At 54.1% G+C, this 461,373-nt stretch carries 408 protein-coding genes, 4 tRNA genes, 1 other RNA gene, 2 pseudogenes and 3 riboswitches (2 of these 418 cut by a window edge); of the genes and pseudogenes, 206 read left to right on the top strand and 209 right to left on the bottom strand.

What is annotated here, in order from left to right:
- On the top strand, nucleotides 1–162 hold the end of the coding sequence (locus SAMA_RS19610; protein ID WP_157608337.1) for a hypothetical protein. 174 nt of this gene lie to the left of the window's left edge; the window shows 162 of its 336 coding nt (coding positions 175–336); the start codon falls outside the window, past its left edge; its stop codon occupies nucleotides 160–162.
- Between the two features lie 66 nt (nucleotides 163–228).
- Here SAMA_RS19610 and pssA read toward each other — a convergent pair whose 3' ends face one another.
- Complete coding sequence (gene pssA, locus SAMA_RS13610) at nucleotides 229–1,080, bottom strand: CDP-diacylglycerol--serine O-phosphatidyltransferase (protein WP_011760709.1); 852 nt, start codon at nucleotides 1,078–1,080, stop codon at nucleotides 229–231.
- Between the two features lie 84 nt (nucleotides 1,081–1,164).
- On the opposite strand from pssA, the gene SAMA_RS13615 reads away from it, so the two are divergent.
- Nucleotides 1,165–1,620, top strand: a complete 456-nt coding sequence (locus SAMA_RS13615) for a DUF4124 domain-containing protein (RefSeq protein WP_011760710.1) — start codon at nucleotides 1,165–1,167, stop codon at nucleotides 1,618–1,620.
- A 103-nt stretch (nucleotides 1,621–1,723) separates the two neighbouring features.
- On the opposite strand, the gene tnpA (SAMA_RS13620) is transcribed toward SAMA_RS13615, so the two are convergent.
- The 4 genes from tnpA (SAMA_RS13620) to rluD form a co-directional block, all read right to left on the bottom strand.
- Complete coding sequence (gene tnpA, locus SAMA_RS13620) at nucleotides 1,724–2,170, bottom strand: IS200/IS605-like element ISSham1 family transposase (protein WP_011758714.1); 447 nt, start codon at nucleotides 2,168–2,170, stop codon at nucleotides 1,724–1,726.
- Between the two features lie 223 nt (nucleotides 2,171–2,393).
- The gene (gene clpB / locus SAMA_RS13625; protein ID WP_011760711.1) at nucleotides 2,394–4,967 is read right to left on the bottom strand and encodes an ATP-dependent chaperone ClpB; all 2,574 of its coding nucleotides are present in this window, start codon (nucleotides 4,965–4,967) and stop codon (nucleotides 2,394–2,396) included.
- A 148-nt stretch (nucleotides 4,968–5,115) separates the two neighbouring features.
- Complete coding sequence (gene pgeF, locus SAMA_RS13630) at nucleotides 5,116–5,880, bottom strand: peptidoglycan editing factor PgeF (RefSeq protein WP_011760712.1); 765 nt, start codon at nucleotides 5,878–5,880, stop codon at nucleotides 5,116–5,118.
- Between the two features lie 19 nt (nucleotides 5,881–5,899).
- Complete coding sequence (gene rluD / locus SAMA_RS13635) at nucleotides 5,900–6,874, bottom strand: 23S rRNA pseudouridine(1911/1915/1917) synthase RluD (protein ID WP_011760713.1); 975 nt, start codon at nucleotides 6,872–6,874, stop codon at nucleotides 5,900–5,902.
- 122 nt (nucleotides 6,875–6,996) lie between these two features.
- Between rluD and SAMA_RS13640 the strand changes: the two genes are divergently transcribed.
- The 6 genes from SAMA_RS13640 to SAMA_RS13665 all read left to right on the top strand — a co-directional run bounded on the left by SAMA_RS13640 (nucleotide 6,997) and on the right by SAMA_RS13665 (nucleotide 10,296).
- The gene (locus tag SAMA_RS13640) at nucleotides 6,997–7,761 is read left to right on the top strand and encodes an outer membrane protein assembly factor BamD (RefSeq protein ID WP_041409868.1); all 765 of its coding nucleotides are present in this window, start codon (nucleotides 6,997–6,999) and stop codon (nucleotides 7,759–7,761) included.
- Nucleotides 7,762–8,063: 302 nt separating this feature from the next.
- Nucleotides 8,064–8,139: transfer RNA gene (locus SAMA_RS13645), tRNA-Phe, on the top strand.
- 52 nt (nucleotides 8,140–8,191) lie between these two features.
- Nucleotides 8,192–8,278 (top strand) — tRNA-Leu (locus SAMA_RS13650).
- 37 nt (nucleotides 8,279–8,315) lie between these two features.
- Nucleotides 8,316–8,402, top strand: a tRNA-Leu gene (locus tag SAMA_RS13655).
- 30 nt (nucleotides 8,403–8,432) lie between these two features.
- A tRNA-Leu gene (locus SAMA_RS13660) sits at nucleotides 8,433–8,519 on the top strand.
- A 151-nt stretch (nucleotides 8,520–8,670) separates the two neighbouring features.
- Nucleotides 8,671–10,296 carry a methyl-accepting chemotaxis protein gene (locus SAMA_RS13665; protein ID WP_011760715.1) on the top strand — a complete coding sequence of 542 codons (1,626 nt, stop codon included), beginning with the start codon at nucleotides 8,671–8,673 and terminating at the stop codon, nucleotides 10,294–10,296.
- A 128-nt stretch (nucleotides 10,297–10,424) separates the two neighbouring features.
- Here SAMA_RS13665 and SAMA_RS13670 read toward each other — a convergent pair whose 3' ends face one another.
- Together SAMA_RS13670 and SAMA_RS13675 are read right to left on the bottom strand one after the other, a co-directional pair.
- Nucleotides 10,425–11,999 carry a sensor domain-containing diguanylate cyclase gene (locus SAMA_RS13670; protein ID WP_011760716.1) on the bottom strand — a complete coding sequence of 525 codons (1,575 nt, stop codon included), beginning with the start codon at nucleotides 11,997–11,999 and terminating at the stop codon, nucleotides 10,425–10,427.
- Nucleotides 12,000–12,099: 100 nt separating this feature from the next.
- Nucleotides 12,100–13,965, bottom strand: coding sequence for a methyl-accepting chemotaxis protein (locus SAMA_RS13675; RefSeq protein WP_011760717.1), 1,866 nt, complete (start codon nucleotides 13,963–13,965; stop codon nucleotides 12,100–12,102).
- A gap of 271 nt (nucleotides 13,966–14,236) precedes the next feature.
- On the opposite strand from SAMA_RS13675, the gene lhpI reads away from it, so the two are divergent.
- The 4 genes from lhpI to SAMA_RS13695 all read left to right on the top strand — a co-directional run bounded on the left by lhpI (nucleotide 14,237) and on the right by SAMA_RS13695 (nucleotide 17,289).
- On the top strand, nucleotides 14,237–15,190 hold the full coding sequence (gene lhpI, locus SAMA_RS13680; RefSeq protein ID WP_011760718.1) for a bifunctional Delta(1)-pyrroline-2-carboxylate/Delta(1)-piperideine-2-carboxylate reductase: 954 nt from the start codon (nucleotides 14,237–14,239) through the stop codon (nucleotides 15,188–15,190).
- Nucleotides 15,191–15,272: 82 nt separating this feature from the next.
- The gene (locus SAMA_RS13685; protein ID WP_011760719.1) at nucleotides 15,273–15,827 is read left to right on the top strand and encodes an RNA polymerase sigma factor; all 555 of its coding nucleotides are present in this window, start codon (nucleotides 15,273–15,275) and stop codon (nucleotides 15,825–15,827) included.
- Nucleotides 15,824–16,363, top strand: a complete 540-nt coding sequence (locus SAMA_RS13690; protein ID WP_011760720.1) for a hypothetical protein — start codon at nucleotides 15,824–15,826, stop codon at nucleotides 16,361–16,363. The genes SAMA_RS13685 and SAMA_RS13690 overlap by 4 nt, the downstream gene beginning before the upstream one ends.
- Nucleotides 16,360–17,289: a DUF4097 family beta strand repeat-containing protein gene (locus tag SAMA_RS13695; protein ID WP_011760721.1), complete on the top strand. Its 930-nt coding sequence runs from the start codon at nucleotides 16,360–16,362 to the stop codon at nucleotides 17,287–17,289. The genes SAMA_RS13690 and SAMA_RS13695 overlap by 4 nt, the downstream gene beginning before the upstream one ends.
- A 53-nt stretch (nucleotides 17,290–17,342) precedes the next feature.
- Here the strand turns inward: SAMA_RS13695 and rsuA are convergent, their stop codons facing one another.
- A complete protein-coding gene (rsuA, locus tag SAMA_RS13700) occupies nucleotides 17,343–18,035 on the bottom strand; it encodes a 16S rRNA pseudouridine(516) synthase RsuA (protein ID WP_011760722.1) in 693 nt (230 codons plus the stop codon).
- A gap of 228 nt (nucleotides 18,036–18,263) precedes the next feature.
- On the opposite strand from rsuA, the gene SAMA_RS13705 reads away from it, so the two are divergent.
- The 3 genes from SAMA_RS13705 to SAMA_RS13715 all read left to right on the top strand — a co-directional run bounded on the left by SAMA_RS13705 (nucleotide 18,264) and on the right by SAMA_RS13715 (nucleotide 21,397).
- Complete coding sequence (locus tag SAMA_RS13705) at nucleotides 18,264–20,351, top strand: M13 family metallopeptidase (RefSeq protein WP_011760723.1); 2,088 nt, start codon at nucleotides 18,264–18,266, stop codon at nucleotides 20,349–20,351.
- Between the two features lie 126 nt (nucleotides 20,352–20,477).
- Nucleotides 20,478–20,879 carry an SMI1/KNR4 family protein gene (locus tag SAMA_RS13710; protein ID WP_011760724.1) on the top strand — a complete coding sequence of 134 codons (402 nt, stop codon included), beginning with the start codon at nucleotides 20,478–20,480 and terminating at the stop codon, nucleotides 20,877–20,879.
- A gap of 14 nt (nucleotides 20,880–20,893) precedes the next feature.
- Nucleotides 20,894–21,397, top strand: a complete 504-nt coding sequence (locus SAMA_RS13715) for a DUF4447 family protein (protein WP_011760725.1) — start codon at nucleotides 20,894–20,896, stop codon at nucleotides 21,395–21,397.
- Between the two features lie 120 nt (nucleotides 21,398–21,517).
- Here the strand turns inward: SAMA_RS13715 and SAMA_RS13720 are convergent, their stop codons facing one another.
- A complete protein-coding gene (locus SAMA_RS13720; protein ID WP_011760726.1) occupies nucleotides 21,518–24,067 on the bottom strand; it encodes a TonB-dependent receptor plug domain-containing protein in 2,550 nt (849 codons plus the stop codon).
- 186 nt (nucleotides 24,068–24,253) lie between these two features.
- On the opposite strand from SAMA_RS13720, the gene SAMA_RS13725 reads away from it, so the two are divergent.
- The 3 genes from SAMA_RS13725 (at nucleotide 24,254) to SAMA_RS13735 (ending at nucleotide 27,800) form a co-directional block, all read left to right on the top strand.
- The gene (locus SAMA_RS13725) at nucleotides 24,254–25,303 is read left to right on the top strand and encodes a serine hydrolase domain-containing protein (protein ID WP_011760727.1); all 1,050 of its coding nucleotides are present in this window, start codon (nucleotides 24,254–24,256) and stop codon (nucleotides 25,301–25,303) included.
- Nucleotides 25,304–25,340: 37 nt separating this feature from the next.
- Nucleotides 25,341–25,808 carry a YehS family protein gene (locus SAMA_RS13730; protein ID WP_011760728.1) on the top strand — a complete coding sequence of 156 codons (468 nt, stop codon included), beginning with the start codon at nucleotides 25,341–25,343 and terminating at the stop codon, nucleotides 25,806–25,808.
- Nucleotides 25,809–26,111: 303 nt separating this feature from the next.
- A complete protein-coding gene (locus tag SAMA_RS13735) occupies nucleotides 26,112–27,800 on the top strand; it encodes an NAD-dependent malic enzyme (RefSeq protein ID WP_011760729.1) in 1,689 nt (562 codons plus the stop codon).
- A 65-nt stretch (nucleotides 27,801–27,865) separates the two neighbouring features.
- Here the strand turns inward: SAMA_RS13735 and SAMA_RS13740 are convergent, their stop codons facing one another.
- Nucleotides 27,866–28,300 carry a DUF3069 domain-containing protein gene (locus SAMA_RS13740; RefSeq protein ID WP_011760730.1) on the bottom strand — a complete coding sequence of 145 codons (435 nt, stop codon included), beginning with the start codon at nucleotides 28,298–28,300 and terminating at the stop codon, nucleotides 27,866–27,868.
- Between the two features lie 239 nt (nucleotides 28,301–28,539).
- Between SAMA_RS13740 and SAMA_RS13745 the strand changes: the two genes are divergently transcribed.
- Nucleotides 28,540–30,420: a tetratricopeptide repeat-containing diguanylate cyclase gene (locus tag SAMA_RS13745; protein WP_011760731.1), complete on the top strand. Its 1,881-nt coding sequence runs from the start codon at nucleotides 28,540–28,542 to the stop codon at nucleotides 30,418–30,420.
- Here SAMA_RS13745 and SAMA_RS13750 read toward each other — a convergent pair.
- Nucleotides 30,417–31,208 carry a substrate-binding periplasmic protein gene (locus SAMA_RS13750; RefSeq protein ID WP_083766419.1) on the bottom strand — a complete coding sequence of 264 codons (792 nt, stop codon included), beginning with the start codon at nucleotides 31,206–31,208 and terminating at the stop codon, nucleotides 30,417–30,419. The genes SAMA_RS13745 and SAMA_RS13750 overlap by 4 nt on opposite strands.
- A gap of 156 nt (nucleotides 31,209–31,364) precedes the next feature.
- Here SAMA_RS13750 and queG point away from each other — a divergent pair, with 156 nt between their 5' ends.
- Nucleotides 31,365–32,522, top strand: a complete 1,158-nt coding sequence (gene queG, locus SAMA_RS13755) for a tRNA epoxyqueuosine(34) reductase QueG (RefSeq protein ID WP_011760733.1) — start codon at nucleotides 31,365–31,367, stop codon at nucleotides 32,520–32,522.
- On the opposite strand, the gene SAMA_RS13760 is transcribed toward queG, so the two are convergent.
- The gene (locus SAMA_RS13760; RefSeq protein ID WP_011760734.1) at nucleotides 32,519–32,728 is read right to left on the bottom strand and encodes a dodecin; all 210 of its coding nucleotides are present in this window, start codon (nucleotides 32,726–32,728) and stop codon (nucleotides 32,519–32,521) included. The two genes, queG and SAMA_RS13760, sit on opposite strands and share 4 nt — an antisense overlap.
- An 87-nt stretch (nucleotides 32,729–32,815) precedes the next feature.
- On the bottom strand, nucleotides 32,816–35,086 hold the full coding sequence (gene metE, locus SAMA_RS13765) for a 5-methyltetrahydropteroyltriglutamate--homocysteine S-methyltransferase (protein WP_011760735.1): 2,271 nt from the start codon (nucleotides 35,084–35,086) through the stop codon (nucleotides 32,816–32,818).
- 164 nt (nucleotides 35,087–35,250) lie between these two features.
- Here metE and SAMA_RS13770 point away from each other — a divergent pair, with 164 nt between their 5' ends.
- Nucleotides 35,251–36,150 carry a LysR family transcriptional regulator gene (locus SAMA_RS13770; protein ID WP_011760736.1) on the top strand — a complete coding sequence of 300 codons (900 nt, stop codon included), beginning with the start codon at nucleotides 35,251–35,253 and terminating at the stop codon, nucleotides 36,148–36,150.
- An 87-nt stretch (nucleotides 36,151–36,237) separates the two neighbouring features.
- Here SAMA_RS13770 and SAMA_RS13775 read toward each other — a convergent pair whose 3' ends face one another.
- The 5 genes from SAMA_RS13775 to SAMA_RS13795 form a co-directional block, all read right to left on the bottom strand.
- On the bottom strand, nucleotides 36,238–36,966 hold the full coding sequence (locus SAMA_RS13775; protein ID WP_011760737.1) for an HDOD domain-containing protein: 729 nt from the start codon (nucleotides 36,964–36,966) through the stop codon (nucleotides 36,238–36,240).
- Nucleotides 36,967–37,124: 158 nt separating this feature from the next.
- A complete protein-coding gene (locus SAMA_RS13780) occupies nucleotides 37,125–37,721 on the bottom strand; it encodes a GDSL-type esterase/lipase family protein (protein ID WP_011760738.1) in 597 nt (198 codons plus the stop codon).
- 82 nt (nucleotides 37,722–37,803) lie between these two features.
- The gene (locus SAMA_RS13785; protein ID WP_011760739.1) at nucleotides 37,804–39,744 is read right to left on the bottom strand and encodes a TonB-dependent receptor; all 1,941 of its coding nucleotides are present in this window, start codon (nucleotides 39,742–39,744) and stop codon (nucleotides 37,804–37,806) included.
- 88 nt (nucleotides 39,745–39,832) lie between these two features.
- Nucleotides 39,833–39,962: riboswitch (cobalamin riboswitch) on the bottom strand.
- An 86-nt stretch (nucleotides 39,963–40,048) separates the two neighbouring features.
- The gene (locus SAMA_RS13790) at nucleotides 40,049–40,642 is read right to left on the bottom strand and encodes a hypothetical protein (RefSeq protein WP_049757920.1); all 594 of its coding nucleotides are present in this window, start codon (nucleotides 40,640–40,642) and stop codon (nucleotides 40,049–40,051) included.
- An 80-nt stretch (nucleotides 40,643–40,722) separates the two neighbouring features.
- A complete protein-coding gene (locus SAMA_RS13795; protein ID WP_011760741.1) occupies nucleotides 40,723–41,067 on the bottom strand; it encodes a DUF805 domain-containing protein in 345 nt (114 codons plus the stop codon).
- 207 nt (nucleotides 41,068–41,274) lie between these two features.
- Between SAMA_RS13795 and SAMA_RS13800 the strand changes: the two genes are divergently transcribed.
- Entirely contained in the window at nucleotides 41,275–43,125 is a 1,851-nt protein-coding gene (locus SAMA_RS13800; RefSeq protein WP_011760742.1) for an MOSC N-terminal beta barrel domain-containing protein, read from the top strand.
- Nucleotides 43,126–43,181: 56 nt separating this feature from the next.
- Here SAMA_RS13800 and SAMA_RS13805 read toward each other — a convergent pair whose 3' ends face one another.
- The 12 genes from SAMA_RS13805 to SAMA_RS13865 form a co-directional block, all read right to left on the bottom strand.
- Complete coding sequence (locus SAMA_RS13805) at nucleotides 43,182–45,302, bottom strand: methyl-accepting chemotaxis protein (RefSeq protein ID WP_011760743.1); 2,121 nt, start codon at nucleotides 45,300–45,302, stop codon at nucleotides 43,182–43,184.
- A gap of 126 nt (nucleotides 45,303–45,428) precedes the next feature.
- Nucleotides 45,429–46,706 (bottom strand): 4-aminobutyrate--2-oxoglutarate transaminase, encoded by a 1,278-nt coding sequence (gene gabT / locus SAMA_RS13810; RefSeq protein WP_011760744.1) that lies wholly within the window; start codon nucleotides 46,704–46,706, stop codon nucleotides 45,429–45,431.
- A gap of 21 nt (nucleotides 46,707–46,727) precedes the next feature.
- Complete coding sequence (gabD, locus tag SAMA_RS13815) at nucleotides 46,728–48,170, bottom strand: NADP-dependent succinate-semialdehyde dehydrogenase (RefSeq protein ID WP_011760745.1); 1,443 nt, start codon at nucleotides 48,168–48,170, stop codon at nucleotides 46,728–46,730.
- Nucleotides 48,171–48,225: 55 nt separating this feature from the next.
- Entirely contained in the window at nucleotides 48,226–49,512 is a 1,287-nt protein-coding gene (locus SAMA_RS13820; protein ID WP_011760746.1) for an NAD(P)/FAD-dependent oxidoreductase, read from the bottom strand.
- 168 nt (nucleotides 49,513–49,680) lie between these two features.
- On the bottom strand, nucleotides 49,681–50,496 hold the full coding sequence (locus SAMA_RS13825) for an ABC transporter permease subunit (protein WP_011760747.1): 816 nt from the start codon (nucleotides 50,494–50,496) through the stop codon (nucleotides 49,681–49,683).
- On the bottom strand, nucleotides 50,493–51,404 hold the full coding sequence (locus SAMA_RS13830; RefSeq protein WP_011760748.1) for an ABC transporter permease subunit: 912 nt from the start codon (nucleotides 51,402–51,404) through the stop codon (nucleotides 50,493–50,495). Before SAMA_RS13830 ends, SAMA_RS13825 begins: the two co-directional genes overlap by 4 nt.
- On the bottom strand, nucleotides 51,401–52,537 hold the full coding sequence (gene potA, locus SAMA_RS13835) for a polyamine ABC transporter ATP-binding protein (protein WP_011760749.1): 1,137 nt from the start codon (nucleotides 52,535–52,537) through the stop codon (nucleotides 51,401–51,403). Before potA ends, SAMA_RS13830 begins: the two co-directional genes overlap by 4 nt.
- Nucleotides 52,538–52,654: 117 nt before the next feature.
- The gene (locus SAMA_RS13840) at nucleotides 52,655–53,755 is read right to left on the bottom strand and encodes a polyamine ABC transporter substrate-binding protein (RefSeq protein WP_011760750.1); all 1,101 of its coding nucleotides are present in this window, start codon (nucleotides 53,753–53,755) and stop codon (nucleotides 52,655–52,657) included.
- A 172-nt stretch (nucleotides 53,756–53,927) separates the two neighbouring features.
- Nucleotides 53,928–55,310 (bottom strand): aspartate aminotransferase family protein, encoded by a 1,383-nt coding sequence (locus SAMA_RS13845; RefSeq protein ID WP_011760751.1) that lies wholly within the window; start codon nucleotides 55,308–55,310, stop codon nucleotides 53,928–53,930.
- Between the two features lie 46 nt (nucleotides 55,311–55,356).
- Nucleotides 55,357–56,712, bottom strand: a complete 1,356-nt coding sequence (locus SAMA_RS13850; RefSeq protein WP_011760752.1) for a glutamine synthetase family protein — start codon at nucleotides 56,710–56,712, stop codon at nucleotides 55,357–55,359.
- A 3-nt stretch (nucleotides 56,713–56,715) separates the two neighbouring features.
- Nucleotides 56,716–57,480, bottom strand: a complete 765-nt coding sequence (locus SAMA_RS13855; protein WP_011760753.1) for a gamma-glutamyl-gamma-aminobutyrate hydrolase family protein — start codon at nucleotides 57,478–57,480, stop codon at nucleotides 56,716–56,718.
- A 439-nt stretch (nucleotides 57,481–57,919) separates the two neighbouring features.
- Nucleotides 57,920–58,468 (bottom strand): cupin domain-containing protein, encoded by a 549-nt coding sequence (locus SAMA_RS13865; protein WP_011760754.1) that lies wholly within the window; start codon nucleotides 58,466–58,468, stop codon nucleotides 57,920–57,922.
- A gap of 295 nt (nucleotides 58,469–58,763) precedes the next feature.
- Here SAMA_RS13865 and SAMA_RS13870 point away from each other — a divergent pair, with 295 nt between their 5' ends.
- The gene (locus tag SAMA_RS13870; protein ID WP_011760755.1) at nucleotides 58,764–60,071 is read left to right on the top strand and encodes an NAD(P)/FAD-dependent oxidoreductase; all 1,308 of its coding nucleotides are present in this window, start codon (nucleotides 58,764–58,766) and stop codon (nucleotides 60,069–60,071) included.
- 60 nt (nucleotides 60,072–60,131) lie between these two features.
- Here the strand turns inward: SAMA_RS13870 and SAMA_RS13875 are convergent, their stop codons facing one another.
- Entirely contained in the window at nucleotides 60,132–61,628 is a 1,497-nt protein-coding gene (locus SAMA_RS13875; RefSeq protein WP_011760756.1) for an aldehyde dehydrogenase, read from the bottom strand.
- A 387-nt stretch (nucleotides 61,629–62,015) separates the two neighbouring features.
- On the opposite strand from SAMA_RS13875, the gene SAMA_RS13880 reads away from it, so the two are divergent.
- The 4 genes from SAMA_RS13880 to SAMA_RS13895 all read left to right on the top strand — a co-directional run bounded on the left by SAMA_RS13880 (nucleotide 62,016) and on the right by SAMA_RS13895 (nucleotide 66,130).
- On the top strand, nucleotides 62,016–63,356 hold the full coding sequence (locus SAMA_RS13880; RefSeq protein ID WP_011760757.1) for an aspartate aminotransferase family protein: 1,341 nt from the start codon (nucleotides 62,016–62,018) through the stop codon (nucleotides 63,354–63,356).
- Between the two features lie 41 nt (nucleotides 63,357–63,397).
- Nucleotides 63,398–64,888, top strand: coding sequence for a CoA-acylating methylmalonate-semialdehyde dehydrogenase (locus SAMA_RS13885; RefSeq protein ID WP_011760758.1), 1,491 nt, complete (start codon nucleotides 63,398–63,400; stop codon nucleotides 64,886–64,888).
- Between the two features lie 39 nt (nucleotides 64,889–64,927).
- Nucleotides 64,928–65,293: a cupin domain-containing protein gene (locus SAMA_RS13890; RefSeq protein ID WP_011760759.1), complete on the top strand. Its 366-nt coding sequence runs from the start codon at nucleotides 64,928–64,930 to the stop codon at nucleotides 65,291–65,293.
- Nucleotides 65,294–65,401: 108 nt separating this feature from the next.
- On the top strand, nucleotides 65,402–66,130 hold the full coding sequence (locus SAMA_RS13895) for a TorF family putative porin (protein ID WP_011760760.1): 729 nt from the start codon (nucleotides 65,402–65,404) through the stop codon (nucleotides 66,128–66,130).
- Nucleotides 66,131–66,187: 57 nt separating this feature from the next.
- Here the strand turns inward: SAMA_RS13895 and SAMA_RS13900 are convergent, their stop codons facing one another.
- Nucleotides 66,188–66,370 carry a hypothetical protein gene (locus tag SAMA_RS13900; protein ID WP_011760761.1) on the bottom strand — a complete coding sequence of 61 codons (183 nt, stop codon included), beginning with the start codon at nucleotides 66,368–66,370 and terminating at the stop codon, nucleotides 66,188–66,190.
- 144 nt (nucleotides 66,371–66,514) lie between these two features.
- Here SAMA_RS13900 and SAMA_RS13905 point away from each other — a divergent pair, with 144 nt between their 5' ends.
- From SAMA_RS13905 to SAMA_RS13925, 5 genes are all read left to right on the top strand, one after another.
- The gene (locus tag SAMA_RS13905) at nucleotides 66,515–66,859 is read left to right on the top strand and encodes a DUF3634 family protein (protein ID WP_011760762.1); all 345 of its coding nucleotides are present in this window, start codon (nucleotides 66,515–66,517) and stop codon (nucleotides 66,857–66,859) included.
- Nucleotides 66,860–67,228: 369 nt separating this feature from the next.
- Nucleotides 67,229–68,125: a DUF6662 family protein gene (locus SAMA_RS13910; protein ID WP_011760763.1), complete on the top strand. Its 897-nt coding sequence runs from the start codon at nucleotides 67,229–67,231 to the stop codon at nucleotides 68,123–68,125.
- Between the two features lie 44 nt (nucleotides 68,126–68,169).
- Entirely contained in the window at nucleotides 68,170–68,721 is a 552-nt protein-coding gene (locus SAMA_RS13915) for an FMN-binding protein (RefSeq protein WP_011760764.1), read from the top strand.
- Complete coding sequence (locus SAMA_RS13920) at nucleotides 68,722–69,543, top strand: FAD:protein FMN transferase (protein WP_011760765.1); 822 nt, start codon at nucleotides 68,722–68,724, stop codon at nucleotides 69,541–69,543.
- 25 nt (nucleotides 69,544–69,568) lie between these two features.
- Nucleotides 69,569–70,081: a hypothetical protein gene (locus tag SAMA_RS13925; protein ID WP_011760766.1), complete on the top strand. Its 513-nt coding sequence runs from the start codon at nucleotides 69,569–69,571 to the stop codon at nucleotides 70,079–70,081.
- A 23-nt stretch (nucleotides 70,082–70,104) separates the two neighbouring features.
- Here SAMA_RS13925 and SAMA_RS13930 read toward each other — a convergent pair whose 3' ends face one another.
- Nucleotides 70,105–70,302, bottom strand: coding sequence for a hypothetical protein (locus SAMA_RS13930; RefSeq protein WP_157608338.1), 198 nt, complete (start codon nucleotides 70,300–70,302; stop codon nucleotides 70,105–70,107).
- Between the two features lie 98 nt (nucleotides 70,303–70,400).
- Nucleotides 70,401–70,961, bottom strand: a complete 561-nt coding sequence (locus SAMA_RS13935) for a DUF6942 family protein (protein WP_011760767.1) — start codon at nucleotides 70,959–70,961, stop codon at nucleotides 70,401–70,403.
- A 143-nt stretch (nucleotides 70,962–71,104) separates the two neighbouring features.
- Between SAMA_RS13935 and zapE the strand changes: the two genes are divergently transcribed.
- Nucleotides 71,105–72,226, top strand: a complete 1,122-nt coding sequence (gene zapE, locus SAMA_RS13940; RefSeq protein WP_011760768.1) for a cell division protein ZapE — start codon at nucleotides 71,105–71,107, stop codon at nucleotides 72,224–72,226.
- On the opposite strand, the gene SAMA_RS13945 is transcribed toward zapE, so the two are convergent.
- On the bottom strand, nucleotides 72,223–73,677 hold the full coding sequence (locus SAMA_RS13945; RefSeq protein WP_011760769.1) for an amidohydrolase family protein: 1,455 nt from the start codon (nucleotides 73,675–73,677) through the stop codon (nucleotides 72,223–72,225). The genes zapE and SAMA_RS13945 overlap by 4 nt on opposite strands.
- Before the next feature lie 115 nt (nucleotides 73,678–73,792).
- Here SAMA_RS13945 and SAMA_RS13950 point away from each other — a divergent pair, with 115 nt between their 5' ends.
- A complete protein-coding gene (locus tag SAMA_RS13950) occupies nucleotides 73,793–74,716 on the top strand; it encodes a LysR substrate-binding domain-containing protein (RefSeq protein ID WP_011760770.1) in 924 nt (307 codons plus the stop codon).
- Here SAMA_RS13950 and glnE read toward each other — a convergent pair.
- Nucleotides 74,656–77,541: a bifunctional [glutamate--ammonia ligase]-adenylyl-L-tyrosine phosphorylase/[glutamate--ammonia-ligase] adenylyltransferase gene (glnE, locus tag SAMA_RS13955; protein ID WP_011760771.1), complete on the bottom strand. Its 2,886-nt coding sequence runs from the start codon at nucleotides 77,539–77,541 to the stop codon at nucleotides 74,656–74,658. The genes SAMA_RS13950 and glnE overlap by 61 nt on opposite strands.
- A 216-nt stretch (nucleotides 77,542–77,757) precedes the next feature.
- On the opposite strand from glnE, the gene SAMA_RS13960 reads away from it, so the two are divergent.
- The 8 genes from SAMA_RS13960 (at nucleotide 77,758) to SAMA_RS13995 (ending at nucleotide 84,577) form a co-directional block, all read left to right on the top strand.
- Entirely contained in the window at nucleotides 77,758–78,735 is a 978-nt protein-coding gene (locus SAMA_RS13960) for a hypothetical protein (RefSeq protein WP_011760772.1), read from the top strand.
- 23 nt (nucleotides 78,736–78,758) lie between these two features.
- Nucleotides 78,759–79,658, top strand: a complete 900-nt coding sequence (locus tag SAMA_RS13965; RefSeq protein ID WP_041409874.1) for a DUF350 domain-containing protein — start codon at nucleotides 78,759–78,761, stop codon at nucleotides 79,656–79,658.
- 3 nt (nucleotides 79,659–79,661) lie between these two features.
- Complete coding sequence (locus SAMA_RS13970; protein WP_011760774.1) at nucleotides 79,662–81,377, top strand: polyamine aminopropyltransferase; 1,716 nt, start codon at nucleotides 79,662–79,664, stop codon at nucleotides 81,375–81,377.
- Between the two features lie 136 nt (nucleotides 81,378–81,513).
- Nucleotides 81,514–81,927, top strand: coding sequence for a YjfI family protein (locus SAMA_RS13975; protein WP_011760775.1), 414 nt, complete (start codon nucleotides 81,514–81,516; stop codon nucleotides 81,925–81,927).
- 11 nt (nucleotides 81,928–81,938) lie between these two features.
- A complete protein-coding gene (locus SAMA_RS13980) occupies nucleotides 81,939–82,628 on the top strand; it encodes a PspA/IM30 family protein (protein ID WP_011760776.1) in 690 nt (229 codons plus the stop codon).
- Between the two features lie 99 nt (nucleotides 82,629–82,727).
- Nucleotides 82,728–83,375, top strand: a complete 648-nt coding sequence (locus tag SAMA_RS13985) for a hypothetical protein (RefSeq protein ID WP_011760777.1) — start codon at nucleotides 82,728–82,730, stop codon at nucleotides 83,373–83,375.
- Nucleotides 83,372–83,701, top strand: a complete 330-nt coding sequence (locus tag SAMA_RS13990; protein ID WP_011760778.1) for a hypothetical protein — start codon at nucleotides 83,372–83,374, stop codon at nucleotides 83,699–83,701. The genes SAMA_RS13985 and SAMA_RS13990 overlap by 4 nt, the downstream gene beginning before the upstream one ends.
- Before the next feature lie 33 nt (nucleotides 83,702–83,734).
- Entirely contained in the window at nucleotides 83,735–84,577 is an 843-nt protein-coding gene (locus tag SAMA_RS13995) for an ion transporter (protein ID WP_011760779.1), read from the top strand.
- Between the two features lie 125 nt (nucleotides 84,578–84,702).
- Here SAMA_RS13995 and SAMA_RS14000 read toward each other — a convergent pair whose 3' ends face one another.
- Nucleotides 84,703–86,181, bottom strand: a complete 1,479-nt coding sequence (locus tag SAMA_RS14000; RefSeq protein WP_011760780.1) for a CYTH domain-containing protein — start codon at nucleotides 86,179–86,181, stop codon at nucleotides 84,703–84,705.
- Nucleotides 86,182–86,412: 231 nt separating this feature from the next.
- On the opposite strand from SAMA_RS14000, the gene SAMA_RS14005 reads away from it, so the two are divergent.
- From SAMA_RS14005 to SAMA_RS14025, 5 genes are all read left to right on the top strand, one after another.
- Nucleotides 86,413–87,093: a TIGR00153 family protein gene (locus SAMA_RS14005; protein ID WP_011760781.1), complete on the top strand. Its 681-nt coding sequence runs from the start codon at nucleotides 86,413–86,415 to the stop codon at nucleotides 87,091–87,093.
- 15 nt (nucleotides 87,094–87,108) lie between these two features.
- A complete protein-coding gene (locus SAMA_RS14010; RefSeq protein WP_011760782.1) occupies nucleotides 87,109–88,380 on the top strand; it encodes an inorganic phosphate transporter in 1,272 nt (423 codons plus the stop codon).
- A 127-nt stretch (nucleotides 88,381–88,507) separates the two neighbouring features.
- The gene (locus SAMA_RS14015) at nucleotides 88,508–89,110 is read left to right on the top strand and encodes a TIGR04211 family SH3 domain-containing protein (RefSeq protein WP_011760783.1); all 603 of its coding nucleotides are present in this window, start codon (nucleotides 88,508–88,510) and stop codon (nucleotides 89,108–89,110) included.
- A gap of 257 nt (nucleotides 89,111–89,367) precedes the next feature.
- The gene (gene putA, locus SAMA_RS14020; RefSeq protein WP_011760784.1) at nucleotides 89,368–92,544 is read left to right on the top strand and encodes a bifunctional proline dehydrogenase/L-glutamate gamma-semialdehyde dehydrogenase PutA; all 3,177 of its coding nucleotides are present in this window, start codon (nucleotides 89,368–89,370) and stop codon (nucleotides 92,542–92,544) included.
- Nucleotides 92,545–92,663: 119 nt separating this feature from the next.
- Nucleotides 92,664–92,840, top strand: a complete 177-nt coding sequence (locus tag SAMA_RS14025; protein ID WP_011760785.1) for a helix-turn-helix domain-containing protein — start codon at nucleotides 92,664–92,666, stop codon at nucleotides 92,838–92,840.
- Between the two features lie 85 nt (nucleotides 92,841–92,925).
- On the opposite strand, the gene cydC is transcribed toward SAMA_RS14025, so the two are convergent.
- From cydC to SAMA_RS14040, 3 genes are all read right to left on the bottom strand, one after another.
- Nucleotides 92,926–94,653 carry a heme ABC transporter ATP-binding protein/permease CydC gene (cydC, locus tag SAMA_RS14030; protein ID WP_011760786.1) on the bottom strand — a complete coding sequence of 576 codons (1,728 nt, stop codon included), beginning with the start codon at nucleotides 94,651–94,653 and terminating at the stop codon, nucleotides 92,926–92,928.
- Nucleotides 94,650–96,443: a heme ABC transporter permease/ATP-binding protein CydD gene (gene cydD, locus SAMA_RS14035; protein WP_011760787.1), complete on the bottom strand. Its 1,794-nt coding sequence runs from the start codon at nucleotides 96,441–96,443 to the stop codon at nucleotides 94,650–94,652. Before cydD ends, cydC begins: the two co-directional genes overlap by 4 nt.
- A 233-nt stretch (nucleotides 96,444–96,676) precedes the next feature.
- Nucleotides 96,677–97,942 carry a DUF3626 domain-containing protein gene (locus SAMA_RS14040; RefSeq protein WP_232280491.1) on the bottom strand — a complete coding sequence of 422 codons (1,266 nt, stop codon included), beginning with the start codon at nucleotides 97,940–97,942 and terminating at the stop codon, nucleotides 96,677–96,679.
- 293 nt (nucleotides 97,943–98,235) lie between these two features.
- On the opposite strand from SAMA_RS14040, the gene nirK reads away from it, so the two are divergent.
- The 5 genes from nirK to SAMA_RS14065 all read left to right on the top strand — a co-directional run bounded on the left by nirK (nucleotide 98,236) and on the right by SAMA_RS14065 (nucleotide 102,606).
- Nucleotides 98,236–99,417 (top strand): copper-containing nitrite reductase, encoded by a 1,182-nt coding sequence (nirK, locus tag SAMA_RS14045; protein WP_011760789.1) that lies wholly within the window; start codon nucleotides 98,236–98,238, stop codon nucleotides 99,415–99,417.
- A gap of 170 nt (nucleotides 99,418–99,587) precedes the next feature.
- Nucleotides 99,588–100,505, top strand: coding sequence for a hypothetical protein (locus SAMA_RS14050; RefSeq protein WP_011760790.1), 918 nt, complete (start codon nucleotides 99,588–99,590; stop codon nucleotides 100,503–100,505).
- Between the two features lie 14 nt (nucleotides 100,506–100,519).
- Nucleotides 100,520–101,179 carry an SCO family protein gene (locus SAMA_RS14055; RefSeq protein ID WP_011760791.1) on the top strand — a complete coding sequence of 220 codons (660 nt, stop codon included), beginning with the start codon at nucleotides 100,520–100,522 and terminating at the stop codon, nucleotides 101,177–101,179.
- A 42-nt stretch (nucleotides 101,180–101,221) separates the two neighbouring features.
- Nucleotides 101,222–101,695: a copper chaperone PCu(A)C gene (locus SAMA_RS14060; RefSeq protein ID WP_011760792.1), complete on the top strand. Its 474-nt coding sequence runs from the start codon at nucleotides 101,222–101,224 to the stop codon at nucleotides 101,693–101,695.
- Between the two features lie 92 nt (nucleotides 101,696–101,787).
- A complete protein-coding gene (locus SAMA_RS14065) occupies nucleotides 101,788–102,606 on the top strand; it encodes a Crp/Fnr family transcriptional regulator (protein WP_011760793.1) in 819 nt (272 codons plus the stop codon).
- Between the two features lie 45 nt (nucleotides 102,607–102,651).
- Here the strand turns inward: SAMA_RS14065 and SAMA_RS14070 are convergent, their stop codons facing one another.
- Complete coding sequence (locus tag SAMA_RS14070; protein ID WP_011760794.1) at nucleotides 102,652–103,179, bottom strand: hypothetical protein; 528 nt, start codon at nucleotides 103,177–103,179, stop codon at nucleotides 102,652–102,654.
- Between the two features lie 241 nt (nucleotides 103,180–103,420).
- On the opposite strand from SAMA_RS14070, the gene SAMA_RS14075 reads away from it, so the two are divergent.
- Nucleotides 103,421–105,022 (top strand): DEAD/DEAH box helicase, encoded by a 1,602-nt coding sequence (locus SAMA_RS14075; protein WP_011760795.1) that lies wholly within the window; start codon nucleotides 103,421–103,423, stop codon nucleotides 105,020–105,022.
- An 82-nt stretch (nucleotides 105,023–105,104) separates the two neighbouring features.
- Here SAMA_RS14075 and SAMA_RS14080 read toward each other — a convergent pair whose 3' ends face one another.
- Nucleotides 105,105–105,671, bottom strand: coding sequence for a TlpA disulfide reductase family protein (locus SAMA_RS14080; protein WP_011760796.1), 567 nt, complete (start codon nucleotides 105,669–105,671; stop codon nucleotides 105,105–105,107).
- 10 nt (nucleotides 105,672–105,681) lie between these two features.
- The gene (locus SAMA_RS14085; protein ID WP_011760797.1) at nucleotides 105,682–106,428 is read right to left on the bottom strand and encodes a hypothetical protein; all 747 of its coding nucleotides are present in this window, start codon (nucleotides 106,426–106,428) and stop codon (nucleotides 105,682–105,684) included.
- Nucleotides 106,429–106,519: 91 nt separating this feature from the next.
- Here SAMA_RS14085 and SAMA_RS14090 point away from each other — a divergent pair, with 91 nt between their 5' ends.
- The gene (locus SAMA_RS14090; protein WP_011760798.1) at nucleotides 106,520–107,086 is read left to right on the top strand and encodes a MarR family winged helix-turn-helix transcriptional regulator; all 567 of its coding nucleotides are present in this window, start codon (nucleotides 106,520–106,522) and stop codon (nucleotides 107,084–107,086) included.
- Nucleotides 107,087–107,138: 52 nt separating this feature from the next.
- Here the strand turns inward: SAMA_RS14090 and SAMA_RS19850 are convergent, their stop codons facing one another.
- Nucleotides 107,139–107,423, bottom strand: coding sequence for a TipAS antibiotic-recognition domain-containing protein (locus SAMA_RS19850; RefSeq protein ID WP_011760799.1), 285 nt, complete (start codon nucleotides 107,421–107,423; stop codon nucleotides 107,139–107,141).
- A gap of 157 nt (nucleotides 107,424–107,580) precedes the next feature.
- On the opposite strand from SAMA_RS19850, the gene yqfB reads away from it, so the two are divergent.
- From yqfB to SAMA_RS14140, 10 genes are all read left to right on the top strand, one after another.
- Nucleotides 107,581–107,910, top strand: a complete 330-nt coding sequence (gene yqfB / locus SAMA_RS14095) for a N(4)-acetylcytidine aminohydrolase (RefSeq protein WP_011760800.1) — start codon at nucleotides 107,581–107,583, stop codon at nucleotides 107,908–107,910.
- 132 nt (nucleotides 107,911–108,042) lie between these two features.
- Nucleotides 108,043–108,837, top strand: coding sequence for a PhzF family phenazine biosynthesis protein (locus SAMA_RS14100; protein WP_011760801.1), 795 nt, complete (start codon nucleotides 108,043–108,045; stop codon nucleotides 108,835–108,837).
- A 165-nt stretch (nucleotides 108,838–109,002) separates the two neighbouring features.
- Nucleotides 109,003–109,488, top strand: coding sequence for a CopD family protein (locus tag SAMA_RS14105; RefSeq protein ID WP_041410469.1), 486 nt, complete (start codon nucleotides 109,003–109,005; stop codon nucleotides 109,486–109,488).
- Nucleotides 109,489–109,716: 228 nt separating this feature from the next.
- The gene (locus tag SAMA_RS14110; protein ID WP_011760803.1) at nucleotides 109,717–110,484 is read left to right on the top strand and encodes an FKBP-type peptidyl-prolyl cis-trans isomerase; all 768 of its coding nucleotides are present in this window, start codon (nucleotides 109,717–109,719) and stop codon (nucleotides 110,482–110,484) included.
- 488 nt (nucleotides 110,485–110,972) lie between these two features.
- Nucleotides 110,973–116,192 (top strand): S8 family serine peptidase, encoded by a 5,220-nt coding sequence (locus SAMA_RS19855; RefSeq protein ID WP_011760804.1) that lies wholly within the window; start codon nucleotides 110,973–110,975, stop codon nucleotides 116,190–116,192.
- Nucleotides 116,193–116,515: 323 nt separating this feature from the next.
- Nucleotides 116,516–117,361: a MipA/OmpV family protein gene (locus tag SAMA_RS14120; protein WP_011760805.1), complete on the top strand. Its 846-nt coding sequence runs from the start codon at nucleotides 116,516–116,518 to the stop codon at nucleotides 117,359–117,361.
- Between the two features lie 56 nt (nucleotides 117,362–117,417).
- Nucleotides 117,418–117,762 carry a DUF3019 domain-containing protein gene (locus SAMA_RS14125; protein ID WP_198134284.1) on the top strand — a complete coding sequence of 115 codons (345 nt, stop codon included), beginning with the start codon at nucleotides 117,418–117,420 and terminating at the stop codon, nucleotides 117,760–117,762.
- Complete coding sequence (locus tag SAMA_RS14130; RefSeq protein WP_011760807.1) at nucleotides 117,762–118,463, top strand: response regulator transcription factor; 702 nt, start codon at nucleotides 117,762–117,764, stop codon at nucleotides 118,461–118,463. Before SAMA_RS14125 ends, SAMA_RS14130 begins: the two co-directional genes overlap by 1 nt.
- On the top strand, nucleotides 118,457–119,695 hold the full coding sequence (locus tag SAMA_RS14135) for a sensor histidine kinase (protein ID WP_011760808.1): 1,239 nt from the start codon (nucleotides 118,457–118,459) through the stop codon (nucleotides 119,693–119,695). The genes SAMA_RS14130 and SAMA_RS14135 overlap by 7 nt, the downstream gene beginning before the upstream one ends.
- 117 nt (nucleotides 119,696–119,812) lie before the next feature.
- A complete protein-coding gene (locus SAMA_RS14140; RefSeq protein ID WP_011760809.1) occupies nucleotides 119,813–120,376 on the top strand; it encodes a peptidylprolyl isomerase in 564 nt (187 codons plus the stop codon).
- Between the two features lie 168 nt (nucleotides 120,377–120,544).
- On the opposite strand, the gene SAMA_RS14145 is transcribed toward SAMA_RS14140, so the two are convergent.
- Both SAMA_RS14145 and SAMA_RS14150 read right to left on the bottom strand, forming a co-directional pair.
- Nucleotides 120,545–121,633: a hypothetical protein gene (locus SAMA_RS14145; protein ID WP_041409878.1), complete on the bottom strand. Its 1,089-nt coding sequence runs from the start codon at nucleotides 121,631–121,633 to the stop codon at nucleotides 120,545–120,547.
- Between the two features lie 118 nt (nucleotides 121,634–121,751).
- Complete coding sequence (locus SAMA_RS14150; protein WP_011760811.1) at nucleotides 121,752–122,612, bottom strand: DUF2927 domain-containing protein; 861 nt, start codon at nucleotides 122,610–122,612, stop codon at nucleotides 121,752–121,754.
- A gap of 215 nt (nucleotides 122,613–122,827) precedes the next feature.
- Here SAMA_RS14150 and SAMA_RS14155 point away from each other — a divergent pair, with 215 nt between their 5' ends.
- Nucleotides 122,828–123,988, top strand: coding sequence for a sterol desaturase family protein (locus SAMA_RS14155; RefSeq protein ID WP_011760812.1), 1,161 nt, complete (start codon nucleotides 122,828–122,830; stop codon nucleotides 123,986–123,988).
- A gap of 75 nt (nucleotides 123,989–124,063) precedes the next feature.
- Here the strand turns inward: SAMA_RS14155 and SAMA_RS14160 are convergent, their stop codons facing one another.
- Both SAMA_RS14160 and SAMA_RS14165 read right to left on the bottom strand, forming a co-directional pair.
- Complete coding sequence (locus SAMA_RS14160; RefSeq protein WP_041409879.1) at nucleotides 124,064–126,013, bottom strand: DUF4339 domain-containing protein; 1,950 nt, start codon at nucleotides 126,011–126,013, stop codon at nucleotides 124,064–124,066.
- Nucleotides 126,014–126,058: 45 nt separating this feature from the next.
- Nucleotides 126,059–126,490, bottom strand: a complete 432-nt coding sequence (locus SAMA_RS14165) for a DUF4339 domain-containing protein (RefSeq protein ID WP_011760814.1) — start codon at nucleotides 126,488–126,490, stop codon at nucleotides 126,059–126,061.
- Nucleotides 126,491–126,964: 474 nt separating this feature from the next.
- Between SAMA_RS14165 and SAMA_RS14170 the strand changes: the two genes are divergently transcribed.
- From SAMA_RS14170 to SAMA_RS14180, 3 genes are all read left to right on the top strand, one after another.
- Nucleotides 126,965–127,297, top strand: coding sequence for a carboxymuconolactone decarboxylase family protein (locus tag SAMA_RS14170; RefSeq protein ID WP_041410475.1), 333 nt, complete (start codon nucleotides 126,965–126,967; stop codon nucleotides 127,295–127,297).
- A gap of 193 nt (nucleotides 127,298–127,490) precedes the next feature.
- Entirely contained in the window at nucleotides 127,491–128,558 is a 1,068-nt protein-coding gene (locus SAMA_RS14175; protein ID WP_011760816.1) for an alpha/beta hydrolase, read from the top strand.
- Between the two features lie 95 nt (nucleotides 128,559–128,653).
- A complete protein-coding gene (locus SAMA_RS14180) occupies nucleotides 128,654–129,700 on the top strand; it encodes an NAD(P)-dependent alcohol dehydrogenase (protein WP_011760817.1) in 1,047 nt (348 codons plus the stop codon).
- A gap of 18 nt (nucleotides 129,701–129,718) precedes the next feature.
- Here SAMA_RS14180 and SAMA_RS14185 read toward each other — a convergent pair whose 3' ends face one another.
- Nucleotides 129,719–130,075 carry a cyclophilin-like fold protein gene (locus SAMA_RS14185; protein WP_011760818.1) on the bottom strand — a complete coding sequence of 119 codons (357 nt, stop codon included), beginning with the start codon at nucleotides 130,073–130,075 and terminating at the stop codon, nucleotides 129,719–129,721.
- Between the two features lie 36 nt (nucleotides 130,076–130,111).
- Entirely contained in the window at nucleotides 130,112–130,624 is a 513-nt protein-coding gene (locus tag SAMA_RS14190; protein ID WP_011760819.1) for a (R)-mandelonitrile lyase, read from the bottom strand.
- Nucleotides 130,625–130,844: 220 nt separating this feature from the next.
- Between SAMA_RS14190 and SAMA_RS14195 the strand changes: the two genes are divergently transcribed.
- Nucleotides 130,845–131,744, top strand: coding sequence for an AraC family transcriptional regulator (locus SAMA_RS14195; protein ID WP_011760820.1), 900 nt, complete (start codon nucleotides 130,845–130,847; stop codon nucleotides 131,742–131,744).
- 137 nt (nucleotides 131,745–131,881) lie between these two features.
- Here the strand turns inward: SAMA_RS14195 and SAMA_RS14200 are convergent, their stop codons facing one another.
- Both SAMA_RS14200 and SAMA_RS14205 read right to left on the bottom strand, forming a co-directional pair.
- Nucleotides 131,882–133,951, bottom strand: coding sequence for a protein-disulfide reductase DsbD family protein (locus tag SAMA_RS14200; RefSeq protein ID WP_011760821.1), 2,070 nt, complete (start codon nucleotides 133,949–133,951; stop codon nucleotides 131,882–131,884).
- Nucleotides 133,952–134,054: 103 nt separating this feature from the next.
- Complete coding sequence (locus SAMA_RS14205) at nucleotides 134,055–135,146, bottom strand: TlpA family protein disulfide reductase (RefSeq protein WP_011760822.1); 1,092 nt, start codon at nucleotides 135,144–135,146, stop codon at nucleotides 134,055–134,057.
- Between the two features lie 231 nt (nucleotides 135,147–135,377).
- Between SAMA_RS14205 and SAMA_RS14210 the strand changes: the two genes are divergently transcribed.
- Nucleotides 135,378–136,196 carry an AraC family transcriptional regulator gene (locus SAMA_RS14210; RefSeq protein WP_011760823.1) on the top strand — a complete coding sequence of 273 codons (819 nt, stop codon included), beginning with the start codon at nucleotides 135,378–135,380 and terminating at the stop codon, nucleotides 136,194–136,196.
- 917 nt (nucleotides 136,197–137,113) lie between these two features.
- On the opposite strand, the gene SAMA_RS14215 is transcribed toward SAMA_RS14210, so the two are convergent.
- Nucleotides 137,114–137,989 carry a hypothetical protein gene (locus tag SAMA_RS14215; RefSeq protein WP_011760824.1) on the bottom strand — a complete coding sequence of 292 codons (876 nt, stop codon included), beginning with the start codon at nucleotides 137,987–137,989 and terminating at the stop codon, nucleotides 137,114–137,116.
- A gap of 103 nt (nucleotides 137,990–138,092) precedes the next feature.
- On the opposite strand from SAMA_RS14215, the gene SAMA_RS14220 reads away from it, so the two are divergent.
- Nucleotides 138,093–138,452, top strand: coding sequence for a helix-turn-helix domain-containing protein (locus SAMA_RS14220; RefSeq protein ID WP_011760825.1), 360 nt, complete (start codon nucleotides 138,093–138,095; stop codon nucleotides 138,450–138,452).
- A complete protein-coding gene (locus SAMA_RS14225; RefSeq protein ID WP_011760826.1) occupies nucleotides 138,449–139,249 on the top strand; it encodes an ImmA/IrrE family metallo-endopeptidase in 801 nt (266 codons plus the stop codon). The genes SAMA_RS14220 and SAMA_RS14225 overlap by 4 nt, the downstream gene beginning before the upstream one ends.
- 415 nt (nucleotides 139,250–139,664) lie before the next feature.
- Here the strand turns inward: SAMA_RS14225 and gcvP are convergent, their stop codons facing one another.
- The 6 genes from gcvP to SAMA_RS14255 all read right to left on the bottom strand — a co-directional run bounded on the left by gcvP (nucleotide 139,665) and on the right by SAMA_RS14255 (nucleotide 147,551).
- Nucleotides 139,665–142,553, bottom strand: a complete 2,889-nt coding sequence (gene gcvP / locus SAMA_RS14230) for an aminomethyl-transferring glycine dehydrogenase (RefSeq protein WP_011760827.1) — start codon at nucleotides 142,551–142,553, stop codon at nucleotides 139,665–139,667.
- A gap of 101 nt (nucleotides 142,554–142,654) precedes the next feature.
- Nucleotides 142,655–143,044 (bottom strand): glycine cleavage system protein GcvH, encoded by a 390-nt coding sequence (gcvH, locus tag SAMA_RS14235; RefSeq protein ID WP_011760828.1) that lies wholly within the window; start codon nucleotides 143,042–143,044, stop codon nucleotides 142,655–142,657.
- A 25-nt stretch (nucleotides 143,045–143,069) separates the two neighbouring features.
- Nucleotides 143,070–144,164, bottom strand: a complete 1,095-nt coding sequence (gene gcvT / locus SAMA_RS14240) for a glycine cleavage system aminomethyltransferase GcvT (RefSeq protein WP_011760829.1) — start codon at nucleotides 144,162–144,164, stop codon at nucleotides 143,070–143,072.
- 280 nt (nucleotides 144,165–144,444) lie between these two features.
- Nucleotides 144,445–145,626 (bottom strand): FAD-dependent oxidoreductase, encoded by a 1,182-nt coding sequence (locus SAMA_RS14245; RefSeq protein ID WP_011760830.1) that lies wholly within the window; start codon nucleotides 145,624–145,626, stop codon nucleotides 144,445–144,447.
- A gap of 23 nt (nucleotides 145,627–145,649) precedes the next feature.
- Nucleotides 145,650–146,945, bottom strand: coding sequence for a 2-octaprenyl-6-methoxyphenyl hydroxylase (gene ubiH / locus SAMA_RS14250; protein ID WP_011760831.1), 1,296 nt, complete (start codon nucleotides 146,943–146,945; stop codon nucleotides 145,650–145,652).
- Nucleotides 146,946–146,975: 30 nt separating this feature from the next.
- Nucleotides 146,976–147,551, bottom strand: a complete 576-nt coding sequence (locus SAMA_RS14255; protein WP_011760832.1) for a UPF0149 family protein — start codon at nucleotides 147,549–147,551, stop codon at nucleotides 146,976–146,978.
- 249 nt (nucleotides 147,552–147,800) lie between these two features.
- Between SAMA_RS14255 and SAMA_RS14260 the strand changes: the two genes are divergently transcribed.
- The 8 genes from SAMA_RS14260 to SAMA_RS14290 all read left to right on the top strand — a co-directional run bounded on the left by SAMA_RS14260 (nucleotide 147,801) and on the right by SAMA_RS14290 (nucleotide 153,331).
- Nucleotides 147,801–148,109, top strand: a complete 309-nt coding sequence (locus SAMA_RS14260; RefSeq protein WP_011760833.1) for a cell division protein ZapA — start codon at nucleotides 147,801–147,803, stop codon at nucleotides 148,107–148,109.
- 52 nt (nucleotides 148,110–148,161) lie between these two features.
- Nucleotides 148,162–148,342: non-coding RNA, 6S RNA (ssrS, locus tag SAMA_RS19415), on the top strand.
- Nucleotides 148,343–148,350: 8 nt separating this feature from the next.
- Complete coding sequence (locus SAMA_RS14265; protein WP_011760834.1) at nucleotides 148,351–149,037, top strand: 5-formyltetrahydrofolate cyclo-ligase; 687 nt, start codon at nucleotides 148,351–148,353, stop codon at nucleotides 149,035–149,037.
- Nucleotides 149,038–149,113: 76 nt separating this feature from the next.
- A complete protein-coding gene (locus SAMA_RS14270) occupies nucleotides 149,114–150,028 on the top strand; it encodes a LysR family transcriptional regulator (protein WP_011760835.1) in 915 nt (304 codons plus the stop codon).
- 90 nt (nucleotides 150,029–150,118) lie between these two features.
- Nucleotides 150,119–151,345 (top strand): DUF3179 domain-containing protein, encoded by a 1,227-nt coding sequence (locus tag SAMA_RS14275; protein ID WP_011760836.1) that lies wholly within the window; start codon nucleotides 150,119–150,121, stop codon nucleotides 151,343–151,345.
- A gap of 101 nt (nucleotides 151,346–151,446) precedes the next feature.
- A complete protein-coding gene (locus tag SAMA_RS14280; RefSeq protein WP_011760837.1) occupies nucleotides 151,447–151,908 on the top strand; it encodes a hypothetical protein in 462 nt (153 codons plus the stop codon).
- A gap of 247 nt (nucleotides 151,909–152,155) precedes the next feature.
- The gene (locus tag SAMA_RS14285; protein ID WP_011760838.1) at nucleotides 152,156–152,350 is read left to right on the top strand and encodes a hypothetical protein; all 195 of its coding nucleotides are present in this window, start codon (nucleotides 152,156–152,158) and stop codon (nucleotides 152,348–152,350) included.
- A 201-nt stretch (nucleotides 152,351–152,551) separates the two neighbouring features.
- Nucleotides 152,552–153,331, top strand: a complete 780-nt coding sequence (locus tag SAMA_RS14290; RefSeq protein ID WP_011760839.1) for an EAL domain-containing protein — start codon at nucleotides 152,552–152,554, stop codon at nucleotides 153,329–153,331.
- A gap of 150 nt (nucleotides 153,332–153,481) precedes the next feature.
- Here SAMA_RS14290 and SAMA_RS14295 read toward each other — a convergent pair whose 3' ends face one another.
- The 4 genes from SAMA_RS14295 to SAMA_RS14310 all read right to left on the bottom strand — a co-directional run bounded on the left by SAMA_RS14295 (nucleotide 153,482) and on the right by SAMA_RS14310 (nucleotide 156,620).
- Nucleotides 153,482–154,051, bottom strand: coding sequence for an NAD(P)H-dependent oxidoreductase (locus SAMA_RS14295; protein WP_011760840.1), 570 nt, complete (start codon nucleotides 154,049–154,051; stop codon nucleotides 153,482–153,484).
- Between the two features lie 35 nt (nucleotides 154,052–154,086).
- On the bottom strand, nucleotides 154,087–154,476 hold the full coding sequence (locus tag SAMA_RS14300) for a MerR family transcriptional regulator (protein WP_049757925.1): 390 nt from the start codon (nucleotides 154,474–154,476) through the stop codon (nucleotides 154,087–154,089).
- Between the two features lie 43 nt (nucleotides 154,477–154,519).
- A complete protein-coding gene (locus tag SAMA_RS14305) occupies nucleotides 154,520–155,566 on the bottom strand; it encodes an NAD(P)H-dependent flavin oxidoreductase (protein ID WP_011760842.1) in 1,047 nt (348 codons plus the stop codon).
- 124 nt (nucleotides 155,567–155,690) lie between these two features.
- The gene (locus tag SAMA_RS14310; RefSeq protein ID WP_011760843.1) at nucleotides 155,691–156,620 is read right to left on the bottom strand and encodes a DUF808 domain-containing protein; all 930 of its coding nucleotides are present in this window, start codon (nucleotides 156,618–156,620) and stop codon (nucleotides 155,691–155,693) included.
- Between the two features lie 200 nt (nucleotides 156,621–156,820).
- On the opposite strand from SAMA_RS14310, the gene rpiA reads away from it, so the two are divergent.
- Entirely contained in the window at nucleotides 156,821–157,480 is a 660-nt protein-coding gene (gene rpiA, locus SAMA_RS14315; RefSeq protein ID WP_011760844.1) for a ribose-5-phosphate isomerase RpiA, read from the top strand.
- A 79-nt stretch (nucleotides 157,481–157,559) separates the two neighbouring features.
- Here rpiA and recJ read toward each other — a convergent pair whose 3' ends face one another.
- The 4 genes from recJ to brnQ all read right to left on the bottom strand — a co-directional run bounded on the left by recJ (nucleotide 157,560) and on the right by brnQ (nucleotide 162,605).
- A complete protein-coding gene (recJ, locus tag SAMA_RS14320) occupies nucleotides 157,560–159,284 on the bottom strand; it encodes a single-stranded-DNA-specific exonuclease RecJ (RefSeq protein WP_011760845.1) in 1,725 nt (574 codons plus the stop codon).
- Nucleotides 159,285–159,371: 87 nt separating this feature from the next.
- Nucleotides 159,372–160,100 carry a bifunctional protein-disulfide isomerase/oxidoreductase DsbC gene (gene dsbC, locus SAMA_RS14325; RefSeq protein WP_011760846.1) on the bottom strand — a complete coding sequence of 243 codons (729 nt, stop codon included), beginning with the start codon at nucleotides 160,098–160,100 and terminating at the stop codon, nucleotides 159,372–159,374.
- Between the two features lie 139 nt (nucleotides 160,101–160,239).
- Nucleotides 160,240–161,121, bottom strand: a complete 882-nt coding sequence (gene xerD, locus SAMA_RS14330; protein ID WP_041410484.1) for a site-specific tyrosine recombinase XerD — start codon at nucleotides 161,119–161,121, stop codon at nucleotides 160,240–160,242.
- Between the two features lie 146 nt (nucleotides 161,122–161,267).
- On the bottom strand, nucleotides 161,268–162,605 hold the full coding sequence (gene brnQ, locus SAMA_RS14335; RefSeq protein WP_041409881.1) for a branched-chain amino acid transport system II carrier protein: 1,338 nt from the start codon (nucleotides 162,603–162,605) through the stop codon (nucleotides 161,268–161,270).
- Between the two features lie 504 nt (nucleotides 162,606–163,109).
- Here brnQ and SAMA_RS14340 point away from each other — a divergent pair.
- The 6 genes from SAMA_RS14340 to SAMA_RS14365 all read left to right on the top strand — a co-directional run bounded on the left by SAMA_RS14340 (nucleotide 163,110) and on the right by SAMA_RS14365 (nucleotide 173,427).
- Nucleotides 163,110–163,811, top strand: coding sequence for a tRNA1(Val) (adenine(37)-N6)-methyltransferase (locus tag SAMA_RS14340; RefSeq protein ID WP_041410486.1), 702 nt, complete (start codon nucleotides 163,110–163,112; stop codon nucleotides 163,809–163,811).
- Between the two features lie 65 nt (nucleotides 163,812–163,876).
- Nucleotides 163,877–165,718: an ATP-dependent RNA helicase SrmB gene (srmB, locus tag SAMA_RS14345; RefSeq protein WP_011760850.1), complete on the top strand. Its 1,842-nt coding sequence runs from the start codon at nucleotides 163,877–163,879 to the stop codon at nucleotides 165,716–165,718.
- A gap of 214 nt (nucleotides 165,719–165,932) precedes the next feature.
- A complete protein-coding gene (locus SAMA_RS14350) occupies nucleotides 165,933–167,141 on the top strand; it encodes an efflux RND transporter periplasmic adaptor subunit (protein WP_041410489.1) in 1,209 nt (402 codons plus the stop codon).
- Complete coding sequence (locus SAMA_RS14355; RefSeq protein ID WP_011760852.1) at nucleotides 167,141–170,344, top strand: efflux RND transporter permease subunit; 3,204 nt, start codon at nucleotides 167,141–167,143, stop codon at nucleotides 170,342–170,344. Before SAMA_RS14350 ends, SAMA_RS14355 begins: the two co-directional genes overlap by 1 nt.
- A 133-nt stretch (nucleotides 170,345–170,477) precedes the next feature.
- Complete coding sequence (locus tag SAMA_RS14360; RefSeq protein WP_011760853.1) at nucleotides 170,478–171,116, top strand: TatD family nuclease-associated radical SAM protein; 639 nt, start codon at nucleotides 170,478–170,480, stop codon at nucleotides 171,114–171,116.
- 91 nt (nucleotides 171,117–171,207) lie between these two features.
- Nucleotides 171,208–173,427 carry a PAS domain-containing protein gene (locus tag SAMA_RS14365; protein WP_011760854.1) on the top strand — a complete coding sequence of 740 codons (2,220 nt, stop codon included), beginning with the start codon at nucleotides 171,208–171,210 and terminating at the stop codon, nucleotides 173,425–173,427.
- Here SAMA_RS14365 and SAMA_RS14370 read toward each other — a convergent pair.
- From SAMA_RS14370 to SAMA_RS14380, 3 genes are all read right to left on the bottom strand, one after another.
- Nucleotides 173,417–174,820, bottom strand: a complete 1,404-nt coding sequence (locus SAMA_RS14370; RefSeq protein ID WP_011760855.1) for a hypothetical protein — start codon at nucleotides 174,818–174,820, stop codon at nucleotides 173,417–173,419. The two genes, SAMA_RS14365 and SAMA_RS14370, sit on opposite strands and share 11 nt — an antisense overlap.
- An 89-nt stretch (nucleotides 174,821–174,909) precedes the next feature.
- On the bottom strand, nucleotides 174,910–175,425 hold the full coding sequence (locus SAMA_RS14375) for a hypothetical protein (protein WP_011760856.1): 516 nt from the start codon (nucleotides 175,423–175,425) through the stop codon (nucleotides 174,910–174,912).
- Nucleotides 175,418–176,173: a winged helix-turn-helix domain-containing protein gene (locus SAMA_RS14380; protein ID WP_011760857.1), complete on the bottom strand. Its 756-nt coding sequence runs from the start codon at nucleotides 176,171–176,173 to the stop codon at nucleotides 175,418–175,420. The genes SAMA_RS14375 and SAMA_RS14380 overlap by 8 nt, the downstream gene beginning before the upstream one ends.
- 404 nt (nucleotides 176,174–176,577) lie before the next feature.
- On the opposite strand from SAMA_RS14380, the gene SAMA_RS14385 reads away from it, so the two are divergent.
- Nucleotides 176,578–177,396 carry a cytochrome c3 family protein gene (locus SAMA_RS14385; RefSeq protein WP_011760858.1) on the top strand — a complete coding sequence of 273 codons (819 nt, stop codon included), beginning with the start codon at nucleotides 176,578–176,580 and terminating at the stop codon, nucleotides 177,394–177,396.
- Nucleotides 177,397–177,405: 9 nt separating this feature from the next.
- The gene (locus SAMA_RS14390) at nucleotides 177,406–177,933 is read left to right on the top strand and encodes a hypothetical protein (protein ID WP_011760859.1); all 528 of its coding nucleotides are present in this window, start codon (nucleotides 177,406–177,408) and stop codon (nucleotides 177,931–177,933) included.
- An 89-nt stretch (nucleotides 177,934–178,022) separates the two neighbouring features.
- Here SAMA_RS14390 and SAMA_RS14395 read toward each other — a convergent pair whose 3' ends face one another.
- From SAMA_RS14395 to tkt, 8 genes are all read right to left on the bottom strand, one after another.
- Entirely contained in the window at nucleotides 178,023–178,427 is a 405-nt protein-coding gene (locus SAMA_RS14395; protein ID WP_157608340.1) for a hypothetical protein, read from the bottom strand.
- A 163-nt stretch (nucleotides 178,428–178,590) separates the two neighbouring features.
- Nucleotides 178,591–180,018 (bottom strand): sodium:proton antiporter NhaD, encoded by a 1,428-nt coding sequence (gene nhaD / locus SAMA_RS14400; RefSeq protein ID WP_041409882.1) that lies wholly within the window; start codon nucleotides 180,016–180,018, stop codon nucleotides 178,591–178,593.
- 235 nt (nucleotides 180,019–180,253) lie between these two features.
- Nucleotides 180,254–180,994: a DUF481 domain-containing protein gene (locus SAMA_RS14405; protein ID WP_041410492.1), complete on the bottom strand. Its 741-nt coding sequence runs from the start codon at nucleotides 180,992–180,994 to the stop codon at nucleotides 180,254–180,256.
- Nucleotides 180,995–181,117: 123 nt separating this feature from the next.
- Nucleotides 181,118–182,611: a protein adenylyltransferase SelO gene (locus tag SAMA_RS14410; protein ID WP_011760863.1), complete on the bottom strand. Its 1,494-nt coding sequence runs from the start codon at nucleotides 182,609–182,611 to the stop codon at nucleotides 181,118–181,120.
- A 139-nt stretch (nucleotides 182,612–182,750) separates the two neighbouring features.
- A complete protein-coding gene (gene fba / locus SAMA_RS14415) occupies nucleotides 182,751–183,818 on the bottom strand; it encodes a class II fructose-bisphosphate aldolase (RefSeq protein WP_011760864.1) in 1,068 nt (355 codons plus the stop codon).
- Nucleotides 183,819–183,950: 132 nt separating this feature from the next.
- Entirely contained in the window at nucleotides 183,951–185,132 is a 1,182-nt protein-coding gene (locus SAMA_RS14420; protein WP_011760865.1) for a phosphoglycerate kinase, read from the bottom strand.
- Between the two features lie 81 nt (nucleotides 185,133–185,213).
- Entirely contained in the window at nucleotides 185,214–186,230 is a 1,017-nt protein-coding gene (gene epd / locus SAMA_RS14425) for an erythrose-4-phosphate dehydrogenase (protein WP_011760866.1), read from the bottom strand.
- A gap of 121 nt (nucleotides 186,231–186,351) precedes the next feature.
- Nucleotides 186,352–188,343 (bottom strand): transketolase, encoded by a 1,992-nt coding sequence (gene tkt / locus SAMA_RS14430; RefSeq protein WP_011760867.1) that lies wholly within the window; start codon nucleotides 188,341–188,343, stop codon nucleotides 186,352–186,354.
- Nucleotides 188,344–188,723: 380 nt separating this feature from the next.
- Here tkt and metK point away from each other — a divergent pair, with 380 nt between their 5' ends.
- Nucleotides 188,724–189,875: a methionine adenosyltransferase gene (gene metK, locus SAMA_RS14435; RefSeq protein WP_011760868.1), complete on the top strand. Its 1,152-nt coding sequence runs from the start codon at nucleotides 188,724–188,726 to the stop codon at nucleotides 189,873–189,875.
- A gap of 121 nt (nucleotides 189,876–189,996) precedes the next feature.
- Here the strand turns inward: metK and SAMA_RS14440 are convergent, their stop codons facing one another.
- The 3 genes from SAMA_RS14440 to SAMA_RS19190 form a co-directional block, all read right to left on the bottom strand.
- On the bottom strand, nucleotides 189,997–190,314 hold the full coding sequence (locus SAMA_RS14440) for a hypothetical protein (protein ID WP_011760869.1): 318 nt from the start codon (nucleotides 190,312–190,314) through the stop codon (nucleotides 189,997–189,999).
- A gap of 4 nt (nucleotides 190,315–190,318) precedes the next feature.
- A complete protein-coding gene (locus SAMA_RS14445; protein WP_011760870.1) occupies nucleotides 190,319–192,355 on the bottom strand; it encodes an EAL domain-containing protein in 2,037 nt (678 codons plus the stop codon).
- Nucleotides 192,356–192,434: 79 nt separating this feature from the next.
- Nucleotides 192,435–192,986 (bottom strand): GNAT family N-acetyltransferase, encoded by a 552-nt coding sequence (locus SAMA_RS19190; protein WP_011760871.1) that lies wholly within the window; start codon nucleotides 192,984–192,986, stop codon nucleotides 192,435–192,437.
- Between the two features lie 142 nt (nucleotides 192,987–193,128).
- Here SAMA_RS19190 and SAMA_RS14455 point away from each other — a divergent pair, with 142 nt between their 5' ends.
- Both SAMA_RS14455 and SAMA_RS19195 read left to right on the top strand, forming a co-directional pair.
- Nucleotides 193,129–194,106, top strand: coding sequence for a nucleotidyl cyclase domain-containing protein (locus SAMA_RS14455; protein ID WP_011760872.1), 978 nt, complete (start codon nucleotides 193,129–193,131; stop codon nucleotides 194,104–194,106).
- 85 nt (nucleotides 194,107–194,191) lie between these two features.
- Nucleotides 194,192–195,106: a GGDEF domain-containing protein gene (locus SAMA_RS19195; protein WP_011760873.1), complete on the top strand. Its 915-nt coding sequence runs from the start codon at nucleotides 194,192–194,194 to the stop codon at nucleotides 195,104–195,106.
- 31 nt (nucleotides 195,107–195,137) lie between these two features.
- On the opposite strand, the gene SAMA_RS14465 is transcribed toward SAMA_RS19195, so the two are convergent.
- A complete protein-coding gene (locus tag SAMA_RS14465; protein ID WP_332249009.1) occupies nucleotides 195,138–195,338 on the bottom strand; it encodes a hypothetical protein in 201 nt (66 codons plus the stop codon).
- Between the two features lie 86 nt (nucleotides 195,339–195,424).
- Here SAMA_RS14465 and SAMA_RS14470 point away from each other — a divergent pair, with 86 nt between their 5' ends.
- The gene (locus SAMA_RS14470; protein ID WP_041409884.1) at nucleotides 195,425–195,835 is read left to right on the top strand and encodes an META domain-containing protein; all 411 of its coding nucleotides are present in this window, start codon (nucleotides 195,425–195,427) and stop codon (nucleotides 195,833–195,835) included.
- A 173-nt stretch (nucleotides 195,836–196,008) separates the two neighbouring features.
- Here the strand turns inward: SAMA_RS14470 and SAMA_RS14475 are convergent, their stop codons facing one another.
- Nucleotides 196,009–197,301: a dicarboxylate/amino acid:cation symporter gene (locus SAMA_RS14475; protein WP_011760876.1), complete on the bottom strand. Its 1,293-nt coding sequence runs from the start codon at nucleotides 197,299–197,301 to the stop codon at nucleotides 196,009–196,011.
- Nucleotides 197,302–197,435: 134 nt separating this feature from the next.
- Nucleotides 197,436–197,741: a hypothetical protein gene (locus tag SAMA_RS14480; RefSeq protein ID WP_011760877.1), complete on the bottom strand. Its 306-nt coding sequence runs from the start codon at nucleotides 197,739–197,741 to the stop codon at nucleotides 197,436–197,438.
- A gap of 246 nt (nucleotides 197,742–197,987) precedes the next feature.
- On the opposite strand from SAMA_RS14480, the gene SAMA_RS14485 reads away from it, so the two are divergent.
- On the top strand, nucleotides 197,988–198,440 hold the full coding sequence (locus tag SAMA_RS14485) for a GNAT family N-acetyltransferase (protein ID WP_011760878.1): 453 nt from the start codon (nucleotides 197,988–197,990) through the stop codon (nucleotides 198,438–198,440).
- A gap of 53 nt (nucleotides 198,441–198,493) precedes the next feature.
- Here SAMA_RS14485 and SAMA_RS14490 read toward each other — a convergent pair whose 3' ends face one another.
- From SAMA_RS14490 to SAMA_RS14500, 3 genes are all read right to left on the bottom strand, one after another.
- The gene (locus tag SAMA_RS14490) at nucleotides 198,494–199,858 is read right to left on the bottom strand and encodes an L-serine ammonia-lyase (protein WP_041410501.1); all 1,365 of its coding nucleotides are present in this window, start codon (nucleotides 199,856–199,858) and stop codon (nucleotides 198,494–198,496) included.
- 49 nt (nucleotides 199,859–199,907) lie between these two features.
- Nucleotides 199,908–201,134, bottom strand: a complete 1,227-nt coding sequence (locus SAMA_RS14495) for a serine/threonine transporter (protein ID WP_086015276.1) — start codon at nucleotides 201,132–201,134, stop codon at nucleotides 199,908–199,910.
- Nucleotides 201,135–201,563: 429 nt separating this feature from the next.
- Complete coding sequence (locus tag SAMA_RS14500) at nucleotides 201,564–204,164, bottom strand: acylase (RefSeq protein ID WP_041410504.1); 2,601 nt, start codon at nucleotides 204,162–204,164, stop codon at nucleotides 201,564–201,566.
- 218 nt (nucleotides 204,165–204,382) lie between these two features.
- Between SAMA_RS14500 and yjjX the strand changes: the two genes are divergently transcribed.
- The 6 genes from yjjX (at nucleotide 204,383) to SAMA_RS14530 (ending at nucleotide 210,054) form a co-directional block, all read left to right on the top strand.
- The gene (gene yjjX / locus SAMA_RS14505; RefSeq protein WP_041409886.1) at nucleotides 204,383–204,925 is read left to right on the top strand and encodes an inosine/xanthosine triphosphatase; all 543 of its coding nucleotides are present in this window, start codon (nucleotides 204,383–204,385) and stop codon (nucleotides 204,923–204,925) included.
- 73 nt (nucleotides 204,926–204,998) lie between these two features.
- Nucleotides 204,999–205,937, top strand: coding sequence for a bifunctional helix-turn-helix transcriptional regulator/GNAT family N-acetyltransferase (locus SAMA_RS19420; RefSeq protein ID WP_011760883.1), 939 nt, complete (start codon nucleotides 204,999–205,001; stop codon nucleotides 205,935–205,937).
- Between the two features lie 105 nt (nucleotides 205,938–206,042).
- On the top strand, nucleotides 206,043–207,080 hold the full coding sequence (locus SAMA_RS14515) for an NADP(H)-dependent aldo-keto reductase (RefSeq protein WP_011760884.1): 1,038 nt from the start codon (nucleotides 206,043–206,045) through the stop codon (nucleotides 207,078–207,080).
- A 132-nt stretch (nucleotides 207,081–207,212) separates the two neighbouring features.
- Entirely contained in the window at nucleotides 207,213–208,442 is a 1,230-nt protein-coding gene (locus SAMA_RS14520; RefSeq protein WP_011760885.1) for an aminotransferase class V-fold PLP-dependent enzyme, read from the top strand.
- A gap of 17 nt (nucleotides 208,443–208,459) precedes the next feature.
- Nucleotides 208,460–208,918 carry a SufE family protein gene (locus SAMA_RS14525; RefSeq protein ID WP_011760886.1) on the top strand — a complete coding sequence of 153 codons (459 nt, stop codon included), beginning with the start codon at nucleotides 208,460–208,462 and terminating at the stop codon, nucleotides 208,916–208,918.
- On the top strand, nucleotides 208,915–210,054 hold the full coding sequence (locus SAMA_RS14530; RefSeq protein WP_011760887.1) for a membrane dipeptidase: 1,140 nt from the start codon (nucleotides 208,915–208,917) through the stop codon (nucleotides 210,052–210,054). The genes SAMA_RS14525 and SAMA_RS14530 overlap by 4 nt, the downstream gene beginning before the upstream one ends.
- A 110-nt stretch (nucleotides 210,055–210,164) precedes the next feature.
- Here the strand turns inward: SAMA_RS14530 and SAMA_RS14535 are convergent, their stop codons facing one another.
- The 5 genes from SAMA_RS14535 to SAMA_RS14550 form a co-directional block, all read right to left on the bottom strand.
- Nucleotides 210,165–211,034: a hypothetical protein gene (locus SAMA_RS14535; protein WP_011760888.1), complete on the bottom strand. Its 870-nt coding sequence runs from the start codon at nucleotides 211,032–211,034 to the stop codon at nucleotides 210,165–210,167.
- A complete protein-coding gene (locus SAMA_RS19205; RefSeq protein WP_011760889.1) occupies nucleotides 211,031–211,792 on the bottom strand; it encodes a HipA family kinase in 762 nt (253 codons plus the stop codon). Before SAMA_RS19205 ends, SAMA_RS14535 begins: the two co-directional genes overlap by 4 nt.
- A gap of 128 nt (nucleotides 211,793–211,920) precedes the next feature.
- A complete protein-coding gene (locus SAMA_RS19615; RefSeq protein WP_157608341.1) occupies nucleotides 211,921–212,094 on the bottom strand; it encodes a hypothetical protein in 174 nt (57 codons plus the stop codon).
- Nucleotides 212,091–213,020, bottom strand: coding sequence for a CPBP family intramembrane glutamic endopeptidase (locus SAMA_RS14545; RefSeq protein WP_011760890.1), 930 nt, complete (start codon nucleotides 213,018–213,020; stop codon nucleotides 212,091–212,093). Before SAMA_RS14545 ends, SAMA_RS19615 begins: the two co-directional genes overlap by 4 nt.
- A gap of 324 nt (nucleotides 213,021–213,344) precedes the next feature.
- Nucleotides 213,345–214,232: a DUF368 domain-containing protein gene (locus SAMA_RS14550; RefSeq protein WP_049758026.1), complete on the bottom strand. Its 888-nt coding sequence runs from the start codon at nucleotides 214,230–214,232 to the stop codon at nucleotides 213,345–213,347.
- Nucleotides 214,233–214,552: 320 nt separating this feature from the next.
- Between SAMA_RS14550 and SAMA_RS14555 the strand changes: the two genes are divergently transcribed.
- Entirely contained in the window at nucleotides 214,553–215,029 is a 477-nt protein-coding gene (locus SAMA_RS14555; RefSeq protein ID WP_011760892.1) for a hotdog fold domain-containing protein, read from the top strand.
- Nucleotides 215,030–215,079: 50 nt separating this feature from the next.
- Here the strand turns inward: SAMA_RS14555 and SAMA_RS14560 are convergent, their stop codons facing one another.
- Nucleotides 215,080–215,835, bottom strand: coding sequence for a pseudouridine synthase (locus tag SAMA_RS14560; RefSeq protein ID WP_011760893.1), 756 nt, complete (start codon nucleotides 215,833–215,835; stop codon nucleotides 215,080–215,082).
- An 11-nt stretch (nucleotides 215,836–215,846) separates the two neighbouring features.
- Nucleotides 215,847–216,473 (bottom strand): helix-turn-helix transcriptional regulator, encoded by a 627-nt coding sequence (locus SAMA_RS14565; RefSeq protein ID WP_011760894.1) that lies wholly within the window; start codon nucleotides 216,471–216,473, stop codon nucleotides 215,847–215,849.
- A 163-nt stretch (nucleotides 216,474–216,636) separates the two neighbouring features.
- On the opposite strand from SAMA_RS14565, the gene SAMA_RS14570 reads away from it, so the two are divergent.
- The 3 genes from SAMA_RS14570 to SAMA_RS14580 are packed head-to-tail and all read left to right on the top strand — an operon-like array spanning nucleotide 216,637 to nucleotide 218,101.
- Nucleotides 216,637–217,221, top strand: a complete 585-nt coding sequence (locus SAMA_RS14570) for an NADPH-dependent FMN reductase (protein WP_011760895.1) — start codon at nucleotides 216,637–216,639, stop codon at nucleotides 217,219–217,221.
- Nucleotides 217,222–217,248: 27 nt separating this feature from the next.
- Nucleotides 217,249–217,632 (top strand): VOC family protein, encoded by a 384-nt coding sequence (locus SAMA_RS14575; RefSeq protein WP_011760896.1) that lies wholly within the window; start codon nucleotides 217,249–217,251, stop codon nucleotides 217,630–217,632.
- A 40-nt stretch (nucleotides 217,633–217,672) separates the two neighbouring features.
- The gene (locus tag SAMA_RS14580; protein WP_011760897.1) at nucleotides 217,673–218,101 is read left to right on the top strand and encodes a VOC family protein; all 429 of its coding nucleotides are present in this window, start codon (nucleotides 217,673–217,675) and stop codon (nucleotides 218,099–218,101) included.
- Here the strand turns inward: SAMA_RS14580 and SAMA_RS14585 are convergent.
- On the bottom strand, nucleotides 218,055–218,477 hold the full coding sequence (locus tag SAMA_RS14585) for a DUF1971 domain-containing protein (RefSeq protein WP_011760898.1): 423 nt from the start codon (nucleotides 218,475–218,477) through the stop codon (nucleotides 218,055–218,057). The two genes, SAMA_RS14580 and SAMA_RS14585, sit on opposite strands and share 47 nt — an antisense overlap.
- 79 nt (nucleotides 218,478–218,556) lie before the next feature.
- Here SAMA_RS14585 and SAMA_RS14590 point away from each other — a divergent pair, with 79 nt between their 5' ends.
- Nucleotides 218,557–219,057: a hypothetical protein gene (locus tag SAMA_RS14590; protein WP_011760899.1), complete on the top strand. Its 501-nt coding sequence runs from the start codon at nucleotides 218,557–218,559 to the stop codon at nucleotides 219,055–219,057.
- Nucleotides 219,058–219,101: 44 nt separating this feature from the next.
- On the opposite strand, the gene SAMA_RS14595 is transcribed toward SAMA_RS14590, so the two are convergent.
- Nucleotides 219,102–219,638, bottom strand: a complete 537-nt coding sequence (locus tag SAMA_RS14595; RefSeq protein WP_011760900.1) for a GNAT family N-acetyltransferase — start codon at nucleotides 219,636–219,638, stop codon at nucleotides 219,102–219,104.
- Nucleotides 219,639–219,866: 228 nt separating this feature from the next.
- On the opposite strand from SAMA_RS14595, the gene SAMA_RS14600 reads away from it, so the two are divergent.
- Nucleotides 219,867–220,133 (top strand): hypothetical protein, encoded by a 267-nt coding sequence (locus SAMA_RS14600; RefSeq protein ID WP_011760901.1) that lies wholly within the window; start codon nucleotides 219,867–219,869, stop codon nucleotides 220,131–220,133.
- A gap of 63 nt (nucleotides 220,134–220,196) precedes the next feature.
- On the opposite strand, the gene SAMA_RS14605 is transcribed toward SAMA_RS14600, so the two are convergent.
- The 3 genes from SAMA_RS14605 to SAMA_RS14615 are packed head-to-tail and all read right to left on the bottom strand — an operon-like array spanning nucleotide 220,197 to nucleotide 224,778.
- Complete coding sequence (locus tag SAMA_RS14605; protein WP_011760902.1) at nucleotides 220,197–221,261, bottom strand: ACP S-malonyltransferase; 1,065 nt, start codon at nucleotides 221,259–221,261, stop codon at nucleotides 220,197–220,199.
- Nucleotides 221,258–223,543 (bottom strand): dehydrogenase E1 component subunit alpha/beta, encoded by a 2,286-nt coding sequence (locus SAMA_RS14610; RefSeq protein ID WP_011760903.1) that lies wholly within the window; start codon nucleotides 223,541–223,543, stop codon nucleotides 221,258–221,260. Before SAMA_RS14610 ends, SAMA_RS14605 begins: the two co-directional genes overlap by 4 nt.
- A gap of 59 nt (nucleotides 223,544–223,602) precedes the next feature.
- Nucleotides 223,603–224,778, bottom strand: coding sequence for an acyl-CoA dehydrogenase (locus SAMA_RS14615; protein ID WP_011760904.1), 1,176 nt, complete (start codon nucleotides 224,776–224,778; stop codon nucleotides 223,603–223,605).
- A gap of 182 nt (nucleotides 224,779–224,960) precedes the next feature.
- On the opposite strand from SAMA_RS14615, the gene SAMA_RS14620 reads away from it, so the two are divergent.
- The 5 genes from SAMA_RS14620 (at nucleotide 224,961) to SAMA_RS14640 (ending at nucleotide 229,176) form a co-directional block, all read left to right on the top strand.
- Nucleotides 224,961–225,797 (top strand): LysR family transcriptional regulator, encoded by an 837-nt coding sequence (locus SAMA_RS14620; RefSeq protein WP_011760905.1) that lies wholly within the window; start codon nucleotides 224,961–224,963, stop codon nucleotides 225,795–225,797.
- Nucleotides 225,798–225,938: 141 nt separating this feature from the next.
- Nucleotides 225,939–226,799 carry a MipA/OmpV family protein gene (locus tag SAMA_RS14625; protein WP_041410515.1) on the top strand — a complete coding sequence of 287 codons (861 nt, stop codon included), beginning with the start codon at nucleotides 225,939–225,941 and terminating at the stop codon, nucleotides 226,797–226,799.
- Nucleotides 226,799–227,200: a DUF3019 domain-containing protein gene (locus tag SAMA_RS14630; RefSeq protein ID WP_011760907.1), complete on the top strand. Its 402-nt coding sequence runs from the start codon at nucleotides 226,799–226,801 to the stop codon at nucleotides 227,198–227,200. Before SAMA_RS14625 ends, SAMA_RS14630 begins: the two co-directional genes overlap by 1 nt.
- Nucleotides 227,200–227,910, top strand: a complete 711-nt coding sequence (locus SAMA_RS14635; RefSeq protein WP_011760908.1) for a winged helix-turn-helix domain-containing protein — start codon at nucleotides 227,200–227,202, stop codon at nucleotides 227,908–227,910. Before SAMA_RS14630 ends, SAMA_RS14635 begins: the two co-directional genes overlap by 1 nt.
- Nucleotides 227,911–227,913: 3 nt before the next feature.
- Nucleotides 227,914–229,176 carry a sensor histidine kinase gene (locus SAMA_RS14640; protein ID WP_011760909.1) on the top strand — a complete coding sequence of 421 codons (1,263 nt, stop codon included), beginning with the start codon at nucleotides 227,914–227,916 and terminating at the stop codon, nucleotides 229,174–229,176.
- Between the two features lie 46 nt (nucleotides 229,177–229,222).
- On the opposite strand, the gene SAMA_RS14645 is transcribed toward SAMA_RS14640, so the two are convergent.
- Nucleotides 229,223–229,543 carry a DUF1289 domain-containing protein gene (locus tag SAMA_RS14645; RefSeq protein ID WP_041409888.1) on the bottom strand — a complete coding sequence of 107 codons (321 nt, stop codon included), beginning with the start codon at nucleotides 229,541–229,543 and terminating at the stop codon, nucleotides 229,223–229,225.
- A gap of 131 nt (nucleotides 229,544–229,674) precedes the next feature.
- Here SAMA_RS14645 and SAMA_RS14650 point away from each other — a divergent pair, with 131 nt between their 5' ends.
- Nucleotides 229,675–230,202, top strand: a complete 528-nt coding sequence (locus SAMA_RS14650) for a DUF4136 domain-containing protein (protein ID WP_011760911.1) — start codon at nucleotides 229,675–229,677, stop codon at nucleotides 230,200–230,202.
- A 155-nt stretch (nucleotides 230,203–230,357) separates the two neighbouring features.
- Here SAMA_RS14650 and SAMA_RS14655 read toward each other — a convergent pair whose 3' ends face one another.
- The 3 genes from SAMA_RS14655 to SAMA_RS14665 form a co-directional block, all read right to left on the bottom strand.
- Nucleotides 230,358–231,830: an AAA family ATPase gene (locus SAMA_RS14655; protein WP_011760912.1), complete on the bottom strand. Its 1,473-nt coding sequence runs from the start codon at nucleotides 231,828–231,830 to the stop codon at nucleotides 230,358–230,360.
- Nucleotides 231,831–231,915: 85 nt separating this feature from the next.
- On the bottom strand, nucleotides 231,916–233,061 hold the full coding sequence (locus tag SAMA_RS14660) for an HlyD family secretion protein (RefSeq protein ID WP_011760913.1): 1,146 nt from the start codon (nucleotides 233,059–233,061) through the stop codon (nucleotides 231,916–231,918).
- 2 nt (nucleotides 233,062–233,063) lie between these two features.
- Nucleotides 233,064–233,441, bottom strand: a complete 378-nt coding sequence (locus tag SAMA_RS14665) for a DUF3302 domain-containing protein (RefSeq protein ID WP_011760914.1) — start codon at nucleotides 233,439–233,441, stop codon at nucleotides 233,064–233,066.
- A 198-nt stretch (nucleotides 233,442–233,639) separates the two neighbouring features.
- On the opposite strand from SAMA_RS14665, the gene purT reads away from it, so the two are divergent.
- From purT to SAMA_RS14685, 4 genes are all read left to right on the top strand, one after another.
- A complete protein-coding gene (purT, locus tag SAMA_RS14670; protein WP_011760915.1) occupies nucleotides 233,640–234,818 on the top strand; it encodes a formate-dependent phosphoribosylglycinamide formyltransferase in 1,179 nt (392 codons plus the stop codon).
- A gap of 322 nt (nucleotides 234,819–235,140) precedes the next feature.
- A complete protein-coding gene (locus SAMA_RS14675) occupies nucleotides 235,141–235,746 on the top strand; it encodes a PepSY-associated TM helix domain-containing protein (protein ID WP_011760916.1) in 606 nt (201 codons plus the stop codon).
- A 7-nt stretch (nucleotides 235,747–235,753) separates the two neighbouring features.
- Nucleotides 235,754–236,269: a DUF2271 domain-containing protein gene (locus SAMA_RS14680; RefSeq protein ID WP_011760917.1), complete on the top strand. Its 516-nt coding sequence runs from the start codon at nucleotides 235,754–235,756 to the stop codon at nucleotides 236,267–236,269.
- An 8-nt stretch (nucleotides 236,270–236,277) separates the two neighbouring features.
- Entirely contained in the window at nucleotides 236,278–237,090 is an 813-nt protein-coding gene (locus SAMA_RS14685) for a DUF4198 domain-containing protein (protein ID WP_011760918.1), read from the top strand.
- Between the two features lie 27 nt (nucleotides 237,091–237,117).
- Here the strand turns inward: SAMA_RS14685 and SAMA_RS14690 are convergent, their stop codons facing one another.
- The 5 genes from SAMA_RS14690 to SAMA_RS14710 are packed head-to-tail and all read right to left on the bottom strand — an operon-like array spanning nucleotide 237,118 to nucleotide 241,211.
- Entirely contained in the window at nucleotides 237,118–238,071 is a 954-nt protein-coding gene (locus SAMA_RS14690) for a D-2-hydroxyacid dehydrogenase (RefSeq protein WP_011760919.1), read from the bottom strand.
- Between the two features lie 2 nt (nucleotides 238,072–238,073).
- Nucleotides 238,074–238,691, bottom strand: a complete 618-nt coding sequence (locus SAMA_RS14695) for a porin family protein (protein WP_011760920.1) — start codon at nucleotides 238,689–238,691, stop codon at nucleotides 238,074–238,076.
- Between the two features lie 16 nt (nucleotides 238,692–238,707).
- Entirely contained in the window at nucleotides 238,708–239,478 is a 771-nt protein-coding gene (gene djlA, locus SAMA_RS14700) for a co-chaperone DjlA (RefSeq protein ID WP_011760921.1), read from the bottom strand.
- A gap of 9 nt (nucleotides 239,479–239,487) precedes the next feature.
- The gene (gene murU / locus SAMA_RS14705) at nucleotides 239,488–240,168 is read right to left on the bottom strand and encodes an N-acetylmuramate alpha-1-phosphate uridylyltransferase MurU (protein ID WP_011760922.1); all 681 of its coding nucleotides are present in this window, start codon (nucleotides 240,166–240,168) and stop codon (nucleotides 239,488–239,490) included.
- Nucleotides 240,165–241,211, bottom strand: a complete 1,047-nt coding sequence (locus SAMA_RS14710; RefSeq protein WP_011760923.1) for an aminoglycoside phosphotransferase family protein — start codon at nucleotides 241,209–241,211, stop codon at nucleotides 240,165–240,167. Before SAMA_RS14710 ends, murU begins: the two co-directional genes overlap by 4 nt.
- Before the next feature lie 146 nt (nucleotides 241,212–241,357).
- Between SAMA_RS14710 and lptD the strand changes: the two genes are divergently transcribed.
- From lptD to SAMA_RS14745, 7 genes are all read left to right on the top strand, one after another.
- Complete coding sequence (gene lptD / locus SAMA_RS14715) at nucleotides 241,358–243,652, top strand: LPS assembly protein LptD (protein WP_011760924.1); 2,295 nt, start codon at nucleotides 241,358–241,360, stop codon at nucleotides 243,650–243,652.
- A 122-nt stretch (nucleotides 243,653–243,774) separates the two neighbouring features.
- Complete coding sequence (gene surA, locus SAMA_RS14720; RefSeq protein ID WP_011760925.1) at nucleotides 243,775–245,079, top strand: peptidylprolyl isomerase SurA; 1,305 nt, start codon at nucleotides 243,775–243,777, stop codon at nucleotides 245,077–245,079.
- Between the two features lie 5 nt (nucleotides 245,080–245,084).
- Nucleotides 245,085–246,074 carry a 4-hydroxythreonine-4-phosphate dehydrogenase PdxA gene (pdxA, locus tag SAMA_RS14725; RefSeq protein ID WP_011760926.1) on the top strand — a complete coding sequence of 330 codons (990 nt, stop codon included), beginning with the start codon at nucleotides 245,085–245,087 and terminating at the stop codon, nucleotides 246,072–246,074.
- 9 nt (nucleotides 246,075–246,083) lie between these two features.
- Nucleotides 246,084–246,887, top strand: a complete 804-nt coding sequence (gene rsmA, locus SAMA_RS14730; protein ID WP_011760927.1) for a 16S rRNA (adenine(1518)-N(6)/adenine(1519)-N(6))-dimethyltransferase RsmA — start codon at nucleotides 246,084–246,086, stop codon at nucleotides 246,885–246,887.
- 33 nt (nucleotides 246,888–246,920) lie between these two features.
- The gene (gene apaG, locus SAMA_RS14735; RefSeq protein ID WP_041409891.1) at nucleotides 246,921–247,301 is read left to right on the top strand and encodes a Co2+/Mg2+ efflux protein ApaG; all 381 of its coding nucleotides are present in this window, start codon (nucleotides 246,921–246,923) and stop codon (nucleotides 247,299–247,301) included.
- Nucleotides 247,302–247,310: 9 nt separating this feature from the next.
- Entirely contained in the window at nucleotides 247,311–248,123 is an 813-nt protein-coding gene (locus SAMA_RS14740) for a symmetrical bis(5'-nucleosyl)-tetraphosphatase (RefSeq protein WP_011760929.1), read from the top strand.
- 104 nt (nucleotides 248,124–248,227) lie between these two features.
- Complete coding sequence (locus tag SAMA_RS14745) at nucleotides 248,228–250,249, top strand: methyl-accepting chemotaxis protein (protein WP_011760930.1); 2,022 nt, start codon at nucleotides 248,228–248,230, stop codon at nucleotides 250,247–250,249.
- A 228-nt stretch (nucleotides 250,250–250,477) separates the two neighbouring features.
- Here SAMA_RS14745 and SAMA_RS14750 read toward each other — a convergent pair whose 3' ends face one another.
- The 7 genes from SAMA_RS14750 to rplU form a co-directional block, all read right to left on the bottom strand.
- Nucleotides 250,478–250,885 carry a DUF3718 domain-containing protein gene (locus SAMA_RS14750; protein WP_011760931.1) on the bottom strand — a complete coding sequence of 136 codons (408 nt, stop codon included), beginning with the start codon at nucleotides 250,883–250,885 and terminating at the stop codon, nucleotides 250,478–250,480.
- Between the two features lie 86 nt (nucleotides 250,886–250,971).
- Nucleotides 250,972–251,454 carry a type 3 dihydrofolate reductase gene (gene folA, locus SAMA_RS14755; RefSeq protein WP_011760932.1) on the bottom strand — a complete coding sequence of 161 codons (483 nt, stop codon included), beginning with the start codon at nucleotides 251,452–251,454 and terminating at the stop codon, nucleotides 250,972–250,974.
- Between the two features lie 24 nt (nucleotides 251,455–251,478).
- Nucleotides 251,479–251,946, bottom strand: a complete 468-nt coding sequence (locus SAMA_RS14760) for a threonine/serine exporter family protein (protein WP_011760933.1) — start codon at nucleotides 251,944–251,946, stop codon at nucleotides 251,479–251,481.
- Nucleotides 251,943–252,704 carry a threonine/serine exporter family protein gene (locus SAMA_RS14765; RefSeq protein ID WP_011760934.1) on the bottom strand — a complete coding sequence of 254 codons (762 nt, stop codon included), beginning with the start codon at nucleotides 252,702–252,704 and terminating at the stop codon, nucleotides 251,943–251,945. Before SAMA_RS14765 ends, SAMA_RS14760 begins: the two co-directional genes overlap by 4 nt.
- 20 nt (nucleotides 252,705–252,724) lie before the next feature.
- Entirely contained in the window at nucleotides 252,725–253,894 is a 1,170-nt protein-coding gene (cgtA, locus tag SAMA_RS14770) for an Obg family GTPase CgtA (RefSeq protein WP_011760935.1), read from the bottom strand.
- Nucleotides 253,895–254,036: 142 nt separating this feature from the next.
- Nucleotides 254,037–254,291, bottom strand: coding sequence for a 50S ribosomal protein L27 (gene rpmA, locus SAMA_RS14775; RefSeq protein WP_011760936.1), 255 nt, complete (start codon nucleotides 254,289–254,291; stop codon nucleotides 254,037–254,039).
- Nucleotides 254,292–254,305: 14 nt separating this feature from the next.
- Entirely contained in the window at nucleotides 254,306–254,617 is a 312-nt protein-coding gene (rplU, locus tag SAMA_RS14780) for a 50S ribosomal protein L21 (protein WP_011760937.1), read from the bottom strand.
- 284 nt (nucleotides 254,618–254,901) lie between these two features.
- On the opposite strand from rplU, the gene ispB reads away from it, so the two are divergent.
- The gene (gene ispB / locus SAMA_RS14785) at nucleotides 254,902–255,873 is read left to right on the top strand and encodes an octaprenyl diphosphate synthase (protein ID WP_041409893.1); all 972 of its coding nucleotides are present in this window, start codon (nucleotides 254,902–254,904) and stop codon (nucleotides 255,871–255,873) included.
- Nucleotides 255,874–255,949: 76 nt separating this feature from the next.
- Here the strand turns inward: ispB and ung are convergent, their stop codons facing one another.
- Nucleotides 255,950–256,615 carry a uracil-DNA glycosylase gene (ung, locus tag SAMA_RS14790; protein ID WP_011760939.1) on the bottom strand — a complete coding sequence of 222 codons (666 nt, stop codon included), beginning with the start codon at nucleotides 256,613–256,615 and terminating at the stop codon, nucleotides 255,950–255,952.
- A 179-nt stretch (nucleotides 256,616–256,794) separates the two neighbouring features.
- On the opposite strand from ung, the gene SAMA_RS14795 reads away from it, so the two are divergent.
- The gene (locus tag SAMA_RS14795) at nucleotides 256,795–257,115 is read left to right on the top strand and encodes a DUF3144 domain-containing protein (protein ID WP_011760940.1); all 321 of its coding nucleotides are present in this window, start codon (nucleotides 256,795–256,797) and stop codon (nucleotides 257,113–257,115) included.
- Between the two features lie 62 nt (nucleotides 257,116–257,177).
- Here the strand turns inward: SAMA_RS14795 and SAMA_RS14800 are convergent, their stop codons facing one another.
- Complete coding sequence (locus tag SAMA_RS14800; RefSeq protein ID WP_011760941.1) at nucleotides 257,178–257,804, bottom strand: LysE family translocator; 627 nt, start codon at nucleotides 257,802–257,804, stop codon at nucleotides 257,178–257,180.
- A 379-nt stretch (nucleotides 257,805–258,183) separates the two neighbouring features.
- Here SAMA_RS14800 and SAMA_RS14805 point away from each other — a divergent pair, with 379 nt between their 5' ends.
- The 3 genes from SAMA_RS14805 (at nucleotide 258,184) to SAMA_RS14815 (ending at nucleotide 262,042) form a co-directional block, all read left to right on the top strand.
- The gene (locus SAMA_RS14805; protein ID WP_011760942.1) at nucleotides 258,184–259,608 is read left to right on the top strand and encodes a sigma-54 interaction domain-containing protein; all 1,425 of its coding nucleotides are present in this window, start codon (nucleotides 258,184–258,186) and stop codon (nucleotides 259,606–259,608) included.
- A 273-nt stretch (nucleotides 259,609–259,881) separates the two neighbouring features.
- Entirely contained in the window at nucleotides 259,882–261,375 is a 1,494-nt protein-coding gene (ccoG, locus tag SAMA_RS14810) for a cytochrome c oxidase accessory protein CcoG (RefSeq protein WP_049758027.1), read from the top strand.
- A gap of 127 nt (nucleotides 261,376–261,502) precedes the next feature.
- Complete coding sequence (locus SAMA_RS14815) at nucleotides 261,503–262,042, top strand: thioredoxin family protein (RefSeq protein ID WP_011760944.1); 540 nt, start codon at nucleotides 261,503–261,505, stop codon at nucleotides 262,040–262,042.
- Between the two features lie 69 nt (nucleotides 262,043–262,111).
- Here the strand turns inward: SAMA_RS14815 and SAMA_RS14820 are convergent, their stop codons facing one another.
- The 3 genes from SAMA_RS14820 to SAMA_RS14830 form a co-directional block, all read right to left on the bottom strand.
- Nucleotides 262,112–262,840: a phosphoadenylyl-sulfate reductase gene (locus SAMA_RS14820; RefSeq protein WP_011760945.1), complete on the bottom strand. Its 729-nt coding sequence runs from the start codon at nucleotides 262,838–262,840 to the stop codon at nucleotides 262,112–262,114.
- A gap of 97 nt (nucleotides 262,841–262,937) precedes the next feature.
- Nucleotides 262,938–264,653, bottom strand: a complete 1,716-nt coding sequence (cysI, locus tag SAMA_RS14825) for an assimilatory sulfite reductase (NADPH) hemoprotein subunit (protein WP_011760946.1) — start codon at nucleotides 264,651–264,653, stop codon at nucleotides 262,938–262,940.
- On the bottom strand, nucleotides 264,653–266,461 hold the full coding sequence (locus SAMA_RS14830; protein WP_011760947.1) for an assimilatory sulfite reductase (NADPH) flavoprotein subunit: 1,809 nt from the start codon (nucleotides 266,459–266,461) through the stop codon (nucleotides 264,653–264,655). The genes cysI and SAMA_RS14830 overlap by 1 nt, the downstream gene beginning before the upstream one ends.
- 346 nt (nucleotides 266,462–266,807) lie before the next feature.
- Between SAMA_RS14830 and SAMA_RS14835 the strand changes: the two genes are divergently transcribed.
- From SAMA_RS14835 to SAMA_RS14865, 7 genes are all read left to right on the top strand, one after another.
- Complete coding sequence (locus tag SAMA_RS14835; protein ID WP_011760948.1) at nucleotides 266,808–268,334, top strand: Re/Si-specific NAD(P)(+) transhydrogenase subunit alpha; 1,527 nt, start codon at nucleotides 266,808–266,810, stop codon at nucleotides 268,332–268,334.
- A 12-nt stretch (nucleotides 268,335–268,346) separates the two neighbouring features.
- Entirely contained in the window at nucleotides 268,347–269,831 is a 1,485-nt protein-coding gene (gene pntB / locus SAMA_RS14840) for a Re/Si-specific NAD(P)(+) transhydrogenase subunit beta (protein ID WP_011760949.1), read from the top strand.
- Nucleotides 269,832–270,576: 745 nt separating this feature from the next.
- Nucleotides 270,577–271,044, top strand: coding sequence for a hypothetical protein (locus SAMA_RS14845; RefSeq protein WP_232280493.1), 468 nt, complete (start codon nucleotides 270,577–270,579; stop codon nucleotides 271,042–271,044).
- Between the two features lie 59 nt (nucleotides 271,045–271,103).
- Nucleotides 271,104–271,412 carry a DUF6980 family protein gene (locus SAMA_RS19940; RefSeq protein ID WP_011760951.1) on the top strand — a complete coding sequence of 103 codons (309 nt, stop codon included), beginning with the start codon at nucleotides 271,104–271,106 and terminating at the stop codon, nucleotides 271,410–271,412.
- Between the two features lie 95 nt (nucleotides 271,413–271,507).
- Nucleotides 271,508–271,915: an SHOCT domain-containing protein gene (locus SAMA_RS14855; protein ID WP_011760952.1), complete on the top strand. Its 408-nt coding sequence runs from the start codon at nucleotides 271,508–271,510 to the stop codon at nucleotides 271,913–271,915.
- Nucleotides 271,916–272,026: 111 nt separating this feature from the next.
- Entirely contained in the window at nucleotides 272,027–272,470 is a 444-nt protein-coding gene (locus tag SAMA_RS14860; protein ID WP_011760953.1) for a hypothetical protein, read from the top strand.
- 103 nt (nucleotides 272,471–272,573) lie between these two features.
- A complete protein-coding gene (locus tag SAMA_RS14865) occupies nucleotides 272,574–273,521 on the top strand; it encodes a hypothetical protein (RefSeq protein ID WP_011760954.1) in 948 nt (315 codons plus the stop codon).
- A gap of 98 nt (nucleotides 273,522–273,619) precedes the next feature.
- On the opposite strand, the gene SAMA_RS14870 is transcribed toward SAMA_RS14865, so the two are convergent.
- The 3 genes from SAMA_RS14870 to SAMA_RS14880 form a co-directional block, all read right to left on the bottom strand.
- The gene (locus tag SAMA_RS14870) at nucleotides 273,620–274,903 is read right to left on the bottom strand and encodes an MFS transporter (protein WP_011760955.1); all 1,284 of its coding nucleotides are present in this window, start codon (nucleotides 274,901–274,903) and stop codon (nucleotides 273,620–273,622) included.
- Between the two features lie 285 nt (nucleotides 274,904–275,188).
- Nucleotides 275,189–275,929, bottom strand: coding sequence for a sporulation protein (locus tag SAMA_RS14875; RefSeq protein WP_011760956.1), 741 nt, complete (start codon nucleotides 275,927–275,929; stop codon nucleotides 275,189–275,191).
- A gap of 83 nt (nucleotides 275,930–276,012) precedes the next feature.
- A complete protein-coding gene (locus tag SAMA_RS14880; RefSeq protein ID WP_011760957.1) occupies nucleotides 276,013–276,903 on the bottom strand; it encodes a LysR family transcriptional regulator in 891 nt (296 codons plus the stop codon).
- Between the two features lie 106 nt (nucleotides 276,904–277,009).
- Here SAMA_RS14880 and SAMA_RS14885 point away from each other — a divergent pair, with 106 nt between their 5' ends.
- Both SAMA_RS14885 and SAMA_RS14890 read left to right on the top strand, forming a co-directional pair.
- Nucleotides 277,010–277,372 carry a DoxX family protein gene (locus tag SAMA_RS14885; RefSeq protein ID WP_011760958.1) on the top strand — a complete coding sequence of 121 codons (363 nt, stop codon included), beginning with the start codon at nucleotides 277,010–277,012 and terminating at the stop codon, nucleotides 277,370–277,372.
- A 211-nt stretch (nucleotides 277,373–277,583) separates the two neighbouring features.
- Nucleotides 277,584–279,122, top strand: a complete 1,539-nt coding sequence (locus SAMA_RS14890) for an MFS transporter (protein ID WP_011760959.1) — start codon at nucleotides 277,584–277,586, stop codon at nucleotides 279,120–279,122.
- Nucleotides 279,123–279,191: 69 nt separating this feature from the next.
- Here SAMA_RS14890 and SAMA_RS14895 read toward each other — a convergent pair whose 3' ends face one another.
- From SAMA_RS14895 to SAMA_RS14905, 3 genes are all read right to left on the bottom strand, one after another.
- A complete protein-coding gene (locus tag SAMA_RS14895; RefSeq protein ID WP_011760960.1) occupies nucleotides 279,192–279,863 on the bottom strand; it encodes a hypothetical protein in 672 nt (223 codons plus the stop codon).
- 136 nt (nucleotides 279,864–279,999) lie between these two features.
- The gene (locus tag SAMA_RS14900) at nucleotides 280,000–280,431 is read right to left on the bottom strand and encodes a universal stress protein (RefSeq protein ID WP_011760961.1); all 432 of its coding nucleotides are present in this window, start codon (nucleotides 280,429–280,431) and stop codon (nucleotides 280,000–280,002) included.
- A gap of 47 nt (nucleotides 280,432–280,478) precedes the next feature.
- Nucleotides 280,479–280,862: a SpoIIAA family protein gene (locus tag SAMA_RS14905; protein ID WP_011760962.1), complete on the bottom strand. Its 384-nt coding sequence runs from the start codon at nucleotides 280,860–280,862 to the stop codon at nucleotides 280,479–280,481.
- Between the two features lie 162 nt (nucleotides 280,863–281,024).
- Between SAMA_RS14905 and SAMA_RS14910 the strand changes: the two genes are divergently transcribed.
- Together SAMA_RS14910 and SAMA_RS14915 are read left to right on the top strand one after the other, a co-directional pair.
- Nucleotides 281,025–282,464, top strand: coding sequence for a coniferyl aldehyde dehydrogenase (locus tag SAMA_RS14910; protein ID WP_011760963.1), 1,440 nt, complete (start codon nucleotides 281,025–281,027; stop codon nucleotides 282,462–282,464).
- Between the two features lie 12 nt (nucleotides 282,465–282,476).
- On the top strand, nucleotides 282,477–283,061 hold the full coding sequence (locus tag SAMA_RS14915) for a TetR/AcrR family transcriptional regulator (protein ID WP_011760964.1): 585 nt from the start codon (nucleotides 282,477–282,479) through the stop codon (nucleotides 283,059–283,061).
- A gap of 118 nt (nucleotides 283,062–283,179) precedes the next feature.
- On the opposite strand, the gene SAMA_RS14920 is transcribed toward SAMA_RS14915, so the two are convergent.
- From SAMA_RS14920 to SAMA_RS14965, 11 genes are all read right to left on the bottom strand, one after another.
- A complete protein-coding gene (locus SAMA_RS14920; RefSeq protein ID WP_011760965.1) occupies nucleotides 283,180–283,965 on the bottom strand; it encodes a CsgG/HfaB family protein in 786 nt (261 codons plus the stop codon).
- Nucleotides 283,962–284,351 (bottom strand): curli assembly protein CsgF, encoded by a 390-nt coding sequence (locus tag SAMA_RS14925; protein WP_011760966.1) that lies wholly within the window; start codon nucleotides 284,349–284,351, stop codon nucleotides 283,962–283,964. Before SAMA_RS14925 ends, SAMA_RS14920 begins: the two co-directional genes overlap by 4 nt.
- A gap of 2 nt (nucleotides 284,352–284,353) precedes the next feature.
- On the bottom strand, nucleotides 284,354–284,722 hold the full coding sequence (locus SAMA_RS14930; RefSeq protein WP_049757930.1) for a curli production assembly/transport protein CsgE: 369 nt from the start codon (nucleotides 284,720–284,722) through the stop codon (nucleotides 284,354–284,356).
- Between the two features lie 208 nt (nucleotides 284,723–284,930).
- Nucleotides 284,931–286,244: a sensor histidine kinase gene (locus tag SAMA_RS14935; RefSeq protein WP_011760968.1), complete on the bottom strand. Its 1,314-nt coding sequence runs from the start codon at nucleotides 286,242–286,244 to the stop codon at nucleotides 284,931–284,933.
- 4 nt (nucleotides 286,245–286,248) lie between these two features.
- Nucleotides 286,249–287,676: a sigma-54-dependent transcriptional regulator gene (locus SAMA_RS14940; protein ID WP_041409895.1), complete on the bottom strand. Its 1,428-nt coding sequence runs from the start codon at nucleotides 287,674–287,676 to the stop codon at nucleotides 286,249–286,251.
- Nucleotides 287,677–287,755: 79 nt separating this feature from the next.
- On the bottom strand, nucleotides 287,756–288,973 hold the full coding sequence (locus tag SAMA_RS14945) for an ABC transporter permease (RefSeq protein ID WP_011760970.1): 1,218 nt from the start codon (nucleotides 288,971–288,973) through the stop codon (nucleotides 287,756–287,758).
- A 9-nt stretch (nucleotides 288,974–288,982) separates the two neighbouring features.
- A complete protein-coding gene (locus SAMA_RS14950; RefSeq protein WP_011760971.1) occupies nucleotides 288,983–290,290 on the bottom strand; it encodes an ABC transporter permease in 1,308 nt (435 codons plus the stop codon).
- Nucleotides 290,291–290,299: 9 nt separating this feature from the next.
- Entirely contained in the window at nucleotides 290,300–290,992 is a 693-nt protein-coding gene (locus SAMA_RS14955) for an ABC transporter ATP-binding protein (protein WP_011760972.1), read from the bottom strand.
- 45 nt (nucleotides 290,993–291,037) lie between these two features.
- Nucleotides 291,038–291,175, bottom strand: coding sequence for a hypothetical protein (locus SAMA_RS19620; RefSeq protein WP_157608342.1), 138 nt, complete (start codon nucleotides 291,173–291,175; stop codon nucleotides 291,038–291,040).
- Nucleotides 291,159–292,415: an efflux RND transporter periplasmic adaptor subunit gene (locus tag SAMA_RS14960; RefSeq protein WP_011760973.1), complete on the bottom strand. Its 1,257-nt coding sequence runs from the start codon at nucleotides 292,413–292,415 to the stop codon at nucleotides 291,159–291,161. The genes SAMA_RS19620 and SAMA_RS14960 overlap by 17 nt, the downstream gene beginning before the upstream one ends.
- A gap of 281 nt (nucleotides 292,416–292,696) precedes the next feature.
- On the bottom strand, nucleotides 292,697–293,080 hold the full coding sequence (locus tag SAMA_RS14965; RefSeq protein ID WP_011760974.1) for an MAPEG family protein: 384 nt from the start codon (nucleotides 293,078–293,080) through the stop codon (nucleotides 292,697–292,699).
- 98 nt (nucleotides 293,081–293,178) lie between these two features.
- Between SAMA_RS14965 and SAMA_RS14970 the strand changes: the two genes are divergently transcribed.
- Nucleotides 293,179–293,847, top strand: coding sequence for an esterase/lipase family protein (locus SAMA_RS14970; protein WP_011760975.1), 669 nt, complete (start codon nucleotides 293,179–293,181; stop codon nucleotides 293,845–293,847).
- A 30-nt stretch (nucleotides 293,848–293,877) separates the two neighbouring features.
- On the opposite strand, the gene SAMA_RS19210 is transcribed toward SAMA_RS14970, so the two are convergent.
- Both SAMA_RS19210 and SAMA_RS14980 read right to left on the bottom strand, forming a co-directional pair.
- Nucleotides 293,878–294,324 carry an energy transducer TonB gene (locus SAMA_RS19210; protein ID WP_011760976.1) on the bottom strand — a complete coding sequence of 149 codons (447 nt, stop codon included), beginning with the start codon at nucleotides 294,322–294,324 and terminating at the stop codon, nucleotides 293,878–293,880.
- Between the two features lie 167 nt (nucleotides 294,325–294,491).
- Nucleotides 294,492–295,313, bottom strand: a complete 822-nt coding sequence (locus tag SAMA_RS14980; protein ID WP_408640225.1) for a cobalamin-binding protein — start codon at nucleotides 295,311–295,313, stop codon at nucleotides 294,492–294,494.
- 184 nt (nucleotides 295,314–295,497) lie between these two features.
- On the opposite strand from SAMA_RS14980, the gene pyrC reads away from it, so the two are divergent.
- Nucleotides 295,498–296,526, top strand: a complete 1,029-nt coding sequence (gene pyrC / locus SAMA_RS14985) for a dihydroorotase (RefSeq protein ID WP_011760978.1) — start codon at nucleotides 295,498–295,500, stop codon at nucleotides 296,524–296,526.
- Between the two features lie 86 nt (nucleotides 296,527–296,612).
- On the opposite strand, the gene SAMA_RS14990 is transcribed toward pyrC, so the two are convergent.
- A complete protein-coding gene (locus SAMA_RS14990) occupies nucleotides 296,613–298,307 on the bottom strand; it encodes a diguanylate cyclase (RefSeq protein WP_011760979.1) in 1,695 nt (564 codons plus the stop codon).
- 331 nt (nucleotides 298,308–298,638) lie between these two features.
- Here SAMA_RS14990 and SAMA_RS14995 point away from each other — a divergent pair, with 331 nt between their 5' ends.
- The gene (locus tag SAMA_RS14995; protein ID WP_011760980.1) at nucleotides 298,639–299,037 is read left to right on the top strand and encodes a hypothetical protein; all 399 of its coding nucleotides are present in this window, start codon (nucleotides 298,639–298,641) and stop codon (nucleotides 299,035–299,037) included.
- Nucleotides 299,038–299,120: 83 nt separating this feature from the next.
- On the opposite strand, the gene SAMA_RS15000 is transcribed toward SAMA_RS14995, so the two are convergent.
- From SAMA_RS15000 to SAMA_RS15010, 3 genes are all read right to left on the bottom strand, one after another.
- Nucleotides 299,121–299,333 carry a hypothetical protein gene (locus tag SAMA_RS15000; protein ID WP_011760981.1) on the bottom strand — a complete coding sequence of 71 codons (213 nt, stop codon included), beginning with the start codon at nucleotides 299,331–299,333 and terminating at the stop codon, nucleotides 299,121–299,123.
- Nucleotides 299,334–299,340: 7 nt separating this feature from the next.
- Nucleotides 299,341–300,186, bottom strand: a complete 846-nt coding sequence (locus SAMA_RS15005) for an SPFH domain-containing protein (protein WP_011760982.1) — start codon at nucleotides 300,184–300,186, stop codon at nucleotides 299,341–299,343.
- Between the two features lie 203 nt (nucleotides 300,187–300,389).
- A complete protein-coding gene (locus tag SAMA_RS15010; protein WP_011760983.1) occupies nucleotides 300,390–302,591 on the bottom strand; it encodes a TonB-dependent siderophore receptor in 2,202 nt (733 codons plus the stop codon).
- A 335-nt stretch (nucleotides 302,592–302,926) separates the two neighbouring features.
- Between SAMA_RS15010 and SAMA_RS15015 the strand changes: the two genes are divergently transcribed.
- Entirely contained in the window at nucleotides 302,927–303,868 is a 942-nt protein-coding gene (locus SAMA_RS15015) for a HEAT repeat domain-containing protein (protein WP_011760984.1), read from the top strand.
- A gap of 71 nt (nucleotides 303,869–303,939) precedes the next feature.
- Here the strand turns inward: SAMA_RS15015 and lysS are convergent, their stop codons facing one another.
- Both lysS and prfB read right to left on the bottom strand, forming a co-directional pair.
- Nucleotides 303,940–305,442 (bottom strand): lysine--tRNA ligase, encoded by a 1,503-nt coding sequence (gene lysS, locus SAMA_RS15020; protein ID WP_011760985.1) that lies wholly within the window; start codon nucleotides 305,440–305,442, stop codon nucleotides 303,940–303,942.
- 19 nt (nucleotides 305,443–305,461) lie between these two features.
- Nucleotides 305,462–306,560, bottom strand: a protein-coding gene (gene prfB / locus SAMA_RS15025; protein WP_198134285.1) for a peptide chain release factor 2 whose coding sequence is annotated in 2 segments (ribosomal slippage) — nucleotides 305,462–306,484 and nucleotides 306,486–306,560 — 1,098 coding nt in all. Because the reading frame shifts where the segments join, the coding sequence is not laid out codon by codon here.
- A gap of 286 nt (nucleotides 306,561–306,846) precedes the next feature.
- Between prfB and SAMA_RS15030 the strand changes: the two genes are divergently transcribed.
- Nucleotides 306,847–307,830, top strand: a complete 984-nt coding sequence (locus tag SAMA_RS15030; RefSeq protein WP_011760987.1) for an ion channel — start codon at nucleotides 306,847–306,849, stop codon at nucleotides 307,828–307,830.
- Nucleotides 307,831–308,001: 171 nt separating this feature from the next.
- Here SAMA_RS15030 and SAMA_RS15035 read toward each other — a convergent pair whose 3' ends face one another.
- The 3 genes from SAMA_RS15035 to hemG all read right to left on the bottom strand — a co-directional run bounded on the left by SAMA_RS15035 (nucleotide 308,002) and on the right by hemG (nucleotide 310,879).
- Nucleotides 308,002–309,666 carry a methyl-accepting chemotaxis protein gene (locus SAMA_RS15035; protein WP_041410531.1) on the bottom strand — a complete coding sequence of 555 codons (1,665 nt, stop codon included), beginning with the start codon at nucleotides 309,664–309,666 and terminating at the stop codon, nucleotides 308,002–308,004.
- 143 nt (nucleotides 309,667–309,809) lie between these two features.
- Complete coding sequence (locus tag SAMA_RS15040; protein ID WP_011760989.1) at nucleotides 309,810–310,346, bottom strand: cytochrome b/b6 domain-containing protein; 537 nt, start codon at nucleotides 310,344–310,346, stop codon at nucleotides 309,810–309,812.
- On the bottom strand, nucleotides 310,343–310,879 hold the full coding sequence (gene hemG / locus SAMA_RS15045; RefSeq protein ID WP_011760990.1) for a menaquinone-dependent protoporphyrinogen IX dehydrogenase: 537 nt from the start codon (nucleotides 310,877–310,879) through the stop codon (nucleotides 310,343–310,345). Before hemG ends, SAMA_RS15040 begins: the two co-directional genes overlap by 4 nt.
- A gap of 232 nt (nucleotides 310,880–311,111) precedes the next feature.
- Between hemG and SAMA_RS15050 the strand changes: the two genes are divergently transcribed.
- From SAMA_RS15050 to SAMA_RS19945, 7 genes and pseudogenes are all read left to right on the top strand, one after another.
- Entirely contained in the window at nucleotides 311,112–312,317 is a 1,206-nt protein-coding gene (locus SAMA_RS15050; protein WP_041410533.1) for an MFS transporter, read from the top strand.
- A 22-nt stretch (nucleotides 312,318–312,339) separates the two neighbouring features.
- Nucleotides 312,340–313,185 (top strand): TIGR03899 family protein, encoded by an 846-nt coding sequence (locus SAMA_RS15055; RefSeq protein WP_011760992.1) that lies wholly within the window; start codon nucleotides 312,340–312,342, stop codon nucleotides 313,183–313,185.
- 175 nt (nucleotides 313,186–313,360) lie between these two features.
- Nucleotides 313,361–313,555, top strand: coding sequence for a DUF2986 domain-containing protein (locus SAMA_RS15060; protein WP_011760993.1), 195 nt, complete (start codon nucleotides 313,361–313,363; stop codon nucleotides 313,553–313,555).
- A gap of 552 nt (nucleotides 313,556–314,107) precedes the next feature.
- Nucleotides 314,108–314,800 carry an aspartate/glutamate racemase family protein gene (locus SAMA_RS15065; RefSeq protein ID WP_041409896.1) on the top strand — a complete coding sequence of 231 codons (693 nt, stop codon included), beginning with the start codon at nucleotides 314,108–314,110 and terminating at the stop codon, nucleotides 314,798–314,800.
- A gap of 14 nt (nucleotides 314,801–314,814) precedes the next feature.
- Nucleotides 314,815–316,089: a GGDEF domain-containing protein gene (locus SAMA_RS15070; RefSeq protein ID WP_011760995.1), complete on the top strand. Its 1,275-nt coding sequence runs from the start codon at nucleotides 314,815–314,817 to the stop codon at nucleotides 316,087–316,089.
- 149 nt (nucleotides 316,090–316,238) lie between these two features.
- Nucleotides 316,239–316,484: a hypothetical protein gene (locus SAMA_RS15075; protein WP_041409897.1), complete on the top strand. Its 246-nt coding sequence runs from the start codon at nucleotides 316,239–316,241 to the stop codon at nucleotides 316,482–316,484.
- A 116-nt stretch (nucleotides 316,485–316,600) separates the two neighbouring features.
- A pseudogene (locus tag SAMA_RS19945) lies at nucleotides 316,601–316,702 on the top strand (hypothetical protein); the annotation flags it as partial.
- Nucleotides 316,703–317,177: 475 nt separating this feature from the next.
- On the opposite strand, the gene cysC reads toward SAMA_RS19945, so the two are convergent.
- From cysC to cobA, 5 genes are all read right to left on the bottom strand, one after another.
- Nucleotides 317,178–317,774, bottom strand: coding sequence for an adenylyl-sulfate kinase (gene cysC / locus SAMA_RS15080; RefSeq protein WP_011760996.1), 597 nt, complete (start codon nucleotides 317,772–317,774; stop codon nucleotides 317,178–317,180).
- Between the two features lie 22 nt (nucleotides 317,775–317,796).
- Complete coding sequence (locus tag SAMA_RS15085; RefSeq protein ID WP_011760997.1) at nucleotides 317,797–319,548, bottom strand: SLC13 family permease; 1,752 nt, start codon at nucleotides 319,546–319,548, stop codon at nucleotides 317,797–317,799.
- 67 nt (nucleotides 319,549–319,615) lie between these two features.
- The gene (cysN, locus tag SAMA_RS15090) at nucleotides 319,616–321,025 is read right to left on the bottom strand and encodes a sulfate adenylyltransferase subunit CysN (RefSeq protein WP_011760998.1); all 1,410 of its coding nucleotides are present in this window, start codon (nucleotides 321,023–321,025) and stop codon (nucleotides 319,616–319,618) included.
- Entirely contained in the window at nucleotides 321,025–321,933 is a 909-nt protein-coding gene (gene cysD / locus SAMA_RS15095; protein ID WP_011760999.1) for a sulfate adenylyltransferase subunit CysD, read from the bottom strand. The genes cysN and cysD overlap by 1 nt, the downstream gene beginning before the upstream one ends.
- Nucleotides 321,934–321,978: 45 nt before the next feature.
- Nucleotides 321,979–322,788, bottom strand: coding sequence for a uroporphyrinogen-III C-methyltransferase (gene cobA / locus SAMA_RS15100; protein ID WP_011761000.1), 810 nt, complete (start codon nucleotides 322,786–322,788; stop codon nucleotides 321,979–321,981).
- Between the two features lie 360 nt (nucleotides 322,789–323,148).
- Here cobA and SAMA_RS15105 point away from each other — a divergent pair, with 360 nt between their 5' ends.
- Together SAMA_RS15105 and SAMA_RS15110 are read left to right on the top strand one after the other, a co-directional pair.
- Nucleotides 323,149–324,033, top strand: coding sequence for a phospholipase A (locus SAMA_RS15105; RefSeq protein ID WP_011761001.1), 885 nt, complete (start codon nucleotides 323,149–323,151; stop codon nucleotides 324,031–324,033).
- 14 nt (nucleotides 324,034–324,047) lie between these two features.
- On the top strand, nucleotides 324,048–325,691 hold the full coding sequence (locus SAMA_RS15110) for a S41 family peptidase (RefSeq protein WP_011761002.1): 1,644 nt from the start codon (nucleotides 324,048–324,050) through the stop codon (nucleotides 325,689–325,691).
- 267 nt (nucleotides 325,692–325,958) lie between these two features.
- On the opposite strand, the gene SAMA_RS15115 is transcribed toward SAMA_RS15110, so the two are convergent.
- Together SAMA_RS15115 and SAMA_RS15125 are read right to left on the bottom strand one after the other, a co-directional pair.
- Nucleotides 325,959–327,668: a hypothetical protein gene (locus SAMA_RS15115; RefSeq protein WP_011761003.1), complete on the bottom strand. Its 1,710-nt coding sequence runs from the start codon at nucleotides 327,666–327,668 to the stop codon at nucleotides 325,959–325,961.
- Between the two features lie 615 nt (nucleotides 327,669–328,283).
- Nucleotides 328,284–330,827, bottom strand: a complete 2,544-nt coding sequence (locus tag SAMA_RS15125) for a TonB-dependent receptor plug domain-containing protein (RefSeq protein ID WP_049758029.1) — start codon at nucleotides 330,825–330,827, stop codon at nucleotides 328,284–328,286.
- 399 nt (nucleotides 330,828–331,226) lie between these two features.
- Here SAMA_RS15125 and SAMA_RS15130 point away from each other — a divergent pair, with 399 nt between their 5' ends.
- Nucleotides 331,227–332,822, top strand: a complete 1,596-nt coding sequence (locus tag SAMA_RS15130; RefSeq protein WP_011761005.1) for an AMP-binding protein — start codon at nucleotides 331,227–331,229, stop codon at nucleotides 332,820–332,822.
- A 119-nt stretch (nucleotides 332,823–332,941) separates the two neighbouring features.
- On the opposite strand, the gene SAMA_RS15135 is transcribed toward SAMA_RS15130, so the two are convergent.
- Complete coding sequence (locus tag SAMA_RS15135) at nucleotides 332,942–334,228, bottom strand: acetyl-CoA hydrolase/transferase family protein (protein WP_011761006.1); 1,287 nt, start codon at nucleotides 334,226–334,228, stop codon at nucleotides 332,942–332,944.
- Nucleotides 334,229–334,625: 397 nt separating this feature from the next.
- On the opposite strand from SAMA_RS15135, the gene SAMA_RS15140 reads away from it, so the two are divergent.
- On the top strand, nucleotides 334,626–335,609 hold the full coding sequence (locus SAMA_RS15140; protein ID WP_011761007.1) for a LysR family transcriptional regulator: 984 nt from the start codon (nucleotides 334,626–334,628) through the stop codon (nucleotides 335,607–335,609).
- 79 nt (nucleotides 335,610–335,688) lie between these two features.
- Here the strand turns inward: SAMA_RS15140 and SAMA_RS15145 are convergent, their stop codons facing one another.
- Nucleotides 335,689–336,663, bottom strand: a complete 975-nt coding sequence (locus tag SAMA_RS15145) for a LysR family transcriptional regulator (protein WP_011761008.1) — start codon at nucleotides 336,661–336,663, stop codon at nucleotides 335,689–335,691.
- Between the two features lie 381 nt (nucleotides 336,664–337,044).
- Between SAMA_RS15145 and SAMA_RS15150 the strand changes: the two genes are divergently transcribed.
- From SAMA_RS15150 to SAMA_RS19630, 5 genes are all read left to right on the top strand, one after another.
- Nucleotides 337,045–337,554 (top strand): PDDEXK family nuclease, encoded by a 510-nt coding sequence (locus SAMA_RS15150; RefSeq protein ID WP_011761009.1) that lies wholly within the window; start codon nucleotides 337,045–337,047, stop codon nucleotides 337,552–337,554.
- A 98-nt stretch (nucleotides 337,555–337,652) separates the two neighbouring features.
- On the top strand, nucleotides 337,653–338,114 hold the full coding sequence (locus SAMA_RS15155; protein WP_011761010.1) for a cytochrome c3 family protein: 462 nt from the start codon (nucleotides 337,653–337,655) through the stop codon (nucleotides 338,112–338,114).
- Nucleotides 338,115–338,124: 10 nt separating this feature from the next.
- Nucleotides 338,125–338,817 (top strand): 4Fe-4S dicluster domain-containing protein, encoded by a 693-nt coding sequence (locus SAMA_RS15160; RefSeq protein WP_011761011.1) that lies wholly within the window; start codon nucleotides 338,125–338,127, stop codon nucleotides 338,815–338,817.
- Entirely contained in the window at nucleotides 338,814–339,755 is a 942-nt protein-coding gene (gene nrfD, locus SAMA_RS15165) for a cytochrome c nitrite reductase subunit NrfD (RefSeq protein ID WP_011761012.1), read from the top strand. The genes SAMA_RS15160 and nrfD overlap by 4 nt, the downstream gene beginning before the upstream one ends.
- 268 nt (nucleotides 339,756–340,023) lie before the next feature.
- Nucleotides 340,024–340,254, top strand: coding sequence for a hypothetical protein (locus SAMA_RS19630; protein ID WP_157608345.1), 231 nt, complete (start codon nucleotides 340,024–340,026; stop codon nucleotides 340,252–340,254).
- A gap of 278 nt (nucleotides 340,255–340,532) precedes the next feature.
- Here SAMA_RS19630 and SAMA_RS15170 read toward each other — a convergent pair whose 3' ends face one another.
- The 5 genes from SAMA_RS15170 to SAMA_RS15190 form a co-directional block, all read right to left on the bottom strand.
- Nucleotides 340,533–341,366 carry a tetratricopeptide repeat protein gene (locus tag SAMA_RS15170; RefSeq protein ID WP_041409899.1) on the bottom strand — a complete coding sequence of 278 codons (834 nt, stop codon included), beginning with the start codon at nucleotides 341,364–341,366 and terminating at the stop codon, nucleotides 340,533–340,535.
- Nucleotides 341,367–341,578: 212 nt separating this feature from the next.
- The gene (locus SAMA_RS15175; protein ID WP_011761014.1) at nucleotides 341,579–342,568 is read right to left on the bottom strand and encodes a hypothetical protein; all 990 of its coding nucleotides are present in this window, start codon (nucleotides 342,566–342,568) and stop codon (nucleotides 341,579–341,581) included.
- Between the two features lie 257 nt (nucleotides 342,569–342,825).
- Nucleotides 342,826–343,188, bottom strand: coding sequence for a hypothetical protein (locus tag SAMA_RS15180; protein WP_041409900.1), 363 nt, complete (start codon nucleotides 343,186–343,188; stop codon nucleotides 342,826–342,828).
- Nucleotides 343,189–343,191: 3 nt separating this feature from the next.
- Nucleotides 343,192–344,154 carry a hypothetical protein gene (locus SAMA_RS19790; protein WP_232280496.1) on the bottom strand — a complete coding sequence of 321 codons (963 nt, stop codon included), beginning with the start codon at nucleotides 344,152–344,154 and terminating at the stop codon, nucleotides 343,192–343,194.
- Nucleotides 344,155–344,346: 192 nt separating this feature from the next.
- Nucleotides 344,347–346,116 (bottom strand): ABC transporter transmembrane domain-containing protein, encoded by a 1,770-nt coding sequence (locus SAMA_RS15190; protein ID WP_408640226.1) that lies wholly within the window; start codon nucleotides 346,114–346,116, stop codon nucleotides 344,347–344,349.
- Between the two features lie 238 nt (nucleotides 346,117–346,354).
- Between SAMA_RS15190 and SAMA_RS15195 the strand changes: the two genes are divergently transcribed.
- Nucleotides 346,355–347,332 (top strand): phospholipase C/P1 nuclease family protein, encoded by a 978-nt coding sequence (locus SAMA_RS15195; RefSeq protein WP_157608347.1) that lies wholly within the window; start codon nucleotides 346,355–346,357, stop codon nucleotides 347,330–347,332.
- A gap of 4 nt (nucleotides 347,333–347,336) precedes the next feature.
- On the opposite strand, the gene SAMA_RS15200 is transcribed toward SAMA_RS15195, so the two are convergent.
- Together SAMA_RS15200 and SAMA_RS15205 are read right to left on the bottom strand one after the other, a co-directional pair.
- Complete coding sequence (locus SAMA_RS15200; RefSeq protein WP_011761018.1) at nucleotides 347,337–348,818, bottom strand: NAD(P)/FAD-dependent oxidoreductase; 1,482 nt, start codon at nucleotides 348,816–348,818, stop codon at nucleotides 347,337–347,339.
- Nucleotides 348,815–349,165, bottom strand: a complete 351-nt coding sequence (locus tag SAMA_RS15205) for a winged helix-turn-helix domain-containing protein (RefSeq protein WP_011761019.1) — start codon at nucleotides 349,163–349,165, stop codon at nucleotides 348,815–348,817. The genes SAMA_RS15200 and SAMA_RS15205 overlap by 4 nt, the downstream gene beginning before the upstream one ends.
- Before the next feature lie 174 nt (nucleotides 349,166–349,339).
- Between SAMA_RS15205 and SAMA_RS15210 the strand changes: the two genes are divergently transcribed.
- From SAMA_RS15210 to SAMA_RS15240, 7 genes are all read left to right on the top strand, one after another.
- Complete coding sequence (locus SAMA_RS15210) at nucleotides 349,340–349,870, top strand: PH domain-containing protein (RefSeq protein WP_011761020.1); 531 nt, start codon at nucleotides 349,340–349,342, stop codon at nucleotides 349,868–349,870.
- The gene (locus SAMA_RS15215) at nucleotides 349,867–351,345 is read left to right on the top strand and encodes a PH domain-containing protein (protein WP_011761021.1); all 1,479 of its coding nucleotides are present in this window, start codon (nucleotides 349,867–349,869) and stop codon (nucleotides 351,343–351,345) included. The genes SAMA_RS15210 and SAMA_RS15215 overlap by 4 nt, the downstream gene beginning before the upstream one ends.
- 11 nt (nucleotides 351,346–351,356) lie before the next feature.
- The gene (locus SAMA_RS15220; protein WP_011761022.1) at nucleotides 351,357–351,899 is read left to right on the top strand and encodes a DUF924 family protein; all 543 of its coding nucleotides are present in this window, start codon (nucleotides 351,357–351,359) and stop codon (nucleotides 351,897–351,899) included.
- Nucleotides 351,900–352,022: 123 nt separating this feature from the next.
- Nucleotides 352,023–352,835, top strand: a complete 813-nt coding sequence (locus SAMA_RS15225) for a substrate-binding periplasmic protein (protein ID WP_011761023.1) — start codon at nucleotides 352,023–352,025, stop codon at nucleotides 352,833–352,835.
- A 126-nt stretch (nucleotides 352,836–352,961) separates the two neighbouring features.
- The gene (locus SAMA_RS15230) at nucleotides 352,962–353,855 is read left to right on the top strand and encodes a DMT family transporter (protein WP_011761024.1); all 894 of its coding nucleotides are present in this window, start codon (nucleotides 352,962–352,964) and stop codon (nucleotides 353,853–353,855) included.
- Nucleotides 353,856–353,901: 46 nt separating this feature from the next.
- Entirely contained in the window at nucleotides 353,902–356,529 is a 2,628-nt protein-coding gene (gene pepN, locus SAMA_RS15235) for an aminopeptidase N (protein ID WP_011761025.1), read from the top strand.
- A gap of 203 nt (nucleotides 356,530–356,732) precedes the next feature.
- Nucleotides 356,733–358,007 carry a glycerophosphodiester phosphodiesterase family protein gene (locus SAMA_RS15240; RefSeq protein WP_041410542.1) on the top strand — a complete coding sequence of 425 codons (1,275 nt, stop codon included), beginning with the start codon at nucleotides 356,733–356,735 and terminating at the stop codon, nucleotides 358,005–358,007.
- A gap of 299 nt (nucleotides 358,008–358,306) precedes the next feature.
- Here SAMA_RS15240 and SAMA_RS15245 read toward each other — a convergent pair whose 3' ends face one another.
- Complete coding sequence (locus SAMA_RS15245; RefSeq protein WP_011761027.1) at nucleotides 358,307–359,080, bottom strand: DeoR/GlpR family DNA-binding transcription regulator; 774 nt, start codon at nucleotides 359,078–359,080, stop codon at nucleotides 358,307–358,309.
- 293 nt (nucleotides 359,081–359,373) lie between these two features.
- Here SAMA_RS15245 and SAMA_RS15250 point away from each other — a divergent pair, with 293 nt between their 5' ends.
- A complete protein-coding gene (locus tag SAMA_RS15250) occupies nucleotides 359,374–360,522 on the top strand; it encodes an MFS transporter (RefSeq protein WP_011761028.1) in 1,149 nt (382 codons plus the stop codon).
- Nucleotides 360,523–360,829: 307 nt separating this feature from the next.
- Here SAMA_RS15250 and SAMA_RS15255 read toward each other — a convergent pair whose 3' ends face one another.
- The 4 genes from SAMA_RS15255 to SAMA_RS15270 all read right to left on the bottom strand — a co-directional run bounded on the left by SAMA_RS15255 (nucleotide 360,830) and on the right by SAMA_RS15270 (nucleotide 367,677).
- On the bottom strand, nucleotides 360,830–362,185 hold the full coding sequence (locus SAMA_RS15255) for a serine hydrolase domain-containing protein (protein WP_011761029.1): 1,356 nt from the start codon (nucleotides 362,183–362,185) through the stop codon (nucleotides 360,830–360,832).
- A gap of 121 nt (nucleotides 362,186–362,306) precedes the next feature.
- Nucleotides 362,307–364,454 (bottom strand): KAP family P-loop NTPase fold protein, encoded by a 2,148-nt coding sequence (locus SAMA_RS15260; RefSeq protein WP_011761030.1) that lies wholly within the window; start codon nucleotides 364,452–364,454, stop codon nucleotides 362,307–362,309.
- 671 nt (nucleotides 364,455–365,125) lie between these two features.
- The gene (locus tag SAMA_RS15265) at nucleotides 365,126–365,692 is read right to left on the bottom strand and encodes a phosphoribosyltransferase (RefSeq protein WP_011761031.1); all 567 of its coding nucleotides are present in this window, start codon (nucleotides 365,690–365,692) and stop codon (nucleotides 365,126–365,128) included.
- Between the two features lie 215 nt (nucleotides 365,693–365,907).
- A complete protein-coding gene (locus SAMA_RS15270; RefSeq protein ID WP_011761032.1) occupies nucleotides 365,908–367,677 on the bottom strand; it encodes an alkaline phosphatase D family protein in 1,770 nt (589 codons plus the stop codon).
- A 199-nt stretch (nucleotides 367,678–367,876) separates the two neighbouring features.
- Between SAMA_RS15270 and SAMA_RS15275 the strand changes: the two genes are divergently transcribed.
- Nucleotides 367,877–368,296, top strand: a complete 420-nt coding sequence (locus SAMA_RS15275; protein ID WP_011761033.1) for a CBS domain-containing protein — start codon at nucleotides 367,877–367,879, stop codon at nucleotides 368,294–368,296.
- Nucleotides 368,297–368,344: 48 nt separating this feature from the next.
- Here SAMA_RS15275 and SAMA_RS15280 read toward each other — a convergent pair whose 3' ends face one another.
- The gene (locus SAMA_RS15280; RefSeq protein ID WP_011761034.1) at nucleotides 368,345–369,034 is read right to left on the bottom strand and encodes an LrgB family protein; all 690 of its coding nucleotides are present in this window, start codon (nucleotides 369,032–369,034) and stop codon (nucleotides 368,345–368,347) included.
- Nucleotides 369,034–369,465, bottom strand: coding sequence for a CidA/LrgA family protein (locus tag SAMA_RS15285; RefSeq protein ID WP_011761035.1), 432 nt, complete (start codon nucleotides 369,463–369,465; stop codon nucleotides 369,034–369,036). Before SAMA_RS15285 ends, SAMA_RS15280 begins: the two co-directional genes overlap by 1 nt.
- A 103-nt stretch (nucleotides 369,466–369,568) precedes the next feature.
- Between SAMA_RS15285 and SAMA_RS15290 the strand changes: the two genes are divergently transcribed.
- Nucleotides 369,569–370,459, top strand: coding sequence for a LysR substrate-binding domain-containing protein (locus SAMA_RS15290; protein WP_011761036.1), 891 nt, complete (start codon nucleotides 369,569–369,571; stop codon nucleotides 370,457–370,459).
- A gap of 63 nt (nucleotides 370,460–370,522) precedes the next feature.
- Here the strand turns inward: SAMA_RS15290 and SAMA_RS15295 are convergent, their stop codons facing one another.
- The 3 genes from SAMA_RS15295 to SAMA_RS15305 are packed head-to-tail and all read right to left on the bottom strand — an operon-like array spanning nucleotide 370,523 to nucleotide 372,461.
- The gene (locus tag SAMA_RS15295) at nucleotides 370,523–371,338 is read right to left on the bottom strand and encodes a hypothetical protein (protein WP_011761037.1); all 816 of its coding nucleotides are present in this window, start codon (nucleotides 371,336–371,338) and stop codon (nucleotides 370,523–370,525) included.
- 19 nt (nucleotides 371,339–371,357) lie between these two features.
- The gene (locus tag SAMA_RS15300; protein WP_011761038.1) at nucleotides 371,358–372,098 is read right to left on the bottom strand and encodes an RES family NAD+ phosphorylase; all 741 of its coding nucleotides are present in this window, start codon (nucleotides 372,096–372,098) and stop codon (nucleotides 371,358–371,360) included.
- Nucleotides 372,099–372,461, bottom strand: coding sequence for an MbcA/ParS/Xre antitoxin family protein (locus SAMA_RS15305; protein ID WP_011761039.1), 363 nt, complete (start codon nucleotides 372,459–372,461; stop codon nucleotides 372,099–372,101). It abuts the gene before it with no gap.
- Between the two features lie 242 nt (nucleotides 372,462–372,703).
- Between SAMA_RS15305 and SAMA_RS15310 the strand changes: the two genes are divergently transcribed.
- The 6 genes from SAMA_RS15310 (at nucleotide 372,704) to SAMA_RS15335 (ending at nucleotide 378,249) form a co-directional block, all read left to right on the top strand.
- Nucleotides 372,704–373,357: an oxygen-insensitive NAD(P)H-dependent nitroreductase NfsB gene (locus SAMA_RS15310; protein WP_011761040.1), complete on the top strand. Its 654-nt coding sequence runs from the start codon at nucleotides 372,704–372,706 to the stop codon at nucleotides 373,355–373,357.
- Between the two features lie 139 nt (nucleotides 373,358–373,496).
- On the top strand, nucleotides 373,497–374,147 hold the full coding sequence (locus SAMA_RS15315) for a DNA-J related domain-containing protein (protein WP_011761041.1): 651 nt from the start codon (nucleotides 373,497–373,499) through the stop codon (nucleotides 374,145–374,147).
- A gap of 159 nt (nucleotides 374,148–374,306) precedes the next feature.
- Nucleotides 374,307–375,053 carry a thiol:disulfide interchange protein DsbA/DsbL gene (locus SAMA_RS15320; RefSeq protein WP_011761042.1) on the top strand — a complete coding sequence of 249 codons (747 nt, stop codon included), beginning with the start codon at nucleotides 374,307–374,309 and terminating at the stop codon, nucleotides 375,051–375,053.
- 374 nt (nucleotides 375,054–375,427) lie between these two features.
- Nucleotides 375,428–376,765, top strand: a complete 1,338-nt coding sequence (locus tag SAMA_RS15325; protein WP_011761043.1) for a Na+/H+ antiporter NhaC family protein — start codon at nucleotides 375,428–375,430, stop codon at nucleotides 376,763–376,765.
- 30 nt (nucleotides 376,766–376,795) lie between these two features.
- Nucleotides 376,796–377,488, top strand: coding sequence for a DUF998 domain-containing protein (locus tag SAMA_RS15330; RefSeq protein WP_011761044.1), 693 nt, complete (start codon nucleotides 376,796–376,798; stop codon nucleotides 377,486–377,488).
- Nucleotides 377,485–378,249, top strand: coding sequence for an RNA pseudouridine synthase (locus SAMA_RS15335; RefSeq protein ID WP_011761045.1), 765 nt, complete (start codon nucleotides 377,485–377,487; stop codon nucleotides 378,247–378,249). Before SAMA_RS15330 ends, SAMA_RS15335 begins: the two co-directional genes overlap by 4 nt.
- Before the next feature lie 421 nt (nucleotides 378,250–378,670).
- Here SAMA_RS15335 and SAMA_RS15340 read toward each other — a convergent pair whose 3' ends face one another.
- Together SAMA_RS15340 and SAMA_RS15345 are read right to left on the bottom strand one after the other, a co-directional pair.
- The gene (locus SAMA_RS15340; RefSeq protein WP_041409903.1) at nucleotides 378,671–380,827 is read right to left on the bottom strand and encodes a S46 family peptidase; all 2,157 of its coding nucleotides are present in this window, start codon (nucleotides 380,825–380,827) and stop codon (nucleotides 378,671–378,673) included.
- A 200-nt stretch (nucleotides 380,828–381,027) separates the two neighbouring features.
- Complete coding sequence (locus tag SAMA_RS15345; protein ID WP_011761047.1) at nucleotides 381,028–382,215, bottom strand: amino acid permease; 1,188 nt, start codon at nucleotides 382,213–382,215, stop codon at nucleotides 381,028–381,030.
- A gap of 298 nt (nucleotides 382,216–382,513) precedes the next feature.
- Nucleotides 382,514–382,603: riboswitch (yybP-ykoY riboswitch) on the top strand.
- An 89-nt stretch (nucleotides 382,604–382,692) separates the two neighbouring features.
- Between SAMA_RS15345 and SAMA_RS15350 the strand changes: the two genes are divergently transcribed.
- The gene (locus SAMA_RS15350) at nucleotides 382,693–383,253 is read left to right on the top strand and encodes a TMEM165/GDT1 family protein (protein WP_011761048.1); all 561 of its coding nucleotides are present in this window, start codon (nucleotides 382,693–382,695) and stop codon (nucleotides 383,251–383,253) included.
- A gap of 88 nt (nucleotides 383,254–383,341) precedes the next feature.
- Here the strand turns inward: SAMA_RS15350 and katB are convergent, their stop codons facing one another.
- From katB to exeM, 5 genes are all read right to left on the bottom strand, one after another.
- Nucleotides 383,342–384,808, bottom strand: a complete 1,467-nt coding sequence (gene katB, locus SAMA_RS15355) for a catalase KatB (protein ID WP_011761049.1) — start codon at nucleotides 384,806–384,808, stop codon at nucleotides 383,342–383,344.
- 264 nt (nucleotides 384,809–385,072) lie between these two features.
- On the bottom strand, nucleotides 385,073–385,519 hold the full coding sequence (gene tnpA, locus SAMA_RS15360; RefSeq protein ID WP_011758714.1) for an IS200/IS605-like element ISSham1 family transposase: 447 nt from the start codon (nucleotides 385,517–385,519) through the stop codon (nucleotides 385,073–385,075).
- A 162-nt stretch (nucleotides 385,520–385,681) separates the two neighbouring features.
- The gene (locus SAMA_RS15365) at nucleotides 385,682–385,921 is read right to left on the bottom strand and encodes a YgjV family protein (protein ID WP_011761050.1); all 240 of its coding nucleotides are present in this window, start codon (nucleotides 385,919–385,921) and stop codon (nucleotides 385,682–385,684) included.
- Between the two features lie 41 nt (nucleotides 385,922–385,962).
- Nucleotides 385,963–386,400, bottom strand: coding sequence for a PaaI family thioesterase (locus SAMA_RS15370; protein ID WP_011761051.1), 438 nt, complete (start codon nucleotides 386,398–386,400; stop codon nucleotides 385,963–385,965).
- A gap of 148 nt (nucleotides 386,401–386,548) precedes the next feature.
- Entirely contained in the window at nucleotides 386,549–389,146 is a 2,598-nt protein-coding gene (gene exeM / locus SAMA_RS15375) for an extracellular exonuclease ExeM (protein WP_011761052.1), read from the bottom strand.
- Between the two features lie 877 nt (nucleotides 389,147–390,023).
- Here exeM and SAMA_RS15380 point away from each other — a divergent pair.
- Both SAMA_RS15380 and SAMA_RS15385 read left to right on the top strand, forming a co-directional pair.
- Nucleotides 390,024–390,362 (top strand): curlin, encoded by a 339-nt coding sequence (locus SAMA_RS15380; protein ID WP_157608349.1) that lies wholly within the window; start codon nucleotides 390,024–390,026, stop codon nucleotides 390,360–390,362.
- 13 nt (nucleotides 390,363–390,375) lie between these two features.
- Nucleotides 390,376–391,878 carry a curlin gene (locus SAMA_RS15385; protein ID WP_011761054.1) on the top strand — a complete coding sequence of 501 codons (1,503 nt, stop codon included), beginning with the start codon at nucleotides 390,376–390,378 and terminating at the stop codon, nucleotides 391,876–391,878.
- 115 nt (nucleotides 391,879–391,993) lie between these two features.
- Here the strand turns inward: SAMA_RS15385 and SAMA_RS15390 are convergent, their stop codons facing one another.
- Nucleotides 391,994–392,659, bottom strand: coding sequence for a helix-turn-helix transcriptional regulator (locus tag SAMA_RS15390; protein ID WP_011761055.1), 666 nt, complete (start codon nucleotides 392,657–392,659; stop codon nucleotides 391,994–391,996).
- 510 nt (nucleotides 392,660–393,169) lie between these two features.
- On the opposite strand from SAMA_RS15390, the gene serA reads away from it, so the two are divergent.
- Both serA and ygfZ read left to right on the top strand, forming a co-directional pair.
- Entirely contained in the window at nucleotides 393,170–394,399 is a 1,230-nt protein-coding gene (gene serA, locus SAMA_RS15395) for a phosphoglycerate dehydrogenase (RefSeq protein WP_011761056.1), read from the top strand.
- A 132-nt stretch (nucleotides 394,400–394,531) separates the two neighbouring features.
- A complete protein-coding gene (gene ygfZ, locus SAMA_RS15400; protein ID WP_011761057.1) occupies nucleotides 394,532–395,497 on the top strand; it encodes a tRNA-modifying protein YgfZ in 966 nt (321 codons plus the stop codon).
- Nucleotides 395,498–395,590: 93 nt separating this feature from the next.
- Here ygfZ and SAMA_RS15405 read toward each other — a convergent pair whose 3' ends face one another.
- From SAMA_RS15405 to SAMA_RS15415, 3 genes are all read right to left on the bottom strand, one after another.
- Nucleotides 395,591–396,613: a response regulator gene (locus tag SAMA_RS15405; RefSeq protein ID WP_011761058.1), complete on the bottom strand. Its 1,023-nt coding sequence runs from the start codon at nucleotides 396,611–396,613 to the stop codon at nucleotides 395,591–395,593.
- 85 nt (nucleotides 396,614–396,698) lie between these two features.
- On the bottom strand, nucleotides 396,699–401,990 hold the full coding sequence (locus SAMA_RS15410) for a PAS domain S-box protein (protein WP_011761059.1): 5,292 nt from the start codon (nucleotides 401,988–401,990) through the stop codon (nucleotides 396,699–396,701).
- Between the two features lie 254 nt (nucleotides 401,991–402,244).
- Entirely contained in the window at nucleotides 402,245–403,639 is a 1,395-nt protein-coding gene (locus SAMA_RS15415; RefSeq protein WP_011761060.1) for an alanine/glycine:cation symporter family protein, read from the bottom strand.
- Nucleotides 403,640–403,755: 116 nt separating this feature from the next.
- Nucleotides 403,756–403,885: riboswitch (glycine riboswitch) on the bottom strand.
- Between the two features lie 436 nt (nucleotides 403,886–404,321).
- Between SAMA_RS15415 and SAMA_RS15420 the strand changes: the two genes are divergently transcribed.
- From SAMA_RS15420 to SAMA_RS15450, 7 genes are all read left to right on the top strand, one after another.
- Nucleotides 404,322–404,870 (top strand): DUF3332 domain-containing protein, encoded by a 549-nt coding sequence (locus tag SAMA_RS15420; RefSeq protein ID WP_011761061.1) that lies wholly within the window; start codon nucleotides 404,322–404,324, stop codon nucleotides 404,868–404,870.
- 179 nt (nucleotides 404,871–405,049) lie between these two features.
- Nucleotides 405,050–405,802, top strand: a complete 753-nt coding sequence (locus SAMA_RS15425; protein ID WP_011761062.1) for an ABC transporter ATP-binding protein — start codon at nucleotides 405,050–405,052, stop codon at nucleotides 405,800–405,802.
- A 2-nt stretch (nucleotides 405,803–405,804) separates the two neighbouring features.
- Entirely contained in the window at nucleotides 405,805–408,423 is a 2,619-nt protein-coding gene (locus SAMA_RS15430) for an ABC transporter permease (RefSeq protein ID WP_011761063.1), read from the top strand.
- A 1-nt stretch (nucleotide 408,424) separates the two neighbouring features.
- On the top strand, nucleotides 408,425–409,627 hold the full coding sequence (locus tag SAMA_RS15435; protein ID WP_011761064.1) for a lipocalin-like domain-containing protein: 1,203 nt from the start codon (nucleotides 408,425–408,427) through the stop codon (nucleotides 409,625–409,627).
- Nucleotides 409,628–409,820: 193 nt separating this feature from the next.
- Complete coding sequence (locus tag SAMA_RS15440) at nucleotides 409,821–410,186, top strand: DUF3144 domain-containing protein (RefSeq protein WP_011761065.1); 366 nt, start codon at nucleotides 409,821–409,823, stop codon at nucleotides 410,184–410,186.
- 782 nt (nucleotides 410,187–410,968) lie between these two features.
- Nucleotides 410,969–412,321, top strand: a complete 1,353-nt coding sequence (locus SAMA_RS15445) for an OmpA family protein (RefSeq protein ID WP_011761066.1) — start codon at nucleotides 410,969–410,971, stop codon at nucleotides 412,319–412,321.
- Between the two features lie 28 nt (nucleotides 412,322–412,349).
- Entirely contained in the window at nucleotides 412,350–413,228 is an 879-nt protein-coding gene (locus SAMA_RS15450) for a hypothetical protein (protein ID WP_011761067.1), read from the top strand.
- A 42-nt stretch (nucleotides 413,229–413,270) separates the two neighbouring features.
- On the opposite strand, the pseudogene SAMA_RS15455 reads toward SAMA_RS15450, so the two are convergent.
- The 7 genes and pseudogenes from SAMA_RS15455 to SAMA_RS15480 form a co-directional block, all read right to left on the bottom strand.
- A pseudogene (locus SAMA_RS15455) lies at nucleotides 413,271–413,528 on the bottom strand (transposase); the annotation flags it as partial.
- Between the two features lie 483 nt (nucleotides 413,529–414,011).
- Entirely contained in the window at nucleotides 414,012–414,221 is a 210-nt protein-coding gene (locus SAMA_RS15460) for a hypothetical protein (RefSeq protein ID WP_011761069.1), read from the bottom strand.
- A gap of 12 nt (nucleotides 414,222–414,233) precedes the next feature.
- A complete protein-coding gene (locus SAMA_RS19860; protein ID WP_269571889.1) occupies nucleotides 414,234–414,365 on the bottom strand; it encodes a hypothetical protein in 132 nt (43 codons plus the stop codon).
- 287 nt (nucleotides 414,366–414,652) lie between these two features.
- Nucleotides 414,653–414,865 carry a transcription antiterminator/RNA stability regulator CspE gene (gene cspE, locus SAMA_RS19430; RefSeq protein ID WP_011761070.1) on the bottom strand — a complete coding sequence of 71 codons (213 nt, stop codon included), beginning with the start codon at nucleotides 414,863–414,865 and terminating at the stop codon, nucleotides 414,653–414,655.
- Between the two features lie 434 nt (nucleotides 414,866–415,299).
- Nucleotides 415,300–416,436, bottom strand: a complete 1,137-nt coding sequence (locus SAMA_RS15470) for a hypothetical protein (protein ID WP_011761071.1) — start codon at nucleotides 416,434–416,436, stop codon at nucleotides 415,300–415,302.
- Between the two features lie 271 nt (nucleotides 416,437–416,707).
- Complete coding sequence (locus SAMA_RS15475) at nucleotides 416,708–417,898, bottom strand: class I SAM-dependent methyltransferase (RefSeq protein WP_011761072.1); 1,191 nt, start codon at nucleotides 417,896–417,898, stop codon at nucleotides 416,708–416,710.
- Between the two features lie 161 nt (nucleotides 417,899–418,059).
- On the bottom strand, nucleotides 418,060–419,181 hold the full coding sequence (locus tag SAMA_RS15480; protein ID WP_198134287.1) for an endonuclease/exonuclease/phosphatase family protein: 1,122 nt from the start codon (nucleotides 419,179–419,181) through the stop codon (nucleotides 418,060–418,062).
- Between the two features lie 221 nt (nucleotides 419,182–419,402).
- Between SAMA_RS15480 and SAMA_RS15485 the strand changes: the two genes are divergently transcribed.
- Together SAMA_RS15485 and SAMA_RS15490 are read left to right on the top strand one after the other, a co-directional pair.
- Complete coding sequence (locus tag SAMA_RS15485; RefSeq protein ID WP_011761074.1) at nucleotides 419,403–421,424, top strand: DUF3857 domain-containing transglutaminase family protein; 2,022 nt, start codon at nucleotides 419,403–419,405, stop codon at nucleotides 421,422–421,424.
- A 6-nt stretch (nucleotides 421,425–421,430) separates the two neighbouring features.
- A complete protein-coding gene (locus SAMA_RS15490; protein WP_157608352.1) occupies nucleotides 421,431–422,564 on the top strand; it encodes a hypothetical protein in 1,134 nt (377 codons plus the stop codon).
- A 100-nt stretch (nucleotides 422,565–422,664) separates the two neighbouring features.
- Here the strand turns inward: SAMA_RS15490 and SAMA_RS15495 are convergent, their stop codons facing one another.
- Nucleotides 422,665–423,285, bottom strand: coding sequence for a nitroreductase family protein (locus tag SAMA_RS15495; protein ID WP_049758035.1), 621 nt, complete (start codon nucleotides 423,283–423,285; stop codon nucleotides 422,665–422,667).
- A gap of 213 nt (nucleotides 423,286–423,498) precedes the next feature.
- Here SAMA_RS15495 and SAMA_RS15500 point away from each other — a divergent pair, with 213 nt between their 5' ends.
- A complete protein-coding gene (locus SAMA_RS15500; protein ID WP_011761077.1) occupies nucleotides 423,499–425,172 on the top strand; it encodes a sensor domain-containing diguanylate cyclase in 1,674 nt (557 codons plus the stop codon).
- A 74-nt stretch (nucleotides 425,173–425,246) separates the two neighbouring features.
- Here SAMA_RS15500 and mrcB read toward each other — a convergent pair whose 3' ends face one another.
- From mrcB to SAMA_RS15515, 3 genes are all read right to left on the bottom strand, one after another.
- Entirely contained in the window at nucleotides 425,247–427,586 is a 2,340-nt protein-coding gene (gene mrcB / locus SAMA_RS15505; RefSeq protein WP_011761078.1) for a penicillin-binding protein 1B, read from the bottom strand.
- A 12-nt stretch (nucleotides 427,587–427,598) separates the two neighbouring features.
- Entirely contained in the window at nucleotides 427,599–430,115 is a 2,517-nt protein-coding gene (gene hrpB, locus SAMA_RS15510) for an ATP-dependent helicase HrpB (RefSeq protein WP_011761079.1), read from the bottom strand.
- An 83-nt stretch (nucleotides 430,116–430,198) separates the two neighbouring features.
- Nucleotides 430,199–432,403 (bottom strand): putative bifunctional diguanylate cyclase/phosphodiesterase, encoded by a 2,205-nt coding sequence (locus SAMA_RS15515; RefSeq protein ID WP_011761080.1) that lies wholly within the window; start codon nucleotides 432,401–432,403, stop codon nucleotides 430,199–430,201.
- A 93-nt stretch (nucleotides 432,404–432,496) separates the two neighbouring features.
- Between SAMA_RS15515 and thpR the strand changes: the two genes are divergently transcribed.
- Nucleotides 432,497–433,024, top strand: a complete 528-nt coding sequence (gene thpR, locus SAMA_RS15520) for an RNA 2',3'-cyclic phosphodiesterase (RefSeq protein ID WP_011761081.1) — start codon at nucleotides 432,497–432,499, stop codon at nucleotides 433,022–433,024.
- A gap of 4 nt (nucleotides 433,025–433,028) precedes the next feature.
- Here the strand turns inward: thpR and SAMA_RS15525 are convergent, their stop codons facing one another.
- The 7 genes from SAMA_RS15525 to SAMA_RS15555 all read right to left on the bottom strand — a co-directional run bounded on the left by SAMA_RS15525 (nucleotide 433,029) and on the right by SAMA_RS15555 (nucleotide 439,451).
- Nucleotides 433,029–433,523, bottom strand: coding sequence for a GNAT family N-acetyltransferase (locus SAMA_RS15525; RefSeq protein ID WP_011761082.1), 495 nt, complete (start codon nucleotides 433,521–433,523; stop codon nucleotides 433,029–433,031).
- A 114-nt stretch (nucleotides 433,524–433,637) separates the two neighbouring features.
- Complete coding sequence (gene nqrF / locus SAMA_RS15530; RefSeq protein ID WP_011761083.1) at nucleotides 433,638–434,855, bottom strand: NADH:ubiquinone reductase (Na(+)-transporting) subunit F; 1,218 nt, start codon at nucleotides 434,853–434,855, stop codon at nucleotides 433,638–433,640.
- Between the two features lie 13 nt (nucleotides 434,856–434,868).
- A complete protein-coding gene (gene nqrE, locus SAMA_RS15535; RefSeq protein ID WP_011761084.1) occupies nucleotides 434,869–435,477 on the bottom strand; it encodes an NADH:ubiquinone reductase (Na(+)-transporting) subunit E in 609 nt (202 codons plus the stop codon).
- Nucleotides 435,478–435,487: 10 nt separating this feature from the next.
- Nucleotides 435,488–436,114 carry an NADH:ubiquinone reductase (Na(+)-transporting) subunit D gene (locus SAMA_RS15540; protein ID WP_011761085.1) on the bottom strand — a complete coding sequence of 209 codons (627 nt, stop codon included), beginning with the start codon at nucleotides 436,112–436,114 and terminating at the stop codon, nucleotides 435,488–435,490.
- Between the two features lies 1 nt (nucleotide 436,115).
- Complete coding sequence (locus SAMA_RS15545; RefSeq protein ID WP_011761086.1) at nucleotides 436,116–436,880, bottom strand: Na(+)-translocating NADH-quinone reductase subunit C; 765 nt, start codon at nucleotides 436,878–436,880, stop codon at nucleotides 436,116–436,118.
- Nucleotides 436,870–438,084, bottom strand: a complete 1,215-nt coding sequence (locus tag SAMA_RS15550; RefSeq protein ID WP_011761087.1) for an NADH:ubiquinone reductase (Na(+)-transporting) subunit B — start codon at nucleotides 438,082–438,084, stop codon at nucleotides 436,870–436,872. The genes SAMA_RS15545 and SAMA_RS15550 overlap by 11 nt, the downstream gene beginning before the upstream one ends.
- Entirely contained in the window at nucleotides 438,084–439,451 is a 1,368-nt protein-coding gene (locus SAMA_RS15555) for a Na(+)-translocating NADH-quinone reductase subunit A (protein ID WP_011761088.1), read from the bottom strand. Before SAMA_RS15555 ends, SAMA_RS15550 begins: the two co-directional genes overlap by 1 nt.
- Before the next feature lie 1,162 nt (nucleotides 439,452–440,613).
- Between SAMA_RS15555 and SAMA_RS15560 the strand changes: the two genes are divergently transcribed.
- From SAMA_RS15560 to SAMA_RS15580, 5 genes are read left to right on the top strand one after another with little or no spacing between them, the layout of a single operon-like run.
- Nucleotides 440,614–440,883, top strand: a complete 270-nt coding sequence (locus tag SAMA_RS15560) for a chaperone NapD (protein WP_011761089.1) — start codon at nucleotides 440,614–440,616, stop codon at nucleotides 440,881–440,883.
- Nucleotides 440,880–443,363, top strand: a complete 2,484-nt coding sequence (napA, locus tag SAMA_RS15565; protein WP_011761090.1) for a nitrate reductase catalytic subunit NapA — start codon at nucleotides 440,880–440,882, stop codon at nucleotides 443,361–443,363. The genes SAMA_RS15560 and napA overlap by 4 nt, the downstream gene beginning before the upstream one ends.
- Nucleotides 443,364–443,403: 40 nt before the next feature.
- Nucleotides 443,404–444,129: a ferredoxin-type protein NapG gene (gene napG, locus SAMA_RS15570; RefSeq protein WP_011761091.1), complete on the top strand. Its 726-nt coding sequence runs from the start codon at nucleotides 443,404–443,406 to the stop codon at nucleotides 444,127–444,129.
- The gene (gene napH, locus SAMA_RS15575) at nucleotides 444,126–445,037 is read left to right on the top strand and encodes a quinol dehydrogenase ferredoxin subunit NapH (protein ID WP_011761092.1); all 912 of its coding nucleotides are present in this window, start codon (nucleotides 444,126–444,128) and stop codon (nucleotides 445,035–445,037) included. Before napG ends, napH begins: the two co-directional genes overlap by 4 nt.
- Nucleotides 445,034–445,465 carry a nitrate reductase cytochrome c-type subunit gene (locus SAMA_RS15580; RefSeq protein ID WP_011761093.1) on the top strand — a complete coding sequence of 144 codons (432 nt, stop codon included), beginning with the start codon at nucleotides 445,034–445,036 and terminating at the stop codon, nucleotides 445,463–445,465. The genes napH and SAMA_RS15580 overlap by 4 nt, the downstream gene beginning before the upstream one ends.
- A gap of 75 nt (nucleotides 445,466–445,540) precedes the next feature.
- Here SAMA_RS15580 and SAMA_RS15585 read toward each other — a convergent pair whose 3' ends face one another.
- On the bottom strand, nucleotides 445,541–446,440 hold the full coding sequence (locus SAMA_RS15585; RefSeq protein ID WP_011761094.1) for a LysR family transcriptional regulator ArgP: 900 nt from the start codon (nucleotides 446,438–446,440) through the stop codon (nucleotides 445,541–445,543).
- Nucleotides 446,441–446,582: 142 nt separating this feature from the next.
- Here SAMA_RS15585 and SAMA_RS15590 point away from each other — a divergent pair, with 142 nt between their 5' ends.
- The 4 genes from SAMA_RS15590 (at nucleotide 446,583) to SAMA_RS15605 (ending at nucleotide 452,492) form a co-directional block, all read left to right on the top strand.
- The gene (locus SAMA_RS15590) at nucleotides 446,583–447,209 is read left to right on the top strand and encodes a LysE/ArgO family amino acid transporter (protein WP_011761095.1); all 627 of its coding nucleotides are present in this window, start codon (nucleotides 446,583–446,585) and stop codon (nucleotides 447,207–447,209) included.
- A gap of 311 nt (nucleotides 447,210–447,520) precedes the next feature.
- On the top strand, nucleotides 447,521–449,218 hold the full coding sequence (locus SAMA_RS15595; protein ID WP_157608354.1) for a sensor domain-containing diguanylate cyclase: 1,698 nt from the start codon (nucleotides 447,521–447,523) through the stop codon (nucleotides 449,216–449,218).
- Between the two features lie 456 nt (nucleotides 449,219–449,674).
- Nucleotides 449,675–451,717 (top strand): multiheme c-type cytochrome, encoded by a 2,043-nt coding sequence (locus tag SAMA_RS15600; protein WP_011761097.1) that lies wholly within the window; start codon nucleotides 449,675–449,677, stop codon nucleotides 451,715–451,717.
- Nucleotides 451,718–452,114: 397 nt separating this feature from the next.
- Nucleotides 452,115–452,492, top strand: coding sequence for a hypothetical protein (locus tag SAMA_RS15605; protein WP_011761098.1), 378 nt, complete (start codon nucleotides 452,115–452,117; stop codon nucleotides 452,490–452,492).
- A gap of 48 nt (nucleotides 452,493–452,540) precedes the next feature.
- Here the strand turns inward: SAMA_RS15605 and mltA are convergent, their stop codons facing one another.
- On the bottom strand, nucleotides 452,541–453,653 hold the full coding sequence (gene mltA / locus SAMA_RS15610; RefSeq protein WP_011761099.1) for a murein transglycosylase A: 1,113 nt from the start codon (nucleotides 453,651–453,653) through the stop codon (nucleotides 452,541–452,543).
- Nucleotides 453,654–453,797: 144 nt separating this feature from the next.
- On the opposite strand from mltA, the gene SAMA_RS15615 reads away from it, so the two are divergent.
- Entirely contained in the window at nucleotides 453,798–454,745 is a 948-nt protein-coding gene (locus SAMA_RS15615) for an L-threonylcarbamoyladenylate synthase (RefSeq protein ID WP_011761100.1), read from the top strand.
- 84 nt (nucleotides 454,746–454,829) lie between these two features.
- On the opposite strand, the gene SAMA_RS15620 is transcribed toward SAMA_RS15615, so the two are convergent.
- Nucleotides 454,830–455,684 carry a pirin family protein gene (locus SAMA_RS15620; RefSeq protein WP_011761101.1) on the bottom strand — a complete coding sequence of 285 codons (855 nt, stop codon included), beginning with the start codon at nucleotides 455,682–455,684 and terminating at the stop codon, nucleotides 454,830–454,832.
- Nucleotides 455,685–455,779: 95 nt separating this feature from the next.
- Nucleotides 455,780–455,977 carry a YheV family putative zinc ribbon protein gene (locus SAMA_RS15625; RefSeq protein ID WP_011761102.1) on the bottom strand — a complete coding sequence of 66 codons (198 nt, stop codon included), beginning with the start codon at nucleotides 455,975–455,977 and terminating at the stop codon, nucleotides 455,780–455,782.
- Nucleotides 455,978–456,112: 135 nt separating this feature from the next.
- Between SAMA_RS15625 and SAMA_RS15630 the strand changes: the two genes are divergently transcribed.
- Nucleotides 456,113–458,020, top strand: a complete 1,908-nt coding sequence (locus SAMA_RS15630) for an ABC transporter ATP-binding protein (RefSeq protein ID WP_011761103.1) — start codon at nucleotides 456,113–456,115, stop codon at nucleotides 458,018–458,020.
- A gap of 56 nt (nucleotides 458,021–458,076) precedes the next feature.
- Nucleotides 458,077–458,523, top strand: coding sequence for a TIGR02444 family protein (locus tag SAMA_RS15635; protein WP_011761104.1), 447 nt, complete (start codon nucleotides 458,077–458,079; stop codon nucleotides 458,521–458,523).
- 141 nt (nucleotides 458,524–458,664) lie between these two features.
- Here SAMA_RS15635 and SAMA_RS15640 read toward each other — a convergent pair whose 3' ends face one another.
- Both SAMA_RS15640 and SAMA_RS15645 read right to left on the bottom strand, forming a co-directional pair.
- Entirely contained in the window at nucleotides 458,665–460,356 is a 1,692-nt protein-coding gene (locus SAMA_RS15640) for a GMC family oxidoreductase (protein WP_011761105.1), read from the bottom strand.
- Between the two features lie 9 nt (nucleotides 460,357–460,365).
- Nucleotides 460,366–460,878 carry a hypothetical protein gene (locus tag SAMA_RS15645; RefSeq protein ID WP_011761106.1) on the bottom strand — a complete coding sequence of 171 codons (513 nt, stop codon included), beginning with the start codon at nucleotides 460,876–460,878 and terminating at the stop codon, nucleotides 460,366–460,368.
- Between the two features lie 173 nt (nucleotides 460,879–461,051).
- On the opposite strand from SAMA_RS15645, the gene SAMA_RS15650 reads away from it, so the two are divergent.
- Nucleotides 461,052–461,373, top strand: the 5' portion of a protein-coding gene (locus SAMA_RS15650; RefSeq protein WP_011761107.1) for a hydrolase. 656 nt of this gene lie beyond the right edge of the window; only the first 322 of its 978 coding nucleotides appear in the window; the start codon lies at nucleotides 461,052–461,054; its stop codon lies beyond the right edge, outside the window.

A 461,373-nucleotide genomic window follows, 5' to 3' on the forward strand; every position in this document is an offset into this window, starting at 1 on the left:
CCCCGTGCCGTGTCAGTGGATGCGCATTATAGGGAGCCCAAACTTTTGCGCAAGGGCTTTTTAACGCAAAAGAATTCAGTTGAGCAATTTTCACCCAAACCGAATAAAGCATCGGCGAAAGGGAGAAAGTATGGGCAAGTTTCGGCAATTTTTCCAAATTAAAAACGCCGCTGGGCGGCGTTTTTAATGTGAAAGCTATCGGGCATAGCGATATTTAGCAGTACGAGGTTAATCGTCTTTCGCTGATTTATCGAATTCCCCTTTGTCAGCTTGCGCTTTTACTTGGTTATCCGGAGAGTCCTGCGAGTATCCCTGCTCATGCTCGTCTTCATCGTCGCCGACCACATGAGAAACCTTAAGCTTACGTACCGAACGGACGGTAATCACTGGGCCAGACAACGCATAAAGATAAAAACCCAGACACAGGATTAATGCAGGTTCTACCGAGATCACTACAAAGACCCCGACCACCAACAGGATAACGATAAAGTTGACCTTGCCACGCCAGTCGACTTCTTTAAAGGAGTGATAACGGAAGTTACTGACCATCAGTAGCCCTGTGCAGATGGTAACCACGGCGAACAGATAGCTCACTGAGTCTGCTTCAATGCGATATTGGTTTCCAAGCCACACAGTCCCAGCGATCACGGCCGCCGCAGCCGGGCTTGCCAGCCCCTGAAACCATCGTTTGTCTGCGACACCAACCTGCGTATTAAACCTGGCAAGACGTAACGCCGCCCCGGCACAGTATATAAAGGCAGCGAGCCATCCAATTTTGCCAAGGTCTGACAGCGCCCAGTTATAGGCTATCAGTGCCGGTGCCATTCCGAATGACACCATATCGGCCATGCTGTCGTACTCGGCGCCAAATTCACTCTGGGTATTGGTTAACCTTGCCACTCTGCCATCGAGCCCATCGCACAGCATGGCGACAAACACTGCAATGGCTGCAGATTCAAATTGGCCATTCATGGACGCGATTACGGCGTAGAAGCCAGAAAACAATCCGGCAGTGGTAAAAAGGTTAGGCAGCAAATAGATACCGCGATTTTTTACTGTTGGCTTGTCAATATTTTGCATACACTGGTTATCATTAAGTTACACCGAATCAAGATACCACATTTTCGCCAATCACAGGCGAGTGCTTTATGGAGGCAGGGCCTTATGGAATTCAGGTACCAGGCAATACTCATCCCTTTACTCTTGGTTTGCGGTATAAGTCAGGCCGCGACTATTTATAAATGGGTGGATAAGAATGGTGTGACCCACTTTAGTGAGCAGCCACCACCGGATGAGACTCAGACGCAAACCCTGAATGCCGCAGAGCTTGAACCCAAGCCCATTGGCTTTGATTCACCCAAGCCCATTCCCAAAACCGACGAGACAGTATCGGATGAACAAAAAAATGCCAATTTGGTTCGTCAGCAAAATGCCGACCAGGCTGACGCCATTTGTGAGCAAGCGAAACAGAATCTGGACGTACTCTCTAACTTTAGCCGTGTAACCCGTAAAGATGACGCTTCTGGCGAGCCCGTGATGATGACCGACGAAGAGCGTGAGACGGCTCTCTCAGACGCCAAAAAGCGGATTTCGCTTTTCTGTAAAGACGGAAAAAAGTAGCCTGCACCGAATACTCCAGAGCGAGTGACATGACGACAGGTAGTAAAAATCCACCTGCATAGCAGGTGGCTTTGACACGGCCCCCTAAAAGGGGGCTTAAAAACTAACCTTCTAGCCCCAATGCTATCTGCCGTTTCTCTTCTTCTTTGGCTGTCTTTTCTTGGTGCCGTACATATCTGCGGATTATCTCTTCATTCGCTCCTACCGAGTCAACAAAATAGCCTCTTTGCCAAAAGTGATTCCCCCAGAGCTTTTGCTTTCTCAAATACGGAAATTTCGCAAACATTCTGATTGCCGTTCTTCCTTTTACAAAACCCATTAAGTCCGACACGCTTAGACTCGGTGGAGTTCTGACTACTAGATGAACATGATCTTCCTGCACATTCAGTTCTACGACTCTGCATTTCTTCATGTTGCAGTAAACATAGATACTTCGATAAAGCTCTTTGCCAAGATTACCTTTTAGGATTTTGTACCTGTACTTCGGTGTCCAAACGAGGTGATACTGACAGCGATAGAACACGTGAGACGCGGATTCATATCTGCTCATGCTACTTACTCCTTGATTTGCTGGTAACAAACCGAGGGAGTATTTAGCATGGGCATTCTACGGGCAAAGCCCCACTAGAACGATCACCACCTCCATAGGAGGTGGTTTTAGAGTGACAATAAAAGAGGGAGCCAATTGGCTCCCTCTTCTTTATCGTCCGAATTGCGGCTCACCAATACATCAAGACTTTCTGACTCAGTCTCCCGTGAGTGTGCTTGTCTGGTTATTGGGCGAACACCAACTCAGCATCCTGACAGTCTACCCGAATGGGTTTACCGGGGATAAATTCACCCCGCAGCAGTTTCTGCGCCAGCGGATTTTCAACCTCTTGTTGTAACGCCCGCTTCAGAGGCCGCGCTCCATACACAGGATCAAAACCGGCTCTGGCGATAAAGGCCAGCGCTTCATCACTGAGTTCGAGTTCAAACTCTCGCTCTGCCAAACGCTTACGCAGCGACTCGATTTGGATGGAGGCTATGTTCTTGATGTGCTCTGCGTCCAGCGGGTGGAACACAACCGTTTCATCAATCCGGTTTAAAAACTCTGGCCGGAAGCTGTGTACCACCACATTCATGACCTCTTGCTTCATCTGGGCATAATCCAGAGTACCAAAGCGCTCCTGAATAATGTCTGAGCCGAGGTTCGAGGTCATGATCACCACGGTATTGCGGAAATCCACAGTGCGGCCCTGGCCATCGGTCAGACGACCATCGTCAAGCACCTGCAACAGGATGTTGAACACATCCGGATGCGCCTTTTCCACCTCATCGAGCAGAATCACCGAATACGGCTTACGGCGCACCGCCTCGGTAAGATAACCGCCTTCTTCGTAGCCAACGTATCCCGGAGGCGCCCCCACCAGCCGGGAAACCGAATGCTTCTCCATAAACTCGGACATATCGATACGCACCAGCGCCGACTCTGTGTCGAACAAAAACTTCGCCAGTGATTTACACAGCTCGGTTTTACCCACCCCGGTCGGGCCAAGGAACAAAAAGGAGCCGATTGGGCGGTTAGGGTCAGCAAGCCCGGCGCGACTTCTGCGAATTGCATTCGCCACGGCATCCACCGCCTCATTCTGACCAATCACCCGCTCATGCAGCGCATGTTCCATTTGCAGCAGCTTTTCACGCTCGCCTTCAAGCATTTTGGCCACGGGAATACCGGTTGCCTTGGACAGCACCTCGGCAATTTCCACATCGGTCACCTTGTTGCGCAGCAGCTTCATGTCCTGCATTTCAGCTTGTGCCGCCAAGTCGAGCTGTTTTTCAAGCTCAGGGATACGGCCATATTGCAGCTCAGACATGCGGGTCAAATCGCTCGCCCGGCGGGCAACTTCCAGATCCATACGCGCCTGCTCGAGGTCTGCTTTAATATGCTGGGTGCCCGCCAGGGCGGCTTTCTCGGTACGCCAGATTTCATTGAGCTCATTGGCCTTGGCTTCTACCTCTTTCAGCTCATGGCGCAAATGCTCCAAACGCTTGCGGCTGGCCTCGTCGTTTTCCTTTGCCAGTGCCTGCTCTTCGAGCTTGAGCTGAATAGCGCGGCGTTCGAGGCGATCAAGCGACTCAGGCTTGGAGTCAATCTGCATCCGGATACTGGAAGCCGCTTCATCAATCAAATCGATCGCCTTGTCAGGCAATTTGCGGTCTGACACATAGCGGTGTGACATGCTCGCTGCCGCCACAATGGCAGGATCGGTAATTTCCACATGGTGGTGCAGCTCGTAACGCTCCTTGAGACCACGCAAAATAGCGATGGTGTCTTCCACTGTGGGCTCGTCCACCAGCACTTTTTGGAAACGGCGCTCAAGGGCGGCATCTTTTTCCACATACTGGCGGTACTCATCCAGAGTAGTGGCGCCGACGCAGTGCAGCTCACCGCGGGCCAGCGCAGGCTTGAGCATATTACCTGCGTCCATGGCGCCATCGCTCTTACCGGCGCCCACCATGGTGTGCAGCTCATCAATAAAGAGGATAACCTGGCCTTCTTCCTGAGCCAGCTCATTGAGCACCGCTTTCAAGCGCTCTTCAAACTCACCGCGGTATTTGGCACCGGCCACCAGCGCGCCCATATCCAGGGACAACACCCGCTTGTTTTTGATGCCTTCCGGCACCTCGCCATTAACAATCCGCTGGGCCAGCCCCTCGACGATGGCGGTTTTACCCACACCGGGCTCACCTATCAAGACAGGATTGTTTTTACTGCGGCGCTGCAATACCTGAATGGTGCGGCGAATTTCATCGTCACGGCCAATCACAGGGTCAAGCTTGCCCTGCTCGGCGCGCTCGGTCAGGTCGACTGTGTACTTTTTCAGCGCCTGACGATTATCTTCGGCGTTGGGGTCGTCCACCTTCTGGCCAGCGCGGATTTCTTCAATGGTTTGCTCCAGTCGCTCTTTGGTCGCGCCCGCCTGCTTGAGGATTTGCGCCAAGGTGTCGTTACCTTCCAGCGCTGCAAGCACAAACAGCTCGCTGGAGATGTATTTGTCTTTACGCTTTTGCGACAGCTTGTCGCACAGGTTCAGCAAACGGATAAGCGCCTGCGACAGCTGCACATCACCGCCGGTGCCTTCCACCTGTGGTTGGCGTTCCAACTCCTGAGACAATAATGAGCGCAGGTTACTCACCCGAATGCCGGACTGGGTTAATAAAGGATGAATGGAGCCACCGTCCTGATTCAGCAGCGCCATCATCAGGTGAACGGGTTCGATAAATTGGTGGTCTCTGCCAAGGGCCAGAGACTGAGCATCAGATATGGCAATCTGGAATTTGTTGGTCATACGATCGAGTCGCATACAGCCTCCTGTAACTAGGACCGCATTGAATTTTAGTTACCCAAGAATGGTTACCTAAGGATGGTCACCTGAGAGTAGTTATCTAAAAGATGGGGCTGCCAATGGGATTTTCAAGTGCGCAAATAATAATCACACACAAAAACGGAGGTTAATCCCGCCAGATGAGGGAGGCCATACGGCCGGTTACGCCGTCGCGTCGGTAGGAAAAGTAATCATTGGGATGAGAATAGGTGCATATGTCTGTCGAGAAACACTGCACCACACCGGCATGCATCAGTCGTCGCTTCGCCAGTGAAAAAAGATTGGCCAGATACTTATTGTGGCCAGATGCCTTGAAACACACCTCGGAGCCGGGATCCTGTGCCATAAATACATCGCGAACCTCCGCCCCTACCTCAAAGGCTTGAGGACCAATGGCTGGGCCTAAATAAGCATAAATTTGCTCGGTGGGAACAACGAAACACGCCAGAGTTTGTTCAAGTACGCCATCACACAAACCACGCCAACCGGCGTGGGCAGCCGCAACCTCTCGACCATCGGCGGAGGCAAAAAGCACAGGCAAGCAGTCGGCCGTCATCACGGCGCAAACGGTACCGGCACTCTTGGTGTAACTGGCATCTGCAACGGGTGGCTTAATGCCACCGGGAGCTGCGGCTGAAATATTGCCGTAATCCTGTTGTTTGCCATCGGCCAGGTACACTTTTGTACCATGCACCTGTTCGAGCCAAAGTGGTTCGGCAGGTAAAGCCAAGGCCGCGACAAGCTCACGGCGATTGAACGCTACACGTGCCGAATCATCTCCCACATGCAAGCCAAGGTTAAGGCTGTCATAGGGGGGCTCACTTATACCACCTTTACGGTCGGTAAAAGCAAGATTCACCCCAAGAGGTAGTGGCCAATGCGGGCGCAACATCTCAGCTATCACCTTGCGCTTAGATATGGTCCTGAGGATTGGCCTCAGTATCTTTACGAAGGGCCTTGGTCAACAGCACCATGTCTTCAGGAATTGGGGCATTGAAGGACATGATTTCCATGGTGACCGGGTGCGCTAGCTCGAGCCTGACGGCATGCAGTGCCTGACGAGTGAAATTTTTCAGAACCTCAAAAAACTCCGGGCTGGCATTTTTGGGTGGTTTTGGACGGCCACCATATACAGGGTCACCCACCAGCACATGACCAATGTGAGCCATATGGACACGAATTTGGTGAGTACGGCCGGTTTCCAGACGGAGGCGCAAGCGGGTATGGGCACGGAACTTTTCGGCCACCCGGTAATGCGTCACCGAAGGACGGCCACTGTGGTGTACCGCCATATGAGTGCGCTTGGTCGGGTGACGACCAATGGGTGCATCCACAGTACCGCCAGCGGTCATGGTACCAAGCACTATGGCTTCGTATTCACGGGTGATATCACGGGCCTGCAGCGCAGCGACCAAATGAGTTTGGGCCTCTACAGTTTTTGCCACCACCATCAACCCTGTGGTGTCTTTATCGAGACGATGGATAATTCCGGCTCTTGGCACATGTTCTATTTCAGGGCAGTGATGCAAAAGTGCGTTCATCAGAGTGCCATCGGCATTACCGGCACCGGGATGCACGACCAGACCGGCCTGCTTATTGATCACCAGAATATGGTCGTCTTCGTAGACGATATCGAGATCGATTTCCTGGGCCTCTGCCGCAACTTCTTCTTCCAGGGTGGCCTCAATCTCAATCACTTGAGATTCGAGTACCTTTTCTCTGGGTTTAGTCACAACGACACCATCCACATAGACGTTGCCGCCGAGGATCCATTCTTTCAGCCGGGTGCGCGAATAGTCGGGAAACAACTCCGCAATGGCTTGATCCAGTCTCAGCCCCGTTTGTGTTGCTGAAATCTCGCTTTTTAGATTAATCTCTTGGGTCATGGGAACCGTACCCCGGTATCGGGGTCCAAATTGGTATGCTATCTGTTACAATCGGATGTTTTCCATTTTATCGTGAAATGGAAGAATTCTTAACTACAACTTCAAAAGAATTGAATTCAAGTATGTATAAATTTGCCAAAGGCTCGGCCGTTGCCTTGTTCGCGCTGGCGCTGGGCGCTTGTAGCAGCTCAGGAAGTCAGGAAGATCTCGTACTGAGCCAGAAGTCACCTGAGGCACTTTATGCCCAGGCCAGAACCTCCATGGAACTGGGGAATTTCTCCAAAGCCGTTAAAAGCCTGGAAGCCCTGGATTCCCGTTTCCCCTTCGGTGCGCATAAGACTCAGGTTCAGTTGGACATGATCTATGCCTATTATAAGCTGGACGACACTCCCCAGGCGATTGCCAACATTGACCGCTTCCTGCGCCTCAACCCTACTCACCCCGATGTAGACTATGTTCAGTATATGCGGGGCTTGGTCAACATGCAGGCCGACAGTTATCTGTTCCATGACATGATGAACATAGATCGTACCGATCGCGATCCCAAAAATGCCATGGATGCCTTCAAGGACTTTGAGCGTCTTATCAAGACCTATCCAAACAGCAAGTATGCGGCCGATGCCCATCAACGGATGCAGTTTTTGAAAAACCGTTTGGCTCGTTACTCCATTCAGGTAGCCGAATACTACGTCAAGATGAATGCCTGGAGTGCCGCAGCCGTTCGTGCTCAAACTGTGATGGAGTCTTTCCCGGGTACGCCTTCAACAGAACGTGCGCTGGAAATTATGGCCCAGTCCTACGATGAGCTTGGCCAGGAACAGCTTAAAAAGCATGTCCTGATGGTGATGCAGGAAAATTTCCCTGCCAATGAGATGCTGCAAAACTAAGGTCTTTGCACCTTTCATAACGCCCGGCTATAGACCGGGCGTTGTTTTTTCGGCCTTTAACCCGAATTTTTCAACCTTTCCTCTACCACAACCCCTTATGTCCTCTTCTCTTGCTCGCTATATGCCCCATTCTAAAATCCACCCTAGTTCAGGCTGGATTTCCTGTATTGCGCAATAAAAATACACAAAAACACCGCTTTCAGGGCGATTCGGGCAAAACTTATCCAAACACACCTGTTTTTGAAATATTCCTGAGAAAAGAGTTGACTCAAAACCGCAAAAGCTATTTAATGCACCCCGTCGCCCGAATAGCTCAGTTGGTAGAGCAGCGGATTGAAAATCCGCGTGTCCCTGGTTCGATTCCGGGTTCGGGCACCACCTTCAACTTAAGGTGCTCAGGCGACTGAGAAAAATTGCAAAGCAGTACAGGGCAGGTGTGGTGGAATTGGTAGACACGCCAGCTTCAGGTGCTGGTGCCCTTACGGGCGTGGAAGTTCAAGTCTTCTCACCTGTACCACTTTGCGATTATAGTTAGCTGTACAAAGACTCATTGTGCAGGTGTGGTGGAATTGGTAGACACGCCAGCTTCAGGTGCTGGTGCCCTTACGGGCGTGGAAGTTCAAGTCTTCTCACCTGTACCAATTAACACAAAGAGTCTTTAACAATACAGTGCAGGTGTGGTGGAATTGGTAGACACGCCAGCTTCAGGTGCTGGTGCTCTTACGAGCGTGGAAGTTCAAGTCTTCTCACCTGTACCAAACAAATAAACCTCGCGACGCGAGGTTTTTTTGTATCTGTAATATCCCTCCCGAAAAATACCTCCGTTTGCTATACCTATAGCTATGGCTCAACCAAAGGCATGACAGAGTCAGGCAAAGGAGAGTCCATTTTCCCTGTCGGGGGTCACCGATGAATCAGTTGCAAATTAAACACAAGATGCTGCTGGGATTTTTTATTCCGGTATTGCTGCTCATCATCGTTTGCGGCGTCTCCATGAGTATCATGTCGAAAATAGAAGATGGTGTGCTTCGCATCTATAACGACAGAGTCGTTCCTCTGGAAGATCTCAAGCTTATTGGTGATGACTATGCCGTTTCTGTCATCGATGCCATCAATAAAGCCAATGCCGGAGGCTTTTCGGCGGAAGAGGCCAGAAATGGTCTGATAGAAGCTAAAAAGAATATAGCCAGCCGCTGGGACAAGTATATGTCCACAGAACTCACCGCTGACGAGCAAAAACTGGCCAGCCAAACCCAGCAGTTATTTGCACCTGCCAATCAGCAGATCCAACTATTGATTGATAAACTCAGTGGCAAGTCAGGCAGTGTGACCGGACAATTCAGTGCGGATATTATCCCGCTTTACCAGGTAATAGACCCCATCAGCGGCAAAGTCGCCGAGCTCGTCACTCTGCAAATCCATATCGCTGATCTGGAGCGGGAACAGGTAGAAACATTACATTCGAGCTCACTCAAATGGTTTATCGGGCTGGCCGTCTTTGCCGTTCTCATCACCAGTTTTTTCGGTGTCTGGGTCAATCGAGGAGTAATGACACCCGTAACCGAAATTCGCCAAAAGCTTAGGCAGATTCGGGAAAAATCCGATATGACAGTCAGCTTTACCGTATTCCGCGATGATGAGCTGGGCCATATCGCAAAAGATCTGAATGGCGTGGTGAACCACCTCAAAGGCATTTTAAAGAACATTGCCGAGGCCGCATCGACATTGGGTGATTCTGCCGATGAGCTGAATGAGTTTACACGACAAGCCAATGACCGGATGTTCAAACAGCAATCCGAAACCGAACAGACTGCCACCGCCATGAATGAGATGACTGCCGCCGTTGCCGAGGTAGCCCAAAGCAGCAACTCAGCAGCAGAATCCGCCAGAAATGCCGATGAAAGTGCAGCCAGAGGCAACAGCATAGTACAGCAGTCCATCAGCAGCATGTCGGTGCTCGCGTCACAGATTCAAGGAACGGCCGCCGTGATAGGCGAACTCGCCACCGAGAGCCAAAACATAGGACGGGTTCTGGATGTAATTAAGAGCATTGCCGAACAGACCAACCTGCTGGCCCTGAACGCCGCTATCGAGGCAGCCCGGGCGGGAGAACAAGGACGAGGATTTGCCGTGGTGGCCGATGAAGTCAGAACCCTGGCGCAGCGTACCAGCGAATCGACCCGCGAAATCGAATCTATGATTGAATCGTTGCAGCAAGGGGTGAAAAGCGCTGTTAACTCCATGGAACAAGGTATTGCCCAGGTAGACAATGCCAACGAGAGTACCAACGCCGCCGGCAGCGCACTGCAGGACATAGTGGCGAGTGTCGATAGTATTACCCAACTAAATACCCACATAGCCACAGCCGCCGACGAGCAAAGCTGCGTCGCAGAAAGCATCAATCAGAGCATCATCGCCATCAGTGACATAGCCCAGGAATCGACTCAGGCAGCAAACGATTTGAGTGAGGCTGTTCATCAACTTGCACAACTTGCAGGACACATGCGTACCCAGGTGGGGACTTTTATTCTTTAGTCACCGGGAGCTATCAGGCTAAAGTGGCTGGATCAGACGGTGTGCATAGAAAACACACTGTCTGATATTGCAACTCTCTAAACCACATATTGCCCTCACCGAATGGCTCCTGAGAATAAACCTTCGCTTTAGCCTACGGTCTTCATCAATCTGGCTGCTTGCATAACGCGCACACACACACGATTACGGCCTTCGGATTTGGCCAGATACAACTGCTTGTCCGCCATGACCAGCATATCCTGCCAGGATGTATCGGCAAATTGGGGATCGTAGTGCTCAAAGAGCACGCCACCGACACTGATAGTAACGTGACCAAATTGGCCGGACGGATGGGTAATGGCAAGCTCCCTTACCCGGTGCAACATCCGCTCTGCCAAACGTTCCATTTGCAGGGTGTCGTCACCATGAACCACGACACAAAACTCTTCTCCACCAAAGCGGGTGACCAGCTCTCCCCTGCGCCGACACTCAATCAGCAGTGTCTGGGCTACCGAGATCAGGGCTTTATCGCCCGCTGTATGGCCCTGGGTATCGTTATATTGCTTAAACTCATCCACATCCACCATCAGAAATCCGAGCGCCCCTTTACCATCCAACCACTCCTGATGGGCCCTTGAGGCAAATGCCTCCAGGCCACGGCGATTGGCAATGCCGGTAAGCGGGTCTTTGAAAGATAAAGATTCCAGATAGTTTTGATGCCGCTCAAGCATTTCAGCCAACTGGTTAAATGAGCCAGTCAACCTGTGCAGCTCATCGATAAAGAAGGATTGGTTGATTTTGGTGAGTCGGCCCCGAGTGGTCATTTTCACCAGCACCCGATTGATATTGCCAAGGGGAGTCAATACAAACAGTGAAAGAGGCACGGATCCTAAAAGTACCACCACCATGAAAGTGGCAAAAATCAAAATGGATTCTCGGGAAATAAATGAGGGGATATCACTCTTGTGATGCTGAACTGTCATCACCAGCGCAGGCGCGCCAAATACATCCTTCACCAGCCATTGATGGCTTTGAGCGACCTCATCGATGTGGATGGGATCTTCAAGTACCGGTAAGCGCCCATGAAGCCTGGGATTAGCAAGAGACAGACTGGACTCAACCAAGGTTAATTCCTTGAGCATATCCGTGAGTGAGACATTAATCAGGCGAACCACCATAAAACTGCCAATCACCTTACCATGGCCATTGCTTGGCAATACATTGCTGTTGCTGAAAAACATTACCCGACTACCGTAACGGATGATGCCCCGCCTTGTGCTGGCAGACTCTGTACTCACGGTTTTGGCGTCAGGCAATACAGGACCAATCCATGCAGGCTGCGAGTCGAGGCTATCCGGCAGCAGTCCCGGCACCCCTTGATATCCCCATACCAGCTTACCGTTGGTATCAAACAAAAAGGCGCCATCCATGCCAGCGGCAACAAAGGCATCATCGTAGAGATTGGATTCGATAAACTCGGGGTCCGGAGATTGGATAAAGTCCACCATCTCATCCCAAACACCATAATCATGACTGAAGGTGGACAACGGCTGGCTGAAAAAATTCATGCCCGCTTTAAGGGCTTTTACCTCCATCAACTGCTGATCCCGCACTTCACTCATCAAACCGGGTCGGATGAAAAGGCCGTGGATCAGAAAGGATGTCACAAAGGCGGCCAATGTAACCAAGGTACCCAACAACATATTGAAATGATTGAGCCGCATACAAATATCCCCGGATGAAGCTTCATTTAAGCTTAGCCCCGCACCTGGCATTTGTCCGAAAAAAAGCCGCCTTTCGGCGGCTTTCTCACGACACTCTGACTCAACTCACGCGGAACTGGCTAACTGCCCTCTGCAAATACTCAGCCCGTTCCCGCACATCGTCGGAGGCTTTAGCGTTCGCCATAGCCGCATGGGAAGATTCTTCGGCGATATCCCTGATAACCACCACATTTTTATTCACTTCTGCCGCCACAGAGCTTTGCTCTTCGATGGCCGCGGCTATCTGGGTACTCATGTCCATAATGTTGGTCACATCCTGATTTATCTGCGCCAACATGGTACCGGCACTGGCAGCTTGCTCAGCGCTTTCTCCGCCCTGGCGCTGACTGGCTTCCATCAGCTGCACAATGGAGCGGGTGCGGCTTTGCAGAGTTTGGATAATACCGGCGATTTCTTCGGTCGACTCCTGTGTTCGCATCGCCAGCGAGCGGACCTCATCGGCCACCACGGCAAAGCCCCTCCCCTGCTCACCGGCACGGGCGGCTTCAATGGCAGCGTTCAGGGCCAGTAGATTGGTTTGCTCAGCAATACCCCGGATCACATCCAGCACACTGCCTATGGTGCCGCTGTCACGCTCAAGCTCAGCCACCACAGAGGCCGAATTGTTAAGCTGCTGCGCCAGTGACTGGATTTTTTCGATGGTTTGCTCAACGCTCTGCTGTCCTACCTGAGCGTTGGTGTGTGTATGGTTGGCACGCTCGGCCGCCAGTTCGGTGTTTTTGGCAATCTCATCGATGGTGGCCCCCATCTCAGTAATGGCGGTAGCTACCATGTCGGTTTCATTCAGCTGCCTAAGTACCCCGTCGGACGCCTGGGTCGCATTGGCTGACAGCTCCTGACAGGATTCATTCATGACGTTCACAGCATCGTTTACTTGCTGGATAAGCGCACGGAAACTTTCAACCATTTCGTTAAAGTGCTGGCCTATTTCAGCGATTTCGTCACCCCCTTGTGTATCGCAACGCAGGGTCAGGTTTTTATCCTTGCCAACATGTGAAATCACCTGATTGATATTGTTGATGGGGGTAATGATGGCGCGGATGATCATAAAGGTCACAATAGCAACCAGCACAGCAATCACGGCAAACAGGGTTGTCGCCATGGCAACACTGTCACCCTCTTCATCATGAATTTCATGAAGCGCAAGCTCCCGCAGCTCCTGTGTCGCCTGCTCAGACTGGTCGATGACAGACCTGAGCGCGCCCATTTTGCCGTCCTCTTTGCCCAGACCAAATTCCTTCTCTTTATTAACCAAGGCCTCGAAATTCATTTGATAATCCTTCATGAGGCGACGGATTTCATCCGCGACGTCAGGACTCAAATCGGACCCATCAAGGGTGCTGTCAAAGCTGCGCAGAGTTTGCTGAAACTTATCCAGATAACCGGCATCACGGCGTAACATAAAATCTTTTTCGTTGCGACGCAGTTGTAGCATCTGTACTGCCAGCTCTGGCTTATTGTGTTCTTTCAGTAGGGTTTCCACATTGTGTACCGCCTCTCTGAGCTGGCCATACAAGCCGGACTTGGGGGTCAAACCAATTTGCTGCTGTAGTGTGACCACGTCGGAAAACAGTGTCAGGTATTGGCCTAACAAACTCTCAAACCGATCCAAAGGCGCCATGGGCATGTCATATTTTTCAAATACTTGCTTGACAGTGCTCAGTTTGGTTTTGAGCTCTGCAGCATGTTGGGCATGCCCCTGAACATAGGCCATATCACTGCGGGTTAAAAAGTCTTTCTCATCCTTGCGAAGCTCGAGCATGTCCCTTTCCAGTTCAACCACGGTTTGAGCGGCCAACGCCAACTCAACCTGAGTTTTGCCGGAATACAGCTGCAAACCGAACATCGCCACCAGGGCACCTATCGACAACGCTGCGCTCAGCATTAATTTTTGACGAATGAGCATGTTACTTTCCCCATGTAGCGATCTTTAATAACTGTAGACCCCCAGGCATCTATTTGGGAACTAAGGCCTTGGTGGTCACAAAACTGTCACACGTCGATTGTTCTTATTTTTGAACCTATCGGTACAAGTATCGGCTGCAAACTCTCAAAACTCCATGAGTTTTAATCACTTTTCAACACCTTTCCTCATATGCCGGTCCAGCTTCAACTGGTTTACTTGCTCAAATAAAAGTACATACAATATCCCATTATTTAACTTTATCTGAATCACTATGAAAATCATCGATGGCAACCAGGTGCAACAAAAGTTGACGTTTCCACCCCTTGTCGAAGCGCTAAGGCAACAACTGTGCCGCCCATTTACCATGCCCCAGCGCCAGGTGTACGCGCTGTCAGACACTGCCGACAATCAGCACGCCTTTGCCCTGTTGCCTGCCTGGGATGAAGAAAGCATTGCGGTAAAAGCCTTTACTTACTTACCTGACAATCCAGTGAAAAACCCGGGTTGCGAGAGTCTGTATTCGCAAATATTGCTCTTCGATAGAAAAACAGGGGTACCGCAGGCTTTGATAGACGGAACCAGCGTCACCTACTGGCGCACCGCTGCGACTTCCGCGCTGGCAGCGAGCTTCCTTGCCCGCAAGGACAGCAGCCGTTTGCTAATGTGCGCCACCGGCAATCTGGCTGTGTACATGGCACTGGCACACGCCAGTGTGCGTCCAATCAGAGAAATCAGGATCTGGGGAAGGAATACTCAAAAGATTGATTCAACCATCGCCACAATCAGGGCGCAGCGCACCGATATTGAGGTGACGGCAGCTAATGCACTGCAACTTGACGTTCCCTGGGCGGACATCATCAGCTGCGCCACCGGTTCCCCCACCCCACTCTTTCCCGGAGAATGGGTCACTCCCGGCACCCACACTGACTTTGTCGGCAATCACCACAAAGACTGCCGCGAGTGTGATTCTCATCTGATAACAAACTCTCAAGTCTATGTAGACGCGAGACTCAATGTGTTCAGTGAAGCCGGCGAGCTATTGATCCCTGTATCAGAGGGACGCTTTTCGCTGGATGAGGTGAGAGCTGAGCTGTCAGAACTCTGTCAGGGCACAGCGCTGGGACGCGTAAATGACAAGGATATTACGATGTTCAAGAGTGTGGGGTCTGCACTCGCCGATCTCGCTGGTGCGCGACTGCTTTTCAAGATGCTTCAGGAACAATAACTTACAAGGGATGCAAAAAATGTTGCATCCCCACTAAACCTTTCTATCTTGGACATCTGTCTTATTAAGCATACAAGGACCGATGGAACCCAAGGTGCTCCCAATACCACAGCAGCAATCACAAGATGTGAATGATGCCAGCCTGGCGCAGCAAGCGGCACAGGGCGATAAAAGCGCCTTTGAAGCCCTGTACCAACGCCACCATAAACGGATCTACGCGCTGGCGCTGCGTCTTGGCGGCGAACCGAGTCTTGCCGATGAAATATTGCAGGAAAGCTTTGTTCGTCTGTGGCACAAGCTGCCGCAGTTTCGTGGTGAGAGCCAATTTGGCACCTGGTTTTACTCGCTGGCCCTGAATCAGGCACTAAGCACCCTCAAGCAACATCGCAGCTTTTGGGCCCGAATGGTGCCCGACTGGCAAATACAGGATGCACCAGAGCACAGTCAAAATGACGATGGTCTCCTGCTCGACCGCCTGATTGTCAGGCTGCCGGAGCGAGCCCGGCTGGTGTTTGTTCTATTTGCCGTGGAAGGTTTTTCCCACGAGGAAGTGGCCAGTTTGCTCGGTATATCCACCGGCACCAGCAAGGCACATTACCACAGGGCGCGGGAACTGATGAAGGAGATGCTGTCATGACCAGTGCTGCCGACAAACGCCTCGACAAGCTGATTGCCGATGCCCCCAAAGAGCTGACGCCAGCAGAATCCAACTGGGATGCAATTGCCGCAAGGCTCGACCGCCCGCAGCCAACAAAGGCAGGGGAAGACAGAAAAGAGAATAGGCCGGGAAGATTGCCCTGGTACGTAACAACTGCCGTTGCCGCGGCGCTGTTGCTAACTTTGGTACCGCAGCTCCCCATTCACAATACGCCCGAGGTGGATAACAGCCTGTGGCCGCTCATAGAAAGTATTGATCTCGCCCACCGTCAGGAAGTGGCCTCACTTGCTGAATCATCCAGCAACGCCTGGCAACAGGTGGGATATCAAGAGCCCGTGGAAGCGGGCTTAAAAGAGCTGCGGGAAGCGGCACGGCTTATTCTGAGTTCCCTCAAGGCCAATCCACAGGATAAACAACTTTGGCAGCTCTGGCTCTGGGTCCAGCGCCGCGAAATTGAACTTTTAACCCAGGGACAAAGGCTGCCAGCCGGCGCCACACAAGGAGATACCCTATGAAAACACTGTACTCACTGTCGCTGCTGTGCCTGCTCGCAAGCCCACTGTTTGCCGCCGAAAAAATCGATAAAAGCCTGGATGTTGGTTCCCAGGTGGTACTGGATATCAGGGTTCAGCGCGGCGAGGTGGAAATAAGCCCCTGGGATAAAAACACCATTCAGGTGCAGGGCACGCTCGATGAGCTCAGCGAAGGTCTGCTTTTTGAGAATCAGGGCAGCCGCATCCTGCTGGAAGACAAGATGCCTAAAAGTTATCAGGGCAATAAGAGTAATGGCTCAGAGCTTGTCATCAGGGTTCCCGCTAACCTTACGTTGGCCGGCGAGGGGGTATCTGCAGACTATCGGGTTGATGGGCTGCAAGGTGAGATAGGGCTCAGCACAGTATCGGGCGACATCAAGGCCAATGCACTTGGTGGCAAAGTCACGTTCAATACAGTGTCGGGCGAAGTGGATAGTGAGAAGCTTACCGGCACAGTCAATATTGAGACTGTATCCGGAAGAATCACAGACAAGCATTCCACCAACGATGAAGCCAGCTACAAGTCTGTCAGCGGTGATATTCATCTAAACAACCAGACGAAAAAAGTCCGTATCGAACAGGTCTCCGGTGATACCGAAGCAAGGCTACCCAACGCCCGAGCCGTGCAATATAACGCCGTTAGCGGTGATGCTGAACTAGCCTTGAAAGGCGATGTGAAGGTGTCGGGTGAATCGGTTAGCGGAGACTTGTCAGTCAAACTGCTTGGCGATGCCGATGTCCGTGTGGCGATTAACGGTGGCCCAAGCGGAAAAATTCATAACGGCCTGACCGATGACGCCCCCAAAAAGCCCAAGTACGGGCCCGGCAGCACTCTGGATATGGTGCTCGGCGGTGGTAAAGGAGTGATAGAACTCTCCACCCTCAGCGGTAAATTATCGGTGGAATAAGCGAAGCAACAATAAAAAGGGCCTTCATTGAAGGCCCTTTTTGATATGCAGGTTTATTTCACCGAGGCAATTTCGGCTTCGGTCAGATAACGCCACTCGCCTGGTGCAAGCTGGGGGTCAAGCTCGATGGCACCTACGGCCTCGCGATGCAGGCCAATCACTTTGTTGCCCACGGCGGCGAACATCCTTTTAACCTGATGATACTTACCCTCGGTTATGCTGAGCAGCGCCTCTGTGTCACTGAGGAGCTCCAGCTTGGCCGGTTTGGTCAGGCCATCTTCGCCGTTTAATTGCACCCCTTCGGCAAATTGCGCAATCAAATCGTCCGTGAGAGACTCTGCCAGTTGCACCCGATAGCGTTTGGCACAGTCCCGCTTTGGTGACGTCACCTTGTGCGACCACAGACCATCATCCGTAATGAGCACCAAGCCTGTAGTATCTGCATCGAGGCGCCCAGCAATGTGTAATTTGTCGGGGCGGGCTATGTCCAGCAGCGACAACACCGACGGATAATACTCATCCTGAGTCGAACAAATAGTATCAACCGGCTTGTGCAGCATCAGATAGCGAACACCCACGAGCGCCAGCACCTCGCCCTGAAAACAAACACGGGCGCCCTGTGGCACCTTGAATGCCGGGTCTTTCATAACAACGCCATCGCAGCTGACATCGCCGCTATTGATGGCTTTTTTGGCGAGCCCACGGCTGAGCGCTGTGGTTTCGGCGAGGTATTTATCCAGTCTCACAATATTCGGTCCTACCCTGTCAATGCGCCGTCATTATGCCCGGCAGACTACAAAAGGCAATGCTGACAGATTTGCTTACAACCCGTGCAAAAGTTATCCCGCCTTTCGCTTGTTTACATTCAGCCAAAAGCTTTAACATAACGCACGACCACAAGCACAGTAACCGCCTGTTTACCGGATAAAATACCCTTTTGTATTCACCGGAGGCGAAACAACCAAGGAAAAATAATGAGAAAAGTACTCATCGGGGGATTGTGTGCCTCGCTCATCATGGGTTTGACAGCCTGTAATCAGGAAAAAGCTGCCGAAACCAAGGCACCGGAAGTCGCCAAAACCGCAGCCGCTGAAGCCGTTGCAAAGGCGCTGGGCTCAGGTATTGAGTTTGCCAACTTCGACAAGAGTGTCCGCCCACAGGATGACTTCTTCGACTATGTAAATGGCACCTGGTACAAAAACACCGAAATCCCCGGTGACCGCACCAGTACTGGCGCCTTTTATGATCTGCGTGAAAAATCCCGTGATGACGTAAAAGCCATCATCGATGAGGTTGCTGCGACGCCAAACCTGAAAGAAGGCACAGACGAGCAGAAAGTGGCCGACCAGTATCGCGCCTTCATGGACGTTGAAACCCTCAATAAACTCGGTATTACGCCAATTCAACCAGAACTGGATGCCATTGCCGCCATCCAGACCAAAGATGACCTGGTGAAATTTTTTGCCCACAGCCAAATCATCGGCGGTGGCACCCCTATGGCCTTCTACATCGATGTGGATGCCAAGGACTCCAGCCGTTACGCCACTCACCTGTGGCAATACGGCCTGAGCCTGCCTGAAAAAGACTACTACTTCAACGAAGAAGAACGTTTCGTCAACATTCGCGAAGCCTTCAAGGCTCACATCGAAAAGATGTATGAACTGGCGGGCCTGAGCGGCGGTAAAGAAGCCGCTGAAACCGTGCTCAAGCTGGAAACTGCCATCGCCAATGCCCACTGGAATGTGGTTGACGTTCGCGACAGCACCAAGACTTACAACAAGTTCCAGGTAAGCGAGCTGGCGACTCTGGCACCGGACATCAATTGGCAGCTGTACCTCACCACACTGGGTGCAGACAAGCAGGGCGATATCATCATCAACCAGCCAAGCTTTATCGAAGGCCTGAATGCGCTGGTGAAAACAGAAGATCTGGCGACCTGGAAAACCTACCTGCAGTGGCAAACACTGACCCACGCCGCCGGTCAGCTGACCGAGGCTTTGGATCAGGAAAACTTCGAGTTTTTCTCCAAGACCCTGAACGGCCAGGCTGAACAACAGCCACGCTGGAAACGCGCCGTTGCCAGTGTGAACGGCATGCTGGGTGAAGTTGTGGGTAAAGTCTACGTGAAGCATCACTTTACTCCAGAAGCCAAGGCCCGCATGCAGGACCTGGTAGAAAACCTGCGTGGCGCCTATGGTAAGAGCATCGATGAACTGAGCTGGATGAGCCCTGACACCAAGGTAGCCGCCAAGGACAAACTGGCCAAGTTCAATCCCAAAATTGGTTACCCCAATAAGTGGGAAGACTACAGCAAGCTGACCATCAAGGCCGACGATCTGGTGGGCAACGCCAAACGTGCCGCCGCCTTGCAGCATGAGAAAGATTTGGCCAAGCTGGGCGCTCCTATCGATCGCGACGAGTGGCACATGACCCCACAAACCGTGAACGCCTACTACAACCCAACCATGAATGAAATTGTGTTCCCTGCGGCGATTCTTCAGCCTCCGTTCTTCAACATGGAAGCTGACGATGCCGTGAACTATGGTGGTATCGGCGCCGTGATTGGCCACGAAATGGGCCATGGTTTTGATGACCAGGGCGCCAAGTTTGATGGCGAAGGTAACCTGCGCGACTGGTGGACAGAGCAGGATTTGAAAGAATTCAGCGCCCGCGGTAAAGCGTTGATTGAGCAGTATAACGGCTATCAGGTGTTTGATGACCTGCATGTAAACGGTGAGCTGACTCTGGGTGAAAATATCGGTGACCTGTCCGGTGTAACCATTGCTTACAAGGCTTACAAGATGTCTTTGCACGGTAAGGAAGCACCTGTGATTGACGGCCTGACCGGTGATGAGCGTTTCTTTATCGGCTTCGCCCAAATCTGGCGCGCCAAGATGAAGGAAGAGGCACTGCGTAACCGCGTGGCCACCGACCCTCACTCACCTGCCAAGTTCCGCGCGCTGGGTGCTCTGTCCAACATGCCTGAGTTCTACAGCACTTATGGCGTGAAGGAAGGTGATGCCATGTATCTGGCTCCCGAAAAGCGTGTGAAAATCTGGTAAGTTCCATCGCGGGACAGCCATCAAAATTTTAGAAATAATGCGATAAATCAAGGGTACCTTCGGGTGCCCTTTTTTTTGTGCTATCCCATGGTTATACTCGCTCGGGTACGCCAAGGAGCACATAAAATGCATGAACTCATCGAACAACTACAAGAAATGAGCGAACAGGTTCCAGTCCCACTGGAACTGCCTTCATTTGACCAACTGCTGGACGTTGAAGAAGCAATTCTCATCCCCTTACCGGCTGATTTGAAAGAATATCTGCTTAATGCAAGCGATGTGATTGTTGGCAGCCTGGAGCCCGTGACAGTGGCCGACCCCCATAGTCATACATATTTGTCAGAAGTCGCAGCCTATGCCTGGTCAATCGGGCTGCCACGGGAGATGATCCCCATCTGTCAGAATGGCGATAACTTTTACTGTATCGATCAGGAAGGTCAGGTACACTACTGGGCCTTTGGCGACTTCACCGAAGACCAGTGGGATTCCTTCTGGGAATGGGCTGAAGACGTCTGGATAAACAGTTAATTACGGAAACAAACATGGCAAAAGAGATTGGCCTCAACGGCATCGAAATGCAGTATCTGAGGCTGTCACTGGGCCTCAATCCTGCACAGGTTGGCACTGTCACAGGCCACAGCGAAGACGACGTCATCGCGTGGGAGGCGGGCGCCGCTGAAGCGCCAGGCCTGGCACAAAAAAAATTGCTCGATATCGACGAAGTCATTGAGATGCAGCTGCTCAATACCACAGACGGTATTGAAGCCATGTTCAAAAAAGAGCCAAAACGCCGTTTAGCCTTTGTGGTTTACCCCACTCAAGCGGTTTACGCCCAGTACAACCCCGAGTTTTTAAGCTCTTTGCCACTGACGGAGCTTTACAACACGTCGGCTTGGCGAATCAAAAAGGAATGCCAGCTGGTACTGGAAGTGGAAGTGACTCTGGTACCTTTGGATGTGGAGAGCTACAAGGCCTTCCGGGAGCAAAATGGCCTGGGAGAAAGCCGCGAAAGCCGCGCCAAATGGGCTGCTGCCCAGCTGAAATAACACGCTTCAATCAACTCATCTGCCAAAACCAATAGGCATTTGGGACTATGAGCCAAATATGATGAGCCATAAAAAAACGGCATCCTGTGGATGCCGTTTTTGTTCATCTGCTTCAAGCTATCAGAAGTTGATATTCAGCTTGATGTAGGCATAACGTCCCATTGGGTTATGAGTCGCCATCACGTAGCCATAGAGATCGCCATCGCCATCACCAATGGCAAATGGAGGCTCTTCATCCAGCACGTTATTCATACCAATAGTCCACTTCAAAGTTTCACTGAAGCGATAGGACGCTGACATATCCACCAACAGCTGGGCGTCTACGTTGCGGGTTTCATTATAGTCAGCAAATTCACCTATGTAGCTAAGGTTGAGGTTGACTGACAAATCATCTTTGGTCCAATTAGTAGTACCTAACCAACGGTGCTCTGGGAAACGATACTTTCCGGTCCAGTCTTTATCACCTTTCTCAAAGTCCATCAGATAGCTGTATTCCAGCCCAAACTTTACGTCACCATAACCATCGGTAGCCAAAGTATAGTGACTGGACACGTCGATACCTTGCACTTCCTGAGAGCTGATATTCACAAAGCTGGACAAGATCTTGTCAATCGTTCCCAACGAGTCAGCGCCAACCGGAGCCAATCGCTGACAAATAGGACTGTTCTGAGAGCCGCAATTGGCGTCATACACATCTTGAGGCTCAAGCTTGTCGATCTTATTGTCCTGCGTGATGTTGTACCAGTCCAAGCTCAGATCAAATGACTGATTCGGGGCGTAAATCATACCCACGTTCCAACTTTCAGACTCTTCAGCCTCCAGCTCTTTGTTCCCTGAGAACAGGAAGTTTTGGTCCAAATTCTCACACTCGGATGCATCTAAACCATTTGCCTGGCAGAAGTAGTAATCATCCAGGAACAAACTTTCCTGTGAAGGGCCCAGGCCAATCTGTGCCAGGGATGGTGCGCGGAAGCCGGTAGCCCAGGAACCACGGGCGGTGATTTCGTCAGTGATACCCCATTGGAAAGCCACCTTTGGATTGGTGGTGGTGCCAAAATCGCTGTAATTGTCGTACCGACCTGCCAGCTGCAGTTCAAAGTTATCAGTAACCGGAATAGAGAACTCGACGTAGGCAGCCCATTGGTCACGCTCGGCGTTTGCAGAAACAGCCTCGGTACCGAAAATCAGCCCACGCTGGAACTGCTCATCGGGCACGTCGCTTACGTCTTCTTCACGATATTCAACGCCCGCAGCCATCATCACATCACGTTCGGCCAGGGTGAACGCCTGACCGGTAATGCTGGCATTGTAAGCCGTCATGTGGGAGACGCCCTGACGCACCAGACTGGTGGTGATAGCATCGATAACGTCGGGTGAGTTGACGGCAGCTCCAAATGGATTGTAACGGCCAGCATCAATCTCACGCTGCAAGTAATCCACACGAACCCAACCTTGACTACGGTCACCGGTCTGAGTCTGTTCCTGACGTCCCTTTTGTGCAGCAACTTCCCAATCCCACTCATTCAGGGTGCCACGCAAGCCAGCAACCAGTCTCATCGAGTCCGATTCAATATCCCAACGGCGTGCACCAGCGTCCACCGGACGATAACGACCAATCAGAATGTCTTTACCCCATGGGTTATCGGGGTGGGTACCAGGCACAGTCAAGCCTGCGGATTCATCGAGTGGAGTTGCCGCACCGCCGGCTTCGGAAGTGTTGTGCTGCACAGCGAATTCCAGAAAAGCAGTCACATCATTATCGAAGAAATACTCGAATTGACCTATGGCACCTACACGCTCAGCGGCAGGGATGGTGAGGTTATAAGGACCGTAGTCGAACAAACAACTGCCACTACCCGTGAGGCGATCGGCAGGACAATCGGGGTCCGGAGTTTTCACGCCATCGACATAGAAATAACCAGGGTAACCACGGGAGGAACGGTTGTCATCGCCGCCATAGGGCTCTTGGTTCGCGGTACCGAAACGGCCCATTTCATCGGCGCTGAGGGTAGAGTTCTTAAAGTAGTCGAGAATGATAGAGGCAGTGCCTTTATCACCCTTGGTACCCCAAACCAGGTTCGCCGTTTTTTCGTCATAATGGGGGCCTGTAGCGCCACCATAACCGAGGTTGACTTCGATGCCTTCGATATCCTTCTTCAGAACAATGTTCACTACACCGGCAATGGCGTCGGAGCCGTAAATTGCAGAGGCGCCGTCTTTCAGAATATCGATGCGCTCAATGGCCGAAACCGGGATGTTGTTAATGTCAACGAAGGAGTTGCTCACGCCTTCGGCAAATGAGCTGATGGCTACGCGGCGACCGTTAATGAGTACCAGGGTCGCATCCGGACCAAGGCCCCTGAGGCTGATAGAGGCAGAGCCGTTAGCGGTAGAATCCTGACTGTTACCCCGGGTAGAAAAAGCACCGGCGCCGTTGGCAGGCATTTTCTCGAGTAATTGTTGCAGGTTATCAAAACCCATATTGGCAATGTCGTCTTTGCCAATGGATTGGATGGGTGATGGGCCTTCTATGTCAGTTCGCTTGATGCGAGAGCCTGTGACTTCCAGACGCTCAACTTTTGCACCATCTTCTGCGGCGACAGCAACAGAAGGCAGCGCCAAGGCAACGGCTAACGCACAACTGCTCAGAATCCATTTTTGAGCTTTCATAATCATTCCCCAGCAATTTGGATAGTTGTTATTTTTCGATAGCGACAGCAGACTGCCACCGATAGTGAGATCATCCACCAAGCTATCCAATTTGTTAATTATGTCAACCACACAGAAACACATTAATAACAACTTATTGCGCTGCCAGCACCTTTCTGGACGCAACAATTGAGGAATTAATTCGCAATGAATACTAACAAGGGATTGTTTAAATTAATTTTTTCACTTTCATGTCTGTTGTTTTTTTCTGCCGCACAAGCAACGAAACTGACGGAGCTCAAGAGCGCACTGAATGCACAGATTTCACCCAATTTTCAAGGCGTCATCTGGGTTCAACATCAGGATAAACAGTTGTTTGTTAAAACGGCGGGCGAAGGCATCACGAAAGATAGCCTGTTCATATTGGGCTCTATTTCCAAGCCTGTGTTCAGCAGCTTTTATCTGAGCCGGCATCATGCGGCCCTGTTTTCACCGCTGGCCACATCGCTAAAGCCCAACTTCTACCCCGCGGAACAAAGCCTTACCCCGGCTATGTTGCTCAGCCACACCTCGGGCATCAACAGACCGTTTACCGGCATGACATCAAATGGACCCGGACAATTCGAATACAGCAACGGCAACTATCAATTTTTGGCAAATAACCTTAATCCCGGCGACAGTGCAGCTTGGATGTCTGACTTGAATCAGTTCCTTCAAAGCAACGGATTGGATATTCAAGCCGCTGCGGGCGAGACCAAGACTCTCCGGCAAACTTATCCTCGCCTGGTTCAGGGCTTTGATGAGCAAGCCAACCAACGTGAAGCCGTTGAATCAACTATAACGACCGCCAGCGCCGCGTCTGGTACCCTGATAGGCTCAGCCAGGGGCGTTGCCGATTTTCAGCAAAAGCTTCACACTGGCCAATTGCTGGCGGATAGCGCCTATCAGAACATGATTACTCCCGTGGCTTTACGACAACATCGCTGGGGAACGCTTGAATATGGTCTTGGGCTCCAAATCGCACAGTCGCCGCAGGAGTACAGCCATAGCGGCTACATTCCTGGCTTTATGAGTTTGATGCTCTACTACCCCGAAACGCAGTTGCAGCTGGTGTTGCTGCAGAATGTCTCAGGTGACCTCAGCAATCCCGAGGCGGTCTTTGCCTTCCAGGATGAGCTTCGCGCCCTGATGCGCCGTTATGCCAGCTTCTCACTGCATGCAAACGCAGACAGCATTAGCCCACAGCAGACCCCTTAGGTATAATTGCCCCAGCCCGGCAATAGCCTTTCAATGGATGCCCATGACAAACAACGATATTCTGCGCCGCCTGCGCTTTGCCCTGAATCTGAGTGACAGCAAGGTTGTCGCTCTCTTCGCCCTGGTCCATCAACCGATAACCGAAGATGCCCTGCTCGCCATGCTGAAAAAGGAAGATGAACCCGGTTTTCGTCCCTGCACCGACAAGGAACTCTGCCAGTTCCTGGATGGTTTGGTTATTGAGCGCCGCGGACTGAGACCAGGTGACGGTGTGCCTGCGCCGATGCCACTGGATAATAATCTGGTATTCAAAAAGATCCGCATTGCACTGGAGCTGAAGGAAGATGACATCCTGGCCATGCTAACCAAGGCCGGATTCGCTCTCTCCAAGTCGGAACTGGGCGCCATTTTCAGAAACCCGGACCACCGCCATTATCGTCCCTGTGGCAATCAGTTGTTGCGCAACTTTTTGAAGGGCCTGTCCATCAGCCTCCGCGGTCGCTGATCTGTCAGATAGCATGCTGTGATGCCCAAAAAACGCAGCGTCAGAGGCCAAAAAGCCATCGTCAATCGATGGCTTTTTTGTTTGAGTTAAACAGCGGGCAAGCATTCACAAGCCCCAAAGTGAATTAATTTAACTTTTTCAACACATTCACACCGGCGTTTAAAACATGCATTCATGAAAAAATGCGAAAATTCCCCTGCACTCAAAGCTACAAAGATCACATTTCGTGATAATCTTCTTGCTATTGACAGCACATTTCATGCCCAGAAAGCACACACCCAAAAAGCATACAAAAGGTAGCCCATGGACGATAACAAACGCCCGCTCTATTTGCCGTTCGCCGGTCCAGCCATTCTTGAAGCACCGCTCATTAACAAAGGCAGCGCCTTTACCGAAGAAGAGCGGATATTCTTCAACCTTGAAGGCCTGTTACCTTACGCGATTGAAACCATCGAAGAGCAGGCATCAAGGGCCTACGATCAGTTCCGCAGTTTCAACAATGATTTGGATAAGCACATCTACCTGCGCAACATTCAGGACACCAACGAAACCCTGTTTTACCGCCTGGTGCAAAACAACATTGCCGAGATGATGCCCATCATCTACACCCCCACGGTGGGCCTGGCCTGTGAGCGGTTCTCCAAAAACTATCGCCGCAACCGCGGACTGTTTATCTCCTATCCCAACAAGGACAGGATTGACGACATCCTCAATAACTCCACCCGCCACAAGGTGAAAATCATCGTTGTGACGGACGGCGAGCGGATTCTGGGTCTGGGCGATCAGGGGATTGGCGGCATGGGCATCCCAATTGGAAAGCTGTCACTGTACACCAGCTGCGGTGGTATCAGCCCGGCCTATACCCTGCCTATCACCCTGGATGTGGGCACTGACAATCCGCACCTGCTCGAAGACCCCATGTACATGGGCTGGCGCCATCCCCGCATTGGTGGCGAAGAGTACAGCGAGTTTATTGAAGCCTTTATGGAAGCCGTACACCGCCGCTGGCCTGATGTGCTGATTCAGTTTGAAGACTTTGCCCAGAAGAATGCCATGCCAATTCTGGAGCGCTACAAGGACAGATACTGCTGTTTTAACGACGATATTCAAGGTACGGCTGCGGTGACCGTTGGCTCCTTATTGGCCGCCTGCCAGGCCGCTGGAACCAAGCTCAGTGATCAGCGCATCACCTTCCTGGGTGCAGGCAGCGCCGGTTGCGGTATTGCTGAAGCAATTGTGGCGCAAATGGTATCTGAAGGCATCAGCGATGATCAGGCCCGCAGCCAGGTGTTTATGGTTGACCGCTGGGGTCTGCTGCTGGACAACATGCCTAACCTGCTGCCATTCCAGCAAAAACTGGCACAGAAAATTGATAACATTAACCACTGGGATGACTTCAGCGACAATGTCTCACTGCTGAACGTCGTGAACAATGCCAAGCCGACGGTACTTATCGGCGTGTCAGGCGCCCCTGGCCTCTTTACTGAAGAGATCATCCGCGCCATGCACAGCCACTGCGCCCGTCCAATCGTATTCCCGCTGTCCAACCCCACCAGCAGGGTTGAGGCGACACCGAAAGATATACTCCACTGGACCAGCGGTCAGGCGTTGGTAGCAACCGGTAGCCCGTTCGAGCCCGTGGTAGTGGACGACGTGACTTACGATATCGCCCAGTGCAACAACAGCTACATCTTCCCCGGCATTGGTCTTGGGGTGCTGGCGTGCGGAGCCAACCGGGTATCAAACGAGATGCTCATGGCCTCCAGCCGCGCGCTTGCGGAGTGTTCTCCATTGGCAAAAGACGGCTCAGGACCTCTGCTGCCACCGCTGGAAGAAATTCACGATGTAAGCAAACACATCGCCTTTGCCGTTGCCAAGGTGGCCATTGAACAGGGACATGCGCTGGATACCACTGATGAGCTGCTGATGCAGTCCATCGAGGCCAACTTCTGGTATCCCGAGTACCGCCGTTACAAACGGACCTCGTTCTAACAAAAAAGCCCGGCATAGCCGGGCTTTTTTATGGGGTAAGCTTCATGGCTCATAAAGCCATCGCATCAAATGCCCATCACCTCGCGCATGCTGTTGTACATGCTTCTGTCAGTGCGGGCTTTTTTCAGCTTTTTCACGCTTTCCTTCAGCGCTGCTTCAGCAACCCGCACATAGAGCCCACTGTATTCCTGTTCTGCGATGGCTTCGTCTGTGTCCTGAAGCTCAGAAATATCCCTGGCAACGATGCTGAGTTGGATCCACGCATTGGCCAAATAAAACCCGTGGAAGACACAACGTTCAAATAATGAGGATGCACTGTCCGGCAGCTGGTCCCAGGCACGGGTAAATCGTCCGTCTCTGTCAGCCAAGAGTTCGTCGCACAGGCTGCGATAGGCAGTAAGCAGCGACTCGGGGAGCCTGTCGAGTGCGATAACACGACCAGCAACCTTGTCGGCAACTTGTTGAGCCAATGCACGGTAATTTGCGTCAATCTCGCTCATGATACACCTGAAATTTCTATGAAGCTTCCGTAAGACCACCCCAAAGGATGTGCTGTACAGTGCTGAATTTATCAATTTGGCGTCTTATACACATTCTGCAAAGCAATTGCAAAAGTGCGTGGCAGGCTCTGGATTTTATGCTGGTTTTCACGCTGCACAATAAGAAAAACTGGGAAACTCCACGACATACGGTTATGATTTGCACATAACAAAAAGTAACAAATCGGCAACAGATTTAGATGAAATTTGATTTTCCAAAGTCCATTCTTTGGGCCATTTTTTTACTTATCCTCTGGCTGCCCGCGCATGCCGGTGATTTGACGCTGGACGAGATAGACAGGCTGTTCAGCCAACTGGAAAGCGATCCATCTCAGTTTGATTCCATTCCCGAGCAGGTTGAACTGCTGAAACAAAATATTGTTGCCGACGATATTCCTCGCACACTGCGCCTTAAACGAACGCTCTGTTGGTCAACTGACCTGACTCAGGAGAATGCCCTGGAGCATGGGCTGACTTATGCCAACGAACAACTGGCACTGCCGATGGTTCAGGCGGATATCCCAACTCAAGCCGATTTGATGCTCTGCCGGGGCTGGTTATTACAGCAGAAAGGCGTTATGGCCGACGCCATGAGTGATTACAATCGCTCGGTTTCTCTTGCCTATCAATCGGAAGAGCCCCGTCTGATTGCAGATAGCCGCAGTCTCAGGGGAGCCCTGCTTTCCTATCAGGGCAACTTTGCCGATGCGCTGGAAGACCTGATTACGTCCCAACATCTTTATGAGAGCCTCAATTTAACCTACTGGGCCAGATACAATCTCCTTGAGCTTGCCACCAGTTATCGCCGTTTCGGCGACCCGGACACGGCTATTCGGTATTACGAAGACCTCTTGCAAAAGTACACTGAAGCCAAAGACACGTTTGCCATGGTAGGCGTCAAGGCCGAAATGGCCATGGCGTATGAAACGCTGGAGGATTTCGAGAAAGCGCTCGTCTACTACAAAGATGTATTGGCTGGCTGGCTGGCGCAAAAAGACGAGATCAGTGTGGCCGCCACCCGGGTAAATATGAGTGGCACCCTCATAAAACTCGGCAGACTTAAAGAGGCAAAGGCTGAGTTGGAACTGGCCTTTCCCGAATTAAAACCCGAGCACGTAGGGGTTTACGCATTCGAGCATCTGTTTATGGCGCAAATACTGCTCGCAGAGGGTAAACCGCTGGATGCGCTGCCGCTGCTGGAAGTTGGCGAAGAAAGCTTTCGCAATGCGCAAAACAGCCGTGGATTAGCCGAGCTCTATGCCACCAAAAGCCAGGTCTACGCGGCATTGGAAGATTGGGCCAACGCCTTTTATACCCTTGAGATACAAAACGCACTCCATACTCAACTGGACAACCAGTTGCAGTCACAACGCACCACAGAGATGCGAACCCGATTCGATACCGACAGAATTGAAAATGAAAACCGCCAGCTGGTTGCTTATCAACGCTTGCGGGAAAAAGAAATGGCCATACTGCAGGAAAATAAATTTCTGCAATTCGTCATTATCGTTATGGGCATCATCATCCTCAGCATTGTGTCTATTTTTGCTTACAAGCAGGCACAGCGCTCTAAACTGATGGAACGGCTCGCCCTCACCGATCACCTGACACAACTTGCCAATCGTCGGCACACCTACCATGAAGGCGAGATCATGTTCCGAAGCGCAAGACCTGGCAGTCCGTTGTCTGTCATCTTGTTTGATGCCGACCATTTCAAAAAAATCAATGACCACTTCGGTCATGATGTTGGTGATAAAGTCTTGATTGCCATGGCTCAAAGTAGCGCTGGGCAAATGCGTAGAGGCGATTTGGTTGGCCGCATTGGCGGTGAAGAGTTTCTGGCGTTACTGCCACACACCACTTTGGAACAGGCGGTTGAAATTGCTGAGCGCCTGCGGTTAACCATAGAAACGACGGATTTGTCAGAGGTCGCCCCTGGCCTTGGCATGAGCATCAGCGCGGGGGTCGCCACCCTGGATAGCAGCAGAGATAAAAACTTTTCCAGCTTCCTGAACCGGGCAGATCACGCGCTTTATCGTGCCAAACACAATGGTCGTAACCGGGTGGAAAAAGACGATTAATCTTCTGGCTTCAAATGCCAGAGAATGTGGCTGGACGTATTTTCCGCGGACATGTTAAACCACTTCTCGTACAGCCTCACAAAATCCCCTTCTTCCTGAAAGTCACTGAGCGCCTGATGCCATTTCTGTACTGTCGCGGCAGGCGTGCCCCGTGAAAACGCGAGATAAAGCTCGACCCGCTCCAATTCAAATAGCGGGCTAATGGCAAGCTCATTAGTACCTGCCTGGCTCAGTAGCATACTGACAGCCAAATCAGCCTGACACCAATAGCGCACCCGTCCTGCCAGCAACTGCCTCAGCGACTGCAGCGGATAGCTGGATACCTCGACGTTTTTTACCCCGTGTGTATTGAGGATGCGCTGCGAAGGCGATCCCCGATATACCCCCAAACTGCCAAGCTGTGACACCGCATCCAGACTGGCGGGTATTTCGGTATCTGTCGCCAACTTGTAAACCATAATTCTCGCTGTGGCGATGGGACCGACAAAATCAAACTGGCTACGTCTCGAATCTCTAACTGCGGTGGAAAAAAGCAAGACGTTGGGAAGCTGGGAGGCAACACTATAGGCTCTGGCCCAGGGCAGGACTTCTATGCTTGCATCTTCGCCTACACGGGACTTTAACTGCTCCACCAACTCCACTGCATAACCCGTGGCTTTATCGCCTTCAAGATAACTTAACGGAGGCAAGGGCTCGGTCAGCAGTCGCAACCGGCTCGGTGCAGAGGGCTCTGTCACTTCCCCTTCTGCGGCCAATGAAACACACAGCAGGGAAGCAAGCAGCCACATGCATTTATAGCCCAATCGATGCATCCCTTATCCTTAACACCATTCTGTTTAATTCCAGCATAGCGGCCAAAATGCCCACAGACCAGCAAAGCTTTGCCTGACGCTGAGAGCAAAAACTGCTACTATCCGCCCGAGATTGACCAGCGGTTTACGCGAATGACTTCGACTCCATCCCATGCCCAACTCAATGACCTTGCCCGGCAAATCAAAGCCTGGGGCAAAGCGCTTGGCTTTGCTGAACTTGGGATAACAGATACCGACTTATCGGCACAGGAGCCCAGACTCCTCGAGTGGCTCACCCAGGGCTACCACGGTGAGATGGCCTACATGGAATCCCATGGGCTGATGCGTGCCCGTCCGCAGGAACTGCACCCCGGCACCATCAGAGTGATTGCCGCGCGCATGGATTACCTGCCCGAGAACGCAGGCTTTGCCACTAACCTGCGCGACCCTAACCTGGGTTATATTTCCCGTTACGCCGGTGGCCGTGATTATCACAAGCTGATACGCAACCGACTGAAAAAACTTGGCGAGCAAATCGACTCCTGGCTCATTGAACGGGGCTATGCACCGGCAAACTTTCGCCCCTTTGTCGACTCGGCTCCTATCCTTGAGCGACCTCTGGCTGAAAAAGCGGGCCTTGGCTGGACCGGTAAGCACTCGCTGATTCTCAATCATCAGGCGGGCAGCTGGTTCTTTTTGGGCGAGCTGCTGGTGAACCTGCCACTGCCCATCGATATTCCCATCGCCGAAGATTGCAACACCTGTGTCGCCTGCATCAAAAGTTGCCCAACCGACGCCATAGTCGCGCCCTATGTGGTGGATGGCCGGCGATGCATCTCTTATCTCACTATTGAGCTGCAGGGCGCCATTCCAGAAGAATTCCGCCCTTTGATGGGTAATCGCATCTACGGCTGTGATGACTGCCAACTTGCCTGCCCTGTCAACAGTGGCTCACCGCTCTCCAATGAAGCGGACTTTCAAACCCGGCAGCCACTCAAGTTACCAGCATTGCTTAGCCTGTTTGCCTGGGATGAAGCCACCTTTTTGCGACAGACAGAAGGCAGCGCCATCCGCCGTATTGGCCATAAAAGGTGGCTGAGAAACATTGCCGTGGCGCTGGGCAATGCCCCCGCAAGCGGTGATATCCTAAGCGCTCTGAACGCCAGGCTCAGAGATAAAGAAGTGGATGAAATGGTGGCAGAGCACATCCACTGGGCCATCAAGCGTCAGCAAAGCGTCCTTTCAAAAGACAGCCGCAAGACGGCGCGACTGGTACGCGCCATCGAAAAAGGTATGCCCAGAGACGCCTAAGGTGTATCCAGGGTAAAACCGATTTTCACTGTCACCTGCCAGTGGGCTATCACGCCCGCTTCGAGGTGACCGCGGGTTTCAACCACTTCAAACCAACGCAAATGATGCAGTGACTGCGCCGCCGCAGCCACCGCATTACGAATGGCATCATCGCTGCTGAGGGTAGAGGAACCTGTGACTTCAATTATCTTGTAGACATGATTCATGGCAAGCCTCCTTAAGACGGGATGCAGCCTTAGACAGCCACCCCGATACTGTTACCTCAGTATAGTCTCTGATTTCAGCCGTAAGACTTAGCCCAGACGACGCCGCAGCTCACGGGTGGCGTCAACCATGTTACGAAGGGCTGGTTCTACCTCATCCCAGGTACGGGTCTTCAGGCCGCAGTCCGGATTGACCCACAGCTGCCTGAGCGGAATACGCCTGGCTGCCCTTTCCATCAGCGTCACCATGGCCCCAACATCTGGCGTGTTGGGCGAGTGGATATCGTACACACCCGGGCCAATTTCAGCAGGATACTCAAAGTCTTCAAAGGCTCGCAGCAGCTCCATGGCCGAGCGACTGGTCTCGATGGTGATAACATCGGCATCCATGGCGGCGATAGCAGCTATGGTGTCGTTAAATTCGCTATAGCACATGTGGGTGTGAATTTGGGTGTTATCCCGCACGCAGGCAGCGCTCAGCTTAAAGGAGTCCACCGCCCAGTCGAGATAGGCCTTCCAGTCACAACGGCGCAGCGGCAAACCTTCACGGAAGGCCGGCTCGTCAATCTGGATAATGGCGATACCTACCCTTTCAAGATCAGCGACTTCATCCCGTATGGCCAGCGCAATCTGCTTACAAAGCGTGTCGCGGCTGATATCTTCCCTGGCAAAAGACCAGTGCAGAATGGTCACAGGCCCCGTCAACATGCCTTTCACCGGCTTATCGGTGAGGCTCTGGGCATATTCAGCCCAGTCCAGTGTCATAGGTTTGGGACGCGACACATCACCGTAAATCAAAGGCGGTTTCACACAGCGACTGCCATAACTCTGCACCCAGCCATGTTTGGTAAAGCCGACACCCTCGAGCTGCTCGCCAAAGTATTCCACCATATCGTTACGCTCGGCCTCACCGTGTACCAGCACATCGATACCGAGTTTCAGTTGGCGGTCAATGGTATTGCGGCACACCTGTCTGAGCTGGTTGTCGTACTCAAGGGCGCTGATTTCACCTTTTCGAAAGCGGTTACGCAGGCCACGAATTGCCGGCGTCTGCGGGAAGGAGCCTATGGTAGTGGTTGGCAGCAGAGGCAACTTAAGTCGCTGTTGCTGCTGTTGCTGACGCTCTGGAAACGCGCTTTGACGTTCAAAATCTGCTTTGGTCAGTGCATCCAGTCTGGCGGCAACTGCAGCATCGGCGGCCTGAGCACGCGCAGTGCGGCGGGCCACGCACTCGGCGGCAATGGCAGCGGCGTCTGCGCCATTGGGCACGGTTAGCAGGGTATTGAGGCTTCTCAGCTCCAGCAGCTTTTGCCTGGCAAAAGCGAGCTGGCGCTTGAGCTCAGGCTTAAGTGCGGTTTCCACATCGAGGTCCACCGGTGTGTGCAGCAGCGAGCAGGAGGTGGCAAGCCACAGGCGATCGCCCAGTTCTCTGGCAACAGGTGCAATGCGCTCGGCAATCAAATCCAGATCTTCAGCCCAGACATTGCGGCCATTGATAAGGCCAAGACTCAGTACCTGCTGCTGCCCAAGCCTGGGAAGGAAAACCTCGAGCTGCTCCGGGGCAGAAACCAGATCCAGATGCAAACCCGCCACCGGCAGGGTCTGAATAATGTCGGCGTGGTGTGCCACAGAGCCGTAGTAAGTGGTCAGCAGCAGTTTAACCGACACACAGGTAAAAGCCTGGTATGCGGTGGCAAAGGCTGCCTGCCAGCTTTCATCCAGATCCAGCGCAAGAACAGGCTCTTCGATTTGTACCCAGCTCACGCCCTGGGCGGCAAAGCGGGCGAGCAGCTCAGCATAGGTAACCAGCAGCTGGGGCAGCAAGCTTAATTTGTCAAACTCACTGCCGTAGGCCTTCGACAAATACAGGAAAGACACGGGGCCCAGAATGCAGGGTTTGGGGTCATAGCCCAGCGCTTTCACTTCTTCGACCTCATCAAACAGCTGTGTCCAGGCGATGGAGAAGGTTTGGTTGGGGTGAAGTTCGGGCACTATGTAGTGATAGTTGGTGTTGAAATACTTGGTCATTTCTGCCGCCGCGGCCGCTTTGCCGCTTGGCGCACGGCCTCGGGCAACCCGGAACAGGGTATCCAGGTCGACCTTGTCGCCATCGCGGTGGCGCTCGGGAATGACATTCAGGGTGGCCGCCAGAGTCAGCACCTGATCGTAGTATGCAAAGTCCCCCACCGGCAAACGTTCCACGCCGGCATCAGCCTGCCACTGCCAGTGAGTCTGCCGCAGTGCCTTGGCCTGCGCCACCAGCTCATTCCGGGACAACTCTCCACGCCAGTATTGCTCGAGGGCGAACTTCAACTCACGGCGACGTCCTATCCGTGGAAAGCCAAGACTATTTAATTGCATATTGTATACCTTATTGGTTTAATATGAGCACATTTCAAAGAGGAACACCTGTTAAACAATTTTTAATAGGCGTCTGGACGTCTAGAAGTTTATTGTGGTAGTCTTCTGGCAAGCAAACGAATTGTGTTCACGGGCAACATGAACAAACTTCATGTGGAGTAGAGATGATAGAGCTAAGACACCTTCGAACCCTGATGGCACTGAAAGAGAGTGGCAGCCTGGCGGCCGCGGCCAAAAAGCGCTTTGTCACCCAGTCTGCTTTGTCTCATCAGATTAAAGAGCTGGAAACCCGCATCAATTCCCCCGTGTTCGTGAGAAAGAGCAAGCCCCTGTCTTTTACTCAGGAAGGCGCCCGACTGCTGAATCTGGCCGAAGAAATTCTGCCGCGAGTGATGGAAACCGAGTTTGTATTGAAGAAAGGTCTGGAGACCGACGCCCATTTGCTCAAGGTCGGTATTGAGTGTCACAGCTGCTTTCGCTGGCTGATGCCGGTTATAGAGACTTTCAGGGCTGAATATCCGGATGCGGACTTGGACTTATCGAGCCGTCACCTGTTCGACTCGCTGAACGCACTGGAGTCCGGTGAGCTGGACATTGTACTGACATCCGATCCCGTCCCCGGGCATCAGCTGGCTTATCAGCACCTGTTCGACTTTGAAGTTCGCCTGGTGGTGGCCAAAGAGCATCCGCTGGCGAGCAAGAGCCTGGTGCTGCCAAAGGATCTGGCGGGCTTGCCCATTATAAGCTACCCCGTACCCTTGGAACGCCTTGACCTGTTCCGCTTGTTTTTAGAGCCAGCCGGTATTGAGCCCGGTGTGCAAAAGAGCTGCGATCTGACCTCGGTCCTGTTTCAACGCATCGCCTGTCAGGATGGTATAGCCGCCCTGCCCAGTTGGTCCATCAGCGAGGCCCAGGGCCTTAGCCTCACCAGTTTGCGCCTCGGCGCTGAGGGCGTAAAACGCCCACTGTTTGGCGCCTATCGCCGTGGCAGTGCCAACTCCCGCCAACTGCAACGGTACCTTGAACTGGTGGCAGCAGAAGGTCTGGCTCGCCAATCACAGTAAGCTCGTCTTATACACGGCATGACTCAACAATCGCCCATATAAAAAACGCCTGCAACTGCAGGCGTTTTTTATATCCAACTCAGTAAATTACAGTGGATTGAGCAGCAAGCCGCGCATCGATAACACCCGGCGCAGCACGAGACCTGCCGAGTTGGGGTTGCGGGTCTGGCGCAGGTTGTGAGCAATCATAAACTCTTCTTTGAGCTCTTCGTCGAGGCCGAGTGAATCAAAGGCTTCCAGCGTCAGAGTTTGCTGTTGGGTATCTATGATTTGCTTGATGATGCCCAGGGGGAATGACTCATCCGATTCGGCATTGAGATACGCAAAGGCCGTCAGTGCGATCATCTGCCCAAACACACTGAAGAGCGCCAGAGTCTGAACCTCGTCCGGGTCAATGTTGTTGCTCACCAGATCTTTAAGGCTATCCACCGCCGATGCGGCAATGCTTTCTGTCAGGCGCCAATAACCCAATACCAGCTTTTTATAGGGCTGCGGCAGCTCATCGAGGCGTTCTTTCAAATAAAAGCTGAAGGCGTAGCGGTAGATGTTCACTTGCCCCAAACGGATAAGCGCATCCTTCAGGCTGCGGTTTTTACTGTTATGGGCGCCACCCACGTGCGCGGTGGTGCTTCGCCACAATAAGTGTGCCGCCAGTGCCGGATCGCTGGAGACAATATCCACCACATTACGCACATCACCATCGGCAAGGATGGCCTTCTTCAGTGGAATGAGAATTCCCCTGCGGCCTAATACCTGCTCTTCATTGGCGATGATCGCCCTGATTTGAGAAAAAACCTGATGCTCAAGCTCAGTCATGAAACTAACCTATTTTTGTCCGGGCAATCAAAAAGGGACTCAAGTTTGGCCTTAGCAATAAACCCGCCCTGGCTGCTATTACCGGGGAATTTACCCATAAAATCCTGCCCATGGTCAAGCTGATTTCCGTCCGTTTCAGCAATTTTCAGAAAGCGGCCTTAAAAGGCTCCACTCTCGCTCGCAAGCTGGTAAATTTCTTCCGCCAAAAGCTGATATCCGGCGTCATTTAAATGAACTGTGTCCGATTTCATGGCGCTTTGTGACAGGAGCTGCGGTAGCGTATCCTCAAGCAGTGGCAGGGAAAATTGCTCAGCCAGTTCCTGATACAAGGGTAAAGGGGATAAAAACACCTTTCGGTCTGGTACAGCAATCAAAAGCACAGGCACCTGCCTTCCCTGAGCTTCCCTAATCATAGCTTCCAAATTGCGCTTAAGCTGTGCTTTATCCTGATTTCTGAGGATATCATTGCCACCTTCCAGCAAGATAAGCAGATCCGGTTGGGTTTCATCAAGCAATTCAGCCAGTCGAGCCAGACCTTCGGTGGTTGTTTCCCCCGATACCCCGGCGTTAATCACGTCACAGTCGCACAGACGGGAAAGGTGGGCTGGATAGTCCATGCCGTCACTGGCACCAATACCAAAAGTTAAACTGTCACCGAAGGCCAAAATGCGGGCATTTTCACCCAGAAAAGGCAATCTCGGCCCGCCGCAGGCCGATAAAAACAGCAGGATAAAAAACACTGACAGAATACGCACTTTTTACTCCCCGGACTAATGCGTCTGTTATCGCCCAAAAAAAAGCCGGACACAAGTCCGGCTTTTCAATTTCAGTGGCTTATCAGTATTTCAGTCCCAGTGTCAGGCTCACTTTGCGACCTTCGCCTGGATAATATCCATTACCCCAATCACTGTAGAAGCCTGAGGCCGCGTACGTTTCATCAAACAGGTTATCCAGTCTCAGCGTCGCAATCAGGGCATCCTTACGGAAACTCACTGCGGCATTGGTCAGCCAAAAGGCATCCATCTGCTCGCCCATATTGGCGTTGTCACCTTCAACAAAACGCTCACCCGTGTAGGCGGCATCTACGTAGGCCGACCAATACTCGGCAAACTGAGCTGACACATACATACGGCCACTGTGTTCGGCGACCCAGGACAACGCCTTGCCATCATTCAGCCCGGCAGTAAATTCAGCATCCGTGTATTGGTAATCTATGCCCAGGCTGATGGTGTCATTCAGCTGCCAGTCCCAGTCCAACATGGCACCATAACGGCGCGACTCATCGGCGTTGATATTGGCACCCGGGAAATAGCCCCCCACCGGAGTGTCGGCGCTGGGATCAAACACAATTTCATCTTCCAGGCTTAAACGGTAGAGACTGAGGCGCAATGCCTGCTGAGCACCCTGATAATCCCAGCCGGCTTCATAGCTTCGGCCTGTTTGGGGTCTCAGACTGGCCTGACTGGTGTAGGCCTGCTCATCTACCTTGGCAAAACGGAAGTTATCTTCGGCGCGCAAGTAGAATCTGTGTCCCTGCACGGGGCGATAATTTAATCCAAGCTCAAGCGCATGGGCGTCGTTATCCAGCTTGCCACCCAGAGGGAAAGTACTCTGATCGCGAATTTCATCCTGAACTTCGGCATAACGCCCACCCACCACGTAACTCAGCGACTTGGTCAAAGGTACTGATGCCTGAGCAAAAGCAGCCCAATGCTCTTGGGTGTTGCCGCGTTCCATATAAGCCGAAGTAAATTCTGACTCGCCACGAGACAGGTCCACACCTGTTACCAACTTGAGTTCGCCCGCCTCTGTCTGGTAGCGGCCAATCGCTTTGGGAGTCAGGCTGATGAGTTGACGCTCGGTTTCGCCCGCGCCGCCCCAACTGATGTAATTCACTTGGGTATCACTGGCATCGAAGTCGGCAGCCAGGGTCCAATGTTCGGTCAGACTGTGCTCGTATCCCAATCGGCCGGCCTTGGTCAGGTTGTGCTGATAGTCGCTGCTGTTGGCAGCATTCGCCTGGCGGGGATTGGCGGCAAGCTCCTCTGCGGTGAGTGAACCTGCAAGTTCGCGGTCGTCATCATAATAGGAAGCTTCAGCAAAGAAGCGCTGCCCATCGCCACGGTATTCGATGCGGCCCAGCACTGAGCCAGACTCACTGACGGCATGGTCACGATAGTTGTCGCTCTTATCGAAGTTACCACCCACGAAGAGATTCCAGCGTTCATTCAGCGCCGCCGAAACATCCATAGCTGTGCCAAGGGTGCCGAAACTGCCACCGGTGAGCGAGGCGCCGCCGGTGTTTTCCTGACTGCGCCTGGTGATGATATTGATGACGCCGCCAACGGCCTGATCGCCATAGAGCACACCGGCGCTGCCGGAGAGCACTTCAATGCGTTCTATCTGACTCAGGGACACGGCATTGAGGCTGGGCGCTGCTATATCAATATTGTTGAGACGGCGACCATCCACCAGCACCAGGGTGTTGTTGGCTGCCTGGCCAGCACTAAAGCCGCGCATGGCCAAGACTGGCCCTGTGCCGCTGTCGCTTATCTGGATGGCACTCTGACCACGCAGCAATCCGGCAAGGCTGGTTGCACCGCTCAAGGCAATGTCTTCTGCGGTAATCACAGCAACATTCGCGGCAATATTCAGGGGGGTATCGGCCTGACGGCCAATGACCACCAGATGTTCATCCACACTGCTCTGTGCTGAGGCGAAAGATGACAGCAGGCTTGTGGCCAGTGCCAATGAAATCAAAGAAGGTTTGGTACCCATTTTCCTTACACTCCATCAAGGGAAACGGGGCATGAGTCATCGACATGCCAAAAGCTGCCGCTGTTGCGGATCTGCCCACCGAAATCCGCCACTATACCTGATTTGGGCCGGTCTCCGGACTTAGATGCCTGGCATCATTACCGTTGCGGGGGCAGTGTCGGATTTACACCGACTTCCCGATTCTCCCGCCGATGCGGGCACCCAAAAGGCTGACAATAAAGAGGCCGTCACTCTTGGACGGCCGCGCATTATAGACGTCTAAACGTATAAAAGTCTAATGCCTTTGTCTCGTGCGGGGGACAGTTCAATTGAGGCGCAGAGGCAACACAGAGGCAATAAATTCGCTGTGATTGGCAGGTGTAAGCGGAATATTCTGCCCTGCAAACACGTCGCCGCGCATGGATTTATGCATCAGCACCAGTTGCCCGGGGCGGCTCACCACCCGGTAATAACCGACTTCCCCTTCAGGCGTGGAAAAAAACAGTCGCGACTCTTCCATCGATACGTGCTGATTGGGCATACGGCTGCACCCCAGAATGGCGTGAAAGCCTGGATGGCCGTCGGTATCAACATCACCCAACTTTTCGTAGGACACTTCGCCCTCGCAGCTGCCCTGATATTGCATGGCGAGGCCATCGAGAAACACTTCCGCAGCGGGGGAGTCATCACTCAATTTAAAGCTTTGAACACAAATAAGCCCGCCCCATTGATTGAGATTTTCCTGGGCCGGTACAAATTCGGCACTCACCATATCCGCCCTGTTTTCACTGGCGGCCAATTTCCATCCCGAAGGTAATTCAAACGAAAAAGGCTTACCAAAGAGCGACAGTTCCTGAGTTTGCGCAAGGACGCCTGTGGCGGGCAGCAGCCCAAGAAGAAGGAGTAAATAGCGATTCATAATCAGCTTCCGTGAAATGTCATACCGTAACATCCTGAAACGGCTTTGAGATACGGGGAGGAAAGCCTCCCCACTGACTATCAGGCAAAGGCCTTTGGGTTTTCACCGTAGTCATTTTCGTCCTGACTGTCCTGGCAGTAGAACACTATGAGAACGATGATACCGATAATTGGGATAAGCGCGATAAGCTGCCACCAGCCGCTGCGGCCGGTATCATGCAAACGACGGGCACCAATGGCCAGTGATGGCAACAAAATGGCCAATGAATAAAGGCTGCTAATCAGCATGCTGCCAAGGGCCATATCCACCAGATTCAGCACCACACTGACAATCAGGTTGAACAGAATGAACATCCAATATTCTTTGCGACGGGCACGCCCCGTGAAGTCTGCGTATTTTTTCCAGGCGCCAATGTAATATTCCATGGTTTCTCCTTAAAGCCGGGTGACAACACCCAAATTACCGCACAGAGTGCGAATTTGTCCTTATGATTCATTAGCCTGCTATCGACAAGCGCAGTTACTTTACCACAGCAACGGGCATTGAGAAGCATGAAAAGCACTTGGGTACTGGCCTGAGAAGTAACCACATGGTTATAGTGTCGCTATTTGCCAGCGACAGGGAGACGGCAAATGGCGAAACTCAGCGCAATTCATATCTATCCGGTTAAATCCATGGGCGCGCAGTCACTTCATCAGGCAAGGGTTTGCCCGGAGGGACTGGCGGGAGACCGACGCTTTATGGTGATAAAACCCAGCGGCGATTTCATTACGGCCCGCACGCATCCCGCGCTGCAACTGATAACGCCTTTGGGCCAGGACGAAGATATTCACGCCGGACGCCTTCGGCTCTCTTATCCCGGCCAGCCGGATCTGACTCTCGATGTCTGCGAGTTTGAAAAAGCCCCGGTGAAAACCCAGGTCTGGAAAGACGGCTTCGAGGCGCTGTCTATCCACGCCCAGGCCGATACCTGGATCTCTACCTTGCTGGGCGAACCCGCCCGGCTTATCTGGCTTGGTGAAACCTCCAATCGCTTTCGTGAAAAACTCGACACCCGTGTCAGCTTTGCCGATGGCTATCCTCTGCTGCTCATCAGCGAGGCCTCGTTGGCCGACCTGAACCTGCGCGCCGATGCAATCAGCCGGATGAGCCAGTTTCGCACCAATCTGGTGGTATCAGACACAGAAGCCTTTGCCGAAGACGGCTGGAAACGCATTCGGATCGGTGAAGTGGAGTTTTTACTGGCCAAACCCTGCAGTCGTTGTGTAATGACCACCATTATTCCCGGTACCGATAGATTCCATCCTCAGGGAGAGCCGCTCGCCACCCTGAGCAAGTTTCGTAAAACCCAGCAAGGTGATGTCAATTTTGGCCAAAACCTGATTGCGCTCAATGAAGGCATCATTCACGAAGGCGACGATGTTGTGATTCTTGAGGAGCAGCCGGGTGAGCACTACCCCAACCGGGCACCGGCTAAACGCAGTCTGCGTCTGATAACCAAAGAGCCTATTGCCAAAGACTTTATGGGCTTGAGTTTTGAAGCAGCCGATGGCAAGCCACTGCCAACCTTCTTACCAGGCCAGCATCTGGTGTTCGCCTTTGATATTAACGGCACCCGCCATATTCGCCGCTACAGCCTCACCCATGCACCGTCAGAGGGGAACTATCATATTGGCGTAAAACGCACCCGGGACGGCCTGATTTCCAACTGGCTGCACGATGAACTCACGGTTGGTGACACAGTGCTTTGCAGCCGTCCCGAAGGCCGATTTATCCCCAAAGCCGGGTACCCCTTGCTGCTTATCAGTGCCGGCTCCGGCGTCACTCCCATGCTCGCCATGGTCAGAACCGCTCTGGCGCTTGGCAAACTCAAAGGTGTTTCTCTGCCACTTGCCCATATTCACTTTATCCACCAGTGTCGCAGCGAAGACGATATCCCCTGCCATAAAAGCCTTGAGGATTTCGTCGCCGCCGGTATGACCCTGGAGCTTAATCTGACAACGCCTGGCATCGAATGGAAAGGCAATCAGGGGCGTGTCAGCGCCTCACAGTTGGCCGCAGTGCCTTTACTCGCTGAACGCGATGCCTTTATCTGTGGCCCCAGCGGTTTTATGCAAACAGTGGAGGGAATGCTGACACAAGGCGGCATGGTGACAAGCCAAATTCACTGCGAAAGTTTCGGTGGATTAACCAGCGTCGAAGCAAGACCACCAGAACAGCTCAAGATCCAGATAGGTGAGAAAGGCTTTGTGGGCGATAACCAACAAAGTCTGCTCACCCAGGCAGAAGCTCAGGGTATCAAGCTGCTGTGGTCGTGCCGTGCGGGCATTTGCGGCAGCTGTAAATGCAAGCTCACCGCCGGGGAAGTGCACCAACCCAAGGCGGAGGCCCTCTCTGATGCCGAACGCGAGCAGGGCATCATTCTGGCATGCTGCGCAACGCCATTAACAGATGTCAGCCTGGAACCTCTGGACAGCGTTTAATACCCAGTAGATAAAAAGGCTGCCATAGGCAGCCTTTTTATCAGGTTTAGCATTATTCAGGTGCGCAGCTTGGCCAGCTGACTCTCCTGCCTGCCAACCAACTTGGCCAGGCTTTCACTGCTCTCCCGCGCCTTACCGGCCAAATCCATCAGCTCTGCCGCCGAGTCTGAGATCCCCGTGATGTTGCGGCTCACCTCTTCGGTGACGGCACTTTGTTCCTCCGCAGCCGTGGCAATTTGGGTCACCTGATTGGAGATTTCATTGATACCCGCCACCATCACCGACAGAGCCTCAAACGCCTGCTCGGTTTGCGCCACCGCCTGCTCAGCAAGGCCGACCCCTTTATCGATAATCCCGGAAGCCCCTTTCACTTCCTGTTCCAACGCATCGATAAGCCGACTGATATCATCGGTGGAAGCCTGGGTTTTGGAGGCAAGTGAACGCACTTCATCGGCCACCACAGCAAAGCCCCTGCCCTGCTCTCCGGCGCGGGCCGCTTCGATGGCCGCGTTGAGCGCCAGCAGGTTTGTCTGGGCTGCAATGGCACTGATCACTTCCAATATTTTGCTGATATTGGTGCTGCTTTCTGCCACCTTGCCCACCGCTATCTTGGCTTGCAGCGACTCCTTGGACATGGTGCTCACAAGAGAAACCGCCTGAGTCAAACTGTCCTGACTCACCTTAACCTGCGAGGCCATGGCGGCCGACTCGCTGGCCGTTTGCTCAGATGCCTTAGCCACTTCATGGGCGGTATGGCTCATCTCATTAACGGCGGTCACCACACTCTCGATTTCACTGTATTGCCGATTAACACTTTGCTTGGTTTCCTCGGCAATCCGGGCCGTTGCCTGGCTTTCATTGCGGGATTCTGTTGCGACCTTTTTCAATTCACTGATAAGTCCGTGAAGCTTACCGATAAACGCATTAAACCCATTGCCCAGGGCAATCAGCTCTGCGTGTTCATCCACTTTCAGGCTTTGGGTTAAATCCCCCTCAGCACTGGCCAACTGACTGACCCGCTGCTGAATTTGCTGGATAGGCGCCACCACGCTGCGAATAAAAAGAGCGATAAGAATCACAGCCACAGCGGCAATACCAATACCCAGCAGCAACACAAAGCGCCCCAGGCTGGCTGCCATGGCCTGCATGCTCCCCTCAACCTGTTCAGCACTGGCCAACGCTATCTGCCTTGGCACTTCGATAGCAAGCAGCCACTGACTGCCAGAGAGCGGAATATTGATGGGATAGGCCACTATCATGCTGCTGTCGTTAAGCAGGTAACCATCTCCCTTGCCCAGACCCAGAATTTGGTTGGCGAGAGACTTGTCGATTGCCTCTCCGAGCGGCCTGGCTTTTTTGTCATAGTGGCTCGCGGCCACAATCAGCCCCTTGGTGGACAGCAAGGTCACCTTGGCCTGGCCCTGATAGAGACTTGCCGACAATTCCTCAATCATTTTTTGAAACACGGGCAGGTTCAAATCCACACCGACCACACCGCGAAAACGGCCACCCCGAACAATGGGTACGGTCAATGAAGTCATCAGCATGTTGTTGCCGGGGGTGATTTCGTAGAGATAGGGCTCCATCAGGCAGGGTTTTTGGGTGTCTTTGGCACACAGATACCACTCAGCTTCCCGCAGACCAAATTCGTTGAGGGTATCGGCGTATTTTTCATTGGCATCATCCACCTGAGACTGGGTCTGACTGCCATCATCGTTGCGATAAAAGTACACCTCGAGCGTTCCCACGCCCTCAACCGAGTGCATCAGACCGGGTGCCGTAAATTCACTGTCTCGGCCATCGAAACCATTGGGTTCGAACTGTGCATACATGGAGGAAATCTGGCGATTTTTCTGCAGCACAGCGCCCACGGCATCCTGAACGGTTTCACGATTCATCCGTCCGACCAGCGCATCGTTTTCCATCATGGCACTGAAGGAATAGGGGATACGGTAGGCCTCGTTGATAAAGGCCGCGACCTTTTCACCATAGCGCCCGGCGCTGGCAGTCAATTTGGTTCGTATTTCATCATTCAGCGCTGTGTCGACCTCAACGAAGAGCTCGTCGGTTTTGTTATTGAGGGTACTCCAGAGGGTAATCGACATGGTGGCCACAGTGGCCAGAAACAGCGCCGAGGTCATCCAAAGTAGCTTTTGTCGCAGGGGAAGATGTTTCATGCACTCTCCGCAAGATCCTGAAAACACATAGGTAGACTAACGTATGACTGAGTATAGTCTCTATCTGCGTCCGTGCTTTTTTTGCAGCAAAAAGGCGGCCCTTCATAGGCCGCCTTTTTTTAAAGGTTATTTACCCAGTACGGCCTCAAAGCATTCGGCCATGATTTCAAGTCCGCGCTGGATTTGTTCATCCGGAGCCGTAATGGGCACCAAAATCCGCAGCACGTTGCCGTAAGTTCCGCACGACAGCAGGATAAGGCCGCGATTGCGAGCCTCGGTGAGCACCTGTGGGCAATACTCAGGCGCAGGCTTACCGTTTTCCATCAGCTCAATGGCAATCATGGAGCCCAGACCACGCACCTCGGCGATTTGCGGATACCGGCTGGCCAGCTCACCGATGGCAGACTTGATGGTCTGACCGATGGCGTTGGAGCGCTCCAGGAGTTTTTCCTCTTCAAAGACTTCAATCACGGCCAGCGCTGCGGCGCAGGCAAGCGGGCTACCGCCGTACGTGCCGCCAAGGCCACCGGGGCCAATGGCGTCCATCACCTCGGCGCGGCCGGTGATACCAGACAGTGGGAAGCCACCAGCAATCGACTTTGCAAAAGTAGTAATATCAGCCGCCACGCCCATCTGTTCCATGGCAAAGAAGGTGCCGGTGCGGCCAGCGCCGGTCTGCACTTCATCGGCAATCAGCATGATGCCTTCCCGGTCGCAAAGCTCGCGCAGACGCTTCATAAAGCCTGGTGTCGCGGCATAGAAACCGCCCTCGCCTTGCACTGGTTCCAGGATAATGGCTGCAATATCGCTTGGCTCGGCGTCGTTCTTGAAAATGCGCTCGATGGAGGCCATGGCATCATCTTCGCTCACCCCGTGCAGCGCGCAGGGGAACTCGGCGCGAAACACGTTGGCCTGCATCAGTCCCATGCCCTTACTGTAGGGGGCCACTTTACCGGTCAGGGCCAGTGCTGCCATGGTGCGGCCATGGTAGCCAGAGGTAAAGGCAATCACCCCTGCACGCTTGGTGTAGGCGCGAGCCACCTTAATGGCGTTTTCCACCGCTTCCGAGCCACTGGTAAAAAGTGCCGACTTCTTGGCAAAGTCGCCGGGCACCAGTTGGTTCAGCTTTTCACACACGGCCACATAACTTTCATAGCCCAGCACCATAAAACAGGTGTGGGAAAACTTCTCCAGCTGCTCGGCGACAGCCGCCTTTACTTTCGGATGCAGGTGACCTGTGTTCAGCACCGCGATGCCGCCGGCAAAGTCGATATATTCGCGACCTTCCACATCCCATACGGTGGCGTTCTCGGCTCGCTCGGTAAACACAGGGTGGATTTGGCCAACGCCACCGGCCACAGCAGCGCGGCGACGAACCATCAATGAATCATTGGTCAAGCTCATAGGGTACTCCTGTTTGGCCGGTCACACCGACAGACAGATATATTTGATTTCTACATACTCATCGATGCCATACTTGGAGCCTTCACGGCCCAGACCCGATGATTTCATGCCGCCAAAGGGGGCCACTTCGGTGGAAATAAGCCCGGTATTCACGCCCACCATGCCGTATTCCAGCGCCTCGGCCACCTTCCAGATAAGGGAGATGTCGCGGCCATAGAAGTAGGCTGCCAGTCCAAACTCGGTATCGTTGGCCTGACGAATCACATCGTCCACATCGCTGAAACGGAACAGCGGCGCCAGAGGGCCGAAGGTTTCCTCGCGGGCCACCTTCATGCTGGCATCCACGTTGGTCACAATGGCGGGCTCCATAAAGTTGCCACCCAGCGGTTTACCGCCGGCAACCAGGGTTGCGCCCTTATCCAGTGCGTCCTGCAGGTGGCTTTGTACCTTCTCAAGTGCCGCTGCGTTGATAAGCGGGCCTGTGGTCACGCCGGGTTCGGCGCCATTGCCCACCTTAAGTTTGGCCACGGCAGCAGCGAGCTTCTGGGCAAAGGCATCATACACACCGTCCTGCACATACAGGCGGTTGGCACAGACACAGGTTTGACCGGCGTTGCGGTATTTGGAAATCATGGCGCCTTCAACGGCTGCATCCAGATCGGCATCGTTAAACACGATGAATGGTGCGTTACCGCCAAGCTCCAGCGACACCTTTTTCAGGGTCGGCGCGCATTGCTGCATCAGCTTGATACCAACGCCGGTGGAACCGGTGAACGACAGCTTGCGCACCACTGGGTTTTCGCAAAGCTCGTTGCCAATAGCCACGGCATCACCGGTAACCACACTGAATACGCCGGGTGGAATACCCGCTTCTGCGGCGAGCTCTGCCAGCGCCAATGCGGTGAAAGGCGTCTGAGGTGCAGGTTTCACTATCATGGTGCAGCCTGCGGCAAGCGCCGGTCCGGCCTTGCGGGTAATCATGGCAGCAGGGAAGTTCCAGGGGGTAATGGCCGCCGTTACGCCCACGCCCTGCTTAATCACCATGATGCGCTTGTCGCCCTGATGACCCGGGATGGTATCGCCATATAGGCGCTTGGCTTCTTCGGCAAACCATTCGATAAAGGAGGCGGCATACACCACCTCTCCCTTGGCCTCGGCCAAAGGCTTTCCTTGCTCTGTGGTCATCATCAACGCCAAATCATCGGCGTTTTCCAGCATCAACTCATACCAGCGGCGCAGTTTGGCGCCACGTTCCTTGGCGGTAAGCGCACGCCAGGCTGGCAGCGCCGCTTCCGCGGCGGCAATGGCCTCGCGGGTTTCATCACGGCCCATCACGGGCACAGAGGCGATGGCCTCATTGGTGGCCGGATTGGCAATGGTCACCGTCTCACCCGACAGGGCGTCGCGCCACTCGCCGTTGATATAACATTTTGTTTTCAATAGTGAAGGACGTTTGAGCTGCACAGCTGACTCCTTGTTACTTGATACCTGTTACTGGGCACTTACGCCGAAAATTCTGTTAAATGCCAAGCTTGTCACGCATGGTGTAATACCAGGCACCGATGGCACTGAATGGCACCCGCAGCGCGTGGCCACCCGGGAACGGATAATGGGGCAGTTCAGCAAAGACATCGAAGCGGGTAGCCTGACCATTAAGCACCTCGGCAATGAGTTTGCCCGCCAGATGGGTGTAGGTTACACCGTGGCCACTGCAGCCCTGGGAGTAATAGATGTTCTTGCCAATACGGCCGACCTGAGGCAGACGCGACAGGGTCAGCAGGAAGTTACCCGTCCAGGTGTAGTCGATACGCACACCTTTAAGCTGCGGGAAAGTCTCCAGCATTTTCGGCAGAATAATGGACTTGATGTTGTCCGGGTCGCGGGCGCCATACACCACGCCACCACCGTAAATCAGACGCTTGTCGCCGGAGAGGCGGAAATAGTCCAGCAGGTAGTTACAGTCTTCAACACAGTAGTCCTGTGGCAGCAGGCTATTTGCCATCTCATCGCTCAGGGGCTCGGTGGTAATCACCTGGGTGCCGCAGGGCATGGACTTGGCCATCAGCTCAGGCATCAGCTTGCCAAGGTAAGCATTACCGGCCACCACCACAAAACGGGCCTTCACCTGACCGAACTCGGTTTTGACAATAGCAGGCTCGCCTTCCACTACATCGAGCACGGCTGAGTCTTCAAAGATTTTACCGCCGAGGCTTTCCACCGCACGGGCTTCGCCCAGCGCCAAATTCAACGGATGAATGTGACCACCGCTCTTATCCAGCATACCGCCGACGTAACGTTCAGTATTCACCACATTACGGATACCGGCTTCATCGAGGATTTCCAGCTGATTGGTATGACCGTGAGCTTCCCACAGCGCTTTTTGCGCTTTGAGGTGGCCCATCTGCTTCTGGTTGAGTGCGGCAAACACACCGCCGTTTTTCAGGTCGCAGTCGATATTATATTTTGCGATGCGATCGCGAATGATGCGACCGCCTTCAAATGCCATTTCACCGAACAGCTTGCCCTTTTCCTTGCCAACGGTTTTTTCAATGACATCAATGTCTCGGCTATAGCTGTTAACGATTTGGCCGCCATTGCGACCCGAGGCGCCCCAACCAATTCGGGCAGCCTCCAAAACCACGACCTTGAAACCACTTTCAAGCAAATGCAATGCCGAGGACAGACCCGTATAGCCTGCGCCTATAACACACACGTCGGTTTCAAGATGCTCCTCAAGACGAGGACGAATGCGGGTGTCATTGGCGGAAGCGGCATAGTAGGACTCGGTATGAGGTGTAGCAGACATGATGCTTCCTTCTCTCTTATGTTCATTATTTTAAACAACCAGTTCATCCTACACGTTCACCAAGGGAAACTCTAGCGCTAGTGAAGGATAATTTTGAATTTTTGTTGAAAATATCAAACAAACAAAAACGGTCGCCTGAGCGACCGTTTTATTAGTGGCGATGCGTCACTACTCCATCGCTGCCTTTGCGCGCTTTTCTGCCCTGCGGGCAAAATACCAGGACAGGAATGCAATCAGTGACACCGCGAGAATGATGAGTGTTGCCAGCGCGTTAATCTTGGGAGATACCCCCAAACGCACCGACGAGAACACTACCATCGGCAGCGTCGTTGCCCCCGGGCCCGACGCAAAGCTCGCAATCACCAAATCATCCAGAGACAGGCTGAATGACAGCAGCCAACCTGCGGTCAGTGCCGGCGCAATCATGGGAACAGTGATAAGGAAGAAGGTCTTGAGTGGCGTTGCACCCAGATCCATAGCGGCTTCCTCAATCGACATGTCCAGTTCACGCAGACGGGACGACACCACCACAGCCACGTAGGCGGCACAGAAGGTGGAATGCGCCAGCCAAATGGTGAGTCTACCGCGCTCGGCAGGCCAGCCAATCAGGTCAGCCATGTGCACAAACAGCAGCAGCAAAGACAGACCCGTAATCACCTCAGGCATAACCAGTGGCGCCGTTATCATGTTTGACAGCGACAGCTTGGCCCAGCTGCGACGGAAACGTGTCATCACGAACGCCGCCATGGTACCCAACACGACGGCCATGGAGGCCGACAGGAAGGCAATTTCCAAACTGGTCCAGACCGCATCAAGGATTTGCTGATCCTTGAACAGCTCCACATACCATTTGGCCGAGAATCCACCCCACACGGTCACCAGTTTGGACGCGTTGAAGGAGTAGAAAATCAGGATAAACATGGGGGCATAGAGGAAGATGAGCCCCAACCACAACATCACGGTAGAAAAACTCAGCTTTTTCATGCCTCTTTCTCCAAATCACGGGCCTGATAATGATGGAACAGGGTAATGGGGATAATCAAAAGTCCCAGCATCACTATCGCCAGCGCCGAGGCGACCGGCCAGTCACGGTTGTTGAAGAACTCCTGCCACAAGACCTTACCTATCATCAGCGAGTCCGGGCCGCCCAGCAGTTCGGGAATAACGAACTCACCCACAGACGGAATAAATACCAGCATGGAGCCAGCAATCACGCCACCCTTTGACAGCGGCAAAGTGATATTCCAGAAGGTATTGATACTGCGTGAACCCAGGTCGGCCGCGGCCTCCAGCAGGCTCATGTCCATCTTCACCAGGTTGGCGTAGAGCGGCAGCACCATAAAGGGCAGATAGGCGTACACAATACCGATATAAACGGCGATATTGGTGTTCAATATCTTCAGCGGCTCATCGATAGCACCCAGCCACAACAGCACATTGTTGATAAGGCCGGTGTCGGCGAGCAGCCCCATCCAGGCGTACACACGGATAAGGAACGAGGTCCAGGACGGCAGCATAATGAGAAGCAGCAGAACCGTCTGCATCTTCACCGGAGCCCGGGCAATGGCGTAAGCCATAGGATAACCGAGCAACAAACAGCCGAGAGTGGACACCACAGCTATCTTGAGCGAGCCCAGATATGCGGTGTAATAGAGCGCATCGTCCAGCAGCAACAGGTAGTTGCCGAGATTCAGCGCCACATTCAGCAGCTGATCCGCATAGGTGAAGGTGGGCTCATAGGGCGGAATGGCAATCGCCGCGGTGGAGAAACTGATCTTGAGCACAATCGCAAAGGGCAGTGCAAAGAACAGGGTCAGCCACAGGAAGGGAAAGCCCAGGGTAAAGTGCCTGCCACGGATGGCAAAGCGAAAACCTTTCTTTCGTTTGCTCATGATCTCAATACCACGCCACTGGTGGCCTCCCAGCTGATGTAAATGTCATCGCCCCAGGTTGGGTGGTCCGCGCGGCGTTCGGTGTTGGTCATGGAGCACTGGATGATTTTGTCGTCTTCCAGCTTGATGTAATACACCGACAGGCCACCGAGATAGGCAATGTCATGTACCTTGCCCCTGGCCCAGTTGTACTCGCCTTCGGGCTGCTCGCGGGTAATCAGCGTCTTTTCAGGACGCACCGCCAGCCACACGTGCTTGTCTTCCAGACTGGTGGTTACACCGTGGCCAATCAGGAATGGCTGTGGCAGGGTCGGCGACTTGAGAATTGCGTGGTCGGCCTCATCTTCGATGATTTCACAATCAAACAGGTTCACTGTACCGATGAACTCGGCAATCATACGGCTGTTGGGGCTCTCGTAGATGTCCATGGGGCTGCCCACCTGGGCAATCCAGCCGTCGCTCATAATGGCGATGCGACCAGCCATGGTCATGGCTTCTTCCTGATCGTGGGTCACCATCACACAGGTCACCCCTACACGTTCAAGAATTTCCACCACTTCGAGCTGCATCTGGGTACGCAGTTTTTTATCCAGTGCGCCCATGGGCTCATCGAGCAGCAGCAGTTTGGGGCGCTTGGCAAGCGAGCGGGCCAACGCCACACGCTGGCGCTGACCACCAGAGAGCTGATGGGGCTTACGCTTGGCGTACTGTTCCATGTGCACCAACTTGAGCATTTCCTGCACCCGCTGGGAAATGTCAGCCTTTGACATCTTGTCCTGCTTCAGACCAAAGGCAATGTTTTGCTCCACTGTCATATGAGGGAAAAGCGCGTATGACTGGAACATCATATTGATCGGACGCTCGTAGGGCGGCAGATCGGTAATGTCCTGACCGTCGAGATAAATACGACCTTCCGTTGGCCTCTCAAACCCGGCAAGCATCCGTAGCAGGGTAGATTTTCCGGAGCCAGAGCCCCCAAGCAATGCGAAGATTTCCCCTTTGTTGATGGTCAGGGACACATCGTCCACAGCGCGAACATCATCAAACAGTTTGCTTACCCGCTCAATTTTGAGCAGTACTTCGTCTTGCGTCTTTGTCGTTGGTTTATTGGTGACGCCCGAGGTCATAGCCATAAATACTTCTCCATTCCAAACTGCGCCAGAACAAGCCTCCGGCCTGCTGGAATTCGTTTTACTTGTGCAATCTAAGAGTCAAAGGAGGGGCAGCCATCCGCTGCCCCAAGTACAGGATCACTGACCAGATTTGATCTTGGTCCAGATCCGGGTCATGGCGCGCTGGGTCTTCATAGGACGCACTTCACCCAGGTAGAGCTTGGCGAGTGTTTCTTCTGATGGATACACAGCGGGGTTTTTGGCAACTTCCTCGTCCAACAGAGGGTTAGAACCATCGTTGGCGTTGGCATAAGCCACATAGTTACTGATGGAAGCGATGACCTCTGGGCGCATCAGGTAATTCATAAAGGTCAGCGCATTGTCAGCGTTGGCAGCATCGGCAGGGATAGCCATCATGTCAAACCACAAAGGTGCACCTTCTTTAGGGATGCGATAATCCACTTGCTGGCCGTTACCGGCCTCTTCGGCACGGGCCTGAGCCTGCAGTACGTCACCGGACCAACCGATGGCGGCACAGATTTCGCCATTGGCCAAGTCAGAGATGTAGCGTGAAGAGTGGAAATACTTGAGGTAAGGACGGATTTTCAGCAGTACTTCACCGGCTTTTTCATAGTCGGCAGGATCAGTGCTGTTAGGGTTCAGGCCCAGATAGTTCAGCGCAGGTGGCAGGATTTCATCGGGTGAATCCAGCACGGCAATACCGCACTTGGCCAGCTTTTCAGCATTGGCTGGGTTGAAAATCAAGTCCCAGGAATCCACCGGTGCATCTTCACCCAGCACTTCTTTTACCTTGGCCACGTTGAAGCCGATGCCGGTGGTGCCCCACAGGTAAGGCACGGCGTGCTCGTTACCCGGATCGCTCTTTTGCAGCTGGGTCATCAGATTCTTGTTGAGGTGCTTTTCGTTTGTCAGCTTGGACTTGTCCAGCTTCATAAAGGCGCCGGCTTTAATCTGCTTGGCAAGGAAGTGGGCTGATGGCACAACCAGATCGTAACCGCTGCGGCCTGAAAGCAGCTTGGCTTCCAGCACTTCGTTGGTGTCGAACACATCGTAGATTACGCGGATGCCGGTTTCCTTCTGGAAGTTTTCCAGGGTGTCTTCGGCGATATAGTCAGACCAGTTATAGACGCGAACAACTTCTTCAGCCGATACCGCAGCGCTTCCCAGAACACCGGCGGTAACCAAAGCCAGAGCTGTCATTTTGTGTAATAACTTCATGCTATCTCCTTTTGCAGGTAGCAGTAATTGAAAGCCAATTACCCTGATTGTGTCGCCGGCTTGGCCGGCATTTATTTTATTGTTAGGACCAATGCTACAACCTGAAAAACCGCATCGGCAGTTGCTGCTGCCCAGTACCTCTTCCTCTATTGGCAGGCTTTTTAATATGCACTCAGTTACCCCGAGCTGCAATCTTCTCAAGCGTCAGCGAAAGTGCCTGACTTGCTTTAAAAATCAGTTCGTCAATCTCATCACGAGTAATGCAAAGTGGCGGCGAAATAATCATGGTGTCACCCACGGCACGCATCACCAAACCGCTTTCGATACAGGCCTCACGGCAGAGCATACCGGCCGATATTTCTGAGCCGAATCGCACCATGCTGTGTTTGTCTGCCACCAATTCAATGGCACCGACCATGCCCATGCCCCTGACCTCTCCCACCAGCGGATGCGCGCTCAGGGTTTGCAACCTATCCTGCAAATAAGGTCCTGTGTCGGTTCTGACCTTATCCACCAGGCGCTCCTCTTCGAGAATACGGATATTCTCCAGCGCTACCGCCGCCGCAACCGGATGGCCTGAGTAGGTAAAACCATGGGCAAACTCGCCGCCATCACTGATGAGCACGTCGGCAACCCGGTCGGACACTATCACCCCGCCCATGGGGATGTATCCCGAGGTCATCCCCTTGGCGATGGTGATTAAATCGGGTTTGAGCCCCAGAGTCTGGGCGGCAAACCAATTGCCGGTACGCCCAAAGCCGCTGATGACCTCATCCAGAATAAACAGAATATTGTACTTTTCCAGAATCCTTTTAATTTCATTCCAGTAGCTGTCTGGTGGGATGATGACTCCCCCTGCACCCTGAAATGGTTCGGCGATAAAAGCGGCAACCTTATCTTCACCGAGTTCGAGGATTTTGGCTTCCAATGCCTGTGCTGTTTTAATGCCAAAGGCCTCAGGAGACATATCGCGGCCTTCACCGAACCAGTAGGGCTGATCGATGTGGACAATCCCCGGAATTGGCAGATCGCCCTGCTGATGCATAAACCCCATGCCGCCGAGGCTGGCACCTGCCACGGTTGAACCGTGGTAGGCATTCTTGCGACTGATAATGGTTTTCTTGGAGGGCATCCCCTTCAAGTCCCAGTAACGTCGTACCATGCGCAGATTGGTGTCATTAGCCTCAGAACCCGAACCGGTAAAGAACACCCGATTCATGTGCCCGGGGGCAAGGGAGGCGATTTTCGACGCGAGCCGAATGGCGGGCTCATGGGTACACTGGAAGAAATTATTGTAAAAAGGGAGGGTTTGCAGCTGAGCGTAAGCAGCATCGGCGATGGACTTTCGGCCATAGCCCACGTTGACACACCAGAGTCCAGCCATGGCATCGAGCAGCTTATTACCTTTGGCATCCCAGATGTATACACCTTCGGCCCGCTCGATGACGCGGGTGCCGCGTTTGGCCAAATCGGCACTGTCGGTAAAAGGATGCAGATGATGTGCGGCATCCATGGCTTGCAGTGCGCTGATGGTATCTTGCTGTTGTTGTTGCATCTTCGCCCTCCCTCTAAAGTGCCGGGGTCACCCCCGGCCTGTGTTTTTATACTGTCAGCAGCAGGAATTCACGCTCCCAGGCACTGACAACACGCCTGAAGTTTTCAAGCTCTGCCTGCTTCACCGCCACAAAACCTGTGGTGAAGGCATCGCCGAGATATTTGCGCGCCGCGTCGCTCTCATCCATGGCCGTCAGCGCCTCTTCCAGGGTCAGCGGCAGGCAATTGGTGTCTGCAGTGCGGCTTTCGTTGGCACGCCCCAGGGCCGGGTTGGTTGGTTTAAGCCCTTCCACCATGCCGATATAACCGGCCAGCAAGCTTGCGGCAATGGCCAGATAGCAGTTGGCATCGGCGCCTGGAATACGGTTTTCAATTCGGCGGTTTTGCGGTGATGACTCAGGAATACGCAGACCACAGGTGCGATTTTCTTCGCCCCACTCCAGATTTACCGGTGCAGAGGTGCCCGGCAGGAAACGGCGGAAGGAGTTCACACTGGGCGCCATCAACGGCAGGAATTCAGGGATAAACTGTTGCAGACCGGCAATATAGCCGAGGAAGTTAGCACTCTTGGTGCCATCTTCTTTGGTGAAAATGTTCTTGCCGGTCTTTTTATCCACCACGCTCTGGTGAATGTGCATGGCACTGCCCGGCTCGTTGGTCACAGGTTTGGCCATGAAGGTGGCACAGACATTGTGCTTGAGCGCCGCTTCACGCAGGGTACGCTTGAACACAAACACCTGGTCGGCCAGCGACAGCGCATTACCGTGACTGAAGTTGATTTCCATCTGCGCCGGGCCATCTTCGTGGATCAGGGTGTCGATAAACAGCCCCTGGGCCTCGCACCACTCATACATGTCTTCAAACAGCGGGTCGTATTCGTTGGCCGCATCAATGGAGAACGATTGGCGGCCGGCTTCAGGGAGACCTGAACGTCCCAGTGGCGGATTCAGCGGCAGATCCGGATCCCCATTGCGCGCCACCAGATAAAACTCCATCTCGGGGGCAACCACGGGTTCCCACCCCTTTTCTTCGTACAGTTTAAGCACTTTTTTCAGTACGTTACGCGGTGACAGTTCGATGGGGTTCCCCATGCGGTCGTACACATCGTGGATCACCTGAGCCGTGGCTTCCACACACCAGGGCAACTCGAACACGGCGTTTTCATCGGGTACACAGAGGAAGTCCACATCGGCTTCGTTCAGCAGCTCATAATAAGTATCGTCATTCACATAGTCGCCGGTCACCGTTTGCAGCAGTACGCTCTCGGGCAAACGCATGCCCTGCTCAGCGATAAATTTGTCTACCGGCGCGATTTTACCGCGGGCAATCCCCGTCATATCGCTGATAACACACTCTACTTCCGTTATCTTTTTTTCTTTTAAAAACGCAATCAGCTTTTCCATGATTTATCTCGCTCGCTCTTGGGCCCTGCGTCGACACGCGTCACCGAAGGCATTGAAAATCGACAGATAAAAAGCATTGTCGGCCACTTTCCATTCGGGATGAAATTGCACACCCAGGGCAAAATTTTTGGCATCTGTAACAGAGAAGGCTTCTATCAAGCCATCCGGTGCATAGGCTTCTGGCCGCAACCCGTTACCCAGACGTTCAACGCCCTGAGTATGGACGGAATTCACTTCCGCCGAGCTGCGGCCCCAGGCTTCGAAAATTACCCCCCCGGGCTCCAGAGTCACCGTGTGGGCCAGACCATACTGCACCTCAAGTGGCGCAGTTCTGTCTTCCCTGTGCTCTTCAAACACACCCGTTTCATGTAACTTTTGGTGCAAACTGCCGCCAAAGGCCACGTTCATTTCCTGGAAGCCGCGACAGATACCCAGTACCGGCACGCCCGCAGCGATAGCCGCCTTAATCAAAGGCAAGGTGGTGGCATCACGGCGGGGATCGTGATGAGTTCCCGGCTCGCTGGCCGGCCCCGAATAGTGATGTGGTTCGACATTGGAAGGTGAACCTGTGAACAGTATGCCGTCCAGACGCTCAAGCAAGAGTTCCGTTGGCATGCCATCGCCAATAGAAGGAATGATCAGCGGCCAACCGCCAGTGCCATTAATCACACCTAAAAGATATTTTTCTCCCACCGTATTAAACGTCTGCAGTCCAATCGGGGTATTACAGGCAGAGACACCAATAAGGGGTATCGTGGCGTCAGACATACATCACCTTGCAGTTGATTCAGTGTTTGAGTTTTGTGATCGCCCTCAAACTCGGCGTTCATTTTTTCACACAGTACACGGAAATATTGAACGAGGCAATAGCCCACTTACCTCTGCGTAGCACTTTTATAACAATAAAATATTATTCGCCAACAATCAGCGATTTAGCCCAGACAGACCTATATAAACCCGCCGTTAACCACGGATCTTTCGCCCGTCACCTGCGGGAAAAAATGGAAATGGCGACCTGAGACCCGAATTCGAAATCCGGCCACATTTGGTTAAAATTATTTACATCCGTGTTTGAAATGGTGGCAGAGAGCCACCCAAAAGAGTGCAAAGTGGAAATTGATGGCTTAAAGCGCCCCAGAAGAGTGCAAAAGTGACAGAAACAACAACGGCCCTTGCTGGGCCGTTGTTGTTTTTGAACGGGAATATCTCAGAAGTTGGCAGGTGTTGTGGCACTGACCAGATGACAGGGCTCATCGAAGGGATTTCTGAACCTGTGGGGCAATTCACTGTTGAAGTAATAACTGTCGCCGGCTTCAAGCACAAACACTTCTTCGCCAACAGTCAGCTCGAATTTACCTTCAATGACCAGCGCAGCCTCTTCCCCGACGTGCTTGAGCATCTCCTCACCAGTATCTGCTCCGGGAGGATAAATCTCACTCATCACTGACATGGCCCTGTTGGGATAATCACGGCCAATCAGCTTGAACTCCAGGGGGCCCGTACCTATATCCAACAACTCGTCGGCGCGGTAAACAATTTTTTGCTCTGCAGAGGCCGAGTCGCCGATGGAGAAAAACTCCACCAGTGACATAGGAATGCCGGCCAACACTTTTTTCAGCGAGCTCACCGACGGGCTCACGCTGTTTTTCTCGATCATTGAGATGGTACTGTTGGTCACACCGGCACGCTTGGCAAGCTCACGCTGAGACAGGCCTTTCATCTTCCGGACTGCTTTGAGACTGGCTCCGATATCCAAATTTGTCACCCCCAAACAGGTTCAGTTATCTGCACAGCAGATAAAGTGCAAATTATCTATCCCGACCGTGAGTACCGCCAATCAATCTCAGGACCGGAAAATAAATTTTCTCAAGCAAACTCAATTAACTGCAATGCACGACTTGTCTAAGTCCAAGTGCAGCAAATGAGAATACGCATTGTATTTTAGCGGCATTGCGTGTTAAATAAAATGCACACGTATATTTATCCGCAAAAAGTGTGATGAGTATACAGAGACAAGACCAATTTACAATAAAAACAGCGTCGGAGCCCTTATGGCAAACAAATCTCCCATCCACAGCGATAAGTACCCGGATTCATTCTATTTTGCGACCGCAAAAGAGTTATTTCAGTATCCTGTACTGGACAGTGCCATCGAGGTGGACGTCTGTGTAGTGGGGGGAGGGTTCAGTGGGCTCAACACCGCTATCGAGCTGCGCCAAAAAGGCTTCAACGTTGCGCTGCTTGAGGCCAAGCGTGTGGGCTGGGGAGCCTCGGGGCGCAACGGGGGTGAGCTTATTCGTGGTATCGGCCATGGACTCGAGCAATTTCACAACACCATTGGTCAGGAAGGCATTGATGCCATTACCCAAATGGGGTTTGAGGCGGTTGAAATAGTCCGAAAGCGGATTGCCGACCACAATATCGACTGTGACCTGGCCATGGGCTATTGCGACCTGGCGGTGAAACCTCGGCATATGGCTGAGCTTGCTGAAGAGTTCGAACATCTGAAAACAGCGGGTTATCGTCAGGACATCAAACTGCTGCAAAAGGCAGACTTATGCGACGTCATAGGTTCTGACTGTTATCAGGGCGCCCTGGTTGACATGGGCAGTGGCCATTTGCATCCATTGAACTTGGCCTTGGGCGAAGCCAGAGTTGCCCGGGAGCTCGGCGTGCAGATTTTTGAATACAGCGCCGCCACCAACATTATCAAGGGAGACAAGCCCAGAGTCATCACGGAAAAAGGTGAAGTGAACTGTCGCTATCTGGTGCTGGCAGGCAACGCCTACATAGGCCACAAACTCGAGCCTTACGTGGGGGGCAAGGTATTGCCAGCAGGCAGCTATCTCTTGGCTACCGAACCCTTAAGCCCAGAACTGCAGCGCGAAATCATCCCCCAAAATATGGCCTTTGCCGACATGCGCATTGCACTGGATTATTTTCATCTCTCCGCCGATGGGCGCTTGCTTTTTGGTGGCCTGTGCACCTATTCAGGCAAAGATCCCAGCGATATAGAAGCTGCGCTCAGGCCCAATCTGGAACGGGTATTTCCCAAACTCAAGGGTGTGCGCATCGATTATCAATGGGGCGGCATGATAGGGATCGGTGCCAACCGCTTACCTCAGCTGGGGCGCCTGCCGGACGCGCCCAACATCTTCTTTGCTCAGGCTTACTCGGGCCATGGCGTCAACGCGACGCATATGATGGCAAAGCTGCTTGCTGAGGCGATAGCAGGCCAGGCAGAACGTTTTGATGTATTTGCCAAGGTGAAACACATGACCTTCCCCGGAGGCCCTGCACTGCGCTCACCGCTGCTGGCAGCCGGCATGCTGTATCACCGCTTTATGGATATTTTTTAAGGGCATAACACCAAAAAGAAACCCGCCAATTGGCGGGTTTCTTTTTTACTCGGGTAACACTCAGAGCGCTATCCAGGTCGCCTTCACTTCAGTGTATTTCTCAAAGGCGTGCAGTGACTTGTCACGGCCATTACCGGACTGCTTATAGCCACCGAAGGGCGCTGTCATATCGCCACCATCGTAGTGATTAATCCATACCATGCCGCTGCGAAGTGCCTTGGCCGTTTTATGGGCCTTGCTGATATCCGAGGTCCAAACACCGGCGGCAAGGCCATAAATCGTATCGTTGGCAATAGCAACGGCTTCGTCCATACCATCAAAGGTGATCACTGACATCACAGGGCCAAAAATCTCCTCTCGGGCGATTTTCATCTGATTGGTGACACCATCGAACACGGTAGGCGCAACATATACACCGCCGGTTTCGGCAAGCACCTGGCTGCCACCACACATGAGTTTGGCCCCTTCATCGTGACCGGCTTTGATATAGCCAAGCACGGTATCCAGCTGCTGTTTGTCTACCACAGCGCCGCAGGTGGTGGCAGGGTCCAGCGGATGACCGGGCTGCCAGGCTTCCATTTCCTTAACGATAAGCTTAATCAGCTCATCCTTGACTCCCGATTCCACCAAAAGACGCGACCCCGCGGTGCACACCTCGCCCTGATTAAAGGCGATGGCTGAGGCGGCAGCTTCGGCGGCGGCTTTCAGATCAGGTGCATCGTTGAATACGATATTGGGACTCTTGCCACCAGCTTCGAGCCAGACCCGTTTCATATTGGACTGACCGGCATACACCATCAGCTGCTTGGCAATCTTGGTGGAACCTGTGAATACGAGCGTATCCACATCCATATGCAGTGCCAATGCCTGGCCCACGGTATGGCCAAACCCCGGCAGCACGTTCAGTACGCCATCAGGCAGCCCTGCCTCTTTGGCAAGCTGCGCCATACGAATGGCGGTAAGTGGGGATTTTTCAGATGGCTTGAGCACCACACTGTTACCTGTGGCAAGGGCTGGCCCCAGCTTCCAACAGGCCATCAGCATGGGGAAGTTCCAGGGCACGATAGCAGCCACCACACCCACGGGCTCGCGGGTGATCATGCCGATTTCGTTGTGCGGGGTGGGTGCCAGTTCATCGTAAATTTTGTCGATTGCCTCTCCAGACCAGCGAATGGCGCGGGCGGCACCAGCCACATCCACCGCCTTGGAATGGGCGATGGGCTTACCCATATCAAGGGTTTCAAGCAACGCCAGCTCGTCGGCATGCGCTTCCAGCAATTCGGCAAAGCGGATCATCACCTTTTTACGCTTGACCGGGGATTGCAAAGACCACACTCCGGACTCAAACACCGCACGGGCATTGGCAACGGCAATATCGGCATCGGCTTGCTGACAGCTGGCCACCTGAGTCAGTAAACGGCCATCAACAGGACTGATGCAGTCAAAGGTTTCCTTGCCAACGGCATCGCAATAGTGGCCATTAATGAAGGCTCTACCATTGATTTCAAGGCGCTGCGCCATTGCTTCCCATTCGCTGCGGCTTTGGGGTGTACTCATGATGACTCCGTATCTGTGACTGTTATGGTTATTGATTTCAGGTTTTCGGGGATCTGGCCTGGCAGGCGCCAAAGAGTCAGCACCTGCAGTTCCTGCGATACCCAGCACGTCAGGACATACCCGCTGCTGGTTCAATCAAGGCTGCAATAAGGCGGCTTTATCACATCGATTTGTCGGCATCGCCCTGTTCTGTGCGCTGTCCCGAAAACGGACACTGGGCTCAGATTACGCTCAGGCCATGAGCATTTCAATATTTTTTACAATTTGCACTTTTTTGCCACAAATAAATGCACAAAGGTATTCCATGTTCATTATTTCTGACATAGCATAGCGAATATTAACCACCTTAAAAACTCAAACAACCGATAGGATCAAGGTAAATAATGTATGGTCGACTTCAACGCAACTACAGGACAAGACACACCGTCCCTTGAGCACTACTGGATGCCGTTCACCGCGAACCGCCAGTTCAAAGCCAGCCCACGATTGCTGGCCAGCGCAGAGGGTATGTTTTACAAAGATGTTGATGGCAATCCGGTACTCGATTCCACCGCAGGCCTTTGGTGTTGTAACGCCGGCCACGGCAGAAAGAAAATCAGTGAAGCCGTCAGCCACCAAATTCGGGAACTGGATTACGCCCCATCATTTCAAATGGGTCATCCACTGGCATTCGAACTGGCCAGTCGCCTTGCCGACATAGCACCGGCGGGACTGAATCGCATCTTCTTTACCAACTCAGGCAGTGAATCTGTCGACACGGCGCTGAAAATGGCGTTGGCCTACCACAGGGCTAATGGTCAACCTACCCGAACCCGCTTTATTGGCCGTGAACTTGGCTATCACGGTGTCGGTTTCGGTGGCATCTCCGTGGGCGGCATCGGTAACAACCGCCGCACTTTCAGCCAGCAACTGCTGCAGGGCGTCGACCACCTGCCCCACACGCTGGATATCGCCAACAACGCCTTTTCCCGCGGATTTCCCGCCCATGGCCTCGAAAAAGCCGAAGTGCTGGAGCAGCTCATTACCCTCCACGGCGCTGAAAACATTGCCGCCGTTATCGTTGAGCCCATGTCCGGCTCCGCTGGCGTGATATTGCCGCCTCAGGGTTACCTAAAACGTCTGCGCGACATTACCAAGAAACATGGCATCCTGCTGATTTTTGATGAAGTCATCACAGGTTTTGGCCGTGTTGGTGACGCTTTTGCCAGTCAGCGCTGGGGCGTTGTGCCCGATTTGATGACCACCGCCAAGGCGCTGAACAACGGTGCCATTCCCATGGGCGCAGTGTTTGTGAGCCAGGATGTACACGATGCCTGCATGACTGGCCCGGAAGAACTGATTGAATTTTTCCACGGCTACACCTATTCCGGTCATCCGGTGGCTGCAGCCGCGGCATTGGCCACCCTGGATATTTACCAGGAAGAAAAACTGTTTGAGCGTACCAAAGAGCTTGAAGGCTACTGGGAAGATGCAGTGCACAGTCTAAGAGACCTGCCGAATGTGATTGATATCCGCAACACAGGTTTGGTCGCCGGGGTGCAACTGTCCCCCAATGATGAAGGCCCGGGACGCCGGGGTTACAAGGTGTTCGAGCGCTGCTTCAGAAACGGCACCCTGGTGCGGGTGACAGGCGACATCATCGCCATGTCTCCACCACTCATCGTGGAAAAGCAGCACATCGACCAGATAGTTAACACCCTCGGCGATGCCATTCGCGCCGTTGGATGACCCTTTGTCAGCACAGAATTAACAGGTAGCCAAAGATATCCATGCAAAGCATTACTCATTTTGTAAATGGCCAGCACACGGCCCCCAGTGCCCGCACCCAGACTGTTTTTGAACCCGCAACAGGTGAGGCCCGTGCCCAGGTGTCGCTGGCAAGCACACAGGAAGTCGGCGAAGCCATCGCCGTAGCCAAAGCCGCATTTGAGAGCTGGTCTCAGATGACGCCCCTAAACCGCGCCCGTATTCTTTTTAAATTCAAAGCGCTGGTAGAAGCCAATATGGACGAACTGGCACAGCTTATTACCCGCGAGCACGGAAAGGTGCTGGACGATGCCAAGGGCGAACTTATCCGTGGTCTCGAGGTGGTGGAATTTGCCTGCGGTATCCCTCATCTGCTTAAGGGAGAGCACACAGCGCAGGTTGGCACAGGTGTGGATGCCTGGGCGGTAAATCAGCCTCTTGGCGTGGTAGCCGGTATTGCGCCTTTTAACTTCCCGGTGATGGTGCCCATGTGGATGTTCCCCATCGCCATCGCCTGCGGCAACACCTTTATTATGAAGCCTTCGGAAAAAGACCCAAGCTCAGTGATGCGCATTGCTGAGCTGCTCAAAGAAGCCGGTTTGCCCGATGGCGTGTTCAACGTGGTCAATGGCGATAAAGAAGCTGTGGATACCCTGCTGACCCATAAAGACATTCAGGCCGTCAGCTTTGTAGGCTCCACCCCCATTGCCGAATACATCTATGCCACGGCTTCTGCCCACGGCAAACGGGTACAGGCCCTCGGCGGTGCTAAAAACCATATGCTGCTGATGCCGGATGCTGATCTGGATCAGGCGGTCAACGCGCTGATGGGGGCTGCCTATGGCTCGGCCGGTGAGCGCTGTATGGCAATTTCCGTGGTATTGGCCGTGGGCGACGCCGGTGATGCTCTGGTGGAAAAATTGCTGCCCAAGATTGCGGCGCTCAAGGTAGGCAACGGGCTGATCCCCGACATGGAAATGGGCCCACTGATTTCGGCCCAGCATCTGGACAAGGTCTCAAGCTACGTGGAAGCCGGGGTCCGTGAAGGCGCCAGCTTGCTGGTTGATGGCCGTGAACTCTCGATGGAAGACAAAGCAAATGGTTACTTCCTGGGTGCCTGTCTGTTCGATCACGTCACACCGCAAATGAGCATTTATAAAGAAGAAATCTTTGGCCCTGTGCTCAGCATAGTGCGGGTACCCGACTACAACAGTGCCCTGCAGCTTATCAACGACCACGAGTTTGGTAATGGTACCGCCATTTTCACCCAAAGTGGTGAGGCCGCACGCCACTTCTGTCATCACGTACAGGTGGGCATGGTGGGTGTCAATGTGCCTATTCCTGTGCCAATGGCCTTCCACAGCTTTGGTGGTTGGAAGCGCTCACTGTTCGGTCCTCTGCACATGCACGGCCCGGACGGCGTACGCTTTTATACCAAGCGCAAGGCTATTACCGCACGCTGGCCACAGGGAAAACAGCTGGCTGCTGAGTTTGTAATGCCCACGATGAAGTAAGCAGATGCGGGGCACCAAGGTGCCCCACCCGGAGTAAGAATGACTTCAAAAATATCTGATATACAGCGATTTTCAGCATCAAACGCCCAAACAGAACAGTATTTTCTTCCCGAGGAAAAACGCCTTAAGGGCAATCCGCTGCAATCGTTAACCAACCACTATTCCAGCCCCTGTGGCCAGTTTCACGCCGGGGTTTGGCAGAGTGCTGGCGGCAAATGGAATGTCAACTATACTGAACACGAATTTTGTGACATTCTCGAAGGGTCCAGCATTATCTGCGATAGCGAAGGTAACAGCCTGACCGTGGAAGCTGGAGACAAGTTCGTTATCCCCGCCGGTTTTACAGGCACATGGGAGGTGGTTGAACATTGCCGCAAGATCTATGTGATTTTTGAGCAAAGCTAACAGGTAAACCCGCCATGAGGTCACAGCCAAGTGCTGATGTTTGGCAATAAATGTGAACGTGCGAATTGACGTCGTCACTGTCAACAAAAGTAAAATGGAGAATCAAGCGTGGATAAATATTTCAATAAAAACAAGCTTGCTAAGCTGACCGGGATCCTTCTGACAGGTGCGCTGCTGTCCCCTTTGGCCAACGCCGGTGAACTGACCGGTGAGGTTGGGGTGGCCAACGATTACCGCTTCCGTGGCATATCGCAAACCGACAGTGGTTTCCAGGTGTCTGCAGGCATTGATTACGCCACCGACTCAGGCTTCTTCGTAGGCGCCTGGGCCAGTAACGTAGACTTCGGTGAAGACGATGACACCAATATTGAATTGGACATCTATGCCGGTTACTACCATGAAGTCAGCGATGATCTGTCGTTCGACGTCACTATCTACCGTTACAACTATTTTGGTGAAACCAGCGATTACGATTACTTCGAAGGTACCGTAGGCGCTGATTTCCACGGGTTCCGTGCCGCCTACTGGTACACCAATGACTACAGTGGTTCAGACTACGACTACCATTATCTGGAGTTGAACTACAGCTGGGAGTTTGCAGAAAACTGGAGTCTGGATCTGCACATAGGTAACAACTTCGGTGATGCGATTGAAGACGAAGACTTTGGCTTCGGCGACTCCTTTGTCGACTACTCCATCGGGGTGTCTACCGAAGTAGCAGGTTTTGGCCTGTCCCTGGCGTGGCTCGATACCAACCTGGATGACGATGTACAGATTACAGACGATCTGTTCAATACCGAGGGCACTGTGCTTGCCAGCGTAAGTTACGCCTTCTGATCCCAGGTCTTTCTCCCTTCCCACCCAAACAAAAACCGCCCAATAGGGCGGTTTTTTTTATTTCACCTGGTTTGGGCGCGGCACATCACCACAGTCAATTTGACGCTTCAGCTCACGCCAATAGCGGCCAAGCTCGGTCAATGGCTGGTGTCGCTCAGGAAAATGGCTACGCATGTTTTCTATCAGACGGGCTTGCTTGTCACACATCTGCGACCAGGATTTAGCATTGGTAAGGGGCATGGCGTCATCCTTAACGTGAGTGGAGTTCCTGTCTAGCATCATAAACCTTGCACACCATATCTCAAGTTTGCAAATGAGACCTCGTGCACTTTTTTTATAAAAAGTTAAAGCGTATCTTTATCAAAAAAACACCGGGGAATTTTTATGTTAGCTAACCTGTTGAAACTGCTTTTTATCGCTGTTGGTGTTTACATCATCTACCGACTCATCTTTGGTGGTAAAAAAGGTCTCTCGCTGTTTGAAATGCATTTCAAAGAAGGTCGTATGACCAGTCACAAGGGTAAAATTCCGGAAAAATTTGAGCGCGAGTGCCGAAATCTGGCCAAGGCAGAAAAGCTGACCTGTACCATACGTGCAGAACGTCTCGGCGATGTGCGCCTGCACATTTCGGCCAACGTGGCGGATAATTTGGCGCAAAGGTTGAGAAATCAGTTTCCATTCGAGCTGTACGATAAAAAAGTGCAGGACAACAGCAAACAAACTGGCTGAGCTCTCACCCGACACTTCTACCTGCCAGTCTGATAAAGCGCCCCTTGAGCGGCGCTTTTTTATTGGCAGCGATAAAGCATGTAAAGAGCTGCTGTACATGTTGCCCCCAACTCAAGTTATTCAGCTCAGTGACGCAGCAATCATGTATTGAGCGCGGTTTAACTCCTGGTAGACCCGCAACGCCAGGCTCCAACAATAAACACACCCACCCAGCAATATTAAAATAATCTTAAATTTTATTTACCTTATTTTTCTTGTAGATACGCACAAATCCATGACAATAATTAATGCGAACTATTTTCATATGCATTACATTTCACTAAAATGCCCGCCAGATCGGATATCAATCATTTCAAGATGGGAATTTACATGAACAAGAAACGTCTGGGTCTTTGCGCACTTAGCTTGTGTGCAGCAGCGCTGAGTCAACATAGCATCGCCGGTGAAGATCTTTTCGGTTACCTCAAGGGCGCCGAAGCCCTGCCCGAAGGAGCCTCTGAGCTGTACCAAAAAGTCACAGTACGTGACGGAAAGAGCGTGGGGTCGTATCAGGGCATCGACTTCGAAACCGAGTACGAATACGGGGTTTCCAACAAGTTTTCTTCATCGGTATCGGCCAAATTCATGTCGCTGGATACCGATGGCCTTTCAGTTGACGGCTATCTGCCAGGTGCCAAGGATATAGGTTTCAAAGCCTCCGGCGCGGAACTGGGAATGGCTTACATGTTCCTCAGCCCCGCCAAAGACGATTTGGGTTTACAGGCCAGCCTGTCATTGGACTACGACTGGATTGACAAGCACTCGGGCTACGACAAAGACACACTGTCACTGGAGCTGGGCCTCCAGACTCAAAAGTACTTCATGGAAGGTGAGCTGGTTTGGCTTGGTAATATGGCGGTGGAAACCACCTACGCCGACCGTGCTCCCATCGATAACCTGCCGGAAGATTTTGACTGGCCAACCGATCCGGAAATGGAGATTGAGCTGAAATTCGGCACCGGCCTGAGCTATCGCTTCGCCCCCAACTGGTTTGTCAGCGCCGAAGTACTCTACGAGACCGAATTTGAAACCGAAGTAGGTCAGGAGCGCTGGTCATGGTTCGCCGGTCCTTCACTGCATTACGGCAGCGCCAACTGGTGGGCCACCCTGACATGGCTGCCGCAGCTTGCCGGTGGTGGTGAGCAGTTTGACGGCCAGGATACCGACCTGCATCTGATTGAAAAAACAGAGCAGGAATGGCGCTTTAAAATTGCCTACAACTTCTGATTGCAGAATGGGGCGTCCGTTGGCGCCCCTTTTGGAGAATCACAATGTCTGACTCCCTGTTAACCAACAGCCTCTGGTTTATCCCCATGGCTTTTGTTGCGGCGCCAGCCGTGGCCGCAGATTACTTAAGTATCCCCCAGGCACAGCAGTTACTGTTTCCTTCCGCCAGCAGCTTTATCGAGCGCCCTACTCTGTTTGACAGCGGTGCACGCAGCGCTATCAAGTCCCATGCAGGCACCAGACAACGTCAGGACCACCAGCCCATTTGGCGGGTAGAAAAAGACGGTCAGTTACAAGGCTGGTTTATCGTCGATGACGTCATAGGCAAGCATGAATATATCACTTACGCTGCCGCCATCAGCGCCGACGGCGAAGTCTTGGGCATAGAAGTGCTGAGCTATCGCGAAACCCACGGCGGCGAAGTACGAGACGAAAGCTGGCGCGCCAACTTCAAAGGTAAAAGCCTGAAAGACCCCTTCAAACTCGACGAAGATGTGCCCAATATCAGCGGCGCAACCCTCAGTTGCCGCAATTTGCTTGATGGAGTTAAAAGGCTGCTGACCATCCACGAGCTTTTTCTGGCCCGTGAGTCCTGAGTGTTGCGCCGCGCCAAACCCATGCTGGGCACCCTGACCGACATCAGGGTAACAGACCCCGGCCATGCCGATGCCCAAGAGGCCATGACTGCCGCCTTTCGGCTAATGGGCGAGATAGACACGAGCCTGTCGTTTCATCGGCCGATGAGTACACTTTCGGCCCTCAACGCCCGTCCGATGCAATGGACCGAGATGGGCAAACATGGGGCCAGGATACTCAGGCTCGCCAGGGTGCTGGGCAAGTTGAGCGATAACCGCTTCAATGTGACCCTGGGTGGTGCTCTGGTCAATGCCAGTGCCCTGCCACGCCATACACTGAGTGATTTTTTACCCTGTGGCAGCTGGGAAGACATTGAGATAAACGGCACCCGGGCAAGGCTTAAACGGCCGGTGCTGCTAACCCTGGATGGCATTGCCAAGGGCTACGCGGTTGACATGGCAGTAAGCTGCCTTAAACGCTTTGGAGTGCGCTCAGGCTCGGTCAATGCCGGGGGCGATCTTAAAGTGTTCGGCAACCACCCCATCAAGGTGCAGCTGAGAAACAGCCAGGGCTTTACCGACACCCTGTGGCTTAAGAATGCCGCACTGGCAAGCTCAAGGCTCGGTGGAGAGCCGGATGCGCGCTTCTCATCGCTTATCATAAGCCAGGATGGTTACCCGGATAATTCCCCGCAGACCGAGTCCCTGCTATCTGTCATAGCCCCTTTTGCCTGGCGCGCCGATGCGCTTACTAAGGTTTTGGCATTTGCCGGTCCGGAGATGGTGACTCGCCTCGGCGGACGTCTTCCGTCCCTGGCCTCACCCCCTGACACCGAACTCTGACACCCAGCCCTGAGATAAGAGACTGATGAAACGTTTAAACGGATATCCTGGCTGGTTTTTTTACCTGCTTATGCTGTCGATGACGCTTTGCGCCGCCACCGGGCTTGCCATGTATCCCTGGGTGTTGGAGTTTAAACTGGAATGGGAACTACCCATGGCACTCAATGGTCAGTGGCGCTTGCCTCTGGTGAGCACGCATGCCCTCAGCGCTGCCGTGCTGCTGATGCTGCTCGGTGCACTGTGGCAAGTTCATATGCGCGCCGGCTGGCGTAAAAAGGAAAACCGTTTCAGCGGGATTTTTATGGCATTTTCCATAGTACTTCTGATGCTGACAGGCGTTGGACTTTACTATCTGAGCGCAGAATCGGCGCAGTTGGCAGCAAGCCTTGCACACTCAGTGCTGGGATTATCTCTGGTGGGACTGTTCACCTGGCACTGGATACAAGGTCACAGGGTAAGGATGCAAAAAATCCACCACGCGGGCAGCAAGCACCGCAGCCCCCGACAGGTATTGAGGCAGCATTCATTGGCCGAATAATCCGCTGCCCCGGAAAACAGGGATTATTGGTTCAGCCTGCCGTCACGGCGGGCATCGTCGAGAATACGGTCATTGTCTTTCACCATGCCGTCCTGCTCAGGGAGCTGAGGTTGATTTACTTCTTTGGCAGGTGTGGGTTCAACCCAGTGAACATTCTCGCAGCCTCCCAAGCACAGGGCAGCCAATAACATACCCGCCCCATATTGAGGTTTTATCATCATCTCTCCCTTCACTGCGTTGCAGCCCGTTCAGTAACGCTATCAAACTGAGCAGCAATATTGACACATATAAGCTTCAATATTTAGCGCAGCCATACGCATTACTCACACAGACTGCGGGTCAACACCACCAGTTCATCGATACGCTGATTACTTAATTGGCGATAATCGAAATAAGGACAGACAATTAGGCGACGATGACGGTCGATGGCAAATCGCTCGCTGAGCCACTCCAGTTGCAATCCCCCGCTTTCAACATCACTGAAGGCAGTGCCGTAACCTTTACCCATCACCAGATACAGCGGGCCTGGGCGCGCCTCAAGTGGCGATGAAAACAGCAGCGCCGTGCCACAGTCAGGTTGCAGCAGAAGTGCATCACGATATGCCTGCCAACTGTCAAATTGACTCACGGCCGCTACCGCCGGCAGCGCCTTTTTAATCACCTCATCGGCCGCCATGGCCCAGATTAACTTGGCATATACGTTAAATACCTTGCGCCAGCCATTACCGCAGGCATCACCTATGGCTTTGATTTCGCCGCTCACCAACGCGCGGCAGCTGGCGAGCTCGCCAAGCCCCATAAAGGGTGGGCGATTGGCGATACACACCCCCAATTGATAGCGTTCATCCCCCAGGCCCACAGGGGGTCTTGTACTTGTCATCTTGATTCCCTTATCCAATTTGTCGGTTCAGGCAGGCGAGAGGGGCCCAGCATAGGTTATCCACACCTGAACGCCAAGGACTGCGACAGGGCGGCAACAGGGCTGATATACTGCCATTCTTTGTGCTTCCCCGACCTTGCTGTATGCCAGACACTTGCCAACCCTCCGATTTTTCATCGCCCAGCGACCGTTACTACCGTCTCTGTCAAACCTCTCGCCTGCACCAAGACCCGGCGCAGCTGGCGGCTCTGGCAGCCTTGGAACTGAGATTTGAGTCCCTTCAACGGCAAGCTGAAACCAAAGGGCTTTACCTCTGGGGGGATGTGGGCCGGGGCAAGACCTTATTAATGGATCTCTTCCATGCTTCCCTCGGGGATGTCCCCAATCTGCGGCTGCACTTCCATCACTTTATGGCCCGCATTCACCGGCAATTAAATCAACTCACCGGCATACGGGATCCACTGAGACATCTGGCGCGGCAGCTGGCAAAGGACTGCCGCGTTCTTTGTTTCGATGAGTTTTTTGTCTCGGACATTGGTGATGCCATTATTTTGGGTCGGCTGTGCGAAGCCCTGTTTGATGAAGGCGTTATGCTGGTTGCCACCTCCAACACCCCAATCCACAGGCTGTATGAAAACGGCCTGCAGCGGGACAGGTTTCTGCCTGCCATCGCACTCTTGCAGCAACAGTTGGAGTCCATTCATTTAAACGGCAGTGTGGACCATCGCCTCAAGGCCGACACAAAAGCCCCCGGGATGCCGCGCTGGCAGTGTGGTGGCGAAGCCGATTTCGACGCCCTCTTCGACTCTGATGCACACAGCAATCTCGAGATACAGGTACTGGGGCGCCCTATTCATGCCAGACGCACCGCTTCGGGTATCAGCTGGTTCAGCTTTGAAGACCTGTGTAATGGCCCCCGCTCGCAACTGGATTATATGGCGTTGGCTGAGCAATTGGAGACATTGGTACTCAGTGACGTGCCAAGGCTTGGCGGCGAACCCCGGGGCTGGATCCGTGCCCGGGGCACCGAAGATGGCGTTGACGCCACCGCCACTGGTGAGCGCATCTTAAGTTATGCCCCACAGGATGATGCGGCGCGACGCTTTATTGCCTTGGTGGATGAGTTTTACGATCAGGGCAAGCTGCTGTATTTACATACCCTGGTCCCCCTGGAGGAGCTTTATTGCCAGGGGGCACTGGGATTTGAGTTTCGCCGCACCCAAAGCCGGCTGCAGCAAATGCTCCGGGCAGATTGGCCGGGCTAGATATCCTTGCGGCCGGTATTAAGGATTTGCACCGCCGCAGCGGCATTGTCTTTCCAGCGCGCCAGCTCAGCTTCGTTATGATATTCCCCGCCCTGCACCAGGCTGTGTATTTTCAATGTTGCGCTGATATCCACCAGCGGATTGGCTTTTAGCACCAACAAATCCGCCCGCTTACCCTCGGCGATACTGCCGTAGTCCTTATCCAGCCCCATAAATTTGGCGCCATCGAGGGTGGCTGCGCGCAAAATTCTCGCCGGGCTCAGTCCCGCCTTTTGCCACAACTGCAATTCGGTATGCAGCCCTTCGGCAGGGTACACATAGGTATTGAGCGCGGCAGAGTCACTGCCTGCGAGCAACATGACCCCGGCGGCTTCCAGGTGACGCAGCTGACTTGCCTCCGCCTCATAGCGCTGCTTACGGGCTTGCCACTGCTCGGCGGTCTGCTCGCCCATGCGCTCTATGCGCCAGCGGTATTTGTCGGTAAAGGCCGTGGTGAGATAACGCAAAAATGCATCCTGACTGTGATTGTTGGTGTCAAGATGCGCCAGCTGATAGCCACCAATCAGGGTGGGCGTGACGGCTACCCCCTCAGTCGCCAGCATCTTATATCCCTCAGTAGCCACTTGCTGCTGGAAACCTTGCCGGTAGCGGGCGGCGGCTTCTTTGGCTGGCACACTGCCATCTCTCACGGACGCTGAGATGACCGCCTCATCTGCGTGTCCCAAACGCAGCACATAGGAGACATGCTCAATACTCGACAACCCCGCACGGGCGGCATCGGCCACGCTTACCCCATAGGGAATGTGGCTGGATACCCGAAACCCACGTCTGTGAGCTTCGGCCACGGTTTTAAGATACAGCGCCGGAGCCATGGTGTTTTCGGTTATCTTGATGAAATCCACCTTCATGGCAGTCAGCTTCTCCATGCCGCGTCCCATGGCAGCCTCATCACCGACTTCCATGTCACCGCTCCACAGCGAGTCTATGCCCTCAAATTTTTGTCCCGCCGAGAAGATACGCGGACCAAGGCGTTCACCATCGGCAATTTGCTGACGCCACACCATCACTTCCGGCGCAAGGTCGCTTGCGGCTTCACGCACCGCCGTAATGCCATAGGCCAGGTAAAGGGGAAGCAGCAGTGCGTTATCTTCCACCAGCTCACGCCCCTCAAAGTGCACATGCATGTCCCACAAGGATGGCAACAGATACTGGCCGCCCAGATCTTGTGTGTGGTCAGCGCCAAGCGGCTCATTCGCCTGCGCAACACGCACAATTCGGCCGTCTTCAATCAGCAGCTGTTTACCCTGCACCAAGCGACCTTGCTCCACGTCCACCAACTGAAAGTTGGTCAATTTCAGGCTTTGGGCATGGGCGTGAGCGGTAAGCCCCAACGCCAGAGCGATACTGAAGGACAGACAGAGGGTGCGAGCGAGGGGGTTGAGTCTGGGCATTATCAGGGATCCTTTGTGAGTCTTGTTATTGTGCCCCCAGTCTAGGATGCGGCAATTTGATTTAGAAATTAAATAACGAAATAATCATCAGTGGATTTCCCACTGGAATATAACTATGTCATCCCCTTCCCTCGGCACTGAGCAGGTATTCCCCCAACAGGCCTTGCTGGATCCCGTGCTGCTGCGGGCCTTCGTTGCGGTGGCCGACAGCGGCAGCTTTACCCGGGCCGCTGCCGCTACCCACTTAACCCAATCCACGGTCAGCCAGCAGCTAAAGCGGCTCGAGCAGCAATTGGGCTGCGAGCTACTTAGCCGTAAGGGGCGCTATGCCATGCCAACCGCAGACGGAGAAAGGCTTTTGGGTTATGCACGGCAAATTTTGGCCCTGATGGCCGAGGCCGGCATGACGCCCGCACAGCCGCCCCTACTGAGGCTCGCTGTGGCAGAAGATTTTGCCGGAACCGCCCTGATGCCCATCCTGAAAAAGCTCATCACACGCTTTCCCAGCGTAAAGCTCGAGGTGCAATCGGGCCTCAGTAAACCGCTTTATCAGGCATTTCAGGAAGGTGTGGTGGAATTGGCACTCATTAAACAGCGTCAGGGAGAGCACCCGGCCAAAGCCTGCTGGCCAGAGGCGCTGAGCTGGCTTGCCGCCGCCGACTGGCAAGCTGTGAAAGCGGGAGAGCCAGTGCCCCTGATTGCTTTTCCGGCAGGGGGCCTGTATCGCAACGAAATGGCTCAGCTGCTGGACGAAGCCGGGATCCCCTGGCGACTGGTATATAGCAGCAATTCCCTCGAGGGCGTGCTGTGCGCCGTGGCCGCCGGGATGGGTGTCAGTTTGTTACCCAGCCGCTTTATCAGGGCCAGGGAGCATAGAGAGATAACAGCGCTGCCACGGGCAACCGCTATGGAGCTGGCGCTGCATCTTGCCAGTTCTCCCGGGGCTGAACTGCAGTGGCTGGCGGATGAAATAGGCGCTTATTGCGACCGGCTCTCCAGCGGCGGCTCGTCAGTGTCGTGCCCCAACACATCGGCATAAATAGCACACACCCGCTCACTGTGCTCGGCAACGGCGATTGCCGGCAACTGCCCAGCCTCACGTTGCAGGGTCAGCCTGTGGTTTTCATCCCGCAAGGTGCAGTAAGCGGCAATCAGCTGCTGCGCTACAGGCAAGGGCAGTATGTCGAGTTCAGCAGCCGTCTGGAAAATCCGCACGTTATCAGACCACACGGTTAGATCCTCAAACTCGGCGCTGCCCGCCAACACCAGATACTGGGCAATAAACTCAATATCCGCGATGCCACCGGGGCTTTGCTTCAAATCGAACATCCCCTCGTCCACTTTCAGCAGATGCTCACGCATCTTGGTACGCATGGCTTTGACCTCGCCCTTGAGTACGGCGGGATCGCGTACCTTACCAAGCACCTCGGCACGAATTTCGCTGAAGCGGGCCGCCAACTGATTGTCACCAAACACAAAGCGCGACCGCACCAGCGCCTGATGCTCCCAGGTCCAGGCTTCCTGCTGCTGATATTCGCCAAAGCGTTCAATCTCGCTCACCAGCAAGCCCGATGCCCCGGAGGGGCGCAGCCGCATATCCACCTCATAGAGTTCCCCGGAGGTGGTGCGGGTGGAGAAGAGGTGCAAAATGCGCTGAGCGAGTTTGAGATAAAAATGGCTGGTTTCGATTTGCCGCTCGCCGGTGGTGAGCCCTGAGCCCTGATAATTGTGCAAAAACACCAAATCCAGATCGGACCCATAACCCAGCTCGATACCGCCAAGTTTGCCGTAGGCAATCACCGCAAAGCCCATCTGGCCGGACTCGAGGTGCGCCGGAACCCCATGACGGGATGCAACCTGTCCCCATGCCTGATGCACCACTTGCTCGATAATGGCTTCGGCGAGAAACGTCAGATGGTCGCTGACCTGCATAATGGGTAGAACCCCGGTAACGTCAGCGGCGGCAATCTTTAGTTGCTGGGTCAGCTTGAACTGACGCAGGGCCTCCATTTGCTGCTCCATGTCATCTTCTGGCACCCGCAAAAGATACTGACGCAGCTCACTGCCATAGTCGTCGAGGGAGGTGATGTCATAGAGGGCGGCAGGATCGATGAGTTCATCCAGCAGCATGGGAAACTTGGCCAGCTGATCGGCAATCCAGGGACTGGCGCAGCAGAGGCTGACCAACTGGGCTCTGGCGCCCGGATTTTCACATAAGAGCTCCAGATAGGTGGTGCGGGTCAGTACCTGCTCAACCACATTGAAGACCGGCGCAAAGGCCGCCGACGGTATGGGCATGGACACCAGTTCCCCCAGCAGCTTTGGCATCAGGCGGTCGAGGGTTTCCCGACCTCTTGGGCCAATGGGCCGCCGCGACATGGTTTCACGCCAGCCCTTAAGCAAAGGCCAGAGGGCCGGATCGTCGATATGCTGATCTTGCAGCAACGCCTCGGCATGGTCTTCTTCCTGCACATTCCAGAACTGCCAGGTCCAATGCTCGTGATTGTCCTCAGCTTCTTCGCCGCCCACTGTGGCGCGAAAGTGTCGGTGAATTTTGGCCATGGCCGCTTCGATATGGGCGCGCAGGTCAAATTCATTGGCCATTTCCAGGGCGCAGCACAATCGCTGCCAGTCCAGCGAATTATCCGGCAAGGTTTGGGTTTGTTTGTCGTCGATGGCCTGCAGCAGGTTTTCCGCCCTTCTGAGCAACACATAGGCGTTTTTCAGCTCATCTACTGCCAGGTATTCCAGTTGGCCCAGACTGTACAGGGTATCGATGGCACCAAAGAGACTCTGGGTACGCAGGCTGGGTTCACGCCCGCCCCGGATAAGCTGAAAGCTTTGCACCACGAACTCGACTTCACGGATGCCGCCGGCCCCCAACTTGATGTTGTCGGTCAGGTGGCGGCGTCTCACTTCCTGGGCAATAAGCTGCTTCATGCGGCGCAGCGATTCAATGGCCGAAAAATCGATGTAACGCCGGTAAACAAAGGGACGCAGCAAGCTGTGCAGCTCATCACTGTAGCCGCTCCAGGGGCCCAGCGCCCGGGCCTTAACCATGGCATAGCGTTCCCAGTCACGGCCCTGCTCCTGATAATAGTCTTCCAGTGCACTGAAACTCACCACCAAAGGGCCGCTCTCGCCGTAGGGGCGCAGTCGCATATCCACCCGGAACACAAAACCATCGACCGTGACCTGAGACAGAAGGTTAACCAGTCGCTGTCCCATGCGGATAAAGAACTGCTGGTTATCCAGCGATTTGCGCCCACCCTGGGTTTCACCATGCTCGGGGAAGGTAAAAATCAGGTCGATGTCAGAGGAGAAATTCAGCTCACGGCCGCCCAGCTTCCCCATCCCCAAAATCATCAGGGGTTGAGGACGACCATCGGCGTCCATGGGTGTGCCCAGGCTCTGGCACATTTCCCGGTAGAGCCAATCCCGGCCAGTAATAATCAGGGCTTCAGCAAGGGAGGAAATATCCAGTAGCGACTCACCAAGGGGCGCCTTACCGGTAAAGTCGCGCCAGGCCAGACGCGCCATTTGAAAGTTGCGGTAACGTCTCAGTACCGCCTTGGCCTCATCTTCGGACGTGACAGACGCCAGCGCCTGGTGCAGCTCCCGGTCAAATGCACTTCTGTCAACCTTGTCCAGCAGACCATCAAAGAGCCGGGCAATACGCTCGGGATGACGCGACAGCTCTCTGGCGATAAAATCGCTCAGCCCGGCAACCTGCTCAAGCTCCCGGCGCTGAACCGTGTCGAGCCCGGTCAGAGACTCAGGATGATGCGCCTCCAGCGAGGCCAGCCACAGGCTGCCTTTTTCTTTGATTTCTTTCGGTATTTCTGCCTGATGTTGCTGCGACATAGTGTTCCCTGACAACCGAGTATCGACATATTATGTCGAGAATGATATAGGTAGTGGGTCTGCATTCCCGCATACCGGGGGCAAGACGCCGATACCCGGATAAGGTTACTATAAACCTCTGGGGATGACCTATGGGTTAACCCGATAATATTCCCTGAATTTTTTAATGCACTGCCCAGGACTTTCCCCAGCGGTGCAGGGATTAACGGAGTGAAAATGGCAGGATGGCTAAAACGCATCTTTCTCCCGCTGGGAGCTGTGATGCTGATGCTTGGCCTGGCAGGCTGTGGCGACGATGGCGCAGCCCAGCAGGCTAAAGAAATTGACAAATACCTCACGCTCACTGAGAGCCGTATCAATACGCTTGGAGGTATGCTGGATAAGGGGGAAATCCGCAATGCGACCCTGATTGCCCAGTATGCCGAGCGACTCAAGTCTCAGGATGCATCTTTATCTCCCATCATTGACGCCCTGTCCCAGGATGCCGCCCGGGGCCCTCTGTATCAGAGCCTGGTCAGACGCCGCAGTGACGCGCTTGCTCCGGTCAACTTTGTCGATGAAGACATGCGCCTTGCGGAGCTGGAAAATCTCTATCAGGCGGCCGACCCTATTCTGTATAACGACATGCTGTCAGATCCCCTGAATGCGCTGGCCGACATGTCGAAAGGCACCCTGCCCCGCATGAATGCCATCAGCCGCGAAGCCGAGCTTGCCGCCAATGGCGAAGACTTCGGGCCGGGTAGTCAGCTCGTCGGCAACCCCACATACGGCCAGTGGCAAACCGGTAGCGATGGCACCTCGTTCTGGGCCTGGTATGGCATGTATGCCATGTTCTCCAACCTGTTCCACCGGCCAGTTTATTACGATACCTGGTCAGGCGGTCGTCACTACAGCTATTACAACGATGTGGGGCGCTACCGCTACAGCTCTCCAAGGGATTTGGCACGCCAGCAGCAGGTCTTTACCCAGGCGAAAAAGCGCTTTGATAGCCAGGGGAAGCGATTTGACAGCCCGTACGCCAAAACCCGCAGCGGTGCCAGTGGGCTATCACGCCAAAGCCAACAGGCCCCCAGCGTGGCCCAGGCCGCCAAGGCCCGTACCGAAAAACAGAAATTCCGCTCCAACTATGCCAAGGACAGCAGTTTTCGCGATGCCAAAAACCGCACCAGCCGCAGCACCCGACGTGGCAAGTGAGCCCAGAAATTAAGGATCTGATGATGACACTGTTACAAGACTATGGCCTGACACAAGAACTGTTGCTGATCCTGGCCATCGACCTCACCATCGCCGTCTCGCTGCTGACTGCCATGCGTTATCTGCAGGGGTGGAGCGTCAAGGTCAACAGCAGCCATGAATTGGCTGAGAAAGATAATGCCGCCTTCGGGATCAGCACTGCCGGCGCCGTGCTGGCACTAGGCGTTGTCCTCACAGGCGCTATCACTGGTGCTGCTGCCCCTGACTACCTCACAGAAGCCATCGGCATGGGCGCCTATGGTGTATTTGGTATGCTGCTGATTAAAGTCGGCCGGGTCATGCACGACAAAATCGCCCTCAACAACATCGACAAAAACAGCCAGATCCTCAAAGGTAATTTGTCGGTAGCACTGGTGGACGCAGCCGCAGCCGTGGCCACTGCCATTATCATTCGCGCCAGTCTACTGTGGGTTGAAGACTTAACTATTAATACCTTTATCGCCATCGGTACGGCTTTTGTGGTGTCGCAGTTGATGCTGGTGCTGCTGACACGGCTTCGTGAAAACCGCTACAGCGCACGTAATCAGGGTGCCTGCATGCAGGAGGCCCTGGCCAAGGGCCATACCGCCCTCGCCATTCGCCACGCAGGACATATGCTGGCCATGGCATTAACCTTCAATGCCGCGAGCCACTTTATTCTGTTTTCGCCAACGGCCTATGTAACCAACCTCCTCGGCTGGCTGTGTTTCTCACTGGTGATGCTGCTGGCGCTCTCTTTGCTACTAAAGCTGGTGAAACTGCTGGTGCTGGCCCGTATAAACCTCGCCGATGAAATCGAGCGCCAACATAATGTGGGCCTCGCGTCAGTAGAGGTCGCCATCAGTATTGCGATTGCGCTTATTCTCACCGGACTGATGGCCTAAGCCATGGCGCTGGCACAGGACCTGCCTCAGCCGTTGACCCCGGCCAAACACCTCGGCCGCCTGGATGATGCGCTGCTATTGGGGATCATGGCGCTTTTGGCCGGGTGCGGCCTTATTTACGAGTATCTGCTGAGCCATTATGCCGGGCGGATCCTCGGCGCCATGGAAGCCGCCATTTACACCATGATTGGCCTGATGATTGTAGCCATGGGTGCAGGTGCCTTTGCTGCCCGGGCGATTCGCAATCCCTTTGTCGGTTTTGCCTTGCTGGAACTGACGGTGGCCCTGCTTGGTGCCTCCAGCGTACTGTTTTGCGCCGCCGCCATCGGTCTCACCCAGAGATTGCCCCAGGTGCTGGCTGACACCTTTGGTTTGCCGCCGGACCTTTTGCCAACCGGCGGATTTCTGGGGCAGATACAACAGCTGATGCAGTATCTGCCCTATCTGGTGGGCACCTTACTTGGGCTGTTAATCGGCATGGAGATCCCACTTATTGCCAGAGTTCGCCAGGCACTGTCCGATGAGCATCTGCTGCACAATGCCGGCACCATTTACGGTGCCGATTATCTGGGTGCAGGGGTTGGGGCCGCTATCTGGGTGGGTCTGATGCTGGCGATGGATATTCAGCTTGCCGCCGCCCTGACGGCCAGTGTGAATCTCTTGGCAGGTTTGGCGTTTATTCTGCGTTTCAGAACGCGTCTGACGGGCTTTACCTGGCTGCTGCTTGGGCATATTCTGGCATCCTTTGCCCTTCTGCTGTTGGCACTTAAAGGCCCGGCACTGGAGCAGGATTTTAATAATCTGCTCTACAAAGACCGGGTAATTTACTCGCCGGCAACCCGTTTTCAGCAACTGGTATTCACCGAGCGGCTCAGGGGCAAGGCGCCCCCTGTGTATTCCCTGTATCTGAATGGCCGATTGCAGTTTTCCACTCAGGATGAGGCCATATATCACGGCTTTCTGGTGTGGCCGGCAATGATGGCAGCAACCAGACACGACAGAGTACTCATTATCGGTGGCGGTGACGGCATGGCCGCCCGGGATGTGCTCAGATGGCAACCAGACGAAGTGGTGTTGATGGACCTGGATGAACAGCTGGTTCGCCTGTTTCAGTCACCGGCTGAGGATATGCCACCGCGCTTGTCCAACGCACTGCTGACGCAGAATGTCGGGGCACTGCAGGACCCGAGACTCACGCTGGTGTTTGATGATGCCTTTAATGGCGTAGACAGGCTTATCGAGGCGGGCCGCCACTTTGATGTGGTGATTGTTGACTTGCCGGACCCAAGTCATCCGGATCTCTCCAAACTCTATTCGGATCTCTTTTACCGCAAACTAAAAGAGCTGCTGAGCCACGATGGCGCCATTGCGATTCAATCTACCTCCCCCTGGCATGCCACCCGAGCCTTCCTGAGTGTGGGCAACACCCTTGAGTCGGCTGGATTCAACATTGCCCGCTACCACCAAAACGTACCCAGCTTCGGTGAGTGGGGCTGGACGCTCGGCACCCTGTCGGGCTCGGCCAAAGACAAGGTGATGGCGGCAGAGCCCATGCCCCATCCCTGGCTCAGCAAAGAGATGATAAGTGCCTCTTTTGCTTTTCCACCTGGATTTGAAGAGCGGGCTCTGGCGGTGGACATCAACCGATTCGGCTCACAGGTGATCTACCAATATCATCAGGAAGCCTGGCAGGAAGAGAGCGGTATCAATTTGTTTTAACAGGGAAGGCCATCAAAACAGCTCACGTCTTAAAACAGGCTACACACGGGGCGAAAAAACGACCAAGATAACGCTTGACATATTATGTCCCGATGTTATCTTGAACCACAGACATATTATGTCAGAGAGGACAACTATGAATATCCACGCTATCGCCAATCATCTTAATGGACTGGGTGACAACAGCCAGACCGGTTTCAGGTTTGATTGTTATCCCATCGAAGGTGATGTGGAGGTACTGCAGGTCAATATCGTAGGCCGGGAGGAGATCCCGATTTTTGTGTCGGTTACCGATAATCAGGTGCTCTGTATCAGCTACCTGTGGGGTGAAGACGAAGTCAAAACCGAAACCCGCGCCGAGATGTTTGAAACCATGCTGGAGCTGAACATTCCCATGCCACTGTCGGCCTTTGCCAAAATTGACGACAAATATGTGGTGTATGGCGCTCTGTCACTCAAATCCAGCATGGCCGAAATCGAGCAGGAACTGAGTGTCCTGTCCGACAACTGTCTCGAAGTTATTGCCGAAATGGCCGATTACCTGAACTAAGGAGCTGCATTATGGGCATTCTCAACAAGATCCTGACCGCCTTTCGCGGTGGCGCCAACGAAGTAGGCCAAAGCATTGTCGACGCCAATGCCACACGCATTTTCGAGCAGGAAATCCGTGACGCCGAAAAACACCTGACCAAAGCCAAGCGTGACCTGACAGACGTTATGGCCAAAGAAATGGCTGCCGCCCGTGAAGTGGACCGCTTGAAACGCACCATTGGTGAGCATGAAGGCTACGCAACCCAGGCGCTGGAAAAAGGCAATGAGGCACTCGCTCTGGAAGTGGCCGAAAAGATTGCCCAGTTGGAACAGGAACTGGCCGAGCAACAATCCGCCAACGAAGCCTTCTCCAATAACGCCGCCAAGCTGAAAGAATTGGTGAAGAAAACCGAGCGTCAGCTAGCCGATTATCAACGTCAGCTGTCGATGGTGAAAACCACCGAAAGCGTGCAAAAGGCCACCGCCTCCATTACAGACTCTTTTGCTTCCAGCAACTCCAAGTTGCTGAATGCCAAAGAATCACTGGAGCGTATCAAGGCCCGTCAGCAGCAGTTTGATGACCGAATGAAGGCCGCCGAAACTCTCGAAAGTGAAAACAGTGACAAGTCACTGGCTGCCAAACTGGCGGAGGCCGGTATCGGCGAACAGAAGAGCGATGCCAATGCCGTGCTTGAAAGGCTCAAGGCCCGTAAAGGTTAATCGCTCCGGTACATCAAACACCCGGGCCAAACGGCGCCGGGTGTTTGTGTTTGTTCCGTACCAACCGTTTTACACTTCATCCGCGCACGGAGCTCTGACATGAGTTTTTTTAAAAGCCTCTTCGGTGACAAGTCCGTTCCCCCCAGAGTCATCAAGCACCCAAAAGAGCTGAAAAAAGGCGATATTATCAGCCTGGATAATGACTTTGGGTTGCCGCAGCAACTGCGCGGCCAGGCATTGGAAGTGATTGCGGTCAACACCTATGAGTTTGAGCGCAGTCAGGAAACCGAATGGCAGCTTAAGGGAGCCAGTGGCGATACCCTCTATATGGGGCTGGTGGACGACGATGAGCCAGCGCTGTGCTTCAGCCTGAAAATTCAGCGCAGCGACGTCGAAACCCTGTTTGATCTGGATGCCTTCAGCGACATTTTTGAAGAAGATTGCAAGGCGAGTCTCTCGACGCAGCATATCCCATCTCATCTTGAACAATGGGTTGCAAATCAATACTATGAAGTGGTTTTCGCCCAGTTCGGCTATTTCCATCGTGAAGACTACCGAGGCCTCAAACCGCCTCAGGATGCCAATGGCGCCACCGGTGAACCCTTTGAGCGCTATCTGCTGGAAGATTCGAGCGAAACCTATTCGGTGGAAGTCGAAGTGTACGAAGGTGGAGAGACAGACGTGCTCGTCGGCCTGACAAAGCCCCTTGGAATTATTCGAGAGTACTGGCCAGGAACCCCATCATGACCAAGACGAAACACCCGCTGCCGGAAACCTGGCTGCAAAATCAAAAGGCCGCCAAGGCGACTCAGGTTGCCTTCGATTTGGATGAAAAATTTCAGTACCAGATCCGCAAGGCCGCACTGGATGCCAATCGCAGCCCATCGGATCAAATTCGCTCCATCCTGGGCCTGCCGGTGGCCAAGCGGCCAACCCGCCCCCGGCTCACTGTGTCACTGAGCCCTGACGACTATGTCCGCCTGGCCGAAAAATATGGATTGAGTGCAGAGAGTCAGCTTGAAATTAAAAAGCGGGTACTGGAAGACTTGGTCAATTTCGTTTCTGAAGACTGAGTGACAGCCAAATCCAGGACTTGGGGGAGTCAGATGCCAGAAGATACAAAGGTGCACGTAAAGCGCATAAAAAGCCCACAGCCGATAGAGCTGGCGATGATGTTGTTATCATTGCTCGCGGTTATTGTGGTTCTGGTAATGACCTTTGGCCGTCTCGATGCTGAAACCTATCGACTGCTGTTTTTTATCGATACCGGCATTTGCTCCATCTTCCTGGTGCACTTTTTTATCGGGCTTTTCAACGCCACCAATAAATGGCACTTCATTCGGGATCACTGGATTGACTTTGTCGCCAGCATCCCGGCCATCGAAACCCTCAGGTTCGCCCGTCTGTTTCAAATTCTGCGGGTTATCCGTCTCGTTCGCATGAGCCGCTCCCTTTTGGCTCAGGTACTCAGGCAAAGACGCCAGGCAACCCTCGCCAGTCTCCTGGTAGCACTGGTTACCATTCTGACCCTGTCCTCTGTGGCTATCTTATTGGTGGAGTCCCCTGCCGACGGTTCCAACATACTTACCGCAGAACAGGCCATCTGGTGGGCCATGGTCACTATTTCCACCGTGGGTTATGGCGATCATTACCCCGTCACTACCGCAGGGCACATCGTCGGCTCCATGGTCATCGTCTGTGGCGTGAGCTTTTTCGGCATTATTTCGGGTTATATGGCGTCCGTATTCGTGGCGCCGGATGACGAAGAGCGCCAGGAGGCACAGGCTGAAAATATTCGCCATGAGCTGGATGCTGCGCTCAAGCGCATGGAAGACAATCAAGCCACCATGCTAAGAGAAATGGCCGCGCTGAAACATGCGCTAAAAGAAGCCCAAGGCGCGGCGAAACAGAAGGAAGACACAGACAAAGGCAACACAACCGAGCAATGAGCCTTTGTCGATAATCTCTTACGGCAATCCATAAAAAACGCCCGAAAATTTCGGGCGTTTTTATAGATTGGTTTGAACCAAACTATCTGCCTTGTCGGGACATAATGGCAATCCGCAGGTCGGCGTCAACTCAGCCAGTATGGCAATTGGGCCAGGGCCGAGCGGCGGCTCTGCTCCAACGCGTGCATCAGGCTTAAGGACTTATCGTCGAGCCACTCCTGCATCTCGGCCTCAGGGCCAGCCAACTCTCCCAGCAAGACATAGGCTCTCAGGGTATCTATGCCACGGCGAAGGTCTTGCCAGGGTGCCCGGTACTGACGCCTGGCATCGCTACTGTACAGCTCTCCATAGGCAAGCCCCACCAAGAGTGCTTCATCGAGCACACTGCCAAGCCGCAAAAAGTCACAGGCCCTTGGGCTTTGGGCACCCTGCTCTGGCATCAAAGCTTGAATGCATTTCCAGGATGCCTGCAGCAGCGAATCGGCTACCTGACGAAGACCATTTTCAGCCACGGGCTTTGGCAACATCAGTAGCCGAACCAACGCCAATTGCACCTGACCGTAGGTGGGCATACGCCACAGGGCTTGCAACCTTTCGGTCGAGGCCTCGGCACCAAGGCGCGCCTGTGCTTCCTGTTGCCAAAGCAGTGCATCTTTTCGCCGTCCCAGCAACGAATCACGATTTTCAGCAATAAAGGTAAGCGCTGTAAGCTCGTCCACAAACCCCAAGGCCTGACGAATGTCGTTGAAGCCGGCCTCGAGCTCGGGCGTTAACAAGCCAAAATGACGGCAGCTGGCTTCGAGCAGCCCAATACAGCTGCGCATCCTTAACCAAAGCGAGGCACAGCCATTGGGATCGGCCACGGATTGCCCCAGCAAATCTTCCAGCAACTGCCATCGCTCAAGGGCGGTTTCAAGAAGGGTCGTCAGGGCTTGCTCTGCGCTGGCAGAGGGGGCAATCGGAATGGTTTCCAGCACCTGAGGGGCCGCTTTGGAGGCCATTCCTGCGAGTCGGTAACCACGCTGCGCCTTGCTGGCCTTACCTAAGCGCAACGGGAGGGAACCAGCGAGCTCTGCGGCCAAATCAAGGAGGGCCAGAGGCTCGCCTGCCATCAGTTCAAATTCGAGTTCACACAGGGGCTCTTCCTTACCCGCGGCGCAAATCAGTCCCTGATCCAGAGCGATTTCGATACGAGTTTGCCCCTCTTCCACGAGCCAGGTGAGACGCCTGAAATCGGTATTGAAAATACAGGCGAGGCGCGCCTGAGTCGCTTCAAGAGCTGCGCCTTCTGGCCAAATGTCCGCCGGAAACAGCGACAAGTCCGGAATATCTGCGTCAATATCGACGTTATACTCGGGACGGGTATGAATGCCGCCAACCACCTTGCCGGCGGTCTTGATAGTTTGCTCGCGCTTGCCATTGCGACCACGTACCCTGAGGCCCATATCCCAGTGTCGCAATTGCATGTCGGGGGTATCAAAGTATCCGTTGCTCAACTGAGCGTCGTCGCGGATACTGTGCGGAAATCTGTTATTGAGTGCCTGGATGAGGCTATCTTTATATTCGGGAAGGAAAAAAAGCTTGAGTTCTATCTCGGCTTCCATTGAAAAGGGCCCTGAAGTTCATCAAAAATTCATCAAACTGACACCTGAGCGTCATAATGTCATACTGTTGTCACAATTCTTCAGTATGATGCGCGCCGTGGGTTAGGTTATAACCCGATAGTATAAAGACTTGCGTTTTTTAGGTAAAAACACAGTTTCAATACGTGGACGCTTGGGTTACCATGCGCCCGCAATTTCCAATAGTGGAATAACCTACATAGGTAAACGGCTATGCCAGTAAACTCCATTTTGGGCGTGTTTGCAAAATCGCCAATCAAGCCGCTGCAAGAGCACATCGATAAAGTGCACGAGTGCGCCAACTTCCTCATCCCCTTCTTCGAAGCCACGACTTCGGGAGATTGGGATACAGCCACAGAGCTTCGCAAACAAATCAACAAAGCAGAAAAGGAAGCGGACGCTCTTAAGCGTGAAATCCGTTTGACCCTGCCTGGCGGTTTGTTCATGCCTGTAGAACGGACTGACCTGCTGGAGCTTTTAACCCAGCAAGATAAGATTGCCAATAAAACAAAAGACATCTCCGGCCGCATCATAGGCCGTAACCTCGTCATTCCTGCACCTATCCAGGAACCTTTTATGGCTTACCTCAAGCGTTGTCTGGACGCTGTGGCCATGGCCAAAGAAGCTATCAACGAACTCGACGAACTGCTTGAAGCCGGTTTCCGTGGTCGTGAAGTCGCCCTGGTAGAAAAAATGGTCGGTGAACTCGATGCCATCGAAGAAGACACTGACGCACTGCAAATCACCGTACGCCGCGGTCTCTATGCCGTTGAAGAAGGCATGAGCGCCGTTGATGTGATGTTCCTTTATAAGATCATCGAGTGGGTTGGCGATTTGGCCGATCTCTCAGAGCGTGTCGGTTCCCGCCTTGAGCTGATGTTAGCTCGCGTATAACGAAGGTTATAAAATATGGTTGATATATTTGTCACCTATGGCCCGTGGCTGATTGCCATCGCGGCCGCATTCGGTTTCCTGATGGCCTGGGGTATTGGCGCCAATGACGTAGCCAACGCCATGGGAACCTCGGTTGGCTCCAACGCCATTACCATCAAGCAGGCGATCATCATTGCGATGATCTTCGAATTTGCCGGCGCTTATCTGGCCGGTGGTGAAGTAACCAGCACCATACGTAACGGCATCATCGATGCCGGCTACTTTACCGAAGTACCGCACTTACTGGTATACGGCATGATAGCCGCACTGCTGGCTGCCGGTATTTGGCTGGTGGTGGCTTCTGCTCTGGGTTGGCCCGTGTCTACTACCCACTCTATTGTGGGTGCCATCATCGGCTTCGCCGCTGTAGGTGTAGGCTCTGAAGCCGTTGCCTGGGGTAAGGTGACCGGTATCGTGGGTTCCTGGATAGTGACTCCTGCTATCTCTGGCTTTATCGCCTTCCTGATTTTCCAGAGTGCCCAGAAGCTGATTTTCAACACCGACAACCCACTGGAAAACGCCAAGCGTTATGTGCCGTTTTATATGGCACTGGCCGGCTTTGTGATGTCGCTGGTCACCATCAAGAAGGGCTTGAAGCACGTAGGTCTGCACTTCTCTGCCCTTGAAGCTTACGCATTGGCCATTGCCATCGGTATCGCCGTTGCCATCGTGGGTAAAATGTTTATCGGCCGCCTGAAAATGGCTGAAAAAGCTGACCGTCACACCCAGTTTGCCAACGTGGAAAAAGTGTTTGCCGTGCTGATGGTGGTCTCTGCCTGCTGTATGGCCTTTGCCCACGGTTCTAACGACGTAGCCAACGCCATTGGTCCTCTGGCTGCCGTAGTCTCTGTGGTAAACAGCGGTGGTGAGATTGCTGCCAAGTCTGCTCTGGTATGGTGGATTTTGCCTCTGGGCGCCTTCGGTATCGTGTTTGGTCTGGCGATATTCGGTAAGCGCGTAATGCAAACTATTGGTAAGAACATCACTCACCTGACCCCAAGCCGTGGCTTCGCTGCCGAACTGGCGGCCGCCTCTACCGTGGTTATCGCCTCGGGTACCGGTTTGCCAATCTCCACCACCCAGACTCTGGTGGGTGCGGTATTGGGTGTGGGCATGGCCCGTGGTATCGCTGCAATTAACATCGGTGTGGTACGTAACATCGTTGTCAGTTGGGTAGTTACCCTGCCTGCAGGTGCCGGCCTGTCCATCATTTTCTTCTACGTTATCTGGGGCGTGTTCGGCGGATAAGCAAATAAACAGCTTAAACCACTGACAACAAGCCAAAAACAAGAGGGAAGTCGCGAGACTTCCCTCTTGCATTGGCGTCGCCAAATCCCTAGCATGGTGGCACACTTTTGCTGATGGGATGTAATCTGTGTTCAGACCCTTGTTTCTTGCCGGAGCCCTGCTCCTCTCCCCGGCCCTGTTGGCTGAAAATCTGCCGCGCTATATTTCCGATGACATTTACATCTACCTGCATAATGGCCCGGGCAATGAGTTCCGCATTCTGGGCAGCATCAACGCAGGCACTCAGGTGTCATTCACCGGTAAAACCTCCGGTGACTTTTCAGAAATTGTCGATCATCGTGGCCGCGAGGGCTGGGTCCGCACCGACGCGCTGAGCAGCGGCAAGAGCTTGAAACAAAAGCTGGAAGAAGCGGAAAAAGCACTGGAAGACAATCGCGCCGAACTCGCTGCTGTGCGGGAAGAATTTAAAGACGCCGATGGCACTATCCGTGGCCTGCGTGAACAACTTGCCAAGGCCGATGAGCTGGTGAGAACAGCCGTTGCCGACAAAGACAATGCCGTGACCGCAAGAGAGCAGGCAGAATCTGAAATGCAGTCGCTTAAAAACAATGAGCGTTTCCGTTTGTGGCAAGAGGGGGGCTTGATTGCCGCGCTGGGTATTCTGGTGGGTGTCATACTGGTGTATTTACCCCGACCACAAAGACGCAGAAGCGGCCGCTGGATGAATTGATATCCCCTGAGGCCCCGCTGATTTCAAACAGCGGGGCCTTGTCAAGTGGGCGTTACGCACGCCTGTCCCAATCTAAATCAAACAATATTCACATTCCTTCCCCATCCAGTGTCGCCGATCACATTTTGCATGTATAATTTGCGCGCCCGAGACGTCAAATTGTATACAAAATGAAATAAAGGCGTCCGCCGGAGCATCGGCCACCCCAAGCGAGCGTGCCCGATACCCCCTTAACCGGCCCAGATGGAAAGATAACTATGTTCAAAGCGAGTGAAGTACTGGCAGGTCGTTACGACAACGCCAATCTCGACGAATTGTTCAGTCTGATCAGTCAAAACTACATCGTTGATGAGGAAGCCTACCTCAAAGAACTGATTGCGCTGGTTCCGTCGAGCGACGAAGAAATCGCGCGCATCACCAGCCGTGCCCACGATCTGGTGGCCAAGGTTCGCCAATACGAGAAGAAAGGTTTGATGGTTGGCATTGATGCCTTCCTGCAACAGTACTCTCTGGAAACCCAGGAAGGCATTATCCTCATGTGCCTGGCCGAGGCGCTGCTGCGTATTCCGGATGCCGAAACCGCCGACGCCCTGATTGCCGACAAGCTTTCCGGTGCCAAGTGGGATGAGCACATGTCCAAGAGCGACTCCGTGCTGGTAAACGCCTCCACCTGGGGCCTTATGCTCACAGGCAAAATCGTCCAACTCGACAAAAACCTCGACGGCACCCCAAGCAATCTGCTGAGCCGTCTGGTCAACCGTCTGGGTGAGCCTGTTATTCGTCAGGCCATGTACGCCGCCATGAAAATCATGGGCAAGCAATTCGTACTGGGTCGTACCATCGAAGAAGGCCTGAAAAACGCCGCCGAGAAGCGCAAGCTGGGTTATACCCACTCCTACGACATGCTTGGCGAAGCCGCCCTGACCATGAAGGATGCCGACAAGTACTACCGCGATTACGCCAATGCCATTCAGGCACTGGGTACGGCCAAGTTTGATGAGAGCGAAGCCCCACGTCCCACCATTTCCATCAAGCTGTCTGCCCTGCACCCACGCTACGAAGTAGCCAACGAAGACAGGGTGATGACCGAGCTGTACGCCACCCTGATAAAGCTTATCGAGCAGGCACGAAGTCTTAACGTGGGCATCCAGATTGATGCTGAAGAAGTAGACCGTCTCGAACTGTCGCTGAAACTCTTCAAAAAGCTGTATCAGTCTGACGCCGCCAAAGGCTGGGGTTTACTGGGCATTGTGGTGCAGGCTTACTCCAAGCGTGCTTTGCCAGTGTTGATGTGGCTGACCCGCCTTGCTAAAGAACAGGGCGATGAAATCCCACTACGCCTGGTAAAAGGCGCTTACTGGGACAGCGAACTCAAGTGGGCTCAGCAAGCCGGTGAAGCAGGCTACCCGCTGTTTACCCGCAAGGCTGCCACCGACGTGTCTTACCTTGCCTGTGCCCGTTATCTGCTGTCTGAAGCCACCCGCGGCGTTATCTATCCGCAGTTTGCCAGTCACAACGCCCAGACGGTTGCCGCCATCACCGCCATGGTGGGCGATCGCAAGTTTGAATTCCAGCGTCTGCACGGTATGGGTCAGGAACTCTATGACACTGTGCTGGCCGAAGCCGCCGTACCCACAGTGCGAATCTACGCCCCGATAGGCGCCCACAAGGACCTGCTGCCTTACCTGGTGCGTCGTCTGCTTGAAAACGGTGCCAACACCTCATTTGTACACAAACTGGTGGATCCCAAGACGCCCATCGAGTCGCTGGTGACCCACCCGCTGAAAACCCTGCAAGGCTACAAGACCCTGGCAAACAACAAAATAGTTAAGCCCGCCGACATCTTCGGTGCTGAGCGTAAAAATTCCAAGGGACTCAATATGAACATCATTTCCGAATCCGAGCCATTCTTCGCTGCTCTGGAGAAATTCAAGGACACCCAGTGGAGCGCAGGTCCGCTGGTCAACGGTGAGACCCTGTCGGGTGAAGTGCGTGACGTAGTCAGCCCATACAACACCACCCTGAAAGTGGGTCAGGTCGCCTTCGCAAACGAAGCCACCATAGAACAGGCCATTGCCGGTGCCGACAAGGCATTTGCCAGCTGGTGCCGCACCCCGGTTGAGACCCGCGCCAATGCACTGCAAAAGCTGGCGGATCTGCTGGAAGAAAACCGCGAAGAGCTGATTGCCCTGTGTACCCGTGAAGCCGGTAAGAGCATTCAGGACGGTATCGACGAAGTGCGTGAAGCCGTGGACTTCTGCCGCTACTACGCGGTGCAGGCCAAGAAGATGATGAGCAAGCCTGAGCTGCTCCCAGGCCCAACAGGCGAGCTGAACGAACTCTTCCTGCAGGGTCGTGGCGTGTTTGTGTGTATCAGCCCATGGAACTTCCCGCTGGCCATCTTCCTCGGTCAGGTAGCCGCCGCACTGGCAACCGGCAACACAGTGATTGCCAAGCCAGCAGAGCAAACCTGCCTGATTGGTTTCCGCGCGGTGCAGCTGGCCCATGAAGCCGGCATTCCCAAAGACGTACTGCAATTCCTGCCGGGTACAGGTGCCGTAGTGGGTGCCAAGCTGACCTCCGATGAGCGCATCGGCGGCGTGTGCTTTACCGGTTCTACCACCACAGCCAAGGTTATCAACCGTGCGCTGGCCGGTCGTGATGGCGCCATCATCCCGCTGATTGCCGAAACCGGTGGTCAGAACGCCATGGTGGTTGACTCCACCAGCCAGCCTGAACAGGTAGTGAACGATGTAGTATCTTCAGCCTTTACCAGCGCCGGTCAGCGCTGCTCTGCCCTGCGTGTACTCTATTTGCAGGAAGACATCGCCGAACGCGTTCTGGACGTGCTCAAGGGTGCAATGGATGAGCTGACTCTGGGTAACCCAGGCTCAGTGAAGACCGACGTAGGCCCTGTGATTGATGCTGCCGCCAAGGCCAACCTGAATGCTCACATCGACCATATCAAGCAGGTGGGTCGTCTCATTCACCAACTGAGCCTGCCGGAAGGCACCGAAAACGGTCACTTCGTGGCGCCAACTGCGGTGGAAATCGATTCCATCAAGGTACTGACCAAAGAAAACTTCGGTCCTATCCTGCACGTGGTGCGCTACAAGGCCGCCGGCCTGCAGAAGGTTATCGATGACATCAACTCTACCGGCTTCGGTCTGACTCTGGGTATCCACAGCCGTAACGAGGGCCATGCCCTGGAAGTGGCCGACAAGGTAAACGTGGGTAACGTGTATATCAACCGTAACCAAATCGGCGCCGTGGTGGGTGTGCAGCCATTCGGTGGCCAGGGCCTGTCCGGCACTGGTCCAAAAGCCGGTGGTCCACACTACCTGACGCGCTTTGTAACCGAGAAGACCCGCACCAACAACATCACCGCCATCGGTGGTAATGCGACCCTGCTGTCTCTGGGCGACGCCGACTGATAGTCGACGGCCTTCAAAAGCCGGGCGCTTGCCCGGCTTTTTTGTGGCCCCTTGCACGCTGGCGTCATTGGCTATACTTGATTAACCCCGATTAAGACCGCCATCAGAGGAACAGCCCAATGAGCGATAAACTGCTGACACTGGACGAAGTTGCCAAGCTGCTCGATAAATCTGCCGTCACCATCAAACGCTATGCCAGGGAACACTTGCTGACCAATGTGGGTGAAGGCGAAGAGCTGATGTTCAGGGAAGAGGAAGTGATGCGCTATTTGGAGTTTTCCAAACGCCTGGGTTAGCCAGGCAAAGTCCGAAAGTGCCTGGCATTCATCGCCAGGTTCAAATAAAAACAGGGCCATTTGGCCCTGTTTTTTACATGCTGGTTTACTCACGGCTAAGGGACAGCGCCCGGTACTCTGGATGCTGCGCCACCAATGTCTCGTGGCTGCCACTGGCGCGAACACGGCCATTTTCCAGGATATGGATAGCGTCCATTTCTGTCATGGCAGTCAGTCTGTGGCTTATCATCACCAGCGTTTTGTCTTTGGCATGCTCAAACAGCAGCGCCAGCATTTGCCGCTCGGTACGTCTGTCGAGCCCTTCGGTGGGTTCGTCCAGCAGTAAAATGGGGCTGTCTTTCAACAGCGCGCGGGCAATCCCAATACGGCGGGTCTCTCCCCCCGAGAGCAAACGGCCCCCCTCGCCTATCCACAGCTTGAGTCCATCGTCGCTTTGGGCCAAATAACCCAGTCCTACCCGCTCCAGTACCTGTATCAGCGCCGCATCGGTCGGCAGTGTTTCACAGGCCATGGCCAGGTTGTCTTTGAGGGTGCCGGCAAAGAGATGTACCCGCTGGCTTACCACGGTAATGGCCGAACGCAGCGCTTTTTCAGTGACCTCCTGAATGTCGGTGTCACCCACCCGAATACGCCCCGCGTCGGGATTGTAGCCTCGGGTCAGCAGGGTAAAGAGGCTGGATTTCCCCACCCCGGTTTTGCCGAGCACAGCAACCCTGCTCCCCCGGCGAATATGCAGCGAAAAACGCGACAACACCGGATCCTGTGCCTGATAACCAAACTCGATATTCTCAAAAATAATGTCCCCGGCAGGCAGCTGCGTTTTATCACCAAATGCGATGGTGCTTTGCTTGCCGGTAATGTCATTGACCCTGTCGCCCGCGGCCAGACACCCCGCCAGCTGACTGAATGCTCCCGCCAGCGGCATCAGCATTTCCATCACTGCCAGACTGGCAAAGAGCACCATGGCCGCCAAAGGCCCAGGGGGAACCCTGTCACCAACACCACTGGATGCCATGACCAACATCAACACGATGAGCACGCCATGTACCATCACCAGCACCGCCTGTGATAGCCCCTGCAACCCGGCCATGGCACGCTGCGAGTCTTGCCATTGCCGCTCTGTGGCATTCAAATCCTGCCGATACTTGTCCAGGGCACCAAACAGCCAAAGCTCTGCCAGCCCGCCCAAAAACTCCAGGGACTGCACCCGGTAGCGGCGCTTTTCATTGACGACTGCCACAGCGCTGCTGCGCCCAAGCAGATAAAAACTGAGGGGAATACAACACAGCGCCAACAGCAAACCGCCACAAAGCAGCAGGGAAAGGCGAGCGTCAAACCATCCGATAAAGGCAAACAGCGCCAGCAGCACCCCAACAAAGGCCCCCATGGGCACCAGGAGGCGCAGGTACAGATGGTCAAGGGTGTCGATGTCGGCAACCAAGCGATTAAGGAGTTCCGACTGTCTGAGTCCCGCCAAATCCTTGTCCGCCAGCGGCATCAAAGCCCGCCACACCTTTACCCTGAGCTCGGTCAGCAGTCTGAAGGTGGCTTCGTGAGTGGCAAGACGCTCACCATAACGACTCGCGGTGCGGGCTATAGATAAAAAACGTACCCCACCCGCCGGGGTGAAAAAGTTAAAGGCCTGGGCCGTGGCAAGGCTCAGCCCCGCAACGGCGGTAGCAGACAAAAACCAGCCCGACAGCGACAACAGGCCAATTCCGGCCACCAGTGTAATAAAGGCCAGCAACAAACCGGTAAACATCATCAGCCATTGGCGGCGCAGCAGAGGTAAAAAAAGTTTAATCAAGTTCATGACCTCAGCTCCCCGTCACACATCGGGATATCCAGGCTGCGCGCAAGCCCCGACTCAGACAAGAGATCGGCAAACAGGCCGTTGGCATTGGCAAGCTCTATCGCCGTTCCCGACTCCACAATGGCGCCGCCATCCATCACCAGTACACGGTCGAGCTGGGTCAGCGCTTCTAGGCGATGGCTGACCATGACCAGGCTCAGGCCCTCACTCTCCCGCATGATGCTTTCCATCACCTTGCGCTCACTGTCCACATCCAGGCTGGCGCCGGGTTCATCCAGCAGGAAGACTTGGGGCTGCCCTGCCAGAGCTCGTGCCAGCGCCAGCCGCTGGGCTTGCCCCACAGACACGCCGCCGCCTCCTTCGGCGATGGCGTGCGACAGGCCATCGGCCGACCCTGCCACAAAATCCGCTATCTGCGCCTTGGCGAGCAGCTGCTGAATTTGCTCATCGCCAAGCGCTCTGCCCATGGCAATGTTGTCGCGAATGCTGCCATGGAAGAGATGAGGCTCTTGACCAAGCCAGGCTACAGCGCCTCTCCACTGGCCCATATCCAGCTCGGTGAAAGGCATGCCACCCACGGTTAACGTCCCTTTACAGGGCAAAAAGCCCAGCAGCGCATGCAGCAGGCTGCTTTTACCCGCTCCGGACGGCCCGACAATGGCGAGGCGCTCCCCTTGCCTGACGCTGAATGACAGCGGCCCTGCAATCAATGCCCCCTGATGGCTGTATATGCACAGATCCCGCGCTTCAATATCGAGATGGTGTGGCAATGGCTGCTTGCCTTGCTGTGTATCTGTATCGATGGCAAGCAGCTCAGACAGCGCCTCGGCGGCGGCCACCGCCTGCGCCTTGGCATGGTAGTGGGTGCCCATGTCTCTGAGAGGCTGATAAAACTCCGGCGCAAGCATCAGCACGAAGAGGCCGGTAAAGAGGCTGATACTCTGACCGTAATGGCCAAAATCCAGGTGCCCCAGATAGCTGAAACCGAAATAAACCGCGACCAGAGCCAGGCTGACAGCGGCAAAAAACTCCAGAACCGCTGAGCTTAAAAACGCCATACGCAGCACGGCCATGGTGCGGCTTCGAAATTCATCGGAGGCTTTTTCGATGGCACGCCCTTCTGCTTCGGCCCGGTCGAACAGCCGCAGGGTAACTATGCCCCTGAGCCTGTCCATAAAATGCCCTGACAGCCTCGACAGTGCGGCAAAGTGCTTACGGTTGGCATCGGCGGCGCCCATGCCAACCAGGATCATAAAGAGCGGAATAAGCGGCGCTGTCCCCAACAAAATCAGACCGGCGGCCCAGTTCAGCGGAAACACGCAGGCCAGGATCACCAAAGGGATAAGGGCAGCGAGCGACAACTGCGGCAGATAACGGGCGTAAAAGTCGTGTAAATCTTCGATTTGTTCAAGCACCACGGCGCCCCAGCTGCCAAGGGGTTTACCTTTGATAAAGGCAGGTCCCAGTGCCGAGAGATGGTTTAGTACAGCGGCCCTGAGTTCAGTTCTAAGACGGCGCCCCGCTTCAAAGCTAACCCGCTCACGGGCCCAGGCAACAATCGCGCGGGCAATGATTAGCCCCAGCAGCGCAGCTATTTCAGCCCCGAGGGCTTGAATAGTTTCGCCCTGCATCACCACCGCGCTCAGCATGCGGGCAAGTAACCAGGCTTGGCCTATGAGTAACAAACCGGCGAACAGACCAAGCGCAACACTCAGCAGCAGAAAAGGACCACAGGCGGCCTTACGGGATTTAAGCCAGAGAGCGAGTTGTTTTTCGAGGGATTTGTCCATGTATATCCTGCGCCAACGCCCCTTGACCGGGGCCGGGAATTACGGCAGGGAGGCAGTATCTCAGTGTTTGCACGAGGAGGAAACCCAAGTCGATGGATTTGTTAGGGGATTCACAGAATTTGCGCTGGATCAAAAAAACGCTTAAGTCTGGATTAAGCCAACCTCTTATGTGGCGGGTTGGCGGTGGTTTCTAAGCACTGGCAGGGAAATGGCTTTCCACCTTGGGCAGGCATTCAGCTCGCTGAATTGTCTTTGACGGCAGCAGCCGCGTCCGCGGTGTGAGCCCCCTCTGTGGTTACCGATGCCTCAAAGCCCTCTTCTTTGCATGTCCCCTGGACGCAGGTAGCGTCATTGCCCCCAGGCTCGGCCTGAACATTTTCCTGCAGCGGTGCTGACTCATCAAGCATAAACGATGTCTCACGCTCATCCCGCGCGGCGCCGTAACGCACCAACAGATGCCACAACCATTTAAGTTCGCTGAGCACCTCGGTTTTGTGGCCTCGTGCGCGCCAGCGGGTTGGGAAACGACTGACTTCCCGTGCGGCAACGCCGATGGCATAGGCCGTAACGTTACCATCGATGGCAAGTCGCTGGGCCAGCGACGGCATGCCAGCACCGCGAAAATCCCGCACCACATGCTCCACATCCAGGCAGAGGCCTGAATGCCAATAAAGGGCTATCTGATAACGTTCTGCAATCGAGCGCAGCAAGGGTTCAATCTCAGTGCCTCTGAAACTGGGATCGGCCACCAGTGCCTCCATGTCTTCAGCAAGCGACAGCGGCCCGTGGATCTGGGCTTCGATATAGTGATCCAGGTTGCCCGACAAGCCGCGCTCAAACCTCATCACGATATCTTCACCCAGAGTCGAGACAAGCCTTTCCACCAGTTTGGCCGGTGCCAGGCCATGCTCACCCAAGGCGTAACGACGCTCGAAACTTTCGGTCAGCAAGGCGGCCATCACCATCTCAAAGGCATCGGCTGTGCCCTTGTCACGGGGATTGCGGTAAGAATCGTTAAAACAAAAGGTTGCCCGAGACAGCACCTCCGGCTTGGTCAGGAAATAGCAGCTGCCAAAACGCGGCGCAGGGCCATTGGGGGCGAGCAGTAAATCGAGGGCGCCATACTTGGGACGGGCAGCAATATCTGTGGTGAGCTCACGGAAAAATTGCCGCTCCCAGTGATCACGGGCACCGCCAATCTCAGGCGAAAGCAGACCGGACGAAATGTGGGTTTCAAACTGGCAACGATAGCGGCCGTCCTGCAACAGGCCTTCGGCCACCGTCAGTCCCCGGGAATCAAACCTGTCCGGATGAAAGTGCAAAGCAATTCGCCCATGCATGGCCACAGCCTGCATGGCGGCATTGAATCGGCCCGGCGCTATGTCTGACATCTGCAGCACATTACGGATAATGCCCAGAGCGGATTCACGCTCTTCCCGGGCATAACGACTCAGGCTTTCTATCGCCAGATACTGGCTGCTCGGCGAACGCGGCATCATGCTCCTTGTGGCTGGCCGGAAAAGGTTGAAAACACTGCAAAGATAGCAGAGCGGCCGCTGGCTCTCCATCTAAATTAACAGCCTTTAATGGGAAGCATTTTCTCCCCATCCCCCTGTAATTTACCTGTTCATTTGACGTTAACGGAAAGTTTTTTTCGCCAGTTGACTTCCATCAATTGCTTTTTTGCCCATGGCGATAATTTAGACACCAGAAAAGGATTCTCAACACCAAGCGCCTCCTCTCAAGGAGGCCATAAAAACCATCACGCGATATCACAACCATGGAGTTTGGCATGAAAAACGAACAGCAATCTATCGAACATGGCGTGGACACCAACCGCAGACAATTTCTGGGTGGATCTGTGGGTGCTGGTCTGGTGGGACTGGGGCTCGCTTCCGGACTAATGAGCAGCCAGGCCAATGCCACCACCGCAGGTAACAAGGCCAAAAGCGATCGCATGGCCAACTACACCGCCGATCAACTGGAGCGCGTAAAGCAGGAGCTGGTGCCGCCGCCAATGGTACCCAAGCATGATCAGGTGGCCACGGGTAAACCCAAGGTCATTGAAGTCCGCCTCGAAGTAGAAGAAAAGCAAATTGAGCTGGAAAATGGCGTGTTTGCCTGGGTGTGTGCCTTCAACGGCAGTGTGCCCGGGCCACTCATTGTGTGCCACCAGCACGATTACGTTGAGCTGACGCTGGTTAACCCCAAGACCAATGTGCTGTCACACAACATCGACCTGCACTCAGCCACAGGCGCGCTGGGCGGCGGCGAACTGACTCTGGTTGCCCCCGGGCAGGAAGTCACCTTCCGCTTCAAAGCCACCAAGGCAGGTACCTTTGTGTATCACTGTGCCCCGGGCGGCATCATGATCCCCTGGCACGTAGCCATGGGGATGCACGGCGCCATCATGGTACTGCCAAGGGAAGGCCTGAGCGACGGTGATGGCAACCCACTGCACTACGACCGCGCCTATTACATTGGCGAAGCCGACTTCTATGTGCCCAAAGATGCACAGGGCAACTACAAGCGTTACAACCAATTGATGGAGAGCATGGAAGAAGTGCTCACCACCATGAAGACACTGCTGCCTTCCCACATAGTGTTCAACGGCGGGGTAGGTGCCCTCACCGGCAAGCACGCCATGCCTGCCAAGGTGGGTGAGTCAGTGCTCTTTATCCACTCCCAGGCCAACCGTGACACCCGCCCTCACATCATCGGCGGCCATGGTGACTATGTGTGGGCCGCAGGCTCCTTTGCCGACCGCCCACAACGGGATCTGGAAACCTGGATGGTGGCCGGTGGCAGCGCGGCAGCTGCACTCTACACCTTCCGTCAGCCCGGGCTGCACGCCTACGTTAACCACAACCTGATTGAGGCCATCATGAAAGGGGCTGCCGCCCACATCAAGGTAGACGGTGAGTGGGATGACAACCTGATGGTACAGGTGAGAAAGCCCAGCGCCATCGCATAAATCGCTGCGCGTTAACTGAGTCAGAGTGCGCTGACTGAGCCACAGCGCACTCCCGGCTCAAAGATGTGAAATACCTGGGTGCAAACGCCAAGATGTACGCGCGGACAGGTGAACGTCTGTCGTCTGCACCTTGCAGCGCCGGGCTGCAAGGCCCGGCAAAGGAGTCTGATATGAGCAGTTCCCACCTCGCTGATGGATTCTGGGCATGCAAGTTTAAGGAGTCATGGCGACGTCAGCAGGCATGGCTTTGCGCCCTCTTGTGGTCACTGAGCCTGCCGCTTTATGCCGCCGAGCCACTGAAAGACTACCGTCTGGAAGCCGCGGTTTATCAGTGGTATGGCATGTTGGACTCAGGCAAAACATCGTCATTCAGCGGGCAGCAACTGGCCGTTACACTACCGGAATATCAGGACGCTCAAGGCGGCGGTGCCCATCACATACTTGCCATCACACCACTGCTTGTCGACACGTCACTGTCCACCGGCTCACAAGCGAACAGTAACTCAGCTATACAGGCTTCAGTGTCCCTGGAGTTTTTGCCTCCATCACCCGGCGACATGACCCGGGGACACTACCTTGAAGTCACCATGCACTTTGACGCAGCCATGGCGCTTACGGCGCTCACGACCGAAGTGCACGAACAGGATGACTTCGACTCCCGCTTTCGCCCCTCGGCCGAGAGCAACCTTATCCGGGCGCTGATTTATCGCTGGACGGCTCAGCTGGATTCACCGGGCACGCTTCATCCACAGGGCCTGCCCCCGTTCACCAAAACAGCCAGTTTTATTGCCCCCGAAAAAGGCATCAACAATCCTGCGGCTTACCTTAACCACCTCAATAGCCTGCAACTTAAATCCAGCAGGCGGGAAATTAAAAATCTGATATTGCAATCAGGCGCCGAGCCCGGGGAATACCAGGTGAGCTTTGAATATCAGTGGCGGGCGCAAAACGCCCGAGGTGAAGAAGAGCTATCCCAGATCCAGGTCGACATGACTCTGGTTGTGACCGATGGGCAGGCAGTGATTTCTGCGTACAGGGAGCGCTTTCTCCCGCCAGTAACCGACCTTGGCGCCGAAATCCGGTGCTGAACCAGGAGACCCTTATGACAAACAAGCACACACAGTCAGCCATCTTCATTGGCAAATCCTTATCCATACTGGCGTTGCTGCTGGCATTCGCCGGTTTCCAGGTACAGGCACAGATGCCGGTACTCAAAGGCATTGGCGGCGACTTCAGCATGCAAAGCAGCAAAGGGACTCAGGTCAACCTCAGTGACTTTCGCGGCAAGGTGGTCATGATGTTTTTTGGCTACACCAATTGCGCCGACATTTGCCCTACCACCATGGCTCACATCAGCCAATTGATGCAAAAAATGCCAGCAGAGGAACGCGCCCGTATTCAGGTACTCTTTGTCAGCATCGACAGCGATTACGACACCCCCAAACACCTCAATAAATATCTGAGTTACTTTGACCCCAGCTTTATCGGCCTGGTGGACGAGCGGGCCAAAATTGATGAAGTAGCCGCCATGTACCATGCCGACTACAGCAAGCTTGCCGACGATAAGGTCACGACCGAATACAAAAAACTCAGCCTCGAACGCCAGGGCAGCGCCGGCAAGGGCTACCTCTACTCCCATACCGCCAAGATTTTTGTACTCGACCCCGAAGGGCGGGTGCGGGGTTTCTTCTACACAGGTACGCCGCTGGACGAGATGCAGGCGGATATTTCCTCACTGCTTAATACTCAGGCAAAAAGTTAATCCGACAGTGACATCAATTCAGCTACATGAAAGGAAAACAAGATGATATTCAACCTCAAACAGCTCCTGAAACCCGCCCTGCTGCTGGCCCTGTTGAATACCTCGGGCGTCATCGCCGGGGAACTCATGGTCCACGACGCCTGGGTCAGGGCCATGCCCCCCAATGCCAGAGCCGTGCCTGTGTATCTGTCTGTGCACAATGGCAGCGAAAAGGATATCGCCCTCACAGCCATTGAAACGCCCATGGGGCGAATTGAGCTGCATCAGAGTATTCAACAGGGCGAAATGATGAAAATGCAGCGGGTTGAGCGCATTGAGGTGGCCGCCCACACCATGGTCAAACTCGCCCCCATGGGTTATCACGGCATGCTGCTGGACATGCAGGCGCCCCCTGCAGCCGGGGAAAAAGTCGCACTGACACTGCACTTTGATAACGGTGAAACCGCCCGGATTGACGCGCCCGTGATAGCCGGGCAAGGGGAAATGATGGCGTCGGGCCATGAGCATCATCATTGATCTCAGGCTTATCCATCAAAGGCGATCCAGATCAATGATTTGAATGGAAATGTGACTTAGTCTGCCCTTCAGTAACCGAGCCGGGGGGCAGCATGATCACCGACATTCAGACCAGTCAGATTATTCATCAGCATCATCTTTTTTCGCCCCTCGAGCCGAGGCAATTGGAACAGTTGCTGGCGGGAGCCGGTCGCATCAGCTTGTCTGCGCAGGAACACCTGTTTCATCGTCAGGACCCCGCCAAACGCTTTTATCTGGTGCTCAAGGGCAACCTGCAACTCTATATCACCAGCGCCCAGGGGCAGCTTAAGGTGCTGGAGGTCGTGCGGCCAAATCACTCTTTCGCCGAAGCGCTGATTTTCAATCAGGAACCCTTTTACCCTGTGTCTGCCCAGGCGGTACAAGCCTGCGAGCTCATCAGCTTTGATGCCGAGGCCTATCTGGCCATTCTCAAGCAAAGTCCGGATGCCTGCATTGCAGTCATGGCGGCCATGAGTATGCGCCTGCACAAGGATATTCAGGAGATTGAAAACCTGTCGCTGCAAAATGCCGAGAACCGGCTGCTGATGTTTTTGCTCAGGCACAGCAAACCTTCCGGGGATAACAGCGGCATGCTGACCCTGGATGTGCCCAAACGAACCCTGGCATCGCGGTTGTCAATTCAGCCGGAGACCTTCTCCCGACTGATAAAAAAGATGAACAGTGAAGGTATGATAGAAGAGTCGCGGGGACTGATTAACATCCCGGATCTCAGCCGTCTTTATGAAAGTATTCAGCAGCTTGAACCAGCGGCATGCGGGCGCTGCCCCATGGCCATGAAAAAGGCAGCACTGAAACAGGCACAAGCAGCAAGCAAAGTCAGTTTGAATACCCGAGCACTGGCGGACAGAATTCCCGCCAGCGTGAGTTAATCCAAAGCCGTCAGACAGCGTCTTGCAGTCTCCTGCTTGAAGCTGTCAGGTCCCGGCAGTCGTCTCGCAGCTGCCAATCAGGGTCTTGAAGTGTTGCCCCAGATCCTGTCCGGCAAAAGCCTGAGCCTGGCTCGCCATGCGCGCCAATGTTTGGGAAGCGCCTTCCAGCCCTTCCTGCTCAATCAGCGCCTTGGCATAGGCTGCCACATCGGAGCCCTGCTGCAGGAGGGCAGCTGCATTTTGCAGATCAAATTCCTGTTCCATCATCGACTGCACATTGGCGAGCAACTCAGCCACCTTGGCCGACTCCACCAGCGCCCCTTCCACGTTTACCAACTCGCCCAGCGGGTCTTCGGCAAGTTTATTGGCCACACAGGCCGCCACCGACCCGGCTTCGGCGCTTACCACCACAGCATCCAGCCCCTCGGCACGAATTTGCTCAATCGCTTGCTGAATGTCGGCATTACGCGCAAGCCAGGCCTGCTCCATCGCCGCCTTTTCATCCCCCCCAAACCAGCCGCAGCCAGACATCAACAGGGCACCCAATGCCAGCGAGAGAATTTTTTGTGTCATTGCCTTTTCCTTTAAATCAACTATCCATAAACAAGGCATGAATAACTGCGCTGCCCCGTGTTGCCACAGTGTTCCAGAATCGCCTTAAACGGGGATGAACGCGTAAAACCAACAAATAAACGCAGGTTTGCGGCCATTTACATGGCGGCATGCCCGGTGCTTTGGTAAGCTTGCGCCCCCTGCTACGGGCGCGGCCATCAAGCCTGCCCGAACACCTTTCCTGCAAGCAAGAGAAGACTGCATGAGTTTTGCCTCACTGGGCCTGTCGGCGCCCATCCTCAAAGCCCTCGATCATAAGGGCTATAAAACCCCGTCTCCCATTCAGGCCCAGGCCATTCCTGTAGTGCTTGAAGGACGGGATTTGCTCGCCGCCGCTCAGACTGGTACCGGCAAAACCGCAGGCTTTACCCTGCCCTTGCTCGAATTGTTATCCCAAACCCAAAAGGCCGGCCCCAAGCAGGTGCGCGCCCTTATCCTGACTCCCACCCGGGAGCTTGCGGCGCAAATCGCCGATAACATCACCGCTTACAGCAAGTATCTGCCGCTGAAAAGCACCGTGGTATTTGGTGGGGTAGGTATTGGCCCGCAGATCACCACCCTGCGCCGTGGCATCGACATCCTGGTGGCAACGCCGGGCCGCCTGCTGGATTTGCATCAGCAAAACGCCGTCAGCTTCCATGGTCTGGAAATTCTGGTGCTGGACGAAGCCGACCGCATGCTGGACATGGGCTTTATCCACGACATCAAACGCATCCTGAAGCTGCTGCCTGCCAAGCGTCAAAACTTGCTGTTTTCGGCTACTTTCTCCCCTGAAATCCGCACCTTGGCCCATGGACTGTTGCACAATGCCGCCGAGGTATCTGTTACCCCGAGAAACAGCGCCGCCGAAAGCGTCAAGCAGTGGATAGTGCCGGTGGACAAAAACCAAAAGCCGGCCCTGCTTGCCGAGCTGACCCGTTTTTACCGCTGGCAGCAGGTACTGGTATTTTGCCGCACCAAGCACGGCGCCAACCGTCTGGTACGCCAGATGGATGCCGAAGGCATCAAGGCTGCGGCCATCCATGGTAACAAGAGTCAGAACGCCCGCACCCAGGCGCTGGCCGACTTCAAACGCGGCGCCATTCGCATGCTGATTGCCACCGATATTGCGGCCCGCGGTATCGATATCAGTGAATTGCCCAACGTGGTCAACTTCGAGCTGCCCCACGTACCGGAAGACTACGTACACCGCATTGGCCGTACCGGCCGCGCCGGTGCCAGCGGTGAAGCGGCCTCTTTGGTTTGCAATGAAGAAGCCAAGCAACTCAGAGACATTGAGCGACTGATTAAGCAGTCACTGCCCCGCAAAGAGTTTGTGGGTTTTGAACCTGTTCACGGCCTGCCCCCCAGTGAAAATCAGGGCAAGTCCAAGCCAGGTGGAAGTAAGCAAGGCGCCAAGCCCGGCAATAAGAGCCAGGGACGAAAGCCTCAGGGCCAGAGCCGCAATGCCCAGCCAAAGCAGCGCCAGGGAAGCCGGGCACAGGAAGAGCGCAGTCAGCAGGACAAAAATCCATCTCGCAGCGAACAGCCACGCCGTGAAAGAAGGGGTAACGACCAGGCTCGCAGTGAAAGGCCCCACAGCGCCAGGGCTCATGGTGATAAAGCTCGTAGCGACAACGCTCGTAGCGAAAACGGCCGCAGCGATGCCCGCACTGACAGCGCTCGAAACGACAAGCCCCGCAGCGACCGCCCGAACACTGACAGAGCTGCCAGCAACAAGCCCCGCAGCGGCAATCGCCCCCAGGGACAGGGCCAGCAGCGGCCCCGCAGTAGTGCCAAAGGTGGCGAGCGCAATCAGGGCTAATCTTGCCCAGACCACACAATAAAAAAACCGGCCATTGGCCGGTTTTTTTATTGTGTGCGGGGCGTGTCACCAAGGCGGCTTGTTATTGCTGGCAATGCCTGTCGTCACATAAGTCAGGACCTGAACCGGCTGACAGGCCAGAGTCTGAAGTCTCAGGCCTATTGACCTCCCCCGCCAGCAGGGCGTCTTGCAACAGCAGGGTTCCTATCGCCTTACCGAGTTTCATATCTTCCAGCACTCCAAGATGTTGCATCCTCACCCGGCCATCCGCATCCAGCAGTACCAGGGTGGGCGTGCCCTGAAATCCCCAGCGAGCCATGGTCTCGGGTATGCGTCCGGCCGGACGGTCGATGGCGATGGGAAACCTGAGCCGATACTCATGCACAAAGGCCTGCAGCGCCTCCGGCCCCATGACGCCGTGATGCTCAAACACCGAGTGCAGCCCCATGATGGCAATGTCATCACCGAAGGTGTTTGCCACCCGGGCCAGCTGCGGCAGTCCATGGCTGATGCAGGCGGGGCACAGCATCTGAAATACATAAATCAGCAATGGTTTGCCACGAAAGTCCTCAAGACTGAGCGGGGTTGGCGTATTGAGCCAGGCACTGACGGCAAGTTCGGGTGCCAGCGGAAATTCAACGTGCGACATAACCCGCTCCTTAATGATTCACCTTGCCAGGCAGACTCAGGTCGCCAGAGGCAACATCGAACACATCCACCACACAAAACAGCGGCGCATGCAAATTGGCACTGACTCTGAGGCCAGATGTCACCCCGTCAAAGCTGGCGGACGCGACAACATCGATATTGTCGAATGGCACCTTCACTTCGACTCTGTCACCGCTCAGCAGCGGGTCGAAGCCTGGGCTGTCGATATACAGGGGTAGGCCGGGCCAGGTCTTGGGCAGCTTGGGGCGGGCTCCTTCGGGAATATCCTTCACCTTGAGCTTGCCCGGGCCGCATGCCTCGTCGGCGACCAACACCACCCAGTGGCTGTGCCACAAGTCGCCGTCATTGTCGGTATTGTTATCGCCGTTTTCATCAAACAAAGGCGTATCGTCAAAGTCTGGATGGCTCGCCACCGCCAGCGCCAGAATGCCCGCCCCGGCGTCAAAGCCCACTTCGCCACTGTCGATACTGGTCGGCCAGACGTAGGCAAAGGCCGAGGCGCCCTCAAGCTTGCCACCAGCCTTGGGAAGGAGGCTCCCGGCTTCACCGGCAACGCCCATGTGGAAGGTTGCCACATTGCCCTTGGTGGTGATTTTGGCATGCACTATGTCAAAGGCGGGTTCTATCGCCTTATCAGTTTTGGCCTGAATGCCGCCCTGATGGGCGCCGTGGCCTATTGCGGCTGCGCTGAGCAGCAAGCCTGACAGGGTTGCAATGGCGAGTTGTGACGGTTTCATAGTGGCTCTCCTTGATCGTTTTGAGTCGAAACAATTAAAACCAAAATGATCCAGTCTTGTCAACATAGTTTCGAGGCGATACAATTGTTTCATGACTTCAGAAACCATCCAGATCCAGCAGTTGCTGGAACGCATTGCGGCGCTGCTGCGCGGCGAAAGGCGAAACAAATTAGTCGAGTTGGGGCTGCTGCCGGTGCAGTTCGATGCCCTGTGCTATCTGGGTGAGTGCAACCGCTACTCGGATACCCTGATGGCCCTGTGTGAATACCTGGGCCAGACCAAGGGAACCGTGTCGCAGACGCTGAAGGTGTTGGAGAAAAAGGGGCTGATTGAGCGCCATGCCGATGCCAAAGACAAACGTGTGATACACCTCAAACCCTCTGAAACCGGATTGGCGCTGCTCGCCGAGCTGACCCAATCTCCCTTGCTTTGTGCCTTATACACTGAGCATGGATTTGACTCCCGGCTGACAAGCGCCCTCGCTGCACTTTTGAAGCAGCTGCAACAGACTAATGGTGGCCGCGCCTTTGGCGTGTGCCACCAGTGCCGCTACAATCAAAGCCCTGCAGAAGGGCATTTCCAATGCGGCCTGACCGGCGAGTCCCTGTCTGAGGCGGATACCCAACTTATCTGCCGTGAATATGAGCATATTGATTAGTAAATAAAAAACCGGCATCACGCCGGTTTTTTTACTGGAAAGTCATAAGACCTCAATCGCTGGCGGCATAGGCCAACAGACCATCGTGCATCAGTGCTGCCGTGCCTTCGCCAAAGCGATCGTAAAACGGCCTGAACCTGTCATCGCCAAGGTACATGGCCGCCAGCATCGGCAGTCGCGCTTTGGGGCATTCGCCATTGGGTTCTGCGCCATTTAGTTCTGATCCATTTGGTCCTGAGCCAAAGATACTGAGCCAAGGCTTTCGCGAAACCCTCTCTTTAACAACCTTTCGTATACACGTGTCTGCATCGACACAACAGCGAGTCTTGGGCCTCACGTAACGTGAGACACAAGGAAAGTTTTACCATTTCAGGCAAATTTGTTTGAGCTCTTTCAAATGCGTGCAGAAAAAGCACCGCAGTCAGGCGTTACAGCGTTAAAATGGCATCATCCCGGGACAAAGCGCCCTTTATTTGAGCCTAGGAGCCGACAAAGTGCATCCAACTAAAATTACCTTTTATGAGCGGTTTGAACCCATCATTCTCTCCGGCGACAAAACCATCACCATCCGTGACGAGGCCGAGTCACACTATGTGCCGGGCACCCGGGTCGCCGTCCATACCTATGAAACAGACCGTTGGTTTTGCGATATTGAAATAGGCTCAGTCACGCCCATTCAGTTCGATGCCCTGAACGAGGAACATGCCCGTCAGGAACACCTGTCACTTAAGGATTTGAAAGCTGTTATCCGCGACATCTACCCTGAGTTAGATTCACTCTACGTGATTGAATACCGTCTTATCTCTGCAAGCCAAGCGGGCTAATTCTTAAGGCTGACTTTCATCTTCTTCGTCCCCTGAGTGGGATCCCTTGGTTGACTCAAGGCAAACAAGCTGAAATAACAATACCTTGCACAAAATACGAATCTGTTTCCGATTTTGCTTCAAGGAAGTCCCATGGAAATAACCCTGTATCAGGTCGATGCCTTCGCTCGCCGGGTATTCGAAGGCAATCCGGCCGCAGTGTGTCCGTTGCCACACTGGCTGGACGATAAACTGCTCGCCAGTATTGCCAATGAGAACAACCTGTCGGAAACCGCGTTTACAGTGCCGGTGAACGGCGGCTACCACCTGCGCTGGTTCACGCCCGCAGAGGAAGTGGAACTGTGCGGTCACGCCACGCTGGCGGCGGCCCATGTACTTTTCAACCATCTGGGGCATGAAGGCAATGAGCTTGCCTTCCAGACACTCAGTGGCGTGCTCACAGTGACACGCAGCAATGACATGTACACCCTGGATTTTCCGGCCACGGTGCCACATCCCACCGAGGTGCCCGCCGCCCTGATTGCAGGTCTGGGCATGGGCGCTGAAGCGGTACTCACCGGGTTTGATTACATTGTCGTGCTCAAGGATGAAGCGAGCGTAAAAGCCCTAACGCCGGACTTTACCCCCTGGCACAGCCTGCCCCAGAGAGGCGTGGTTGTCACAGCGCCCGGCGACGAGGTGGACTTTGTCAGTCGCTGCTTTTTCCCGAGACTCAAAGTGGACGAAGACCCGGTAACAGGGTCGGCTCACTGTGAACTGACACCATACTGGGCCAAAAGGTTGAACAAAACACGCCTTACGGCCCGGCAATTGTCGTCCCGTCCCGGCAGCCTGTTGTGTGAACTTGTCGGCGACAGAGTCAGGATCTCCGGTCAGGCAGTGGATTACCTTAAAGGCACTATCCTGCTGCCCGAGGTTAAGGGTTAAGGGTTAAGGGCTAAAGCGTATTCCCATACGCAGGCGAACCGGTGTTAACCCCCGTTTGCTTACTTTTTCCGGGAATTAACCTGGATCAAGGCGCCTTGATTCACCTCCCTTAAGCTAGCCAAAGCCGCCCTTCACGTCGACAGGGCGCCTTTGGGAGCCTTTACCTTGTACGCCACGATTTTACTGCTGCACCTACTGGGGGCAATTCTCTGGACAGGTGGCCATTTGGTTTTAACCTTAAGCATCCTGCCCGCCGCCCTGAAAAACAAAGATCCTCAACCTTTACTGGATTTTGAATCGCGCTTTGAAAAACTGGCCATGACAGCCCTTGCGGTGCAAGTCACCACAGGCATGATGCTGGCGCGCCACTATTTGCCCAACCCTGCACTCTGGTTTGCCGAGGCTCAGCCGTTTTCGGCCATCATCAAGACCAAGTTACTGCTGTTGCTGCTGACACTCCTCACGGCCCTGAGTGCCAGGTTCAGGGTACTGCCCCAGCTGGTCGCCGAGGCTTCATGCCACACCCGCGATAAAACCAACAGTCACCTGCTGTACACCATGGCTGGTCACATCGTTGTTGTGACCCTACTGGCGATGGCCTTTGTTATCACAGGTCTGAGCGTGCGCACCGGCTGGCTGTACCAGCACTAAGCCACCCATTGAATCAATCTTAAAAATTTAAATTAAAACAAGCAGATAAATCAAAACCCCTCTACATCCTCAAGACCACACTGTTAATCAAACATCCGCTTGAAATGCATGGAACGCCTGCATTCTCAGCTCATAATCGCTTGTACAAAGGCGCACAATTTATGCGTTGAGTCTGTAAATCCGTAACCGTTAGTATGAGTTCTTTTACAAAGATGTTACGGAGTCCAGGTGAGCCACTATACACATCAAAAGTTCGTCCTTCCGCTACTGACTGCGACGTTACTCATGGGTTGCGAACCCACAGTTCAATCCCCTCCCCCCGCACAAAATGCCATCACAGCCAATGCCGAAACAGCGCAATCGGCAACGGTCGAAAAGTCCTATGCTGTGGGATCCCAATTCGGCAACTTTGCCCGGGAGTACCTTAAAGCACAGGCTGAGATCAATGAGCCGCTCGATGAAGCCATTATCATCGCGGCCTTTGGCGATGCACTGCGTGATAAGGCCAGCATGGATCACGAGGTTGCAGGGAAGCTAGTCAGTGAAATGCGTCTGGCGACCCAAAAACGACGCGCCGAGCAATTCAAGGCACAGCAGCTGGCAAGTAACAGTTCTTTTTTGGTGGAAAACGGCAAAAAACCTGGGGTGACCACCACAGAATCAGGATTGCAATACGAGGTACTGACCCTGGGAACAGGCCCAAAGCCGGGCCCAAAAGATATAGTAAGCGTGCATTACGAGGGACAGCTTATCGATGGCAAGGTGTTCGACAGTTCTTTTAAACGCAACGCTCCAGCCACTTTTTCACTCGACCAGGTCATCAAAGGCTGGACCGAAGGGCTGCAGTTAATGCCTGTGGGCAGCAAGTTCCGCCTTACCCTGCCCCATGATTTGGGATATGGCAGTCGTGGTGCTTTGGGCGGAGAAATCCCACCCTTTGCTACCCTGGAATTCGTCATTGAGCTGTTGGATATCCAAACCCCTACGGACAAATAACCCAGAAATCATGTACCCGACCATGCCGCAGCAGAGACTTCTGACCAGCGGTTTTGACCCGACTCTTTTGTCGGGTCGACATCATAGTATCCCGCTTCCATCCATTTCCTCCTGGCACTGCCGCCACACAGTTCGCTGCGTTGAATTTGTCACAGGATAACTATGCCAATGCTAACCAGATATGGCGCTCCAATACGTCACCATCGAAATCCGCAAGGGCCAGCAAAGTCACCTGAAATGTACAGTAATTGTAAAAACATTGTTTACTCAAAGCTAAAGGCGCCAACGCCCAATCGCTCTGACTTCAGCGCACATATCCCATTCTGAAACAGTCATAAAACCCACATATTGCAACACCCTTGCCATATGACTCGCTCTGCAGATTTGCATATAACAATGTCCTCCCGGTAACAGAATCCGGGCTGACATACGCAAACCGATTAACAAAATTATTACTAAAAAGCACAAAAACCCTTTCAGGAGGACGTGTGAAGTTAAAATCCATCACTCTGGCCACCATGGCGGCACTGTACGCCTCAGGTATGGCAGCAGCATCGACAGATATCACCCCTGTTGCCGGTATCAATGCGCTGAAGCAGGTTCAACTGCCTTCCGTCGAAGAACAGCAACGTACCCAGGTAAACAAAGTTGAAGCCTACAGCTCCCGTGTTAAGACCAACAGTGGCAAGAACGTACAACTGCAGCGTGCCACTGCCGCCGACAAGTTCAAGCCTGAAGAAGGCGTCAGCGGGGAGCAGGTTTACATCATTGAGCTCTATGGCAACACGGTGCAAGACTCTTTTGCGGGCAGTCGCGCGCTCACCCAGAGCAGCCAGCCCTTTGGCCTTGCTTCAGTAACAGGCCTGAAGGGCGAAGCCCTGAAATCACCGGAAGCCGCCTCGATTGAGCGCGCTATCCTAGAAAAGCAGGACTCCATCTTGTCCGAGGCTTCATCGGTTGTTGGTCGCTCACTGGAAACCCCATTGCGCTTTACCAAGGCAATCAACGGTTTCACCACCAAGATGACCCAGGACGAGGCAATGCGCCTTGCCAGTATGGGCGCAGTGAAGAGCATTAGCCGTCGCCAAATTCTTGAACTTCAGACCGACGTTGGCCCTGGCATAATAGGCGCTGACAAGGTGTGGACCGGTAACACTGCCAGCATGATGCCCTACATGGGCGAGGGTGTGGTTGTTGGCGTCATCGACACAGGCATCAATACAGATCACCCCAGTTTTGCCCCCACCGGTGACGACGGCTATACCGTCGAAAACCCGCTGGGTAGCGGCAATTATCTGGGTGATTGTGCCAAGGCCGAATTCGCCGATCGCTGTAACGACAAGCTGATTGGTGTGTTCAGTTACGAAGAAATTACCGACCAATATTCCGCCGACGAATTCCAGGACCCCAACAAGCCTTGGTATGACCCTGCAGTGGAAATCCGCCCACGCTTTGGTGAGGACTACAATGGTCACGGTTCACACACAGCCTCTACCGCCGCAGGTAACGTGAAAAAGAACGTGCCTTTCGTGGTGCCAGAAGGCGCTATGGGTGACGGTGTCCCTACAGGCTATGAGTTTCCGCAAGTGTCCGGTGTCGCGCCCCATGCCAACGTGGTGGCCTTCCAGGTGTGTTATTCAGCCGACTTTGTGCCCTATGCCGGTTGTGCCAGTGATGCCATTGTGGCCGCCATTGAAGATGCCATCGATGCCGGTGTTGATGTTATCAACTTCTCTATTGGCAGCCCCATGGGCAGCGAACCCTGGTCAGCCCCAACTCAGAAAGCTTTCCTGAATGCCCACGAGGCTGGCATCATGGTTGCTGCCGCGGCCGGTAATACAGGCACCAACGGCTCCATGGAAATTTTCGGTTATATCGACAACACCTCGCCCTGGATTTTGACTGTTGCCGCCTCCACTACGGGTCGTACCCTGAATGTGGAAGGCAAGACCATGACCGGCTTCAGCGGTGGCGATACCACTCCCCCTGCGACCCTGATGGGCGGCAGTATCAGCGGTGAAGTGACAGGTCATCTGGTCTTGGCGGAAGACTTTGGTGACAAGCTCTGCGCCCAGCCATTCCCCGAAGGCACCTTTGCGGCCGATGATATCGTCATCTGTGAGCGCGGAGAGGTTCCACGCGTTGCCAAGGCCGACAACGTCAAGGCCGGTGGTGCCGGTGGTTTTGTGCTCTACAACACCAACTTCAGCAGCAGCAACCCGGAAGGCAAGATCTTCGACGACATCTATTCCCTTCCCGGTATCCATCTCAGTGCCCGCGACTGGACCTACAAACTCAAGCCCTGGCTGCTCAGCGGTACTGACCACATGGCCACCATTACGGCGTCCGAAATGGTGCGCAATGTGGATCCGACCCAGCAGGATATTTTGGCTGAGTTTTCCTCTCGTGGCCCTGCGCCATACAACCCAGAGCATCTGGTGCCCTCAGTCACCGCGCCCGGCGTGAATATTTTCGCAGCCAACGCGGATGACCAGCCTTTCACCAGTGCCCCGGCGGCCAGTGACTGGACCATCATGAGCGGTACCTCCATGGCGAGCCCGCACACCGCCGGTGCCATGGCACTGGTACGCGATGCCCACCCGGACTGGACCCCGCAGCAAGTACAATCTGCGCTGCAGATGACGGCAGAGCAGGTGGTAACCTACAAGCCTTACAGCTGGGCACAAAACTTCCTCGATGCCGGCATTTACCGAGCAGGCTCAGGTCGCATCAACGTAGCCAATGCCATCAACGCGGGTCTTCTCATGAATGAGACTGCAGCCAACTTCCGCGCTGCCGACCCAAGCAACGGCGGCATGCCAACCCGCCTGAACCTGCCTGAGCTGGTGAACCTTAACTGTAAGGCGCCTTGCAGCTGGGTTCGAGAAGTGACCGCCACCGAAGACGGTACCTGGGCCATCAGCACCGAGACTGATGAGTACAGCGTGCGCCTGAAAGCCATGCCGGAAACCTTCACCCTCAAGGCCGGTGAAACCCAATCCGTGGTCATCACAGCGGACATAGTGGATTCCCAGTCCCATAACGGCAGCGCCGAGCAGGAAGTGCATGCCCGGGTATTCCTGAGTTCCAACAACCCCGAAGTGCCGCAGATTTACTGGCCGGTGGTGTTCAAGTATGACGAGGGCAGCCTGCCAAGTGCCATCAATCTGGAAATGAACCGAGGCAGCGGCAAGCATGTGCTGAGCAATATCATGCTGCCCCAGCTGAACGATGCCACTTTCACGGCCGCGACGCCGGTTAAGGGCGACAAGCAACTGGTCACCCTGCAGCAGAACGAAAATAACGTGGGTGGCTTCGGTAACCGCCGAGTGGTCAATGACGACGACTTCCTGTACATGGTGGATGTGCCCGCCAACAGCGCCCGCATAGTGGTGGAGGTCCTGGGTCTGAAGGACTCCACAGCCCCCATCGACCTCTACCCAATGTGGGGTGGTGATGCCGACATTTATGTGGGTATTGACCTCAACAACGACGGGGTCCCTCAATGGGAAGAAGAGGCCATATGTTATTCGGCTACCTTCGGCAACGATGAATTCTGTAACATAGATAACCCTGAAGCGGGTAACTACTGGGTGGTGATAGATAACTACCGTGGCCCATCCTACGTTGACCGCCCCACAGACACCTTTGAGATTGCCACCGCTGTGGTATCCAAAGATGCGGCAAGCAATCTCAGCGTCACCGGTCCAAGCGTCACCGACGGTATCAACCCCAGTGAACTGACCCTGAACTGGGAGTTGCCAGAGTCCGTGGAAGGGGATGTGTACTACAGCGCCCTGATGGTCGGCACTGATGCCAACAACATTGCCAACGTGGATACAGTAGCAACCCGCCTGTACCGTGGCGCCAACGAGTTCACCATCAAGGGATCACAAACCCAGGCGCTTGCCGATCAGCGGGTAAGCGTGACTCTGCACCTCAAGGAAAACCTCGATGGTTATGACCGCGACTTTAGCCTGGATGTGCAAATTCCTGACAACCTGTACCTGGTTGAGGACAGCCTCAAGGTGTCCCGCGCAGCAGCCGGTGAGCTGGCCATTACCGACTCTGGCTTCAGCCTGGTAGGTACACAGGAATCCACCCTGCACGCCGCGCCCGAGTACAAGATCACCACCAGCAAGGACGATGCCATGTGCCGTCTGCCGAACCTGGGTCAGGGTGAAGACAGCAAGTACCTGGATCTGCGTCAATTCGGCTTCCCAACCCAATTGGGTGGCGGCTATCAGGATGTGTTCGAGTTCGACCTGCGTTCCGTTTGGGGTAAAGATGGCCGCATTTCGCTGTTCAATAACTTCCAGTATGAGAAGACACCGATAGTGCGCATCAATCCGATAGGTTATCTGCAGTTGGATGAGTTGCCGGACTTCTTTGGTGATAACCAGGATCTCAATCAGCCCAGTTTCCCTTACCTGCCGATTGCCCCCCTCTGGCGCGGTGTGCACTACACTGACAACGGCCTGGATTGGGGACGTCAGTACGCCCCGCTGCAGCCAAACGCGTATAGCGACAAGGACAACAAGGGTATTTCCCTGGCCTATACCGCGGCCGGGATGATGATAGTCGAGTGGGACAACGCCTATATGGCCGATGCGTCATGGGACTACGTCAACAAAAAGATTGTCTATACCTCCCGCGGCGACTCGGTGGACTTTGAAGTGCTGCTCAACAGCAACTACGGTTTTGGTGATGGCGAATATGAGATGTACTTTGCCTACGACAACCTGAACTGGGGTCCAACCGATGGTTTCAGTACCATAGGTCTGAAAGGCTTTGTGGGTCCACGTGATCCTTATGGCCCAACCAATGGTCCTATCGGTGCCCAGTACCTATTCGGTGATGCACGGGATAAGATAGAAGACGAAATGGTGATCTGTTATGACTATGCCGGCCCAGAGTCGTCACAGTTTGACGTCACCTTCGACGTTCTGGTCAAGACCAATGCTGCCGGTCAGCCACAAGATATAGTGGCAACCCTGAACGGCACAGACGTGGAGCAAAGCGAGCTTAGCTACAGCATCAACGTCCCCAGCAACCTCAAGATTGGTGCCATCAAGGATTACACCATCAGCGAGGACTCGAGTCTGGAAGATGTGATGGTGGCCTACAGCGACAGCAACACTGTACCCAACGTCATCAAGGTAACCGGTGAGCACATCACTGCCGTGGTCAATGGCAACGAACCCGGTGCTACCTTCGATCTGGTTCCGGAAGCTGACTTCTTCGGCCAGACCGAAGTAACAGTCACTGTATCCGACGCCAACAACCCCGGCGATGCCGTCAGCACCAGCTTTATCCTGACTGTCACGCCGGAAGCCGACGCCCCAGTGGCCAAGGTAAGCGACACCAACCTTACCATTACCGAAGGCGACACACTGACCCTGGATGCCAGCGCTTCTATGGATCCTGATGGTGACAGCCTGACGTTCACATGGGAAGGCGACGGCAATATCGCTGACAGCGCCGCAGCCGTTACTCAGGTAACAGGTTTGGCTACTGGCAATCACACCTTTACAGTCACTGTGTCTGATGGCGATGAAACAGCCAGCGCCGAAGTGGCGGTCAAGGTCGTTGCCAAAGCCTCACCTGCCGAACCGGCAGCGCCAGCTGATAAAGATGGTGGTGGCGCACTTGGCTGGTTGGCCTTGCTGTTAATGCCATTGGCGGCACTGCGTCGTCGTTCTCGCTAATGCGAAATTAATCAACACCTTGAATAAAGGCCCCTCATAAAAGAGGGGCCTTTTAATACTCAAAACCAGGAAAATAAAATCACTTACCAGCCACATTTGTCGCAACTTTGTCGCAAATGCGCCTGATACACTTTGATAAAGATATTATTAATGCATTAATTAACAAGAGATTTTAACAGCTCGCATCAGCACCAAAAGTTTCAGACACCTGATGTTACATTGCTTTTACATAATCACTTTGCTAGTGTGCCCTGCCTGAATGGATGCGCCGGCCAACTGAATAAATCGAAAAATAATTCGCATAACAATTGAGGGCGTGTTAGTTGTTTCGTTTACTATTGATATTGTTGTTATTTTCATCTGCTGTCAGTGCGAATAAAAATACACTGCCTGACTCCAATGGCACCTTGGTTCCGGTGGGCAGCTGGTATCTGGGGCTGAGCGTGGGTGTTGGTGCGTTGAAAAATCCGTTGCGTGGCCAGGACAATATCCCTCTCTACGTACTGCCTGAATTTCGCTACTACGGTGAAAGATTCAGCGTCGAAAACCTGGATGTCTCCTTCACCTTATATGATGCCCCCGCATACAGTCTGGAGCTGGTAGGGCAGCAAAATATGGATGGCCTGCTGTTCCCGGGCGATAATCGACGTCTCATGGCCTCCTTTACTGGCATGATCCCCATTCGCTCCCGGGATGTGGTTGAAACTGCTGTCGAACTCCCCCCACTTTATCCAGAACATAAATCCATGTCTTACATGGCCGGCGTGGCAGCCCGTTATTTTGGCTGGTTCGATGCACAAGTATTGGCCCTGACTGACGTCAGTAAAGTGCACCATGGTTATGAGATCAACCTGAGTTTAGGGAAACAATACAACTGGAAAAATATCAACTTTGAAGCGCAATTCGGTGCAACGTACAAAAGCAGTAAATTAACCGAATATTATTATAACGGTGAATATCAGGAATTATTCTATCAAGTTTATAATTACCGGGCAGATTCAGCTATCAATCCTTATATTCAGTTGTCCGCAGCGTATGACCTTGGAAATAATTATTTCGTAAGTGGCAACGTTCGAAACATTTGGCTTGATGACACCATTCATCACAGTCCAATTTTTGAAGACACTCACCTATTAACTTACTTCATCGGCATCAAGAAATTATTCTGAGGCAAATGATGGCAAAGCACATAATCATAATAACCGGCTTGCTGATAGTGATGTTAATGCTACCAAGAACGGCTCGCGCCGATAACGGGATCATAGAGTCTTTTGAAGTGGTTCCGGTTTATTGCGTTGTGGAGCAAGGGCAACATTGTCAGGGCGAATTCAGTTTTCAGTGGCAACTGCACACAGAGAGCGATTTTTGCATTTTTCGCCGGGCACAAGAATATCCACTGTACTGTGGCAGCTCTCCCTTGCGCGGTGAGATCACCTTGGCCATAGATGTGCCTATCGAACACGAATTTATGATGGTTGCCAGTGATAGTCATGCTGTTGCCAAAGTGCAACTGCTGGAACTTGGTGTTGATGTGCGCCGAACCCGTCGTCACCTTTGGAGTGTGTTTTGATGAAAGTAAGCAACCAACTGCTGCTGATAGAAGATGATTATCAGCTGGCCCGCTCCGTAAAGCGCTTTTTGACGAAAGAAGGCTTTGAAGTACACCATTTCGTAAATGGTGATGATTTGGCGGAGTTAATAGCAAGTAATCAATTTGACTTGATACTGTGTGATGTCATGCTGCCTGGGACAAATGGCTTTGAAATTGCCAAAAGCCTCAGGCAGAGCTTTAACGGCCCCTTTATTTTTATGACCGCACTGAGCGATGTAGAAGACCAGCTACAAGGCTTTAATCTCGGTGCCGACGACTATATCTGCAAACCCGTTCCGCCACCGCTTTTAGTGGCACGGATAAAAGCGAATTTACAGCGACACAAGCCCCAGGTAAAAACCACTGAGAAAATTCATTACGGCAACCTGGAAATCGATAAACAGCGGCGAACAGTTCTGGTAGGGGGAGGGCTCCTCCCCCTTTCCCGCTACGAATTCGATTTGCTGTGGATTTTACTTGAGCACCGGGAAGAACAAGTCAGTCGCGAGTATTTGTTTACCAAAACGGTTGGCCGGGAATACAACGGTATCGACCGAACGGTTGATGGCCGGATCAGTCGTTTACGTAAGAAACTGGAAACCAACAAAAAGGTTCGTTGCCGTATCTATACGTCCTGGGGGCAGGGTTACATGCTGTCGGAGAAAGACCTGAATTGCTGACCCGATTTCTGGGCTATTACGCCCTGGTTGTTTTGGTAACCTTTGCCGTTATTTTTATTGGTGACTACAGTTTTCAGCGTTACCAGCAACGCGCAGAAGTACAGGTGGATTTGCATTATCTGTTTGAGCTGGCTGACGACTATTGCCGGTCTCAGGTCTGCCAACCGCACACATCTCTGCCTTTTTCGCAGCTCTCCCTGATAGACACCCGCAGTATTCAAATGCCGGCGGAAAGCTGGCAACGATTGGCGACAGGCGAAATACTGGCACTGTCGATGGGGGAAGATGAGATCTATTATCGCGCGATGACAAAGGACATGTTATTGCAATTTGGCCCCATCCCGGCCAAACCTCACCCGGGTTGGTATGTCACCGCCTTTTACTTATTATTGGCAACGCTAATCCTGATGGGGCTGTACCCGCTGTTTCGGGACATGTATCGCCTCAGGGAAGTCAGCCTTCGCTTCAGTAAAAACCGTCAATTCGAGTCGCTGCAACTGCCAACATCACGCTATTTTCAGCCGGTTAACGATGCCATCTTTTGGATGGTGAATAAAATTGCGCGTTTGTTGGCCCTGCAAAAAGAACTCTCCCATACCCTGTCCCACGAGATGCGCACCAGCCTGAGCAGACTCAACTTCACCCTTGCCATATTGGACCGGGACAATCTGGAAGAGTGCCGTGACACCCTGCAAGAAGACATTGATGAGCTCAATACGCTGGTGAAAGAATACCTGGATTTTTCCCGACTGGAGCATCTAACGCCAAAACTGGATCTGGGGCTGCTCAATTTAACCGTCCCCATACGCCACTACATTGGGTTACTGGGTCAGTATTCTGACAAGCATATTGAGTTCCATGAACTCTGTACCACGCCAATCGCTGCCGATGAGCGCCTGATGGCAAGGGCTATCAAAAACCTGATAGACAATGCCATCAAGTACTCTGCTTCCAAAGTCCTGATCCGCTGTTCCAGTACTGAGCAAGGGGTGTGCGTGTTGATAGAAGACGACGGAGAAGGACTTCTGACAGACAAAATTGACGAGCTTTTCATGCCTTACGTGCGCAGTGGTGCTGGAAGAAACCTACCTGGATATGGTCTCGGACTTGCCATCACCCGAAAAATTGTCGACTGGCACGGCGGTACAATTGAAGCCGGCAGGAGTGATTCTCTGGGCGGGGCCTGTTTCAAACTGGTACTGCCAGTGTCTGTACCCACACAGGTAAATTAAGTCATACAACGCACCTCAGATTAGCAGGGGAAGGCCGAAGCACTGCCGGGATTAGTGTTTGAATTTCTCACCAATCTCTGTAGCTTAGAACGCACTGTTCCCCAACTGGCCCCAGCTATGCAACTCGCCCACCAGCACCATTCATTTCGGCTGTTACTGCCCTTAATGACACTTTGTCTCGCCCTGATTGGCACAGGGGTGAAGGCAGAAAATCTTGTCACCATAGAAACCAGTCTGGGTGACATGACCTTTGAGTTTTTCCCCAATGAAGCGCCAAGGACAGTCGCCAACTTTCAACGACTCGCTCAAAGCGGTTGGTACGAAGGCAAGTCCTTTTATCGGGTCGTCAAGGGGCATGTTATTCAGGCAGGCAGCCTGGATGAAAACACAGAGCCCAGGGTGGAAGCCGAGTTCAACCAGCATCCCCACATCAAAGGCACCCTGGGGCTTGCCCGGGACGAAGACCCCAACTCAGGCTCCACGGAATTTTACATCTGCCATGAAGCGAGGCCACACCTGGATGGCCGCTATACCGTGTTTGGCCAACTGGTTGAGGGCGAAGCCGTACTCGATGCCATCGCCAATCAGGAAGTGATTGAAAAATATTATGATGAAGACAAAAAAATCGCCTTCCACGAGCCCAAAACGCCTGTGTTAATCAAGGCCATACGTCTGCATTAACCCAGATAAGTTCGCTCCTGATGTAAGACATGGCACCAGGCTCGCCCGATTGTGCAACGTTAGTCAAAGCCTCGCCGAAGAGGCCTGAGGTATAACAGACACGTTCATAAAAAAGCTGCCCTGTGGCAGCTTTTTTATGGATTTAATTCTGTTTCAGCCGGATTGATATCATTGGCCAAAGGCTGGCGAAATACAGCGTTTAACGCTGTAGCTGTACCCCAAAGGAATACTGTCGTCTTTCAGGACTTCCAGAATTTCATAGTCATTCAGCTCCACCACCTTGCTGCCTTCGGTATGTTGGCAACGGGAGCGGCTATCTGATTCATATACATAAATAAAATACGCCAGCATCGACTGCTGTAAGCTGTGGTAGCGCTCGGCCCTGTCCTTCATCTCACGCACCGGCATGGACGCCAGATTGGAGGTTTCTCCGTCGCGGGTAATATGTACGCCAAAGCTGCCGTCAGAATTATCAAGCTCTTCGGTCACAGCGTCTGACACGGCCCCCGAGGCAGTACTCGCCGTTGAGTCTTCAGCAGGGGTGGGCAATATCCCGGTGTCTATCACCTTTTTTTGCACTTTTTCATCGGCCGCGAAAAATCCTTCGTATAAACCCGACGTAAAGGCACTGGAGTCTGAGCCCACACCGGTAAAGGCCCCCAGCATCAAGAGTTGGATAAGCAGCGCGATACTCCAAAACCAACGAACCAGAGCAGTGGTGAACACAAAGCGGTAATGGGGAGGATGCCAGAGGGCATGAATACCAAAGGGTTTGAGCAATAACAGCAGCAACAGGTAAAAGGGCATGGCCACCTGGGCCAGCAGTAACATCAGCAGCGAGGTGATAAAAAACCACCCCGGCAGACTGAGTAAAATCGCGAAGTTATGACTGTAGGGCAAACTGGATGCCGCCACCCCGGTCACCTCATTGACCATGCCTGCGGCGTTACCCAGAGCAAAGTTGGCAACTACCGCATAAAACAGCAAAATCAGCGCCTTACCTGGTAAACTGTGCCACACGTGCAAAAAGCGTGGCCAGAACTCACTCACCAGGCCAGTGAGCACCAACACAGACATCAGGCCAAGGAACCAGGGCCCCAAATCCAGCATCAGCACAGTTTCAATCAGCAGCAATAACGTGGCCGTCACATAGCAACGCTGGGCAAAGTTAAGGCTGTGCCAGAATTGTTTCAGGCCAGAGAGGATGCGGGTGAACGGTTGAGCGAAGGGACGATTAAAGAGTCCCGAGATTTTCATCTTTATCTGAGAAGTAAGTGCCGGTAATTCCATAAGTGATAAGCGTCGCACTGTCTGTAATCCATTGTGCCCACAAGATACTGGAAACAAATTTGTTACACCAGCATGCAGTGACCAGTCAGCGTCCCAACAGACGATAGAGTTCACCCCGGCGCACTTCATAATCGGCGCTCGCCAGGGTGCCATCGGCGAGCCATGCGGCCAAGAGTTCGGCGATAACAGGGGCAGTTTGGGTGCGACTCATGCCCGGTGTCAGGGCATTGTGATACAGCAAACGGATAAGCACCCAGTCCAGGGGCGTGAGCAAGTCAGCAGCCGCTTTATCATTGAATACCGAGGGGAATACAGCGTCGCTGTCATTCGGCAACCCCAGCACCTGCGTCAGCTCTTCCACCACGCAGGACACCAACTTGCCATGCATTCTCGCCTGATCCACAGGAATAAACACCTGTGCCCGACGAATAACACCACCCGGCGCCTCAAAATGAGCCAGGCACACGGCACCATGCAAATTGGCAGCGGCCTTGGCCCCCAGGCGGCGCTTCACTTCCCCCCCCCAATCCCGCTGACGGGTAAAAAGAATATGAAGATTTGCCTTATTGGCATCGACTTCCCGGATAGCGAGTCCGGTGAGTTCACCAAGCTGCTTAAGGTGCATCAGCACCAATTGGCGCTGCACCGGCTCCTGAACCTGCTCTTCGATGGTAAATCGTATCTCTGTGGCCCACTTGGCAAGCGGAAAACTGCCTGCTTCGTACTCACGGCCATGCACAACAGCGGCAAAGGCGCGCGCCACATAATCAGGATTGAGGTGATTGCCGGCACCGGGTTCAAAATCAGTGGCAAGCGGCTTGGCTAAGGCAGCGGCAAATGCCAGAGAAGTCAGTATCAGAGCAATGACTGACCTTCCGGCCAGCGCCATTGCGCCCACAAGCAAGACAGAGGGGCGCCACATGCGGCAGTTCCATGCAGTCTTCACACTACATCCTTTTGTACTATTCCTTTTGGCATATGCTGAAAGCTTAGCATGTCCCATCGGAGCAGCGCGCTATCCCGACCGCCCGGGGCTGTGGCATCGGGGTGACGCCATGCTGAAGGCTGTGACATAATCGCCGCAATTGGATTTGGCCGCCAACGGGGCAACAACCGGCCCCCGGTCGGCGTCGTGCGGCCCCGAAACAAGGATATTCAGCCATGGATGAGCAGTATCAATATCAGCAAAGGGACGTGCCCCCACGCCCCCACAAAGCCTTCCGACTCGGGGAAGGGAAAATCAGCGGCTTTGCCAGCGTATGTTTAGGGGCGCTCAGCCTATTAGCCGTGCTGGCCTATCTTTATCCCTCTTATCTCACCACCACAGAACTCAGGGCAGTTTACGACGCCAAAGAACTTCAGCAAGTGCTGAAATACGGCATGTATTTTTCGCTCTTTTTTGGATTGCTGACTTTTGTGCTGGGTGGCTATCGCCGGCTGGGATTAACCGGTATCGGCCTCACAAGTACTGCGTTTTTGCTGGGTGGCTGGCAAATTCCTGTGGGCCCCGTTGCGCCCAAAGCGCTCTCACTCGGTGTGGATTGGCTCATCCTGGCGTTTTTGGGGTCGGTGTTTATTTTTATGACCCTGGAGAAACTGCTGCCAAGGTATAAAGATCAGGTGATTTTGCGCCCCGGATGGGGGCTGGATCTCTGGTATTTCGTATTCAACCATTTGGCGATTTCCGCCATCCTGCTGTACGCGAACTACCATGTTAGCCACTTCCACTGGGCGGTCAGCGACGAGGTACAGGCCTGGGTTCAGGCATTGCCACTGTGGGTGCAGGTGGTGGCCATTATCCTCGCGGCCGATTTTGTCCTCTACTGGGAACATCGTCTGTTTCACGAAGTCGGCTTTTTGTGGCCCATTCATGCGGTGCATCACTCGGTGGAAGATTTAGACTGGCTCGCGGGCTCCCGAGGTCACTTTATTCAGATGTTCTCCGAACGTGCCATGGTGATGGTGCCCCTTTATCTCCTTGGGCCTGACAAGGCCGCGCTCGACATCTACGTGGCCTTTGCGGCGCTGCAGGCGGTGCTTATCCATTGCAACACCCGACTGCATTTTGGCCCCATCAAGTACCTGTTGGTGACGCCCTGGTTCCACCACTGGCATCACAGCTCGGAAAAACCGGCCATAGATACCAACTATGGCGCGCACACTCCCATTTACGACTGGTTGTTCGGCACCCTGCATGTGCCATCACAGCACTGGCCCGCCCACTATGGCACCACCAAGCCCCTGCCCCGGACCTTCATGGGACAGCTCAGCTATCCCTTCGCCTGTTGGCTGGCCAGGCGCAAAACCAAGGGCGCTGACTGAGCCAAAGGATTAACCTTTCCCTCGCACAAACAAAACGCCCGGCAAAGCTGCCGGGCGTTTTAAGGCACGCGTCAATCAACCGCGTCTGCGACTTCTACGGCGCATACGGCCTTCAAGATCGCCTTTCTGCGGCCTGGGCTGACTGGATTGCCCGTCGCTCAGCGTATCGCCGGGCATCGCCGGGTCTGCTGACAACTCATCGTCTTCATCCCCGTCGACGTCGGCCTCCTTGTGCCCTTCCTTCTTATCGCCCTTGAATACGGACTTAAAGATACTGGTCACCGAAGGCAGTTTACCTTTGGGCTCGTTCTTTTCCGTCTTTATGGATGGCTCAGCCGCCGGTGCCTTACCGCCCCCCAGCTTTACTGACACAGTGTCACTCTCTTCAGCTCCGGATTCAGTGGCAGAGGCGTTCACAGCCATTCCATCATGGTCAAAGTCTTCGGGGGAAAAGCCGAACAAGCCATCTTTACCCTGGGGACGACTGGGCACAGGATCCGGCAAAGTGCTTGGCATCAGGGACGCGAAAAAATCATCGGGATTGGCCTTTACAGCGACCGGGTCCAACGACAGAGAACCACCTTTTGACGACCCTGTGGGGGTAGACACATCTCCGGTGACTGGCGCCTCTGCAAACGCGCTATCGGTTGTGCCCTTGGCCGCTTCGGCAGCATCGAGGGAAGCGATAAAGTCATTTACCGAAATCATTTTGGGCCGCTTTACAGCAACAGGATCTTGGGGAAGTAATGCGGGATCTTTCGCCGAGGTGACAGCACTGGGAGCCTGAGGCGCTTCAAGACTCTGCGTGATCGGGGCAAATTCGATGCCGGAAAGCTTCGCAGGTTCAGGCTTTGCAGTATCAGGCTTTTCCATCTTGAGCTCGGATGTTTCGGGCCTGACAGCCTTGTACGCTGTTATCCCGGAGGCACTTCCATCGGCTTCAACGCTCTCATCAGCCTCGTCAATCTCATCGGGCTCGGTACGGGATACCTCGTTTGCGGCTTCCTTCTCCTGAGGCAGCGGCTCCAGTGCATTGGACAGCTCTTGCTCCCAGGCCAATGACAGGGCCAGTTCGGCACTGAGGCTCTCATCATCTTCGTGCAAAAGCAGCTCGTGTTTGTGTTTGTGTTCGGCTTCTGCCTCCACCTCGCCCTTCGTCGATGAAGTATCCTCTGTGAGTTCGAGACCGGATACTGCTGACAGCTCTTGCGCTGAAGCCGCCGGAAGCACTGATTCAGCTTGCTCCAGCGCGATGGACTCAAACTCCAGAGGCGCGATTTCAATACTGGCCTTGGGCGTATCGACAAGCAGTTCGCTATCGACTTCAAGTCGTTCGGGGTTGGCGCCAGGCTCAGGCTTAAGCTCGGGCTCAGGCTGATGCTTAAGCTCAGGTATAGAGTCAGATGCAGGCTCAAAAGTGGGAGTAACCGCATCAATTCGAGGTGCCGCTGCTAAACCGGCCATCCCTTTGGTAAGCTGCGGAGCACTCACTGCGCTCGACACCGCATCCTGACCCGCATCCGATTTTGCCTTGCGCTCACGCAGACACAGCTCAAACCCCTCACTCACTTCAGCGAGTTCAACTTTGGCCATCGCCAGTGCGTAGCTGAGGTCGTCCAGTTGCTTACGGTACTGGCCTGCGTCTTCCTCGATGCCCGCAATACCCCGCTTGACCTCATCACTGAGCTTATGGGTAAGGCGCTTGTAGGTGGTAATTTCCTGCTCCAGCGCACCGAGTAACCCCTGAGTGGCTGTGACGCTGGCCTCAAGGGCGGCGGCTTGCTCAGTAAGCTCCTGACGGCGGCGAGCGAATGCTGACGAAAGGGTTTGGGGGACTGTGGTTGCTACAGGAGCCGGTGTGGGGATTTGGCCACTGAATTCAGGAATGTGACTCACAGGAAGCCACTGGGTGTAAGAAGGATGCCAGCCATAACTGTCGGGTTTATCCTGTAAAAACGCGATGGCCTCGGCATGGGTCATTGGCGCACTCTGCGCACCTTTATGTGAAAGAATCCATTTCTTCATAATCATCATTCTTGTTCATCGCCACGGCGACTGTGTGGAATGGGGTTAGCCTTGTCTTACGGCAAAACCAGCCAGCTTTTTCTGCAACGCCTCATACTGCTCATTGATGGTGCGCAGTGTCTGATTGACCTCTTGATTCAGGCTCTGAGTAACCGTTTTGCTGCCCTTGATATCGGCACCGAGTGTGGACAGGCTTTGCTGCAGTGACGTCAGGCTGGCAGCGATGGGCTCCAGCGACTGCTTCAGTCCCTGCTCTTTGGCAAATACGCGCTCAATCAGGGTCTCAGGCACCGCTTTGGGGGGCGGCGGTGGCGTTAGCTTAAGCTCAAACTCGTCGATGTGGCTTACCGGTACCCACTGGGCAAACGATGGCTCCCAGGCGTAACTGTCTGGATGGGCAGCGATAAACAGATTGGCTTCAGTCAGTCCGAAGGGGCCGCTGATTTCACCCTGGTGGGATAAATACCATTCCTTCATAGATCACCTCTTACCTTTTGTATTGGTACTGCTTGGTTTTTTCATTGTTCAGGCGTGATGTTCTAACCATTACCACGGGCTATCTGTTCTCAGGGGAAAACCCGTTGCAACAACCGGCTACATTAACCGATGTTTTTTTACAAGACCATCGATAAGAGGTAAATCCCGAAGAAAATTTAATCGTTAACCATACGGAAAAATCCTTATTAATCAGTCTAAAGAACTACACGAACCAGCCGCATCCAGTGCCCGATGCCAACCCTTTCGCCTTGATGTATATCCAAAAATGCCGGCGGCAAACCAGAGATGGCACAGCCTGAGCGAACACAGCAGGGAACTGGCATGTCCAGGACACTAAAAATCGAGACGCTGCCAGATTAATGGGCAATGAAACAGCTGCTTCAGGCAACACATCAACAGCCTTGCACCACTAGGATGGTAGCTGCAGAACCACAGCTTGCTTACGGAGGTTTTATGGCTGATAACACGGGTATTGCGCACAAGATATTTGGGGATTTTGCCCCAAAGCTTGCCTATCTCACCGATGACATTCTGTTTGGCCCCGTGTGGGGCGGGGAAGAGCTCTCGCAACGTGACCGAAGCTTAATAACAGTGGCGGCGCTCATCACCCAGCACAGGCCGGAACAGTTGAGATTTCATCTCACCAAGGCACTGGAAAATGGCCTGTCCCACGCAGAGCTCATAGAGGTCATCACCCAACTGGCCTTTTATGCCGGTTGGCCCAGTGCCATGACGGCCCTTGACGTCGCCCGGGAAGTGTTCGCACCGGCCAAAAGCGCGCAGTAACGCCAGACCCTCAGTCGCTTTGACATGTGCCGGCTGAGTCCACATAAAACAAAAGTCCGGATTTTCAGGCAATCAATCCGGACCTTCATCCTTTCTTGTGTATGCCTGTTTTCCAGACAATAGACCTCATCCCTGCTCCGACAAAAATGTCTGCAACCGGAGCACTAATCCAGTCTCTGAGAAGGAAACAGCATTGAAAACATCCATCACCACACTGGTACTGGGCACCTTACTTGGTACTACAGGCGCATTCCTGCCAATGGATGCGCAGGCACAAACTACCGGGCTGCAACTGCCACCATCAAGCAGCGCCAATAATTTTTATCGGAGCAATCGTCTGCAAATGCAAAAAGTCACCTTTAAAAATCAGTTCCGTATGAATGTCACCGGCAACCTCTACCTGCCAAAAGACATCAAATCAGGAGAGCGCAGACCGGCCATCATCGTTGGCCACCCCATGGGTGCAGTAAAAGAGCAAAGCGCCACGCTTTATGCCCAGAAACTGGCCGAGCAAGGCTTTATCACACTCGCTATCGACCTGTCGTTTTGGGGCGAAAGCGAAGGCAGTCCACGCAATGCGGTACTGCCCGATATGTATGCCGAAGATTTCAGTGCCGCCGTTGATTTCCTCGGTACCAGCCAGTTTGCCGATCGGGATCGGATCGGCGTGCTCGGGATCTGTGGCAGTGGCGGTTTCGCCATCAGCGCCGCCAAAATCGACCCTCGCCTGAAAGCCATTGCCACCGTCAGCATGTACGACATGGGAGGCTTTAGTCGCCATCTCTACGGCAAGTCCCAGTCGATGGCGCAACGCAAGCAGGTGCTCGCGGATGCGGCAGCGCAGCGCTATGTGGAATTCAGCGGCGGAGAAACCAAATACACAGGCGGTACTCCCCACGAAATTGACGACAACTCTCATCCCATTGCCAGGGAGTTCTATGACTTTTATCGCACACCCCGAGGCCAATTTACGCCGGAGGGTGCCAGTGCTGAGCTGACCACCCACCCCACACTGAGCAGCAACGTCAAGTTTATGAATTTCTATCCGCTCAATGACATAGAAAGCATCTCACCGCGCCCTCTGCTGTTTATCAGCGGTGAGAATGCCCACTCGATTGAATTCAGTCAGGAAGCCTACGCCCTGGCCGCTGAGCCCAAAGAGCTGTATCTGGTCAAGGATGCCGGACACGTAGACCTATACGACCGCACGGCCTTGATCCCCTTTGCCAAACTCACCGAGTTTTTCAGCACCAAGCTGTAGCGCAGGCGGATGCGTGCAAAACGCCAGGCATTTACCCCGGCCCACTGTGGGCCGGTGATGAGTCCCATAACGAGAGTTACCCATCTGGAGACATGATGAAAACCATTGGATACGCAGCCCAATCTGCATTAAGCCCCTTAGCACCATACGAATACACATGCCGTGAGCTAAGGGAGGATGACGTTGCCATTGAAATACTCTACAGCGGCGTGTGCCACAGCGATTTACACACAGTGAAAAACGACTGGGGGTGGACAGTTTATCCCACGGTACCCGGGCACGAGATTGTTGGCCGTGTCGTCGACATTGGCGCCAGCGTCACTCAGTTCAGGATTGGTGACAATGTCGCCGTAGGCTGCATGGTCGACAGCTGTCAGACCTGTTCTCACTGCCACAGTGGTGAAGAGCAATTCTGCGAGCAGGGATTTACCCAAACCTATAACAGCGCCGAAAGGCACAGCGGGGAAATCACCAAAGGGGGTTACGCCAGACACATAGTCGTGCGGCAGGAGTTTGTACTCCAGATCCCGCCATCTCTGGATCTTGCCAGGGCTGCCCCACTGCTGTGTGCCGGTATTACCACCTACTCGCCTCTGAGAACCTGGCAGGTCGGCCCGGGCAGCCGTGTGGCGGTAATTGGCATGGGCGGTCTCGGTCATATGGCAATTAAACTGGCCGTCGCAATGGGTGCACATGTCACCGTCATCAGCCGCACTGCTGACAAACGCGCGGATGCCATGCAACTGGGCGCCAATGAGTTTCTCATTTCAAGTGAGACAGAGAGTATGCAGCAGGCAGCAAACCGCTTTGAGCTCATCCTGGATACCATTCCGGTAAAACACGACGTGACGCCTTACATGCCCTTGCTCAAGGTCGATGGCACCCTGACCCTGGTGGGCCAGGTGGGCCCGATGGCAGAAGTGAATACCGTGCCCATGATCATGGGACGCAGGCGCATTGCCGCCTCCCTGATTGGCGGAATCGCCGAAACACAGGAGATGCTGGACTTTTGTGCCCGGATGAACATCTTGCCCGAGGTTGAAATGATCACCATGGAGCAGATAAACGACGCATTCGAGCGGCTTGAAAAGTCAGACGTACACTACCGTTTTGTCATCGATATGCAGGCGTCCAGGTTCTGATGTATCAAAAAAAGAGGCTCAGTTCAGAGCCTCTTTTTCTATGACTAATTCGATGTCTTTGGCATCGGTTAACCAGGCGCAGTCGCCCGGTAGCCTGCCAAGTTTTATTAATCCCCTGGCGTAGCCAAAATCCCGATAAAAGAAGGCCAGGTTTCCCCAGGGGGCGTAGTAGCAGATATCACCTGTATTGGCCGCAGTGCCTGCGGGTAACCCCGCTGTCGACAACTGGGTATCCAGATAAGCGATTTTCTCTGTGCCTGCATAATCTGTGAGTGTGAGACTCAGCGGCAACAAGGCGAAAAAATCCCTCGCGGCCGCAGAGTCATCAAGGCTGGTATGGATAACAGTGCCATTAACCAGCAATCGAATATTCATGTGCGCCTCCGGTGTCTCTGGCATGGTAGCGGTGAATCAACGGGAACCGGGTAAGGCCGCATTCAGGTACTGTGCATCCGTCACCGCCTCAAGCCAGGTCACTGCACTGCCGTTTTGCACTTCCTGAATGGCGATATGGCTCATGCTGGTGTATGAAGTCGCCCCATGCCAGTGGACCACATTGGCCGGAATCGACACCAGAGAGCCCGTTTGAATCTGTATACGCGCACTCCCTTCTTGCTGCACCCAGCCTGTTCCTGAGGTCACTATCAAGGTTTGCCCAATCGGGTGCGTATGCCAATGGGTGCGACTCCCCGCCTCAAAGGTCACATTGGCGCCCGAGCTTCGGGCTTCCCCCTGGGCACTGAACAGCGCTTCTACCTTTACCTTGCCGGTAAAAAACGCATCCAGGCCCTGAATCGGCTCCCGACTGTCGGCCGATTCCACCCGGATTTGCATGCCGGTCCCGTGCTGCTCCGCCGCCTCCGGGCTATGGGCAAGGAATAGCAGGGGAAGAGTGATGAACACAATCAGGCCAGAGGGTCTCATAAGATGTACTCCAATAGATGGGGCTAAGCTTCAACGAGGGCGCCGGGCAATTTGGCATACCCCATTGTTTCAGCTCGCCGCTGGCATCCATAGCAAGATACTGGCGATTGATTGCCTATTCGTCCGAATCACAGGTTCAATCGGTGGTAACAAACTCGTATCTGCGTACAATCAACAGGAAGCAGATTGTGCAAAAATCTTTCCCCCTGTGGAGCCAAACATGCTTAAAAAAGAACCTGTCGACAGTCTCTGTGTTGCACTGGCCAGCGCGGTGGCCCATCACACTGAAGGAGAGGAATGGGCCTCCACGGCTATTGAAGGGCTGGAGTTTTATCGTCAACCCGCACCGACGTCCTGCGCTATATGCGTTGTGGAGCCGAGCATCGCCTTGGTGGTACAGGGGGCGAAAAGCATGACATTAGGCGAACAGAGTTACCGATATGATACCCGCCGCTTTCTCATCACCTCTTTGGATTTACCGGCCAAAATGCAGGTTCTGGAAGCCAGTGAGGAACAACCTTATCTGGGCATTGTCCTCAAGCTGGATTTGGCCATGATGAGCGAACTGATTCTGCAGGCACCACCGCATCCACATAAAGACCCCACCTCAGAATACGCCATGGTGCTTGGCAATACCACACCTTCACTGCTGGATGCCGTTCAACGTCTGGTGGCATTACTCGATGAACCCGAATCCATTGCGGTACTCGCGCCCCTTATCAAACAGGAAATTTTTTGGCGGGTTCTTATCAGCGAACAGGGAAGTCGATTGCGGCAGATAGCATCGGTGGGCAGCCAGGGGCTGCGGATTGCCAAGTCCATCGAATGGCTGAAATCACATTATGATCAGCACCTGAGTGTGGATGGGCTGGCCGACTTGGCCCGCATGAGCAAATCGACGTTCCATCATCACTTTCGTGCGCTCACCTCCATGAGTCCGCTGCAGTATCAAAAACGCCTGAGACTGCTGGAAGCCCGCAGATTAATGCTCGGCGAAAACATGGATGCCTCTGCTGCGGCCTACCGGGTCGGCTACGAGAGCCCATCACAGTTTTCGCGGGAATACGCACGCCTCTTTGGCAATCCGCCAAAACGTGACGTCACAGCCCACTGGCAATAGCCCGCTCCAATACCTATATCCGCGGCTGACCACGGGCGTCCGGCAAGGCACCAAAGTAACTCCATCCAACGAACCTGCAGCACCAAAGAAGGAAAGTCGACAAGCGCCCTGACACAGCATCCTCAGGGCGCCCGGCCTCAACCACCCGCCCTTTCAATCAGCAGTGAGGATGTCAGTATTTGCGGCAACACCTCTGGCTGTAGATTTCCCTTTTTATACCAAAGATATAAAGGCACACCAGAACGCTGATGTTTTGCAAGAAACTCGGTAATCTGCGGGTCGCCATTGGTCCAGTCGCCCAGCATCACGGCCATCCCTGCACGCTCGAAGGCCGCCTGGGTGTCCTGCCGCTCAATGGCCGTTGTTTCATTCACTTTACAGGTCAGGCACCAATCGGCACTGAAATACACAAACACATCCTGCTCCATGATCAGCGCCGACAAGTCCTTCTCGTTAAATGTCAGTGGCCTGTTTGTCTCGGCACCTGCCTTCGATATCTGAGTCTCTGCCCCCGGCGATACGCTGAGCAGGGTGCCGGCGACAATAATGACCGCCAGCAGCGCTGGCCACCAGGGCCTCTCTCGGCCCCCATGCTGGAGCAATCCCATCAGCCAGAGAGCAAGACCCAGCAGCATTGCCAGCAGCAAGGCAACAAACACATATTGGCGGTCAGTCTGCTGCATCAGCACCCACACCAGTCCAAGGGCCGTAAGCAACATGGGCACAGCAAAAATGCGTTTCGCTGTCACCATCCAGGCACCGGGCTTAGGCATTCGCTGACGCAGTGCCGGTACAAAGCCCACCAGCAAAAAGGGCAAAGCCATGCCCAGACCCAAACCGGCAAACACCATGAGCCCAACGTAAGCCGGCAGCACCAGCGCCGCCCCCAGAGCTGTGGCCATAAAAGGCCCGGTACAGGGGGTGGCCACAAAGGCAGCCAGCACACCGGTCCAAAAATCCCCCGCCGGTCCTTGTTGCTGCTGCAGGCGACTGCCCGAACTCAGGGTGCCCATTTCAAACAAACCGGCCAGATTCAGCCCTATGGCCATCATCAGTAGAATAAGCGCCACTATGATTTCAGGCCGCTGCAATTGAAAGGCCCAGCCCACCTGTAAACCGAACTGCCGCAGCACCAGAATAAGGGCTCCCAGCATTACGCACACCAAGACGGCGCCGAGTGTGTATGCCACAGCGCCGCGCCGGGCAAGTCGCTCGTCCCCCATGTGAGTCAGACTCAGCACTTTTAAGCTGAGAATGGGAAAGACGCAGGGCATCAGATTCAGCAGTAATCCTCCGAGCACGGCTCCCAACACGGCCACCACAGACAGGGACAGCAGCGAGCCCTCTTGCGCAGCCGGTAAACCGGCTTCGGTTGGGAACATCAATGCACCGCCCGCCTGCCCGGTCGCCTTGACCCGGATAGCCAGGCCTTTATCCAGTGTCAGCACCCCATGAAAGTCACTGACATCCCCCTCACCGGCCTGGGTCTGCATAAAGAGGCGGTCACCCTTTTGCACAAAGGATTGCGGCGCCGTATTGGACAGCGCGCCATTGACCTCAGGGTAAAAGTGCAGATTATCAGTCACGGAAGCGGTTTCGGGCAGGGGCAGCGACAACACAAATAGCCCATCGCGGACAGTGAAATCAGCGCTGGCCGCCACGGGTTTTGGGATAGCTTGACGCCAGACATTAAAGGCGGCCTGCTGTGTCTTGGGCGCGCCCTTGTCGCCAACAATAAAGTGGGTTTCGAGCCGCTGCTGCTCGGGTAAACACAGCGTGGGACTGCACACCAGATAGCGCAGTTCCACCGCAACATCAATGGCGGTACCCGCGGCGATGTCATCGGCAATCTGCAGTGGTGCCAGCAAGGCATAGTCACCGTGATAGATGTAATTCATCATGCCGCTTATCAACAGGGACTCGGGGGCAGGATATTGCAGTTCTCCCACTGTGACCCCCTCCGGCAGTTGCCATTGCAGCTGCAGCGGGAAACCGGCGTCACCGGGGTTGAGCCAATAACCGTGCCATCCCGCTTCGGGCGACATACGGACAGCCAGGGAGGTCTGGGTCCCGGACGCCGGAGTGTTTGATTCCAGCAGCAGCGATGCCGCTATCTTTTGGTCCGGGCCGTCGCTTGCCATTGCAGGCAAACATGCCAACAGGATGCAACCCACGAGGATGTGAAACCAAAAGGTGATGATTTTCATGGTATAGCCTGTACTCCAAGTCCTGAGTGTCAGTCCCCTGTCATCCAACCCTGTGAAGTAACTGCGGGTCGCGCTGAAAGGGGCCTGACGTTATGGTGCTGCGTTATTCAGCGACATCCCCGGTAAGTAACGCGTTGAGGCGTTCGCTGAAGTCAGGCGCCTTGGGACTCACCTTCTCCGTGACCTTGCCGTGCTCATCGATATAGACGACGGTTGGCAGCTGGCTAACCCCGAATTGTCCAAACAGACTGCCTTGTTCATCGAACACAATCGGCAAACGCGGTGCGTAGTTGGTTTGGTATTCGGCCAGATCGGCCTCGGATGACCAGAGGTTACCGGATACATGCAGCCACTGGGCTTTGCTGTTGGCGGCGTGCTGCTCAACCATTTCACGCACCTGCTGACAGGCTTTGGCAGTAGCAGGCTCAGACTCCGCCAGATACCACTCACACCAAGGGGCGAAGAACACCAGTCCTGTTGCCTTACCCGGCGTAGCAGTCGAGGGCAGCGGATAATCAGTCTTATCGAGGGCCGTTAATGTCAGCGAACTCAGCTCATCACCCCGCTCAATCACCTGCGCTTTTTTGGCCACGGCATTTGTCTGTGACTCACTCAGCTCAGGCTTGGCTGCCGCACCGGCAACCACCTCTTTGAGTGCCTGATGAAATGCCTCGTCATCCTGATGCCCCACGTAGGCAATATGGCCGCTGGTATCAATCAAAAAGTGCTGCGGCGTCACCCGCAGGTTAAACGCCCGCGCCAGTGAGCCATCATCTATGGTCATCGGCATCGTCAGCCCCGCCTTTTTTACAAAGGCAGTGACTGAATTGTTGTCATCGCTGATGCCGGTATTAACGGCAATCACCTGCAACTCATCACCATACTGCTGATAAATATCTTCAAACCCGGGCATTTGCTGGCGGCAAGGCACGCACCAGGTTGCCCAGAACTTGATGTACACCGGTTTTTTGCCATAGATCTCGCCAAGATTCAGGCTATCACCCGCCAGAGTGGTCACGGTCAGCTCAGGCGCGGGTGCACCAATGAGTTCATTGCCAGCGACTTTGGCTCTTCTTTCCCCTTCTGCGGCAAAATCATCCGACGCCACCGAAGGCCCGACAAAGGCCGAGGACAGCAACAACGTTGAAAGACTCATAATCAGCAACCTGGATAGCTTGGGGGGTATTTGTGTCATGCGTGATTCCCATATTCGACAACGGATAAGTGAAGCGCAGCAGCCAGCTCTCAGAGAGTTACAGCATGACTGCTTACGACTGCGGGCATGGTAAGCAATCAGGGGAAATGCGAATTGTAGATTTTCGACATGTCAGTAAGATGCACAGGGGATTGCCGGACTGTGATTGACTGGCATTAACCGGGGACGGTTGGGATATACTGGCTCAACCCGCATTTGGAGCGCTTTGCCATGTCAACATTGCCGCATCTTGGTTTTCAGGTTTATCAGCCCTGCGCCCCGCTGCTGCCCTATGTTCGCTGCTACTGGCAAATCACCCGCATTGCCGCCCCTGAGACAAGGTCGACCGAATTCATGCACCCCGAAGGAGGCACCGGCATCATCTTCAATTTCGGTGCGCCAATGCACTTCGATGGCTGGCAACACAGGGCCCAGTGTCTGGTGACAGGCCCCACCAAACAAAGCACCAGGCTGGAGCTTTCAGGCCGGGTCGATGCGCTCGGCATTCGTTTTTGGCCCGGCGCCGGACGGGCGTTTTTAAAGACGCCCCTGTCGGAAATGCTCGGTCAAACCCTGACACCGGCCGACCTGTCGCTCGCACTCTTAAGCGATGAGCTGGCCGAACGTCTGGCCGTGCTGCCCACCGCGCCTGAGCGCATTGCGCTGCTTGAAACCCGGCTGCTGCACTACCTCACCGCCCATGGCTCACAAACACAGACGACCGAACCCAGCATGAAATATGCGCTCAACTGGATAGCCGAGCAAAAAGGTCAGGGAGAAATACGTAACCTGCTCACCGAGATAGACATCAGCCAACGCCAGCTTGAGCGTTTATTCCAGCAAAACCTGGGGATGTCGCCAAAAAACTACAGCATATTGCAGCGCACCGGCTTCGCCCGGGAACTGCTTAAAAGCGACACCGACAGCCCTCTCACCGACATCGGCTATCAGGCCGGATTCTACGACCAGGCCCATTTCATCCGTGAGTTCAAGCAAGTGATTGGCATCACCCCGGGGCAATTCCGAAGCAAGGCGTTGCTTAGGCGCTGAACCCCAGCCCAACCCTTGGTTGTATATGTATGCCAAGGCCACCACTCGATGCCATTCATCACCTGCCGTGGGCTTTCGCACTGCCACACCCGTGACCCGCCGCGAGTCCGTCCATGGAGGCTCAACGGCGAAAAATGCTTCCTTGCACAAAAGCCAGTTCGCCATCTGCCGGACAGGAGTCCCAATGCCGCGAAGGGCTGGACGCCCGAGAGCGGCCATGGCTCTCGTTCGCAACATATCGCTTCGCGATGCTCACCCTGTCGCCGATGGTCGCTGGTGCAGCAGTGCCAGTAAAAGGGTGTTCCTCTCTGGCTTGCTATGCATGTTTGAATATGACTAATGAAACTCGAAAGCTGGAATGTTGCACCGTTCCCCGTTCCGACGCTGCCGAGGACTGCATGGATGCAGGAGTTAGAACGAAGCAGGAGCCAGAGTCGGGGACGTTGCTGGAAATGGCGTGGCGAGGCATGGAGCCGAGCTGGGATGGATTTATATGGACGTAAATCCGCGAGTCTGGCGCGCTAGCCAATTTTCAACATAAGGCCGAGGGGTTTTCAGCGTCGGTTGGGGGGGCTGGTGGATTGGATAAGGGCGAATGCTCGCTGATAGCGAGGGTGCTCATGAGCGCGAGCCATGGATGGCGAGCTGGCTCTTTTGCATGGATGCAATTGCAAGTCGACACTGCCTCCGCGTGGCGCTCGAGACGAGCTTCGGCTCCAGCTAAGCGACAACCCCACAAGGATGTGAATATATTCAAACTATTCATTTAGGTTCAAAGCAATACCCATGGAATAAAATGGTTAATTTCTACCTTGATTATTACTGCCAGTATTAATTTCTTAACGAAGATGTTTCTATAAAATTCTTACAGTTCAAAAGAATCGAGTAATCTGCTTTTTTGCGAACTAAATTTAAAGCTAATACAAACTCATAATTTTAGGAAGTGGCTTGCCTAGATACATAAAATCCAGAACTCTGACTGGCGGCGTCCGTTTGCCCAATCCAATAACCCATGAAAAATTACTAACACCTTCAAGATGTTTTGCAACTGAATCCTTAGGCTTGCAACAATCCTTATATTTTTTATCAAAGTTGTTACAGCCACAAAATTCATCATCTTTAAACTCTGAAAATCTTTCGTATGCATTATGGGCCACTTGATATCCAGGCCATCTCCCAAACTCTTTCAAGTAATAATGCCGACAGGCCCACAAAGTGTATAAATCAAGTAGCTTAATCAATGATTGTCCCATCAACCAAGTCTCATCTCCTGGCTCAAAGGCACAGATTGAACCATCTGGGAAATTTGTATGCCGCTCACCAATCCAGATTAATCCATTCCAAAATGCCCAAGCTTTAGGGAGTTTAGTTAAATCATTAGGCAAACATACCAAAAGAGTAGCGCTCAAATTACTTCCTTCTAAAAGAGCGCTATTAGTCAATAACCATATCCCGTTATCTTCCGTCCATACTTGGGTGCGAGGATAAGCGACTTTAACAGCCTCCATCTCACTTAGATATTTTTGTTTAATATCTGAGCAGATGATCTGTGTGGTGTTACTGGCCGGCCGTGATCGACTGGTCGCCCCTTGTCCTCCGGAGTTCCCTTGCCATGATTCGGTTGAGGGTCTTCTCTGTCTTTGTTGTTCATGTTTATCAATCTCCCCTAGCATAAAGTGTGGTGTATTGCACTGTGTGCTAGGAACCACAATGCCACCGTCTTTGATACATGGAAAAATGTTAGAATCTAGTTGCATTCCGATAACTTCTAACTGTTGCTTTACGCAATTCATCTTTCCACCTGTTAACTTCGAGATTAGCTATAGTTAAGATGTTTCCATATCTAGACTTACATGTCAACTATTGTTAAAGTAAATCTTAACAGAGGTTAATGCTATGACTGACAAAAATACACAAGCTCAAATAATAAGCAGTAAAATCAAATCATTAAGAGCTAAGCTAGATTGGAATCAATCTAGGCTTGCTACAGAAGCAGGAATAAGTGGAGCTGCCCTCAGTAAGATAGAACAGGGAGATAAGCGAGTTCCTACCATCGTAGTTCTAAGGAAATTAGCTACTGCTCTAAAAGTTGATGTACATGAACTGACCGGAGAAGATGCTCCAAATCGCTCTGCACAAGCCGAACGTACTATGGAGTTTTATAGAAAATTTGGCGTGCTTGAAGAACTCAGTGAAGATGACCAAAAGCGGCTAATAGATATGGCTAATAGGTTGAAGGAAATCACAAATAAATGATCAAAAAACAGCGCGGAGCAATCGAAGCGGAAGATTTATTAGAAGATTTGGGTATAGATTCACTACCAGTCGATCCCTTTGAAATAGCTAGTCTAGTTGACAATCCATCCTTTCGAGTAGTTTTTAATTTAGTTCCATATGATGCAAAGAGCATTCTTGGAAAAGCGATAGGAAATGACTCTGGCGCTGTCGTAGATATCAATTCCAACATTCCGGATGAAGGAAGATTGAATTTTACTGCTGCACATGAATTGGGGCATGTTTGTATGCATATTATGCCTGGAAGTAAAACTTCTTTTGAATGCGGCAAGCAGCAACTTCAATCTTCCCATGATGACCCCTTTGAAAAAGAGGCTAATGAATTTGCATCAGCATTGCTGATGCCTGAAAAACTAATTAATGAGCTAACTGATAAAAATATTAACTGGAAAAACATAAAACATATCAAGGATATATGCAAAACTTCTCTAGAATCGACTTTCAGAAGATTATCAACAATTTACAGTGAGCCATGTGCATTAATTATCCACAAAAATGGCAAGTTCACTAGGTTTGTAACTTCGCCATACTTTGAAGTTTATATAGAGAGAAATAATTTATCAGACGAGCAGTTAAAAAAATGTGCTAATGGATTAAATAATGAATTTTTTAGCAGTTTTGAAGAGTCTTCCCCTTCCGGCTGGGTAAAACCAAAGGTTAGATCCTATACATTACAAAAAATTTATACGAGTTCAGTATCATTATCCGATGGCTTTGTATATACCCTTATAAAATATAATGACAAGTGCTTAAATTAGTGAATTCTTCATGAATATTAAATAGGAATATCCTCCTAAATTACAATTACTACCCAGAACACATATTAAAATTCATTTAAGAATAATAATCCATCAATAATAAACCATACATCTACTAACCATTTTCATTAGCAGTTTCATATTACTCTCGTGAATATGGAGTTAATATCCACTTTTAATCATAGCTGTTCATTAGGTTAAATCGAATCCGCAATATCAAATAAAAAACGAACCCTAGGGTTCGTTTTTTATTCGGCTAAACCGAAGTTCAACCTGACAGTAATTGCGTTGCCGACGCTGCTCATGCAAGGCAAATCGATGGTTCCAGCGCGCAGTTTACTTTTGTAAATGAGCACTGGAACCGAGATTTAACGCCCCTCTTTCGAGTTCAAGCAGCAAGTCCAGGCAGCAATTTTTATTCGTAGTCACTCATCGGCACACAGGCACAGAACAAATTCCGGTCACCATACACGTCATCGATACGGTTCACGGTTGGCCAGAACTTGTTGGCGCGCACTGACTCGGTAGGGAACACCGCCAGCTCACGGCTGTATGGGCGGCTATCAAACGCCGGATCCATGATGTCATCCATGGTGTGCGGGGCATTGGCCAGTGGGTTGTTGTCAACCGGCCACTCGCCGCTTTCCACGCGGGCGATTTCGCCGCGAATGGCCACCATGGCCTCGATGAAGCGGTCCAGCTCAGCCTTGGATTCAGACTCAGTTGGCTCGATCATCAGGGTGCCGGCAACCGGGAAGCTCATGGTGGGGGCGTGGAAACCGTAGTCGTTCAGACGCTTGGCCACGTCCATCTCGGTCACACCTGAGGCTTCCTTCAGCGGACGCATATCAATGATGCACTCGTGAGCGATACGGTCGTTACGGCCACGGTACAGCACTGGATAGTGCTCAGACAGCTTCTTGGTCAGGTAGTTGGCGTTCAGCATGGCAGTCTGGGTAGATTGCTTCAGACCCTTGCTGCCCAGCAGCTTGATGTACATCCAGCTGATTGGCAGGATACCGGCGCTGCCGAATGGGGCTGCAGATACGGCACCATTGTTGTCGCTCTCGATGCCCTGCTTCACTACCGCGTGACCAGCCACGAAAGGTGCCAGGTGCTTCTTCACGCCGATTGGGCCCATGCCTGGACCGCCGCCGCCGTGAGGGATGGCGAAGGTCTTGTGCAGGTTCAGGTGAGATACGTCGGCACCGATAAAGCCAGGCGCAGTAAGACCTACCTGGGCGTTCATGTTGGCACCGTCGAGGTACACCTGACCACCGTGCTGATGAATGATGTCACAGATTTCACGCACGGTTTCTTCGTATACACCGTGGGTGGAAGGATAGGTGATCATGATGCACGACAGGTTCTCGGCCACTTCGGCGGCCTTGGCGCGCAGGTCGTCCAGATCCACGTTGCCTTGCTTGTCACAGGCGGTCACTACCACCTTCATGCCAGCGAGCTGGGCAGAGGCAGGGTTGGTACCGTGGGCAGACTGAGGAATGAGACACACATCGCGATGACCTTCGCCACGGGACTCGTGGTACTTGCGGATAGCCAGCAGACCGGCGTATTCGCCCTGGGCACCTGAGTTGGGCTGCATGCACACGGCATCGTAACCTGTGATGTCCACCAGCCAGTCAGACAGTTCACCAATCAGCTGGGTGTAACCCTGGGCCTGCTCAGATGGGCAGAAGGGGTGCATGTTGGCAAATTCAGGCCAGCTCACCGGGATCATCTCAACGGCAGCGTTGAGTTTCATGGTGCAGGAACCCAGCGAGATCATGGAGTGGTTCAGGGCCAGGTCCTTGTTCTCGAGGCGCTTGATGTAGCGCATCATTTCGGTTTCGCTGTGGTAGCTGTTGAAGGTTGGGTGAGTCAGGAAAGCTTCTTCACGTACCAGTGCAGCCGGGATAGAGCTTGAACCCTTGGCCAGGATGTCGGCATCGATAGCGGCCACATCCAGACCATGACCGGCACCCAGGATGATGTCGAACAGTTCGGCAACATCGGCACGGGTAGTGGTTTCAGCCAGGCTCACACCCACAACACCATCGGCGTCGTAGCGCAGGTTTACACCGGCAGCCAGAGCGCGGGCACGTACGGCGTCCACATCAACCTTGAAGCTTAAGGTATCGAACCATTGAGTGTTCAGCACAGTGACGCCCTTGGCGGCCAGACCGGCGGCCAGGATATCAGTCAGGCGGTGAATGCGGTTGGCAATCACTTTCAGGCCTTGTGGGCCATGGAATACGGCGTAGAAAGAGGCCATGTTGGCCAGCAGCACCTGTGCAGTACAGATGTTGGAGTTGGCTTTCTCGCGGCGGATGTGCTGCTCTCGGGTTTGCATGGCCATACGCAGGGCAGTCTTGCCACGGGTGTCTTTGGACACGCCGATGATACGACCCGGCATAGAGCGCTTATGCTCGTCTTTGGACACAAAGAAGGCGGCGTGTGGACCACCAAAGCCCATTGGTACGCCAAAGCGCTGGGCTGAGCCGAATACCACGTCGGCACCCATGGCACCCGGGCTCTTCAAGAGCACCAGCGACATGATGTCGGCGCCCACGGTCACAATCACGTTCTTGGCGCGCAGCTGGGCAAACAGCTCGGTGAAATCGGTCAGTTGACCCTGACGGTTGGTGTACTGGAACAGGGCACCAAAGAGGTCATCATGGTTAGCCGCCTCAGCAGCAGGACCGGTCACAATGTCAAAGCCAAAACACTCGGCGCGGGTTTTTACCACGTCCAGGGTTTGTGGGAACACATCGTCAGCCACGAAGAAAGTATTGGCTTTCTTGGCCTTGGAGACACGCTTGGCCAGCGCCATGGCTTCGGCTGCGGCAGTGGCTTCGTCCAGCAAAGAGGCAGAGGCCAGATCCAGACCGGTGAGGTCGATGGACAGCTGCTGGAAGTTCAGGATGGCTTCGAGGCGGCCCTGGGCGATTTCTGGCTGATATGGGGTGTAGGCGGTGTACCAACCTGGGTTTTCCAGCACGTTACGCAGGATAACGTTAGGCACTTCGGTGCCGTGGTAACCCATACCAATGTAGCTCTTGAACACCTGGTTTTTGTCAGCCAACTGACGGATGTAGGCCAAACCAGCAGCTTCGCCGTTGGAGGCGCCTACGTTCAGCTCACGACCCAGACGGATAGACTCGGGTACGATTTGGGCGGTCAGATCTTCCAGGGACTCGGCACCAACGTAGTTCAGCATGGCTTGCTGTTCGTCGGCATCGGGGCCAATGTGACGGGTCAGAAACAGCTCGTGCTGTTCCAGCTCTGTGAGGGTTTGCTTGGTCATGATAAACCTTTCAAATTACGCCGATCTCAATTGCGACCGATCTGCTTTATGTCGGATAAAACAAACGAAGCCCCGGGGGGCTTCGTTTTTCCTGGCGAGGATTATTCCTCGTCGATAACTGCTTGATAACCTTCGGCGTCGAGCAGGCTGTCCAGCTCAGACTCGTCAGAAGGCTTGATGCGGAAGAACCAGCCGTCACCGTAAGCGTCGCTGTTTACCAGCTCTGGAGAATCTTCCAGAGACTCGTTTACGGCAATCACTTCACCGGAGATAGGGGCATAGATGTCAGAGGCAGCTTTTACAGACTCAGCTACGGCGCAGTCTTCACCGGCAGACACAGTGTCACCCACTTCAGGCAGCTCAACGAATACCATGTCACCCAGCAGTTCCTGAGCGTGCTCAGTGATACCTACGGTGTAGGTGCCGTCGTCTTCCTTGCGGATCCATTCGTGGGAAGAAGCATACTTGAGTTCGGACGGGATATTGCTCATTGTTCTTGTTCCTTAATCGGGTCTTTTAAAATGCTTGTTTTCCATTGCGTACGAAGCTGGGTGCGATGACACGCACCGTCACACGCTTCTTGCGCATTTCCACTTCGGCAGTCTCACCGATGGCGCCGGGTACGCGAGCCATCGCGATAGAATAGCCCAAAGTGGGTGAGAATGTACCGCTGGTGATCACGCCCTGGTGCTCAACGCCATTGGCGTCGGTAAAAAACACTGGCATATCATGGCGCAGAACGCCCTTCTCTTCCATCACCAGACCGACTAATTTGTCGCTGCCCTTGGCCTTGATGGCTTCCAGCGCTTCACGGCCGATAAAGTCGCGATCCGCAGGTTCCCATGCAATGGTCCAGCCCATGTTGGCGGCCAGTGGGTTGACGCTCTCGTCCATGTCCTGACCGTAGAGGTTCATACCGGCTTCCAGGCGCAGGGTGTCACGGGCACCCAGACCACATGGCTGCACACCGGCATCCAGCAGGGCTTGCCACAGGGCCTCGGCTTCGGCTTCTGGCACGATGATCTCGTAGCCGGCTTCACCTGTGTAACCTGTGGTGGCAATAAAGAGGCTGCCAGCTTGCTTGCCGAAGAAAGGCTTCATACCTTCTACAGCAGCGTTTTGCTCGGCAGTAAATACGGTGGCGGCTTTGGCTTTGGCATTGGGACCCTGCACGGCAATCATGGCCAGTTCAGGACGCTCGGTGATGGTGACATCGAAGCCTTTGGCCTGCTCACCAATCCACGCCAGATCTTTTTCGCGGGTAGCAGAGTTCACTACCACGCGGTATTGAGTGTCGCTGAGATAGTAGGTGATGAGGTCGTCAATGACGCCGCCGTCGTGGTTCAGCATGCCGCCGTAGAGGGCTTTGCCGGGAACGGTCAGTTTGGCAATGTCGTTAGCCAGCAGTTTGCGCAGGAAAGCGCGGGCATCGGCACCTTCAACGTCCACTACAGTCATGTGAGATACGTCGAACATACCGGCGTCACGGCGCACGGCATGGTGCTCTTCGATTTGGGAGCCATAGTTGAGGGGCATATTCCAGCCGTGGAAGTCCACCATCTTGGCGTTCGATTCCAGGTGCTTGCTAAAGAGTACAGTTTTATTAGCCATTATTATCCCTTCTATCCGGGGCTTTGGTGCCAAAAATAGAAACGGCACCTGGTTAAAATGCGGCGAAATTATACCTTGCGTCACAAATTTGTATACAAGAGAATTTTCTAATCCGAACAACCAGGCATTAGTTTTTCTTATGAAAAAACCAGAAAAAACTAATCTTCAGAAGTCGCTTTACAATTTTTCGCCGCCAATTGTTTGATATTTGCTGCAAAAATCACCTTTAACGGCTGTTGGGCCAGCCGCTGTTATCAAATATTTCACAGAGACTGTTTGCTTATCTGCCCATGGCCTGTTTGATGAACACTGTTTTCAGTCCAGGCAACTTATCCACCAGGTTCAATCCCAGATCCCGCACGGCCTGCTTGATGGGGTTGCTGCCTTCAAAGAGGCGTTTGAAGCCTTCCATGGTAGCAATCATTTCCTGGGCGGCGGCCTTGCGCTCACGCTCCAGCGGCCGGAGCAGACGGTAGTCACCTATATCTTTGCCCTCGGCTTTCAGGCGACCAATGGTCTCGATAATGGCGGCGGCGTCCTGAAAACCCAGGTTAACGCCCTGCCCCGCCAACGGGTGTATGGTGTGGGCCGCATCCCCCGCCAGCAGCAGCCGGTGACGGGCAAAATGGCGGGCATAGCGCATGCGCAGGTTAAAGCCGATACGCTCACTCTTTACGTGGCACAGACCAAGGCGGGCATCGAAGGCGGCGGTAAGCGACTTTGAAAAATTTTCATCATCCATCGCCAGCAGTTCCTGCGCCCGAGGCTCGGTTACCGACCAAACGATGGAGCAAAGATTTGCCTGAAACAGCGGCAAAAACGCCAGCGGGCCGTCAGGCAAAAACACCTGTCGGGCACAGCTCTCGTGGGGCTCGGCGGTTTCTATGGTGGCAACAATGGCGGTGTGGCCATAGTCCCAGAACGTCAGCGGAATATTGCACTGGCTGCGCACCCAACTGTTTGCGCCGTCGGCGGCAATCACCAGCGCAGCCGAGAGCATGTCGCCCTCTTCCAGGGTCAGCCAGGCTTCCTTTTCACCAAAGGCAAGGCGGCTTAAACGCACACCTTCCCGGTAATCCAGGTTATCGAACTCTCCGGCACGTTTTGCCAGCGCGGCGGCAATATTGTCGTTTTCGATGATGGTGCCAAGGCTTGATTCGCCCAGTTCATTGGCATCAAAACCAATTTTGCCCATGCCGTCTTTGTCCCACACCTGCATACGGCCATAGGAGGCGGTGCGCTGGCTGTCCATCAGCGGCCAGGCGCCCAGAGATTTGAGCAAATCTTCGCTGGCGCGGTTGATGGCGCTGACCCGAAGACGCGGCTCGCCTGCAACAGCACTCTGGCTGCCCGCATCCAGGACTGTCACCTTAAGCCCGGCCTCGGCAAGGCCGATGGCGGTTGCCAATCCCACCATGCCGCCACCTACAATGGCCACATCACAGCTTTGGGTTGTCATCATCTGTCAGTCCTCGGACGAAATAGTTACAGGTTGGGCGTCAGGCGGACACCACGGCGCCAGCCCATGGCCCGGCTTGCAAGCGGCGCCTTGAGCGGCGGACACCAGGACAGCAGCCGAAGTCCCACACTGCGCCCGGCCACCAGCGGCCAATATTGATTGGAAAAGCCCCGAACCAGGGATTCGATGGCCAGCAGGGTTTCACGCCTGTCGTGCTCGCGAAGTGTCAAATAACGATGCAGCAGGCGAATATCGCCCACATCTGCATGGCGGTTTTCACTGAGTGCCTGCTGCAACACCCGGGTCAAATCGACAATATCCCTGAGGCCCAGGTTAAAGCCCTGACCGGCGATGGGATGGAGGGTTTGAGCGGCATTGCCCACAAACACGCAGCGATGGTGAATGGGTCTTGGCATCCAGGACAGTTTCAGGGGATAACGCTGACGATTACCGGCGCCAAGGAAGACCCCGGCCCGGTTGCCAAAGGCCTGCTGTAATTGACTCACAAAGCGTTGCTCATCGCAGTCCTGCAGCATTCGGGCTTCGTCGGGAGGCAGGGCCCACACCAGTGAGAGCCGCTGTTCCCCATTAATAGCTGCCATGGGCAACAGCGCCAAAGGCCCTGTGTCTGTGAAGCGCTCCCACGCCCAATGTTCATGGGGCTGCCGGGTTACCACATTGGCAATCACAGCTTCCTGATCAAAGTCCACCTGCTCAAGCGGTAAGTTAAAGTGGCTGCGTACGGCAGAACCCAAACCATCGGCAGCGACGACAAGCTTTGCACTCAGCTTTTTACCGGACTCCAGCAGCAGGGTGTGTGCATCCTGACCCGCCTCCATACCCACCAGACTATCGGGGCACAGCAGTTGGATACGGGTCTTGGCCATGGCATCAAACAATGCTTTGCCCACGGCCTCAAGCTCAACCACTTGCCCAAGATAAGGCAGACCAAAGGCGCTGCTATTGAGCTCCGTCATACCAAAATGGCCACGGTCTGAGACATGAATATCGGTAATGGGGGTGCCAAGCCGACTCAGGTGTCGCCACACACCGAGGCGCTTAAGCTCCTCAATGGAGCCTTCGGCAACGGCGATAGCGCGGGCATCAAAGCCGGGATGTTCATCGCCGGGCGCCCTGGCTTCAATCAGGGCGATGGAAAGGGGGGCGTCTGATAGCTTGCAGAGCTGCTCGAGGGCGAGCGCCAGAGTGGCACCGGCCATGGCACCGCCCACGATAGCGATATCGACCGCCTGCGCTGAATTCGACACATCGGCAGGCGCATTGTCACTGCCAGTTGGGTTGATGTGACGGGTGTCGTCCATGGTGCCTAGCTCCTCAACGTCCCGCCAATATCAATGCAGATTATTGCTGGGCTGTATAGCGCCGCCGCCATCCTGGGGGCCAAATTCCTGATAACAATGAATGGCCGCCATACGCACGAATTCAAGAATTTCGACATAGGCAGTTTCTGATTCTTCATCATCCACCACATCGATTTCGACCTGAGCCACGGCGGCGAGATCGGCAATCACTTCGCGCACATCTTCAGAGGCCTGATTGAGCCCCGGCTGGATAATGGCAAGTCCTGCCAGAAAACTCTGCACCCACAGAGACAGGGCTTCGACTCTGTCACACAGGGGCTCTTCTTCTTCGGGCAATAGCGGCATAAAACCAAAATCAATTTCCCCAAGGCGTGCCTGGGTATCGACAAATAGCTCCTCCACCAGGGCTTGCAGCTCAGCGGGGATTGATTGCCCATCATTCATCAACTCAAGCAGGGGCTTAAGCCAGGCTCCCCGGCCCTGCTCTACACCACCGGCAATCAAGCCGACCATGGCGCCGTGCACTTCCACCGGATGCTGACCAATTTCAGCCGCTTCCAGCGCGCCGAGCAGTTTTTCAATTTTGAGGGAGGGTGGGGTTGCCATAATTGAGTGTCCAATGCCTAAACGCAATTGGCCAATGCTAACAGACGCCAGCGGCTGTCACCAAGTTTGCAAACAGGGGTTTGTGGCAATTTTGCGTGACATTGGCTCAATAATCATCTTTTCCCTCAGGTCGTTGTTCACGCAAGCAGCAAACTCGTTTTCAGCGCGGCCTGAACGCGGCTCCGGCCTTGCACTTTTGTAACCCGCCTTATATAGTCCGCCACATAAAGACCACCACAGGGATAGCCCATGAGCAGTAGCGCCATTGATATCATCCTCCTTGGACGCACCTACTCCATCGCCTGTCCAGTCGGACAAGAAGCGGCTCTGAGGTCGGTGGCACAAAAGCTTGAACAGCAACTGACGTCGCTTCGCGGCCGAACCAGCAACCTGAGCCGGGAAGATCTGGCCATGATGGCGGCATTAAATCTCGGTCATGAGTTGCACGAAGAACAGCGAAAGAATCAAGACTATATGCAGCAAATGGATGACAGAATCCGCCTGCTGCAGCGAACGCTCGAACAAGCTTTGGTTGAGCGAAGCCACAAGGAAGATTAAACTGATTACAGGTTTTGCACCGGGTACATTCCCAGTGTAACACCACCAAATTTGCTCCCTGGGTTGTGCGCCAGCTGGTAATGTCCCTGTGCCGATATTTTTGACTTTAGGGCAGGTGTTTTACCGACATTGAGCAGGCTCGGCTCGTACCGAGAAGCCTTAGGAAGTAATCGCAGGCCCGCCTTGAACCTACGGTTCAAGGGCTACACCGGCAGCGGCATTCCGGGGAGCATCTCAACTTATGACGGTATCCGTCACATCCAACGCGACCAGCGCTGAGGCACCGATTAGCCCAAGTGCTGAGGCACAAGGCAGCATCAGTGCTGAGGCCCACAGCGGCATAAGTGCAAATTCGTCGCGCAGTGCCATACGCAAACACGTTCGCGCTCTGAGGCGCACCCTCAGCGGCGATGTGCAGACAGCTGCCGCCATACAGGCAGCGCAGCACCTGTTAACTGAGCTCGCCGATGCCCGTAGGGTCGCCCTTTACCTTGAAAACGATGGCGAAATCAGCACCCGCCCCCTGATTGAGGCCCTGTGGCAACAAGGGGTTGAGGTGTATCTGCCGGTGCTGCATCCCTTCGCCGAAGGCCATTTACTCTTTATCCGTTACGATAAGCACAGCGAGATGCGTGACAACCTTTATGGCATCCCTGAGCCCGTGATGGCCTGCCACCGCCTGTGCCCAGCCTACCGGCTCGACGCCATTATAACCCCACTGGTCGCATTTGATGACAGCGGCAATCGTCTTGGCATGGGCGGCGGCTTTTACGACCGCACCCTGGCGCAGCTGCCTGACAGCACCCGGGTTATTGGCCTCGCCCACGATTGTCAGCGCCTGCCTGCCCTGCCCGTTGAAGCCTGGGATGTGCCTTTGACCACCATAGTCACCCCATCGCGAATCCATCGTCTCCCCCCTCGTAATTAAGGCAAGCAAAGCTGCGTGACACGCCACCCATGCAGACATAATAACCTGATTATTATAATTTTTTAAGGTCGAGCCCGTGAACCTAGATGATGTAGCACTGTTTGTTCAGGTTGTTGAGTTAGGTAGCTTTACCAAAGCCGCTGAACGAAGCGGCCTGCCAAAATCGACCGTCAGCCGCCGTATCCGAGATCTTGAGCAAAGTCTTCGCGCCCGCCTGTTGGAGCGTACTACCCGGCACCTACTGCTGACTGAGGTGGGAGAGGCTTTTTTGCTGCGAGCCCGAGCCATACTGGCGGCTGTAGAAGCAACCGAATTGGAAGTGGCTGGCGCTCAGCAAACCTTTGAAGGCGAACTGACACTCTATGCCCCCGATTTTCTGATGGAATGGTGCTCTCCCCAGATTGCACGCTTTTTTGAGCGTTATCCCGAACTCTCCCTGCGGGTGCATGACATAGGACAGACGTCATCGACACTGGCAGACAAGCGCTTTGATTTGCTGCTGACCCTGGGCGCACTGCGAGATTCCTCCTTTATCGCACATCCCATGGCCAAGCTGCAGTTTGATCTCTACGCCACACCGGAATATCTGCAACAGCACCCGCTTCCTGAACACGCCAAGGCCCTTGGGCAGAAGCACGCGCTGGCCATCATGGAACTGGCCTCCCTGGATTTGTGTTGGCCATTGGCACAAATCCCCCTGTTTCGCCGCCCCCAATTTTGCACCCAGTCCCCCTATCTGCTGCGTTCTTTAGTGTTGCAGCACCGAGTGATAGGTTATCTGCCAGTGGCCATGGCTGGTGATTTGGTAGCCCAAGGAAAGTTGGTTCCCTTATACAACCGGACTGTGAGAACTGCTGAACAGCTTTACGGCGTGTATCATTCCCGCCGTTTTGTACCTGAAAAAGTCAAGCTGCTGATGGAAGACATTCGCGCGGGGCTGCCGGGCAGATTGCAGCAGTTGGAAGCTGAACAAGTTGATTGTTCCAATTAATGGAACAGTTCATTGCATCCAGGCGGATTTATCCCGCTGATGACGGTTTTTACAATGATGGCAGAATTTTTTGTCACCGGAGTTACGTCTATGATGCCCTTCATCACCCGATATGCCCGCCCCCTTTTTTGGGGCGCCATGGCCATCGCACTCGCCAGTGCAGGACTGCTGTTCAAAGATCTGGCTGATGTCAGCCAATGGCTAATCCAATCCCCCCGCGAAAGCACCATGTGGGTGTGGTATCACAGGTATGCCCTCACGGCAGTGGCCATCATCAGTTTTGCCATCGCCCTCTGGGGTCTGAGCAGCCGTCCCAGCCTCACCAGTAAAAAAGCGCTTGCCGCTTGCGTCATCTTGTTTGCCTTCCTGCTCTACAGCGGCATGATAAACCCCCACATCATGATGCGCGAACGCATGGACAATGGGGTCTTTGTCTCTGTGGAAACGGCCAGAAAATACTATGCCCCCGACGAGAGTGTGATTGTACTCGACATCAATGGTGCGGCCCGTGCCCACTCGGACAAACAGCTGCTGCGTCCCCATGTTGCCGGCAATGGAGAACTGGGCGGTGAAAACGTAGTGATGACTTACTGTGGTCTCACCAATCTGGGGATGGCTTATACCCCTGAAATTGATGGTAAAGCCCTGCAACTGGCACCGATGAACCAGTTGGAAAACAACCTAGTGATGTGGGACAAGGTATCCGGGGAACCTATCCAGCAGCTTTGGGGCCAAAAGGAAGCAGATATCAATCAGGGCGGCAGCGCAAAAATGCGTGAGTGGCCGACCTTCAGAATGCCGTTTTCCAAGTTTGCTGAGGCCTATCCAAACGGCGAAGTGTTCCTGAATGATTATCTTGTGCAGGATATGAAGCCTTCATTTTGGGAAAACCCATTCCTCGCCATATATGACCCCATCATGGAAGCCATTTTTGACCACGCCATTGTAGATCAGGCAACCAATGAGGATCCCACCTTCCCAACTATTCAGCACAAGGATCCACGTTTGCCCAATAAGACGCTGGTTTGGGGGCTGAATGTGGGCACTGACTATGTGGCCTATACCGAGGATTTTGTTCGCCAACACGCGCAGCCTATCAATACGGAAGTTGGCGGCAAGAACCTGGTCATTGCCTGGGACAATGAATACCAAAGCCTGGGGATTTACTACAACCCACATCAAGAACCTGTGGTAGAGATTGATTTCTTTGGTCATTCCAACGTGGGAAAACTCAATCGGGTCGAAACCGTAAAGGCTGGAGCTTACTGGATAATCTGGGCCAACTTTTTCCCCGAAACGGACATCAATCGCGTATAACCCTGGCTTACATACACCGCCGGCACTCAGGCTGGCGGTTTTGTCACTGGCGGCTGCATAGGATAAAGTGTCCCCAATACAGCACAGAACAACGTCCCCCAATGCCACCAAGACTCGAACGCGCGGGTAAAATCGACAGTGCCAATCGTGCCCGCGCCAAACTGGAAATCATGAAAAATACCTACCATGCCTTAAAGCAGCGTCAGTCTCCCTATAAGACACTGCTCGGTAGCCTGTTGGGCGCGGTGTTGGCACTGATAGGCTTTGTGATGATTGCCGCAGCAGATACCGGCATGGTGTTTTTGTATCTGCTGCCGCCCACCCTGATTGGTCTTGGTGCCAGGATTATTGGCCAATGTTTTGAGTGGCCACTGCTGTTTATTCCCGCGGCCAGTGCTGCCTGCGTTTACCTGACAGTCTTTGGCTATCTGCTGCCCTTCAAGAGTGCCGATTTGATAGTGGTACCACTGGGAATAGCCCTTGCCGCTTTCCTCGCCCGAAAACCCCTTTCTGACCTTGAGAAAAACGCCCTCTGGCAGGCCAGGTTGGGCAAGTTTGAGTAAATAACGCGGCTTTCCCTACACTCACCGCTTGCCGCCAAGCATAACCCAAGCCAACTTTTTAACCTTTACATCCATTTCTTAACAAAGCTTGCGCCAGCGCAAGCTTTGCGCCCCTAGCAAGAAAACGGCACCTTAAACTTGATTGCGATCAAATATCTGCATCATCAAGTCTTCATACTGAAGCCATCAAAAAGCGGGCGTGAAAAAAGCCCCTTGTCCATGACAAACCTTCAAAAGGAATTCGGTTATGAAATCAGAAGTCGTTGTTCTGCTCCTTGCAACCCTGGCCCTGGTCGTGGCACTGGTAGGTCATATTGCAATCGGCTTTATGCTGAATGTCAGCGCCTTGGGTATGGTGGCAGCGCCCGTGCCCTTTGTGTTGATGTTGGTGGCCGTGATTGCGGTGAAATACGCTGCCGCCCACGATAAGCCCGCTCACTGATCCCCGCGAAAAAACACCTCTGTGGCCCGGTTCTCCGGGCCAATAACAACTCAGGTATGTTGTTCTGGCGATGGCCGCTGCGCACAGCAAACTAACCTTTATGTGCAATCCAGACCTGCACCCATAAGTGCTTGGCATTCTCACCCGCTGCATCTACAGTAATCTCACACCCGTTATTTTGCGGACCCTTGAGACTACAACGTGGACTTTCCTGAAGAAATCAAACAGCAAACCTGTGCCGACTGCCTGAGCGGTGTCTCACTTGGCTTTCGTATCCGCATGGCATTTCAGCCCATCATCGATTGGCAAACCCGCAACATCTTCGCCTACGAGGCATTGGTGAGAGGGCCCGAAGGACAAGGCGCTGGCTGGGTGTTTGAGCACATCAACGACACCAACAAGTACTATTTTGATCAGACATGCAGAATCACCGCCATCAAAACCGCTGCGGAGCTTGGATGCGACACCTTTTTATCCATCAACTTTTTGCCTAACGCCGTCTACAACCCGCAAACCTGCATCAAGGCAACCATAGAGGCAGCCCACCTTTACAACTTCGATTTGAAAAAACTCATCTTTGAAGTGACTGAAGGGGAAAATATTATCGACAAGGCGCACTTGCGGAACATTTTCCAAAGCTATGCCAAATTCGGCTTTTTAACTGCTATCGATGACTATGGTGCGGGCTATACCCACATTAGTTGGCTGTCAGAGCTGAAACCCCATGTGCTCAAATTGGACATGTCGCTCATCCGTGACATAGACAAAGACCCACTCAAACAGGCACAAATCAGGGAAATCAAAGCCCAGTGTGACCTGCAATGCACTCAACTTCTCGCTGAAGGCATTGAAACCCATGAAGAACTCAGCTGTCTGACCGCGATGGGTATTCGCTATTTACAAGGGTATCTGTTCGCCCCGCCCACGCTTGAACACCTCACCAAGGAAAGCGACATAGAACTACTTCAGGCAATTGATTGATAAGTGGATTATCTTTAACGCCCTGGGATACGACTCAAAGACAGTACCGGATAAAAAGCCGCTTCTGTTGCCTTAAATAAGACGATGCCATGGCAAGAGCGCCCAGGATACTGCGATTCAGGCGATATCCCGGGCAATATGGCAAGACTATCACTCCCCTTGTCGGCCAAAGACTTCAATACTTTGTTGCCAGCGCTCCAGACATTCCGCCGTCACCCAGGAGGCAGAAGGGAAATACGATATGCTTGCCGGGGAAAAGCCACAAAATTGCAAGGTAAACCGGTCCAGCTGTGTCACGACAGACGCGGCTTGCTCCTCGGCAAAGTCAGCAGGCGCATCCATGGTGAACATCAGTCGCGCGCTTTTGCCCTGCAGCAAGGGGATAACGGCTTCGTTATTGGCGTCATAGCGAAAGGCAAAGCCCGGCAACAGACTGCGGTCGAGCAGCCCTTTAAAAGCGGCTGGCAGACTCCCCCACCAGATAGGGCTCACGATAACCAGATGTCCGGCCCAGATGAGCGCCTGCTGAAAGTCCTCCAGGCAAGGCTCCAGTGGCTGCATCCCATAGCCTTCTCTCAAATTGGTATCAAAGACCATCTGCGACAGGTTAAAACGCCTTACCCTGTGATACTCCCGCGCTTCAATTTCGTAGATATCCGCCAAATGTTTGCACAGGCTGTCGGCTTTTGGGTTGGCGTTTACTATCAGAATATTTTTCATTCCCATACTCCTTATCGAGGTTAACGGGGACGATTCTAAAGTCTCCTCTTAAGGGCAGAGTCAAGGGCGTAATCGCCAAGCCCCGGGCAATCGTCTATGGCCGACAGACACTCGTCCACCGTCGCCAGTTGCTGTTCTAGCCTGAGCTGCTGCGCCCGGATATCCTGTTTAATGCCCTCGAGAAAGCGGCGTATTTGCTGCCAGTCGAGCGTATCCCCCTTGGCTGGGACGACGGCCATGAGCTTGGTCAGCGGTACACCCAAGGCTTTGGCATCGCGAATAAGGCGCAGCAGCTCGAGATGCTGAGGCGAATAGACCCGATAGCGGCCATCACGCTGAGGGGATGGCAATAAGCCTTTCTGCTCGTAAAAGCGGATGGCTTTGATGGTAAGTCCTGTAACCCTGGCCGCCTCACCTATATACATCTGCACTCCTTCTCCCATGCATTCACTCTCAGCGTCCCCAAACTCAGAACATCACCCCTGCCGCAAGACGACGGGTCATTTCCGCAGCCGGGATAGCACGACAGCCTGAGGTATTTTGCCCACACCACAGAGGGGAGAAATCTCCCTTACCCAGCTGCTCCGCTGCCTGTCGCAGCAGCCCCATATCGATGGAGGCAAAGGGAAATGGCGGCACGGCCTCATGCATGGCACCAAGCTCTGCCATGGCGCGATTGACTATGCCCCGGGCCGGCTTGCCGGAGAAAAGCGTGGTGATTTGAGTTTGCAGCGGTTGCTCACCGATGGCGCGGCGATGGATAGCTGAGGTTTTGGCTTCACTGCACAGCAGGTATGCAGTACCAATCTGCACCGCATCGGCACCGGCCTTGAGCGCACCATTGATGTCGGTAGCAGAGCCAAGACCACCTGCGGCAATCACGGGCAGCGTCAGTTTATCCTTTGCCAGTGCCAGCAACCCATGAAGCGGCTGCTGGGTAGCCAAATCCATCGACAAAAACATGCCTCTGTGACCACCGGCCTCAAGCCCCTGCAGTATGATGCCGTCGGCGCCATTGGCCTCCAGCCACAGTGCCTCATCAAGGGTCGTTGCCGACGACAGTACCCTGGTGCCCCAACTTTTTACCCGCTGCAATAAGGCCTTGTCCGGAAGCCCAAAATGAAAGCTGACAAAGGCCGGTCTCGCCGTTTCTATCACATCGGCGACATCATGACTGAAAGGCTGGCGACTTGCCCTGGCTGGCCCCGAAGACGCGGTAACGCCCAGCTCGTCAAAGTAAGGTGCCAGCAAAGACTGCCAGCGGCGACGGATTGGGTCCGGGTAATCACTCACCCGATGACAAAAAAAGTTGAGATTAAAAGGAGCCGTGGTTGCCGCCTGAATCCGGCGCACTTCAGCCTCCAGCACTTCATTGCTCAACATGCCGCAGGGCAAGGACCCCAAACCTCCGGCGCTGCATACCGCAATGGTGAGTTCACTGTCCTGCACCCCGGCCATGGGGGCCTGAATGATAGGTAACTCGGTGCCGAGAAACCCCTGTAATAGTCTGCTCATTTCCACTCCCTGTGGTTACTCGCTGCGAACCCGGCGATGACTCGGGGCTCAGTGTATACAGCCCGATTTACATCCGGCAAAGTACTGTGTCATCAATGCGACTTTGACAAAAAACGGTGAATAATCAATTCGCCGCCTTTGCGGGTTTAAACTTTGCAATCAAGGTCATCACGAGCACGGCCACAGCCCCCGCGACTATGCCAAACAGCAGATTCAGCGCACTGGGGGTAAAGAATTCGAGCACAGGACCTATGGCCTCAATCGCCCCAACCCGCGCCGCCGCAGCGTTGATACCGTCGTGAAGCACATGGATACCGTGGGTAAGGATGCCTCCCCCCACCATAAACATGGCGGCCGTACCCACCACAGATAAGAGTTTCATCAGTTTGGGCGCCGCAGCCAGCAGCAGGTTACCGACCATCTTGGCCAATGCAGCGGATTTACGCGACAGCCAGAGTCCCAAATCATCGAGTTTGACTATGCCCGCCACCAAGCCATAAACGCCTATGGTCATCAGCACCGCAATGATGGACAGGGTCGCGACCTGGGTCATAAAGGGTTGCTCGGCTACCACGCCCAGGGTAATGGCAATGATCTCTGCCGAGAGCACAAAATCGGTGCGTATCGCACCTTTCACCTTTTGCTTTTCATATTCTTGGGGGTCCATGCCCTTTGGCACCAATGCCTCGTGGGCATCTTCACCCTCCACCGGCACATGCTTGGCTCTGGCATGCCACAGCTTTTCAAAGCCTTCGAAACACAAAAACAGGCCACCGAACATCAACAGAGGCGTCACCAGCCAAGGGACAAAGGCGCTGATGAGCAGCGCCAGGGGAACCAGGATTAACTTATTGAGAAATGAGCCCTTGGCCACGGCCCACACCACGGGTAACTCCCGGTCGGCATTAACCCCGGTGACCTGTTGGGCGTTGAGGGCCAAATCGTCCCCCAGCACCCCGGCGGTTTTCTTGGCAGCAACCTTACTCATCACAGACACATCATCCAGAATGGTCGCAATATCATCCAGTAGGGTGAGCAAACTGGCTCCAGCCATAACAACTCCTTGTGAAAACTCCGAAATCGGTTGCGGTTATCCTAATCCATCCCTTCGGCAAAACGCACCCCCGGGATGCAAAAGTGTCAGAGTAACGGCAGCGCAGGCAGGATTTTTGTTAGCCAACAACCACTTTTATGGCCACTTGCAGGTATAATAAGGGCAATTTTTTTGCATTAAGTCGTTTACAGGACCTCACCATGACTCAAGACGAAATGAAAAAGGCCGCCGCCTGGGCTGCACTCAAATACGTAGAAAAAGACAGTATTGTTGGCGTGGGCACAGGCTCTACTGTGAACCACTTTATCGACGCACTGGGCACCATCAAGGCGGATATCGAAGGCGCTGTGTCGTCTTCTGAGGCCTCCACCGCCAAGCTCAAGGCGTTGGGCATTCCGGTTTACGACTTAAACAGTGTCGACAGACTGTCTGTTTATGTGGACGGAGCGGATGAAATCAACGGCCAGATGGACATGATCAAGGGCGGCGGCGCGGCCCTCACCCGTGAAAAAATTGTCGCTGCCGTGGCCGATAAATTTATCTGTATCGTGGACAACACCAAAGAAGTGGCCATCCTAGGTGAGTTTCCGCTGCCGGTTGAAGTCATCCCCATGGCCCGCTCCTACGTGGCCCGTGAGCTGGTCAAACTGGGCGGTGACCCTGTGTACCGCGAAGGCGTTGTTACCGACAACGGCAACGTTATTCTGGATGTGCACAACATGAAGATCATGGAACCCAAGAAGCTCGAAGCACAAATCAACGGCATCGTGGGTGTGGTTACCAATGGCCTGTTCGCCCACCGCGGCGCTGATGTGCTCTTGGTCGGCACCCCCGATGGCGTAAAAACGGTTACCGCCTGATAAGCTAACCGTTAAAAACAAAAAGCCACCCAAGGGTGGCTTTTTTGTTAACAGGCTCGTGGTTAACGGGTGTCCGGACTCATTTGGCGTCGATTTGCTCGACCAAGAGCTGCAGGCTTTGGTTGCCACGAAACTCGTTCACATCAAGGCGATAAGCAAGGTGCACATGGCGCACCGTGGCATCGGGCCAGAGTTTAAGGTCCACGTTGAAGGCAATGGCATCCAGCATCAGCCGGCCACACTCTGTTTCCACCATCATTTTTAAGTGCTTCTCACCCACAAGACGCTGCTGTAACAACCTGAAATGGCCATCAAACAATGGCTCTTCAAAGCCCTGTCCCCAGGGCCCGCTGGCACGGATAAGGTTCGCGGTTTCCAGCGTCAGGTATTCGATGGGCAACTCGCCATCGGAGAGGATTTCACCTGTCAGCAGTTCAGGGGAAAGAAGCTCCCGAACAGTGTCATCAAACACTGTCTGAAACTTGCTGACATCCGCTTTGGCGAGACTCAAACCTGCTGCCATGGCATGGCCGCCAAACTTGGGAATAAGCCCGGGATGACGGCTGGAAATCAACTCCAGCAAGTCTCGCATATGCAGACCCTTGATGGAGCGGGCCGAGCCCTTTACCTCGTTATCCGACGCTTCAGCAAAGGCAATAACGGGTCTGTGGTATTTGTCTTTGATACGGGACGCCAGAATGCCTATCACCCCCTGATGCCAGTCATCCTGATACAGGGCTATGCCCCAGGGCAGTTGCGATTCTTCCAGTTGCAAGCGCTCGAGGCTCTTTAATGCCTCGGCCTGCATACCGGTTTCCAGCTCGCGGCGCTCCTGATTAAGCCCATCCAGCTCGGCCGCCATTCTGCGGGCATACATGATGTCGTCGCACAAAAGGGTTTCGACGCCCAGAGACATTTCATCGAGGCGCCCGGCAGCATTGAGTCTGGGCCCAACGGCAAAGCCAAAGTCAGCAGCCACTGCGCGGGCGGGATTACGCTTCGCGACTTCCAAAAGCGCAGTGATCCCGGGTCTGCAACGGCCAGCTCTGACACGTTTAAGCCCGGCATCCACCAGAATCCGGTTATTGGCATCCAAACTGACCACGTCGGCCACAGTCCCCAGCGCTACTATGTCCACCAGTACCGCCAGATTGGGCTCCTTTATACCAAGCTTTTCAAACCAGCCACGGCGTCTGAGTTCGGCGCGAAGGGCCAGCATCAGATAAAAGGCCACACCCACACCGGCAATGGATTTGCTGGCAAAGGTGCACCCCTGTTGATTGGGGTTAACTATGGCGTCGGCGTCCGGCAATACCTGCCCGGGCAGATGGTGGTCGGTGATCACCACCTGCATCCCGGCGGCTTTGGCCGCCGCAACACCTTCGATGCTGCTGATACCATTGTCGACCGTGATAAGCACCTCGGCGCCCTTTTCCACCGCGAGGGCCACCAGGGGCACACTGAGGCCATAACCATAATCGAAGCGGTTGGGAATAAGAAAATCAGCGCCGTGAATACCGAGCATCTTGAGTGCCAGCAAACACACACTGGTGGAAGTGGCACCGTCGGCATCAAAGTCACCGACAATCAGCATACGCTTTGAGGCCATCGCAGCGTCGGCCAACAGGCACGCGGCCCTATCGAGACCCAGCATAGTCTCGGGTCGCAGCAGGCGCGACAGCTCCTGCTCGCAGTCATCGCCAGCTACCCCACGGCGGGCAAGCAGCTGCTTTATCAAAGGATGCAGGTGATTTGGCAGGTGGGAGTCATCCACCGTTTCGCGCCTGGTGAGCTTGTACTTCACGCAATGACTCCTTGCTTGAACCTTGGGGAATACCAATACAACAAAAAGGTGAGCCTGGGCTCACCTTTTCTGGGAGGCAGCACGCTGTTACTGCTTAACCGCACGCTGCTCCAGCACATCAAACAGCGCGGAGGCAGGTTGATAACCGGGGATCATGGAGCCGTCTTCCAGCACAATGGCGGGGGTGCCATTTACGCCAAAGGAACCACCCAGGTTGTACTGGCCGGCAATGTCCGCATCACACTTGGCGAGGCTGATATTTTTACCGGCCTTGGCATCGTCCATGGCCTTGTGTGGGTCTTTGGCACACCATACGGCTTCCATCTCGTCGGCATTGGGCGAAGGTACGCCCTGGCGGGGATACGCCAGATAACGCACGGTTATCCCAAGGTCGTTATAGTCTTTCATCTCACGATGCAGCTTGCGGCAGTAACCGCAGGTAATGTCGGTAAAGACAGTGACTACGTGTTTTTCGTCTTTAGCTTTATACACCAACATCTTGCTTTCAAATTCTTTGAGCATGTCCAGACGCGGACCAGCCAGGGCCTTTTCGGTCAGGTTGTTCATCTGGTTATTCAAATCATAGATGTTGCCATGGATCAGCTTGCTGCCATCGGCAGTGATGTACAACACACCACGGTTGGTTATGGCCTGATACAGCCCCTCAACCGGAGAGGCTGTGATGCTGTTCACTTCCAGGCCGAGGGTGCTTTGAATTTTCTGCTTCAGCATGTCGTTTGGTGTGGCAGGGGCCGCCATCACCAAGGGAGCCAGGGCCAGTGAGCCCAAAAGCGTCAGGGTACGGGTGAGTTTCATCTTGAATCCTTGAATACGACTGCGGGTATAGTCTCTTGATTATAAGACCCGCGAATGGCCTGAAAAGTTACCGTCTAACGGTAACAAAAGCAAATTAGCCGGGGCTGAATTTGTATCAGTTGGTGTTTCAGTCAAATTCTCAGCCCCTGGGGTGATGTTTTTCATGGAGATCCGCAAGGCGGGTTCTGGCCACATGGGTATAGATTTGGGTTGTCGATAATGAACTGTGCCCCAGCAGCAGCTGCACTACCCTGAGATCGGCGCCGTGGTTCAACAAATGAGTAGCAAAGGCGTGCCTTAACGTGTGGGGCGACAGCTCAGTGGAAATGCCAGCTCTGAGCGCATACAGCTTAATGCGGTGCCAAAAGGTTTGCCGCGTCATTTGCTGGCCACGATTGGATGGAAACACCACCTCGGTGGCGCCCTGCTTAAGCAACATCTGCCTTGGGCCTGCGAGAAACTGTTCCAGCGCGTCCTGGGCCACTTCCCCCATGGGCACCAATCGTTCTTTCCCCCCCTTACCGATAATACGCACCAGCCCCTGACGCAGCCCCAGCTCCGACATGCCAAGGCCCACCAACTCGCTGACCCTGAGCCCGGTGGCATACAGGAGCTCGAGCATGGCTTTATCGCGGCATTCTACAGGGTCGTCACTGCTTGGCTCCGCCAGCAGCTGCTCCACCTGTGCCTCCGACAGACTCCCAGGCAAAGATTTGGGGAGTTTGGGCGATTCAATCAGGGCGGTTGGGTCTTCACTCAAGGTGCCGGAAACCAGTTGATGACGATAGAAGCGGCGCAGGCTTGAGAGCATACGTGCCGTCGAGGTTTTGGCCATGCCCTGTTCAAAACGGTACGCCAGATAGTCCCTTAGCGTGAGACTATCGAGGGCCAGCAACCCTATACCTTTTGCCGTGAGAAAGGCATCAAACTGACACAAATCGGTACGATAGGCACTTAAGGTGTTATCAGACAATCCCTGAAGCGACCAAAGCTCATCCAAAAATGCATCTATCAACGCCATACCGGCAGCACTGGGTTTCAATGGGGCGCCGGATTTTTCAGGGCGCTTGCCACCCTTACGGGAGGTATTGGCTTTGGCGGACAAAAAAGACTCCAACGGAAAAACAAAAAAGCCGGGCGAACCCGGCTTTTACTTGCATATTGCTATCAGGCCGCAGCCGGTGCGCGCTTACCGATAAAGAGGCAGATTACCATGGTCACTGCGGTTGGCAACAACCAGGCCATGCCTTCGGCATAAAGCGGCATAAAGCTCAGAGACTCCATATTCACCCCGGCAGCCTTGAGGCCATCGATGGCACCAAAAAGCAGCGCCACCGCCAACACCAGTCGATGGCTGACTTTGGGGTTGGGCAGGTACTGGGTCATAAAGGTCACGGCCACCAAGGCTATCACCACGGGATAAACACTCACCAGCACAGGAATACTTACGCTGATAAGCTGAGTCAGCCCGACGTTGGCCACTACGGCGCAGATGATGGAAAACAGGATAACGAACTGACGGTATTTAATACGTGGAAACAGCTCATTGAAATAATCAGAACAGGCACTCACCAAACCCACAGCCGTGGTCAAACATGCCAGAGACACCACGGTAGACAACAGCAGCGCACCCAGTGTCCCAAACTCACGGTCGACATAACGGGTCAGAATTTGACCACCATTTTCGGCACCCTGAGCGATATCCCCTGCAGTGGCTCCGAGGAAAAACAGCGAAATATACACAAAGGCCAAACCGGATGCGGCGATAAAGGCCGCACGCACCAGTGCACGGGTTTGGTCCGCAGGGGCATCAACCCCTTTCTTGCGTAAAAGGTCGATAATCAGCATACCGAACATCAGCGACGCCAGAGTATCCATGGTGTTGTAGCCTTCAATCACCCCCTTGATAAGCGGGCTGGACGCATAATCCCCCACGGGTGCTGAAGTGTCACCCGATGGCAGCATGATTACTGAAATGGCCAGCGACAACAGCAGTACCATGAGCACAGGGGTCAGTACTTTACCCACACTGTCCATCAATTTACCGGGGAAGAGGGCCAGCAGCATGGTCACCGCAAAGAACCCAAGGGTAAAGATAAGCTGAGCTACATTGAGGCTGATACTGCCAAGCGCCAATACAGCACTGGTATCACCGAGGAAGGGTTTGGCGCCAATTTCAAAGGCCACCAGACCGGTGCGGGGCGCCGCAAAGGCAGGGCCAATGATGATGTAAATGGCCACAGCCAACGCCGTAGCAGCCACAGCAGGCAGATACGCCATCACCCTGCCCTGGGTTTTGGCCACAGCAATCAAACCCACCAACGGCATGCCCACGGCAGTCACCAAAAAGCCCATCATGGCCAATGGCATGTTCTCACCGGCAAGCATGCCCGCGAATGGCGGGAATATCAGGTTACCGGCCCCCAAAAAGAACGCAAAAGTCATAAAGCCCAGACTTAAGGTGTCTGAGAAACTCATCTGCTTGTTTTGCACAAGAAGCCCCATCTTATTTATAGTGTTTTTCGAACAAACTTAAGTGATTATCTGCAACTTGGCTACCGAAGACGGACAGAGAAAGCCCCGTGTAACGCCAGAATTACAGCTGTGGAGAGGTAAATTTGGCGAAGTACGCCGAAAAAACCACCTACCTCGAGGTGAATTTTGGCCAAAAACGCCACCGAGGGGCCCGAAGTCGCAAAAAATGGCTACGGGAAAGGGGGAAACTAATATCAAAGCCCGAAGAACAGCGCAAGCAGCGCGGCCTCTCTTGCCCAAAAAAGTGTCCCATGCTGCATTCGCGCTAACAGCATGTTGCGCCGGATCACAGCTCATGGGCGTTTTCGGGCCGCTAGCATCACATTTGGGCAACAGCGGCCATAAACAAGGTCAGACCAGAGGGCAATAGTCAGCGTCTTATTGTGGACGTTTCCGGGGCTTTTGTGGGGATGGACGCTTGATTCTGGTACCATGCCGCCACTGGATAGCGATTGTTTATTTGGCTCAGACACCATGGGATTCAGTTTTAAAGCGTTTCACGTTGATGATTTCGGTTGCGGTATGCCCGTCAGCACAGACGCCGTGCTTCTGGGGGCCTGGGCCAATCTTGATGGGGCAGATGCGGTGCTCGACCTGGGTGCCGGCAGTGGTCTGTTGGCTCTGATGGCAGCCCAGCGCTGCAAGGCGCCCATCACCGCCATTGAAATAGACCCGGTGGCCGCCAGTGCGTGTCGCAGTAACTTCAGCGCCAGTCCCTGGCCCGATAGGATAAACCTGATTGAAGCCGATGCCACTGATGCAGAGGCACTGGCAGGCAAAGTGTTCACTCACATACTCTGTAATCCGCCCTACTTTGAAACCGGCCCCTTGTCAGAAAAACCCGGCAGGGCCCAGGCAAGACACACCGGCAGCCTGGGATTTTTAGCACTGTGCAAGCTGATAACGACCCATTTGAGCACCGAAGGCATTGCCAGCCTGGTGTTACCGGTGGAAAGTGAGCAAGCCTTCAGGCAAGCACTCACTCACCTCGGGCTCGGCATCAGGCAGCGGGTTGAGGTCAGTACGGTTGAAGGAAAAGCGCCACGGAGACTGCTCTTGGCGGTCAGCCAAGGAGAGGACAGTTATCAGCATGAACACCTGGCCATCAGGGACGTTCATGGCTGCTACACTGAGGCCATGACGGCCCTGACCAGGGACTTTTACCTGAAACTGTAACTCCTGGTTTCAGTAACCGATTAAAGCACCTATAATACCGCGCCTGTTAGAGTAGGAATGCCACCATGCTATTTGAAGATTTCCAATTGGACCCCGAGCTGCTGGAGTCCCTGAAAGCCATGGGGCACAACACCCCCACCACCATTCAGCGTATGACCATCCCCCTTGCCATGGAGCAAAGGGATATTCTGGCGCGCGCTCCAACAGGGACTGGCAAGACTGCCAGCTTTTTGCTGCCTGCGTTGCAGCATCTGATAGATTTCCCCCGCCGTCGTCCGGGTCAACCCCGGGTGCTGGTATTAACCCCAACCCGTGAGCTGGCAAGCCAAATCCATCGCTACGCCAGCCATTTGGCCACCAATCTGGAATTGGACATCAAGCTGATCACCGGTGGTGTGCCCTATGGCCCACAGGAAGAGATGCTCAAGAGTAACGTCGATATCCTGGTGGCAACCCCGGGTCGCCTGTTGGAGTACCTGGACAAGGGCCATTTCAGCGCCGAACTGGTGGAAGTACTGGTTATCGATGAAGCCGACCGCATGTTGGATATGGGCTTTGGCGAAGTGGTGAAAACCATCGCCGTGGAAGCCAGTGGCCGTAAGCAGGCCATGCTGTTTTCCGCCACTCTGGAAGGTGGCGGCGTGGGCAGCTTTGCCCGCGAGCTCCTGAACGAACCCATGTTTGTTGAGTCTGAGCCGCCCCGCAGTGAAAAAGCCAAAATCCATCAGTGGATACATCTGGCCGACGACAAAGACCACAAGTTTGCCCTGCTGACCCATCTGCTCAAGCAGGAAGAAGTCAAGCGGGCCATTGTTTTCTGTAAAACCCGTGACGTTGTGGCGTCGCTGGAAGGCCAGCTGCAACAGGCAGGTATTGCCTGCGCCTTTATGCGCGGCGACATGGATCAGAAAAAACGTTTCCAGGCACTGGGTCGCTTTACCAAGGGTGAAGTGAACGTGCTGCTGGCCACCGACGTGGCTGCACGGGGTATCGACATTGAAGACATCACCCATGTCATCAACTTCGATATGCCACGCTCCGCCGATACCTATGTGCACCGCATTGGCCGTACCGGCCGTGCAGGTGCCAAGGGCACCGCCATTTCTTTGGTGGAAGCCCACGACATGCGCATTCTGGGCAAGGTCGAGCGTTATATTGAGCAGCCGCTCAAGCGCAGGGTGATTGAAGAGCTGCGCCCCAAGCACAAGGAAGCCAAGGTGCCCACCAAGAAAAAGGTCAAGGCCAAGGATGCCAAAGCCAAGGCCAAAAATGCCAAGCCCAAGGCAGCCCCCGGCCGTGGTCCGGCTACACCCAACGCCAAGACCGCAGACAGCAGGGGCGGCGACAACGTCCGTTCTGGCGGCAGAGCGTCGACGCGCCGCACTGGCACTGATGAGAAGGGCGACGGTCTGGACAAACACGAGCGCCGAGGCCATGACAAGCAGGAACGCAGAAGTCACGATAAGGGCGATACGGGCCGCAGCCAACATGGCGCACGTGAGCGTACTGAAGGCCAGAGTTATGCCTCCAGAGACGGCAATCCCCGTGGCGCCAAGCGCGAAGTCGGTGAAAAAACGCCCCATAGCCGTAGCGACAAGCGTCACCAGGATACTGACCGTCAAAGCGCCAGAGGTTATCAATCGACCGAGCGCAGCCCAGCCCAGGGCAAAGCGCGCAGTGGCTCGCAGAGCAGCGATCGCGCCAATGCTGAAGGAAAACCACGTTATAACGCCCAGGGCAGTGAGCGTAACGGCTCCAAGAGCAGCGATCGCGCCAATGCTGAAGGAAAACAGCGTTATAACGCCCAGGGCAAGGACGGTAAACGCAGTGAGAAAAGCGGCGACTACCGCTCGTCTGCTCCCAAAGGTAGCGGCGGCAAAAGCCGCAAACCCTCAAAAGCGGATTAACAGCACAAAATGCGGATAAAAACAGGGGCCTGGTGCCCCTGTTTTATTTTGGCGCCGAAAAGCCAAACGCCCTGCCCACAAAGGTAGCCCCGATTAGACCTGGCCACCTCTTCGATAAAAATCAGATACATTTCTGTTACAAAAACTGATTGGTATAGCAAGGCGCTTTTGGTACCTTAGGCCCCGTTACCTGTATATGGACAAGCGGGCCCCTATGAGCACTATGTTAAGACGTATCCTCCCCTTTATTATTCTCGCGCTGTTTATTCTGGCCGCCATGGTACTCATGGCCACCAAAGAAGCCCCCGAGCAGAAAGCCGAAGAAGCCAATTTGCCAATTATTGAAGTGGCTGAGGTGAAACAGGAAACGCTGTCTCTGAATCTGCCTTCTTACGGGGTGGTTATGCCAAGGCATAAAACACAGCTGGTGGCCGAAGTGCAGGGGCGTCTGACAAGTGTATCCCCTAATTTTGTCGCTGGCGGTGTGGTGAAAGCCGGTGACCAACTGGCGGTGATTGAGCCGTCAGACTATCAGGCCGACCTGATGCAGGCCGAAGCTTCACTGGCACAGGCTACCGCCGCACTCAATGAGGAAATCGCCCGCGGGGAAGTGGCCAAAACCGAATTCAAGGGATATGACAAGGGTGTCCCCCCGGAACTGGGTTTGCGTATTCCACAGCTGAAAAAAGAACAGGCCAATGTGAAATATGCCGAAGCGGCACTGGCCCGCGCCAAGCGTAATCTGGAGCGCACCGTTATCCGCGCGCCGTTTGACGGCATAGTCAAAGCCCGTGGTGTCGACCTGGGGCAATACGTCACCCTCGGCACCAAGCTGGGTGAGCTATACGATACCAGTGTCGCCGAAATCCGCCTGCCACTGGCCAATGCCGACCTCGCCTATCTTGAGTCGGTAGACAACCCCGACACCGAAGTGACCCTGACAGCCTCCCTGGCCGGTCGCGAAGTGGTATGGACCGGTGACATAGTGCGCAGTGAAGGGGTAATCGATGAAGGTAACCGCATGGTCTATCTGGTGGCGGAAATTCCAGACCCTTACCTGCGCAAGCATAAAACCCAGGGCCAACTGCCGCTCAAGTACGGTACCTTCGTCAACGCCATCATCAAGGGCCGTACCGAGGACGGTATAGTGCGTCTGGACCGCCATCTGGTGCGTGAGGGCAAGGTGCCGGTCGTTCGCAGCGACAACACCCTGGAGCTGCGCGACGTGAATGTTGTGCGCTCGGATCTGAACTACGCCTACATCAAGGGCAGCCTCAAAACCGGAGAGCGCGTTTCCTTGACCAACACAGGCACCCTGTCCACTGGTCAGATGGTGAAAATCCGCGGTGAAGAAACCCCAGACAGCACCAGAGACAGCGAGGCGCCCGCCGATGAGCGTCTGGCACAGGCAGGGGATAAGTAATGGACACCCACAAAGGTATAATTGCGTGGTTTGCCCGCAACAGTGTGGCGGCCAACCTGCTGATGATAGTGCTGCTGGTTGGCGGCCTATTCAGCACCCAGCTGATTAACAAAGAAATATTCCCAAGCTTCGAACTGAACCTGCTCAGAATTTCCGTCGCCTATCCCGGCGCCGCACCACAGGAAATCGAAGAAGGGATCAACATCAAAATCGAAGAAGCCATTCAGGATGTTATCGGCATTAAAAAGCTGACCTCGGTGGCAAGCGATGGTGTGGGCAGTATCACCATCGAAGTGGAAAACGGTGTGGACGCCAAAACCGTGCTGGATGAGGCCAAGCTGCGTATCGATGCCATTTCCACCTTTCCGGCCAACATCGAAAAACCCAACATTTATCAGATAAAGCCTGAAAACAACGTAATTTGGCTGTCTGTGTATGGCGATATCAACGCCCACGAGATGAAAGAGCTGGCCAAAAATATTCGTGACGAAGTGGCCGCCCTGCCCTCTGTCACCCGCGCCCAGGTTGCCGGTGCCCGCAATTACGAAATCGGCATCGAAGTGTCGGAAAACAAGTTGCGTGAGTATGGCCTCACCTTCACCCAGGTGGCCATGGCGGTGCAAAACTCCTCGCTTGACCTGCCCGGCGGTGCCATTCGCGCCAAAGACGGCGATATTCTGCTGCGTACCAAGGGACAGGCCTACACCGGCGAAGACTTCTCCAGCATAGTGGTTGCCACCAGCAAAGATGGCAGTCGCATCATGCTGCCGGACGTCGCCACCATCAAGGATGATTTCGAAGAGCGCCTCGACTATACCCGCTTCAACGGCAAACCCGCGGTGATAGTGGAAGTTCTGAGCGTAAAAGATCAGGACGCCGTGGCCATCGCCAAGGATGTGAAGGACTACATCGCCGAGCGCAAACTCAGTTTGCCCGCCGGTGCCGAGCTCGATTACTGGGGCGATTTGACCCACTACCTCAACGGCCGCCTCAATATGATGCTGTCGAATATGACCATGGGTGCCCTGCTGGTGTTTGTGATCCTGGCGCTGTTCCTCGATTTGAAACTGGCATTCTGGGTGATGGTGGGGATCCCCGTGTGTTTCCTTGGCACCCTGCTGCTGATGCCGGTAGAACCCTTTGCCCTTTCCATCAATATGCTGACTCTATTTGCCTTTATTCTGGTGCTGGGGATATTGGTGGATGATGCGATTGTGATTGGGGAGAGCGTCCACACCGAGGTGGAACGCCACGGTCACAACATGGACAACGTCATTCGCGGTGCCCAGAAGGTGGCCATGCCCGCCACCTTCGGCGTACTGACCACAATCGCGGCCTTTATTCCCATGTTGATGGTGGATGGCCCCATGGGGATCATCTGGAAATCCATCGGTATGGTGGTGATCCTCTGTCTGGCGTTTTCTCTGGTGGAATCCAAGCTTATTCTGCCCGCGCATCTTGCCCATATGAAGCCAAACACCAAGGAGCCTTCGGGCCCACTCGGCCGCATGAAGCTGCGATTCAATGAGCGGGTAGCCCACTTTATTCACCACAGCTACAAGGCGTTTCTTGAGCGTGCCATTCACAACAGATACAACTGGCTGGCCGGCTTTACCGGGGTCTTGATCCTCTCCATCGCCCTGGTCGCCAGTGGTAAGGTGCGCTGGGTATTTTTCCCCAGCATTCCCTCTGACTTTGTGCAGGTAAATCTTCAGATGGAAGAAGGCAGCTCAGAGGACAACACCCTCAAGGCGCTGCAACAAATCGAAGATGCCCTCTACCGCATGAACGGTGAAATGGAGCAAAAGTACGGTGAGCCGGTGGTGAAACACAGCTTCTTCAATATGAACTCCCGCACCAGTGCCTTTATCTTTGCCGAGCTGACCAAAGGGGAAGACCGCGAGCTGGATGGCAACGCCATTACCGACGCCTGGCGTGACGCCCTGCCAGAAATGGTGGGCGTGAAGAAATTGTCCATGAATGCCACCACCAACGATGCCGGTGGCGATGTGGCATTCCGCCTGTCATCCAACGACCTTGAGCAATTGTCGCTGGCCGCCAAAGAGCTTAAAACCAAGCTGGCAAGCTACGAAGGCCTGTACGATATCGCCGACAACTATTCCTCCGGCAGCCATGAAATCCGCCTGAAAATTCGCCCCGAGGCAGAGGCCCTCGGTCTGACACTGTCAGATCTGGCACGCCAGGTACGCTATGGCTTTTATGGCTACGAGGCCCAGCGCATTTTGCGCAACAAGGAAGAAGTGAAGGTGATGGTGCGCTATCCACTGGAGCAGCGCCGTACCGTGGGCCATCTGGAAAACATGCTCATCCGTACGCCCGATGGCAGCGCAGTGCCTTTTGCCAACGTGGCCGAAATCGAGGTGGGCGACTCTTACTCGGCCATTACCCGGGTAGATGGTCGCCGTGCTATCACCATCACGGCCGCCGCCAACAAGGACAAGGTCGAGCCGGGCAAGGTGGTCGCCGAGATTCAGAAAGACTTTATGCCAGTGCTCAAGCAAAAGTACCCTCATATAGACACCTCCCTCGATGGTCAGAGTCAGGAAGAGGCTGATGCCATTTGGGGTCTGCTGCAGGGTTTGTTCTTTGCCCTCTTTACCATCTATGCCCTGATGGCTATACCGCTGAAGTCCTACAGCCAGCCGATGATCATCATGTCGGTGATCCCCTTTGGCATGATTGGCGCCATCATAGGTCACCTGCTGCTGGGCTTGTCCCTCAGCGTCCTCAGCCTCTGTGGTATTATCGCCCTGGCCGGTGTGGTGGTGAACGACTCGCTTATCCTGGTGGACTTTGTTAACCGCGCCCGGGCACAGGGTTTTGCCCTGCGTGAAGCCGTGGTCAATGCTGGCTGCTTCCGTTTCAGGGCAATCATTCTGACCTCGCTGACCACCTTCTTTGGCCTGGTGCCCATCATCCTTGAGCGCAGTTTGCAGGCACAGATAGTGATCCCCATGGCCACCTCACTGGCGTTCGGGATCCTCTTCTCCACCGTGGTGACCCTGATATTGGTGCCCTTGCTGTATGTGATACTGGCCGACTTTGCCAGTATTGGCCGCCGCCTGTTCAACTGGTGGTGGCAGCCAGGCCAGGGGCACAATGAGCATGGCGCTGCTGCCGGGCAGGGTACAGAACAAGGTGCATCGCTGACGCAGTCCCTCGAGGGGGCAAAACACGACTGACGCAGGAATGTTGCCTGCATCCCAAAAAGGGAGAGCACAAGCTCTCCCTTTTTGATCCCGGGAACATTTTGAATAAACCGCCTCTGCTAGACTGCCCCCAAGTTGCCCCCATGCCCCAGGCAGTCACAACACCATGAATTCAATGGACGCCACCGCCGCTCACCACACCTCCCCAAACGCCACTCTCGTTTACGATATTCGCCACAGCCGCTACCTCAATATCACCGGCCGCTGCACCCTCAGATGCGGCTTTTGCCCCAAACAGCAGGGCAGCCGCCAAATACATCAATATCAGCTGGCATTGGACAAGCAGCCCGGTGTCGATGACTTGTTGCCCTTGCTTGGGGATGTGGACACCTTTGATGAATATGTGTTTTGTGGCTATGGCGAGCCTACGCTGAACCTGCCTACCCTGCTCGGGGTTGCCCGCGCCATCAAGTCGCAGGGCGGCCGCATCAGGGTCAATACCGATGGCTTGGGAAACCTGTTTCATAAACGCAATATACTGCCGGAACTGGCCGACTGCGTGGATGCGCTCTCAGTATCCCTCAATGCCCAGGATGAGTTCACCTACCTGAAACACTGTCAACCGAGACTCAAAGGTTCCTGGCAGGCGGTGAATGACTTTATCCGCATGGCACCGGCTTACATCAAACGCGTCGAGGTTTCCGCCATCGATGGCCTGCCCGGAGTCGATATCCCGGCCTGCCGCGCGCTGGTGGAAGCGGCGGGCTGCACCTTCAAGCATCGCAAGCTGGATATCATGGGATAGGTTTGTCCCGTCAAACTGAGGGAGCAGGCCTGTACCGACGGGGGAATCGTGTTAACATGATGCCCACTTTTAGCCCACATTTACCGCTCGCATGCTCAAACCCAACACCGGATTATCGTCGCTTTCCTCCCTGCTGACCGATGAACAAAGCGTTCGCTGGTCGCATCAACGTATGCTGGCCATTGCCAGTCAGTTGGCGATGCTGGTGATAAGCGTAGTGTTGGTGATTAATGTCATCATCACCCTGGGTGAGCGCAGATTGCAGCAGGAATGGGCGACCCAAAGATACAGCGAGCTCCAGTCTGTCGGCACCATGATTGCTGACAAGGTCACCTTCCAGCAGTTCCGTACCCAAACCTTTGCCCGTGGCGAACTGCTGCGCCAGTATCTCGACAGCGGCGATGAGAGCCTGAAGGAAAAGCTGCTGCTGCAATGGACCGGGCTGCAAAAGAACATGCCCGAACTCATGGGTATTGCCCTGTTCAATGCCAACGGCGAGTTTCTGTTTGCATCAACCGATATATTCGGACGCCAAACCCTGCCGCCATCACTGCTGGGCGGTGCCCGCAACATGGGTGGCAACGAAATCTACAGCTCCCCCATGGAGTTCCTGTCAGTCAACGGCGAGCTCGAACCCTATATGTATCAGCTGGCCTGGCTTGAAAACCCCGATCAGACCGTGCGGGGCTATCTGGTGACTTATAACTCCATGCTGCGCACCCTGGACATGGTCAAACCCGCCCTCAGTGCCACTCAGCAACCCATGATGATGTTCGATACCCAGGGACTCATGTATGCCGGCCCCAGCGATGCCCCCCTGCCCAGGCTGCCCGAAGGTTTGAGTGGCAGTCTGCGTCAGAGTTACCCCGCTCTGTGGCGACAAATGGCCATGAGCAACTTTGGCCAGTTCCACGGCGATGACGCCACCTTTGTGTATCTGAAAGTGGACCTCACCACCCAGTATGAAACCCGCCGTGAATATTTTTTGGTGTCTTACATCCGCAACGATGACATTGCCTCCCGCTTCTCCCAGTGGCAGACCATCCTGGTCATAGGCGCCATCATACTGACACTGCTGGCGGCGGCCGTAGTCATACTCACCCACCTTTACCGCCTCGAGCAGCGCGCCCGTCACAACAGCATCCAACTGGCAGCCGATCTCTTTACCGGCGAAGAAGGTCAGCTGCTGGTGAATGATAAGGGCCGGGTTCTGAGTGCCAACCCCAAGGCTGGCAGCTTGTTGAATCTTGCGGCCAACCAACTGACAGACCGCAGTCTGCAGCGTTGTTTGCAGCTGGATGATGAAAACTTCGAGAAAATTATTGCCACCGCCAAGGCCAAGGGAGAATGGCGCGGAGAAGTGAGCCTGGATGAACTTCCCGGGGCCGTGCTCCGGGTGGTGCTGCGTTACACCCGCGCCAACACAGAACGCCAGCGCTATTTCCTGGTTAGCCTCAATGACATCAGTGAGCTGGCCCAGAGCCGCCGCGAAGAATCACTGCACAGACTGTTGGCCGACAGCGCCGTGGCCACGGCCCTGACCCGGGCAGACGGTACCCTGCTGAAATTCAACAGCGCCTTCGAACAGTTACTGGAATTCAACGAGCCCCTCGGTGCCAATCTGGCGGATATTCTGGAAAATGACCTGGGTAACCAATGGCCACGCATCACGCAAATGGTGGCCATGCAAGGCAGCTGGCAGGGGCAAATTCTGTGCACCAACAATGCCAGCACCTGTTTGCAGGCAACCCTCAAAGGCCATCTCGACGATGAGGGCGATATTGAGTATTTGGTGTGTACCCTGGAGCAAGCCAGCAGCCGCAATCGCGGCCGTGAGAACAGCCAGCTCATCCCCAACCGGAGCACCATCCTGGCGAATCTGGAAGACCTGGAACGCTACTACGATGCCCTGGGCGAGCAAAGCCGCAATCACTCCTGCCTGATGCTGATGGACATTAGCCCTGCCGGTATGCTCAGCCATATGAGCGATATTGGCCAGCTGGAAAAGCGCCAGGAGGAGGTTGAGACCTTGCTGCTCAAAGAGCTGCCGTCCAATTCACAAATTTCCCAGTGGCAGCTGGGCAAGCTGGTGGTCATACTGCCGGGTACCGACAGCAATGCCGCCCATAAGTATGCAGTGGATGCGCTGGACTCACTCAACAGCCTGGGGCTGGGCGAAGGTATCTCCATTGGCATTGCGGCCCATCAGTCCGGGCAAAACCTCGAAGCCTTTATCAGCCACGCCGAAATTGCCCTCAAGCGCGCCAAACAAACCGGCGATCAGAAGATCTGTCAGGCTTTTACCCGCTGACGCCCAGCAGCTGTTCCGGCAGGGATTTTTCACTGACGCTGATAATCCCACTGCGGTTTAAGGTTACCTTGTATCTGGCATAGCGGGGGGCCTTGCGTCCTTCGCGGTACACCAGCACAACGTTGATTTGATAACGTCGTTCGGCGGTTTCGGCGCAGATCCCCTCTTCGGTTTCACGGAACACCTTCACCTTACCCCGCTCCAGATAACGCACAAAAGGCACCAGACTGAATGACACCTGTTCTGAGAGAGTGTCATAACCAGCTAAAAATCCCTCGTCATTTACCTTGGTCGAAATACCATAGTGCAGATATTCCGCCTCCAGGCGGTTTTGCTGATGGCGCCGGCTCAAAATTTCTGTCACCGCCAGTGGTAAATCCTTGCTGCGAACGAAGTCCAGCCACACTTGCTGGCGGGCCACCACCTTTTGACTGGAGGTGTCGCGCAGCAATCGGCTCCAGCGGGGGCGACCGCGCTGAATAACCCGCCACATGGCGTTGCGAATGTCTTCTTTAAAGATTTCCCGGAAACCGTAGATCACCGCCAGGGTCAACAGCAAACTCATGGTCACGCCGCTGAATACCCCCTGGGCCTTGATGATAAGTGCCGATACCACCAGCATCACCAGACCCGTGGCGAGGCCTGTGACAAATTTCTTCAAGCCCACGCCCAGGGGTTTGAGTTCTTCTTTGAGTACCACCCCCTGCTGGATAAGGCGCCTGAGCAGCAACATCTTATTGGAAATTCGGTTGTGGTCCGATTTGGTTTTTTCTGAATTATAGTGGCGGCTGTCACGGTAAAGCGCCTCGGCACGGCACAGCGACAGTACGGCTTCACGCACGGTATTTGGGCCTTCGGCATCCTCGGCGGGAATATCCGGTGCATGCATCATGAGCTGCAGTAATTTTTGCTCACAGTGCCACGACAGATAGTTGTCGGCATGCTCAAACCAGGGTTTCCATTTGGGCTCTGTGGGCTCGCTGCGGCGGAATTTTTTCAAAATGGCGCCCACCTGCTCCCCGAGTTCGCCCAAACGGGGATAAAACTCCTCGGCGGTTTTAAGCTGCAGCAGCTCCTTGGTGTCGTTTTCCATGGCTACTGCAAACTGATAGGCAAAGAGGTTCAGATAGAGCCTGAATTCCTCCATGGTGCGCTTATTGAGGCTGACAAAGCGGCTTTGCACCAATGGCAGGTGCAGACCATCGGAATAATAGGCCCGCCGCCCGAGAATGGCGCTGTGGAAATACTCTTCTTCATCGAGGCTTTCGGGCCCAATGCCCATTTCCTTGGGCAGGGCAAAATAGAGGTCCAGCCGGCAACTGTCGTTGGCGCCGAGCTGATGGGAAAATTTAATGGAAAGTGCGTCTTCTTGCTTGAGTTGAATATTGGCCACAGGGCTCCTCTATGCCAGGCTGGTGAAATTCCTGCGATTTCTGCCGCCAGCCCAACAGACTTTACTCACCCAGTTTGCCAAATCCGCCCTCAGTGGATCAACCGGCAACCGCAAACCGTATTACTTGGCTGAAACAGCACTATGGCATAGTCACGGGCCTTATCCAGCTCCAGGATCTCCAGCTCCATCTCATGAAGTCCCTTGCCGGACAGATTCAAGCCACTGACGTAGGACACATAGTTCATGTGCATGGGGTTGGGGGCACCGTTTTTGGCAGCTTTCTCTTCTTTGCTGTGAATGGCAATGCTGTATCTGTTGCCCGCTCCGGCAGAGGTTTTAAGCTCACCCTCCATACTGATGCTGCCCGCCAAACTGCCATCGAGATTGAAGTAACGGTAATGCATCTGCGCCCGTTTACCCTTGGTGACCAGATCAACCAACAGATACTGCTTGGCCTGGGCGCCATCACTGGGCTCGTAGAGTTCCGATGAGCAGTTCAGCAAGGTGGTTTCTGCGCCTCGGGTTAAGCTGAAAATGGTGCCCAATGCCAGCAACAGCAGCAGCAAAATGCACAGGTTGATGCTCCAGATCCAGGCTCTAGTCACAGATGTCCACCTCTCTGAGCCAGTCGGGACTGATAAACCGCCTGGGGCTGCGGCCATCGCTAACTTTCAGGTTTCGTACCACTGCCTGCCCCAAATAATCGCCCCTCAGGGTGAGATTCAATACCCGGGAGTCGTGGCTTAACGACATAAACACTTCGCGCCAGCGGGAATGGCGACAATCACCCAATACAGATGCCAGCTCGGACGCTTTTTCAAGCAAGAGGGTATTGTTACTGCGGGAATGGGCATAAAGCACCAACTTGACCATCTGGCCGTCGGCCTGCACCACCGACTGCACCTTTAGCGGTGCTGTGGGGGACATTTCCCCCACCCGCAGGGCAAAATAGCCACCGGCAAACAGGGATGCCAACATCAACAACGCCGGGATCCAGATGGGCACAGGCCCCAGACGGCGGATTGGCAGCCGCCTCTTGGCCGGCACTGGGGCTGTCATGGGGGTCAGGTGCAATCGATACCCCTGCCCCTTGACGGTTTCAATCAGCAGTTCGCTGCCGGGGCCAAGAAAGGAGCGGATCATGAACACAGCCCGTGCCACCGATGAATCACTGAGCTCGCCATGTTCATCGTCGCCCTGACGCAGCTCTGCCTTGGAGACCACCCGATCGGCCTGGCTCAGCAAGAGTCGAAGCACCTGCGCTTCCGCCCGGGGCAAATGCCAGACGTCACCGGAGGCGCGATTAATCAGCTCCCCTTTGGCATCATCAAACCAGCAATTACCCAATTGCATCAGGATCCCTCACTCAAAATACCCGGCCATTTTACCCTGTGGCTGAGCGAGGGACTGTGATCTGGATTAAGTGACGCATCTTTACCAAAAATGAGAGAATTCTGAAAAATTGTGATATTGAACAATATGTTGAATGAACAAATGGCCGAGTGCGAATACCATTGAATGCCGCTGAATTTACATGAATATTACAAATAAGGTGACTTGGCGCCATTTCTACCCGCTGCAGTACATCAAGAAGGAACGCCTTAATCGATCAGACCTTTTATGCCCAACGGATTTCGTCAGCTGGCTTCAAGCGCGCCAAATCACAGTCTTCCTTTTCGTGCCCGACATACTGATGCCAAGGCCCCAGGGGCCCTTGTATCACAACACCCTTGAAGCACAACAAGAGGAAAAACAGCATGAAAATCGACAGACGACAGGCGCTCGGACAAATTATCGGACTGGGCAGTGCAGCAGGCCTTGGCCTGGTCAGTACTTCACTGATGGCGGCAACCGACGAGAACGGTAACTATCAGCTCGCCCTCGGTGAAAAACTCAAATATGTACCGCTGGATCCCATGGCCACCGCCAAGCTGGCCTATGAAACCGGTGGCGGCTGTATGCACCAGGTATTCCATGCCACTGTCACCATGTTGGCCAATTCTGCCAGTGTGGATGCCGACAAGTTCAAGTCCATTCCCACCGCACTTGCAGGTTATGGTTTTGCCGGGGTAACGGGTCAGGGCACCCTGTGTGGTAACCTCAACGCCATTGGTATGCTGGTCAATCTTCTGGACGACATCAACGGACAGAACGCCGCCGTGATTGGCGCTGCCTTCCGTTGGTATGAAAACACCAAACTGCCATTGGATACTGCGGAATTTATTGCCGGTATTGGCTCTACAGCTGAAAAGACTGAACTGGTTGTCAGCTCATCGGTAGCTAACAGCGTATTGTGCCACTCCTCCATCAGTAACTGGTCCAAGGCATCCGGCAAAACCTTCAGCCAGAAAGGCGAGCGCTGCTATCGCTTGTCTGCTTCCATGGCCTATCACCTGGTTGAACTCCTGAACCGTGCCTACAAGGGCGAAGTCATTTCCGGTATCCCTGAAGCCAAACCTTCCGAAGAAGCCCAGCGCTGCCAGACCTGTCACGGCAGCACAGAGACCATGGGCCCGGCGGCCAGCGTTAAAACCGACATGGAATGCACCACCTGTCATACCGGCCACTTCAATTAAGGGGGCGCCATGAAACCAAGACTTATCTACCCGCTGCTTGCGACACTGCTTTTGGGTGCCTGCGGCAGCGACAATGACCCACAGGAGCCCATCACACCCGAGCCACCCCAGCCACCGGTGGCTGAGGTAGTGCATGTGGATGAGGCTGAGACGATTGCCCTTGAAGTGGTCAGCTTTGAGCCTCTTTCCGGTGCCGTGGAATTCACCCTCAAGAACGAGGCAGGACTTGCCATCACAGGCGCCAGTCAGTATGAGCTCATCTATTTCGGCTTACCGCCCGAAGAAAATGCCTCAAACAATGCCAAAGCATGGAAGCGTTGGCACGTTTCCCAGAGTTTCCGCTGTGGTGAAGATGCTTCCGCCTGTGAGGGGGTATTAACAGAGGCCGACACCAAAGGACGCTACCTGTTTGAAGCGCAGGGACTGGATTGGAGCCAGGATGCTCCGGAAGGTACTCTCAGCCGATACCGGTTGGCCATTACCCTTCAGGGCGCCAAAGCCAGCAGTGACATGCAATTTGTCGCAGACGCGCCGTAATGCGATAACGGGGGTCAAGTCCGCCTCACGCCCCCGACTTTTTTTTCCTTACAACGGATAGTGCTCAGGCACTATCCGTTTTTTTGTCGTTAAGACCAGATAAGCAGTACCAGCAACACTGCCAACATGCCCAGACAGGCAAGTGCAAAACAATGAAGCCAGGACAAGCCTCTGACAGGCCTCGAAAAAAGCCGTGCGATGGGACGCATCCCAGAGTGCAGTAAATAGCCCTCGCTCCCTACCTCTTCGAGCAGGTAACGCCAATCGGGCCCCATCAGCATCCCCAGCGAGCGCATTTCCCGCTCCAATTTACGCTCATTGGCCCCCACTTGCTTGAGGGCACCACGCAAGCTTGAGCGGGATACCACTCGCCCCCGCTCGGCGCCGAGCATCAACAGCAAGGCCCCTTGAGCCTGGGTCAGGGTATGACGTCGCCCATCGGTGAATTCGAGTGTCAGGGTGCTGGCCGTGAAATGGGCCTCACCAATTTGCATGGGTTGCATATCCGAAAAGTAATAATGCCCTCAGTATAGAGAATCCGTTATCCCTGGGGTGTGATCCCGTTTAAGCACTGAGGAGGAAAAAGCAGAATTTGTGAGCGTCACCGGATTACAAGAGATACAAATACTTACCCTTGTAATCCGATATAGCTAACCGTCAATGAAAGGTTGCGGCGTTCAACCACATGTGCACCAGAATGCTCGCGACGTACCCCAGGGCAATCACAGGTGTCCACTTGAGATGAGTGCCGAAGGTGTATATCCCACGCGCCTGCCCCATGAGTGCCACCCCGGCGGCGCTGCCAATAGACAGCAGGCTGCCGCCCACACCGGCGGTCAGGGTAACCAGCAGCCACTGCCCCAGTGCCATATCCGGATTCATGGTCAGTACGGCAAACATCACAGGGATATTGTCCACAACGGCGGACAACAGGCCGACCGTGATGTTGGCATAGGTGGCATCCCAATGGGTATACATGGCTTCAGATACCAGGCTGAGATACCCCATAAAGCCCAGACCTCCCACACAGAGCACCACCCCGTAGAAAAACAGCAGGGTATCCCATTCGGCGCGCGCTACCCGGCTGAATACATCGAAAGGAACCACGTTACCCAAGTAAGTCAAACGCTCCCGGTTTTTCTCGGCTTCGGCCTTGGCAATCGCCTTGGCAACGGAGTGGTTGAAGGTTTTGCGCAGGAAAAAGCCAAAGAATTGCAGGAATCCAAGGCCTGTCATCATCCCCAGCACAGGTGGCATGCCCAGCATAGAATGCGCCAATACTGCTGAGGCGATGGTCAGTAAAAACAAGGCGACAATGCGCTTGGCACCGCGGCGCATAAATACCCGCTCCGATACGGCTGCAGGCCGCTCGTTACCGATAAAAAAGCTCATCACCAGCGCCGGCACCATAAAGTTCACAACGGCAGGAATGAAGAGGTCAAAGAACTCACCAAAGGGCACTATGCCCTTTTGCCACACCATCAGGGTGGTGATATCACCAAAGGGACTGAAGGCGCCGCCTGCGTTGGCCGCAACCACAATATTGATACAGGCAATGCCGATAAAGCGACGATTATCGCCACCGACCTTCATCACCACGGCGCACATCAGCAGTGCCGTGGTCAGGTTATCCGCCACCGGCGAGATAAAAAAGGCCAGAATGCCACAAAGCCAGAACACCTGGCGCAGGCTAAAGCCCCGACTCACCATCCAGGCACGCAAGGCATCGAACAGGCCGCGCTCTTCCATGGCGTTGATATAGGTCATGGCCACCAAGAGGAACAGCAGCAGCTCAGCATATTCCAGCAGGTTGTGCTTAAAGGCCTCTTCAGCCACCTGAGGCATGCCATGCTGAGAATAGACAAATCCCAACATGCCCCAGATAATCCCGGCAGCCACCAGCACCGGTTTGGACTTGCGCAGATGCAGCTTCTCTTCCAGCATCACCAGGATATAGGCCAATACGAAAATCGTGATGGCCAGGTATCCCACAGTGGCGCCGGTCAAATCGAGCCATTCACCACCGCTACCACTGCTTGCCAAAGCCGCAGGCGCAAACAGCGCCAACATGAAAGAAATCGCCATCCCTGCGATACGATGGACTCCCCCATTCAAATGCTTTGCCTTCATAGATTGCCTTTGTTGTTATGATCTGCGCTGAAATTAGCACGACACTCACGGCCAGAATCTTGACTGAGCGCAACTTTCATTGAATAAGCTTTATCTGAATCACGTAAAAATTCATTATTTTTTTACATTTACCTACAAGGTGGTAATAAAAAAAGCGCCCAATGGGCGCTTTTTTCTGAACGGCTGAATTTTAGAAAGAATACAGCAGTGTCATATTGGTTTCTGTGTCTGTGCTCTTTTTACCATCCAGTGGCTCACTGTTGTAACGCACAATCACAGCGAACTTCATCGCCAGTGCACCAACAATATTGGCCGTCAGCGAGGTTTCAGAGCGTGCTTCCAGCTGGTCGCCATAGTCGGCAACGATAAGTTGCTTGAACTTGGAAGAGTCACTGATCTTGGTTTCAAAGTTCAGCACACCGTGGGCCACCACGCTGTCTTCGGAGCTGTAACCCAGCAGAGCACTCTGTTCGTCATCCAAGCGGCGATACTGGTAACCGGGACCCACTTCCATGGCCAGAGTGGTACTTTCAGTGTCGATAAAGCGATGACCATAACCCACGGCGCCGGTGAGCTTATAGTCATAACCGGTAAAAGGGTCCTGCTCATAGTTGGCGTTGGCAAACAGGTAGTTGTTATCGTCAAACTTATAGTTACCCTGGGCACCGGCAAAGTAACGCTCGGCCGTCACTTCGTCAGTGTCTTCCTTGTAGAGCGCTTCCAGTGTGTACTCGTTTTCCCAGTTACCCAGTTCATGCTTGAGCCCGAGACGGCCCTTGAGTGACGTGGTGTCTGTGTTGCCTGTGGTCAGAGTGGCACCCAGTTCGGCTTCACCGGCAAAGGTCTTGTCGCCTTCCACGAAGTCAGCACCGGCCATGGCGGCAAAAGGTGTCGCCGCCGTCAGGGCTGCGGCAATCAGCAGTTTGTTCATCATTCTCTTATCCTTATCAGGTGTTTTCGCTCCCAAAAATCGCCGCACATGGTACCACCTGAGGCCGAAAATGCGAAATACACCACAAAATCCGGCATTTGACTGAGGAAGCCCTCACGCCTGTCAGGTTCCGCAAAAAGTGCGAAAGGGACCGAAATCCTCCGGAGCGCCCAAAGCATAGGCCCCGTAGCCCGCCAGTTCTTCATAGGGACGGCACACTACCTCCAGCAAGCGCTCGAAAGGCGCCATATCACCGGCTTCGGCGCTGTCCAGCGCCCCCTGCAGCAGATGATTGCGGGGGATATAAACGGGATTCACGCCCTGCATCAACGCCCTGGCATCTGAAGCAAAGTCGGATTGAGAGGCATATTCACGGCCAAGCCTCTCATGCCAGCGGGTCAGCCAGGGGGCGAACCTGGCACTGTCGGCGGTCAAGGCTTCGATCCCCGCCGCAGCTGTATCGCCAAGGCTGTTTGCCAATGCCCGGAATGAACGGGTAAAGTCGAGTTTCAGCTCGCCAAGCAGGGTCAGGAAGTCCATAAAGAGTTCAAGGTCGCCATCCTGTGCTGTTTTGAGGCCAAACTTGGCGGCAAACACTGCCAACCATTCGTTGGTATAAACCTCGGCAAAGCCGTCCAGTACCGTCTGTGCATGGGCGAGCGCCTCGGATTCATCCTCAGCCAGCAGCGGCAACAGGGCTTCGGCAAAGCGGGCCAGATTCCAGCGGGCAATGCCGGGCTGATTGCCATAGGCGTAACGGCCCTCGTGATCGATAGAGCTGAACACGGTGCGGGCGTCGTAAGTGTCCATAAAGGCACAGGGACCATAGTCGATGGTTTCACCGGAAATGGTGACATTATCGGTATTCATCACCCCGTGAATAAAGCCGACCCCCATCCATTTGGCCACCAGCTTTGCCTGTGCCCGCGATACTGAATTGAGGAGTGCCAGCGCCGGTGTTTGCTCGTCCTCCAGCTCTGGATAGTGGCGTTTCAGGCTGTAATTAACCAGTTCACGCAGGCCTTCATGGTCGCCGCGCGCCGCAGCGTACTCAAAGGTTCCCACCCGGATATGGCTCGATGCCACCCGTGCCAGCACAGCGCCAGGCTTGATGCCATCCCGGTAAATGTCTTCGCCCGTGGTCACCGCCGCCAAGGCCCGGGTAGTGGGAATACCCAGGGCATGCATGGCCTCGCCCATCAGATATTCGCGCAGCACAGGCCCCAGGACTGCCTTACCGTCACCACCGCGGGAAAAATTGGTGCGCCCAGAGCCTTTGAGATGCAGGTCCCGACGTCGTCCATGGATGTCTTTTACCTCCCCCAGCAACAAGGCCCGGCCATCACCGAGTCTTGGTGAAAAACCACCAAATTGGTGGCCCGCATAGGCCATGGCCACGGGCTCACTGCCTTCGGCGGTCAGCATGCCACAGAAGAAAGCGGCAAGACGGCTGTCTTCCATGGCATCTGCATCCATCCCCAGCTCATCGGCCAGCTGTTGGTTAAAGCACACCATGGCGGGCGCGGGTACCCTCGCCCCTTGCCAGGGCTCAAAAAAGCCTTCCATTGACCGAACAAAACTGTTATCGAACTGAAACGGGGAAAACACCTTGGACATCCTCTGCTCCGACATAACTTCAATGGGCTAATGCTAACCCGTTTGTCCGGCAAGCATAAGCAAAAGCGCACATTTACCCGCTTGCAGACGCCAGGTAAATAAAAAGCCCGCAATGGCGGGCTTTTTCAGTTCAGAGAGATTAGAGGTTGATCTTGGGATCCAGCTCGCCGGTCTGATAACGCTTGTACATAGCCTGCAGTGACAGCGGCTTGATTTTCGATGCCATACCGGCACAGCCAAAGGCTTCGTAGCGCTCGGTACAGATATCGGCCATGGCTTCCATGGAGGCCTTGAGGAACTTACGTGGGTCGAACTCACTTGGGTTCTCGGCCAGGAACTTACGTACCGCGCCAGTGGAGGCCAGACGCAGGTCGGTGTCGATGTTCACCTTACGCACGCCGTGCTTGATGCCTTCAACGATTTCTTCCAGCGGCACGCCGTAGGTCTCAGGGATTTCACCACCGTATTGGTTGATGATTTCCAGCCAGTACTGGGGCACAGAAGAAGAGCCGTGCATTACCAGGTGGGTGTTGGGGATACGGGCATGGATTTCTTTGATGCGGTCAATACGCAGCACGTCACCGGTAGGCTTGCGGCTGAACTTGTAGGCGCCGTGGCTGGTACCGATAGCGATGGCCAGGGCATCCACGTGGGTGTCGGCCACAAAGCGCGCGGCTTCTTCGGCGGTGGTCAGCAGCTGGTCGTGGCTCAGCACGCCAACGGCGCCGATACCATCTTCTTCACCGGCAGTACCGGTTTCCAGGCTACCCAGACAGCCGATTTCACCTTCAACAGACACACCACAGGCGTGGGCGAATGCCACAGTCTTGCGGGTCACGTCGACGTTGTAATCGTAAGAAGCCGGGGTTTTACCGTCGGACATCAAAGAGCCGTCCATCATCACTGAGCTCATACCCAGCTGGATAGAACGCTGGCACACGTCGGGGTGGGTGCCGTGGTCCTGGTGAATACACACAGGGATATCAGGATACTGCTCGAGGGCGGCGTTCATCAGATACTTGAGGAACTGAGGACGGGCGTACTTGCGGGCACCGGCAGAGGCCTGAACAATCACAGGGCTGTCGGTGGCTTCGGCCGCCTGCATGATGGCGCGCATCTGCTCAAGGTTGTTCACGTTGAACGCAGGCACACCGTAACCATGCTCTGCAGCGTGGTCCAGCAGTTGACGTAGGGAAATAAGGGCCATTTTTTACTCCATTAATAGGGTGACATCCATGCTGAATGTGGGTCACCGAGGTCGCTATCGTTTGGACTGATTTTTATGCCTCCCGGTCTCCCGGGAGGCGGTTTCTTCTAATAATAGTAATTTGTTGCTGTGTTAAGCCTTGGCGCCACGGGCGGTGAGCATGGCCACGGCAGGCAGCTCCTTGCCTTCGAGGAACTCAAGGAAGGCGCCACCACCGGTAGAGATGTAAGACACCTTGTCGGCGATACCGTATTTATCCACGGCCGCCAAAGTATCGCCACCACCGGCGATAGAGAAAGCAGAGGACTCAGCAATGGCCTGGGCGATGCGCTTGGTGCCTTCACCGAACTGGTCAAACTCGAACACGCCTACAGGGCCGTTCCAGACTATGGTGCCGGCATTCTTGAGGATGGCGGCCAGGGCCTCGGCACTGTCGGGGCCAATATCGAAAATCATATCGTCTGCGGCCACATCGCTGACGTTTTTCAGGGTAGCTACCGCAGTTGGGCTGAACTCTTTACCGACAACCACATCGGTAGGCACAGGGATATCGCCGCCGCGGCTTTGGGCATTGGCCACCAGACGCTTGGCTTCATCAATCAGGTCGGCTTCATACAGCGACTTGCCTACCTGATTACCGGCTGCAGCAATAAAGGTGTTGGCGATACCGCCGCCAACCACCAACTGGTCAACGATGCCGGAAAGTGACTCGAGCACGGTCAGCTTGGTTGATACCTTGGAGCCACCCACAATGGCCACCAGCGGACGGGCTGGGTTATCCAGCGCCTTACCGAGAGCATCAAGCTCAGCAGCAAGCAGCGGACCTGCGCAGGCGATGGGGGCATACAGGCCTACACCGTTGGTGGAGGCTTCGGCGCGGTGTGCGGTACCGAAGGCATCCATCACGTAAACGTCACACAGGGCTGCCATCTTCTTCGACAGTGCCTCATCGTTCTTCTTCTCGCCTTTGTTGAAGCGCACGTTTTCGAACACCACCACTTCGCCAACGGCCACATCAACGCCATCGAGGTAGTCGCTGACCAGACGCACAGGGCAATCCAGTGCGGCAGTCAGGTAGTTCACCACAGGCTTCATGGAGAACTCTTCGTTGTATTCACCTTCGGTCGGGCGGCCCAGGTGAGACATCACCATTACCGCAGCGCCTTTTTCCAGCGCCAGCTTAATGGTGGGCAGAGAGGCGCGCAGACGGGCGTCGCTGGTGACAACGCCATCGGCCACAGGCACGTTCAGATCTTCACGGATAAGCACGCGCTTGCCGTTAAGATCCAGGTCTGACATTTTGATAATTGTCATGGTATTGCTTCCTTATTTTTAATCAAAAACAAATTCTTGTGAGAAAAGCTTGTCCCTGCTCTTCTTCATTATCCTGTAGGGTCATTCAGCCTGTGTGGCCGCCATGGCCAGGGCGGTATCGAGCATGCGGTTGGCAAAACCCCACTCGTTGTCGCACCAAAGCAGCATTTTCACCAGATGCCCGGCGCTGACACGGGTCTGGGTACCATCCACCACGCTGGAGCGCGGGTCATGGTTAAAGTCACATGATACCAGAGGCTCATCGGTATAGCCCAGTATGCCGCTGGCACTGCCATCGGCGGCGGCCTTGAGCGCCGCATTCACGGTAGCGATATCTACCCGGGTATCCAGGGTCACCGAGAGGTCGATGGCGGTGACGTTTATTGTAGGCACCCGCACCGAAATGGCCTCAAACTTGTCTTTCATCTGCGGCAAAATGCGCTCAATCCCGCGGGCGAGCTTGGTGTCCACCGGAATAATCGACTGACTGGCGGCGCGGGTGCGGCGCAGGTCATCATGGTAGGCATCAATCACCTGCTGATCGTTCATGGCCGAGTGAATGGTGGTGATGGCACCGCTCTTCACGCCAAAGTGGCGGTCGAGCACGTCGATGACCGGCACCAGACAATTGGTGGTGCAGGAGGCGTTGGAGACAACGGTATCTGTGGCTTTGAGGCTGGCGTCGTTGACACCATAGACGATGGTGGCATCGACATCGGCAGAAGACGGATGACTTATCAGTACCTTGCGGGCACCGGCAGTAATATGGGCTTCGGCGCTTTGTCTGTCATTGAGGGCGCCTGTGCATTCGAACACCAAGTCTACATCCAGCGCCTGCCAGGGCAGCGCAGCGGCATCTTCGATGGCAAGTAAACGTATGGCGTCATTCCCCAGATGCATCATGCCTTCATCGAGGCTGGCACGGGTATGGAAACGGCCGTGGGTGGTGTCGTAATTGGTCAGGTGAACTATGGCCTCGGGCTTGGCCAGTTCATTAATGGCGACCAGCTGCATCTGGCCCCGTTTGCCGGACTCATAAAGCGCCCTCAGCACGGAGCGGCCGATGCGGCCATAACCATTGATAGCAACACGGATCATAGTGGTGAGCAAATCCTCTGGGGAGGGTGAAAACCCTGTCGGCTCCCCTGCCGACAGAGGCTGACCGGCATTTGCCGGTCAGACCGGTGGCAGCCTGGCTGCCACCTTGCTCGCGTCAGAATTAACCCAGCAGCTCTTCGGCGGCGGCAACCACCTTGTCGACGGTGAAGCCGAACATTTCAAACAGCTGATTGGCTGGCGCTGACTCGCCGAAGCTGGTCATGCCGATGATGCGGCCGTTCAGACCCACATACTTATACCAGTAATCGGCAATACCCGCTTCTACGGCCACACGTTTTGTGACGCTGGCTGGCAGTACGGCTTCTTTATAGGCCGCATCCTGCTTGTCGAACACGTCGGTAGATGGCATGGACACCACGCGCACCTGCTTGCCCTTGGCGGTCAGCTCGGCCTGGGCTTTCACTGCCAGCTCAACTTCAGAGCCGGTGGCAATGATGATGAGTTCAGGGGCTGCAGCGCTGTCTACCAGCACATAACCGCCCTTGGCGACATTGGCCAGCTGCTCAGCGCTGCGTGGCATTTGCGCCAGGTTCTGACGGGAGAAGATCAGCGACGTTGGGCCGTCTTTGCGCTCGATGGCGTATTTCCAGGCCACGGCTGATTCCACCTGGTCACATGGGCGCCAGGTGCTCATGTTCGGGGTCACGCGCAGAGAAGCGATTTGCTCTACTGGCTGGTGAGTCGGGCCGTCTTCACCCAGACCGATAGAGTCGTGGGTGTAAACCTGGATGTTCTGCACCTTCATCAGGGCAGCCATACGCATGGCGTTACGGGCATATTCCATAAACATCAGGAAGGTGGCGCCGTATGGCACAAAGCCGCCGTGCAGCGCGATACCGTTGATGATGGCGGTCATACCGAACTCGCGCACACCATAGTGCAGGTAGTTACCACTGGCATCAGCACCTGTGATGGATTTGGAAGCCGAGTACATGGTCAGGTTGGATGGGGCCAGGTCAGCACTGCCGCCGAGGAATTCAGGCAGCATGGCGCCGAAGGCTTCCAGAGCATTTTGCGAGGCTTTACGGGAAGCGATGTTGGCAGGGTTGTTCTGCAGCTTCTCGATGTAGGCCTGGGCTTCGGTAGCGAAGTTGGCAGGCAGTTCACCCTTCACGCGGCGCTGGTATTCAGCAGCCAGCTCTGGGTAAGCAGCGGCGTAGGCGGCAAACTTTTCGTCCCAGGCTTTCTCAGAGGCAATACCGGCTTCTTTGGCATCCCACTGGGCATAAATATCAGCAGGAATAACGAATGGGTCGTGTTTCCAGCCGAGGAATTCACGGGCGGCAGCGATTTCAGCATCGCCCAGCGGCGCGCCGTGGCAGTCGTGTGAACCGGACTTGTTTGGCGAGCCGTAACCAATGATGGTTTTGCAGCAAATCAGGGTTGGACGTGGGTCGGCCTTGGCCGCCTTGATGGCCGCGTCGATGGCGTCGGCATCGTGGCCGTCAACACCGGCAATTACATGCCAGCCGTAAGATTCGAAACGCTTTGGCGTGTCGTCGGTAAACCAGCCTTCAACGTGACCGTCGATAGAGATGCCGTTGTCATCCCAGAAAGCAATCAGTTTGCCCAGACCCAGGGTACCTGCCAAAGAGCAAGCCTCGTGGGAAATACCTTCCATCAAGCAGCCATCGCCCATGAACACGTAGGTGTAGTGGTCAACGATGTCGTGACCGTCACGGTTAAACTGGGCAGCCAGCACTTTCTCAGCAATGGCCATACCCACGCCGTTGGTGATGCCCTGACCCAGAGGGCCTGTGGTGGTTTCGATACCGGGGGCATAACCGTACTCAGGGTGACCTGGGGTGCGTGAGTGCAACTGACGGAACTGCTTGAGGTCTTCAATAGACAGGTCATAACCGGCCAGGTGCAGCAGCGAATAGTGCAGCATGGAGCCGTGGCCATTGGAGAGGATGAAACGGTCGCGATCGGCCCACTGTGGATTGGTGGGGTTGTGCTTCAGATGACCGCGCCAAAGGACTTCGGCAATATCTGCCATCCCCATGGGGGCACCGGGGTGACCGGAGTTGGCCTTTTGAACGGCGTCCATGCTGAGTGCGCGGATAGCGTTGGCGAGTTCTTTACGAGACATGCTCTCTCCTGCTTGTATTGAGGCTTTTCGGGCAATTGTGGGCACATATTTTCCCTTAACAGGGCTTGTGGACGCAAATTTAAATTTCCATATTGACGGCTGGCAAAACCAGTGAGGCGCTATCGGGGGCTTCTTTCACTGGTCGCAGACAAAAACGCATGGAACAAACCACTGCACATCAGGCCTTTATCACCATGAATTTGTTAAAGTAATTGATTTTCTCTATAAAACAGTCCCCTTCCCCAGTCCTATCTTGGTCACAATTGGCACTAAATTTTCTGATCCGGGGGATGATCGTGAACGTAATTTCAACTAAAATGGCCGTCTAGATGTAGATGCTTCTACACGTTTAACGCTTAAAAAGTCGAGATTTTCTAAACATGGCAAAACACTTGTTTACCTCTGAGTCGGTCTCAGAAGGTCATCCCGATAAAATTGCAGACCAGATTTCCGATGCTGTGCTCGATGCAATCCTGGAGCAGGATCCCAAGGCCCGCGTAGCGTGCGAAACCTACGTGAAAACCGGTATGGTGATGGTCGGTGGCGAAATCACTACCTCTGCCTGGGTCGATATCGAAGAACTGACCCGTAAAACCGTACGCGAAATCGGCTATGTGCATTCAGACATGGGCTTTGATGCCGATTCCTGCGCGGTACTGAGTGCCATCGGTAAGCAGTCTCCTGATATCAACCAGGGTGTTGACCGTGCTGACCCACGTGAACAGGGTGCCGGTGACCAGGGCCTGATGTTCGGCTACGCCAGCAACGAAACCGACGTGCTGATGCCAGCGCCTATCACCTACGCCCACGCGCTGGTGAAGCGCCAGTCAGAAGTCCGTAAAGACGGCACCCTGTCCTGGTTGCGCCCAGACGCCAAGTCTCAGGTCACCTTCGCCTACGATGAAGGCAAGATTGTGGGTATTGACGCCATCGTACTGTCTACCCAGCACTGCGATTCTGTCTCTCAGTCTGATCTGGTAGAAGGCGTGATGGAAACCATCATCAAGCCTGTGGTACCTGCCCAGTGGCTGAACAAGGACACCAAGTTCTTTATCAACCCAACCGGTCGTTTCGTTATCGGTGGCCCAATGGGTGACTGTGGTCTGACTGGCCGCAAGATCATCGTTGACACCTACGGCGGTATGGCCCGTCACGGTGGTGGCGCCTTCTCCGGTAAAGACCCATCCAAGGTTGACCGCTCTGCTGCCTACGCCGCCCGTTATGTTGCCAAAAACATCGTGGCCGCTGGCCTGGCTGACCGCTGTGAAATCCAGGTGTCCTACGCCATCGGTGTAGCCGAGCCAACCTCTATCAGCATCGAGACCTTCGGTACCGGTAAACTGCCAGAAGATAAGCTCATTGCCTTGGTACGTCAGCACTTCGACCTGCGCCCATATGGCCTGACCGAAATGCTGAACCTGGCACGTCCTATCTATCAGGCCACTGCCGCTTACGGTCACTTTGGTCGTAACGAGTTCCCTTGGGAACAAACCAACAAGGCCGAAGCACTGCGCGCAGATTCAGGTCTGTAATCAGGCGCTTGCCCAATAAAAAACCGCCGAAAGGCGGTTTTTTTGTCTCTGGCTCACCTCAAGGTACCTCACACCGACAGGCCTTTGCCTGTAGCAATCGTCAGTTTGCCGCAGAGGTAGACTAATAGCAGTGGTCGAAGTGCGCAGCCTGCACCAATAGAAATCCCAACTGGCTTTCAGGCACGGCTTCCAACTTTAGCAGCTCCAGATTGCCATCCGGCATGATGTCCCACTGCCAAGCCGTCCCCACCGAATGAATAGTGCCGCAATGCACGTAACCTTCGGGCACTTGCAGCCAATAAGCCTCAGGCTGACCACCTCGAAAGGCCTTAACCTCGACACCCTCATGTACACAGAGACTGTAACCCAGGCGTAATCTGTCCCAGGCGCTGAGCGCGTGTTGTTGGTAAGGCATTAACAGCTGTTGGATATATTGCATAGTGTCAGATGGTGTCCAAATCGTTAGGGGTTATTTTGCCATGATTAAGCGCATATTCCATTGCCCGGGCTTGAGGCAATGCCTTGGCATACAACCAGCCCTGAACATAATCCACACCGGCATCAGCGACAAAGCTCGCCTCCGATGGGGTTTCAACGCCCTCGGCAACCAACTGAAACCCGAGCGATTTACACAGCTGGCAAATTTGCCGGTAAAGCACCCGGCCCTGATCAGTATCGGTTTTGCCGAGGATACTCCGGTCAAGCTTGATGCCATCCACTGTAATCTGGGTCAGCAGACTGAGACTGGAAAATCCCGTACCGAAGTCATCCAGCAAGAATCGGAACCCCAATGCCTGAAGTTGAGCGATGGCGCGGTTAATGCCTTGCAGATCCCTCATAAATGCCCGCTCGAGGATTTCCACTTCAACCTGATGGGCAAATTCCCCCAGGGTGGTGCGCAGCCTGTCGAGCATAAGCACATCGTTTAAGTTGTTCGGATCGAGGTTAATACTGACCTTGGGCGAAAAGCCCGCTGCCTGCCAGCGCCTCAAATCCTCTGCCACTGTATTAATCACAAAGCGGTCTATCACGTGGGAGTAACCGGCCCGCTGAAAATTATCAATAAACCAAGGCCCTTTTATATTGCCGTCTGCATCCTTCAGCCTCAAAAGCGCCTCGAAACCGACCACCTCCTGCCCCGGCAACTTGAGCTTTGGCTGATAGTGCACCAGGAGCTCACCACTCAATACTTCGCGAACCGTACGCTCCAGATTGCGACTGGCAGCGAGGGTTTCAGACTGATTGCGGCTATACTGCCGCTCGGCCATACGTTCAATATCTGTTTGTAATTCAGTGCGTTTGATAAGCTCACGATCATATTGATTGGTATCGGCAAGGGCACTGTACTTACGAATAAACGGCCGATAAATAAATACGCCAACCGTTACCAAAAACAGCTGCAGCGCCACCACGGTAAAACCACCCGATGCAATCCAGCCATTCAAAAACAGTGGCGTCACCCAGGGGAAGGGTTTGCCATCAAAACTCAAAAAACCGGCTGAAATCGCCATCCAGGCAATAAGCACATTCAGGCAGGGCAGCAACACAAAGGGGATAGCGAGGCGCAGGTTAAAGACTATGGGCAAGCCGTAAATCAGGATTTCATTGATATTCACAACAGAGAAAGGCACCGCAATTTTGGCCAGATGCCGGCTCTGCTCGTCGCGGCTTTCCAAAAAAATGGCAATCAGCAGCGGGATGGTGGCCCCACTGCCACCCAGCAGCACAAAGAGATCCATAAACTCGCTGAAGGTCAGGTTGGGTGCCAGATATCGCAGACCATTGTCATCGCCAATCAGCAGCAAAAAGGCATTATCGCCATGTACCCCAAAACACCAGAGCATGTGTGTCAACAGCACCCGGAAAACTAACTGTCCCATCGGGCCGAATTCGCCCACCGCATCCACCATGGGAGAAATCCCCAGCACCAACAGCAGACTCATGGCCTTGAGGATTAGAACCACCAACGTATAAGTCAGCACCATGGGAATAATCAGGTTCAGGTGCTGACTCAAATAGGCGCTGATTTCGGCACTTCTCACCATATGCAACTGGGGGAATTTTAAAAAGTGGCGCATGATGTAGGCGGCCAGTATGGGAGTTATCACCATGCGCGGGTCGCCGAGCACCTCAAGCAGATAATCGCTGAACACCAACCCACCGCTGGTGTGCACATGCAGCGAAAAGATGATGCAAAGGGACAGGGTGGCCGAGGCCACCGCTGAAATATCCAGATATTTGGCAAAGTGGTACGACAGCGACAACATCGCCAGTAAAGGGAAAAGCCGCCCGAGCGTATCACTTATGCCTTCAAACCAATGAAAAGCATCATACACCGACAGTTCAGGTGCCAGCACAGTGGCAAGTACCGGAAAAAGCGCCAGCAGCGCATTGATAAGCAGAAAAGGTAACAGCGCGATAAAAGACTCGCGCACAGCCAACAGAAAGCTGCGATCAAACAACTGAAAATTTACCTGCATAGGCTGTCGTACAATATGGCTGCTCGTTAAATAAACTTAACCCATAAATTGCAGCAGTGACAGTCCGTGCAGTGAACACTCATTCGCAGCACTTCAGCAGATAAAAACCTCTTCCCCCATCCTCAAAAAAGTCCAGAACCTCCATCCCGGCGCGCTTCACATGGACATTCAGCGAGTGTTGATTCTCTTCGGCAATAAAGGTAAACAGAGGCGAGTAACGCCCTTTTGACAGTTCCATTACTTTGTCAAACAGCGCTCCGAAGACCCCCTTGCCGCGATAGCGACTATCCACCCACACAGGGCCATAACAACCTGCGGATGAGCGTTTTCCCACACCACCTCGTTGTACACGGCTTGACTGCTGATAACTTCCAAGTCGCTGAAAAAGCTTGCGATAAAAAATCTGTCCTTGATAAAAACCTTCATTGGCAACAATGGCATAGGCCATGATTTGCCCTGCATCTTCTGCCACGACCACCAGATGCTCTGCAATCAGCAAGCTAAACTCCCGGCGACCATTAAGCTGCGCTTCCAGACGGACATCATTATCGCTCAGCTCATCCCGGCCATAACGCTGTTCAAGCTGTACCAGCTGGTCAATATCTCCCTGGCTTGCCTGTCGTATTTGCATCAGAGTTTCTCCTTTGGAAAGCAGTCATTATACAGGGAGTTAGGGCGATGAAAGCCAACAATCAATATCGACCATTTATTTGCGGTTCCTGCAGTTCGTGACCACACTGTATGACAGTTCCCAGCCAAAGGTGCTGCCCTTTATGTTGCCTGAAACCATCAACCCCCATGCAAGCCTGCTGGAGTCCGACAGCCCCCAGGTTAATCTGGTTCGTTGGATGCATCAGTGTGAGCTTATCAAGCGCTATTACGAAGCCGACTATGTATTTGTGGTGCAGAGAGTGTCGCTTGGCTTTGAGGTGCTCGTCAGTGCCATCGCCGACCTGCCACACTTTACGTCAGGGCAGATGTTTGACCGGGACACGCCGTTGTTTCTGGATTTGGTCAATGCCATGCCCGATGGTGTGTCACTGGATTTATCCAAATACCATGCAGGTGACTTACCCACCGATTTTGACAGCTGTCTTGGGCTGCTTGCCCGGCCCATTCTCTGGCCCGATGGTTCTGTCTTTGGCTGTTTGTGCGTACTCTCCCACAAGCGGGTAGAAAACCAGAGCATTAACAGCTTGATGTTGGAACCGTTTCAGATCCTGTTGCAGCAAGATCTGGCGTTGCTGTGCCAAAGTCACAGGGTGGAATCCCTGTCAATGCGGGATAGGGAAACCGGCATGTTAAACCACTACGGTTTTATCATGATGGCGCCACGGCAATTAAATCTTGGCCGCCGATTCGGCGCCCATGCCGGCATTCTGTTTTTTGAGTTGCAGCAACCAGGCCCCGACGCTGATCTCAACGAAAAACATCATCGCCTGCTCGGCGGCATCATACAGCACACCATTCGCACCGCCGACATTGCTGCCCATTACAGTGATACCCTGTTTGTGGTGCTGGCATTTTTGGACAATGAACGGGATCTTAACCATATAGTGCAGCGGGTTGAACGCCAACTGGCCCAGCAGGAGCCCAGCCTTAAACTGGATTACAGTTTTCGGTTTTTCTCGCCCGATTCAGGCAGCAAGCTCGGCCCCATGCTGATGTTGGCCAAAGAAAACCTGCAATCCTGGCAGCAAGAGCAAAAGGCAAAGGCCGCAGAAATGCAATTAGCGACACCGACGCTGTGACCCGGTTGACAACCCAGACTGGCTTTTTAATCGATTCGCGACTAACGTATTATGGAATAACAACAATTACACATTTGAATACCCTATGTCTGAACCTGTAACCTGGCTATTTGATTCTCCCAACACTGCCATCGATCAGTCCCGATGGCAGCATTTGACACAACTGTTGTGTCAGCTGTTTAAAGCCAGCGCCTGCGCCATAGTGCAATACCAAGTTGGCGACGCCAAAATCCTCACCCTGAAACAACATAAAAACCTCGGCCTGACCCTGGGTGCCATTGAACCCATAGACAACCTCAAGCAGCGACTGATCAATACTGAACTTCCTTCTGAAGGCATTTGGCAGCAAGGCTTGATTGACTTCCCCCTGAACTGGCCCGGAGGCAGCTCCTTTGGTGCAGTGCTGCTGGTGTGTGACAAATTGCCACCCAATATCGACAGCGGCCGGACGTTGGCAGAGCCCATGTTGTCGCTGCTCGAGAGTGAATTGAATGTACTGCGCCAGATGAGCCGCCTTGAACACATGTCGCTGCAGGATGAATCCACGCAGATGCTCAATGACAACGGCTTTAATTTGATGGCCCCAAGACAGCTCAATTTGAGTCGGCGTTTGGGCTCCCACGCCGGGCTGGTGGTCATGGAAAACGGCACTCAGTACGAGGCTGAGGAGTCACAGGAAAAGCTGCGCGCTCTGGCACAAGTGGTATTTGAAAACCTTCGGGAAGCAGACGTGGCCGCGCGCATCGGGGAACAAATCGTCCTGCTGGCCTTTGTCGACAGTGAAGCCAACCTGGACTCGCTGGTGACCCGACTGCACAAACAATTCGGCCGTAAACTGGAAGACCAGCGGGTGATGACGGGGCACAAGTTTTTTACCCCTGACTCGCATCTTGAACTGGCGCCCATGATAGCAGAAGCCAGGGACGAGCTGGAGAAGGTTCGCAGTCGCCTGTATCCCAAGCCCCAAACCAGCGAAGAAACTCCGGCTTCCGACGCCTAGTTTCCTGAAAAAAACGAAGTGCTTTGGCACCTCAGCTGCTTGATTGTCCCCTGGCCCACTCGATAACGAGCACAACCGGAAACGGGGACATCAACACCAACCCCAGCCCCAACAAGACTGATGCCCACAGCATGCCACTGACCTGCGCTGTCAGCTCTGTGCCCAGATACAGCCAAATTCCGCCAAGTACCATGGTCAGACCAATCCAATGCAGGATTTTCAGAAATTTCATTACACTTTTCATCTGTTCCACCACATAATCGCCCCTGAACGACGGCATGCCGACGTCGCCCGTCAAAGTACAGTATGGAAACCCGCATGATCAAGAAATTTGCCCTGCTGGCCGGCGCACTGACGCTGGTGGGCTGCCAATCATCCCCTCCTCTTGACGCTGTTGAAGTCAATTTGCTCGGAAGCTGGCACATAGAACAGGTGATGGATCGCCCAGTCATCGACTACAGCCCTGCAAAACTGGTGTTTGAGGAGGGCAATAAACTCCTTGGCAACAACAGCTGCAATAACTTTTTTGGCAGTTTTGAACTGCAAGGCCATCAGTTGCTGCTGACCCCTTCGGGCACCACCCGCAAGGCCTGTGTCGATGCCCTGATGGATCAGGAAGCCAGAGTCGCCGACGCCCTGCCCAAGGTCAGAAAGCTGGCCGATGACCAAGGTAAGTTGCGCCTGCTCGACAGTGAAGGACAAGTGCTGCTGATTTTAAGCCGCCTCTGAGCCCCCGGCTGGCCAAACGTTATTGACCAGGCCCATTTGGCGAGGTCTGCCAGACGCACTGATGCATCCGAGATCACGTATCCGAACTCACGCATCCGAACTCACGTATCCGAGATCAGAAAAAAGCCCCAATTAAACGGGGCTTTTTTCATTTATCAACTCAGTTCAGGCAATCAGCTGTCTTCCCGTGCCTGCGCCATCTCGGAACTGGTTTCCATGTCGGCATTATAATGGGCAATATCAATTTCCCCCTCCGAGCGGGCAATCACAGTGGTGGCCACCAGGTCACCGGACACATTCACCACAGTGCGGGCCATGTCCAGTATCCGGTCAATACCGGCAATAATGGCCACGCCTTCAAGGGGCAAGCCCACCGTGGTCAGCACCAGTGTCAGCATCACAAGTCCAGCTCCCGGCACCCCTGCGGTACCAATGGATGCCAGGGTGGCGGTCAGTACTATGGTGAGGTAATCAACCCAGGTTAAGTCCACCCCAAAGGCCTGCGCCACAAAAAGCGCCGTCACCCCCTGATACAGGGCCGTGCCGTCCATATTGATGGTGGTGCCAAGGGGCAGCACAAAGCTGGAAATCTTCTTGTTTACGCCAAGATACTCGCTGGCGCACTTCATGCTGGCAGGCAGGGTGCCTGCGCTGCTGGAGGTGGTAAAAGCCACGGCCATGGCGTTGCTGATGCCTTTAAAAAACTGAATGGGACTTAGCCCGGCCACCAGTTTAAGCACCAACGAATAAAAGCCCAGAATATGCAGGGCACAGCCCAGATACACGGCAATAATCACCTTAATCAGCGGCAGCAACATATCAATGCCGTACTCGCCTGCGACCCAGGCCATCAGACCAAATACGCCATAGGGGGCAAGCTTCATCACCATGTCGGTGAGTTTATACATGGCTTCGGCAAGGCTCTCAAACACCTTGATGGCCGGCTTACCATGGTCACCAATCAGCACCAGCGCCACCCCCAGGGCCACGGCGAATACAATCACCTGTAAAATCTGGCCACTGGCCAGGGCCGCCACCGGATTGGTGGGCACTATGTTGATAAGGGTGTCCATCACCGACGGCGCCGTTTTCACTTCGGCACTGAGGTCATGGCCTTCGAGACTCAGCCCCGCGCCAGGCTCAAGCAGCCAACCCACCATAAGGCCCACCGAGATGGCTATGGCGGTCGTGGCCAGATAAAAGGCGAAGGACTTAAAACCGATGCGCCCCATGCGGGCGGTATCCTGCATCGAGGTAACACCCACAATCAGCGAGCAAAATACCAAGGGCACTATCAACATCTTGATGGTGTTTACAAACAGGGTGCCTATGGGTTTCAGGGCACTGGCATCGGGTCCAAGGACAAGGCCAACCCCAATACCGAGCAACATACCGGTGAGGATTTGCAGCCAAAGGGGCACGGCGCACCAGCGGCGCCACAAATTAGCGGGTGGAGTAGCAGACATTCTGAACCTTATGAGACTTGCCAAAGGGGCACGCTAAGTATCCTTCCCGGCGCGCTCGGCATGAGATAGCCGAGCGCGAATATTAACATTTGCTGTGGCAAGGCGTGAGGATCGGCCTCACAAGTTAGCAGGCTTCAGGCATCAAAAGTCCCGCGCTGCCCCGCATTGAATCTTTGAGGATACAGGGCCGCCGGAGGCTGCTCACGCTCAATGAGGTAACTCCAATAATCATCATCGAAGCCGGTGAGTATGTCGCGTTTGCCCTGCTGTTTGAGGATAAGATACCACCACACCAAGCCCCACAACCCGAAGGTCGCCAGCGTCAGGCAAAAGTGCAAAGGGTGCTGAACACCCGGCACCTCTTGGTGATATAACGAATTATCTATCTGATGTGACTTAGAAAAAAAATTGGGACGCGCAACACGGATACGCTTGGCCATAGGATCCCCCAACATTCACACCTATCTCAGACCTTAGCTAAGTGTAGTCGTATTCGACTTTAGTCGAATGCCAGGCGGTAGACATTTTTATCGTCAGGCCGAGCTCCCCGTATTCGACTACATCAGGCGGAGCTCTCCGATATCAGACCGTTATCAGCCGGAATTCTCCGTTCTTCTCCCGCAGGCTGCATAAGCAGGTATCCCTGTGCTAGATTAGCGGCTCTAAAACAATAACAGGAATGACCGATGAACATACGCAAGGCTGTGGCGGCCGACTTAACCGATATCGTCAACTTTAACCAGGCCATGGCCATGGAAACCGAAAGGTTACAGCTCGATACTGCCACCCTCACCAAGGGCGTCTCCACCCTGCTGGACAACCCGGCCAAGGGCTTTTATCTGGTGGCCGATATCGATGGTGAGATTGCCGGCTCCCTGATGGTGACCTTCGAGTGGAGTGACTGGCGCGCCAAAGATTACTACTGGATCCAGAGCGTGTATATTCGACCCGAGCACAGACGCAAGGGCATCTACACCCGCCTGTATCAGGCCGTCAAAGACATGGCCGCAGCCGAAGGTGGCGCCGCCAGTTTCCGCCTCTATGTGGAGCAGGAAAATGCCAATGCCCAGCGCACCTACGAGGCCCTCGGCATGGAGAAGAGCTACTACCTGATGTACGAAGAAAAGCCAAAGAGCTGATAACAGGTTAATTTTACATATAAAAAAGGCCATCGTTGATGGCCTTTTTCAGTTTAGTCACAGATGCTGGTGACCTTGATGGCAAGGCCGCCCAGGCTGGTTTCACGATACTTGGCGTGCATGTCTTTGCCGGTTTCGTACATGGTGGCAATCACCTTATCCAGGCTCACACGAGGATCAGAAGTGCGCCGCAGCGCCATGCGCGCAGCATTCACGGCTTTCACCGCCGCAATGGCATTACGCTCGATACAGGGCACCTGCACCTGGCCTGCCACCGGATCGCACGTCAGCCCCAGGTTATGTTCCATGGCAATTTCGGCGGCCATACACACCTGCGCTGGGCTTGCACCCATGAGTTCGGCCAGGCCCGCCGCGGCCATGGAGCAGGCTACGCCCACTTCGCCCTGGCAACCCACTTCAGCGCCAGAGATAGAGGCATTACGCTTATACAGGCTGCCGATGGCGGCAGATGCCAGCAAAAATCGGCTGTACTCCTTTTGCCCCAGGGGCTGAATAAAGCGGTCAAAGTAGGCCATCACCGCCGGAATAATACCAGCCGCACCGTTGGTGGGCGCTGTCACCACCCGGCCACCGGCGGCGTTTTCTTCACTTACGGCGAGGGCAAACAGGTTGACCCAATCCACAATTTCCATTGGGTCGGCGCTGATACGGCCGCTGGTTTCCAGCTGTTTAAGCAGCGCCGGGGCCCGGCGAGGTACCCGCAGCGGCCCGGCAAGCACACCTTCGGTGTGACAGCCTCTGTCAATGGCCTGCTTCATGGTCAGCCAAATATCGCGAAATCCGCGGTAAATATACTCTTCACTGTGGCAGTCCTTTTCATTTGCCAGCATCAAGGTAGAAATGCTCACCCCTTCGGCGCGGCATAGCTGCACCAGCCGTTCGGCATCCTCGAAAGGATACGGAAACAAGGTCTCACCAATCTGAGCCTTGCCAAAGTCGGCCTCTTCCACCACAAAACCACCACCTATGGAGTAGTAGGTGTTGGATGCCAGCAGCTCATCCCCGGCAAAGGCGCTCAGGGTCATGGCGTTTTCGTGCAGTGGCAAGGCATGGGGATGAAACACCATGGCATCCCGGGCAAATCGCACCGGTCTGCCGCTTTCAAGCCACAGGGTTTCGGATTCATTCACGGCCGCTATGGTGGCCCCAATGGCATCAATATCCACACATTCCGGGCTTTGGCCCATCAGGCCAAGCACAATGGCGATGTCAGTGTGGTGGCCCTTGCCGGTGAGCGACAGGGACCCGTACACGTCGGCTTTCAGGCTATCAATCCGACCTGAAAGATTAAGGGTATCAAGCCTATCCACAAAGGCTTTCGCCGCCTTCATGGGGCCCACAGTGTGGGAGCTCGAAGGCCCGATACCAATCTTGTAAATATCAAAGGTACTGAACATGGAAGACTCCAAATACAGAGGCGACGCCATGGGCCGCCCCTGAATCAACTCAGGCGGTCAGCCCGTAGAGGATGGCTGTCATCGACAGTAAACCGGCAATGATCACGAAGATATTGCTGATGCGGCCACGGTAGGCTTTGAGCGCTGGCACCCGATACACGGCGTACATGGGCATCAGGTACAGGATGGCGGCAATGATGGGGCCACCGAGGGCTTCAATCATGCCGAGGATACTGGGATTAATCACGGCAACCGCCCAGATGGTCAGGAACATAAAGCCCAGAATAAAGCGGTTCAGTTTGCCTTCATCCACTGGTTTACCTTTACCTTCAAGCTGCTTCTTGATAATGCCGCTCATACCTTCGCTGGCGCCCATGTAGTGGCCGAAGAAGGAAGACACTATGGCCACGAAGGCAATGAAGGGGCCAAAGTAGCTGACAAAACCACTGTCGAACACGTTGGCGAGGTACGACAGAATCGGCAGGTTCTGGCTCTTGGCCTCGGCCAGCTGCGCCGGGCTTAACGACAGCACGCAGGAGAACACAAACAGCATCACAAAGCCCACCAGCATCATGGCGGTGTTGCGCAGGATGATATCGGCCTTGCGGGACGCATTGCTGCCATGGTCGCGCTTAAGTGATACCGCAAACTGACTGATGGCGGGCGAGTGGTTAAACGCAAAAATGAGCACGGGAATAGTCAGCCAGATGGTGCCGAGGAAGTCACCAACGGCAGGGACCTCCTTTACGGCGGCCAGGTTCCAGTTAGGCATCAGGTACAGCGACATAAAGGCAAGAATCGCCACCAGGGGGTACACCAAAAACTGGGTCACCTTGAGCATTATCTTTTCACCGGCCACCATCACCGACATCATGCCGAGGATAAGTACGCCCGAAAGCAGCCAGCGCGGCAGCGACTCCAAGCCAAGCTGGTTGACCATAAAGCTGTCGACCACATTGGTAATGCCCACACCATAGATGAGCACTATGGGATAAATTGCGAAGAAATACAGCACAGTAATGGCTTTACCTGCGCCCTTGCCAAAATGCTCTTCCACCACCTGGGTGATATCGCTTCCGGCAATGGATGAAGAGCACACAAAACGCGACAGCCCCCGGTGGGCGAGATACGTCATGGGACCAATCAAAAGCGCCATCACCACCAGTGGCCAGAAGCCTCCCATACCGGCATTAATGGGCAAAAATAAAATGCCTGCGCCCACGGCGGTGCCAAACAGGCTCAGCATCCAGGTGGTATCCTGCGCCGTCCAGGGCATGGCATTGTTGGGCGTGGCTTTGTGGGGCTGTGAAACGGTGGAAGAGATGCTTGCCTGGGTGGCAGGGGCTGTGATGGTTTCGTTGGACATGGGCTCAACCTTGGCACCAGAGGTGCGATAAACGTTGGGGTCTGAGTCGTGATGGACGCTGGTGTATGGGTCGCGACTCAAAATTCGCGGCAAGGATAGTCAAAAGGCAAGAGCCCGCCTTTGATCGACGGCTGTTTTTCGTAATTAAATTTCACTTAACGCTGATATTGGGATCGCGATCCCGCATGTCACGTAATTTATTTTCAGTTAAGTTGCCATCTCTTAACCCGCGTTTAACCGCTGGCAACCAAGCGGATACAAGGGAGCCTGTGCGCGTGGCCTGACAAACAAAAACCGGCCTCTGGGGCCGGTTTTTTTCTGAGCAGTTTGCTGCAAATGTTAACGAATGCTGTCGCCCGAGAGCTCCAGCGTCTCTTTTACGTCCGCCGCAATATCGGCTTCAGCAAACAGGAACGGACGGAAGCGCTTCTGGGTAGAATACAGCAGCGTCTGGTCGGCAAATTCTGGCCGGAGGATATTGCTGGTTTCCGAGTAAGTCAGAATGCCACGGGCATCCACACCGGTATCGGTAAAGTTCACCGCCATCATCCAACTGGAACCATAACGAATTTGATACCCCTTGTCGGTGAGTCCTGAGCGCAGTGGCTTGCCGCTGAGCACATCCAGAGATGGCGCATAGCTGTGCTGCGGGATAAGGGTGTCATCACCACTGGTGCTGGTGGAAAACACGTTAAAGCCGCCCTCGGCGTTGTGACTGCCGGGCCATGGTAAACGCTGGCCGCTTGGCAAACCGTTGGGCAGCGAGCGCTCCACAAACTGCACGTTGCCCAAAGGGGCATCCACCGCAAAGCCAGCGTTCTCAAGGTTCAACGCAGCCAATGCCAGCGCCTTGAGGGCACTGCCATCGGTGGTCAGGGTATTGGGTGTAGACGCCGCAGCCGTGAAATCAAAGGGCACGGTCAGCATGGTGTCTTCACTGAAGTTATGGGCGAACTCACGCAGGAGCGCCCCACCAATGCTGTCGTTATCCTGCTTGCCGTTCCAACGGGAAAGCGCATCGCAGGCAGCGCTGATGTCCTTGGACACGCCCTCAGCCAGCATCACAGGGGTTGAACCCTGGGCATCACACTGGGCCAGCAATTCCGGCAACACCATCTCGGCCAGATAGCTGTGGTTACCCAGCACCGCCGCTTCCAGCTCGTCGAGGTTGAACTTGCCGTCGGTGCCACCGGCCTCACCCATGAGTTTAAGTCCCATGCGGGTACGCAGGGTTAAGCGGCCACGCTCCGGCCCATACATGGGCGAGAAGAACTCCAGCGGTGACGCAAGGTTGGTTGACCAGAAGGAGTTATTGGAGTTTTGCACAAAGTCGCTGCGCTCAAGCTTGGGCGCCCTGTCGTATGGCATGGGACCATCGAAGGCAAACAGCGAGGTGTTCCCCGGCAATATGGTAAAGCCGGCCTGAGCGCGGCCATCACGAATGGCCTGCTCGGTGCGCAGCAGCATCACGGCGGCATCCGACAAGCCGGGCACTGTGGAGTCGTCGATGTAGAAGGCATTACCCTCTTTATCGGCATACATGGTGTTGTTGAAGATGACACCATCATAGTCTTTGAATGCCTGCTGGAACTCATCTTTGTTGGTGGCCAGGTTCATGGCCAGCCAATGGTCCACCGGGTCCATATTGGCCATGTTGGCATCTTTGAGCATAAAGGCCTGGCCATCATCCCAGCCAAAGGGCGCGAGGTTGGCAGGCGCCTCTATCATCACGGCATCATCTGTGTAGTACACCTCTTTTTCCGCCACCAGAATGCCCGCCGGTCCAGCGTTCACCAGCACCTGTACCGTTTCCTCATGGATATCTTTGGCTTGGCCATCCACCAGATATTGCATCCTGTCGCCTGATTTAAGCTCCAGCTGATACACAATAAAGTGCTCGGCAGTGGAGAAGGTATGGGTCCAGGCGAGGTTTTCGTTAAAGCCGATATTGATAGGACCGGGCATACCCACCAAAGAGCCGCCCATCACATCCAGATGACCGGGAATGGTGGCATGGGACTGCCAGAATCTCAGATTACCCGTGTGGGGGAAGTGGGGGTTGCCAAGCACCATGCCACGGCCGTTTTCGGTTTTATCCTTGCCAAGCCCCCAACCATTGGAGCCCAAATCCCTTGGGTTGGTGTCCGGTGTTTGAATGCGCGCAGCGCGTGCAATGAGGCGCTGATTGACATCGTCCGCAAACGCCCTGGTGGCGGCCGAAGCAGATGCCGACTTGGCTGATGCGGTAACAGCAGCTGGTCCCACGATACGCGGCAAATACTCGGTTCCATCACCGGGGTTGGCGTAAAAAATCAGGTCGAGAAAGTTAGCGGCACCGGGCAAGAGGGCGATGGAGAAAAGATAAGTCACCACATCTTCCGGTACTATGGGCTTCACCCAGGGTTGGCCGGCACAGAAAGGCTCAGCCTGTTCTTTGCCTTCGGCCACATCACTGAGGTATTGGTTGTAACCGGCAACAAAACCGGATATCAGGGCGCGGGAATTGTCGCTGAAGCTTGGCCATTTGGCCTCCGCCAGCACCCTTACCTTCAGTGCCTTGTAGGCAAAGTCACTGATAAGGTTGCCGTTATCTTCCGACTTTGGCATACCCGTGGTGAAATCCAGGCTGGCATGGGGTCCAAAATACAGCGAGCGCTCTGAATTGGCCTTGATAAAGCCATCCGCCAGAATGCAGAGGTTATCCTGTGCCTGCACATAGCCATTGCCAAAGCCCAAACTCTCAAGGTTGTCGGCCTTGATATGGGGCACCCCGTAAGAGGTGCGGCGAATGTTGACTGAGAGCTTGCCATCCGGCGCAAAGGCCTGCAGCGATGTGTCGGTGGGAGGTGTCGTCACAGCGTCGTTGTCGCTGTCGTTACAGCCGGTCAGCAAGATCATGCTGCCCAGCCCCATGGCGATAAAGAGTTTGTTGAATGTCATCATTATTAGTCTCGTTAGAATCCCCTTTCCTGCGACAGGAACCCCTGTATCCCTTTAAAAAAGGAACGCAAAAAAGAGGAGCATATGTCGTATCCCGAAGGGTGCTTGCCCCGGCTCGCCGCTAACGCCAAAATAGCGGTTCGATTCGAGCAAAAACACCTCGGACCATTTAAACAGCCATTTAAACAAACGTCTACATGTTGGAAATAATTAACACAATGACATTAACAAACATCAAGGTGCTGGTGGGCTCCAAAAACCCTATCAAGGTTGCCGCCGCCAAAGGCGCCATCGAGGCTTTGTACCCCCAGGCCGACGTCGAATGCCATGGCGTTTCCGTGCCATCCGGCGTACCGGACCAGCCCATGAATACCGCCGACACCCGCCTGGGTGCCATCAACCGTGCCAAGGCCTGTCATGAACTGGGCAACGCCCACTTCTATATCGCCATGGAAGGTGGCGTGGACGAGTTGGAAGACGGACCGGCCACCTTTGCCTACGTAGCCATAGTCACAGAGTCGGGTGAGATGTCGGTGGGCAGAAGCAGCCAGCTACCCTTGCCAAAGCAGATTTATGCCGCCCTTCAGGCCGGTGAAGAATTGGGACATGTGATGGACAGAATGTTCAATACTGTGAACATCAAACAGGATGTGGGTGCCATCGGCTTACTGACCCACAACGCCGAGAGTCGTGGCAGCAGTTACCGTCAGGCCCTGATCCTCGCCATGGCACCACTGCTGCACCCCGAGCTGTATCGATAATGGTACCCGCCCCCTTGCCTAAGGTTAAAAAACTGTTAGATTGGTTGTAATTCGCAACCAACCAAACCGCATCATGGTCAGAAGCACCCAAGTTCAGGAATCCCAAGCCCGTGAAGTCCGCCAGCTTTCACGGCAATTGATACGTCAGCTCGGCATGTTGGCCGGCGCCGTTGGCAAACTGCCCCTAAGCCCCGTTCAGGCACATGCCCTCATTGAACTGGGGCAGCAGAGTCTGTCCATCAAACAGCTCGCTCAGCTACTGAATATCGACAAATCCAATGCCAGCAGGGCAGTGACCCATCTGGTGGAAAAAAAACTGGTGGAAACCCGGGTGCACCAAAGGGACAGCCGCAGTCTGCAAGCCAGTTTGACCGCCAAAGGCCGCACCATGCTCGAGCGTCTCGACGAGCAGCAGGACAACTACTTCCTGCAGGTATTGGCCCAGCTGACCGACGAAGAAGCGGGGCAAATTGCCCTGGCACTGGGACGTTTTCAGCGGGCCATAGTGCAGGCCAAGGCACAGGACGGCATTGAAATCCGCCCACTTACCCCCGACGACGATGCCGCCATTGCGGCGGTGATCCGCGAAGTGTCAGCGGAATACGGACTGACGCCGGACAAGGGCTACGGCGTCGCCGACAAGACCCTCGACTGCCTGAGCGAGGTGTACAGTGTGCCCGGCGCTGCCTACTGGGTGATTTGTCAGGATGGCCAGGTGCTGGGGGGCGGCGGCATTGCCCCACTCGCCAGTGAACCCGGGGTGTGCGAGCTGCAAAAAATGTACTTTTTGCCGGTGATTCGTGGCAAAGGCCTTGCCAGACGGCTTGCCAACCACAGCCTCGCCTTCGCCCGCCAGGAAGGCTACAGGGAGTGCTACCTGGAGACCACGGCTGTGCTCCACGAAGCCGTAAAGCTCTACGAATCACTGGGCTTTGAACACCTGACCGCCCCCATGGGCAACACCGGCCACGACGCCTGCGAAATCCCCATGCTTAAGCGCCTCTCCCTCTGATGCAATTTTGTGCAAGCGATAAGGCAAGGCCCTGTGCTGCCTTGCTTTATCAGCCAGACTTGATAGCTTCAAACTCATAACGCCTATTATGCTGAGGATGTTTTGATGGAATACCGCCGCCTGCCCCACTCCAATCTGGAGGTCAGTTCCCTGTGCCTTGGCACCATGACCTGGGGCGAACAAAATACCCAGGCCGACGCCTTTGCACAGCTGGACTACGCCATTGGCCGGGGTATCAACTTTATCGACGCCGCCGAAATGTATCCTGTGCCGCCCCGCCCCGAGACCCAGGGGGCGACAGAAGAGATCCTCGGCAACTACCTTAAGGCCCGTGGCAATCGCGATGAACTGGTGATCGCCACCAAGATTTGTGCCCACGGAGGCAAGGGCGACTATATCCGCCCCAAGATGGCACTGGACTGGAACAACATCCACGAAGCCGTGGATCAATCTCTAACCCGTCTGGGCATAGACACCATCGACCTGTATCAGCTGCACTGGCCCGACAGAAACACCAATTTCTTCGGCGAGCTGATGTACAAGCGTGACGATGCCGAGCACCAAACCCCCATTATCGAAACCCTCGAGGCCCTGGCCGAGCTCATTCGGGTGGGGAAAATCCGTTATATCGGTGTCTCCAACGAAACCCCCTGGGGCATCATGAAGTACCTGCATCTGGCCGAAAAACATGGTCTGCCCCGCATCGTTTCGATTCAAAACCCCTACAACCTGCTTAACCGCAGTTTTGAAGTGGGCATGAGCGAAATCAGTCACAGGGAAGAGTTGCCGCTGCTGGCCTACTCGCCACTGGCCTTTGGCACCTTAAGCGGAAAATACCTCAACGGCGAATGGCCGGAGCAGGCACGCCTGACCCTGTTCAAGCGTTTTGCCCGCTACAGCAGCGACCATGCCAAAGCAGCCACCGAGGCCTATGTGAATCTGGCGCGGGAGTTCAATTTAAGTCCGGCGCAAATGGCGCTGGCCTTTGTAAACAGCCGCAGCTTTGTGGGCAGCAATATCATAGGCGCCACCTCGGTGGAGCAGCTGAAAGAGAACATCGACAGCCTCGATGTCAGCCTGCCCGAGGCGCTTTTTGAGCGCATCAATGCCCTCGGGGAAATCTACCGTTTACCCTGCCCTTAAGTTACGGGCTGCCAATACTCATCAAATATTGCGTCAATTCCTGTTTCAATCCCGGCGCGGCCTTGCAATGGCCGCGCAAATCCTTAAAGATCGACTCAATCCCTTTTCGGCTATTGCTTTGACAGCGTTTTAATGAACATTTCCAGCCTTCGTAACCAGTTCCCTGCACTTGACCAACACATTGGCGACTATCCGCTGGTGTATCTGGACACAGCCGCCACCAGTCAAAAGCCCCGGCAGGTTCTGGATGCCATGGCGCACTTTCTGACCACAGACAACGCCAACGTGCACCGCGCCGCCCATACCCTGTCGGGCCGCGCCACCGCAAGTTACGAAGCCGTGCGGGATAAACTCAAAGCCTTTGTCCATGCCGGCCGCCGGGAAGAAATTATCTTCACCCACGGCACCACAGAGGCCATCAATCTGGTGGCCAATGGGCTTAAACACCGCCTTAATTCCGGCGATGTCATCCTGGTAGACAGCGCCGCCCACCATGCCAATCTGGTGCCCTGGCAGCAGCTTGCCGCGCAAACCGGTGCCAGGGTGGAAGCCATTCCCCTGACGGCAGAACTGCGTTTGGATACCGCCGCCTTCGAAGCACAGCTCGAAGCAGGCGCCGCCCTGGTGGCGCTCGGTCATGTATCCAACGTGCTGGGCACAGTGAATGACGTCAACACACTCTGCGCCATGGCCCGCGCCAAAGGTGCCCTCACGCTGGTGGACGGTGCTCAGGCCGTGGCCCACCAGCGGGTGGATGTGACCGATATCGGCTGCGACTTTTATGTGTTCTCCGGCCACAAGATGTATGGGCCCGATGGCGTGGGTGTGCTCTATGGCCGCTATGAGGTGCTCGATACCCTTACGCCGCTTCTCACAGGTGGCGAGATGATAAAGACGGTAAGCTTTACCGGCACCGAATTTGGCGAGCTGCCAAACCGGCTTGAGGCCGGCACGCCGCCTATCGTCTCTGTCATCGGGCTTGGGGCCGCCATCGACTTTATCAATAGCCTCGACAGGCAAGCAGTACTGGCCCACGAGCATGACCTTATGGCCCGGCTGCGTGCCGGGCTTGAGGCGGTGTTGCAAATCCGCATTCACAGCCCGCGCGATGCTGCGGGGGCTGCCCCCAACAGCGGCGCCATCGCCTTCAACCTGGGGGATGAACATCATCAGGATGTAGGTATCTTGTTGGATCAACAGGGAATTGCAGTTCGCTGCGGCCATCATTGCGCCATGCCGCTGATGAGTCTGATGGGCGTAAAAGGCTGCTGCCGTGCTTCCATCGGCCTTTACACCAGCCCGGATGATATCGACCGTTTTCTCGCCGCCGTCAAAGAAGCGGCCGAACTCTTATGCCCATGATCTGCTGCGAGGAAACCATGGAACTACGTCCCACCCCCACCGACTTTTTAAGCCGCCATCACAGCAGCAGTGCCCCGCTCGCGCAGCTGGTTAATCAGGTGCAGCAAGCCCCCAACTGGCAGGAAAAGTACCGTGCCCTGATGTTGGGTGGCAAAGCCCTGGCGCCCCTTTCGCCCGAGTGGCAAACCGAGGATGCCAGAGTGCGCGGCTGTGAGAGCGCCGCCTGGCTGTATCATCATGGCGAGCAGGGAAAACACTATTTTATTGCCGGCTCTGAGGCGCGCATTGTCACCGGCCTGATAGCCCTGCTGCTGGGCGCCTGCTCGGGCAAAACCAGCGACGAGCTTGCCGCATTCGATGCAGCGGCCTATTTCAGCGCCCTCGGGCTGGAGGGGCAGCTCAGCCCATCACGCACCAATGGCGTGTATGCCCTGGCAAACCGCATCAAAGAATTAAGCCGCGAGGATACCCCATGACCAATCTTCACCGGCGCAGCCTGATAAAAGCCCTCGGCGCCAGCGCCCTCTTATCTGCCCTGCCCACCGGCGTGCTTGCCGCCAAGTCACTGCGACCACTCTACATAGATGGCCTGTCGTTTTTACCGGACTCTCTGGACGATCTCGCCGCCTCCGGTCTTTCGGCCTACCTGTGCGATATCTCCGCCATCGAAGAAGTAAAACAGGAAGATGGCACCCTCAACTACAAGCGCACCTACAACGCCTGCATCAAGTCGATTGCCGACGCCGGAAAACGCGTCAGCGATAACCCGGGGCAGCTGCTGCAGGGGCTTTCAGCCAAAGACATCAAAAACGCCCGTGAGTCGGGCCGCACCGCGGTCTTTTTTCAAATTCAGGGGGCAGACTGCGTAGAAGAACGCCTGTCACAGGTGGATGAGTTCTACCAAAAGGGCCTCAGGGTAATGCAGCTCACCCATCACTATGGCAACAGCTTTGCCGGTGGCGCACTGGACAGCGATGAGCACGGCGGCCTCAATCTCCCCCTGAGCCCCAAGGGCTATGCCCTGGTGGATAAGCTCAACGACAGCGGCATTCTCATCGACCTGAGTCACTCCAGCCCTCAAACCGCGCTGGACACCATAGCTGCCTCCCGCATGCCGGTGGTGCAAAGCCACGGTGCGGCCCGTGCCATCGTCAACCATGCCCGCTGTTCACCGGATCAGGTGATCCGCGCCATCGCAGACAGTGGCGGTGTATTCGGGACCTTTATGATGAGCTTTTGGCTGACCACCAGCAGCACTCCCACGGTTGAGCACTATCTGGCACAGCTGAAGCACGTGGCCAGGGTGGGAGGTATCGACGCGGTCGCCATTGCCAACGACTATCCCCTGCGCGGCCAGGAAAACCTGCTCAAACTCAACAATGACAACGCCGAAGGGGTGAAGGAGTATCTGGACTGGTGGCACAGCCTGCGGGCCAAAAAGGTACTCGGCTTCGACCATGAGCCGGTGCACGTGGTTATCCCCGAACTCAATCACATTGAGCGCATGAGCCGCATCCACGATGCCCTCAAGGATGCAGGCTTCAGCGCCGCTGACGCCGATAAAATCATGGGCGGCAACTGGCAGCGGGTATTGCAGCAGGTACTGGTGTAAAGCGCCATGGCGAGGTGGTTGGCGCTACTGAGCAGAGGCGTGCGGTTCTGGGAGATTAACGCCTAAATCAGTTGCGCCGTAGGCTTCACCTGAATTTTCTTGTTAGCTTTCTAAGCTGCGATTTTATTTATATGAATAGCAGCTTCTCTCGCATTTTCAGCTCTAAATAGTTTAATGTCTTCTGATGCGGCAACTTCAGTAACCATATCAATAGTTTCTCTTAATCTTTTTACTGATGTGTCAGTTAACGTTGGATCAGACAAAGATGGTGTGCCAATAATAATTTCATATATTTGGGGTTTAATTAACACCTGTGATTTCTTTAGCGCTTCCAAATCAAACAGCTTAGCTTTCACATTATTTAAGGAAGTTGATAGTCTTGTAGGAACAAGCAAGCCAAAGTTTGAAACATATTTCTCATTCATGAATCCAAACGAAGTTAATAAATTGCTTTCGCTAATTTTTAAACGCTTTTTAAAACAGTTAGATAAGTTAGGGTTTATTGTTTTTATTTCATCAAAAATACTTGTTGCCCATTGTTCACTATAACGTTTTGACTGGAATTCATCTTCCTCTCTCTCAGCATCAAGAGCAAGAGTGCTTAAACTAGCAGTAAAGCGTATAGCTTGTTTCAATATGCCTTCGATGCTGTCATCAGCAGCAGGATGTATGCTTCCTAATATTACTCCACCAAAAGGAGCAGTCCACTCAGATAAGCTTCTATGAAGCTTAAGCTCATTTGATGCTGACTCAATTAGCCAATCAATAATACTTTGCATATTTTGAGATTGTGAACCATATAAGCACTCAAGTAATTCAGATCTGATTGCTTGTATTATTCCATATTGATTGTTATTTCCAATAGCCACAACGGCAACAGATATTCTTTCTCCAGAACCAACAATAGGTTCTAAATAAAGAGTTTGCCATGTGCCAAAAAATGTAGGTTCAGATGGAAATAGCTCTTCTAATGTATTCATAACGCCATCTCCTGTTGTTGAATTCCCAGTCTTCGATTCATTAATATTTTAATGTGCTCAGTTCTTTTCTCAAGAAACCCTATAACCTTTATAATCTGCTCTTGGGATAAGTAAGAACTGGCATAGGTTTTTTCTGAAATCAGAGAAAAAGGAAACTCTTTGTACTGGCGAGTTATTCCTACGTCAATATCTCTAATAATTTTATGTTTCTCAAATTCACTTTTTAATGAATATATAACTCTAATGATTTGGTTATCTTTAGCTGAGTCACTTTCATCTAAAGATAGGTCCAAAGCATTTTCATGGTCTATGAAAGAAAATTTATCACCGCCATCATAAAGTATGTTTCCTACATTTCTGTCCCAGTTGGCGATCCACTCATCAAAAACACCAATATCTAATACTCTTGAGTAGTTTTTGAGCTTTTCTAATGCCTCTTCACTTTTGGAGTACCTTCGAAAACTTGGATAACCTGCATCTTCAGATCCAAATGCTAAAGCATATTCACCTTCAGGAATTTCTTCAAAAACGGTATGCGTAACCTTAACAATAATAGGTTTTGGAATGGATAATCCAAGTGAACGACCTATTACAGCGCATACACATTCGGCATAAAGCTCTTGAACTGTAACTTTTTTTACATATGCAACCACTACTGAATCATGTGTTTTAACATGACCTTTCCATGTAGGGTTTACATTATGATCATTAAAGAATGTAGCTCCAGGAAGCATCAATCCTATTTTTACTTGTTCCATTCATAATCCTTTACTTTTGATGAACCTACATTTGTTTGTAGAAATCTAACAACTGTATCGTGCGCATGCGCGTTTGTATCCGCCTGTTGTACTGAGCGTTTCCACCCTCGAGCAACCAGAGAAAACCGTCACAACACACTGTTTTTCAATTTGATTTCCAACTTAGCAAAAATCATCTGGGATGAAAAGTGAGCATGGGCGTATTTGCGCACAGGCAGCTCTTTATGCCGGTCTTCATGCCGCGCTTCATGCTGCTCTTCATGCTGCTCTTCATGCTGCTCTTCATGCAAAAGCCGCTTCAACCGACACCAGCTGACGATGCAATCGGACTTAAGGGCTTGGCCTGTACCGGTGCTAAAAAGCGTCCGCGTTTGCCAAGCCACAGCAGCATGGCAATCAGCGCCAAAGCCACCAGCACCACTGTGACTATGCTATCTTCCGGCCCGACTGTGCCGCCACTGAGCCAATTGGGACCGATATAGCTGCTCTCAAGGGGGGCAAGCGCGCGCCAGTCGTCCAGCCCGGAAAGCGGAAGCCCGGTGAGCAGCACGGCAAAATTCCAGGCTGCATGGTTGGCAGCCACCACCCAGATATTGCGGCTCTGCACAAACAGCACTGTCCAGAACGCCCCTATCAGGGTGCCTGAAATCACGGTAACCACCAGTTCCGGCGTACCCAGATTGCTGTCAAGATTAGCGATGTGCAGAACCGAGAAAATCAGTGATTGCAGCCACAGCGCCGCCACCGTGCCCCAGGCGCTTTCCAGTGCCTGAAACATCACGCCGCGAAACACCACTTCTTCAATGGTGGCCGCCACAATAATCACCCCGGCAACCCCAAAAAGCGCACTGCTGAAACCCCGATATTCATTGAGCTGATACACCCCGGTTGCAAACAGCAGCCATGATGCCAGCGCAATCATGGCAACCCCCAGCAAGGCACCCAGGGCAATGCTGGCGGGCCTGAGGGCAAGCTCTGTGGGGCGGCGCTTTTCAGCAACATGCACATAGCCCCAGTAACCCAGCAGCAGGCACACTAAAATGCCGCCTCGGCGCAGTGCAGCAAGCTCGCCCTCCCCGAGGGACAACAACTTGCCCAAAAGCGGCAACAGCCCAAAACGAAACAGCGCTATGGCACCACCGATAAAAAGGGCTGCAACAAGCATCTTCAGCAGCACAGCCCGTAACTGTCGTAAATGCACTTTAAGCGTCCGTGTATTCTCATCCATAAGCACATCCTGTAAGCCAATCCCGCTCCGCATCGCCAAGGCTGTAAATAGCGCACGCCATGGGATACAGATTAAAAAATAATTGAGCTAAAACTGTAACTTACAGCCACCGAGCTTGGCGAGCAAAAGTTAAGCAACGGCTGATAAAGACGCGAAGTTTATGCCGTAACAATGTCGATACTGACATCGATTAGGATACTGACTCAAACATAAACGTAAGCGCACATCAGCAGAAAGGCCGCTTCCAATAATTCGGCAAGCCCCCAACAAAAAGCCCGCAATAGCGGGCTTTTCAGTATTCGTAATCAGTGCGCGGAAGCCAAATCAGCGGCTCGGCTTACCTTCGCCCAGTTTCTCGATAATCAGCACCAGAGCGATACCCACTAAGGCGCAGACGATGGCAAAACCCAGCTGGGAAGATTCACCGGTAAGCTGCTCGAATCCCCAGGGCGTAAGGTTTTGCTGCGCCAGAGGCACCTGCTCGCCGTGGGAGTTGGTGCGCCAGCTTAAGGTTTCTTTCCAGGGCCAGATTTTACCCAGGGTGCCCAGCATCAAGCCGGTGAGGAAGAAGATGGTGGCGTCGTGAAATTTGCGTAACAGCATCGACAGCAGGTGGCTGAAACTCAGGATGCCGCAAACGGCACCCGCCGCAAAACAGGCAAGGACGTCCAGCTGTAAGCCCTTGGCAGCAGCGAGCACCGCAGGGTAGAGGCCGAGCAAGAGCAGGATAAAGCTGCCGGAAATGCCCGGCAAAATCATGGCGCAAATGGCAATGGCACCGCCGAGGAACACGTTAAGATAGGTGGCGGGTATTTCTGTGGGGGTGAGAACCGTAATCCCCCAGGCCACCACAGCCCCGAGGATAAAGAGCGCAATACGCCCGGCATCGAAGCCCTTAACCTGCCGCAGCATATGCCACACAGACACCAAAATCAGGCCAAAGAAGAAAGACCAAACCGGAATGGGGTGATGTGCCAGGAGGTACGAAATCAGCTTGGCGAGGCTGAAGATGCTGGTGAGAATACCGCCAAGCAGGCACACCAGAAAGGTGCCGTTGATACGCGCCCAGGCTGCTTTTCCACCCTCTTCACGGATCACTTTGATGAGTGAGGGATTAATGGCACGCACGCTGTCCAGCAGCTTGTCCAGAATACCGGTGATAAAGGCAATGGTGCCGCCGGAAACACCGGGTACCACGTCGGCCGCGCCCATGGCGAGCCCTTTAAAGTAAGTCAGTAAGTTGTTCACCCAATTCCCCAAAAAATACCGGCACTTGGCCGACACTGTCCTTATTGTTGCCGCCGATTATATGTCGGCTTGGCAGCGGCTGAAAATGAACTTTGTGTTAGACGGGCACGAAAGCCGCCGGGCTTCCCCCACAGCACCGACATAAAGCCGGGCCCTCTTGCAGATGGTTAATGGCATGTTACACTGCGACAAAACAAACAGGCCAGACCAGTTGCAAATTTATAGCACAGCAACCACGGCGCCCGAATAACAAGATGCAGCACCCACAGACAGGAAGCAAAACCATGGCAGGCAAACCCAACAAGGTAATGGCCCTTTACCAGAAGCTCATTCCCTATCCCTTTGGCAGAGTGATTTTTTCCAAAATGGTGGCCCGTATGGCGCCCTACTTTGGCACCATCAAGCCTCTGATTACCGAGCTTAGGCCCAACTACTGCGAATGCTTTATCAAAAAGCGCAGCGCCGTGCATAACCACATCAAGACAGTGCACGTGATTGCCATCTGTAACGGCCTGGAGATGGCCATGGGCGTGATGGCCGAAGCCTCAATTCCGCCACATCTGCGCTGGATCCCCAAAGGCATGAGCCTGGATTACACCTCCAAGGCCGGCAGCGATATCCGCTGTGTGGCAGAGGTTAAACCAGAAGACTGGCAGGAAGGCGATTTATTGGTGCCGGTAACCGCCTACGACAAAGACGGCGTGGTGGTGGTCAAAGGCCACATCAAGCTGTGGATCTCCCTTAAACCGGCCAGGACCTGAGCCAATCCCCCTTATCCGGGCGTAAAAAAAGACTGAAATTTCAGTCTTTTTTATGGGTTCTCGGCGATCGGCCTGAAGTCGTTTGGCGGCTTGGCGCCCTTCAGGCAAGCCAGCTTTTCATCGTCGGTGAGTGGTCGCCACTGCCCGGGGGCGAGCCCGGGATCCAGCATCAGGGCGCCGATTCGGTGCCGGTGCAGTGCAACAACCGGGTTTTGAAAGCGGCCAAACATACGCTTGATTTGGTGGTACTTGCCTTCGCACAGCTCCACCCTCGCCTCACGCTCACCGAGGATGGCAAGCCTGGCAGGCAGGGTGGTGATGCCTTCAGTCTCAAAGTAAAAGCCGCGCTCAAAAGCGGCGATATAGTCCTCGGTCAGCGGATGTTCCAGGGTCACCCAATATTCCTTGGGCACATGGGCACCGGGCTGCATCATGGATTCAGACCAGCGGCTGTCGTTGGATAAAAGCACCAGTCCCGAGGTATTCAAATCCAGCCTGCCGACTATGTGCAGTCCGGCTCTGAGCGCCTCGGGGATCAGGTCGAGCACGGTTTTGTGCTCTTTGTCTTTGGTAGCCGATACCACGCCCACGGGTTTATTGAGCATCAGGTAGCGCGGTGTGTCGGCGCGAAGGGCGGTATCGCCGAGGTAAATCTGACTGAACGGGCCGATTTGCAGCGCCATCTCCAGCGCTACCTTGCCATCCACAGTCACCCGCTCGGCTTTAAGCAGTTCGCGCACCGCTTTTTTGGGGATATTGAGGGTTTTGGCCAAAAAACTATCGAGTCTGCCCCGGGGGGAAATCATAGTTCTGCGCCTTAATCGGCCATGGCCGCAGTGATGCGATAGGCGCAGCGGCGCGCCCCTTCAATAATGTGTTCGCTGCGCTCCACAGTAATGCCTTCCCCCAGCAAGCGGCGAAACAACATAAGCTCCGAGCGGCAAAAGCTCTGGCAGCTGGTTGCTGCCGCGCAAATGGGGCAGTGATTCTCGTACAGCCACCAGACATCGCCTTCGTTTGCCACGGTCGCCATATAGCCTTCTTCGCTGCGAATGGCCGCAAGCTGTGCTATGCGCCCGGCAAGGGTGGTCTCGCCCGCCATACGCTCAAGATACGCCTGCTCTGAGGCCGCTTCCCGGTGACTTATCAGGGCATCCATACCCACATCGCCAAAAATCACCTTAACCGAATCAATCAGCCTTAATGTCAGTTCGCTGTGGCGATCGCCAAAGTGTTTTTGCGCAGCGTCGGTCAGGGTCCAGTAACGTGCCGGGCGGCCGCGGCCCTCGCTGATATCTTCATAGGCGAGATTGCCTTCGGCTTCCATGGCCTGCAGATGCTGCCTGACTCCCATGGAGGTCAGCCCCAGCGATTCGGCCAGACCAGCGGCGGTCATAGGCCCCTGCTGTTTCAGCAAATCGAGGATTTTTTGGCAGGTTTTCATGGTTTCATCCAATACACAGTTACGGCTGTTCTGGGCTCTATTATGGATAACAAAAGTATTAAGTAAACTTTTTTGTTTATTTTTAGCTTTACATAATTAAGTAAAGTATTTACCTTACAAATTAATTTAGAAACAAAAAACTTTACTAATAAGGAAAGCCACCATGAAACTCAGCATCATCAACGGCAGTCAGCGCCGGGGTTCACAAAGCGGCAGGGTAGCCGAATTCATCAAGGCGCAAAGCCACAGCTTCAGCGACGTAGAAGTGATAGATCTGGCTGATTACGCCCTGCCTTTCTGGGATGGCGACAGCCACGAGAGCAAGGGCGAAGACTGGGCCATCATCGAGGCCAAGCTCAGCGCCAGCGATGCTTATGTGCTCATCACCCCCGAGTGGAGCGGCATGGCAACGCCAGTGCTGAAGCAACTGTTGATGAATGCCAGCGTACCCGTGTCCGGCCATAAACCCGCGCTTCTCGTGTCGGTTTCATCCAGCGTCAATGGGGTGTTCCCACTGAGTGAACTCATGGTAAGTGGCAATAAAAACAACAAGATGGTGTTTATTCCCGCCAACCTGATAGTACGGAATGTGGAAGAGGTACTCCACCCGGTGGCAGAAGGCGAGCAAAGCAGCCGGGATAAGGCCATACGCGAGCGGATTGCCGAGTCTGTGGCCCTGCTTGGCCACTACACTGAGCTGCTGTTGCCAATGCGTCAGTACCGGGATCCGTTTCGATACGGCATGTAACCACACCGCACTGACACAGGAGGCAAGATGAGACTGAATCAAATCACCCTGAGCGTGACCGATATGGCGGCCGCCGTGGAATTTTATCTGACACTGGGCGCGATACAGATAGTGGATACGCCGCACTATGCCCGCTTCGCCCTGCCTGAGGGTGACGAGAGTTTTTCCCTGCACCTGCGCAAGGAGCCGCCCTCACCGGGCCACTGTCTCTACTTTGAGAGTGAGCGACTGGACGAGTGGGTGGCAGAACTGAAATCCCGAGGCCTCTCTTTTAAAGGAGAGCCGGAAGATAAACCCTGGCTGTGGCGTGAGGCTGAACTGACCGACCCCAGCGGCAATACCATCAAGTTGTTTTATGCCGCCGAAAATCGCCTGAATCCCCCCTGGCGGGTGGAAAAACGTAAATACTGAAATCAAATATTCGCACGCAATAACGACAAGGAACGCAATCATGGTACATCTGGAACACATTAATCTGGTCGTGCATGACCTGGAAAAGAGCCTGAACTTTTACAAAGCCGCCTTTCCCCATTGGCAGATTCGGGGCGGTGGGGATGGAAGCTGGTATGGCAAACCGCGCCAATGGCTGCACTTTGGCGATGATTATCAATACATTGCATTAAATAATGACGGAGAGGGGGAGAGCCGGGATCTCACCGGTCATCAGCCGGGACTGGCCCACTTTGCCTTTGTGGTATCGTCGCTCGATGCCCTGATTGCCCGCCTCGACGCCGCCGGTTTTGCCATTGCCAAAGACGGTGCCCCAGATTCGGGCCGACGCAATGTGTACTTTATCGACCCCGATGGCATGGAAGTGGAGTTTGTGGAATACCTCAGCGATCTGCCTGAAGTTCGCAATCAGTATCCTCAGTCTGTTTAGCCACAGGCGTCAGGTCCGGAGCAAGGGGTTCGAGAAAGAGCCCCACTGTGCTGCTGACATCGACATTGCTTTCCTGCAGGCTTTGATGGGCAAACACATTGAGTCTGAAACGGGTCTCATCGCTGAGCAGCTTCACGCTGTAACACTTGCCGGGGTGGGTCATGGCCCTGTCGTTGGCGCGCAGGTGCACCTCAATACCGGGCTTGCCATCTGTGTCGCCAAAACCTTGCCATAAGAGCTCACCTTCAATGACCTCAATCTGGCTGTAAAAGCCATTTCGGGTACGATGCTGCGACAACAGCATTTCAGGTATATCATTACCGCCGAATATCCGGGTGGAACCCACTGGAACATAATTTTTCGGTATCAATGCCATGGGCGCTGTCTCCGGTTTCACCTGAATTTAAGCCTGCTTTGGGAACATATCCCAAGCCACCAAACTCTTGAGCATCGCAATGCCGACAAGTTTATACCACCAGCACAGTTTTATCCTGAATCGCGCCCATTTTGAAGAGTGTTTCGATGAATCAGTCACTCCATTGACGGGCCCCAAACGCCATATCAAAACCCTTGGGTTTGGTCTGATGACCTTTGCCCTGCTGGCGAGCCCGCTGCCATCCTACCTTGGGTGGTTTTTCCTCGGGTTAACGGTACTGGAATTTTTGAGTGTGCGATATCAGCGCACCTGGTGGCTTTGGCGACAACTCATGAGCCGCGCCGCCGGTAATGAAGTCACCCTGACTGTTACCGACACCCTGCTGATAACTGAATCACTGGGGCAAAAGCGTGAGCTGGCATGGGACAGCCTGGATGCAATTACCCCTACCGCTCGGGGCTTTTTATTGCAGCGGGGCCGCGCCCGCCAGTATTTGTCTGCCTCTGGACTATCGTCCGACGCTCAGGCTTTCCTGACCAAGTTTCACCGCAGCGATGACGCGGCGCTGGCGCAGCACTAACCCGCGCCTCGAGGTCTTTTTAAACGCCAGTTTGATCACCGACATCAGCCGAAGTCGCGGCAACTGGCCATCAAAAAGGCGTCCACGTATTCGCCGCCCCGAAACGCGTAGCCAATGGCCTCACCTTCAATTACAAAGCCGTGGCGCTTGTAGAGTTTGATGGCGGCGTGGTTGTCTGTGTAGACCTCAAGCTCGATGCGCCTGACTGCCAGCCAGTTGTGGGCCAGCTCCATCATGGCAGCCAGCAGCGCCGAGCCCACACCTATGCCCTGATAATCTTCACTCACGGCCATACCCAGATTGGCGACATGTTTTCGCCTTGGATTAGCGAAAACCTCCATGCCGGCCTGCCCGACTATCTCACCATCGATTTCAGCCACCAGGCTGTAGCAATTGTCCGGTAAATCTCCCAAACGACGCTGCCATTTCTCCAGTGATGGAAAGGGATGCTGCAGCGTATTGGCAAAACAACTGGGCTGACTGTAAATGGCGCGAATGGCGCCAATGTCGTTGGCGTCGCTGTGGCGCACCTGAATTCGGCCATCTGTCGTTCGGTAGATGCTGGGCGATTGCGCACTCATTACTTCTAATCCCATGTAAGTTAAAGAGATTACTATGCCATCTCAGGTGAACACATCACAAGGGAAAGCGTTGCAGCATCAAGGAAAAAAAATCTTTCCGACACCACTAAAATCTCGCGATTCCCAAAGGCTAAACTTACTGTCACAATAGCGCCGCCTCCGGGGCATTGTAAGGATGCCGAGCGGCACCTTGGTCCCGGTTGTTCTAACCCCTTGAAGGAACCCAAAATGCGCACCCCCTCAGCTATCCTCACCAAAGTCGCCCTGGCAATGGCGCTTGTGGTTAGCTTTGCCGTACCCGCCGAAGAAGAACCTACTCTCGACCTTCCTCCGGCCCCCAGTGAAGATGTCAAACAAATCAAAGAAGTCTGTCTGGAGCTCATCACAGAGCAGGAAATCCCACTCGAAGAGCAGGAAGGCTATTTGCTGACTTGCGTAAACGACCAGTTGTTCGAGATGGGCTATTTGGCGGTGGTGCAACAAGATCTCGACTGAACCAGTCTGAAGTCGAAAATACAAAACGGCCCTTGGGCCGTTTTGTGTTTCTCAAGGTCGTGATTATTGACTGCCGGGCTTCAGTGCCAATGGCCGCTGGGCGTCCATCCCCATAGCGATAAGTCGGGTATCGACTTTTTGCCCCTCACTGAAATCCTTTTTTTGCTGCCAGCCAAACCAATGGCATCCAATGAGACTCTGGGCCACAGCGCCGCCAAGGGTGGTGCCCGGCCCCAGTATCATCACTCTGTCGGGTGCAAATTCTTTCACCGCTACCTGCACCGCGCGGGTGAAATCATAGGGCTCGGTAACCTGATGCCCCAGGGTGTATTCCCACAGCTTTTCAGTGTCTGTGCTGTATTGGGTCCAGATGGCGCCGCGGCCGTCCACCAAAGGGACATTGGGCGCTTTAAAGAAGCTCTTTGGCAACAGACTTTTGCCCTTGGCCGATACCTCGGTTAACAGCGGCGAGTGAAAGGCGCCGTGGTTATAGAGCCGCATGGGATAACGCTCATCGATTTTTGGCAATCGCTCTTCGGCCAGTTTGAGCCCCGCTTCGTTACCCGCCAGCACCCGGAATCCACCGAGGTGAATCGAGGTGTACAGCGCACAGCCTTCAGTGGCCTCAGCTTCGGCCAGCAGCTTATCCAGCATTTGCGTCCTGACGGGACTCGGATGCCAGTTATCATCCATCTCGGGATATATCATCTGCCCACCAATCAGGCCATCCTGCATCATGGAACCCATGGTGTTAATCACCCCGATAGCTCCCTCTTCATCCAGCGCACCGGCGCAGGCAAGGGCAATGTACCAGCCCATGGAGTTCCCGGTCACCGCCACTATCTCAAAGCGGTCGCGGTCTATATCCATAAAGTCGGCCATGGCGCAGGCGTAAATCAGTGCCGAGGCATTTTCACCGGGGGTATGCAGTTTGAAGGAGTACTTGTCCATGGCATCCAGCTCAGCAATGGATTTTTGTCCCTCGTGACGGCGAAAGGCATCGATACCGGCGATAAAGTCGACCTTATCGCCATGAAGACGCTTAAGGTAGCCCAGTTCCTCTTTGTTATAACAACCGCGGCCCGGGGCTATCACCAATACTCTTTCTTTGGTTGCACTTGTGTTCATGCCGATGCCTCCAGTCCAATCACTATGCCTGTGTCAGTGCCCTTGCCTGTGCCAGCATCCGAGCCCTGCACCAGCTTGAGGGCAGCAGCCACTATGCTGTCTTTACCCGGCAGCGGCAAGGTGGCGGCATCGGCCAGCGGAATAAAACAGTCTTCGGCGTTAAGGCGGGCAAGTTTCGGGCAGGCGCTGCCCAGACGTTCATGCAGCGCCGTCACTATGGCTTCAGACACAGAGCCTGAGCGGCGACACTCATCCACCACCAGCACATGGCGGCAGTTGGCGGCGATATCACAAATGGCAGCCTCGTTGAGCGGCGCAAGATACCGCAAGTCCACCAGGGTGCAGTCAATACCAGCCTCCGCCAGCGCCTTTTCGGCCTGACGACTCAAGTAGTAACCATTGCCGTAGCTGATAATGCACAAATCCTTACCTTCACCGAAGCGGCCGGGCTCACCGAAAGGCAATGGGGTTGCTTCACGCTCGGGCACATATTGTGCCGCCCACAGGCTGTCGCCTGGCTCATGCAGGTCGCGGGTCATGTAGAGCGCGATGGGCTCAAGGAAAATCACCAGCCGCTGCTCCTCACGGGCAAGACGCACGCACTCCCTCAGCATCCCCTGGGCATCGGCGCCATTGGATGGACAGGCGAGGATAAGCCCTGGAATATCGCGAAACACGGTAAAGGAGTTGTCGTTATGGAAGTGGCCACCGAAGCCCTTCTGGTACGCCAAACCCGCGATGCGAATAACCATGGGGTTGGTGTACTGACCGTTGGAGAAAAACGGCAAGGTAGCCGCCTCGCCGCGAATTTGGTCTTCGGCGTTATGCACATAGGCCAGAAACTGGATTTCGGGAATGGGCAGCAATCCGTTATGGGCCATACCGGTGGCGAGGCCCAAAATGGAGGTTTCATCCAGCAGGGTATTGATGACCCTGCTGGGGCCAAAGCGCTCCACCAGCCGCGAAGTAACATGATACACGCCGCCCTTTTTGCCCACGTCCTCACCACAGACAACCACATTATCGTGGCTCGCCATGAGCTCAGTAAGGGTCAGGTTAATGAGCTTTCCCATATGCACAGGTTTGCCGAGGGACTGCTTGTCGGCGGCAAAAAGACTCGCAAAAGCTTCTTCATCCAGCGTTTTTACCGCGCGGGGATTGGCGAGTTTGGGCGGCACCACGCTCGCCATGGCATCTTTTGCCGTTGTCAGCTTCGGACGGGTAGCCGCCACTCTGGCAATGGCAGCAATCCGGTCTTTGAGCTCCTGATACATTGCCAGGATCTGCTCGGCACTCAGTACGCCCGCCTCTATCAGCATGGCGGCGCTGCGAAGCAAGGGGTCCAGGGCTTCGTTTTCAAGAATTTTCGCCTTGGGCAGATAGGCAATCTCGGCATCGCTGCCGGCATGGCCCATCAGGCGCACGGTACGCACATGCAAAAACACCGGCTGGCGATGGCTGCGACACCAGTGGGCCGCCTCTTTGGCCACCTTGTAGGTGTCGAGCAAATCCAGCCCATCACAGCAAAAATACTTAAGCCCGGGTCTTTGGCTGAAATTGGCCCCAATCCAGCCCTTGGGGGTGGGGGTAGAAATGCCTATGCCGTTGTCTTCACAGACAAACATCAGCGGCATGGGAATATTCTGAAATGCCGCCCAGCAGGCCGCGTTAATAGCGGTCTGGGCACTGGCATGGTTGGCCGAGGCATCACCGAAGTTACACATGGCGATGGCATCAGGGGGTAAAACCCCGTCAACACCCAAGCGCTCGGTAAGCGGAATACTCAGGGCGACCCCAACCGCCTTGGGCAGATGGGAAGCAATAGTGGAGGTTTGCGGCGGAATATTGAGTGACTTGCTGCCAAGCACCTTATGGCGGCCGCCGGAGATGGGGTCTTCGCTGGAAGCCGCGAAGGAGAGCATCATGTCCCACAGCACGGTCTCACTCGCCTCATGGCGGCTGCGCTCCACCATAAAGGCGCCGCTGCGGTAATGCAGCAGCGCCATATCGGTGGTGTTGAGCACTGCGGCAATGGCCGCATTGCCCTCATGGCCCGAGGAGCCAATGGTATAAAAGCCTTCGTTGCGCGCCCTCATACGGCGCGACTCCAAATCAAGCAAACGACTCTTTAGCTGGGACTCGAAAATCCCCACAAACTCGGCATCACTGAGCCCGAGACGGCGATGGTCCCAGCCCTGGGTATTATCGATAAAGGCACCGACCGAGCCGGTTTCCAGCGCCTCAATAAACTGCCGTTCAACGGCAATAGCCCTGTCTTCCATGCTTATCCCTCACTGGGTGAACGAGTCAAAAGCGGGGGCACCCGGCCCCCGCTTTCCCATCAGCAAAATGCCTGCAGATCAGTCTGGGCACGACCCAGGATCAGGGCATGGATGTCGTGGGTCCCCTCGTAAGTGTTCACCGCTTCGAGGTTCATCACATGGCGTATTACATGGAATTCGTCGCTGATACCATTACCGCCGTGCATATCGCGGGCGATGCGGGCAATGTCCAGGGCTTTGCCGCAGGAATTGCGTTTAATCAGGGAGATGGCTTCCACCGGCAGGGCGTCGACGTCCATCAGGCGCCCGGCCTGCAGGCAGGCAAAGAGACCCGTGGTGATCTCGGTTTGCATATCGGCCAGTTTCTTCTGATACAGCTGATTGGCCGCGAGCGGTCGGTTGAACTGAATACGATCGAGGCCATACTGACGGGCCGCATGCCAACAGAATTCGGCAGCCCCCAGGGCGCCCCAGGCGATGCCATAGCGCGCCTTGTTCAGGCAACCAAAGGGGCCTTTTAGACCTTCCACATTGGGCAGCAGCGCATCTTCACCCACTTCCACATTGTCCATCACGATTTCGCCGGTAATGGAGGCGCGCAGGGAGAATTTACCCTCAATCTTGGGCGCCGACAGGCCCTTCATGCCCTTCTCAAGCACGAAGCCGCGGATGGCACCATCAAGCTTGGCCCACACCACAAACACATCGGCAATGGGTGAGTTGGTGATCCACATCTTCGCGCCGGTAATGCGATAACCGCCGTCGATACGCTCTGCGCGGGTTTTCATGCCGGCAGGGTCTGAGCCCACATCCGGCTCGGTCAGACCAAAGCAGCCCACCCACTCACCGGTGGCAAGCTTAGGCAGATATTTACGACGCTGGGCTTCAGTGCCATAGGTGTAGATGGGGTGCATTACCAGGGATGACTGCACGCTCATGGCGGAACGATAACCACTGTCGACCCGCTCAATTTCACGGGCCACCAGACCATAACTTACATAGTTGGCATTGGCGCAGCCGTATTCTTCCGGCAAGGTAGCGCCAAGCAGTCCCAGTTCACCCAGCTCGTTCATAATTTCACGGTCGAAATGTTCGTCACGGTTCGCCATCAGCACCCGCGCCATCAATTTATCCTGAGCATACTCGTGCACCATATCGCGGATCATCCGCTCTTCTTCGGTCAGCAGAGAGTTGAAATTCAGTGGGTCTTGCCAGTCAAATTGCACACGGGCCATAGGGTAGTCCTTTCATTGAGTCTTATTGTTTGAACGGGTTTGCAGGCGGCTTGTATGGCCAACACGGGAGACCAGAGCGCCACTTGTGATTTGCACTAGCATAGGCATAATCGATCATTAGGAAAAATATTCTTTTTCTCTCACTCCCATAGTATTTTCCTATACCTTACGCGAAGGGAAAGATGAACCTTAAGGCATTGAATTACTTCGTCGCAGTCTTGGAAAGAGGCAGTATCAGCGCCGCCGCCAAGCATTGCTACATAGCACAGCCCTCGATTTCGGCAGCCATTGGCGCCCTGGAGTCTGAACTGGGCGTGCAGCTTTTTGCCCGGCACGGGAAAGGGGTATCGGCCACCGATGCGGGCATGCGTTTGTATCCTCTGGCCAAACGGCTCCTGAACGAATCCAAGGCCATTCAGTCGCTGTTTTCCAAGCCAGAAACCCAGGTGCCATTCAGACTGGGGCTTATCCGCTCGCTGGGGGTTTCACGCATGAGTATGCTGCTCAAAGACTTTACCGCGGCCTGCCCTGACATGGATTTAACCCTGGTTGAGCCGAGCGAAGAGTGCGACGGCCGCATCATTACCACCGCCGATTTAACACCCAACGAAAGCTTTCAGGCCATGTGGCACGATACGTATTTGCTGGCCATTCCTCCGGCATTGAGTCTGGCGCTGAAAAGCAGCATCCGACTGGAAGATTTACAGGGACAACCTTTTATTCACAGAGCCCCCTGCGAGGCACTCACCAGCCTGCAGCAACTTTTGGACATGGAAGGGATAAAGATGCAGGTGCGGGCCCGTATTCAGACCATAGAATATGCGGTGGGATTGGTTGCGGCAGGATTAGGCATTGCCTTGGTGCCCGCCATTCCGGCATTGCTGGACCAGCAGGACATAGTGTTTCGGCCACTGGCAGACATAGATCTTAAACGTACCGTGGGGCTGGCGCTACCTCTGGGGCACCCTCCCACGCCTCAGCAGCGACAACTGGTCGCCCTTTGCCGACAATGTCACTAATGCCGCCTGACCTTTCGCGCTGCGTATTGGGCAAAGTACAAGTATCAAATTGCAACAGTGAAACCTTGGCCACTGCTGCACCGACATTTACATGCTAATCTGTTGCAACCTTTGTTAATGGAACCCCAGATTGCCACCCAAATGAAGTCATCCTTTTTTGGTTTTTTACTCAGTGTCTTGCTCCTGTCACCCTCCATGGTGATGGCGCAGTGTGACGACACCACAGACTGCATCGAAAAAGGCAGTTGGGATCTGGGCATTGCCTTTGGCTATGGCCAAAGAACCAATCCGCTTAAAGATTACGAAGACATCCCCATCTATGTGCTGCCCACCATCGCCTATTATGGCGACAGCTGGTTTTTTGATAATGGCGCCATAGGTTACACCCTGACGGAGCAAGAGCGCTTTACTGTCAATTTGATCACTGGCTTCTCCAGTGACAGGGCCTTTTTCTATCGCTGGGATCCTTCCAATATCTTCCTGGCCGGTACCTCCCGTGGGTTCAGAGAGGCAGAGCTGAGCGGTATCACCAGTTTTGCGACCCTGGATACCATAGGCGAGCTGGAGTCACGTAACTTTACATACCTCGGCGGTATTGAGGCCTATGTCTACAACCGTTTTGGCACCTTACGGCTGGCCCTGCTCCATGATCTCCTGAACGTGCATCAGGGCACTGAAGGCCAAATCAAGTGGAACTACCATTGGGGTCATAAAGAGTTAAGTGTTGATTTTGCGGTATTCTTTGACTGGAAGAGTCAGGAAGTCGTTAACTATTACTATGGCGTACGCCCATCGGAAAGTGCATACTGGCATGAGCATTACCGCACAGAAAACGGCTGGAACCGTGGGCTCGAACTCACAGCCCGTTACAGCCTAACACCTGCATGGGAACTCCTGATGACGGCTCGCTACACCCAACTCGCCGATACCATAGCGCAAAGCCCCCTATTGGACGAAGACGACAGCTACGCCTACCTGATTGGCGCAGCCTATAGGTTCTGATGCCGTTGAAGACCTGTCGTCGACTGTTACTGCTGCCTTTGATAAGCCTGCTGGGACTTCCTGCGGCTAAGGCCGGTGACACGTCCAATTCTTTCGAGGTGACCCCCAGCCTTTGCCTCAGCGACAAGGAAAGTGGCCGCTGTGATATCCGGATAACCCTTACCTGGTATGCCGAAAACCCCGTGTGTTTTGAGGTAGATTTACCCGACTTACCCCGTTGGTGCATACGCGATGATTCCCAGGACTCACTGACGCTGGATATCAGTACCGATAAGGACCTGCACTTTGTGATGCGGGATGAGAAGAGTAACCAACCGCTGGCCGATGCGGTGCTCAAGGTTAAGCCCTTGAGTGAACCACAGACCCGGCGCCGCTTTCGTAACCCGTGGAGTATTTTCTGATGACGACTCAAGTACCACACAGAGTATTGCTGGTTGAAGACGATGTGCGTCTGGCAAACCTTATCGTGGATTACCTGAAAGCCAACGGTATGCATGTGGAGCTGGAGCGCCGCGGCGATACAGTACTGACCCGCCTGCTCAACTACAAACCCGATATCATATTGCTGGATATCATGCTGCCCGGCATGGATGGCCTGACCCTGATTGAAAAGCTGCCCGACTATTTTGCCGGCCCTATCCTGCTGATGAGTGCCCTGGGATCCAATGAAGATCAAATCAAGGGGCTGGAGCTTGGCGCAGACGACTATGTGGTTAAACCGGTCGACCCGGCGCTGCTGGTTGCCCGTATCAACAACCTCTTGCGTCGCCACAGCGCGCCGCCAAAGCAGGAAAGCCATTGTCTTAATTTTGGCAAGCTCAGCATAGATCCCCACACCCAAACCATACGCCTGAACGACCAGCAGGTGGACCTGACCAGTCACGAGTTTGAACTCCTGTGGCTGCTGGCTTCTCAGGCCGGCCAGGTACTGAGTCGCCAGTATATTTATCAGTACCTGCTGAATATCGATTTCGATGGCAAGGACCGTAAAATCGATGTGCGCATCTCGCGCCTGCGTAAAAAGCTCGACGACAACCTGGAAACCCCGTTCCGGATTAAGACCGTCTGGGGTCAGGGATACCTGTTTGCACCCGAGGCCTGGGCAAGCTAAGCCGTGAAACGCCTCTTCGTCAGCCTTTATCTGCTGCTGAGTCTGTCCATTCTGGGCATTGGCTGGACTCTGGATAGCCTCTGGTACCACAATGTGGACGACTCGGCCGCAGAAGACGCCCCCTTCCTGGCGCTGGCCAGTCTGTTGTCTGAAATGCCCGAAGCCGAGCGGGCAAAACACCTCGCCAAATTCGAAGAAGACAAGACGCTGCCACTGTCACTGCTGAGTGCCAGCCAGGTAGCCCTGTCCAATAACGAATCCCTGAGCAGCGGCAGAGTGTTTACCATTGCCCTCGATGACGATAAAGAAATGCGTCTGGTGCGGGTGGGTGAACAGGTGCTGATGGCCGGGCCCATGGAAATTGATCCCAGAGAAAACCTGCGCGGGCTCTTTACGCTGTTTTTCTATGGATTGCTCGCCGGTGTTGCCCTGTTGTGGGTGTGGCCGTTGTCGCGGGATATCCGCATACTGCGGGAAGCCACCGAAGCCTTTGGCCGGGCGAAATGGGATACCCGCATCGCCCTGACCAAGCGTTCTCAGGTGAAAAGCCTGGCCGATACCTTCAATGAGATGGCGCGCCACATCAGCGCCCTGATTGAAAACCAGCAGCACCTGACCAATGCCGTATCCCACGAAATCCGCACCCCGCTGGCCCGGCTCAAGTTTGCCCTGGCGCTGCTGCCCGGTTATTGCGGTAAAGACAATGACGATGAGAAACTCAACCAGTTCCTTGCAGATATGCAGTTGGATATCAAGGAAATGGAACAGCTGCTCTCTGAGCTCCTGACCTATGCCAGCCTGGAAGCTCCCAGGGAGGGGCTGAAATTTGAAACCAGTAACCTCAGTGCCCTCACACGCCAGGTGACGCAACGGCTGCAAAGTTTAAGTCAGGTGCCCATCGAACTGCATTTGCCGGAAAAGGACGTGCAAGTACCGGCAGACCCATCCCTGATTGAGCGCGCCCTGCAGAATCTCATCACCAATGCCATCCGGTTTGCCCATACCCGCATTCGCATCGAACTGGTACGGGCCGACAATGAATGGCGCCTGTCGGTAGAGGACGATGGCGAAGGGATCCCGCTGGTGGATCAGGGCAAGATTTTCGAGCCCTTTTATCGGGTAAGCAGCAGCCAGAACGGCAACAAGGGACACGGGTTGGGATTGGCCATCATCAAGCGCATTATGCAGCGCCATAAAGGCAAGGTAAGCCTTGAGAGCGAACCGGGAAAAACCCGCTTTACACTGCATATGCGGGCGCGCCGTTAGTACTCGTGGATATTGTTAAGCGAGGCAATCAGCAAACGCCGAAGATTCAATCCAAACTGAAGTTGCCAAAGTCCAGTTCGGTATCATTTTTATCGTTTGCCTGCTCATCTTCCAGCGCCAAACGCCCATTGGCAGAGGCGCGCTCGGCATTCAGGGCTTCGAGCCTCGCCTTGTGCAGGGCATAGGCACGGCGACGCTTACGGTCGCGGCACAGGCGGATCACTTCGGTCTTTTGGGCATCGGTCAGATTTTGCCAGTGAAAACGTTCATCACGACTGCGAAAACAGCCCAGACAATAGCCCCGGTTGTCACTCTGACACACGTTAATACAGGGGCTGGGAATTTCGAAAAAGACTAACTGTTCCATGGATTCGTGACACTGAACGCTGTCCGCTAGGTATAACATCAAACCCTGAAAAAGGCGAAATAATCTACAACACACAGGCTTGCCATGACTAGCGCCAAGGCGCACAGTAGGTAAAAAACGGGAGAATAACCATGTTGAGAACCCTTACCCTGTCACTCACCCTGTTGGTGCTTGCGGCCTGCCAGAGCGGCCCAAAAACCGACTACGACCCCAACACCAACTTTGCCGCAATGAAGCACTTTGCCTTGCAAACCCCGGAACAAACCAATGACCCCCTGAGCTCAGAACGTATCGCCATGGCGGTGACCCAAACCCTGATGGCCAAGGGGATGAGCCAAAGCGATACCCCGGATTTCAAAGTGACCTGGGTGTTTCAAACCGGCAGTAAGCCAACAAGTTCGGGTTTGTCCATTGGGTTGGGCACTGGCTCATGGGGCCATTCAGGGGGCGTCAGTGTGGGCACCAGCGTTGGCCTGCCCTTAGGGGGCGAGAAACAATACCAGCAGATTCAGATTGATATATTGACTGCCAGTGGCGATCGCCTGCTGTGGCGTGGCAGCGACAGCTTTGAGTTCAGCGACGGTGGTGAAGACAAGGCCGAGGCGACCCAAAAGACGGTAGCCAAAATATTGGCCGCCTTTCCACCCACGCCGAAGTAACGCCCGCTGGCGGTACCCGCATGACATTAATAGGGCAAGGCTCGCATGAATAAGGCAAGGCTCAAAGCCTTAATTGCCGCCGCGTAAAAAGCCACCCAATGTGTGGCTTTTTCACATGTACTGTTCACATACTCAGCATCTGCTGGCCCGGCAGGCTAGTCCAGATGGGCGTTCATAGTGCGGCCTTTTGCCCAGGCCCTGAGGCTATCGATTTTCTCCCGCATCACAACAGACAAAGGCCGGGTACGGGACAGCTCTTCCAGAATAATGGCCTGCTCGACCGGCTGGCGGCGACTGGCAGCGGAATAAATGGCTGAAATCACAGCCTGTTCAATTTCGGCGCCACTGAATCCCTGACTGGCACGGGATAGGAGCCCCAAATCCATGCTGGTTACATCCACGCCTCGCTTTTTACAGTGAATAAGGAAGATGGCTTTACGGATTTCCTCGTCGGGTAAGTCGACAAAGAAGATCTCATCCATACGTCCTTTTCGCATCAGCTCGGGGGGCAAGGCCTGAATATCATTGGCGGTGGCTACCAAAAACACATCGGATTTACGCTCCGCCATCCAGGTCAGCAGGGTGCCCAATATTCGCTGCGAGGTGCCTTCATCACTGCTGCTGCCACTGATCCCTTTTTCAATTTCGTCCACCCAAAGCACACAGGGCGACATCAGGTCAGCCAGCTCCAGCGCCTGACGCAGGTTCTTCTCGGTTTCCCCTATGTATTTGTTGTAGAGCGCCGCCATATCGAGGCGCAGCAATGGTCGCTGCCAGGCGCCGGCCACCGCCTTGGCAGCCAGACTCTTGCCACTGCCCTGCACACCGAGCAGCAGGATGCCTTTGGGGGGCGGCGCACTGCTTTGGGGCGAGAGTTCGGGGGCCCGGGCCTTGAGCCACTCCTTGAGGTTATGCAGGCCGGCAATGTCAGAAAAACTGCTGGTATCGTACTCGTACCTTAGCACCCCATCCATGTCCATCAGGCGGAACTTGGCCTGATTGACCCGCTCAACATCATCATGGGTGATAGCGCCATCATCCACTATGGCCTTGTGGATCAGGCGACGGGCATCATCAAAGGTAACACCACGCAGATTGTCAGCCAGTCGGGCAATGGCAGACTCATCGGCCACCAGCGGTAACCCCTGACGGCGCACCTTGTCAATTTCCTCCACAATCAAATTTTCAAGCTGGTTGCGGCTGGGCAAAGACAGACGGAAATGGGCGCAGTAGCGACGGATTTCAGGCGGAATTTCAAAGGCATGGCTGACCAGCACCAAGGTGTGTTTCAGGGCGTCGTATTCGAGTGCGATTTCTTTCAGCAAGCGAACGTTGCGCGGTGCATCCTGCACAAACGGATGAAAATCACAGAGCACATAGATGCCCTGCTGCTGGGTCGATTTAATTTGCCCCAAGAGCTCGGCAGGTTCGGTATTGAACTTTTGAGAACCCATGTCTTTATCGACCCGGGATAACCCCGAGGTAACAGACCAGGTAAACAGGGGCTGATACAGGGTCATGGCAACCCGTTTAAGCAACTCTATCACCCGATATTCTTCGTAAGTTTCAATCACCACTATGGGGGTGTTCGATCTGAGTACTGCTGTTAAATCCTTGATATCCTGCATCTTGTCTTCCGGCTAACAAAAGAGGCCCTTGGGGTGGGCCTCTGGATTATGCATGGATTTACTGAGTCTGGACAGGGGCTAAGGCCTAGTGCCCCTCGCCGAAGAGGTAGTTAAGCCAGCCCTGCATTCTCAGCAGCACTTTTCGCATCACGGCAACATGGGAGAAGTGATCTGTGTAGATGGCCACCTGACCTGCGACCCCGGCCGGAAAAGCCTGAATCTCGTCGGAGCGGTCAAACTCAATCATCACCAACACCCTGCCCCGCTGGAACATTCTGGCGGAGGATTGCAGCTGACCGTTGGCCTGCACCTCGCCCTCGGCCATGGCGGGTAGAACCCGGGCAACCCGGCCTTTAAACACCTGTCCGGGAGCCGCATCCAGTATCACCTCGGCTTGGTCACCGGCCTTGAGCCTCAGCATGGAGTTTTGCCAAAACGCGCCCACAAAATAACGCTGTTCATTGGGAATGAAGCTCATCACCGGCCTGAGCGGCATGGGTACCACCACCATACCTGGACGCAGGGCCATGTGAGTGACAACGCCATCTGTGGGTGCACGCACCACAGATTGTTCCAGGTCAAACTCGGCCTTGGCAACTTCGGCCCTGGCCGCGGCCACCTTGGTATTCACCCCATCGATATTGGACTCATAGGCATAGCGAACCCGCATTTCCTCGGCCCTGGCGGCGGTGAGCTGGGCTTCGGCAGCAAAGTAGAGCTGACGCTTGTTATCCAGTTCGAGGGCAGTAAAAGGCGAGTTGGCTCCCCCCTTGCGACGACCGGCTTCGTAACGCTCGTACTCAGACTTGCTTCTGTCTCTGTCGGCCTGAGCACGCTCAACACTGGCCCTGGCGGTTTCCCACGCGGCCTCAAGCTGAGGCACTTCCTGCTCCGCCGCTTTCAATGCCGCCTGCTTTTGGATAAGCGCTGACTCAAAGGGTCTGGGGTCCAGCCGAAACAGCACCTCGCCTTCACGAATAGGTACATTGGGCATCACGGCCACTTCCACCACCTTGCCGGTGACCAAAGGATTAATGGGCACGGTTACAAAATACTCGCGGGCAAAGCGGCTGTAGGGATGGTTGTAATTCATCAGCAGCAACAAGGTGCCCAAAAGCACTATGCCGCCCAATACCGCTGTGGGTACTGTCCATTTGTTGAGGGGGATTTTGAAGACTTTAAATATCACCACACAGATGGCGGCGTAGGTCAGGATAAGCAGTAAATCCATGATTATTTCTCCTCATCCCGGGATTGAACTGCGGACGTTTGCGTGCCGCCTGACTCCAACGACTGCAGCCGAGTCTCCAGTGCCTTCAGGTCAGCACTGAGCGCTTTGACCTTTTCTTCCAGCTCAAGCTCACGTTTGACCACAGTGCCAAAACCCCACCCTCTATCTTCCCGGTAAAGGGTGGCCCAAATCCATAAAAACGGCCAAAGCACGTGCAGGGTAAAGAGACTCACCCAGCCGGCAATATGCAACGCATCCTGCTGGGGATGGTTACGCCTTTTGGCAATTTCGTAGGGGATATCGTGGATGGCGATAATGCCGTAAAACATCACTACCACCACAAAAATTAAGACTACCAATGCAAAGTAATCGAGAAACACAGATACCTCCGTTTAGCCTGCTTCATAAGTTTTGTTAACGAATAGTAGCGTAGTTTTGAAAAAAATAACCGTGAGGCCGCTTGAGAGTTTTGCAACTCCTCTATTGATTTTGCCCACAATTTTCCAACTTTATTGCCTGATGCAGCTGGGTTCCGGGTTATGATTTTTGACATTAAACAATAACGAGGAATAACCGCCATGATAGGCACCCCCTACACCCAGGGCGCAACTCGCGCCATGTTGCTTGGCTCTGGCGAGCTTGGTAAAGAAGTAGCCATTGAACTTCAGCGTCTCGGCGTTGAGGTGATTGCCGTCGACCGTTATCCGAACGCCCCTGCCATGCAGGTAGCCCATCGCAGCCATGTCATCAATATGCTCGATGGTGAGGCGCTCAAGGCGCTCATCGCCAGTGAGAAGCCACATCTGGTCATCCCGGAAATTGAAGCCATCGCCACTCAAACGCTGGTGGAACTGGAAGCCGAAGGGCTCAAGGTCGTGCCCACAGCCCGCGCCACCCGCCTGACCATGGACAGAGAAGGCATACGCCGCCTTGCCGCCGAAACCCTGGCACTGCCAACCTCACCCTATGTGTTTTGCGACAGCCTTACCGAACTGCAGGCCGCCCTCAAGGTCACCGGCATTCCCTGCGTGGTGAAACCCGTTATGAGCTCCTCCGGCAAGGGACAAAGCGTTATCCGAAGCCCTGGCGACGTACAAAAAGCCTGGGATTACGCCCAAAGCGGTGGCCGCGCCGGAGAGGGACGCATTATCGTCGAAGGCTTTATCGACTTTGACTACGAAATCACTCTGCTGACCATCTCGGCGGTGGATGGTATTCATTTCTGCGCCCCCATAGGCCATCGCCAGGAAGACGGCGACTACCGTGAATCATGGCAGCCCCAGGCCATGAGCAGCCTCGCGCTGGATAGGGCGCAGCATATCGCCCGTGAAGTGGTACAAAACCTGGGTGGCTTTGGCCTCTTTGGTGTTGAGCTTTTTATCAAGGGAGATGAGGTGTATTTCTCTGAGGTATCACCGCGGCCACACGATACCGGTATGGTCACCCTCATCAGCCAGGATCTATCTGAGTTCGCCCTGCATGTGCGCGCCATTTTGGGGCTGCCGGTGGGGACAATCGTTCAGCGTGGCCCCAGCGCCTCGGCGGTGATCTTGGTTGAAGGGGAATCCAGCAATATTGGCTATTCTGGCCTGGCCGAGGCGTTGGCGCAGCCAAATACCCAACTGCGCCTCTTCGCCAAGCCGGAAATCCATGGCAGACGCCGGCTCGGGGTTGCCCTGGCACGGGGTACCAGCATAGATGAAGCCCTGCAAACGGCGCTTGCCAGTGCTGGTTGTATCAAGGTGCACTTTAACTAAGGTGCAATTTAACTAAGGTGCTGTTTAGCTGAGCCAAGCCTTAGCCTGCTCCGTTGCCACGTTCCGGGATACCTCGAATTCCGGGACGTGGCATGTTTAATCCTGTGTCGCTGCCTAGCTTTTTCGCCCGCCTATCCATCCATTGTGCAAATCTGCCGTGACAGCCATAGCTGGAGCCAGACTCGGTAGCTGGCTTATCGGTACAAGCCCCTGCTAACACTGTCGATGTAAACATTGTAAAGAGTCTTTTGGTGAGAATTACTCTCAATTAGATTTAAGCCATTGTTGTTGAGCACCATCCTACCGGAGTCACGGTTTACCTATGTCTGCCTCACTGCGCCCCTCAAAGAAGGCGCTTTCCATCGCCAGGACGCTCCATGTTTATGTGTCGATGGCACTCTTGCTGCTGATGCTGTTTTTTGCCTTTACCGGCATCACGCTCAATCACCCTGACTGGTTTGGTGCATCCACCGCCAACAGCCATACCGAGTCTGTGGCGCTGCCCGACTTTCTCCTGCCTATTGCAGCCGAAGACCAACACTGGCAGGAGGCCGCCGCCCATTGGATGGCGAGCCAGTGGCAGGGCCAGCGCCAACAGGTTGAGGTGAGTATCGACGAGCTGGTGCTCATTCAAAAGGGACCCGGTCGCTATCGCACCGTACTGCTGGATACCGAAATGGCCCAAGTGCAGGTGGAGAGCCTGGATTATGGACTGGTCGCCGTGCTTAACGATTTACACAAGGGCCGCAACAGCGGCGGGATCTGGAGTCTGGTGATTGATGCCAGCGCCATATTGATGCTGCTGTTTTCCCTGACCGGGGCCTTTTTGCTGTTGCCCCAGAGTCGCAGACTCAAACGTTCCCTCGGCTATATGGGCGGCGTCACCGCCGCGTGTGTGGCCATCTATTGGTTATCGATTCCCGGATGAAGACCTGATGAAACTGAAATCCCTGTTATTGGCAAGCGCCCTATGTAGCATCAGCGCCAGCGCCAGCGCCTTCGCGCAGATGCAGCTTGAACTGAGCCTTAAAGAAATCACCACGGGCCAATATCACAGACCCTATACCGCCGTTTGGATTGAAAACAGCCGGGGTGAATCGGTAAAGACCCTGGCGCTGTGGGTGCAGCACGATGGCCACAAGTGGTTTAAAGATATTCGCCGTTGGTGGCGCAAAGTCGGTAGGGACAATCCCGCCATGGTGGATGCGGTGTCGTCGGCCACCCGCCCCGCAGGCCAGTATCACCTCGACTGGGACCTGTCCAATGATGATGGAAAGCCGCTTGCCGAGGGGGATTATCAACTGTTTATTGAGGTTGTCAGAGAGCATGGTGGCCGCGAGCTTATCCGCCACCCCTTCAGCCTGCCCGGCGATGATTTCAACGTTAAGCTGCCCGCCACCAGCGAAACCGGCGAGAGCCAAATTCACTACTCCCGCGAAGCCAAGCGCTAAGGATCCCCATGAAACGTCTTATTCCACTGACAGCATTGCTATTTTTACCCCTGACCCAGGCCCATGACCGCTGGATATTGCCTACCCATTTCAATGTGTCTGCCGAAGACGGCAAAGGGGTATGGATAAGTGCTGACGTCAGCGCCAGCAATCAGGTGTTTGAGGTCGATAAACCCTTTGGCGCCGAAGATGTGCTTATCGTCACCCCCGAGGGTAACACCGACAGGCCGAGTTCCAGCTACCGTGGCAGTCGCCGCAGCGTGTTCGATTATCAATTGACCGGCGAAGGCACCTACCGCCTTGAGAAAGAGGCCAAGCCGCGCTATTTCTCCCGTTACAAAATCAAGGGACAGGACACCCCGGTCAGAAGCAACCTCGACAAGGCTGCTACCCGCGCTGCCATGCCCAAGGATGCCGTGGAGCTCGAAAGCGCGCTGTATTTTTCCCGGGTCGAGTCCTATGTGACGCTCAATAAGCCCTCGGACAAGGCCTTTGCACCCAAGGGCGAGTATTTGGAATTGGTTCCCGTGACCCACCCGGCAGACTTTGTGGAAGGCGAACCTTTGAGCCTCAAGTTGCTGTTTAACGGCAAGCCGGCAGAAGGAGTGAAAGTGAATGTGGTCGCCGATGGCACCCGTTACCGCAATCAGATTGAAGAAGTGAGCCTGGTCAGCGACAAAGCGGGACTGGTGCAGTTTACCCCTGCCAGGGCGGGTCGCTTTTTGCTGCACGCCGAGTACGAAGAAGCGATGAAAGATACCCGCCTCGCCGACAAGACGGTCAGCGAAATCTTTTTAACCTTCGAAGCGTCATTGCAATAACAGCTTCAGCAGACATAAAAAACCGGGTCAATCGACCCGGTTTACGCTTTCACCACGGCTGAATGCCCTGAGGTTTTCAACCGCAATATCCAGCAGCTTCTGCCTCGCCTTCACGGTAGCCCAGGCATTATGGGGAGTGATGCTGATATTGGCGGCATGGAGCAGCGGGTTATTTGGAGCCGGCGGCTCGGTTGAGAGCACATCGACTCCAGCCCTGACGCGTCCGGCATTGAGCGCATCCGCCAGAGCCACTTCATCCACCAGACCGCCACGGGCGGTATTGATAAGTAAGGCCCCCTGTTTCATGAGCGCCAGGCTTTCGCGATTGACCATGTCCCGGGTATCGTCGGTCAGCGGGCAATGGAGCGATAACACATCGGATTCGGCAAACAGGGTGTCCAGCGCAACAAACTTGGCTCCCTCCGGTAAATCCGTGGGTTTACTGCGGCTGTGTACCAGCAACTTCATACCAAAGGCCATACCGATACGCGCCATTTGCCGCGCAATGTCGCCAAAGCCCACCAGGCCCAAGGTCTTGCCTGACAATGACTCCAACTGCCCAAGGGTAAAGCAAAAGTCGGCCTGCCCGCTCCATTGCCCCTGGGTCACCGCATCATGATGGGCGCTGACCCGGGACATATGATGCAGCACATGGGCAAAGCCCATTTGCGCCACCGCATCCGGGCCATAACCGGGCACATTGGTCACGGCTATCCCCAGACGTTTTGCGGCCGCCACATCCACCACATTGGTCCCCGTTGCCAGCACCCCTATGTATTCCAGCGAAGGCATAGCCTCGAGGGTGGCGGCATCGAGCACGGTTTTATTGGTCAGTAAAAACCGGGCGCCGGCGGCCCTGCTCAGGATAAGCTCTTTCGGTGTCCTGTCATGGACGTCGAAGGGGCCAATATCAGCCAGGGGCGACCAATCCAGATCGCCGGGGTTAAGGGTGAAGCCATCCAATACACAAATTGCTGTCATGATTAGAACCTGAAACTGACGCCGACGTTGGCCTGCCCCTGCCACATCAAATCGGCGTTCACCTGCCACAAACAGTTATTGGCATCGCAAAAGAGGCTGTTTTCACTGTCAATAAACGTGGCGAAGGCACGAATGTCGGCCACCAAGGCAAGTCGCTCACCAAGGCGATACTCGGCGCCAACCCCGAGCCCCAGCGAAAAGCGGGTTTCATCGCTGTAGTCGTCCCCCGGCCGCATCTGGGTCAAGCCCATGGAGGCGGTGACATAGGGCAGAAAATCCCCGCGGGGGAAATACAGGCTACCCCCCACATGGGCATAGTCGAGTTTAAGGGAGGTGACTCGCTCGTTTGAAAAGTTGCCACCCGCTATCAGGTCGGTACTCTGGGACGAGTAAAGCACGTACATATTGCCGGGATGATTGGTGGTGGTGCCCAGTATGATGCCGTAATGGGAGGACTCTTCGGCACTGACGCTGCCATTGGTGTCCAGCCCATCACGGTTGGCATCCAGACTGCTGGCGGCAAAACTGTAACCGGCAAAGGGGGTAACATACACTTCGGCGGCCACCCAGGGTGACACCGACAGTGACGCGGCAAACAGCAAACTGAGCGGGTATTTCATGGCACTCTCCCTGAAATCAGCGCATCTTTCGCGCGGCCTTGACCGCCTCATAGGCGGCCTGGATATCCTGAGCCTTGCGCTTGGCGAGTTCCATCATTTCCTCCGGTAAGCCCTTGGCCACCAGTTTGTCGGGATGATGTTCATTCATCAGTTTGCGGTAGGCTCGCTTAACATCCTGATCAGTAGCAGATTCTTCTATGCCTAACAAGCCATAGGCATCCTTGAGCGAGGTCTTGCCAGCCCCGCCACGGCGGCCAAAATTCACTTCTGCCTGCCAGCGGCCAAGGAGCATTTCCAATGCATCATCCCGGAAGCCCAACTCTGATGCGACTACCTTGAGGATCCTGTGCTCGTTGGGGTGCAGCTCACCGTCGGCCAATGCTACCTGGATTTGGATCTCCAGGAACATCTGCAACAATTCGTTACGGCCCATGGATAACAGCCTGAACGCCCTGAGATTGCCCTTGAGGTCGAAGTCACCGGCCTTGCCATCCCGAAACGCCTGCTGCGCCTGACGGCGGGCTTCGCTGTCGAGCCTTAACTGATCCATCAGATCCGATGCCAAACGGATATCGGCCTCGGTGACCCGGCCAGATGCCTTGGCCACATGCCCCATCACCGCAAAGGTCGTGCTGAAAAACACCTGTTGGCGCTTACTGCCTGAACCCGAGGCGCCGGCAAATCGTTTATCGAACCAGTGCCCAACCACGAGGCCAAGCAAGGCGCCGAAAATCTTGCCGAACATAAAGCCAATCAAAAAACCAAAAAACTTGCCTTTGTACTTCATAAACGGACGTTACACTCCAAGCGCCATAAGTCGTTGATTGAGGGCATCGAGCCTCTCGGGTGTGCCCACATCGCACCAATACCGGTCAAAATGTTCGCCGCGAATGCGCCCATCGTTCATGTGTTGCCGCAGCAGCGGCCCCAGCGCATGACGCCCGGGTGCCAGCGTGCGAAAGAGCGCCGGATGATAAATGCCTATCCCGGAGAAGGTAAACGTTGGCTTCCCCTCGGCGCTGAGGATGCCCTGCTCCAGCGCAAAATCCCCCTGGGGATGCTGTGGCGGGTTGTCCACCAGGTAGAGATGCGCCAGGGTCTCCCCCGACAGCAGCTCAGGGCTTGGTGACAAGACGGGCAAGGCATCAATATAAATATCACCATTGATCACCAGAAAAGGCTCATCCCCCAGCAGCGGCAAAGCCTTAAGAATTCCACCAGCGGTTTCCAGCGCCTCATCTTCGTGGCTGTACTGAATCATCAGACCAAATCGGCTGCCATCTTCAAGGGTTTCCACCAGCTTGTGCCCGAGCCAGGCGGTATTGATGATCACCTCCCGCACCCCGATGGCCGCAAGCTTTTCGAGGTGGTATTCAATCAGGGGTTTGCCAGCGGCTTGCACCAGCGGCTTGGGGACTGTGTCTGTGAGCGGTCGCAAGCGCTCGCCCCGCCCCGCGGCGAGGATCATGGCTTTCATGCTCCAGCCTCCAGCGCCGGCATGACCCGCCTCATGATAAACTGGGCAAAGTCGCCAAGCTCCTTGTAGCGCACCGCCACATCGCGGATATAGTGCATGGTGAGTGGAATGTCCTTGAGGTAACCGGCCTTGCCATCTCTGTGATTGAGGCGCGCAAAAATGCCGGCTGCCTTGATATGACGCTGCAGCCCCATGAGCTCAAACCAACGTCTGAACTGCACCATATCTGTGTGTGGCGGAACCAATGCGTGCTCGTGGGCCAGCACAAAAAATTCCACCAACATGTCATCCACCAGATCTTCGCTCCAGCGAATGTAACAGTCCCGCAGCAGCGACACAGCATCATAGGTCACAGGTCCAAGCACAGCATCCTGAAAATCCAGCAACTTAAGCTCTCCATCAACAACCATCAGATTACGGCTGTGGAAGTCTCTGTGCATTCCCACCTTGGGTTGCTCCAGAGCGTTTTGGGTCAGCATATCGAAAGCGTCTGCAATGATGGCCTCTTCGTCGCTGGTTAATTCCAGCTTGAGATGGGTGCCAAGCAGCCACTCAGTAAAGATGCCGAGTTCACGGCGTACAAAGGCATCATCATAGTCGGGCAATGGCCCCAGCACCGTTTGGGTTACCGCTGCAATGCCCGGCAAGAGTGCCAGCGCCCTGGGATACCAGTGACGCACACTTTGACTGTTCAGCAGCGACAAAAGCTGTACATCGCCAAAGTCCTCCAGCGCCATAAAGCCCTGCTCGTCGTCTTTGGCAATGATGCCGGGTACCGGCAGACCGCTTGCGGCGTAGGCATTGCGCACAGCCACAAAGGGCTCGGTGGGGATCAGGGCGACCGGGGTATCCATGATCACCATGGCGCGGCCCTGATGCACCGCGCGAAAGTAGCGCCTGAAGCTGGCATCGCCGGAAATCAGCACTGGGGAAAGCGGCTCTCCAAAGGTGTTGGAAAGCCAATGATTAAGGGCAAGAAATCTCGAGTCTGACACGGTCGTTCCATGGCTCTTGGCAAAAAATTGCTTTATTATAGCCAGCATATTTAATGGAAACAGCCAATTCGTTGATACAGTCCTATTGGCTTGATTGTACTGGAGACGAGTGCAACTTTTCCCTCCTCTCAGTTTCCAGTTAAAGCCCGGATAGTGAAATCCAGATAACGAATATCAAACTGAATACTCTTAAGATGCAGATCCGTTACATATTGGCCCTCGGCCTGCTTCCCTGTCAGGCTATGGCCAACGATGCCGTGCCTGAGCCCGCCCCGGATCAATGTCTGGTGGCGCCTCCCATTCCATTGCCAAGTGCACCGCAGTCAGCCTCAGCCGAAGAACAGGTAGAAATCCGCTCTGTGTCTTCTGACGCCGTGATGAATCAAAACGCCACGTTCGAAGGCGACGTACAATTCCGTCAGGGCAATCGTTCCATCTCCGCAGACCGTGCGAACATGGATTACGAAAAACAGCAGTTGAATGCCGAAGGCAATCTGGTATTTCAGGACAGCCAGTTTACCGTTACCGCCGACAATCTCAGCGCCAAAATCAAAGACAACAGCGCCACGCTGAACGGCGCACAGTATTGGCTGCACGGCCAGCAGGTTCACGGTAATGCCCGCAAGCTTGAGATAACCAAAGACAATAACCTCATTCTCAGTGGCACCGACTTTACCACCTGCCCGCCGGGTGACAGCTCCTGGCTGCTGGAAGCCGAACGGATCAAGATTGACTCCAGCGAAGAGTGGGGCGAGATCTGGAATGCCAAGATGCGCATTGCCGATATCCCGGTATTCTATGTCCCCTACATGACGGTGCCGGTCTCGGACAAGCGAAAAACCGGTTTCCTGTTCCCACAATTCAGCACCAGCACCACCAACGGCGTGGAAATCGCCACGCCCTGGTACTGGAATATTGCCCCCGAATACGACCTGACCCTGACGCCGCACTACATGTCGGCGCGAGGGCTGTATCTGCAGAGTGAGTTTCGTTATCTCGCGGGTGATGCTCAGGCTGGCCGGGTAAATCTGGAATACCTCGGCAGCGATCGTCTGCTGGAAAACAGCGACGACCGTTACCTGTATCACTGGGAACACAGGGGCGCCATCGACAAACATTGGCGCGTCAATGCGGCCTTCACCGATGTTTCCGATAATAACTACTTTAACGATCTGGATTCTGAAGTTGCCAGGGCAACGGATAACCAGCTGTCCCGCATCGGCGAAATGAGTTATTTCGAAAACGACTGGAATATCAGTGCCCGGGTTCAGGACATCAAGGTACTGGGTGAGGACGAAGTGCCTTATCAGGTGATGCCACAGTTAAGTTTTAACTACCGCAGCCAGGATTTACTCAACACACTCGAGTTCAGTTTTTTCGGCGAAGCCACCAACTTTGAGCACAAAGAACAAGACCAGGTCACTGCCACCCGGCTGCACCTGCAGCCCACCTTGAGTTTGCCCATTCACGGGCCAGCCGGTTCGTTAACCAGCGAGTTAACCCTGCTGCAAACCAACTACTGGCAACGTAACACCGATTTGATGCCAGACTCTGAACTGAACAGTTCCGTCAGCCGCACCCTGCCAAGAGCCAAGGTGCACGGTCAGATCAATCTGGAGCGCAATACCCAGTGGTTGGGTGAATCCTACCGTCAAACCCTGGAGCCTCAGGTCCAATATTTGTATGTGGGTTACGAAGATCAGGATGATATCGGTATCTACGACAGCGCCAGATTGCAGGACGACTACTATGGTCTGTTCCGCGCACGCCGCTTCTCCGGTCTGGACCGTATCTCCGATGCCAACCAGCTGACACTGGGGTTGACCACCCGTTTCTTCGATGACCGCAACCAGGAACAGTTCAAGTTCAGCCTCGGCCAGATTCTTTATTTCTCCGAGAGCAAGGTATCCCTGACCGAAGGGATTGCCGAAGAACGCCCCAGCTCATCGGCCATTGCAGCCGAACTGGATGCCCATCTCTACGAAGACTGGTATTTCAGTGGCGCGCTGCAATACGATGCCCGCACCCGGGATAATAAAAAATCAGAGTTCACACTGGATTACCGTCCCGGCGGTGAAAAGCTGGTGCAGTTCAGCTACCGCTATGTGCCGGATTTGGTGAATACCAACACCAATGAAGAGGTTGGCATCAGCCAGGCCGGTATGCGCACCACCTGGCCCTTGACCGATAGCCTCTACTTTGTCGGCAACTGGTACTACGACCTCAATGAAAGTCGTTCGGTAGAAGCCTATACAGGTTTCCAGTATGAAAGCTGCTGCTGGGCCGTGCGTTTGAGCTACCACTACCGGATAAAGACCAATTACGATGACGATTTCAATCCGGTGCAGGATAACCGCGAACTCTTTGAAAGCGGTGTGTACCTGAATTTCGTGATAAAAGGCCTTGGCGGCTCAGGCCCCATGGGTGTCAGCGACATGCTGGATGAAGGGCTGTTCAACTACAGAAAGCCGCTTTATCTGAGGAATTAACACAGAAATGTGGTAGATTGCGAAACCACATTCAGGACGCGTTGTCCAAACAGGTTAACACTGCCGGGTTTTCTGTGCCGGTGAGGTGGAAGAAAACCGAAAAACGCCAAGGATTTATTTGGATGAAACCCTGTAAGAAATTGATTTTTGCCGCTCTGGCCATGACCATGGGCTTCCAGAGCTTAGCTGCACCCCAACCCCTGGATCGCGTTGCCGTGCAGGTGAACGACGGTATTGTGCTGGAAAGCGAAATCCAGAACATGATGGATACCGTAAAGAAAAACGCGTTAGCGGCTGGCCAGACGCTGCCTTCTGACGATGCCCTGCGCACCCAGGTAATTGAGCGTCTTATCCTGACTCGCCTGCAATTGCAGATGGCCGAACGCGTCGGTCTGCATATTGGTGATTTGCAACTGGATCAGGCCATCGAAAATATCGCCCGCGAACAGAAAATGACAGTAGCTCAGATGCAACAGGCTATTCAGGCCGAAGGCATGAGCTTTGCCCAGTACCGCGAGCAGCTGCGCGAAGAAATCACCCTCGGTGAAATCCAGCGTATTCAGGTACAGCGTCGTATCCAGGTTTCTCCTCAGGAAATCAACAACCTGGTGAAGATGATTGAAGAACAGGGCAACAAGGACGTGGAATATCAGATTGGTCACATCCTGATTGAAGTACCCAGCAATCCCACCAGTGCCGAGCTGGAGTCCGCCAGCAAGCGTGCTCAGGCCGTTATGGATCGCCTGAACAGCGGCAACGATTTCCGTTCAATCGCCATTGCCGCCTCGTCCGGCCCCAAGGCGCTGGAAGGCGGTGTTTGGGATTATATGAACATCAACGAAATGCCGACCCTGTTTGCGGAAGTGATTGGTGATGCAAAGAAAGATGCCATCATAGGTCCTATCAAGAGTGGCTCCGGTTTCCATATCCTGAAAATCATGGATATCCGCGGCCTGCAAACCCGTGAAATCGAAGAAGTGCGTGCCCGTCATATATTGCTGAAGCCGTCACCAATCCTTTCTGAGGAGCGCGCCAAGGCCATGCTGGACCAGTTCGTCACCCAGATTAAGAGCGGTGAAGCCAAGTTTGCCGATATCGCCCGCCAGTATTCTGAAGACCCCGGTTCTGCCACCAAGGGCGGTGAGCTGGGTTGGGCGGAGCCCAACATCTATGTGCCTGAATTCGCACAGATGCTCGGTCAGTTAAGCCTGGATGAAATCAGCGCACCGTTTCGCACTGCCCACGGCTGGCACATAGTGCAGCTGGAAGAAAAGCGCAAAACAGACGCCACCGAGAAGTTCAACACCAACCGTGCGCATCAGCTGATTTTCCGCCGTAAATTCAACGAGGAGCTGCAAGGCTGGCTCGATGAAATTCGCAGTGAAGCCCATATCGATGTGTGGGAAGCCGAAGCTAACCGAGGTTAATCACAGTGACAGTGAAACGCATAGCCATCACCCCCGGAGAGCCTGCCGGTATAGGCCCAGATCTGGTTATTCAGCTTGCCCAGCAAGCCTGGCCGGTACAGTTGGTGGTATGCGCCGATCCTGAGCTGCTGCACAGCCGGGCCCGTAAGTTGGGCCTGCCACTGACTCTGGAGCCCTATGACGCCAGCCAGCCCGCCAAACCTCAGGCGGCGGGTACCCTCACCCTGGTGCCTTTCAAGCTGAATGCACCGGCCGAGTGTGGCAAGCTCAATGAGCAAAACGGGCGCTATGTGGTAGATACCCTGAGCTACGCCGGCGAGAAAAACATGACCGGCGAGTTTGATGCCGTAGTTACGGGCCCCGTGCACAAGGGCATCATCAACCAGGCGGGCATCTCGTTCAGTGGTCATACTGAGTTTTTTGCCAATCAGGCGGGTTGCCAGGATGTGGTGATGCTGCTGGCCTGCCCCGGTTTGCAGGTCGCGCTGGTGACTACCCATATCCCACTGGCGTATGTGGCCAAAGCCATTACGCGAGAAAGATTACATAAAATTATCAAGATCCTGCATCAGGATCTGGTCAGCAAGTTTGGCATTGCCTCACCCAAAATTTATGTCTGCGGCCTTAACCCCCATGCCGGGGAAGATGGACACCTGGGCCGCGAGGAACTGGATGTAATCATCCCAGCCCTCAATGAACTCAGGGAAGAGCTGAACTTTAATATCGTCGGCCCGTTGCCTGCAGATACCCTGTTCCAGCCTAAATATCTGGACGATGCCGATGTGGTACTTGCCATGTACCACGATCAGGGATTGCCGGTACTGAAGGCACAGGGCTTTGGCAAATCCGTCAACATTACCCTTGGCCTGCCTTACATTCGCACCTCGGTGGACCATGGTACCGCCCTGGAGCTGGCAGGTACGGGTCGCGCCGACATCGGCAGTTTTGTTTGTGCCCTCAACAAGGCCATCGAGCTGGCTGCCAAGACCAACTGATAGAGAGTCATGAGTAATAAAGTCCACTTGGGCCATACGGCCAGAAAGCGTTTCGGTCAGAACTTCCTGACCGATGGAAACATTATCAACCGCATCGTAGGCGCCATTTCGCCAGACGATGACCACGTGATGGTGGAAATTGGCCCGGGCCTCGCCGCCCTGACCGAGCCCGTTGCCATGGGCATCAAAAACCTTACGGTAATCGAGCTTGACCGGGATCTGGCCGAACGCTTGAAAGTTCACCCCACCCTGAAGGATAAACTCACTATCCATCAGGGCGATGCCATGAAGTTTGACTTCAGCCAGTTGGTAGAGCCTGAGCGCAAGCTCAAGGTCTTTGGTAACCTGCCATACAATATCTCAACCCCGCTGATGTTCCATCTGTTCGAATTTGCCGAGCACATTGAGAACATGCACTTTATGCTGCAAAAAGAAGTGGTGCTGCGCCTCTCTGCTTCTCCGGGCACCAAAGCCTATGGCAAGCTGACCGTCATGGCACAATACTACTGTCAGGTAGTCCCGGTACTGGAAGTGCCACCGGGCTGCTTTACCCCTCCGCCAAAAGTGGATTCGGCTGTGGTACGCCTGGTGCCTTATGCCGAAAAACCCTGGCCGTGTCATGATGTGGAAATGCTGCGCAAGGTGTGTAACACCGCCTTCAATATGCGTCGCAAGACCCTGCGCAATAACCTGAAACCCCTTCTTCAGGACGCCGACTTTGATGTTCTTGGCATAGATGCCGGTTTACGCCCCGAAGACATCAGCGTTGCCCAATATGTGGCCATGGCCAACTATTTGTGTGAAAAGCGATAAACTCCAGTAACAGGCAAAGAATCCGGAATGACGATGACCGACGTAGATCCCGCAATCAAGGTTGAGGTAAATACCGAATACCTGGAAGAGCAATCCACGCCCGCAGAGCACAAGTACGTGTTCAGCTACACCATCACCATCATTAATCTGGGCGACCGAGCCGCCAAACTGGAGAGCCGTCACTGGATTATCACAGATGCCAACGGTCACATAACCGAAGTGCAGGGTGCCGGCGTGGTGGGTGAAACCCCCACCATACCTCCCAACACCGCATATCAGTACACCAGTGGCACTGTGATGGAAACACCGGTCGGCTTTATGGAAGGCCGCTACGGTATGGTCTGGGAAGATGGAAAACCGTTTCAGGCCGCCATTCCCACCTTCCGCCTGGCCGTGCCCGGCGTACTGCATTAATTCTCCGCCATGGCGCGATACTTTGTCGGCGACATCCAGGGCTGTTATGAAGAGCTGATGCGGCTGCTCCTGCGGGTAGACTTTCATCCGTCGCGGGATGAACTCTGGGCCGTGGGCGATCTGGTTGCCAGGGGGCCCGAGTCCCACAAGGTGTTGGGCTTTTTCACCTCATTGGGTGATGCCGCCAAAGCCGTGCTGGGTAATCATGATTTGCATCTGCTTGCCATACAGGCCGGGCTCAAACGTCCCAAACCCAGCGACAAGCTTAAAAAGCTTTTGGAATCCAAACACCTGCCTGGGTTTATTCACTGGGTGCGCCATCAACCCCTGATGCGGGAGCTTCCCGAACATAAGCTCATCATGACCCATGCCGGGGTGCCTCCCCAATGGGATTTGCCCACACTGCGGGAAGAAGCAAGCGAAGTGAACAAGGTACTGATGAGCGACACTTACCTTGACCTGATAGGCAGCATGTACACCGAAGAGCCGGAGAGTTGGGATCCCGATGCATCTGGATTTCTGAGGCACAGATACTGTATCGACGCCCTGACGCGGATGCGCTTTCTTTACCTCGACGGTCGCCTGGACTTTGCCTGCAAAAAGCCCCCCGCCGACTGCGAAGGCTTGGCCTTGAAGCCCTGGTTTGAATTCCCGTCTAAGTTGGATGATTTTACCCTGGTGTTCGGTCATTGGGCCGCCCTGATGGGAAAAACAGATAATCCCAGGCGTATAGCCTTGGACACCGGCTGCTGTTGGGGTGAAGACCTCACACTCTGGCACCTTGAAACCGGGGAAAAAATTACCCAAAAGAAGTTAAAATAGGGTTAAACTAAAGCTCGAAGAGGCCGATACAAAAGGGCCGCGCGTCAAAGCTCCATACTGCTTTCTGATTCGGGAAAAAAACTAAAACATCGCCGGAGTGTCCTATGAAAATCAAAGTCGCCACCAGAGTCATTGGCGGGTTCAGTTTTGTTACCCTTCTGTTGGTCATACTCGGTGGCGCCTCGCTGGTCACCAACAACAATCTCAAAGACAGCACCGCCATCATGCAGGAGTTGAGTATGCCTGCACTGGAGGCCACAGGGCATCTTTCCGAAACCCTCAGCGAACAGCAGCGGCTTATCCTCAAAGCTTTCCACAGTAAAAATTCTTCGACCGTGCCTGGGCTGGAAAGAACATTCGATCAGCTCAGCAGTGGCTTCAACAACCAATTTACCCTGCTTTCCGGCCTGCTCAATAACCGTGATAATTTTCAGGGACAGCTTAGCGGCCTGAGCAGCAGTTATCAGGTGCTGGAAAGTAATAGCAAGGCCATGCTTAAAGCCCGCTTTGACTCGCTCTCGCAGCAGGAAGAACTGCTCAAGCTGCGCGAGAAGCTGGAAAACAGTGCCGACGACGCCTCTTCCAATCTGTTTGATCTTATCGATTTGGAAAGCAGCCAAAACCAAACTGAGCGTGAGATTGCCGCTGCCGCTGGCGCCATAGATACCACCATGACGGGTATCATCACGACAGTTTACGACCTGGTCGCCGCCGAAGAGCGCAGCAAGTATGAACTCATCTCCAAAGAGCTCGACTATATGCTCGGCGAAGTGAAGACCAAGATGGAGTACATTTCCCGCCACGGTGAAGGCATTATTGATGCCGACCTGGTCAGCACCCTCAATGATGACAGCACCAAGGTGCTGAAAATGTTGGAAGGCAAGGACACTCTGGTCACCCTCAAGTCCCGCCAGATAGACAGTACTCAGCTGACCTCTGAGAAACTGACCCTGGTGGAAAAGAATGCGCTGACAGTTACAGAGCAGATGAAGCGTCTAGCCAAAGATATCGAAACTGTCACCAACGACATCAGCAATCAGGCCCTGAACGACATCAACAGTGCCTCTCTCAGAACACTGATCCTGGTGGTGATTGCCATCGTTGTGGCCGTGGTCATCAGTTTTGCCGTGGTGAGACCACTGAAACGCTCGCTGGATGAGGTGAACGGTGCCCTCAATGTGTTGGCATCCGGCGACCTCACTCACAAGCTGGACGACACCGGCCACGATGAATTTGCCGAGCTGTCCCGCAACTGTAACCGTTTGGTCGACAGCCTGCGCAGCCTGATTGCCAGTATCCTCGACCGTTCAAACCAACTGGCTGCAGCCGCCGAAGAAACCTCTGCCATTACCTCTCAAACTACCATAGGTATTCAGGAACAGAAGAGCCAGGTTGACCAGGTTGCAACGGCTACCACTGAGCTAAGCTCCAGTGCCCATCAGGTGAACATGAGCGCCGATGACGCCTTGAGCCAGATTAAGCAAGCCGACGAAGAAACCCAGCACATGCGCACCATTGCCGATGAAAACAAGCGCACCATTTTGTCGCTGGCAGATGAAGTGGCCAAGGCCAGCAAGGTGATCAACAAGGTGCATTCTGACAGTGCCTCTATCGGCTCAATTCTGGATGTTATCCGGGGCATTGCCGAGCAGACCAATTTGTTGGCACTCAACGCCGCCATTGAAGCCGCCCGTGCCGGTGAGCAGGGACGTGGCTTTGCCGTCGTGGCCGACGAAGTTCGTAGCCTGGCGTCCCGTACCCAGGACTCTACCCGAGAAATTCAGCAAATGATTGAAGTGCTGCAGCAAGGCACTCAACAGGCTGTGGCCGTGATGCAGTTGGGGCAAAATCAGGCACAAAGCTGTGTGGAGAAAACCGAGCAAGCCAACCAGGCGCTGCAAACCATCAGCCACTCTGTGCATAAAGCCTATGATGCCGGCACTCACATTGCTCAGGCGGCACAGGAGCAGAATCTGGTCAGCCAGCAAGTTTCTGAGAAACTGGAACACATTGCCGCTATTTCCGAAGAGACTGCGCTAGGTGCAGAGCAAACAGCCAAGTCCAGCCACGAGGTGGCACGCCTTGCCGAAGAGCTGCAAAGCTCGGTGAAAGAGTTTAGGGTGTAAGACACTCGTCTACAGCCCCCTTTGAAAGCCCCTGTGTGGGGCTTTTTTATTGCCAGTTCTGCCACCGCAGAAAGCCTTCAGCCCCTGTGGAAGTGGCTTTTCATCACGGAGTACATTGAGGGAACCAGTGCCGGGCAAATTTAAGCCTGAGAGTCACATACCTTGAGGTACATAAGGGGGATAAAAAAAGCCGGGCAATGGCCCGGCTTTTATGACTACAGCGCTAACTTAATCGTCAGACTCTTCACCACCACCAGACAGACGCTCTTTGATAGCAGCCGTGATAGGGCTACCGCCGTGACCATTTGCTTCGGCCCAGGTCACTATGGTCATGCCATCGGCCTCAGTAGCGCTCAGTTCAGTGGCGGACAGACGCTTGGCAACAAACTCACCTACATCGTTGGCACCGGCACCCATGGCGGTACGCAGCAAGCTCACACCATCACAGTTAACACCCGAATAGATGTTGCGCAGTTTTACTCGGCTTTCCTTGAGTTTTTTACGAAGACGATTCTTGTCGTTCGCTTTCACGTAGTCACAAATACTGGCCACCAACGGATCTGTATTTGCCATGGCGGGTGAAGGGAGGAAAGAAGCAGCAATGGCAGCTGCAAGGGCCAGGGGCAAAACACGCATCTCATACTCCTCGGATTGTTTTTTATATTTATCAGTAAAATCGTATTTTCGAATTTACTTTTAGGGCACGTACCACGGCGATTAATTTAACACTTTTTTACCAAGGTGATAAAGCGATATTGAAGGCCTTTGTCTGACACATGTTCAGTGGATTCAACCGTTTCCCAGCTGCCATCATCCCAGGCTGGGAAGTGGGTATCCCCCTCAACCTCCAAGGCTATCTCGGTTAAATATAGCTTATCTGCCTGGGAAATCAGGGTTTGATAGAGTTGCCCACCACCGATAACCACCAACTCCTCACAATCACCGGCCAGCGCCACGGCTTCTTCAAATGAAGACACCAGACTAATACCTTCGTGGGAGTAGTCACTCTGGCGTGAAATCACAATATTGTGACGCCCGGGCAATGGACGACCTATGGATTCGAAGGTTTTACGGCCCATCACCACGGGTTTGCCCAGCGTCATAGCCTTGAAATGCTTGAGATCTTCCGGCAAATGCCAGGGCATTTGGTTATCTTTTCCTATCACCCGGTTATTGGCCATCGCGGCAATCATGGCGATACGCATAAAAGCTCCCTCTTTGAGTTGTGTTTATATGATGGGGCGGGTACGAAAATACAGCAGACTCGGCAGCGCCAGGCCCACCGACAAGGCACCGAGGATAAAGACGGTTTTCAGGCCATTGCTTATCACGGCACCGGTCAGCTCTGGGCTGACCTGAGATTGCGCCGTCAGCTGCACCAGGGCAATCACAGTATTAAAGGCATAGGTTCCCGGGATCATGGGGATAGTGGCGGCCACCGCGTAAAGCAAGGGGGGCGCCAGATGACGTTTGGCAAAGCCTATGGTTACAGTCCCCACCAGGGCCGCTGCAGCGAAGGTTGCCCACTCAATGGGTAATCCGAAATGCAGGATTAGGGTACGGAAACTGTGTCCCAGTGCGCCAGCAAGGGCGCAGTAAGGTAGAAAACGCTTTGGCACGTTAAATACCATGGCAAAGCCCACGGCAGGGATGGCCGAAAAGAACGCGTCGTTGAGTAAAGTAAGGGCTAAATTCACAGAAACTTGCCCCCCAACTGCATGGCTATGGTGATACCTATCACCGAGGCAACCGTCAGCAAGGTGGCATGTCCCCAGCGTGAAATACCCACGTTCATATGCCCTTTCACCATGTCTGAGATGGCATTGATCATCGGAAACCCCGGCACCAACATCAGCACACTGGCCGCCATGGCAAGTTCAGATGTTTTGGTCAGTGGACACTCGTAACTGAGCTGTGCCACCGCCGTGGTGACAAAGGCGGTCAGCGAAAAAATCACCAGAGGGTTGAAGTGCCTGCGCGCTAACGACAGCCGCACACTCATACCGATGGCCGCCGCGATAAAGGTGATGATGGATGACATCCAATCGCCGCCAAACAGATGGCAAAAACTGGCACAGGAAAGGCCAATCATGGGGATCACCAGCGCGGCTGGGTAACTCTTGGGGGTGATGCGGGCCACCCGCTTTCTGACTTCGTTGGGGCCATAGAGGCCTTTCTCAGCAAGCAGGCAAATCCGTTGTAGCTCGCACACAATCCGCATATTGATGCCATGCTCGCGAATACGACGGGTGGTGGTGATACAACGGCCATGTACCAAACTGGTCAGTACGAGGGAATTTGAAGAGATGGACAATTCGACACTGGCCAGTCCAAGGGCCCTGCCCAGGCGCTGACTGATTTCTTCGACCAAATCAGACTCGGCGCCATAGGCCAGCAGGAGCTGCGCGACGCGCACCACCTGCCGGGTTATGTCATTCTGGGTATCTGCGTACACCGCTATCCCCGATTGAAGGCTTATCTCTGGTAAATGACTTCCACGTCGTAGTCGTCATCATCGAAATCATCGTCATCATCCGAATCATCAAAATCCGGGTTCAGATCGTCTAGCTGAGCCTTGTGGTAATTGTCCCACTTGAACTCCACTTCCTTGTCAGGATCGGCGGCAGCGGCTTCATCTGGCAAGCTCTTGATGAAGTCGAACAGCTTTTCAGCCAGCTCTTTGGTACCCTCACGGGTCGCGGCAGACATGGTGTACACATCGCCTTCCCAGCCAAGCTCAGCCACAATGGCATCAACACGTTCCTGCAATTCTTCTTCAAGCAGCAGGTCGGTTTTGTTGAATACCAACCAGCGGGGCTTGGCAGCCAGTTCAGGTGAATACTTTTCAAGCTCGGCAACAATAGCGCGGGCGCTTTCAGCAGGGCTTGAGCCATCGATGGGCTCGATATCCAAAATGTGCAGCAGCACGCGGCAACGTTCCAGGTGCTTCAAGAAGCGAATACCCAGGCCGGCACCTTCGGCGGCGCCTTCAATCAAACCCGGAATGTCGGCAATGACAAAGCTCTGACCGGGGCGCGGGTTCACTACGCCAAGGTTTGGCACCAGAGTGGTAAAGGGATAATCAGCCACCTTGGGTGTCGCACGGGAAACTGCGCGAATGAAGGTTGATTTACCGGCGTTTGGCATCCCCAGCAGACCCACATCCGCCAGCAGCAACAGCTCGAGGCGCAGCTCACGAACCTCACCCTTGGTACCCAGGGTTTTCTGGCGTGGAGCACGGTTTACACTGCTTTTAAAACGGGTGTTACCCAAACCGTGGAATCCACCCTTGGCCACCAACAGTTTTTGACCGACTTCGGTCAAATCACCCAGCACTTCGTCGGTATCTATGTCTACGGCACGGGTACCTACGGGAACACGCAGGGTCAGATCGCTGCCACCTTTACCGGTGCAGTCACGACCACGACCGTTTTCACCACGCTCAGCAAGGTAAAAACGCTCAAAGCGGTAATCAATCAGGGTATTGAGGCTGGCGTCGGCCACCAGATACACACTGCCGCCATCGCCACCGTCGCCCCCATCGGGACCACCATCGGGAATGTATTTTTCACGGCGAAAGCTTACGCAACCGCTGCCACCGTCACCGGCCTGAACCTTAATGACCGCCTCGTCGACGAACTTCATATCAACTCCTCACCACAGAATGGGGCAATTATACCGCCTGCAGCGCGGCAGACCAAAATCTCTATCAAACATAGGGCAAAGCCCCAGACAAAACAAAAGCCCCACCAGAGGCGGGGCTTTATCAGCTTAGCTGTTACGAAGCTTAGTCTTCGATGCTAACAAACTTACGGTTGTTAGGACCTTTAACTTCGAACTTAACTTTGCCGTCAGTCAGGGCGAACAGGGTGTGGTCACGACCAATACCTACGTTCACACCGGCGTGGAACTTGGTGCCACGCTGACGAACAATGATGTTACCAGCCAGAACTGATTCGCCGCCGAAGCGCTTTACACCAAGACGTTTGCTTTCTGAATCGCGGCCGTTACGAGTAGAACCGCCAGCTTTTTTGTGTGCCATGAGTCAGACTCCTATTAAGCGTTGATAGCAGTGATTTTAACTTCAGTGAACCACTGACGGTGGCCCATCTTCTTCTCGTGGTGCTTACGACGACGGAACTTCTGGATAGTTACCTTTTCGCCGCGGCCGTGAGCAACAACAGTAGCAACTACTTTGCCGCCAGCAACCAGTGGAGCACCCACTTTCACGTTTTCGCCATCAGCAACCAACAGAACCTGATCGAACTCGATGGTTTCACCGGTAGCAACTTCGATTTTTTCCAAACGTACAGTATGGCCTTCAGCAACACGGTGTTGCTTGCCACCACTTTGAAAAACAGCGTACATAGCTATTTTACTCCGAAAAATTCTGACGCTTCGCTCTGAATCCCCTCAGGGCGTGTGCGATGCGCCATAAAAAACTTTAATGACAATGGGCGCGGAGTTTACGCTAAGAATGCCCAGCTGACAAGCCCTAATTAGCAAAGATTAAAAAAAGACCCGCATAACTCCCACATTAACCGGGCAACTGCTGCCATCGTCATTATTTTTAGGTAAGATCGCGACTATTATAACACTTATGCCTAAATCAGGGCTTAGTTATGCCCAGTCCTGACAATCAGAGTCTATCTATGGATTTGAATGCCATTCGACAGCTGGCCGACGCCGATATGCAGGCAGTTAATCAGCTGATCTATAAACAACTGGAATCCGATGTTGCCCTCATCAACCAGCTGGGCTTTTACATTATTAATGGAGGCGGCAAACGTCTGCGCCCTCTGTTATCGGTGTTGGCCGCCCGCGCCGTTAACTATAATGGTGAAGGTCATCTGAAGCTCGCCGCCATTATCGAGTTTATCCATACCGCTTCGCTGCTGCACGACGACGTGGTGGATGAGTCTACCTTGCGCCGGGGCCGCGAAACCGCCAATGCCCTCTTTGGCAACAGCGCCAGTGTATTGGTGGGTGACTTCCTTTATACCCGCTCATTCCAGATGATGACTGAGCTTGGCAGTATGAAGGTGCTGCAGGTGCTTGCCGATGCCACCAACGTGCTGGCCGAAGGGGAAGTGCTGCAGTTGATGAACTGCAACGACCCCAATACCACCGAAGAAAGCTACATGCGGGTTATCTACTGCAAAACCGCCAAGCTGTTTGAAGCGGCTACCCGTCTTGCCGCCGTGCTGGCAGGCAGCGATGAAAAGGTAGAAGAAGCCCTTGCCGACTATGGAAAGTACCTCGGCACGGCCTTCCAGCTGATTGACGACTTGCTGGACTACACCAGTGACGCCGAAGAGCTGGGCAAAAACATCGGTGACGACCTTGCCGAAGGTAAGCCTACCCTGCCACTGATTTACGCTATCGGCCATGGTAACGAGCGCGAGCAAGGCCTCATTCGTAATGCCATTGAAAAAGCCGATGGCACAGGTGCCATTGAAGAAATCCTCACGGCCCTGCATCGCTGTGGTGCGCTTGACTACACCCGCAGACGCGCTGAAGAAGAAGCAGACAAAGCCATTGCGGCATTAAGCGTACTGCCGGAAGGTGACTTTAAGACAGCGCTTGAATCGCTGGCCCGAATCGCCGTATCCCGCAGCAACTGATAGCTTGCCAGACCCAATAAAAAACCTCGCATCGGCGAGGTTTTTTATTGGGCTGTGTTTATCCACACAACGAGCGTTACAGGCGCCAGTCGATGGGCTCACCGCCATGTGCTTTCAATAACTCGTTGATTTTCGAAAAGTGGCCGCATCCAAAAAAGCCGCGATAGGCGGATAAGGGCGATGGGTGCACACCCGACAACACCTGATGCTGAGGCGCAGTAATACCCTTGCCCTTCTTGATGGCATGGCTGCCCCAAAGCACAAAGATAATCGGCGTATCACGCTCATTGAGCAGCTTAAGCGCGGCCGCTGTAAAGGTTTCCCAGCCCGCCTTGGCGTGGGAGTGTGCCTTGCCCTCCTCAACCGTGAGCACGGTGTTGAGCATCAACACACCCTGTCTGGCCCAGGGCAGTAAGTACCCGTGTGACGGTGTCTCAAAGTCGGGGATATCGGCTGAGAGCTCTTTATACATATTCACCAGCGAGGGCGGCGGCTTAATACCAGGCTTAACCGAGAAACAGAGTCCATGGGCCTGCCCGGCACCATGGTATGGGTCCTGGCCAATCAGCACGACCCGCACCTTATCCAATGGCGTGTGCTCAAACGCCGCGAATACTTCTGCTTCAGGAGGAAAAATGGTTTTGCCACTTTGGCGTTCGGCGGCAACAAATTCAGTGAGAGATTTAAAGTAAGGTTTCTCGGATTCGGCGGCAATAAAGTCCTGCCAACATGCAACGGCCATGGGGCTCCCGGGCTGAATGATTCACTGCAAAGGAGTGTATCTTATTGGCCATGGCAAATCAGCCTCCATGCCAGATGCTCCGGCCACGTCACGACCAAGATCCCAATCGAGACGAAAGCCAGTAGTCAGCGCCATGAATTTGGGTAAAATCAGCAAAGATGAAAATACAGGACGCAACCATGTCAGAAAACGCCAACAGTCTGTTTGAACTCGCCGATAAGTTTATTGCGCTGGCCAACGAGCTCACCGCCGCCGAAGGCGATGTGGGTAAAGTGGGTACAGCACTGCGTTTTGCCGCTGCCCGTTTTAATGCCTTCGAAGCCGCCATCAAGTCGGCAGATCTGGAAAACGAAAAGGCCAATGCCCTGAAATGGTTCAGCGATGATTATCAGGACATGCTGAACGACAATCTGGACGACCATATTGCCAATCCACCGATGGCAACCGCGCCCGAAGCAGAGCCTGCTGTTGATAATGCTGTGCAAACGTTCAAGCTCTGAGCCACTCAGAGCTCATTAAAAAGGCCGCATCGTGCGGCCTTTTTGGTTCCTGTAAGGGTTCATCACAGCCCTTGCCACAGAGTCCAAATCACCCTGAGGCCAAGCAAAATCAAAATAGCGCCGGACAGCTTGTCGATGATGGCCGCCTTCTCCCGTAATTTCGGCAGCAGCCGCGGATGCGACAGCAAAAGCGCCACTATAGTGTACCAGAGACCATCCACTATGAGCGGCGTGAGCACGATAATCGCCTTGCCTTCAATGGTGGAAGACGCCATCACAAACTGACTAAAGAGCGCCAAAAAAAACAGCAAAATCTTAGGGTTGAATAGCGATATCGCAATACCGTCACGGGCCGCCTCGCTGAGTGAAGATGCCTTGCCAGCAGCAAGTTTGTCCTGCATGCCGCCTTTTGAGTTCAGCGCGCCCCAGCCCATCCACATCAGGTAAAGGGCACCAATCAGGGCAATGCCATTAAACAGCAGTGGCGCTTCTTTCATGGCAAGGGCCAGCCCCAGCAGGGTAATAAGCGCATATACACCAATACCAATAGCGTGGGCCCAGGCACAGGCAATACCGGCTCCCCTGCCGCCACCCAGGGTATGACGCACCACCATGGCCAGGCTGGGCCCCGGCGACATAGCCCCCAAACAACACACGGCCAGCAGCGCCAGCCAAACACTGAAACTCATACTTCCCCCAATTTACTGCGGATCCGGCATCACTTTTAATGCGGGTCTGACTAAGCATTTTCTATCTGCCGTGCAGAGAAGCTGACATCGAAGCCCCAGAGCACAGCACACGAAAAACCTTAAGGTTGCCACTATACTGCAGCCTCATCAAAAGGCTGAAGTAAGAATTAGGTCCTTCCGTCTTAAGGCCCCGGCCCAGAGCCCGACTCAGGAAACCTTTCCTCATTTCAGTCTCTCGTTGGTGAAACATTATTCCATCCGCATTAATATCACGCTATTTCGTGACTTGCTCAGCAAAGTGCCCTGATGCGCCCATGACGCCCCAACAGGGGCAGGCTATACTGCCGCCATTAATCACTAACCAGCCCCGACCAACACCATGCCGACACAGGAAAGCTTTTTACCGGAAAACCGCCTGCTGCTGGATGCCGTCAGCGAAGGTATCTATGGTTTTGATTTGGATGGCCATGCGGTTTTTATCAATCCAGCGGCCGAGCGTATGACCGGCTGGCAGGCAGATGAACTGCTCGGCAAAACCATCCATAACTTCCACCACCACAGCCATGCCGATGGCAGCCACTATCCCCACGAAGACTGCCCGATCTATCAAACACTTAAGGATGGCAAGGCACGGGAGATCAGCGACGAAGTATTCTGGCGCAAGGATGGCAGCAGCTTCCCGGTACATTACAGCTCAACTCCGGTATGGCAGGACGGCAAGCTCAAAGGCGTGGTCGCGATATTTCGCGACATCAGTTTACAAAAGCAAACCGAGCAGTCGCTGCGCCAGGCGCTGGAGCAGGTGCAGGCGCTGTCGGAGCAGTTGGCGTCTGAAAACTCACTGCTGCAGGCCGAACTTGAGGATAAGCGCGGCCCCTCGCAGATAACCGGCAGCAGCGACTGTATTCAAAATCTGCAGAAGCAAATCCGCCTGGTGGCCAACACCGACAGCACAGTTTTGATACAGGGCGAAAACGGCACCGGCAAGGAGCTGGTCGCCCGCGAGCTTCATCAACTCAGCAGTCGCCGTGATAAGCCGATGATCTCGGTTAACTGCGCCGCCTTCTCGGCATCTCTGTTGGAAAGTGAACTTTTTGGTCATGAAAAGGGCGCTTTCACCGGCGCCAGCAATCGCCGCAAGGGCCGCTTTGAACTGGCCCACAAGGGTACCCTGTTTCTGGATGAAGTGGCCGAGCTCAGCCTTGAGGCGCAGTCCAAGCTGCTTAGGGTTATTCAGGAGCAGGAGTTTGAACGTGTGGGCGGCAGCGAGCGCATCAAGGTGGATATCCGCCTGATAGCCGCCACCCATCACGACTTGCAAAAAAGAGTCGAACAGGGACTGTTCAGGATGGATCTCTTCTACCGCCTGAACGTGTTTCCACTTAAGGTACCGCCGCTTCGTCAGCGCGCCGGAGATATTCCCGAACTGGTGCAGCAACTGCTCAGGAGCCTGTCACAAAAGCTCGGCAAGCCGCTGGCAGGGGTCGATGCCGTCAGCCTCAAACGCTTGCAGCAATACAGTTGGCCGGGCAATGTGCGCGAACTGCAAAACCTGCTGGAGCGGGAAGCGATTCTCACCCATCAGCCGGTTCTCAAAATGAGCTCAATCCCCGGCAGCCAAATGCCGCCTGTTACAGGACAAACCCTGGCCGAGGTAGAGGCAAGTCATATTCTCTTAACCCTGGAAAATTGCGACTGGCGCATCTCGGGCCCCGGCGGTGTGGCGGCGGTATTGGGGCTACCACCCAGCACCCTGAGATCCAGGATGCAAAAACTCGGCATTCGCCGATCTGCCAGGCAGTAAAATATCACCAAGCCATGAAGCCCACCCCGGCTTCACCCCCTCTGTTATGAAATCCGTTCCAGCCTGATGGAACTTGGTCACGAAATATCGCCAAATCACGATATATCGTGACCAAGTTCAATTCAAAATTGAGTCAAATGTTAATAAAATCAAAACAATAAACAGAATGCCCAGCTGGCACAGCTCTTGCCATTAGCCCCCTGTGTGAGTCATTCAGGAACAACCAAGGTGCAACAGAGTAATCAACCCCAGCAAAGCATTCCCGTTACTTTCATCCCCTCCAGTGAAGAGCCTTCAGCGCATAAGGAGCCCTCTGCGTACAAGGAGCCTTCAGCGCACAAGGAGCCTTCAGCGCATAAGAAGCCTTCGGCGAATGGCGGACCATCGGCCCCAAAAAAGCCGTCATCAAAAACGGAATCCAAAAGCGGCGGCAAAATTCAGTTTCGAAGCCAGCCAGGTCTGTTTCAGCGTTGGCGCAGTGCCACCGGAACTGGCCTCATCGCGCTGTTTTTTCTGCTGCCCTTTATCAGCTGGCATGGGCGTCAGGCCATTTGGTTTGATTTGAGCAATCAGCAGTTTTACTTCTTTGGCACCAGCCTGTGGCCCCAGGATTTTACCCTGCTGGCCTGGGTCTTTATTGCCGCGGCCTTTGGTCTCTTTTTCGTGACCCTGTTTTGGGGCCGGGTCTGGTGCGGCTTTTTATGCCCGCAAACCCAATGGACCTTTATGTTTGCCTGGGTCGAAGAAAAGTTTGAAGGCAGCCGCAATCAACGCATCAAGCTCGATAAGGCGCCCTGGAGCCGGGAGAAGCTCAGCAAACGGCTTGGGAAACACAGCAGCTGGCTGCTGATGTCACTGCTCACTGGCTGCGGCTTTATCGCCTATTTCGTGCCGGCGCGGGAGCTGTATCCCGCCATCTTCAGCTTCAGCGGAGGCTTTTGGGACACGGCCTGGGTGTGGTTTTTTGCTATCTGCACCTACCTCAACGCCGGGTGGATGCGCGAGCAAATGTGCCTGCACTGCTGCCCCTATGCCCGTTTCCAATCTGCCATGTTCGATGAGTTCACCAAAACCGTCACCTACGATGCTGCCCGTGGCGAAAGCCGTGGACCACGCAAGCGCAAGGCCGCCACCGACCTTGGTGACTGCGTGGACTGTAATCTGTGTGTGGAGGTGTGCCCCACCGGCATCGATATCCGCAACGGCTTGCAGTATGAGTGCATCAACTGTGGCGCCTGTGTCGATGCCTGCAATCAGACCATGGCCAACTTTGGCTATAAGCCCGACCTTATCGCCTTCACCAGTGAACTGGGCCTCAAGGGTGCGACGCCGCCCCTTTGGCAGCGCAAACGCTTTATCGGCTACGGCCTGGCGCTTGTGGCTATCCTCGCCACCATGGGACTGGACATGGCGAGTCGCAGCAGTATCGAGCTCAATGTGCTGCGCGACCGCCAAAGCCTTTACCGTGAAACCACAGGCGGCCAGATTGAAAACACCTATCTGCTTAAAATCCGCAATAAAACCCAGCAACCCAAGGAGTATCAACTGTCGGTGACAGGTGCACTGACGCTGGCAATGTCGAAAACTGAGGTGAGCATTGCCCCCGGCGAGCAGGTTGAACTGCCCCTGACACTCACGGCGATGTCTGCAGACATTCAAAGAAGTCGCACCAAGCTCACCGTCACCGTCTCTGAGCTGGTGTCTGAGTCAGGGACTGATGGGGAGACAGAGGCCGTCAGTCAGGATTCGGTGTTCTTCGCCCCCTGAAAAGCAGGACGGCAAGCTGAGAAAGAGATGTGGGCCAGATCAAACTCCGATGCGGGAGTTGGCCCCTTTCACCTTGGCTTAAGGGCACATCATTATGCTGAGTGGGTGTTTACGAAAGGAATGACCCATGATCCTCACTCTCAGCACCCTGATGACCCTGCTCCTCGTTGCCGCCGTGGTGGCGCTGCTGATTGCCCGCAGCAAGGGTAAACCCATCCCACTGGCGGTGATCCCCGTTATCGGGATGATGGCGCTGATGGTGGGCTCGGCCACCTACTTTGTGCACAGGGCCAGTGAGCAACAGGACTATCGTGAGCTGTTATGGCAGCCGCTGGCTGCGGATAAAATTCCCATGCTGGTTCAGGGTGGTTACACCGTCTTTGTGGATTTGCATTCCGACTGGTGCATGGCCTGCCAAACCAACCGGGTTGGCATACTGCACCGCCCCGAGGTGGTCAGCACCCTGCTGTCGGGCAAGGTAGTGTTGATGCAGGCCAACTGGAGCCAGGAGTCCGAGCGCATTGCGCCCCATTATGGCAAGGTAGCTGCACCCGGCTCGCCTTTTAACAAGGTTTATGGCCCGGGACTGCCAAGGGGCCAGATATTACCGGCCGAACTGAGCGCTTCTGATGTCATCACCGCCATCAGAAGCGCCAAAGGCAGCTGAAATTCAAAATAAAAAACGCCGGCAAATACCGGCGTTTTTTGCTCGCGCACAATGCTTTGCCCTGCAGGATTAAATCTCGTAGTGCAGGCCGCACTCGCGCTTCATGCCATTGAAGCGGGTGTCTTCTTCACTCATGCCAAGCTCCAGCGGCTTGGTGGAGTGAGTATCGCCCACAGATACATAGCCCTGCTCCCACAGCGGGTGATAGGGCAGCCCGAACTTGGTCAGGTATTCATGCACATCCTTGTTGCTCCACTCAATAATCGGCAGTAACTTAAAGCGCTTACCGTGAATGGCAAGGATAGGCAGCGCTTCGCGGGTCGACGCCTGAGTGCGGCGCAGACCAGCAAACCAGGTACCCACGTCAAGCTCTTCCAGTGCCCGCTGCATCGGCTCAACCTTGTTGATGCGGTTGTAGCGCTCAAGGCCGTCCAGCCCCTGCTCCCACAGCTTGCCGAAGCGGGCTTCCTGCCAGGCCGCCGTCATCGGGGCGCGGTACACCTTAAGGTTAAGCTTAAGGCGCTCGGTCAGTTCATCGATAAATCGATAGGTTTCCGGGAACAAATACCCGGTATCGGTCAGCACCACAGGCACATCGCTTTTTACATGCGTCACCAAATGCAGCATCACTGCCGCCTGGATACCAAAACTGGAACTTAAAATATGCTCGCCGGGTAATTCACGCAGCGCAAATTCAACCCGCTCTGTAGGCGTGGCCTTAGCCAGCTGTAGATTGATGTCCTCAAGCGCGGCCGCTTGCTCGGCTGCGTCCAGACTGAGTAAATCGTGATAATTCATGCTTATCTCCAAGGGTTCTGGCGACGCTTCACGTCTTGGCACAGGCCAACGAGCGGCCAAAACAAACGGGGGAAGCCTTGCTTCCCCCTGACTGGTCTCAGGCGTGGAAGTCGGTTTTACTGACTTTCACTTCGGCAACAACACCCACCCTAATCACAAAATCACCAAAACATTCACCTGGGTTGCGCTCAACAGACCAGCGGCCAATCAAGCTATCCAGTGCCGCCAGAATTTCCGCTTCGGCTACGTTATCCAAATACAATTTTGGAATACGGGTACCGGCAGTGTTACCGCCCAGATACAGGTTGTATTTGCCCGGACCACGGCCCACTAAACCGGCTTCAGCCAACATGGCGCGGCCACAGCCATTGGGGCAGCCCACGACGCGCAGGATGATATGGTCGTCTGCAATGCCGTGCTTGCTTAAAATGCCTTCAACGTGGGTGACCAACGTTGGCAAGTAGCGTTCGGCTTCGGCCATCGCCAGCGGACAGGTTGGCAGTGACACGCACGCCATCGAGTTTTTGCGCTGGGTGGTGACGTTATCCAACAACCCATGCTCGCGCGCCAGCTGCTCAATCTGCGCTTTATCTTCAGCGGCAACCCCCGCGATGATGAGGTTCTGGTTTGCCGTCATGCGCAAATCGCCTTTATGCACTTTGGCAATTTCAGCAACGCCGGTTTTCAGCGGCTTACCCGGGTAATCCAGCAAACGGCCGTTTTCGATAAACAGGGTTAAATGGTGCTTGCCATCAATGCCTTCCACCCAACCAAAGCGATCGCCGCGGTGGGTAAACTCGTAAGGACGGCTTGGGCCAAAGGCTACGCCAACCCGTTGTTCCACCTCAGATTTGAAGGCGTCCACGCCGATACGATCCAGGGTGTATTTGGTTTTGGCATTTTTGCGGTTAACCCGATCGCCATAGTCACGCTGTACAGTCACCACGTGCTCTGCGACTTTCAGCACATGCTCAAGACCGATAAAGCCCAAATCTTCTGCCCGGCGCGGATAAGTCGATTTATCGCCGTGGGTCATCGCAAGGCCGCCACCAACCAACACGTTAAAACCAACCAACTGGCCATTTTCGGCAATAGCGACAAAGTTCAGGTCATTGGCATGAACGTCGACATCGTTGTGCGGTGGGATCACCACAGTGGTTTTAAACTTACGCGGCAGGTAGCTATCACCCAGCACCGGCTCGGTTTCCGTGGTTTCTACTTTTTCCTCACCCAGCCAAATCTCGGCATAGGCGCGGGTTTTTGGCAGCAGGTGTTCAGAGATTTTCGCAGCCCACTCATAGGCTTGCTGGTGCAACTCCGATTCCACCGGGTTTGAGGTACACAGCACGTTGCGGTTTACGTCACCGGCGGTGGCAATGGAATCGATGCCAATTTTATTCAGCATCTGGTGCATCGGCTTGATGTCCGGTTTAAACACGCCATGGAACTGGAAGGTCTGACGGGTGGTTAACCGAATGGAGCCGTACATGGTGTGCTCGCGGGCAAACTCATCAATCGCCAGCCATTGCTCAGGTTTGATAATGCCGCCGGGCATGCGCGCCCGCAGCATCACATTGTGCAGCGGCTCCAGCTTTTGCTCTGCGCGTTCAGCCCGTAAATCGCGGTCATCCTGCTGATACATGCCGTGAAAACGCACCAACATGAAGTTATCACCGGTAAAACCACCGGTAATTTCGTCTTTTAAATCTGTGGTGATAGTGCCACGCAAGTGGTTGCTTTCAGCTTTCAGGCGCTCGTTATCAGACAACTGGCCCTGCACCTGCAGTTCAGGCTTAATTGGATACTGGCTCATTAATAAACATCCTTCTGATAACGTTTGTTCGCGCGTAACTCTTCAAAATATTCGTCGGCTGCTTCGGCAGACAAGCCACCGTGGGTTTGGGCAATGTGTAATAACGCCTGATGCACATCTTTGGCCATCCGGTTGCCGTCACCACAAATATACAAGTGAGCACCTTGTTGCAGCCAAGACCAGACTTCGGCGCCTTTGGCGGTCAGTTTGTCCTGCACATACACTTTTTGCGCCTGGTCGCGGCTGAATGCCACATCCAGGTGGGTTAACACACCACGCTTCAAGTAGTCTTGCAGCTCTACCTGATATAAGAAATCACGGGTGAAATGCGGGTTACCGAAGAACAGCCAGTTTTGGCCAGTCGCACCTGCGTTATCACGCTCTTGCAAGAACGCCCTGAATGGCGCAATACCTGTGCCGGGGCCAATCATCAACACAGGTGTGTCGTGGTTTGGCAGGCGGAAGTTGTCATTGTGTTCAACAAAGACTTTCACTGCCTCACCTTCGGCAAGGCGCTCAGCCAAAAAGCCTGACGCCCCACCCAAATGGGTGCTGCCAAAGGCATCGTAACGCACCACGCCCACGGTTAAATGCACTTCTTCGCCCACTTCGGCTTGGCTTGAGGCGATGGAATACAGGCGTGGCTGCACTTTGCGCAGGCTGTCCACCAGCTGCTGTGCGCTGATGTTGGCAGGGTTTTGCACAATCACATCGGCGCTTTGCTTATCGGCCAGATAAGCGCGCAGCGCGTCTTTGTTGGCGCCAAGCGCTTGCAGCTCGGCATTGTTGCTCACCTCTGCGTACTTGGTCACCAGCGACGGGTAGGCTTGGGTGAGCTCCAGCTCGTCGGTTAACGCCGCTTGCAGCGTTAAGGTTTTACCAGACAGCTCAACCTGCTCGCTGCCGGTTAACCCCGTGGCGGCCAGCACGCTGGCGACAAGCTCAGGTGCGTTGCGGAAATACACCCCTAACGCATCACCCGGCTGATAAGTCAGGCCGGTGCCTTCCAGCGAAATCTCAATATGACGCACGTCTTTGGTGGAATTACGCGCCGTGATCTTTTGATTAACACTTAACTCAGCGGTGGCTGGGTTTTGCTTATCATACTGGCTGTGGCTACCCGCGGTGCCAGTCGCGCCTGGCCATGCAATCACTTTCTCGCTACCGGCGCCTGATGCTTTAAGCAGCGGTGCAAACACATCCAAGGCAGCTTCCTGCCAGTTTTTCGCGCCGTCGCCATAATCAACATCCAGCAGGGCCGGTTCATGCAGGCGTTTTGCACCTAATGCCGCCAGTTGGCTGTCAAAGTCAGTGGCGGTTTTGCAGAAAAACTCATAGCTGGTATCGCCAAGGCCCAACACGGCAAATTGCAGCTCGGGTAACTTGGGTGCTTTTTTACCAAACAGGAACTTATAGAAACTCACCGCGCTCTCGGGTGGTTCACCCTCGCCGTAGGTCGAGGCAACAATGATTAGGAATTTTTCTTTTGCCAACGCATTGGTTTTATACGAGGCAATGTCCTGCAACTGCACAGCCAAGCCACGGCTTTCTGCCGCCGCTTTGATTTTACTGGCCACGCCTTTGGCATTGCCGGTCTGCGATGCATAAAGCACCGTTAAGGTAGCGGCTTCCTGGGCAGCGGGTGCTGCAGCAATAGCCCCCCCAGCAGCAAATTGCGCGTTTGCGGCCAGATAACCACTGACCCAGGCCAGTTGCACGGCGTTGAGCTCAAAGGTCAGGTTCTTGAGCTTGTCGACCTGCTCGGCACTGAGCGGAGACGCGAGGGAGGATAATTCTTTTAACAGCATGAGGACGACCCAGTGACATTTTATTGCATGCTAGCTTAGTGCCCTTTGCTGCAAGCAAAAAAGAATAAAATTTAATTTTTTATTCTCTTTGGGAATATGCAGAGTCGAATTTTTAAGCTACAAAAGTGTGGCCCGGCGCAAATTTTTTGCTCCGACCAGTGGCTTAAGTCGCCACATGAAGAATATGCGCTTGTGTCGGCAGGCAGAGTTGCCACAATGAGGTCACACCGTACAGAGCTCTGTCCCCTACAGACAGCCGGTTGCAAAACCGTCCAGCCTGTCCCTCCTGTTTCGCCCGACACAGGAAGCGGTGTGTTCACGTTTCAATAACCATCAGGGAATCGTCATGCAAATTGGAATTCCGAGAGAGAGTCTCGCCGGTGAAACCCGGGTCGCCGCGACCCCGGCTACGGTTGAGCAACTTAAAAAACTCGGCTTTGAAGTGGCTATCGAATCTGGTGCAGGCACACTTGCCAGCTTCAGTGATGCCGCCTTTGAGGCGGTGGGTGCCAGTGTAGTGCCCTCCGTATGGCAGGCCGACCTTATCTTTAAGGTCAATGCCCCAACCGAAGATGAAATAAAAGAAATCAAAGACGGCGCAACCTTGGTGAGTTTTATCTGGCCTGCTCAAAACCCTGAGCTGGTTGAGAAATTATCACAGCGCAATATCAACGTGATGGCGATGGACATGGTGCCGCGTATTTCCCGCGCCCAGTCGCTGGATGCCCTGTCATCCATGGCCAACATCGGCGGCTATCGTGCCGTGGTGGAAGCCGCCCACGAATTTGGCCGCTTCTTTACCGGCCAAATCACCGCTGCCGGTAAGGTCCCCCCTGCCAAGGTGCTGGTGATTGGTGCCGGTGTGGCGGGTCTTGCTGCCATTGGTACTGCAGGCTCCCTCGGCGCCGTGGTGCGCGCCTTCGATACCCGCCTCGAAGTGGCGGAGCAAATCGAGTCCATGGGTGGCCAATTCCTCAAACTCGACTTCGGCGGCGAAGACGGCTCATCCTCCGACGGCTATGCCAAGGTGATGAGCGAAGAGTTTATCAAGGCCGAGATGGCCCTCTTTGCCGAACAGGCCAAAGAAGTGGACATTATCGTCACCACCGCCCTTATTCCCGGCAAGCCAGCGCCACGTCTTATCACCAAGGAAATGGTGGATTCGATGAAGAGCGGCTCTGTGATTGTGGACATGGCAGCCGCCACCGGCGGTAACTGTGAATACACAGTCCCGGGCGAGCTTTTTGTCACCGAAAACGGCGTTAAGGTGATTGGTTACACCGATCTGCCTGGCCGTCTGCCAGCCCAGTCCTCCCAGCTTTACGGCACCAACCTGGTGAATCTGATGAAGCTGATGTGCAAAGACAAAGACGGCAATGCCGTTATCGACTTTGACGATGTGGTGATGCGCAACATGACAGTGGTCAAAGCCGGTGAAGTCACCTTCCCGCCGCCAGCCATCTCTGTGTCTGCTGCCCCAGCCAAGGCTGCCCCCAAGGTAGAGCTGAAAAAAGCCGAGCCCAAAGAGCCTTCCAAACTCAAGTACGTTCTGGGCGCTCTGGGTCTGATTGGTTTTGGTGCTGTAGCTGCGGTAGCGCCGCCAGAGTTCTTGTCCCACTTCACCGTGTTCCTGCTCTCCTGTGTGGTGGGCTACTACGTGGTGTGGAACGTAACTCACGCGCTGCACACGCCGCTGATGTCGGTAACCAACGCCATCTCGGGCATTATCGTGGTGGGCGCACTGCTGCAAATTGGCAGCGGCTCGACGCTGGTCACTGTGCTGGCGTTTATTGCCGTGCTCATTGCCAGTATCAACATCTTCGGCGGCTTTACCGTCACTCAGCGCATGCTGAAGATGTTCCGTAAGGATTAAGGGGGAATCACTGTGTCTCAAGGACTGGTAACAGCAGCCTACATAGTAGCAGCGCTGTGTTTTATTTTGAGTCTCGCGGGCCTGTCCCGTCAGGAGACCGCCAAGCAGGGTAACCTCTTTGGTATCACGGGCATGGCCATTGCGCTTATTGCCACTATCCTCAACCCGGAAACCAGTGGTGTACACTGGATTATTCTCGCCATGGTTATCGGCGGCGCCATTGGCGTGCGTCTGGCCCTCAAGGTGGAAATGACCGAGATGCCGGAACTGGTGGCCATTCTCCACAGTTTTGTGGGTATGGCAGCCGTGCTGGTTGGCTTTAACAGCTTTATCGACGTGCATCCCCAGGCGGTCACCGAAGTGGTGATTAGCGTGGGTGGCAATATCGACCAGAGCCTCGAAGCCGCCAAGGCCGCATTGCAGGAAGCGAGCAAGGCCGCAGAAGGTCATCACCTCACCGGCGCCATGCTCAGCATCCATCTGGTGGAAGTGTTCCTCGGGGTCTTTATCGGTGCCGTGACTTTCACCGGCTCTGTAGTGGCCTTCTGTAAGCTGCGCGGACTGATTTCCTCCAAGCCACTGATGCTGCCCCATCGCCATAAGCTGAACCTGCTGGCGGTACTGGTATCTTTTGGCCTGATGGTGCTCTTTGTAAAAGCCGATGGCGCTATGCTGCCGCTTATCATCATGACACTTATCGCCTTTGCCTTTGGCTGGCATCTGGTGGCCAGCATCGGCGGCGCCGACATGCCGGTGGTGGTGTCCATGCTGAACTCCTACTCAGGCTGGGCGGCCGCGGCGGCGGGCTTTATGCTCTCCAACGACCTGCTTATCGTCACCGGTGCCCTGGTGGGCTCCTCCGGTGCCATCCTGTCTTACATCATGTGTAAGGCGATGAACCGCTCGTTTATCTCGGTGATTGCCGGTGGTTTTGGTACCGATGGCGCTGTGTCCAGCGGTGATGAAGAAATGGGTGAATACCGCGAAACCAACGCCGAAGATGTGGCCGACATGCTGAAAAACGCAAGCTCAGTCATCATCACCCCCGGCTACGGTATGGCGGTGGCTCAGGCTCAGTATCCGGTGGCCGAAATCACCCAGAAGCTGCGTGACCGTGGCATCGAAGTACGCTTCGGTATCCACCCGGTTGCCGGTCGTCTGCCAGGCCACATGAACGTGCTGCTGGCCGAGGCCAAGGTGCCTTACGACATAGTGCTGGAAATGGATGAAATCAACGAAGACTTCCCCGAGACGGATGTTGTGCTGGTGATTGGTGCCAACGACACAGTGAACCCAGCGGCCTCGGAAGACCCAGCCAGCCCCATCGCCGGTATGCCGGTGCTGGAAGTATGGAAAGCCCAAACCGTGATCGGCTTCAAGCGTTCCATGAACACAGGCTACGCCGGGGTACAGAACCCGCTGTTCTTCCGCGATAACACCCAGATGCTGTTTGGCGATGCCAAGGCCAGTGTCGAGGCGATTTTGAAGGCGCTGTAAGCCTTGGATGCTTACGATAAGCATCATTGATAACCTCTGAAAAGGGCGCCATCGGGCGCCCTTTTTTATCCGCGCTCGGCGGCAGTTTCAATTGCAATTGGGGTATTCAGTCTGTGTGTTGAGTGTTGCTTTTCAAGCAACGGAAGATCGTGGGTCAAATGCATCCATGCATAATGGCCAGCTCACCATCCCTAGTTCTTGCTCGTAAGCCTGTCGCTGTGCGACACTCGCCAACCCACACCCGACCAAGAGGGGATCTACAGCAATCCCCTCTTGGATCTCCCCTGCCGCCCCAGACGGTGCCGAAAGCCCTTCGGCTTTATGGGATTGGTCTCACTACTGGTTCGGACTCACATCCCTGTTCGACCGAACCAGACTCGACATCCTGTCTCGTCTACGCGCCCAATCCCAACACCCTCAGCGGCACCGATGGGGATGAAGACAGTATCCTGCAATCTAGGAGTTATGCCTGTCCTATATTCTATATTCCTCAGCAAAGGTGCTTTGGTTGGCCAGACTCTTTCTCACGCAAGATGGTGCATGAAACAAAACGGGCGCAAATCATGCGCATGCGCACTTTCCACCCAAGGTGATTTTTGCTAAGTTCAATAATCAAATTTAAAAACAGTGTGTTGCGAGAGATTTTACCAAGTGGCCGGAGGGCGTCTGCGGCCGCGTAAGTGGCAAAAATGCAAACAGTTTTGCATTTTTAGCCTTCTGCGCGCCACGTGGGGAAATTATGCGCATGCGCACTATACAACTGTTACAAGGCACTATGAAAATTGCACTAATTCTCCTAGCTCTATTATCTATTCCAGCATATGCCTGGAATAATATTGATCATGAGTTCGCGGGGTTAAATACAGATATGCGTCATATGTGGAGCGGTGGCGCGTGGCAAGAAAATAAACAGGAAGGCTTTTATCGTTTTCTTGTTGCTGGCGGTGGCTACGAGCATTATAAATCTAAGCTATATGTTCAATGGGTTGCTCACGGCTCGGATATGGAGTCGCCGAAAGTCTTACGCACTATCGAAATTAAAGAGCTGAATGATAATCCTCTTTATGCATTTAATCTCCCTGAATGTATCGGCAGCTGGGAGTGTAATAGTATAGAAATAGTGGCTACTCATACCTATGAGTTAACCAAACACAAATCTGTAATTAAATTTACAGGTATTGGTAAATATGAGTTCGTGCAAACTGCCTTGTAACAAGTCAAGGTTTGGGACGCGCTAACGCGCGCCCCAACTTGAAGCGTTAAGTGACGTTTATGAACAAGCATTGCTGCAGAGACATGGAAGACGCAATCACATTAGATTGTGATCAACATATAGATGTACTCGAATGTCCTGATGTATTGGTAAGCTACATTCCAAAGTTCGATGAGTATGGGTTAATTATCCACGATGGTGGCAGTTCGTCGTTAGAGATACGGTTTTGCCCATGGTGTGGTTCGAAGCTGCCGGAGTCGAAAAGAGAGGCGTGGTTCGGCAGGTTGGAAGAGCTAGGGTTCGATGATCCTAGTGAACAAAACATACCAGAGGAGTTCGAAAGTGATGCGTGGTATCGCAACACTTAACAAGGCCAGCCAGCATCGCTCCCTGCGGTCGCTGGACCTCGTTTCACTCGGCCGCTGCTGGCGGCGTTAGCTACCCATGGAGAATGGAGTTCTAAATGAGATTACATGGAACATCAAAAACTAAAGAATCGAAATACAATGCAACAGTAGGCTTATTTATAAGCATTGGGATGCTGTTGGTTGCATTAATGGTTTTTGATTTCTCGGAAATGCCAGAATTTGGCAAAATTTTCATGATATTTTGGATTGGTGCCGTTTGCGCACAAATTTACCAATCTTATAGAAATTCAGTATTTTCTCGTAAAAGCTTACATCATGAAGTTACCGATCATGAATTAAAGGTAGATGGATATAAATCACCTTCAAATCACAAAGCTGAACTTGAAAAGGATTATGCTTTAAGGTTAAGAAAACTAGAAAACTTATATAGAGACGGATTGATAACGACGACAGAATACGAAGCAAAAAGACAAGATATTCTGGATGAAGATTGGGGTAGCTAACAAGCCATTACAATAACGGGACTGCTAACAGCTTGCTCGGTTCCGCTTCGCTTCACATTTTAGCAAGCTATTATCAGCCCCTGAATGGGGCGTTATATTTTAAGGAAAGTTATGCGTAAAATTTTTTATTTATTATTATTTTCTTTCTTGGTTGGAGGATGCGCAACAGGTTCTTCAACAGAGCACATCACTACACCATCCTTAATAAATGACTATATAGCAGAACATATCATTGAAATTGAAGCCTACAACACAAAGTATAGAAGCGAATTAAATGACCTAGCAAACAAAATCATCTATGAATGTGCAGTTAGAAAAATCAATAGTAAGAAATCCATTAGCTTGGAGAAACTTACCAATATAATTCTAAATGGCCGCGTAATTTATAAGATAGATGACAAGGGAGTTATTGAATCCGCTTGGTATGATGGACATAATCAAAGTCAGGCCCAATGCGTTAACAATAATGCAGTAGGCTATCCTCTACCTGATCCCAAAGGGGTTGAGTATATTTATGATCAGTTCCGTGTTGAGGTTACTGGTGATAAAATATAACCAGTTGCTCAAATTTACTCCGTGGGACTGGCGCGTGGCGCCAGCCCCTTAGCAAAGCGTTAGGCCTCGTTTACTCTAGCATAGGCGGACAAGGAAAATTTAAGTGGAAGACTTAAAGCATCAAATAAGAATGCAAGCTACTGCCAATGTGTTTCAAACTATGGGCACGGAAGGTTCTGGGGTCAAAGTTATCGAACAATTTAAAAGCATGCCTGATGAACTACTAGATATTCTGGGAACAAATGCAGGTATCAAAAAAGAGCACTTACCAATATATCGCAAGTTAACTCGAGGCGAAGAAAATGATTTTACTGAAAAGCTTCAGAATTTTAAAGATGAACTGAAAACAGGAGATATTATCCTTGTAACTGGTACTTCAAACTCCTCAAAGGTATTGGCGAAATTACAAAAAACGGTTTACTCAAAAGCTCGATCTAGTCATGTTGTAATCGTTCTAGCCGACTTTATATGTATAGATGCAATGCCCAATATCGGTGTTTCTCTTAAATTAATACCTGAAGTTTTGAATGATGTTCAAGAAGGTTGGCGGATTATTCGATTTAAAGGACTACAAGAGAAAGACAGTGAGGTGCTCAGCAAGACATGCGCTTATTATATTGAGCAACCATATATAATTTTGCCAAAAAAGAAACCGGCAAAGAAATTCTCATACTGTTCCGAATTAGCACGTAAAGTTTATCTTGATAGCAAAATTAAAAATACTGGGATCCCAAATAATACCATTATAAAGCCATGTGATTTCGATAAAATCGCCGATCAAAATAGTCAGTGGCTAGACGTAACAGATTCCGTTAAGCCTTACGTAGAGTTCTGTATAGAATATGAAGGGGTCTTAAAGTTCATAGCTAAGAGCTTTACACAAGGCATAGAGCTAAACCGGCAACGATTTAGCGAACGAAGAAAAGTTAAAGAAAATGTATCTAAAATGCATAAAGAAGGTGTGATTACCGACTCTGGTGCAGCTCAGATAAAAAATAAAATAGAGTTACTTGAAAAATCATTAAACTATAAGTTTTGGGATTATCAATAAGGCCTAACAAGCGCCTCAACAAAGGACGTAAAAAGCTTGGCTTACGCTCCTTCGTCGCGCTAATTATAGCCAAGCATTTTACGCCTTTTAGGCGGGCGTTAATGCTCTACCCGCTCCGTCGCAAAGTCGGGGCGGGACAGGTTTTCCAGCTTGCTGTACAAATACATCACCAGCAGGGTGAGGGCGGCGCAGCCGAGGAACAGCCAAGAACCGTTTAGCAGATCCAGCACTATGCCGCCGCCCAGAGGCGCCAAAGCAAAGCCAAATTCATAGAAAGACGATGCGCCAAAATAGGCACCGCGCAGATGGCGCGGGGCAATGCGGTCGATATGTACGTTCATGGTGGGGAACAGCACCGCCTCCGCCAGACTCATCACAATCACGGCGCCAATCCAGCCCCAGAATAAGTCAACCGGGTTTAACCCCATCCACAGCTGCGATGCGATTAGCAGCACCAGCGCCACCTGAATACGCTTCACCAAAGACCAGTGGGCCATCAGTTTAAGCAGCAAAAACTGGCAGGTGATGATGATCATGGCATTGGCGAAGATCATCGAGGAGATAAGCTCAAGCACATTGGGCACTCCGGCACGGCTTAGGTACTGCACCAGAGAGCCATCCATCTGGCCGAAGATAAACATGCAGATAACATTGGCCAGAATAAGGCTTTGCAGCAGCCTGTCACTCGCCAGCACCCGCAGGGTATGGCGCATCCCGGATGCTGCCTGGTCATCGCTGCCAGAGTTGGCCGTATTCCCTTCCTCGCCGAACTGCCCAGGATGAGTCGCCTGGGTAAACTCGTGGTTGACAAAGCCCCACCAAAGCAGCAACAGCAAAATAGCAAAAGCCACTGTGGTGATGTAAAAACTCGACTGCTCGCCGGTTAACCCCAGCCAGACACCGGCAATGGGTCCCACGGCGCAGCCCACATTCACAATAAAATACAGACTCTGCATCGCAAGCTCGCGGGTTTGGGACTCGTGGATGATGTCACCAATCAGAGCCGATACCAGCGGCCGCCACAGTGAGGTGGCGATGGAGCAGAGGGTGATGACCAGCGCAAATCCGGCTACCGAATCGGCCTCGGCCAGCAGCGAAAACGAAATAATATAGAGCACGCCTGCGCCATACATCATCTTTTGTCTGCCAATCCTGTCGGACAGGGCACTGCCGATAAAACTGACCAGCACTGAGAGCAGGGCAGCAGAGGATAAAATCAGGCCAACGTTGGTGGCCGACAAACCAAAGCGTTCATAGAGGATCACCGCCAGAAAGGGCCACACCATGTAGTAGCTGCCCCGGGTAATAAAGGACCCAAACAGTAAAATCCACATCAGGCGGGGAAACTGTTTCACTCTGGCAAGGGAAATATCGCTTTGCATCGTGCCTCTCTGGGCTGGGTCATTAAGGCGGGAGTGCTGAATAACTTGACCATTTAAGTTAAGCGGTCTGAATTAACGCAGTTAAGTCAGGCCGCCTAACTTACTCAGGGTTTAACTTTTTTACAACAGTTGCCGTAAAGCGAAAGCTGGTGCCATGTTGGTCGACGCACGAATGTATCGGCGCTAAAAACGGTTCATACCTTGTCGGCAGGGATAAAAAAGGCGCCCATTTTAACAAGGGGCGCCTTTACACCCGGGTATTGGCTGACTCACTTAAGCCCGCAATCAGCGGATGTAGTGCTTAAGCTGGGTGAAGACCTCGCCAGCGCTGGCGTTGTTGGCAATGGAAAACGCGCGGTAGCCGTCACCGCGAAAGGCGCGGTCAAGCTCAATCAAAAGGTGGGTCTCGCCAGCTTCGCACACCAAAGAGATTTCCACTTCCCTCAGGCTGGAGAAGCCAAAGCTGCGGGGGTGGAATTCAAGCTCCTGATAACAGCCTGAGCGGGAGCGAAATCCCGGGGCGCTCAAATAGCCCTGCTCCACATCGGCCTTGGTGAGGACAAAACCCAGCTCCTGCATGGCATTCAGCACATGGCCAAGCAGCGGCGTTGGCAGTATGTCGATGACATCGGCATCGGTCGGGTCAATTGCCGAATCAATATCGGCGCCGGTTTGCAGCCACACATGGCACTGATTGTTTCGTACCGGCAGCGCGGTAAAGGGGGTTTCGGGATGCAATTGACCGCTGAAGGGGATTTCACGCACTTCGCCGGGCTGGATTTCAAAGCGCTCGGCCACCCGCCAACGGGCGAGGCAATGATTTTTAAAGTAGTCGCCATTGTCAGTGCTGACCTTGGCCCTGGTCATCAGCGCCAAATCGATGCCATCGATTTTTTGCGCCACGTCACCCCCCTGCACCACTATGGTGGCGCTGAAGGTTTGTCCCGGCAGCAGCTGGCTTTGGTGTAAACGGGTATCCACCTTGGCACTGCCAATGCCTACGGCAGCCAGTATTTTTTTAAACATGCTTGAATCCCTTGCAAATGCAGAACCGGCTCAGGGCCAATCCGAAAGTCGGCCATGGTAGCAGGACAAGGATTAAAACAGGATTAAAGCGCGCCGCCGCCAAGGCGCTGCCAAAGCCTGGTCGCTACCGGGCCGGGCACTGAGGCGCTTCGGCGAACCAGATGATAATCAAATCGCTGCCGCGCGGGAAAATCGGCCAGCTCCAGCAGCTGAAGTCGCCCTGCGGCCAGGGCCTCTGTCAGCATCCATTCGGGCAGGCGCCCCCAGCCCATCCCCTGTTCAATCAAGGAGAGCTTGGTGGCAAAGCTGTTGACATACCAGTGGCGCTGGGCGGATTGCACGCCAAGTTTGAGCCCGAGGGTGCCGCTGCCCGAATCCTGCACCAGGATTTGATACTCTTTTCGCAGCTCAAGTATGCTGCAGAGCGACGGATAGCGGGCAAGCAGCCTAGGGGCGGCCACATTGAGCATCTGCCCCTGACTCAGAGGCTGGGTATCGAGCCGGGTACCCGGACTCAGCGCCGGTGCCAGCGGTGTAATGGCAAGATTGGCATGTCCCTGCTGCACCCGCTCAACCGCACCTGTGAGGTATTCCTGTTGAATAACGATTTCGGTTTGTGAAAACTCGGCCTGTACCGACTCCAGCGCACTTAGGATAGGCGTAAGGTCGAATGAGGCCTCCACCGTCAGTACCACCCGGTCTTCGTCCCCTCTGGCCAAATGCTGCGCCAGCTGCTCAAGCTCAGCGTGGCTCTCCAGGGTTTTCAGCGCCAGCTGATAAATGCGCTCGCCGCTGCCGGTGAGCACAAGGCGGTAGCCATCACGATTAAACAGGGGCAACCCCAACTGCGACTCGAGCTGCTTGAGGGCATGGGTCAAGGCGGGCTGGGTCTTGCACAGTGCCTCGGCGGCCTGACGCAGTGACGGCTTCTCCACGGCGGCGCACAGGGCCTGAAGCTGAAAAACAGAGGGCATAAAGATAAATCCTGCGAATCATCTTAATAAAAGATAATCAATATATTTAATTTTTTGACTGAAGAATACTTAGACCCTCTCTTATTGACTCAGGGTTTACCATCCCATGCCTGCTCTTCCATCCTTTGTACGCTTGCTTCCCATACTCTTGCTGGCGCTGCCCATGGCAGGTTTTGGCATTGCCAAACTGCTTGGTGTTGCCGAGCTGCACCGCGCCTTTCAGGCCATGGCGCTGCCAGCCTGGTTCGGCTACTTTATTGGCGCCGCCGAACTGGCGGCCGGAATTGGGCTCTTGCTGCCGCGCTGGAGCGCTCTGGCCGCCACCGGCTTAATCCCCATCATGCTTGGTGCGGCCGGCTTTCATCTGGTCTTCGATGTGCCCTCGCCCATTCCGGCACTGATCTTTTTGGCGCTGTGTCTCTATATCATCACCCTGCGCCGCAAAGACGCCATCTGGTATCCCTTCTGACCGCTGGCAATTTCGGTGTTTTCCCTGTGGAAGGGAGTGCCTTGCACTCCCCTTTTTTTTGGTATTCATCCGCCATTCTGTCCCGGATTTTTTGGCCTTTGGCGCCAAAGCCTGTAAAGTGGCCCTGCCGGTGGCAGACTCCCCCGGTGGCAGCGCTATTTGAACGTACAATAGCCGACGATAACAACAATGACAGGATGAAAGACGGACTATGAGTCAACCAACGAATCTTTCGGGCAACGACCTCAGCGAAGTCAAACAGCTCGGTATGTGGGCCTCCATCATGAGCCTGGGCTACATTTTCTGGCTGGTGGGCGGCATGGAGCTGGTGGAGCGCATTGCCTATTACGGCGTGAAGGCCAGTGCCGGCCTCTATGCCAAGGCGCCCGAATCCCAGGGTGGCCTGGGTATTTCCCTTTCTGACTACGGCATCATTATCTCGACCTGGGCGATACTGCAAACCTTTATCCCGGTGTTTACCGGCGGTATCTCCGACCGGGTGGGCTACAAAGAAACCATCTTCGCCTCCACCATCATTAAAATTGCCGGCTACCTGTGTATGGCCTTTTTCCCCAGCTTCTGGGGCTTTTTGGCAGGCGCCATGCTGCTGGCTGCCGGTACGGGTATCTTCAAGCCCGGTATTCAGGGCACCCTGGTACTGGCAACCCGCCGCGACAACAGTTCCATGGCCTGGGGGATTTTCTATCAGGTGGTGAATATCGGCGGCTTCCTCGGCCCCCTGGTTGCCGTGCATATGCGCCAACTCTCCTGGGACAATGTGTTTTACGCCTGCGCCGCGATTATCTCGCTTAACTTTCTGTTTTTGCTTACCTATAAAGAGCCCGGCAAAGAAGCACGTCTGGAGCGCCAGCGCAAAATCAAGGCGGGCGATCTGAAGCAGGACTTCCTGTGGAAAGACGCCTGGAATGAGCTGAAAAAGCCGGTGGTGATTTACTACATGCTGGTATTTGCCGGTTTCTGGTTTTTGTTCAACTCCCTCTTCGATGTGCTGCCCATTCACATTGCCGAATGGGTGGATACCAGCGTGATTGTTTCGACCCTGTTTGGCGAAGAAGGTACCCGCAACGGCATTTTGCAGTTCTGGCTGGGACTGAATAACGAAGGCACCAAGGTGATGCCGGAAGGCATGCTGAACCTGAACGCGGGCCTGATTATGACCAGCTGCTTTTTGGTGGCGGCCCTGACTGCCAAGTACCGCATCACCACTGCCATGCTGTGGGGCTGCCTCCTGTCTATCGGTGCCTTTGTGATGATTGGTGCCACCCACGCCGCCTGGTATATAGTGCTGGCGATTGCCATGTTCTCTTTGGGTGAAATGATGATAAGCCCCAAAAAGAACGAGTTTATGGGCAATATCGCCCCCGAAGGCAAAAAGGCCATGTACCTGGGCTTTGTAATGCTGCCACAGGGCATAGGCTGGGGTCTTGAGGGATATTTTGGTCCCAAGTTGTATGAGATGTATGCCTCAAAAGAGAAATTCGCCCGTCAGATGCTGGGAGAAGAAGGCATGAGCAGCGCCGATGTGGCCGCTATTCCCCAGGGTGAAGCCTTTACCCGACTGGTGGAATTTACCGGCCGCGGCAGCCGTGAGCTGACCGAAGTTCTCTATAACGCCCACAATATCGGTATGGCCTGGTACATCATTGCCGCCATTGGCACCCTCTCCGCGGTGGGTATTTTTATCTACGGCAAGTGGCTGTTTAAGATGCAGCAACAAAATCCGGCGTAAATCTGCCGTCAATAAAAGTTCAGTAATAAAAAAAGCTGCCATCGGCAGCTTTTTTTATTGGGATAAACCTTAGCCCGCGTATTTCTTCAGCCACTTGGCAACATCGTTGCCCAGGGTGTTTACCGTGTGCTGGAGCACGCTGCAGGAGCCCTTGAAGCCGCCCCACATACCGCCGGTGGAAAAACGGGAGAAGTCACTGATCTTGGTTTCTTCGCCATCAATCACCAACACTGCGGTAGCCGCAACGTGCTTGCGATGGGGGTTAAAGGGGTTGGCGTTGCCTTCGCTGTACACATTGTCGATGGTGATTTTGACCGCATTGCCCTGAGCTGGCAGCTCGTCTACCCGCTTGATTTTCAGTTTTTGCTTGTTACCGTATTTCACGATGGAATCGGCAAACTGGCGGCCAAGCTCGGTGCATTCCAGCTCGACCTTATCGACTATGTTGCTCTCGGGGTTATAGGGAATGTCAGTCAGGATATAGAGCACGCCATCGCCTGCGATCTTCTCGGCTTTTGCCACCGGCGCCGCTTTGGGAGCGGGAGCAACCTTAACTTCAGGCGCGGCTGGCGCTGTCGGGGCCGCCGGTGCGGCTGCGGTTTCCGGCGCCGGAGTTTCGGCTGTTTGCCCGGCATTGGTTGGCGTCTTGTCGGCGGCGGGTTTGTCGGTGGCGCCGCAGGCTGTCAGCATCAGCGCCAAAAGAGGGGCGGTGACGGCTGCAGAAAAAGGCAGTTTGTGCATTTCAGTCTTCCTTATGAGTTTTCCTTGTTGGTGCAGGCAAACTACCGAATAACAAGCAAAAAGAAAAGCCCCAACATGGACAGTCGGGGCTTTACATCACGCTTTTAACCGGGCGATTTACAGACTTCTGACCACGCTATTTCACCACCAGTACCGGACACTGGGCGCCATTGGCGACAGCCTCAGCCACATTGGTGTGCAAAAAATGCTTAATACCCGAGTACCCATGGCTGGCAATAACCACCATGCCAACCTCACCGCTGTTGGCTTCGGCGATGATTTCATCCGCTGCCTCCCCCATACGGATTTGGGTTTCAACCGGCAAATCCGTGTGGAGCTTGGCGAGCAAGGATGTCATCTTCTCGGCGGCCGCGTCCTCCATGCTCTTGGCGAGTTCTTCCGGAGTAATCGCCAATATCATGAAATTTTCATCCCCCATGGGTCTTGGGACCACATGCAGAATTTTCAGCCCTACCTTGTACAGGTTGGCCATTTCCACCGCATACCTGAGCGCATGGGAGGCCGTTTCAGTAAAGTCAGTGGGCCACAGTATTGTTTTGTTAACCATATCTACCTCCCAAAATACTTTCCGTTATCAGGGCTATCCTTTGGTGTTCAGTCGCCCAACCACTCAAGGGCATCTTGCCGGTCGACAAAAAATCGGGCATCGGCCGGGGTAAACCAATCTGCCAACTTGGTCATCCACTCCTGCCAGCCCGGTCTGCCGAACACGGCGATTTTTTCGAAGTGACGGCCATGCCTGATGCCCAGTTTCAGATCATCCCACATCGCCCTCGCCTCCCAACCATCCAGCTCGGTGGCGTCCACCAGCATATAAATATCGGGGTCGCTGACACCCGCGATGGCGCCTTCCAGCACAGGCACCATGCGCTCATAATCCTCATGGGTGAGTGTGCCAGTGACCTTGAGCACCACAAAGAAATCATCCTTTCCGTGACGCTCAACCCCTATGGTTAAACCATGTCTGAGTACTGTCATCTCCATGCTCCCTGCTACTTCGCCTACAGTAATTGTAGGCACCCGGGGGGAGAGATACTCGTGATCCAGATCAAGTTTTCCCGAAGGCATTGTCAAAATCGGCCTACCGGACTACCATGGACCGACTAATCAGTCGGTTTTATTTTCAACAAGGATATCACCATGAATGCAGCTACCCAGATGCAGCCAACCCCATCCGGCGAAGTAGCCGCCATGCAGCAAACCTTCGAACGCCAACGACAAGAGTTTGCCAAGCACAGCTATCCCAGCCTGAGTGAACGGAAAAATGCACTGAGCCTGTTGAAACTGACGTTGCTGGAACAGCAAGATGCGCTGATAAACGCCCTGAGTCGCGACTATGGCCATCGCAGTGCTGATGACAGCCGCATTTCCGATATCATGCCCGTGGTTAACCACATCAATTACACCCTGTCCAACCTCAAGCGATGGGCCAAGCCCAGCCGCCGCCATGCGGGTATTCTTCTGGCTCCGGCCAGTGTCAACGTGACCTATCAGCCCAAGGGTGTTGTGGGCATCATAGTGCCCTGGAACTTCCCGGTGATGTTAAGCCTGGGGCCGCTGGTAACCGCCATTGCAGCCGGTAACAGCGCCATGTTGAAAATGTCAGAATTTACCCCCGAGACCAATAAGGTGATCAAATCCTTATTGGCAAAAACCTTTGCCGAAAAGAAGGTGGCCGTTATTGAAGGGGAAGCCGATGTGGCCGCCGCCTTCTCTAGTCTGCCCTTCGATCACCTCTTGTTTACCGGTTCCACTGCCGTTGGCAAACACGTGATGCGGGCCGCCAGCGCCAATCTCACCCCTGTGACCCTGGAGTTGGGCGGCAAGTCCCCCGTGATAGTGGCGCCTGACATGGATATGGATACCGCGGTTGAGCGGATGATTTATGGCAAATGCCTGAACGCAGGACAAATCTGTGTCGCCCCTGACTATGTGTTGGTGCCACGGGGCAAAGAGGATGCCTTTATCAAGGCCTATCAGGACAAGTTCGCCGCCCTCTATGGCAAGGTGGAAACCAATAAGGACTATGGCGCCATCATCAACGAACGCCAGTGGCAACGATTAATGCAGGTGCTGGACGACGCCAAAGCGCAAGGCGCCAACGTGCACAGCGCCAGTGGTGAGCCGCCCCTTGGCACGCTGCGTAAACTGCCCACCCAATTGCTGACCCAGGTGACGGATGAGATGCTGGTGATGCAGGACGAAATCTTTGGTCCACTGCTGCCGGTGGTGCCCTACGACAGCCTCGACGAGGCCCTGAGTTACATCAATGCCCGCCCAAGGCCGCTGGCGCTGTATCTGATGAGTTTCGATACGGCCACCCAGGACAAGGTGCTCAGCAGCACCCACTCGGGGGGCGTTTGCATCAACGAAACCGTGTTTCATGTGGCGGCCGACGATGCGCCGTTTGGCGGGATAGGCCCCTCGGGAATGGGCCACTATCACGGTGAAGAAGGTTTCCGCACCTTCAGCCACGCCAAAACGGTACTCAAACGTGGCCGCCTCAATACCGGCAAGCTGGTGCATCCGCCCTATGGCAATGCCATTCAAACACTGTTGATGAAAGTGTTTTTGCGTTAAGGGCCAAAGCGGATGGCGATTTTACAAAAGGGCACAGACAAGCGTGGCCAGATTTTGTCGGCGGCGCTGCATCTTTTCAATGGTCAGGGATTTCACGGCACCTCCACCGCCAGTATTGCCAAGGCGGCAGGGGTAGCCACAGGTACCCTGTTTCATCACTTTCCCAGCAAAGAAGCCCTGCTGGAGACCCTGTTTTTAACGGTAAAGCAGGAGTTTGCCGACAGCCTTGCGGCCATGGCAATTTTGGAAGGCTCTCTCGAAGACAGGGCCAGGCAACTTTGGTTTGGCGCCATCGACTGGGCGCTTGAAAACCCTGATAAACAGCAGTTTTTTCAGCAATTTTCCATGTCGGTGGAAATCCCTTTATCGCTTCGTGAGCAAGCCATGCAGGGTATCCTCGGCTTTATCGGCGTGATGATAGCCGAGGGGCAGCAGTCAGGAGTGCTTTCGCGGTTACCGCTGCCACTGATGCTGGAAAATTGCCATGGCCAGTATCTGGCCGCGACCCGCTTTTTTTTGGATCATCCCGAACTGGGTAATGACGCGGAACACAAAGAAGCGAGTTTTCGCCTCTTCTGGCACGCTATGGCGCTGTAGTTCGCAGCCACTTGATAGCGTCGACAGTGCCAACTCTCGAAGGTACTGATGTATGCGTTAAATGAAAAAGCCGCTAAGTCAGCGGCTTTTTCTTTGGCATTGCAAGAGACTGGCTATGTCAGTCTTCAGCCAACTGCTGGCTGCCCGGGGCTGACTGAGACGCGGACCAGTAACCCTGTGCCACGCCCTTCTCAATCATCTCGGCAACGGCCACTTCAATGGCTTGCTGCACACAAAACTGCACCGGCTCATTGGTGGTAAAACCGACTTCAGCCTCGGCGAGACGGTTCAAACTGGTAAAGCGGAACAACCCGGCGCGCATCTCCTGCGACATCACCCGCTTGGTGGTATTCACCGACATCAGCACCTTCCCCGTGTGCACATCCACGGCCCGCAGATAAATGGTCACCTGATCTTCACGGTACAGCTCAGAGGCGCCAATGCCGTAGTATTCAACACCAATACCGCCGGTATTGGTGTTGGTCTCGTAACTGATAATGCCACCTTCAAGCAACAATCTGGCATTAGCCATCACCGGCAGCTCGGCAGATTTCTTTTGCTTATTGATGAACTTGCGCTCGGTCAACAGGTTTTGCAGCCCCTCACGCTCCACCGGGGTAAACCAGCCCGAGTCCAGCAGGGTTTGCACCAACATAGAGGTCGCGCCCTGGGTCACGGCGGTGGAGAAGGAACTCACATTCGCCTGGGGCTTATATTGCCCAGTCTGATCACGGAACGAATACACCGCCACAGGGATGGGGTATTTGGGGCCCGGTTTTGCCTTCAGGGTTTCCATGGTCTGACTCAGGGGATTGACCTGCGCCTCGGTAATATTGAGGTCAGGTTTCGGGATAAGGCTGCAGCCACCCAGAGAAAGCAGCGCCACCGCAATCAACGCTCTCATGGATTACCTCCATACACTGGCATCTCAATTACTGTGACTTCACCTGTCAGCTGGTTGGTAATGGTCAGCACCACACCGCTGCCATTGGAGGCTACCTCGATACGGTAGTCACCCGTGTCATACACTCCGTCAGTAATGTCACCATCGGCCACCTTGCGGGTGATGGAGTTGATAATATTGCGCTCCAGCGACTCCTTGAAACGGGTCACAAAGTCCTTTTCACTGGAAGGAGACTGGTTGTCGTTCTGGCTCTGTGCCTTGTTCAGCAAAAACGAGCCATTGAGTGGCGAACCACCGAAACTGGGGTTGATGGGGGTGTAAACCAGCTCTGTTGCCTGGGCCGTGCCCATCAGGGCCAGCGCCGCCGCAAATAACGTCCTTTTCATTTTCAATCCTGTGTGCTGATGGCGAGATCGGCGCCCTCACCCAGCAGGGCATTGGCCCTCACCTGGGCCAGATAATCCACTGTAATGAGTACCGCTTGCTCGGCTTTGTCCTTGATTGAGCTGGCCCTGCGGCCAAAGTGTGTGCTGTAAATCTTTTGGCCGTTGATCTCCATAATCAGCAGGGTACCGGCCTGGGGAAAAACGGTTTCGGTCAGGGTCACGTTAAAGCCCTGGGTAAAGGGCAATTCACGCCAATAGGAGGAATAGTAAAAGCTGAACTCCTTGCCAAAGCGGGTCAGGGTTCGGTCGATAACCAGACCGCTGATCTCCACGTCATCGTCCATCGCCCGCGCCTCACAGGCGCAAACCATAGACAACGAAAGCAACAAGGCTGCCCATAATGCCTGCTTCAAGATGCCTCTCCCCTGGCCAAATATTCCTTGATACACTTCACACAAACAGCCAGCAATGTATCAGGACAGCCACGGGAAGGTCATCAAAAAAGATTAATATTTACAGTAAATTAGCTCGAAGGTATAGGCGGTGATTTTCAGGATAATACTTTTCTACTAGAAGGGGTTATGGCAGGAATAACTGTACCTGAAGACCGCCACCACTGCGGTTTTGCAGGCTGATGCGACCATCGTGTGCTTCGATGATTTCCCGGCACAGTGCCAGTCCAAGTCCAGTCCCCTGTTGTTTGGTCGAGTAGAAAGGCAATAATGCCTGTGACAAGACCTCAGGCGACATCCCGGGGCCCCTGTCGTTGACCTCAATCAGCACCCCGGATTCACCCGATTGCTGACGACGGACAGACAGACTCACGTCACCGGGAGCGGAGCCGCTCTCATGGGCATTTTTAAGAAGATTGATAAGTACCTGCTGCAGCTGTATTTCATCCGCCCAAACCGGCTCAGCAGGCAGCCCCCCCTCGATGTTGAACGCCAACTGCAGCTGGAGCTCGCGACATAAAGCGCCAATATCGACTGCGGCCTTGATAGGCCGAGGCAGCCGGGCAAAGCGGGCGTAGCCTTCGATAAACTGTCCCAGATGCTCGGTGCGTTTGTCTATGGTATCGAAAATCAGGTTAAGCCTTGGCTCTTCCAGACGCCCTGCCAGCACCCGGCCCGAATTAACCATGGAGCGCATGGGCGCGAGCGAGTTGTTCAGTTCATGGCTTATCACCCGGATCACTTTTTTCCACACCGCCACTTCCTGACGGTTCAGCTCACGGGTCATCTGCTTGAGCAATATCAGTTGATGTTCAAGACCATTCAGGTGAAAGCGGCCACGACTGAGGTGCCAGGTGTCGGTTTCGCCGTCCCGCTCCAGTGCAAACAAGCCATCGCTGCCCTCAAGCAGCATGCGGGCCATGGCCTCATCCAACTGCCCGGCCAGTGCAGAAATTGTCATACCGGTCAGCGGTTTGCCATCCACAAGAGCATGACGCGCCGAGTCGTTGGCATAAATGATATGGCCGCTGCCATCGAGCAGCAGCATCAGGTTGGGGGAGTTCTGGATCACCTTATCCAGCAGCAGTTCCCGCTGGTAAATATGCTGACGCTCACGGCGCAGCTCACCGGACGCGCGGTTAAAAAGTTCGGCTAAGCGCCTGAATTCCGGGTCTTTACTCTGGGGTAAGGACACACTGAAATCATTGTCGATGAGATTGAGCAACCCAAGCTCCATGGCTTTGATGGCATCATCAACCGGACGGGTAAGCCAGGTGGTGAGCAGCAAGGACATCAAAGCGCCCATGACCAGTGCCAGCAAAGGCAACGCAGATTGCCACTCACCACCGAGCCAATAGGCCAGGGTGCCGCCGATAAGCCAGCTCACCAGTACCACCAGCAGGAGCCTGTTTCTGAGGCTTGGAATAAAACCTGTCCCCATGGGCTTATCCTTCGGCCTTGGAGGACTTCACCTCAATGCCGAACTTCTCCATGCGGCGATACAGCGCCTGACGGCTGAGTCCAAAGGATTTGGCCACCCTGGCAATCACCCCATTGTGGGCGGTAATGGCGGCCTCTATCTCGCTTCGGTTTGGCGCTGTGTTAACCGGTTCTGACTCGGGAAGAAGAGTGTTAAAGGGCTCGTTATGATGCGCCTCATTCGAAGAAATCCCGGACTGATTTACCGCGGGTTGCGGCGTTTGTGTCGGCATCAAACCAAAATCCACCGCACTCAGCATCTCGCCTCTGGCCAGGATATCCGCCCGCTTACAGGCGTTCTCCAACTCACGCACATTGCCCGGCCAGGAATGGGCCAGCAGCGCCGCCTTGGCAGAGGCATCCAATGCCCGTCCCCGGGTAAAGTGTTGCACCAGGGGCAGCACATCATCGCGACGCTCGCACAGGGGCGGCAATGCCAGCTCCACCACGTTCAGGCGGTAGAAAAGATCTTCACGAAAGCGCCCAGTCTGAATATCCTGACGCAAATCGGCATTGGTGGCGCTGAGCACCCTGACCTTACATTTACGGGTCTGGTGGCTGCCAAGGCGTTCAAATTCTCCGGTTTGCAGCACCCGCAGCAATTTCACCTGGCCGCTCAAAGGCAGATTGCCAATCTCGTCCAAAAACAGGGTGCCACCATTGGCGGCTTCAAAGCGGCCGATACGGGACTTGGTGGCGCCGGTAAAGGCGCCAGCCTCGGCGCCAAAGAGTTCGGCCTCCATCAGCTCCATGGGCAAGGCGCCCACATTCACCTTGATAAAGGGTTTGTCTTTTAATGGCGAATTGGCATGGAGAATGTCGGCCAGGCGATCTTTACCTGCGCCGTTGGGACCAGTGATCAGCACGGATACGTCCGATTTGGCCAGTTGCAGCGCCAGATCCACGCAACGCTCCATGGCCGTGCTGCCAAACACCAGGCCACAGAGGTTTGCCTCGTGAATAACCGCGGTGCGCTCGGCCTTCTGGCGCTTCAGTTCGCCGTTTTCCCGTGACAGTTTGTGCAGCGAAATCAGGTTGCCAATGCTGGTGAGCAACTTGGCATCGTCCCAGGGCTTACCCAAATAATCGGCGGCACCGGCTTTCATCAGCTCCACGGCCATTTCAAGCTCGGTCCAGGCAGTCAGAAGTATGATGGGGATCCCCGGACGACACTCACGCAGAGCATGAAACAGTTCCCGGCCTTCCTCACCGCTGGTGGTATCGCGGGTGAAATTCATGTCCTGGATCACCAGCGAAAACTCGTGCTTCTCAATGGCATCGAGCGCCATTTCAGGACTCTGCACGCAATGGCTTTTGTAACCGTTCAGTTCAAGCATCAGTGAAAGTGCCTGGCAAACATCCAGATTGTCGTCGACGATTAATATCTTATCCATTTGATTCATCTTGGTTAATTCAGCCACTACACGATAACGTAAGGGCCCGCCATTTGCGAGCCCTCGATGGGTTACACCATTAGACACTGCGGGTGGCAATAGAGGGGGAAATCGCCGCCGCGCGTCTGGCGGGAATAATCACCGCTATGGTCGTCACCACAAACAGCAGCGCCACGGTCACGGCGGGATATTGCCATGCAAGGGCATCCAGGCTGAAGAAGTCCATCAACTGACGGCTGAGTTCAAAGGCCAGCAGCGAGCCAACCAATGCCCCAACGCCAAGCAGCAAATAGTTTTCAGTGAGAAACCATCCCAGAATATTGCCGCGGGTTGCACCCAACGCCCTGCGGGTACCGATTTGGCGGGTACGGCGCTCGATATTGAACATCACCATACCCGATAGGCCCAGTGCCGTGATCACCAGCAGCAGGATTATCATACAACTAAGCACAAAGACCATCATGGCATGGCTGGCATAATTCTGTTCCCGGTTTTCGGCTATGGTGCTGAAGCCGCGGATAACCCGGCGCGGCTCGTCCTTGAGCAAGGCCGCTTTAATGGTTTCCTTGAGCTGCGGGATATCCGCCGCCTCGGACCTGATCATATAACCTGCGTTGGGAGAACGACCGTTGAAATCAATGTTCATGATGACACTGTTTTCCAGATTCCTGTCATCGACCCAGGCTCCATGGAGACGCTCCACCACTCCCACCACGGTAATGGGCTCGTCATCCCCCTGATAAACGACCTTACCAATAGGGGACTCTTCCCCCCAAAACGCCTTGGCCAGAGGCTGGCTGAGGATAGCTTCACGCTGGATGCTTTTGTCTTCAAACCCACTGAGTACCTGCCCCTTGTGGAAGGTGCGTCCCTCCACCAACCTGAGCCCCAGGGCATTGACCAACTCTTCATCACTCAGATAAAACGCAAACTGAGGTAGCGATTTGGCATTTTTAGGATCCGGGCCATCAACAAAACGATCGCTCCACCCGGAACCGCTCAGAGGCACCATATTGATCGGGGCTGCGGACTTTATCCCCGGCAGGTTACGCAGGATCTCCAAATCCCGCTCATCCCTGGCAAAAAGATCCATCTCCTCACCAAAATTGAACACGGAAAACTCAAAGGACTCTGATTCTGTGATACCTGAAGGTCTGGCCATCAGATCCACGCGCTGCTGGATGATAAATGCGGCGTTGGCCACTATGGCAACCGACAGTATTATCTGTGCCAGCAACAACAAGGGACCACTGCGGCTTCGCAGCATGGCACTGAGTATGGGTTTGATAGCTGTCATAGCCGCTCCTTATTGGCTCTTGAGGTAAATACTGGGCTTGGTCTTGCAAATTACCCAGGCAGGATACATGCCAGCCAACATGGCCGACGCAATGGCGATAGAGGGGGCGATGATCCAGATACTGGCATCCAGATTGGACATGGCTTCTTCGAGGAAAAAGCGCTTGGCCAGATATTGCAGAGCTACCCAGGCCCACAAGAGGCCAAAGACGCCGCCGATGGCTCCAATACAACCCACCTCCACCAGATGCTGGGCGAAGATTTGCCGCTTGCTGGCACCGATGGCGCGGCGTACCCCGATTTCTGGGGCCCGTTTAAGAAATTTGCTCAGCATCAGGCCGAGGATATTGACCAGACACACCAACAAAAACAACAGGCTAAGACCAATGAGGATCTTGTTGTCTTCGGGCACCACATGGTGGAAATCCAGCAATTCGGCCACATCCAAGGTACGGGCCCAAGCATCTCTGGTGTTATCGGTAAAACGCCCCAGTTGCTGTTGGGTGTCGACATGGGCATCCAGATACTCCTGATAGGCCTTTCTCTGCTCGGCACCATCCACCTCTACCCAGAACTGCAACCAGGCTTTTTCTGATGCCATCCTGTCCTGGTAAGTCAGCATGGTTTCAAATTTCCAGCCGTTGGTATTACCCCATACCTCAAACTCTTCTATCGGTGTCAACGAGAAAGGCACAAACAGCAACTCTGCTTCCTGCATGCTGCCGGTGGTGAGATCGTAATATCTGGGCTTGGGTGACCAATCATCCGTGACCCCAACGATGCGATAGGGCTTGGTGTTCAGGTAAAGTGTTTCACCCACACTGTTGCGACCATCAAATAGCTTGTCGTTAAGCTCTTTGCCAATCACCACCAGATACTCAGGCACTTCATCCACCTCCTTATCCCACACGCTGCCATACAGAAAGGGCACAGAAAACAAGGCGAAAAAGTCGCTGTCGGTCACCCGAATAGACTGCATTTCGGCCTCAATATCCGGATTGTCCGTGGTGACAGCCTTACCGGTACGGAACATGGCCGCCTGGCGCACTGGCAAGGTGCCATGTCTGAGTTGCATCACATCCTGATAAGTGAGAATGGCACTGTAGTCCCGCCAGGTATCCTGTCCCTGACTCCAGAGTTGAACGCCAAGCAAGTTATCGCTGCGTTCACCGGCAGGATTGGTACTCATCACCTGATGGACGTTGAGGGTCATGATGGTGATGCCAATACCAATGGAGATGGCAAACACCATCAGCAGCGACATCATGGGTGTTTTACGAATCGAGCGCCAGGCGAGATCCAAATAGTGACTGAACATGGCGCCCCCTTATCCGTTAACCACGGCGCGGCTGGTGAGGAAATCACACACCTGGCCATCGACTATCTGGATGTTGCGCTCAGCGCGGCGGGCCAGCTCACCATCGTGGGTCACCATGATGATGGTGGTACCCTGGCGATTAATGTCTTCCAAAAGCTCCATCACCTGACGGGCCATCAGTGAATCGAGGTTACCCGTCGGCTCATCCGCCAGCAAAAAACGGGGCTCGCCTGCCAGCGCGCGGGCGATGGCCACCCGTTGCTGCTGACCACCGGACAACTGGGATGGCAGGTGTTTTTGTCGTGCGGCGAGCCCCACCTGGGACAGGGCCTGCTCCACTCGGCGCTTGCGCTCGCTGCTGCCAAAACCACGGTAACGCAGGGGCAGCTCCACGTTTTCGGCCAGGTTTAAATCCGGAATAAGGTTAAAGCCCTGAAAAATAAAACCGATTTTCTGATTTCGCACCCTGGCTGCCGCACTGTCACTGAGGTTGGCCACGTTCTCACCATCGAGCCAGTATTCACCGCCGGAGGCATTTTCCAGCAAGCCGGCAATATTCAAAAAAGTGGTTTTTCCCGAGCCTGAAGGTCCGGTTACGGCCACAAACTCCCCTTCGGCCACCTCCAGGTTAAAGTCCCGCAGCGCATGGGTCTCCACCAGGTCTGTACGGAACAATTTATTGATATTCTTCATGGTTAACATGGTTCGCTTCCTTACTTGTTAATCTGTTTTTATTGGTTTGCCGCATCAGCGCAGCAACATCAGTCCCAGCGCAGGGTTGGTGGCAAGCCACTGTGAGGCCATGGCAAGGGCCAACATCAGCAGTGCAATCATCCAACCGAGGCGTCTTTGTTTCATTTCAGATGGCTCAATAGAGGCTGACATGTTCGGCCTGCTTCATCTTGTCACTGCCGGAGATAATCCACTCATCACCGGCCTCTCCACCTTCAAGCACCTGCACGTGGCTGACGCTGCGGGCGCCAAGCTTGATGGGGGTGCGGCTGGCGATATCGCCTTTGATACAATAGACATGGTTACCGCCGTCACTGACGAAACTGCCACGGCGCACCATCAGTACATTTTCTAAATTTTCCAGAAGGATACGGGCGCTGAGCCGCTGGTTTTGTCTGAGTTTTAGCCCATCAACGTTATCAAAACGTACCCGTGTGAGTACTTCGCCTCGGCTCACCTCGGGTGAGATGGAAGCCAGGGTTCCTGTGGTTTTCACCCCGCCCAAGTCCAACTCCACCGCCATGCCGAGCCCCAGCTCGTCGGCATAGGATTCAGACACGGCCAGCTCGGCTTCAAAGGCACTCAGGTCCACCACAGTCAGGATCGCCTGACCGCGGCTTAAGCGGGCTTTTTGTTCGGTAAGCCAGTTGCCGATAATGCCATCCACCGGCGCAGTAACCTCCAGAGCCGCCACCTGACGACGCAGGTCATCCACCACCAGCTGTTGCCGTTTGAGCTCCAATGCCTTGTTTTTAAGCTCGAATGCCTGGGTGTCGGCCATCAGCGCCACTTCCTGTTCGGCGTGGTCAAAGCGCAGCTGGGCTTTTTTGTAGTCGTCTTTTACCTTTTCAAAATCGATACGGCTGATGAGTTCTTTGGCGATAAGCAGATCGCCGCGGCGACTTTCACGCTCGGCGGCTTCGAGTTCAACCCGGGCGGTGTCCAGTACCTGACGGGCACTGAGCTGCTCACGGCGGGCGCTTAAGGTGGCGCGCTCAACTTCCCCCTCCAGCCCGGCCAGACGTGCCTGTTCCTGCGCCAGCGCGTTGGTGAGCAAGGGGCTGTCGATGGTAGCCAGTGCCTGGCCCACGGACACAGTGTCACCGGGTTTTGCCAACAGGGTTACCATGCCTTCGGCACTGGCATACATGATGGGCGCATTGGCGGCCACGATTTTACCGTTGGAGACAATGTCGCGCACCAAAGTGCCGCGGGTGATGGTCGCGGTCACCATATCACTGCGTTTAACTGAGTGTCCGGCAGAAATGCCGCTGTTGCCCATGGCCCAAGCAGCCGCGATGGCAAACAGCGCCACCCCGCCTGCAATCCATCCGATACGACGGTACTTGTTTGGGGCCACAATTCTGTCCTGTCCGCTGGTATCCCTGATCATGCCTTGTCCTTCACCGGTGTGTCCGGTCCTGGGTAATGAAACGTAAGATGCTGGGAGTAAAACAAATAGCGTGCCAGAATTTATTTTTCTTTTATTTCAATAAAATAACAAAATCACATTTTACAACGAGTGTCCGCGGACAATGCAAAGTGTCCGCTTTTAGCGGGCCTGTGTCCGCGCCATGGAGGCCGTGTCCGGTCAAAAAAACAGAGCCCGGATAAACATGTTTATCCGGGCTCCATCACAGCTTAACGGTAAGAGTTGTTGGCGGGATGCCTGATTCAGAACGCCTGGGCAAACAGCGTGAAGCAGCTAATCATACTCACAAACCACAGGCTGGAGCGCAGCTTGTCCTTGTCGTACAAATACGCGAGATGATAGCCCACCCGGGCAATCACATGCACCACAGCGGCCACCTCGGCAGTGCCATTGACCTTATCTGTGGCTATCACCACCAGAGCCGCTAGGCCGAAAATCAACAAAGATTCGAAGGCGTTTTGATGGCCGGCCAGCGCTCTGGCGCCAAAGCCCTCGAGTCTCGCCTGCTGGCTGCGGGGATGGTGGTTGTCGTAGCCACCCATTTTGGCCATGGCCACGGCAACAGGCCCCTTGGCCAGGTAAGGCAGTAACATGGAAATCAATAAACACACGAGCAAGGTTGTCATGTAAGCTCCCGCTTAAAATATGAAGAAGGTTTAATTTGTCATCGATGATTTAGCCAGCTAAAAACAAAGGCTTCAAGGGAATATTCAGGAGTCGGGCCATGCATGCCATCTTCGTCCATGGATTGGGTCGAACCCCGGTATCCGGGTTTCCGATGCTCGCCACCTTAAGACGGGCAGGTATTCGCTGCCAGACCCTCGGCTATCTGGCCGCCGTTGAGCCCGTGGATGCGATTGTCAGGCGCCTTGGTAAACACTTAGCCCGGCTGCCTGCCGATGAGCCCTATGTTCTCATAGGTCATTCTCTGGGTGGGGTTATCATCCGCACTCTGCTGAGTACTTCACCGCCACCATCCCAGTTGCCCGCTCATGTCTTTTTGCTCGGCTCACCGGTGCAACCGGCAAGGCTTGCCATAAAGCTTAAAACCAATCCGCTGTTTCGATTATTCAGTGGCGATGCCGGACAACTACTTGGCAGCGCGCCGCGCATGGCCGCCATAGACGAGCCCACCTCACTCGGCATTCCCTGCACTGTTATCAAAGGCACAGGGGGGATGCCCACCGGCACCAAGGGCCGTAAACTGCCGCCCTTTTACGGCGAAGAAAACGACGGCGTGGTTGCGGTATCGGAAGTGACAGCACCCTGGCAGTACAATAATCCCCTGTGTGAGCGGGTTTCACTGCCATTGCCCCACACTCTGCTGCCATCAAGCCCTGCCGTGGGAAGGGTGATCGTAGCGCTGCTGCGAAGCAAAGGCCTGATAACTTGAGGCTAATCAATCAACTATTGAAAAATCCACTCAAGATTGAACAAATGCTTCGCACTGCTTTCGAAAATCTGCTTTGTTTTTTGCGTCCTTAATTTCCAAAGTCAGACCCACTATCTGTATCGCAGGAACTCGTTCGAGGTTTTCTTTTGTGGGTTCCCAACGCCATTTTTTAAGGGCTGCCAGCACTGAAGGCACAAACACCTCACCGGGATATGAGTGGATAACTTTATAGCCATCAATCTTGCCATGGGTATTGATGTTTACCGATAAGGTGACACAACCAGAGAGCGACTTCTTGGCTGCACTGATGGGAAACGCTGGAACGGGGCTATAATTTTCAGTCCAATATGATATTGGTTTATCTGAATTTTCCTGGTTGGTGAGATCCAGGTAATCTTGTTTGTCAGCCGAATTATCTGTTGCCTGACAACCTGCCAATACCAGTAATACAAAAGCGAAATAAACCATACCGCGCATAGTGTTACGTCCCTGTCATATGAATGAAATATCTTAACAGGCCGAAAAGTAACAACATAAAAACAAAGTTGCAACCTACGCTTTCATTAGAGGCGCAGCACTATTACTGCACCTCGACTGTAATCACGGCGACAATGCTACCAAGCACATTCCCTCTCTCGGGCTGTTTACTGACGGGCCTTATCCAACGCCTGACAGAGCGCCTGTACACCATCAATGGCCCTTGGGCCTGCACGGTGCAGCAAATCGGCATCCAGGGCATAGATGTGGCCCTTGGCGACTGCGGGTACCTCTGGCCATTGCTGCCAGTCAATGCCGTTGATATTGCCCTCATCCTGGCTGCGTAAAATCACCTCGGGCTTTTTCAAAAGAACGGTTTCGATACTGACCTGAGGGTAGTCACCCTGGGTGTCCAGAAACACATTTTCACCATGGCAGGTTTGAATGATTTGCTCAATCCAGCTGCCTTTGCCGACCGTCATCAAAGGTTGTGACCAGAGCTGATAGAACAGCCTTACTTTGGGCTTGGCGGCATACTCCTGGCGCAAAGCGCCGAGCCGGGCCAGATAGTCATCGGCCACTTGCTGCGCCTGCGTCTCCCTGCCGGTTAATTTGCCCAGGGCAATAAGCTCCTGCCCCACCTGCTCCAGCGTCCTGGGATTGCTGTGAAACAGGGTAAAGCCAAACTTCTTCAGCATCTCCAGGTCTTCGGCGCGGTTGCCCCCTTCCCAGGTCACAATCAAATCCGGTTTAAGTGCCAGCACCTGCTCCATCTGGATACCGTAATAGCCGCCGATGCGGGGGATCGCTTTGGCGGCCTCGGGATAGTCGGCATGATCTGTGGTGGCAAGGATGGCATCACCGGCCCCAATGGCGTAGAGCATTTCCACCGAATGGGGAGAAAGCGCAATGATGCGCTCGGCGCGCCCCGCTTCCGCCCGGGCAAGCGGAGGAGTCAGTGCCAGCAACACTATAAAATACGACAGAATTTTCAACGGCTTCTCCAATTTTCATCTTCCTTGGGCTTGGCCCAGCACTATAGCCCAAAGCCCACAGGTGGCATAGTCTGCCAAAGATTGATGCCATTGAGGCAGGGATAATTCCCTTCCCGCCTTGCCCTTTGAGACCGCGATACTTAAAATCTGCCCACCCTCACAGCAGAAGAACACCCTAATGACTCATTTGACCCTCACCCGTCCCGATGACTGGCATATCCACCTGCGCGACGGCGACTCCCTTGCCGACACTGTGCGCGACGCCGGTCGTTACATGGGCCGTGCCATAGTAATGCCCAATCTGGTGCCGCCGGTGACCACTACAGAAGCCGCGATTGCCTACTACGAGCGCATCAAGGCCCACAGCAGCACTGCCTTCGAGCCCTTAATGGTGCTGTATCTCACCGACAAGACCAGCCCGGATGAAATCCGCGCCGCCAAGGCCTCCGGCAAGGTGGTTGCCGCCAAGCTTTATCCTGCCGGTGCCACCACCAACTCTGATTCGGGCGTGACCGACGTCAACAACATCTATGGCGTGCTCAAGGCCATGGAAGAAGAAGGTTTACTGCTGCTGGTACACGGTGAGGTCACTGATTCTGCTATCGATATTTTCGACAGGGAGCGCATCTTTATCGAAAACATCCTCTCCAAAGTGGTCGCCGACTTTCCCGGCCTCAAGATAGTGCTCGAGCACATCACTACCAAGGATGCGGTGGATTTCGTGATGTCTGCCGGTGACAATGTCGCCGCCACCATCACAGCCCATCACCTGCTGTATAACCGCAACCATATGCTGGCCGGCGGTATTCGCCCGCACTTCTACTGCCTGCCCATCCTTAAGCGCAATACCCACCAGCAGGCGCTGTTGGCAGCGGCCACCAGCGGCAGCAAGAAGTTTTTCCTTGGCACCGACTCGGCTCCCCACGCCAAAGACAAAAAAGAAGCCGCCTGTGGCTGCGCCGGTTCTTACACAGCCCACGCGGCACTGGAACTGTACGCTGAAGCCTTTGAGGCGGAAGGTGCCCTGGACAAGCTGGAAGCCTTTGCCAGCTTTAATGGCCCGGACTTCTACGGCCTGCCCCGCAATGCCGATACCGTTGCTCTGGTGAAAAGTCCCTGGCAGGTGCCCGAGTCTTATCCCCTGGGCAGCACCACTGTGGTGCCTATCCGTGCAGGTGAAATCATTGGCTGGAAAGTCGAAGACTGAGCCCATGGCCGCCTGAGCAGAAAAAAGCCGCGATAACGCGGCTTTTTTAATACCTGATGTTTTGATTTCTGATTAGCAAGCGGATGTCAGCAAGCTCTTACGCAATTGCGTCCATCGGCTTTGGCGCGGTACAGGGCCTCGTCCGCCGCTTCAAACAGGGCAAAGCCACTCAGATGCTGCTTTGCATCAAACTCACTGCATCCGATACTCACGGTAAGTTCAATCCGCTCTTTAGTGTCTCTGACTACCTTTTCACGGATCCGCTCGGCCAACTGCATGGCCTCCCCGGCGCTCGTTTCAGGCAGGATAAGGGCAAACTCTTCACCACCGTAGCGGCAGGCCATGCCGGGCTTTTGCACTGTGCCAGCCAGTATATCTGCCACCAACTGCAATGCCTTGTCACCCTCGGCATGGCCGCGACTGTCATTGAATTGCTTGAAGTAATCAATATCCAGCACCAGCAGCGACAGTGGCTGATGACGGCGACAGGCCTTTAAATACTCCTGCTGCAACTGTTCATCAAAGAATCGCCTGTTATAGAGGCCGGTCAGTACATCGATATGATTCCGCCGCTTGATGTCCTGCATGCGGCTGCCAAGTGCCAGACTCAGGAGCACCATCTCCACGAGAGAGCCCAACTGGAACGCATTTTGGGTGAAGGCATTATGGGGCAATACGCCAAAGCTCTTGAGCATATACACAAAGGCGCCAAGCAGCAGCGCACTGAAGGCAACCAAGTAAAAGCGCGCCGGACGCGACCCTTTCATCAGCGCCATGACACCCACCACCAGCAGTTGAATGCAGATAAAGGTGGTCAGTACCGACAGCAGCAACACCACGAGATGGTAGCTCAGTATCGGGGCCAGTATGAGCCCGAGCACGCAGCCCCACTCCACCCGCGCCGCCAGCCTGTCGGCTCCCGGCAGGATCTGCGCCAAACCGAGGATTTCCCGGGTAAACCTCAGTGCGCCAAACAGCGACAGGGCGAGCAGCAGTAACAGACTCTTGTTGGCCATCCAACTGTTTTCAGGCCACAGATACTGAAAACTCAGACCATTGTGAACCGACATGTAGAGGCCATAGCTGAGCACATAGAGCACATAAAAAATAAATGCCCGCTCACGCACAGTGAGGAAGATAATCAGGTTATATACCAGCAGCACGATAAAGCCGCCGTAGTAAATGCCGAGGGACAGATATTCCCAGGTCACCTGACTGATAAGCTCGCTCGGCGCATAGAGCGCAAGGCCAATATTCAGCGACCCCTGAGTTTCAAAACGCAGATACAGGGTTTGGGTTTCACCGGGAGCCAGGGTGAGCGGAAATACAAAGGTGCGCAAATCCAGTAAGCGACTGTGAAACGCTCGCCTGTCACCCGTGGCAGTATGGAGCCATCCATCAGCAGAGGGTTGCCACAGGTCGAGAAAATCAATCAATGGATAATCCTGGCGCAGATAAAACTGCCGCGCCTCGTCAGCGGGATTATGCACACTCACCCTGACCCACCATGTTGACGGACTGAAACCGAAATTAGCGGAACCTTTGAGGGGGATGAACTTGTTCTGCTCTGCCTGTTGCCTGACATCATCGAAGCTGAGCTGCCCCCCGGAGTCTTCCAGCAGGCTTAGATAAGGGGTTAGGGGCAATAGTGCTGTACGCGCTTCAGCAACCGCGAGAGCGTATTTGCTGGGGGCATTGGATTCAACCGGTAAGGACGCGGCATACAGAGCGCCGCTGAACACTGGCAAGCATGCCAGCCAAATAAATAAGAGACGTATCATAGGATCTCGGGGCGGCGGTTTTGTATGCCTCAGTCAGTTCCATCTACGCTGTCCGTTGACGTTTAGTTTTTCTGTGCCGCACCAAGCTCACTATAACACCAACGGCAAAATAACACTCCCGCAACAAGCGTTTTTTGCTTTTCCGTGCATTCACATGCCTCAAAAATCAGCGCTCGGTAACAATCTCACATCAATTCCCTGAAACCCACGGAAAACCGAGCCAAAACCGCACTGCAGGTCAGCTGTGGTTCAGCTCATTCTGCTACCCTGCGCGGGTGATGAGTTGCCGCGGCGTGGTTCTGAGACTGCGCCGACGAAGATGGGGTAAAAAATGAGATTGCTGTTAAGTACGGTTTTGGCCTTGGTTCTGGTAAGCGGTTGTACCAGTAAGCCCGTACTGGACCTTGATGATTTGCTGGTACCCGTGAGTTCTTCCGGTGCCACCATGCCACTGGAAAAGGTGGAGCAAAGTATTCTGACCGCCACCCGCAAACGGGGCTGGATCTCTCGGGTGGTAGCGCCCGGCCTGATTGAGGCCCAGATATCGGTGCGAAGCCACGGCGCCAATGTGCTCATTCCCTTCAACCAGCACAGCTATTCCATCCATTACAAAGACAGCGCTAATCTGGACTTTGATGAAGGCAGTATTCACAGAAACTACAACAAGTGGGTCCACAACCTGTCCAAGAGCATCCGAGTGGAACTGCAAAACAACAGTCAGCGCCTCTGAAGCGAATCAATAAAAAGGAAGCCCAGCGCTTCCTTTTTAGAACCTGCCATGGCCTTTTGAGACTGCCATCGTCAGGGCGGTGTTTACTCCCTGTTTTCGGCAGAGTCAGGCTCATCGTTTTCCTGCACTTCCACCACCACCTTTTGTACCAATTTTACCCGGCCGCTTTGCACCAGGGCTTCCCGCAGCACATACTCCATCTGCGCATTCAGGCTTCTCAGCTCATCATCGGCCCAGCGCTGCATGGCCGCGAGGACATCGGCATTGATCCTTAATGGGTAAGCCTTTTTGGTCATAAGCGCCTCAGTACAGGGAACCCGTGTTCACAACAGGCTGAGTACTCTTATCACCACACAGCACCACCAACAGGTTACTCACCATCACCGCCTTGCGCTCTTCATCCAGCTCCACCACGTTCTGGGCTTTTAGCCGCTCCAGAGCCATTTCCACCATGCCCACTGCACCTTCGACAATTTTGGCCCGGGCGGCGATGATGGCGGTGGCCTGCTGACGCTGCAACATGGCACTGGCAATTTCCTGGGCATACGCCAGGTGGCTGATACGGGCTTCCAGTACGGTGACGCCGGCACGGCCAAGACGCTCCTGAATTTCCTGCTTGAGCTTATCGGCGATGGCCTGGGGATGGCTTCTGAGTGCCACTTCGTTCTCATCCTGGGGATCGTATGCATAACTGCTGGCCATGTTGCGAAGCGCCGCTTCACTTTGAATGGACACATAGCTTTCGTAATCATCCACCTCGAACACGGCCTCGGCACTGTCGGTAACCGACCACACTACTATGGTGGCGATTTCGATGGGGTTACCGAGGTTATCGTTCACCTTGATTTTGGCACTCTCGAAGTTACGGATACGCAGCGAGATGGTGCGCTTGGCAAAGAGGGGGATGGTCCAGCGCAGCCCCGTGTTTCTCACCGAGCCCACGTAACTGCCGAACAATGTCAGCACCTTGGCCTGATTGGGCTGCACCATAAAAAAGCCGGGCCAGCATAGGGCGGTCAATACATTACCTATCACGCCACCATATTGAGAGGTGGTGGCCATCATGGCAAAAAACACCAGATGCAGGGCAATCAGCACCACAAACACCAGATAGCCACTGAGGGAAAATCCACGTTTTTCTTGTACCATGACTCACTCCAATTGATATCAATTTGATATCAACCTAAGATCTGGTTAAAAAAAGATCAACAGGTATTTTGTAAATCTTGTGTCAGATAGGCGCGGGACATGGGTGAAAAACGAAATCCACTCCTGGCAAGATGATTACAATGATTTGTTTTAAATAAAAAAGCACGGCTTACGCCATGCTTTTTTGGGGTTGTGGGTCCGCCCTAAAATCGGTATTTCACGTTCGCCGTGATTTGACGTTGTTGACCATAGAAGCAGTCCCCCCGCGCCAGGCAGCTGGTAATCACCGTCTTGTCGCTGAGGTTATCGAGATTAAGTGTCAGATCCCAACTCTCCCATTCGTAGCCCAGCATCATATCCCACATCTGATAGCTGTCGGTTTCCAGCGATTTGTGGGCATAGCTGCCATCCGGCAACAGCACATCCACACTGCCATCGGATGTCTGGCCCACATAGCGATAGCCCAGGCCCAGTTTCAGTCCCGGCAGCCAATGTTCGGGGCGATAAGTGGCCCAAACAGACAGCATATTGTCCGGCATGGCGGCTAAACGAGCCCCCTGCTCGTACACCTTGTCGGTGACCTTGATTTCAGAGTCACTGTAGGCATAACTGCCGTACAGGTCCCAGTGTTCCCACTCCAGCTGCGCCTCAAGCTCAACACCACGGATTTCCACTTCACCCAGCTGATTCATGGCCTCCGGCGTATCCTGAGTCACCCGATTGGACTCCAAAATGCGGTAACCGGCCAGGGTGATAAGATGCTCTGTCCCCTCGGGCTGAAACTTTACGCCCGCCTCCCACTGCTGGCCTTCCCTTGGCTTATACACCTCACCGGACTTGGACACCCCGGCGATGGGATTGAACGACTCGGAATAGCTGATATAGGGCGAAATGCCTCCGCTGAAGGCATACATAAGCCCGGCCCTGGCAGTGGTGGCCGAAGGTGATGTCTTAATGCCGGCGGTATTTTTCACGTCCAGACTGTCGTGCCTCAGCCCCAGGCTGAGCACCCAGTCATTCCAGCGCATGGAGTCCTGCACATACAGGCCCAGCTGACGCTGGCTGGCACTGGGGTTATCCCTGATAACCTCATCACCGGGCAGGCTGACCTGCCCATACACAGGCTGGTAGACATCAATCAAGCCACCTTGGCCGGAAAGATAGGCGCTGTCGTTATCTGTCACTACATCCTGATAGTCGGCGCCAACCGTAACCCTGTGGGTTAAAGCCCCGGTGTCAAACTCACCGTGGAGCTGCAGATCTGTGGTGAAGGCGCTGGCGCTGGCGTCGCTCAGGTAAACAGAGCGCAGCAGCTCGCGCTTGTTGTCCTGAAACTTGGGCGGCCAGGCATACAGGGTGCGGTATTCGGCGCTGGAGTCCATTTGCCGGGCCGCCCAGTTGAACTGAAGTCCGGATTCAAATTCATGTTCCAGCCTCAGGGTGACCGAGTGCTGCCTGGTATCGTATCTGTCCCAGCCCGGCTCGCTGACAAAGCGCTCGCTGGGGATCTGGCCATATTTGGCAGGCAAAATGGTGCCTTCGTGGGGGAAAAACTGGGTGCTGGACCCGGTATGGTTATCCTGAAAATAGCTCAGCAGACTCAGCTTGGTATTGTCAGAAATATAAAAGCTGGCAGAAGGCGCCACAAAGAAGGCATCGTCGGCCACGTGCTCGGTTTGACTGTTGGCGTCCCGCACCAGCGCCGTCAGGCGATAGAGTACATTGGCATCCTCATCGAAAGCCCCGGTGAAGTCACCGGCCAACTGCTTACGCTGATAGTTGCCAAGCTGGGCCCAAATTTCGTTGCTGCGCGCCGCGGTGGGCTGCTTGGTGACCATGTTGACGATGCCGCCGGTGCTGCCCTGACCAAAGAGGACAGACGAAGGCCCCTTAAGAATTTCAACCTGCTGCAACAGGTACGGATTGGGGCGGGCATTGTTGTAGTTACCAAACAGCAGCTGCAAACCATCGAGGTAGCTCACCGGCGACACCGAACGAATTTGTGACCAGTCGCCACGGGAGTCCATACCGTAAGGGCCATTGTAGACACCGGCCACATAGCCCAGGGCATCCTGCAGTGTCTCGGCGCCCAAATCTGTGATGCGCTTTTCTGTCAGCACTGAGACAGATACGGGTGTTTCGACCACGGGCACATTGCTCTTGCTGGCAGAGGCACTGACGAAAGAAATCAGACCGCGGCTGCTTAGCACCTGAATGCGCTCTATATCGCTTTTGGTCGTATCGATTGCTGAAGGCGAAGCTCCCGTTGCCCCAGCCTGCATTTGGGTTGCCTGCTCTTCAGCCTGTGCATCTGCCCTGGCGTTATCAGCAGCCTGACTCTGATAGGCACAGGCCAGCATGGCCAGCCAAAGCAAAGAATAGCCCCTGTGTGTTGTCACTTTCATACATCCCCCGAATGAGTAACCCTGTTAAAATCGTCGGGAGATTATCATGTTGAGAATAATTCTCAATTGCAAAATAAAAAATTTACAAACCGCTGAAATCATAAAGATTGTAAAGAAGACGTCTGTTGTGATTGACCTGAAATTCAGCCGGGACGCAGGCCATTAACAAAGGCGACATGCCATCAGGATAGCCATTTGAGAGCCAAATCAATTAACATAAAATCAACAATGTACGCAATCTCTCTTGCCTGACCGAAACCTAATGATAAAGTGTGACTCCCAATCCCCTGCAGCGGGAATAAAGTTGCAGGAAATAACAACAAAGGAATGAATAGATGACTTTTCCCATTAAGCGCCTGCTGGTTATTGCGTTGACTTCCGCACTTATGGGTGGCTGTGCCCCCTCGTCGTATCAGGTAAAAACGCCAGCCCCTTCCAACGCTGGCTACGAAAAAACCGCAACCAATGATTTTTCCCCTTTGCAGCTTGTCGACATGCGCAGCGACAAGAAAACCTTCAGCTATGGCATACTCCCGGCCGAGCTGAAACTGAATAAAGCGCCACTTGCACCAGTGGACTTTTTGCAGGAACACACGGATAAAGAACTGGCGGCCAGGGGGATCAATCCAAGCGCCGTTGCCGCGCCGCTCAAAGTCGATGTGCTCAAGTTGGCGATGCGTAACCACCGCACCAATGCCTATACTCCCTTCATTACCTTCACCATGCTGAGTGCCGATGTCCATACGCCAGAGGGTATCAAGCGGGTCGGTGTGTTTGTTAAACGCGGCAAAGTACCTGTGTGGAGCTTCGATGAAATCATCGAGCCAACCCTGAATGAACCTCTGTCGCTGTTGGTAAAAGAATTTGCCGCCAAGGTGAATGCCCTGGTGTATCAGCAGCAGATTTCAGACGCCGATGTGAAGGCACTGATAGCCAAGACCAAAGCGTCCAATGATTATCTGGATGTCTATCAGCTTGGCTTTGGCAACAACAAAACTGCCGTACCTTTCCTGAAAGAACTGCTCAAGTCGGATGAAGAGTATGTGCGTCTGGCGGCCATCTCTTCTCTGGGTATTCTCGATGCCGAAGAAGAGCTGGAAACTCTTAAAGGTGTATTTTCCACTGCCGACAATTGGTCAGATAAAGCCATGGCCGTCAAAGCCATTGCCGACCTGAACCTGGAAGACGGCAACCGCTTTATCCGTGACGTACAGTCAAGCTTTAAAGACAGCAAAGAGAAAGACTGGGGCAATATGCTGATTGGTCTGTACCTGTAACCCGCAGGAATGCACCGTTAACCCCATAAAAAAACCGGCCAGTTGGCCGGTTTTTTATTTGTTCACACAGCTTACGCCTGAGGACGCATGGCCGGGAACAGGATCACGTCACGGATGGTGTGAGTGTTGGTAAAGAGCATTACCAAACGGTCGATACCAATGCCCTGACCAGCAGTGGGCGGCAGACCGTGTTCCAGCGCTGTGATGAAGTCAGCATCGTAGAACATGGCTTCATCGTCACCGGCGTCCTTGGCTTCTACCTGCGCCTTGAAGCGGTTGTCCTGATCTTCAGCGTCGTTAAGCTCGCTGAAGCCGTTGGCCACTTCACGTCCACCAATGAAGAATTCAAAACGGTCGGTGATGAAATCATTACCATCGCTGCGACGGGCCAGCGGCGAAATGTCCGCTGGGTAGCCAGTGATGAAGGTTGGCTGCATCAGCTTGGGCTCGGCAGTCTCACCAAAGATTTCTTCCAGAAGCTGACCACAGCTCCAGAAGGTTTCGGTTTCGATGCCCACGTCCTTGGCAAGCTTACGCATGAAGTCTATGTTCTTCACTTCTTCGTAGGTCATGGCCTGGATGGTGGCGTTGTCCGGGTTGTAGTGCTTGATGGCTTCGAGCATGCTCATACGGGTGTATGGGCCGCCGAAATCAATCACGTGCTCGCCGTAAGGCAGCTTGGTGTCACCCAGCAGTTCCTTGGCGATACTGGACAGCATCTCTTCGGTCAAATCAATCAGATCCTTGTAGTCGGCGTAGGCCATATAGAATTCCATCATGGTGAATTCCGGGTTATGGCGTGGCGACAGACCCTCGTTACGGAAGTTACGGTTGATTTCGAACACGCGCTCGAAACCGCCCACAACCAGACGCTTCAGGTACAGTTCGGGGGCAATACGCAGGTACATTTCGATGTCCAGCGCATTGTGATGGGTGACGAAAGGACGGGCAGAAGCGCCGCCTGGGATCACGTGCATCATTGGGGTTTCAACTTCCATGAACTCTTTTTTGATCATGAAGTTACGGATAGCTGCAACCACTTTTGAGCGCATTTTGAAGGCTTCACGTGAGTCTTCGTTCACGATGAGGTCAACATAACGCTGGCGGTAGCGGGTTTCCTGGTCGGTCAGACCGTGGAATTTCTCAGGCAGTGGGCGCAGCGCCTTGGTCAGCAGCTCGTAGCGTTCCATGTTCACATAGAGGTCGCCCTTACCGGACAGATGCAGGGTACCTTCCACGCCGATGATGTCACCGATATCCAGACCGGCATAACGGTCTTTCAAGTCGGCCTGTACGCCTTTATCGGCATAGGCCTGGATACGGCCAGACACGTCCTGCAGTACCAGGAAAGGACCACGCTTGGCCATTACGCGGCCAGCGATGGCGGTTTGGAAACCCAGGGCTTCCAGCTCTTCCTTGGTCTTGTCACCGAACTGCGCTTGAAGCTCGGCAGCCTTGTGTTTACGGCGGAAGGTGTTCGGGTGACCATTGGCTGGGCAGTTCTTGCGGACGTGTTCCAGCTTGGCACGACGTTCAGCAATCAGCTTGTTCTCGTCTTGGATGTGTTCAGTCATCGTCTCTTCTCGCAGTAAATTACAGCCCGGATTTAAGGCTGGCTTCAATAAACTTGTCCAGATCGCCGTCCAGCACCGATTGGGTGTTGCGGGTCTCTACGCCGGTACGCAAATCCTTGATACGGGAGTCATCCAGTACATAAGAGCGGATTTGGCTGCCCCAGCCGATGTCAGACTTGGCATCTTCGGCGGCTTGCTTTTCGGCGTTTTGCTTTTGCAGCTCCAGCTCATAAAGCTTGGCTTTCAGCTGCTTCATGGCGGTGTCTTTGTTCTTGTGCTGTGAGCGGTCGTTCTGACATTGCACCACGGTGTTGGTGGGCAAGTGGGTAATACGTACCGCTGACTCAGTCCGGTTTACGTGCTGACCACCGGCACCCGAGGCGCGGTATACGTCGATACGCAGATCGGCCGGGTTGATATCAATCTCGATGTCATCATCGATTTCAGGATACACAAACACAGAGCAGAACGAGGTGTGACGACGGCCGCTGGAATCGAATGGCGACTTACGCACCAAACGATGTACACCGGTTTCTGTGCGCAGCCAACCATAGGCATACTCGCCGGTAAACTTGATGGTGGCACTCTTGATACCGGCCACGTCACCGTCTGACACTTCAATCAATTCAGGTTTGAAGTCGTGTGCTTCACCCCAACGCAGGTACATGCGCAGCACCATTTCTGCCCAGTCCTGGGCTTCGGTACCGCCGGAGCCGGACTGAATGTCCAGATAGCAGTCGGAAGGATCCTGTGGTCCGGAGAACATGCGGCGGAACTCCAGATCCTCAAGGCTCTTCTCAAGCTCATCAAGCTCGGCCTTGGCATCTTCAAAGGTGCCTTCGTCTTCTTCCTCAACGGCCAGCTCAAGCAGGCCTTCCACATCTTCCAGACCCGAATCCAGAGTGTCTATGGTCTTGACCACATTCTCCAGGCTGGCGCGTTCTTTGCCCAGTGCCTGAGCACGCTCGGGGTTGTTCCAGACATCTGAGCTTTCAAGCTCGCGGGTAACTTCTTCCAGACGCTCTTTTTTGGCGTCGTAGTCAAAGATACCCCCTAAGGAGCATAGTGCGCTGGGCCAGCTCCTTAATTTTGAATTTAACCGGATTGACTTCAAACATGGTGATTCAACTTAAATCGATTGGATAACAGAAAAATTAACGGCGTATTCTACCAAAGTGACTGGCTGGATACCAGTTAAGCATCCGGCTTTGTCAGGGGCTTTTTCTACCATTTTGCCCCCTGTCGACCTGAGTTTGGTTGCGCTTTACATTGCCCCGACCATCACCATACCCAAGTCCCTGCCACACCAGGCCCCAACGCCTCTCCCTACTGGTCGCATCAATCGCAAAATACAGGCGAACTTGTCCTTCTGGCAGGGCCGCGGAGCCTGTCTATACTGTTGAGATGAACGAAAAAATCCCCGTGTGCTGCTATCACGAAGATGAGGGGTTTTCATGCTCAGAGCCCGCTGGCCCCAGCGGCCTGTGTTACTGGCATGATCCCCGCATCACCAAAGATGGCCCAGATGACAAAGCCAAACTCGAAGCCTACGCCCGCAAGGGCGGTATGCTCAGAGGCATTCACCTGAAGCGTGCCGAGCTTGCCGGTATCGATTTGGTCAAACACCACAGTAAAACCGGTTATGACATGAGCCATGCCGAACTGTACAGGGCCAATCTTAACGGCGCCCACCTGTTTAATCTCAATCTGGAAAATGCCAGTTTGATGAAGGCCGATCTGCGGGAGGCCAATGTTCACTGCGCCAATCTGGTTAATACTAATTTGCTGGGCATCAAGTGGATGGGCGCCAAAATTGAAAACATCAATACCGGCAAGCTGCTTAAGCAGGAACGTATGGCCATGGAGGCCGAGCGTGTGGGTGAAATGGAAATTGCGCTGGATTATTTTGAGCAGGCCGAAGAAATATACCGTGACCTGCGCAAGGCCGCCGAACGCGAAGGCCTGTTTGCCATGGGCGGGCATTTTATTCAGCGTGAGCTGACCATGCGCCGCCATCAGTTACCCAAGTATTCCCGGGCCCGGCTGACCTCCAAAATTATCGACCTTTTCTGCGGCTATGGTGAATCGCCGGGGCGGGTTATCGGCTTTTCCATGGTGCTTATTCTGATTTGCGCCATCTGTTATTTTTTCACTGGCCTGAGCTACGGCGGCAACATACATGTGTTCAAACCTGAAAACACCTTTATGATGAATTTCTACTTATTTTTTAACTGCATATACTACTCGGTTGTGACCTTTACCACCCTGGGCTACGGCGATTTTACTCCCATAGGCTTTTCGCGCCTGATAGCCGCCATCGAAGCCTTTACGGGCAGTTTTACCATCGCCCTGTTCGTGGTGGTATTCGTAAAGAAAATGACCCGCTGAGCAACGCTATTCCCTATTCCCTATTCCCTATTCCCTATTCCCTATTCCCTATTCCCTATTCCCTATTCCCTATTCCCTATTCCCTATTCCCTATTCCCCCCTATTCCCCCCTATTCCAAAGCAGCATTCAGCAAAAAGGCACCCGAAGGTGCCTTTATCACGCTAACACAATCACACCTTGAACTGGCCTACCAGGTTGGAGAGCTGGGCCCCTTCGGTGGAGACGGTGCGGCTGACGGTTCTTGCCTCCTGACTGGAGACCAGCAACGCATTCACTATCTCCTGAATGGCATACACATTACGGTTAATCTCTTCGGTCACAGAGCTTTGCTCGGTGGCCGCCGCCGCAATCTGGGTGCTCATATCATTGATAGCGGTAACGGCGCTGGTCACCGATCCCAGACTCTCAGAAATCGCTGTCGAGGCTTCCACAGACCGCTGACAACTGTGCTGGCTCTCATCCATGGTTTTCACGGCAGATGACACCAGGCGGTGCAAGTCGGTAAGCATTTCATTGATTTCCAGAGTACTTGCCTGGGTCCGACTGGCAAGATTACGCACTTCGTCGGCCACCACCGCAAAGCCCCGGCCCTGTTCTCCGGCCCGTGCGGCCTCAATGGCCGCATTGAGCGCCAGCAAGTTGGTTTGCTCGGCAATGCCACCAATCACAGACAACACCGAATTAATCTTTTGCGACTGTTCGCTGAGGGACTGAATATTGGCCGCCGCGTCGTTAACCTGTGACATCAGGTTCGAAATCTCTGCCAGCGAGGTATCAACACAGGCCTGGGCTTTGGCGACATCACCAGTGGCTGCCTGAGTGGCTTCGGCCACCTGGGTGGTATTTTGTGCCACCTCGGCGGCAGTGGACGACATCTCAGTGATGGCGGTAACCACCTGATCGGTTTCGTTATTGTGACTGTTAAGCTGATTCGCCATCTCCGAAGTTTGGCGGTCAATATCGACGGCCGCCTGTTTTACCCGGCCCGTGGTATCGGCCACATCGCGGATAATACCCTGCAGCTTGTCCACGAATTGGTTAAAGGCGATGCCGAGCTCAGCGATTTCATCCTCACCACGAACGCTGAGGCGCGCCGTAAGATCCCCTTCTCCCTTGGCGATGTCGTTCAGGCTGTCGACCATGGCACGAATGGGCTTCACCATCCTGTGGGCGGCGCTCCAAATGGCTATCAGGGTGATAAAGGCAAGCACCAGCGACATCATGAAAATGGCCACGGCTTTTTCCCACATGGCCTGACGGGCACTTTGTGAATAAGTGTCAACCGCGGCGTCTATATCATCCAGATAGGCGCCTGTGCCCAATAGCCAATCTTTTCCGGGGATGGGAGCCGCATACCCAATTTTATCCACCAACCCCTCGACACCGGGTTTGGGATACACGTAGTTAAAAAAGCCGCCGCCACGTTTGGCTGCATCAATAAGCCCCACCACAATCTTGGTGCCTTGGGGATCTGTCATGCCGATTTGCGGTGTACCTTCCAATGCCGGATTGGTGGCGTGGAACACGTTGGCACCCTGATAGTCATAGATAAAAAAGTAACCGGCGCTGCCAAATCTCAGTGGCCGCAGGGCATCATTGATGTTGCCGTTTTGCCCCAGGCTTATCTGGTGGTCGACCACGGCAAGGGCAATCTGGGTGGCCTCCTGGAGCTGCTGTTGCCGCTCATTGACCAGCTTTTCCTTAAACAGGGCAACCGAATCGTCCAACGCCTGGCTCTCAACCTGCCAGGAATAGCTCATCACGGCAGTAAGGATCAGCACCAAAGGCACCATGGCCAGCAGCAAAAGTTTGTTTCTCAGACTGTAATTAGACATGGATATGGACATACACCTCTCCTTCGATTCGCTCTCGGCGCCGGGATTTATATGTGTTGAGTATAGCCCTACTACTCGAGGCTGATGGTGGCGTGTTCAATACCTTGTTGCCATGGCCGACACAGCAAGGTTCAACGTTCGACTTATTGACGGAAAAAGTCCAAAAGGTGAGAAAGGGCCGCCAGAACGTGCAGCGCCAACAGCACCACAAACCCGATGGCAAGGTCTTTGTGCCAGGCCCGCCAGCTTAAGGCCTCAGCGCTGCCTTCGGTGACATACCATCCCAGCCCGGTCAGGGCAACGGCCACCAATACAAGCGCACAAAGCCCTTCGAGCAGGCTGAACAGCCCACTGCCGCCGCCCTTGGGCAGTTTGGCCGAGGCCAGTGCTTTGATGTCCTGACGCAGGGCGTCACTGCCCCACAGCGGAAAAAACTGCCGCCATCGCCCCTGCGTCACACAGGAAATCAGCAGCAGCAAGGAGATGGGCACCAGCAAGAGCCCCAAATACACGTGCAGCACATCCCAGACAGAGGCATTGTCCCTGAGCCTGCGGCCCAGCAATAAAAATGGCGCCGATACCAGCACAGGTAATAGGGGCAGCAGCACCATCAGATGCAACTTGGGTTGCAGTTTCAGCCACACTCGTTGCAAGCCATTACCACTGGGATTGCCATTCATCGGGATAAAATTTCCATAGATGCTATCTCTCGGGAAAACCTATCAACTTTTTGCCAGTCGGTGTACTCCACCTTGGTATTGGGGTCGGTTGGTCCCTTGGTCAACCACATGATAAATCTGATGATATTTCTATCCATGGCGCTATAGCCCTGATAATGCAGGTTACCGCCAAATACCTCCAGCAACTCAGGGCGCCAGGGAGATTTAGCTAAAAAGTCCTGCATATAGGGATTGGTGGCCGCCGTATTCTTGGCTTGCTTTCGGGCCACCAGACTGACAGAGAAAAAGGCACCGGCACGGCTTCGCAGCGCGTCCAGATTTTGCTCGATAAACTGGTACACGGCGCTGTTGTGTTTGCCATGGCGAATGCTGGCCCCCAACACTACCTTGTCGAATCCCTCCAGACTCGGCGCCTGATCCAGAGGCATCAGGGTCACCTCGTGGTCAAGGCCGCGCATCACCTCGGCAATGCGATCGCAAATCTTGCGGGTCTGACCATGGACGGTGGAAAAAAGAATAAGAGTTTTGCTCACGGTTTACCTGCCATAATTGCTCGGGCTTTAGGCGATAATAGGTCAAAGTGTATGATTTTTTATTGAATTGGATCACGAGCCATGGGTAGCGTACCGGCCGGGATGCTTAAATTCCAACTGCCTCACATTTGTGCCCCCGTGGGCTACATCCAAAGTTGCTTAATTTGGTCGGTAGCCAAATGGGGTGGCAGGGTTTAACATGCCAAAATCTTCTGTATTCACTGGTGTTAACATGCTTTCAGGGAGTGAGGGACAACAGGCCCAACGGCTGCTGCTTTGGATGACATTTATTATGTCCATGGTGTTTGCCGTGTGGCAGGCGCTGCTGAACAACTTTGTTATCGAACGGGCGCATTTCAGCGGTGCTGAAATCGGCATGTTGCAAAGCCTCAGGGAAGTGCCCGGATTTCTGGCGTTTACCGCCATCTTTGTATTGCTGATTATCCGCGAGCAATCCTTTGCCCTCTTGTCTTTGTTGGTGATGAGTATTGGCGTTGCCATCACCGGCTTTTTACCCTCGGTCATGGGGCTTTACTTCACCACTGTGCTCATGTCGGTGGGCTTTCACTACTACGAGACCCTCAACCAATCCCTCACCCTGCAATGGGTCGACAAAGAACACACCGCCGGTTTTATGGGCAAGGCCCTGTCGTGGAAGGCCGCTGCAGCCCTCGGCGGCTATGGCAGCATTTGGCTGCTGATGACAGTCTTCAAGCTCGATTATGTGTGGATGTACGCCTTCGTCGGTGGCATGGGTTGCCTGATGACGCTGGGGCTGTGGCGCCACTTTCCCCGCTTCGATACGGGAGAGGTGCAGCATAAGAAGGTGATATTGCGCCGCCGCTACTGGCTCTACTATTTACTGACCTTTTTCTCCGGCGCCAGACGGCAAATTTTCGTGGTGTTTGCCGGCTTTATGATGGTGGAGAAGTTCCATTACAGTGTCAGCGAAATCACCGCGCTGTTTTTGATTAACTACGTCATCAATCTCCTCTTTGCCCCCGCCATTGGCCGCCTGATTGGCCGCATCGGCGAGCGCAATGCGCTGTGCCTGGAATACGTTGGCCTGATTGGGGTATTTGTAAGCTACGCCCTGGTGGAAAACGCCCACTTTGCCGCGGCCCTGTATGTGATTGACCATCTGCTGTTTGCCATGGCCATTGCCATGAAAACCTATTTCCAGAAGATTGCCGACCGCCCTGATATCGCCGCCAGCATGTCGGTCAGCTTTACCATCAATCATATTGCCGCCGTGGTGATCCCTGTGCTTTTGGGCTACCTGTGGCTAGAGTCCAACGCGGCCGTGTTTTATATCGGCGCCGCCATGGCCGTTTGCTCGCTGATGCTGTCGCTGAACGTCCCAAGGCATCCCGCCCCCGGCAATGAAGTCTTGTTTCCAGCCAAGGCCCTGACACAACGACCTGACGCAGCGCAGTGACCGAGTAAAAAGAGACCACGCCATGAGTAACACCGACAGCGAGCCGGAATTCAGCCTGACCTCAGCCAATAGCCAGAGCGACACCTCAGCCAGACGCAAGGCCTTATTACTCGGGCGTATACTGGGGCTTGCCAGCGAAGAGGGCTATCGTCCATCCAATGTGTCGGTGGCAGAACGGGCGGCGCACCGGGCCCGCAAAATGGCGGCTCAGCATCAGGCCAACGTAGAGTCTATTTACACCCTGGCGCTCAAGCACACGCCATCTGACATAGTCGGCGCCGACCCTGACCCCGACTGGCTGTATCAGTTTTTTCAGATGGCCGAGCAAATCCATAACCGCCGTATGCAAGAGTTGTGGGCCCGCATATTGGCTAAAGAGCTGACCGAGCCGGGCAACTTCAGCTTAAGAACCCTGGAAACCTTAAGACGCCTCACCTGGCGCGAGGCTCAGACACTGGAAAAGGCCCTCGCCGTGGCCGTGCGCGTGGGCAGCGACGACCGGCTGAAAATTCTTTCCGGTTTCCGGGTCACCGGCGGTATAGGCCAGCTGTTTCGTAAATCCTCTTCTGTTACCCTGCCCTTATCCCAATTCGGCCTGCCCTACTCGGCTCTGGTCACCCTGATGGATTTGGGCATATTGCACAGCAGCGAATTTGAAACCGGCGAGCTGGACCCCAAACGCAGCTTCTCGCTGATACTGCCCAAAACCGAGCTTAAGCTCACCCCCAAACACGGCCATCTGCTGCTGTCTTACTACCGTTTTTCCACCGTGGGCGATGAGCTGGCCCATCTGGTACGCCCCCACACGGAGTCCAACTTCGGCCCTGCCCTCAAGGGCATGCTCGCCAAGGACTTTGATGTGACCTGAGTTGGCAGCTCAATCATCCCTCCCCCTGCGGCGGCTGTCCCATCCCAAGCGCCGCGGGTGGCCATCACCTGACATGCCAAGACATTTAACCCGCCCACAATTGCTGCTATAGTGCGCCGTCTTTTTACACAGCCCAGCTTGAGCCGCCCTATTAGCCGTCACCCATTAGCCGCCCATGAACAGAAAGAAGAAAATCAATCAGACCCTGATTGCCAAAGACAAAAAGAAGAAAGCCAAGCTCCACGGCAGCAATAAGCCAAAGTATGTTTCCAAAGCAGACAGGGAGAGGTTGGCACAGCTGGCGGTTGCTGATGGACCCGAGCTTGGTTCAAGCGATGCCGTGGTGAGTGAGCATCAACCTGCCAACTGAGTTAGTACCCTCTTAATCCGGTGGTGATACGTTGAATGTCTCCACCATTCCAGCTCCTATCCAGGTTTACCCAAAGTACATTCCAAAAAGTACTTCGTTAAGTAATCGTATTAACGGTAACTTTGAGTAAAGCGCTCATGGTAAGAGTAAATAAATTTACTGCCTCAATGCCCGGACTCACTTGGCTAAAAGCTGAGCGTTTCTGGATCCTGAAGGACCGAAATCACCACATCTGGCAATTGGCGCGATCAACAGAACTTAAAACGTTTTTAGAAGAACTGTCCCTATACGCCATTGAATTTGCAATCGCCCTACCGAACTGTAATAGTCGCATTATTTGAAAATGAACAGATTTCAAACAACCACTAACTGAATACTAAGGTTTGCGACGAGACCGAGTGTAATAAAACACGCGTGAAGTAGCCTGCTTATTCGTAAACGTAAAGGCATTGGTTCAGCTAACTATACGACCGAGTGGTGTAATACCGACAGCTGGCAAAGTCCCAAGTTTGGTGGTTCTGTCATAAATTTCTGCAACGAGAGGAAAATCAAATCAAAACCATCGGCTTGCTGGGCGGCATGAGCTGGGAATCCAGTCTCAACTACTACAAAGCAATCAACGAAGGTGTTAAAGCCAGACTCGGTGGTCTGCACTCTGCAAAAATTTTGATGTATTCAGTTAACTTTGCCGAGATAGAGCAACTCCAGCATCAAGGAGATTGGTCAACATGTGCCACGATTCTGACTGACGCTGCCAAATCCATAGAGTCCGCAGGGGCAGACTTTCTGCTTATATGCACCAATACTATGCACAAGGTAGCACCAGAGATTGATGCCAATATAGGCATTCCCATTCTGCATATTGCCGATGCAACAGCGGAGCGGCTTAAATCGGACGGAATTGACAGAGTCGGGTTACTGGGCACCCGCTTCACCATGGAACAGGACTTCTACAAATCCCGGCTAATCGAGCGCTATGGCATCGAAGTACTGGTGCCAAATGCGGCTGAGCGAGAACTTGTGCACGATGTGATTTATAACGAACTCTGTCTTGGCAAGATAAAACCAAAATCCCGCGAGGTGTATCTGGCCATCATTGACTCGCTTGCGAATGCTGGTGCCGAAGCCATCATCCTCGGCTGCACCGAAATCGCCCTTTTGGTAGAGCAGAACCACACTCACATCAAACTATACGACACAACCCAAATACATGCAGAGCAAGCAGTAGCTAAGGCGCTTGAATAAAATAGGTGCGATACATGGTTAACTTAAATGGAGTGCTGAATATCAGCAATCTCTCTCGAGCTTTGTTAATTAGGATATTGTTTTTCAGCGGATTCTTTACTCTACTGATTACGTCATTTCAGCTCTACTCTGACTATCAGCGTGGAGTATTAGATATCCAGCGTGAGGCAGAACTATCTATCAAACAAACAGAGGAGTCTCTGGCAGCTGCAGTTTTTGAGTTGTATGATGTTCGAGTTGAAAGCATATTGGATTCCATAAACAGCTTTAATGCTTTCGCTGAAGTAACGTTGATAGTTGACAGCAAACTCCCCGGCTACAATTCAATAAATTATGTAGTTACAAAAAAATGGAGCGAAGATGCCATAAAAAAAGAGTACAGCAAAGAATTAACATACAAAGCACTAAATATTAAGATTGGGAAAATAAATTACAAGCTCAACTCATCTCCTTTGAAAGAAAAAATATTTAGTCAAGCATGGACAATTTTACTATCTCAGTTCATTAAGACTATTTTTGTTTCAGCATTCATCCTTCATATTTTTCAAAAGTTTGTCATAAAACATCTCGCTGAGATTTCTACATGGTTAAACAATTTCAAACCTGACACCTCATATAACCCTAAAAATATCGATTTAGAGTCAGATAGTAGCAACGAGATGACAAAACTCAAATCTGCTATTCTTGAAATGGGGCAACAAGTATATAGACATACCATCGAACTCGAAAGCATGGTTGCATTGAGAACGGCCGAACTGGAAAAACTCGCATATACTGATGGCCTGACAGGAATTGCGAATAGGTCAGCATTTTTTAGCAGAGCCGAAGCAGAATTACGCAAATCTCATCGATTATCCTACGATGTGGGAATATTGATGTTAGATTTAGACCATTTTAAATCTATTAATGATACCTTCGGCCACGAAGCCGGAGACAATGTATTAAAATTAGTTGCCGATACAATCAGTACTTGTCTACGTGAGATAGACATGTTTGGAAGAGTTGGTGGTGAGGAGTTTGCGATTTTAGTTCCTGGTACAGATAAATTTGGCATGCAAGCCTTAGCAGAACGCCTGAAAAGCGCAGTATCGAATACCGATGTATCCTTTTTAGACGCCGAGAAAAAGATATCAGTAAGCATTGGCTACACCAAAATTTATCCTAATGAATCATTAAAATCTGCACTAAAGAGAGCTGACGAGAATCTATATTCGGCAAAAAGAAATGGCAGAAATTGCTATGTAACAGAGATAGATTTTTTACCCAAGGTAGTAAACCAAACAGATTGATTAATTTAAGTTGGAGTGAGCAGAGGCCAAGTCCCCATCGAAGCCGCTTTGGATGTTGGGCTGAGGAAAACCAGCGAGCCGAGATAGGGCGAGTGTCGCGAAGCGACTAACAATTAACAATTCAGGACTTATTCTCTGGAACCGTGATTTTGGTATATGTACAAGATTCAGCCTATATAGTCGATGAAGATGGTACGCTAGTTAAACTTCCTGATGACAAAGTAGAAGCAGACTTAATTCAAAAGACAAGTTTTACCAGTATAAGTTCTGCAAAGATTTTTCTTAAATTTGTATCCAGTCTAAGAAGCATTGGCGCTGAAACTTGCAATACAAAACAGCAAACTATCACTGATAAAGATGGAATTGAGCGAGTTGAATATGTTATTGATTTTTGACATTGCGGAGTTAATATGATTAATTTAAATGCAACCATGCTGGCGCAAATACTTACATTTATACTAGTGGTGATAGCGCCCTTAATTTTTGCATATAAAAAAAGCCATTTAAAAGGAAGTTATTGTGGACTTTTTTGTTTTTGTTTTTCCCTATCATTACGCCATTAATTTATTTGTACATACAATCAAAAGCCTCTGATGAAACCTCCCCCTTATAGGGGGGATTGGTAAGGAAAAGATAGGACAGGCACAACACTTTACTCGCAGTGAGTACCTGTTTTACCTCCGCGTGGCGGCCATAGGCCTCCGGGAAATGCTAGTGAAATAAAATTGTTCATCTCACTGTCGGACGACACGCTTATTCCCCATCGAAGCCGCTTTGGCTGTTGGGCTGAGGGAAACGAGCGAGCCGAGATAGGGCTATCGAGGCAGTGACCGTCGAGCTGGGAGCGAGTCGGTCACGGTGCTCGTTTTCAGCCCATAAAGCAAAAGTGCTCGGCTTCGTCTGGGGTCGCTGGGGGATTGGATAAGGGGGCAAGTCGATACTGCCCCCTTTCCTCGGGTGTGGGGTGAAACCCCACGACTTTAGTCGCTTTAAAAGCGTCAAACCTGCAAAGGTTTAAGATTAGATTTCCGGTGACAGCTAACACCGTAGCCAAGGCGGAACTCCATAGGCAAAAGCCGAAAGCTCAATCAGGCAGGAATATATCCACCACTAATCAAATAATCCACCAGCTTCGCCACCTGAGAATCCAGATCGCCCTCACTGGTATCAATCACCAACTCCGCACTCACAGGTGCCTCATAAGGCGAAGAAATCCCAGTAAAATCTTTAATCTCTCCAGCCCGGGCCTTCTGGTAAAGGCCCTTGGGATCGCGGGATTCACACACGGTAAGCGGCGTTGCCACATGCACCTCAATAAACTCCCCCTCTCCCACCAAAGCACGCACCAGGTCGCGCTCGGCTCGCTGGGGCGAAACGAAGGCCGAGAGCACCAAAAGCCCCGCATCCAGCATCAATTTGGCCACTTCGCCTACGCGGCGTATGTTCTCCCGTCGGTCTTCGAGGCTGAAGCCCAAGTCTTTACACAGGCCGTGGCGCACGTTATCGCCATCCAAAAGATACGAGTGCAATCCGCGGCGAAACAATTCGGCTTCCAAAGCACCGGCGAGTGTGCTCTTGCCAGCGCCAGAGAGCCCGGTAAACCAGAGGATGGCACCGCGATGGCCCTTTTGCGCTGCGCGTTCGCTGTGGGTGATGGCGTGTTGGTGCCACACAATATGATTCATTTTCTCTCCTTGCCTCTGACCGTTACAGGCTGTGGAACGGGAACATCAGGGGGATCAACGCCAGCACCGCGAAGGTGTAGGCAATTGCCATGGGGATCCCAACGCCAACATATTGTTTTAATCGATAATTGCCCACGGTGAATACCAAGAGGTTGGTTTGGTAGCCCCAGGGGCTGATAAAGCTGGCACTGGCACCAAAAAGCACCGCCATGATAAAGGGCATGGGGTCTATGCCAAGGCCCTGCGCGAGGCTGATGGCAATGGGGCACACCAAGGCTGCTGCGGCATTATTGGACATCAGCTCAGTTAAAAAGAGTGTCAGCAGGTATACCCCCGCCATCACAAAGAAATAGTGTACACCGCTGAAACCTGCAGTCAGCTCATCGGCCAGCAGTTTGGAAATGCCACTGTTCCCCATGGCCTGTGACAGCGCCAGTGCCCCGCCCACAATCAGCACTATGTCGATGGGAAAGCGGCGCTTAAGCTCAGACAGGGTCACCACCTGAGTCAACAGCAAACCTGCCACGAACAATGTCAGCCCCTTTAGGAGCGGCAGCACATTGAACATGGCAAGACCTATCACAGCGGCAAAGCTTGCCAGCACCCAGGCACTGCGACGGGGTGACAAACGGGTGGCCGAATCCACGCCGTTCACCAGCAAAAATTCTTTATCGAGCCGCTGGGATGCATCGCCAAACTGCTTGCCGGGTACCAGCAACAGGGCATCCCCGGCCTGTAATTCGATAGTGCCCAGGCCACCGCGCAGACGCTCGTGGCCGCGGCGCACCGCCACCACTACGGCATCGAAACGCTCACGGAACTGGGCGTCCTTCAGGCTTACACCATTGAGGCTGGAAGAGTGACTGATAATGGCCTCGGCCAGACTCTGACCGTTCATGGTGTGATGGCCATAAAGGGTCAGACCGGCGATTTCCTGCAGTACGGCCACCGACTCCATATCACCGGCAAACAAAAGCACATCGCCTTGCTGGAGCACCTCTTCGGGGGTGACCGGAATAATAGTGGTTTTTTCATCACCGATAACACGCTGAATTTCGGCCAAATACAGCTTGCGCAAATGCCTGAGGCCCGCATCACTCACGGTTTTGCCAATCAGAATAGAGCCCGCGGCAATACGCGCCTCGAGGAAATACGGCAGGTTCTGCTCATCTTCGGCTTTTTCGGTAATGGGCAGGCGGTCGGCAATCAGCCACAGCACCAGCATACCCGCCAGCACCACACCTATGGCCACCCCAGTGGTGGTAAAAAACTGCAACAGCGGCAGACCGGCGCGATCCAAAAAACTGTTGATCACCAGATTGGTGGACGTACCAATCAGGGTCAGAGTACCGCCAAAGGTGGCCGCAAAGGCCATGGGCAACATCAGCTTGGAAGGAGCATAACGCTGGTTGCGCTTGATGGCACCAATCAGGCTTGCCACCACAGCCGTATTGGCGGTGAAGGATGACAGCACCGAGGTAGAAAACCACAGCTTGGTAAGCACAGTGCGCAGGCCGCCACGACTTAACTGCACCCCGACCCAGCTGATAAGGCGGGTCTTTTCCAACGCCACCGAGGCCAGCAGCAAGAGCACCAGCGTCAGCAGGGATGAGTCGGTAAATGAGGCAGACAACTCGTTCAAACTCAGTGAGTTGGAGACGTAGGATAAGAGTGCGACTGCGGCAAACACCCAGGATGCCGGCAAGCGGGTACAGACAAGGGTACCGACCAGCGTCAGTACCATGCCTATTACCCAATATTGCTCCAGCGTCATAGCCTTATCCTTGTATCCGGGAAAAAACGGGCCCGAGGGCCCGCTGTGTATCTGGTGGCATCAGCCGCTACTGCTTACTGATATCCAGCGCCTGCCAGTGGGGGAAGTGCTTGCGGATAAGGGCATTGAGCTCAAGCTCAAACTCACTGAAATCCGTCGTTTTGTGCTCGGCTTCCAGCGCGCTTTCCACCAGTCCTGCGCCCACTGTGATGTTGCTGATACGGTCGATAAAGATAAATCCACCGGTATCGCGGTTATCCTGGTAGGGGTCAAACACCACGGCTTCATCCAGCTCAAGCTCCACCAGGGCAATGCCATTGAGTGGCAGCGCTGTGGCCTTGTCTTCGGCCAAGGTGTTCACATCTATGCTGTGAATGATGTGGCGCACCGTACCCGGCACCTTACGGGTACCCAGCTTGATGTTGTACTGCTTACCCGGAGTCAGTGGCTGCTCGTGCATCCACACCACCTTGGCCAGCAGCCGATTGGATACGGTCACATCGCTTGATGCAGGCACTATCACATCGCCACGGCTGATATCGATTTCATCATTCAGCGTCAGGGTCACGGCCTGACCGGCAAAGGCCTCACCAAGCTCACCATCGAAAGTGACAATGCTTTTAACCGTGGAGGCTTTACCGGAAGGCAGGGCCTTGACCGCATCACCCACTTTGAAACTGCCGCTGGCAATGGTGCCGGCAAAACCACGGAAATCCAGGTTCGGGCGGCTCACGTACTGCACCGGCAGGCGGGCTTCAAAGTCACGGTTGGCACCGGTAACCGGGGCATTTTCGAGAATCGACAGCAAGGTTTCGCCGCTGTACCAGGGGCTTTGCTCTGAGCGGCTGACCACGTTGTCGCCCTTGAGGGCCGACAGGGGCACAAACTTGATGTCCGGTACCTTAAGCTGCTCGGCAAAGGCGAGATACTCGCGTTTGATTTCTTCAAAGCGCGCTTCATCAAAGCCCAGCAAGTCCATCTTGTTGACGGCCACCACAAACTGCTTGATGCCCAAAAGCGAGCAGATAAAGCTGTGGCGACGGGTCTGGGTTTGCACGCCGTAGCGGGCATCCACCAGAATGATGGCCAGGTCGCAGTTGGACGCGCCCGTGGCCATATTGCGGGTGTACTGTTCGTGGCCGGGGGTGTCGGCGATGATGAACTTGCGCTTCTCGGTGGAGAAATAGCGGTAAGCCACATCGATGGTGATGCCCTGCTCGCGCTCGGCCTGCAGGCCGTCTACCAGCAGCGCCAAATCGATGGCCTCACCCGTGGTACCGTGTACCTTGGAGTCTTTGGACAGGGCGGCCAGCTGATCCTCGTAAATCTGGGCGCTGTCGTGCAGCAGACGACCAATCAGGGTCGACTTGCCATCGTCCACAGAGCCACAGGTGAGGAATTTAAGCAGCGACTTATGCTGTTGTCTTTCCAGGTATTGCTCAATACCAAGATCTTTAACTTGCTGTGCAATAGACATCAGAAATACCCCTCGCGCTTTTTCTTTTCCATGGAACCCGATGAATCGTGGTCAATCACCCTGCCCTGACGCTCACTGGAGCGGGACAGCAGCATCTCTTCAATGATGCCGGTGAGGGTGGTGGCGCTGGATTCGATAGCGCCGGTAAGCGGGTAGCAACCCAGGGTGCGGAAACGCACCAGCTTTTGCTCGGGCACTTCGCCTTCGTTCAGCGGCATACGCTCATCGTCAACCATGATCAGGGTGCCGTTACGCTCAACCACTGGACGGTAATCGGCAAAGTACAAGGGCACTATGTCGATGTTTTCCTGATAGATGTATTGCCAGATATCCAGTTCGGTCCAGTTGGACAGCGGGAACACACGAATGCTTTCGCCCTTGTTCACCTGACCGTTGTAGGTGTGCCACAGCTCGGGGCGCTGGTTTTTCGGGTCCCAGCGGTGCTTGCTGTCGCGGAAGGAATACACGCGCTCCTTGGCGCGGGACTTTTCTTCATCGCGGCGCGCACCACCGAAGGCGGCATCGAAACCGTATTTGTTGAGCGCCTGTTTCAGACCCTCGGTCTTCATCACGTCTGTGTGCTTGGACGAACCAAAGGTGAAGGGGTTCATGCCCATGGCAAGGCCTTCGGGGTTTTTGTGCACCAGCAGATCAAAGCCGTACTTCACTGCCGCTTCGTCGCGAAACTTAATCATCTCGCGGAATTTCCAGTCGGTATCCACATGCAGCAGGGGAAAGGGAATTTTGCCGGGATAGAAGGCCTTGCGCGCCAAATGCAGCAGCACAGAGGAATCCTTACCGATGGAATACAGCATCACAGGGTTATCAAACTCCGCTGCGACTTCACGGAAGATCTGGATGCTTTCCGCTTCCAGTTGCTCAAGGTGACTTAACACAGGCCCTGACATCTTGTTTCTCCGAGTCTTATATTTGAGAAGGCTGCCGTGGCAGCATCAATTCGTATTCTGTTTGGGCAGAACCTCGGCCACTTGGGCGGGTTCAAACCAGTTGAGTGTGTCGGCGAGACTCACCACTTCCCCGACTATCATCAATGCCGGCATCACCACCCGCGCATCTTTGGCGAGGGTTTCAAGCTCGCCCAGGGTGCCAATCACCCGCTGCTGGTGGGCGGTGGTGGCGCGGGAGACAATGGCTACCGGTGTGGCGGCGCTGCGGCCATGTTTGGTCAGCTCGCGCTGGATGAGTCCGGCGTTGAGAATGCCCATGTACACCACCAGGGTGTTGGCCGGATTGGCATAGCCCTGCCAGTCCATGGGACGGCTCTCGAGCTGGCAATGGCCGGTAATAAAGGTGACGCCCTGGGCAAAGTCTCTGTGGGTAAGCGGAATGCCGGCATAGGCAGAGGTGCCGCTTGCAGCCGTAATGCCCGGTACCACCTCAAAGGCCACACCGGCTTCGACCAGGGTTTGCAACTCTTCACCACCACGGCCGAAAATAAAGGGGTCGCCGCCCTTGAGGCGCACCACGTTTTTACGGGTAAATGCCTTGGTTACCAGCAGTTGGTTAATGTCTTCCTGACGGGCACTGTGGGCGCCAGCGCGCTTGCCAACGGCAATCTTCTCGGCGTGTTCAGGAATGAGGGCGAGAATGTCATCACTGACAAGTGCGTCGTAGAGCACGGCGTCGGCGCTGGCCAGGATACGGGCAGCCTTCAGGGTCAGGAGTTCCACATCTCCCGGACCGGCACCCACCAACCACACCTTGCCGTTGGGCCCTTGGCCCGGCAACGTTACAACGTCCATACACACCCCCACTTACCAGATTGGAAGCCAATATAACGGGCCTTATATTCCTTAAAAAATAGTAAATAGTTAGTTTTTATAACCAAAATGAATATGCAGACACGCCGGACACCGCCCTGTTGTCACTGAACGCCCGGACAAACGCCGGAATCAAAAAATACTCAACAAAACAGAGGGCTAAATAAACTGCTGCGCAAATAACAGCCCATACTGGCAAACTAACTTATCGCGAAAAGTTCTATGCTGCGGCACAAAATACCAGCGACTTCACGTTGAGCCATGGGGAATTCTGGTAAATGCGCGGCGGGGGCGTTAATCTGCCCTACAACAAGATAGGCGCTATATGTTCATGGAAAGACAATGAAAAACTTAATGAGATATTTACTACCCCTGTTGTTTATTTCCCATGCTGCCTTGGCAGAAGAACCCTCTCTGGTGGATGAAAGGGTGAAAGATGAGCTTGCTACCTCAGAGCAACCCTTCGTGATCACCCCCCATAAGGTGAACTACATATTGCCGGTGACCTACAACAGTTCCCCCAATATGAAGCCCTTCGAAGAAGAAGCGGCGGAGCATCCCTTCACCCTGGACGAGATGGAAGCCAAATTCCAGATAAGCTTTAAGTTTCCACTCTGGTATAACGTCTTTGGTGACAACGGCCACCTGTTTTTTGCCTATACCAACCAGTCTTACTGGCAGGTATACAACAAAGACATTTCCTCGCCCTTTCGTGAAACCAACCACGAACCTGAGCTCTTTATGTTGTTCAATAACGACTGGGAAGTGTTTGGCCTGACCAACTCCTTCTGGGGCTTTGGCGCCGTACACCAGTCAAATGGCAAGGCAGGTGATTTCTCCCGCAGCTGGAACCGCGTCTACGGCACCATGGTGTTCGACCGGGGCCCCCTGGCCATTGGCGCCAAGGTATGGTGGCGAATTCCGGAGGATGAAAAAGAATATGAAGGCGATCCCCATGGCGATGACAACCCGGATATCGAAGATTACATGGGCAATTTTGAACTGCAGGCTGTGTATGGTCTGGAGGAACATCGTTTTACCATGCTGCTCAGAAACAATCTCGACAGCCCTAACCGGGGTGCCTTTGAGTTCACCTGGAGCTATCCCATCATAGGCAACCTGCGACTCTATACCCAATACTTCAATGGTTATGGTGAGAGCCTGATAGACTATAACGCTCACACCCAAAGGGTTGGTATTGGCATATCAATCAACGACTTACTTTAAGAGAACGCTAACCCATGAAGGCCTCTTCGGCCGGACAGCCAACCGCCACGCCACCCACCTTTGATGCTGTGTTGGCGGTGCTGGTCATTATCATTACCGTCAGCGCCATGCGACTGAGCCTGTTTCTCTGGCCACAAGAGCCCAGGGCCGATACCCTCACGGCTCGGGAGATGCGCCAGGATCTCTATATTCTGCAACGGGAAATCGCCGCCCACTCGGCATTTTTAAGCCTGGAGCCCGACATTAAGCAGCAGCGAATAGACAGCTATATCCGTGCCATGAGTAACCGTTATCCGGATCAGATCCCATCGCACCTGTTTGCCGCCGAAGTGCTGAAAATACTGAACCTGCTGGACGACCCTGGGGTTGCCACCGAGGCCGATGCCGAGTTTGGCCAGCGATTGCCGGTGCAGCTCAGACCCATGGAAGACAGCTGGCTGGCCTTGAACGAAAGCTTAACCCCATTTGATGAAAATTATCCTTTTATCAGCCACCTGGATGACATTCCCATGGCGCGATGGCAGGAAGCCGCCCAGGCTTTTCTACCTGCCAGCAGCAAGTACAGTCTCACAGAGCAGGCAACCTGGCTTGAGCGTACCAGCCTGCTGCGGGGTGAACTGGGATTGGTGCAAAAAAGCGAGGTAACCCTTACCCTGACCAATCCAGAGGGCCAGCAAAGGCGCACCAGTCTGACACTGTTGCCCCCCGCTCCCGATCCCTCTGTGATCGCAACGCCATTTGCCATCCAGCCCATGGCTGATCGTGGTTTTTGGGTGACCATTGGCGATTTGAACGAACTTGAGCAAAACCGGGCCATGATGCAGGAGTTGAAGCGCGCGATGGCGGCCAAACTTCTGGTATTGGATCTGCGCCGCACTCAGGGACAAAGTCCGGCTTTGCTGACTGTGCTGGGCGCCTATGCCGATGAAGACTCTACCATGCTTGGCTACGCCCGCTACCGAACCTCAGTGGACAAACGCAACGACTATTTGGGTAGCCGCGCATATCATGCCGTCAGCGAAGGACCACAATTGGTGGAAGACGAGGCCCACAGCCGCTTTGGCCAGTGGTACGCCAGAAGCCAGCCAAAGGCCGAAAAAGTGAGCGGCCGCCTGGCACTGATTGCCGGACCGGGATGTCGTCAGGAATGTGAGTGGATTGTGCACAGCGCCAAGGGCTGGCAGCGGGCCATTATCATAGGTGAAGACACCATGGGCGATCTGGGCAAGCTGCATGTATTTCAGTTGCCCAATCTCAAGCAGCGGTTTTATTTTTCCAGCTCACTGGCCTACGCCCTCGATGGCAGCCTGATTTCCGGTGCCGGCACCAGCCCGGATATCTGGGTGCCCGGCCAGGAGTCGTTCGATGCCGAAGGGATACTGGCACTGATTGGTGAGCTTGCCCCTGTCGATACCAAAACGCCTGCCGAGCCTTCCCCAGCAGAGCCCTCCGAGCAAGGGCAACAAGAGAACGTGCAACAAGAGAACGTGCAGCAAGAGAACCCGCTGCAAGAGGACGCCGACGAGAAAAGCCAGTCTCAACGCATCCAGGGTGAGCCCATCCATGACGGTTCCGGCGGGAATACCGCCCTTGCCACACCGGAAACTCACGTTAAGACCACAGAATCCCCAACGCCGCAGATTTCTCCAACGCCATAGTTTTCTCCATAGCCACAGAATTCCCCAACGCCTTAGAGTTCCCCATAGCCATGGGTTCCCCAGCGTCCCCAAGCACCATAAGCACCGTTAGTCGCGGTGCTGTGGGTTAACCGTGGTGCCACCGAGGTTCCCCTCTCTGGGGGGCGGCTATCACCCTGAGACCCGACAATGATGAAAAGTGACAGCAAAGCAGGCCAAGCCATTTTCCGGCCATAAAAAAACGCCGCTTTCGCGGCGTTTTTAATGGAGCAAAGGAGCGCACTCCTGTCAGGGCTTGGTCACAAAGCCAGTGTTAAATACCGGACCCTGCTCGTTGATATCCATCCCCATTTGCACCTGCATCTTGTAGTCCTTGAGGGCTTCGAGCTCTTCAGGGATTTCCTCACCCGAGGCTTCCATCAGGGTCATCAGAGGCGACAGCAGACGACCATAATCGGCCGACATACCAAAGAGGCCATTGGCGGCCAGGGTCTCCCCCTTGAGGCTGTCTGCCATGCGTTTTCCGCCTTCACCGCTGTAAACTACCAGATGCTGACCACGCAGCCCCAGCTTGGCGGTAACACCAAACTCAGCGGGGATATAATCAGACAGGTCGACATCATCACCAGACTTGAGATTGATTTGCCCCAGCATAGGCGCAAAGGGTTTTACCATATCAAACAGGAAGGCCGGGTCTTCGGCAGAAAGACTGACCAGGGCATCCAGCTTTTTCAGACTTGGCTCGTCGTTCACTATCTGCAGATCATAGTCCAGCACGGCTGCGCCTATGCCCTTGACGCCATCTGCCATGGCGGTTGCCATGCCCAGCATGGCCGGGTTGGCGGCTTCCATTTCGGATTGCAATTCGGCCAGTGGCTGACACTGCAAACGGGGCGACATAAAGTCGTTCCAAACCTTGTTCAGTGAAGGCGCCAGCTGACCCACGTCCAGCCCCAGCCCCATGGCCATTACACTGTCACCGGGCTTTTGCACGTAACCGGCTATGTAGCCGCGCATCTTGTCCAGCGCCTTGATAACGACTTCATTGCGGGTTTCCAGCACCATCTTCATGTCCATGCTGGCTTGCTTGCTGTCCACTTTCATTGTGGTCAGCCCGGCGACGGTACGGGGCCAGTTGGCCGCGATGGCGTTGAGCTCGGTCTGGCACTCGGGCGTGCGCAGTTCCAGGAAGGGATCTTCACCTGTCTTGGCAAAGAGGTTCATCAGCTGTTTGCCCAGCTGGTTATCACCGGATACGACCGCACGCACCAACTCCTGATGGTTGATGTAGCTGACACTGTCATCCATAAAACCGTGGGTTTTAATGATATCGGCCAGCAACTTGGTGCCTGACAGAGGGTTGGTGACCTTGGTCACGCCCAGTGCATGCTCCAGCAGCGTGGGATCCTGGAAACTGGTATTGAGGGTCACACTCACCATGCCCTCACGATCGGCAATCACCAGTTCCACTTTTTCTTCGTCGTTGGCATCGGACAGCAGATAACTGCGGTAACTCTGCCCGGCAATGGTCCCCTGGGTATGCTGCCAACCGCTGGCCTGCTCGGCCTCATCCATTAGCTTCCAGAAGGCGGTAGTATCGGCCACTTCCATGCGGGCAACGGGCAAGGCGCCCAGGGTATAGAAGAAGCCACGGCTTTGGTCGCCAAGGCCGAAGCGCTTGAGCATCGCGGCGGGATCCTTCAGCCCTTCCACATAGGCCTTATACAGGTACATGCCGAAGTGAACGCTGGGCTCGGTAATCTCATCCATCTCTTCTTGCAACAGCGGGCTTTGTGCCAAATGGGCCGAGTTGCCTGCGGTAGCGATCAGATAATCCTTGATAGGAAATGGCTTCAGCTGGCCCGAAAAAATGGGGGTGTCAGCGGGAATGTAATCGAGTGCTGGATTGGTCAAGGCGCCCTGGCCTTGCTGCTGGCTGTACCAATAGGCTCCCGCTCCGGCGGCGATTATGGCCACGGCTAGCGCAAGTTTTTTCATGGAAGACTCCGTTCTGTTCGAATATATAAATGCAGGCAAACCCGGACTCAATTCCTCAAGTCCGGCATCCCTTAGTCAGATAAAGGTTTAATGAATAAGGGAATAACCGGACAAAAGTAACACAGTAAGGAGAGAAAGTGGTAATGCCCCGGATAGCCCAGGAGGAGAGAGGGGGCTATCCGGGGAAAGGGAATGATTGCCAAGCGCCAGCAAGTCAATCAACGAGCATCGGCCACAGGGGCCAGGTTTTCGAGCTTCAACACCCCTTACAGAGGATCATCAAGAGGGATGACCAAGGCTCCGTGGGACTAACCCAAGGGTGACTACTCAAAACCATCTACGGGAACTTACAACTATAGCCCAAGTCTTAAAATTGTGAACAAGCTTGTGGAAAAAAATGTACAAAAGTTTTATTAAACGCTAAACAAAGGCGCCTTAGTCGATTTATATCAATTAATTATAAAAAATAACCCTGTTGAAAACCTTATCCACACCCATCAGGATGGCACATCCTTTTCGGGGTGTGCATTTCAGGGCAGCACACTCAACATAAACCGATTCCCATAAAAAAAGGCTGCCGAAGCAGCCTTTTCATCCTCTATCACCTTCTGATTATCAGAAGTTGTAATTCAGACGTGCGTAGTAGTAACCGCCGTTGAATCCATAGGGTGAAGTCACAGGGTAAGCCGCACCCGCAATACCGGCCCATGGGTTGTCATCTGGGTAGGTATCAAACAGGTTTTGTGCACCCACTGCCAGGCTCCAGTTGTCGTTGAAGTCATAACCTACTTCAGCGTCAAAGGTCACAGTAGAGCCATTGTAGATTGGCAAATCACCTTCTGAATCCAGGTGGTCTTCATAGAACTCACCGTAGTAGTTCATGCGAACCATAGAGCGCAGGTTGGCACCCAGCTCCTGGGTCCAGGTCAGGGTACCCTTGTGGTGTGGGAGCGCTTCTTCAAGCACCTTCACGCGGGCTTCGCTGATGTTGTCCGGATTGAATCTGTCAACGGTGGTTTCAGTCCAGTTATAGGCCAGCGCAAAGTTGGCGCCATCCAGCCAATCAGGTGCGTAACTGGCAACCAAATCGACACCCTGAGTCGTGGTATCGAAGTCATTTGTGAAGTAGAGCACTGAACTGTAGCTGTTGGCATCCAGCACACCCTGAGCAATCAGCGCATCCTTATCCGCCTGGGTCAGCTCCTGGTTGGAACTCTGGGTGATACGGTCTTCCAGGGTAATGTGGAAGTAATCCGCCGTCAGGAAGAACTCACCCACAGTCAACACGGCACCAAATGACAGGTTAACCGAAGTTTCCGGCTCCAGCGGTGTCGCCCCTTTCTGGATGGAGATAGGGTTGGTAGGAGGCAGGGTTGCCTGATCTTCCAACTGACCACCGGAGAACGCCGTTGTTACGTTACGCACGTTGCTCTGGCCCACTGTAGGAGCACGGAAGCCGGTGCTGGCCGCGGCACGCAGCGAGAAGTCGTCGGTCACATTATAGATGGAGCTCAGTTTCCAGTTGGTGGTTGAACCGAAATCATCATAGTACTCGTAACGCAGGGCACCGGTTACCAACCAGCTATCGGTCAGATCGTGCTCGGCATCGAAGTAAGCGGCGTAGTTATTGCGGCTCCATGAACCAGAGTCCTGGGGTTTAAAGCCGGGGAAACCGTTGGAACCGATACCAAAACCCTGGGTGTACAGTGGGCCAAGCTCAAAGGAGGCTGGGTCGCCATTGTAGATTTCAAAGGTCTCACGGCGGAATTCCAAACCGGCGGCGAAGCTCCACTCATCCACTTCAAAGTAGCTGAAATCCAGAGACGCACCGCGCTCCATCTGCACATAACGACCGGGATTGAAGTCGGTAGGCGAATCTGGGCCCAGAGAGGCGTTGACTGTGTTCTTGATGTAGAAATCGGCGTCACTCTTACCGTAGCTGACACCAAAATCGTAGTTCAGGTTACTTGCTGTGGTGCCTTTCACACCGGCGCTCAGGGAGGTGTCTTCAATGACACCACCAAAACGTGGCGTAAAGCCACCGGGGAACATTTCATTGAACACAAAGCAATCTGGATCGTTCTTCACCTGTGCCAGTGCCACTGGATCAGGCACGTTGTTGGTGATGGTGATAACGGGGCAGTTACCGGACATATCACCGGTCAGATCACCCACCAGCAGCGTCTCACCATCATCACCGCTGTATACGCCACCGCGGTTATTGGGGTTACGGAAGTAAAAGCCACCTTCTACGTCACGGCGGGCCCAGTTACCAAACATGTAAGCAGTTTGATTGGCATTGAGATCCAGACCGGCGTTAAAGAAAAACTTAAAGTCTTCTTTGGTTTCAGGGGCACCCCAAATCTGAGCGGGGTTCGCCACGGCAGTGTTACCGGCGGCGATCAAGTCGGCAGCATCATCACGCTGCACGCTGCGACTGGTGGCATCAGCGGTTTTATATTCGGCGCTGACGTTAAAGAAACCGTTATCAGTCAGTGGCATACCCACGTTGGCCGCGATCATGGGGCTGGAACCATCCCCTTCGTAAAACTCACCGTAACGGGCTTCGATGGTGCCACCTTCGGCATTGTCTTTGAGCTGGAAGTTAATCACGCCGGCAATAGCATCAGAGCCGTACTGGGCCGCAGCGCCATCACGCAGTACTTCAACCTGCTTGAGTGCAACAGCGGGGATCACCGAAATGTCTGGGCCCTGGGCACCGTTTGACACACCACCGCCCAGGAAAGAAATAACGGCAGCACGATGACGACGCTTACCGTTTAACAAAATCAATGTATGGTCAGGCGCCAGACCGCGCATGTTAGCGGGGCGCACCAGAGTTGCGGCATCTGAAATGGGTTGGGCATTAACGTTATAAGAAGGAACTACCTTGCCAAGCAGGTCGTTCATGTCGGTGGTACCATTCTTGGTGAACTCTTCATTTCCTATGATGTCTACCGGCACTGGGGATTCACCCACTGAGCGAGGTGCAGCACGAGAACCCACGACGGCAATCTTCTCGATATTATCGCTCGCCTGTGCTTCTTCCTGCGCCTCTTCGGCCCAGGCTGCACTTGCCCCCATAACCCCTGTCAAAGCCAGCGAGACTGCCAAGCTCAATGAGCTCAAGCCAAACTTTTTAGTGTCTTGTATGGTCATCATCTTTGCTCTCAATTGTTTATTATGTTTTTTATCTCTTCGGGACCTGTCGGCAACCATCCCGAAGGCACTTCCCAAGGACAGCAAAATTGTCCCCCAGACATTTCTATAACACTTTAGAATCACATTCCATTACATTTTCTAACAATTAAGTTAACATTATCACAACACAATTCAAATCAACTATTTACGTGAGAATTATTTTTACTGAATAGAGTGCTGGTCAAAAATCAACCGCAGACGATAAAACCATCGTTTGTGCTGTAAAGCGACTTCAGTGCAAATGGCGATGACAAAAGGATTTTCTGGTGGGTGCAGGCATTGACCGCAGCGGCACTGGCCGCCTAAGCTGGAGATTATCCCCGTAGCTGCAATGCCTTCATCAGCAGGAATACTGGCATGTTAAATAACGATAATAATCAGCTGGATTTAAACGAATACGCCTCATTGATTGATTTGTTCACCAAGGCCTGTAAGCGCTTTGGCGACAAGCCGGCTTTTGCATGTTTAGGCAAAAGCCACAGTTTCAATGAGATAGACAAACTGTCGACGGATTTTGCGGCATTTTTGCAACATCACACCCAATTGCAACCGGGGGACAAGGTCGCCATTCAACTGCCCAACCTCACTCAGTTTGTCATTGCTGCTTATGGCGTGCTCAAGGCCGGCATGGTGCTGGTAAACACCAATCCGCTGTACACAGAGCGTGAGCTTATTCATCAGTTTAAAGACTCAGGGGCGAAGGTGTTGGTGGTGCTTTCCGATCTGCTGCCGACTCTGGCCAAGGTGGTGGCTGAAACCCCGATAGAGCTGGTGATATCCACCCATGCGCTGGATTTGGTCAGCCCACAGATACAGCCCAAAACCGGACTGAAGAACATCGAGTTTCTCAAAGCCCTGAACCTTGGCAGTCAGGAAAGCTGGCAACCGGTTGCCGCCAACCACAGCACGCTGGCGGCATTGCAGTACACGGGCGGCACCACAGGGCTCTCCAAGGGTGCCATGCTCAGCCACGGCAACCTGATAGCCAACGCCCTTCAATGCCGCGATCGCCTGGCCAATGTCATTACCCCCGGGGAAGACATTTTTGTTGCCCCCCTGCCCATCTACCATATCTATGCGTTCCTGGTGAATCTGGTGCTTTTTGTCGAACAGGGCGCCTGCTCGGTACTCATCCCCAATCCCAGAGATATTCCGTCGCTGATAAAAACCCTGGCGAAGTATCCCTTCACCGGATTTGCCGGGCTCAACACCCTGTTTGTGGCCCTGTGCCATCAGGAAGAATTCCGCGCACTCGATTTCAGCCATCTGAAACTCACCATTTCCGGTGGCACGGCTCTGACCGAAGCCGCAGCGGGTCTGTGGCAGCAAACCACCGGCTGCACCATCAGCGAAGGCTATGGATTATCGGAAACCTCACCGGTGATCACCTTAAACCAGCCCGGTGCAGAACGGCTGGGCACCATAGGTCGGCCGGTGCTGGCCACTGAAGTGCAGATTCTGGACGAAGATGAAACCCCGGTTCCCATGGGGCAAGCGGGTGAACTGGCGGTGCGCGGACCACAGGTGATGTCCGGCTATTGGCAGCAAGCCGGTGAAACCGAGCGGGTATTCAGCAAAGATGGTTTCTTCAAGACAGGTGATATTGCCATTGCCGAGCCCGATGGCTGTTATCGCATCGTAGATCGTAAAAAAGACATGATTATTGTCTCAGGCTTTAATGTGTACCCCAATGAGGTGGAGAACGTGTTAGCGAGCCACCCCGCGGTGCTGGAGTGTGCTGTCATCGGCGTCGCCGATGAGCGCAGCGGCGAAGCGGTAAAAGCCGTTATCGTGCTCAAACCATCGGTAGAAGCAGATGACGCCAGAGCCGCCATCACAGCCCACTGCCAGGCCAATCTTGCCGGCTACAAGCAGCCCAGGCACATCGAGTTTGTGGCATCACTGCCAAAAAGCACAGTAGGCAAAATATTGCGCCGCGCCCTCAGAAGCTGAGCGCCACAACAAACACAAGCCCTGCCAACAAAAACACCTCGCCATAAACGAGGTGTTTTTACTTGCGGGTATCACAGGGCTTGCTCTTTAACGCCTCACCTTAGATTGACGGGCTTTCGTCACAGCAACAATCCCCACATTTCATGGGTTTCACGGGCCAGGGCTTCACGAAAATCCGGGTGGGCAATATCAATCAAAGAACGGGCCCGCTCACGAATGGATTTACCGCGCATGTAGGCCACACCGAATTCGGTCACTATGTAGTGCACATGGGCGCGGGTGGTCACCACCCCGGCACCGGGAGACAACACTGTACTGATGCGGGACACCTTGCCTCCGGCTGCCGTACTCGGCATGGCAATCACAGAGCGGCCCCCTTCAGAGAGTCCGGCGCCGCGGATAAAGTCCATTTGGCCGCCCACACCGGAATAAATACGGGTCCCTATGGAGTCGGCGCACACCTGACCGGTCACATCCACCTGCAGTGCCGAGTTAATGGCCATCACCTGCGGGTTACGGCGGATGATGGCGGTGTCGTTGACCTGCTCAATATCCAAAAATGCCACCTGGGGATTGTCGTCCACAAAGTCGTAAAGCCTGCGGCTACCCAAAGCAAAACCCGTTACCAGCTTGCCGGTGGCGAAGCGTTTGCGGCTGTTATCCACCACGCCGCGCTCCACCAAACTCAAGATGCCGTCAGAAAACAGCTCCGTATGCACCCCCAGGTGCTGGTGATTGCCAAGACAACCCAGCACGGCATCGGGAATACCACCAATCCCCATCTGTAAGCAGTCACCGTCGCGTACCAGCGCCGCCACATTACGGCCAATGGCCTGGCTTACCGCATCTGTCGTCGCCAGAGCATGTTCCGGTAGCTCCATGGGCGCTTCAAACACGGCATCAAAACGGGTCAGCGGAAGAAAACTGTCGCCGTGGGTACGGGGCATACGGGGGTTGATATGGGCAATTATCTTACCAGCCACCTCACAGGCGGCGCGGGTCGCCTCCACTGAAATACCAAGAGAACACATGCCATGCTTATCCGGCGGTGACACCTGCACTATTGCAGTGTCGATACGCTGCTCACGGCGGCGAAAAAGCTTTGGTACTTCGGATAAAAACACCGGCACATAGTCGGCACGGGCACTGGCGAGCAGTTCACGGGTCGGCTTGCCACCAAAATAGCAGCGATGGCGCAAATGCCCCTCAAGCTCTGGGCCACTGAGGCATTCGGCATGCTCAGTATGTAATTGTAATAGCGTGAGATTAGTGCGGTTTAGCGCATGTTCAGCCAGGGCCTCCAGCAAGAGTCTAGGCGTCGCCCCCATGGAGTGGGTCCAGATGAATTCGTCATTATCGATTAACGACACCGCCTCCAGAGCGGTGGCACAGTACTTGGGTACCATCGGGCTTCCTTGATGAATCAGACATTGCTGTTATAGCAGCTAATTTCAACCTTCATCCCGACACAGATCATGTTTTGGCCGGCTAATGGGCCGAAATCCAGAGCACAGATAGTTGGCAACAGATTTACTGAAATGCATGGCTGATGCGTCAGCCTTATCGCGCCATACTCTCACAAGCATATATTTTTAAAGAAATAATTTAGCCAGCCTTCCTGAGGCCCTGGCCCCCTCAAGCCTCTACAGTAATTCAACCCAAAATGAATACTGAATTAACTGTGATCTGAACCGCAGAATTTCTGATTAAGCTGTGCCACAAAACCCTCTGGCAATTGGTTAATTTTTAAACAAAAGATCCATTACCTTTGCCTGTTAATGCTGCCGATAGAGGGAGACTGTCATGCTGAAGAAAGTGAGCCGACTCGATTACTTTACCCTGCAGGTTTTTATCGGACTGGTTGAGCTTAAAAGCGGCAGTGCGGTGGCCGAGCGCTTGCGTACCACACAGTCCAAGGTGAGCCGCTGCCTGACCTGCCTGCGGGAAGTGCTGGAAGATGAACTCTTTATCCGTCAGCAGTATGGCTTCGAGCCCAATCAGGTAGCCGTCACCATCTATCCCATGGTCAAAACCATATTGGAGCAGTACGACAAGATAGTGGCCGCCACCATAGACAAGGGGGCCGAGCCCTATCAGCTCAGTGTCGCCACCTATGAACAGTGGTCGCTGATGGCAATGAACTGTGTGCATAACACCTGTCACTGCATCGAGGGTGGGGTGAGCATTAATATTCAACCCTGGACCGACAAGATCCACCAACGCCTGTGTCAGGGCAAGGTGGACTGCAGTATCTCCACCGAACCCATTAATCACCCCATGGTGAACAACTTTAAGCTGGGGGATATCACTCACTTCTTCATCGTCGCCCGTCGTGGCCACCCTATTTTAAGCAGTGATGCTCCCTTAACGCAGATGTTTAACTACCATATCGCCCTGGTAAACACCCACTTACAGGAGCAGGAGCCTCATCCCATAGAGGTCTACGCCAAAGCCAGGCATATCGAGATCCGCGTGGCCCTCAAGAGTCCGAGCCTGAGGATGGTGGTGGATCATGTCAGTCACAGCGAGGATATCGCCCTGCTCTCCTCAGCAATGTCGATGGCCTATTTCGAAAATCGCGACGATGTGGACTATCTGGATATCTCGAAAATCTGGCTGCAAACCACAGAACTCGAGACACAAAGCTACTATCTGCATTGCCACAAGGGGATAAAGCCGGAGCTCACCCACTGCCTGCGCAGGGTGCTGACGGAAAAATTGCACGAGATGCAGGCCCACTGCGATCAGGTGGCCCAGGAAAATACCCGGGACTTGCCGACCCTTTAGCCAGCGCCTTTAGCCCAAGGCTCAAGCCAGGCGCAAACCCGACAAGCCACATGAACCCGCTGACAGCTGGATGCCTGTGCTAATGCACGTTCTGCTTGATAAGCTGGCCTATCTCCTGCTTCATCCACTCGAGATGCGCACCACCACGACCACTGCGGCTCAGCATATAGAGCCGGGGATAGGGCTGATCCCGATAAAGACGCGCGGTATCCATGCCCGACAGGCAGCACACGTGCAAACCGGGAAGCTGCTCACTGTGCTCATACACCCTGCTGTATGGCAGCAGACTCACCGTCTTATCGTCAGACAGATAACGATACAACTGATGAAACGCCAGCCCCTCACGGCCCAATTCCACCGGTGCCAGATGGCAACTGAGCCGCTGCTGGGCACAGTAGCGCTGGAAAGGATCCGGTGCCTGTTTGTCCAGCTGACCGAAAGCGCTCAGGTAGGGATAATTGGCGATGTTGCCGAGGCTTATCTCCTGCTGCAACAGCGGATGCTTGTGGGAGCAAAGCAGATACAGATGGGTTAATTCAGTCAACGGAGACACAATGAGTCTGTCGTCTTGCAGTGCCCTGTCAGAGGATTCACTGACAATGGCCAGGTCAACCAGTCCCTGAGCCAGATCTTCCACCAGATCCACAGAGCCGGTGCGCAGCTCATAGCTAATGGGCAGCTGCGCCTCACTGATGGCGCTGCTCAGGCGCTGGGGCAGTTCGGCTATCAGGAGGTCGCTCACATAGAGCACCATCACCTGGCTCGCGGCCAGATCGTGGCAACTCTCCAGCTGTTGCAGCTGTTCACCGCACTGCACCAGGGCTTTGACCAAGGGATAGAGTTGGCGGGTAAATTCATTGGGTTCGAGGCCATGCTTCTTACGGATAAACAGGGGATCGTTAAAGATCATCCGCGCATGTTGTAAGCAGCGGCTCACTTTGGGGGCGGGTATATTCATCTCCATCGCCACTGACGAAGCCGAATGCTTTTCATACAAATTAACTAATATATTGGCACTCAGCATATCTAAACTATCCAGAGTCATATTTTTCATTTCAAAATACCTCTCCCGACATTGAATATACCCATTGGGAGTATAGTAAATATATTTATGCTGACAATACATTTATTCTAATTTAATAAAACAAACAAAAGAGACTTAGATCATATTTCTAAATTTCAACCATTTACAGAAACACCGCAAGAGCTTATTTTTCATTAAAAATATCTTATAAACCCTACCAAACCTCAGATATTCAATAATTAAAAACCACATATCTAATTATTGATTATCTACAAAACGAAATAGCTAAATACCGGTATCTGACCCAAGCCTAATTTTTAATAGTCCGATTTCAATATTTATTGTAAATAGAGTTCATAGGGTAATAATTAATTCGAGAGTTAAAAAGGAAAATAACCTTGGAGGTTTACCATGAACACCACCACTATCGTTATTTTAAGTTATGCGTTTATATGGTTTGTCTTTTTTGTCATGTGTCCTCTGGTCATCGTGACCTTCGTCATGACGTGCATCAAGTTCTTTAGATCAAGTGAGAACCAGTTGGTGGAAGCTGCCGTCAGCATCAAGCCTCACTTGCTCGACAAAGATTCAATGCACTTTCTGAAAAGCTTAAAGGCCATCGCCGCCAACCGCTACGATGTCCTTTACGGAGCGTCACTGGTGAATGTAGTCGACCTGGATGAGTCCGTCAGGAACCACGAAGAGGTGCAGGACTTTATGGAACACTGTCACCTGGATTACGTGGTCGTCGACAACGAATCTTCTGCGGTCAAACTCGTGGTGAGCGACCCTGCGGCCAGCTCTCCCGAGCAGATGAAGTTTGTCGAAAAATGCTTGGATTACATAGGCGTACAGCTTATTAAGCTGGACAAAGACAAGCATTGCGACGAAGCCTTGCTGCGCACCGCACTCGCCGCCTGATGGGTATCTCTCATCGCAACGCCCAACGAGCGTCAAACTGACCACTTGGCGCTCCTCATACCCACAACGTCATGCTCACTGAGGTGTAAGGATGCATTATGTGTCAAATTACCCCTTGTACTGCGCTGCTGGCCAGCATTCTGACACTGGGTCTGGTGGGCCTGGCTTCCAGTGCCTTAGCCGCCGACGAGCAGGACAGCCGCAGCTGTATCAAGTGCCATAAACGCAATGGCCAACTCGAAGGCATACATGCCAGCCCTGGCCTGGCCATTCTCTGTCAGGACTGTCACGGCCCCCAGGAGAGCCATCCCAGGAAGGGCTCGAATATTATGGCTTTTGGGCCCGAAAGCGCCTTCCCGCCCCAGGAACGCAGCGCCGTCTGTCTGACCTGTCACGACCATCAGGCTCTGGGTGAGGTCGAGTGGACTCACAATGTGCACGCCAACCGCCTTGGCTGCGACCAGTGCCACCGACTCCATCCCGAATCGGACCCCATGTTGTCGCTCTCACCGCAACAACATAGCCAGCTGTGCGTCAGCTGCCACAAAGTCGAACAATAGGAGGCCTGTCATGCTAGTTTCCAAACGCCAGTTTCTCAAGGGGGTTGGGGCGCTGCTGACCGGTGTCTCTGTGTATGGAGCCACCCGCACGCTCCAGGCCGATTCCCTGCTGCAACCCGAGGCGGAAAGCGAAACCAAATATGCCATGGTGCACGATGAAAATGCCTGCATCGGCTGTAATGCCTGTGTCCAGGCGTGCCGTGAGACCAATCAGATCCCCGAGGGTGTCACCCGGGTGAAGATAGAGCGCAGGGGCCCCTTTGGTGAGTATCCTAACCAGAGCTACCGCTTCAGCCGTGTCTCCTGTCAGCATTGCGAAGCCGCGCCCTGTGTGCGGGTCTGCCCCACAGGCGCTGCCTATATCGACAAAGAGACCGGCATTGTGGCGGTCAACAGCGACCGCTGCGTGGGTTGCCAGTATTGCATTGCCGCCTGCCCCTATCAGGTCAGGTATATCCACCCCGAGACCCGCACCGCCGACAAATGCGATTTCTGTCAGAAGAGTCGCCTGGCTCAGGGGCTGCAACCTGCCTGTGTCGAAGCCTGCCCCACCAAGGCACTGACCTTCGGCAATCTCAAGGATCCCGAGTCGGAATTGGTCAAGTTGCTTAAAGCCAAGCCCAGCTACCGCGCCAAGGTGGACCTGGGGACCCGGCCCAAGCTGTTCCATATTCAAACCATAGATGGGGAGATAATGCTATGAGCGCTTTTCATTTCGAAGGCCTGGTATGGCATTGGCCTATCGCCATTTACCTCTTCCTGGCGGGTCTGTCTGCTGGGGCGGTATTTTTCGCCATCATGCTGAAACACTTTAAGTTATTCCATGAAGCCTGGCATTCGCCCTTCGTGCAGGCGGCGGCCATCATCGCACCTGTCGCCGTATTTGGTGGTCTGGGGATCCTGGTATTTGACCTCACCCGGCCACTGGATTTCTGGAAGATCCTGGTGTTCTACAATACCAGCTCTGTGATGTCCATGGGGGTGCTGGTGCTGATGGCCTATCAGGTGGTGCTGTTTGCCTGGATAGCATGCGTCTTCCATGTGCGCATCGGCCAGTTGCTGGGCAATCGCTTGGCCATCGTCCGGCAGCTGCTCAATTGGCTGGTTCTGCAGGAAGCTGCTATCACCGGCATTCTGGTGATCCTCGCCATCTCCCTTGGGGCCTACACCGGCTTCCTGCTGTCGGCGCTGATAGGCTTCCCGCTGCTCAATAACCCGGTGCTGCCATTGCTGTTCCTGATCTCCGGGCTCTCCTCCGGCGCCGCCGCAACCCTGCTGGGTGGTGTGCTGCTTCGGGGCAACCCCAATGGGGTGGAAGTGCGTTTTATCCACGGCATCGAAATTCCCCTCATCCTGGTGGAAATTGGCCTGCTGTTTACCTTCTTCGCCGGATTAATCCTCTCCGGCGGTCAGAGCCAGGTTGCGGCGCTCAACGCACTGGGGTTTGGCTTCTGGGGGTGGATATTCTGGGCCGGCGTTATCGGCCTAGGTCTTACCCTGCCACTGGCCTTCAATCTGTGGATGAAAGTCTCGGCGGATCGTAAGTTCGCCTATGTGGCGGTAACCGCCAGTTTCAGCCTTTTGGGGGTGTTCTTGCTGCGCAACTTTATCCTCTATACCGGCCAAATGACGGGGACCTAGCCTTCAATGTCACTCATACCCGAGAATTGTCTGACACACGGATAACCAATGCACATTTGTTATTGAACGCCACCAAAACACCCCGTCTTCGACCCGGTGTTTTGGTGTTTTGGTTTTTTGGTTTTTTGGTTTTTTGGTTTTTTGGTTTTTTGACTATCCCCTAACTTACTCAGCAAGATGAAAGGCTATGTCGATGTTGAGCATTCCTACAAAGCGTCAACCCTTATATTTTACGGCTCTTACTGTGCAAGATATTACGAAATGATCCATGAGCAATCTCTCATTGAGTCCCCATTGCACCGTGCATAAAGTGATCTGGCCGCCCAAACTGGAATTAATGCGGGTCCCAATGGACTCGACGCATTCCGCCTGGCGGCGCTGCATCAAACTGCCCGCCCAGCTGGCAGACACTGATCACTTCTACCGGCAAACGCTGCCCGGGCTGCTGGTCGAATTGCCCGGTGTCAGGCAAGAAAAAGCCCCAAGCAAATGGGGCTGATTGACCAAAAGTGTTATGCCTGTCCTATATCTAATGTGTTACAACAGTGGCCTGATCCCAACTGAGCCAGAGAGAATATACTGGCTTAACTATAAACCAGTGGCCAGTCTTAATTGACCACTGCAGGGGTTGTTAGTATGCAGCATGAGGGTTCCCTCTTATGTTTTGATTGAAGATTCGACACCCTTATCAAAACGGGTAACTCTCACCTTTTAAAAATGAGGTTTCAGATCAAGTCTCGACCAATACATTTTTGAAAGTTAGCGTTGATTCATTCACTAATTCCCACCCTCTTTGACTTGTTGCTCCACAAGTCTATTATAATTACTTAAGATGTTTATAGCCAAGTCGAATCCTTCATCAGCCGACAATTGCAGATACTTGAGTCTTAAATCATCATCACTTAATGGTGATGAACTATTATATATTTTTGCCAACAAGAAGTATCTTTCTCCAGAAAGGCTTTCAAATCTCTCAGAAATTAGATACTTTGCTATCTCTTCCAATTTCTCCTTATCATTTGATTCCAGTGCGGCCAAATATTCTTCTCGCTTCAAAAAAAACATTGCCGGTTCAAATTTTATATTCGCAGCTTTTTTTAGCCACTCTATGGCTAGATCTTTTGGGTATTTCTCTTTCCGATATAGGATGTATAAATTATGCATTGCATCAGGAATACCATCTGCTGCTGCTTTTTCCAATAGTGGTATAGCTTGTTCATAATGGACATATCCCTGCTCCATTGCAAGGATTGTCCCTAACAAATATTGAGCTCTAGTATCATTCAACTCAGAGGAAATAGTTAGATAATTTATAGCTTTTTCAAGATTTCTATTCTCAAATATTCCAAAATAAAAAATTTGTCCCAGCAAATAGTTAACCTCCGCTGGATATTGCTTGGCAATAGCATTCAAGCTTTTGTATACAAAATTTTTTTCTTTTTCATCAACATCATTATTTTGAATTGTAGCAGTAACCAAATCAAGCAGTTTGTGATTATCCATTTCATTTACCTGGAGTTCATCCGCATGAGCTAACCGTACAATAATCAAGCTGATTAGCATAAAAGCCAAAACTATTCTCATATCATAATCCCTGTCTTGCATCTTCATATCAAATAACCAAATAACAGGACATCCTAAACACTTTTTGAGACAAACAAAATGCCAATACCCTGTCGAGCCTGCTCTCTGGCGCGATGACGGGTATGTACAGTGTTTGTTGGTAAGCTTCAAGAGATCCATTTGAGGCAAAATGGGGCCTTTCGGCCATGCCAAATTCTGGTTCGAGCCAGCAGGGGAAACGTGGAATATACCAGGCTTGATTAGTCTGGATGTATCGACGCGCTTTGCTGCTTTCCTCTACACCATTTGCCGCCACATTTGGCTTTCATGGCGCACATGGCATCCCAGCGGCCGCTGATACCACTGTATTGGCGGCGAAATTCCTTGGCTGAGGTTATCCAGGCATCATCACTGATCCCAAGTTCAGCAAGCAGCTTTGGCCTTGTGGTGGCGATAAAACCACGTTTGTCTTCCCGCACCGCGCGCCCGGTCCAGTCAATCAGCTCCAGGTAATCGGCAAAGTGGAACGGGATGCCGCATTGCTCGGTAGCGATGGCGGCGCCATCAAACGCCAGCAGTGGTTTGAGCGCAACAGGAGCAGACTGGGGACTTGCAAGTTCTTCAATTCGCTCCTGAATCGAGGTGTAATCTGAGCCTTGCAGCGAGTCGGCAATACCGGCACGAATGGGGTTTAAGTCCACATACATCATGCAGGCCAGCAGTGCCTGCTCATCCAGCAGCGCCTGAGATTTAAAGCGCCCTTCCCAGAATACACCTTTGCAGCCATCTTCCCGATTGGCTTTGCGGGCAATCTCCTCGTTGAGGCAGCGCATGAACCAACTGATACTGCCAAGCCGCTCCTGCCACTCACCAATCAGACTATCCAGCAAAAGGCGCTCGCCTTCCTCGAGACTGTCACCCTTGAGAAACTTAGCCGCGACAGGATGACCAAAGAAAAGCTGCGTCCACCGCTCAATGACCTCAAAGTGTGACAAGCGCTTTTGAGTTGCCAGATTAATTTTCAGCACCAGATGATAGTGGTTGGACATCACCGCATAGGCGCAGACATCGATACAGAACACCGAGGACAACTGCTTGATTTTATCCACTATCCAGTCACGCCTGTGCTCATAGCTGCGCCCCGACAGCGCATCCTCGCCACACAAAAACGCCCGTCGGACACAGCGATTTATCACATGGTAGAAAGGCGTAGATTCAGCATCTATCAATTGGCGTCTGGCGGTGGTCATGGTAAGCCTCGACTGGCGAGAAGGGGATAGATCAAAGCCTAGTCGAGGGGTTATCGAACATCAAAAAGATCTGGCTGTCCTGTTTTGTTTGTTTCGGATGTGGCTTGGGCAATAAAATTCATTGCCCACACATGCCAACGCAGCCCACAGTCAAAGTCGAAGAAAGACAACAGCTTGGATGGGATACTTCAGCATCTAAATGCTTAAGGTCCAGGTTATGTGGATGTCCTGTCTTCTGCTGTCTTTTTATTTTATATCTATCTTAAATAGTACCAAACGAAAAAATTAACAATAACCATCAAATAAATGAGTATACTATGTAGTCGAATCTCTCTAGAAAATTCATTTAAGTAATTTTTATCTTTATATGTATTTAAATACTTATCCAGTCTGTGACTGACAATCATAAAAACAACAACAAAAATAACACCCAACTCTATTCCATAGCTATCAAAAACATCAGCCTTAGTTCTGAAAAAATGGTCTGTGAGTCCCAAAGCAATTAAAGCTGGCATTGCGTACACAGCCAAAGTAAGCATAGTCACGGCACTATCGTGACTGAACCTTTTCTTCCGATAGTAAGCATACCCGCCTACTAAGAAATCTTGTAGAATTCTCATTTTTCACTCACCACCAAAATTGATATTATCAATGCCTAACGAACTATAAATGACACTCTTAGGATTATTTTCATACTCTCGCCTAATCGCTTTCAATTCACGAGTGCTATCGGATATAGATGATTGAGTATTTTCCATTGCACTTACGCTCTCTCTTTTAATCATGATCCAACCATTCACATCGTCTTTTGAAAAAACGTAGTCAGCTACAAAATAAGCTCCACCGACAATAGCCCCTCCCTTGCCCCCTCGAAAAGCAATTAGGGCAACTACTGCATCGGCAAAAAGCTTACCTTTCAGTTCTGAGTCACTAATATCTCCTTTTTCTAAAGCAGCTATATTAGCTTTATAGGAAGCCATAACAGCCACAGCACCAAGCGCACCACCTAATCGACTAGCATATTTTGTTATTTCTTTTAATGGTATTTGATTGATTTTTCCAGGTTTAACTTTTTCAAGCTTTCCCATTACCCGTGATTGACCGGTTGAATCATAATCTCCTATTGGGGGCACTAGTGCTTTTCCATCTGTAGTATGCTCTAGCACAGAAAGCGATACTGAGGCTGCACCAGCTGCGGTGGCTACTTCTCCGGCAGTATTATCGCTATTACTATTAGTTGTGCTTCCCATGGTCTGCTTTGTATTCCACAGCATACTACCAACTTCAGAGAGAATGCCACTTGCCAGCGAACTTCCGGTTGCCTGTGCAGTTTTAGCGCCATTGACAATGGTATTGGCAACGGCTCGTTGCTGTTTCGCTGTTCCGCCAGTTAAGTGCACTTTTGCCGTAGTACCTTCTTTTGTCACTGTAGCCTTAACTTCCGATTTACAAATATGCGAACCAGTTGCTGCCTCACAGGCATACCCAGTCGGATCCGTCCCCGCCAGCGGGTTGTTCATTATGTACGAATAGGGGTTCACACTCTGGGTCGAGGTGGGACTCTGGATCAGCGGATCCACGCTCATGAAGCGGCCCAGGTTATAATCGTACACCCGGCCGTTCATATGGTTAGCCTGAATTAGCAATCATATTCACATTTTCAAGTAACCCTGTTCAAACGAATCTACCCCGATAGCGAGGCCTGTTGGTGTTTGCGGATTGAACAACGCTGCCATCATCAAACAAAAAGGGAGCTTGGGCTCCCTTTTTGTTTGGCATCACGCTTCCGTTAACAGCTGCAAACTGGCGAATTCCCGGTATTGCTGGCTGGATTCCAGCAGCTCTGTGTGGCTGCCTTGAGCAATGATTTTGCCCTTGTCCATCACCAGGATCCGGTCGGCATTGATAACGGTTGCCAGGCGATGGGCGATGATAAGGCTGGTGCGGCCACAGATGAGGGTATCCAGCGCTTCTTTTACATAGCGCTCGCTCACCGCATCCAGGGCGCTGGTGGCTTCGTCGAGCAAGAGCACGGGCCGGCTTGCGAGTATGGCGCGGGCGATGGCGATGCGCTGCTTTTGGCCACCGGAGAGTTTCACCCCGCGCTCCCCCAAATAACTGTGGTAGCCCTCGGGCATGGCCTCGATAAAGTCGTGGGCACGGGCCGCCACACAGGCAGCCTTCACCTCATCGAGAGTGGCATCCACCTTACCGTAGCGAACGTTTTCCAGCACCGAATCGGCAAAAATCACCGACTCCTGGGGCACCAGGGCAAAGGCACGTCTGAGCGCTTGCAGGTCGGCGTTAGCGATATCCGTATCATCCAAATAGATGGTACCGCTATCCGGCGCATAAAAACGGCCCAGAAGCTGAAACAGGGTACTTTTGCCCGCGCCACTTTCGCCCACCAGGGCCACTTTCTCACCGGGGCGAATATGCACTGATATCTCATCCAGCGCGCGGACGTCGGTACCGGGATAGCAGAAACTGAGTCCCTCGATACGAATATCGCCGCTGAGTTTGGCGGGCAGCGCCACCGGATGTCGAGCCTGAGGCACTTCACTCACGGCTTCGCTCAGCTCCTTTAAGCGTTCAGCGGCGCCGCTGGCGCGCTGCACATCCCCTATCACTTCGCTGATGGTGGCTGTGGCCCCAGCCACCAGCAGGGCATAGAACAAAAACGCCGAGAGTTCACCGGCACTGATGGCGCCGATCATCACATCCCGCGCGCCTACCCATATCATCAGGGCGATGGCGGCTATGGTTAAAAACATCACCCCCGCTATCAAGAGTGCCCGAAACTGAATACGGCGTCCGGCGCTGCCCAGCACCTTGCCGAGCAAACCAGCAAACTTGTCCCTGTCGACCTGTTCGTGGGTGTAGGACTGCACCGTATGAATTTCGTGCAGGCTTTCATCAATGTAGGCACCAAGGTCGGCCACCCTGTCCTGGCTGTCGCGGGAAAGGGTGCGCACCTTGCGGCCAAAAATCAGAATGGGCACCAGCACGGCGGGCACGGCCACCAGCACCAACGCCGTGAGTTTTACGCTGGTGATGGCCATCATGGCGATGCCACCAAGCACAGACACAAAGGAGCGCAGCGCCATGGAGAAACTCGAGCCAATCACGGTTTGCAGCAAGGTGGAGTCGGCGGTGAAGCGGGATATCACCTCACCGGTTCTAAGCTTCGCATAAAAGGCGGGCGGCAGGGTCAGGAGGTTATCGTACACCCGGGCGCGAATATCATTGCTTACCCGCTCTCCAAGCCAGCTCATCAAATAAAAGCGGCAAAACACGGCACTGGAGCTGATGGCAGCTATGCCCACCAACAGCCACACCAGTTGATTGAGGCGCGCAGCGTCTCCGGCCACAAAGCCTTCGTCGACAATCAGCTTTACCCCCTGCCCCAGCGCAAGCCAGGCCAGCGAGCCAATCAACAAACAAATGAGCGCTGTGATTACCCTGAGTTTATAGGGGCGTAAAAAACTGCCCAACCAGGCAACGACATTGCCCTGCGAGGCCGTCGTTGCCTGGTTGTTGGTGGCCAAGGTGTCCGGCACTGGCGGCTCCCGGGAAGATAAGAGAAGGTTTGGCTGTGAATATGTGGGCGCGGCGGATAAAAAACAACCTCAGGCTTAGTTGATCGCGTAAAACCCAGGGGCAGGCCAGAGCGTGTCGCAGCCGACGTCCAGCCTCGTTGGCAAAAGCCGCGCAAGCATCTACCGGGATTTGGTTTTGTCTGCCCAAGGTGTTAGATTCGGCAAAACTGCGGGCAAGGATGTCGATGTGATTAAATATCTGTTTGCTTTACTTATACTTTTGGCTTTTAGTGCCAAGGGCTATCACCCCAAAGAGGCCCACGAGCCCCTCACCACACTCGCCGTTGATGCCATGGCCCAATGCGGCATTAATCTGAGTGAGTCGACCCGTTTACAGTTGATGCAGGGCAACCTTGCCATGGATGAAGGCGCTGGCAAGCTGCCAAAGGAACTGATGAACACATCCTTTGCCAAGGCGGTGTTTCCCATGACCAAGCGAATTCATAACTGGCATTTTTATCATCCCGATAAAACCGCTGACGCTCAGCGGCTGGCGGGGAAGACCGATATGTCCATGGCACGGCTGTGGCAGGCGGCGCAGGCCGGGCTTGAGCAGGCACCCGCTGAGCACAAGGCCTATTATCTGGGCGCCATTATTCATCTTATTCAGGATGTCACTGTGCCAGCCCATGCGGTGCCCGTGTACCACGGCCCCAAAATCATTGCCTGGCAGCGGGAGTTTGCGCCGCTGGTGAATTACCTGGGTTTCGGATTTCGCGGCATTTTTGTTATCCATGACCCGGTGGACGACTGGCCGGTGAACTCAACCGGCGCTGAACAGCCAATTGCAGCCATTCCCTGCCCCGAGCTTCACGCAGCTTCAAGCAATCTTTCAGCAAACTTCGATGCCTTAAGGACTCGGGTAGCCAGACAAACCCTTACCGCGCTGGATAACCCCATTCCAGGCTGCGCCGCCCCCTGGCGGCTCTTTTGGCGTGAAGATTTGGGCCACAGATACTTCGCCGGTTACACGCAGGGCATCAAACCCTTTGGCAGGGCCAACAGCCTCAGCGGCGAAGGCATAAGTATCGATGGCAGGCCTTGCGAACCCGATTATCAGGGCTTTGTCGAGACCAGGCACAGGGCTGCAATAGAAGCCACCATGGCGGCGCTGCAGCTGAGCCAGTTGGGTGTGGTCAGCCCAGTCCCCACCGAGGCTCAATGATTGACTAACTCATCAGGATTTCCAGGGCATCGGCAAGCCGACTGACCACAGGCGTATACCCTGGCTGAGGCTTGCGGCAGAGCAGGCGCTCTTCAAACCGGTAAAGCAGCCCGCTTGCGCTGTAACCCAGCCAGGGAAGTGGCTCCGACTCCCAGCGGCGCAGATGCTCACTCACGGCGCCCCGGTACGCCCATGGCATACCAGCGAGCTCACCCTCTGGCCGGGCAATCAGCTCGGCCAGGGTTTCGCCAAAGAGCATGCTGGCGCCCACGCCTTCGCCGCCATAGCCGCCCACAAAAGCAAGCCCCGCAGCTTCATCGAAGAGTGCATGGGGCCTAAACGCCCGCGAGAGCGACAAACAGCCGCCCCAGCCATGGGTGATTTGCGTGCCCTCAAGGGCGGGGAAAAACGCCTGCAACAGCTGACTTCTCAGGTCAAAGATATCGCCTCTTGGCGATTCACCCAACGTGCGGGGCGTAAAGCCAAATTGGGTTTTCACTGCGCCGCCAAAGCCATAGCCACCGCGTGCACCAAATACCAAGCGATTGTCTGCGCTGCGCTGGCCGTAGGTGATAAGCCGTGAGGCATCGGCAAAGGTTTCGCGGTTTTCAAGACCGATAGTGGCCCATTGCTGTTCGCTCAGGGGTTCGGTGGCGCAGAGCACACTGAACACCGGCAGGCTGGTTCTGTTATCAAGCCCCAGGAGCCGCTGGTAGCCTTCGAGCGCGGCCACCACCACAGCGGCCCTGACCGAGCCCTTTGGGGTAAAGACGGTGTTTTTCTGGGTTTTCAGGCCGCTTTCAGAGGGGGTGAACCTGCTTTTTTCAGCCAGCTGCACAGGGCTGTGCTCATAGATAACCACGCCGGCACGTTCGGCGGCCCGGGCAAGGCCCCGGGCCAGCTTCAGCGGATGCACCCGGGCACAGTGAGGGGTGTAGAGCGCCGCTTGTGTCCCCGGCAGATTAAGGGCGTGGCTGGCGTCTGCGGCCGACAGCAGGCGATAGTCTTCTTCGTCAAAACCGGCTTCACGAAAATGCGCCAGCTCGGCTTGCAATCGCTTAAGCTGCTGGGGGTAGCGCGCCGCCTGATACAGGTTACCGCCATGATGGAAGTCGCATTGGATACCCAGCTCGCTGAAGGTATTGGCCGCCCGGGCAACCGTGCCGGTAATGCGCGCTTTTGCCCGGCGCCGGGCCTCGCCATCCAGCTGTGCCAGATAACCCAAATCGCCGCCAAAGCTGCCCATCAGCCAACCGCCGTTGCGCCCGGACGCCCCCTCTCCAGCCATGGCAGCTTCAAGCACAACCACCTTCAGCGAAGGCTGTTTCTGTTTGAGAAACAGGGCCGTCCACAGGCCTGAGTACCCGGCGCCCAGAATGCAAACATCCGCCTCGATATCATTTTCCAGCGAAGCGCGGGGCAGCATGGGTTCCCCAAGGGTCAGATACCACAGGCTCTCATCGAGCCCACCCACAGAAGAAATCACGCCCCATTCCCGGCCGTGGCCTGCCCGTCGGCATCGTCTACGCCCAGCAGGCTCTTGACCTCGTCCACATGGGTGTCCATCCAGGCGCTGCTGATGGGTCCCCAGGTACGAATACGGTAATAACCGGCGTTATGGCGCTCGCCATCCTGAACAAACTCCACCTCAATACCTATGTCGGCAAAACTGGCGATGGCATCCTGCAAGGTCCGTCTCGGCATACCGGTCAGCTTGCCCAGCGACAGCAGATTATGGCGCGCATCGTCCATCAGATGGGCCAGATACAATTTACGCAAAAAGGCCTTGTGCTGTTTGCTGACCTGATCGCCTGAAGCATTATCCTGGGTCATCACCATGATTCCTGTAGGGAGATTGAATCCAAATTACTTGAAATTCAGTCGCTAACCAAGAGCCAACCAAGCCCTGAGACGGCTTTGCAAGCAAATATTTCCATTGGCTGGATCCTCGCAACTTTTCACTGCTATATTGGCCGTGAATACAAAAATGTCACAAGGACGACACAAATGCAGGCACAAGATGCTGAATTACAAGGGCTCTTGTTACCCCGGGATCGCTGGACTCCCTTCGAAGCCGCCGTGCTCATCCCGGCCGATCCCCGCTATGCCACCCTGCTGATGGTCACCACGGCCATGATATTTTTATTAATATTCCTGCCTCTGTCATTGCTGCTTATCTTTGCCGGAGTGCCCGACATGATAGTGCTGGCGATCAGCAGCATTGGCGTATCGCTGGCAGGCCTCAGCCTGTGGCTGGGTCATCGCTGGGCCAATGCTCTGGGGTACGGCGTTGGCGAGCTGGACCTGCTCAGCCAAACCGGCGTGTGGTGGCAAAAGCGAACCGCCATGCCTTACAGCCGTATCCAGCACGTCACCCTGTCACAGGGACCCTTGGAGCGGCGCTACGGCCTCGCCTGCGTCAAGTGTTTCAGCGCTGGCAGCGGAAACGCTGAAATTGAAATTCGTGGCCTGCCCATCGACGATGCGGAGGCGCTGCGGGGCCACCTGCTCGCCCGTGCTGGAGTAACTGAACTGTGAGTGCTACTGCCGAGAACTGGCAAAGCCTGTCGCCCTGGTCTGTAGTCAGCTTTACCCTGGGCACGGCGCGCCAGGTACTGACCCAGGGCTATGCCCTTATCCCCATCGTCTTTACCGGCTGGAAACAGGGGTTCGACTCACCGCTGGTCATTTCCGTGGCCTTATTGGTGCTGCTGGGCATTCTCACCTTCGCCCTGGTGCAATATGCCACCTACAGGTTCCGCCCCGGCAGCCATAAACTGGAAGTGCGCCGGGGGCTGTTTTTCAAACGCAAAGATGAATTGCCGCTGGATAAAATTCAGAACGTGCGACTCGACCAACCCTTTTACTTTAAACCTCTCTTACTCTGCACCCTGGTAGTCGAGACCGCAGGCTCCCGTAAAGATGAGGTGCAAATTGCCGCCATGCCCCTGAGCAATGCCATGGCCCTCAAGTCGCATTTGCTGCAAAAGCCTGCCGAACCTGTTAACCATCACGAGGAACAAACGGACTCACTGCTGCTTGAAAGAGGCGGCAAGCCACTGTTTTTATTTGGGCTTTACCACAACAACTTTGTCTGGTTTATGGTCTTCGCCGGCTCTATCATGGGGCAGCTGCCGGTGGAGAGCTGGTTCGAATCCCTTGGCCTTAACACCTTTGTGCGTATCGAATCCCAGGGGCCGCTGTGGGGCACCTTAAGTGTGATAGCACTGATTTTGCTGGGATATATCTGTTTTGCGCTCATTTCAGTGCTGTTTGCCTTTTTGAAATACTACCCCTACCGACTAAAGCTTGGCGCCGAGTCCACCCTGGAGCGCACGGGCGGCATATTGGCCCACCAGCAGGATGCGCTGGCGATGAAACGCATTCAACTGGTGGAATTCAATCAACCCCCCATTGCACGGCTGCTGAAGCGCTGGACGGTGTTTTTCCGTCAGGTTCAGGGCCATGAGGTTGAACAACACCTCAAGCTGCCACTGCTTATCCCCTCTGTGACTCCCGATGAGCTCCCGCCCCTGTTTGCCCAGCTCAAGGCGCTGCCCGGCCAAGACAGCCTGCCGCCACAGGTGCATGAACTGCGCCCCATCCACAATGGCTGGCTGAAACGCAGACTCGCATTTGTCTGGCTTCCGGCGCTGCTGACGATGCTGATTTCCCGGGAGCTGGTTGTTATCGAGCTCGCCCTGACCGTGGCCATACTGGGCTCGGTCGGACTTTGGCTCAGGTTCAAACACTGGGGCTACCGGCACGACGATACCCTGGTGTGGCAACGCACCGGCCTGCTTGGCCAAAGTATCAAAAGAGTGCCCCTGTACAAGGTGCAACACGTGAGTCTGCTTCAATCGCCCGGGCAACGGAAAAAAGGCTTGGCGACCCTGGAGCTCGGGCTTGCCAGCGGTAAGATTTTCCTGCCCTGGATCCCCTACAGCGAGGCCAGGACCATTGCTCTGGCCGCACTGACACAGCTGGACAAGCACAGAGGTAACTGGATTTAACCGGAGCACAAATGACGCATTGGCAGCAAATCATCGATTTTTGGTTCAGCGAAATCAGCCCCAAACAATGGTGGCAAAAGGATGCTGACTTTGACCATCTGATTGCACAACGCTTTATCGAGGTGTTGGTCGCGGCCAAACGGGGGGAGCTCTTTGGCTGGCGGCAACACCCGATGGGACGCCTTGCGGAGATTATCGTGCTCGATCAGTTTTCACGTAATGTGTACCGCGATACCCCGGCTGCCTTTGAAGCCGACCCCATGGCATTGGTGCTGGCTCAGGAGGCCGTCGCTCTGGGAGTGGATAAGGCGCTGCCGGATAATATGGTGCCCTTTTTATACATGCCCTACATGCACAGCGAGTCGGCCCTTATCCACGAAGAAGCCATGAAACTCTTTTCCCGCGAGGCCGCCCGGGGCAACCTGGAGTTTGAGATTCGCCACAAGGCCATTATTGACCGATTTGGCCGTTATCCTCATAGAAACAATATATTAGGCCGAGAGTCCAGCGCAGATGAACTCGCTTTTTTACAAGAACCCGGTTCCTCATTCTAAATATTTGTTCCACCCGCTATTGCACAGGGAGTGAACTAAACTCAATACTGACTCGACAACCCAAGACGGCCCGCCGACAGAGCGACTAAACAATAAAGCCGTCTCCCTGAGAACTTAGTTAAAATGAAAAACAAAAGTAACCTAGTAACCAGCTTGTTCCTGGCAAGCCTGGGAGCAACAACACAGGTTTCTGCTGAAACCGTCAATGTGGGCGTGAGCTTTGCGATACCGCCCTACGTGATTCAGCAGGAAAACAGCGGTCTGGAGCTGGATATACTGCGCCAGGCGCTGGCCCGCCGGGGACACTATGCGGTGATCCATTACATGCCGCTGTCCCGCACCTTCCGCGAGCTCAAGGACGGTAAGCTCGACGGCATCATCAACACCAAAGAGAATATGCTTGAGGGCGTGTTCTACAGCGATGAAGTCATCCGTTTCCATAACTGCGTTATCAGCCTTGCCTCCCGCAATCTGGACATCAACACCATTGGCGATTTGAAGGGCATGAGTGTGGTGGCCTTTCAACAGGCGTCGCGGATTCTGGGAGAAGAGTTTGGCAGCACAGTCGCCAAATCGCCGTCTTACAGCGAAATTGCCGCCCAGCGCCATCAAATTCATATGCTGTTCAAGGGCCGAACCGACGTGATAGTCATGGAAAAAAGTATCTTTGCCTACTATCGCAAAAAAGAGCTGGAGGCCGGATTTACGGAGGCCGGGCTTGAGGTTCGTGAGGCCTGCATTTTCGAACCCACGGCCTACCGTTTTGCCTTTCGCTCGGCCCGAATTCGGGATGACTTCAATCAGGGCCTGAGTTCAATACGGGAAGACGGCACCCTTGCCGCCATCTTGCAAAAATACAAGGCCATGATGACGGTGGAACCCGAAGAAGAGCCCTCCATAGACGAGATGCTGCAAGCCCAGCCGGAGCACCCCTGACATCAGGGCTTAAGCCGTCTCTTAGACTAAAATCCAGCACATTTCCCGGGGCACACATCTTGTGGCGCCCCGGGGGAATGGCTATCTTGTCTGCCCCTGTCCTGCATCCCTGTCGGAGCCCGTACAATGCAAAGCGGTTTTTATTTGTTGGCAGCCCTGTCAGCCATTCTCATGGGTACCATTGGCATCATTGCCCGCTTTGGCGAACTGGATGCCGCCATGCTGACCTTTTACCGGCTGGGGCTGGGCGCCCTTATCCTGATGCTGTTTTTGCTGTTTCGCCGCGAAACGGCAAGGCTATGGGTAAAACCGCACTGGGGCACAGTGGCCGGTGGCGTATTGCTGGCGACCTTTATTCTGTGTTTTCTCAAAGCCATAGAAACCATTCCCATGTCCCTCGCCATTATGTTGGTGTATCTTGCTCCGGCAGTGGCTGCCATAGGCGCGCATTTTTTGTTTGGGGAGCGTTTGGGGGCAGCGGCTTTTGGTCTGATTTTGCTGGCCTTTTTCGGTTTTGCCATGCTTCAGGAGTTCAACTTGGATATGGCTGGCGCCGAAGCCCTCGGCATGAGCTATGCGCTGGGCTGTTTGCTGGCCTACACCGCCTTTATCCTCATCAATAAAAAAATTCCGCCCGCCAGCGATCCCTACGCCAAAACCTGGGTACAGCTGGCCGTGGGTGCCCTGGTGACACTGCCCATGGTTTGGGGCGACCCCTTGCCCAACGCCAGTGAATGGTTCTGGCTGATGATTGCCGCCGTCTTCCCCGGCTTTTTAGCCATCCTCTTTGCGGTAAAATCCATTACCGCGCTGCCGGCCAAGATGTTCGGCACCCTGGCCTACCTTGAACCTCTGGTCGTGGTATTAACCGGTTATCTGCTGTTTAACGAGCCCATGTCAGCCCTTAAATGGGGTGGCTGCGCCCTTATCCTGCTGTCGGGTATTGCCCAGGTGCAACTGGCAAATGCCGCCAACGCCCGCGCTCAGGCTGGCAATGGCAGGCCCCTTAAGGTAAGTTAAGCGCCTAAAAATAAGCCGCATTGCGGTAACTTGAAGGAAGTCTCACGTGAAGTTCTTAAGCCAAGCCTGGGTGGCCGTTGCCGCTATCACCCTGGTGTCCTGTGCCTCCACCGACAAATCCCATCCATTGGAGCGGGATAACACGCCTTATATCAGCGCCGAACAGGCGGCAAATCGCAGCCAACGTGTCAGTAACGTGCATTATGAGCTGGACTTCAATCTCAATGGCAGTGCCGAATTCAGCGCCACCAGTAAGGTACGCTTTCAGCTTGGCGATACACTCTCACCGCTGACGCTGGACCTGAACAAGGCCCGCATTACCGAGCTGTTGATTAACGGCGCCAAGGTTTACCCCAACTACAACGGCAGCTACCTGACCTTAAACCCCAGATTGCTGGTGAGCGGTGAAAACCAGGTGCAGGTGAGCTTTGTCCGCCCCCACAGCACCAATGGCGAAGGCTTGCACCGCTTCGAAGACCCGGTCGATGGCCGTGTCTACCTGTACTCTCATTTTGAACCTGCGGCCGCCCAGCAAATGTTTGCCGTATTCGACCAGCCGGATCTCAAGGCCAGCTACAAGGTCAGGGTAACGGCCCCCGCCGACTGGCACGTTGTTACCACCACACGGGAAAGCAGCATTAATGCCCAAGGCGATATGCGGGTGTGGGACTTCCCCGAAACCCCGCTGCTGAGCCCCTATAACTTCTCGCTCCATGCGGGGCCCTATCAGGTATGGCAAAGCAGCGAAGCCCGCTACCCCATGCGCCTCTTCGCCCGTCAGTCCATTGCCGACAAGGTCACCCCACAAGACTGGTTCCGCTACACAGCGCTGGGCCTTGACTATTTTGAACAATATTTTGGCATTCCCTATCCCTTTAAAAAGTACGATCAGCTGTTGGTGCCCGACTTCCTCTACGGTGCCATGGAAAACGCCGCGGCCATTACCTTCTCCGAGTCGTCTTTTGTCTCCAGTGGCGAGATGAGCCTGGCGCAGAAGCAGTCGCTGGCAGGAGTTATCATGCATGAGATGGCGCACCAGTGGTTTGGCGATCTGGTGACCATGAAGTGGTGGAACGGCCTGTGGCTTAACGAGAGCTTTGCTTCCCTGATGGGCACTATGGCGCTGGCCAAAATTCCTGAGTTTTCCCATGCATGGCAAAGCTTTTATGCCGGTGGCAAACAGCGGGCCTACACCCTCGACAGCCTGGTGACCACCCACCCCATCGAGGTGCCAGTGCCGACGTCGGGCAATGCCTTCGACAACATCGATGCCATCACCTACCAAAAAGGTGCCGCCAGCCTGCGTCAGCTGAGCATCTTACTGGGCGAAGAAGCCTTCCGGCGCGGCGTATCGGCTTACCTCAAGCAGTACAGCTACCGCAACGCTACCCTGGATGACTTTATTGGCAGCCTGGCACAGGCAGCCGGCAGGGATTTAACCCAGTGGACCCGCGATTGGCTGTATCAGCCCGGGGTTAACAGTATCGAAGCCGAATTCAGCTGCGAGGGCGAGCAAATCAGCCACTTCGCCCTGCGCCAGAGCGCACCGGCCGACTATCCGGTACTGCGTGAACAAAAAGTACAGGTGGCGTTGTTCGATGCCGACCGCCACGGGCTACACCGCGACCGGGTGGTGGAAGTCACCTTCAAGGGCGCACGCACCGAGGTGCCCGCCCTTGTCGGTCGCCAGTGCCCCAAACTGGTTTACCCCAACTATCAGGACTGGGGTTATGTGAAGGTGAACCTGGATGCCCGCTCCTTCGACACCGCCCGCAGCCAACTGTCGCGCACCGAAGATCCGCTGCTCAGGGCCATGCTGTGGCAAAGCCTGTGGGACAGTGTCACCGATGGCAAGCTGCCACTGCAGGACTTTTTGGCCACGGCGCTCATCAACGCGCCATTGGAAAAAGACTTGCAGATGAGCACTCAAATCATCGGCAAGCTGCAATCCAGCGCCTTCTACCTGCAAAGTGCCAACAAAGGCAAAGGCAGCTTTGCCGACAAGGGCCTGCGCGCCCTGTCGCAAATGAGCCTGCGCCGCGCTATGGAAAGCCGTGGTGACAAAGAGCTGCAAGGCCGCTGGTTTGATGCCTATATCAGCCTGGCCTATGGCGGTGAAGCCATTGATCATCTAAATGATTTGCTTGATGGTGCCAGTAAGGTACAGGGCCTTGAGATAGATCAGGACAGGCGCTGGGATATCATTGCCCGTTTGAATCGCCTCGACGCCCTGGGCGCCGAGCGCCGGGTGCGGGAAGAGCTTCTTCACGACAACAGCGACAGCGGCCAGAAATCCGCGATCCGCGCCCGGGTGCAGCGCCCCGATGGCAGCATCAAGCGCCAGTGGCTGAGTAAAATCGCCGCCGGCAGCGAGCCCTTCCCCAAGTTGAGGGTGGCCATGGCGAATCTGTACCAGCCGGAGCAGCGCCTGCTTGCCAATGCCAGCAGCGACGAGCGCCTCGCCATGCTGCCGGAGCTGGACGCCAAGGGACCTGTGTTTGCCCGCTCGGCCGCCACACTCATCCCCGGCGATTGCAGCCAGCAGGGTGTGGATGCCCTGAGCCGCTACATCGACAGCAAACCTGCGCTTTCCAGCGGCATGCACAGGGCACTGCTGGAAGCACGGCAGCTGCAGCAGCGCTGTGTGACGGTACTCTCGGCGCTGCCCAACTAAAGCCTGGCAGCTTAAAGCCATAACCTAAGTGGCTAACTGAAAAGGGCCACCGTGGTTTGGGTACAAAAAAGCCTTCGCAAAGCGAAGGCTTTTTCTTTTGCCCCATGCCATTTGCGTGTCATGGTTCGTTAACGGGGCTGTCTTGGGCGTGTCACAGAGCGAGGTTAGGTTTACTCCAATTTTTCTACTTTGGAATCAACATGATGCTCCGTAAAACCTGCCCCTTGCTCTGCCTCCTGCCACTGCTGGCGTTAACCGCCTGCAATGATAACGACAGTCCACAAACCGAAACTGAGGTCACGCCGCCAGCCGTCACCAAGGTACCTGCGCAGGTGGGCGTTCGCCCGGCGTATCTCATTTCGCAAATGGCCGAAGGTGAGCTCAAATCGGCACTGGCCCAGTGCAAAGACATGCCCTTTTACCGCAGCGACTTTTCCATCGGCCACCGGGGCGCCGCCATGCAGTTTCCTGAGCACACCCGTGAGTCCTATCAGGCCGCCATCGACTCGGGTGCAGGGGTAGTGGAATGTGACGTGACCTTTACCGCTGACAAGGCGCTGGTGTGCCGCCACTCCCAGTGCGATCTGCATACCACCACCAATATTCTCGCCATCCCTGAACTTGCCGCCAAATGCAGCGCCCCCTTCAGCCCCTTCGATGCCGCCACCGGCACCCCCGCCTCGGCCAAATGCTGCACCAGCGACATCAGCCTCGATGAATTCATGAGCCTGAAAGGCAAGATGGACGGTGCCAATCCCAGGGCCACCACAGTGGATGAATACCTCGCAGGCACCCCGGGCTGGCGCACCGACCTTTATGCTGCCACCGGAACCCTGATGACCCACGCTCAGTCGATTGACATGTTCAAGGCCGCGGGCGTTAAAATGACCCCGGAGCTCAAGTCCCCCGCCGTCAGCATGCCCTTCGATGGCATGACCCAACAGGATTACGCCGACAAACTGGTGGCCGAATACCAAGCCGCCGGTGTGACGGCTGACCGTGTTTACCCCCAGTCGTTTAATCTGGAGGATGTGAAGCACTGGATTGCCACCGCACCGGAATTTGGTCAGCAGGCCGTGTATCTGGATGACAGGGATGAGACCCTGCCCGGTTTTGACCCCATGAACCCTGACACCTGGCAGCCAGATATGGCAAGCCTCAAGGCCGATGGTGTGGAGATAGTCGCGCCGCCGCTGTGGATGCTGGTGACACTGGATAACGACGGCAAGATAGTGCCATCGGAATATGCCAAGGCCGCCAAGGCCGCCGGGCTTAAGATAATCACCTGGACACTGGAGCGCTCGGGTCATCTTACCAACGGCGGCGGCTGGTATTATCAAAGCATTACCGATGCCACCACCAATGAAGGGGTCACCTACGAGCTGTTGGACGTACTTGCCAAAGACGTGGGCGTAATAGGGGTATTCTCCGACTGGCCCGCCACCGTCACCTACTACGCCAACTGCAACGGACTGTAATCCCGAGCCGCAGCGGCCGGGCCGATGCGATTGGCAGGCTGTAAACATGAAAAAGCCGGGATAATCCCGGCTTTTTTTGCTGAATCAGCTGGCTAAGCGCCATGTGCTCTGAAGGCTACGCCTGTTGGTGCCTGTGGATTGAACCCCGCATCTGAGTCCCCGGGGCCATCAAGGACAAGATGGGCCGATCTGGGCTATATGAATCACCCCACATCACCATAAGCAGGATAGAGTGTACAGGCTTTGAATAAACACCATGCCCTGTGTCACTGCCCGCCACATAGTGTCTGCATACGCTTTTAATCTGCCTGCACAATATTGACGTTTGATTGTGCCAACTTTGCCAGCACACCCGGCACAGACGCGCCTGCAAGCACCAGAGTGGAAATCTCACTCACCTGCATCACCCTGTGTTTGGCTACCGTCCCCAACTTGTCTTGGGTCAGCGCAACAATAACCTCACTGCTTTGCTTGACGATAGTCCGTTTAAATTCTGCATCATCGAAATCAAATACCGTCACCCCTTCTTCAGGGTCGAGTGCGCAGGCTCCCAGCAGGCATTGGTCGAAGTACATGGTTTCCAGCTGCCTGATGGTTGCGGGGCCAACCGATGCGCCAATCTTCCGGTTCAGTTTCCCCCCCAACAAAATCACTTCACAGTGCGCCAACTTCAGCAATTCAACCGCAATTTCAGGCACATGGGTAACAAAGGTGATGGCTTGCTGCTGGCTTATCGCTTTGGCGATTGCCATATTGGTGCTGCCCGAATCCACAAAAACGCAATCACCGGCCCGCAAAAGCTGCGCACTGGCCCGGCCAAGTTTCTGCTTTTCTTCACCTGTCAGATGAATGCGCTCGGCTAAACCCGGCGGATCTGCCACCACATTCACAGCGCCGCCATAGACCTTTTTGCAAACGCCCTGACTGGCCAGTTCCTGCAAATCGCGCCGGATAGTGTGTTCAGATACACCCAGTTCGGCTGCGAGCTGAGCGCAGACGACTCTGCCATCCTGTAGCAGGCGCGTTTTAATCAGGGTTTGCCTTTGATCCGGAAAGGAAGCATAATCGAGCATAATTTATCATGAATTATCAACAAGCATGGCTCATGCTAGCGCGTTCATGCTCCATTTATCAATGAAAAGGTGAGCCGGGATAAAGCATATGCCCCGGTATTTCAACGTTGTGGCCAAGCTTTAACCCGGGCACATGAGCGGCTTTCACAGACGCGACTCAATCGGTTGCCGATTTTACTGTTTATATGGCGGGCAAGTGAGTACCTGTTACCAATCGGGATCGGGCGGTGACCAAGTGGTGTTTGCACTTTCATGCTCGATTATGATGTTTTAGCTCTTTTTTGTGTGGTGTTATGACAACTAAACCCTTTGTGAGTCAACTGGACAGCGTGATGGAAGTCCCCTCAACCCGGGCTATGTTCTTTGGTGCAGGCCTCGCAACAGCGGCATGGGCGGCCATTATTCCCATTATCAAAAGCAATATCGGGATTGACGACGGGACCCTCGGCTTACTCTTGCTGTGTTTGGGCGTTGGCGCTATTTCATCCATGCCCCTCGCAGGCGCCGTGGCGACCCGACTGGGGTGTAAGCTGGTTATGCTCGTTACCGTCAGTGTGTTTTCACTGGTGTTGATTTTGTTACCGCTCGCCACCAGCACCTTTCAACTGGCCGTTTTACTTACTATTTTTGGCTTTGGCATTGGCGCAACCGATTGCGTGATGAATATTCAGGCCATTCTGGTGGAGAAGCGCGCTGATAAAAATTTAATGTCCGGCTTCCATGGCTTTTATAGTTTGGGCGGCATTTGCGGTGCCGGGGTAATGGCGGCCCTATTAACGCTCGGGATCTCAGCGCTGCAGGCCTGTATCCTGGTGAGTGTGTTCGTGGTGGGAGGATTATTCTACTTTCATCGCGGTCTGCTTCCCTTTTCAAACCCAAAGGAGGGGCCGTCATTTGCCTTACCCCATGGCCCGGTACTGCTGATTGGCTTGATCTGTTTCTCGTTGTTTTTGGCAGAGGGAACCGTGCTGGATTGGAGTGGCGTGTATCTCGCTGAGTATCAAAATGTGCCCCATTCAAGCGCCATGCTTGGCCTGTTTTGCTTTTCGCTGACCATGACCCTCGGCCGCCTGACCGGGGATAACACCATTTCACGCTTTGGCAGCCGATTGGTGCTGACAACCGGAGGGCTGCTGGCCAGTGCCGGGATGTTTCTCGCTATCTCGGCCTCAGATCTCAATCTTGCGTTACTGGGATATGCGCTCGTTGGATTGGGCTGTGCCAACATAGTGCCCATCATGTTTTCCGCAACAGGCAAGCAAACCAGCATGCCGCAGTCGTTGGCGGTACCGGCGGTTTCAACACTGGGTTATATCGGTGTGCTGGCAGGCCCTGCCAGCGTTGGGCAAATAGCACAGTATTTCACCTTGCCAGTGGCCCTTTACCTGATTGCCCTACTGATTGCCCTGGCAACCCTGGTGTCGTTAAGAGTGAGGCTTTAACGCCTGTACCAGACGCCAGCGCGTTGTTGGCTTCGAGACGCGATGCAACATGTGAATGGCATCTTTATACGCCAGCTGTTTTGCTTCGCCGCAGGTATCACTTGGCAAAGTGAGAGTATTTCAGGCACAGAGAAACCGGCGATAAAGCGCAAAGGGATAAATGGCTGAACGGGGTGGCGCTGAATGAATAACTGACTTGATAAACAGGTTACATAAAAGCGTCGCCCCAATAACTGAAGACGACGCTGAGAACGCGGGTAAAACGACGCTAAACAATAATGTGAATGCTCGCTTCTCAAAGCAAGAGTTAATGAACGACCTTCATTTTCACTTCTTCCTCGCCCTTTTCCCCTAACCTGGTCGACAGCCTGTCGCCATTGTCTGAAATAATAAAATAAACAGGTTCGGCGCCGACCTGGTCATAAACAAAGCGGCCATCGCCTTCATATCGCAGCGCCTGGGTATAACCATCAGGAAATTGATTGGCGAGCTTGCCATCGAGGTTAATCAGGGTCACCCCATAGGGATCGTCAGGGATGGCCTGATACTGACCCACATAGCGCGCCAGCTCTTCTGCCGCGACTGGCAGATCAGTCAGGGTTTGATTAAAGTAGCTTTTCAGCATCTGTTGATAGGTGTCATGAAAGTTATCATTTGATCCATTGGATGCTAAAACCAGCGTCATCTTTTCCTGAGGGAAATAGGCCGCCATCGCGTTATATGCATCAAAAGTCCCACCGTGCCCAAATCCTTGCTTGTCAAAAAAATCAATGGGTTTAATACCCAAACCAAAACCATTTTTGGTCTGCTTCATGGTATCAACCAATGGCAAAGGGATAATCTCACCGTTAAACAAGGCATTATAAAAAATCGCAACCTCTGTGGGTGTTGCCTTAATGGAACCCGCCCCCAGCCCAACAGACATATTGGATGCAGGAAACATTGACCATTGCCCATTATCAAAGGAGTACGAATGTTGAGTTTGATGGGTATCGCGCACATGTACCGTTTGAGTCAGGTTTAATGGCGTTGTTATCTTTTCACTGAGTATCTCACCAAAGCTCTTTTGGTATACCTTTTCCAGGATGAGAGCCAGCAGATAATAGTTGGAGTTGCTGTACTCCGCTTTGGTGCCTGGTTCAAAATCGCTGCCCAGCGCCAAAATTCGGTTGAGCATACTCTCACTGCTTTGATTCTCTGTCCGATAGTCAAAAAATCCTTTTCCTTTTTTGGTGTAATTGCCAATGCCACTGGTGTGCTGAAGCAGATTTTTGATGCTGATTAGGTGTCCATTTTCAAGGGTCGGAAAAAATGCCTCGAGTGTTTGTTCCAGCGTCAGCTTTTGTTCGTCAACCGCCTTTAGCACAAGGGCGGCTGTGTAGGTTTTTGACACTGAGCCAATCAAGTAAGCTGAATGTGTGGTCGATTTTTCATTCTTGCTTATATCATCGAAGCCCGAGCTATCTGAAAAAATCACTTTACCTGAATGCATCAACACAACACTGCCCATAAAGTCAGATTGCGAGCGGATGTCATCAAATGCCCTGTGCAGCCTCTCCTGCCTTGACTGAATATCGTCAATCTGCGTGGTATCTGTGTCTTTTTTGCCACAAGACATCAACACCGCTGCACTGCATAGTACGGCAAGTAAAACTCTAGTCATCAGTCACGTCCTTGTTTTAATGCACAAGCTAAGGCTTTCACGGAGATAACGCCCGGCTCAGCGGTGAGCGAAGTGAATCCGCTGGAGCCGCTTGTTATGTCTCCCATCTTTGCAGAATATTTTAGAATTTTTCGCCTTTTGTAGCATCATTAAGATAATATTTTTCACCAGTCAGAACGCTTGAGTAAACGGCTTTCAAGTAATTCGAAAGCGTTTGGCTGGTATTGCTTAATTCCACGTCAGCAAGCTCCTTAAGACGCTGATAATCCAATAGTTCAGATAATGAATCCTCAGATATTTCTGTGTATGGTCCGTTAGTAGAATCACTCCCGCATCGACCCACGAGCTTAGCTATCTTTTCTATGCCTAGCTCTTCATTTATCCACTTACTGAAAACTTGCCTTGTTTTTTCCTTAGACACTCGATAGAAAACAAAATAAATATGTGATGCATGAATAGAGTCGGCAAGCCCACCATCTAGTAACTGACTCGCAACCATGTCGGACCAAGTTTTAAGGTATTCTTCTCCTTTTTCGGGGGATAGCCACTGCTCTTCTTTTAATCTCGGATCATCTGTCTCTATCCTTCCTAGCTGCACTAATAGTCGACGACTTATGTCAGCTGTAATTGGTAGAAAGCTGGGATTTTGGAGCAAATCGAAGAGAAATTGCTCCTTTTCATCCAAGACCTTAATAAAAGCAAATGTCAACCACATTATATTTCGATATGGTTCAAACCCAAAGAAACCGTGAACAGCATCTTCAAAGCTCTTTAAGTACGGCGAATCTAAAAAGACCGTATATAGAGCCTTTAATGAGAGAGCAGCATTCTCTTGGTTAGCCTTCTCAATATTATGGTGCAAAAGTTCAAATAATCGCTCTACGAAACCTTCAGAAATCGCTCTTCTCAAATACTCCTCGCGATTGATTGATCCATTTAAAAATGAAACTATGTCGGTATCTGATGCGAATCCCGTTGGAATCTGATAATGAAGTGCGATATAAAGTCTTTTCTCTGATGCAACCCGTCCACACTGATCATAATCGGAACCATACATCGAATAACCGGAACCTTCGAGAAGTGGAAATAATTCTTTGAGAATGCCTTTTAGATAAACCACATCTTTTCCAGGTGCGCGCGTAATAATACTATCTCGTTTATCTTTGTTTTTCTCTACAACCTCTTCTCTCTTATCAAAAGCAAGACTGTCATCGAATTTTCGACCTACATAATATTCAGGAGACTCTTTTAGGGAATGGTATATTTCTTGAGCTTTGATAGCCAAGACAGACAAGCAGTATAAATCAGTAAAACATACGTTGCCTTCTGTTTGTGAGAGCACGAAACGTAAATGATTAAAGGTTCGTTTTAGCTCTCGCGGATTTCGTATTAAATATTTAACATAACTATGATATAGATAGCTAAGTCGCTCTTGGTCACGTTCAAAGCTATCCGTTAACGATTTATCTGATAAATTCTGAAGTTCTATATCAGCCAGCTTTTGAAGATCATTGTGAGCAATAAGAGGCAATGAAATCCGTAACTGAACAACTTTATCTATATATTGGTTCGAATTTTCAATGCCGTGCTTTTCTAGTGAGCTTGCGAGATAAGTAGGATCAAAAGACAGCAAGAAAGATGTCCCAGGAAAGTCAGCTACAGCTTTTACCAACCTAACCACTTGAAACGCCTCATCTGGGGTCAGGCGATCAATATCGTCAATTATGACGACAATTGATACCCCAAGCTTCTTTAGAAGATCGTTAATCTTATTTTTTCTGCCAATTAAATCTAACTCTTTTAGCTTGCTAATTTTTTTAGTGGCTCCACCAACCACTTTGAAAACACCTTGAACTGTAGATGCCCAAGGCTCCACCCCCGGAATGAATTTCATGGCGTTAAACAATTCCGAATATGCCAAAAGCTCCTTAGCGGCTTTTAGCCCTTCTTTAGGTCTGTCAGGTATATTAAGCTGGGATGAAAACTGGACCAAAAAATCTTGTACTAATGCCTCTGCTTTACCAGCAAGCCATGGATTGTACTCAACTATCACAGGACCATTTTCTTGGTTGCCTAATGATTTCTTAACGAGATTTATAACTGAAGTCTTTCCATAACCCCATTCCCCTTCTAGAGAGGCCGTCATGCAATCATCACTAGGAGCGATACGAAGAACAGTAGCTAAATGTTCAGAAAAAGCCTCTCTTCTTAATAGGTCAGGACTTTCCGACTCTCCAGTAATAGGCTGGTCATTATGATAGCTTCCCATGTACTTATTTCTTCCTTTCTACTCTTTCATAACTTGAAGTACCGAAATGACCTCAAGAGACATAACATTTGTATAGTGTGCCGGCTCGTTTATCAGCTTAGACCAGTTAAAATCGTGCCGGTGAATGTTCAATGGACTGAATCACTTAGCCGATATCGTCCAGATAAGTTGCCACAGCAAACCGTGCCGGCACGGTTTCCCACCTGTTATCAGCCCCGCAAATTTTGCAAGCATTTGTTTTTAAATTAAAAAAACTCATCATAGAGAAGCAAAGCGTGCATGACTGGCACACATATTCACCCGGTCCAATGGCAAGGGTAAAACCCGGCTTACCGATACGAGCAGCGAAGCGGCTTTCGGCTGATGGAGTAACCGATACATGGGGACGTGAGCGGTGAAGCACATTCCGGCAATGCCTTTGAACATGGCTACCGCACGGGCTGGAGTGAGATGCTGCGTCCCTGAGAAGTGTTTTGATCCATCAAATCAGCATCTTGGCATAGGTTTATCTGTCGGGGCAAGCGTGTTAACCGAATTCGCCTGAGGCCACAAAAAAGCCGTGCCAGCTGATTAGTCAGCAGGGGCACGGCTTTTACCCATCCACGAAGCAGCGCAAGGCTTACATCAGGGGCCTACATCACGGGCTTGCGTAACAAACTGATATAACAAGCTTAGATAAACAGCTCGGCGATGTTTTTCAGGTCACTCTTGCCGTTCGCTATCTCATCCGGGGTCAGACCCGAGACTTCGTGGGGGAACACCAGCCAATCTTCAGATGAGTGGATGTAGTAATCCGGCTTTAAAGGCACGGCGGTGTTTTTGGGTTTGTAGTATGGACAGGCAATACGGATATCGCGGGGCATATTGAGGCGCATCAGCTGCGACAGTTTTTCTTTCAGGGCATGGATGCTGCGGCCAGAGTCGAATACATCATCCACAATCAGCAGGCCGTCGTCGGCGTTACAGTTTTCGATGATGTAATGCAGTCCGTGGACCTTGATTTCCTTGCTCTGCTTGTCGGTACCTATGCCATAGTAAGACGAGGTACGCACGGCGATATGGTCGGTATCGACCTTTTTGAAATCGAAGTATTCCTGCACCGCAATCCCTATGGGTGCACCACCACGCCAGATCCCCACAATAAACTGCGGACGAAAGCCGCTTTCATACACCTGGGCTGCCAGGCGAAATGAATCTTCGAGCAGCTGCTGCGCCGTAATGTAATGTTTGTCTGACATAGAAGCGTCCCCATCATCCTATTGCTGTTTTTTGGTAATTCGCGGATGAGGCCCAAACCCGGTATCCGCCATGATTTGGGCGCGCATTTTACACAAATTTTTGCCCCGTGACTGCTGCAAGCATAACAAGCCGGAGAATTTCCTCCACTGAGCATAAAAAAATCCACCCATTGGGGTGGATTTTTTAGCGACGAGCACCGTTAGCGGGAAGCGGATTACACCACAGCCTCTATCACATGGCTGCCCGCCAGGGTGCGGGCGCTGTAGCCACGGCCCGTGGCCTCGGTGAAATCTTTCTCCAGAATGGACGAGACATAAATCCAGTCGCTGCGCACTTCTTCCTGGGTGAAGGTCAGTACCATAAAGCCCCTGTCCTTGAGGTTGGCGTACTTGAGGTCGTCCACCAGCCCCACCACTGCCGCTTCGGTGGCCGGAATTTGTTCGGCCGGCAATTGCAGGTAGTACTCCAGCCCCGGCGACGACACTGAGCTGGTCGCAAACTCCACGCCAACGGCGGCGCCGTTCACGTCTTTGAGCTCGTTGGCCCAGGCGTTGTGGGTATCACCGGCCAGCACCACCAAATTGGCATTCACCGACCTGGCCGTACCCAGAATCACCTCACGCTCGTAGGCGTAACCGTCCCAGGCATCGAGGTTGTAGGGAATGGATGGCAGTTGCAGCAGGGCAATGACTTCCGGCGTCAGCTTATGCTGGTTGGCCGCCAGATACATCAGCTCTTCTTGGGTCAGGGTAGGATCGCCCGCCTGAGCGCGGGCGGCGAGCTGTGCCAGACCGGCCAGCTCGGCAAACTGAGGAATAGACAGCTGTTGGGTGGCAATGGCCGCGGGCAACAACATCTTGCCCATCAACACCTGTTGGCCCAGTACCTGCCATTTGGCTTCGTTTGCCAGTAACTTGCTTTGCAGCCACAGCAGCTGCAGTGCGCCCAGCATGGTGCGGCTGGTGCTGGTGACATCGGCCATAAAGCTGGTGCCATCGAAGGCGCCAGTGGCTGGGTCAAGGTAGGTTTCAAACTGCAGCTGCTCATCACGGCCAAGCAAACGGGTATCCAGCATGTGCAGATCTACCAGATCGCCAAAGGCAAAGCTTCGGAAGATTTCTTCATGGTTGCCTTCGCGCCATGGGCGAATAGGCAGCCATTCAAAGTAAGCCTGCAGCGCCGCCTGCTTACGGGCCTCAAAGTCGCCCTCGCCTTCATTGTGGTTTTCAGCGCCATCACGCCAGGCATCGTTACAGACTTCATGGTCATCCCACACTGTAATAAAGGGCACCATGGCGTGGAGCTTTTGCAGACTGGCATCACCGCGATACTGAGCGTAACGGGTACGGTAGTCGCCCAGGCTCAGGAGTTCATGGGCCGGTAATACCTCACGGCCGATGGCCGCCGCGTTTTCACTGGCATAACCGCCACGGGGATATTCGTAGATATAGTCGCCCAGATGCACAACCGCATCCAGTGAACCCTGGGCCGCTGCCAGCTCGTAAACGTTAAAGTAACCGGCCGGGAAGTTGGCGCAGCTCATTACCGCCAGTTTCACCTGGGACACGGCGCCCTCTGGCAGGGTGCGGGTTTTGCCCACAGCCGAGGTTTTGTCGCCGCACATAAAGCGGAAGTAATAGCTGCTGCCGGCGGCAAGGCCCATGGCATCCACTTTGACTGTGTAATCCCTGTCTTTATTGGTCATGGTGCTGCCGTCTGTGACCAGCTCTTTGAAGTCGGCATCTTTGGCCACCTGCCAGGAGACAGTCAGGTCGGCATCGCCGGTGGGAGTCACCCGGGTCCAGATGATGACAGCGTCATGGGCCGGGTCACCACTGGCAACACCGTGAACGAAGCTGACCGGCACAGATGGGGCATCATCATCGCTGCTGGAGCAGCCCATCAGGCCATAGGAAACCACTGCGGCACCAACGCCTTTGGCCGACATGGCCAGGAAGTCACGACGTGAATAAGACCGTTTCATTATTATTATTCCTTTGGTTATATGAGAGGTATGAGGTCCAATGAGTCTTAGTTTGCAACATTACTATTACACAAGCATGACGCCCTTGGTAGAGTTTTGCCGACTAGAACATTGAAAAACAACCAGTTAAACAGGATGCTATACTCCTGCTAACCGGATCTGCAGTGGATTAACCGGCAACTGGCCCATGGAGGATGCTATGCAAGTTAAAGACATCATGACCCCCAACCCTGTCTGCATCAGTGATGGCGCCAGCCTCAAGGATGCCCACCTGCTGATGCAATCCCGTGGGGTGCGACACCTCCCTGTGGTAGGAGAACAGGATGGCCACTACAAGGGCATTTTGACTCACAAAAAAATGATTTCGACCGTCGTCAGCCTGCTGAACAAGTATGGTCAGGGTGCTCTGGAGCGCAAGGAGCGACAATATCTGGTGAGAGAGCTGATGGATACAGACGCCCAGCGCCTGAGCGACGACGAACCCCTGGCCGTGGTGGTTGATTACTTTATTGAGAACAAGCTCGGTTGCCTGCCCGTGCTGGACAAGGAGCAAAGGGTACTGGGCATAGTGACCTCCTCCGACTTTGTGAAACTGTGCAAAACCCTGCTGTCAAAATAAAAAAAAGCCGGCGAAACGCCGGCGAAAACAAGCAACAAAGGGAAAGGGTTATACGAGAAACAGGGCAAACACGGGGGCCCCCAGCACCATGGCGATACCGGTGAAAATCATTGTCAGGCTGGCCACCACAGCCTCTTCTTCACCGTACTCACGCGCCTTGGCGGCGCCGGCACCGTGAGCCGATGCCCCAAGGGCAACGCCTCTGGCGAGGGATGAACGTACCCTGCCAAAGCGAAACAGCGGCCCGCACAGCAGCATACCCACCACACCCGTCATCAACACCACCATGGCCGTTAGCTCGGGCACACCGCCAAAAGCCGTGGTGGCTTCCATGGCAAAGGGGGTGGAAACGGAGCGCACCAGTACGCTCTGGCCAATTTCCGGCGGCAGAGCAAAGAGTTTCACCAGCCCCCAGGACGACACCAAGCCCAGCAGCAAACCGGCCATCACCCCCAATGTGAGGGTAATGGGGTAACGGCGGATAAGGGCACGCTCACGGTAAATGGGCAGCGCAAAAGCAATGGTGGCAGGACCCAGGAGGAGCACCAGAAAATGGGTGTACTCGAAATAGCTGGGCAGTGGAATATCCAGCAGCAGGACAGCGGCAATAATCAGTAAGGGCGCCAGCAGAATGGGGGCGGCCCACCAGTAGCCCAAGCAGCTGTACAGACGCTTGGCGCCGTAATAGCCCATGAGGGTAATCAATAAGCTCAGCAGCGCCAGACTGGTATGACTCATTACAGTCGCCCTCCGGCACGGGCCAGGTGCAGGCCACGTTCAAACTTAAAGGCTTTGTCCACTACCCAGGCGGTACCCAAGAGCACGGTTACGCTGCCTGCCACCAAAAAGCCCAGCATGCGGGCGCCATATTGTTCAATCATGGCCTCATACTGAATCACAGATATCACCGGCGGAATAAAAAACAGCAGCAAGTCCCCCAGCAGCCAGGCCGCACCGGCCTGCAAGGCCTTTTCGGGCACCCACTTAAGCGACAACAGCGCCAACAATACCGCCAGGCCCACCACGCCGCCGGGCACCGGCAGCGAAAAATACAACACCAGAGCATGAGCCAGCCAGGCGAGCAGGCAGATAGCCGCCGCCTGCAACAGGGTCAGGCTGGCCCTTTTGGCACCGGATTTGAGTCTGACTTTGCCTTCGCTGAGGGTCATGGTGGCTATCACAGTTAAAAATGGAATGTGCTTAGTGTAGATTTGCCATTTAAATAAAAAAAATGAATATTAAGCATAGATAGCATTACCAAAGGATATCCAATTGGATCTCAGGGCCATCAGATACTTTATGGAAGTGGTGGATGCCGGAGGCTTTGCCAAGGCCTCCGAAAAGGTCCATCTCACCCAACCGGCGCTGTCAAAAGCAGTACGCCTGCTGGAAGAAAGCCTGGAACTGCAGCTTATCGAGCGGGGCAAGCGCGGGGTGCATTTACGCCTCACCCCTGCCGGTGAAGTGGTCTATCGCCACGGTTTGGCCCTGCTCGCGACCCGCGACGACATGCTGGCCGAGCTGGAAGCCATGCGAAGCCTCAGGGGCGGCCGACTCAAGTTTGGTTTGGCGCCCCTGGGCAGCGCAGAACTGTTCGCCCCGGTCATCGCCCGCTTTCGCAGCCTCTATCCCAAGATTGATATGCAACTGCTGGTGCGCGGTGGCATTGAGCAAACCACGGCACTGCGCAAAGGCGAAATTGAACTGGCCACCGGCATCACGGCGCTGGACAGCGAGTTTGAAGGGCTGCGCATTCGCAAGGACCCCATGGTAGTGGTGTTGCCGCGGCAACACTTTCTGGCCCACAGACGCGAGCTGGCGCTGCACGAACTGGCAGACACGGCTCATATCCTGTTTGAGCCCGAATATGCCCTGCATCAGTTGGTGGTGGATGCCTGTGAACAGTCAGGCTTCTCCCCGATTGACGTGACCCGGGTAAGCCACCCGGATTTTGGTATTGCGCTGGTGGCAGCAGGTACGGGGGCCATGATATTGCCAAGCTATATCGCAGAGCGCCACATGGTGGCAGGGGTTGTGAGCGTGCCGCTGAAAGAAACGGATCTGCACTGGGAATTGTCGCTATTTTGGCGCCGCGGCCAGCCCTTATCCTTTGCCGCCGAAGCCATGATAGCCCTGGTGAAAGAGCGCCTTGGCGGCCTGTAAAGTGCAAATACAACAACACCGGCGCTCAGGCCGGTGTTGATGGTTCATCGCCACTGTCGCCGATTACCAGGGTACAGTAAGGTACAGACGGTAGAGGGTGTCGGTATCCCAGGGCAGAATTGGCAGATAGTCTTCATAGTCTTTGGGCCACTTGTCGTAGTGGTCAAGATTGTAGTGGCTCTGCTCCATAGAGAAGGTCAGCACCGAGTCTTTATATAAACCCGGGGTATTAACCTCCAGTGCTGCGCGATAATTAGTCTCGAGAGTTTCGCTGCCATCGGCCCAATATTCCACACCGCCGCTGAGCCTCCAACCGGGTGCAAGCATTATGTAGCCACCCAAATCCCCCATCCATGCGGTAGCGTCATTGCCAAATTCACCGCGCACATAACCGCGCTCTTTTGGCACATCATCGTCAATCTCGAGGAAGTAGTACCCCATCCCCAGTGTCGCGGTGGCGCCGTAGGCCGGGCGGGCATAATCGAGCAACAGCGACGGATAGAATTTGATTTGCTTTTCCACTGAGCTGACAGTATTGCGCTTACCGCGAAGGTCGAGCTGCCAATCCAACTTCAAGTCTTCAGACAAGGTCAGCCAGTTGCCACGGGCATAGTAGGCAGACTGAAACCAGATAGGGATGTGGTCCGGATCCAATTTGTCTTTGTCGCGATCGACATAAGTATCCAGATTAGCGTGCAGCTTGATGCCGCCATCAGTGACTGTGTCCAGACTGATGGCCGCATGGGCACCGAAGGTGTCTGAACTCTCCACCTGAAAATCATGCACACCGAAAGAGAGTCGCCAATCCAATGGCTCTGATTCGGCCTGCACCACGGAACTGCCAATCACCAGTGGCAGTAACAGCATAGAAGTCTTCATCTTATCCCCCATCCAGGATTCAGGCTGGACGCGGCAGGCGTCCTTCGCGAAAAAATGCTTCCACTTCATAGTATCGCGGCAGATTCCCCCGGCCGCGTTCGGTAAAAGCGAGTCTGGCAGGCTCCAGCTGACAAATCCAGTAACTCTGTTCCAAAGGTGCGGACGCCATCACACCGGGATCTGCCACCGCGAGGTTAACCCCTCCCGGCTCACGGGCCGAGAAGCTGCGAATAAGCTGGCAGTCACGTTCAATCAGTTGCTGCCCCAGCGCCTGAGTAAAACGGTAGTCTTCGCCGTGGGTAAGCTGTTGCTGCAGAGCGTCATCGGAAATTTGGGTGAGGTCGGCGCAGCGCGTTGCACTGAGCAACACCCTGAACATCATGTACTCCGAGTGCAGCACGCCCTCATAAGGCACTGCCATATCCTGCAAAAAGATAAAGCGGTAATAAGCCACTTCGGTCAAACAGGTTTGGGCCGACTCACTGCCATAAAAAAAGCTGGGCATCAGTCGGGTACCAAAACGCGAACCATGTTTTAACGGCGGGTAACGAAAAGGGGTTTTCAGCAGATAGTGCAAATGGGCTGTGCCTTCCCTGTATGGGGGCTTGGCGCCATCCAGCAGGCTTTCCAGCAGCATTTGCTCGTCAAAATTATCCACCAGGCTCAGGGTAGCCACCTCTTCCTGAGACTCCACCAACCGGTAGCAACTACCCTCATAGGGCAAATCGATACAGTCTTCGGGGATTGAAAGTAAGTCCATTTACACCTTGCCACGCATGGCATCGAGGTATTGATTCACACTGACCAGGCCCACCACAGACTTGACCAGCTCCCGGGGTGTACCCCCAAGTGCATGATTGGGGCTGTTGAGCCAATGGCGCATAAAGTCCTGCTGTCCACCCGCGAGGGCGTACAGCGAGCGATACAAACGCACCAGCTGCAACTGCAGCTCCCCCTGCTTTGACTCGGGTTTAAAGCCATTGGCAGCATTGCGACTCAGGGTACTGGGATTGACCCCTATGATATGACTCGCCTCGGCGTTGGTCAGTTCCAGCGCCTGACAGGCATTGGTAAAGGCCTTGAACAAGACCCCGGATGCTGTGGGTTTGGCGATAGCAGACATAGTTGGCGCTCCTGACGGTCACTGAAGATATTTTAGCCAACAATAAAGTGCATTTGCAAATAATGGATAAAATAAGTGCATTTGCAATCAACCAAATCTTATATACCCAAATCATAAATGGATAAAACCACCTCAATATTCAAATTATTTTTGAAACTATAGTCAGCCAAAGCCAATTGTTTTTGCGGTGTGCAACAGTAGAATGCCAGCCATATCCCCCAGCATTTTTCGCGGAGAATCCCATGCAGGAATTAAGTTTGCTCGTGCAAAAGCGTCACACCAGCAAAGCGTTTGACCCATCCCGGACAATCAGCCCGGAGCAGATTGCCGAACTCAAAACCCTGTTGCAGTTTGCCCCTTCGTCCACCAACTCGCAGCCATGGCACTTTGTGCTGGCCTCCACTGCCGAAGGCAAGGCGACCATAGCCAAGTCCACCGAGCAGTTTGCCTTCAACACTCCCAAAATCCTTAATGCTTCCCATGTGGTTGTGCTTTGTACCAAGACCCAGATGGATGAAGATCACCTGCGCAAAGTGTTGGCTCAGGAAAAGGCCGATGGCCGTTTCGCCAGCGATGAAGCCATGCAAAATCAACATAATGGCCGCTCATTCTTCGTCAATATGCACAGGTACGAGCTCAAAGACGCCCAGCACTGGATGGAAAAGCAAGTGTATCTGGCGTTGGGCACCCTGCTTTTGGGCGCGGCAGCACTGGAAATCGATGCCTGTCCAATCGAGGGCTTTGATGCCACCGCCCTGAATAAGGAGCTTGGCCTCAGAGAGCAAGGGCTGTGCGCCTCTGTCATTGTGGCGTTGGGCTACCGCTCAGGTGATGATTTTAACGCGGCACTGCCCAAGTCACGCCTGCCCCAGGCTGAGATCTTTACTGAGATCTGACATCAAGCGCTGCTGCCTGTCGCCCCGGCATATTCCTGTCCTGTCGGGGCAACTTCTTTGTTCATAATTAATTCGCATTTGTCATCCCGTCACCCTGTGGCATAGTGGTTTGAGTCACAATTCAGGATGAATCGCGCCAATGCTGCTGCCACCGCTGGTTCCGTTAATCGATAACAAAACAACCGAAGTATCAGCCCACAAAGGCGACAACCCCCTCATCTGGCCCCTGCTGAGTTTGCTGCAAAAGTCTGTGCAGGGATGGAAAGTCCACCACCTCGCCAGCGAACTTCAATCCCAGGGATTAATGCACAACCTGGACCCTGCCCCGGAAAAAGATCTCTTTAAACGCAATTTTCTACTGATGAATGCCCTGTTTGAGCTGCAGGACATGCTGCTGCCCAATCAGTGGGTACAAACCCAGGCCATGGATATTCGTATCCTGCGTCTCATCCCAAGCGACATCGACCTTATCCAGCATCAGGAGGCGGGACTGAAGAGCTATTACCTCGACTGGGGAAATTACGACACCAGCACCAACGTGGTGCGCGAGATGCTTGAATCTTTCTGGACCAGCTACAAGGACTACATAGGCATCAATGGCCGGGTGATGCATCTGACCCAGGCACTGAGGGTATTCGAACTCGATGCCAGTGCCAGTGACAGAGACATTCGCCGCCAATGGCGCAAACTGGCGCTGAAATGGCACCCTGACAGACAGGGGGGCGACGCTGCGCGATTTCGGGAAGTGTGCGAAGCCTGGCAGGCGCTCAGGGTGCGGGAGTCGGCCTAGTTATCCTCACGCCATACCAATTCGTTGAAGTTAAGGACAGATCACAGTTACACACGGGCTTTTGCCTCGGGATTCAGAGATAATTAAGCCTTTCCTTTCAAACTGTTTTACCTGAACTTTCCAGTTTGAAACTTAACACGCCTGATACCCGGAGCCATTATGCACAAACGTCTGACGCTGGCAGCCACCCTTGCTGCCCTGCCATTTTGCGGCTTTGCCGCCGATTTTGTCGAAGGCAAACACTATGTCCAGGTCTCTGACCAGGCCCCCAGCAAGTCCCCCAAGGTGACTGAGTTTTTCTCTTTCTACTGCCACAACTGCTTCAATATGGAAGTCATGTACCTGCCCGCCATCAAACAGGGGTTGAAGGATGGCATCAGCTTTGACACCAAGCACGTTGACTTTATGAACAGCGACATAGGTACCGAAGTGATGCGCGCGCTGGCGGTTATCCATGGCAGTGAGAAACAAAGCGAGCTGACCCATGCCATGTTTGCGGCTATTCAGGGCGCCGACGGTGGTCAGGGCCACCACGACCACAGTGCTCCCGGTCATTCACACGAGCCCCAAATCAACAGCCGTGACGACATCAAAGCGGTATTTGCCCAGTTTGGTATCGATGGCGCAGCCTACGACAAACTGGCCGACAGCAAGGAAACCGATGCCAAGCTGACACTGTGGCGTCAGCAGCAGCAAGCCTTCGAAGTGCAGTCGGTCCCAAGCTTTGTGGTGAACGATAAGTATCGGGTGAACCTGCAGGAAATCCGTACCCTTGAAGAGCTGAGCGCCCTGATTAACTATCTGGCCACCGAGAAAGATGCCGCAAAAGACGAGGGTGGCAGCCTGGGTTGGGCGGTTCTTGCCATGCTGGCTCTGGCCGCCATCGGCCGCAGACGCTTGGTGTAAGCCACAGCCAGGTCCGCAACACCAAATTAAGCTCAGGCGCTGAACGCCCCGCTCAACTGAACCCTGCAATCTGAGCCCTGCAATCTGAGCACAGCCCCGCCCATGCGGGGCTTTTTATTGGCTTTTGCCTGGCAAACGATTATTGCCCGACTTTTGACCAGGATTTCGCCACACTCCCTCAGCCTTAACTCCTGCGTTACAAAATTTAAATAGAAGTAAAACCATCTAGACGTCTAAATTGACAGATGGCTGGCTATCTCATATTCTTTCGCCTAAGTTGTCGGGAGATGAAGCCGTAACGACACAAATATTCAGCGAAATCGCGGTGATGCAGGAAGAACCCGCCATTTCGCCCCCGATAAAGAGAGATAACCTTGAATCAATCCCCAGACACTCAGGGCAACGCAAGTGCTGCTTCATTCGTTGCCCTGCTGCCACTGTTTCTGTTTTTGGCGCTTTTCATTGGCGCAGGTGTGTACTTCACCAGTCAGGGCGTGGACTTTGCCTTCTATCAGTTGCCCAGTGTAGTGGCTATTCTGCCTGCCATAGTGCTGGCGCTGCTGCTGTCAAAGCAAAAGCTAAATCAGGCCATAGATACTTTTATCGGCGGTATTGGCCACAGCAATATCATTGCCATGTGCTTGATTTACTTGCTGGCGGGCGCCTTCGCCTCGGTAGCCAAGGCCACCGGAGGCGTGGATGCCACCGTCGCCCTTGGCCTGTCACTTATTCCCTCTGATCTGCTGCTGCCGGGCTTTTTTGTGATTGCCGCCTTTATTGCCACTGCCATGGGTACTTCCATGGGCACCATAGCTGCGGTTGCGCCCATTGCTTTGGGCGTGTCCCAGGAAGCCGATATTTCGCTGCCGCTGATGGCAGGTGCCATCATTTCCGGCGCCCTATTTGGTGATAACCTGTCCATCATTTCCGACACCACCATTGCTGCAACCCGCACCCAGGGCTGCAACATGAAAGACAAATTCCGTGAGAACCTGATTTTCGCATTGCCAGCGTCACTCATCACCCTGCTGGCCTTTACCCTGGCGGGTCAGGGCGAAGCCAATGTGGCGCCTCAGTCGGTGGACTTTGTTAAGGTGCTGCCTTATCTGTGCATTCTGTTTTTGGCGGTCGCCGGGCTGAACGTGTTTGTGGTGCTGGGTATTGGTATTCTGCTGGCCGGTTTGGTGGGCATGTTCACCACCGACTACAGCTGGGTCAGCTTCAGCAAAGATATTTACGCCGGTTTTGGCAACATGCAGGAAATCTTTATCCTGTCCATGTTAGTGGGTGGTCTGGCTGCGCTGATGCAGCAGCAGGGTGGCCTTGCCTTTGTCAGCCGCTTTATCGAAGGACTGATCGCCCGTTTTTCCAAGGCAAAGGGCGAAGCGTCCTGCCGCGCCGCTGAATTGGGTATGGCAGGCATAGTGTCCCTGACCAACGCCTGTGTGGCCAACAACACAGTATCCATTGTGATAAGCGGTGATATCGCCCGGGATCTCGCCCAGAAGCATGGCGTCAGCGCCAAGCGCAGCGCCAGCGTGCTCGATATATTTTCCTGTATTGTTCAAGGACTTATACCGTATGGCGCCCAGGCACTTTTGATTGGGGCAACCTTTGCCATTACCCCCCTGGAGGCAGTATCCTATGCATGGTACTGCATGATATTGGCGCTGGTAGCCGTTCTGATCGTGACATTCAGACAACGTCACTGAGGATCAGGAGACTGCCACCCGGGAAAACCTATGACAATCAAAGACAGAAACGACTATGGACAATTTGATCCCCACCGGCTGGTGTTTCATATGTCCATTGGTGGGGTGATGATTTGCGCCTTCGGTGCGGCTGTCTCCATTATGTCTGTACTGGGTACCCTTGGGTGGCAGGTAATTAATCTGCGAATCGATCGTCTGGGAGACTACCTGAGCTCCCCTCTTGCCTACGTGTACAACATCTGTCTTTTATTCGCCGGTGCCAGTTTTGTGATAGCCATGCTGGGCCTCTTCAGCATGCGCTATAACAATTTCAGCCGCTACATTGCCATCATTGGCGGCTGCACCGGGCTTGGCATCATGCTGCTTGGCATATATCCCTATAACGACGCCGATTCCCACCGACTGGCGGCGCTGGTTTTTGTCAACTCCAGCCTGGCCATGTTTGTACTGCTGATATTTACCCGCCGCAACAATCAGGAACTGTGCAGCCTTCCCATGTTCTTTGTGGCCCTGGTTGGGCTGGCCTCCAGCATAGGTTTGCTCGCTCAGATTGACCCGGATACCCTGGATTACCTGTCCTGCGGTTCGCTGGAACAATTCTGTCCGGTGGCCATGACCATGTGGATACACACCTCAGCCACCATGCTGGCCGGAGTCGGCCTGGCCCTGATGGCCCGCTCCCTCATCCATCAGGCGCTGGAAGAGCGCCGTCTCAAACCTTGAGTGACTGCGCCATATCCAAAGGCACTCGCCTGTGTAAATACCTTGCCGAGGCGGGCGTGGCCTCACGGCGCGGTGCATCACGCCTGATAGAAACGGGCAGAGTCTGCATCGATGGGCAACAAGCCTCACACAGCGACAGAGTATTTGACTCAAACCGGGTGACTGTGGATGGCGCGCCCCTGTGTCCAGCTCAGGCAAAAGCGTACTTCCTTTACCACAAACCCGTTGGCATCGACTGCCGCCTGCGCGCAGAGGATCCCCACAGCCTAATCCATTGTTTGCCCGGTGATTTGCGGCTATTCCCCGCAGGCCGACTGGACAAAGACTCCCGCGGTCTCTTGCTGCTGACCAATGATGGCGAGCTGACACAGCGCCTGATGCACCCGGACTTTCACCATCAAAAAGGTTATCTCATTACCCTGAATAAAGCGCCCCAGCCCGATGACATTGCGGCGATTGCGGCGGGTTTTGACTACGGAGAAGGCCCTACCCGCCCCTGCGTAGTGGAAGCGGCTATCGACTGCGGCTATGCGACAGAAGACGGCAACCCTCGAAAGCTAAGGATGAGGCTGACAGAGGGCAAGAAGCGCCAGATCCGTCGTCTGTGGCGGGCACGGGGCTACCGGGTGCTGGACTTACTGAGAGAGTCGATTCAACAACTTAACATTGGCAAACTTGAACAAGGGGAAATCAGGAGTTTAACGGCCTCTGAACTTCGCCAGCTTAAACGTACACTGGACTTGCCCAATGAACAGGATTAACCTGCAAATCACTTGACCCAAATCATCAACTGTCGCTCTACACACCTTTATTCAAAGCAATATTCATCACGGGGAGTTCGGGTGCGAACACTGCTACGCCATATCGTCGCCATTAGCCCAACCTCACTTGCCACACTCATTATTATCGGTGGCTGGGAACCTATCTATCAGCTGCTACGACTCTTTAATGTCGTCGGTCCAGTTTTCAATGGCTTTTTCATCTCACTGGGAGTGGTTTGTGCAATTTTATGGTTTGTATACGACTACCTGAAGTTACTGATACATCGCGCTCGAATCAATAAGCCATAGCATGCTGTTGGACTCATCCGGTCAAGACCATTTGAACATCCATCCAAGTCGATAATAGCGAATAAAAACGGGGCCTATCGGCCCCGCTTTTATTCAGTCAGCAAACAGACTGTTATTCAACGATTTCCATCTCAGCCAGCAGGTTGTCTGCCTTGTCGAGATACTTCATCACCCACAGCATATAACGGCTGTCGACGTGGATGGAGCGGTTGATGTTGTCGTCGTAGTTCCAGTCGCCGATGATGCTCTCGTATACACCATCAAACAGCAGACCAACCAGTTCGGCGCGGCCGTTCAGGGTTGGTGAACCAGAGTTGCCGCCAGTGGTGTCTACGGTAGACAGGAAGTTAACCGGCACGGAGTCGATGTCTTTCACATAGAAATCGCCGTACTGCTTGGCTTCAATCAGCTCCAGCTGCTTCTTGGGTGCATCGAATGGGTCAACACCTGTGTCTTTCTGGGTGATACCTTCAAGACGGGTGAATGGCACGGCATAGAGACCATCTTTTGGTGAGTAGCCCTTCACGTTACCGTAGGTCACACGCAGGCTGGAGTTGGCATCGGCGTAAACCGGCTTACCCAGCTCGTTGTTGTAGGCAATGATGGCTTCCATGTAAGCAGGACGCACCTTCATCAGCTCACCGGCCAGTTCCTTCTGAGCCTTTTCACGGGCCATGGAGATGTCATAGGTGGCAACAGCCAACTGAATGAATGGATCTTTGCTGGCTTTGAAGTCAGCAACAGACTTGTCCATCCAGGCCATACGCACATCTTTGTTACCGATTTCGGTTTTGTCGTACATCTTGTCGAGCTGCTTCTTAAGCTTCTTCTCGTCAAACTTTTTGCCAATACCGAAGAAGGCATCGAGATCGGCGCGGCGCTTGTCGGCAGGCAGGGCGGCGTAATGTTTGAGCATTTCAAACAGTACTACCTTGTCTACACTGGCGTCGTAACGACGGTCGATACGCTCAAGACCAGCGGTAAAACGGGTCATATCGCGGTCCTGGAAGCCAGGCTCGCGCTCCATGTCTGGCAGCTGCTTTTCATGGGCCAGGCGATACAGACGCGCGGCAGTGCTCATTGGCGTGGAGTAACTCATGTAGCCGAGGATCAGATCCAATTCCTGGGTCTTGTTGCCTTCGGCAACCAAGCGCTCAAGATCGGCCAGGGTCTGACCGTACTTGGCCTGACGCTGGGCATCGGCCTTAATCCAGTTGGCCAGTTCAGCTTCGCGGGCCTTACGGTCTTCCAACATGGTGGATTTGCCGTAAAACTCGATCATGGAGGCGAAGTTTTTGGCGTAGTTGGCGAGGCTCGCCAGGGTGCTTTCGTACTTGATACGGGCATCGCTGCCTTCTGGCGCGCTGGTTTTGATAATATCAATGATCTGCTCACGCAGCTCGCGGCTGGCGGGGTAGTTCCAGGTGAACTGGTTTTCTACTTCAGAGGCGGTGCGGTAGCGGTTGGTGCGGCCGGGATAACCGGTAACCATCACAAAATCGCCATCCTTCAGACCCTTGGCAGAGACTTTCAGGAAGCTTTTTGGCTCGTAAGGCACGTTGTCCTTAGAGAAGTCGGCTGGCTTGCCATCTTTGCCCACATAAGCGCGGTAGAAAGAGTAGTCGCCGGTATGACGTGGCCACATCCAGTTGTCGATGTCACCGCCGTATTTACCCACGCTGCCCGCTGGGTTATGCACCAGACGCACGTCGCGGATTTCCATCTGCTTGATGAGATAATACTCCAGGCCGCCGTGGAAGCTGTATACGTTACAGCGGTAGCCATCTTCTTTTTCACACTCGGCAACCAGCGCTTTTTCTTTGGCTTCTACGCCCTTGTAAAAGTCATCGCCCTTGAGGGACTCAAGACCTTCGTTGATTTGCGCAGTCACATTGGTCACAGACTCGGTCACGTATACGCGTGAACCCGGAGCGGCTGGCAGCTCTTCATCGAAGCTCTTGGCCAGGAAGCCATCCGCCAGCAGATTCTTTTCGGCGGTGGAGTTGTACTGGATAGAGCCATAGGCACAGTGATGGTTGGTGACCACCAAGCCCTTGGGAGAAACGAATGATGCGGTACAGCCGCCCAGGCTGATAACGGCATTCATCGGGAATTCGGTCAGTTTGGAGATAGACTCAGGGTCGATTTCCAGTCCCTTGGCTTTCAACGTCTTGGCCAGTGCAGGAAGCTGATGTGGCTGCCACATACCTTCATCTGCCTGGGCACCGAAGGCGGCCGCGATGGCGGCAGTCAGTAACCATTTTTTCATTGTGTTATTCCATTGTTTATTGTGATGATGTCGAGCGCATTGCCGTGCCCAATTACCCATTTAATCGAGTCATTGATGTTTGATTTAACACATCAAACAACCCAAACGGCGGGTACAAAAAAGCCGGGCGCGAAGACCCGACTTTACCACAGGGTTACAAGCTGTCACAGCCTTGGCAAACTTCCGTTACAAAAGGCTTTTTACAGTGCCACCCACAGCTGGGCGGCAATAATCGCCACCCCTGCGACACCAATCAGCGACAAGGCCAGCTTGCCGCCGCTGACCTGATAACCGTCCCGGTACTGTGCACGCTGATTCAGTGCCATGGCAATCGGCAGGAAAATGATCATAAACACCAGCGGAATGGCGGCAAAACCCAGCACGGCCACAAAGCCTTCGGGCACAAAGAGCGCACACAGCAGTGGTGGTAAAAAGGTGATAATCCAGGTCTGCAAACGGCCACCGATACCGCCTTTTGAGCGGGTCATTTCGGCCAGAAAATCAAACAGGCTCATGGTTACTCCAAGGAAGGAGGTCACCAGCGCCAGATCGGCAAACACCGCAATGCTCTGACCCACTACGGGGTGTGCCGCCAGCTCCTGAAGGGCGCTGATAAGCTTGGGCAGGGCGCCGTTGAAGGTGGCAATTTCATCTCCACCCACGGTTCCCAGGGTCACCAGCAGCCACAGGATGTAACACACCAGTGGGATGGTCGAGCCAATCAGCAGCACCTTGCGCAGGTTAACCGCATCACCGTCGAGGTAGCGCACCAATGTGGCAATACACACATGGAAACCAAAAGACGTAAATACGACGGGAATAGCAGCCATCCAGGCATTGGCCGACACTTTTTCGAAGGCATCGGCGGCAATCACAGAGGGGCGGATTTCAGGCAACAGGAAGCCCACCACCAGCACCAGGAGCACCACCATCAAGCTGAACAGCAAGCGGGAGAGCTTATCCACCCAGCTCACACCCAATGCGGCCACGCTGCCAAGCACCAGCGTAAAAAGCAGTACCGCCAGCTGACCATCGAGATTGATGGAAAATACCGACTCCATGCGGTGTACCAGCAAGGAGGAGCCGCCGGTCAGATAGGCAGCCGTCAGGGCATACAGTAAACTCAGGAAAGAGGCGCCCTGGATAAGCTGCCCCTTTTTGCCCAGTGTCTTGCCGGTGATGGCGTGCACATTGTCACCCACGCCACTGCGCAGGTTAATTTCGAGCATAAGGAGGGAGGTATATGCCGAAATGGCCCACACGACCAGCAGCAATAACAGCGCGGGGATCACCCCAAGGGCGGCGGTCGCCAGCGGCAACGCCAACATGCCGGCCCCAATGGCGGTACCCGCCACAATGGCGATAGAGCCAAGTGTTTTCAAATTCACGGAACTGTCCTGTTCAAGTCTGATAAATCATTTGTAGTTATAGGTATGAGCCAATTTTTAGAACTGCCGAAAGGCCATCGCCTTGAGAGGACGCACCCGCATTTGGGGTTAACAGGCTTTCATAAAAAAACGACTGCAGCCGACATTAACAGAGCCACACAGGCTCGGCAAGGGCACCGCCTCTCAGTGTGCAGCATGGCAGCAAAAGCACGCGAAACTGCTACCGGGCAGTAACAAATGTGTCTTGCGGCCCCTTGCCCGGATGCACTGTGCTGTTATAATGCCCGCCTCACTTTCGGGGGAGTAGCCAACCTGAGTCCGGCTCAGGGGTAAGCATCAACACACTTGGCCACATGCCATGGTGCTTACAGCAAACATGAGTTTGCCCGGCAAGACCTGAGCGCGATAAGCCACAACTATGACTACGGGGTGGCGGGTTTATCGTGCTTGTTGGTCAGCCACCCCAGGAACGCAATCATGTTAGAAGCCTTTACCGCCTCCACCTTAACCGTGGCCATCGCCGAAATAGGCGACAAGACCCAATTGCTGGCACTGCTGCTTGCCGCCAGATTCAAGAACAAAACTGCCATCATCCTCGGTATTTTTATTGCAACCGTTGCCAACCATTTTGCCGCCGCCTGGCTTGGCCAATGGGCGACGGACTTTGTCAGCGCAGATACCGCGCGATATCTGGTTGCGCTGAGCTTTTTTGCCATTGCCCTGTGGGTATTGGTGCCGGATAAAGTGGAAGCAGAAGAAAGCAGCCTCTATCGCTTTGGCCCCTTCCTCGCCACCCTGGTGCTGTTTTTTATTGCTGAAATCGGCGACAAAACCCAGGTGGCAACCGTGGTGCTGTCGGCCCGCTACGATGATTTGTGGATGGTAGTAATGGGCACCACTGTGGGCATGCTGCTCGCCAACGTACCTGTAGTCATTGCCGGGCATTTCAGTGCCGACAAGCTGCCCATGGTCTGGATCCACCGGGGCACGGCGGTGCTGTTTGCCATCATGGGTATTGCCACCCTGCTGTGGCACTGAAGTTAACACCCAATTAATTGAAAGAAAAAGGGAAGCGATTGCTTCCCTTTCTTGTTCTCAAGGTTGAGGCTGCGGCTTGAAGTGCGACTTAAAGCGCGGCGCGAATACGCTGGCCGTAGTCGGCATCGGCCTTGTCGAAGTGCGCCAACATCCGCTGCTGCACCTCTTGTGTTACCTGACGCAGGGTCGAGGCGATGGTCTCGGCCAGGCGGTTTTTCTCGCCTTCACTGAACAGGCGATACAGGTTACCGGCCTGGGTGTAGTCGTCCTTGCCATAGCGGCTGTAGCGGGCGGCTTCACCTTCAAGACGCAGTGGCGGCTCAATAAAGTGGCTGGCATCAATCAGGGCGCCGGCAGCCGTGCTTGGGCCATAGTTGGCGCTGGCATCACCGCCGGTCTGTGTCTGGTGACCCGTGCTCTGATGGAAGGGGCACTGGGTACCGGCCATGGCGCCGCCGCGCTGGTGATGATTGGCCACAGTGGCATGTGGGCAGTTCACCGGCAGCTGGTTGTAGTTGGCACCGATGCGATAGCGCTGGGCATCGGCATAGGCAAACAAACGGGCCTGCAGCATTTTGTCGGGTGATGCGCCTACACCGGGCACCAGGTTGCTGGGAGCCAACGCCGCCTGCTCGACTTCGGCAAAGTAGTTTTGCGGTATACGGTTAAGCTCAAGTACGCCAATTTCAATCAGCGGGTAGTCCTTGTGCGGCCATACCTTAGTCAAATCGAACGGGTCGATGTGATAAGTGTTGGCATCGGCTTCCGGCATGATTTGCACATTCACTGTCCAGCGGGGGAAGTTACCATCCATGATGGCCACCATCAGATCCCGCTGGGAGGAATCCGGATCTATGCCTTTGAGTTTATCGGCCTGCTCGTTGGTTAAGTTCACTACGCCCTGCTGAGACTTGAAGTGGAACTTGACCCAGAAACGCTCGCCTTTGGCATTCCACAGGCTGAAGGTGTGGGAACCATAGCCGTGCATCTGACGGTAGTTTGCCGGAATACCGCGGTCAGACATCAGCACAGTCACCTGATGCAGCGCCTCGGGGTTCAGTGACCAGAAGTCCCACATGGCCTGAGGGTCTTTCAGGTTGGTCTGGGGGTTACGCTTCTGGGTGTGGATGAAGTCCGGGAACTTGATGCCATCACGCAAAAAGAAAGTTGGGGTGTTGTTGCCCACCACATCGTGGTTACCACGCTTGGTGTAAAAGCGAACGGCAAAGCCACGGGGGTCGCGCTCGGCATCGGCTGAGCCCATTTCGCCGCCCACGGTGGAGAAACGCACGAAGGTTTCGGTGACCTTGCCTTCGCCGATAAAGTGGTCGGCAATGGTGTACTCAGATAAGTCGCGGGTCAGGGTGAAGGTGCCGTAAGCGCCGGTGCCCTTGGCGTGTACTACGCGCTCAGGGATACGCTCTCGGTTAAAGTGGGCCAGCTTTTCAATCAGTTGCCAGTCTTGCAACAGTACTGGGCCGCGGCTTCCGGCGGTCAGGGAATTCTGGTCATCGGCGATGGGGGCGCCGTTTTGGCTGGTGATGTAATGACTCATCTGTGTTTCCTCTTATTTATCCGTTGATTTGGTTGCGGGCCCGGCACACCAGGCCTCTATCAGGTCAAAAATGGTGGCCATGTTGGCTCCTTAAACTTAACGACCCAGTCGATGAGCAAAGACTACGGCAATCGAATAAATAGATAAAACGATTAAATCAGATAATTCCAATCTGACATTCCGATGAAATGATTCCCGCACCAGTAAAAATCCACCTGCATAGCAGGTGGCTTTGACACGGCCCCCTAAAAGGGGGCTTAAAAACTAACCTTCTAGCCCCAATGCTATCTGCCGTTTCTCTTCTTCTTTGGCTGTCTTTTCTTGGTGCCGTACATATCTGCGGATTATCTCTTCATTCGCTCCTACCGAGTCAACAAAATAGCCTCTTTGCCAAAAGTGATTCCCCCAGAGCTTTTGCTTTCTCAAATACGGAAATTTCGCAAACATTCTGATTGCCGTTCTTCCTTTTACAAAACCCATTAAGTCCGACACGCTTAGACTCGGTGGAGTTCTGACTACTAGATGAACATGATCTTCCTGCACATTCAGTTCTACGACTCTGCATTTCTTCATGTTGCAGTAAACATAGATACTTCGATAAAGCTCTTTGCCAAGATTACCTTTTAGGATTTTGTACCTGTACTTCGGTGTCCAAACGAGGTGATACTGACAGCGATAGAACACGTGAGACGCGGATTCATATCTGCTCATGCTACTTACTCCTTGATTTGCTGGTAACAAACCGAGGGAGTATTTAGCATGGGCATTCTACGGGCAAAGCCCCACTAGAACGATCACCACCTCCATAGGAGGTGGTTTTAGAGTGACAATAAAAAACGCGGCCGGGGCCGCGTTTTAATCATGATGTCAGGATCAGCTGTTGGGTTCTGGCTCCCGATAGAGCTTCACCAGGTAGTAAGCATCAATCAGCACAATGAAAAAGTTGACCAAGGCTACCGGGTAAGCATCGATGGCCAGGCCATAGGCCACGAACAGTGCCGCCCCCACCAGATTCCACCAACGCAGTTTTTTGATGTTGGCCATCATCAATGAAATAGCCACCACCACCGAGGCGAGATAACCCACCCATTCCCAAATCGTTGCCATCTCCATCGCAACTCCTCTGCAACTGTTTATGATGCCTATATTTTAGTTCAGCGTTCTACAACCGCCGCTGTCATCCGTGAAATACAGGTCAATTCCCCCGCACCGTTGTGCACCAGAATTTCCCACACTGAGCTGCGCTTACCCAAATGCACTGGCCTGGCGGTGGCAGTCAGAATGCCGTTGCGGGCAGCGCGCAGGTGATTGGCATTAATCTCCTGGCCCACGCAATAATACTTCTCGAAATCCACCACAAAATTGGCGGCGTAGCTGGCCACGGTTTCCGCCAACACCACATTGGCACCGCCATGCACTATGCCAAGGGGATTATGTACCGCCGGTGTAGCTGGCATGGTCGCCTTCATATAATCGTCGCCGATTTCGCTGATTTGGATCCCGAGGGTCTTCATCAGTGTGCCACGGCCATGCATGCCCTCATCCATTTTGGCGCAATCGTCCAGGGTGACGGGGCGAAACCAGATACTCATTCACTTCTCCCATTATCTGTGATTGCGCCAGTGTACTTGCCGCAGCCATGGAGGTAAACCAATGCCCTGCGGCCTTAGTCGAAACAAAACCACTTGAAAGCACAATAAAAAAGGGGATGCATGCATCCCCTTTGGCTATTCATTTAAATTAATGAATGCGGCGACGACCAAGGCCAATCAAGGTTGCCAATGCCAGCAGCAGTCCGCCCATGGCACCACCATCATCCTTTTTCTCTTCCACTTTATCGGGATAGCTCAGGGCCACGATCACAGGGTCATGGTCTGATGCAGAAAAGGCATTTTCGGATTTCTCCAGGCTACCGGTGAACTTCTTGCCGTATTCGAACAGGTTGGATTCCACCGAGTTGATGTGCCAGTCTTCAATATCCACCACCCGCTTGGCCAGACTCTCGTTACCCAACGCATGGTCGAGGTTACCCAACTCACCGTTGTAGCTGTAAGAGTAGGTATCGGCGCCATGTACCTGGGTATTCAGGTTAATCAGGCCATAGCCCTTCTCAATCACGCTGCCCTGTTGCTCGTAACTCTGACCAGCGAGTGTGGTGTAAGAAGCGGTTTTCACTTTACGGTTGGAGGTGGTGGCATCGTAATCGGTCAGCACACGCACCGGATCTTCCATACCGTAGGCGTTCAAGTCGCCAATGACCAACACATCGCCTTCGATGTCTTTCACGGCTTCACCAATCACCTTGGCAGCCGATACGCGGAACGCATTACACTTGCCCTGCAGATCGGCCGGATCGCGGCTTTCATCGAAATTGATCCAATCTTCCAGGCAGCCTGAACCTTTAGACTTGAGGTGGTTTACCACCACTGTCAGGTTTTCATCTTTTACCTTGAAGGTTTGACCCAGGCTGTGACGCTGATACTTGTCCTGCGCCGGGCTGGTTTCAACTGTGCCCTTGTTGTCGCGGCTGGCTACGCCTTCCGGCGCATGCTGCTCAGGGGTTTCAATCACAAAGGCCGTACCTTCAGGACTTACCTTGGCGGCGCGATACAGCATGCCCACTGTGATGGCATCATTACCGAAATATTTGCCGTCAGTCTTGTCGGCCTCGGCAATTTCCACAAAGCTGTAGGCGTTGTCGGCCGATTGCTCGGCGTTCAGGGCATCCAGCAGGTTCTGAATGGCACTCTTCTCACCAAAGCCGTTGTTGGCGATTTCCATCAGGCCAACAATGTCGGCGTTCATGGCGGTGATGGCATTCACAATCTTGGTGCGCTGCAGCAGCATTTCTTCTTCGGTCAGGGCGCCACGATTGGAGCCGGTTGGGTTGGCATCGCCGCCTACCACATCGTTGAAGAAGTTGAGTACGTTAAAGCTGGCCACGCGGATATCGCCTTTCTCGGCTACAACCGGGGCGTCGGTGCGATCCATACCACGGACGATGTCGGCCGGAGTAATGGTGTTGGTGGTTACCAGGCGGTATTCGTTGTAGCTGTAGCTCACCATGCCTTCGAGGCCCTTGAGCTCATCGCCCACGCGGATATAACCGGTTTCGGCGTTAAAGTCAGGCAGGAATGGCACTACGCCGTCGGCGGCCTTGAAGTCAGACTCCACAAACAGCTCGTTGCCACGGTTTTGCTTCTCAAGGGCAACGGCTTCTTCACTCAGCGCCGGATACACCTGAGTAGGTTTCATCAGCGGCGCCTTGTGGGACAGCATAAGGTTGTTGCGACGCCCGGCATAGTCGTAGCTGAAAGTACGGCTGACTTTCATCTCGCTACCGGCATCCAGTACTACTTTCATACCTTCGAAGCGCTCCAGCGCCTGCTCCAGGGATTCACCTTCAGTTACGGCAAATGCTGCGGCGGCCGGGACGTCACCCTTGGCACCCACTTCAAACTTTTTGTCGGCCTTGATGTCGATTTGGGTCAGGCCGAAGTATTCCTTCACCTTACCCTGGACACAGACTTCCACCCCGGGCTGAATCGCTTCGGGGGCTGCTTCGCCGAGGAACACAAAAATGCCGTCGGAGGTCAGAGGGGAGTTATCACCCTGCACATCCTGCAGGTAAAAACCTTTAAATAGACTCTCACCTCGGGCTGAAACCACGCCACGCAGGGTCACTTCCGTGTCGGATTCAAACTTGCCTTCGGGCACCAGTGGGCTCTTATCGCCGCTGCCCTGAATGTCATAAATCGGGATAAGCGTATCACCGGCGCAGCTGAAGGCTGGCACTTCGGGTGCGGTTGTACCTTCGAGGCTGCCAAGGCCTGAAAAGTTGTCGATGGCCGAGGTTTCCCAGTCGGCTTCGTTATACACAGTCGCCGCAGCCAGTGCGCTGGTCTTACGGGCGATAGTGACGTTAAGGCCCCAATCTTTGGGGGTGGGAATGGCTCCCACCACATCTACAATGGCGCCGTCTTTCATCAGCGCCACCGCATCGGTACCGTTAAAGTAGAGATCGCCCGTCATGGTGTCGGTGCCCGCTGGCAGGGTAATAACCGCACTTGGGTGCGTGATAACCTTGATGCCTTTGGCGGCCAGACTTTGACCATCGAGGGCCACCATGTTGCTGGGTGTGGTAGCGCCATCTTTATAGCGCGCCAGAGTGTAACCAGTCAGATCAACGGCCGCATCACCGCTGTTATAAAGCTCAATGGCTTTATTATTGGAACTGCCTTCTACATATTCAGTAATCATCACATCAGCATTTGCCAGCAATGGCATTGCCGCCGATACAGCCACGGCAATGGCTGTCAGCTTTTTAACATTTTCCATATTATCAACCCCGTTAATTATAATAATGACGTTATCTTTCGTTAACGCGGGCAGATTGTCCCAGAGTTAATACTCCAAAAGAAGGGGTTATGTCACAGAACATGGAAGCTAAAGCATGGATATCTAAACACTTTAGTTAAATCCATCAGTTTCATAAAACGAATAAATACAGCGTTCTGATTAAAAAAACAAATAATAACAGACCGATAAAATAAAATTATTTCTGCCACAATAACCGCTGAAAAGCTAACAATGACGCAGCAGAACACTGAACAATGAATTAATCCAGAATGATTAATTGCCGATATTTTACCCAATATTATTCAGTACTGCATTCCCAATAATCCGCAATGTACTTTGGCCAAAAACAAATAAAAAAACGCGGCCAGCATGGCCGCGTAAAACTACTGTTGCGTCTGCTCAGTTAAATACTGAACCGAAATATCCCATCAAGGTCATTACCGGCGGCAAGTTCCGGATGAGAGATTTCAATATCACTTTCGCTCAGCCAGGCGTATTTGCCCAGTCCAGGCGTTGGTTTTTAGACTTATCTACTAGGCTAAAGTAGCTAAGGCCATCCATAAAAATGTATCCGCAAATAAAATTAAACATTATAAATCAGCATATTAATCAGCATTACTCAGTAAGAGAAGCAATTCATTCGCTCCCATATAAATAGGCTTTCTTCCGATTGTGACTTAGGTCTCAGAACCTTAACTTGGTGCTGTATTTTTGCCGAGCCGTCGGCTTTGGAAGTTTACGCATCGCAAAGGAGTGTCGGGTGTCTTACTGCAAATCGCTGGTTTTAAGCGCTTCCCTCCTGCTTTGCTGCCCCGCCGTGTTGGCTGACACGCCAACATCTGGGGTAGGCGACGAGATGTCGCTTTCCGTCCCCCTGCAAACTCTGCTGGAGTCCAGCGGACGGGACAACCTCATCGATTTGTTTCAGATAGGGGTGCAAAACGAGGCCATGGTTGCCCAGTCGGGCGATTCCAACAGCCTTATTGTCACCCAAATCGGCGTCGCAAATCAGGCTCTGGTGCGTCAGCTGGGCACAGACAATGAGGTGGATTTGTTTCAGGCAGGAAACCACAACAGCGCTGAGATAACCCAGATAGGAGACAACAATCTGGTGCAGCTCAAGCAGTTGGGCAGTGCGAATTTTTCTATTCAACAAATTGGCGATGGAGCATCTATCGCCGTGACTCAATATTAACAGGGAGCGTCACATGAAATCACAAGCGAAGAAGTCACTCTTGGCTTTAGCCATCACCGCGGGTATCGGCATGTCAGCGCAGGCCTTTGCCAGCGATATCAGCGAAATCCAGGTAAACCAGTCCGGCTATGGTAACGACACCACTGTGGAACAAACAGGTGTACTGAACCTGGCGCAGGTTGATCAACTGGGCGATGAAAACACCACCACAGTAACCCAGGACGGTGTATGGAACGAAGCCTTTGTGGATTCTGAGGGCAACCAGAATAGCGTGTCTGTTGAGCAAGCCGAAGACTGGCACATTGCCGGCGTGAGCCAAACCGGTGATAACAACACGGATAACGTGGTCCAGACAGGCTTCTTCAACCAGAGTGACGCGGTAACTGCCGGTAACGGAAACGCCGTTGACGTGATGCAGGCAGGTGATCAGAACGCAAGCAATGTAGAACTGACCGGCGACAACAACAGCGCCTGGGTTGATCAGGACGGCAGCAGCAACTATGCCGTTTTCCGTGTTCAGGGCAATGATAACGACGGTGAAATCACTCAGCTGGGTAACAACAACCAGGGTGGTCTGATTGCTCTGGACTTCACTGCCAACGTTGGCAACAACAACGATGTCTCCATCTATCAGGAAGGTGACGACAACGTGGGTGGTGTGCGCGGCGTTGCCGGTGACAACAACGAAGTTGAGATTGAGCAGGTTGGTAACAACAACGTGGGCTTTGTTTACGCCCTGCAAGGCAGCAACAACGATCTGACCATGACCCAGGATGGCGATCGCAACGTGGCGGTGCTGGAATTCACCACCGGTGACAACAACGACGTTGAAATTAACCAATCTGGCTCCGAAAACGCCATCGGCGATAGCCTGATAGCGGTTATCGAAGGCAGCGACAACATGATAGACATCGAGCAGGAAGGCTTCTCCAACAGCGCTCAGTTTATCGTTGATGGCGACGATAACGATGTGGATCTGGAGCAGGAAGGCGATCTGAACTATGCCGAATTTGTTGCTGTTGGCAATGACAACACCCTGAACCTGAGTTCAGAAGGTAACGGCAACCAGCTGCTGGCCGGTGCCTTTGGCGAAGACAACAGCCTCGAAGTGGCTCAGGAAGGCGATGTCAACTATGCATACAGCGTTGCATTTGGTAACGACAACGAGGTGGATATTGCGCAAATGGGCAATGACAACGAAGCCATTGTCACCATCGAAGGCAACAACAACACCGACATCATAGGTACCCAGTCTGGCGACCTCAACGTACTGGACCTGCTGATCCAGGGCGATGAAAACCTGGCACAAATCACCCAGACCGGTAACGGCAACTGGGTAGGTGGCGATGCCGGTGCATTCGCAGTGGTTGGCGAAGGCAATAGCTTCATCGTGGCTCAAAGCGGCAACGACAACCTGGTGACCGGCGCTCAGATGGGCAGCAGCAACGTGATCAACGTGACTCAAGTGGGTAACGAAAACGTAGCGACTGTTATCCAGAACGGCGCGCCACGCTGATAACAGCACCCCGATAAAAAAGGAGCCATCTGGCTCCTTTTTTATTGACGTTTTTTATCTTGGGTTACCGCGGTGAAACACTCAGATTTAAGCGGTAAAAACTCAGCGCAAGCACTCAGCTGACCAGAGCAAAATGGCTCTGGTGAGATTGGGCCCAACGCAGCAACTCTACCCGATTACGGGACTGGGTCTTACGAAAAATAGACGAAATATGCGCCTTGACTGTGTGCTCGCTGATGCAAAGGCGATCGGCAATTTCTTTGTTTCTGGCACCACTGCCAACCAACTGAATAATGGTGCATTCTCTACCGGTGAGAGATTGCAGCATCGCCATGGCGTCTGGTGATACATCGGAATTGGTGTCCAGTTTATTCACCAGTCGGCGGAACATCTTGCTGATAAGCGGACGGTCAAACCAGAGCTCATCGGCGACCATCTTGCGAAGGCCTGTCAGCATCAAGTCCATGCGCTGATCGGCAAACAACAATCCCCGGATCCCGAGCAGCAGTGCGGCTTCCTGATCCAGAGAGTGACGTTCCACCTGATAAAGGGCGACGGGCACGTGGGGAGTCAGCCGGCTGGCCAGCAGCGGAATGCCCTTATTGTCCAGCGCAGCACCTTTCTGGGCGATGAGATAAAACGCCTGGGGGTGCTTATCCAAGTCCAGTTCACCGACGTGTTTTACGATGCGGGTTTTTAACCCTATGGATTCGGCCAGAATCGCCAGATGACAGGGTGCAACCAATTGGTGCACGAAAATCAACTCATTTACCGTATTCAACCCTCTTTCTCCTTGTTGACCGCCGTCGTTCAAACTTCCATGTGCGGCTAAAAAAACGCCAGACCATTGAACAGGGATCCCCAATTTTGCGGACTGAGCACTATAAAACCATAAGACGTAGGTATGAATCAAAGAACGATTCTCATTAAACAATATACGGTAAAAGCGAGACCCAGTGCCCATCCTTGTGCCATGGGCCTTCCAGCCCTGAGTACCCTAAAGCCAAAAAACCATTAACAAATGTAAATACCCAATTATTGGTGGCTCAGTGCATCCATAACAGGGCCAGGGCGAAACGTCGGCACACAGGCCTGTGCCATCCAAACCACCAACTCACAGACCGGGCTTAGTGCGGTATCATTTACCTTATGTGATATTGTTCTGGTTTTTGAATAAACACTTTAGCCATCCAGCCCTCCACACTGTGTAAAAAAAATGCTAATTTGGGCGGGCATTGACAGTCAGCAGACAAATAAAACCTATAGGCATTAGAAAGAGGGTATCTACACCATGGCGAAACATTCGCTGGACAAGGATAAGATCAAGTTCCTGCTGCTCGAAGGCGTCCACCAATCTGCGGTAGATGTACTTGAGCGGGCGGGCTACACCAATATCGAATATCACAAGGCGTCCCTCGCCGATGAGGCGCTGGTCGCGTCCATCAAAGATGCCCACTTCGTCGGCATTCGCTCCCGCACTCAACTGAGTGCCGAGGTGCTGAGCAAGGCCGAAAAACTGGTTGGAATTGGTTGCTTCTGTATTGGTACCAACCAGGTTGACCTCAAGTCTGCCGAGCTGGCCGGTATCCCGGTATTTAACGCGCCCTTCTCCAATACCCGCTCTGTGGCTGAGCTGGTATTGGGCGAAATCATCATGCTGATGCGCGGCATCCCCCAACGCAACGCCTTGTGCCACCGTGGCGGCTGGCTCAAGAGTGCCAATGGCAGCGTGGAAGTGCGCGGCAAAACCCTGGGCGTGATTGGCTATGGCCACATAGGTACCCAGCTTGGCATTCTGGCCGAAACCCTGGGTATGCGGGTGAAGTTTTTCGATATCGAAGACAAGCTGCCACTGGGCAACGCTCAGCAGGTGCATTCCTTTGAAGAATTGCTCGCCAACGCCGATGTGGTGAGCCTGCATGTGCCAGAAACCCCGCAGACCAAAAACATGATTGGCCATACTGAACTGGCCACCATGAAAAAGGGCAGTTTCCTGATTAACGCGTCCCGCGGCACAGTGGTAGACATCGATGCTCTGTCAGCCGCGCTCAAAGAAGAGCACATTGCCGGCGCTGCCATCGACGTGTTCCCGGTTGAGCCCAAGTCAAACGATGATGTGTTCCAAAGTCCTCTGCGTGGTCTGGACAATGTCATCCTGACCCCACATGTGGGTGGTTCTACCGAAGAGGCCCAGGAAAACATTGGTATCGAAGTGGCTGGCAAGCTCGCCAAGTACTCAGACAACGGCTCCACCGTGTCTGCGGTGAACTTCCCCGAGGTATCCCTGCCGATGCACAAGGGCACCTCACGTTTGCTGCACATTCACAAAAACCGCCCCGGTATTCTTATCAAGATTAACCAGGCGTTTTCTGAAAAAGGTATCAACATTTCCGCCCAGTACCTGCAAACCACCGCAGATATAGGTTACGTGGTGATGGAAGTGGACACCCACCAGGCCGAGGAAGCACTCGAGCAGCTGCGTGGCATCGAAGGCACCATCAGAACCCGTTTGCTGCACTGACAGTGACGCCAAAAAAGGCGCCCGGGGGGCGCCTTTTTATTTTTGCGTGTCAGGCCTGAATATGGTCATTCACCCGGCCATTGGGATCCGCTACAATCCCAGACTATTAAAGTTCATTTCAAGGAACAGGCAATGACATTTACCGTCTCACAGGCCGCCTGGGCGCTGGACAGCGAAGGCCCGGCATTGACCCTGAGCTTACTCAATCACCTCGGGCTGGTGTCTGTCACCGGCGAGCAGGGCAACAGCTTTATCCACGGCCAGGTCACCGCCGATATCAGCGCACTGGAACCCGGCCAATGGCGCTGGGGTGCCCACTGCGATCCCAAGGGCCGTATGCTGGCGACCTTCCGTACCTTTAAACTGGGTGACGCCCTGATGATGCTGGAGCCGCGCAGCGCGCTTGAAGTCTCACTGGCACAGCTGAAAAAGTATGCCGTATTCAGCAAGGCGGAACTTGTGGATATGAGTAGCGAACTGACCCTGCTGGGTGTCTCAGGTCCAGAGGCCGCCGGGTTTGTTGCCCGGCACTTTGGCACAGCCGAGGCAGATGTTTTCAGCACTGAGCAAGGCACAGTGCTCAAAGACGGTGAGCGTTTTATCCTGATCCTGGACAAGGCCAATGCCTGTGCCCTGATTGAGAAAAGTGGCCAGCCTCTCTATGGCGCTGGTGTGTGGCAAGCATTGGAAATCCGTGCCGGCTACCCCAATATCGCGGCCGGTCATGCCAGTGAGTACATTCCGCAGATGTGTAATCTGCAGGCCCTCGGCGGAATAAGCTTCAACAAGGGCTGCTACATGGGTCAGGAAACCGTGGCCCGCACAAAATACCGTGGCGGCAACAAACGCGCGCTCTACATCCTCTTTGGTGAAAGCCAGACACCGGTGCGTCTCGAAAGTACGCTGGAAATCGCCGTGGAAGGCGGGTATCGCAAGGCGGGCAACATCATTGAGGTGGTTAGCCGTGGCAATAAGGTTCTGATGACCGCTGTCCTCGCCAATGACACAGCGCCCGATGCGGTGCTGCGTCTCGCGGATGACCACGAAGCCAGTTTTACCCTGCTGCCTCTGCCCTACTCGCTGGAAGAAGAAGCGTAAGTCCTGTCGCCGATTAACAAAAAGAGGCGCCAGATGCGCCTCTTTTTTATTCCTATCCGGGGACAGGTAAAAGCAACACTGCCAAGTGCCAGACTAGCCTTCGGTTTCCATGTGCTTATCCCGCACGGCAACCACCTCGGGCAATATCTGCTTGAAGTGATCAACCAGCTCGGGGTCGAACTGCTTGCCGGCTTCCGACTCCAGCAAGGCCATGGTGTCTTCAATACTCCATGCCTTCTTGTATGGCCTGATGGAGGTCAGGGCATCGAACACATCGGCGATGGCCACAATACGCCCCTCGATGGGGATTTCAGTGCCGCTGAGACCATTGGGATAGCCTGAACCGTCCCATTTTTCATGGTGAGTCAGAGCAATGCGGCGGGACATCTGCAGCAGTGGATCCGGATGTTCGCCAATGATTTCGGCCCCTATGCTGGCGTGCTGCTGCATGATTTCCCACTCTTCGGCATCCAGTTTGGCGGGCTTTTTCAGCACCGCATCGGGCGTGCCTATTTTGCCGATATCATGCATGGGCGCGGCATTGTACAGGAGCTCACAGAAGGGTTCAGGCAACCCCGCCTGTCGGGCCAGCAATCTTGCGTAATGGCTCATGCGAACCACGTGCAACCCGGTTTCGTTGTCCTTGTATTCGGCGGCGCGGCCGAGACGGCGGATAATCTCAAAACGGGTCTGTTCGAGCTCTTTGGTCCGTTCCCGCACCTGCTCTTCGAGCAGTCTTTTCTGGTCGTAAAGTGCCAGGTGGGTTTTCACCCTCACCTTCACAATGGGCGCGCTCACGGGCTTGGTAATATAGTCCACGGCCCCCAACTCAAAACCCTGGGTTTCGTCGGCGACCTCGGCAAGGGCGGTAACGAAGATCACCGGGATATGGGCCGTCATGGGCTCCTGCTTGAGACGGCGACATACCTCATAGCCACTCATCCCCGGCATCATCACATCCAGTAAAATCAGATCCGGTGGCGACTTCAGCGCCAGCGCCAGCGCCCGAGGGCCATCGATGGCAACCTTGACCTTATAATCCTGCCCCAAGATCCCCACCAGAATATCGATGTTCTCAGGGGTATCATCCACCACCAGCACTGTGGCCTTTTCCATCGCAACCTCCCTTGTTGCCGCTCCTGCTGCGGGCAGTTTGTTAGCCGGGCAATCAGCGCCCACAACGATTTGTTATTGAGTATAGTCAGGCGGATTCGCCGTCGGTCTCAAGTTCCTGTATCAGTTCCCGCACCAAATCGGCGCCATCATCAAACTGGTAGCCCGCCACCATCTGGCTTACCGGCTTAAGCCTGGCCCATATGCCCGCTACCACTTGTCCAGAGAGCGACTCAAGGGTCGACACCGCATCGGCGTCGGCGTCCTCAAGCTGTGTCACCAGGGTATTGAGCACCTCTTTAAGGGCGTCCGCAGACAAAGGCTCACCACTCTCCACGCCCTGCTCTTCAACACCTTCTGTCATCCAACGTTCGATGGCTGCCACTATGGTTACCAACCGGGTTTCCACCGCTTCCAACTCGGCCTCGCAGGCCTCTCCCTGTGCGAGTTTGGCCTCGAGTTGTCGGGCCTCCTCTACCAGGGTGTCGGCGCTGAGGTTGCCCGCCACGCCTTTGAGGGTGTGGGCCAAACGAACGGCATCTTCCTGCTGTCCCAGTGCAAGGGCCTTGCGGATTTTCTTACCTGCCTGGGCCTGGCTGGTGACGAAACGCTCCAGAATGCGGCGATAGAGGCGCTCTGAGTTTTGTACCAACTGCAATCCCCGGTCGATGTCCAAATCTTCATGCTCAGGCCAGCTGGTGAGCGATGTCACCTCCTGGTCTGCCGCGGCGTCAGCGTCTGCTGACTCCAGCCCTTTGGCCTCGGGGCAGAGATACTGCAGCAGGGTCTGATAGAGGATCCCCACCTCAATGGGCTTGGCGATATGGTCGTTCATCCCCGCGAGCAAACACATTTCCTTATCGCCAGCCATGGCGTTGGCCGTCATGGCGACCACGGGGAGCTCCGCAAGCCCGGGCAGTTTTCTCAGCTCCCGGGTGGCCTGATAACCATCCATCACCGGCATCTGACAATCCATCAGTACCAAATCGAAGCTTTGTTGACCGAGTTTTTCCAGCGCAATCTGACCGTTGTCGGCGATGGAAAGCACCACCCCCACCTGCTCCAAAAACTCACTGGCCACCTCCTGGTTCATCTCATTGTCTTCCACCAGCAGGATACGTTTGCCCTTGAGGCCGGACAGTTTCTGGGCATCCATGGGCTGCGCCTTGCGCCGCACGGGTTTGTGTCCCTGACGACCCAGCGCCGACATGATGCCATCCAGCAAACGGGAAGCGCTGATGGGCTTGGTGATGTAGCCATTGATGCCCATCTCCTCCACCTTGTCGATAAACTCGCTGTTGGCATGGGCAGAAACCATCAGAATAAGGGGCGGCTGCTTGAGTTCCCGCATCCGTGCCGCGGTTTCAGTGCCATCCATCTCGGGCATTTTCCAGTCGATAAGGGCGATGCGGTAATCCCGCTCGGCACACTTCTCCAATGCCTCCATGCCGCTGCGGGCGCTGTCGACGGAAAAGCCCATGCTTTGCAGCGTGGTGCGAAGAATGTCTCTGGCGGTGCTGTTGTCGTCTACCACCAGCACCGCCATGCCTTCCAGTTCCTGTTCAACATTCAACTGGGCGTTTTGCGCCACCTTGACCGACACAGTGAAATAGAAGGTACTGCCATTGCCAAACTGGCTGTCGACCCCAATCTCGCCGCCCATCAGCTCCACCAGCTGTTTGCAAATGGCCAGCCCAAGACCGGTGCCGCCGTATTTGCGGGTGGTGGAGGTATCTGCCTGACTGAATGACTTAAACAGCTTGGCCTGTTGTTCTGCGGTGAGCCCTATGCCGCTGTCGCGCACGGCAAACTTGAGCTGCACCTGATCCTCATCCCGGGCCAGCTCGCTGATGGACAACATCACCTCACCGCGTTCAGTGAATTTAATGGCGTTATTCATCAGGTTAATCAGCACCTGGCTGAGACGCAGCGGGTCACCTTCAAGGTGTGTTGGCACGCCGGGGGCAACCGAAAACAGCAGCTCCAGCTGCTTATCGGCGGCTTTCACCGAAAACATGTCGCCGAGGTCTTCCAAAATGGTGTCCAGCTGGAAGGGCACCACTTCGATATCCAGTTTACCAGCTTCAATTTTCGAGAAATCGAGGATGTCGTTGATGATACCGAGGAGCGACTTGGACGCCCGCTCGATTTTTTCCACATAGTTGCGCTGCTTTCTGTCGAGCTCAGTCTGCAGGCACAGCTGTGACATACCAATGATGGCATTCATGGGGGTGCGGATTTCGTGGGACATGTTGGCGAGGAAATCGCTCTTGGCCTGGTTGGCCGCATCCGCATCCTCCTTGGCAGCCATCAGCTCGTCGGACAGCAGTTTGAGGCGGGTAATATTGGCGATACTCATCACCACGGAGCGCTCACCGCCGTCGCCTTCTTCCAGCACAGAAGCAATCACCGCCATCCACATCAGCTCGCCATCGCCATCGAGCATGCGCCACTCACCGCTGATACTGCCCTGCTCACTCTCAGCCAGGGCCTGATACAGGCCAGTGGCAAGTGCTCTGTCCTCTGGGTGCATCAGGTCCGCCAGCTGCTTACGCTTCAAGCTGTCGCTGCTTATGCCCAAATCACTGACAAACTGGCCGTTGCAATCCTTGATAATGCCCCTGTCGTCAAGGTTAACAATGCCGATACCGGCGTTATCAAACAGTGCCCTGAAGTGGGCCTCGCTTTGGGCTAGCTCAGTCTCCATGCGTTTACGGCCGCTGATGTCCATCAGATACCCGTTCCACACCAACGCATCCTGCTGCTTGCTGCCCCGGGCACCCGCCTCCAGCCAGCGCAACTCACCGGAAGGGAAATGGTATCTGAAGGCCTTGGTCCACTGCATGCCGTGACGACCGGCGAGCATTTGAATGATCTCGCCCCTGTCTTCTTCCACGATGCGCTCGGCCACCAGCTCGAAGTTATCCAGCACCTCATTGCGATGGAAACCCAGGGTCGCCATGGCCGCGCTTGAGAGGAAGGTAAAGCGTCTGTCACGCTCAGAGCGCCACACCAACTGGTACACAGTGCTGGGCACAGACTCGGTGATGGTTTCCAGCTGCTCCCGTGATTGCTCAATTCGCTCCTGAGCCAGCTTGCTCTCGGTGATGTCATTCAGGCTGCCGTCAAACCACACCGGATTGCCGTCTTCATCGTAGCTTGCCTTGCCCTTTTCATGGACCCAGCGAAGGCTGCCATCCCGGTGGCGAATGCGGTACTCCACCTCAAAGGCATGCTGCTCAGCGAGGGCGCCGGAAATAATCGCGTCGCAGCGCTCTGCGTCCTCATCAAGGATTAGCGAACCAAAGCTGCGCTTTTTGCTCTCAATAAAGTGCCAGGCAGGGTACCCGGTCAGCTCAGTGATGTTGTCGCTGACATATTCCATGGTCCAGGTGCCATTAATGCGGGTGCGATACACAGCGCCCGGGATATTGGACACCAAACCGCGAAAGCGGCTCTCACTCTCGCGGATTTGGCGCTCGACCGCCAATTGCTCTGTCAGGTCGCGAATGGAGGCCGCCACCTGACGCTGACCCCGACTGTCGGCGGGCAACAGACTCAGGCCAATTTGCACCGGAAACTGCTCGCCGCCACATTTAAGAGCATGCAGCGGCTTACCATTGGCCATCACCTTGTCTCTGCCACCTTCAATAAAGAGCTGGCGCTTGCCCTGATGGCCATGGCGCTCATTCTCGGGAATAAGCGCATCTATGTTCAGGTTCAGCATTTCCTCGCCGCTGTAACCGAACAGCTCCTGGCAACGACTGTTACTGAACACGAGTTGCCCCGATTCATCCACTATCAGCATGGCTTCGGGGGCCGCTTCCAGCACCGCATTGGACCAGGCGGCGGCGGAAAACTGCTCTGTCACATCGTTAAACAGCATCTCCACGGAGATCAGCTGTCCTTCATCATCCAAAAGCGGCTGCATAAAGAGGTCGAGCCGCCTGAGGCTGCCATCGGCGCCGGCCATTTCCACCTGATGGGGAGGAACCGCCTCGCCCCGCAGCGCCATCTCCATAAACTGCCAGTTTTGCTCGTTGATGGCGTTGCTGGAAAAGAGGCGCTGGTACTTGCGTTTCAGCACTTCCGGCGAAATCCCCAGCACCTTTTCTACCCCGGCACTGACCTGGTCGATATTGCCGTCTGGGGTCATGGAGCAATAAAACGACTTGTCGCTCATGCCGTCTATCAGGGTGGCAAAACGGTTGCCGCGGGAGTCCAGCAGCGCCTGTTCCCGCTCTTCCAGCACTTCGGCCATCTCGTTGAACTTATGACTCAGCGTGGCGATTTCCCGCACTACCCCCTCGGGTTTTTGCAAGCGTTTGATAAGTCCCTTACTGAAGTCGACAATACCGGTTTCCAGGGCTTCCAGGGGCTCGGTCAGGCGCTTGGCACTGTAATAGCTGGTCACCAGCAGAATCAAAGCCAGTACCAGGAGGCTCAAGGTTAAGGAACTGAATCCTTTTAAGAAAGTTTCGACCAATTCGGTTTGGGGCGTGATGACCAATACCCGCCATGCCAGTGGCGACACCTTGGCAATACTGGCCAGATACTGAACGCCGTTCAGATCTTTCAGGGCGACTTCCTGAGCCTCACCCTCAAGCACTTTTTTGGCGGCTTCCTCGCTGGCGACATCTTTCACCAGCCAGTCGCTGATGGTGGCGTTACGGGTCAGGTTGTTGTCGGGATGGTAAATAAGCGTGCCCCTGGCATCGAGCACCAACAGCTTTTTGGGATCGATACCCAGACGGATGGGCAAACTGGACAGCGCCAGATCCGTGGTCACTACCCCAAGCGGCTCCTCATCACCAAAGGGCTGGGAGAAGGTGATCATCTGAATGTTGCCAGCGCCGTCGTCGTAGTAGGGAGCAGTCCAGTACCCCTTGGGGCGTTTGAGGGCTTCCGTCCACCAGTCCCACTCACCGTTGGTGTAGTCATAGGCTTCTTTGCCTATATCCAGGGTGGCAATCGTCAAATCCTGACGAAACACATAGGGGGCAAATCGTTCCTGTCCGGGCGTAAAACCCGGTACAAAGGCGACGGCCGAGCCATAAAAACTGTCGTTTCGAGCCAGGCGATCGGTGAGTAATTGGTACAGAAAGGGCGCCTGTTGCAATTGCGCTTTGGCATCGAGGTGCCCAAGGGTAAAGGCGAGGGTTTGGGTATCCTGCTGGGCCAGCGTCAACTCAAACTCGAGACGCTTGGCGGCAAAATCTGCTTTTTCAGCCAGGTCAGCAAAAAAGGCTTTTTCTTCGGCCTTGTAGTTCAGCCAACCAGTGACCCCGGATACCCCGGTCATGATAATGATCAGGGGAACGGCTATCTGGAACAGGATCCGGCTTCGAAAGGTTGAGAGTTTTTCGGTATTTTCCTGCATGCGGCTGCCTCTATGACAATATCCCTGTGTACCGGCAAACCCGGCAATGTCGGTCAGACATGCACTCTCCCCTTCCCGGGAAGGACTTCAGCGGTTTGGCTCGTTCAGTCACTCAACTGATTGAACTTTGGCGAAAAAATAACTCGTCCATTTAACCATTCAAGATACGAATAGACAAGGGAGCCGGATCACCTTTTCACCAGTGACCAGTCCTGTTTACCCACCGCTGAAAGCCCTTTAAGTGCCAATACAGCTTAACTCACCAGGCCATCTTCAGCCTCTTTTGCACGGCTTGGCAGCGCAGCGTTCCCGCCCGGCATGGCCAGCATGCCAAAATAGCGCTGACTTTCGGCAAGGATGACGCTGCGCAGGCCAATCAGCGCTATCAGGTTGGGGATGGCCATCAGGCCATTGACGATGTCAGCAAGGAGCCATATCAGGTCGAGCTTGATAAAGGCACCGCCAGCAATCAGCAGCAAGAAGACCAGCCGGTACAGACCGGCATAACGGCCCCCGGTGAGATAGCTCCAGCAGCGCTCGCCGTAGTAGTTCCAGCCCAGAATGGTGGTAAAGGCAAAACACACCAGCGCCACTGTCACCAGATATTGCCCCAGCAAGGGGTTTGTCGCCGCGGAAAAAGCAGCGCTGGTCATGGCTGCTCCGGCGCTGTCGCCACTCCATACACCAGTGATGATAAGCACCAATCCTGTCATGGTGCAGATAATCAGGGTATCGAAAAAGGTGCCAGTCATGCTCACCAGCCCCTGCTCCACCGGCTCTTTGGTGCGTGCAGTTGCCGCCGCAATGGGTGCGCTGCCAAGGCCGGACTCGTTGGAGAATACCCCACGGGCGATACCGGTTTGAATCGCCAGCGCCACAGTCGCCCCCAAAAAGCCGCCCCCGGCGGCAACCGGGGTAAAGGCCCCATTCACCACCAAAGAAAGGGCCGGCACTATGGCGTCATGGAGACTCAGCAGTACCCAAAGGCAAGCCAGCACATAGCCGATGGCCATGGCGGGCACCAGAGTTTGGGCAACCGAAGCGATGCGCTTAACGCCGCCTAACGTCACGGCCGCCACCAGCAGGGTCAGCACGCTGGCAGTCACCCAGGTGGGCACGGCAAAGGCCACCGTCATGGCATCGCTGATGGCATTGACCTGGGCGAAGGTACCTATACCGAAAAAGGCCACACCTACCCCGAAAATGGCAAAGAGCCTGGCGAGCCAGCCCAGGCCAAGTCCGCGTTCAATGTAATACATGGGGCCACCGGCGATATTGCCCCTGGCGTCGGTGGTGCGGTATTTGAGCGCCAGCAAACACTCGGCGTATTTGGTGGCCATGCCAAAAAAGGCCGCCACCCACATCCAAAACAGCGCACCCGGGCCACCGAGCTTGATGGCGGTGGCGACCCCCACTATGTTGCCCGTGCCTATGGTGGCCGAGAGTGCGGTGCAAAGCGCCCCAAAGGACGACAGCTCCCCCTTCCCTGAGGCGGGTTTAAAGAGCAGTGACAGGGCGAGGGGTAATTTGACCAGCTGCAACAGCTTTAAACGAACGGTGAAGTACACACCGGTACCCACCAACAAACACAGGGTCACAGGACCCCAAACAATAGCGTTCAACTGCGTCAGCAGTGCGTGAAAATCCATAGCATCCTCGGTTATTAAACAAACGACATTAATAAACGGAGGAGGAAAAGAAATGGCTGCGAACCAAGGTGGAAGAGACCTGTGGCAAAAGGCCACCCGGGGAGGGTGGTGCAATCATCCTCTCCTCTGTCCTTTTGCCTGAGCGTTTCACCCCAAAGGGGCTTTCGCCTTCGGCGCCCGGTGCCGATTACCGCAGGCATCTGTGATGCCAAACGTAACTGACCGGATCTCTCCAGAGGCTCGTCCAGTAGCAGTCCACACCAGGTCAATTCCTGGCACCTGAAAGAGTCCTTCGACTTGCATCGAAGTTGGCCTCGTCGGTGTGGGGCACGCCCCAACTCTCCTGCTACCTTCATCCGAACGGAACCCGCAGCCTGGCTGCGGGGGAAGCAAGATTGCCAGAAGCAACGGACACTGGCAACAGGCCACCAAAGAAGCGTGACGTCCTTCAAGCTTGCCCTCTGCCTTTGCCTGTAACCTTTGTTAGAGTTCTGCAATACAATCCGCCGCCAAGCCAGCAATCCAAACCTTTTACATCAATCACTTACAAAGGGTCTCAAGCCGGTTACGACCACAACAAAATCCTTACCCCAAAGTGTGAGCCACTGCCCGGTGAGAAAAGGCCCAGCCACTAGAATCGGCACCCCAAAATGCCACATTGATTTCACACGGATTGAGCCACATGAAACTGAATAAGATCACCCTGACACTGGCACTGCTTGCCACCACCCAACTCGCCGGCTGCATGGGCCAAATGGGCCTCAGCGGCATGCTGACCCAGGGCAACCTGTCGGCGGTGGATAACCGTTATGGCCGCGCCGGCCTGTATATGCTGCTGGCGCCTGTGTATGGTCTCACCGCCACAGCCGACCTCTTTATCTTCAACAGCATCGAATTCTGGACCGGCAAAAACCCCATAACCGGCAAGTCACCGGCCTTGGCAGACACGCCCGCCAAGACCATCATCAAGGTCAACGACAAGCTGGATAAGGAGCTGACAGACGCGCCGCTCAAGGGCACGCTGGGGGCCAACAACAGTCAGCAGATTGAAGATGCGCACTTTGTTGCCATCGATGACAACACCCTGACCATGTTGGTGCGTTTCAGCGATGGCAGCGAGCAAACCATGACAGGCAAGCGCAGCGGCGACGGGGTGGACTTTTATGTGGACGGGGCCTTTGTCACCCAGGTTCAACTGAGTGAGCTCAGCACCTACGCAGCCAGCCGATGAGCGCCACTCGGGCATAGGCCGCCATTCTGGGGCGTTATTGGACTGATGCTGTCACCTCTTTCTGTCTCCGGCTGATCTCTCCTGCTTGTTTTGACGTAGTTTTTCCCAAAGCAGCAGGTTATCCTTTGGCCAGCACTCGCCAGCAACGACAGGCAGTGACGGCCGAACAAGGAGAGGTAATGACGCCGATAGTCGCCATGCAGGAGATAAGCAAGAGTTTTCAGGACGGTGGAGAACGTCACCGGGTGCTGGATAATCTCACTCTGGACATCCACCCCGGTGAAACCGTTGCCCTCACCGGTCCCAGCGGCAGCGGCAAGAGCACCCTGTTAAATCTGATTGCCGGATTTGATCAGCCCGACGATGGCCACATCCGCCTCCTTGGCAGGCCTTCCAAGCATTTCAGCGCCAGCGACTGGGACCGTTTTCGCCGCAGCGAGCTTGGCATGGTGTTTCAGCAGTTCAACCTGCTGGAACCCTTAAATGTGCAGGCCAATATTCATTTTCCCCTCGCCCTTAACGGCAAGCCCTGGGATGACTGGTGCCATACCCTAACCAGCCGTTTGGGGCTGACTGAGCTCTTGTCCCGCCCGGTGGACAGTCTTTCCGGCGGTCAGCAGCAAAGGGTCGCCATCGCCCGGGCTTTGTCTCAGCGCCCGCCACTGCTGCTTGCCGATGAACCCACGGGTAACCTGGATGAACACTCCGGCGATGAGGTGATGGCCCTGCTCACCAGCCTCGCCCGGGAAAGCAATACCGCCATTCTGATGGTGACCCACAGCGAGCGATGCGCCGCCTTTATGCAAAGGCGCTGGCACCTCTGCAATGGCCAGATTGCAGAAACCCGCAGCGAAATAGCAAGCCCACTCTTGGGGCAAACCACGGCAACCGACGGGTCTTTGCCTGAGTCCAGTCAGCAGGTTCAGGGCTGAACATGGATAGGCAACATCGAGCGAGCACCAATCATGGCCTGAGGCTGAGCCTCAAGGTGTTTGTGGGCCATTACCGCCGGGCGCCGCTGCAGGCCGGGGCTATTTTGCTGGGCATTATCCTCTCTGTGGTGCTGCTCACGGCCGTCAAAAGCATTAATGAAAATGCCCGAGCCAGCTATCGCGAAGCCACGGCGCCCCTCTCTGGCCGCGCCGCCTTTACCCTGCTGCCGGCAGGCGGCGCCGCGTTTATCAGCGATGACATTTATTTTCGGCTTAACCGCCAGGGCCTTAAGTTAATTCCCAGGTTAAATGGGGTCATCACCGATGACAACGGCAGACGTTTTTATATCGACGGTATCGACATCATAGCCGCCACCTCTGCGGCCATAACCGCGGCGAGTTCCAGTCCTGACACCCAACGCCCTGAGCCCCCCAGCGCATCGGCCAACTCCGGCAGCCCCCTCTTCGCCAACCTTGACCTGGCAAGCCTGCTCAGTGGCGAGCCGGTGTTGGTGCTAAGCCAAAACCACCTCGAAAAGATTAAGGCCGCAGGCGACATCACCCTCAACGGCAAGGGGATAACCCTGATGGGGTTGGATGACAGCTATAGTCTCGGCAGCGCCATGGTGGCCGACCTGTCCTTTGCCAAGGCGGCGCTGAAGGCGCCCAATGCACTGAGCAGCATCGAAGTGCTGGACAGTGTCAGTCTTAGCGCACTCAAGCAGCATTTACTGGATGCCGGAATCGATGCCTCCAGGCTTGAAATCGTCGCCGAAGATAATGGTGCGGCGCTCACCGAACTGACCGGCAGCTTCCATCTAAGCCTCAAGGCCATGGGACTGCTCGCCTTTGTGGTGGGCTTATTTATTGCCTATAACGGCGTGCGCTACAGCCTGATGAAGCGCACCCGGCTTTTATTGCAGCTGCGCCAGCTGGGCGTGGGGCAACGGGAACTGCTTGGTGCCCTGACGCTGGAGCTGATGCTGATGGTGAGCCTCGGCGCCGCTGCGGGGTTTGTGCTGGGGCTTTGGCTTGGGCAGGTGCTGATGCCACTGGTGGCCATGACGTTGGAGCAAATCTACGGCGCGCGCCTCTTGCCCGGCCACTGGCAGCCCGCCTGGTTTATCGAGGCCTTTGGCCTGACCGCCGCCGCGAGTCTATTCGCCTGTATCCCCTTGATGGCGCGGTTGGTGGCCACGCCGCTCGCCAGCAGTCGTCAGCAGGGGGCGAGCCAGGGCTTCGATACCCGGATGCAGCGGCTGCAGCTCAAGGTGGCTGCGGTGCTGTTGCTGCTGGCGCTGCTGATCACCCTGGTGGAACCCGAAGTCAGCCACTATCTTCGCGAGCAGCAACTGCCGCGGCTGTTGCCTATGTATAGCCTGGGGCTGATTGCACTGGTGACCCTGGCAACGCCGCTGCTTTTACCCAGCCTGCTGGCACGGCTGCCCGCCGTTTTCACCGGGTTTGGTCTCTTCAGGCCGGGGCTGTCACACTATTTGGTCGCCGAGCTGAAGGTGCTGGCGCCGCCCATGTCGCTGGCCATGATGGCCATGCTGCTGGCGCTGTCGGCCAATATCGCCATGACGACCCTGGTGGGCAGTTTCGAAGGCACCTTGAAGGCCTGGCTCAACCAAAGGCTGCATGCCGATATTTACTTAAGGCCCGGTGACAGCCGCATGCAGGAGGTCATGGCAAAACTCGAAGGCGACAGCCGCATCAGCGCCAGCTACCGCCAGTATTCCAGCCCAGCCGTGCTCACGGGCCAGGGTAATAGCGACACCCGTTTCCGGCTGCTGGCACGGGATAGCCTGTCGGTTCGGGAAACCAGCACCTTAAAGCTATTTGATGAGGCGCTGTGGCAAGCCATGGCGCAAGGCGGCAGGCAGATTCTGGTGAATGAGCCCATGGCACTGCGGCTCAATATTCAGCTTGGGGATACCCTGCATCTGGCGGTTGGCGGCCAACGCCTGAGCCTGGCGGTTGCCGGCATTTTTTACGATCATGGTAATCAACAGTTTGAAACCCTTATCGAGGAAGACCTCTGGCGTGAGCTGGGGCTGTCCCCCATTCCCATGAGTCTCGCGCTCAGCTGTGGCGATTGCGATGCCGAGCAGCTGGCCAATGACCTAGCCGGTGAGCTTGAGCTGTCACGCTCGCTGATATTCAGCCAGCAAAACATCAAAAAAATTGCCATCACCATGTTTGGTCGCACCTTTGAAATCACCGCAAGCCTGGGCACCCTCACCCTGCTGGTAGCCTCCATCGGCCTCTTCTCGGCGCTGTCCATGCTCTCCGCCAGCCGCGAGAACCCGCTGGCGCGGCTGCACGCCCTGGGGGTGAGTCGCCGCGAGCTGCTGTTAATGAGCGCTGTGCAGATGTTGCTGATGGTGCTTGCCACGGCACTGCTTGCGGTGCCCGTTGCCTGGATACTCGCCTGGCTATTGATCCACAAGGTCATTTTGCTGTCATTCGGCTGGAGCCTCACCATGGACTGGCAATGGCTGCCGGTACTGAGTGCCATAGGTGCGGCGCTGCTGTCGGCCTCGCTGGCCCTCGCCTGGCCCCTGTGGCGCCAAAGCCGCCGCCCGCTTATCCGCAGTTTGCAGCAGGAGGCGAATTGATATGAGCTTAGCCAGTAAAATCACCTTCTTGACCCCGCTCCTGTTGGCGCTCTTGCTTACCTCTGGCTGTGGCAAAACCGGCGACAATCGGCATCAGGCCCCAGACTCATCAGCCCCCGGCATGGGCGAGCTGATGGCGGGGGATATTGCAGGCTTCGATACCGTGAGCCCCGGCAAGGCACTGAGCTTTCCCGCCGACCACGGCCCCCACAATAATTTCCGCCAGGAGTGGTGGTATCTCACCGCCAACCTGACAACCACCAGCGGCGAGTCCCTTGGGCTGCAGTGGACCCAATTTCGGGTAGCACTGAAACCAGAACCAGAATCAGAACCAGAATCAGAATCAGAGCACGGCACGGCATTACCGGGGGACAATCCACCGGGCATTGATGACGACTGGCACAGCAGGCAGCTGTGGTTTGCCCACGCCGCCGTCACCCGCAAGCACAGCCATGTGGCGACAGAGCAATGGTCCCGTGGCCACTCAGATCTCGCCGGTGCCGGTGGTAGCCCCTTTTCGGTGTATCTCGCCAACTGGCGCTGGCAGTCACAAACCGAGGCATTGTTTCCCGCAAGCCTGAATGTTGCTGCTGACGGTAAGGCGCTTGGCTACCGACTGACACTGTCCAGCCAGTCGCCACTGCAACTTCAGGGCGATAGGGGTTACAGCACCAAGAGCTTCGATGCGGGGCTGGCATCCTATTACTACTCGGCGCCCTTTATCGATATTGAGGGCGACGTACTGCTGGATGGCAAGTGGCAGCCCGTCAGCGGTCAGGGCTGGCTCGACCGCGAATGGAGCAGTGCCTTTTTGGGGCTGGCACAACAGGGCTGGGACTGGTTTGCCCTGCGCCTCGACGATGGCTCGGCGCTGATGCTGTTTCAGCTTCGGGAGCAAAATGCCAAATCCTTCACCCATGCCAATCGCATGTGGCCCGATGGCCGCAGTCAAACGCTTGAGGTGGTCTCGATGACGCCGATTGACTCCCATCAGGGCTATCCGGTTAGCTGGCAGCTAAGCCTTAAGGGCAGCAGCGCAGATAACGCCGAGCCGAGTGAACAGCTTAACCTCAGGGTTGAGGCCCTTAATCCCGATGCCCGCATGCAGCTGAGCACCCAGTATTGGGAAGGCCCGGTGCGCGTCAGTCACAGTGACAGCGGCAGCCACATGGGTGAGGGCTATATGGAACTGACGGGGTACTAGCGAACGCCATCGGTGGGATGAAATATCTGGATGTTTTGGGATGCGAAGCAGCTATTTACCATGCGGCCGAGCGATTCTGTGATTCAGTCGGCTGTCCCTCAAGCGGCAAATACTTTAGGGTAAGGGCAACTACAAACAGGGTGAGTGCCTGGCTTTTGCCTTCAGGAACCAACCCTTTACACAGGAATATCCCATGTCTGAAGAAACCCTTGCCACCGAGTCTGCGATCGCATCTGAAACCACTACCGAGACCACATCTGCCAACGCTTCCAATAGCCAAAATGCCTTTTACGAACGCGCCTCCGAGATGATCAAGCTCGCCAACCAGCAAAATCAGGACCCGGCTATCAAAACCGGCGAGATCAGCGCCTCCTTCATGTGGGCCGTCGCCCGCTACAACGCCTGGTTTGCCTCCACCAGCTTTGAAACCCAGGCGCAGATGCAGCCCAAGAAGCAGGAAATGCTGGATTACTATATGGCGCGCTACAAAGAAATGCTCGAAGCCAATCTTGATGATTATATTGAGAATTTTGACCACTATCGTTCCACCCAGAAGTAGGGAGGCTGATGCCCCAGCCTGCTCTGGCTGTTAACTCAGTGTCGCTTTGCAAGCGACTGTAAGTCGTGGGTCTCCGACCCACCCACGGGGAAAGGGGGCAGTATCGACTTGCCCCCTTGTCCAATCCCCCAGCTACCCGCGACGAAGCGGAAAGCTCCGTCGGGCTTAGGGTGAAAATGGGCTGACACGACCGATTCGCTCCAAGCTCAACGGTCGCTGCTTCGGCTTCCATGCCTCGCCACGCCATTTTCACCCACGCCCTCGGCCGCTTCGAGCGGGATTGGTGTATCAATCAACAAAAGTCCTTTAAGTTTCATTACTCCTTTAATAGCGTAATGTAAGAGTTGTGGGTGTCCTCACTCTTTGCATCCTCACTCTTTGCATCCTCACTCTTTGCATCCTCACTCTTTGCATTCAGGAAGGGACTGTGTGTCATCAAACACCTCAAAAAAAAGCTGTATATAAAAACAGTATCAATGGCGTTTTTCAAAATGCAAGCACGGTTATCTCAATTGATTGGCACGAATCACTCAGCCCAAAAATACTATTTACTATAAAAATCAATAAATTAAAAATTTACAAAGCATGAATAACAGGCCGAAAAAACGCACAAAGTGTGCTGGTACGCTTTGCGCTGGCAACTTATATAGACAAGATCATCTAAATAGTTAATTCTATTGAACATAAACCGGCACGCTTTTCACTGGTCTGAGGTGAAAAGCGAGCCGTCTCACTATACAAATGTTAATCCCTAAGTAATCAAATTGGAACTTAAGTAGAAAATGGAACAAAAAGTTGAATTAGCAAATGGCATTTCAAGCCTGGTCGCAAAAGCTAGTATCGCTGTAGGGGCGGTAATAGTTTTAATCTACTGCACGAGCATCGGCTTTTATCCCAAAAACATTCAAGTTGGTGACGGACTATTTTTTATTTGGTCGACGCTTGTGTTTGGCTTCGTGTGTACTATCGCTAATTTCCTCTTCACATCAGTGGGCTATACACTTTACACGCCTTTGTACCTTCTTTTAAAAAACTTTGTTCCGTTACCTAAAATTAATGATTTCAAGGGGTATTCCTCCATTTACATTCTTGGTTCATTTGTGATTATAGTTACCTCGATAGCTTTTCTAATTAGTGACATAAAGTTGAGCTGGAAACAGATAGACTTTATGTCAGTTATTTCTTGGTGTGCTGCTTTATTAATGAATGGCTTTACCCTTTCTGCTTTGCTTGAGGAAAGAACTGAAGCACCTAAAAAGCTATTCTATGTCGTTTTCTTCCTAATGCTGTTCATTGTTCCATTTGTAATCATAAAGGGTTTTTTTACGAATTCAGTTAGCGCATCAATGAAGTATTTGGGTATTAGAGAGGTCGCAGCAACAGCCTATGTGGATCATAAATACAGAGATATAGTCTCTGATGCCATAAATAAAATTGATTCAAAAAGCCATGTAATTATTCCTGTTGGCGATCAATTTATCCGTCTTGATAATGTAAATATACTATTTCAAGGAGTTGGGGAAATTAGTTATCTGCAAATATCCGACGGAGGCAAAAGTACAACTTTTAACTTACCTTCCGAGTCAATTATTGTTAAGAAAGATTCGAAAAAAATAGAGCTCTCTGATTTATCCAAGGATATATTGTCACTGCATTCAACAACGTTGGACGAGCTCAAAGTAGGGTTCAACCCCGACTCTATGATCTTTACATTCGACCACTCTTATGGATTGTATGAGGTTGGCGAGTATAAATTGTCTGAACGCTTCAATGCTGTATTGACAGAAACCTTTAAAGAAATATTACCAATATTAATAAAAAATGATGAACTCATTGAATCTATTGAAATTATTGGTTACGCAAGTAGAGAGTGGAAAAACTCGGAAGATGATGTTGGTGCATATAAAAACAACATTTTACTTTCTACCAATCGAGCGATTGCAGTTTCTAATGTTTTGTATGAGAGTGAAGACCTTATTAAGTATGGAGGTTGGTTAAATAGAAAAGTTGTAACAAAGGGCATGTCATCCTCTACTGCTCCTAATAATGGGTTGGGAAGAACCATTTCAATCAAAGTAAATACAAGGCTTAACAAGTCAAGTAACGCGGACGGCGCAAGCGCCGCCGGTTCTTGAGGCGTTAGGCGAATAGGAGGGATGTACTTTGCCTGAAGAATTAATTAGTTATTTGCAGCTAGGATCCAATGCGTTTGCACTTATTGTTGCAGGCTGGATTTATGCTGCATACATTAAAAATTTAAACTCATCTCTCCAGTCTAAGGATGAGCAAGTTAAAGCTGTAGAAAAAAACAATGCATTTTTGAAAGAGCAGATTTCTGCTCTAGAGAAGAAGAGCCCTGAAAATATTGAGAAAATATTAAATGAGCGTATCAAGATCAGAGAAGAAGAAATAACGAGGCTAAGTGAAGATAAAAAATCCCATGAAAGTGAATTGTCTACTAAATCTCAAGAAGTAAAGAGATTAAGAAGTGACTTAGAGAAATCTAAAGATATTAGAAGAACAATGGATCTTCTTGAGCTTGATCTCGAAGAGGAAGATGATGATTTTAGATTGTTTTCAGCTGATGCAAAATATGAAATAGAAGAAATGGGCATGGTCGCAGTGGATAGCGGGCAACTCATGATTACTGATCCTTGTTACATTAACTCTGAATGGCAAGATGATGAGTTTGAGGATATTAGGCTGCTAAAAGATACAGAAACTGGCGAAATCTACCAATTCAGAAAAGACTTCTCTAACTATGAAGAAAAAATTTCAGGCTTTGATCAAACTGTAAATGAACTAAAAGCCTCGGGTAGGCTTGAAGCTATTGAAATAGAGAACTCTGACAAGATCAATTTTTCTTATGCGGGGGCATGTTATGCCACCATGTCAGAAAAAGGGTATGGGGAGATGCCATTTAAGCTTGGTCATATGGGAGCTGGAATAGCAGTAACCACAGTCATGGGTGACGGTATGTATCCAGTATATGCTGAAAAATATGATGGTAAGATTGTCAGAGTGTATTGTAATCTGTTGTGATAAATCGCCTAACAAGTGACTGTGGCATTCCGTCAATATTTATTACGCCAATTCAGGTGATTTTTCGCCCCAGCGAGTTCCGTTTTTCATCATGGTATTGAGGGTGACCAAGAGCTTCCGCATGCAAGCAATTATCGCCACCTTGGGCAGCTTTCCCTGCGCCTTTAAGTGTTCGTAGTAGCGTTTGAAAATAGGGTTGCACTGGATGGCTGACATCATGGCCATAAACATCACAGTTCGCACTCTGGCTCGGCCGCCGCGAATACGCCGTTTACCTGTGTAACTGCCGCTCTCGCGGCTTATGTGGATAAAGGGGTCGGAGTGAATTAAAAGCTCATTCGAACCCAAAACTCAGGACATATCTGGACGCTCCCACAGACGAAAGACAGGACAGCCATAACACTTTTGCCGAGGAATGCACCAAATCCCGCTCGAAGCGGCCGCAGGGCGTTTGAGCACGTGGCGTAGCTGAGACAGGACGTCGAAGCGCGAGGGTCGAGCAGGATGCGAGTCTCTCGTGAAGCCAATGGGCTCAAAAACGCCCAAGGGGCTGTCCGCTTCGTCGCGGGTCGCTGGGGGATTGGACAAGGGGGCAAGTCGATACTGCCCCCTTTCCCCGGGTGTGGGTTGGAGACCCACGACCTTCGCCAAGCAGGGCTTGGCTCTACCTAACGTTCAGTTGCTACACGCAGCCGGAGTGTCTCAGTCATTGGTCAGTATGAAGAGTGCACACCATCAAAAAGTTGTGATAGCCGCAACGCTTGGCGGCTTAACATTGGTGGTTTACCGTTGGCGGCTATTGAAAAACCGTTCGGCGCTGGCGAACAGCTGATCGCATTGTTTTTTCTGCGCGGCATATTCAGCGCTGTCTTCTGCCAGGGTGTCCAGAACTGCTTTGGCGCTTTGATACTCACCAACCATATGCTCGAACTTGGAGTCGAAATTATCCTGACGTACTTTTTTGCCGACTTTGCGGTTAGATGGCTTTCGCATAGGGTTCTCCGGTTAAAGTTCCAGCTTTTTTTGTTGTTCTCTGGCTATCAGAATATCTTCGATTTTCTTTCTGATTTGATGGCTGTTAACAGGCTTTTTTGATTTATCACTTAGAGGATTGTTTACCGGCTTTTTATTGCTCATGGTTTACTTCCTTTTCTGACTGAAAATCAAACGCTCCCAGGATTACATCGTGAGAGTTACCCATTGTGCCGGTGCCAGCAGACTCGTTAATCTTGATGGATTATTGAGGTGTGAGCTGTGATGAATAACGTGCTCTGTTGATACTATCGAGGCTGATACTATCAGTTTGAGACTATCGGTATTGATAAAGGATGGTGATACCTGAAAGGCTCCCTTGTGAGTGCAGCAGTGCAGGTATCAAAGCGGTGCAGGTGTCTGCTACGCAGCAGACACCTAAAAACAAGCAGTTACAGCAGGGTAACGTTTGCAGCTTGTGGGCCTTTGTTGCCCTGCTCTACGTTAAACTGAACCTGTTGGCCTTCGGCCAGGGTCTTGAAGCCGTCAACGGCAATGGCTCTGAAGTGAACAAATACATCGGCGCCACCGTTATCAGGGGTGATAAAGCCAAAGCCTTTTGTTTCGTTGAACCATTTTACTGAACCAGTAGTTTTAATAGACATAAATATCTCGCAAAAATAATAAATTGAAGCTACTAAATTGGAAATGAAGAAAAAGGTATCGCAGGATAAATATGACAAACTGATTCGTTTGATTCTGAGAAAATCTTGAACTAAATATATCAATAGTAACTGTGCTCGATGAGCTGCGGTCACTATACACTTTGTAAGCAGAATAGATAGTTATTTCGTATTTTATTTTCTCATTCTGCGAATTTATCTCGAAAATTTATACGTCAAAAACAGCATCAAAACCTGTTAAATCAGACGACTGCGACCAAAATTCACCTTTTCAAATGTTGACAATGCTTTTCTCGGAAGTGGCAAGTTGCCCAATGCTCACTGACCTAACAAAAAGGCCTGTTCATCAAGAACAGGCCTTTAGAATCCTACCGGGCATGGCTAAAGAACCTCAACCATCGTCCAGCGGTGCGTGTCTAGTCAGTCTCAGCATCAGCAGATGCACCGGCACTGGCCGAGGCCTGTGAGCAATCCAGCGCAAGGCTGCCGCTGCCCACTATTTCCAGCAGATCTTCAGTGCCCGGCAGATTTTCATAGTGCACCATCATGCCCATATTCACCGACGAACCACCCATTGCGCTGGCTGACGCGCTTGCTGCGGCTTGCGCATAGGAAGCAATCGACTGACCTGCATTGGCTATCTCCTGCGCCGCGTTTGCGGCAGAGTCAAAGTCTGACACAACCGGGAGAGAGCCTGATCCTATAATCGGCAAATCCCACTCAAAGGTCAGCATTCCTGCTGCCTGCGCTTCAGAAGAGGCTTCTGCCATGGCATACACCAGTGAGGTGGCAATGGCATCGGCATAGACCTGAGCCAACGCAGAGGTTTGAACATTAAATACGGTGCCACTTGCGGCACTCATCTGCGCAGTAAAGGTCTCTATGTTCGCACCCTGGACATAGAAGGTGCTACCACTGCTGGAGATTCCGCCGCCCGCTGCGCTTGCTGATGCGCTGCTGTCACCGTCAGCACCCGCACCGGACTCGGCATCAGCTGAACTCTCGGTCGCGCCTTCTACTGCGGCAACGGCCTCTGCCGTCGCATTGGTCCCCACTCTGACCCTGATTTCAATCACTTCAAGATCAATCGAAAAATCGATACCTTGAAACACACTTGAATAGGCCTGTGCAATCATCTGGGCGGCAGCCTCTGCTTCGGCACTGGCGGTGGCCGCAGCGCCAACGCTGCCCTCTGCCCCGGAACTTGCCGTCTGGGCAAACAGGGTACCACTGCCCATACTCGCAGTCAGTGCGACCTGATGCACGGCGCCGTTTTTCCCGTGCCTTGTCAGGTCAAGGTTCACACCACCGGAATAGCTGATATCGATGTAGGATGAGGCGGCCGACATGGCACTCGCCAGCGCACTGGCAGAAATATCGAGGTCAGCGTCGTTTGCCATGGCGGATGCCGGAACGATACAGGTGTTTGCCCCAAGCACACTGTCGGATACGGAAATCGTTGTACTACCTTGGGTATTTTCGCCTGGAGGGCTTGCCCAGACGCCAGCGCTTAACAGAGAACTTACCAACACAAAAAGCTTTGTCTTATTCATAGCGGTTCTTCCTTGTTTACCGTGGTCACTGCCATGGCTCGCGACTGAGCCATGGCCGCGTTTCTACTGCCTGAAACAGTATAGAAGTCGGTTTAAAAGCCTCTCAGACGAAATAGTAATAACCATCAATATCAGAAATATACGCACAAAATTATCCATACCAGCTATCTAAAACCCGTGCTTGATGAGTAACCGCAACGTGCCATTTTAAAGGCTCGAAAAACAAAAAAGCCTGCTCATCATGAACAGGCTTTTTCAATAGTGCTTCGCGTTACCAAACCCGGGCAACGAGCCCCTTGAGGTAGAAACCTTCCGGGAAGGCGGCGCCGATGGGGTGGTCCGAGGCCTGGCTCAGGCGCTCGATAAACTGGGCGTCGCGGCCTGCATCCAGTGCGGCATCGGCGACAATTTTCTGGAACAGGTCGGCGGGCATCAGGCCGGAGCAGGAGAAGGTCAGCAGGGTGCCGCCGGGCTTCAATAGCTGCATGGCAATCATGTTGATGTCCTTGTAGCCACGGCAGGCGCCATTGAGCTGGGCCTTGTTATCGGCAAACTTGGGCGGGTCGAGCACTATCACATCGAAGGTTTTGCCTTCGTCGCGGTACTGGCGCAACAGCTTGAATACATCGGCTTCGCTGTAAGTCACATGGTCGTCGTTAAGGCCATTGATGGCCATGTTGTGACGGGCAGTATCCAGCGCCAGGGTGGATACGTCCACGTTTTCGATACTGGCGGCTCCGGCCTTGGCGGCGTAGAGGCCGAAGGTGCCTGTGTAACAGAAACAGTTGAGTACCGACTTGCCTTCCACAAAGCGCCCAGCCATGGCGCGGTTGTCGCGCTGGTCGAGATAAAAGCCGGTCTTGTGGCCCTTTTCCACATCGACGGCAATCTTGATGCCGTTTTCTTCAATAATCAGCGGCATGGCAGGCAGCTCTCCGTGGAGCAAACCCGTCACCAGTGGCAGGCCTTCTTTCTTACGTGAGTCCACGTCAGAGCGCTCGTAAATGGCACACTCCGGGAACTGCTCGGCGAGTACTGATACCAGGGTCTCGCGCCAATAATCAGCACCGGCAGACAGCAACTGACACACCAGCACATTGGCGTAGCGGTCGATGGTGATACCGGGCAGGCCGTCAGACTCGGCGCCCACCAGACGATAGCCGGTGAGGCCCTTTTCGCGGATAAGCGCCTCGCGGCCAGCCTGGGCACGGGCGATACGGCGGGCGAAAAAGTCACGATCGATGGCCTCTTCTTTATCGAAGGTCCAGACACGCACCTGAATCTGTGAGGCATCTGACCAGGCACCGCGGCCAAGCCAGCGGCCATCGTGGGCCACTACATCCACGGTTTCACCGCGCAGGGGCTTGCCCTTGATGTTGTGTACGCCACTGGAGAACACCCAGGGGTGACGACGGTCGAGGGACTTTTCCCGTCCCGGCTTGAGTTTGATGCGAATGCTCATGAAGATGTCTCGATTACGCCCAATAAGGCGTGTTACAGATTGGGAGCGGCGGGTGACACAACTGCTGTTTAGCGGCTGCCGCTGCCGTGGATGGCGGCTATTTTACCCTGCCTGCGCCACCCTGTTAAGGCCGCCTGGAGGCATTCCTGCAAAAGCGGTTTTTATAGCAGCTCAAGCCCTACTACGAGCGCGGCATGGTCTGAGCTTTCGCTGTCTCGCTCGTACTTGGGGCTGCGAAGGTGTTCATCGAACACTGAAAAGTGGCACACCCGGCCACGGGCGGGTGCCAATGCGCCATCAAAGTCCTGACTGAGCAGTATATGGTCCAGCAGGCTGCCGCGGGAGCCCAGATAGTGGGTTGGTCGCCTTGCCCAGCTTAAATCTTCCGTTGAGTCAGTTCCGTGGTGGCCGCCACTTTGCCGGTCAAACAACTGCCCCTCCAGAAACAGCACCGAGGCATCTTTGAGGGTAAAGTGGCTGATGGCATTGGCAAAGGCCTGCTCGCTCAAGCCGCCAAGGCCTGCCGCCTGTTTATCGTTGCCATGAATGGCATCGGCCCCCAGCCAGAAACCGCGAAATTCGGCGGCATCCAAACCGCTGTTAAAGTCACCCATGATCACCATGGGATGAGCAGTTTCATCCCGCCGCATTATCATCGCCTGATACAAGAGCATGGCCTCAAAGCCACGGCGGGCACTGCTGGCAAAGCTGCCGAGTGCACGGTGGGCCAAGAGCCTGGGCGCGGCCTGCATATCACCGAGGGCTTCTGGCTCAAACAGTGGACGCTGGGATTTAAAATGCAGCACATAGATATCCAGCATGCCCCAATCATTCAGGTTGACTGTGGCCCTGAGCACCCTGCGGCCAAAGCGAAAATCCGCCTTAAGATCCATAGCGGCAAGGGCGGCCGGGTCGGGCTCCACCGCCACCACCTCAAGCAGCGGCAAGCGGCTGGCAATGGCTACCACGGGCGCACGGCAGACATAATCCTCGCAGCCGGGCTCGTCCACCACGGCAAAGTGCGGGTAACCCAGCTCCAGCATCAAAGCCTTAAGCTCATCGACACTGAACACCTCCTGAAAACCGATAATGTCGGCTTCGAGGCTGCTTACGCAGTGGCGCAGCCAATTACATTTCTTCTGCCACTGCTCATTGCTGTAGATGCGGTCAAACTCGTAGGCCGCAGCAGGGGGGGCCAAAAAGTTGAACAGGTTCAGGGTGGCAATATCCACCCGGGCCAATTTAGCCAGCCCGGCCACATCGTCACTGTCTGCTTGAACCACAGCTATTGACCCCTGGTCTTTGTTTGTTAAGCCCGCCATTTTGATTCTTGATCTTCCTGCCACTGAGCCTTCTCCGCCTCTCCCGCCATATGAGGCAAACGATGGGAATTGCATAATAAACAAGGAAATTGTGACCCACACTTTGCGACATGTTAGTCAAATGTGATAAATTTTTCGCTCGGTCGGCACATAAGGTGCCACTTCCACTCAAGGACTGCTCAGTGAACCGATGGATCCACTTCCTGCTCGTGACAGGATTGTCTGCATTATTGGCCCTTACGCCAAGCCAAGCCAATACCATTACCTCAGGTGAATACTCCCTCGAAGTCTCTCCCGCCCCGGATTGGGCCACCCACGAGACGCTTCAACCTCTGCCTGCCCAGCTCAATAATGGCCCCAGCCACTTCCGGTTGGTATCGCGGCAAGTGTTGGTATCGCCGTTAACAGATCACTATTTCCTCGAATTTGCTGCCTTGGCGGCCAATCATCAGGGAGTGAAGGAACTTTCCAAGCTTGAGTTGACCTTCAACCCTGCATTCGAATCCATGAAGCTGCACAGCCTGCAGGTGGAACGTAACGGCGTTACCAGCGACAGATTGGCGAAGGCGCGCATCAATATTATCAACCAGGAACCCGAGCTGGTGAATGATTTGTTCCATGGGCTGGCGACTGCCGTGGTGGTGGTTCCCGATCTGCGCGTGGGTGACACGCTGAGATACAGCTACTCGCTCGAGGGCAGAAATCCAGTCTACGGCAAGCAGTTTGGTGGCTACTTTCAGATGGGCTGGGAAGCAAGCGTCGACCTGGTCAATCTGGGCATCATCAACGCCAGTGGTGTCCCCTTGCAGCTCAAACGCCACGAATTGCCCCCCGCCACCGAATCCACAAGCAAATATGGCATCGAGTATCATTGGCGCCAAACCAGGGTGCCCAGATACAGCTATGAAGAAGGTGCGCCGGCAGATGTCAAATGGTCGCCCTATGTCACCTTCAGCAGCAGCGACAATTGGGCCGCCATAGTCAATTGGGCCAGTGGTCTTTACCGGTTTGACAACAGCCCTTCCCCAGCGCTGACCAAGTATGTAAACAGCGTGAGGGCAATGGGAAATCAGGCCAAACAGATTGAAGAAATCGTGCGCTTTGTGCAGCAGGAAATCCGCTATTTTGGCATCGAAATGGGGCAAAGCAGCCATGTACCCCATACCCCGAATCAGGTGTTCGAACGTCGGTATGGCGACTGTAAAGACAAGGCCAACCTGATGAATTTCCTGCTTTCTAACGTCGGCATCGAAAGTTACCCTGCACTGGTTAACACCCGCAGTGGACGCTCATTGCCCGAACAGCAGCCATCCGGCGTGCTATTTGACCATGTTATTAACCTGGTGGAGTTTAACGGTAAACACTATTGGATTGATGGCACCAATCACGTGCAGGCACAGGGACTGGAACAACTGACACAACCCGATTTCGGCTATGCATTGGTGCTGCGTCAGGGTGAGTCGGCACTGACGGCCATGCCACAAAGTTTGCCCGCGGTAGACAGCATCAATGTTGAACAGTCACTTATCGCGTCTGGATATGACAGCCCAGTGGACATGTATGTGGTCAGCCGCTACCGCGGGAAAGAGGCCGATCGGATGCGCTATCAACTTCAGGGGGTCTCGACCTATGATGTGGAGCAGCACTACCTCAACTACTATGCCAAGCTCTATCCCGGTATCCGCCTACAAGAGCCTGTGTTGATACACGACAGCAAAGAAGGTCGAAACGAGATTCTACTCCGGGAGCAATATCAAATAGATAACTTCTGGAACGTCGAAGGCAAAAATGCCAATTTCAGTATGCTGGCCTTCAAGCTTACTGATTTCATTCAACTGCCATCCGTGATCCAGCGTACCCAGCCAATGGCCATATCCGGGCCTGTGACTGTTAATCACACCATTCGGGTGAGCTTACCCCAGCCGGTTCAGGTGCACGTCAACGGGGACGACCTGATAATTGACACCCCCAGTCTCGCCTATCGTTCCAGTGAGCTGGGTCGTCCGGGCACTCTTATCCGTCAACATTCACTGGTCCTGAAGCAGGACAGGATCCCCGCCACCGAGAGCGCCGAGTACTTTGACGCACTGAAAAAAATCGATCGGGATATCTACTACACCGGCACCGCTGAGGGAGACTTTACCCAACCCAGCAACCCCGGTATCGACTATCTGGAACAACACCTGAATACAGGTAATCGCTGAGGAATCATGATGTCCAGACTGCTTTTTTGCCTACTGTTGCCAGTACTCTTGTTGGGCTGCAATGCCACACAAAAATCCACCGACAGCGCACTTACCAACCACAGTGCTTTACCCGTTAACACCGCCGGAAACGGCCAGCTGGAGCGTCTTTACACCTTTGCAGAGCGACTTGCACAGAGGCTGAACAATAAGGATATCGACGGCCTATGGCGCCGGGATTTGGTGATTGAGCATATGCGCGCCACGGGTGAAGAACCCATCAATGCCCAGATGTTTGCACAGCTGTTTGAACACCGCTTCAATACCCTCGTCAGCAACAGTTCAGACTGGCGCGTTGATGCGGTGCGGGATGGGCAAATTTTACTGAGTAACAATGTCAGCGGGTTACCCGGCGTTGCTGTGATTTATTTTCGCACCAATCCTCTGACCTCTGAGCCTGAGCTGCTTGACTGGCAACTTCAGGATGCCTTCTCCCGTGGCAGCAATGTTTTCGGGGCTTATATGCAACATGCCCCAAACCTGACAAATTCGGGATTTTTGGCGCTGGCCTCACATGTAAAGCAGGGGCGTGCACTCAGTCTGGACGAGGTGGTCGAGGTGTATCACAGGTTCAGTGATGAAGTGAAACAAGACCCCATCATTATGGGGGACTTCCTTTCCTTTACCGGCAAACTCGAGATGGACTTACCCCGGGATATTCTGATTGAGATCCACACTAACCGCCCGGCGCTGACCCTGGACAATGGGCAGCCTTTGGCCAACCTGGCTGCCATGGCCGGGGATTTGGACAACAGTCTGCGCGCATTTGAGCTGGGGAAGGCCAATTACGGTGAGACCTCCACCAACCAGCGGCTCATCTATGCCATCAATCTGGCAAGTAGCGGCTTTATTCCTGAAGCCAATAAAGTTTTTATCGAGTATTGCCGCGCCCATCCCCAGGAGTTTCGGGGGGTATTGATCTACTTTTTACTGCTGGTGGAACTGGGCGCCTTTGACGATGCAGCCGTTGTCAAACAGGCGATGCGATTGCAGTTTCAGATAGACCCGGACAAGGAAGTGATCCGCAACAGTGATGACAGCATAGACAACACGAAACTGCGCGCCTTTATGGCCAGTCCCGCCAATCAGGCACTGAACTGACCCGCCCACCTTAACCCATGTCTGCATGGGTTAAGGCCGCCAAAGCCGGCACCAAGAGTACAACAACCGGCTGCACCAATAGTTATTGAAAAACAGCCAACTAGAGAAACGAAGCCACCTGCTCCAGGGATTTCTTTTTCAGGGCATGGTCGGGGACAGTGGCATCCTGGTCGGGATACCCGGCCACAATCAGCATGTAGGGCCGGTCCACATCGTTGTCACGGCCGCAAATTTTGCTCAAAAAGCTCATGGGTTTTGGGGTATGGGTCAGGGTGCCAAGGCCCGCATGGTGCAGTGCCTGAATCAAAAAGCCGGTAGCAATACCAACGGATTCATGCACATAGTAGTTTGTCTTATTATCGCCTTCATCCACACCGCCGCGCTTTTGGCTGAACACGGCAATCAACCAGGGGGCTCGTTCCAAATAGGCCTTATTCGCGTTGGTGCCCAGGGGCTTTAAAGCGTCCAGCCACTCTTCCCCTGCCCGTCCCTGATAAAAACTTTGCTCCAGCGCCTCCGCTTCACAACGAATTGCTGCCTTCACATCGGGACTGGAAATTGCCACAAAATGCCAGGGCTGATGATTGGCACCGCTTGGCGCCGAAGCTGCTGCCAATATGCATTGCTCAATGATTTCTCTGGCCACCGGCTTGTCTGAAAACTTGCGAATGGAGTGACGTCGGCGAAGCTCGATAAGATTGGCCTCTGCGCGGCGACGCATTTCTTCGGGTGGGTATTCAATAAAGTCATTCAGGGGATGATGCAGTTCCGTCACGGGTCAGACTCCTTTTGCCATATTCTTCAGGCATCCACCTTATCAGGAAGCATGAGCAGTCACAGCAAAACCTTTACCGAACAGGTGTAGGTAAAATTATACAAACTACCCATAAATCATTACTATATTTAACCTGATGTCACCACCCAAGGCGAATAGATGAGTTTGCAACAAGCGCTGGGGTTGTTGGCGCTGGTGCTGTTTTCGCTGTTTGCCCACGCCCAGCCACTCACACCGGACGAACTGCCCGGGGATCCCCTGTCCCGGGAGTGGATGTATTTCATTGAGTCCGATAGGCGCATGAGCCCAGTTGACGCCAAAGCCGCCTTCGAGCGTGGACGTTTTGCACCCCATGGCAAAAAGATACCCAGTTTGGGGATAGGTGCCCCACCGCTTTGGCTGGCGCTGCCGTTACAAAACCCGTCCAATACTGACGTTCAGCTCATTTTCGAGCTCGCCAATGCCTGGCAGGATGAATTGGCACTCTATCTGTTTGACCAAAGCGATCGCATGCAGGCCTGGTACGGTGGCGATGTGAATGCCAGGGCGGAAGATGGACGTTTTATGCGCCAGTCTCTGTGGCTGCCCCCGGGCAATCACCTGCTCCTGCTCCGGGTGTCAGGTCCCGATCCCAGGTTGGTCCCCGTTTATCTGACTAGCCCACAGCAAGCCAACCTGCGTAATCGCATAGAACTGCTCAGCTACGGATTTCTCTATGGTGGCCTCTTTGCACTCCTGGGGTACAACTTTATCCTCTTTCTGGGCATAGGCAGGCGTAGCTACTTTTATTACTCGTTGTTTTTATTCAGCTTTATTCTGCTTAATCTGAGCTATACCGGCCATGGTCAGTTCTGGTTCTGGCCCGGGCTGTCCCACTGGCGCCAATGGTCACACCCCATGTTAATGACGCTTTACTGCGTGTCCGGGCTGATGTTTGCGCTGCGTTTTTTGGGTATCGACAAGCTGCGCCCCCATCTGAGCTACATAGTACTGGGATTGGCGGTGCTGATGATGACGGTCCAGGGCGTGGCCATGACCACCGACGATCGCGAACTTGGACTCATCTTCGCCTTCGACTTTGTGTATATCTTTACCTTGCTGATGCCCCTCTTGGGCATACTCGCCTGGCTCCACGGGTTACCCACCGCCAGGCTGTTTTTGTTGGCGTCCCTGTCGACCATGGTAGGCAGCTGCACAACGGGACTGGCGGTTGAAGGCTATATCAGTTTCAACCAGTGGACTTACCGTGCGGCCGAAATAGGCATGTTTATCGACGCCATGTTGCTGGCACTGGCACTGGCGGCCCAGTTTCGCCAGTCAGAGCAGGAGCGCGTACTGGCCCAGCAGCTGGCGGCCACCGATCCCCTTACCGGTATTGCCAACCGGCGTGCCTTCAGTGAGCAATTGCAGCGACTGTGGCACCTCGACAGCCAGCGTCGCTGTCGGGCGCTGATCATGATAGACATCGACAGGTTCAAATCCATTAACGATACCCTGGGCCATGAGGTGGGCGACAAGGTACTGACCGACATTGCCCGGGTAATACGCTACTCGATACGCAACCGGGACCAGTGTGGCCGCTGGGGCGGTGAGGAGTTTGTGGTCCTGCTGGCCTCTGCCAGCGAAGAGGAAGCCGGCATTATCGCCGAGCGTATCCGCCATAATATCGAAAGTCTGAGTTTTCCGGCGCCTGCCAACAAGCTTAAGGTCACCGCCAGTGTGGGCGTGTGTCTGGATGAGGGACACAGCCGCCACGAAGATATTTTGCGGCGTGCCGACGAGGCCATGTATCACGCCAAGGATGCGGGCGGGAACAGGGTTAAACTCGCCTAAGCCCGGGGCGCACCTTAAACAAAAAGCCCGGCGATGCCGGGCTTTTTATCAGGGTGATACTCGCTGAATCTGTGTTAACCACCGATAATTTTTTGCCACCAGGATAGCGGCTTGCCACAGTTTTGTGCCGGCCTCCAGCTGCCTGCTTTTGCAGGCAGTGCCACCGCACCCGGGCAGCCTTTTTCCAGCGCGTTGCCATTCAAATCAAAATAGCCCTGCACCACATCGTCAGGTGGCGTCATCCTCAGCGCCACCGGCGGGCGTGCCTCCAGGAAGGCCTGATAAATCGCCATGGCGCCGCTGGCACCCACCAGTTTGGTCTTGCCGTTATCATCGCGGCCCACCCATACAGCAGCCACGTTCCGCTCATCAAAACCGGCAAACCAGGAGTCACGGCTATCGTTACTGGTGCCGGTCTTGCCCGCCAGGGTCACGTTGGGGAAGGCGCGGCCAAGGCGCGCACCTGTACCTTCCGACACGACACGGGTCATGATGTACTGGGACAGATAGGCCGCCGCTGGCTCAAGCGATTGCTCAGAGGGCAAACGACTGGCCAGAATGGCTTCGTTATTCATATCCAACACATCGGTGACGGTGGATAGCTGGCGATAACGGCCATTGTCTGCGAGTGTCTGGTAAATCTGTGCCACCATCAGTGGCGAGCCATCCACGGCGCCCAGCAGCATCGACGGATAGGGATTAATGGCCTCACCGCGCCAGCCGGCATCGTCGAGGGTGTTAATCACCGCATCCACGCCCACGGCCAGCCCCAGATTCACAGTGGGGACGTTGAGTGATTTGTACATGGCGCGCATCAAAGGCACCTGACCACTGAACGTCTTGTCGTAGTTCATGGGTGACCAGCTCTGGCCATGCTTGTTGGTCACGGTCAGGGGCTCGTCTTTCAACGACGTCATCAGGTTGTAGTTGCTGTCTTCGAGGGCCGTCATATACACGAAAGGCTTGACCAGCGAACCTATGGGGCGACGCATCTCACTGACCCGGTTGTAACCTTCAAAGCTGGGGTTTCTGTCCCCCACCATGGCCGCAATGCCGCCACCAAACTTGTCGGTAACCACCATGGCAGCCTGCAGTTCCTTGGTGTCTTTGCCGATACGGCCCATCACCTCTTTCACGGCCTTCTCGGCGGCTTCCTGGGCGATGGGGTCGAGAGTGGTGTACACCTTGATGCCCGACTCATTGAGCAGGCTGTCCCCCCAGCGCAGCGCCAGCTCTTTTTTCACCTGGGTGTAAAAGGCCGGCATACGCTGATGCACAGGGCGTCCTTCGGGTCTTAAACCCAGGGGCGATTCGGCGGCAATCTGGAAGTCGTTGACACTGATTTTGCCCGACTCCATCAAGAGCCTGAGCACCAGATCACGTCGCTCCTGTGCCCGCGCCGGATAACGCCAGGGATTGTAGTAGGAAGGCCCCTTGATCACCGCAATCAAAAAAGCCTGCTGGGCAGTGGTGAGTTCGGTGAGCGGACGACCAAAGTAAAACTGCGATGCCAGCCCCATACCGTGCACACCACGGGACTTGTCCTGCCCCATGTAAACTTCGTTGAGGTAGGCCTCGAGGATCTCATCCTTGCTGTAGCGGAAGTCGATGATGATGGCCATCAAGGCTTCGCGCACCTTACGGATAAGGGAGCGCTCGCTGGAGAGGAAAAAGTTTTTCGCCAGCTGCTGGGTCAGGGTAGAGCCACCCTGCACTGTGCGCCCGGCGCTGATATTGACAAAAGCCGCGCGCAAAATGGCAAAGGGATTCACCCCGTGGTGCTCGTAAAAGCTGCGGTCTTCCACCAGGAGGAGCGCTTCAACCATGGTATCGGGCACTTCCCTGCGCGGAACAAACAGCCTGTCTTCGCCATCGTCGGCAATCAGTCGGTCCAGCAGCATGGGTTCGAGGTGAAACACCGCCAGCTCACGCTTGTCGCCGTGGCGAGACACCGTAGAAACCCCTTGCGAATCAAATGCAATCATCACACGTGCCGCATCCTGGCTGCCCAGCGGATGCAGGAAGGGACGGCGCCACAAATCGATGCGGGTAGCGGAGGCAGAAAACTCACCGACCTGACGGGGATTGGCTACCTTGCGGTATCCCAACAGTTGGAGTTCGGCCAGCAGTTGATGATGGCTCACGGCCGCCCCCGGATAGAGCGCCATGGAACGACTGTAAATCTGCGCCGGCAGGTGCCACTTCTGGCCTTCAAATTTGCGGGCAATTTGCTGGTCGAGGTAAATGCCATAGGCGGCGCACAGCACCAACACCACCAGGGTCAGCTTCCACAGGAATGACCATATGCGCCGCAGGATCCCGGGCTTATTACGGGCTTTGGCTGACGTTCTGGACTTTGCCGATGCGCCCTTGGCGGGCGCCCTTTTGCCTGAATTCCGTTTATCTGAAGTCATACTTTCTCTGCCTCAGGCCTGGCCCAAGGTCTTTTTCTTGGTAAATTTGGTCGGTAAGGTGTTTGCCGGGTCGTCCGGCCACAAATGCTTGGGATAACGGCCCCGCATTTCCTTTTTTACATCCTGATAAGGGCCTTGCCAGAAGCTGGCCAGATCCGCCGTCAACGCCAGGGGACGCTGCGCCGGAGACAGAAGCTCCATAGTGAGCTTGAGCCGTCCGCCAGCCAATAATGGCGTTGCCGCCATGCCGTAAGCCTCCTGCAATCGCACCCTGAGCATTGCGCGTCCATCATCTTCGTAGCGGATGGGGGCCTGGGTGCCGGTTGCCATAGGGTAATGGGTCGGCAGGGCTTCGTCGAGGGTTCTGCGCAGCTGCCAGTCGAGGCTGTCACGCAGCAGACGACCGGCGTCCAGTTTATTAAACTCATTCAGGCTGTTGATGTTGCCCAAATAAGGGCCGAGCCAGTCTTCGAGGCCATCCAGCAGGGCTTCATCGTCCATGGCGGGCCAGTCACCCCCAAGCAGATTGGCCGCCAGTGAGACCCGGCGCCTGAGCTGCATGGCATCGTCATCCAAGCCAAGGCAAGCCAACCCTTTTTGGCGAATTCGGGCTATCCAGGCACTGGCTTTGAGGGCCGCAGGTACCTGACTCACGGTTTCGCGGCCAAGCACCAGACTGCCCACCACCCGCTGTTTTTCGGCCACAAAGCGGCCACGGCCTTCATCAAACCCACTGACCTCGCGCTCGCTTTGTAAAAACGCCAGCGGGCCGTCAAAGAGGCGCGCATCCAGCATCGCCCCCAGCCACAGACGCCCGGCACTGCGACCTTCGAGCTCACCAAAATCCGCCGCCACCAACATGGGCTCCAGCGCCATGGCGTCACTCTCATCCACGGTAATGCCGGTACCGTTGGCCAGTACAAAGCCATCCTTGCCCCGGGCCATGGCGATACGGTCAGGATACGCCAGCGCCAACAGCAGGCCGCAATCCCGTGGATGAGCGGCTTTGGCCACCGCCGCAAAGTCAGCCTTGATACCGAGTTTTGCAGCCCATTGTTTGGCCTGCTGACCGGTCTGGCCCGACGTTGCCCACCCAAGGTAGTGGCTGATGTCACAGCCCCGGCGCGGCAATCCCCGGCCTTCCAAAATGGCCGCCAGCAGGCACGCCAGAGGCGCCAGGGTGGCATCGCTTTGCGCCTCCCCGAGCGCCCTGGCTTTAAGCAGCATATGCCCCAGTCGGGGATGGCAGCCCAGACGATGGGCATCCCGGCCAAGGGCCGTGAGCTTGTGGTTGTCATCCACCAGCTCCAAATCTTTAAGGAGCGCCCAGGCAAGGGACTCGTTCACTTTTGGCGGCCTTGACAGCAGCTTTAACGCCGCAAAATCCCGCGCGCCCCACACGGCGGCTTCCTGCGCCAGTGATACCAGCTCACTGCGTAATATCTCCGGCTCGTCGGCTTTCACCTGCCTTTCAAACTCATCCTGGCTCCAGAGCCGTATACAGAGCCCCGGCGCCAGACGTCCGGCACGACCGGCACGCTGAATGGCGGAAGCCTGGCTAATGCGCTTAAGCCCCAGGCGGGTAACCCCGGTGCGGGGATTGAAACTGGCCTGTCGCACAAATCCGCAGTCCACCACCAGGGTGACACCATCAATGGTCAGACTCGATTCGGCCACGTTGGTGGCAAGCACCAGTTTGCGGCGCCCATCGGGATCGGCACTGAGGGCCCTGTCCTGGGTATTGGCATCGAGCTCACCATAAAGTGGACAGATGGCAAATTCAGACTCACTGAGACGCTCGGCAAGGTAGTCTTTCAGACGTTCTATCTCGGCTTTGCCCGGCAAAAACGCGAGCACAGTGCCCGGCGTGATCCCCTCGGGCAATGGGCGTTTACCTGTAGCAAGTTCCATCAGGGTTTTACCCATATGGGCCTGCCAATCGGCGCCGGCAGGCACAGAGGCATACTCCACTGCAACCGGAAAACTGCGGCCTTCACTCCTGAGCAATACCGCATCCGGCATCAGCGCCTCAAGCGGCATACCGCTTAAGGTCGCCGACATGGCCAGAATGTTAAGATCATCCCTGAGACCCGCCTGCACTTCCAGCGCCAGCGCCAGCCCCAGGTCGGTACTCAGATGCCGCTCGTGGATTTCATCGAAAATAATAAGCCCTACTCCGTCGAGCTCGGGATCGTCCTGGATCATCCGGGTCAAAATGCCTTCGGTAACCACCTCAAGGCGAGTCTCTTTGGACACCTTACTGTCGCCACGCACCCGATAACCCACCTCGGCGCCAAGCTGGCAGCCGCGCTGTTTGGCAATAAAGCGCGCCACACTGCGCGCCGCCACCCTGCGTGGCTCCAGCATGATGATGCGACCGGATATCTCTGGCCAATCCAGTAATGCCAGCGGCAACGCCGTGGACTTACCGGCACCGGTTGGGGCTTCAAGGATGAGTTGCTGATGCTGGGCGAGCGAGCGTTTCAGCTCGTCAAAGAGATCGCAGACAGGCAGAGCGTTCAAGGGCATTCCGGCGGGTGAAAACAGTGGCGGCCATTGTACAGGAAAGGAAACCACAAGTGCAGTCAGGGCAAGGATGCAGGCTCAGCCACTCAACCAGTAGTTAAGTCGCTAAGCCAGGGGACGCGCTTGCCACTGCTGAGGTTATCCAGCGGCTCCGGCTTGCCGATGGCATAGCCCTGGGCATAGTCCACTTCCAGCTCACGCAGGCGCAGCCCCACCGCCTCAGATTCCACAAACTCGGCAATGACGTCGAAGTCCATATCACGGCCCAGCTGGCAGATTGCATTGACGATGGCTTGATCGGACTTGTTGTCGCAGAGGTTCACCACGAATTGCCCGTCGATTTTGACAAAGTCCACATCAAGCAGCTTCAGGTAAGCAAAGCTTGAAAAGCCCGAACCAAAGTCATCCAGCGCCAGTTTACAGCCAAGGGGCCGCAAGAGCTCAATCAGGGCCTGGGCCTGTTCAAGCTGGCTGACTGCCGCCGTTTCGGTGATTTCAAAACATAGTTTACTCACCAGCTCAGGCTCGGCCATCAGCCGTATCTCGAGCCATTCCATAAACTCCTGGTCGCTGAGGGAATTGGCAGACAGATTGACCGATACCATGTCCAGCTCCTGCCACAACGCCAGGTGATTGCCGCCCCAGCGCAGCAGGTTGTCTATCACCCATCGGTCTACCCTGGATGCCAGGTTGTACCGCTCGGCGGCGGGTAAAAACAGCCCCGGCGACAACATCTTGCCATCGGGCCGCTGGAGACGAAGCAGTATTTCCATATGAATACCGGCCTGCTCGTTCAAAAGCGGCTCAATAAGTTGATAGTAAAGCTGAAACTGGTTTTGCGACAGGGCATCTATGATGTCCACCGAGGCGGTCATCTCACTGTAAAGCCGGTTCATTTTCGGGTCGGTGGCACAGTAGATATGCCAGCCATTGCGCCCCTGTTCCTTGGCGAGCCGACAAGCCGCATCGGCACGGCTCATCAGCACATAAATATCGTTGACCCCGGCATCGAGGGGGGCAACCCCCATGGAAACTGACACATTGTGACGCCGGTGTTCCCAGTAAAACTCGTGTTCAAACAATTGAGTACAAATGCGCTGGGCAATGACTTTGGCGGTATCCTCGTTGCAGTAGTGCATCAGGATGGCAAATTCATCGCCGCCGAGGCGGGCCACGGTATCCCCTTTGCGCACCAACTGCTTGAGCCTCAGTGCAACCTGACACAGCAGCTTGTCACCGGCCTGATGACCGCTGACATTGTTGATCACCTGAAACTGGTCCAAATCGAGAAATGCCACGCAAATGGGCTCTTCCGGTATTTGCTGCAGGAGTTTGTCGAGCACGGCCTCGAAATGGGAACGGTTTGGCAGCCCGGTGAGGGCATCGTAATTGGCATGAAATGAGAGCTCATCGGCAAGCCGGTGGCGCTCACTCACGTCTTCCGCCAGCATCAGTAAGGTCCCCGGGTCGTCTGACATGGTGCTGAAACTCAGCTTTATCCATTGCTGATTCAGCAGCGGCCCCTTCATGGAAATCTCGCACCAGGCCTGACTCAACACCCCATCGCGCACCACCTGCAGCGTATCCTGCAGCATGGCCTCTTCCTCCGGCCTTACCAATGCCAGCAGGTCCTGTCCATCGCTCACCGGCAGATTCTGGCGGGCTATGCTGTTTAACAGCTTTACCCTGTTACGTCTGTCCACCAGTCCACAGGCCAGCGGCAACTGATTGAACAGCTCCTGATAGCGGCGCTCGCTCACGGTCAAAGCCTGGGCAATACGGGTCAGCTCCATCACGGCACAGATAAGGGTGGCTGCAATGCCAAGCTCATCCATAAAGGCCTGCGACCACTCTCTGGCACGTTCGCAATTAACGGCCCCCAGGGCAATCTGGGTTTCACCAAAATGCACCGGCGTGAGCACCAACAGGCTCTTTACCCGCCACTCCCGTAAAAAGCGCTTCTCTTCAGCCGCCTCTGAGGGCAGCCTGGCGATGTCGGGCACATTAAGGAGCCTGGGTTGGCGCATTAAACGTCTGAAATACGGCATACGTGCCAGCGGCCAGTGGCGCACCTGATTGTTCGGCACGCTGCCGGGTTTGAGGTAAATATTGCGGGGGGTGACACCGGGTTGCCGGGTCGAGGCAGAGAGCACAAACACGCCATCACAGTCGAGCTTCGCCGTCATGGTTTGCAGCGCGCGATCGACATTCTGTTCCAGCGTTACCAGCGGGACATCCGTGAATATCCCTGCCAGTGCAGCATGCAGCGGGTTTAACTCAGGCAATGACATATTGACGCTTTCCTTCCCGGAATAGCTGTTACTTGCATTCAACCAAGAGTATAGGCAAGGTTTGGCTACTGACGTAGACAAAGGTAAGCCTTTATGTCTGATGCACAAAGACTATTTTTAGGATTCGCACTTTCGGACCAAGAGGGCGAATCCATACTTAAGCTGCAAAAACGCCTCGGCGCCCCCGGAAAAACCGTGGAAAAAGCCAACCTGCATATGACCCTGGCCTTTTTGGGGCAAACCAGCCAACGTCAGTGCCAAAGACTCGAAGCTGCACTCGAAGGCATCACCATGCCAAAGTTTGAGCAGCGGCTCGACTCCCTGGTTCACTGGCGCGGCGCCGGTGTAGTCTGTTTGTGGGGCCAGGCCACAGACTCAGGCCTGACAGACCTTTACCACGGATGTCAGTCCCTTTGCCAAAACCTGGGGCTGCATCAGAGTGAGCACGACTTTAACCCCCATATCACCCTGTTTCGCAAAGCCAAACAATTCTCCATCCCAGAATGGCAACCGGAGCCTGTGATACTGCGGCCCGAGCGCCTTAATCTCTACCTTTCCAACAGCACCCCTGCCGGTGTTCGTTATGAAGTGCTGCAATCCTGGCCCCTCGGCATTACCTGACACATCAGGGCCTGGCAGTCAGATTCTTGTACATAATGCAGCAATCCAGGGTAAAACCCCGGGGGCTGTGGTAGCGCGAGCGCACCTCTTCCCCAAAGCCGCACGCTCGATAGAAGGGCACGGCATTGAGGGTGGACTCCAGCCGGAGCCTGTTGATACCCTGCGCCAGGGCCAGCTCTTCCACAAAGGCCATCAGCTGCTTACCCACGCCGCGCCCCATCATGTCCGGGGCGACAAACACCGCCTCGAGTTGACCTTCACCGTTCTGAAGCTCCGGATGGGTCAGGTCCAACATGATGCTGCCTACCACCCGGGCGCCATCTTTCATCACATAAAAGCCCTGAGCCACCACGGCGGTAAAGCTCTGGGTCAACTCACCTTCGGTCCAGCGTGCGAGACTCTTATCGTCGTAAAAGCCCTTGCAACCCACAAGAATGGCGCTGTTGCGTAAATCCCATATCGCCTGTGCATCCTCTGCCGTCGCTTTACAAAGCTCCATTGCCACTCCTGCTCTGGCCAATTTTCACTAACATATCATGGTCAATCACTTGAAAAAACGTAAAAAAAATCCCCACCTGTCGGTGGGGATTGAGGGATGTTTTACACCTAGGTGTCAGCCACCAAAGTCATCCAGCAGAATGTTGTCACGCTCAACGCCCAAGCCTTCCAGCATGGCAATGACTGAGCTGTTCATGATGGGCGGGCCACACATGTAAAACTCGCAATCTTCCGGCGCCTTATGCTGCTTTAAGTAGTTCTCGTACAGCACGTTATGGATAAAGCCGGTGTAGCCTGTCCAGTTGTCTTCCGGCAGTGGCTCAGAGAGCGCAATATGCCATTCGAAGTTGGGGTTTTGGGCGGCAAGGCCATCGAAATCTTCCTGATAGAACACCTCACGCAGGGAGCGGGCCCCGTACCAGAAGCTCATCTTGCGCGAGGTTTTCACCCGCTTGAGCTGATCAAAAATATGGCTTCGCATCGGCGCCATACCGGCACCACCGCCAATAAACACCATCTCCGCGTCTGTCTCTTTGACAAAGAACTCACCAAAGGGGCCTGAAATAATCACCTTGTCGCCGGGCTTTAAGTTAAAGATGTAAGAAGACATCTGTCCCGGTGGCAACTCAGGGCTTGGCGGCGTAGCAATACGCACGTTCAGCATGATACGGCCCTGCTCTTCCGGATAGTTAGCCATGGAGTAGGCGCGCATGACCTCGCTATCCACTCTGGATACCAGATTAAAGAGGCCGTACTTTTCCCAGTCATCGCGGAAGATTTCTGGAATATCAAAGTCTTTGTAGTGTACTTCGTGGGCAGGGGCTTCAATCTGAATGTAACCACCGGCCTTGAAATGCACTTCTTCACCTTCGGGCACTTTGAGCAGCAGCTCCTTGATGTAGGTGGCGGTGGAGCGGTTGGAAATCACCTCGCACTCCCACTTCTTCACCCCGAAGATCTCGTCATCGAGCTCAAGATCCATATCGGATTTCACCGCCACCTGACAGGCCAGACGGCAACCCTCTTTGGCCTCTTTCTTGGTGATATGGTCAAGCTCGGTGGGCAGAATATCGCCGCCACCGGACTTCACTTTTACCCGGCACTGACCGCAGGTACCGCCGCCGCCACAGGCAGAAGGCACGAAGATATTTTTGCCGGCCAGGGCGCCCAAAAGCTTGCCACCGGCAGGCACGGCCACGGTTTTATCTTTATCCTCGTTAATGCGAAGCTGCACATCGCCGCTTGCCACCAATTTACTGCGGGCAATCAGGATGACTGCCACCAGGATGCACACCACCACGGTGAACATACCCATTCCAATCGTCATTTCCATGGATGTTCCTCCGTTACAGGCTGATACCGGCAAAGGACATAAAGCCCAGCGCCATCAGCCCTGTGGTGATAAAGGTGATACCAATGCCCTGTAACCCTTCGGGAATGGCATTGAACTTGAGGCGCTCGCGAATACCGGCGAGCAGCACAATGGCCACTGCCCAGCCGGTACCGGCACCGGCGGCGAACACCGCTGACTCGGTCAGGGTATAGTCGCGGTTGGCCATAAAAATCACCCCGGCGAAGATGGCGCAGTTAACCGTCAGCAGTGGCAGGAAGATCCCCAGGGTCTGGTACAGCACTGGCATAAAGCGGTCGAGCACCATTTCAAGGATTTGCACCAGCGCCGCAATCACCCCGATAAAGGTGATGAGCTGCAGATAGGACAAATCCAGCTCAGGGAAGCCAGCCCACGCCAGAGCACCCGGCTTAAGTACGGCCACGTAAATCAGCTGATTGAGCGGCACCGCCAGCACCATCACCACAATCACGGCAATGCCGAGACCGAGTGAGGTAGACACCTTCTTCGACACCGCGAGGAAGGTACACATGCCCAGGAAGAAAGACAGCGCCATGTTGTCGATAAATGACGCCTGGATAAACAGATTAATGTAGTGTTCCATGACGTTATCCTCAGGCCTTGGCGCGCTTGCGCTGAGCTATGTTAACCACCCAGATAATCACGCCAATCAGGAAGAAGGCGCTGGGAGGCAGCTTGAACATCTCATTGGGCAAATACCAGCCGCCCTGCTCAATGGTCTTCAAAATGCTGTGACCAAACAGGGTGCCCGAGCCCAAAAGCTCGCGCACAAAGGCGACGCTCAACAGGATAAAGCCGTAACCGGCGGCATTGCCGATGGCATCCATCACCGACAGGTGTGGCGGCTCTTTCATGGCAAAGGCTTCGGCGCGGCCCATCACAATACAGTTGGTGATAATCAGACTCACAAACACCGACAGCTGCTTGGATAAGTCCGGCGCCACGTCCTGAAGCACCATATCCACCACAATCACCAGCGAGGCGATAATGGTCATCTGGGCGATGATGCGCACGCTGTTGGGGATAAAGGCGCGAATAAGCGAGATAAAGAAGTTGGAGCACACCAACACAAAGGTCACCGCCAGTGTCATCACCAGCGCGGTTTGCATGGAGTTACTCACCGCCAGGGCCGAACAGACCCCCAGCACCTGCATGGCCACCGGGTTATTGGCAAACACCGGGCGCATCAGGAGTTCACGATTGGATAATACTGCGCTCATCTCACACCCCCGCCGCTTTCAGTTTGCCCAGCGCGGCTTCAAAGCCTTCGGGGCCAAACCAGAACTGCACCGCCTTGGCCACGCCCGCACCTGTGCGGGTGGCACCGCTCACGCCATCCACGGCGCTCAAATCACCGGCCTTGGCTTCGCCCTTCACAATCTTGAAGGCCACATCGCCCTTGGCGTTGAAGATTTGCTTACCCTGCCACTTGGCGAGCCAGTCGTCGTGATTGATAAAGTCGCCGATACCCGGGGTTTCACCGTGCTCGTAAAACACAGCGCCCGTGATGGTGTTGAAGTCGGCCTTCACCCCCACAAAGCCGTAGATAATCGACCACAGCCCCTTGCCGTACACCGGCAGCACCAGTGCCTGCAGCTCGCCCTTGTCGTCCAGCACCTTGAAGATGCGGATTTCGTTGGCGCGGGTCTTGATGCGGGCCGTGTCTTTGGCAATCTTGCTGGAAGTCTCCGGGTTGATGGCCGCCATGCGCTCGTCATAGTCGAGAATGTTGTCGCGCTCATGCAGCTCGCCTGTGGCGAGGTTTACCATCACCGGGCGAACCCGCGCTTCGAAGGTGGCTTTGACATCACTGACATCCTTGATGTCGGCGGCAATCAGCACGTTTTGCATCAGCTCGTTGCGCTTTTTCACCAACTTGCGCTCCTTGAGCACATCGGCGGTGCCGGTGATCATAAAGGAGCACACCAGGCACAGAACGACCGTGAAGGTCATGGTGCCGAGAACACTGTCTTTGTTAAAGGCCATTGCGCTTCAGCCTCCGTTTGATATTGAATCTTGCCACCAGCGAATCCAGCACAGGCGCCCACAGGTTGGCGAACAGAATCGCCAGCATGATGCCCTCGGGCTGCTTGACGTTGGCAACGCGGATAAGAATGGTCATGGCGCCCACCAGGATACCGAACATCAGCTTGCCGGGACGGGTGTAGGCGGTGGTCACAGGGTCGGTTGCCATAAACATCATCCCCAGCGCAAAGCCGCCGGTCACCAGATGCCAGGTCCAGGGCATGGCCGCCATGGCGTTTTTACCGTCGCCAAACACATTGAACAGCAGGGAAGTGGCAATGGCACCCACAAGTACGCCCACCACGATGCGCCAGTCGGCGAGACGGGTAAGGATAAGCAAGAGACCACCGGCAAAAATCGCCAGCGCCGAGGTTTCACCAATGGCACCCACTTCGAAGCCTAAGAAGGCATCCCACCAGGCGGCGTCGTTAAAGGCGTGGTACCAGGGGTACTCGGCAAACTTCATCTTGTTGGCCGCAACCTGCGCCAGGGTGGTGGCCGAGCTGTAACCATCCACCGCCACCAGCTGCGCCGAAGTAGTCACTTCGCTTGGGTAGGCAAAATAGATAAAGGCCAGGCCCGCCAGCGCGGGATTCAGGAAGTTGTAACCCATGCCACCGAAGAGCTCTTTGGCCACCACAACGCCAAAGCTGATGCCCATCACCACCAGCCACAGGCTGATATTGGCGGGCAAACACAGGCTGAACAGCAGCGCGGTAACAAAGAAGCCTTCCTGCATTTCCTGGCGTCTTGCCCTGGCAAACACCATTTCCCAGAACATGGTGGTAACGAGCGCCGCGAGATAAATCGGCAGGTAGTAAATCAGGCCGTAAGCCATCAGACCAAAGATGCCGGTGCTTTCAGTCAGGCCGCCGAAGATGGCGCTGTAAAAGCCCTGATGCCAGTTATCCAGTGGCGCGCTGCCCGCCAGTATGGCGATTTGCGCCTGCAGCCCGGTGTTATAAATGCCAAACAGGATGGCAGGCAGCAGACACAGGCCCACCAGGGTCATGGTGCGCTTCACTTCAATGGCATCACGCACGTGCACCCTATCCTGGGTGCTGGCGCCATGGCCGATAAACAGCGAGCGGAAAAAGTCTTTCATCGTGTGTCCGGGAGCGTAGTAAGCGTCCTGGGCACTGGGTTTCTTTGTGGGCTTGCTCATTAGCCTTCCCTCTCGATAATCGTCAGGCAGGCGCGAAGCTCCTGGCCAAAATCGTACTTACTGGGGCACACGAAGGTGCACAGCGCCAAATCTTCTTCATCCAGCTCCAGCGCGCCCAAAAGCTGCGCCTCGTCGGTGTCACGTACCACCAGATCCCGCACCAGCAGAGTGGGCAGAATATCCAGCGGCATCACCCGGTCCAGCTGACCGAAGGCCATCATGGCACGCTTGGCACCGCCGGTATGGGTGGTCATGTCGTAGAGCTTTTTGGGCAAAAAACGCGACAGCACAGTACGGGTGATGGAGAACTTGTCCCGGCCAAGGCGAACCCAGGGCAGGAATTGCTCGCTGTCATCTTCGGTAACAACCGAAATCTGTGGATGGAAGCGACCGAGAAAATCAAAGGCGCCGCGGGCGGTATGGCCAGAAAGCACTGAGCCGGATACCACGCGGGAATGTACCTCGTCTTTGAGCTCACCCTTCACCAGATCGCTGACCTTGGCACCCAGCACTGTGGCAATCAGCCTTGGCTTAAGCACATTGGGGCCGGCAAGGGACACGATGCGGCGGTTATCCAGCTGTCCCGTGGTAAAGAGGCGACCGACGGCCATCACGTCCTGATAGCCTATGTGCCACACCTGACGCTCCATGCTGACGGGCATCAGCATATGAATGTGAGTGCCCACTAACCCAGCAGGGTGCACACCCTGGAATCTGTGGGTTTGCACCCGCGGCAGTTCGGCACCCGGCAGCAGCTCATGATTACCGTCCTGACACAAAAACACAGGCCCGTCGGTGAGGTGAGTAAGTACCTGCATACCGGCGGCGAATGCATCCACATCGGTATTGATAATAATGCGCGGATCAGCGGCCAGCGGATTGGTGTCAACCGCCGTAACAAACAGACCGGCAGGCGCTGAGCCCGGTTTGGGCGCGCGGGAGAATGGACGGGTGCGAAGTGCGGTCCACAAACCACTTTGCAGCAGTTTGTCCTGCACCTGCTCTCGGGACAGGGCGGCAAGGTTTGCCTCAACGCCAAAGTCGATGCTCTCATCAGAGCCATCACAATCGATGACCACCGACAGCAGCAAGCGTTTGTCGCCTCTGTGGATAGCAGACACAATCCCGGCGCAGGGCGCGGTAAAGCGCACACCCGGGTTGCTCTTGTCTTCAAACAGCGCCTGACCCTTGATGACCCGCTCGCCCTCTTCCACCAGCATGGAAGGCTTAAGCCCCACATACTCCTTGCCAAGCAAGGCCAATTGGGAAGGTTTGGCGGCTATGTCTATCTCTTGCCTTGGCGCACCTGCAATGGGCACATCCAGGCCCTTTTTCACTGTGATTATCGCTTCGGAATAATCTGCCATGATTGCGGTCGCTCTCTTGGAAAATACACTGCGAGCGATCGTACCCAGTTGAGACACAAAATTCCGTCAGCCACATCACAAATGGCTTAAATATGAAATTTAACTACAAAATAGCCCAAATTCCCGTAAATCCGGCGATGAAACGTCCTGTCACCATGCCATTTTGTCATAAAGTTACATAAATTCAGCTAAAATTAATAATATAAAATATTTAGAATTAACAGCTAGATAGGCAATAACACATGCGCCAGATCACGCAATTTTGCGACGGCACAGTGCCCGATTTGATGAAAAGCAACGCCAACCCTCTTGTGCGTTGAATAGCAAAACGGCGGGTGATCCAAATCCCAATTCCAACAGAAAGCCTGTGTGACCGCTCAGGCACCCCTTGGCATTTCCATGACCCCCGCCCCGAAAATGCCCCAAAATGATGCAACCCAAAACTTATCATTCGTGAGTTGTATAGAATCAAAGGGAATAATAAAACCGGCAGACCAGACCCACTTTCCGCGGCTCACGCTTTGTGATCCCAAAATAACAAGCAGGGTTCAGCGATACCCGCCGTTAAGCTGAATGTCTGGGGTGAAGCCAGGCTCTCACCCGCCTGAGTTCGCCGGTTTAGGCCACACAAACAACACCTACCCATAAAGCAATAAGCTGTTAGCCGGGAAAAAGGTGAATTTTCCCGTCTGCTTCACCCGGAAAAAACAGCGGCTGCTGAGGAAAAAGGCGAGTCAGAATTAACGCGCTTCCCCATGATCAGTGCAGTTAAATAAAGAGAACGACCTCGCCCGATACTATGCGGATGATGGGCGTCAGCTCAGACGCATCCCCTACGGCCAATAGGGTTTTCCACCGCCCTTGGCGATTGGTCGATTTTTAAATGACCTCAGTGAAAAACAAGAATCAATTTCATTTAACTCCTTCATTTTTCAGGCGCTCATCAACCTCTAAAGCGCGCTTAACCGCTGCGGCTTTTTAAAAGTCACTGGTTAAATTTCAAACTGAGAAGCAGATCACGCTCAAAAACATGATCTCTGTCTACAAACCTCTCTGATACCTCCTAGTGGGTATACCCACAAAATTAGCAAGGTCTAGACTCGGAGTTAATTCAAGGCCCCCGGGTCAGCGTTGCTGTTCCCGGTTGTAACGAGCAAACGTCATGACACAGGAATATCACGTCACCAGTCTGGTGGTGCATGCCGCCCCCAGCCAGGCCAATGTCATCAGTGATGCCATTGACGCCCTGCCCGGCGCCGAGGTTCATGCCACCAGTCCCGAAGGCAAGTTGGTCGTCACCCTGGAAGGGTCAACCCAGCGAGCCATTCTCGACAATGTCGAGGCCATCAATGCCCTTAACGGGGTGCTATCCAGCAGTCTGATCTATCACCAATCAGAGCAAGAACAACAAGTGAGTGAGGAAACACCATGAGCATAAGCCGTCGCGAGTTTCTTAAAGCCAATGCCGCCGTGGCTGCGGCCACGGCAGTGGGTGTCACTCTGCCAGTGAAAGTGGTTGAAGCCGCTGAGCAGAAGGACAACATCAAATGGGACAAGGCCCCCTGCCGTTTCTGTGGCGTGGGCTGTTCGGTGCTGGTTGGCACCCGGGACGGCAAAGTGGTTGCCACCAAGGGCGACCCCGAAAGCCCGGTCAACAAGGGCCTGAACTGTATCAAGGGCTACTTCCTGTCGAAAATCATGTACGGCAAAGACCGTCTGGACACGCCGCTTTTGCGCATGAAAGATGGCAAGTACGACAAGAACGGCGAATTCACCCCGGTGAGCTGGGACGTGGCGCTGGACACCATGGCCGACAAGTGGAAAGCCAGCCTCAAGGCCAAGGGTCCAACCTCTGTAGGTATGTTCGGATCGGGCCAGTGGACCATCTGGGAAGGCTATGCCGCCGCCAAACTGCACAAGGCCGGTTTCCTCACCAATAACATCGACCCCAATGCCCGTCACTGCATGGCCTCGGCCGTAGGCGCCTTTATGCGTACCTTCGGTATTGACGAGCCCATGGGCTGCTATGACGACCTCGAAGCCGCCGACCACTTTGTGCTCTGGGGCGCCAACATGGCCGAGATGCACCCGATCCTGTGGGCGCGCCTGTCTGACCGTCGCCTGAGCAATCCCAACGGCAAGGTGCATGTGCTCTCTACCTTCGAGAACCGCTCCTTCGATCTGGCCGATAACCCCATGGTATTCCGTCCGCAAACGGACATGATTATCCTGAACTTTATCGCCAACTACATCATCCAGAACAAGGCGGTAAACAAGGACTTTGTCAGCAAGCACACCAACTTCGCTTTGGGTGTGACCGACATAGGTTATGGTCTGCGCCCTGACCATCCGCTGGAGATGAAGGCCAAGAACCCAGGCAACGGCAAATCCACCCCGATTTCCTTCGACGAATACGCCAAGTTTGTCAGCACCTATACCCTGGAATACGCCAGCGAAATGAGTGGTGTACCGGCAGAGCGTTTGGTTGAGTTGGCCAAGGCCTATGCCGACCCAAGCGTGAAGGTGATGAGCCTGTGGACCATGGGGGTGAACCAGCACGTGCGTGGTGTGTGGACCAACAACATGATCTACAACATCCACCTGCTGACCGGCAAAATCGCCACCCCGGGCAACAGCCCCTTCTCACTCACCGGTCAGCCATCGGCCTGTGGTACCGCCCGTGAAGTGGGTACCTTTGCCCACCGTCTGCCCGCCGACATGGTGGTGGCCAACGACAAGCACCGCGCCATTACCGAAAAACTCTGGCAGCTGCCGGAAGGCACCATTCCGCCCAAGCCCGGCTTCCACGCCGTGCTGCAAAGCCGGATGCTCAAAGACGGCAAGCTGAACTGTTACTGGACCATGTGTACCAACAATATGCAGGCCGGTCCCAACATCAACGATGAAATCTACCCGGGCTTCCGTAACCCGGAAAACTTCATCGTGGTATCAGACCCTTACCCAACGGTGACTGCCATGGCCGCCGACCTGATTCTGCCTACCGCCATGTGGGTGGAAAAAGAAGGTGCCTACGGTAACGCCGAGCGCCGTACCCATATGTGGCACCAGCAGGTGAAGGCACCGGAAGGCGCCAAGTCTGATCTGTGGCAGCTGATGGAATTCGCCAAGCGCTTCACCGTGGATGAAGTCTGGCCCGCCGAGCTGCTGGCCAAGAAGCCAGAATACGCCGGTAAGACCCTGTATCAGGTGCTGTTTGCCAACGGCGTTATCGACAAGTATCCAATCTCTGACTGCAAGGGCGAGCTGAACGATGAGTCCGAGCACTTCGGCTTCTACGTACAGAAGGGCATTTTCGAAGAATATGCCGCCTTCGGTCGCGGCAAGGCCCACGATCTGGCAGCCTTCGACGACTACCACGCCAGCAGAGGTCTGCGCTGGCCAGTGGTGGATGGCAAGGAAACCCTGCGCCGCTTCGTTGAGGGTTCCGACCCCTATGTGAAGGCCGGTGAAGGCTTTAAGTTCTACGGTAAGCCCGATGGCAAGGCGGTGATTTTCGCCCTGCCTTACGAGCCAGCCGCCGAAGAGCCGAACGATGAATACGATCTGTGGATGAGCACAGGCCGGGTACTGGAACACTGGCACACCGCCTCCATGACAGCACGGGTACCTGAGCTCTACCGCGCTTACCCTGACGCGCAGATCTTTATGCACCCTGAAGACGCCAAGGCCCGTGGCCTGAACCGTGGCGACGAGGTAATAGTGGCCTCTCCACGGGGTGAAGTGAAGACACGTGTCGAAACCAAGGGCCGCAACAAGCCACCCCGTGGCGTGGTGTTTATGCCCTTCTTCGACGCCCGTCAGCTGGTGAACAAGCTGCTGCTGGACGCGACCGATCCTCTGTCAAAAGAGACAGACTTCAAGAAGTGTCCGGTGAAGGTGATGAAGGCCTGATAAGGCCGGAATACGCCAAGGCCGTGAACGGGAGAGCACTATGATGACCAGACAACAGAGTAAGACCCAAGGCATTAACCGGCGCCAATTTCTGGCGACGACCGCCCGGCTGTCCTGCGCTGTTGCTCTGGCCGGAGGCGGCATTGCCACAGTTGCCAAATCGCAGCCACTGGGTCCCCAGGCCATCAGGCCGCCGGGGGCACTGGCCGAGCAGGATTTTCTGTCGGCCTGTGTGCGCTGTGGTTTGTGTGTTGAGGCTTGCCCCTACGATACCCTGAAACTCGCCCGCTGGTTTGAGCAGGCGCCCACCGGCACGCCCTGGTTCGAGGCCCGCAAGGTGCCCTGCGAGATGTGTGATGATATCCCCTGCATCAAGGCCTGTCCCAGCGGCGCCCTCGAGCAGGCACTCACCGACATCGACCAGGCGAAAATGGGCATTGCTGTACTGATTGATGAGAAAAACTGCCTGAACTTCAAAGGGCTCAGATGCGATGTCTGTTATCGGGTTTGCCCGCTGATTGACAATGCCATCACCCTTGAGCGTTCACGCAATGAACGCAGCGGCCATCACGCCATGTTTATTCCTGTCGTTAACCCGGATACCTGCACCGGCTGCGGCAAGTGTGAACATGCCTGTGTACTGGACGAGGCGGCCATCAAGGTACTGCCACCCCATATCGCCATGGGTAAAACCGCCGATCACGACACCTATTTCAATACCGAAAGCACCACCCTTGAAATGCTGAACAAGGGGTTTGAACTATGAGCACTGCCAAGGTAAACCAAGCACGCTTTGCCGAGGATGCCATCCGCGAACTCGGTTGGTGGAAGGCGCATCGCTTTTTGCTGCTGCGCCGCGCCACACAACTGACCGTGCTGGCGCTGTTTGCCATTGGCCCCCTGTTGGGGCTGTGGCTGCTCAAGGGCAACCTGTCGTCCAGCTTGCTGCTCGATACCATCCCCATGGCCGACCCGCTGGTCACACTGCAGCTGCTTACCGCTGGCCATGTGCCAGAGGCCAGCCTGCTGATTGGCGCTGCCATTATCGGCCTGTTTTACGCGCTGATGGGGGGACGGGTGTTCTGCAGCTGGGTGTGTCCGGTGAACATGGTGACGGATTTGGCGGCCTACCTTCGCAGACGCTTTGCCCTGCCAAGAACCCCGGAGCTGCCGCGCCAGCTGCGCTACTTTATGTTGGCGCTGGTGCTGCTGTTGCCTGTGGTCACAGGCATCGCCGCCTGGGAGTGGCTCAATCCCGTGCCCGTGCTTTACCGCGCCGTGCTGTTTGGCGCTGGTGCCGGGCTTGGGCTGCTTGTCGCCATCTTCCTTGCGGATCTCCTGATAGTCGAGCGGCTGTGGTGCTCGCACCTGTGCCCCAGTGGCGCCCTGTTTGCCCTCCTTGGCAAGTTAAGCCCGGTGAAGATGACCGCGGTGAACGCCAAAGACTGCAACAACTGCATGGATTGCTTCGTGGTCTGCCCCGAGCGTCAGGTGCTCAAACCTGCCCTCAAGGGCGCAAATCCGATGATTACAGACTCGGACTGCACCCAGTGCGGCCGCTGTATCGATGTGTGTGCCAAAGGCGTATTCCAGTACAAGAACCGATTTACATTCCAGGATAATCCTTTACAGAAAAGCCCCCGAATTGCCAAGAAGGCGGAGAACGAACAATGAAAAGAGTACTCACCTTAGCTGCGCTGTTTGTCGCCATCGCCGGTTGCAGCGGCCAGAACGCCCCGGTGAACAATGAGCCGGTCAATGTCCAATCACTGGCGGGCAGCGCCCAGATCACTGACGTGCGCCCGGCCGATGCGCTGCCCACCTACCCCAAGCGTGGCACCGCCATCGAGCGTAACTACAGTGAGCAGCCACCGCTTATTCCCCACAAGGACGACTACGCCATCACCTTAAATAAAAATGGCTGTCTGAACTGTCACAGCTGGGATAAGGCCGAGCGGATGAAAGCCACCCCGGTGGCCAAGTCCCACACTGTGGATGCCAAGGGCACCCTCAATGGTCACAACTACTTCTGTACCCAGTGTCACGTGGCCCAGGCCGACAACAAGACCGAGCTGGTGGAAAACACCTTCAGCACCAAATAAGCCGGTTGCCATTAACAAAAAGCCCCGCAATCGCGGGGCTTTTTTCGTCAATACAAAGGTATGGATTAAAGGTGCTCAGGCATCCTGCTGCCTGAGGCTCTGACGTGCCGCCGCCGCCAGGGCGCGGTAGATGATGGTGGTGTGTTTGGCCTTGATATTCCAGTGCTGCCAGTAAAGGGCCACGTCCATCCCAAGCCCGGGGCAAAGGTCAATCAGGGTGCCCGACTCAATGAGCTTATCGGCCTGCAAATGCCCCACCAGCCCGTACCCCAAATGCTGCACTATGGCATCCAAAAAGCCCTCCGACGAGGGCACTGTGTGTTGATAAAACCCCTTGGCCGGCATGGAAAAATGCTGAGATAAAAAGCGTTCGTGCAGCCGGTCTTTGGTGGAGAAAATCACCGCTGGAGCCTGACTCAGGGCCGATGTCGTTAGGCCGTTGCCAAAGAAGCGTTCAACAAAGTCCGGGGTAGCGACACAGCGGTAGTGCATCACCCCCAAAAACTCGCTGGAGCAGCCCGCCATGGGATCTGCTGTAGTGGTCACGCAGCCCACCGCATCGCCATTTTTTAACAGGTTATGGGTGTAAGACTCGTCATCCACTATCAGCTTCATCAGCCAGCCGTAGCGGGCAAAGAGCGGGCTTAATGCCGGCAAAAACCAGGTGGCCAGACTGTCGGCATTCACTGCGATGGCAATCTGGGTTGGTTTGCCCGGGTCTTCGGCATTGAGCTCGCTGCCAAGCTCACTCTCAAGCAATGCCACCTGCTGGTAATGACGCAGCAGCCGCTTGCCGGCAGGCGTTGGCGTAACCGGCACAGAACGAATCAGCAGCGACTGACCTATGCGCTCTTCGAGCTGGCGGATGCGCTGAGATACCGCCGACTGGGTGATACAGAGCACCTTTGCACCGCGCTCAAAGCCACCGGCTTCCACCACTGCCGCCAGCGCCTTTAAATTGGTGTAATCCAGCATGCCTCATCCTCGGCCGTCATTGTCTGTTAACAGACCCAAAACATCATAAGAGTTACTAATATCACATAAAAAACATTAGTTATCTTAATTATTTTGTCTTGGTTAAGCTTCGCACAATTGCTACCGATTTGAGGAAAACCCAGTGGAAACCGCATTCGTTCAGGGGCTGGCCATAGGCGCCAGCCTGATCATCGCCGTCGGCGCCCAAAACGCCTTTGTCCTCAAGCAGGGGATCATGCGCGCCCACAGCCTGCCCATTGCTTTGACCTGCTCGCTGATTGATGCGCTGATGATTGCTGCCGGTGTGGCCGGGCTGGGCTCACTTATCCTGGCGTTTCCCGCCCTGAAACATGGGGCAACCTTCGGCGGCGCTGCCTTCCTGCTGTGGTATGGCACCAATGCCCTGAAGGCCTCCTTCAGCGATAAGGAAATGGACTTGTCCAAGGCGACAGGCGCAGGCAGTCTCAAGGCGGCGTTGATGACCACTCTGGCCATCAGTTTTTTGAACCCGCACCTGTATCTGGATACCGTGGTGCTGCTGGGCTCCATCAGCACCCAGTTCAGCGGTGAAGCCCGGCAATGGTTTGGCGCAGGCGCCATTCTGGCATCCTTTCTGTGGTTCTTTACCTTAAGCTTTGGCGCCAGACTCATGGCCCCTATGTTTGCCAGGCCCGCAGCCTGGCGCTATCTGGATCGCTTTATTTTTGTGACCATGTACGCCATTGCCATCGCGCTGCTATGGCCCTACGCCAAGGCGCTGCTGGTCTGAATCCCATCATATTTTGTGACCATGTACGCCATTGCCATCGCGCTGCTATGGCCCTACGCCAGGGCGCTGCTGGTCTGAATCCCGTCATCCGCTGCCGCATCGCCTCCTGCCACGGGGAGCCTTTGCGGCAGCGTAATATCGCCACCAGACCTTTGTCAGAAAGTCGTATGAATCTCAGCCCGCTGTGCGTTGCCTCCCTGTTAACGGCTCGATAAAGCCATTGAGGTCCTTTATGATTGGCTATCTGTAGCCATTTATTTAAATTGGATTTTTTGATGCTTACGCGCGCTGTGTCATTGCTGACAAGGATAATGTTACTGCTGATGTGCGCCTCTGCCAGCTCTCTGTGGGCATCAGAGCCCGGGCAAATTGCCGACAGAACCATTGAAGTGGGCGAAGGAGACGTGGCGTTGACAGAATTCGCCACCGGCTATTTTGTCGACCCAAGCCAGCAAATGTCACTGGCGGAGGTACAGCTGCAGGATTTTATCCCCGGCGGCAGCAGCATCACCCTGGGCACCAATGCCAAGACGACCTGGTCGCGGCTTGAGGTCCACAATACTGCATCTCACAGTCGGCGCTTATTCATCCATCACCCCCACGCCTACCATCTGCAAAGCATCAATTTCTATGAAACCCGCCAGAATGAGCTGCTGAGCCAGGCCGATATTCACCTAGACAGGGACGAGTCGCACCCCATGATGTTTGGCGGCAGCGCGGTATATGCCTTTGACATTGCCGCCGGCGAGCGCAAAACCATCTACATCAAAAATGTGACCTTTTCTCACCAGTGGTACAGCCTTGCGTTATACGACGAAGAGCATTCCAAACGAGCCTTGGTAGGCAGCGGTAACTACATGGCACTGCTGGTTGGCATGATGTTGGCGCTGATGATTTACAACTTCTTTTTATATCTGTCGGCCCGCAAAGTCGAAAATGTGGTGTATGCCCTTTACCTCATTTCGGGCACCATCTGGGTGGGTTTGTCTTATGGGGTGGCGGCCAACTTTCTGGGCGTTTACAGCGCGGCCTTATTGCAGCTCAACTCAAACCTGCTCAGCATGCCCAGCTTTTTGGTGCTGTTTATGATGCTGATTTTCGAGACCCGCCGCCGCTACCCCAGGGAGCATCTGGCGCTGAGCCTGATGCTGACACTCCTGGTTGCCGACTTTATTTACAGTTTGTTTGATGTGGTCGGAGCCCTCAAGCCCGCCAGCAGCCTGGCGGCCATGATGATGGTGGTCACCTTTGGTGTGTCATTGTCTTTGTGGCGTAAAGGTGAGCCCCTGGCCAAGTATTTCCTGCTGGGACATTCGATGTTTATCATCTTCAATATGTCGGCCGTGTTTTATTACAAGGGCTTAAGTCAGGCCAATCAAATCAACAGTCATGGTGTCGGCATCGGCATTCTGCTGGAAGCATTGATGATGGCCTTCATCCTGTCGTACCGGATTAAAACCCTTGAGCAACTCAAGGCCAAACAGGGGGAGCTGAAGCGCCAGGCAAACACAGATCCCATGACGCACCTCTTTAACCGACGCTACTTTGATGTGACCAGCCCGCTCTTGCTGACCGAGGCCAAAGCGACAGGCGCCCACTGGACCCTGTTGATCATCGACATAGATAATTTCAAGTCCATTAACGACACCTATGGTCACCATGTGGGGGATCTGGTGATAATCGAATTCGCCGCCGTACTCAAACAAAACCAGCGACCTCAGGATATCGCCTGTCGCTTCGGTGGTGATGAGTTTGTGTTGCTGCTCAACTGCAATTTGGACAACGCCACCCGCATTGCCGAGCGCATCCGTGCGAACACCGAAAGGCTGCCGATAACCACTCAGGAAGGTGAAAAGCTGCACTTCACCGTGAGTATTGGGGTGCATCCTGTATCATCCAGCGCTGACAACATGCAAGAAGCGCTGCAGGGCGCCGATGCCGCTTTGTATGAGTCCAAGGGGCTTGGACGCAACAAGGTGGTCAGTCGCTTGAACGGCTCAGCGGCATAGCCTGCTCCTGAACTTGTCACTGATGTATTAACAAGTCGGTGGCAACGTTTGCTCACAGAAGTTATCCAGTAAAAGACACCTTGCCGCCCTATTGAAGTTGGCGGCGAGCCCCCGAATTCATACCTGATTGCCCTCTCTGCATCCCCTTAACCACACTTTTCGCGTGTTGTGAAAACCTTTTGCGTATCAAGCGCTTTTGTTACCGATTACATTAAACCGGCAACTATTTGTTAAAAATGAGACCTATCTCCAAAGTGGTATTAACAAATGCTGCCCAGGTCAAAAACCGTTCGGCCCGGTCATCGTACTATCCCTTTCGAGGCATTGTGCACTCAATAAAAATTAAAAGTACCCAGCGTTTGTACGATGTGATCCACGGCGTCAGGTTCAGAGTCTTACCACTCTGCCTGGAGCGGGCGCCAAACATCACAACCTCTGGGGCAAAAGGAGATTATGATGAGAAAATTCACCTCCAGAAAGCTGGCATATCTGGTAGCCCTGGTGCTGACCGGGGCTTTGGCAGGTTGCGGTGATGATGGTAAAGATGGCGCAGACGGTGCACCCGGTGCCCCAGGTACACCCGGCACCCCAGGTACTCCGGGCGAGCCTTGGTCACCACCACCTGTTACCACGTCCACAGTGACCAATCTGAAAGTGATCAACTATAGCTTCGAAGAGGGAGCTATCAGCTACGAATTTGAGATCACCGATGAAAACAACAACCCAATCAATGGCCTGGTGAACGCACAGGCTAAAGTGGCGGCCCTGACTTCCAAAGGTTTTATCAATAACCGCGATGAAGCCGATATCAACGGCATCGCCGACAATGTTGCTATTGGCGGCGCGGCGACTCAGGCCACCGAAGGCGCGGTCCTGACTGTGATTGACGATGGTCATTACAAGTTCAGCGCCCCCATGAAAGGCGTTAATGCCGGTACCGAAGGCATCGTCTGGCTGCGTGTTGGCGGTAACGATGGTATTGCCACCTCAGCACCTCTGGTGGTGAACAAGCCCGAAGGCACTCACTCCACCACGACAGAAGCCTGCTTCTCCTGCCACGTGGATTACTCCACCAGCCCACGCCGTCACTCAAGCTACGTGGCACAGGGCATGGACGGCGAAGTTGATTTCGTTGAAGGCTGTCAGGTATGTCACGGCCAGGTGAGCCGCAATGTGGTGAACGAAGAAGGCTTCTCCGTTGGCGGTTATGCCAGAAATACTCTCTCCAAGATTGGTCACATCAATCACCAGGAGTTTGAAACCGGCTTTAGCGTGATGAACTGTAGCTCTTGCCACAGCGAGCCAACTATCAATGTCGGCCTCACCGGCCCTGGCTGTATCGACTGTCACGACACAGGCGGCATCCCAGGTGATATTATCCCCGGCAACGGTGCAGATCTGCGCAAGCTGCACGAAGGCAAGACTGCCATCACGTCCAACAAAGCGATTAACGACAGCTACAAGGTCACAGGTACTGCACCAGCCTGGTTCCCTGATTCAGGTCTGGCAGGTCAATGGTGTACTACTCTGTCGCTGTATAAGGTAGATGCTCAGACCGGCGCTGAAACCCTGGTTGACCTCCATGAGCTGTTTGATGATACCCAAACAACTCATAATCCTGACAAGCCAATCAACTACGTGGGTTCCTACCTGCACGGCGTGTATAACGACAGCGTCGTTGGCCGTATCACCGAAGCCTATGATTACAGCTACGACGCCGAAGGTCGCAAGACCATGTGTTATGCGCAATCTGCCGGTCACGGTGTGCCACATGTTGTCGGCACAACACCTGATCTGTCAGCTTGGACCGGTGCAGGCCTGATGGCATCACTGCGTGTCAGCTTCACCGCCAAAGACTTCACAGGCGCCGAATCTGATGTAGTGACTATCCATGGTTACACCGATGTGGCCGCTCAAGCCGATGGCGCTGTGACAGCTTACGAGCGTCGTCATAACGTCGACAGCGAGTCTTGCACCACCTGTCACAACAGCGAAGCCAACTTCCACAAGAATGGTAACTTCGCCGAAGGTGGCCTGGGCTGTGTGGCCTGTCACAACAACGGTCAGGACCGTCGTGCCGGTGGATCAGGCCCAGGCTTCGGCCCCATGGTTCACAGCAAGCACTGGGGTGTGGGCAGCAAGAGCGTAGATGCGGACGGAAACGAAGTATCCAACGCCGCCAGCGCCATTGCACCTGAAACCAGCTGTGTGGCCTGTCACGCCGATGGCGCCATGGACCTGAACGCGATCCCCAACCAGTTCATCAAGGCCCGCGCCTATGGTGTCAGCAACAAGATGGCCAGCCCAGTAACGGCCAACTGCTATGCCTGTCACACCAAGGAATCGGCCCTGAGCCACATGAAGTCCATGGGCGGTACCATCTCTGATGACGTACCTGCAACCGGTTGGTACACCCTGTCTACCCAGGAATCCTGTGCCGTTTGCCACAACCCTGGCAATAGCGCAGGCATTGAAAAGTATCACAAGTTTACTCGCTGATACCGGGAGCTGAGCCAGAGCGATACCAAGGTAATACCTCAGTCGCTCTGGTCAGGCAGGTAAAAACGGTAATACAAAGCGCCTCCTGAATGGAGGCGTTTTTTTTGATGATTTCCCGGCCCCGCGACCTCGGTTACCACAGCCTCAGTTGCTGCGGCCTCAGCTACTGCGGCCTTTTTAGGCCCCTTGGTCCACAACCCTCAGTCCGCAACCTCCACCTTGCCTGCGAGAGCGGGTCATCACAGTGGGACTATACTCACTGAAACCTTAAGAATTGGCGCATGCACAGCGCCAACACCCAAACTTTCACTCAAGCTGTTTGAAACACCTGCACTGACAGGAGCCAAGCCGTTGCAGGCATGGCCCACGGCAAGACCTGAGCTTCGGAGAATCCAAAATGGACAGAAAGTTTATTATCAGCGCCCTTTGCTATGCCATCCTCGGCATGTGCCTTGGCATCTACATGGCCAAATCAGGCGTTCACGGTCACAGGGTGACCCACGCCCACATCATGCTGGCGGGATTTGTGGTGTCTTTCATCTATGGTCTGTGCCACAAGCTCTGGCTGCCCGGAGCAGCGGGAGCGCTGGTACAGGGGCAATTCTGGCTGCATCAGCTGGGAGTGCTGCTGATGTCAGCGGGATTGTTTCTGCTCTATGGCCAGCACATTGAGGTGGCCACCATAGATCCTGTGCTGGCCATCTCGTCGTTTATGTTACTGCTGGCGATGGTGCTTATGCTGGTGCTGTTTTTAAAAACACCCCAACAAACTTAGCGGCAGGTGCCTGTCACAGGCTTACCTGTATGTCGCTGGCTGATGAGGTCAGGGCGTCCCCGGGGTGACACTGGAGCCTGCGCCCAGTCCCAGCCGCCATACACGGCCAAAGTGTTTGTAGTGCCCTGCTGCCATTCCGGCCTCGGGCCCCATGCCGTGGTAAAGGTCCAGGTGGCCGCCATCCACAGCGCCCCCGGTATCCAGCGCAATCAGCAACCGGAGTTCATGCCTGCCGGTCCAGTTGCCTACGTCATCGAGCAAAGGCACCTCGGCCAGCAGCGGCGTGCCCATGGGCAGCAGCTGTTTATCGGCCGCCACGGCCGCCATGGGTAACAAGGGAATACCTGCACTGCCCAAGACATCATGGTTGGGCCGTGCCTGGAAAAACACAAAGGATGCATTGTGGGCGAGCAGTTGCTTCACTTCGTCTTCAGAATGGCTGTCGGCCCAGGCTTTAATGGCCCGCAGCGACATTTGCTCTTTTGCCACTTCACCCTGTTCAATCAAAACTTTACCTATGCTCCGGTACGCATGGCCATTTTTACCGCCATAGCCCAGGTATTGCAGCTCGTCGTTATCTCCATAATGGACAAAGCCTGAGCCCTGCACTTCCATCAGAAAACTGTCGATAAGGCTGTCGCTGTAGGCCAGCTCCAACCCCTGCCCCGACAGTGCTCCCTGTAAAATGGCCTCGCGGCTTGGGCATGGCGAGTTGTGTTTCACACAGTCGGGCACACCATAAAGCGGGTATTGAAAGCGGCTGTCGGGGCTATGGCGCACCTCCAGCACTGGAGAAAAGTAGCCGGTAAAGAGCACATGCCCCTGGCGATCGGCGCCACCAAACTGGGCCGCTTCAATCCCAAAATTCCCCAGTGAAAGCGGATCGCCACCACTCTCAAGCCACTGAGACAGCTGCCGGTAGAGGGGCGCGTAACGGGAGGCCAGACGCGGTGAACGCTCAAGCACCAAACTGCTTTGGTCGGCAAAGCGGGTGTAGTTGCGATTGGCATCGGATTGCACCGCTGCAACCCAATTGAGCGGCTGCTGGAGTTCACCATCCAGATAACGCTTGCCAAGCTCCCTGTCTGGCTGACTTGCACAGGCACTGATAACGGCAGCCAACACGACACAACTCAGAGATTTAAACGGGGCTGATTTCACCTTTGGCTCCAAACCGGTAAATATTGCGGCACCATGCCAAAAATCCCGGACAAAGGCAAAGCCATTCATCATGGAGAGCCAGTTTCGGCTTGACTGATTCTGGTCAAATTTTTACCATACGCGGCCAGTTTTTCAGAGGTGCGTATGGCGCAAATCACCGACCAAATTTCCCTTGCCGTGGCTGCCCTTAACCGGGGTGAGCTGGTGGCTATGCCCACAGAGACCGTGTATGGCCTTGCCGCCGATGCGGGCAACGCGGATGCCGTCGCCAAGGTATTTGCCTTGAAGGGGCGTCCGGCGACCAATCCGCTGATTGTGCATGTGGCCGACGCAAGCTGGATTAATGACTGGGCCAGCGACGTGGGACAGGACGCCGAGGCGCTGATGGCAGCGTTTTGGCCCGGGCCACTGACTCTGGTTCTGCCTGCCAAGACCTATGTATCCCGTGCTGTCACCGCCGGGCAGAATACGGTTGCCCTGAGAATGCCGGCTCATCCCCAGGCGCTTGCCTTGCTGAAGGATTTTGGCCGCGCCCTGGTAGCCCCCTCGGCCAACAAGTACATGTCCATCAGCCCCACCAGCAGCGACCATGTGGCGCGCCAGTTTGCCGGTGATGAACTGCTTATTCTGGAAGGTGGCAACTGCAGGGTGGGGCTTGAATCCACCATAGTGGCGCTGCTTCCCGGTGATGAACCCAGATTACTGCGCCCGGGCATGGTATCAGTTGCCAGTATCGAAGCCGTGCTTGGCCGCCCGGTTGCTCAGCAAAGCGGTGGCGTGGTGGCCCCCGGGCAGCACCACAAGCATTATTCCCCCGGCTTACCCTGCTACCGATATGGCGCAGAATCTGATGTCAGCCACTTGCTCCAGGCCAATGACATCGGCTGGATTTTCTGCGGCAATGCAGTACCAGTAGCCGGAAAAGCCATAGAGCTCGGCGCAGACCCCGATGCCTATGCCCAGGGGCTCTACGATGCCTTGTATCAGCTCGACCACGAAACCCTCAGTGCGATTTATATCGCCGAGCCGCCACACAGCAGTGAATGGCAAGCCGTGCAAAACCGTCTTGAACGTGCAGCCAAGCCACGCTAAAAAGCAGCTGTAAAAATTACCTGTAAAAAAGGGGCCCTGCGGCCCCTTTTTTGTATTCACAACAGTGGACTAATAAATGGATGGCTATTTGGGCAATTCGAGGGAGCCAAAGCGACCCGTCTGATAATCATGGATAGCCTGACGGATTTCGGCCTCTGTGTTCATCACGAAGGGGCCCATGTGCACTATTTTCTCGCCGATGGGCTCACCGGCAAACAGCAGCATCCCGGCACCTTCCTCTGTGGCAACCAGCTCAAGCTCGCCGGGCTGCAGCACTAGGTACTCGCCACTGAAAAATGACCGACCATCCTCGCAGTGCAGTGCGCCCTGATACAGATACAGGCCAACGAAGCCGCGCTCGCTCAAATCCAGACTGGCACGGCCGCCCGGCGCTAATGACAAATCTGCCACAGCCCCATTCGCGGCCAGGCCCTGTACCAGACCATCGATCGCCTCGCCTTCAAAAAGCCAGCGCCCCGCCAAGGGATAAAAGTCTGCTCCCCTGCCCGAGGGATATCTTTGCTGTGTCAGCTCAGTACTGTCGAGATAACGGGCCGGACGCATCTTGTCCTGTGCGGGCATATTGAGCCAGATTTGAAAGCCGTGCAGGCCATCGCTTGCATCGGCCAGTGGCATTTCCGAGTGAATGACGCCCGACCCCGTGCTCATCCACTGCACGTCACCGGCACGAATGGCGCGCACGTTGCCCATGTGGTCGCGATGCTCAAAGCCACCCTTGCGGATATAGGTAAAGGTCTCAATCCCCCGGTGCGGATGGGGCGGGAAACCGCCGATAAAATCGCTTTTATCGTCCGAGCGGATTTCATCGACCATCAGAAAAGGATCGAGCTGTAAGCGCTCAAAGTCTGCCACCCGGCGGATGTTGACTCCATCGCCGTCCATGGCAGGACGGGAAAATAGACGTGTGTTGATCTTCATGGCGAGTTCTCCAGTGCAATGATGACAGCATAGCGCCCGCCAATACGAAAGAACATCGCAAAGAAGCGGCTTAACATATCGATAAAATCGAAATATCAGTCCGGTTTAAACACCCCAATCACGGCACCGGACGCCTTCTGGGCGACCTTTTCTTCGGCCTGCTGCTCGCGATAATCGCACTCGACACATTCCACGGTTTCAACCCCATGGTCTTTGAACAGCACTATGCTGTCGCTCGCACCGCACTTGGGGCACTTGGCACCGGCCACAAATCGTTTTCTGGAAATACTCATACAGGGAAAATCCAACAAAAGAATGCCGCTATTGTGCCACAGCTTACGCAGGCAACCCTAATCCCGGCTTCGCGCTGGATGCCGGGCCTGAACTTGGTTATTATTCTGCCCTTTATATCTGTATGTGGACCCCAGATGATCACCCTGTCCCAGGCCCAGCTTATCCGTGGCAGCAAAGTACTGCTGGATGAGGCCAATCTCACTATTTACCCCGGTCACAAGGTCGGCCTTGTTGGCGCCAATGGCACCGGCAAATCCTCATTGCTGGCATTGATCATGGGCAAACTCAGCCTGGACAAGGGCGATATTCAGGTACCCCGCGAGTGGCGCATTGCCTCTGTGGCTCAGGAAACCCCGGCACTGGAAGTCTCGGCACTGGAATATGTGCTCGATGGCGACATGGAGTTTCGTGAACTCGAAGCGGCTTTAAGAAAAGCAGAGACCGATAACGATGGCCATGCCATTGCAGACCTGCACGGTAAGCTTGATGCCATCGGCGGCTACAGCATACGTGCCCGCGCCGGCGCCCTGCTGGCGGGTTTGGGCTTCAGCGAAGAAAAGCAGTCGGTCAGCGTGAAGAGCTTTTCCGGTGGCTGGCGTATGCGCCTTAACCTGGCTCAGGCGCTGCTTTGCCGATCAGAATTGTTGTTGCTTGACGAACCGACCAACCACCTTGATCTGGACACCATGTTCTGGCTCGAGGATTGGATCAAGAGCTACCCGGGCACCCTAGTGCTCATCAGCCACGATCGCGACTTTATCGACGCCATTGTGGATGAAATCGTCCATGTGGAAAACCAGAAGCTTAACTTCTACAAGGGCAACTACAGCACGTTTGAGCGCACCCGCGCCGAGCGTATGGCGCAGCAGCAGGTGGCCTTTGAGCGCCAACAGCGGGAACGCGCCCACATGCAATCCTTCGTCGACCGTTTCCGCTACAAGGCCAGCAAGGCCAAGCAGGCACAAAGCCGTTTGAAGGCATTGGAAAAGATGACTGAGCTCTTGCCCGCCAAGGCCGACAGCCAGTTCTATATGGAGTTTCGCGAACCCGCCAGTCTGCCAAACCCCTTGGTGGCCATGGAAAACGTGTCTGTGGGTTATGGTGAAACGCCCATCCTCGGTAAGGTGCATTTAAATCTGGTGCCCGGTGCCCGCATTGGTCTTTTGGGCCGCAACGGCGCCGGTAAATCGACCCTGATTAAATTGCTGGCGAGCGAGCTCAAACCGCTCACCGGCAAGTACGAGCCCAACCCAGGCCTCACCATTGGCTACTTTGCCCAGCATCAGCTGGAGTATTTGCACATGGATGACAGCCCGCTGATGCACCTGCAGCGACTGGCGCCCAGCCACCGAGAACAGGAACTGCGGGACTTCCTCGGTGGTTTTGGCTTTAATGGCGACATGGCACTCTCGCCGGTCGCGCCCTTCTCCGGCGGCGAAAAGGCCCGTCTGGTACTGGCGCTGCTGGTGTGGCAAAGCCCCAACCTGCTGCTGCTGGACGAACCCACCAACCACCTGGATCTGGAAATGCGCCACGCTCTGACGCTGGCACTGCAAACCTTTGAAGGTGCCATGGTGATAGTGTCCCACGACAGGCACCTGCTCAGGCTCACCTGTAATGACTACTATCTGGTAGATGCCGGTCAGGTCAGCAGTTTCGAAGGCGACCTTGAGGACTACCATCAGTGGCTGCTGGATGCCGCAAAGGCAGCGGCCGCCAAGGCCAGCGATAACGATGCAGAGCGCCCGGCGCAGGACAAGAAGCAGCAAAAGCGACTGGAAGCTGAACTGCGCCAAAAGCTCTCGCCCCTGAGAAAGCAGCAAACCAAACTCGAAGATGAGCAGCATAAAATCGCCAGCCGTCTCGCACTGATTGAAGAACGTCTGGCCGATACCAGTTTGTATGAGGCGCAAAACAAGGCGGAGCTGACTAAAATACTGGCCGAGCGAACCACTCTTGGTCAGCAGCAGGAAGAAAGCGAAATGGCGTGGTTAGAGCTTCAGGAGCAAATTGACGTTATCGAACAGGCCGCCCAGCTCTGACGCAGCACGAATGTCGGCACCCATAAGTCCGTCACAATGGAATAAGGAGTCTCCCATTGATATCTGAGGAAGTATTCACCCGCGAACTCTGGCAAGCCTGCGAGGCCCATTACAGCCTGCATGAATCGCTTTGCCTGTCGCTGCAGGATGACTGCCAAATCAATGTCAATCTGTTGTTGCTGGCGAGCGAACTCGACCGGCGCGGCACAGGGCTCAACCAGAGCCAATGGCAAATGCTGATTGTCGAAGTCGCTGCCTGGGACGAGCGCCTGATAGGTCCCTATCGTCGCTTGCGGCAGTTGGCCAAAAACAGCCTGAGCGAAGACGAATACCGTCAGATGCTGGATGTGGAGCTGATGATGGAGCGCAAGGTACAAAATCTGCTGCTCCATCGTTTAAACCAACTGCCCACCAGCCAGGGCGAAGCTGATAATCTGATGCTGCTGTTGGCAGAGTTCGGGCTTGATATTGAGGTAGCCGCCGCGCTCATCCATCAAGATTAAGTCAGCTGGCGACACCGCCAGTAACACCTTAAAAACAAGCAAATAAGCATAAAAAAGCGCCCTGAGGCGCTTTTTTTACGGACCATTCAATCATGTGTATCGAGGCTGGCTTCTGCCTCAGGACGTTGCCGCTGTCAGCAATTACGGCTGTGCTGCAGCAGAGATAGTTTGCGCCGCCGTTTCCGTCACAAAATCTGCCTTCGGGGCGGCATCAGGTGCTGTTTGGGGCGGTGTGCTCCCCGGCGCCAAACGCCCCGCCAGAGCCGTGGCGTTTTTAGCCACCATGCCATAAATCGACAGCTGCGGATTAGCCCCCAAACTGGTTGGAAATACCGAGCCATCCATCACCGACAGGTTTTCCAGATAGTGGCTTTGGCCAAGACTGTCGACCATGGTCTTAGTCTTATCTTCACCCATGGGACAACCACCCATCACGTGAGCCGAGGCCACCACGGTTTTGAGCGGCGCCAGCGACATATCGGCAATGGCGGCCTTGGCCTCCTGCCAGGAATTCAAATAGCCCACGCCTTCACTGATGGGCAGCACCCTGCGGGCACCGGCGGCAAATTGCAGCTCGGCCATGCTGGCAAAGGCGGCTCTGGCCGCACGCCAGAAAGGCTCAGTCAGCGGATAGTCGAGTTTAAAGCCCTTGCCTTCCAGACCGACGCTGCCGCCCTGGCTCTGGGAATGAAATCCGTCACGCACCAGGGCTATTACCACCTGAAGCTGATTGAAGTTGGCCATCAATTCCGCATGGCTCTTGCCAAAGCCCAACGTTTTGGACGCAATCAGCACTGGATGAATGGGCGGCACTTCAAGCTTGTAACCCAGTTCACCGGCTGCGCCATCTCGCCAGACAAACTGATCCGAATAAATCGACTGGGGTGCGCCGCTGTGGCCATTGATAGCCTCATCAAAGACGGCCCCCGAGAGTACCGTGGGATGTAAAAAAGTACGTTTCCCCAAAAGCTGCATGGGGTCGGCAAGCCCGGAGCGCATCATCAGCACCGGGGTGTGAATCGCGCCACCGGCAAGAATATAGTGCCGCGCCTTGAGCATGAGTTTTTCGGGCCTCAAAGCCAAATTCTGGTCCAGCGCCCGCACCCAAATGCCAAAGACCTTGTCAGCATGATGCTCTATCTGAGTGGCCTCAAAACGACTCAACAGGGTTGCCCCCGCCGACAGTGCCGCGGGAATAGTGGTGACCAACATGGATTGCTTGGCATTAACCGGGCAGCCCATACCGCAATAGCCGGTATTCCAGCAGCCAAGCACGTTACGCTTGATAACTGTGTAGTCCCACCCCAGTTGCTCGCAGCCACGGCGCAGCATGCCATTATTTCTATTGGGTTCGAACGCCCACTGACTGATGTTGAGCCTGGACTCCATCTGTTCAAACCAGGGCTCAAGCTCATTGGCTGACAGGCCCTGTACCGCAAACTCAGATTGCCAGTAGGCCAGGGTTTCGGGGGGAGTACGTATGGACGTGGTCCAGTTTACCGTGGTTGAGCCGCCCACAGCGCGGCCCTGAAAGATACCTATCGCCTTGTCGGCGGTTTTCATGGCGGCGGCCTGCTGGTACAGATTGGGATACGCGGTACGTTCTTCCATATCGAAATCCCGGGAGGAACGCAGTGGGCCTTTTTCCACCATGATCACCGACAGCCCGGCCTGAGTCAGGATTTCGGCCGCCACACCGCCGCCGGCACCCGTACCAATGATCACCACATCGGCTTCGAGGGTCTGTGGTTTATCACTGCCCTGATACAGAGCACCGTCCAGATGTTTCCAACCCGACGCCAGCCCTTCATAAATAGGATCAACAATTGCCATCAGGGCTCCTTAAGACTTGATGCCCGGCAGTTCAGGCTTGGCGTAATTGAGCAAGGTCCAGTGCTCAGGGCAGCTGTAGAAACTCGCCAATACCAGCTCCCTGAGCCCGATATACGCCTGATTGAACAGGGCAAGACCACTCTGACGCCAGCTCTCCAGCTGATTGGCAAGCTCGACAGGACTTCTGAGCAAAAGCGGCGTCATGTTGCCGGTCAGCAGCAGTAACCCCAAACGATTTTCAAGCAAATCAAGCAGCTGCTCCAGCTCGTCTCGCTGAGATTCGGGCAGCACAGAGATGGTAGCCTCAATGGCATCCAGGGTACGATTGACCGCAGCTTCACGGGGCACAGCCATCTCCGGCAAGGCTCCTTCCAGCAGCACAGGCATCAGCAGGCTGAACAGAATGCGGTGTGGCTTATCAGCATCCTCTTCCACGTCCAGCTGTGGCTGGTACAGGCTGACGCCCAGGGCGAGTGCCGCAGTGCCCCCCAGAGCCGTCAGCAAGAATTTGCGTCTATTCATTGGTTTTGCCCAAAAATGAGGTCGGGTGTTCAGCACAGACGCAGACGTCGACTGAGCTGTCAGTTATGGCAAGAGGAAGAGACAACAGCAAGAGGTTTCTGCCTTGACCTGCTCGTGGTTATAATGGCTCAAATTAAACATACGTTTTATTTCAGGGCAACCCTTTCCAGCCAATGACCTCCCAATTCACGCCTCCCTGGTGGGCCAAGAGTCCCCACATACAAACCATCTTGCCGGTGCTGACCAAGCGCCCCACACCAGCGCTGCGCCGTGAACGCCTGGAATTGGCAGACGGTGATTTCCTCGATTTGGATTGGCTGGGCCAGCCCGATGAGGGCAAGCCGATTGTGATGGCCATCCATGGGCTGGAAGGCAGTGCCCGTTCCCACTACGCCAGCAGACTGTTACATGCCTGTGAGGCCCGGGGACTTGCCGCCGTGGTGCATCACCATCGCAGCTGCTCCGGTGAGTCTAATCGGCTGCCGCGTTCGTACC

The organism is Shewanella amazonensis SB2B (genome assembly GCF_000015245.1).
Lineage (GTDB): Bacteria > Pseudomonadota > Gammaproteobacteria > Enterobacterales > Shewanellaceae > Shewanella > Shewanella amazonensis.

What these genes read in the sequence shown, in the direction of transcription:
- pssA (WP_011760709.1), bottom strand. Translation starts at nt 1,080, where the DNA reads ATGCAAAATATTGACAAGCCAACAGTAAAAAATCGCGGTATCTATTTG.
- SAMA_RS13615 (WP_011760710.1), top strand. Translation starts at nt 1,165, where the DNA reads ATGGAATTCAGGTACCAGGCAATACTCATCCCTTTACTCTTGGTTTGC.
- tnpA (WP_011758714.1), bottom strand. Translation starts at nt 2,170, where the DNA reads ATGAGCAGATATGAATCCGCGTCTCACGTGTTCTATCGCTGTCAGTAT.
- clpB (WP_011760711.1), bottom strand. Translation starts at nt 4,967, where the DNA reads ATGCGACTCGATCGTATGACCAACAAATTCCAGATTGCCATATCTGAT.
- pgeF (WP_011760712.1), bottom strand. Translation starts at nt 5,880, where the DNA reads ATGTTGCGCCCGCATTGGCCACTACCTCTTGGGGTGAATCTTGCTTTT.
- rluD (WP_011760713.1), bottom strand. Translation starts at nt 6,874, where the DNA reads ATGACCCAAGAGATTAATCTAAAAAGCGAGATTTCAGCAACACAAACG.
- SAMA_RS13640 (WP_041409868.1), top strand. Translation starts at nt 6,997, where the DNA reads ATGTATAAATTTGCCAAAGGCTCGGCCGTTGCCTTGTTCGCGCTGGCG.
- SAMA_RS13665 (WP_011760715.1), top strand. Translation starts at nt 8,671, where the DNA reads ATGAATCAGTTGCAAATTAAACACAAGATGCTGCTGGGATTTTTTATT.
- SAMA_RS13670 (WP_011760716.1), bottom strand. Translation starts at nt 11,999, where the DNA reads ATGCGGCTCAATCATTTCAATATGTTGTTGGGTACCTTGGTTACATTG.
- SAMA_RS13675 (WP_011760717.1), bottom strand. Translation starts at nt 13,965, where the DNA reads ATGCTCATTCGTCAAAAATTAATGCTGAGCGCAGCGTTGTCGATAGGT.
- lhpI (WP_011760718.1), top strand. Translation starts at nt 14,237, where the DNA reads ATGAAAATCATCGATGGCAACCAGGTGCAACAAAAGTTGACGTTTCCA.
- SAMA_RS13685 (WP_011760719.1), top strand. Translation starts at nt 15,273, where the DNA reads ATGGAACCCAAGGTGCTCCCAATACCACAGCAGCAATCACAAGATGTG.
- SAMA_RS13690 (WP_011760720.1), top strand. Translation starts at nt 15,824, where the DNA reads ATGACCAGTGCTGCCGACAAACGCCTCGACAAGCTGATTGCCGATGCC.
- SAMA_RS13695 (WP_011760721.1), top strand. Translation starts at nt 16,360, where the DNA reads ATGAAAACACTGTACTCACTGTCGCTGCTGTGCCTGCTCGCAAGCCCA.
- SAMA_RS13705 (WP_011760723.1), top strand. Translation starts at nt 18,264, where the DNA reads ATGAGAAAAGTACTCATCGGGGGATTGTGTGCCTCGCTCATCATGGGT.
- SAMA_RS13710 (WP_011760724.1), top strand. Translation starts at nt 20,478, where the DNA reads ATGCATGAACTCATCGAACAACTACAAGAAATGAGCGAACAGGTTCCA.
- SAMA_RS13715 (WP_011760725.1), top strand. Translation starts at nt 20,894, where the DNA reads ATGGCAAAAGAGATTGGCCTCAACGGCATCGAAATGCAGTATCTGAGG.
- SAMA_RS13720 (WP_011760726.1), bottom strand. Translation starts at nt 24,067, where the DNA reads ATGAAAGCTCAAAAATGGATTCTGAGCAGTTGTGCGTTAGCCGTTGCC.
- SAMA_RS13725 (WP_011760727.1), top strand. Translation starts at nt 24,254, where the DNA reads ATGAATACTAACAAGGGATTGTTTAAATTAATTTTTTCACTTTCATGT.
- SAMA_RS13730 (WP_011760728.1), top strand. Translation starts at nt 25,341, where the DNA reads ATGCCCATGACAAACAACGATATTCTGCGCCGCCTGCGCTTTGCCCTG.
- SAMA_RS13735 (WP_011760729.1), top strand. Translation starts at nt 26,112, where the DNA reads ATGGACGATAACAAACGCCCGCTCTATTTGCCGTTCGCCGGTCCAGCC.
- SAMA_RS13740 (WP_011760730.1), bottom strand. Translation starts at nt 28,300, where the DNA reads ATGAGCGAGATTGACGCAAATTACCGTGCATTGGCTCAACAAGTTGCC.
- SAMA_RS13745 (WP_011760731.1), top strand. Translation starts at nt 28,540, where the DNA reads ATGAAATTTGATTTTCCAAAGTCCATTCTTTGGGCCATTTTTTTACTT.
- SAMA_RS13750 (WP_083766419.1), bottom strand. Translation starts at nt 31,208, where the DNA reads ATGTGGCTGCTTGCTTCCCTGCTGTGTGTTTCATTGGCCGCAGAAGGG.
- queG (WP_011760733.1), top strand. Translation starts at nt 31,365, where the DNA reads ATGACTTCGACTCCATCCCATGCCCAACTCAATGACCTTGCCCGGCAA.
- SAMA_RS13760 (WP_011760734.1), bottom strand. Translation starts at nt 32,728, where the DNA reads ATGAATCATGTCTACAAGATAATTGAAGTCACAGGTTCCTCTACCCTC.
- metE (WP_011760735.1), bottom strand. Translation starts at nt 35,086, where the DNA reads ATGCAATTAAATAGTCTTGGCTTTCCACGGATAGGACGTCGCCGTGAG.
- SAMA_RS13770 (WP_011760736.1), top strand. Translation starts at nt 35,251, where the DNA reads ATGATAGAGCTAAGACACCTTCGAACCCTGATGGCACTGAAAGAGAGT.
- SAMA_RS13775 (WP_011760737.1), bottom strand. Translation starts at nt 36,966, where the DNA reads ATGACTGAGCTTGAGCATCAGGTTTTTTCTCAAATCAGGGCGATCATC.
- SAMA_RS13785 (WP_011760739.1), bottom strand. Translation starts at nt 39,744, where the DNA reads ATGGGTACCAAACCTTCTTTGATTTCATTGGCACTGGCCACAAGCCTG.
- SAMA_RS13790 (WP_049757920.1), bottom strand. Translation starts at nt 40,642, where the DNA reads ATGAATCGCTATTTACTCCTTCTTCTTGGGCTGCTGCCCGCCACAGGC.
- SAMA_RS13795 (WP_011760741.1), bottom strand. Translation starts at nt 41,067, where the DNA reads ATGGAATATTACATTGGCGCCTGGAAAAAATACGCAGACTTCACGGGG.
- SAMA_RS13800 (WP_011760742.1), top strand. Translation starts at nt 41,275, where the DNA reads ATGGCGAAACTCAGCGCAATTCATATCTATCCGGTTAAATCCATGGGC.
- SAMA_RS13805 (WP_011760743.1), bottom strand. Translation starts at nt 45,302, where the DNA reads ATGAAACATCTTCCCCTGCGACAAAAGCTACTTTGGATGACCTCGGCG.
- gabT (WP_011760744.1), bottom strand. Translation starts at nt 46,706, where the DNA reads ATGAGCTTGACCAATGATTCATTGATGGTTCGTCGCCGCGCTGCTGTG.
- SAMA_RS13820 (WP_011760746.1), bottom strand. Translation starts at nt 49,512, where the DNA reads ATGTCTGCTACACCTCATACCGAGTCCTACTATGCCGCTTCCGCCAAT.
- SAMA_RS13825 (WP_011760747.1), bottom strand. Translation starts at nt 50,496, where the DNA reads ATGAAAAAGCTGAGTTTTTCTACCGTGATGTTGTGGTTGGGGCTCATC.
- SAMA_RS13830 (WP_011760748.1), bottom strand. Translation starts at nt 51,404, where the DNA reads ATGAGCAAACGAAAGAAAGGTTTTCGCTTTGCCATCCGTGGCAGGCAC.
- potA (WP_011760749.1), bottom strand. Translation starts at nt 52,537, where the DNA reads ATGGCTATGACCTCGGGCGTCACCAATAAACCAACGACAAAGACGCAA.
- SAMA_RS13840 (WP_011760750.1), bottom strand. Translation starts at nt 53,755, where the DNA reads ATGAAGTTATTACACAAAATGACAGCTCTGGCTTTGGTTACCGCCGGT.
- SAMA_RS13845 (WP_011760751.1), bottom strand. Translation starts at nt 55,310, where the DNA reads ATGCAACAACAACAGCAAGATACCATCAGCGCACTGCAAGCCATGGAT.
- SAMA_RS13850 (WP_011760752.1), bottom strand. Translation starts at nt 56,712, where the DNA reads ATGGAAAAGCTGATTGCGTTTTTAAAAGAAAAAAAGATAACGGAAGTA.
- SAMA_RS13855 (WP_011760753.1), bottom strand. Translation starts at nt 57,480, where the DNA reads ATGTCTGACGCCACGATACCCCTTATTGGTGTCTCTGCCTGTAATACC.
- SAMA_RS13870 (WP_011760755.1), top strand. Translation starts at nt 58,764, where the DNA reads ATGGCAAACAAATCTCCCATCCACAGCGATAAGTACCCGGATTCATTC.
- SAMA_RS13875 (WP_011760756.1), bottom strand. Translation starts at nt 61,628, where the DNA reads ATGAGTACACCCCAAAGCCGCAGCGAATGGGAAGCAATGGCGCAGCGC.
- SAMA_RS13880 (WP_011760757.1), top strand. Translation starts at nt 62,016, where the DNA reads ATGGTCGACTTCAACGCAACTACAGGACAAGACACACCGTCCCTTGAG.
- SAMA_RS13885 (WP_011760758.1), top strand. Translation starts at nt 63,398, where the DNA reads ATGCAAAGCATTACTCATTTTGTAAATGGCCAGCACACGGCCCCCAGT.
- SAMA_RS13890 (WP_011760759.1), top strand. Translation starts at nt 64,928, where the DNA reads ATGACTTCAAAAATATCTGATATACAGCGATTTTCAGCATCAAACGCC.
- SAMA_RS13900 (WP_011760761.1), bottom strand. Translation starts at nt 66,370, where the DNA reads ATGCCCCTTACCAATGCTAAATCCTGGTCGCAGATGTGTGACAAGCAA.
- SAMA_RS13905 (WP_011760762.1), top strand. Translation starts at nt 66,515, where the DNA reads ATGTTAGCTAACCTGTTGAAACTGCTTTTTATCGCTGTTGGTGTTTAC.
- SAMA_RS13910 (WP_011760763.1), top strand. Translation starts at nt 67,229, where the DNA reads ATGAACAAGAAACGTCTGGGTCTTTGCGCACTTAGCTTGTGTGCAGCA.
- SAMA_RS13915 (WP_011760764.1), top strand. Translation starts at nt 68,170, where the DNA reads ATGTCTGACTCCCTGTTAACCAACAGCCTCTGGTTTATCCCCATGGCT.
- SAMA_RS13925 (WP_011760766.1), top strand. Translation starts at nt 69,569, where the DNA reads ATGAAACGTTTAAACGGATATCCTGGCTGGTTTTTTTACCTGCTTATG.
- SAMA_RS13930 (WP_157608338.1), bottom strand. Translation starts at nt 70,302, where the DNA reads ATGATGATAAAACCTCAATATGGGGCGGGTATGTTATTGGCTGCCCTG.
- SAMA_RS13935 (WP_011760767.1), bottom strand. Translation starts at nt 70,961, where the DNA reads ATGACAAGTACAAGACCCCCTGTGGGCCTGGGGGATGAACGCTATCAA.
- zapE (WP_011760768.1), top strand. Translation starts at nt 71,105, where the DNA reads ATGCCAGACACTTGCCAACCCTCCGATTTTTCATCGCCCAGCGACCGT.
- SAMA_RS13945 (WP_011760769.1), bottom strand. Translation starts at nt 73,677, where the DNA reads ATGCCCAGACTCAACCCCCTCGCTCGCACCCTCTGTCTGTCCTTCAGT.
- SAMA_RS13950 (WP_011760770.1), top strand. Translation starts at nt 73,793, where the DNA reads ATGTCATCCCCTTCCCTCGGCACTGAGCAGGTATTCCCCCAACAGGCC.
- glnE (WP_011760771.1), bottom strand. Translation starts at nt 77,541, where the DNA reads ATGTCGCAGCAACATCAGGCAGAAATACCGAAAGAAATCAAAGAAAAA.
- SAMA_RS13960 (WP_011760772.1), top strand. Translation starts at nt 77,758, where the DNA reads ATGGCAGGATGGCTAAAACGCATCTTTCTCCCGCTGGGAGCTGTGATG.
- SAMA_RS13965 (WP_041409874.1), top strand. Translation starts at nt 78,759, where the DNA reads ATGACACTGTTACAAGACTATGGCCTGACACAAGAACTGTTGCTGATC.
- SAMA_RS13970 (WP_011760774.1), top strand. Translation starts at nt 79,662, where the DNA reads ATGGCGCTGGCACAGGACCTGCCTCAGCCGTTGACCCCGGCCAAACAC.
- SAMA_RS13975 (WP_011760775.1), top strand. Translation starts at nt 81,514, where the DNA reads ATGAATATCCACGCTATCGCCAATCATCTTAATGGACTGGGTGACAAC.
- SAMA_RS13980 (WP_011760776.1), top strand. Translation starts at nt 81,939, where the DNA reads ATGGGCATTCTCAACAAGATCCTGACCGCCTTTCGCGGTGGCGCCAAC.
- SAMA_RS13985 (WP_011760777.1), top strand. Translation starts at nt 82,728, where the DNA reads ATGAGTTTTTTTAAAAGCCTCTTCGGTGACAAGTCCGTTCCCCCCAGA.
- SAMA_RS13990 (WP_011760778.1), top strand. Translation starts at nt 83,372, where the DNA reads ATGACCAAGACGAAACACCCGCTGCCGGAAACCTGGCTGCAAAATCAA.
- SAMA_RS13995 (WP_011760779.1), top strand. Translation starts at nt 83,735, where the DNA reads ATGCCAGAAGATACAAAGGTGCACGTAAAGCGCATAAAAAGCCCACAG.
- SAMA_RS14000 (WP_011760780.1), bottom strand. Translation starts at nt 86,181, where the DNA reads ATGGAAGCCGAGATAGAACTCAAGCTTTTTTTCCTTCCCGAATATAAA.
- SAMA_RS14005 (WP_011760781.1), top strand. Translation starts at nt 86,413, where the DNA reads ATGCCAGTAAACTCCATTTTGGGCGTGTTTGCAAAATCGCCAATCAAG.
- SAMA_RS14010 (WP_011760782.1), top strand. Translation starts at nt 87,109, where the DNA reads ATGGTTGATATATTTGTCACCTATGGCCCGTGGCTGATTGCCATCGCG.
- putA (WP_011760784.1), top strand. Translation starts at nt 89,368, where the DNA reads ATGTTCAAAGCGAGTGAAGTACTGGCAGGTCGTTACGACAACGCCAAT.
- SAMA_RS14025 (WP_011760785.1), top strand. Translation starts at nt 92,664, where the DNA reads ATGAGCGATAAACTGCTGACACTGGACGAAGTTGCCAAGCTGCTCGAT.
- cydC (WP_011760786.1), bottom strand. Translation starts at nt 94,653, where the DNA reads ATGAACTTGATTAAACTTTTTTTACCTCTGCTGCGCCGCCAATGGCTG.
- cydD (WP_011760787.1), bottom strand. Translation starts at nt 96,443, where the DNA reads ATGGACAAATCCCTCGAAAAACAACTCGCTCTCTGGCTTAAATCCCGT.
- SAMA_RS14040 (WP_232280491.1), bottom strand. Translation starts at nt 97,942, where the DNA reads ATGATGCCGCGTTCGCCGAGCAGCCAGTATCTGGCGATAGAAAGCCTG.
- nirK (WP_011760789.1), top strand. Translation starts at nt 98,236, where the DNA reads ATGAAAAACGAACAGCAATCTATCGAACATGGCGTGGACACCAACCGC.
- SAMA_RS14050 (WP_011760790.1), top strand. Translation starts at nt 99,588, where the DNA reads ATGAGCAGTTCCCACCTCGCTGATGGATTCTGGGCATGCAAGTTTAAG.
- SAMA_RS14055 (WP_011760791.1), top strand. Translation starts at nt 100,520, where the DNA reads ATGACAAACAAGCACACACAGTCAGCCATCTTCATTGGCAAATCCTTA.
- SAMA_RS14060 (WP_011760792.1), top strand. Translation starts at nt 101,222, where the DNA reads ATGATATTCAACCTCAAACAGCTCCTGAAACCCGCCCTGCTGCTGGCC.
- SAMA_RS14065 (WP_011760793.1), top strand. Translation starts at nt 101,788, where the DNA reads ATGATCACCGACATTCAGACCAGTCAGATTATTCATCAGCATCATCTT.
- SAMA_RS14070 (WP_011760794.1), bottom strand. Translation starts at nt 103,179, where the DNA reads ATGACACAAAAAATTCTCTCGCTGGCATTGGGTGCCCTGTTGATGTCT.
- SAMA_RS14075 (WP_011760795.1), top strand. Translation starts at nt 103,421, where the DNA reads ATGAGTTTTGCCTCACTGGGCCTGTCGGCGCCCATCCTCAAAGCCCTC.
- SAMA_RS14080 (WP_011760796.1), bottom strand. Translation starts at nt 105,671, where the DNA reads ATGTCGCACGTTGAATTTCCGCTGGCACCCGAACTTGCCGTCAGTGCC.
- SAMA_RS14085 (WP_011760797.1), bottom strand. Translation starts at nt 106,428, where the DNA reads ATGAAACCGTCACAACTCGCCATTGCAACCCTGTCAGGCTTGCTGCTC.
- SAMA_RS14090 (WP_011760798.1), top strand. Translation starts at nt 106,520, where the DNA reads ATGACTTCAGAAACCATCCAGATCCAGCAGTTGCTGGAACGCATTGCG.
- SAMA_RS14100 (WP_011760801.1), top strand. Translation starts at nt 108,043, where the DNA reads ATGGAAATAACCCTGTATCAGGTCGATGCCTTCGCTCGCCGGGTATTC.
- SAMA_RS14125 (WP_198134284.1), top strand. Translation starts at nt 117,418, where the DNA reads ATGCTACCAAGAACGGCTCGCGCCGATAACGGGATCATAGAGTCTTTT.
- SAMA_RS14130 (WP_011760807.1), top strand. Translation starts at nt 117,762, where the DNA reads ATGAAAGTAAGCAACCAACTGCTGCTGATAGAAGATGATTATCAGCTG.
- SAMA_RS14140 (WP_011760809.1), top strand. Translation starts at nt 119,813, where the DNA reads ATGCAACTCGCCCACCAGCACCATTCATTTCGGCTGTTACTGCCCTTA.
- SAMA_RS14145 (WP_041409878.1), bottom strand. Translation starts at nt 121,633, where the DNA reads ATGAAAATCTCGGGACTCTTTAATCGTCCCTTCGCTCAACCGTTCACC.
- SAMA_RS14155 (WP_011760812.1), top strand. Translation starts at nt 122,828, where the DNA reads ATGGATGAGCAGTATCAATATCAGCAAAGGGACGTGCCCCCACGCCCC.
- SAMA_RS14160 (WP_041409879.1), bottom strand. Translation starts at nt 126,013, where the DNA reads ATGAAGAAATGGATTCTTTCACATAAAGGTGCGCAGAGTGCGCCAATG.
- SAMA_RS14165 (WP_011760814.1), bottom strand. Translation starts at nt 126,490, where the DNA reads ATGAAGGAATGGTATTTATCCCACCAGGGTGAAATCAGCGGCCCCTTC.
- SAMA_RS14170 (WP_041410475.1), top strand. Translation starts at nt 126,965, where the DNA reads ATGGCTGATAACACGGGTATTGCGCACAAGATATTTGGGGATTTTGCC.
- SAMA_RS14180 (WP_011760817.1), top strand. Translation starts at nt 128,654, where the DNA reads ATGAAAACCATTGGATACGCAGCCCAATCTGCATTAAGCCCCTTAGCA.
- SAMA_RS14185 (WP_011760818.1), bottom strand. Translation starts at nt 130,075, where the DNA reads ATGAATATTCGATTGCTGGTTAATGGCACTGTTATCCATACCAGCCTT.
- SAMA_RS14190 (WP_011760819.1), bottom strand. Translation starts at nt 130,624, where the DNA reads ATGAGACCCTCTGGCCTGATTGTGTTCATCACTCTTCCCCTGCTATTC.
- SAMA_RS14195 (WP_011760820.1), top strand. Translation starts at nt 130,845, where the DNA reads ATGCTTAAAAAAGAACCTGTCGACAGTCTCTGTGTTGCACTGGCCAGC.
- SAMA_RS14200 (WP_011760821.1), bottom strand. Translation starts at nt 133,951, where the DNA reads ATGAAAATCATCACCTTTTGGTTTCACATCCTCGTGGGTTGCATCCTG.
- SAMA_RS14205 (WP_011760822.1), bottom strand. Translation starts at nt 135,146, where the DNA reads ATGACACAAATACCCCCCAAGCTATCCAGGTTGCTGATTATGAGTCTT.
- SAMA_RS14210 (WP_011760823.1), top strand. Translation starts at nt 135,378, where the DNA reads ATGTCAACATTGCCGCATCTTGGTTTTCAGGTTTATCAGCCCTGCGCC.
- SAMA_RS14215 (WP_011760824.1), bottom strand. Translation starts at nt 137,989, where the DNA reads ATGAATTGCGTAAAGCAACAGTTAGAAGTTATCGGAATGCAACTAGAT.
- SAMA_RS14220 (WP_011760825.1), top strand. Translation starts at nt 138,093, where the DNA reads ATGACTGACAAAAATACACAAGCTCAAATAATAAGCAGTAAAATCAAA.
- SAMA_RS14225 (WP_011760826.1), top strand. Translation starts at nt 138,449, where the DNA reads ATGATCAAAAAACAGCGCGGAGCAATCGAAGCGGAAGATTTATTAGAA.
- gcvP (WP_011760827.1), bottom strand. Translation starts at nt 142,553, where the DNA reads ATGACCAAGCAAACCCTCACAGAGCTGGAACAGCACGAGCTGTTTCTG.
- gcvH (WP_011760828.1), bottom strand. Translation starts at nt 143,044, where the DNA reads ATGAGCAATATCCCGTCCGAACTCAAGTATGCTTCTTCCCACGAATGG.
- gcvT (WP_011760829.1), bottom strand. Translation starts at nt 144,164, where the DNA reads ATGGCTAATAAAACTGTACTCTTTAGCAAGCACCTGGAATCGAACGCC.
- SAMA_RS14245 (WP_011760830.1), bottom strand. Translation starts at nt 145,626, where the DNA reads ATGATGACAACCCAAAGCTGTGATGTGGCCATTGTAGGTGGCGGCATG.
- ubiH (WP_011760831.1), bottom strand. Translation starts at nt 146,945, where the DNA reads ATGGACGACACCCGTCACATCAACCCAACTGGCAGTGACAATGCGCCT.
- SAMA_RS14255 (WP_011760832.1), bottom strand. Translation starts at nt 147,551, where the DNA reads ATGGCAACCCCACCCTCCCTCAAAATTGAAAAACTGCTCGGCGCGCTG.
- SAMA_RS14260 (WP_011760833.1), top strand. Translation starts at nt 147,801, where the DNA reads ATGAGCAGTAGCGCCATTGATATCATCCTCCTTGGACGCACCTACTCC.
- SAMA_RS14265 (WP_011760834.1), top strand. Translation starts at nt 148,351, where the DNA reads ATGACGGTATCCGTCACATCCAACGCGACCAGCGCTGAGGCACCGATT.
- SAMA_RS14275 (WP_011760836.1), top strand. Translation starts at nt 150,119, where the DNA reads ATGATGCCCTTCATCACCCGATATGCCCGCCCCCTTTTTTGGGGCGCC.
- SAMA_RS14280 (WP_011760837.1), top strand. Translation starts at nt 151,447, where the DNA reads ATGCCACCAAGACTCGAACGCGCGGGTAAAATCGACAGTGCCAATCGT.
- SAMA_RS14285 (WP_011760838.1), top strand. Translation starts at nt 152,156, where the DNA reads ATGAAATCAGAAGTCGTTGTTCTGCTCCTTGCAACCCTGGCCCTGGTC.
- SAMA_RS14295 (WP_011760840.1), bottom strand. Translation starts at nt 154,051, where the DNA reads ATGAAAAATATTCTGATAGTAAACGCCAACCCAAAAGCCGACAGCCTG.
- SAMA_RS14300 (WP_049757925.1), bottom strand. Translation starts at nt 154,476, where the DNA reads ATGTATATAGGTGAGGCGGCCAGGGTTACAGGACTTACCATCAAAGCC.
- SAMA_RS14305 (WP_011760842.1), bottom strand. Translation starts at nt 155,566, where the DNA reads ATGAGCAGACTATTACAGGGGTTTCTCGGCACCGAGTTACCTATCATT.
- SAMA_RS14310 (WP_011760843.1), bottom strand. Translation starts at nt 156,620, where the DNA reads ATGGCTGGAGCCAGTTTGCTCACCCTACTGGATGATATTGCGACCATT.
- rpiA (WP_011760844.1), top strand. Translation starts at nt 156,821, where the DNA reads ATGACTCAAGACGAAATGAAAAAGGCCGCCGCCTGGGCTGCACTCAAA.
- dsbC (WP_011760846.1), bottom strand. Translation starts at nt 160,100, where the DNA reads ATGAAACTCACCCGTACCCTGACGCTTTTGGGCTCACTGGCCCTGGCT.
- xerD (WP_041410484.1), bottom strand. Translation starts at nt 161,121, where the DNA reads ATGGCGTTGATAGATGCATTTTTGGATGAGCTTTGGTCGCTTCAGGGA.
- brnQ (WP_041409881.1), bottom strand. Translation starts at nt 162,605, where the DNA reads ATGGGGCTTCTTGTGCAAAACAAGCAGATGAGTTTCTCAGACACCTTA.
- SAMA_RS14340 (WP_041410486.1), top strand. Translation starts at nt 163,110, where the DNA reads ATGGGATTCAGTTTTAAAGCGTTTCACGTTGATGATTTCGGTTGCGGT.
- srmB (WP_011760850.1), top strand. Translation starts at nt 163,877, where the DNA reads ATGCTATTTGAAGATTTCCAATTGGACCCCGAGCTGCTGGAGTCCCTG.
- SAMA_RS14350 (WP_041410489.1), top strand. Translation starts at nt 165,933, where the DNA reads ATGAGCACTATGTTAAGACGTATCCTCCCCTTTATTATTCTCGCGCTG.
- SAMA_RS14355 (WP_011760852.1), top strand. Translation starts at nt 167,141, where the DNA reads ATGGACACCCACAAAGGTATAATTGCGTGGTTTGCCCGCAACAGTGTG.
- SAMA_RS14360 (WP_011760853.1), top strand. Translation starts at nt 170,478, where the DNA reads ATGAATTCAATGGACGCCACCGCCGCTCACCACACCTCCCCAAACGCC.
- SAMA_RS14365 (WP_011760854.1), top strand. Translation starts at nt 171,208, where the DNA reads ATGCTCAAACCCAACACCGGATTATCGTCGCTTTCCTCCCTGCTGACC.
- SAMA_RS14380 (WP_011760857.1), bottom strand. Translation starts at nt 176,173, where the DNA reads ATGCAATTGGGTAATTGCTGGTTTGATGATGCCAAAGGGGAGCTGATT.
- SAMA_RS14385 (WP_011760858.1), top strand. Translation starts at nt 176,578, where the DNA reads ATGAAAATCGACAGACGACAGGCGCTCGGACAAATTATCGGACTGGGC.
- SAMA_RS14390 (WP_011760859.1), top strand. Translation starts at nt 177,406, where the DNA reads ATGAAACCAAGACTTATCTACCCGCTGCTTGCGACACTGCTTTTGGGT.
- SAMA_RS14395 (WP_157608340.1), bottom strand. Translation starts at nt 178,427, where the DNA reads ATGCAAATTGGTGAGGCCCATTTCACGGCCAGCACCCTGACACTCGAA.
- nhaD (WP_041409882.1), bottom strand. Translation starts at nt 180,018, where the DNA reads ATGGCGATTTCTTTCATGTTGGCGCTGTTTGCGCCTGCGGCTTTGGCA.
- SAMA_RS14405 (WP_041410492.1), bottom strand. Translation starts at nt 180,994, where the DNA reads ATGAACAAACTGCTGATTGCCGCAGCCCTGACGGCGGCGACACCTTTT.
- SAMA_RS14410 (WP_011760863.1), bottom strand. Translation starts at nt 182,611, where the DNA reads ATGTCCAAGGTGTTTTCCCCGTTTCAGTTCGATAACAGTTTTGTTCGG.
- fba (WP_011760864.1), bottom strand. Translation starts at nt 183,818, where the DNA reads ATGGCCCTTATTTCCCTACGTCAACTGCTGGACCACGCTGCAGAGCAT.
- SAMA_RS14420 (WP_011760865.1), bottom strand. Translation starts at nt 185,132, where the DNA reads ATGACAATTATCAAAATGTCAGACCTGGATCTTAACGGCAAGCGCGTG.
- epd (WP_011760866.1), bottom strand. Translation starts at nt 186,230, where the DNA reads ATGATCCGTGTTGCTATCAATGGTTATGGCCGCATCGGCCGCTCCGTG.
- tkt (WP_011760867.1), bottom strand. Translation starts at nt 188,343, where the DNA reads ATGTCTCGTAAAGAACTCGCCAACGCTATCCGCGCACTCAGCATGGAC.
- metK (WP_011760868.1), top strand. Translation starts at nt 188,724, where the DNA reads ATGGCAAAACACTTGTTTACCTCTGAGTCGGTCTCAGAAGGTCATCCC.
- SAMA_RS14440 (WP_011760869.1), bottom strand. Translation starts at nt 190,314, where the DNA reads ATGCAATATATCCAACAGCTGTTAATGCCTTACCAACAACACGCGCTC.
- SAMA_RS14445 (WP_011760870.1), bottom strand. Translation starts at nt 192,355, where the DNA reads ATGCAGGTAAATTTTCAGTTGTTTGATCGCAGCTTTCTGTTGGCTGTG.
- SAMA_RS19190 (WP_011760871.1), bottom strand. Translation starts at nt 192,986, where the DNA reads ATGCAAATACGACAGGCAAGCCAGGGAGATATTGACCAGCTGGTACAG.
- SAMA_RS14455 (WP_011760872.1), top strand. Translation starts at nt 193,129, where the DNA reads ATGTTGCCTGAAACCATCAACCCCCATGCAAGCCTGCTGGAGTCCGAC.
- SAMA_RS19195 (WP_011760873.1), top strand. Translation starts at nt 194,192, where the DNA reads ATGTCTGAACCTGTAACCTGGCTATTTGATTCTCCCAACACTGCCATC.
- SAMA_RS14465 (WP_332249009.1), bottom strand. Translation starts at nt 195,338, where the DNA reads ATGAAATTTCTGAAAATCCTGCATTGGATTGGTCTGACCATGGTACTT.
- SAMA_RS14470 (WP_041409884.1), top strand. Translation starts at nt 195,425, where the DNA reads ATGATCAAGAAATTTGCCCTGCTGGCCGGCGCACTGACGCTGGTGGGC.
- SAMA_RS14475 (WP_011760876.1), bottom strand. Translation starts at nt 197,301, where the DNA reads ATGTCTGCTACTCCACCCGCTAATTTGTGGCGCCGCTGGTGCGCCGTG.
- SAMA_RS14480 (WP_011760877.1), bottom strand. Translation starts at nt 197,741, where the DNA reads ATGGCCAAGCGTATCCGTGTTGCGCGTCCCAATTTTTTTTCTAAGTCA.
- SAMA_RS14485 (WP_011760878.1), top strand. Translation starts at nt 197,988, where the DNA reads ATGAACATACGCAAGGCTGTGGCGGCCGACTTAACCGATATCGTCAAC.
- SAMA_RS14490 (WP_041410501.1), bottom strand. Translation starts at nt 199,858, where the DNA reads ATGTTCAGTACCTTTGATATTTACAAGATTGGTATCGGGCCTTCGAGC.
- SAMA_RS14495 (WP_086015276.1), bottom strand. Translation starts at nt 201,134, where the DNA reads ATGCCCTGGACGGCGCAGGATACCACCTGGATGCTGAGCCTGTTTGGC.
- SAMA_RS14500 (WP_041410504.1), bottom strand. Translation starts at nt 204,164, where the DNA reads ATGACATTCAACAAACTCTTTATCGCCATGGGGCTGGGCAGCATGATC.
- yjjX (WP_041409886.1), top strand. Translation starts at nt 204,383, where the DNA reads ATGACATTAACAAACATCAAGGTGCTGGTGGGCTCCAAAAACCCTATC.
- SAMA_RS19420 (WP_011760883.1), top strand. Translation starts at nt 204,999, where the DNA reads ATGGTCAGAAGCACCCAAGTTCAGGAATCCCAAGCCCGTGAAGTCCGC.
- SAMA_RS14515 (WP_011760884.1), top strand. Translation starts at nt 206,043, where the DNA reads ATGGAATACCGCCGCCTGCCCCACTCCAATCTGGAGGTCAGTTCCCTG.
- SAMA_RS14520 (WP_011760885.1), top strand. Translation starts at nt 207,213, where the DNA reads ATGAACATTTCCAGCCTTCGTAACCAGTTCCCTGCACTTGACCAACAC.
- SAMA_RS14525 (WP_011760886.1), top strand. Translation starts at nt 208,460, where the DNA reads ATGGAACTACGTCCCACCCCCACCGACTTTTTAAGCCGCCATCACAGC.
- SAMA_RS14530 (WP_011760887.1), top strand. Translation starts at nt 208,915, where the DNA reads ATGACCAATCTTCACCGGCGCAGCCTGATAAAAGCCCTCGGCGCCAGC.
- SAMA_RS14535 (WP_011760888.1), bottom strand. Translation starts at nt 211,034, where the DNA reads ATGAATACATTAGAAGAGCTATTTCCATCTGAACCTACATTTTTTGGC.
- SAMA_RS19205 (WP_011760889.1), bottom strand. Translation starts at nt 211,792, where the DNA reads ATGGAACAAGTAAAAATAGGATTGATGCTTCCTGGAGCTACATTCTTT.
- SAMA_RS14545 (WP_011760890.1), bottom strand. Translation starts at nt 213,020, where the DNA reads ATGGATGAGAATACACGGACGCTTAAAGTGCATTTACGACAGTTACGG.
- SAMA_RS14550 (WP_049758026.1), bottom strand. Translation starts at nt 214,232, where the DNA reads ATGGGCGCGGCCGACGTGGTACCCGGTGTTTCCGGCGGCACCATTGCC.
- SAMA_RS14555 (WP_011760892.1), top strand. Translation starts at nt 214,553, where the DNA reads ATGGCAGGCAAACCCAACAAGGTAATGGCCCTTTACCAGAAGCTCATT.
- SAMA_RS14560 (WP_011760893.1), bottom strand. Translation starts at nt 215,835, where the DNA reads ATGATTTCCCCCCGGGGCAGACTCGATAGTTTTTTGGCCAAAACCCTC.
- SAMA_RS14565 (WP_011760894.1), bottom strand. Translation starts at nt 216,473, where the DNA reads ATGAAAACCTGCCAAAAAATCCTCGATTTGCTGAAACAGCAGGGGCCT.
- SAMA_RS14570 (WP_011760895.1), top strand. Translation starts at nt 216,637, where the DNA reads ATGAAACTCAGCATCATCAACGGCAGTCAGCGCCGGGGTTCACAAAGC.
- SAMA_RS14575 (WP_011760896.1), top strand. Translation starts at nt 217,249, where the DNA reads ATGAGACTGAATCAAATCACCCTGAGCGTGACCGATATGGCGGCCGCC.
- SAMA_RS14580 (WP_011760897.1), top strand. Translation starts at nt 217,673, where the DNA reads ATGGTACATCTGGAACACATTAATCTGGTCGTGCATGACCTGGAAAAG.
- SAMA_RS14585 (WP_011760898.1), bottom strand. Translation starts at nt 218,477, where the DNA reads ATGGCATTGATACCGAAAAATTATGTTCCAGTGGGTTCCACCCGGATA.
- SAMA_RS14590 (WP_011760899.1), top strand. Translation starts at nt 218,557, where the DNA reads ATGCCGACAAGTTTATACCACCAGCACAGTTTTATCCTGAATCGCGCC.
- SAMA_RS14595 (WP_011760900.1), bottom strand. Translation starts at nt 219,638, where the DNA reads ATGAGTGCGCAATCGCCCAGCATCTACCGAACGACAGATGGCCGAATT.
- SAMA_RS14600 (WP_011760901.1), top strand. Translation starts at nt 219,867, where the DNA reads ATGCGCACCCCCTCAGCTATCCTCACCAAAGTCGCCCTGGCAATGGCG.
- SAMA_RS14605 (WP_011760902.1), bottom strand. Translation starts at nt 221,261, where the DNA reads ATGAACACAAGTGCAACCAAAGAAAGAGTATTGGTGATAGCCCCGGGC.
- SAMA_RS14610 (WP_011760903.1), bottom strand. Translation starts at nt 223,543, where the DNA reads ATGGAAGACAGGGCTATTGCCGTTGAACGGCAGTTTATTGAGGCGCTG.
- SAMA_RS14615 (WP_011760904.1), bottom strand. Translation starts at nt 224,778, where the DNA reads ATGGCCCGTGTGCAATTTGACTGGCAAGACCCACTGAATTTCAACTCT.
- SAMA_RS14620 (WP_011760905.1), top strand. Translation starts at nt 224,961, where the DNA reads ATGAACCTTAAGGCATTGAATTACTTCGTCGCAGTCTTGGAAAGAGGC.
- SAMA_RS14625 (WP_041410515.1), top strand. Translation starts at nt 225,939, where the DNA reads ATGAAGTCATCCTTTTTTGGTTTTTTACTCAGTGTCTTGCTCCTGTCA.
- SAMA_RS14630 (WP_011760907.1), top strand. Translation starts at nt 226,799, where the DNA reads ATGCCGTTGAAGACCTGTCGTCGACTGTTACTGCTGCCTTTGATAAGC.
- SAMA_RS14635 (WP_011760908.1), top strand. Translation starts at nt 227,200, where the DNA reads ATGACGACTCAAGTACCACACAGAGTATTGCTGGTTGAAGACGATGTG.
- SAMA_RS14645 (WP_041409888.1), bottom strand. Translation starts at nt 229,543, where the DNA reads ATGGAACAGTTAGTCTTTTTCGAAATTCCCAGCCCCTGTATTAACGTG.
- SAMA_RS14650 (WP_011760911.1), top strand. Translation starts at nt 229,675, where the DNA reads ATGTTGAGAACCCTTACCCTGTCACTCACCCTGTTGGTGCTTGCGGCC.
- SAMA_RS14655 (WP_011760912.1), bottom strand. Translation starts at nt 231,830, where the DNA reads ATGCAGGATATCAAGGATTTAACAGCAGTACTCAGATCGAACACCCCC.
- SAMA_RS14660 (WP_011760913.1), bottom strand. Translation starts at nt 233,061, where the DNA reads ATGGATTTACTGCTTATCCTGACCTACGCCGCCATCTGTGTGGTGATA.
- purT (WP_011760915.1), top strand. Translation starts at nt 233,640, where the DNA reads ATGATAGGCACCCCCTACACCCAGGGCGCAACTCGCGCCATGTTGCTT.
- SAMA_RS14675 (WP_011760916.1), top strand. Translation starts at nt 235,141, where the DNA reads ATGTCTGCCTCACTGCGCCCCTCAAAGAAGGCGCTTTCCATCGCCAGG.
- SAMA_RS14680 (WP_011760917.1), top strand. Translation starts at nt 235,754, where the DNA reads ATGAAACTGAAATCCCTGTTATTGGCAAGCGCCCTATGTAGCATCAGC.
- SAMA_RS14685 (WP_011760918.1), top strand. Translation starts at nt 236,278, where the DNA reads ATGAAACGTCTTATTCCACTGACAGCATTGCTATTTTTACCCCTGACC.
- SAMA_RS14690 (WP_011760919.1), bottom strand. Translation starts at nt 238,071, where the DNA reads ATGACAGCAATTTGTGTATTGGATGGCTTCACCCTTAACCCCGGCGAT.
- SAMA_RS14695 (WP_011760920.1), bottom strand. Translation starts at nt 238,691, where the DNA reads ATGAAATACCCGCTCAGTTTGCTGTTTGCCGCGTCACTGTCGGTGTCA.
- djlA (WP_011760921.1), bottom strand. Translation starts at nt 239,478, where the DNA reads ATGAAGTACAAAGGCAAGTTTTTTGGTTTTTTGATTGGCTTTATGTTC.
- murU (WP_011760922.1), bottom strand. Translation starts at nt 240,168, where the DNA reads ATGAAAGCCATGATCCTCGCCGCGGGGCGGGGCGAGCGCTTGCGACCG.
- SAMA_RS14710 (WP_011760923.1), bottom strand. Translation starts at nt 241,211, where the DNA reads ATGCTGGCTATAATAAAGCAATTTTTTGCCAAGAGCCATGGAACGACC.
- lptD (WP_011760924.1), top strand. Translation starts at nt 241,358, where the DNA reads ATGCAGATCCGTTACATATTGGCCCTCGGCCTGCTTCCCTGTCAGGCT.
- surA (WP_011760925.1), top strand. Translation starts at nt 243,775, where the DNA reads ATGAAACCCTGTAAGAAATTGATTTTTGCCGCTCTGGCCATGACCATG.
- rsmA (WP_011760927.1), top strand. Translation starts at nt 246,084, where the DNA reads ATGAGTAATAAAGTCCACTTGGGCCATACGGCCAGAAAGCGTTTCGGT.
- apaG (WP_041409891.1), top strand. Translation starts at nt 246,921, where the DNA reads ATGACCGACGTAGATCCCGCAATCAAGGTTGAGGTAAATACCGAATAC.
- SAMA_RS14740 (WP_011760929.1), top strand. Translation starts at nt 247,311, where the DNA reads ATGGCGCGATACTTTGTCGGCGACATCCAGGGCTGTTATGAAGAGCTG.
- SAMA_RS14745 (WP_011760930.1), top strand. Translation starts at nt 248,228, where the DNA reads ATGAAAATCAAAGTCGCCACCAGAGTCATTGGCGGGTTCAGTTTTGTT.
- SAMA_RS14750 (WP_011760931.1), bottom strand. Translation starts at nt 250,885, where the DNA reads ATGCGTGTTTTGCCCCTGGCCCTTGCAGCTGCCATTGCTGCTTCTTTC.
- folA (WP_011760932.1), bottom strand. Translation starts at nt 251,454, where the DNA reads ATGCGTATCGCCATGATTGCCGCGATGGCCAATAACCGGGTGATAGGA.
- cgtA (WP_011760935.1), bottom strand. Translation starts at nt 253,894, where the DNA reads ATGAAGTTCGTCGACGAGGCGGTCATTAAGGTTCAGGCCGGTGACGGT.
- rpmA (WP_011760936.1), bottom strand. Translation starts at nt 254,291, where the DNA reads ATGGCACACAAAAAAGCTGGCGGTTCTACTCGTAACGGCCGCGATTCA.
- rplU (WP_011760937.1), bottom strand. Translation starts at nt 254,617, where the DNA reads ATGTACGCTGTTTTTCAAAGTGGTGGCAAGCAACACCGTGTTGCTGAA.
- ispB (WP_041409893.1), top strand. Translation starts at nt 254,902, where the DNA reads ATGGATTTGAATGCCATTCGACAGCTGGCCGACGCCGATATGCAGGCA.
- ung (WP_011760939.1), bottom strand. Translation starts at nt 256,615, where the DNA reads ATGGCCGTTGCATGTTGGCAGGACTTTATTGCCGCCGAATCCGAGAAA.
- SAMA_RS14795 (WP_011760940.1), top strand. Translation starts at nt 256,795, where the DNA reads ATGTCAGAAAACGCCAACAGTCTGTTTGAACTCGCCGATAAGTTTATT.
- SAMA_RS14800 (WP_011760941.1), bottom strand. Translation starts at nt 257,804, where the DNA reads ATGAGTTTCAGTGTTTGGCTGGCGCTGCTGGCCGTGTGTTGTTTGGGG.
- SAMA_RS14805 (WP_011760942.1), top strand. Translation starts at nt 258,184, where the DNA reads ATGCCGACACAGGAAAGCTTTTTACCGGAAAACCGCCTGCTGCTGGAT.
- SAMA_RS14815 (WP_011760944.1), top strand. Translation starts at nt 261,503, where the DNA reads ATGATCCTCACTCTCAGCACCCTGATGACCCTGCTCCTCGTTGCCGCC.
- SAMA_RS14820 (WP_011760945.1), bottom strand. Translation starts at nt 262,840, where the DNA reads ATGAATTATCACGATTTACTCAGTCTGGACGCAGCCGAGCAAGCGGCC.
- cysI (WP_011760946.1), bottom strand. Translation starts at nt 264,653, where the DNA reads ATGAGCCAGTATCCAATTAAGCCTGAACTGCAGGTGCAGGGCCAGTTG.
- SAMA_RS14830 (WP_011760947.1), bottom strand. Translation starts at nt 266,461, where the DNA reads ATGCTGTTAAAAGAATTATCCTCCCTCGCGTCTCCGCTCAGTGCCGAG.
- SAMA_RS14835 (WP_011760948.1), top strand. Translation starts at nt 266,808, where the DNA reads ATGCAAATTGGAATTCCGAGAGAGAGTCTCGCCGGTGAAACCCGGGTC.
- SAMA_RS14845 (WP_232280493.1), top strand. Translation starts at nt 270,577, where the DNA reads ATGCGCACTATACAACTGTTACAAGGCACTATGAAAATTGCACTAATT.
- SAMA_RS19940 (WP_011760951.1), top strand. Translation starts at nt 271,104, where the DNA reads ATGAACAAGCATTGCTGCAGAGACATGGAAGACGCAATCACATTAGAT.
- SAMA_RS14855 (WP_011760952.1), top strand. Translation starts at nt 271,508, where the DNA reads ATGAGATTACATGGAACATCAAAAACTAAAGAATCGAAATACAATGCA.
- SAMA_RS14860 (WP_011760953.1), top strand. Translation starts at nt 272,027, where the DNA reads ATGCGTAAAATTTTTTATTTATTATTATTTTCTTTCTTGGTTGGAGGA.
- SAMA_RS14870 (WP_011760955.1), bottom strand. Translation starts at nt 274,903, where the DNA reads ATGCAAAGCGATATTTCCCTTGCCAGAGTGAAACAGTTTCCCCGCCTG.
- SAMA_RS14875 (WP_011760956.1), bottom strand. Translation starts at nt 275,929, where the DNA reads ATGTTTAAAAAAATACTGGCTGCCGTAGGCATTGGCAGTGCCAAGGTG.
- SAMA_RS14880 (WP_011760957.1), bottom strand. Translation starts at nt 276,903, where the DNA reads ATGCCCTCTGTTTTTCAGCTTCAGGCCCTGTGCGCCGCCGTGGAGAAG.
- SAMA_RS14885 (WP_011760958.1), top strand. Translation starts at nt 277,010, where the DNA reads ATGCCTGCTCTTCCATCCTTTGTACGCTTGCTTCCCATACTCTTGCTG.
- SAMA_RS14890 (WP_011760959.1), top strand. Translation starts at nt 277,584, where the DNA reads ATGAGTCAACCAACGAATCTTTCGGGCAACGACCTCAGCGAAGTCAAA.
- SAMA_RS14895 (WP_011760960.1), bottom strand. Translation starts at nt 279,863, where the DNA reads ATGCACAAACTGCCTTTTTCTGCAGCCGTCACCGCCCCTCTTTTGGCG.
- SAMA_RS14900 (WP_011760961.1), bottom strand. Translation starts at nt 280,431, where the DNA reads ATGGTTAACAAAACAATACTGTGGCCCACTGACTTTACTGAAACGGCC.
- SAMA_RS14905 (WP_011760962.1), bottom strand. Translation starts at nt 280,862, where the DNA reads ATGACAGTACTCAGACATGGTTTAACCATAGGGGTTGAGCGTCACGGA.
- SAMA_RS14910 (WP_011760963.1), top strand. Translation starts at nt 281,025, where the DNA reads ATGAATGCAGCTACCCAGATGCAGCCAACCCCATCCGGCGAAGTAGCC.
- SAMA_RS14915 (WP_011760964.1), top strand. Translation starts at nt 282,477, where the DNA reads ATGGCGATTTTACAAAAGGGCACAGACAAGCGTGGCCAGATTTTGTCG.
- SAMA_RS14920 (WP_011760965.1), bottom strand. Translation starts at nt 283,965, where the DNA reads ATGAGAGCGTTGATTGCGGTGGCGCTGCTTTCTCTGGGTGGCTGCAGC.
- SAMA_RS14925 (WP_011760966.1), bottom strand. Translation starts at nt 284,351, where the DNA reads ATGAAAAGGACGTTATTTGCGGCGGCGCTGGCCCTGATGGGCACGGCC.
- SAMA_RS14930 (WP_049757930.1), bottom strand. Translation starts at nt 284,722, where the DNA reads ATGGTTTGCGCCTGTGAGGCGCGGGCGATGGACGATGACGTGGAGATC.
- SAMA_RS14935 (WP_011760968.1), bottom strand. Translation starts at nt 286,244, where the DNA reads ATGGGGACAGGTTTTATTCCAAGCCTCAGAAACAGGCTCCTGCTGGTG.
- SAMA_RS14940 (WP_041409895.1), bottom strand. Translation starts at nt 287,676, where the DNA reads ATGGATAAGATATTAATCGTCGACGACAATCTGGATGTTTGCCAGGCA.
- SAMA_RS14945 (WP_011760970.1), bottom strand. Translation starts at nt 288,973, where the DNA reads ATGACAGCTATCAAACCCATACTCAGTGCCATGCTGCGAAGCCGCAGT.
- SAMA_RS14950 (WP_011760971.1), bottom strand. Translation starts at nt 290,290, where the DNA reads ATGTTCAGTCACTATTTGGATCTCGCCTGGCGCTCGATTCGTAAAACA.
- SAMA_RS14955 (WP_011760972.1), bottom strand. Translation starts at nt 290,992, where the DNA reads ATGTTAACCATGAAGAATATCAATAAATTGTTCCGTACAGACCTGGTG.
- SAMA_RS19620 (WP_157608342.1), bottom strand. Translation starts at nt 291,175, where the DNA reads ATGTCAGCCTCTATTGAGCCATCTGAAATGAAACAAAGACGCCTCGGT.
- SAMA_RS14960 (WP_011760973.1), bottom strand. Translation starts at nt 292,415, where the DNA reads ATGATCAGGGATACCAGCGGACAGGACAGAATTGTGGCCCCAAACAAG.
- SAMA_RS14965 (WP_011760974.1), bottom strand. Translation starts at nt 293,080, where the DNA reads ATGACAACCTTGCTCGTGTGTTTATTGATTTCCATGTTACTGCCTTAC.
- SAMA_RS14970 (WP_011760975.1), top strand. Translation starts at nt 293,179, where the DNA reads ATGCATGCCATCTTCGTCCATGGATTGGGTCGAACCCCGGTATCCGGG.
- SAMA_RS19210 (WP_011760976.1), bottom strand. Translation starts at nt 294,324, where the DNA reads ATGCGCGGTATGGTTTATTTCGCTTTTGTATTACTGGTATTGGCAGGT.
- pyrC (WP_011760978.1), top strand. Translation starts at nt 295,498, where the DNA reads ATGACTCATTTGACCCTCACCCGTCCCGATGACTGGCATATCCACCTG.
- SAMA_RS14990 (WP_011760979.1), bottom strand. Translation starts at nt 298,307, where the DNA reads ATGATACGTCTCTTATTTATTTGGCTGGCATGCTTGCCAGTGTTCAGC.
- SAMA_RS14995 (WP_011760980.1), top strand. Translation starts at nt 298,639, where the DNA reads ATGAGATTGCTGTTAAGTACGGTTTTGGCCTTGGTTCTGGTAAGCGGT.
- SAMA_RS15000 (WP_011760981.1), bottom strand. Translation starts at nt 299,333, where the DNA reads ATGACCAAAAAGGCTTACCCATTAAGGATCAATGCCGATGTCCTCGCG.
- SAMA_RS15005 (WP_011760982.1), bottom strand. Translation starts at nt 300,186, where the DNA reads ATGGTACAAGAAAAACGTGGATTTTCCCTCAGTGGCTATCTGGTGTTT.
- SAMA_RS15010 (WP_011760983.1), bottom strand. Translation starts at nt 302,591, where the DNA reads ATGAAAGTGACAACACACAGGGGCTATTCTTTGCTTTGGCTGGCCATG.
- SAMA_RS15015 (WP_011760984.1), top strand. Translation starts at nt 302,927, where the DNA reads ATGACTTTTCCCATTAAGCGCCTGCTGGTTATTGCGTTGACTTCCGCA.
- lysS (WP_011760985.1), bottom strand. Translation starts at nt 305,442, where the DNA reads ATGACTGAACACATCCAAGACGAGAACAAGCTGATTGCTGAACGTCGT.
- SAMA_RS15030 (WP_011760987.1), top strand. Translation starts at nt 306,847, where the DNA reads ATGAACGAAAAAATCCCCGTGTGCTGCTATCACGAAGATGAGGGGTTT.
- SAMA_RS15035 (WP_041410531.1), bottom strand. Translation starts at nt 309,666, where the DNA reads ATGTCTAATTACAGTCTGAGAAACAAACTTTTGCTGCTGGCCATGGTG.
- SAMA_RS15040 (WP_011760989.1), bottom strand. Translation starts at nt 310,346, where the DNA reads ATGAATGGCAATCCCAGTGGTAATGGCTTGCAACGAGTGTGGCTGAAA.
- SAMA_RS15050 (WP_041410533.1), top strand. Translation starts at nt 311,112, where the DNA reads ATGCTTTCAGGGAGTGAGGGACAACAGGCCCAACGGCTGCTGCTTTGG.
- SAMA_RS15055 (WP_011760992.1), top strand. Translation starts at nt 312,340, where the DNA reads ATGAGTAACACCGACAGCGAGCCGGAATTCAGCCTGACCTCAGCCAAT.
- SAMA_RS15060 (WP_011760993.1), top strand. Translation starts at nt 313,361, where the DNA reads ATGAACAGAAAGAAGAAAATCAATCAGACCCTGATTGCCAAAGACAAA.
- SAMA_RS15070 (WP_011760995.1), top strand. Translation starts at nt 314,815, where the DNA reads ATGGTTAACTTAAATGGAGTGCTGAATATCAGCAATCTCTCTCGAGCT.
- cysC (WP_011760996.1), bottom strand. Translation starts at nt 317,774, where the DNA reads ATGAATCATATTGTGTGGCACCAACACGCCATCACCCACAGCGAACGC.
- SAMA_RS15085 (WP_011760997.1), bottom strand. Translation starts at nt 319,548, where the DNA reads ATGACGCTGGAGCAATATTGGGTAATAGGCATGGTACTGACGCTGGTC.
- cysN (WP_011760998.1), bottom strand. Translation starts at nt 321,025, where the DNA reads ATGTCTATTGCACAGCAAGTTAAAGATCTTGGTATTGAGCAATACCTG.
- cysD (WP_011760999.1), bottom strand. Translation starts at nt 321,933, where the DNA reads ATGTCAGGGCCTGTGTTAAGTCACCTTGAGCAACTGGAAGCGGAAAGC.
- cobA (WP_011761000.1), bottom strand. Translation starts at nt 322,788, where the DNA reads ATGGACGTTGTAACGTTGCCGGGCCAAGGGCCCAACGGCAAGGTGTGG.
- SAMA_RS15105 (WP_011761001.1), top strand. Translation starts at nt 323,149, where the DNA reads ATGAAAAACTTAATGAGATATTTACTACCCCTGTTGTTTATTTCCCAT.
- SAMA_RS15110 (WP_011761002.1), top strand. Translation starts at nt 324,048, where the DNA reads ATGAAGGCCTCTTCGGCCGGACAGCCAACCGCCACGCCACCCACCTTT.
- SAMA_RS15115 (WP_011761003.1), bottom strand. Translation starts at nt 327,668, where the DNA reads ATGAAAAAACTTGCGCTAGCCGTGGCCATAATCGCCGCCGGAGCGGGA.
- SAMA_RS15125 (WP_049758029.1), bottom strand. Translation starts at nt 330,827, where the DNA reads ATGACCATACAAGACACTAAAAAGTTTGGCTTGAGCTCATTGAGCTTG.
- SAMA_RS15130 (WP_011761005.1), top strand. Translation starts at nt 331,227, where the DNA reads ATGTTAAATAACGATAATAATCAGCTGGATTTAAACGAATACGCCTCA.
- SAMA_RS15135 (WP_011761006.1), bottom strand. Translation starts at nt 334,228, where the DNA reads ATGGTACCCAAGTACTGTGCCACCGCTCTGGAGGCGGTGTCGTTAATC.
- SAMA_RS15140 (WP_011761007.1), top strand. Translation starts at nt 334,626, where the DNA reads ATGCTGAAGAAAGTGAGCCGACTCGATTACTTTACCCTGCAGGTTTTT.
- SAMA_RS15145 (WP_011761008.1), bottom strand. Translation starts at nt 336,663, where the DNA reads ATGAAAAATATGACTCTGGATAGTTTAGATATGCTGAGTGCCAATATA.
- SAMA_RS15150 (WP_011761009.1), top strand. Translation starts at nt 337,045, where the DNA reads ATGAACACCACCACTATCGTTATTTTAAGTTATGCGTTTATATGGTTT.
- SAMA_RS15155 (WP_011761010.1), top strand. Translation starts at nt 337,653, where the DNA reads ATGTGTCAAATTACCCCTTGTACTGCGCTGCTGGCCAGCATTCTGACA.
- SAMA_RS15160 (WP_011761011.1), top strand. Translation starts at nt 338,125, where the DNA reads ATGCTAGTTTCCAAACGCCAGTTTCTCAAGGGGGTTGGGGCGCTGCTG.
- nrfD (WP_011761012.1), top strand. Translation starts at nt 338,814, where the DNA reads ATGAGCGCTTTTCATTTCGAAGGCCTGGTATGGCATTGGCCTATCGCC.
- SAMA_RS19630 (WP_157608345.1), top strand. Translation starts at nt 340,024, where the DNA reads ATGAGCAATCTCTCATTGAGTCCCCATTGCACCGTGCATAAAGTGATC.
- SAMA_RS15170 (WP_041409899.1), bottom strand. Translation starts at nt 341,366, where the DNA reads ATGAAGATGCAAGACAGGGATTATGATATGAGAATAGTTTTGGCTTTT.
- SAMA_RS15175 (WP_011761014.1), bottom strand. Translation starts at nt 342,568, where the DNA reads ATGACCACCGCCAGACGCCAATTGATAGATGCTGAATCTACGCCTTTC.
- SAMA_RS15180 (WP_041409900.1), bottom strand. Translation starts at nt 343,188, where the DNA reads ATGAGAATTCTACAAGATTTCTTAGTAGGCGGGTATGCTTACTATCGG.
- SAMA_RS19790 (WP_232280496.1), bottom strand. Translation starts at nt 344,154, where the DNA reads ATGAGCGTGGATCCGCTGATCCAGAGTCCCACCTCGACCCAGAGTGTG.
- SAMA_RS15205 (WP_011761019.1), bottom strand. Translation starts at nt 349,165, where the DNA reads ATGACCCAGGATAATGCTTCAGGCGATCAGGTCAGCAAACAGCACAAG.
- SAMA_RS15210 (WP_011761020.1), top strand. Translation starts at nt 349,340, where the DNA reads ATGCAGGCACAAGATGCTGAATTACAAGGGCTCTTGTTACCCCGGGAT.
- SAMA_RS15220 (WP_011761022.1), top strand. Translation starts at nt 351,357, where the DNA reads ATGACGCATTGGCAGCAAATCATCGATTTTTGGTTCAGCGAAATCAGC.
- SAMA_RS15225 (WP_011761023.1), top strand. Translation starts at nt 352,023, where the DNA reads ATGAAAAACAAAAGTAACCTAGTAACCAGCTTGTTCCTGGCAAGCCTG.
- SAMA_RS15230 (WP_011761024.1), top strand. Translation starts at nt 352,962, where the DNA reads ATGCAAAGCGGTTTTTATTTGTTGGCAGCCCTGTCAGCCATTCTCATG.
- SAMA_RS15240 (WP_041410542.1), top strand. Translation starts at nt 356,733, where the DNA reads ATGCTCCGTAAAACCTGCCCCTTGCTCTGCCTCCTGCCACTGCTGGCG.
- SAMA_RS15245 (WP_011761027.1), bottom strand. Translation starts at nt 359,080, where the DNA reads ATGCTCGATTATGCTTCCTTTCCGGATCAAAGGCAAACCCTGATTAAA.
- SAMA_RS15250 (WP_011761028.1), top strand. Translation starts at nt 359,374, where the DNA reads ATGACAACTAAACCCTTTGTGAGTCAACTGGACAGCGTGATGGAAGTC.
- SAMA_RS15255 (WP_011761029.1), bottom strand. Translation starts at nt 362,185, where the DNA reads ATGACTAGAGTTTTACTTGCCGTACTATGCAGTGCAGCGGTGTTGATG.
- SAMA_RS15260 (WP_011761030.1), bottom strand. Translation starts at nt 364,454, where the DNA reads ATGGGAAGCTATCATAATGACCAGCCTATTACTGGAGAGTCGGAAAGT.
- SAMA_RS15265 (WP_011761031.1), bottom strand. Translation starts at nt 365,692, where the DNA reads ATGTCAGACAAACATTACATTACGGCGCAGCAGCTGCTCGAAGATTCA.
- SAMA_RS15270 (WP_011761032.1), bottom strand. Translation starts at nt 367,677, where the DNA reads ATGAAACGGTCTTATTCACGTCGTGACTTCCTGGCCATGTCGGCCAAA.
- SAMA_RS15275 (WP_011761033.1), top strand. Translation starts at nt 367,877, where the DNA reads ATGCAAGTTAAAGACATCATGACCCCCAACCCTGTCTGCATCAGTGAT.
- SAMA_RS15280 (WP_011761034.1), bottom strand. Translation starts at nt 369,034, where the DNA reads ATGAGTCATACCAGTCTGGCGCTGCTGAGCTTATTGATTACCCTCATG.
- SAMA_RS15285 (WP_011761035.1), bottom strand. Translation starts at nt 369,465, where the DNA reads ATGACCCTCAGCGAAGGCAAAGTCAGACTCAAATCCGGTGCCAAAAGG.
- SAMA_RS15295 (WP_011761037.1), bottom strand. Translation starts at nt 371,338, where the DNA reads ATGAAGACTTCTATGCTGTTACTGCCACTGGTGATTGGCAGTTCCGTG.
- SAMA_RS15300 (WP_011761038.1), bottom strand. Translation starts at nt 372,098, where the DNA reads ATGGACTTACTTTCAATCCCCGAAGACTGTATCGATTTGCCCTATGAG.
- SAMA_RS15305 (WP_011761039.1), bottom strand. Translation starts at nt 372,461, where the DNA reads ATGTCTGCTATCGCCAAACCCACAGCATCCGGGGTCTTGTTCAAGGCC.
- SAMA_RS15310 (WP_011761040.1), top strand. Translation starts at nt 372,704, where the DNA reads ATGCAGGAATTAAGTTTGCTCGTGCAAAAGCGTCACACCAGCAAAGCG.
- SAMA_RS15315 (WP_011761041.1), top strand. Translation starts at nt 373,497, where the DNA reads ATGCTGCTGCCACCGCTGGTTCCGTTAATCGATAACAAAACAACCGAA.
- SAMA_RS15320 (WP_011761042.1), top strand. Translation starts at nt 374,307, where the DNA reads ATGCACAAACGTCTGACGCTGGCAGCCACCCTTGCTGCCCTGCCATTT.
- SAMA_RS15330 (WP_011761044.1), top strand. Translation starts at nt 376,796, where the DNA reads ATGACAATCAAAGACAGAAACGACTATGGACAATTTGATCCCCACCGG.
- SAMA_RS15340 (WP_041409903.1), bottom strand. Translation starts at nt 380,827, where the DNA reads ATGAAAAAATGGTTACTGACTGCCGCCATCGCGGCCGCCTTCGGTGCC.
- SAMA_RS15350 (WP_011761048.1), top strand. Translation starts at nt 382,693, where the DNA reads ATGTTAGAAGCCTTTACCGCCTCCACCTTAACCGTGGCCATCGCCGAA.
- katB (WP_011761049.1), bottom strand. Translation starts at nt 384,808, where the DNA reads ATGAGTCATTACATCACCAGCCAAAACGGCGCCCCCATCGCCGATGAC.
- tnpA (WP_011758714.1), bottom strand. Translation starts at nt 385,519, where the DNA reads ATGAGCAGATATGAATCCGCGTCTCACGTGTTCTATCGCTGTCAGTAT.
- SAMA_RS15365 (WP_011761050.1), bottom strand. Translation starts at nt 385,921, where the DNA reads ATGGAGATGGCAACGATTTGGGAATGGGTGGGTTATCTCGCCTCGGTG.
- SAMA_RS15370 (WP_011761051.1), bottom strand. Translation starts at nt 386,400, where the DNA reads ATGAGTATCTGGTTTCGCCCCGTCACCCTGGACGATTGCGCCAAAATG.
- exeM (WP_011761052.1), bottom strand. Translation starts at nt 389,146, where the DNA reads ATGGAAAATGTTAAAAAGCTGACAGCCATTGCCGTGGCTGTATCGGCG.
- SAMA_RS15380 (WP_157608349.1), top strand. Translation starts at nt 390,024, where the DNA reads ATGTCGCTTTCCGTCCCCCTGCAAACTCTGCTGGAGTCCAGCGGACGG.
- SAMA_RS15385 (WP_011761054.1), top strand. Translation starts at nt 390,376, where the DNA reads ATGAAATCACAAGCGAAGAAGTCACTCTTGGCTTTAGCCATCACCGCG.
- serA (WP_011761056.1), top strand. Translation starts at nt 393,170, where the DNA reads ATGGCGAAACATTCGCTGGACAAGGATAAGATCAAGTTCCTGCTGCTC.
- ygfZ (WP_011761057.1), top strand. Translation starts at nt 394,532, where the DNA reads ATGACATTTACCGTCTCACAGGCCGCCTGGGCGCTGGACAGCGAAGGC.
- SAMA_RS15405 (WP_011761058.1), bottom strand. Translation starts at nt 396,613, where the DNA reads ATGGAAAAGGCCACAGTGCTGGTGGTGGATGATACCCCTGAGAACATC.
- SAMA_RS15410 (WP_011761059.1), bottom strand. Translation starts at nt 401,990, where the DNA reads ATGCAGGAAAATACCGAAAAACTCTCAACCTTTCGAAGCCGGATCCTG.
- SAMA_RS15415 (WP_011761060.1), bottom strand. Translation starts at nt 403,639, where the DNA reads ATGGATTTTCACGCACTGCTGACGCAGTTGAACGCTATTGTTTGGGGT.
- SAMA_RS15420 (WP_011761061.1), top strand. Translation starts at nt 404,322, where the DNA reads ATGAAACTGAATAAGATCACCCTGACACTGGCACTGCTTGCCACCACC.
- SAMA_RS15425 (WP_011761062.1), top strand. Translation starts at nt 405,050, where the DNA reads ATGACGCCGATAGTCGCCATGCAGGAGATAAGCAAGAGTTTTCAGGAC.
- SAMA_RS15430 (WP_011761063.1), top strand. Translation starts at nt 405,805, where the DNA reads ATGGATAGGCAACATCGAGCGAGCACCAATCATGGCCTGAGGCTGAGC.
- SAMA_RS15435 (WP_011761064.1), top strand. Translation starts at nt 408,425, where the DNA reads ATGAGCTTAGCCAGTAAAATCACCTTCTTGACCCCGCTCCTGTTGGCG.
- SAMA_RS15440 (WP_011761065.1), top strand. Translation starts at nt 409,821, where the DNA reads ATGTCTGAAGAAACCCTTGCCACCGAGTCTGCGATCGCATCTGAAACC.
- SAMA_RS15445 (WP_011761066.1), top strand. Translation starts at nt 410,969, where the DNA reads ATGGAACAAAAAGTTGAATTAGCAAATGGCATTTCAAGCCTGGTCGCA.
- SAMA_RS15460 (WP_011761069.1), bottom strand. Translation starts at nt 414,221, where the DNA reads ATGCGAAAGCCATCTAACCGCAAAGTCGGCAAAAAAGTACGTCAGGAT.
- SAMA_RS19860 (WP_269571889.1), bottom strand. Translation starts at nt 414,365, where the DNA reads ATGAGCAATAAAAAGCCGGTAAACAATCCTCTAAGTGATAAATCAAAA.
- cspE (WP_011761070.1), bottom strand. Translation starts at nt 414,865, where the DNA reads ATGTCTATTAAAACTACTGGTTCAGTAAAATGGTTCAACGAAACAAAA.
- SAMA_RS15470 (WP_011761071.1), bottom strand. Translation starts at nt 416,436, where the DNA reads ATGAATAAGACAAAGCTTTTTGTGTTGGTAAGTTCTCTGTTAAGCGCT.
- SAMA_RS15475 (WP_011761072.1), bottom strand. Translation starts at nt 417,898, where the DNA reads ATGAGCATTCGCATCAAACTCAAGCCGGGACGGGAAAAGTCCCTCGAC.
- SAMA_RS15490 (WP_157608352.1), top strand. Translation starts at nt 421,431, where the DNA reads ATGATGTCCAGACTGCTTTTTTGCCTACTGTTGCCAGTACTCTTGTTG.
- SAMA_RS15495 (WP_049758035.1), bottom strand. Translation starts at nt 423,285, where the DNA reads ATGCGTCGCCGCGCAGAGGCCAATCTTATCGAGCTTCGCCGACGTCAC.
- SAMA_RS15500 (WP_011761077.1), top strand. Translation starts at nt 423,499, where the DNA reads ATGAGTTTGCAACAAGCGCTGGGGTTGTTGGCGCTGGTGCTGTTTTCG.
- mrcB (WP_011761078.1), bottom strand. Translation starts at nt 427,586, where the DNA reads ATGACTTCAGATAAACGGAATTCAGGCAAAAGGGCGCCCGCCAAGGGC.
- hrpB (WP_011761079.1), bottom strand. Translation starts at nt 430,115, where the DNA reads ATGCCCTTGAACGCTCTGCCTGTCTGCGATCTCTTTGACGAGCTGAAA.
- SAMA_RS15515 (WP_011761080.1), bottom strand. Translation starts at nt 432,403, where the DNA reads ATGTCATTGCCTGAGTTAAACCCGCTGCATGCTGCACTGGCAGGGATA.
- thpR (WP_011761081.1), top strand. Translation starts at nt 432,497, where the DNA reads ATGTCTGATGCACAAAGACTATTTTTAGGATTCGCACTTTCGGACCAA.
- SAMA_RS15525 (WP_011761082.1), bottom strand. Translation starts at nt 433,523, where the DNA reads ATGGAGCTTTGTAAAGCGACGGCAGAGGATGCACAGGCGATATGGGAT.
- nqrF (WP_011761083.1), bottom strand. Translation starts at nt 434,855, where the DNA reads ATGGAAATGACGATTGGAATGGGTATGTTCACCGTGGTGGTGTGCATC.
- nqrE (WP_011761084.1), bottom strand. Translation starts at nt 435,477, where the DNA reads ATGGAACACTACATTAATCTGTTTATCCAGGCGTCATTTATCGACAAC.
- SAMA_RS15540 (WP_011761085.1), bottom strand. Translation starts at nt 436,114, where the DNA reads ATGAGCGCAGTATTATCCAATCGTGAACTCCTGATGCGCCCGGTGTTT.
- SAMA_RS15545 (WP_011761086.1), bottom strand. Translation starts at nt 436,880, where the DNA reads ATGGCCTTTAACAAAGACAGTGTTCTCGGCACCATGACCTTCACGGTC.
- SAMA_RS15550 (WP_011761087.1), bottom strand. Translation starts at nt 438,084, where the DNA reads ATGAGCAAGCCCACAAAGAAACCCAGTGCCCAGGACGCTTACTACGCT.
- SAMA_RS15555 (WP_011761088.1), bottom strand. Translation starts at nt 439,451, where the DNA reads ATGGCAGATTATTCCGAAGCGATAATCACAGTGAAAAAGGGCCTGGAT.
- SAMA_RS15560 (WP_011761089.1), top strand. Translation starts at nt 440,614, where the DNA reads ATGACACAGGAATATCACGTCACCAGTCTGGTGGTGCATGCCGCCCCC.
- napA (WP_011761090.1), top strand. Translation starts at nt 440,880, where the DNA reads ATGAGCATAAGCCGTCGCGAGTTTCTTAAAGCCAATGCCGCCGTGGCT.
- napG (WP_011761091.1), top strand. Translation starts at nt 443,404, where the DNA reads ATGATGACCAGACAACAGAGTAAGACCCAAGGCATTAACCGGCGCCAA.
- napH (WP_011761092.1), top strand. Translation starts at nt 444,126, where the DNA reads ATGAGCACTGCCAAGGTAAACCAAGCACGCTTTGCCGAGGATGCCATC.
- SAMA_RS15580 (WP_011761093.1), top strand. Translation starts at nt 445,034, where the DNA reads ATGAAAAGAGTACTCACCTTAGCTGCGCTGTTTGTCGCCATCGCCGGT.
- SAMA_RS15585 (WP_011761094.1), bottom strand. Translation starts at nt 446,440, where the DNA reads ATGCTGGATTACACCAATTTAAAGGCGCTGGCGGCAGTGGTGGAAGCC.
- SAMA_RS15595 (WP_157608354.1), top strand. Translation starts at nt 447,521, where the DNA reads ATGTTACTGCTGATGTGCGCCTCTGCCAGCTCTCTGTGGGCATCAGAG.
- SAMA_RS15600 (WP_011761097.1), top strand. Translation starts at nt 449,675, where the DNA reads ATGAGAAAATTCACCTCCAGAAAGCTGGCATATCTGGTAGCCCTGGTG.
- SAMA_RS15605 (WP_011761098.1), top strand. Translation starts at nt 452,115, where the DNA reads ATGGACAGAAAGTTTATTATCAGCGCCCTTTGCTATGCCATCCTCGGC.
- SAMA_RS15615 (WP_011761100.1), top strand. Translation starts at nt 453,798, where the DNA reads ATGGCGCAAATCACCGACCAAATTTCCCTTGCCGTGGCTGCCCTTAAC.
- SAMA_RS15620 (WP_011761101.1), bottom strand. Translation starts at nt 455,684, where the DNA reads ATGAAGATCAACACACGTCTATTTTCCCGTCCTGCCATGGACGGCGAT.
- SAMA_RS15625 (WP_011761102.1), bottom strand. Translation starts at nt 455,977, where the DNA reads ATGAGTATTTCCAGAAAACGATTTGTGGCCGGTGCCAAGTGCCCCAAG.
- SAMA_RS15630 (WP_011761103.1), top strand. Translation starts at nt 456,113, where the DNA reads ATGATCACCCTGTCCCAGGCCCAGCTTATCCGTGGCAGCAAAGTACTG.
- SAMA_RS15640 (WP_011761105.1), bottom strand. Translation starts at nt 460,356, where the DNA reads ATGGCAATTGTTGATCCTATTTATGAAGGGCTGGCGTCGGGTTGGAAA.
- SAMA_RS15645 (WP_011761106.1), bottom strand. Translation starts at nt 460,878, where the DNA reads ATGAATAGACGCAAATTCTTGCTGACGGCTCTGGGGGGCACTGCGGCA.